Raw genomic sequence first — 461,373 nt, forward strand, 5'->3', positions numbered from 1 at the left:
GGGAACGAGGGTCGCCGATGCGGGCGGCCTGGCCGCGCATCCAGCCACGGGTGAACGTGAACGCCTCGGCCTGCGCCGGTTCGATGATCGGCAGGAGATACTCGAGGACCGCGTCGGGATCCAGCTCGATGGTCTCCCTGATGAACCCCTCCGCGCACAACATCGCGTAGACGGCCTCCGCCTCGCCGTCCAGCGTCATCCGCAGTGCCTCGCCGATGGGAGCGGGCAGCCCGCCCGGCAACCGGTCGACCGTGCCGAAGTCCAGCACACCCAGACGCCAGTCGTCCTCGCCGTCCGGGCCGCCGGGCAGCAGACGGAAGTTGCCCGGGTGCGGGTCGGCGTGCAGCAGTCCGGTGCGGGCCGGGCCGGAGAACAGGAAACGAGCGAGGAGCTGTCCGGCCCGGTCCCGCTGTCCCTCCGTACCGTCCGAGATGATCTCCGACAGCGGTACGCCGTCCATCCACTCGGTGACCAGCACCTGCTCACACTGGTGGACCACCGCCGGTACGACGACATCGGGGTCGTCCGTGAACTCCTCGGCGTGGGCCCGCTGGGACTGGGCCTCCAGGCCGTAGTCCAGTTCCTCCGCGACCCGGTCCTTGAGCTCCGTGATCAGCGGCTTGACATCCATTCCGGGAACCAGTGGGCCCAGCAGCCGGGCGAACCGGCTCAACTGGTTCAGGTCGGACAGCAAGGCCTCCCCGGCGCCCGGGTACTGCACCTTGACCGCCACCTCACGGCCGTCGTGCCACACCCCACGGTGCACCTGGCCGATGGAGGCCGCGGCGGACGGCTTGTCCTCGAACTCCAGGAACAGGTCGGGCCAGTCCTCGCCGAGCCGCTCCTCCAGCACCGCGTGCACGGTCCGGACCGGCATCGGAGGAGCCGCCTCCTGCAGTTTCGTCAGCGCCGCGCGGTAGGGTCCGGCGACCTCCTCCGGCAGGGCCGACTCGAAGACCGACAGGGCCTGGCCGAACTTCATCGCGCCGCCCTTGAGCTCGCCGAGCACCTTGAACAGCTGCTCCGCGGTGCGCTGCTGCAACTCGCGGCCGACGATCTCCGCGGACTCGCCCACGATTCGCTTGCCGAGCCCCCAGGTCGCCCGCCCGGCGAAGCCGAGCGGGAGCGCGGCCAGTTTGGCGGTCCTGGTGACAGCCTTCCGGGGAAGATCAGACATGAGCCCTCCAAGTCCCTGCCGGCCGCTCCGCGTCCGCCTGACGGCACAACTTCCTCGACGGCCCGTGCGAGCCCATTGTCTCGTGCGTCCGGCCGTGTTCGGCGGTGTGCTCCGGCTCCGTTTTCTCCGCGTTCCGGCCCGCCGCTCCGCACGGGCATCCGGGGTGCGCCCCGACCGGCCACGCATGCCAGTTCAGACCCGGGAGCGAAGCCTCCCAGCGGGCACCGGCACTGGACGGAACGTGGCCGTCCAGGAAGGCGAGCGTGTGGGCACCGGCCAGTCCGGCCACGGTCGCGGCCAGTGACAGATCGCAGGCTCCCACCCGGCGCTGCTGTCCGGAACGCCACTGGGCGACCATACGCGGCCAGGTCGGATCCCGGTCGGTCCTGTCTTCCTGGAGACAGCCCGCGCAGCCTGTCTCACCGGGCAGGACCAGCGGGCCGACGACGCCGGTTCCCTCCACCACACCGACGTAGAGGTGGGGTGTTCCCGAGGCCATCAGGGGCTCGGTCCCCGCCGGGTCCGGGGTGTGCACGGCGACGTCGTCCCGCGGGGCGAGGATCACCAGGGAGAAACCGGGAGCGCCCTCCTCCGGCGGGCACTGGGCGGTCCGGCGCGGCGACCGGTCCGGCGCGGCCCGGCGCACAGCACGGCGGGCCGCCTCGTGCCTGCGATCACCGACGGCTTCCGGGGGCAGTCCGCCCGGTGCGACGTCCCAGGGCTCGACCCGGCCGATGTCGCGGACGTCGACCTCACCCACGCCGGCCCCGGACAGCAGTGCCGCCAGCATCGAGCCCACCCGGCCCGCGCCTCTCACCTGCACCCGGGCTCCGCGGCGCGCCGCGAGCCGGCCGAGTGCGTCGCCCGGCGCGGAGGTGGTCAGGGCCAGCGAGGCCAGATCGGGGCGCAGCCGGTCGAGGACCTCCCGTTTCTCGCGCAGGGCGTCGGCGGCCGGGCCACCGCCCCGGGAGTCGTCGAGGAGCCCGGCCCGGGACAGCCGGGCCACGAGCCGGTCGACATGACCGTCGGGCAGATCCATCCGTCGGCCCTCCTCACGCAGGCGATCGAGCCCACGGGTGCCGTTGAGCAGATCGAGGAAGCTGCCCGTCGCCGTGTCCACCGGCCCCAGGGTCAACGCGTGCGCGGGTGTCATCCCGAACTGCACGGTGTTGAGGTCGCGCCAGCCGCGCCGGAGCGCCGGCTTCACCATCGGATGCATGTCAGGTCCCCCGCGTCTCCGTGAACGGCTGCCGCTCGAATGGCTGCCGTGGTACCGCCGCCCACCCGTGGGCCGGTCGACGGGTGCCAGCATGCCCGGATTCGGAGTGGCTTGCCTAAATTTATCCACAGGCAAGGTAATTAATCATACAAATCCGGCGCATGGCGGGGGGATCGATATCGAAGGGCCCCGGAGCCGGGACTTCCCCGTGTGCAGCGGGTAACGTCGGGGCGTGCCCGCCGACCCACTGCACAGCGCCCCACATCCTCAGCGCAGCACGACGAGTCAGCCGACGAGCGGCTCACGGGCGAGCGCGATCGAGGTCCGCAGGAGCGCCCGCCGGCGCAGAACGGTCTCCGCGTACCGCGAGGGCGATCGCACCGTGGTGCTCATTCCCGCCCGGATGTCCGAGGCGGAGGAGCAGCGCTGGGTGAACGTCATGCTCGACAAGCTGGCGGCCCAGGAGAGCAGGCGGGCACTCGGGGACACCGAACTGGCCGAGCGCGCCGAGCGACTGTCGGCCCAGTACTTCAACGGTCGGGCCCAGCCCCGCTCCGTACGCTGGGTGACCAACCAGAACACGCGCTGGGGTTCGTGCACGCCGTCCGAGGGCAGCATCCGCCTGTCGCACCGACTGCAGGGCATGCCCGAGTACGTGGTCGACTATGTCCTCTGCCACGAACTGGCTCACCTTCTCGTGCCCGGACACGGGCCCGGCTTCTGGCGTCTGCTGGAGGCGTATCCGAAGACGGAACGGGCCCGGGGCTACCTCGAAGGAGTGGTCGCGGCCGAGCGGTTGCCCCATCTGCCGGGGACCCGCAACGAGTGAACGCCGCCCGACGTGAGTACCCCGTAGAGGCACCCGCGCATTGTGTACCGGGTCTGTACCGACTTCATCCGATGTCCGGGTTTGCGGTTAGCCTGACGCGACGCACTCACATTCGGGATGGGGGACGGTCGTACGCATGGCCAGGGAATTCCAACGCGGCCACAAGGCCAGGATCAGTGACCTCACCGCGGGCACGGATCTGTACGTAGGCGTGCAGATCTCCGGCCCCGGGCTCACCTTCGACATCAGCTGCTTCGGTCTCGATGCCGATGAACGGCTTTCGGACGACCGGTACTTCATCTTCTTCAACCAGCCGAAGTCCCCCGAGGAGTCCCTTCAGCTGCTGGGCCCCCAGGCGGGCGACACGGAGTCCTTCCGCGTGACGCTGGACGGCATCCCGCAGCAGATCAGGAAGCTGTCCTTCACGGCGACGCTCGACGGCGCCGGGCAGATGTCCCAGATCGGCCCCGGATACATCCGCATCGTCGCGGGCGGCGAGGAAGTGGCCCGCTATCCCTTCAGCGGCTCGGAGTTCTCCACCGAGCGGGCGGTGATGCTGGGTGACTTCTACTTCAAGGACGTGTGGCGGTTCGCCGCTGTCGGACAGGGCTTCGACGGCGGGCTCGACGCGCTGCTGAAGAACTTCGGCGGTGAGGTGGCGGAGGAAGAGCCCACCGCCCCGCAGCAGCCGCAGCCGCAGGCGGGAGGTACTGCCCCGGGCTTCGCCCCGCCCGCTTTCGGTGTTCCCGGCACCCCCGCGCCGGCTCCCGCGCCCGCCCCGGCCCCTGCCCCCGCACCGGTTCCTCATCCCGCCGCGCAGGGGTTCGCCCCTCCGCCCGGCGCCACCCCGCCGGCCCCCGCGCCATCGGTACACGCCGCGCCGACGATCGTCGCGCCCTTGAACACTTCGCCCGGCGGTTCCCCGGTGCCGCCACCGTCCCCGGCGCCCGCCTTCGACCGGCCCGGTCAGCAGCCACCCGCCCCGAGCGCCCCGCCGCCCCCTGGCTACGGCGCGCAGCCGCACGCACCACATGCGCCGCCCGCCCCCGCCCCTCCGCCGGGGTACGGCCAGCCGATGCCTCCGCCGGGGTACGGCCAGCCGATGCCCCCGCCCGGGTACAGCCAGCAACCGCCACCCGGACAGACGCCTCCGGGGCAGATGCCGGGTCAGCCGGCTCCTTACGGGGCACCGCAGGGCGCACCCCAGGGAGTGCCGCAGAGCCCGGGTGTGCTCGGCGCGCTCCAGATGTTCAAGGAGACGCCCACCGGACAGCGCTGGACCCAGCAGAACCCGAAACTGGTCCGCGCCGACCTCGGCATGGGCGGACAGCCCGTGCTGGCCCGTCAGGGCAGCATGGTGCTCTACCAGGGCAAGGTCGACTTCAGCTACAAGGGCGCCGGGTTCAGCGGCCGGATCGTCGGCAACGCGACCGGCCAGGAGATGCAGCTGATGCGCTGCACGGGCCAGGGGCAGGTGTTCTTCGCCGAGGACGCCACGATGCTGCACCCGATCGAGCTTCAGGGAGACGCCGTGTGTGTCTCCGCCGAGAGCGTCCTCGCCTTCGACGAGAGCCTCCAGCACGAGGTCCGCCGCATCGAGGGACACGGCATCCCCGGCGGCGCGCTGTTCACGATGCAGTTCCAGGGGACCGGCACCATCGTCGTCAAGACGCACGGTGTGCCCGTGGTCCTGCCGGTGACACCCACCACGTTCGCCGACGCCAACGCCGTGGTCGCCTGGTCGGCCGCCTCCCAGGTGATCGTCTCCAGCCAGGTGCGGATGCGCCGCAACTCCTACCCCGGCGACACCGGGGAGAGCGTCAACCTCCAGTTCCGGGGCGCGCCCGGCAACTTCGTCGTCGTCCAGCCGTACGAGATCTGAGGGAGCCCGTCATGAACCAGCCACTCGCGGGCTACGCCCCCACGCCGGTCACCGCGCGCATGGAGAACCACGGCGATCACATGCTCAAGGTCGCCATGCAGACCGGGCACGACCTCCTCGCGCGCGTCGGGTCGATGATCGCCTACGAAGGGTTCATCCAGTACGAGCCCAACCCGCCGGCCGTGCGCCAGATCGCCCGGGACTGGGCCACCGGGGAGGGTGCCCCGCTGATGAAGTGCTCCGGCGACGGACTGCTCTACCTCGCCGACTACGGTGCGAACGTCGTCGTGCTCAACCTCGACGGCGAAGGCATCTCCGTCAACGCCACCAACCTGCTCGCCTTCGACGCCGGCCTGACCTGGGGCGTGGAGCGGGTGAAGGGCCTGGCGAAATTCGCCGGTCAGGGCCTGTGGAACACCAAAATCTCCGGGCAGGGCTGGGTCGCGCTGACCTCCCGGGGCAAGCCGATCGTCGTCGACTGCGGCGGTGGTGACGACGAGACGTACGTCGACCCGGACGCCCTGGTCGCCTGGTCCCCGAATCTCAAGGTGAAGGGCAAACGCAGCTTCCGGGCGCAGTCGTTGATCGGCCGCGGCAGCGGCGAGGCCTACCAGATGGCGTTCTCCGGTCAGGGCATCGTCGTCGTCCAGCCCAGTGAGGACAGCACCGACCGTCTCCGGGTCCGGGGCTGAGGGGAGCAACCACATCATGCAGAGCCCGCTTTTCGCCTTCAACGACCAGCAGACCCAGGAGCGCTGGAGCCTGCAGAACAAGCAGATGCTCCGGGTCGCTCTGGGAGGGCACGACGACATCCTCGCCCGCAAGGGCAGCATGATCGCCTACCAGGGACTCATCGAGTTCGACGCCGAGTACCAGAGCCGCGGCCAGGCGCGCAGCCGTTCGCGCACCGGCGAGGGACTGGACCTGATGCGCTGCCACGGGCAGGGCACGGTCTACCTCGCCAACCTCGCCCAGCACATCCACGTCATGGACGTGGATCACGAGGGGCTGACCGTCGACAGCAGCTACGTCCTGGCCATGGACTCCTCGCTGCATCACGAGGTCATCGCCGTCGACAGCCTGTACGGCGTCTCCGGCTCCGGGAAATACCAGCTCAACATCACCGGTCAGGGCAAGGTCGCCCTGATGACCTCCGGCATGCCGTTGCTGATGCAGGTGACACCGGACAAGTACGTCAACTGCGACGCCGACGCGATCGTCGCCTGGTCCACGGGGCTGCGCGTGCAGCTGCAGGCCCAGACGCACTCCTCCGGGGTGTGGCGGCGCCGCGGCAACACCGGCGAGGGCTGGGAACTCAGCTTCATGGGCAGCGGCTTCGCGCTCGTTCAGCCCAGCGAGCTGCTGCCGCCGCAGAACGCCCAGATCGGGTCCGGCATCGCCGCGCATTACGGCATGGGACAGCAGGGTGCCCGCGGACAGAACCAGGGCAACGTCTGGAGCTGAGCGGCGTCCGCAGACACAACGTGTGAGGGGCGCCCGCCGAGCCGGTCGCCCTTCACGCGGATCCGTAGAACAGCCGGGTGCCGGTCTTTTGCCCGTGTCCGTAGAAGAACAGGGTGCCGGCCGAGCCGCCCCCGCAGATCAGTCACCCAGCCGCGTCAGGGTCGCCTCCAGCAGGCGGACGACCGAGGTGTCCGCCACCTCCGCCGCCTCGTCGTACGGGAACCAGCGAAGGTCGAGCGACTCGTCGCTGATGGTGTGCGCGGCATCGGGAGCGGCCACTGCCGCGTACTGGACGTCGAAGTGCCAGTTGCAGGGTGAGGGGATCGCATGCCGGTCCAGGCGCACCGGCCCGCCCGCCAGGAGGGTCAGCCCCGCGACGCCCGACTCCTCGGTGGCCTCCCGCAGAGCCGCCGCCGTCAGCGACGGGTCGCCCGGCTCGCAGTGACCGCCCATCTGCAGCCACATCCGCAGCTTCCGGTGCAGGGTCAGCAGCACCCGGCCGCGCCCGGGGTCGACCACCAGGGCGCTGGCGGTGAGATGGCCCGCGTGGCAGGCCTTCCACATGCCGTCCGGATGCGCGGCGAGGTGGTCCAGGTAGGCCTGGCGCAGCTCCGGCTGGTCCTCGTACCCCTTGAGTACGAGAACCGCGTCGTCGTACAGACTCACTCGGCGCCGTCCCCCTTGCGGTCGTCGTCCTTGCCGTCGTCGTTCTTTCCCTCGCCGCCGTCCCCGGTGGTGTCCTCGTCCTTGCCCCGCTTGCCGAGGTCGTGCTTGCCGGCCGCCTCGCCGAGCATCTTGTCCAGCTCGGAGAAGTCGATCTGCTCGCGGTGCACGAAGCCGTCGGGGTCGTCCAGGTCGGTGGCCGTCGGCAGCATGTCCGGGTGGGCCCACAGGGCGTCCCGCCCGTCGACACCGCGCGCGTCCGTGAGCGAGGCCCACAACCGTGAGGCGTCGCGCAGCCGGCGAGGGCGCAGCTCCAGGCCGATCAGGGTGGCGAACGTCTGCTCCGCGGGGCCGCCCGAGGCGCGGCGACGGCGCAGCGTCTCGCGCAGCGCGTCCGCCGACGACAGGCGGGGCTTCGCCGCCGCGTGCACCACGGCGTCCACCCAGCCCTCGACGAGGGCCAGCGCCGTTTCGAGACGGGCCAGCGCCGCCTTCTGCTGCGGGGTGTCCTCCGGCTGGAACATGCCCTGCTGAAGAGCTTCCTGGAGCTGCTCCGGGTTCTGCGGGTCGAACTGGCCGACCACGTCCTCCAGCTTGGCGGTGTCGACCTTGATCCCGCGCGCATAACCGTCGACGGCACCGAACAGGTGCGAGCGCAGCCACGGCACATGTGCGAACAGGCGCTGATGGGCGGCCTCGCGCAGGGCGAGGTACAGCCGCACCTCCTCCTGTGCGACGCCCAGGTCCTTGCCGAACGCCGTGACGTTCACCGGCAGCAGCGCGGCCTTGCCCACCGGGCCGAGCGGCAGGCCGATGTCGGTGGAGCCGACGACCTCACCGGCCAGCACGCCGACCGCCTGGCCGATCTGTGTACCGAACATGGCGCCGCCCATCGAACGCATCATGCCGATCAGCGGGCCCGCCATGGCCTGCATCTCCTCCGGCAGCACGTCGCCCATCGCGGCGCCCACACGCTCGGCGACCGGGTCCACGAGTTCCTTCCACGCCGGCAGCGTGGCCTCGACCCACTCCGCGCGGCTCCAGGCCACTGAGGAGGCCGCACCGGACGGCAGCGAGGTGGCGTCGTCCAGCCACAGGTCGGCCAGCCGGACGGCCTCGTCGACGGCCCTGCGCTCGGCGGGGCCGACGCTCGCGTCCTTCGTGCCGTCGGCGGTGCCCTGGGACACCGTCTGGCGGGCGATCTGCTTGGCCATGTCCCAGTTCACCGGACCGCCCTCGTAGGAGAGCATCTGGCCGAGCTGCTGGAACGCGGCGCCCAGGTCGTTGGGGTTCAGGGAACCGAACATCGCGGCGAACGGGTTGTCCGCTCCGGGAGCGCCGAAGCCGCCGGCTCCGGGCATGCCGAAACCGAACGGGTTGGCCGGGTCCTGACCACCACCGCTCTGCTGGTCCTTCTTCTTGCCCTCGTCGCCGTCGTCCGGCTCCTCCGGCGGAAGGCCGAATCCGAATGGGGTGTCACTCACGGGATTCCTCGGCTGATAGGGCCACCGGTTCTTTCCGGCGGCACGGCTGCCCGACAACACCACCCAGCGTAGACACCTGAGGCGGTTCGAGCCTCGATGCTTCGCCGACAGAAAGCCTGCGGCAGGATGGATGCCACCTGGTACACATGCTTCGCATGCGCTCGTACTGAAGACAACCGCTGGAGACGCCCGGTGAGTTCCCCAGATCCACAGGTTCGCGCAGCGCGAAACCGGTCAACCCGCTCGTCGCCCGGGCGAGGGCCCGTCGTCGTGGTCACCGGCGCCGCCTGCGGGGTCGGCGCGCTGCTCACCGAGCGGCTCGCCGCCTCGGAGGAGATCAAGCAGGTCATCGCCATCGACGAGCGCCGCGGTGACTGCGCCGAGGCACAGTGGCACGTCCTGGACGTGCGGGATCCAGCCATCGCGGAACGACTGCGCGGGGCCGACGTCGTGGTGCATCTGGCGCTCGACCTCGACCTGGAGAGCGACGCCGCCGCCCGGACGGCCTACAACGTCCGCGGGACGCAGACCGTGCTGACCGCCGCCGCGGCGGCCGGAGTGCACCGGGTCGTGCTGTGCACCTCGACGATGGTCTACGGGGCGCTCCCGGACAACGAGCTGCCGCTGTCCGAGGACGCGGAGCTGCGGGCCACCGCCGAGGCCACGGGCGTGGGCGACCTCCTGGAGATCGAGCGACTCGCGCGCAGGGCACCCCGCGCGCACCCCGGGCTCAATGTCACGGTCGTACGGCCCGCTGTCCTCGTCGGCGGCACCGACACCGCGCTGACCAGGTATTTCGAGTCGCCCCGGCTGCTCGTGGTGGCCGGATCACGGCCCGCGTGGCAGTTCTGCCACGTCGACGATCTGTGCAGCGCCCTGGAGTACGCCGTCCGGGAGGAAGTCGACGGAGAGCTGGCCGTCGGGTGTGACGGATGGCTGGAGCAGGAGGAGGTCGAGGAGCTCAGCGGGATCCGGCGGATGGAGCTGCCGTCTGCGGTCGCGCTGGGCGCGGCGGCCCGGCTGCACCGGATCGGGCTCACCCCCTCCCCGGCCGGGGACCTGGCGTACACGATGCACCCCTGGGTGGTCAGCGGGAGCCGGCTGCACGACGCCGGGTGGCGTCCCGCCTACACCAACGAGCAGGTGCTGGCCGAGCTCCTGGAGGAGGTCTCCGGCCGGCACACGGTCGTCGGACGGCGGCTCGGACGCAAGGACGCGACGGCGGCGGGCGCCGCGGGAGCGACCGTGGCCCTGCTGGGCGCGGCCGCGGTGGTGCGGCGGGCGCGGAAGGCCCGGCGGCGGATCTGAGCACGGGGGCGGGACCCCTCGGCGACGGGACCGCTGTGGAGCCCCGGGGCCGCTTCCGCGCTGTCGTGGTCGTGGGGCACGATGGAGGACATGGCATCCACGAACGGTCATCCCGGTGAGCAGGCCGCGCAGGACCCGATCAAGCTGATCGCGATCCGGGACGCGCCGCTGTCCGTGGACGAGGTCTTCCGGGCCGTCGGCGACGACGCGGCCGGCGGGACGGCACTGTTCGTGGGGACCGTGCGTAATCACGACGGCGGGACCGACGTCGACGAGCTGGGGTATTCGTGTCACCCGAGTGCCGAGGACGAGATGCGGCGGATCGCCGAGAAGGTCGTCGCCGAGTACCCCGTGCGAGCGCTGGCGGCTGTGCACCGGGTGGGGGACCTCGAGGTCGGGGATCTCGCCGTCGTCGTCGGCGTGTCGTGCGCGCACCGGGGCGAGGCCTTCGAGGCCTGCCGGAAGCTGATCGACGACCTCAAGCACGAGGTGCCCATTTGGAAGCACCAGAAGTTCTCCGACGGTACAGAAGGATGGGTCGGCGCGTAGCGGCGTCGGTGGGGGGTGGTGGTCGGGCGACGGGAGGGCGGGTCGGCGCGTAGCGGCGTCGGTGGGGGGTGGTGGTCGGGCGGCGGGAGGGCGGGTCGGCGCGTAGCGGCGTCGTGGGGGACGGGTGGAGGGCCGCTGACCGGACGTCTTCGGAATCCGTCGTACCGCTCCGTGCCCGGACCTCTGTTCCCCGCTCCGCCCCGCTCCGCTTGCGTAACCGCACCCCGGGTATGAGCGTTGTCACTGCGGATGGTTAATCTGCTGATCAGTCAGTCGCGGACGCTCATGGGGATGGGAGGTCGGCATGGCGGCACTTGCCTGGTTGCTGATTCCGCTGATGGCCGCGGTCGGCGCGGGACTGTGGGGAAGCTGGGCCAATCGGACCCGCCGGGCGCGGAGCGACGGCCCCGAGCTCATCGGTTACGCCAGGTTCCGCGAGGCCATGGAGAGGCCTCGGCCCTCGGAGGAAGAGCGTCGGCCTTAGGGACGAAACAGCAGGTCACCCAGGTAGGACAGGGTCAGGGCTGCCCGGACGGGCGGCCCTGACAGTGCGCTGACAGGCCGGTCCCGTACTGTCGGTGCATGCCACGCCGCACCGCGACGATGCTCGCCTCCACCCTCATGCTGATCGTGCTTCTGTGCGCGGGTGTGTTCATCCCCGTGCCGTACGCGGAGATGTCCCCGGGGCCGACGGTGAACACTCTGGGCGACCACGACGGCGAGCCGGTGCTGCGGATCGACGGGCGCAAGACCTATCCGACCGACGGCCACCTCAACATGACCACGGTGCGGGTCACGAGCGCCGACTACCGGATGAACCTGGTCGAGGCCGTCTACGGATGGCTCGCACACGACAACAAGGTAGTGCCGCACGACACGCTCTACCCCGACGGCAAGACGGAGGAGCAGTCCACCCAGGAGAACGCCGAGGAGTTCAGCCAGTCCCAGGAGAGCGCCAAGGTCGCGGCCCTGAAGGAGCTCGACGTCCCGGTGAAGTCCTGGGTGATCGTCTCCACGGTCGTCAAGGACTCGCCCGCCGAGGGCAAGCTGCACGCCGGTGACGTGATCAGGAGCGTCGACGGCAGCGTGGTGCGCGAGCCGGCCGACGTCGCCGAGCTGGTGACCGAGCACAAACCCGGCGAGGACGTCGACTTCACGATCGTGCCCGCCAAGGAGCAGGCCGCCGCCGAGAAGGAGAACCGGGCACCGAAGCGGACCGAGAAGATCACGATCACCACCACGGCCTCCGACGACGCCGGGGACGAGCGCGCCGTCGTCGGGATCGCCGCCGGAACCGATCACACCTTCCCGTTCACCATCGACATCGAGCTCGCCGACGTCGGCGGACCGAGCGCCGGTCTGATGTTCGCGCTCGGCATCTACGACAAGCTCACCCCGGGCAGCCTGACCGGCGGCGAGTTCGTCGCCGGCACCGGCACCATCGACGACGCCGGCAAGGTCGGGCCGATCGGCGGGATCGAGATGAAGACGGTCGGCGCGCGTGCCAAGGGTGCCGAGTACTTCCTCACACCCGCCGACAACTGCGCGGCCGCCGCCGCGGACGCCCCCGAGGGCCTCACCCTCATCAAGGTGGACACCATCCGCGATGCCCTCGGCGCCCTGAAGGACCTCGACTCCGGCGACACCGCCGACCTGCCGACGTGCACGGCCTCCTGAGCGGCCGGACCGCTCGCCGCGGCTTCTGACGGCTACGCCTCGATACGCTCCGAGCTACACCTCGAACGTCGCTGTCAGGGCTTCTGCCAGGCCCGGTACCAGGGTGGATCCGGTGAGGACCTCCGTCGGTGAGTCCTTCGCCCGCAGCCGCAAGGCGGAATCGCGGGCACCGTCACGCAGCACCGCGACCGTCATGCGGACCTCCTGGCGCTCCGGGTGCTCAGCCACCCACGCCGCCAGCGCGGCCTCGTCCAGATCCTGCGGAACCTGGGCCTCCGCGGACGGCGGCAGCATCAGACGCTCCACGGTCAGGGCGCAGCCGGCCACCGAGTCGGGCCATGCGATGGTGCCCAGGAACTCGTCGAGCGGTTTGCCCGTTGGAATCGCGTCCTGCTCGATCGGAGTGAGGGCCGTTGTCTCCTGTTCGTCGCCCGGACCGAGCCGGTTCGCGAGGGAGGGCTGCTCGGCACGCAGCCGTGCGGTGTCTACGAGGGCGAAGAGACGGGCAGGCTGGTCCCAGCCGAGGCCGGAGACGTACTCGTCGATCTCGAGCACGGCCCGGGTGAGCGGGCTCGCCGCCATGGGTGTGTTGGACATGGTCACAATCCTCTCTCGTTGAGGGCCGAAATCGGGAACCGAGTAAAGGGTGAGTAAGTTGCATAGGTGTGGGCCCGTGAACAAGGGGGCCCACACACGGTCCACGAACCTCGCGGACCTGACGAATCGACACCGAACTTCGAGGTGCCTACCTTGGCTTTCCAGATGCCGGACCGTGGCGGAGGCCCGACAGGGCCACGGATGAGAGTGGGCCGCCCGTCCCGGCGGGTCCGGACCCTGCTCATGACATTGGGCGTCCTGGCCGTCCTCGGCATGGTGTTCACCATGTTCGCGGGGTTCTGGACCGACTGGCTGTGGTATCGCTCGGTCGACTATTCGTCGGTCTTCACCACCACGCTGTGGACCAAGATCGGACTTTTCTTCGTTTTCGGTCTGCTGATGGCCCTCGCGGTCGGTTTCAACATCTGGCTGGCTCACCGGATGAGGCCGCCGCTGAGCGCCATGTCGATGGAGCAGCAGAACCTCGACCGGTACCGGATGAGCATCGCCCCGTACAAGAAGTGGCTGCTTCTCGGTATCACCGCGCTGCTGGGGCTGATCGCCGGTGCCTCGGCCTCGGGCCAGTGGCGCACCTGGCTGATGTGGGTCAACGGTGTGCCGTTCGGCCAGAAGGACCCGCAGTTCAAGCTCGATGTCGCGTTCTACGCCTTCGACCTGCCCTGGTACCGGTTCCTGCTCGGGTTCGGCTTCGCGGCCACCGTCCTGTCGCTGATCGCCGCCGCACTCATCCACTACCTGTACGGCGGTCTGCGGGTCACCAGCCCCGGTGCGCGCGCCACGGCCGCTGCCACCGGGCATCTGTCGGTGCTCCTCGGCGTCTTCGTCACCCTGAAGGCGGTCGCGTACTGGCTCGACCGGTACGGCCTGGCGGTCAAGTCCAGCGACTTCAAGGCGACGGACAACTGGACCGGCCTGAGGTACGTCGACGCCAACGCCTATCTGCCGGCGAAGACGATCCTGTTCTGCATCGCCGTCATCTGCGCGCTGCTGTTCTTCGCCACCCTGTGGCGGCGCACCTGGCAGCTGCCCGTGATCGGCTTCGGCCTGATGGTGCTGTCGGCGATCCTCATCGGCGGTCTGTACCCGGCGATCGTGCAGAAGTTCCAGGTCCAGCCGAACGAACAGGCCAAGGAAGCGCCGTACGTCGAGAAGAACCTCAAGGCGACGCGTGAGGCCTACGGCATCGACGACGCCCAGGTCGACGAGTACCCGGGGACCAGCCAGACCGAGGACAAGACCAAGCTCCGGGACGATGTCTCCAAGACGGCGAGCATCCGGATCATGGACCCGAACATCGTCTCGCCGACGTTCCAGCAGCTCCAGCAGATCAGGAACTACTACGCGTTCCCGACCAACCTGGACGTGGACCGCTATCCCGACCCCAAGACCGGCGCGGAGCAGGACACCGTCATCGGTCTGCGCGAGATCAACCTCAACGGCATCCCGAAGCGGAACTGGATCAACGACCACTTCCGGTACACCCACGGATACGGTGCCGTTGCCGCCAAGGGCACCACCGCCGACGACGGCCGTCCGGTGTTCACGGAGTCCGACCTGCCGTCCAAGGGCGACCTCGGTACGTACGAGCAGCGCGTCTACTACGGCGAGCGGACGACGACGTACTCGATCGTCGGCGGTCCCCAGAAGGAGATCGACTACTCCGACGACAGCGGCGAGAAGACGACCAGCTACAAGGGCGACAGCGGGGTCAACCTCGCCAACCCGGTCAACCGGGCCGCCTATGCCGCGGCGTTCAGCGAGCCGCAGATCCTGTACTCCGGTGCCATCGGCGAGGGCTCGCGGATTCTGTACAACCGCACACCCAAGGAGCGTGTCGAGGCGGTCGCCCCGTGGCTGACCATCGACGGCGACGCCTACCCCGCGGTGGTGGACGGCCAGATCCAGTGGATCGTCGACGCCTACACGACCACCAACGGCTATCCGTACGCGTCGCGGACGACCCTCGGTGACACCACGGCCGACTCGCTGACCGCCACCAACGACAACCGCGCGGTGGTGGCCCAGGAGAACCGGGTCAACTACATCCGCAACTCGGTGAAGGCGACCGTCGACGCGTACAGCGGCAAGGTCAAGCTCTACCAGTGGGACACCAAGGATCCCGTCCTGAAGACGTGGATGAAGGCGTTCCCGGACACGGTGGAGCCGAGGAGCGAGATCTCCCAGGGCCTGATGGATCATCTGCGGTATCCGCAGGACCTGTTCAAGGTGCAGCGCGAACTGCTGACCCGCTACCACGTGAAGGACGCCACGACCTTCCTCAGTGGCAGCGAGGTGTGGCAGGTGCCGGCCGACCCGACGAACAAGACGGGCGACGCGGTGCCTCCGTACTACCAGAGCATGAAGATGCCCGACCAGAAGGAACAGGCCTTCTCGCTCACCACGACGTTCACTCCGAACGGCCGTGACAACCTCAGTGCGTTCATGGCGGTCGACGCCGAGGCGGGCAGTGAGGGATACGGCAAGATCAGAGTCCTGAAACTGCCGACGAGCACCACGGCCGCCGGACCCAAACAGGTCCAGAGCCAGTTCAACTCCGAACAGGACATCGCCGAGTCGATCAGGCTGCTGAGAGGTGGCGACTCCGAAGTCGAGTACGGCAACCTGCTGGCCGTCCCGCTCGACGGCGGACTGCTGTACGTGGAACCCGTCTACGTACGCGGTGGCGATCTCAAGTACCCGCTGCTGCGGAAGGTGCTGGTGACCTACGGAGGCCAGACCGCCTTCGAGGACACCCTGGAGCAGGCCCTCGACAAGGTCTTCGGAACCGAGGGTTCGGCCACCGAGCCACCGAAGAGCGAGGACGAAGGCACCACCAAGCCCCCGCCGTCCTCCGAGAACCCGACGGTCCAAGAGGCCCTGAACGACGCCCAGGAGGCCTTCGAGGCCGGCCAGAAAGCCCTGCAGAAGAACGACTGGGAAGCCTATGGCCAGGCACAGAAGGACCTCGAGAAGGCCTTGCGCAGGGCCGAGGAGGCCCAGTCCGGGGGCGGCGGAGGCGGCTCCGGTGCGGCGGACGGCAGCCCCAGCCCCAGCCCCGACCCCAGCCCGAGCAGTTAGCAGGTCGGCTGGTCAAAGGCCCACCTCGCGCCGTGGTAATGTTCTACACACAACGGCGCGGGGTGGAGCAGCTCGGTAGCTCGCTGGGCTCATAACCCAGAGGTCGCAGGTTCAAATCCTGTCCCCGCTACTGAAGTCGCGAAGTCGGCGACAGCAAAGGCCCGGATTCCTTGAGGAATCCGGGCCTTTGTGATGTGCGAACGCATGTGCCGGGACGTGTGACGGCCGCGCCGACGACGGGAGTTGGCGGATCTGTGTTTCACTTGTCTCTCTGTGGGCATGTCGACAAAACGCTGAAGTGACCTCACTGACTGCGGCATACCAGGTGTACCCAGGTTGCAGGTGGTGCGACGATGGATGTTATGGGGGACAGGACAACTCTGTTCGAGACAGGACGTATTGAGCGGCCCTCCCCTCGGGGGGAACCTCGCGACGAGACCGCGGAGGCCGCCGACGAGGCGGCCGAGGAGCTGCGCCGGCGGCTGGCTGCCGAGGCCGGCGACGTCGAGGCGATGAGCGTCCTCGGTGCCATGCTGCTGCGCCGCGGTGACCTTGCCGGAGCCGAACCCCATCTGCGCGCCGCCACCGCCGCGGGCGACCGTGCCGCCGCCAACAACCTGGGTGTCCTCCTGTTCCAGCGCGGCTACCCGGAGGAGGCCGCGGGATGGTGGCGGATCGCCGCCGTCGCCGGTTCGGCCCCGGCGGCGCACGCGCTCGGCCGGCACCACCGCGAGCGCGGCGACGAACCCGCCGCCGAGTACTGGCTGCGCCAGTCCGCGGAGCAGGACCACGCCTTGGGCGCCTACGCACTCGCCGACCTGCTGGAACACCGCGGGGACGCGGCCGGTGCCGAGCGCTGGATGCGGGCGGCCGCCGAGCGGGGACACCGGGAAGCGGCCTACCGGCTGGCGAGGACGCTGGACCGGAAGGCCGCACGGGAGACCGGCGAGGCCACCGTCCCGTTCCTGGAGGAGGCCGAGCAGTGGTACAGGCAGGCCGCCGCGCGGGGGCACCGCAGGGCCGCGCTGCACCTCGGCGCGATCCTGGAGAAGCACGGCGAACTCAAGGAGGCCGGCCGCTGGTACCTGATGTCCGCCAAGGACGGGGAGCCACGGGCGGCCTGTGCGCTCGGGTTCCTGCTGCGCGACGCCGGCGACACCGAGAACGCCGCCGTGTGGTGGCTGCGCGCCGCCCAGGACGGCGACGGCAACGCCGCCAACGCGCTGGGCGCCCTGCACGCCGAGCGCGGCGAGACCCAGACCGCCGAACGCTGGTACCGGGCCGCGATGGACGCGGGCGACGTCAATGGTGCGTACAACCTCGGGCTGCTCTGTGCCGAACAGGGCCGGACCCTGCCGGCCGAGCAGTGGTACCGCCGAGCCGCCTACGCAGGTCACCGCGAGGCGGCCAACGCGCTGGCGATCCTGCTGCTGACGGCCGGCGACGAGAAGGGTGCGGAGCCCTGGTTCTCCAAGGCGGCGGAGGCGGGCAGCGTGGACGCCGCCTTCAACCTCGGCATCCTGTACGCGGGCCGGGAGGAGGGGACGGCCGCGCTGCGCTGGTACGAGCGGGCGGCGGGTGCCGGGCACACGGAGGCCGCGCTCCAGGTCGGCATGGCCCGGCTGCGCGACGGGGACGAGGGCGAGGCGGAGCGGTTCCTGCGGTGCGCGGCGGGTGGGGGCAGCGCCGAGGCCGCCTACCGGCTGGCGGCCGTGCTGGACGCCCGTCGCCCGCCGGAGCCGGCGCATGAGCTGGGCGAGCCGGTGAACCGGCGCAGCGAGTGCGAGGAGTGGTACGAGCGCGCCGCCCTGCAGGGCCACCGGCGGGCACAGGTGCGGGTCGGCATGCTCGCCGCGGCCCGTGGCGACGTGGTCGAGGCGGCCCGCTGGTACCGGGAGGCGGCCGAGGCCGGCTCCCGCAACGGCGCGTTCAACCTGGGCCTGCTGCTGGCCCGGGAGGGCAGTGAGCCCGAGGCGGCCGTGTGGTGGGCCCGTGCGGCCGACGCCGGGCACGGGCGCGCCGCCCTGCGGCTCGCCCTGGTCTACGCGCGCCGGGGCGAACTGGCCGAGGGCCAGAGCTGGGCCGACCGCGCGGCGGTACTGGGCCCGGCGGCGGTGACGGAGCGCGCGATCCGCCTGCGCGACGCCCTTCGGGAGGAACTCTCCGCGTGACCCGTGACCCGTGACCAGTGACCAGGGCGGGGCCGGCCATGACGCCGGACCTCCGCCGGGTACGGGGCCGCCCCGGAAGGGATTTGCCTCCGTCCGCATCCTTGACGTAATGTTGCATTCATCGCCGCGGGGTGGAGCAGCTCGGTAGCTCGCTGGGCTCATAACCCAGAGGTCGCAGGTTCAAATCCTGTCCCCGCTACTGAAGGCCGAGGGCCGGAATCCGAAAGGGTTCCGGCCCTCGGCGCGTGCGCGCATCTATAGTTTCCGCGCATGCGCGCATCACGCGACGGAGCCCCCACACCATGGTGTGGGGGCTCCGTCGCGTGATGCGCGAAAGGGTGAGGGTGCTGCCGGATCCGCCGTCGTTACGCCGTCGCGCAGTTCGGGCAGACGCCGCGGTACGTCATCTCGACGCCCGAGATCGTGAAACCGAAGCGCTCCGTGTCGGGGAGGTCGGCCAGTGGGTTGCCGACCGGATGTACGTCACGGATGGCGCCGCACTGCCCGCACACCAGGTGGTGATGCGGCCGGTGGGCGTTCGGGTCGTAGCGCTTGGCCCGCTTGTCCGTGGAGACTTCCAGCACCTCGCCGATCGTGACCAGCTCACCCAGCGTGTTGTAGACGGTCGCACGGGAGATCTCGGGCAGCTTGGTGACGGCTCGGGCATGCACCTCGTCGGCCGTCAGGTGGACGTGATCGCCGTCGAGGACCTCGGCCACCACACGACGCTGCGCGGTCATCCGCCAGCCACGTCCGCGCAGTCGTTCCAGAAGGTCGCTCATGAACACCAGCCTAACAGCTAGGGGAAGACAGGTTCGAACGAGTGCGATTTTGGAGTCTTGCTTGAGTTAGACGTTGTCCATAACCTGGTGGGAGTCATCTCCGGGGTCACGCGCGGCGGTGTCGCCGAGCGCGCGATCGGCGACTTCCGTCAGGCGGACGAGGACTTCGGCAAGCGGCTGGAGGTCGCGGTCCAGGCCCTTCGCGGCTGATTCCAGCGCTGGACCGCTTGTCGTGGCGACGGGCCGGACTCCCCCACGGGAGTCCGGCCCGTTTCGTGTGCCGAGCAGGTCATGGTGCGGCGGTCACGCCGGTGTGTGCTGGGCGGCCTGTCGCCGTACGGGAACCCAGCAGCGGATGATGTCACGCACCGAGACGATGCCCACGGGCTCGCCCCGCTCCAGGACGATCAGATGACGGAAGCCGCCGTGGGTCATGGCCTGGGCGGCGTCCTCAAGCGTCCAGGAGGGTGTGGCGAAGACGACATCGGTGGTGGTGTGGGCGTGGGCGCGCTCGGAGTCCGGGTCCTGTCCCAGGCCCAGGGAGTTGAGGACGTCCCGTTCGGTCAGAATGCCGATGCCGGTGCCGTCGGGGTCGAGGACCACGGCCGCTCCGACGTGGCGGGCGGACATCAGGGCGGCGGCCTGGCGGAGGGTGTGGGCGGGGCCGATGGTGAGGACCACCGTGCTCATGGCGTCGCGGACGAGCATGGGATGGAGCCACCTCCTACCGGAAACCGTGCCGTCGGACGCCGGAGCGGTCCACTGGTTCACGGTTTCACAAGTTCACAAGTGGGTGTGTCTTCAGAGTCGCAGGCGAAGCCCGGGTCAACAAGAGGGCGTGTGCGGCGGATCGAGGGCGCGTGCGAGCCTCGCGCACGCCCTCGTACGTCCCGGGACCCCGGCAGTGCTGTCGTCGGTGCCCCCGACAACGCTAGTAACGCTGGTTGAGGTAGCCCAGCAGCTCGTCGTGCAGTAGGCCGTTCGAGGCGGCCGCGTTGCCGCTGTGCGGTCCGGGGTGACCGTCGAGTCCGGTGAAACTGCCGCCGGCCTCGGTGACGACGATCGAGGGGGCTGCCATGTCCCAGAGGGACAGCTCCGGCTCGGCGCACATGTCGACCGACCCCTCGGCGACCATCATGTACGGCCAGAAGTCGCCGTACGCGCGCGTACGCCACACCTCACGCGTGAGATCCAGGAAGCCGTCCAGGCGCCCCTGCCCCTCCCAGCCGCTGAGCGAGGAGTACGCGAACGAGGCGTCGGCGAGCTTGGAGACCCGGGAGACCTGGAGCCGGGAGGCCGAGGTCAGGCTGCGGCCGCTGTAGGCGCCGTGGCCCTTCGCCGCCCACCAGCGGCGGCCCAGCGCCGGAGCCGAGACGAGGCCGACGACGGGCTGGAAGCCCCCCTCGCCGGCCTCCATCAGGGAGATCAGCGTGGCCCAGACAGGGACGCCGCGCACGTAGTTCTTGGTGCCGTCGATCGGGTCGATCACCCAGCGCCGCGGTCCGGTGCCCTCCACCCCGTACTCCTCGCCGAGGACCGCGTCCCTCGGGCGGGCGCGCCTCAGGTGGCCTCGGACGACGTCCTCCGCGCCCTTGTCCGCCTCGGTCACCGGCGTCATGTCGGGTTTGGTCTCCACCTTGAGGTCGAGGGCCTTGAACCGGTCCATCGTCGCGGCGTCGGCGGCGTCCGCGAGAACGTGGGCGAGACGCAGGTCATCAAGGTAGTCGGGCATGCAACGAACCGTATCTGTCGAGGTGGGGCCAGGGCCACAGGGGGCTTTTGGCCCGTGCGCGGGCGGGAAGCCCGCACACCGCGCGGGCACCGGAACTCCGCACCCCACGCGAACCCTTGACAGCGCCCGACGGCGCGTCAAATCTGAAGCGCAGAGCCGCTCGCCCGCCCCGAGGGAGGCGTTGATGCCTGCAGCGCGGGAATCTCTGCTGGACGCCGCTTACACGGCCCTCGTGTACCGCCCGTGGTCCGCGGTACGGATGGTGGACGTGGCCGCGGCGGCCGGAGTGTCCCGGCAGACGCTCTACAACGAGTTCGGCAGCAAGGAGGGACTCGCCAGGGCCCTGGTCCGCAGGGAGATCGACGGCTACCTCACCGGTGTCGACCACGCCCTCACGGTCCACGGCGACCCCCGCGACCGGCTCGCGGCGACGGCCGAGTGGACAGCCGCCGCGGCCCGCCGCAACGCCCTCGTCCGGGCCATGCTCACAGGCTGCTGGAGCGAGCGCCTGCCCTCCCCGGCCCTGTCACCGGTCCGGTCCGGCTCCGCCGTCCCCGCCCAGCGCCGCGCCGACGGCCCGCTGCCCTCACCCGGCGACCTCGTCACCCTCGTCCGCGACCGCGCGGTGGCCGTCCTGACCGGCCCCGGTGTGCCAGGGGCGGCCGACACCGCGGAGCTGACCCGAGCCTGTGAACTGGTGGTGCGCCTCGCCCTGTCCTGCGTCGCCGCGCCACCGGCCGAGGGCGGTGTCGCCGACCTGGTCCGCGCTGCTTTGCACCATCAGCCGGTGCCGTAGCGTCCAGCGCTCACCAGCGCTCACCAGCGCTCACCAGCGCTTACCGGCGGGCAGCGCTCACCTGCGTCCCGCGCTCACTGCGCCGACCCCGACAGCTGCAGCCCGATCACGCCGACGATCACGAAGGTGATCGAGACGATCTTCAGCGTCGACACCAGGTCCCCCAGGAACACCATCCCGTAGATCGCCGTGCCCGCGGCCCCGATCCCCGTCCACACGGCGTACGCGGGCCCGACGTCCAGCTTCTTCAGGGCCAGAGTGAGCAGGCCGAAGCTGCCGAGCGCGAACACGCAGAAGGCGACCGTCGGCCAGAGCCGCGTGAAGCCGTGGGACAGCTTCAGGCACACGGCGAAACCGGTCTCGAGCAACCCGGCCACCACGACCAGCAGCCACGCCATGTGTCGTCCTCCCGTTGTCCCCACGCACAGTGACCGCTTTTACGCGCAGTGGCCGTTTCGCCGGGTTCGACGGCTTCGGATCCGGCTCGGTGCGATTATGCACTTACCGCCCGCGGGCCATGACAAACACGCGAGGGCCGACGATCCCGCGTCGCGGCCCGAGGGGCCCGGTCGCTCCCGGCCGCTCCGGGTCAGTCGCCTTCCGTGCGCTCCCGGGTCGACAGCAGCCGCCGCAGCGAGTACAGCCGCGCCGGGTCCGCGTGTCCCTCGGCGGCCCACGCGTCCAGCGCGCAGTCCGGTTCGTCGTGGCTGCACGCGCGGGGGCAGCCCTCCGTACCCGGCTCGAGGTCGGGGAAGGCGCGGATGACCCGCGACGGATCGACATGGGCGAGGCCGAACGACCGCAGACCGGGCGTGTCGACCACCCACCCCTCGGCGCCCGCCAGCGGCAGCGCCAGCGCGGACGTCGTCGTATGACGCCCCCGCCCCGTCACCGCGTTGACATGCCCGGTCGACCGCCGCCGCTCCTCGGGCACCAGCGCGTTCACCAGCGTCGTCTTGCCGACCCCGGAGTGCCCCACGAACGCCGTGACCCGGCCCGCCAGCTGCTTCCGCACCCGGTCGGCCGCCGTGCCGTTCTCCAGTTCCGCACGGCTGGTGACGACGTACGGGATACCCAGGTCGCCGTACAGCTCCAACAGCTTGTCCGGCGGCGCGAGGTCCGACTTCGTCAGGACGAGCAGCGGGGTCAGTCCGCCGTCGTACGCCGCGACCAGGCAGCGGTCGATCAGACGGGGGCGGGGCTCGGGGTCGGCGAGGGCGGTGACGACGGCCAACTGGCCGGCGTTGGCGACGACGACCCGCTCGTAGGGGTCGTCGTCGTCCGCGGTACGGCGCAGCACCGACGTCCGCTTCTCGATGCGGACGATCCGCGCGAGGGTGTCCTTCTGGCCGGACAGGTCTCCCACGATCGCCACCCGGTCGCCGACCACCGCCGCCTTGCGTCCCAGCTCACGGGCCTTCATGGCGAACACCGTGCGGTCCTCGACGAGGCAGGTCAGCCTGCCCCGGTCGACGGTGAGGACCATGCCCTCGGCGGCGTCCTCGTGCTTGGGCCGGATGTGGGTGCGCGGCCGGTTGCCCTTGCGGTTCGGGCGGGAGCGGATGTCGTCCTCGTCGGTGTGCTTGCCGTAGCGGCGCATCGTCTTGGTCCTAGGCCCCGAGCATCCCGGCCCACAGTTCGGGGAAGTCCGGGAGTGTCTTCGCCGTGGTCGCCACGTTCTCGATCCGCACGCCCTCCACCGCGAGGCCGATGACCGTGCCCGCGGTGGCCATGCGGTGGTCCTCGTAGGTGTGGAAGACGCCGCCGTGCAGCCGGCGCGGGCGGATGTGCAGGCCGTCGGCGGTCTCGGTGACGTCGCCGCCGAGTTCGTTGATCTCCTTGGTGAGCGCGGCCAGGCGGTCCGTCTCGTGCAGCCGGAGATGGGCCACATTGCGCAGCGTGGACGGAGAGTCCGCGAGCGCCGCGACGGCCGCGATGCCCGGCGTCAGCTCACCGACCTCACCGAGGTCCACGTCGATGCCGTGGACCGACCCCGAACCGGTGAACACCAGCCCCTGCTCGGTCAGCTCGCAGGAGCCACCCATCTCGGTGAAGATCTCCCGCAGCCGGTCGCCGGGCTGGGTGGTACGGGCCGGCCAGTCCGGGACGACGACCCGGCCGCCGGTCACCAGCGCCGCCGCCAGGAAGGGCTGGGCGTTGGACAGATCGGGCTCGATGGTGAGGTCCCGTCCGAGCAGGGCACCCGGGGTGACCCGCCAGACGTTGGGCTCGCCGCCCGACTCCGGGCTGTCCACCTGGGCGCCCACCGCGCGGAGCATGTCGACGGTCATCCGGATGTGCGGCAGGGAGGGGAGCGTCGCGCCGGTGTGCCGGACCTCGACGCCCTGGTTGAAACGCGGCGCGGACAGCAGCAGCGCGCTGACGAACTGCGACGACGAGGAGGCGTCCACCGACACGGTGCCGCCCTCCAGGGCACCGCCGCCGTGCACGGTCAGCGGCAGTGCGCCCCGGCCGTCGTCGTCGATCCGGGCACCGAGGTGACGCAGCGCGTCGATGACGCCGTTCAGCGGACGCTCGTACGACCGCGGGTCGCCGTCGAAACGGATGGGACCGTCGGCCAGGGCGGCGACCGGGGGGAGGAACCGCATCACCGTGCCGGCGTTGCCGACATCGACGGTGGCCGGTCCGCGCAGGCCGGTGGGCAGTACCCGCCACGCCTCACCGGTGCCGTCGGGGCCCACGCCCTCCTCGATCTCGATCCCCATGGCCCGCAGCGCGCCGGCCATCAGCAGTGTGTCGCGCGAGCGGAGCGGGCGGCGCAGCCAGCCGGGCTCGGAGGCGAGCGCGGCGAGCACGAGGGCGCGGTTGGTGACCGACTTCGACCCCGGCACATGGACCGTCGCGTCGACGGCTCCGCTCGCGTGCGGGGCGGGCCAGAGGGGGACGGGCGCGGAATTAGCGGTCATGTGCACCACTTTAGTGGCGGCCCGGTCCGCCGGGCGTGCCCGGGACCGCCCGGCGGACCGGACAGCCGGCCGTCGCCCTCCTGGCCGAGCCACTCCACCGGGTGTCCTCGGCGGAGTACGGGTGGAGTCCCGCGCGCGTGCATCCCTGTTGAGGTGTCAACAACCACCGTCCCCGGGTCACCCCCGCGGCGTCACAGCCCCAGCAGCCAGCGTCCTCCGCCGAGCAGCGAGCACAGCGACACCGCGTGGAACAGGAAGAACCACAGCCCCGCCGGTACGTGCGTCAGCCGGGACAACTGGTCCGCGTCCGAGTCGCCCGCGCCCCCGCGCGCCCGCTTGGCCTGGAGCTCGAACGCCGGGCGCACCCCGCCGAGCAGCAGGAACCACACCACGGCGTACGCGAACGCCGCTTGGACCTGCGGGCCGGCCAGCCAGGACACGAGGACGAACGTGCCGCCGGTGAGCAGCACCGTCAGCGCCCCGTACGCATTGCGGATCATCACCAGCATCGCCACGAGCAGCACCGTGGCCAGCCACAGCAGCAGCGTGATGCGCCCGGCGCCCAGCAGCGCCGCCCCGCCGAGGCCCAGCAGCGGGGGAGCGGTGTAGCCGGCCGCGGCGGTGAGGATCATGCCGATACCGGTCGGCTTGCCCCGGCTGACGGTCAGGCCGCTGGTGTCCGAGTGCAGGCGTATCCCCGTGAGGGTGCGGCCGGTGAGCAACGCCACGATCCCGTGGCCGCCCTCGTGGGCGATGGTGATGGCGTTGCGCGAGAGTCTCCACAGCCCGTGCGGCGTCACGACGACGAGCGCGGCGGCCAGGGTGGCGATCACCACCCACAGGTCGGGGTCGGGCTGGGTGCCCGTGACCTCGTCCCAGAGGGAGGCGAGCGAGGCGGATGCGGTGCTGTCCATGGTCGGCGGGGGCTCCTCGTGGTCGCGAACCGAGGGGGCGGCGCGAAGCGCCTCGTTGACAGGGGCGGTGGCCGGGAGACGGTTGGGCCTGGCAGTGTTGCACGTATGTGCGGACGTTATGCAGCGAGTCGCAGGCCCGAGGAGCTCGCGGAAGTCTTCGGGGCGGAGCGGTTGGAGCCGGAAGAGGTCCTGGAGCCCGATTACAACGTGGCGCCCACCAAAGAGGTCTTCGCCGTACTCGACCGTGCCCTGAGGGACACGGACGACCCGCGGCCGGTCCGGCAGCTGCGGAAGCTGAAGTGGGGCCTCGTGCCGTCCTGGGCCAAGACCCCCGAGGGCGGAGCCCGGATGATCAATGCCCGCGCGGAGACCGTCCACGAGAAGCCGTCCTTCCGTCGCGCCTTCGCCACCCGGCGCTGCGTCCTGCCCGCCGACGGCTACTACGAGTGGGTCACCGGCACGCAGGAGCGGGACCTCGAGGTCGAGGGCAAGCGGAAGCGTCCCCGCAAGCAGCCGTACTTCGTGACACCGGCCGACGGCTCGGTGTTCGCGATGGCGGGTCTGTACGAGTTCTGGCGGGACCGGACCCTGCCGGACGACCATCCGCGGGCCTGGTGGGCGACGTGCTCCGTCATCACCACCGAGGCGGAGACCACGCCGCTCGGGGCGGCGCCGGCGGACGGCCCGACGACTTTGGCCGACATCCACCCGCGGATGCCTCTGATGCTCACACCGGACCGCTGGGACGCCTGGCTCGACCCCGCCCGCACGGACACCGAGGAGCTGCGCGGACTGCTCGCACCGCCGCCCCCCGGGCTGATGCGTGCCTTCCCGGTCTCCACGGCGGTCAGCAACGTCCGCAACAACGGTCCGGACCTGCTGAAGGAACTGGAAGCACCGGAAGAGAGCACACTCTTCTGACGTGACGCATGTGAGGAACACGAAGAGCGCGAAGAGCGTGAAGGACACCCCCGCTGCCGCCGACACGGCGGAACCGTCGGCCGAGACCGTGGCGGCCGAGACCGTGGAGACGGACGCCGGCCCCGCCCGCATCACCTGGCACCCCGCCCGGACCGCCGCGCGCCTCGTCCTCGCGCTGGGTCACGGTGCCGGTGGCGGCATCGAGGCGCGGGACCTGAAGGCCCTGGCCACCGTGCTGCCCGCGCACGGTGTGACCGTGGCGCTGGTGGAGCAACCCTGGAGGGTGGCCGGCAAGAAGGTGGCCCCCGCGCCGAAGACCCTGGACACCGGCTGGCGCGGCCTCTGGCCCGCGCTGACCCAGCCGGGCCTGCCGGTGATCTCCGGCGGGCGCAGCGCGGGAGCCCGTGTCGCCTGCCGGACCGCCGGTGAACTGGGTGCTCATGCCGTGCTGGCCCTCGGCTTCCCCCTGCACCCGCCGGGCAGGCCCGAGAAGTCCCGCGCCGACGAGCTGCTCGGGGCCGGGGTGCCCACCCTCGTCGTACAGGGTGGCAACGACCCCTTCGGCAGGCCCGGCGAGTTCCCCGGGTACAGGAGGGGCCGCGCGATCGGGATGCCCCCAGGCGTTCGGCTCCGGGGGAGCATCGGTGCAAGGGCGGTGGCGGGAGACGGGTGGGCGTACGAACTGGTGGAGGTGGCGCACGGCGATCACGGCCTCGCCGTTCCCAAGCGGGCGGACATCACGCAGGAGGAGGCTCTGACGGTCGTCACGGACGCCGTCGTGCGGTGGGTCGGCTCCCTCCCGCAGTAGTGGGTCGCCTCTCTCCCCCGGCGGCGGCTGCCCGGCCCGCCCGGGTAAAGCTTCGGGAATGTTCGGATGCCCTCCGCTGTTGACGCCGACGTGTCCGCCGGTCTCCGGCACAGCCGTCGTAGTCGTAGGAGAGGAAGTCCGCCGCATGGGTTCGACCTTCTGCCCCAGCCGCAAGGGCCGCACCGACCTGGACTGGACGGTGCTGCACGCGGCCAGGACCGCCCCTCTTCGGGCGGCGGACGGACCGGATCGTCGTCTATCCTCCGATTCGAGTGAGGCCGTTCCCGGTCTCACGACAACGGAGGAGGTGGGTCCGGTTCCCGGTACCGACGCAGGGACCGATCACGGCCAGGCGGAGCAGCCCGAGGGCCAGGGCGACAAGCGGGCGGAATCGGCCGCCGAGCGCAGCGCGCGCTTCGAGCGGGACGCGCTCGAGTTCCTCGACCAGATGTACTCGGCCGCCCTGCGCATGACGCGCAACCCGGCGGACGCGGAGGACCTGGTCCAGGAGACGTACGCCAAGGCGTACGCGTCCTTCCACCAGTTCCGTGAGGGCACCAACCTCAAGGCGTGGCTGTACCGGATTCTCACCAACACGTTCATCAACTCGTACCGCAAGAAGCAGCGGGAACCGCAGCGCAGCGGGGCCGAGGAGATCGAGGACTGGCAGATCGCGCGTGCCGCGTCGCACATGTCGACCGGTCTGCGTTCCGCGGAGTCGCAGGCACTGGACCACCTTCCCGACTCGGACGTCAAGGAAGCGCTCCAGGCGATTCCCGAGGAGTTCCGCATCGCCGTGTACCTCGCGGATGTCGAGGGCTTTGCCTACAAGGAGATCGCCGACATCATGGGCACACCCATCGGTACCGTGATGTCCCGGCTGCACCGTGGCCGTCGTCAGCTGCGCGGCATGCTCGAGGACTACGCGCGCGAGCGCGGACTGGTTCCGGCGGGTGCCGGAGAGTCGAACGAAGCGAAAGGCTCGAGGTCATGAGCTGCGGAGAGCCGCACGAGACGGATTGCAGCGAAATCCTCGATCATCTCTACGAGTTCCTCGACCGTGAGATGCCGGATTCCGACTGCGCGAAGTTCGAGCACCACTTCGCGGAATGCTCGCCCTGCCTCGAGAAGTACGGGCTTGAGCAGGCGGTGAAGAAGCTGGTCAAGCGGTGCTGCGGGCAGGACGACGTGCCGAGCGACCTGCGCGCGAAGGTCATGGGCCGGATCGACGTGATCCGCTCGGGGCAGGCCGTTCCCGACCAGGACGTCGCTGTCTCCGAGACGGACGCACAGCCTCGGACCGCACAGCCTCGGACCGCACAGCCTCGGGCCGCACAGCCTCAGACCGCTCCGGCGCCGCAGGAGTCCTGAGCCTCTGAGCCTCTGAGTCCCGCTGTTCGAGCATCCTGCGAACAGTTGCCCCGGAAGGCACCCCCCCCGAAAGGGGAGCGCCGTCACTCGTACGTGCTAATCCACGGATCGTGGGCCCGTGGAGGCGCCGTTCGTTCCCCTAGGCTCCAGACCCTGACAGGCGGCAGGCCGAGCGCGGTCCGCACGGTCGGGGGAGGGGCTCATGGAGGCGTTACCGGTACGGGCCCGCATCTACGTGACCGGTGTCGCCGTGGCGGGCCTGCTCTGTCTGCTGCCGGCGGTGCCCCTGCCGTCGGCGCCGCTGCCACGGATATGGCCGCTGTCGGCCGCGGCCGGTCCGGATGCCCCCTGGGGGGCCGTCGCCTCGCTCGCCGTGCTGTACGTCGGCTGCGAACGCCTGGCCCGGTCCCGGCGCCTCGGTGCCCCGAACCCGGGCGGCACCTTCCACCCCGTACTGCTCGCCGCGGCCTTCCTGCTGCCGCCGTCCGCCGCCGCGCTGGTCGCGCTGCCCGGCGCGCTGCTCGCCCCCGTGGAGCAGCGGCCGTTCCTCGCGCGGCGGATCTGGCGGGCCGGACAACTGACCCTCGCCGTGTGGGCCGCGAGCCGGACGCACCTCGCGGCCGGCGGCCGGGGAGCGGTCGCGGACGGCGACGTCGCGGCGGCCCTGGGCGCGGCCGGGGCCTCGGTGCTGGTGTTCTGCCTGGTGCTCACGCTGCTGGACCGCGGCATCCTGGCGCTGGCGGGCGGCGTGCCGTTCCGGCGGGGGGACGGGAACCGGACGGCAGGTCCGGGGCCCCGGTGGACGGTCTGGCGGAGGACCCCGCGGGCAACCCGGCGGAAGATCCGGCAGACGACCTGGTGGCGGCTGTTCCTGCGGTCGCTCGCACCGGTCACCGTGCACGGACTCGCCGGACTGATGATGGCCCTGCTGTGGCGCAGCCCCTACGGGCCGGTGGCCGCGCTCCTCGTGCTGCTGCCGATGTGCGTCTCGTGGTGGGCGTTCGCCCAGTACCACCGGGAGCGGGCCGCCCATCAGGCGACGATCCGCGCGCTCGTGCAGGCCGTCGACATCAAGGACGGGTACACGCGCGGGCACAGCGAGCGGGTCGGTCAGGCCTCCACGATGATCGCGTGTGAGCTCGGCATGGACGACGAGCGGACCGAGGTGCTGCGCTTCGCGGGCATTCTGCACGACGTCGGCAAGCTCGGGGTGCCCACCCGGCTGCTCACCAAGGACGGGCCGCTGACCCCCGAGGAGCGGCGGGTGATCGAGTTGCACCCCGAGTACGGGCACGAGATGGTGCGCGGGATCTCCTTCCTGGGCGAGGCCCGCGCGGCGGTGCTGCACCATCACGAACGGCTGGACGGCAGCGGCTACCCCTACGGGCTGGCGGGCGGTCAGATTCCGGAGTCCGCGCGGGTGGTGGCGGTCGCCGACGCCTTCGACGCGATGACCTCCAACCGGTCCTACAGCAGGGCCCGGCCGGTGCCCGTGGCACTGGACGAGCTCCAGCGGTGTGCGGGCGACCACTTCGACCCGCGGATGGTGGAAGCGCTGGTACGGGCGATCGGCCGGGCCGGCTGGCATCCCGTGGTGACGGCCGAGGACGTCCGTCAGCCTCCCGGCCCTCCCATCCCTCCCGGCCCGCCTCCCGCCCCACCGGTCGCGGAGCCCGTCGACGAGCCGCTTGCCCACCGGGCCGCTCCGGTCGCCGATCCGCCCGGGGTACGCCGATGACCCTCCGGCCGCACGCCCTCGTGCACGCCTGCGCCGTCGCGCTCGCCGCCGGCTGTCTCGCCGCCACCCTGTGGCACGGCATCGCGGAACGCGGTGCCGCCCTCGCCTTCGGCGTCCTCGTCGCCCTCGGTGAACTCACCCGGCACCACGGACCGCGGCCCCGCGACGGACGGCAGCCCGGCGCAGGAGCGCCGCCGGCCGCCGGAACACAGCCCCGCGACGGACCGCGGATCCGGCAGGCCGCGCCGCTCGCCGCCGCCGGGTCACTGGCGTACGCGCTGCTCGGCGAGGCCGGCGGGCGGCCCAGCCACCACGGCGCGGCCCAGGTCGTCGCCGTGGTCCTCGCCGCCTCGCTGCTCGGCAGCGTGCCGCACATCGGGCGTGGGCGCGGCCCCACCCGCGACCGGCTGGCCCGCCGGACCCTCACCGTCGGGTTCGTCGCCGTGTGCTTCCAGCCGCTGTACGGCCGGGGGACGTTCGACGACTGGGGCGGCCACGCCCACGCGCTGCTGCTGCTCGCCCTGCTGTCGCTGTCCGCGCTGTGCGACGCCGTGCTCGCCGCCGTGCTGGCCCATTCCCGCACCGGCTGGCCCTTCCCCCCGGTACTGCGCGACGAACTGCGGGCGCTGCCCGGCATCGGGGCCGCGGTCGTCGCGACGGGCGCGGTGATGGCGCTCGGCGTCGCGGTCGTGGGGCTGTGGGCGCTGCCCCTGCTCTCCGTGCCCTTGCTGCTCGCGCAGTTGTCCTACCGGCGGTACGCGGCCGTCCGGGCCACCTACCGGCAGACCATCGCCTCCCTCGCGCGGGCCACCGAGATCGCCGGCTGCACCCCGGCCGGGCACGCCCGCAGGGTCGCCGACCTCAGCCGGTCGGTGGGCCGGGACCTGGGGCTGAGCGAGCCGGACCTGATGGTGCTGGAGTACGCGGCACTGATGCACGACATCGGCCAGCTCAGCCTTGTCGACCCGGTGCCGGCGGGCGCCACCGCCGCCCTGCCGGCCCCGGAACAGCGGCGGATCGCCCTGCTCGGTGGCGCCGTGGTCCGCCGGACCGGGGTGGACCCGAAGGTGGCCGGGATCGTGGAACGGCAGGCCGAACCCCACCAGGAGCAGCCGCTGGCCGCGCGGATCGTCCGGGTGGTGAACGCGTACGACGAGAAGTCCCGGGCAGGAGGCCCCGGCGGGCCCCTGACGGCACTGGAGGAACTGCGCCTCGGCACTGCCGGCGAGTACGCGCCCCAGGTCGTCGAATCCCTGGCCCGGGTGCTGTCCAGGGCAGCCGGGGCAAGGGCGCACGGAGACGGGTACGACGAGGCAGATGGCGGGTCGTGAGGCAGTGGGAGGCCGCCGGGGCAGAGCGGGGGCCGGAATGTGAGGATGAGGACGACCTGGGGAACAGGAGATGAGGACGCCTCGGGGGGACGCCGGGAGGAGGGGCGCGAGGACCGGCGCCCGAGCGCGGCGAGAGCCGCGAACGGGACGGTCTGACCCGGGCGGGTCCGGGGTAACCCATGGGTAATGAGCGACCTTCCAGCCGTACGTGGTTGGATGCGAAGGAGACGGTGTCCGGGGGCTAGGCCGCCCACCGCACAGAACTGGCAGGCGGGAATAGTGAGGATCTTCGGCAAGGGACGGAACAGGCCCTCCGCCTCCTGGCGGCAGGCCACCGACCGCGCGTTCACACTCATCGGCGACGGCCGTTACGAGGACGCGGGCGCGCTGCTCACCCGGGCCGCCGATCTGGAGCCCTGGCTGTCGGAGTCCTGGTTCAACCTCGCGCTGCTGCACAAGTTCCGGCACGACTGGGAGCAGGCGCGGGCGGCGGGCCTCAGGGCCGTGGCCCTGCTCGACCGGGACTCCGGGGCGCCGGACTGGTGGAACGTCGGCATCGCCGCCACCGCCCTGCAGGACTGGCCGCTGGCCCGCCGCGCCTGGCAGGCCTACGGGCTGAAGGTGCCCGGGAACCCCACCGACTCCGGCGAGCCGCTCGGCATGGATCTGGGCAGCGCGGCGGTACGGCTGTCCCCGGAGGGGGAGGCCGAGGTCGTCTGGGGACGGCGGCTCGACCCCGCCCGGATCGAGGTGCTGTCCATTCCGCTGCCGTCCTCCGGCCGCCGCTGGGGCGAGGTCGTCCTGCACGACGGGGTGCCGCACGGTGAGCGGAGCACGGCGGCCGGGCACACCTACCCGGTCTTCGACGAGATCGAGTTGTGGGCGCCCTCACCGGTGCCGACCTGGGTGGTCCTGCTGGAGGCCGCGAGCGAGGCCGACCGGGACGCTCTGGAGCAGCTGGCCGCGGACGCCGGGTTCGCCGCCGAGGACTGGTCGTCGTCGGTGCGGTTGCTGTGCCGGATGTGCTCGGAGTCCCGGATGCCGTCCGACGAGGGCGAGGGCGAGCATCTCGACCCGCACGACCACAGCGAGCCGGGACATCCCGGGCCGCTCGGCCACCGCACCGACGGGCAGTTGTGGGTGCCCGAGCGCGAGTGCGGACTCGCCGCGCCGCCCTCACTGGTCCGCGGCCTGCTGGACGGATGGGTCGCGGACAGTCCGGACTCGCGGGACTGGCGGGACCTCGAAGAGGTCTGCTAGGCCGTTTTCCGGGCCGGCCGTCGGCCAGGACCGGGGTCGGCCGTCGGGCAGGACGCGGGCAGGCCGTCGGGCAGGCCGTTCGCCGTACCCTGTAGCAGCACCACATCCCATGTTTTCCAGGAAGGCGTACGTCGGTCATGGCTCAGCAGGACACCGATCAGCAGCACGCGGGCGTGCTCCCCCTCGACGAGGAGGGGTACGTCATCGACACGGAGGGCTGCGCGGAGCGCGAGGCCGCCTGGGTCGAGCGCGGCACCTCGCGGCCGATCACCGTGGTCGGCAACCCGGTGCTGCACAAGGAGTGCCGGGACGTCACCGACTTCGGCCCGGACTTCCAGCAGCTGGTCGCGGACATGTTCGCCAGCCAGCGCACCGCCGAGGGCGTGGGCCTGGCCGCCAACCAGATCGGCGTCGACCTGAAGGTCTTCGTCTACGACTGCCCGGACGACGACGGCGCGCGCCACGTCGGCGTGGTCTGCAATCCCAAACCGGTCGAACTGCCCGCCGAGAAGCGCCGGCTGGACGACACCAACGAGGGATGCCTGTCCGTACCCACCGCGTACGCGCCGCTGGCCCGCCCCGACTACGCCGAGGTGACCGGTCAGGACGAGCTGGGCAACCCGGTCAAGGTGCGCGGCACCGGCTACTTCGCACGGTGTTTGCAGCACGAGACGGATCATCTCTACGGATACCTGTACATCGACCGGCTCTCCAAGCGGGAACGCAAGGACGCGCTGCGGCAGATGGCCGAGAACGAGCCGCGCTACCCCGTGGTCGCCAACGACTGACCTCGCGTCACCCTCATGACCACCGGGGTTCTTCGGTCCCCCTGGTCCGCAGAACTCCCTCGCGCACGGCGCCCGTTCCGGTAACCCCTCCGGAACGGGCGCCGTTCGTCTTTTCGTCAGGCGTTCGACTCCTCGACGGGCCGCCCGTGCGAAACCGGACACGCAAGGGGAGGTTCTCGGCGTCGCGGGGTAGTGAAAGAGGCAAACGCGTTCCCAGGAGGGTCAGTTGTAGTGCTGAATGGAGGGGTGGGAATACGCACGGGCGCGCGCCCGGTACGAGGGGAAGAGGCGCACGCCGACTGGCGGCTGAGAGGGGATTGTTCGTGCATGCTTTGTCACACGGCACCACATCGAAACCGACCACCATCGCAGTTCCACCGGCGCTGTCTCTTCCGGTGATCGAGGCGGCGTTTCCCCGGCAACTCCATCCGTATTGGCCGAAGCTCCAGGAGGAAACCCGTGCGTGGCTGCTCGAAAAGCGGCTCATGCCGGCGGACAAGGTGGAGGAATATGCCGATGGACTGTGCTACACGGACCTCATGGCGGGCTACTACACGGGTGCCGCCGACGAGGTCCTCCAGGCGATAGCGGACTACAGCGCGTGGTTCTTCGCCTGGGACGACCGGCACGACCGCGACATCGTGCACGGCCGCTCCGACGCCTGGCGGCGGCTGAAGGGCCACCTGCACACGGCCCTCGACGGTCCCACGGACCACCTGCGTCACAAGGATGCACTCGTGGCCGGGTTCGCGGACAGTGTGCGGCGGCTGTACTCGTTCCTTCCGGACACGTGGAACGCCCGGTTCGCCCGGCACTTCCACACGGTGATCGAGGCGTACGACCGGGAATTCCGCAATCGCACGGAGGGAATCGTCCCCACCGTCGAGGAGTATCTGGAACTGCGCCGGCTCACCTTCGCGCACTGGATCTGGACCGATCTCCTGGAGCCGAGCGCGGGTTGTGAACTTCCGGACTCCGTCAGGAAGAACCCGTCCTACCGGAAGGCGGCCCTGTTGAGTCAGGAATTCGCCGCCTGGTACAACGACCTCTGCTCGCTCCCGAAGGAATTGGCGGGCAACGAGGTGCACAATCTCGGAATCAGTCTCATCGTCCACGAAGGGCTGACCCTCGAAGAGGCGGTCGTCGATGTGAGGCACCGCGTCGAAAAATGCATCACCGAATTCATCGGCGCAGAACAGGAAGCCTTACGATTCGCCGACGGTCTCGACGACGGCACGGTAGGAGGAAAGGAACGGGGTGCGGCCGTGCGGGCCTGCCTCGGAAACATGCGGAACTGGTTCAGTTCCGTCTACTGGTTCCACCACGAATCCGGCCGGTACATGGTCGACAGCTGGGACGACCGGTCCACGCCCCCGTACGTCAACAACGAAGCGGCAGGTGAGAAATGACCGTCGAGTCGGTGGAACCCGGAGCGTCCGCGGCGACCGCGCTGCGCGAGCCGCCCTTGGCCGGCGGAGGTGTCCCCCTCCTCGGCCACGGCGTGAAGCTGGTGCGCGATCCGCTGGCCTTCATGGCCCAACTGCGCGATCACGGCGACGTCGTGCGTATCAAGCTCGGACCGAAGACGGTGTACGCCGTCACCACCCCCGCCCTCACCGGGGCGGTGGCGCTGAGCCCCGACTACATCATCGCCGGGCCGCTGTGGGAGTCCCTGGAGGACCTGCTCGGCGAGGAGGGCGTCGCCACCGCCAACGGCCCGCTGCACCGGCGTCAGCGCCGCACCATCCAGCCCGCGTTCCGGCTCGATGCGATCCCCGCGTACGGGCCGATCATGGCGGAGGAGTCGTACGCGCTGGTGGAGCGCTGGCGCTCCGGCGAGGTACTGGACGTCACGGCGGAGTCCTTCCGCGTGGCCGTCCGGATCGCTGCCCGCTGCCTGATGCGCGGCAGCTACATGGACGCCCGGACCGAGCGTATCTGCACCGACCTCGCCACGCTGTTCAGCGGTATGTACCAGCGCATGGTGATGCCGCTCGGACCGCTTTATAAGGTGCCGCTTCCGGCCAACCGCGAATTCAACCGGGCGCTGGCCGATCTGCACGTCCTGGTCGACGAGATCGTCGCCGACCGACGGGCAAGCGGTCAAAAACCGGACGATTTGCTGACGGCTTTGCTTGAGGCGAAGGACGAGAATGGAGAGTCCATAGGGGAACAGGAGATCCACGATCAGGTCATCGCCATCCTCACCCCTGGCAGCGAAACCATCGGCGCTACCGTCATGTCGCTCCTCCTGGTTCTCACCGAGCACCCGGAACTCGGCGACAAGATCCGCGACGAGGTGAAAACCGTCGTCGGTGACAGCCCCGTCGCATTCGAGGACGTCCGAAAGCTGACGTACACCGCGAATGTCGTCACCGAGACCCTGCGGCTGTATCCGGCCGTATGGATATTGACGCGCCGGGCGGTGGCCGACACGGAACTCGGCGGATACCGCATTCCCCGGGGGGCGGACCTCATCTACAGTCCGTACGCCATCCAGCGCGATGGGCGTTCGTACGAGCGGAACGAGGAGTTCGACCCGGACCGCTGGCTTCCGGAGCGGGCCAAGGATGTGCCCAGGTACGCGATGAGCCCGTTCAGCATGGGCAACCGGAAATGCCCCAGTGACCACTTCTCGATGGCCGAGCTCACGCTCATCACCGCGGCGGTCGCCTCCGCCTACCGGTTCGAGCACGCGCCCGGTTCCGACACCCGGCCCCGGATCGGCATCACCCTCAGGCCGCGCCGGCTGATGCTGCGGGCGCTGCCCCGCTGACCGGCCGCGCGGCGCACGTTCAGGCGGCTTCCGGGCCCCTGAACGTGCGCCGGTAGGCGTGCGGGGTCGTCCCCACGGCACGTACGAAGTGGTGGCGCAGCGCCGCCGCGTTGCCGAATCCCGTACGGCCCGCGACCGCGTCCACCGTCTCGTCGGTCCCCTCCAGCAGACGCTGGGCGAGCAGCACCCGCTGGCGCAGGATCCAGCGGTACGGCGTGGTGCCGGTCTCCTGCTGGAAGCGGCGGGCGAAGGTGCGCGGGGACATGTGGGCGCGGGCCGCGAGCTGCTCGACGGTCACCTCCTCGTCGAGGTGCCGCTCCATCCACACCAGCACCTCGGACACGGTGTCGCCGCCGGGCGGCGGCAGCGGGCGCTCGATGTACTGGGCCTGGCCCCCGTCGCGGTGCGGGGGTACCACCATGCGCCGGGCGATCCGGTTGGCGACCTCGGGGCCCTGCTCCTTGCGCACCAGATGCAGACAGGCGTCGATCCCGGCGGCGGTGCCCGCGGAGGTGATCACCGGGTCCTCGTCGACGTAGAGCACATCCGGTTCGACGGTCAGGTGGGGATACCTCCTGGTCAGCGCGTCCGCGTGCCGCCAGTGGGCGGCGGCGCGCCGGCCGTCGAGGAGGCCGGCGGCGGCGAGGACGAACACGCCGGAGCAGACGCTGAGCACCCTGGCCCCGCGGTCCACGCCCCGGCGCAGCGCGTCCAGCAGCTCGGGAGGGAAGTCCCGCGTCTCGTAGCACGACCCGGCGGGCACGGCGATGAGGTCCGCAGCCTCCAGCCGGTCCAGGCCGTGCTCGACCTGGATCGAGAAGCCCGTGTTGCTGCGCAGTGAGGGGCCTTCGGCGGAGGCGACCGCGAAGTCGTAGACGGGCAGGCCGTCGTCGCTGCGGTCGATGCCGAAGACCTCGCAGACGACGCCGAGTTCGAAGGGGTTCACACTGTCGAGCAGGACGGCGGCAACATTGCGGAGCATGGCTCCAGTGTGCCCCGGTGCTGGCAGTAAATCGAGGGTGCGCGGCAGTCCTGCCACTGTTCGGTAAGGAGTGTCCGGCGCGACAGTGGTGTCCATGGAGACGACACACGTGGAAGCGCTGATCGGAATGCTGACCGTTCTCGGACTGCTCGTCCTGATGGTCCTCCCCGCCGCCATCGGCATCGCGCACGAGCGGAGGATCGACCGACAGCTGAAGCGGGCCGGGACCGGCCACGCCGCAGCCGAGGGGCGCCACGCCCCCGCGGGGCCGTCCCGGCCGGAGCGGATCCCGGGGCCCTGCCCCGCGCGGAGTGCCACCCCGCACCGCACCGCACGCGCGGCGTGAGGTACGGGAACCGGCGGGGCCGCACCCGGCGGCCGGCCCGGGGAGAAGAGACCTCCCGGGCCGGACCGGGTTTAGAGCCAATGCCGCTGACTTAACGGCACGCGCAAGCCTTTGACCTGCGGTGATGTCCTCACTGACGGGCTCTGGAAGACTGCAAAGTCACCGGCATTGGGTCTAGAACTCCTCGTCCAGGTCGACCGTGCCCTCCACGGCGACCTGGTACGCGGACGGACGCCGCTCGAAGAAGTTCGTCAGCTCCTGGACCCCCTGGAGCTCCATGAACGAGAACGGGTTGTCCGAGCCGTACACCGGGGCGAAGCCCAGCCGGGTGAGCCGCTGGTCGGCCACGCACTCCAGGTACTGCCGCATCGACTCGGTGTTCATGCCCGGCAGCCCGTCACCGCACAGGTCGCGCCCGAACTGCAGCTCCGCCTCGACCGCCTCGCGCAGCATGTCCGTCACCTGCTGCTGAAGCTCGTCGTCGAACAGGTCCGGCTCCTCCTTACGGACGGTGTCGACCACGTCGAAGGCGAAGGACATGTGCATCGTCTCGTCCCGGAACACCCAGTTGGTGCCGGTCGCGAGACCGTGCAGCAGGCCCCGGCTGCGGAACCAGTACACGTAGGCGAACGCCCCGTAGAAGAACAGGCCCTCGATGCACGCGGCGAAGCAGATCAGGTTGAGGAGGAAGCGGCGGCGGTCGGCCCGCGTCTCCAGCCGGTCGAGCTTCTCCACCGAGTCCATCCACCTGAAGCAGAACTCGGCCTTCTCCCGGATGGACGGGATGTTCTCCACCGCCGCGAACGCGGCCGTCCGGTCCTCCGGATCGGGCAGGTAGGTGTCCAGCAGGGTCAGATAGAACTGGACGTGCACCGCCTCCTCGAAGAGCTGCCGCGACAGGTACAGCCGCGCCTCCGGGGAGTTGATGTGCTTGTAGAGGGTGAGCACCAGGTTGTTGGCCACGATCGAGTCGCCGGTGGCGAAGAAGGCCACCAGACGGCCGATCAGGTGCTGTTCGGCGGGGCTCATCTTCGCGAGGTCGGTGACGTCCGAGTGGAGGTCGACCTCCTCCACGGTCCAGGTGTTCTTGATCGCGTCCCGGTAGCGCTCGTAGAAGTCGGGGTACCGCATGGGGCGCAGGGTGAGTTCGAAGCCCGGGTCGAGCAGGTTCCGGGTACGGGGTGCGGTGGTCATTACTGGCAGGCCTCGCAGGACTCGGGGTTCTCAAGGGAGCAGGCGACGGCTTCGGGGTCGGCGGCCGACTGCGGGGTGGGGACAGGGGTGGGGACGGGGCCGGTGGCGGCAGCGGTCTGCGCCTGGGCCGCGCGGGCGATGCGGGTCGCCGGCCGGGAGCGCAGGTAGTACGTGGTCTTCAGGCCCCGCTTCCAGGCGTAGGCGTACATCGAGGAGAGCTTGCCGATGGTCGGCGTCTCCATGAACAGGTTCAGCGACTGCGACTGGTCCAGGAACGGGGTGCGGTCGGCGGCCATGTCGATCAGGGCGCGCTGCGGTACCTCCCACGCGGTGCGGTACAGGCCGCGCACCTCCTCGGGGATCCAGGTGAAGTCCTGCACCGAGCCGCCCGCCTCGCGCAGCGCCTCGCGGGTCCGCGCGTCCCACACGCCCAGCCGCTTCAGGTCGTTCACCAGATACGAGTTGACCTGGAGGAACTCGCCGGACAGCGTCTCGCGCTTGAACAGGTTGGACACCTGCGGCTCGATGCACTCGTACACGCCGGCGATGGACGCGATGGTGGCGGTCGGCGCGATCGCCAGCAGCAGCGAGTTGCGCATGCCGACGGAGGCGATACGTTCGCGCAGCGCCGCCCAGCGCTCGGGCCAGACGAGTTCGGTGTCGTAGTGGTCGGGGTGCAGCACGCCCCGGGCGGCGCGCGTCAGCTCCCAGGCCGGCAGGGGGCCGACGGGAGTCCCCGCTGCTCCGGAGCCCGCCCCGGAGTCCGCCTCGGAGTCCGTCGCGGGCGTTCGGGGGCGCGCGGCGAGGTCGGCGGAGGTCTCGTACGCGGCGAGCATGACGCGCTCGGCGATCCGGGTGGAGAGCCGCCGGGCCCCGGGGGAGTCGAAGGGCAGGCGCAGGGCGAAGAAGACGTCCTGGAGGCCCATCACCCCCAGCCCCACCGGGCGCCAGCGCGCGTTGGAACGGCCCGCCTGCTCGGTCGGGTAGAAGTTGATGTCCACGACCCGGTCGAGGAAGGTGACGGCCGTGCGCACGGTCTCGTCCAGCCGCTCCCAGTCCAGGTCACCGGCCGCCGGGTCGACGAGCGCGCCGAGGTTGACCGAGCCCAGGTTGCACACCGCTGTCTCCCCGTCGCTGGTGACCTCGAGGATCTCCGTGCACAGGTTGGAGGAGTGGACGACGTGGCCGGGCTCGGCGGTCTGGTTGGCGGTGCGGTTGGCGGCGTCCTTGAACGTCATCCAGCCGTTGCCGGTCTGGGCGAGGGTCCGCATCATGCGCCCGTACAGTTCCCGGGCGGGGATCGTCTTGCGCGCCAGGCCCGCGGCCTCGGCGGCCCGGTAGGCCGCGTCGAACTCCTCGCCCCACAGGTCGACCAGGTCCGGGACGTCGGACGGGGAGAACAGAGACCAGACGGCGTCGGTGTCGACCCGGCGCATGAACTCGTCCGGCACCCAGTGCGCGAGGTTCAGGTTGTGCGTACGGCGGGCGTCCTCACCGGTGTTGTCACGCAGCTCCAGGAACTCCTCGATGTCCGAGTGCCAGGTCTCCAGGTAGACCGCCGCCGCGCCCTTGCGCCGGCCGCCCTGGTTCACGGCGGCGACGGAGGCGTCCAGGGTCTTCAGGAACGGGACGATGCCGTTGGAGTGCCCGTTGGTGCCGCGGATCAGCGAGCCCCGGGAGCGGATGCGGGAGTAGGCCAGGCCGATGCCGCCGGCGTGCTTGGAGAGGCGGGCCACCTGGTGGTAGCGGTCGTAGAGGGAGTCCAGCTCGTCCTTGGGGGAGTCGAGGAGGTAGCAGGAGGACATCTGGGGGTGCCGGGTACCGGAGTTGAACAGGGTGGGGGAGGAGGGCAGGTACTCCAGGCGGCTCATCAGGCCGTACAGCGCGGCGACCTCGTCCACCGAGCGGGGGGTGCCGTCCTCGGCGAGACCGGCGGCGACCCGCAGCAGGAAGTGCTGCGGCGCCTCGAGGACCTTGCGGGTGACCGGATGCCGCAGCAGATAGCGGCTGTACAGGGTGCGCAGCCCGAAGTAGCCGAAGCGGTCGTCCGCGCGGGGGTCGATCAGCGCGTCCAGACGGTCCGGGTGCAGCCGGACGAACTCGGCGGTCCGGTCCGCGATGAGGCCCTCGCGGTGCCCGGCGGCGATCGACGAGGTGAACGACGTGACACCCTGCGAGGCGGCCTCGGCGTGGAGGCCGAGGGTCAGCAGCCGGGCGGCGAGCCGGGAGTAGACGGGGTCCTCGGAGATGAGCCCGGCCGCCGCCTCGGTGGCCAGCTCCCGCAGTTCGGCCTCGTCCGCACGGGCGGACCGGCCGCGCAGCGCGGCGGCGGCGACCCGGCCGGGGTCGGCGGCGGGGAGGTCGGCGGTCAGCCCGGTCAGGGTCCGCAGCAGCGCGGCACCGGGGCCGTCGTTCGCGTCGCTCATGTCGGTCACGGCGACCGCTGAAGCAGGATCGGCTGGCGCGATGGTCACGTGGGGCTCTCCCTCGCTCGGCACGGGGCCTCGGCGAGGGCAGGGGGCAGCACACGGGCACGCGAACGGGCCTCGCGTCCACCGGCCCATTCCGCGAGGCCCGGACGTCAGACACCCGGGCCGGACGGCCGGGCGCACTGTCGGCAGGTCCTCGGACTGAAGCCCGTGCGGGCACGCGGAAAACGCGAACACGCACAAGTACACCGTTGCGGGACAGTTCCGGATTCGCACCGGATTCCCCTGCGGCGACAGCGAGCATGAGCATACATCTTGTGCCGGGTGCTTTCGGCATGCCCATATCTTGTGTCTCGGTGGGTGCTGCGGCGTAGAGTCGGCGTGGTGTCAGAGCGTCAGCTCGTAGGTGAGCAGCGTGATGTCGTCCAGATGCGGAACAGGGTTCCGGTGCCGCCCGGGAGAGCGGACGAAACCGAGACGCTCGTAGACGCGGTGGGCCGCACGCATCGTCCGCCGGGTCGGCAGCACGATCCGTACGCACCCCTCCGTGGCCCGTGCCCGGTCGGCACAGGCGCGGACGAGCGCCTCCCCGACACCCCGGCGCCGGGCGGCGCGGGTGACCGCGAGCATCCGGATCTCCGCCTCGCCGGGTCCGGCGATGTCGGCCGTCGGCCCGCCGCGCGGTACGAGCGTCACCCCGACCGGCACTCTCCGCGCGTCGTTCGCCTCCGCTGTGCCGTCCGCCTCCGCCGCCGTGCCGTCCGCCGCCCGGTAAAGCGACCCGGTCCCCTCCACGGCGACCGGTACCTCGGCGGCCGCGGCCCGCCCGGCGACGTTCCTGAGCTCACTGAGGTACGCGTCGCTCTCCCCGAAGTCGAGCAGCCCGTCGCGCAGGTAGGCCTGCGCGGTGATCTCACCGAGCTCCTCGGACTCGTACGGCTCCACCGGCCGGATGACGATGTCCACGGGGCGAGTGTGCCCCACGGGTACGGCCACGGGCCGCCGGACGTCTCCGGCGGCCCGTTGCCGTACCCCACGTACCGCGTCAGTGCTTGCCGTCGGTGGTGGTGTCGGCCGCGTCGGTGGTGTCGGCCGTGTCCAGGGGCAGTTCGGTGCTGACGCCCGGATCGCCCGCGTCCGCCGTGTAGTCCTGCGGCCGGGTCTCGTCGATGCCCTCGGGCGCCTTGACGGCCTTCAGGACGAAGGTCAGGCCGATCGTGACCAGGGCGTTGAGCACGAAGGCGGTGAGGCCGATGTAGCCGATCTCGCCGATGCCCGGGATCTCGTCCGACGAACCGCCGAAGTGCTTCTGCGTCGGCGAGGCCACCCCGTACGCCGCGACCGTGCCGTAGACCATGCCGACCGCCCAGCCCGCGAGCAGCGCCCAGCGGTGGAACCAGCGGGTGAACAGGCCGCCCACCAGGGCGGGGAAGGTCTGCAGGATCCAGATGCCGCCAAGGAGCTGGAAGTTGATGGCGACCGTCTTGTCCATGGTGAGGACGAAGGCCAGCGCGCCGACCTTCACGAGCAGCGAGACCACCTTGGAGACCTTGGTCTCCTGCGCGGGTGTCGCGTCGGGCTTGATGAAGTCCTTGTAGATGTTGCGGGTGAACAGGTTCGCGGCCGCGATCGACATGATCGCCGCGGGCACCAGCGCCCCGATGCCGATGGCGGCGAAGGCCACGCCGGCGAACCAGGCCGGGAACATGTTCTCGAACAACTGCGGGATCGCCAGCTGCCCGTTGCTGACCTCGACCCCGGCCGCGATCGCCATGAAGCCGAGCAGTGCCAGCAGACCCAGCATCAGCGAGTACAGCGGCAGGAGCGTGGTGTTGCGGCGGATCACCTCACGGCTGCGCGAGGACAGCGTCGCGGTGATCGAGTGCGGGTACATGAACAGCGCGAGCGCCGAACCCAACGCCAGCGTGGCGTAGGTCCATTGCCCCGCCTCACCCGGGACCAGCGAACCGCGCGGCGCGCCCGTGGCCGGGTTGGTCTCGCTGTACGCCTCGCTCGCCCTGGCGAAGATGTCGTCGAAGCCGCCCAGCTTGATCGGGATGTAGATGATCGCCACCGCGATGACGAGGTAGATCAGCGTGTCCTTCACGAACGCGATCAGCGCGGGGGCCCGCAGGCCCGACGAGTACGTGTACGCCGCCAGCACACCGAAGGCGATCAGCAGCGGCAGGTCCTTGACGAACCAGTTGGTGTCCTCGCCGCCGCCGACGCCCATCACGTCCAGCACGGCCTGGATACCGACCAGCTGGAGCGCGATGTACGGCATCGTCGCCAGGATGCCGGTGACCGCCACCGCCAGCGACAGCCCCTTCGAGCCGAACCGGCCGCGCACGAAGTCGGACGTCGTCACATAGCCGTGCTTGTGCGACACCGACCACAGTCGGGGCAGGAAGGTGAAGATCAGCGGGTAGACGAGGATGGTGTACGGCACGGCGAAGAAGCCCGCCGCGCCCGCCGCGTAGATCGCCGCCGGTACGGCCACGAAGGTGTACGCGGTGTACAGGTCGCCGCCGAGCAGGAACCAGGTGACCCAGGTACCGAACGACCGTCCGCCCAGGCCCCATTCGTCGAGGCTGTGCTCGTTCGCCGCCTTGCGCCAGCGAGCGGCCAGAAAACCCATCGCCGTGACGAGGACGAAGAAGAAGATGAAGACGGCGAGGGCCACGCCGTTCACGCCGTCGTTCATCGCCGCGCACCGCCCTTCGCCGCCGCGCGGGCCCGCTGGTCACGCTGCCACAGCTTGTACGCGATCGCTGTCAGCGTGGCGGAGATCGGCACCCACAGCATCTGGTACCAGTAGAAGAACGGGATGCCGATGAAGGCGGGGTCGGTCTTCGCGTACGAGCCGACCCACAGCATGGCCACGAACGGTGCTAAAAGACAGACGCCGATGACGACGCGCGTGGGCGTCACCACCGGACCTCTGCTGGAATCTGGGGCTTGCGACATCGAACGACTCCGTCCCCTCGCTGATCGCCTGCGCTGCGCAAGGCGCAGGAAATCTAGGTCAGCGCCGGAGCAGGGCGGAACCCCTCGTGGGGATTGCGTACTTAAACTCCACGGAAGGCTGACCCGAGAGCGGTGGATTCTCCATCAACCGTCCGGCTTGTGCTGTTCCGCCCACGACCCGCCACCGCCTCCCCGGGCGCTCCGGGCTGCGGGGGCCGGCTGCGGGAACCGGCGGTGAGGTCCGGCGGTGGGTGGGGTCCGGCTTCGGGATCAGTCCTGCGGGCGCTTCAGCCGGGCCACGAACTTGTACCGGTCGCCCCGGTACACCGAGCGCACCCATTCCACCGGCTGCCCGGCCCGGTCCAGCGAGTGGCGGGAGAGCATCAGCATCGGCAGCCCCACATCGGTGCCGAGCAGGCCGGCCTCGCGCGGGGTGGCCAGGGAGGTCTCGATGGTCTCCTCGGCCTCCGCCAGATGGACGTCGTACACCTCGGCGAGCGCGGTGTAGAGGGAGGTGTACTTGACCAGGCTGCGGCGCAGCGCCGGGAAGCGCTTCGCGCTGAGATGGGTGGTCTCGATGGCCATCGGCTCGCCGTTCGCCATGCGCAGCCGTTCGATGCGCAGCACCCGCCCGCCGGCGGTGATGTCGAGCAGTGAGGCGAGCCCGTCGTCGGCGGTGATGTAGCCGACGTCCAGCAGTTGCGAGGTGGGTTCCAGACCTTGCGCCCGCATGTCCTCGGTGTACGAGGTGAGTTGCAGCGCCTGCGAGACCTTGGGCTTGGCGACGAAGGTGCCCTTGCCCTGGATGCGCTCCAGACGCCCCTCGACCACCAGCTCCTGGAGCGCCTGGCGCACGGTGGTGCGCGAGGTGTCGAACTCCGCCGCCAGGGTGCGCTCGGGCGGGACCGGGGTACCGGGGGGAGCCGTCTCCGTCATATCGAGCAGATGCTTCTTCAACCGGTAGTACTTGGGCACGCGCGCCGTACGGACCGTGGCCACGCCCTCGTTCTCCGTACTGCTGACGTCGGTGCTCATGCTCTGCCTTCCCGGCTCCGAGTGCCGAACGGCCGACACACCGTCGGCCCCGGCCCACATCGTGGCACGACCGCGGCCGGGGATGTTCCCCCGTACGCTCCGTGATCCCCTCTGTATACAGCCGAGCCGGGGGTTGGTCTAGTCCACAGTGGCCGCCCGGGGCGTGGCGGCCACGGGCGGCCCGGAACCGGGGAGCGGAGCGAGGAGTGCGCGGGGCCTCCGGTCAGATCCCCTGCCAGTCCGGCTTGCCGGCGTAGGTGTACCGGAAGTAGTCCGCGAACTTGAGCTTGGACGCGGCGGCCTCGTCGACGACGACCGTGGCGTGCGGGTGCAACTGCAGCGCGGACGCCGGGCACACCGCGGCCAGCGGACCCTCGACGGTCGCGGCGACCGCCTCCGCCTTGCCCTCACCGGTGGCGAGCAGGACCAGGTGGCGGGCCTCCAGGATGGTGCCGATGCCCTGGGTGATGACATGGTGCGGGACCTGGTCGACGTCGCCGCCGAAGAAGCGCGCGTTGTCCACCCGGGTCTGCTCGGTCAGCGTCTTGATCCGGGTGCGCGAGACGAGCGAGGAGCACGGCTCGTTGAACCCGATGTGCCCGTCCGTCCCGATGCCGAGCAGCTGCAGGTCGACGCCGCCGGCCTCGGCCAGCGCCCTGTCGTACGCCTCGCACGCGGCCCGTACGTCCTCGGACGTGCCGTCGGGGCCCATGAAGGCGTCCATGCCGATGCCGAGCGGCTCCAGGACCTCGCGCCGGAGCACCGAGCGGTAGGACTCCGGGTGGTCGGCGGGCAGTCCCACGTACTCGTCGAGCTGGGCGATCCTCGCCCGGGAGGTGTCCACAGCGCCGGAGCGCACCTGGGCCGTCAGTGCCTCGTAGACGGGCAGGGGCGTCGAGCCGGTGGCCACGCCGAGCAGGGCGTCGGGGGTGTGCCGCAGGAGATCCGCCATGGCCCCGGCGATGAGTGCGCCGCCGGCCTTGGCGTCCGGAACGATGACAACTTCCACGCTGAGCCTGCCGTTCTGGGAGGGGACTTGTCTGGGGCGGGCCCCGTAGGGGAGCGGGGCAGCCGTGTGGTTTAGACCAATTTCAATCTAACAGAGCGGAGAGTCCGCTCCCGGGCGAAGGCGGCGGCGTTTCCCGCGGGAGTCCGCTCCCGGCCCCCTCCCGGCCCCCTCCCGGCGTCCCGGTGCGGGGCGGTCGCGGCCCGCCGACCGGAATGACCATACGATCCCGTTCCCCGGCGCACGCTTGCGGGATAGGGTGCGTGGCGTGTGCCCGCTCACCCCTTGCCCCGCTCACTCGTTGTCCCGATGGTCGCGTGAGCATGCGATCACATGATCGCACGATCGCGTGATCGCGAAAAAAGACAACAATGAACAGTCTCCGACACGTGGACACGGGTAGTGGTCTAGTCCACAATGCGTAACAGTGCAGCGCACGCAAGCCTGCCTTCCCCGCACAGGAAGGCGGACCGAGGACCCGGAGCTCTCTGCCCTGACTGCCCCGGATCCTCATCCCTCGGCCGAACGGGACCGCACACCCCGCGGCCGATGTCGCTCCGGGCTGCGGTGCCGGGAGGGCTGAGGGTCCCTCTCAGGCGCCGCGGCCCGCGGGTGCTTCCGGGGTAGGGTGCGACGTCCCGGGTACGCTCGCTGACGTGCCCTCCATGAACGAACTCGTACACCAGCACACCGCTCTCGACGAATCCGATCTCGAGTGGCTCCATCTGCTGGTCTCGGAGTGGCAGCTGCTCTCCGACCTCTCCTTCGCCGACCTGGTCCTGTGGGTCCCCACCCGTGACGGCACCCGCTATGTCTCCGTCGCCCAGATGCGGCCCAACACCGGCCCGACCTCGTACCAGGACGACATGGTCGGCCATCTCGTCCCGCGCGGTCGCCGCCCCATGCTGGACGCGGCCCTGGACGAGGGGCGGATCGTGCGCGAGGGCGATCCGGAGTGGCGCGAGGAGGTGCCGGTACGCGTCGAGTCCATTCCCGTACGGCGGGAGGGCCGCGTACTCGGGGTCATCGCGCGCAACACCAACCTGCTCACCGTGCGTACTCCCAGCCGGCTGGAGCTCACCTACCTTCAGAGCGCCTCCGACCTCGCGCAGATGATCGCGGCCGGTACCTTCCCGATCGCGAACCAGCAGCTCGACATGGACGCGCTGCCCCGTGTGGGGGACGGACTGATCCGGCTCGACGCCGAGGGGGTCGTCCAGTACGCCTCCCCGAACGCCCTGTCCGCCTACCACCGGATGGGTCTGGCGGCCGACCTGGTCGGCCACCATCTCGGCCGGACCACCGCCGAACTGGCGCCTTCCCGCGGGCCGGTGGACGAGGCGCTGGAGAAGGTCGCCAGCGGCTGGGCGCCGCGCGAGTTCGAGATCGAGGCGCCCGGCGGGGTGATCCAGTTCCGGGCGATCCCGCTCAAGCCGAAGGGAACCCGCATCGGTTCGCTGGTCCTGCTCCGGGACGTCACCGAACTTCGCCGCCGCGAACGGGAATTGATCACCAAGGACGCGACCATCCGGGAGATCCACCACCGGGTGAAGAACAACCTTCAGACGGTGGCGGCACTGTTGCGCCTCCAGGCCCGGCGGATCGGCTCCGAGCGCGGCCGCGCGGCGCTGGAGGAGGCGGTGCGCCGGGTCGGTTCCATCGCGATCGTGCACGAGACGCTCTCCCAGAACCTGGACGAGCGGGTGGAGTTCGACGAGATCGCCGACCGTGTCCTGGCGATGGTCGCCGAGATCTCACCGGGCAAGGTCACCGGCCGACGCACCGGCCGCTTCGGCATACTCGACGCGGAGGTCGCCACCCCGCTGTCGATGGTGCTGACGGAGGTCCTGCAGAACGCCCTGGAGCACGGCTTCCGCGAGGGCGACACCGGCACGGTCGAGGTGACCGCGGTTCGCGGCGGCACCACCAGGGAGGCTCGTCTGCTGGTCACCGTCCAGGACGACGGCGTCGGCCTGCCCGAGGACTTCGACCCGCACACCGCCGGCAACCTGGGGCTGCACATTGTACGGACCTTGGTCGAGGGTGAGCTGGGCGGCACTTTCGACATGGTGCCGGCCCCGGACGGGGGCGCGCGGGTGATCCTGGACGTGCCGGTGGCCATGGACAAGTAACGAAGAGTGACGGGCGCCAGTGACGTGGAGCGGCGAGGCGGGCCGCGGGCACGGGTGGGTGACGTGGGTCCGTGATGTCGGCGAGCAGCGAAGAGCCCCGGACGGTTACCCGTCCGGGGCTCTTGCTTGACTGATGGGTTCCCCTCCGGCTCGAGATGAGCCGGGACTCGGGGAGCACCGGGGAACTGCGTGCTGCGGCTCGGGGGCGGGAGATGCGTACGCGCTGTACGCGCCGCCAAGCTCAGGCTGTCAGCAGGGGTGGGTTGTCAGGCGGAGGCCTGACGGGCCCGGTTGCGGGCGGCGCGGCGCTTCATTGCGCGGCGCTCGTCCTCGCTGAGACCACCCCAGACGCCGGAGTCCTGACCGGACTCGAGTGCCCACTGAAGGCAGCTCTCGATCACCGGACAGCGACGGCAGACGGCCTTGGCTTCCTCGATCTGCAGCAGCGCAGGACCGGTGTTGCCGATGGGGAAGAAGAGCTCGGGGTCTTCCTCGCGGCAAACGGCGTTGTGACGCCAGTCCATGGCTGCTACCTCTCCTTGGTATGAACTACATGTGGCTTGTGAATGTGAACGCTTTCACGAATCCCTCAACAAGTGAAGGGCCGAACGCCAGGTTCCCTGGCGTGGTCCTTGGGATTGGAGAGGGGTTCCGGTGATCTGTGGAGGCCGGTGTTGCGGGCCGTCCCGATCGCCATGTAGAGACTCGCAAACCTCGGCGGCGGATACAACCCCTTCCGGAAAGTTTTTTTTGATTCATCGGTGTCGACTAGGTCACAGCCGTACTTCCATGGGGTGGATCCTGGCCTAAACGTTCGAGTGAAAGGACTTTAGCGTTTTCCGCTCACACAATCACACGCAGTGCGCGGCGAACGCCTGTGAACGTCACGCTGGTTCGCAGTCCGAGGTGGTCACCGTCCATCTGGAGGGGCAGTGGCACCTTCGAATGCAAGGTGAACTGGGTCAGATCGTGCCTCGCGGTCACATGTCTGCCCCGGGGTCCGCGCTCGGGGGACGAAGTGAGCAACTGGGTGCCATACCGGGCAAGGGCGGAGGCGGACAGCCGCTTCAGACCGAAGATGTCGAGGCCGGTATCGAACGAGGCCTTAGGTGACGCGTAGATCGGGCGATTGCCGAGAAACGTCCACGGGGAAGCGTTCGAAACTATGGAGAGCGCCAGATCCCTGACCGGGTCCTCGCCCGGCTGCTCGAGCGTTATCACGCCGTGCAGGCGGTGCGGCTCACCGATCAGCTGACGCGCGACCTGGCGCATGTACAGAGCGTGAGTGGACTTCTTGCCGCGCTCCCGGTGCTGTTCCACCCGGCCGACCACCCCGGCGTCGAAGCCCAGCCCCGCGTTGAAGGTGAACCAACGGGGTGGCACGCCTTCGTCGTCCGTTCCCGGTGTGCCCGACGTCAGGCCCAGGCCGACGGTGCGTTCGCGGCCCTCGCGCAGGGCGTCCAGCAGGGCACCGGTGGCCTCCACGGGGTGGTTGGGCAGGTCCAGAGCGCGGGCGAAGACATTGGTGGAGCCGCCGGGGACCACGGCGAGACCGGGCAGGTGCTCCGGGTCGGGGCCGGCGTGCAGCAGGCCGTTGACGACCTCGTTGACCGTGCCGTCGCCACCGAGAGCCACCACCAGGTCGATGTCGTCGCTCTCCGCCGCCTGCCGGCCCAGGTCGCGCGCGTGGCCGCGGTACTCGGTGGTGACCGCCTCCAGCTTCATCTCGCTGGCGAGGGCGTGGATCAGCACATCGCGCGTGCGCGCACTTGTGGTGGTTGCCGCCGGATTGACCACGAGAAGTGCACGCATGCGTTGCAGAGTACCTACTGAGTGGTACCGGGGCCCAGGCCGAGGTGAGGTCGGGAGCGGGGACAGGGCGGACCCGGAGACGCGATCAGCGACGGGTCCGGGACGAACCAGGACAGGGCCGGGGGGACCGGAGGCGGAGTCAGGGGCGGCGCACGGACGGAGGAGGGGCGTGAACCTCGGCACAGGGGCGCGCGAGGCGAGGGCTACCCTTCAGGGGTGAGCAGCGAGCAGACCCCCACCACCGCCCCGGCCCCCGCCGGCCCCCGCCCGCGCCGCCTGACGTACGCCGCGGGGCTCGCCGCCCTGGAAGGGCTGGCTCTGCTGATCGGCGGGGTCTGGATGCTGGTCTTCGGGCTCACGGGAGAACCGGACGGCCGGCAGCAGGCCGTCACCGGCGGAGTGACGCTCGCGGCCCTCGCCCTGCTGCCGCTGCTCGCCGCGCGCGGGCTGCTCGGCCGCCGCGGCTGGAGCCGCGGCCCGGCCGTCATCACCCAACTCCTGGCCCTGCCGGTGGCCTACAACCTGCTGCAGTCCGACAGCGTGGCCATCCCGGCGGGGATCGTGCTCGCGGTGGTGGCCGTCACGGCCCTGGTCCTGCTGCTGAATCCCGAGACGACCCGGGCCCTCGGTATCCGGGGACCCGGGAACGCCGAGAAGTAACGCCCCACGACCCGGGGCACGGTCCACGGCCCGGGCCGCCTTTCGGGACTCACTCCTCCACGAGCAGCTTCTCCCGCAACTGGGCCAGTGTGCGGGCCAGCAGCCGGGAGACGTGCATCTGGGAGATGCCCACCTCCTGGGCGATCTGCGACTGGGTCATGTTGCCGAAGAAGCGCAGCAGCAGAATCCGCTTCTCGCGCGGAGGCAGGTCCTCGAGCAGCGGCTTCAGCGACTCGCGGTACTCCACCCCCTCCAGCGCCTCGTCCTCCGAGCCCAGGGTGTCCGCGACCGCCGGGGACTCGTCGTCGGTGTCGGGAACGTCCAGGGACAGCGTGGAGTACGCGTTGGCGGACTCCAGGCCTTCCAGGACCTCCTCCTCGGAGATCGCCAGCTTCTCGGCGAGTTCGTGGACCGTGGGGGAGCGGCCGTGCTGCTGCGAGAGCTCGGCCGTCGCCGTCGTCAGCGCCAGCCGCAGCTCCTGCAGCCTGCGGGGGACGCGCACCGCCCAGCCCTTGTCGCGGAAGTGCCGTTTGATCTCGCCGACGACCGTCGGGGTCGCGTACGTCGAGAACTCCACGCCACGGTCCGGGTCGAAGCGGTCGACCGACTTGATCAGGCCGATGGTGGCGACCTGGGTGAGGTCGTCCAGCGGCTCCCCGCGGTTGCGGAAGCGGCGCGCGAGATGCTCGACGAGCGGCAGATGCATGCGGACCAGCCGGTTGCGCAGCTCCGCGTACTCCGCAGTGCCGTCCTGCAGCGTGCGCAGCTCGAGGAACAAGGCACGCGCCCCGCTGCGGTCCTGCGGGTCGCGCTGCGCGCCGTGCGTGCCCGGGGAGTCCGGCGTGCGCCGGGCGCCCTGTGCGCCCGGCGCACGCGGCACCTCGCCCTCGGCGTGTCGCTCGTGCTCGTTCATCGTCCCGCCCGTCGTCCTTCCCCGAGCGCTCGCCTCGTCCCCCGCCGCAGGCTCCGCACGCGCCCGGTCTCTCCCGTGGCCGGGGGAGGCACCGGGCCTGCTCCGCGCGGCGGCGTCGTGCTGCCCGCCGTCCGGAGCACCGGCCACCGCGGAGTCGTCCTCCGGATGCGGCCGGGCCTGTTCCGGGATGGCGTCGATGCCGTCGATGCCATCCGGAATCCGCTCGGCCGGCAGCTCGCGCGTGCCGCGTTCTTCGTCCCGCACCGGCCCGTCCTCGTTCCTCACGCCGGCCCGGGTCCCGCGCCGCGCTGTTTGTAGAGGCTGATCGAAACGGTTTTGTCCTCGTCCACGGCGGAGGAGACCTTGCCCGCGAGAGCGGACAGCACGGTCCACGCGAAGGTGTCACGCGCAGGGGCGTGGCCGTCCGTGGTGGGCGCCGAGACGGTGACCTCGAGCGAGTCGTCGACGAGGCGGAAGAAACAACTGAGCACCGAACCCGGCACGGCCTGCTGAAGCAGGATCGCGCAGGCCTCGTCGACCGCGATGCGCAGGTCCTCGATCTCGTCGAGGGTGAAGTCCAAACGGGCCGCGAGGCCGGCCGTGGCCGTACGCAGCACCGACAGGTAGGCACCCGCGGCCGGCAGCCGGACTTCCACGAAGTCCTGGGTCGCGGGCTCGCCTGCGATCTGGGACACCCTCACCTCCAAGGTGGTACAAGCGTTCAGGATCGGGGTCGCCCCCGGATAACGCGATACGTGGTTCAGCGGTGACGCTACCGCGCTCCGGATGGTCCTGTCCCCGGGACCCCGACCCGACGTGATTACCCATAGTAAATCTATGGATACGTTCCGTGGCTAGGGGTCTGCGGGCCCGAGTGGGAAGAGCGCGCCGGATTGACGTACCCAGACGTCAGACGGTCGAACCGTCCGGTACCGGAGTCCTCTCGGGGACACATCGGAAGACGTCCGGAAGCCCTTGCCCGCAGGCTCGCCCGCTCACGGAAAAGGGCGCCCGGTGACGACGGCCGCGACCGTGCTCCCGCGCGGGAACGCGTTTTCCTCCGCCAGGACGACAAGGGCGTAAAGCAACTTGGCGACATAGACACGTTCGACGGGTACGCCGTGACGGTGCTCGAAGTCAACGGCGAACGCGTCGAGTTCCGGGGTGGTCCGGGCGTAGCCGCCGAAGTGGAAGCGGTCGTCCAGGCTCCAGTCGCCGCGCGGACCGCCGAACGCCTCGGCCTGCAGTCCCCGTATCCCGGCGGCCAGGAAGCCGCCCTTGAGCACCGGAATGCCCAGCGCGCGCCCGTCCGGGCCGAGTCCGGAGGCCAGCCCGGCGAGCGTCCCGCCGGTGCCGCACGCCGTCGCGACCACGTCCGCCCGGCCGGCCAGTTCCTCCCCGAGTGCCTGGCAGCCGCGCACGGCGAGGGCGTTGCTGCCGCCCTCGGGGACGACGTACGCGTCCTCGGCGCCCGCCTCGCGCAGTACGGCCGCGAGGGTCGCCGGCGCGGTCTTGCCGCGGTAGGTCGCCCGGTCGACGAAGTGCAGCCGCATGCCGTCGGCCACGCACCGGGCCAGCGAGGCGTTGAGGGGGCGGCCGACGAGTTCCTCGCCGCGCACCACGCCGACCGTGGGCAGCCCCAGCAGCCGTCCGGCGGCGGCGGTGGCCCGCAGATGGTTGGAATAGGCGCCGCCGAAGGTGAGCACCGTCCGTCCGGCTGCCGCCGACAGGTTCGGTGCGAGTTTGCGCCACTTGTTCCCGATCAGTTCCGGGTGGATCAGATCGTCCCGCTTCAGTAGCAGCCGGACCCCGCGTCGCTCGAACCGTTCGTCCACGAGGTCCTGCACCGGCGAGGGCAGCCGGGGGCGCAGACCCGCGAGACCTCCGTGACCGGCGGGGGCGGCGAAGATCGCGGAGGCCGGGACGGCGGAGGCCGCGGGATCGGGGGAGGGACGGGTGTCCGGCATCGGGCCGGTGTCGGGATCGGGGGTGTCCGGGCTGGTCACGGGGTCATTGTCGCCCGGCGGGGGCGGTGGGTCGCCGAGCGGGTCGGACCGGGGAGCGAGCATGGCCGGATTTCGCCGTTGTCGACCCGGGTCCGGGCGAACGCGTGGCCGATGTGCGCCGTCAGCCCGGACTGCCGCTCGGGGCCGGCGTGCCGGTGTCAGGGGGCCCGGCGGGTGCGGATTCACCGGTGCCGGGGCGATGCCCGCGCCCTCGACGGCGGACGAGGCCGATCAGGGACGGGCCTCCCCCGAGGCACCACAGGGCGATCACCGGGTCGCAGATCGCGCAGCCCAGCGACGAGGTGTGGGCGAACGGGATGATGGGGTTGCCCTTGAGGTGGTGGACGACGTCCCACGCGGTGTGCAGCAGCCAGCCGATGCCGATGAACGTCCACGAGTCCAGGCCGCGGAACGCCATGTAGGTGATCAGCGCGGTGAAGGCGAACTCCCAGCCGCCCAGGCCGCCCCCGCTGAGGTAGGCGGCGCCCGCACCGGCGAGCATGACGGCGTTCAGGCGCCGCCGGTGCGGCTCGCGGACGAAGGACATCAGCAGTGCGTAGAGAACACCGATGACCACGGGGGCGACGTACTGCATGGCGGGGCCTTTGCCTGGGAGGACGTGGGACGACTCACCACGCTAGAAGCGTGTGCGCCGCGTCCCCAGGGGGCCGGGCGACAGTTTCCGACGGGTTGTCGCCGGTCCGGTCCCGGCCCTCCTCCTCCCGCACGCGTGTGGCCCGCGACGCCTTCTTCTTCGCCGTCGCCGCACCGCCCCTCCTCCCGCACGCGTGTGGCCCGCGGATGCCCGTGCCGCCCGCGCTTTCACACCACGGCCTCCTCTTCACACCACGGTCTCCTCCCGCCCGCGTGTGGGCCCGCGTGCGTCACTTGAGCCGGTCGCGGATCCGCTCCCGCATCGACGCCATCGTGAATCCGCGCGGGTCCACCTTTCCGGGCTGCCACTCCAGGTGCCCGATCACCGACCGCTCGTTCCAGCCGTGGCGGCGGCAGACCGCGGCGGCGGCTCTCTCGATTGCCTCCAACTGCGCCGCGGGCCAGGGATCCTTCCCGTCGCCCAGGTTCTCGCACTCGAAGCCGTAGAAGTACCGGTTGCCGTCGGTGTTCTGCTCGTTGTCCGCGGGCAGCCCCTTCTCCGCGATCACCGCGCGCAGGACGTCGTCGTCGCCCAGGCCGGCGTGGTTGGCGCGACCGTAGCCGACGAGGTGAACCCTGCCGTCCTTGGTGATGACGCCGTGGCACAGAGGCCCCGGCAGGCCCGAGTAGCCCTTGCGGCACAGGTCCACGGTCCGGGCACTGCCCTGGGTGACCGTGTGGTGGATCATCACGCCGTGCACCGGCCCCCAGGGACCCTTGTGATTGCGGTTGTGATCGCGCCAGTCGCCGACCTGGACGACCGTGAGACCCTCCGCCTTCAGAGTGCTCAGGAACGCGCTCGCGGACATGGGTGGGGCCATGAGCCGCGCCTCCTTCTCGCAGCGCGACGGCTACCGGTCGCAGCCGCCTCGTACCGGTGCTTGTACCTAAACGGAGCGAACGCAACCAATCGTTCGGTCCCTGTGCGAGCCGATCCGGACAATGTTCGGCCACGGGAGCGCCACTGAACGGAATCCCCATGAATGCCCACACAGGCGAAGATCCATTCCCGCTCATTCGGGTAATACCGCGGGCACGTTCCGTGAGGAAAGCTTTGTCGCGGAGACCGACGCCCGGCACGGATGGGCGCCGGTCACAACTGGGAGGGCAATTCTTTATGTCGGTAGGCGAAGAGGTCCGCACCGAGCAGACCCGGCAGCAGCAGAGCCTCGGCACGGCCGCGGCGCGGAACCTGGCCACCACCACCAAGTCCGTACCGCAGATGCAGGAGATCAGCTCGCGCTGGCTGCTGCGCATGCTGCCCTGGGCGGACGTGCAGGGCGGGACGTACCGGGTGAACCGTCGGTTGACGTACGCCGTCGGCGACGGACGCGTGACGTTCGTGAAGACCGGAGACCGCGTCGAGGTCATCCCGGCCGAGCTGGGCGAGCTGCCGGCCCTGCGGTCGTACGAGGACGAGGAGGTGCTCTCGGAGCTGGCCGCCCGCTGCCGGCAGCGGGAGATCGAGGCCGGCCAGGTGATCGCCCCGTTCGGCAGCCCGGCCGACGAAGTGTTCCTGCTGGCACACGGCCGGGTCGAGAAGGTGGGGACCGGCCCCTACGGCGACGACGAATCCCTCGGAGTCCTCGCCGACGGCGCCTACTTCGGCGACCAGGCGCTGCTGGACGAGGGCGCCATCTGGGAATACACCACCCGCACCCTGACCGCCTGCACCGTGCTCGTGCTGCCGCGTGACGCCGTCGAGCAGGTCGCCGAGCGGTCCGAGACCCTGCGCGGGCACCTCCAGCAGCAGCGCTCCATCCCCAGCCAACGCACCAACAAGTACGGCGAGAAGGAGATCGACCTCGCGGCCGACCACAGCGGAGAGCCGGACATCCCGCACACCTTCGTCGACTACGAGGCCCGGCCCCGCGAGTACGAACTGAGCGTCGCCCAGACCGTGCTGCGCATCCACTCACGCGTGGCCGACCTCTACAACCAGCCCATGAACCAGACGGAGCAGCAGATCAGGCTGACCGTCGAGGCGTTGAAGGAGCGCCAGGAGCACGAACTCGTCAACAACCGGAGTTTCGGCCTGCTGCACAACTGCGAGTACGACCAGCGGATCCAGCCGCACGACGGCGTACCCGCCCCCGACGACCTGGACGAACTGCTCAGCAGGCGGCGCGGCACCAAGCTGCTCCTCGCCCATCCGCGCGCGATCTCCGCCATCGGCCGCGAACTCAACAAACGGGGACTGGTCCCGGAGACCATCGACATGGCCGGCAACCGCATCCCCACCTGGCGGGGAGTGCCCATCTTCCCGTGCAACAAGATCCCGGTCACCGAAGAGCGTACGACCTCCATCATCGCCCTGCGCACCGGCGAGGAGGAGCAGGGCGTCATCGGCCTGCGGGCCTCCGGCATCCCCGACGAGATCGAGCCGAGCCTCTCCGTGCGGTTCATGGGCATCAACGAACAGGCCATCATCAAATACCTGGTCACGGCCTACTACTCGGCCGCGGTCCTGGTGCCGGACGCGCTCGGCGTCCTGGAGAACGTCGAGATCGGCCGCTGGCGGTGACCTCCAGGGATCTCTCGGCTCGCACGCCGTGTCCCCGCCCGTCCGGGCGGGGACACCCCGGGGGTACACGCGCGACGCCGGCGGAAGCGCCACCTCCGGTCATCCTCCGAGACGCGTCCAGAGGTGAGTTCATGACGGAGTCCATGGCCGGGCTCACGACGGAGACGGAGGACGGGCGCCCTCCCGTCGAGGGCCATGAGGCGACGACCGAGGGCCACGAGGCGACGCTTCTGCTCGAGCGGGCGCGGGCCGAGGTCGACCCGGTGCTCCGGGCCGCCATCGGCTCGCTGCCCGGCCCGCTGCGCCGGATCGCCCGCTACCACTTCGGCTGGGAGCACGCGGACGGGACTCCGGCCACCGGTGGTTCCGGCAAGGCGATCCGCCCCGCACTGGTTCTCGCCGCGGCCTGCGCCCTCGGCGGTCCCGCGGCACGGGCGACGGCCGTCCGCGCAGCCGCCGCGGTGGAACTGGTGCACAACTTCACGTTGCTGCACGACGACGTGATGGACCGGGACACCACCCGGCGCCACCGGCCCACCGCATGGACCGTGTTCGGCGATGCCGACGCGATCCTCGCAGGGGATGCCCTCCACGCCCTCGCCCTGCGGCTGCTCGCGCAGGACGCGCACCCGTCGGCCCCGGCCGCGGTGGCCCGGCTCGCGGACTGCGTTGTGGAACTGTGCGCCGGGCAGCAGGTGGACACAGCCATGGAAGGGCGCGCTCCCGACGAGGTCACCCTTGACGAGACGCTGGCCATGGCCGAGGCGAAAACGGGCGCGCTGCTCGGCTGCGCCTGCGCGCTCGGCGCGCTGTACGCGGATGCCGGGGCGGCGGACGTGGCAGCACTGGACGCGTTCGGCCGTGAGGCGGGGCTGGCCTTCCAGCTGATCGACGACGTGATCGGCATATGGGGAGATCCGCGCCGTACCGGCAAGCCCGCCGGCGCGGATCTGGCAGCCCGTAAGAAGTCTCTGCCGGTGGTTGCCGCGCTCACCTCCGGCACCCCGGCGGCGTCCGAACTCGCCGCGCTGTACGCGGCCCCGCACGCGGAGGAGGACCTGGAGCACATCGCCCTGACCGTGGAACGGGCGGGCGGCCGCGACTGGGCGCAGGCCCAGGCCGCCGACCGGATGGCCCGGGTGATGCAGGAGCTCGCCCGCGCGGTGGCGGACCCGGAGGCGGCGGGCGGACTGCTGGCCCTCGCCGAGTTCGTGACCCGGCGCACCACCTAGGCGGGACGGCCCGGGCCGCGGCGCCCCGCACTTCCCCATGGTGTGCGGGGCCCTGCGACGCCTTCTGCCTCTGCCCTGTCGCGGCAGGGCAGAGGGCTTCCGGCGGCCGGCCGTAGTCGTCCTCCCCTCGGGAGTCGTCGTCCCGATAGGGTCAACCCCCGTACGGTAGGCGAGGGTTGAGGCGGAGGGACGGACATGGGTGTGGCGATCCGGACGGCCGGGGACGGGGACCGTGAGCTGTTGGTCCGGCTCCTGGACGAGGCGTTCCAGGACGACCCGGTCAGTGGCTGGGTCTTCCCGGGCACGGAGTACCGCCGTACGACGCACCACAGGCTGATGGGAGCCTTCACCGACATCGTGCTCGCCGGGGGACGCATCGACGTCACGGAGGACGGCTCGGCGTGCGCGCTGTGGATGTCGATGCCGGCGGACGACCACGGCGCCGGGGACCCGGCGGACGACGAGGGGCCGGCGCAGGTGCGCCGGGCCGTCGACCCGGAGAACGAGAGGGTGGAGATGATCGGCCGGCTGACGGCGGACGTCCACCCCACCGGGCGGGCCCACGAGTACCTGTGGATGATCGGCGTGGCGCCCGGCCGTCAGGGCGAGGGGCTCGGTACCGCGCTCATCGGTTCGGTCCTCGACCGCTGCGACCGCGAGGGGCTGCCCGCCTATCTGGAGGCGAGCAGTGTCCGCAGCCGCCTGTTGTACGAACGCCTCGGTTTCGTCCCCGCCGGCGAGCCCCTGCCGCTCCCGGGCGGCCCTCACATGTGGCCGATGTGGCGCGAACCGTTCCCGGTCAGTGGGCAGGAGTGAGCCCTGAGCCCATTCCTGCTCACTGCGGACACCCCGAACGGTGTGGGGTGTCCTGGCGTCCTGGCCGCCCGTTCCAGCTTTGCTGGAGCAGCAGGTGAGAACCCCCGCACCCATGACCGGCCGACACCCCACCTGCCCACGCCCGAGTGGGCCCGGCTGAGCCCGAGCGGGCCGGTTTCCCGCCCTATCAGGGACGTTCGGCCCTGGCTGCCGGCGTGCGTCCCCGCTTCACTGGCCCTCGCGAGGACCGGTCGGCGAGGACTGTCAGGGGCGAGATGAGCACAACGGCGCGCGACAACCGGGCGGCAGGCGATCAGGCGCCGAGCGGTGGGGCGACGGGAGGCGGGGCAGCGGGAGGCGGGGCGGCGAAACGGGAGATCGCGGCGGTCGGGCACGCCGATCTGACCCCGCACGCACTCGCGCTGGTGGAGTCCGCGTTCCAGGAGCGGCTGAAGCAACTGGAGCAGCACGTCGAGCCGGGGCCGGTCATGGTGCGCTGCGGTGCGGGAGCACCGCTGGCGTTCGGCCGGGCGGCGAGTGCGTCGGGCCATCGCCTGGTCGTGGTCATCCCCACGCACAACGGTGTCCCCGCCATGCCGCCCCGGCGCGACCGGATGGCCACCGGTGAACTGCTGAACCTCGCCGACCAGGCGCGGCTCCTGTCGTACGACCCGAACCACCGGGATTCCTGCGTCGGCGCGGACGAGCGGATGATCGCCACCAGCGGCCTGCTCCTGGCGGTCTGGGACGGCTCCCCTTCCAACGGCCGTGACGCCACCGCCCACTTGGTGACGTACGCCCGAGCCCGGGGCATCCCCGTGGAGGTCGTGTGGCCCACGGGAGCCGAACGCGGGACGGGAGAGGCCATACCCGCCCCTTCCGCCGCCCTCCCCGTCAGAGGGCCCGCGGAACCGCCCGGCACGCACTGTTCCTGAGTCCGTTCCCCCACCCGTTTCTCCGCAGTCTCCGGCACGATCGTCGCCACGATCCGGTCCACGAATCCGTCCGGCACGCTCACCCCGGGCAGTACGCCGTCCAGGACGCCCGGCAGCGTCAGGTGCTCCAGGATCAGCCCGAGCATGGCCAGGTACAGCACCGCCACCGTCTCGTCGCCGCCCGGAAGCCCGGCGGTCCGCTGGAACTCCATGCCCTCCACGAGGTCGCCACGGACCGAGGGGCGGTGCAGGAGGCGAGCAGCCCGGGGCGCCGGGTGGCCTCCAGCCGCATCTCCAGCAGGGCCGGCCGGCCCGTGCGGTCACCGGTCGCACGCGCCATCAGGTCGTGCATGAACGCGGCGACGAGCGAGCGGTCCCGCGGCCGGGCCAACAGTTCGGCGACGACCGCGGGGCCGGGCGCGAGCCGTATGCGCAGCCCGGCGTCGATCTGGCGCAGCAGGTCACTCCGCCGAGAAGGCGCGGAATGGGATGGACATGGCTCGGTACCGTGACCGATGATCTCCGGCATGATCCGGTCCGCCACTGTGAAGGATGTCGCGGAGATCCGTGCGATGATCCGCGAACTCGCCGCGTACGAACGGGCTGTCGAGCAGGCCCGGGCGACCGAGGAGCAACTCCGCGAGGCGCTGTTCGGAGAACATCCCGCTGCTTTCGCACTGATCGCCGGTGACGACGAGACGGGCGAGGTCGTGGGCTACGCCCTGTGGTTCCCCCGCTTCTCGACCTGGACCGGCACGCGCGGCATGCACCTGGAGGACCTTTACGTCCGCCCGTCCGCCCGCGGCGGGGGACACGGCAAGGCGCTGCTCGCCTCCCTGGCCGTGATCTGTGAACAGAGGGGCTACGAGCGCTTCGAGTGGTGGGTCCTGGCCTGGAACGAGCCGACGATCGACTTCTACACGTCGCTCGGCGTGGAGTTCCTGGACGAGTGGAGGGTATGCCGGCTGAGCGGTGAGCCCCTCAGGGAACTTGCCGCCCAGGTCCCGGCCGCCCTCGACCGGACCTCGTCCCTGTAGGACGGGGATCACGCAACCTTCTGTCGCGGCAGTGAGCAAAGCCCACGGGACGCTGGAAAGGCTCGTGGCCGGACTGAACGGCCGGCAGGCCGCCCGGGCGGCTGTCGGCGTCGGCCGCGTTCCGCGGGCCCTTCGCTCAGCCGCTTGAGCGTGGGCCGGGGCATGGATCTGCGGGCGCGGGCGTCGGGCTGGTGCAGATCCGTCCTCGGCCACGCGTTCGCCGTCGTCGTTCGCCGTCGTCACACCGCGGATCCACGCGTATCCGGGGCCGGGCGAAGAAGACCGCACCCGGACCGTCAGGGACGCCGTTCTCGGCGGCCTGCGGGCCGGGTGCGGGCAGGTAGACCAGGCGATCGAAGAAACCGCAGGTCAATCGGCATGATCGGAGATCAAGCCTTCTTCGTCTCCCAGAAGATCTTGTCGATCTGGGCGATGTAGTCCAGCGCCTTCTGGCCGGTGGCCGGGTCGGTCGAGGCCTTGGCGGCCGACAGGGCCTTCAGGGTGTCGTTGACCAGCTGGTGCAGCTCCGGGTACTTCTCGAAGTGCGGGGGCTTGAAGTAGTCGCTCCACAGGACGGAGACGTGGTGCTTCGCCAGTTCGGCGCGCTGCTCCTTGATGACGGTGGCGCGGGCCTGGAAGTGAGGGTCGTCGTTGCCGGCCATCTTTTCCTGGACGGCCTTCACCGACTCTGCCTCGATGCGGGCCTGGGCCGGGTCGTACACGCCGCAGGGGAGGTCGCAGTGGGCACTGACCTTGACCTTGGGGGCAAACAGGCGGGAAAGCATGGAGCATCCTTCCTCGTGATCGTCTTCTCACAGGGGACATTACTCCGTGGAGGAGTGGATTTCGCGAGTGCCCCCGGGGGCTTAGGACAAAAGTCCGGGGTCAGACTGGGACTGGTGGAGGAAGAACCGGGGAGGTGCCGGGTGATGCCGGAGCTGTCGCAGGACGCCGAGCGGGCGGGGGCGCCGCTGCCCTTCGGGGTGGCCGAGGTGACGGGACCGTCCATGGTGCCCACGCTGTACCACGGGGACCGACTCCTGGTGCACTACGGGGCCAGGGTCGGGCCGGGGTGCGTCATCGTGCTGCGGCACCCGTTCCAGCAGGATCTGCTCGTGGTCAAACGGGCCGTAGAGCGGTGCGAGGGCGGCTGGTGGGTGCTGGGGGACAACCGGCACGCCGGCGGCGACAGCACCGACTACGGGGTGGTGCCCGACGAACTGGTGCTCGGCCGGGTCCGCCTGCGCTACCGGCCGCGCCCACCGGGTCAGCGGTCGCCGCTGGCCGTGGTGGGCTGGGCGCTTTCGGCGGCCCGGCCGGTGTTCTCCGTCCGCCCGGCCTCCAGGCGTTTGCGGGCGCGGTAGGCGGCCACGTTGGCGCGCGTGGCGCAGCGGTCCGAGCAGTAGCGCCGGGAGCGGTTGGTCGACGTGTCGAGATAGGCGTTGCGGCAGGGCGGCGCCTCGCACAGGCCGAGGCGGTCCACGCCGTGCTCGGTGAGGTGGAAGGCCAGGCCCATCGCGGCGATGGCGGCGTAGCCGGCGGTCGCGTTGGACGGATGGTCGGCCAGGTGCATGTGCCACAGCGGGCGGCCGTCGTCGTCGCGGAAGTCGTGTCCGGAGATCTGCGGGCTCACCGGGAACTCCAGCAGCAGCGAGTTCAACAGGTCGACGCCGAGCGTCTCGTCGCCCGCGTCCGCCGCCTCGAAGACCGCGCGCAGCCGGGCCCGGACGGAACGGAACCGGGTCACGTCCGCCTCGGTCGCGCGCCGTGCCGCGGACTGGTTGGCGCCGAACAGACCGCGGACGGAGTCCACCGAGGTCAGGGTGTCCGTGCCCCGGGCCGGTTCCTCGGTGTTGACGAGGCGCACGGCATAGTCCGAGTAATAGGCCAGCTGCACTTGTAGTCCTTACTTTGAAGGTCTATGGTCGTACCCGTGATCAAGTAACAGGCGATCACAGTTAAAGGGTATTACGTTTCGTGATGCGGGAGGGGCTTCACCATGACCGCGAACACCAGTACGCCCACGGTCGACTGGCAGACCTGGCAGGAGAGCTGGGACCGGCAGCAGGAGTGGTACATGCCCGACCGCGAGGAGCGGCTGCGGGTCATGCTCGACATGGTGGAGGCCGTCGTCGGCACCTCCCCGCGCGTCCTGGACCTCGCCTGCGGCACGGGGACCATCACCGCCCGGCTGCTCGCCCGGTTCCCGGACGCCACCAGCACCGGAGTCGACCTGGACCCGGCGCTGCTCACCATCGCCGAGGGCACCTTCGAGGGCGACGAGCGGGTCTCCCTCGTCACGGCCGACCTCAAGGACCCCGACTGGCCCGCCGGGCTTCCCCACGACTCCTACGACGCCGTACTGACCGCGACCGCCCTCCACTGGCTGCACAGCGAACCCCTCGCGGACCTCTACGGCCAGGTCGCGCGGCTGGTCCGCCCCGGCGGTGCCTTCATGAACGCGGACCGCATGATCGACGAGGCGACCCCCCGGATCAACGCGGCCGAGCGCGCCCGGCGTCACGCGCACATGGACCAGGCCAAGCGGAGCGGCGTCCTCGACTGGGCGGAATGGTGGGAGACCGCGGCCGCGGACCCCGTCCTCGCCGAGCCCACCGCCCGCCGCTTCGAGATCTACGGCGAGCACGCCGACGGCGACATGCCGTCCGCCGCATGGCAGGCCCGGGTGCTGCGCGAGAAGGGGTTCGCCGAGGCCCGCCCCGTGTGGTGCTCACCCTCGGACACCCTGTTGCTCGCGCTCAAGTGAGGCCGGCCGTCCACAGGGACCATATGGGCGGGGGCGGTACGGATGACCTCCGTACCGCCCCCGAGCCCTGAGCCCAGCACACCGCGTGCGATGTGCCCCGCGCGGTGTCAGAGCACCTTGGACAGGAACGACTTCGTCCGCTCGTGCTGCGGGTCGGTCAGCACGTCCCGCGGGAGGCCGGACTCGACCACCACGCCGCCGTCCATGAAGACCAGGCTGTCGCCCACCTCGCGGGCGAAGCCCATCTCGTGGGTGACGACGACCATCGTCATGCCCGACTCGGCCAGGTCGCGCATGACGTCGAGGACGTCACCGACGAGCTCCGGGTCGAGGGCAGAGGTCGGCTCGTCGAACAGCATCAGCTTCGGGTCCATGGCGAGCGCCCGCGCGATCGCCACCCGCTGCTGCTGGCCGCCGGAGAGCTGCGAGGGGTAGTTCCTGGCCTTGTCGGCCAGGCCCACGCGCTCCAGCAGCTGCCCCGCGCGCTCCCGGGCCTGCGCCCTGCTCACGCCCCGCACCTGCACCGGCGCCTCGATGACGTTCTCCAGCGCGGTCATGTGCGGGAACAGGTTGAAGCGCTGGAAGACCATGCCGATGTCCCGGCGCTTCAGCGCGACCTCGCCGTCCTTGAGCTCGTACAGCTTGTCGCCCTTCTGGCGGTAGCCGACCAGCTCCCCGTCGACGTACAGACGTCCCGCGTTGACCTTCTCGAGGTGGTTGATACACCTCAGGAAGGTGGACTTGCCGGAGCCGGAGGGGCCGATGAGGCAGAACACCTCGCCGGACTTCACCTCCAGGTCGATGCCCTTGAGGACCTCCACGGGACCGAAGGACTTGTGGACGCCCTCGGCCTTGACCATGGCGGGGGAGGACTGGTTCATACCGTGACTCCCTTCGGGCGGCGCGTGGGAAGCACCGCGGCCTTGAGACGCTGCAGCGGTGTCGGAGGCAGGGAATGGCTCGAACCGCGGGCGTAGTACCGCTCGACGTAGTACTGCCCGACGCTCAGGATCGAGGTCATGATCAGGTACCAGGCGGCGGCCAGGAAGTACATCTCCACCGGCGAGCCCGCGTTCTGGCCGATGTCCTGCGCCTCCTTGAAGAGGTCGTAGAACTGCACCGCCGAGACGAGCGAGGTCGTCTTCAGCATGTTGATCACTTCGTTGCCGGTCGGCGGCACGATGACGCGCATGGCCTGCGGGATGACGATCCGGCGGAGGGTCTTCGTGTGGCTCATGCCCAGGGCGTGCGACGCCTCGGTCTGTCCCTCGTCGACCGAGAGCAGGCCGGCGCGGCAGATCTCGGCCATGTAGGCGGCCTCGTTGAGCCCCAGGCCGAGCAGCGCCGCCAGCAGCGGCGTCATGAAGGACGACCAGTAGTCCTTGTAGAACGGGCCCATGTTGATGTACTCGAACACCAGGCCGAGGTTGAACCAGACGAAGAGCTGGACCAGGACCGGTGTGCCGCGGAAGAACCAGATGTAGAACCACGCGATCGACGACGTCACCGGGTTCTTCGACAGGCGCATCACGGCGAGCAGGATGCCTCCGGCGATGCCGATCACCATCGACAGCACCGTGAGGAGCAGGGTGTTCAGGACGCCGTCGATGATGCGGTCGTCGAAGAAGTACTCGGGGATCGCATCCCAGTTGATCTTGCCTTGGGCGAAGGCGTAGATGACCGAGCCCAGAAGGAAGAGCGCGACGGCCGCGGACACGTACCGCCCCGGGTGCCGGACCGGAACGGCCTTGATGGCCTCCGGCCCGGCGGGGGGCGTCGCGTCGGGGCCGGCCGTCTTGTTGACGTCAGCAGTCACGAATGGAGCCTTTCAGAGCCGCGTCGAACGGGCCGGTTCAGGAGCCGCCGTTGATCTTGGCCTCGGTGATCGCGCCGTCTTCGACGCCCCACTTCTCGACGATCTTCTTGTACTCGCCGCTGTCGATGACCGCCTGGACCGCCGCCTGCAGGGCGTCGCGCAGCTCGGTGTTGTCCTTGGCGACGGCGATGCCGTACGGGCCCGCCTCGACCTGGTCGCCGACGACCTCGAAGTACTCGCCGCCGCCGGAGTTCTTCACGGAGTACGCGGCGATCGGGAAGTCGGCGGAGACGACGTTCGCGCCCTTGGAGCGCATCCGGGTCTCGGCCTCGGGGTTGGTCGCGAAGTCCTCGATCTTCAGCGTCTTCTTGCCGTCCTCCACGCACTTCTTCGCCTGGTCCTTGGCGAGGTCGTGGGAGAAGGTGTTGCGCTGGACCGCCATGGTCTTGCCGCACAGGTCGTCCCAGGTCTTGATGCCCTGGTCGTCGCCCTTGTTGGTGTAGAGCGAAACGCCCGCTATGAAGTAGTCGACGAAGTCGACGCCGGCACCGACCTTCTTGCCGGTGTCGGCGTCGATGCCCTCCTGGCGGTCCTTGGTGTCGGTCATGGCCGACATCGCGATGTCGTAGCGCTTGGACGCGAGACCGCCCACGAGGGTGTCGAACGTGCCGTTCTGGAACTCGAACTTCACGCCGAGCTCCTTGCCCATGGCGTTCGCGAGGTCCGGGTCGATGCCGACCGTGTTGCCGGAGTCGTCCTTGAACTCGACCGGGGCGTACGCGATGTCCGAGCCGACCTTGATGACGCCCTTGTCGCGTATCGACTTGGGCAGCTTGTCGGCCAGCGGGGCGGTGCTGCTGGACGCGGTGTCGCCGCTGTCCGAGCCGTTGTCCTTGGTCTGGTCACCGCAGCCGGTGACGAGCAGGGAGCCTGCGACCGCGATCGCGCCCACCGCTGCCAGTCGGGACTTGGCGGCGAGGGAGCGACGGGTGATACGTGCGGTCATGGTGGTTCCTCCGGCGGAAGGGTGGGATGCCGATGGGGTCGGCCACTGCCGATGGGGATCGGCAGTGCCGCAGGTCGACGGGAGCACACGTCTTCGAGTGTCGCGACCTCGTGTGATTACCGCATCTTGCCATTCGGACTGCGCCGCTCAGAGGGCTCGCCATGTCAAAATCGGATAACAGGTGACGCTCGAACCGCACGCATCCGCTCCACCATGGCCGGACAGTCTGCGGGATTACGCCATTACGGCCGGAAGATCTCTGGCCGTAGAGGGAGTATGGAGCGGTCGGCCGCCGGACTTGCCGGACCTTGAGCACTTGCCGAGTGTTCGTCCGGGTCTTGTCCTGAAAACGGTCGATGGGTCCTGGCACCCGCGTGTGACCTATGCGTTATGGACTCGTCGCCGAAGGCGTCGGTCCGGTAAGAAGGTGCTTTACACCCCTCATCCGGGGATCTAGGGCGCGTGTGCGGCGCGCCCGTCGCGTCCGAGCCCGTCGCATCAACCCACCGGGCTCTGCGCGGTCCCGCCCGCTCCTCACCCGGAGCGGCAACCCTCAAACCATGATCGATTAAGGGGTACAACCAAGTGGCAGCGGAGATTGTGAATCCTCGCAGCGACAGCGAAGGCCGGACCGGTCATACCGAGCAGGACGGCGGGGCGGAGCCCCTCGAGTCCTTCGACCCGGCATTCGCGCTGCACCGCGGCGGCAAGATGGCTGTGCAAGCCACCGTGCCGCTCCGTGACCGGGACGACCTGTCCCTGGCGTACACACCCGGCGTCGCGAAAGTGTGCAGCGCGATCGCCGACCAGCCGGACCTCGTCCACGACTACACCTGGAAGTCCTCGGTCGTCGCCGTCGTCACCGACGGTACGGCCGTGCTGGGACTCGGTGACATCGGACCCGAGGCCTCCCTCCCGGTGATGGAGGGCAAGGCCATCCTCTTCAAGCAGTTCGGCGGCGTGGACGCGATTCCGCTCGCCCTGAACTGCACCGACGTGGACGAGATCATCGAGACCGTGGTCCGGCTCGCCCCGTCCTTCGGCGGCGTGAACCTGGAGGACATCTCGGCACCCCGGTGCTTCGAGATCGAACAGCGTCTGCAGGAACGGCTGGACATCCCGGTCTTCCACGACGACCAGCACGGCACCGCGATCGTGTCGCTGGCGGCGCTGCGGAACGCGGCGCGGCTGAGCGGGCGGACCCTGGGCGAACTGCGGGCCGTGATCTCGGGCGCCGGAGCGGCCGGTGTCGCCATCGCGAAGATGCTGGTCGAGGCCGGCGTCGGCGATGTCGCGGTGGCCGACCGCAAGGGCGTCGTCTCGCGGGACCGGGAGGACCTCACGCCGGTCAAGCGCGAACTGGCGGCGTTCACCAACAAGGCGGGTCTGTCCGGATCGCTCGAGGACGCGCTGGCCGGGGCCGACGTCTTCATCGGCGTCTCCGGCGGTACGGTGCCGGAGACGGCGGTGGCGTCGATGGCGAAGGGCGCCTTCGTCTTCGCCATGGCCAACCCGGAGCCCGAGGTGCACCCGGAGATCGCGCGCAAGTACGCGGCGGTCGTGGCCACCGGGCGGTCGGACTTCCCGAACCAGATCAACAACGTGCTGGCGTTCCCCGGAATCTTCGCCGGGGCGCTGCAGGTGCGGGCCTCGCGGATCACCGAGGGGATGAAGCTGGCGGCGGCAGAGGCGCTGGCGGCGGTGGTGGGGGACGATCTCGCGCCCGACTACGTCATCCCGTCCCCGTTCGACGAGCGGGTCGCGCCGGCGGTGACCGCGGCAGTCGCCGCGGCGGCCCGTGCGGAGGGCGTCGCCCGCCGCTGAGGCGCGCGAAGGTGTGCCGGAGTCGGCCTCGTCCTCGGGTGGACGGGGCCGACTCCTTTGTGGGGGCGCTCGCCGGGCGGGGGCGGGGGCGGGGGCGGGGGCGAGGGCTTGGCGCTTGAGGGCCGGGGCCGGGCGAGCTGTGCCGGGGCGCCGGGGCGGGCCGTGCCGGGGCACTTGGGCAAGAAGGCGTGTCTCACAGCGCCGCGTTGTTCCGTCAGAGGGACGGGCAACCTATCGTCAAGGTCATGTTCGCTGTCTACGCCGCCCGAATCGACCGTGACCAGCCGCTTTCCGGTCTGGAGCTGGGGGAGCGTCCGGCTCCCGAGGCTCGTCCCGGCTGGAGCACCGTGACCGTGAAGGCCGCCTCTCTCAATCACCATGACCTGTGGTCCCTGCGGGGCGTCGGCCTCCCGGAGGACCGGCTGCCGATGATCCTCGGCTGCGACGCCGCCGGGATCGACGAGGACGGCAACGAGGTCGTCCTGCACTCCGTGATCGGACAGACCGGCCACGGGGTGGGCCCCGGGGAGCCCCGGTCGATCCTGACGGAGCGCTATCCCGGCACGTTCGCCGAGCAGGTTGCCGTGCCCACCTGGAACGTCCTGCCCAAACCGAAGGAGCTGTCCTTCGAGGAGGCGGCCTGCCTGCCCACGGCCTGGCTGACCGCGTACCGGATGCTGTTCACCAACGCCGGGGTGCGACCCGGCGACTCCGTCCTGGTGCAGGGCGCCGGCGGGGGCGTCGCCACCGCCGCGATCGTGCTGGGCAGGGCCGCGGGACTGCGGGTGTTCACCACGAGCCGGGACGAGGCGAAGCGGAAGCGGGCCCTGGAACTGGGCGCGGTGGAGGCGCTGGAGCCCGGGGCACGGCTGCCGCAGCGGGTCGACGCGGTCATCGAGACGGTGGGAGCCGCGACCTGGTCCCACTCGGTGAAGTCGCTGCGGCCCGGCGGCACGCTGGTGATCTCCGGTGCCACCAGCGGTGACCGGCCCTCGCACGCCGAACTGACCCGGATCTTCTTCCTGGAACTCAAGGTCGTCGGGTCGACGATGGGCGGCAAGGACGAACTGGAGGACCTGCTCGCCTTCTGCGCCGCCGCCGGTGTGCGGCCCGTCATCGACGAGGTGCTGCCCATGGACCGGGCCCGGGAAGGGTTCGAGCGCATGGAGGCGGGCGAGCAGTTCGGGAAGATCGTGCTCACTGCTCCGTAACCGCGCGGCGGTACACCACTCGGTCCTGCCGTCTCTCGCGGTGGGGGTTCACGGCCGGCCCGGTTTCCGGGCCGGCCGTCTGCCTGTCCACCTGCCCGCTTGCCCGCTTGCCCGCTTGTCAATCAGGGTTGACGCGCGGCATATTGTCAACGTACGTTGACGGTATGACCGAAGCAACCGATCTTGCCGAGCGGGCGGGTGACCGTGATCCGCGGGTCGGCCTGCGGGCCGTCGCCGCGCTGCGCAGACTGCTGGAGCAGTTGGAGGCCGTGCAGGTGCGCAACGCGCGCAACCACGGCTGGTCGTGGCAGGAGATCGCCAACGAGCTCGGAGTGAGCAGGCAGGCCGCGCACAAGAAGTACGGGAGGCATTGATGTTCGAACGGTTCACGAAGGATGCCCGCGCCGTGGTGAAGGGGGCCGTCGAGCAGGCCGAGGAGGCCGGAGCGCGGTATGTCGGTGCCGACCATCTGCTGCTGGCCCTGATCGACCGGGAGGGCGGCCGGGCTTCGTTCGCGCTGGCCACTCTCGGACTCGCCGAGCGACGGGACTCGGTGCGGGCCGCGGTGGGGGAGGCGCGGCGGAGAGCCGGACTGACCCAGGCCGAGACCGACGCGCTGGCCGGGCTCGGCATCGATGTCACGGAGATCGTCGCCAGGGTGGAGGACGTGCACGGCCCCGGAGCCATGTCCCGCGACGGGAGAAGCGCCGGCCGGTGGCGCTCGGGGCACCGTCCCTTCACCCGGGAGGCCAAGGACGCCCTGGCGGGCGCCCTGCGGGTCGCCACCGACCGTCACGACCGACACATCGGCGACGAACACCTTCTGCTGGCCCTGACCGTCCGCCCCGGCGTTCCGGCAGAAGCTCTCGCGGATCACGGCGTCACGTACGAGTCCCTGACGAGGGTCCTGTACGGCGACGGGGAGGCCAAGGCGGGCTGAGCGGCCATCGGGTCCGGGCCGCCGGACTGTCGGGCCGCTGGATCTCCGGATTGTCGGGCCACTGGACCGTCGGACCGCCGGGCCCATCGGGGCCGGGCCGGCGGAGGGGTCCCGGCCGCCCGTCAGGACGCCGGCATGAGCCCGTCCACGAGTTCCGCCGTGGGCGGGTGGTGGCGGGCCGGAGAGCGTGGTGGAGCCGGCCGAGGTGTGCACCCGCATGGCGGCCGAGGTGGGCCGGGTCGCGTGCGGTCGCGGGCCGGGCGGGACCGGGCCTGCCGGGCACGGCCGGGGCCCGTCGGCGTCCGGCCGGTCCCGGTGATGCCCCGGCAGGCTTGCGGGAGATCCTTGTCAGGGCTTCGGGGCGTGCAGGAGGGCTCCGATCCGGGCTGCGGCCGTGGACAGGTGGCGGCGGGCTTCGCGGAGCTGGTCCGGGGTGACGCCGTGGTCGCGGGTCGCGTCGCGGATGTCGTCCCGGAAGCGGTCCAGCAGACGGTCCAGATCGCGCGCGGGGTCGCCGGTGGAGTCCTCCGTGGCGCCCTCGTGCGCCCAGTCCGGGGTGTAGTCGGCGGGGAAGTCCTCCGAGGTCCGGGAGTAGGACGGTCCGGGCTCCGGGGTGGCGCTCTCCGTGCCGGTACGGCCGAAGGTGAAGTCCTTGCCGAACTCGCCCACCTCCTTGACCAGCTCACCCAGGCCCTCACGCAGGCCCGTCGGCCAGTCGCCGCGTGAAAAGTGGTCCTGCATCTGCTCCTGGACCCGCCGGGCGATGCGCTGCACCTCCTCCTGGGCCTGGGCGGAGGCCCGGTCCTGGGCCTCCTTGGCCTGATGGCGGGCACGCTGCGCCTCGTCGCGGGCGCGGCGGCTCTCGTCCTTCGCGCGCCGGGCCTGTTCCTTCCACTCCTGCTTGGCGCGGCGCATCTCCTCCTTCGCGGCACGCCAGGCATCCTTCTCGCCGGGGCCCGTGAAATCGCCTGTCTCCGCATCGGCTTCGCCCGACGCCCCCGCGCCATGGCCGCCCTTGCGGGCCTGGCCGGCGGCGGCGCGCATCTCGCGGCGCAGGTCACCCGCCGCCCCGCGGACGTCGGCCCGGATCTCGGCGGCCAGCTCGGCGACCGACTCCCGGATCTCCAGCTCCAGGTCGATCAGTTCGCCGCTGCGGTCGGCCAGTTCGGCACGGCCGGCGTCCGTGATCGAGTACACCTTGCGGCCGCCCTCGCTGGTGTGGGTGACCAGGCCCTCCGCCTCCAGCTTGGCCAGGCGCGGGTAGACCGTGCCCGCCGAGGGCGCGTACAGCCCATGGAAGCGCTCCTCGAGCAGACGGATCACCTCGTAGCCGTGGCGCGGGGCCTCGTCCAGCAGCTTCAGCAGGTACAGGCGGAGGCGTCCGTGGGCGAAGACGGGAGGCATGTCAGAACACCTTCTTGTCGGTGGGGCCGTCGGGTGTGGCGTCGGGGTCCGGAGTGGGGACGGAATCGTCCCCCGGGTTGTCCCGTGGCCGGCTCCCGGGGCCGCCCGGGTCCGCAGGTCCCTCCATGGGTGTATCCGCGGGTGTGTCCGGTCCGCCTCCGGCGGCGGGCGGCGCGTCCCACGGCTCGCTCTCCTCCTCGTGGGGCGGGCGGCGCAGCAGGGCTATGGAGCCGGAGACGGTGGTGGCCCGCAGCTTGCCGGTGCCCGCGCCCAGCCGGCCGGTGATCTTGTGTGCGCCCCACTGGCCGTGAACCCGCAGGCCGTCGAAGGCGTTGGAGACGGCGCCGCTCGCCGTGTTGGCCTCGACCTCGGCATCCGCCGGATCGGGCAGCCGGATCGCGATCTCACCGGAGACGCTGGTCAGCCGGATATCGGTGGGACCGTCGGGAGCGAGGTCCACGATCATGGAGCCACTGACCGAGTCCGCGCGCACGGTGGAGCCGGAGCCGTCGACCACGGTGAGGTCGCCGGAGACGGAGTTGAAGCGGAGGTCGCCGGTGACGGACTGGGCCTCGATGTTCCCGGACACCGTGTCCGCGCGGACCGGGCCGGAGAGGGCGACCAGAGTCGCGTCGCCCGTGACGCCCTTCACCACGGTCGGCCCCTTGACCCCGGAGACGACGGCACCGGCGCCGACCACGCCCACCTCGACCCGCGTATGCGCCGGAACGGCCAGGGAGACCACCGCGCTGCGGCGCCAGCCCTTGCGGTCCAGCCACTTGAGGAAGCCCTTCCAGGGCAGGTCCTCATAGGCCACCGTGAGGACGCCGTCCCGCTGGGTCACCATCAGCGGCGGTCCCTCGGTCTCGGAGATCTCCAGCCGGGCGGAACCTTCGTCCGTGCCCACCACGTTCACCGTTCCGTTGACGATGCGGACGTGGAGCTCGGCCACCGGGTCGTCGAAAGTGAGCTTCTCGGGCCCCGAGACGGACCTTTCGAACATGGTGGAACCTCCTGGGACGGGCTGCCGGGACTGTCTTGTCTGACTGCCGGAGGGCGAAACGGCGGCACGAGGTGTGCGGCACATGGCCGCACACGTATCCCGACGCGCCATATCGCGTCTCACGTAATTCACGATATATCGCGGTCGATGAAAGTCAAGACACTCGTTCCGGTGACCAGTCGCCCTGCGTGTCGGGCGAATTGTCCTACGGTGTGACCATGTCGACGGAACCATCCCAGGTCGCCGGCCGGGCCCGTCCCGTACCGGGAGCCCTGCTGCTGTGCCGCGCGGAGCCCGGCTCCGTCGTTCCCGCCGCCCGGCTGCTGCACGAACGCATGCTGCTCGCCCGGGCCGGCGATGACTGGAGTGTGCTCGTCCCCGAGGGCGGGCCCTGGCGGTCCGGCACGGACCCGGTGGACCGGGTGGTCAACGGCTGGGCCGTCGCGCTCACCGTCGGCGTCTCCTGGCCGGTGCTGGCCCTGTGGTGGGACGGCGAACGGGCCGGGTTCACGCTCGCCATCGGCTTCCGCCACCCGGTCGGCTATGTGTGGCTGGCCGACGGCACACCGGCCGGCATGGAGGAGGCCATGCGCACCTTCGGGGGCCGGCTCGGCCTCGACCCGGTCCTGGACATGCAGGCCCTGGAAGAGCTGACCGAGCCCGATTCCGCCGCCGACGCCTTCGCGCGGCTGAGCGGAGTACTCGCCGTTCTCACTCGCGCGGGCGTATCCCTGCCCCCGGGACTCGTCCCCGGTGAGAACGCCGACGGACTGCTCGAAGCGGCCCGGCTCCAGCCGGACACCCGCCGGATCGAGGCGGACGGGAGCGGGGAGGAGAGCACGGCGGGCGAGAGGAGCGCTACGGGCGGGGGCGAGCGCGGGGGCCAGACCCGGGAACAGACCCGGGAACAGAAGCAGCGGAGGGAATACGGAGCGAGGGAGGCGGATCGGCCGGGGGGCGCCACCGGTGCCGGGCATCCCGTGCTGTGGCCCTCCCGCGCGGGCAGCCCGTCGTCCATGCCCGCCGTGCCCGTCCTGGCCCTCGTCCAGATGGCCGCGGGCCTGCCGCTGGCCGTCTGGGGCCTACGGCACCGCAGCGGCGGCTGGATCGTCGCGGGGACGCTCCTGCTGGCCCACGGCGCCCTCGCACTGGCGAGCCACACCCTCACCCACCCGCGCGACTGAACCCGCACGACAGGCGGCCTCGCGCGACTGGACCCGCACGCGCGGCGGGGGCGCACCCGCCCACGCGGCACGCTCGCCGGCCTCCTCCTACTCCTCGTCCTCGTCGTCGTCCAGCCGGGCCAGCCACGTTGCCAGGCGTTCCACCGGCACCTCGAAGTCGGGGTTGAGGTCGACGAACGTCCGCAACTGCTCGGCGAGCCACTCGAAGGTGACCTCCTCCTCGCCGCGCCGCTTCTCCAGTTCCTCGATGCCACGGTCCGTGAAGTACATGAGGACAAGAATATGTGGGCGCCGAACCGGGCCGAACCGGGCCGGACCGCGACGGAGCGTGAAAACGTGACCGGGCCGCACCCCCGGAGTGGGAATGCGGCCCGGTCACGCGGGACCCATGACGGCGTCGCTCGGAAGCACGTCGGGTGAAGACCCGTCGGGCAGAAGCCCGTCAGGCTTCGAAAGCCCGTCAGGCTTCGAACACCTCACGCACCAGCTGCTCCTGCTCGGCCTGGTGCCGCTTCGCGGAACCGACGGCCGGGGACGAGCCGTGCGGGCGCGAGATGCGGCGCAGACGCTCGCCGTGCGGGACGTCGGCGCCGACCGCCAGGTCGAGGTGGTCGATCAGGTTGAGCGCGATGAACGGCCAGGCACCCTGGTTCGCCGGCTCCTCCTGGGCCCACAGGTACTTCTCGGCGTTCGGGTACTTCTTGATCTCCGCCTGGAGCTCGGTACCCGGCAGCGGGTACAGGCGCTCGATGCGGAGGATCGCCGTGTCCGTCACGCCGCGCTTCTTCCGCTCGGCATCGAGGTCGTAGTAGACCTTGCCGGTGCAGAAGACGACCTTCTTGACCGCGGCCGGGTCGACCGAGTCGTCGCCGATGACCGGGCGGAACTGGCCCGTGGTGAACTCCTCCGCCTTCGAGGCCGCGGCCTTCAGCCGCAGCATCGACTTCGGGGTGAAGACGACCAGCGGCTTGTGGTGCGGGTTGTGCACCTGCCACCGCAGGAGGTGGAAGTAGTTCGACGGCGAGGTCGGCATCGCGACCGTCATGTTGTTCTGCGCGCAGAGCTGCAGGAACCGCTCCGGGCGGGCCGAGGAGTGGTCCGGGCCCTGGCCCTCGTAACCGTGCGGCAGGAGCAGGGTCACACCGGAGGTCTGGGCCCACTTCTGCTCGGCCGAGGAGATGAACTCGTCCACGACCGTCTGCGCGCCGTTGACGAAGTCACCGAACTGCGCCTCCCACATCACCAGCGCGTCGGGGCGGGCCAGCGAGTAGCCGTACTCGAAGCCCATCGCCGCGTACTCGGAGAGCAGGGAGTTGTAGACGTTGTACCGCGCCTGGTCCTCGGACAGGTACAGCAGCGGCGTGAACTCGGCTCCCGTCTCACGGTCGATGACGACCGCGTGGCGCTGGCCGAAGGTGCCGCGCTGCGAGTCCTGGCCGGCCAGCCGGACCGGCACACCCTCCAGGAGCAGCGAGCCGACCGCGAGGGTCTCGCCCATGCCCCAGTCGATCGTGCCGTCCTCGACCATCGCCGCCCGGCGCTGCAGCTGAGGCAGCAGACGCGGGTGGATGGTGACGTGGTCGGGGATGTTGACCTGCGACTCGGCGATCCGCTTGACGACCTCCGAGGTGACCGCCGTGTTCACGGCCACCGGGAACTGGGCCTGCGGCTCCGAGGGCTCGACGGCCATCGGCTGCGACGCCGCCTCGCGGACCTCGGTGAAGACCTTCTCCAGCTGGCCCTGGTAGTCCTGCAGCGCCTGTTCGGCCTCTTCCAGGGTGATGTCGCCGCGACCGATGAGGGACTCGGTGTACAGCTTGCGCACCGAGCGCTTCTTGTCGATCAGGTCGTACATCAGCGGCTGGGTGAACGCCGGGTTGTCCGACTCGTTGTGACCGCGGCGGCGGTAGCAGATGAGGTCGATCACCACGTCCTTGTTGAACGCCTGGCGGAACTCGAAGGCCAGCCGCGCGACGCGGACCACGGCCTCCGGGTCGTCGCCGTTCACGTGGAAGATCGGGGCCTCGATCATGCGGGCCACGTCCGTCGCGTACATCGACGAGCGCGAGGACTCGGGCGCGGCGGTGAAGCCGACCTGGTTGTTGATGACGACGTGGACCGTGCCGCCGGTGCGGTAGCCGCGCAGCTGCGACATGTTCAGGGTCTCGGCCACCACGCCCTGGCCCGCGAAGGCCGCGTCGCCGTGGATCGCCACCGGCAGGACGGTGAAGTCCGTGCCGCCCTTGTTGATGATGTCCTGCTTGGCGCGCGAGACGCCCTCCAGGACCGGGTCCACCGCCTCCAGGTGGGAGGGGTTGGCGACCAGGGAGACCTTGATCTGCTCGCCGTCGAGACCGGTGAAGGTGCCCTCGGCGCCCAGGTGGTACTTCACGTCGCCGGAGCCGTGCATCGACTTCGGGTCGAGGTTGCCCTCGAACTCGCGGAAGATCTGCGCGTACGACTTGCCCACGACGTTGGCCAGCACGTTCAGCCGGCCGCGGTGGGCCATGCCGATGACGACCTCGTCGAGACGGGACTCGGCGGCCGAGTCCAGCACGGCGTCGAGCAGCGGGATGACGGACTCGCCGCCCTCCAGGGAGAAGCGCTTCTGGCCGACGTACTTGGTCTGCAGGAAGGTCTCGAAGGCCTCCGCCGCGTTCAGCCGGCGCAGGATGCGCAGCTGCTCCTCGCGCTCCAGGTTGGAGTGCGAGCGCTCCACGCGGTCCTGGATCCACTTGCGCTGCTTCGGGTCCTGGATGTGCATGAACTCGATGCCGGTGGTGCGGCAGTACGAGTCGCGGAGCACACCGAGGATGTCGCGCAGCTTCATCAGGGTCTTGCCCGAGAAACCGCCGACCGCGAACTCGCGCTCCAGGTCCCACAGGGTGAGCCCGTGCTCGGTGATGTCCAGGTCGGGGTGCTTGCGCTGGCGGTACTCCAGCGGGTCGGTGTCGGCCATGACGTGGCCGCGGACCCGGTAGGAGTGGATCAGCTCGAAGACGCGGGCGGCCTTGGTGACGTCGTCGTCGTGGGACGCGTCGATGTCCTTGAGCCAGCGGACCGGCTCGTAGGGGATGCGCAGCGCCTCGAAGATGTCGTCGTAGAAGCCGTTCTCGCCGAGCAGCAGGTTCGCCACGGCACGCAGGAACTCGCCGGAGGCGGCACCCTGGATCACCCGGTGGTCGTAGGTCGACGTGAGCGTCATGACCTTCGAGATGCCGAGCTTGTTCAGGGTGTCCTGGCTGGTGCCCTGGAACTCCGCCGGGTAGTCCATGGAGCCGACGCCCAGGATCACCGACTGGTTCGGCATCAGGCGCGGCACGGAGTGGACGGTGCCGAGGCCGCCGGGGTTGGTCAGCGAGACCGTGACGCCCGTGAAGTCGGCCATCGTCAGCTTGTTGTCGCGGGCGCGACGGACGATGTCCTCGTAGGCCTGCCAGAACTCGAAGAAGTTCAGCGTCTCGGCCTTCTCGATGCCCGCGACGACCAGCTGGCGGTCGCCGTTCGGCTTGACCAGGTCGATGGCGAGGCCGAACTTGATGTGCTCCGGCTTCACCAGGGTGGGCTTGCCGTCCACCTTCGCGTAGTGCCAGTTCATCGACGGCATCGCCTTGATGGCCTGGACCATCGCGTAACCGATGAGGTGCGTGAAGGAGATCTTCCCGCCGCGGGCACGCTTGAGGTGGTTGTTGATGACGATGCGGTTGTCGAACAGCAGCTTCACCGGGAGCGCGCGCACGGACGTGGCCGTGGGCACCTCCAGGGAGGCGTCCATGTTCTTCGCGACGGCCGCGGACGGACCGCGCAGCGTCACCTGCTCGGTGCCCTGCTTGGCCCCGCCGGCGGGCTGCGCCTTGGGAGCCTGGGACTTCGCGGCGGCCGGCTGGGCGGCGGCCGGAGCGGCCTTCGCCGGAGCGGGCGCCGGGGCCTTCGCGGCCGGCTGGGCAGCCGGTGGTGCGGCGGCAGCCGGCGGCGCGGCGGCGGGCTGCGGGGCAGCGGGCGCGGGCGTGGCGGCGGGCCGGGCCGGAGTGACCGGCGCGGTCGTCGTCGTGCCGGCGGTCCCCGGCGCCGCGTTGTTCACCGGAGCCGAGGCCTGAGGGGCGCCCGGCTTGTAGTCGGCGAAGAAGTCCCACCAGGCCCGGTCGACCGAGTTCGGGTCCTGGAGGTACTGCTGGTAGATCTCGTCGACGAGCCATTCGTTGGCACCGAAGGCCGCGGCAGGGTTCTTGCCCGCGTGATCGGTGTCGGTCGAAATGCTCGAGTTACTGGGGGACTGTGGCGACACGGCGTCAACCGCCCTCTTCCGCTTCACAAAATGATGGACAGCGGAAATTAAGGCTACGCCTCCCCGACCGAGAAGGTCAGGCCGGACCCGTTCAACGTCGCGCAAGTCACATCTCGGAGGGTGTTTCGGCGCAGGAAATGGCGGGAAACAAACGTGGTTCCGCACGATCGGGGCGCATCGGGAACGGGTCGGCCGCGACCCGGCGCACTCGCTCCACGGGCCTGTGCTCGCATCCGAGCCTGATCACACGTGTCCATCGGCGCGAACGCGGCGCGAATACAGATGGATCTTGAGGCTCCGCTTGGCACCTTACGTCAACCTGCCGAGGGAGAGGCTCCCGGGAGAGTGATAAGAATTCGGCATCCTCGTTCGGATTCGGCCACACCGATCCGTCCGCCGTGGAGATCGACGGCCCAGCGGGCGATCGCCAGGCCGAGGCCGGTGCCCCCGTCACTGCCCGGACCGTGCGGCAGGTTGACGCTGCCGCGGTTGAACCGCTCGAAGACGCGATGCCACTCGGTCCGCGGAATGCCGGGCCCCTCGTCCAGGATCTCCAGCTGAAGCGAGTCCGGCTGCGGGCCGGGCCGTGCCTTGACCGTCACCCGGCCGTGCGGCGGGCTGTGCTTGACCGCGTTGTCGATGAGGTTGGCGACGACCTGGTGGATGCGCTCCGGGTCGACGTACGCGGTGAGCTCCGGCGGCCTGACGTCGAGACTCAGGTGGACGTCCGTGCGTGTATGGCCGCCGGAGCCGGTGGTCATGCCCGCGCGCGCGGAGGCGACCATGTTGGCCTCCTTGAGCACGCCGGACAGATACGGCCACACCTCGAACCGCTGCCGCCGCAGCGGGACGACCCCGTTGTCCAGGCGGGACAGGTCGAGGAGCGTCTCCACGAGACGCCCCAGCCGCTCGGTCTGCTTCAGCGCCGTGCGCATGGTCTCGGGGTCGGCCTCGGTGATGCCGTCGACGATGTTCTCCAGCACCGCGCGCAGACCCGCGATGGGGGTGCGCAGCTCGTGCGAGACGTTGGCCACCAGCTCCTTGCGCTGCTGGTCCTGGGCCTCCAGCTCGTCGGCCATGACATTGATGGTCTGGGCCAGGTCGCCCAGTTCGTCCCGGCGGTGCTCGCGCACCCGGCGCGTGTAGTCGCCGTGCGAGATGGACCGGGCCACCGCGTTCATGTCGTCCAGCGGCGCGGTGAGGGAGTGTGCCACGAACTGTGTGATGAGCAGGGTGGCGATCATCGAGAAGACCGTGATGAAGCGCAGTTCCGTCTTGGTCTGCACCGCGATCATCGACAGCCCGGTGGTGATCAGTACCGAGATGACGACCAGCGCACCCAGCTTGGTCTTGATGGAGAACGGGCGGACGCCGCCCCAGGGGCCGGGGTCCCCGGGGCCTCTCCGTGCGGCCGGCCCGTCGCTCATGGCGTCGGCGTCTCCAGGGCGTAGCCCACGCCGTGCACGGTACGGATGCGCTCGGCACCGATCTTCCGGCGCAGCGCCTTGATGTGGCTGTCGACGGTCCGGGTGCCGGAGGCGTCCGCCCAGTCCCAGACCTCGGCGAGCAGCTGCTCCCGGGAGAGCACCGCGCGGGGAGTGTTCGCCAGGCACACCAGGAGGTCGAACTCGGTGGGCGTCAGATGGACGTCCTCGCTGCGTACCCGCACCCTGCGCTGAGCGTGGTCGATCTCCAGTTCGCCCAGGCGCAGGATGCCGCTGCGCGGGGCGGAGGCCGCCAGGGCCGCCCGCTCCATGCGGCGCAGCAGCACATGCACGCGTGCCGCGAGTTCCCGCATGGAGAACGGCTTGGTCATGTAGTCGTCGGCGCCGACGCCCAGCCCGACCAGCATGTCGGTCTCGTCGTCGCGCGCGGTCAGCATCATCACCGGCACCGGCCGCTGGGCCTGTACGCGCCGGCAGACCTCCAGGCCGTCGAAGCCCGGCAGCATGATGTCGAGGATCAGCAGGTCGGGCTGCCAGGCCTCCGCCGTGTCGACGGCGGACGGACCGTCGCCCGCCGTCTGCACCAGGAATCCCTCGGCACGAAGGCGGGTCGCGATGGCGTCCACGATCGTCGCGTCGTCCTCGACCACCAGGACCCGGCGCTGTGCGCCCGGTGTGGCCGCCGCCGTGCCGTTGTGGGAGGTGTGTGTCTGCTCCATCGCCCGCCCCTGAAGTGTGCTTTCCGGAATCCGTGGGGTGAATCCGTCTCTGCGCATGACTGCGATTGACGCTTGAATGATCCGCGTCCGTGCAGCAGCGTACGGGGAGTCACCGCGGCTTTGCTATCCAGGGCGGACGCCGAGGTGAACGACGTCAGGAACGCCCCGGGCAACGGGGATCTCTTCGGTACGCACCTGTTGGAACCCGGCATTCCGCAGGGTTTCCTCAAAATCGGTGGACGGTCGGGCGGACCACACCGCGAGTACTCCGCCGGGGGTCAACACCCTCGCGCAGTCCCGGAGTCCGGCGGGGGAGTAGAGCCCGTCATTGCCCTCGGTGACGGTCCAGTCGGGGCCGTTGTCGATGTCGAGACACAGGGCGTCGAACGTGTCGGACGTCTTATGGACGTACGTCACCAGATCGACCTCGACGATCTTCGCGCGGGGGTCGGCGAGAGCACGCGCGGAAAGTTCGGCCAGGGGGCCCGCGCGGTGCCAGTCGATGACGGCGGGTTCGCGCTCCACCACCGTGATGCGGCCCCAGCGGGGTGCGGCGGCGGCGTGCGCGAGGGAGAAGCCGACGCCGAGTCCGCCGATGAGGACGTGCGGGTCCTGTCGCGGACCGCGCCCCGCACGAGTGTCGGCGGCGTCGAGCGCGCCCAGGGCGGCGTCGACCAGTCGGCGCTCCGAGCGGCCGTCGGAGGTGTCCATCAGGAAGCAGCCGTTCGCGATGATCTGCAGCAGGCCGCCGTGCCGGCGGAGCACCACCTCCCCGTACGGGCCCTCGCGGCGGTCCAGGACTTCGGGAATGTCGTAGGGGGTGGACATGCGTTCATCCTGGCAGCACTCCTCGTGCGGCGGGGCGCCCCCGTCGGTCCGGGGCGTTCCGGGCGGCGCCCGGCGGTCCCGGGGTGGCGGTCCCGGGCGGTGCTCGGCGGCCCCCGGGAGTCCGATGAGGTGCTCCTCGCTTCCCGGCCGCCGGACCGGATGCCGCCGGATGCCGCCGGGTGATCGCTGAGGGCGAACGCGATCGCACACGGCCCGGGAACAATCAAGGGCTCAGGACCATTGAGTCGGTATAACTCAACTTGACTGCCGAAGGGGAGATCATGGCTACTGAGTCCGCACCGCTCGCCCTGCCCGTGCTGCCGCTCGACGACGAGGTCGTGCTGCCCGGGATGGTGGTCCCGCTGGACCTGAGCGATTCCGAGGTGCGCGCCGCGGTGGAGGCCGCCCAGGCCGCCGCCACGTCGGAGCCGGGAAAGCCCAGGGTCCTGCTGGTGCCACGCATCGACGGGACCTACGCCGCCACCGGCGTCCTGGGCACGGTCGAACAGGTCGGCAGGCTGGCCGACGGCGACCCGGGCGCCCTGATCCGGGGCCGGGACCGGGTGCGGATCGGCGCCGGGACGACCGGGCCGGGTGCCGCGCTGTGGGTGGAGGGCACCCGGATCGACGAGACCGTGCCGGAGCCCGCCCCGAGTTCTTCACCTCGCTCGGACAAGGGAGCCCCCTATCCCGGCCAGGTGGCAGAACTGGTCACCGAGTACAAGGCACTCGCCACCGCCTGGCTGCGCAAGCGCGGCGCATGGCAGGTCGTCGACCGCGTCCAGGCCATCGACGACGTCTCCGCCCTCGCCGACAACTCCGGTTACTCACCGTTCCTGTCCACCGAACAGAAGCTGGCCCTGCTGGAGACCGCCGACCCGGTGGCCCGGCTGAAGCTCGCCACCCAGCAGCTGCGCGACCACCTCGCCGAACAGGACGTCGCTGAGTCCATCGCCAAGGACGTCCAGGACGGTGTCGACAAACAGCAGCGCGAGTTCCTGCTGCGCCGCCAGCTGGAAGCCGTACGCAAGGAACTGCGCGAGCTGAACGGTGAACAGGAGGGCGAGGAATCCGACGACTACCGGAGCCGCGTCGAGGCCGCGGACCTGCCGGAGAAGGTGCGCGAGGCCGCGCTCAAGGAGGTCGACAAGCTGGAGCGCTCCTCCGACCAGTCGCCCGAGGGCTCGTGGATCCGCACCTGGCTCGACACGGTGCTCGAGATGCCGTGGAACGAGCGCACCGAGGACGCGTACGACATCCAGGGCGCCCGGGCCGTGCTCGACGCCGAGCACTCGGGCCTGACGGACGTGAAGGAGCGCATCACCGAGTACCTGGCGGTGCGCAAGCGGCGTGCCGAGCGCGGGCTCGGGGTCGTCGGCGGCCGCCGCGGCGGAGCCGTGCTCGCCCTCGTCGGCCCGCCCGGCGTCGGCAAGACGAGCCTCGGAGAATCCGTCGCCCACGCGATGGGCCGTAAGTTCGTCCGGGTCGCCCTCGGCGGCGTCCGCGACGAGGCCGAGATCCGCGGTCACCGGCGTACGTACGTCGGCGCGCTGCCCGGCCGGATCGTGCGGGCCGTCAAGGAGGCCGGGTCGATGAACCCGGTGGTGCTGCTCGACGAGATCGACAAGGTGGGGTCGGACTTCCGGGGCGACCCGTCCGCCGCCCTCCTCGAAGTGCTGGACCCGGCGCAGAACCACACCTTCCGCGACCACTACCTGGAGGTCGAGCTGGACCTCTCGGACGTCGTCTTCCTGGCCACCGCCAACGTCCTGGAAGCCATCCCGGAGGCGCTGGCGGACCGGATGGAGATCGTCCGCCTGGACGGCTACACCGAGGACGAGAAGGTCGTCATCGCACGCGACCACCTGCTCCCGCGCCAGCTGGAGCGCGCCGGGCTCGCCCCCGACGAGGTCACCCTCGAGGAGGGCGCGCTGCGCAGACTGGCCGGCGAGTACACACGCGAGGCGGGCGTCCGCACCCTGGAGCGGTCCATCGCGCGGCTGCTGCGCAAGGTCGCGGCCCAGCACGAACTGGGCGAGCGGGAACTGCCCCTCACCGTCGGGGACGGTGATCTGCGTGCTCTGATCGGACGGCCCCACCACGTGCCCGAGTCCGCTCAGGAACCGGCCGAGCGCCGCACCGCCGTCCCCGGTGTCGCCACCGGGCTCGCGGTGACCGGCGCCGGCGGTGACGTCCTCTATGTGGAGGCGTCCCTGGCCGACCCGGAGACGGGCGCCGCCGGACTGACCCTGACCGGTCAGCTGGGCGACGTGATGAAGGAGTCGGCGCAGATCGCGCTGAGCTTCCTGCGGTCCCACGGCGCCGAACTGGAGCTTCCGGTCGGCGACCTGAAGGAGCGGGGCGCGCACATCCACTTCCCGGCGGGCGCGGTGCCCAAGGACGGCCCGAGCGCCGGCGTCACGATGACCACCGCCCTGGCCTCGCTGCTCTCCGGCCGCCTGGTCCGTACGGACGTGGCGATGACCGGTGAGGTCTCGCTGACCGGCCGGGTGCTGCCGATCGGCGGGGTGAAGCAGAAGCTGCTCGCGGCGCACCGGGCGGGGATCACCACCGTGATCATCCCCAAGCGCAACGAGCCCGACCTGGACGACGTCCCCGCCCACGTGCTGGACGGGCTCGACGTCCACGCCGTGACCGACGTCCGCCAGGTCCTGGAGCTGGCGCTCTCGCCCGCGACGAACGGCGCGGCGCCGGAGGTTCCGGTGGCGGTGTGACGGCGTCACCGGACGGGCGGCGGCCCGGGAACCCCGTGAGGGAGGCCCGGGCCGCCGCCGTACGGGACCGGAGTCGGGCCGTACGAGACCGGGGCCGCCGCCGTACGGGACCGGGGCCGGCCGCACGGAACAGGAACCGGCTGGCGCGGGAACGCGCCGACTGGACGGCCGGGCGGGTGCGCGTGGTGCGCGGCGGCGGGCGCCTGGCCCGGACGCGGCACCAGCTGCCCGCCGCGCAGCTCACCGAGGCCCAGTGGCGTGCACGCTGGGAGGCGGCCCGCTGGTTTCTGCGGGCGGACGGGGAGAGCGGAAAACGCTACGGGAACGAGACGATCCGCATCGCGCCGGACGGCCAGGTGAGCATCCGGCTGCCCACCCCGCTCGCAGGCCTGGCCAATGCCCCGCACGGCCGGTACGTGCTCACCGGCCGGGCGGCCTTTGCGCACCGCGGGCCGCAGTGGGCGGACCGGGTGGCGGCGAACCGGGCCATTGCCTACCGCATCCACCACGACCCGGCCCGGGCCCGCTGGTATGTGACCGCCTCCTGGCAGACCCCCGCATCCCCGGCGGTGCCTCTGGCGGCGGCGCTCGCGCACGGGGTGATCGGGGTGGACACCAACGCCGACCACCTGGCCGCCTGGCGCCTGGACGTGCACGGCAACCCGACCGGCAGCCCGCGCCGCTTCTGCTTCGACCTGTCCGGCACCGCCGGCCACCGCGACGCCCAGCTCCGCCACGCCCTGACCCGGCTGCTCAACTGGGCCCGCAGCTGCGGGGTGCGGGCGATCGCGGTGGAGGATCTGGACTTCACCGCGGAGAAGACCCGCGAGAAACACGGTCGCAACAGGCGATTTCGGCATCTGGTCTCCGGTCTGCCCACCGGCCGGCTCCGCGCCCGCCTGGTTTCGATGGCCGACCGGACGGGGATCACCGTCGTCGCCGTGGATCCGGCCTACACCTCGAAGTGGGGCGCCCAGCACTGGCAGAAACCCCTGACCAGCAAGAACCGTAAAACCAGCCGATACGATGCCGCGAGCATCGCGATCGCACGACGCGCCCAGGGGTATCCCCTCCGGCGTCGGACGGCACCGCCCCGCACCCACCGGAGTGATGGATGCGGGCATCGGACCGTCCAGGCCGGACCGGATGCTCCCGGGCGTGAGGGACCCCGCCGCCGCCTTCCCGGACCACGGACACGATCCGTGCCGCCGGACGCGGAACGAACGCGGGCGACCAGGACACCCAACACCGTTCGGGGCGTCCGCAGCGAGCGGGAACGGGTCCAGGACCCACTCCCGCTCACTGACTAGGAACGGTTGCTGTAGTACGTCCCCTCCGTGGCCTTCACATAGGCCCACTTGACCCCGCTGCTCCACAGGGTCGGCCAGGCCACGTCGCCCTGGTGACTGGAGACGTCGACGCCCTCGGAGCGGGTGGCGCGGCCGGTGGGTGTGCCGCGGCCGACGCCGTCATGGGCGGCGACGCCCATGCCCATGTGGGCGGAGCCGCGCGGCGGGACGTCGAGTGCACCCCCGGCCGCCCCGGCCGCGGGGGTCGCACGGGGGAGGGAGAGGATCGCGAGCAGGACCGCCGCGACGGTGGTGAACGCGCCAAGACGGGTGGAGCCGGATCTGTGCACGGGCATGACGGATCTCCGGAGGTGCTCGGTGGGGAACCCACGGGAAACAGGAGGGCGACGCACACGGACCGCGACGCGGGACAGGCCACGGGCGAGGCGCCGGGGGCCGAAAGCCGTTGTCGGGCCATGCCTGCGAAATACTTGTGGAGCACCAGCGGCGTCGCCACTTGGCGGACACACGGACGACCGGTGAAACCGAGGCAGGGACTGACGTGCACGAAGGCGGAAACGGCGGCGGCGAGGACACCTCCTCCCAGGCGCTCGACAGCGGTGTGGACCAGCCTGGGTTTCTCGCCCTGGAACGGGAGTTGACGGTGCTGCTGCGCCGCGCCAGGGCCAGTCAGGGAGAGATGTCCCGCGCGGTCCATCCCGACCTGGAACCGTCCGCGTACGGGCTGCTCGTCCGTCTGGATGAGTGCGGCAAGCAGCGGGCCACCGAACTCGCCGCCTTCATCGGCGTCGGCAAGGCGACGATGTCGCGCCAGCTGCACGCCCTGGAGGAACTCGGGCTCGTCACCCGTGAACCGGATCCCGCCGACGGCCGCGCCTGGCTGGTCGCCCTCACCCCGGAGGGCCGGAGCCGGATGGGCAGGGTCCGCGAGGCCCGCCGCGAGCGCTACGCCCGCGGCCTCGCTGCCTGGGACCCCGACGAGGTCACGGAACTCGCGCGGCTGCTGCACCAGCTGAACCGGGGAATGGAGAAGTAGCGGGAGCCCTCGTGGGCCGCCTGGTTCCCGTGGGTCGTCCGGTTCCGGCAGGTCACCCCCGCTCGCGTGGGTCATCCGGTTCCCGCGGGTCGCTCGGCCGTCCGTCCGGCGGGAGCCGACGGTTCAGAACTCCACGTACACGACCGTCGCGTCGTCGTGTGTCTTGCTCCGGCCGAGCACCATCCGGTCCGTGTCCGCCCGCTCCAGGGCCCGGACGCGGTCCACCAGCGCCTGCGGCCCCTTCTTGCGGACGAGGGTGAGACAGTCCGCCCAGTCGCCCTCGCGGAACCTCTCCACCCAGCGGGTGGCCCCGTCCGTCAGCGCGGCCAGGGCGCGCACCTCGGCGCGCGGCAGCGTCCCCGTGACCGCGCGCACCGCGACCGACGGATCGGCCGCCGCGGTGAAGAAGCCGCCCTCCCTGTTGCGCAGGGTGGAGTCCACCAGCGTGTCCGTGGCCAGCGCCGAGCGGGGCAGCCGGGCCAGCCGGTCGTCCAGCAGTGCGGTGACCGTGCCGCCGGGGGACTCGACGAGCAGGGCCGAGTCGGAAAGGACCAGGTACTCGACCGACTCCGGTGACCAGCGCGCCAGCACCACCGTCGCCTGGGGCGTACGGGGGTGAGAAAGGTCACAGGTTTTCGCGTGTGCTTCGGCCGTACGGGAAACGGCCCGGGACAGCAGGTCCGCCAGGGGGACATCCTGGAGGGAAACGGTCAGTTCGGCCAGCGCCCCGCCGAGGCGCGCGGTGAACCAGGGGACCGAATGCCGGCACCCCGCGCCGTCCTGTGGTGGCGTGACTCCGTCCAGCAGGACCAGTGAACCGCCCTGCCCGGAGGCCGGAAGCCCGACGCTCGCGAAGTCCTCGTTGGGGCGGGCCGCGTCACTGGGCTCCGAGACAAGTTCCGTACGCATCCGGCCAGTCTGCACGACCCCTCCACAAGGGTCCCCAAAGGCCCCCACCGCTCGCCGAACAGCGGCAGTCGTGCAGGTCAGGCGCCGCGTTTGGGTGGGATTGCAATGCTCCGCAAGCGCGCGGCGGCGAATCCTGCCACCGGCCGTCGCGGACGTCCAACCGGCGTGTCACGATGGGGCCGCGGCGGGAGGTCGCGCGACTTGCTCCCCAACTCACCTCCGATGTTCACTCCTTCGAGTGGCGGGCCAAGTGATGCGCGTGCAGTGCCCATGGGCACTGGGAGGGTCGGGGAGCGACGGGGGCGTCTCGCTGCCCGAGCGCGACCGGCCGTCCGCCAGGGCGTACGCCCTCGACACGGGCAGGGCGTAGGTACCTGTTGACGGAACGTCACCCCGACCCAAGGGCACACGAGTCAGGAATGCGAGCACCGGTGCAGAAGACGCGGCCTCGTCGCACAGGCAAGCAGACGCCCTCCGCGGGGGACGCTGAGCAGAAGCCCGCCGTCGGCCGGGGCCGCCCCACGCATGTGCGCAACCGGCTCATCGTGGCCGTCGCGGTCGTGGCCGCGGCGATCGCCGGCGCCGGGGCGCCCTCCCTGCTCACCGCCTCCGGGCAGTTGAGCGACTCCCAGAACCTGGTGACCCGGGCCGAGCAGACCCAGGACGCCCTCGCCCTCGCGCACTCGCTCGCCGACGAGCGGGACGATGTGACGTCCTACATCGCGGCCGGCCGCCCCAAGGCCAAGGCGCCCGCCGAGCAGCACAGCACCCGCGTCGACCGGCAGGTCGAGGAGCTGCGCGCCGACTCCGGCACCTCGGCCGTGATGCGTGACGACCTCGAGGCCATCGCGGCCCTGCGCAGGGCCGCGCTCACCGGCAAGAGCAGCGCGATCGAGGCGCACCAGGCGTACTCCACCGCCATCACCCAGCTGCACCGGCTCGCCGAGCAGCTCGCGGAGGAGACCCCGCCCCGGGCCGGCTCCGGCTCCTACGCGCTCGCCGAACTGGACACCGCCGTTCAGCAGGCCGCCGCCACCCGCGGGCTGCTGCTCGCCGCCCTCAACGTGCCGAGCACCACCCAGACCGTGATCGACCCCATCACCGGTCTGCCCACCACGGCCACCTCCACGTCGGACGCCGACGCCGAGCGGCGCGACGCGCTGACCGCGGCCGCCCTCCAGGCCCGCGTGCGCTCCGACGCCGCGCTCGCCGACTTTCGCGAGACGGCGCCCAAGGCCGCCCGCGCCTCGTACGACTCCACGGTCACCGGCCCCGAGGTGGACGCCGCCGAGAAGTACCTCAAGAACCTCACCGACGAGCCGACCCTCTCCGACGAGGAACTCGCCACCGGCTCCAAGAAACTGGCGGCCGCGCTCACCGCCCGCGTGGAGGCGATGCGCGGAGTCGAGTCCGCCCTCTTCGACCAGCGCACCAAGGACCTCGCCCAGCTGCGCGACGACGACGTCACCGCGCTCGAGATCCGCGTCGCCCTTCTCGGCGCCCTCATGCTGCTCGCGGTCGGCGTCGCCACCGCCATGGCCCGTACCCTCACCCGTCCGCTGTCCGTGCTGCGCCGCGGTTCCGCCCGGCTCGCCGGTGCGGAGAACCCGGTCGGTGAGGAACCGGTCGCGTTCACCGGGCGCAACGACGAGTTCGCCCAGGTGGTCCGCTCCGTCAACGCCCTGCACGCGCACGCCGCACAGCTCACCGGGCGGATCAGCACGCTGGAGGCCGACCGCAAGCATCTCGTCGCTCAGCGACAGCGGATGGCCGACGCCCGCGAGGAGCTGCGTACCCAGGTCACCGAGTCAGCCGCCCACCTGGAGCAGCTGCGCAGCAGCATCGGCGGCACCTTCGTCAGCCTGGCGCTGCGCACCCTCGGCCTGGTCGAACGGCAACTCGGCGTCATCGAGGGCCTGGAGGAGCGTGAGGACGACCCGGACCGCCTGGCCACCCTGTTCAAGCTCGACCACTTCGCCACGGTGATGCGCCGGCACAGCGAGAACCTCCTCGTCCTCGCCGGTACCGAACATGTCCAGCACTCGGCGAGCCCGGTGCCGCTCGTCGACGTCGTACGGGCCGCGGTCAGCGAGATCGAGCGCTACGAGCGGGTCCGTATCGCCTCGCTGCCGCCGCACGCGCACATCGCCGGGTTCGCCGCCGACGACATCAGCCATCTGCTCGCCGAACTCATGGAGAACGCGACCTCGTTCTGCCCGCCCGACCTGCCCGTCGAGGTCTCCGGCTGGCTCCTGGAGAGCGGCGAGGTCATGCTCTCCGTGCAGGACGAGGGCATCGGCATGACCGGGGAGCGGCTGGAGCGGCTCAACGCCCGCCTGTCCGACTTCGACCCGGAGGCGCCCTACGAGAAGGAGGGCGAGGACGGCCTCGGGCTCGGCCTGTACGTCGTCGCCCGGCTCGCCCAGCGGCACGGGGTGCGGGTGAAGCTGCGGGAGCAGAAGCAGGGCGGTGTCGCCGCGGTCGTGGTCCTGCCCATGACCCTGCTGGCCGCCGCCACCCCGGGAGCCGTACCGGCCTCGGGTCCCGCCGCCGACGGCTCACCCCGTGTCTCCCTGCCCGGCGCGGACGCCGAGGCCAACTCCAACGTCCTGCACGGCCGCACGGAGGAGGGCGACCCGCTGGTCGCCCTGGCGGAGCAGACGGTACGACGGCAGGAGCAGCCCGCGGCGAAGGAAGCCGAGGCCAAGGAATCTGCCGCGGACGAGCACGCGGACGAGTCTGCCGGGGAGCGGTCCGCGGAGCCCGCGACGGACGACGCGACGGAGCCGACGCCCTCCCGGTCCCCCTCCGGGACTGCCCCTGGGACCGCCTCCGTGACGGCTGACGCGGACGGAACCGTCGACGGCACCGCCGAAGGTCTGGACGCGACGCACGAACGGCCCGCCGAGATCACCATGGAGCTGCTGATCCCGGCGCCCGCGCAGGCGGCCGACGAGCAGCCCGTACGGCCGTCCGCCGGGGCCTCCAGGCCTGCCGGGACCGCAGCGGACCCCGGCGCCGACACCCCGGCCGCCCACCCCGGCCACCCGGTCGACGACGCCCCCGTGGCCGTCGACCTCACGGCCGACCCGCAGGCCGCGGCCGTCCCGGCGCCCGCTCCCGCTCCCGACGCCCGGCCGGAGCCCACGCCGGAGCCCGGGCCCGCGCCCGTGCTGCCGACCGGGTCCGCACCCGCACCGGCACCCGCGCGCGGTTCCGCACCGGCCCCCGTAGCCGAGCACACGCGCGTGTCCGACGGCCCGGAGGCAGAGCGGGCGGCACAGCCGGAACCGGTCACCGACAAGGGCCTGCCCAAGCGCACACCGAAGATCACCGCACCCGTCGAGACACCCCGGCAGCGCAGCGGCTCGGTGGACGCCGAAGCCCTGCGCCGCCGTCTCGGCGGCTTCCGCCGGGGGGCGGACGCCGGACGCCGGGACGTCGAGGTGGAGATCACCCAGGAGGCGGGCCCGCACCGATCGCCGTCCACCGCGGACGCCGCCACATCCGAAGAAGCCACGGGGGGCACCGTCGAGGAGGCAACGAGTTGACCGCGCCGAGTACCTTCGGACTGAGTAGTGAAGCCCGCAACCTGCACTGGCTGCTGACCAACCTCGTCGAGGAGGTTCCCGGCATCCTCTCGGTCGCGGTGGTCTCCTCCGACGGCCTGCTGTTGCTTTCCTCGGACCCTGACCACGCGAAGAACCGAGCGGACTCGGGCGAGGGCGCCCGGACCGCCGGGGTGCCCGGAGCGCGGGCCGGGAAACGCGCCGGCCCGCGCGGCTCCGCCGCCGATCTGGCCACCGTCGTCTCGGGCATCTGCAGCCTCACCGTCGGCGCCGCCAAGCTGATGGACTACGGCCAGGTCAGGCACACCATGGTGGCGATGGACGAGGGCAGTCTGTTCGTGATGTCGATCAGTGACGGCTCGCTGCTCGGTGTGCACGGATCCGCGGACGTCGACATGAGCGTGGTGGCGTACCACATGGCGCTGTTCGTGGGCAGGGCCGGCCATGTCCTGACCCCCGAACTCCGCAGTGAACTGCGCGTCTCCATGGAGAACACAGACCTGGAGAACACAGCCATGGAGAACGAGTCCACCAGGAGTCCCCGTTGAGCGGTAAGCCCAGGAAGAACCTCCCGGTACGTGGCGGCGACCGCAAACCCGCGAGGGTCCGCCCCTACTCGTTCACCGGCGGCCGTACCCGCTTCGGGCATGTGCTCCTCGTCGAGACCTTCGTGGCGAGCACCGCCGAGCTGGAGGCCGCCGAGGAGCGCAAGGAGCTTCCGAAGGGCTCACTGAAGTCGACGTTGATGCCGGAGCTGCGGGCCATCGTCGAACTGTGCCGCCGTATGCGAACGGTGGCCGAGATCGCCGCGCTGCTGAAGATGCCGCTCGGCGTGGTCCGCGTGCTCCTGAGCGATCTCGCGGACCAGGGAAAGATCCGTGTCTACGGAACGGGAACCGGCCATGGCACGGGCCGCCCGGACCGCGCGTTGCTGGAAAGGGTGCTGAGTGGACTCCGCCGTCTCTGAGGCCGTTCAAGGCGTCACTCCGCTCGACGAGGGCGACGAACCGTTGCTGCCCTGGCAGACGGACCGCACCCGCGCCCCGATCGCCACGAAGATAGTGGTGGCCGGCGGTTTCGGTGTCGGCAAGACCACGTTGGTCAGGACCGTCTCGGAGATCAGGCCTCTGGAGACCGAGGCGCTGATGACCGAGGCGAGCGCGGGGACCGACGACCTCACCTCCACGCCGGACAAGCTCACCACCACCGTGGCGATGGACTTCGGCCGGATCACGCTCGACGACGACCTGGTGCTCTACGTCTTCGGCACCCCCGGTCAGCAGCGGTTCTGGTTCATGTGGGACGACCTGGCGCGCGGTGCGATCGGCGCGGTCGTCATGGCCGACACCCGTCGGCTCAAGGACTGCTTCCCGGCACTCGACTACTTCGAGAGCTGTGGGCTGCCGTACGTCGTCGCGGTCAACCACTTCGACGAGACCGAGCTGTTCGAGCCGGACGACGTGCGGGAGGCGCTCACCATCCCCTCCCGCATACCTGTCATGATCATGGATGCGCGGCGTCGGATCTCGGTCATCGAGACCCTCCTGTCCCTGGTGGGTCACGCGCTCGAGGAAACCTCGGAGTAACCCGGAAGTCCCGTCCGGCCGCCGGAAACCCCGCCGGGCGGCCGGAAACCCCGTCGGGCGGCCGGGGAACCTCGCCCGGCCGACCGGAAACCCCGTCCGGTCACCGGAAACCCCGTCGGGCGGCCGGGGAACCTCGCCCGGCCGACCGGAAACCCCGTCCGGTCACCGGGAGTCCCGCCCGGCGGCCGGGCACCCCCGCCCGGCCGACCGGAAGCCCTCGTCCAGCCAGGAGAACCCCGTATGCGGAAGATACTCGTCGTCGGAGCCGGCCAGTCCGGTCTCCAGCTCGCCCTCGGTCTTCAGTCGCACGGGTACGAGGTCACCCTGATGTCCAACCGGACCGCGGACGAGATCCGCACCGGCCGGGTGATGTCGACGCAGTGCATGTTCCACACGGCCCTGCAGCACGAGCGCGATCTCCAGCTGAACTTCTGGGAGTCCCAGGCCCCGAAGATCCAGGGGCTCGGTGTCTCGGTCGCGGCCCCCGGCTCGCACGACCCGGGCCCGACGCAGCGCGCGATCAACTGGCTGGGCAGGCTCGACGGGTTCGCGCAGTCGGTCGACCAGCGGGTGAAGATGGCGGGCTGGATGGACACGTTCGCGCAGCGCGGCGGTCAGCTGGTCATCCATGGTGCGGCCGTCGGCGACCTGGACTACTTCTCCCGTACGTACGACCTCGTGCTCGTCGCCGCGGGCAAGGGCGAGCTCGTGCAGATGTTCGGCCGCGACGCCTCGCGCTCCCCGTACGCCGAGCCGCAGCGCGCCCTCGCGGTGGCCTACGTCCACGGGATGGACCCGCGTCCGGAGCACCCGGACACCGAGGCGGTCCGCTGCAACATCGTCCCCGGCGTCGGCGAGATGTTCATCATGCCGACGCTCACCACGTCGGGCCGCGCCGACATCCTGTTCTGGGAGGGCATACCCGGCGGCCCGCTGGACGCTTTCAAGGACGTCAAGGACCCGGCGGAGCACCTCTCCCTGACCCTGGAACTCATGGAGACGTTTCTCCCCTGGGAGTACGCGCGGGCCACCAAGGTCGAACTGACCGACGCCGGCGGCACCCTCGCCGGCCGCTACGCCCCGACCGTCCGCAACCCCGTCGGCACGCTGCCCGGCGGCGGCCTGGTCCTCGGTGTCGCCGACGTGGTCGTGGCCAACGACCCGATCACCGGTCAGGGCTCCAACTCCGCGTCCAAGTGCGCCGCCTCCTACCTCGCCTCCATCGTCGAGCACGGTGAGGCGCCGTTCGACGAGGCGTGGATGCGGGGAACCTTCGACCGGTACTGGGACACCGCCCAGCACGTCACCAAGTGGACCAACGCCATGCTGGCCCCGCCGCCCCCGCACGTCCTCGACGTCCTCGGCGCCGCCGGTGGTCTCCAGCCCGTCGCCGACCGGTTCGTCAACTGCTTCGACGACCCGGCCGACCTCGAGAACTTCTTCTACGACCCGGACAAGGCCGGCGCCTACCTGGCGGAGGTCTCGGGGGCCGTGGGAGCGTAACCGGGCGCGTACCGTTCCTAGTCAGTGAGCGAAAGTGAGTCTTGGACCCATTCCCGCTCACTGCGGACATCCCGAACGGTGTTGGGTGTCCTGGTCGCCCGCTTTCGCTCCGTGTCCGGCTGCGCGGATCGTGTCCGTGGTCCGGGTACATGGGGGCGGGTTTCCTCACGCCCCGGGATGCCCGGTCGGGCCTGGACGGTCCGATGCCCCCGCACGATCGCTCCGGTCGTGCGGGGGCGGTGCCGTCCGTCGCCGGATCGGGTGCCCCAGGGCGCGTCGTCCGATCGCCACGGCTGCCGCCTGGTGGCGAGTGGTCTTGCGCTTGCCGGTCGTGAGGGGCTTTTGCCAGTGCTGGGCGCCCCACATGCTGGTGTAGGCGGGGTCGACGGCGATCACGCCGAGTCCGGCTTCGGCGCACATGGAGACGAGGCGTGCGCGGAGTTTTCCGGTCGGGATGCCGCAGACGAGCTGCCGGAACCGCTTCTTGCGGCCGTGCTTCTCCCTGGTCTTTTGGTCGGAGAAGTCCAGGTCCTCGATTGCGATGGCCTGCACGCCGGTCTGTCTGGCCCAGTGCAGGAGGCGGGTGAGGGCATGCCGCAACTGGGCGTCACGGTGGCCGGCGTGGCCGGACAGGTCGTAGGAGAACTGCCGTGGTGCGCCGGCCGGGTTGCCGTGCTCGTCGAGGCGGTGGGCGGCGAGGTGGTCGGTGTTCATGTCGACGCCGGCCAGGCCGCCGGTGCGCAGGGCGGTCAGGGGCGCGACGGGGAGATCCTTGCGGGTCCAGGACGCGTCCAGGTACCAGCGGTCACGGGAGACGTCGTGGTGGATGCGGTAGGCGACGGCGCGGTTGCCGGTGACCCGGTCCGCCCACTCCTGGCCCCGGTGGGGGAAGGCGACGGCGCCGATGAGGGCGTACCGGCCCCGGGGCGCGTTGGCGAGATGCTCCAGGGGCCTGGGCAGCTTGATGGCGACCTCGCCGTTGGGGGTGACGCGGATCGTCTCGTTGCCGTGCCGCTTGCCGGATTCACCGTCGGCGGTCAAAAACCGGCGTGCCGCCTGCCACTTTTGACGCCACCGCTCTTCGGTCCTGTGCGCGTCGGTGAGGTGGTGGCGCTGGTGCAGCAGGCGTCGCCCGCCCCGCACCACGGAGACTTTTCCGGCTTCCCGCTCGGCGCGGACCTCCTCGAAGCGGTGCTCCAGGATGGCCAGGCGGCGGGACTTGTGGAACCACTGGTGTCTGCTGCGGTATCCGCCGGGCCTGCCCCGGCTGCCCTTCTCCCCCAGGGGCAGGGACAGCCGGTGACGGAGCATGCGGATTCCGGCGTCCAGGGACTGCAGGTGAGCATGCTGGGCCCGGCGCGACAGAGCCCACTGGTCGTGGGTGTTGGCCGTGACGGATCCCGCCCAGCGGGAGGAGGACTCGGCGGTCAAATCCCGCTTGCGGTCGGCCCAGGTGGTGGTGGAGTGCTCCAGGCCGTCCTGGCAGCGCCGGGCCAGATCCCGCCCGGCCAGGCGGCCCATGTGCTCACCGACCAGCCGCAGCACCTCCTCGTCCTGGGGCGTGAGTCCCTTGAGGCGGGTACGGATGCTGACACCGGCGGGTTTGTCGGCGACGAACGGGCGGGCGATGGACCTGAGCGGCTTCTTCTCAGCCATGCCCGGCGGCTTCCAGCGCGGCCCGGGCATGGTTCTTCGCCGACCTGCGCCCGTACAGGCGGGCACAGAGCGACGTCAGGACCTGCGTCATGTCCCGCACCAGATCATCCTCGACCTCGCCGTCGTCGAGCACGACCAGACGGCGGCCCGTCGCGGACAGGGCGGCCTCGACGAGTTCGGTATTCATCCGGCCCAGCCGGTCCCTGTGCTCGACCACGACCACGGTCACCTCGGGGTCGGCGAGCAGGCGCCCGGCCTTCGGCCGGCGGCCGTTCATCCCCGAGCCGACCTCCGACTCGACACGCACCACACGATGACCGGCCCTCGCCGCCCACCCCGACAGCCGGCCACCTGACGCTCCAGATCCGCCTTCTGATCATGCGACGACACCCGGGCGTACAAACCCAGCCCGCCCACCGTCGCGGGCACGGCAAAAGCGTCGATGTTCACCAGGATCGTGCGCGGACCCACCCGCTGAGCAGGCACCGGCAACGTCCCCTCACGAAACCACCGGTACGCCGTCTGCGGGTGTACACCCTGCGCCTTGGCCCACTCCGTCAGATTCACAACCGGACAACGACACTCACCCGTGCACGGTCACGCTCACTCACTCGACTTTATGGAGCAGCAGCTGAGAACCCCTGGTCGGGTCCCTCCGTCGCCCCCTCGGGGAGCCCGGGCGGCACATAGCGCCGCAGGGGCTCCCCGTCCGGGTCGGGGCGTACGGCGCCCAGGACCGGGTTGGCCGCGATCGGGGAGACCTTCACCCGCGCGCCGGGACGCGGCGCCTGCACCACCATTCCGTCGCCGAGGTAGAGGGCGACGTGCGTGGCGTCGGGGAAGTACACGACGAGGTCACCCGGCCGCAGTTCGGCCAGTGGCACCCGGTCCAGCCGCGCCCACTGCTCCTGACTGGTCCGGGGCACCGGCGTCCCGGCCGCCCGCCACGCCTGGGAGGTCAGCCCCGAGCAGTCGTACGCCTCGGGGCCCTCGGCGCCCCACTCGTACGGCTTCCCGATCTGCTCCACCGCGTACCGCAGGGCCCGGTCGCCCACCGCGGAGGGCGTGCGCCCGGTATCGGGAGCGCTCGGGGCGGCCTGGGCGCCCGGAGCAGCCGGGGCACCGGGGGCGCCCGGCGCGCCGAGGGCTCCGGAAGCCATGAACTCCGCCTGGTCCTCGGCCGCTTCGGTCCGCTCCAGCTCGGCGAGCGCCGCCAGTTGGCCCGGGGTGAGCGAGGCGAGCAGTTCCTCGACCTCGTCGAGCCGCTCGCGCACCGCGTCGCGCTGCTTGCCTCGCCGTTCGGTGAGGGCGAGCTGGTCGTCGAGTGCCTTGCGGGCTTGTCGGGCGAGTGCCTCGGCCCGCTGCTCGTCGTCGGTCAGCCGGCCCACCGTGTCCGCGCGGTTGCGTGCCAGCCGTCCGATCACATGCCCCTGGTCGAGCGCGTGCTGCGGATCGCGGGCCAGCAGCAGCCGTACGTACGGGGAGATCCCGGTGCTGTTCTGGTACTGCTGCCGGGCCAGCCGCCCGGCGGCACCCCGGCTGTCGTGCAGGGAGAGCCGGGCGGAGGCGAGGGCACGGTCCAGCCGCCGTGTCTCGGCACGCTGCTTCGCCAGCCGCTCCTCGGTGGCGTTGTAGGCCTCGGTGGCCTTCCCGGTCTCGCGGTACAGCCGCTGAAGGTCCGTCAGCAGCTCGGCGACGGACCGGCCGTCGGGCGATGCCGGCCCGACGGCGGCCGCGCTGTCCCCGGAGAGCTCCGCCGCGGTACTCCCCGGTGGTTCCGGAAGGGCCGTCGCGGGCCCCGGTACGAGAACGGTGCCGACCGCGACCGCCGCCGTACACGCCAGACGCAGAAACATTCCTGGCACACCATCACCTCCGATGCGGGCGGCTCCTCCGCTCCGCACCGTGAGCATCCGGCGGCCCGGCCGGGTCCGCTCGCCGGATGTGCGCGGTTCGGCGCAACGGCGTCACCCGTCGGCGTCGTCCGGCTTGCCGCGCGGCGTGGCGTCCGGATCGGCGGCCGGACCGCGGGTGCGCGCGGACCACGGCCACCTCGGGCGGTCGGCCGTCGCCGCCCCGTCCGGGTCGTACCGGTACTTCCACCCCTGGGTCAGCCCGAGCCGGCCGCTCTGCCGCCGGGGTACACGCCGGTAGACCAGCACCGTGGGCGGGCCGCCGTCCGGGGCCGGGACGGGGATGCGGTACGTCTTGGGCGGGTGCCCGGTGATGCCCAGCAGCACGGGCAGGACGCGCCCGTCCATGGGCCCGCCCTCGAAGGGAGTGTCCTGACTTTTCACGGCACCAGTGTCGGCCATGCCCCCACGCAGGGCGTCCACCGGCTGCCCGTCCCGCAGGTCGCCGCCGCAGCGTTCTCCGTCGCACCGGTCGTCCGCCCGACGGATCAGCCGTCCTCCGACAGCGCCCGGACGAGGACCGCGGTCTCCGCGTCGCGTCGCGCGGTCACCTCCAGGGCGGCCAGGAACTGCTCCACGAGCCAGTCCCGCAGCTCACCGACGGGCAGCAGCCTGTCCTCGTCGAGCCAGATCAGCGAGGCCGCCTCCACGGCGGTGATCCACATCCGGATGGTCATCCGCAGCCGGGGACCCGGCCCGGCGGCCCCGAGATGGCGGAGGATGTGCTCGGCGGCGGCCCGGCGCACCCCGTCGACGATGGCGGTCGTACGGGAGGTCTCCACCACGCTCCCGCCCTGCAGCAGCGCGCTGAACCCGGTGCCGTGCCCGTCGACGAAGGCGAGATACCGGTCGAGCGCCCTGGCCAGCCGGGGCAGCAGCGGGCCCTCGCGGGGCTCATCGAAGCAGTCCCGCAATTCGTCGGCGGCGGACCGGAGCGCCGCTTCGTACAACTGCTGCTTGCCGCCCGGGAAGTACCGGTACACCAGGGGCCGCGACACCCCGGCGGCCTCCGCCACGTCGTCCAGCGACACCTCGTCGGGCGCGCGGTGGGCGAAGAGGGACAGCGCGGTGTCGAGCAGTTGTCCGCGCCGCTCCTCGACGCCGAGGCGCCGGTAGGCGGGGGTGGGGGCCGACGAGGTCATGCCCGCAGCGTAACCGCCCGCCCCCGACGGCTGCCCCGGCGCCCGCCCGGCGCCTGCGCCGGCAGCGTTCAGGCCAGGAGTCCGGATGATTTCCACAGTCGCCGTCCGGGCCCGCGCAGCACCCCGATGTCGTCCAGGCTGTGTCGATGTGCGGCTCCGCCGCGTGGCGGTGGGCCGCTTGGTGGGTGCCGGGGTGCCGGGGTGCCGGGGTGGCAGCGTTCAGGCCAGGAGTCCGGATGATTTCCACAGTCGCCGTCCGGGCCCGCGCAGCACCCCGATGTCGTCCAGGAAGTCCGTGAGCCGCTTCGAGCCCTGCTGCATCACGTCCCGCCGGTGCGCGCTGGCTCTGACCTGGGCGACGGCCTCACGCTTGTCCAGTCCGACGTTCGTGTAGACGTCCGGGTTGATGAACGCCACCGAGAAGACGCGGGCGAACTCGCCGGAGGTGACCCGGGTGAACTCCTGCGACCACTTCGGCGCGGTCACCATCTGGCGCCGCAGCTCCTCACGGGCGTAGCGCACATGCCGGGCCTCCTCGACGACGTGGATGCGCGTGACACCCCGGATCAGCGGCTGGACGCGCTCGTCGGGGAAGGTCAGCCGCTGCATCCAGTCCAGGAGCTCCTCGCCGAGCAGGGTCGCCGTGAAGGAGCCGGGCGTGGTGGAGATGGTCTTGAACAGCCGTCCGAGGTGCTGGTGCACCGGGCTCACCGGGTACCAGGGGGTGCCGCCGCGAGTGATCAGCCGGGCGAACATCCTGGAGTGCCGGCACTCGTCCTCGATCTCGGTGAGCGCGTACCGTACGTGCGCGCTCGTGGCCGCCTTGCCGTAGACGTGCCGCACGAGCAGCTGCATCAGAATCAGCTCGAACCAGATGCCGAGCGAGGCGAGCGCCGCCGCCTCGTGCCGCGACAGCAGGACGCGCTGCTCCTCGCCCATCCGCTTCCACAGCGGGGTGCCGTACAGCGAGACCAGCTCCGGCGGCCAGAACCACAGGCCCTCCGCGAAGGGCGCGTCCCAGTCCAGCTCCTTGTCCGGGTCGAAGGAGTGCCTGGCGGAGGCGTCGAGCAGCCGCTCGGCCACCTGCTCCCGGTCCTTGAGCAGGCCGAGCGCGTCACGCAGCCCGTCGAGGGCGTCGGCGTCCGTCAGCGGCTGGGTCGTCATGGCGATTCCACCTCGTGGGCGTAGCGGGTTACCGGCGAGTCACGTCACTTATGAGACTGCTTGTCAGCAAGCCCGTCAATGCCTTGGGCGCAACTTGTCGCGGGACGGTCCGCCCGGTGCGAGCGTCAACGGCGCACACTCCGGATCACCTCATGGAGCGTCGTATCGGCGTTCGCCCTGGGTACGCTGGCAATGCCGGTCAGACTCCAGCGCATGGGAGCAATGATGAGCGCCGTACGCGACTCCGAGTTGGACGAGGACTACCAGTGGCCGCGCCCGCCGAAGGACGGCTGGACGGCGGACGACCTCGACGAGCTTCCCCACCTGCCTCCGCACACGGAGCTGATCGACGGGAGCCTTGTCTTCGTGGGTCCGCAGACCAATTTCCACTCACGTGTCATCCGCCTGCTGGACAACGCCCTGCTGGCTCAGGTGCCGGACGAGCTTGACGTCATCCGGGAGATGACCATCAAACTCGACCAGCGCAATCGGCCGGAGCCAGATGTTCTGGTGTTCCGGGCAGATGCCGACACCGGCCCGAGTCAGACCTGGTACCGGCCGGAGGACGTAGTGATCGCCATCGAGGTCGTCTCCAAGGACTCGGTGGAGCGGGACCGCGAGGCCAAGCCCCGTAAGTACGCCGCCGCGGGTATCGCGCACTACTGGCGCGTCGAGGAGAACGACGGGCTTCCCGTGGTCTACGTCTACGAGCTGGATCCGGCGACCAAGGCGTACGTACCCATGGGCATTTTCCACAACCGCCTCAAGCTGACCGTTCCCTTCTCCGTCGACATCGATCTCACCGCCGTCGACCGTCGTCGTTAGGCCGCACTAAACCGAGCAGCCCAGCCCGTCCGGCACGTCGCCCGGGACTGGGTCCGCGCCTCCCTGCGGGAACGACGTCCGGAGCGTGAACGCGTAGGGCGTCGGGCCGTGGGCGCGCAGGTGCAGCAGCCGCGCCTCCGCCTCCGCGACCGTGGGACGGTGGCCCTTCGGGACCCACCACAGGGTCGTCATCGCCTCCTTCACCTGCTCGAACCACTCCCGGCGCCGGGCCAGCATCTCCCGGTGCCGTCCCTGGTACATGTACGCGGTCAGGGTGTCGGTGTTCCGCCACACCGTCATGTTCAGGATCAGCCACGCGTCGTCGAAGACCGGCACGTCGGTGGCGTTCCCCTCCTCGCTCTGCAGGCGCCAGACGAAGCCGTCGGCGGCCTCGGCGTCCGCGTTCACCGGGTCGAGGTTGTCGATGAAGTCCTTCAACTGCGGTGAATCCAGAGGGGCCTTGAGACGGGCAATATTGACCTGGGCGAGTTCGTGCACGGGGATGGCTTCCGTCATGGGCCGAACGGTAGGCGGAAATAGGGGAGTTGGGCAGCCCTCGTCTCACCAGGTGATCCGCACAGCGGCGCTACGGCCTCAACACGGCCTCCATCACCGCCTTGGCGATCGGTGCCGCCGTGCCGCCGCCGCTGATCTCCCGGCGGCCGGCCGCCGCGTCCTCCACCACGACCGCCACCGCGACCTTCGCCTCCGCGTCCCCGTCGCCCTGCGCCCAGGACACGAACCAGGCGTACGGAGTACCGGAGTTGCCGATGCCGTGCTGGGCGGTGCCGGTCTTGCCGCCGACCACGGCGCCGCGGATCGCGGCGTTCGTGCCGGTGCCCTCCTCCACCACCCCCCGCATCAGGTCCCGCATCCGCTGCGCCGTCGACGGGTACATGGCCCGCCGGGACTGCCCGGGGCCGGCCGCCGACACCGTGCCGCCGCTCGCCCGGGTCGTGCGCTCCACCAGATACGGCTCCCGCACGTGCCCGTTGTCGGCGACGGCCGCCGCGACCATCGCCATCTGGAGGGGAGTGGCCCGCGTGTTGTACTGACCGATCGACGACAGGGCGAGCTGCGCCCGGTCCATCGTGGTGTCGAAGGTGCTGCGCGCCACCGGGAACGGCACCCGCAGCCCCTCCTCGTTGAATCCGAAGCCCTCCGCCGTGGCCGTCAGGTCCGTCAGCCCCGTGGTCACCCCCAGTTTGGCGAACACGGTGTTGCAGGACCAGGTGAACGCCTCCCGCACCGAGGCGTCCGCGCAGCCCCGGGACGCGTTCGTCAGCCGTGTCGTCGTCCCCGGCAGGGTGTACGGGTCGGGGGAGTCCGTCGGCGCGTCCAGATCGGTGACCGTGCCCGCGTCCAGCGCCGCCGCCGCGGTGACGACCTTGAACGTCGAACCCGGCGGATACGTCTGCCGCACGGCCCGGTTCAGCATCGGTCTGTCCGGATCGGCGTTCAGCCGGGCCCAGGCCCGCCGTGCCGCCGCCCCGTTCCCGGACAACAACTCCGGGTCGTAGGACGGGACGGACACCAGCGCCAGGATCCGCCCGGTCGACGGCTCCACCGCCGCCACCGCGCCCTTGCGTGAGCGCAGCCCTTCGTACGCGGCCCGCTGAGCGGCCGGGTGGATCGTCGTGACGACGTCGCCGCCCGCGTTGCGGGAGCGGGTGAAGTCGTTCCACAGCGGCAGCGGCTGAAGCAGCGGGTCGGTGCCCGCCAGCAGGCCGTCCTCCGTGTGCTCCAGCAGGGTCGTCCCGTACTCCTGTGAGGCGAAGCCGGTCACCGGCGCGTACAACGGGCCGTCGGCGTAGGTCCGTTCGTAGCGCAGGTGCTCCCCGGTGTCCCGCGAGCCGGTGACCGGGCGGTCGTCGACCAGGATGTCGCCGCGCGGCTGGTGGTAACGGGCGATGGTGTCACGGCGGTTGGCCGGGTTGTCGTCGTAGGCGTCGGCATGCAGCACCTGGACACGGGTGGCGTTCACCAGCAGGGCGAACAGCAGCAGCGCGCAGAACACGGCGGCCCGCCGGATGTACCGCGTCATGAACCCGCGCCCCCGCCCGACCCGCCGGGCGCGGGCCGTCCGTCCCCCCGGCGTGCCGAATCGCTCAGCCGGACCAGCAGCGCCACGATCGCCCAGTTGGTGACCACCGACGAACCCCCCTGCGCCAGGAACGGCATGGCCATCCCGGTCAGCGGGATCAGCCCCGTCACCCCGCCCGCGATCACGAACACCTGGAGGGCCACGATCGCGGCCAGCCCCACGGCGAGCAGCCGGCCGAACGGGTCGCGCAGCGCGAGGCCGGTCCGGTAGCCGCGCTCCACCAGCAGCCCGTACAGCAGGAAGATCGCGGAGAGCCCGACGAGACCCAGCTCCTCACCGGCCGTGGCCAGGATGAAGTCGGACTTGACCGCGAAGCCGATGAGCACGGAATGCCCGAGCCCCAGCCCGGTGCCGAGCAGTCCGCCCTCCGCGAAGGCGAACAGCGACTGCGCCAACTGGTTCGGGCCCTCACCCGCCTCGATCGAGGCGAACGGATTCAGCCAGGTCTCGATCCTGCTGTGCACATGCGGTTCCAGCCGGCCCACGGCCACCGCGCCCAGTGACGCCAGCAGCAGGCCGACGGCAAGCCAGCCGGTACGGCCGGTGGCGACGTACAGCACGACGACGAACAGACCGAAGAACAGCAGCGACGTGCCGAGATCCCGTTCCAGCACCAGCACGCCCACGCTCACCAGCCACACGGCGACGATCGGTCCCAGCACCCGCCCGGTGGGCAGCCGCAGCCGCCAGAACCGGCGGCCGGCATAGGTGAGCGCGCCACGGTTCTCCGCCAGGTACGCCGCGAAGAACACCGCGAGCAGCACCTTCGCGAACTCCCCCGGCTGGATGGAGAGCCCGGCGACCCGGATCCAGATACGGGCCCCGTTCACCGGAGGGAAGAGGATCGGCGCCGTGAGCAGGACGAGCCCCGAGACGGCGCACACGCGGGTGAAGCGCCGCAGCACCCGGTGGTCGCGCAGCAGCAGGACGACCGCGATGAACAGCGCCACGCCCAGCGTCGACCACACCAACTGGGTCGGGGCGGCCTTGTCGCCCGGTGTCTCCAGATCGAGCCGGTAGATCAGCACCAGGCCGAGCCCGTTGAGCAGGACGGCGATGGGGAGCGGGAGCGGGTCGGCCCAGGGTGCCCGCAGGCGCACCGCCAGATGCGCGACCAGCGCGAGCACGCCGAGCCCGGCGCCGTAACCGGCGGCGCCGGGCGGGACGGAGCCGTTCCTGGCGAAGCCGACGGCGCAGTAGCCGTACACCGACAGCAGGACGGCCAGGACGATGAGGGCGAGTTCGATGCCACGGCGCCGGGGGAGGGGAACGGTGGGCGTGGGCGGATCAGCCGTCGCCAGGGAGATTCCGGCCTTGCTCATGTCCGGAACTTACCCACATGTACCCTCTTGCGTGCTGCGTCAGTCAGCACCAGCGTGGCGCGGGCCCGATGTTGTCGATGTGGCGGGCGGCGCCCCAGGCCCAGGTTTTACCGTCGGTGACCAGGTACCAGAGCGGGTTGCCCTGGACGTTGTCCCCGCCGACCTTGCAGTAGATCGAGACGACATTGCCCTTGCGGGCGTACCGGATGACCCGTGCACCGCGGTCCGGCGAGGTGCGCAGGGCGAGCGAGGGCGCCGTGATGACACCCCTGTACCGGGCGTGGTCGCCGTGGCTGCCGTTGCCGCCTCCGCCGCCTCCGTTGCCGCCTCCGCCTCCGTTGCCTCCGCCTCCGCCATCGTTGCCGTTGCCGTTGCCGTTGCCGTTGCCGTTGCCGTGGCCGCCTCCGCCGTTGCCTCCGCCTCCGCCTCCGCCGCCTCCGTTGTTGCCGTTGCCTCCGCCATCGCCGCCGTTGCCGCCCCCGCCATCGCCTCCGCCGTTGCCGCCTCCGCCTCCGCCGCCTCCGTTGTTGCCGTTGCCGTGGCCGCCCCCGCCCCCGCCATCGCCTCCGCGTCCGCCATCGTTGCCGTTGCCTCCGCCATCGCCGCCGTTGCCGTTGCCGTTGCCTCCGCCATCGCCTCCGCGTCCGCCATCGTTGCCGTTGCCTCCGCCATCGCCGCCGTTGCCGTTGCCGTTGCCTCCGCCATCGCCGCCGTTGCCGCCTCCGCCACCGTTGCCGTTGCCGCCATCGCCTCCGCCGCCGTTGCCTCCGCCATCGCCTCCGCCGCCGTTGCCTCCGCCATCGCCGCCGTTGCCGTGGCCGCCCCCGCCATCGCCTCCGCCGTTGCCGCCTCCGCCTCCGCCGCCTCCGTTGTTGCCGTTGCCGTTGCCGTTGCCTCCGCCACCGCCTCCGCCACCGCCACCGTTGCCGCCATCGCCTCCGCCGCCGTTGCCTCCGCCATCGCCGCCGTTGCCGTTGCCCCAGTCGCCGCCGTTGCCGTTGTTGCCGTTGCCCCAGTCGCCGCCGTTGTCGCCCTGTTGTTCGGTCGTGCCGCCATCGCCGGTCTGCTGGTTCGAGTCGCCGTTGTCGCCGTTGCCGCCCTGCTGGCTCCAGCCAGACTCGTCGTCACCGCCCAGTGCGTCGCTCGCGATGGCGGGGACGACGGCGGCCGCGAGGGCCAGGGTGCCAACGGCCAGCGTCATCGGCAGGCGGCGGAGGCGACGGGAGCGCGAGGTGAGCGGTGAGCGCGGGGAGCGCCGTGACATGGAATACCTCCATATGGGGGCGAAGGGTTACAAGATGACCAAACGCCACATTAGAAGCAGCCCTCCACCCCCGCCCACCTTGGTGCGCCATCGGAGACGGCCGTCCGGATCGCCTCACGTCGTCGCTGGTGACAGCCCCGTGCTGAGGAAGCGTCAGGGCGGCCGACGCGCGCACCCCGCGGCGTCCCGCCCCTACTCCGTCAGCTCCTCCAGCAGCCTGGCCGTCGTCAGCCCGGTCCGCAGGTAGTCGACGAACAGTTCGTTGTGCAGGGCCCAGCCCGAGCGGCGGGCCCGGATCAGCCGGATCGCCTCCTCGGCGGAGCTGCCCCGGCGCATCAGCGCGTGCGCGACGACCAGTCCGGAGCGGTTGTACCCGTGAAAGCAGCGCACGAGGACCTTGCGGCCGTCGTCCAGCGCCTCGCACGCCGCCTCGGCGAGCCGGATGACCCCCAGGAGCTGGGTCCCGTCGAGCGGCCCGTCCGGGATCGGCCACACATGGTGCTCGACCCCGGGGGCCGGTCCGTGCCCCGGCAGTCGCAGCAGCGTCTGCACAAGATCGAACTCCTGGCGCACCGCCGCGAGCTCCAGCTGTCCGGCCCGGCCCCTGAACTCGTGCCCTCCCATCCACAGACCGGGCACGATCTCGTCCCATGGAGTACCCGGTGCGGGTATGTCGGATTGCTTCCTGCGGGTATGCAACGGTGCCTCCCCGGCGTCACCACCCAAGTCCTCTCAAGGTAGCCGTGTTCTTGCCCCTGGAGCACCCCACCTGTTCCCATGGAGGGTGGGGTGATGGTGCATGAACGGTCTGCGCGTCGTACCGGCCTGGCGGCACGGTCAGGAGCGGCTGTACGTCTGCCTCCCGGACGGCAGGAACGTCGCCTGGTACGACCGTGACGCGGCCAGGGTCAACCTGCTCGGCGAGGACCGCGAGGCGGAGGTGCTCGAAGCGCTCGGCCCCTTCCTCACCGGCCAGGTCGCGGTCGGCCCGCCCCCGGTCCCCACCCCCGCCGAGCTGGCGCGACTCACCCTCCACCCCGACGACGACCTCGCCCCGAACCGCCCCGGCGAGGCCCTCCTGGTCGCCCTCGACCGCGCCCTCGACCGCGACCCCGGCCTCGCCCACCGTCTCCGCCCCGACCCGCGTCACCGGGCCCTCGAGGCGGAGCGGACGGTGGGCGAGGCCCTGGACCGCATGGACGGCCTGGGGATACGCGTCCTGCACTCGATTCCGCTCCCCGGCGGCGACCGGGTCCACCACCTGGCGATCGGTCCCGGCGGCCTGTACGCCGTACACGCCGTGTACGCCCGTAGGCAGCGGGTGACGGTCACCGACCCGCTGGTCACCCTCGGCCGCCGCGAGCCGCACCCCGTGCTGCGCCGTGTCCGGGCCGATGCCGACCGGGTCTCGTACGCCCTGACCGCGGAGGTCCGCCCGGTGCTCGTCCTGGTCGGAGCGTCGCGCGTGACGGTGAGGACCCCGCCGCGCGAGGTGCGCGTCCTGACGGACGACGAGGTGGAGCGTCTGGGCGATCAGGGGGGTGTACTGAAACCGGCCGACGTGGAGGCCCTGCACGCGATGGCACGGGACCGGAGGACGTGGGCCCGGCTCTGAGCGGGGTGGGACGGGCAGGCCGGGCGGGCTGAGCGGGCCGTCGGGCGGGCCGTCCGGGCGGGCTGAGCGGGCGGGCGGGCCCGGCGGCAGGCGACCGTGGACGGCTGCCCACGGTCGTGGACGGGCGCGGACAGGGAAACGATATGCACCCGTAAGGCGGTTGATGGATCCCGGGACCCGTGTTCCGCGTCTTCCTTCAGGGCTGTGCTTCCATGTGCGTGATCTGCCGACCTGTGTGCATGTCAGGGACGGCCGGTCGTAAGTACATTCACTGACACCGGCGGAGGGCATGACCGAGGACGAGTTCGACGCTTTCTACGCGGCCGCGTTCCCCCGTCTGACCGGGCAGCTCTTCGCCTTCACCGGAGACCTGGGCGAGGCTCAGGACGTGGTCCAGGAGGCGTTCGTACGGGCCTGGGACCGACGCCACAAGCTTCAGGCCGACGGGGCGCCCGAGGCGTGGGTACGCACGGTCGCCATGCGTCTCGCGGTCAGCCGCTGGCGCCGCGCGCGACGCTGGGTGGAACTGGTGCGCCATTCCGCGCCACCGGAAACGACCCCCGGTCCCGGCCCCGAACGCGCCGCGCTGGTCGCCGCGTTGCGCGAACTGCCCGAGCACCAGCGCATGGCGGTCGTCCTTCACCATCTGTGCGACCTCAGTGTCGAACAGGTAGCCTCCGAGACCGGCGCACCCGTGGGGACGGTCAAGGTCCGGCTGTTCCGGGGGCGGGCGGCCCTGGCCAAACAGCTGGCGGTGGACGAGGCCGATGAGCCGGCCTGGAGGGAGGGTGGTCGTGTCGGATGAACTCGCCGCAGCATTGCGCGAGTTGGCGGAGGCGCATGAGGCCCCGCCGCCCGTACCGGCCGCCGAGGTCCGCACCCGGGCGCGACGCCGATCCCGCCGTCGCCGGACCACCGTCCGCCTCGGCCTGGCTACCTCGGTGGCCGGCATGCTGGCGACGATCGGACTGACCGTGCACGCCGAGGAACCCGGCCACGACCCGCGCGCCTCGGCCGAGTCCGCGACGATCGGCACGCCGACGTCCAGCCCCCGGACACCCGAGGCGGCCGGCCGGCCGGCCGGCGCGGAGGAGGCCGTCCTGGATCTGGGCCGTCACACCCTCACGTTCGACGGCCGTGTCATGCGCGTCGACTCGCGCTTCTTCGCCACCCTCCTGGCACCCGGCCGCGAACTGACCGTGCGGGCCAAGCACGAGGTCATGCTGCTCCGGGGCGACGCGAGCGCCGAGAACCGCTACGAGGCCAAGGTCCCGTACGTGGTGGAGCTGCGCACCGGCGGCCGGCCGCCGGTCTACGCGGGCGCCCTCGCCTTCGACACCGGATCCCTCGGCGCCCTTGACGCCAGGACGGGCTGGCTGGGCCTGAGCGTCAGCGACGCGCGATGGTTCTACACCCGCATCCGGCAGGGCGAACACATCGAGATCGCCTCCACGGCCGCCCCGAAGACCCGCTCCGGCATCACCCCGGCCCCGGCCGAAACCACTGCGGACCCGGCCGGCCCCGAAACCGGAACCGCGACCTCCCGCCCGCGGGCCTGACCGACCGGGGCCCGGACCGGCCCCGCCGCGCTCAGCCGCTCTGCGACACCAGGGCTTCCGCGGGGGCGCCGGGGCCACCGGGATCACCGGGATCACCGGGGCCACCGGGATCACCGGGGCCACCGGGACCGCCGAGGCCGGCGTCTCGGGCCAGCACCGCCGCCGTGGTCCGATCGTGCACCTCGAGTTTCGCGAAGATCCGCGAAACATAGTTGCGCACGGTCTTCTCGGCCAGGTAAAGACGCCGGGAGATCTGTTGGTTGCCCATTCCGTCGGCGAGTAATTTCAGTATCTCCAGCTCCCGACTGGTCAGGTCGGAGAATACGGTCGGCTCCCTGAGCAACTGCATCGCGGTGAAATACTGACTCAACCGGGAGGCTATGGTCGGACTGAAAGCGGCACCGCCCTTGGCTACTATCTGGAGGGCGTAGAGCAGTTCCTCGGACGATTCTATGTGTGCGAGATAGCCGTTCACTCCTCCGCGCAGGGCGGTAACGATCGCGTCGTCGTCATCGTTCTGCGACACCACGATCACCTTTGGGCGCGACTTCTCGTTCCGGTACCGCGAAGTGATCCGGTGGACATCCTCGGAGACCGTTCTTTTCGACGACGGCTCGCCGATGATGATGACGTGCGGCTTCTGTTCGGTGTGCTCAAGGCATCGGATACCGTCCGAACCGTCCACGGCCCGGCCTATGACGGTGACCTCGTCATCCTGATCGAATATTGCTTCCAACCCGGCAAGCGCCACCGGATTGTTGCTGATGACGAACAGGTTGATCTCCATGTGCCGGCATCTCCTAGAATTCTCCCGGTGAGATCCCGGGTGAGGTCGATTCCTATCGGGCCACTCTTCATGAGAAGGGTTCTCCTTCATGCATGGCGATTGGAGTGTGAATTCCCAGAGATGATTGGTGTGGCCCCCGTATGTTGCCCCCGAATCGGGAGCGGTGCACCGTCGGTGCACTGTTCTTCGGTTCTTCTTCACCTGTTCATGGAATGCACCACGGGCGGTCGCGTGGGCATCCGACGCGTGGTCGTGATGGCTGCCTGCCGAGGTGTCGGGTGCGGGCGGTGTGCGCACCCGGCGTGGTGGCGCCGCATGAGAGGTCGGAGAGCCTGAAAGTGCCGTGGGGTGGCACAAGTCTCCTTCTGGTCATCCTTCATTGACATGAGAGGAAGAGTGCATGGCTCTGCTGACGCCGAGTATGCGTATGTGATCGAGGGGAACGCAAGGTCGTCCCTCAAGTGAAGAATGGTGTTCCGTTTGATGGGTGACTATCGGTCGAGATCATATTTCGCGTTGCGGGCCTCGCGCGCAGGCTGTCGCCGGACACGTCGGGATCCGGGCGGACGCCCCGTCACCTGCGGTTCCGGTGCCCGCCCAGGGGGCGTGCCCGCCCGGGGAAGCACCGGCGCGCCCTTGCCGCGGGTGCGACGCACGGGTGGCCGAAACGGGAAGGGCGGTGCGGGGCGCCGGTGGCATCGGCGACCGCCGGCCGTATTGACTTGCCCGGTGCCGAGCCCTCGACGAATTTCCAGCAAATGCGAAAAGAAACGCTCCGCGGGCGACGACAGCCGTCGCGCGAAGTCGTCGGACGTGCCGCCGACCGAGCGCCCGGGTGCGGCCCATGGGTGACGCCGCCGGCCGTCGTCCGGTCCTGCTCGACGCGCCGGCCGCACTCGCGTTCGCGTTGCTCCCGCACGTGGCGGTGCTGAGACCGGCCGCCGACGACGGGGTGAGTGTCGGCGCCGTGTGGCTGCTGTCGCTCGGCGCCGCGCTGCCGTTGGTCGTGCGGTGGCTGTGGCCCCTGCCGGTCTTCGGGTTCGTGCTGACCGCCGCCTGCGTGGCGCTGGCAGTCGGCCTCGGACCGGCCCCGCTGCTCGCCGCCGCGTACGCCCTGTATCCGGTGGCCGCCACGAGGCTGCGGCCAGGGCTGTCTGCGGCCTTCACCGCCGGGCTGTGCGCGACGGGCGCCGCTCTGCTCACCGTGACGGGAGGGCAGAGCTACCAGGGCGGGACCAAGCCGGTGCAGATCGTGTTCGGAGTGCTCGTCCTCGGCGCCACCTGGTCGGCGGGGACGGCCGTCCGGGAACGCGGGGAGAGCCTGCGCCGCGCCCTCGCGCACGCCGCCGAGCAGGCGAAGGCCGAGGAACGCCTCCGCATCGCCCGCGACATCCACGACGTCGTCACGCACAGCGTGGGCCTCATCGCGGTCAAGGCCGGTGTCGCCAATCATGTGATCGCCACGCGTCCCGAGGAGGCACGGGAAGCCCTGGAGGTGATCGAGGACGTCAGCCGCCGGGCACTGCGCGACATGCGGGCCACCCTCAAAGTGCTGCGCAGGGACCACGAGGGCGACGGACGGGACCTCAGACCGGTGCTCGGGCTGGACGACCTTCCCTCTCTCGCGGAGACGGCACAGACAGCCGGCGCCCGCGTCGATCTGCGGTCCCGGCGCGCGGAGGAACCTCCTGACGGCGTCGCACTGTCCGCGTTCCGGATTGTCCAGGAGGCGCTGACCAACGTGGTCAAACACGCTGCGCCGACCGACTGCCGGGTACATCTCACCGCGGAACGGGGCACGTTGACGATCGACGTCACCGACGACGGCCCCGACCCCGAAGCCGGCTCCGGACCGCGACCGGTGGTGCCCGGCGGTGGAATGGGCCTCGTCGGAATGAAGGAGCGGGTCGCCGCGCACGGCGGCACCCTCAGCGCGGGGCCCCGGCCGGGCCGCGGTTTCCAGGTCCTTGCGACACTGCCGTACTGAACGGAGCTCGGGCGGTCCGTCAGCGCGGAGCCGGTTTCGCACCCCGCCCGTCGCCCGCTCGTGTCCCCGCGCTCAGTCGCGTCCCGCCCACAGCTCACCTGCGCCTTCTCCGGCGCCCTCATCCGCGAGTATGACTTCGACCCGCGCGGCCCGTGCGGCAGTCCCGACCCGGGACCGATGTGGCCGCCCCTCTGCCCGGACAGACTCGCCATGTGATTGACGTCCAGAACTTGACCAAGCGGTACGGGCAGCGCACCGTCGTCGACGGACTCACCTTCACGGTGCCGTCAGGGACCGTGACCGGGTTCCTCGGCCCCAACGGTGCCGGGAAGTCGACCACCATGCGGATGATGCTCGGCCTGACCCATCCGGACGCCGGAGCCGTGCGCATCGACGGGCACGCCTATCCCGAGCTGCGGTACCCGGTCCGGCATGTCGGTGCCCTGCTGGAGACGTCCGTCCCGCACCGCAGCCTGACCGCCGCCCACCACCTGCTGTGGCTCGCACAGAGCAACCGGATCCCCCGCGGGCGCGTCGCGGAGGTCCTGGAGACGGTCGGCCTGACCGGGGCCGCCCGACGGCGTGTCGGCACATTCTCCCTCGGCATGGGCCAGCGGCTCGGGCTGGCCGCGGCGCTGCTCGGGGACCCGCCCGTGCTCGTGCTCGACGAACCGGTCAACGGCCTCGACGCGGAGGGCATCCGGTGGCTGCGCGAACTGCTGCGCTCGATGGCCGCCGAAGGCCGGACCGTCCTCGTCTCCAGCCATCTGATGACCGAGATGTCCCTCGTCGCGGACCATCTGATCGTCATCGACCGAGGACGGCTTCTCGCGGAGACCGGCATGGCGGACTTCATCCGGCGCCACGGACGCACGTACGTCCGGGTCCGGACACCGGAACCCATGCGGCTCAACAGCATCCTGGAGCGGAAAGGGGCCTCACTGAGGCCGGCGGCGGACGGCAGCCTGGAGATCGACGGAATGTCGGCGGCCGAGATCAACCGGCTGGCCGCGGCCGACGGACTCGCCCTCGAAGAGCTCAGCACCCACACGGCATCCCTCGAGGACACCTTCCTCGAGCTCACCGGCAACCAAGAAGGCACCACCCATGTCTGAGACGGTCGCGGCCATCCGGGCCGAGTTCACCAAGTTGCGAGGCGTCCGCGGCACGTTCCTCTCCCTGCTGCTGTTCATCCCCGTCAGCGTCTTCATCGCCGCCCTGGGAGGCTGGTCGGCGAAGGGCGCCATCGACTCCGAGAACCCGGGACTCCGCTCCGACTTCACCGCCGAACAGGCCGGCCTGGACGGCATCCTCTATGGCCAGCTCGCCCTGATCGTGTTCGGCGTGCTCATCGTCTCCAGCGAGTACACCTCGGGCATGATGCGCGTCTCGCTGCTGGCCGTGCCCCGGCGCGGTCGGCTCTACGCGGCGAAGACGGCTGTCACCGCTGCCGTCGCGCTCGCCGTCGCCGTCCCCGTCACGATCGCCGGCTACCTGGTCACCCAGCTCGCCCTGGGACCGCACGGCGCCCCGATCGACGCGAGCGGTGTCCCCCGTGCCCTCGCCGGGGCCGTGGTCTACCTGACACTGATGAGCCTCTTCGCGGCGGGTGTCGCGGCAACGGCCCGCAGCGCCGTCATCCCGCTGGCGATCCTGCTGCCGATGGTGCTCGCCGGATCCCAGATCCTGTCCGTCATCGGAGCGACGAAGGAGATGGCGCGGTACTTCCCCGACCGGGCCGGCACCGAGATGCTCACCGTCGACTCGAACGACGCCGCCACCGGATTCGCCGTGCTGCTCGCGTGGACCGTCGCCGCGCTGGCCGCCGGCTACGTCCGGCACCGCCGGTGGGACGCGTGACGGGACTTGCCTGAGGCATGTGTCCCATGCCCTTGGGACACGCCTCCCCATAGTTTCCCAGTCAGGTCACGGGCCGAACAGGCGGCCCGAACGATCCGACCACTGGGAGGAACCATGTCCGCGATCTACGAGCCCCCCGCCCTGCAGGAAGTCGGGGACTTCGACGAGCTCACCAAGTGCCTCGGCATCGGGAGCTGCCAGGACTTCGCCGGCTGCGGTTACGCGGTCGTCTGCTTCTGGTGATCACACCGGTGCCGGTGCGCCCCGGCGCACCGGCACCGCCCGGGGAACGAGGCGACATGGAATTCGTAGTTCTTCCGGACTGTCCCGCGGCCGCCCACCTCGCCGCGGACCTGCCGGCCGCACGCCGCATCGACCATGCGTCGGGGCGGCCATGGATCGTGGGCGACTGGCCCGAGGACGAGGCCACGGTGTTCGAAGCGGGCCCGCGGCGGATGGTGCTACTGGGCCGCACCCGGCTGGACCGGGCGGCCGTCACGGCCGCGCTCGGCCGGCTGCGCTCGCTCCGCGACGTGGACACGATCGCGTCCCGGCTGCCGGGCGTCCTCCATCTGGCGGTCTCGCTGGACGGCCGCAGCAGGGTCCAGGGCTCGGTGGCCGGCGTACGCCAGATCTTCACCACCGAGGCCGGTGGCGTGACGGTGGCCGCCAGTGCCGTAGGGCCGCTGCTGAGCCTGACCGGCGCGGACCTCGACGACACGGTGCTCGCCGCCCGCCTGCTGGCACCCGGCGGCGCGCCCTGGCCGCTGTCCCTGCGCCCCGTCCACCGAGGCATCGACGCCCTCGGCACCGGGCACTGGCTCGAGCAGGAACCCGACGGCCGGTCACGGCAGATCCGCTGGTGGACCCTGCCGGAGGCCACCCGCTCCCTCGTGCAGGGGGCTGAGGCCGTACGCTCGGCCCTCACCGAGGCGATCGCCGCCCGAACACGGCCGGACACCACCCTCAGCGCCGACCTGTCCGGCGGTCTGGACTCGACGTCCCTGTGCTTCCTCGCCGACGCGGCCGGCGCCGACCTGGTGACCTACCACGTGATGCCGCTCGACGGCGCCAACGAGGACACCGCCTGGGCCCGCAAGGCCGCCGTGATGCTCCCGGACGCCCGCCACCACACGCTCTCCTCCGACCGCGCCGAGAACCTGTTCGACGTCGGATACACCGCCGCTCATGCGCACCTCGCCCCGGAAGGGCCCGCGACCTGGGCCTCCGGACTCGCCCACATACAGGATCTGTCCCGGCGAGCCACGGCCGAAGGCGTGTCCCTGCACCTGACCGGCTTCGGCGGCGACGAGCTGTTCGGCCGGATGCCCGCCTGCGCCTGGTCACTGGCCCGGGCCCACCCGGTCGGCGGCCTCGCCCTGGTGAACCGCTACCGGCTGGCCAACCGCTGGGCTTGGGGCGCGACCGTACGAGCACTCACCGACCGGTCGACGTTCGCACAGAACCTCGCCACGGTCGCCGCCCGGATCAGCGACCCGCCCCAGCCCCTCAGCGAACCCGACTTCGGCTGGGTGTTCGCGCCCCGGATGCCCGCCTGGGCCACCCCGGACGCCGTCTCGGCCGTCCGGGACCTGCTCACCGCCACCGCCGCGGACACGCCCGGCCCCCTGGACACCGACCGGGCCCGGCATCAGGCGCTCGCCTCGATCGTCTTCGAAGGCAAGACGGTCCGTCAGGCCAACACGGCCGTCGCCGGCACGGGCATCGTCTGGGACGCGCCCCTCCTCGACGACCGCGTACTGGAGGCGGCCCTGTCCACCCGGGTCGACCAGCGTCTGGCCGCCGGGCGGTTCAAGCCCCTGCTCACCACCGCCGTCCGCGGCACGGTGCCCGACGACATCCTCGACCGCCGCGACAAGGGCGAGTTCAGCGCCGAGGCGTTCCGGGGCCTGGAGCGCAACCGGGCCCGGTTCCTGGAGCTGTGCGAGGACTCGCACCTCGCCCGGCTCGGTCTCATCGACCCCGCGGCCTTCAGGTCCGCGGTGCTCGACCCCGGGCCGATGTCCCACCACCTCCAGCCGATCGAGACCACCGTGGCGTGCGAGAGCTGGCTGCGGACGCACTCCCGCCCGCACCCCCGCCCGCACCACCAGGACACGGGAGAACACAGATGAAACTGAGCCTTGCCCGCGATGTCACCCTCACCCCCGTCGACTCCGGAGCCGTGCTGCTCGACGGACGCCGGGGCCGCTACTGGCAGCTGAACCGGTCGGGCTCCACGATCCTGCGCAAACTGCTCGACGGGGAGAGCCCCGACGCGGCCGCCGCCAGTCTGTCCGCCGCGGCCCCCGTGAGTGAGGCCCAGGTGCAACAGGACGTGAAGGCCCTCGTCGACGCGCTGAGCGCCGCCCACCTCGTGGAGGTCTCGCCATGACCACCCCAGCCGTCGCCGAAGAGGCTCCGCGGCTCCCCCTGCGCCGGCAGATCGCGCCCCGGTGCGCGGCCGGCGCGGCCCGCCTGCTCATCCGGCTGCCTCCGGCCCGGCTGCAGCGGGTCCTGCGGGTGCTCAGCAAGGGCAGCCGGCCCGCGCCCCACACCCAGGTCGCGCGGGCCCGCCGGTCGGTGGTCTCGGTCAGCACCCGCTGCGCCGGACTCGGCTGCCTCCAGCGATCCGTGGCCACCGTCCTGCTGTGCCGCGCCAAGGGCACCTGGGCCGACTGGTGCACCGGGTTCCGCACCCAGCCCTTCGGCGCGCACGCCTGGGTCGAGGTCGACGGGCGGCCGGTGGACGAGCCCGGAGAGCTGAGCATGTTCCGGACCGTACTGGCGGTGCGCCGCCCCGACCGGAAGGGCCGCTCGTGACCGCGATCAGGGCCGAGGGCCTCTATGCGTACTACGGCACCACACCGGCCGTCAACGGTCTCGACCTGACCGTGTCCGACGGCGAGACATTCGGCTTTCTGGGCCCGAACGGGGCCGGGAAGACGACCACGATCGGCATGCTCACCACACTGCTCAAGCCCACCGCGGGCCGGGCCGAGGTGGCCGGCTTCGACGTGACGGCCCGGCCCGCCGAAGTCCGCCGCCGGGTCGGCATCGTCTTCCAGGAGTCGACACTCGATCTGGATCTCACCTCGGCCGAGAACCTCCGGTTCCAGGCCGACCTGTGCGGGCTCGACCGCCGCGAGGCACGGGGTGAGATCTCCGCGATGCTCGACATGATGGAGCTGTCCGAGCGCAGCAGAGTCCCCGTACGGCAGTTCTCCACCGGCCTGCGCCGCCGTCTGGAGATCGCCCGCGGCCTGCTCGGTGCCCCCCGGATCCTCTTCCTGGACGAGCCCACCACCGGACTCGACGCGCAGACCCGCGCCGCCGTCTGGGAGCACCTGACCACGCTGCGGGAGGAACGGGGCATCACGGTCTTCTTCACCACGCACCAGCTGGAGGAGGCCGAGCACTGCGACCGGATCGCGATCTTCGATCACGGCAAGTTGATCACCCAGGGATCGCCCGCGGAACTGAAGTCCGTCATCGGGGCCGACGTCGTCGTGCTGCGCACCGAGGACGATCCGCGTGCCGTGGACGCTCTGTCCGACCGCTTCGGGCTGCCGGCCGAACTCACCCCCGACGGCCTGTGCCTGCGGGTCTCGGACGGCGCCACCCTGGTACCCCGGCTCTGCACCGAACTGGGTCTGGCCGTGCGCTCGGTGACCGTGACCACGCCGACGATCGACGACGTCTTCCTGCACCACACCGGGTCCGCCATCCGTGACAACCAGGTGACCGCGCGAACCCTCGGCAACATAGGGGAGGGCCTGCGATGAGCCGGACCGACACCGTCCTGGACGCCCCCGGCGGCACCATCGGGGCCACCGCCGGCCGGCCGGCCGCCGGCGGGCCGGGGAACGTCCTCAAACCGGTCTCCCTCCTCTGGCGGCGGGAGATGACGCGGCTGCGGCACAACCCGGTACGCCTCGCCATGGGGCTGGTGACGCCGCTGCTGTTCCTCGTCGTCCTCGGCACCGGCCTCGACGCCGCGTCCTCCAGTCTCGGCAAGGCGCAACTGAACGACTACCGGGCCTTTCTGTTCCCCGGCGTGCTGGTCATGTCGGTGCAGGCTCCGGCGATCGCGGTGGGCATCTCCCTCGTGTGGGACCGCAGGCTCGGGGTCCTTCGCCAGATGCTCGTCTCGCCGTTCCCGCGATCCAGCATCGTGCTGGGCCTTGCTCTCGGCGGCGCCACCACGGGCGGCATCTACGCACTCATGCTGCTCTCGGTCGGTGGCATCGCGGGCATCCGGTACACCCCGATGCTGCTGGTCGTGGTGCTCGAGATGCTGCTCGTGTCGCTGATGTTCACCGCGCTCGGACTGCTCGCCGCGGTCACGATCCGGCAGGTCGACACCTTCCAGATCGTGGTGAACCTGAGTCTGATGCCGCTCATGTTCTTCTCCGGCGCGATGTTCCCGCCGAACGGGCTTCCGGGCTGGCTCGACACCGTGGTCAAGCTGAATCCGCTCACGTACGGCGTCGACGCGGTCCGCCGGACCCTGCCGGGCCCGGACGTCCTGACCTCGGAGCAGACCCGTCTGATGCTCGGGGACTGGAATCCGCCCGTGATCGCGGAACTGGGGCTGCTGGCCGCCATCACCGCCGTCGCGCTCGGACTGGCCACGTACCGCTTCTCCCGCACGCAGTAAGCCATACGCGGCAGACCTGCACGCGGCGGACCTGCACGCGGCGGACCTGCACGCAGTGAGTTCGAGGGGAGTTCGCACGGTGGGTGTCACGAAACCAAGGACGGTACGGGACACGAGGCCGGGGGCGGCGCGGGGTACGGAGGCGAAGGCCGCCCGGATCACGATGGAGTGGATCGGGACCGCGGCGCGGCTGCTCCTGGCGGCGGTCCTGGGCTACGCCGGCCTGCTGAAGATCCAGGACCTCACGGAGGCGGGCCGGACGGTCGCCCTCTACCGGATCGTGCCCGAGGACCTTGCCCAACTCGTCGGTGGTGCTCTCCCGTTCGTCGAGCTGGCGCTCGCCCTGCTGCTGGTCGCGGGGTTGGCCACCAGGGCGGTGGCGGCCGCCACCGTCGCACTGATGGTGATGTACATCGCGGCCATCACCTCGGTGTGGGCCCGAGGACTGTCCATCGACTGCGGCTGCTTCAGCAGCGGCGGCACCGTGACCAGCGGGGCCGAACGCGGCTATGTCATCGACATAGCCCGTGACCTGGTCTTCCTCGCCGCGGCCGTCCTCCTGGTCCGGAGCCCGCGAACCCGGTACGCGCTGGACCGCTGGGTCCTGGAAGAGCTGGAAGAGAAGGAGCGATAGGCATGCAGCCGACGGACGTCATGGTGCGGGAGATGGTGCAGAAGCGGCGCCGCCGACGGCGCACCCTGGGGGTGTCGCTGGTGGCCGTGGCCGTGGTGGCCGGTGCCGCGCTCGTCGGTGCCGGCCTCGTCCGGGCGAACAACACGGCGCCGGACGAGGCACCGAACCGTGTCCCCGCAGGGGTGACCGACGACGATGCGGGGCTGGCCGTCTCCACCGGCAAGGTACGGATCGACCTCTACCTCGACTACCTCTGCCCCGAATGCCGCAACACGGAGCGGGCCCTCGCCCCCGAACTGGAGACCCTGAAGGCCGGCGGCGAGGTGAGCGTCGTCTACCACCCGGTCGTCTTCCTCGACAACCGCAGCAGCCCCGAGGGCTACTCGACCCGCGCCGCCTCCGCCGCGGCCTGCGCGGCCGACCAGGGCAGGTTCGAGCAGTACTCCGCGGTGCTGTTCGACGAGCAGCCCTCGGAGGGCGGGCCCGGACTCGGCGAGGCCCGGCTGATCGCCGCCGGCCGGGACGCGGGAATCACCGACGACTCCTTCGCGGCCTGCGTCCAGGACGGCACGTACACACCCTGGACGGCGTACGTCTCCGATGTCGCCGCCTCGCGCAAGGTCGCGCTGACCCCGACCGTCATGGTGGAAGGCGAACGTATCGAGGTCACCGGCTCGGACGCTGCCGCCGCACTCACCCGCGCGGTGCGGGAGGCTCAGGGATGACCCGGCTGACCGTGGCGCTCTCCGGCGACTGCATGGCGACCAGAGGAGCGCTGATCACCTCCGACCCGGCCGCCCGGGAACTCCGGGAGGTGCTGCGCTCGGCGGACTTCGCCTTCACCAACCTGGAGGTCGTGCCCGCCGGCGGACGGGGGCACCCGGTGCACAACGCGGCCGGTGGCGGCGGCCTGATCGCGGACCCCGGAGTGCTCGACGAGATCACGGCGGCGGGGTTCGACGTACTGGGCTGCGCGAACAACCATGCGCTGGACCTGGGGGCGGACGGCCTGCTCGGCACCGTCGACCTGCTGAACGCGAAGCGGATCCCCTTCGCCGGGATCGGCGCCGACCTCACCGCCGCGCGACGGCCGGTCTATGTCGACCGGCCCGGGGGCAGCCTGGCCCTGATCTCGTGCAGTTCGACGTTCCTGCCCGGGCAGGAGGCGGCCGAACCCTCGCCCGACCTGCCGGGCCGGCCCGGCCTGAACCCGCTGCGGCACACCGCGACACTGCGGGTGACGCCCGCCCAGCTGGACACACTCCGGGAGATCGACGGCGAGACGGGGCTGCGGGACCGGCGGGCCGAAGCGCGCACCCTGCTCGGGTTCGATCCCGCCATGCCCTCGCCCGACCGGCTCATGCTGTTCGGCACGCGCTTCCAGGCCGCGGACGTCCCGGGGTTCACCACCAGCTGCGATCCGAAAGACCTCGACGAGATCTCCCGGTGGGTGGCCGAGGCGCGACGGCGCGCGGATCTCGTCATGGTCGCCGTGCACTCCCATGAGCCCGGTCCGACGCCGGAGACACCCGGCGAGTTCCTTCGTGTGTTCGCCCATCGGATGATCGACGAAGGCGCCGACATCGTCGTCGGACACGGCCCGCACCTCCTGCGCGGAATGGAGCTCCACCGGGGAAAGCCGATCTTCTACAGCTTGGGCAACATCGTCAGCCAGATCGAACTCGCCGATCATGTCCCCGCCGAGGACTACGCGAGGATTCCCGCGGCGGACCAGCTCACCCCGGGCCACTACTTCGACGAGCTCAGCTCACACGGCCGACGGCTGTTCGCCCCGCATCGCCCGTACTGGCGGACACTCGTGCCGGTGCTCACCTTCGACGACGGGGAACTGGTCGGCTCGCGCCTCCACCCGGTCGAGCTGGGCTTCGGGGAGCGGGTGCACCGCCGGGGCCGTCCCCGCCTGGCCGGGACGGCCGAAGCGAAGGAGATCCTCACCGACTTCGCCCGGCTCGCGGAGCCGTACGGCGTCACCGTCCCGGTCGGGGACACCGGGACGGGCGAGCTGGTCGTCGACGGCGCATGAGCGAACGGCGGCCGACGGGACGAAACCGCTGTTCCGACCTGCTGGAACGGCAAAACCCGATGGCCCGATGAGCGGCGTGCGGGAAACAGCGTGCGAGGATGGCGAAATGGGTGAGGCGGTGCGGGTGCTGATCGCGGACGATCAGGCCCTGTTGCGCGGCAGTTTCCGGGTCCTCGTCGATTCCACTCCCGGCATGGAGACGGTCGGCGAGGCGGGTGACGGCGCCGAGGCGGTGGAGCTCGCCCGGCAACTCGCCCCGGACGTCGTCCTGATGGATCTGCGTATGCCCGTCATGGACGGCATCGCGGCCACCCGGGAGATCTGTTCCGACGAGACCATGGCCGGTGTGCGGGTGCTGGCCCTCACGATGTTCGACATGGACGAGTACGTCTACCCGGCCCTGCAGGCGGGCGCGAGCGGATTCATGCTGAAGGATGCCTCGCCGTCCGACCTCGTCGCCGGCATCCGGGTCATCGCCACCGGCGAGGGCGTCCTGGCCCCCTCCGTCACGCGCCGTCTCATCGCCGCCTTCTCGCGCGACGACGAGACGGCCCGGCCGGCCCCCCGGCTCGTCGGGCTCACCGGGCGGGAGCAGGAGGTCCTGGTTCTGATCGCCAACGGACTGTCGAACGCGGAGATCTCCCGGCAGTTGGTGATCAGCCTGCCCACCGTGAAGACGCACGTGAGCAGTCTCCTGGCCAAACTGCACGCCCGCGACCGCGCCCAACTGGTCATCATCGCCTATGAGAGCGGCCTCGCCGAGCGCGGAATGCCCACCTGACGAACCGGCGCCCCCGCGTCAGGCCGGAAGTGTCCCCGGCGGGAAGTGTCCCCGGCGGGGACGAGGTTCCTCCGTTCCGCCGCCCCTGCCCGCTCCACCCCCCTACCCCTTGACCGCCCCCGACGTCAGCCCGCGGATGAACGAGCGCTGGAGGGCCAGGAAGGCGAGTACGGACGGCAGCATGGCCAGGAACGCGCCCACGAGGAGTACGCCGATGCCCACCTGGTCGTCCGAGCGCATGGAACGCAGGGCCAGCGGCAGGGTGTACTGGGCCGGGTCCGTGGCGACCAGCAGGGGGAGCATGTACTGGTCCCAGATCATGGTGAAACCGAAGATGCCGATGACGCCCAGCGCGGGGCGGCACAGAGGCAGCACGACCTGCCAGAAGATGCGGAACTCGCCCGCGCCGTCCAGCTTCGCCGACTCCTCCAGCTCCCTGGGGATCTCCTTCATGAACTCGGTCATGACCAGGATGGAGAAGCCCCACGCCGCCACCGGCACGATCATGCCGGCCAGCGAGCCGACCAGGCTGATGTGCACCACCGGCAGATCCGCCAGCAGCACCGACAGCGGTACGGCCAGCACCTCCTCCGGCAGCGTCATCGTCGCCAGGACGATCACCAGCACCGCCGCCGAACCGCGGAAGCGCTTACGGGCCAGGGCGTAGCCGGCGAAGACGCTGACCAGGACCTGCAGGGCCAGGCCGAAGCCGACCACGATGAAGGAGTTGAGGAGGTAGTCCAGGACGCCCCGGTCGATCGCCCGTTCCAGGTTGTCGAGCGACAGCCGGTCGGGGAACAGGGTGAACTGCGTCGGGTCCACGGTCGGTGTGAAGGCGCCGACCATCAGCGCCAGCAGCGGCCCCGCGAAGATCACGAAAAGGACGGTGTACAGGACGAACCGGGCGGCCCGGGCCCATGGCCCGCGTGCCTCCCGTAGGCCGAGCGCGGTCTCGTTCCTCATCGGGCCTCCCTCCTGCGCAGTCGCGACGCGACGGTCAGCACCAGCAGGACCAGGAACAGCAGCACGGTTCCGGCCGCCGCCACACCCAGCTCGTTGCGTTCGAGTCCGAGCTTGTACGTCAGCGTCAGCAGCACCTCCGTCGAGCCGTCCGGCCCGCCGTTGGTGAGCAGGAACACCTCGGTGAAGATCCGCAGGCCCCGGATCGCCGCCAGGGTCAGCAGGATCGCGAACACCGGCCGCAGACCGGGCAGCGTGACGTGCCAGATCCGGCGGAAGCGCGAGGCGCCGTCGACCGCCGACGCCTCGTACAGCACCCGGTCCACACCGGCCAGCCCCGCCAGGAAGATCATCATGTCGTAGGGGGCGCCCCGCCAGACACCGACGAAGGCGATGGACGCCAGTGAGCTGTCCGGTGAGTTGAGGAACTCGCTCGGCCCCAGGCCGAAGACGGACAGCACCGAGTTCAGCGCCCCGCCCTCGGCCGGGTAGTACATGACCCGCCACACCTCGGCCACCACCGCCATGGCCGTGACCACCGGCAGGAAGATCGCCGACCGGACGAACCACAGGCTCCGGGTCTGCCCCTCCAGCAGCAGAGCCAGCGCGAGACCGAGCACGATCGACCCGGCGGTGGTCGCCACGGCCAGGACCACGGTGTGCCACACCGCCGCGCCGAAATCTGAACTACCAGCTATCTCCGTGTAGTTCGCGCCGCCGACGTAGGTGTTGCCGAGGAACGGACGGACCTCCTCGAAGCTCATCCGCACGGCCTGGGCCATGGGGATGAACTTGAAGTACAGGAAGAGCAGCAGGGCCGGGGCCAGGAAGAGCCACGGTGTCGCGGCCCGTCGCAGCCGCACCTTCGCCGGCGGGCCCGCGCGCAGCGGACGCCGGGTGTCCGGGCCCGGTGACGTCCGTGCCTCGGTCACCGTCATTCGTCCTTGGCCCCCTGCCTCTCGAGCTCGGCGTCCAGCTCGTCCGCCAGCTCGCCCATCGCCTTGCCCGCGTCGCGCGAGCATGTGGAGACGACGCCGTTCAGGCCCTCGGACGACATCTGCCGGACGGCGGACCAGTTGGGCAGGGCCGGCGCGTTGCGCCCGGACTCGTTGTAGACCTCCTGGAAGGTCTCCCAGCGGGGGTCCTTCCGTTCGGCGGCCCCGTCGACCGTCGTGTTGACCGGCAGCCGGACGATGATGCCGCCGTTGTCGACGCCGAGACCGATCTTCTGGCCGGCCGGGGAGGCGGCGAACTCGGCGTACTCCTGCTGGCCCTTCTCGTTGCCGGAGCCGGCCATCAGGTAGACGTTCTCGCCCTCCGCCAGGACGGCCTCGCCGCCGGCGCCCGGCGGCGGCGCGATCACCTCGTACTTGTCCTTGCCGAGCGACCCGTCGAAGCGCGGCAGCATGTACGGGCCGGTCAGGTAGATGCCGCCCCTGCCGCTCTCGAAGAAGGTGTGCGTGGCCGAGGAGTCGGCGGTACTGGCGCCCGGCTGCGCGACCTTGGATTCGCAGAACATCGCCTGGAGCTTCTCGACCGCCGCGACCGACGCGGGCTCGTCGATCGCGGCCACGTAGCCCTCGCCCCGCTCCTTGACGAAGTCGCCGCCCCCGGACCACAGCATGGTCGAGAACCACCAGGTCAGATAGCCGCGGGTGGTGCTCCCGGGTATCACCATGCCGGCGGTGTCGTTCTTGCCGTTGCCGTCCGGGTCGTCGTCGGTGAACTTCACGGCCAGTTCGGTGAGTTCGTCCCAGGTCCTGGGAACGTCGGCGCCCACGGCCTCCCGCCAGTCCTTGCGCACCAGCAGCGCGAAGGCCTGCGAGTTGAAGGGCACGCCGTAGTACTTGCCGTCGTAGCCCCGCGCGGCCTCCCAGGCGCGGTCGGCGAGATCGGCGCTCCCGGTCACAACCTCGCGGTCGACCTCGCGGACCAGCCCCTGGGTCACCAGGTTGCCCAGCTGGCCCGTGTCGTTGATGACGACGTCCGGCAGGTCCTTCTGCGCGGTGCGCTGCTGAAGCTTGGTCTCGAAGTCCGTGACACCGACGGCGACCAGCTTCGCCTCGATGCCGCTCTCCTTGGTGAAGGCCTTGGTGAGGGCCTCGGCCGACTCCGCGGCGGGACTCCCGGCGTCCTGCCGGATCCAGACCTCCAGGGGCCGGGAGTCGTCCTGCCGGGCTGTGCCGCCCGAGGAACAAGCGGTGGCGGTGGCAGCGGTCACGGCGAGAACGGCGGCGAGAACGCCGGCCTGCCGCCCTCCTCTTGGCTTGCGGAGTTGCTTGGACACGAGTGGCTCCGTCCAGTGCGTACGGGCGAGGTGACCGGACTCTACGCACCGGCAGCCCACCTCATCAAGACAGTGAACACCATTTATATACATGAACCGTCAGGGGGTGATCGGCGAGCAATCGGTCGTGCCGACGGCGGGGCGAGCGGCGGTGCGAGCCGTGGTGCGAGCTGTGGTGCGAGCGGGGTGCGAGAAGGGGGTGGGAGCGGTGGTGCCGTCGGGACGGCACGGTCCGGTCGGAAGTCCTGTGCGGCACCGTGGGACACATGGGTGACAACCGGATCGTGAACACCCACCAGGCCGAGTCGTGGAACCGCTCGTCCCGGACCGTGACACGCGGATCCGGCGCCGACGGCCGCTCGCGCAGCGCGTACCGGCGCTCCGGCCCGGTGGCGACGACCGCCGGATCGTGCCGCAGGAGGGACCCTCGATCGCGCCGGAGACACCGCCCGGCTCCAGGGTGATCCGGAGTTCGCAGAGGTCCTCGGCCGGGCGAGGCCGGGAGGGGCGACGAGGCGACCGCCGTCACCCCGCTCGATCGGCCCGGCCGCGCTCGAGGACGCCGGGAAAATCTCTTGTCTCCCCGGGATCCCCTTGTCTGCCCGGGATCCCCCGCGCGGTGAACGCCCCGTTCCGAGTCCCCACCCCGAGGCGCGGAGTACGGAGCCCGGGCTCAGTCGAGGCCGCGGGCGTGTGCGAAGCGGGTCAGCCCGTCGGCGAGACCGATCAGCGGGGCGGGATAGTCCAGGGCGGCACGCCGGTCCTCCGGCAGTCGCCAGGGCTCGTGCACGTTCCGCTCGTCCACGTCTTTCAGTTCGGGTACCCAGCGCCGTACGTAGGCGCCGTCCGGGTCGTAACGCCGGCCCTGGCGCACGGGGTTGAGGACGCGGTTCGGGCGGGTGTCGTTGCCGGTCCCGGCGACCCACTGCCAGTTGAGCTGGTTGTTGACGAGGTCGCCGTCCACGAGCAGGTCCAGGAAGTGCCGGGCGCCGACCCGCCAGTCCACGTACAGCGTCTTGGTCAGGAAGCTCGCCGCCAGCAGCCGTGCCCGGTTGTGCATCCAGCCCTCGTGGAGCAGTTGGCGCATCGCCGCGTCCACGACCGGATAGCCGGTACGGCCCGCCCGCCACGCGGCGATGTCCTCGGCCGCCTCGTCCTCGGTCCGCCACCGGTCGTGCCGGGGGCGGTAGTCCCGCCGGGACGCCTCGGGCCGCGCCGCCAGCACCTGGTGGTGGAAGTCGCGCCAGCACAACTGGCGTACGAACGCCTCCGCCCCGGCTCCACCCCGCGAGCGGGCCCGCTGGACGAGTTCCACCGGCGAGAGGGCCCCGAAGTGGAGGTAGGGCGAGAGCCGGGAGGTCGCGTCGCCCGCCAGATCGTCGTGCCCCTCCACGTACGCCGGCATCCGGGACCGGGCCCATCGGGCGAACCGTTCGCGCCCCCGCGTCTCGCCCCCGGTGGGGAGACCGGGCGAGAGGCCGGGCAGACCGTCACGGGAGGGCAGCGGCTCGCCGCGCACCGCGCCGGGCACCCGCACGGCACGCGGCGCCGGGCAGCTTTCCCGCAGCCGCTCCTGCGACCAGCGGCGGAAGTAGGGGGTGAACACGGCATAGTGGTCGGACCCGGCGGGCGTCACGGCCCCGGCGGCGACGGCGGTGATCACGGCGTCGTGCACCCGCAGCGCCACTCCGCGCCGGCCGAGGTCCTCCCGCAGCCGCTCCTCCCGCCGCTGGGCGTAGCCGCTGACGCCCGCCGCCATGTGCACCTCCGCGGCCCCGCACTCCGCGGCGACCGCGCCGGCCTCCCGGACCACCGGCCCCGTACGCACGACCAGCCGGCCGCCGCGCCGGCGCAGTGAGGCGTCGAGATCCCGCAGACAGTCGGCGAGGAAGGCGGCACGGTTCGGCACGTCGAAGCCGGCCGCGTGGACACCGGGGTCGCGTACGAAGAGCGGCACCACCTCGTCGGCCGCGGCGAGCGCGGCACGCAGCGGCGGGTGATCGTGCAGACGCAGATCCGAGGTGAACAGGACGACCGCGACGGTCATGGGGCTGCTCCTGGTCGTGCATGAGGCCTTGTTCGCTTTCCCACCGTCCCTTCGGGCTGTTCCCGGCCCACGGATGCGGAGCCGGGCACGCCCTCACCGGACTTGCCCCCCGCGGCGCGGGCGCCGGGCGCGCCATACGTGCCGTACGCCCCGTGCGCCCCGTACGGGCTCGTGGCTTTCGCGGCGGCCCCTGCGGGCATCGGCCCCGTGCGCGCTCATGCCCTTCGCGGCCGCCTGGGTGATGTTGCGGGCCATGCCGCCGAAGACGACGGCGTGGAACGGGGCGACGGACCACCAGTAGGCGTGGCCCGGCAGCCCACGCGGGTGGAACAGGGCGCGTTGCCGGTAATGAGTACGGCCCTCGTCGTCCGTGCCGGCGTACATCTCCAGCCACGCCAGGCCCGGCAGCCGCATCTCGGCCCGCAGCCGCAGCAGCCGGCCGGGCTCGATCTCCTCGACCCGCCAGAAGTCCAGCGAGTCCCCGACCCGCAGCCGCTCGGCGTCGCGCCGCCCGCGCCGCAGGCCGACACCGCCGACGAACCGGTCCAGCCAGCCCCGCACCGCCCAGGCCAGCGGGAAGGAGTACCAGCCGTTGTCCCCGCCGATGCCCTCGATCACCTTCCACAGCGACTCCACGGACGCCTCGACCGGCATCCGGCGCTCGTCCTGGTAGAGACTCCCGCCGGCCCAGTCGGGGTCGGTGGGCAGCGGATCGCTGGGCGCCCCCGGCAGGCTCGCGGACGACCAGCGCGTGGCGACCTGCGCCTCCCGCACCCGCCGCAGCGCCAGTGCCAGCGCCTCGTCGAACGGCAGCGGACTGCCCGGCGTGTCGGGCACGTACCGGGCGATGTCGTGCTCGTGGCAGACGACCTCGTGGCGCAGCGATTCCGTCAACGGCCGGGCCAGGGAGGCGGGTACGGGAGTGACGAGCCCGATCCAGTGGCTGGACAGCCTCGGCGTGAGCACCGGCACCGGCACGACGAGCCGCCGCCGCAGGCCGGCCAGGACGGCGTACCGCTGCATCATCTCGCGGTAGGTGATGATGTCCGGCCCACCGATGTCGAACGTCCGGTCGACTTCTGCGGGCATGCCGGCCGAGCCCACCAGGTACCGCAGCACATCGCGTACCGCGACCGGCTGGATCCGGGTGTGCACCCAGCTGGGGGTCACCATGACCGGCAGCCGCTCGGTCAGATAACGCAGCATCTCGAACGACGCCGACCCCGACCCGATGACGACCGCGGCCCGCAGCACGGTGGCGGGCACCGGCCCGTCGAGGAAGATCCGCCCCACCTCGGCGCGGGAGCGCAGATGCGGGGACAGGGACCGCTCCGGGACACCGCGCGGGGTCAGCCCGCCCAGGTAGACGATGCGCCGTACGCCGGCGGCCCGGGCCTCCTCCGTGAAGGTCCGGGCCGCCCGCCGGTCGGTCTCCTCGAACCCGGAGCCGGTACCGAGGGCGTGCACCAGGTAGTAGGCGACGTCGATCCCGCGCAGGGCCGCGGCGACCGAACCGGGATCCGTGACGTCGCCCCGGACTGTCTCGACGTCACCCGCCCAGGGATGGTCGCGGAGCTTGCCGGGGGTGCGGGCGAGGCACCGCACCCGGTGGCCGGCCCGCAGCAGCTCCGGTACGAGGCGGCCACCGACGTATCCGGAGGCGCCGGTGACCAGGCAGTGCAACCGCTCGGCGCCGCCCCCGCCCCGCTGTCCGTCCGAGCCCGCGTCCCTGTCCGCGTTCATCCCCGCGTCGGTGCCCACGTCCGTCTCCTCCGCGCTCGCCCGAGGCCGCTTTCCGCTTCCTCTCGTCCGATCATGGCGGCAGCGCGGTGCCCGCGCCCGTTCAGCCGGACCGGGAACCGGATCCGGCGTCGGAGGCGGGACCGGCACCGGGACCGGCACCGGCTCCGGTCCCGGTCCCGGTCCCGGAGCCCGCACCGGCCCCCGCGTCGCCCTTGCGGGCCAGGACGCTCGGCCACCACGCCCGCGGACCGATGTCGATCACCAGCGCGGGCACCAGGAGCGAGCGGACCACGAGGGTGTCGAGCAGGACGCCGAAGGCCACGATGAACGCGATCTGGACCAGGAAGGCCAGGGGGATCACCATCAGGGCCGCGAACGTCGCCGCGAGGACGACACCCGCCGAGGTGATGACCCCGCCGGTCGTGGTGAGCCCGCGCAGCACGCCCTGCCGGCTGCCGTGCGTGAGCGCCTCCTCCCGGACCCGGGACATCAGGAAGATGTTGTAGTCGACGCCCAGCGCCACCAGGAACACGAACCCGTACAGCGGTACCGAGGCGTCCGTGCCCGAGAACCCGAGGAGATGCTCGAAGACGAGTGCCGAGACCCCGAGCGTCGCCAGGAAGTTGAGCCCCACGGTCGCCACCAGCAGCACCGGTACGAGCAGCGAGCGCAGCAGCAGGACGAGGATCAGCAGAATGATGGCGAGCACGATCGGCACGATCACCGTACGGTCCCGGGCGGCGGTCTCCTGGGTGTCGTACTGCTGCGCCGTGTAGCCGCCGACCAGCGCGTCGGCCCCGGAGACCGCGTGCACGTTCTCGCGGAGCCGTTCGACGGTCTCCTTGGCGGCGTCGCTGTCGGCCCCGGCCTCGAGCGTGGCGGAGATCTGGACGCGGCCGTCGGCGACGAGCGGCTCGCCCCCGGGACGCCCCGAGGCGGAGATCGTGGCGGCCGACGCCACACCGTCGGTCTTCTCGGCCGCGGCCGTCACCTGGGCGGCACGGCCGGCGTCGGCGACGATGACGGCGGGGTTGCCGGAGCCGCCGGGGAAGTGCTCACCGAGTGTCTCCTGGGCGGAGACCGAGGAGGCCTCGCCGACGAAGATCTCGTCGAGCGGGACGCCCTTCGAGGAGAGGGCCGGGGAGAAGGCCGCGAAGACGGCGAGCACCAGCGCGGTCACCACCCACGTCGCGCGCGGCCGCCGGTCCACGGTCGCGGCGACCCGCTGCCACACACCGGGCTTCTCCACGGAGCCGTCCGCGGAGGGCGTGCTGTCGGCCGCCTTCGGCCGGGAGGGCCAGAAGGCGCTGCGCCCCAGCAGGGCCAGCACGGCCGGCAGGAAGGTGAGCGTGGAGAGCACGGAGCACACGATGCCGATGGCGCCGACCGGCCCGAGGGCGCGGTTGTTGGTGAGATCGCTGGCGAGCAGGGCCAGCAGGCCGAGCGCCACGGTCGCGGCACTGGCCGTGATCGCCCCGAACGAGCGGCGCACCGCGGTCGCCGCGGCCGCGAACCGGTCCCCGCGCGCGGCGAGTTCCTCGCGGAAGCGCGCGGTCAGCAGCAGCGCGTAGTCCGTGGCGGCGCCGATCACGAGGATGGAGAGGATGCCCTGCACCTGGCCGTCCACCCGGACGACGTCCCGGTCGGCCAGCGCGTACACGACCGCGCACGCGAGGGCGAGGGCGAAGACGGACCCGAGGATGATCAGGAACGGCAGCAGGACGCTCCGGTAGACCAGCAGAAGGATCACCAGCACCGCGGCGAGCGCCACGCCCAGCAGCAGCCCGTCGATCCCGGCGAACGCGTCCGACAGATCGGCCTGGCTCGCCGCCGGTCCCGCGATCTGCGCCGTGGTCCCCGGCACGCTGTTCGCCGCCTCCCGGATCTCGTCCAGGACCTTGGACAGGTCGTCCTCGAGGTCGGGCTTCAGCGGGACGACGGACTGCATGGCCTGCTGGTCGTCGGAGACGAGGGCGGGCGACGGAGCACCGACGACCCCGGGCCGCCCGGCGAGCCCGCCGACCGCCCGGGTGGCCGCCTCCCGCTGCGCCTCGGTGACCGTGCCGTCCCCGCCCTTGCCGACCGTCCACACCACGATGGCGGGAACCGTCCGCGACGCCCCGGCCCGCTCGAACGACTCACCCGCTTCGAGCACCTTGGTCGACTCGGCGCTCTGCGGCAGGAACGCGGCCTGGTCGTTGGTGGAGACCTCGCCCAGCTTGCCCGCGTAGGGGCCGAGCATGCCGCCCACACCCAGCCAGACGATCAGCAGGACGAGCGGCACGAGCCACCGGCCCCAGCGCGGTGTGGTTCTCATCGAATCCCCAAGCAACATCGGAACAGAACGGAACAGAACGGAATGGAATGGAACGGAACGGGACAGGAAAGTAAGCCTCAACCATCAAGTATCTCAATGGTTGAATGAATATATACTGACCGCATGTCCGGCACCGAAACCCCCTCCTCGTCCCTTCCGGGAGACGACCCCACAGGGATGCAGGCGTTCGCGGTGCTGCTGCGCCGGATGAACACCGAGTTCAACCGCATCGCCCACGAGTTCGCCCAGGAACAGGGCCTCCACCTCACCGATGTACAGGCACTGGTCGCGATCCTGGACGCCGACCCGGCCGAAGGCCCCATGACCCCCGGCCGGCTGCGCGACCGGCTCGACCTCACCTCGGGTGCGGTGACGGCGTGCATCGACCGCCTCGAAAGGGCGGGCCACATTCGCCGCGTACGTGCCCTGGGTGACCGCCGCGTGGTCCATCTGCACTACGAGGAGGCGGCCAGAGTCGTCGCCGGCGACTTCTTCCGTCCCTTGGCCCGGAGCACCGAAACCGCCCGCTCCCGCTTCACCCGCGAGGAGCTGACGACCGTGACCCGCTTCCTCGCCGAACTGAACCGGGAACTGGTCCTCCTGGGCCGCCACACCTCCTGACGGGCCGCCACACCTCTGACGGGACGGCACGCGCTGACGGGGCGGCACGCGGCCGCCGGGCCTCGTCGGGGCGGACGGGAGTCAGCATGGCCGCGCGTCGGCAGCGGTGCCCCTCTGTGCGGCCGCCGGGAGGCGCGGGGCCACGCCCTCGGCAAGCCGCGGCCGTCGGGGTGCGAGCGCGTTCCCCGTCTCGTGTCGCGCACGCGTCCGCCCCCTCCGACGGGTCCGGGCGCGAGTCACTCGTCCCGGGGAAGGATCCGCCGGTGCCCCGTCCTCCCGTCGCAGTGCGCTTTCCGTCGGCTCCCGACGCGGTTCTCCTCAACGCGTGGTGGAGACCGCCACCCTTGCGGAGTCGGCCGGATGTTGACGAGGTGAACAGGTCAACCGATCGATGACACGCGCCGGACTGGCTGAAAGACTAAAGCCGCAGAACCACCTGGGTCGTATACGGTCCGTCTCGTTGAACGGTCGCGTCAATGAGCGCTTCTTCGATCCTTTCATGTGAGGTGGAAGGCTTCGGCGTCCTCCACTCCCTCGCAAGGCGGGACACACCGCCGCGCGCATGGACAACGCGCTCAAGCTGCTGGAACGCGGTGAACTGGTGGGCGTGATGCCGGAGGGCTACAAGGGACTCGGCAAGCCCTACTCCGAGCGGTACCGGCTACGGCCCTTCGGCCGGGGCGGCTCCACGGGGCCGGCGCCCCCCTCGGCGAGCCCGGCGTGCAGGAGCAGCAGACGGGCCAGGGCGCGCGCCTCGTCGGCGGTGAGCGACGCCCACGTCCCCGGCGCGCCTCCCCGGTCCTGGCCGACGTCCAGGGTGACCCTGCTGATGGGCCGGTCCGCGGGGGCGAGCCGCAGACACCGCACTGCGATCCTGCGTCCGCAGACTGTCACGAGCGAGGGGTCCTCCACCACGGTGGGCAGGTCATTCCCTGTCGTCGTCGTCATCCGTCTCACACTCCTTCGCGCCGGCCGGCCCGGTAACTCCGGCCGGTGTCCTGTCCGCTGTGCCCGGTGGGCGCGTCCTGTCCGGGTGTCCGGCGGGACATCACGGTCAGCGCGGCGCGGAGCCGATATGTTCCCCGCTGTCGTGTTCCCCGCCGGATCGTGAGCTGCGGAAGGTGCGGCGGTAGGCGTTCGGGGGACCCCGCGGGCGAGGTCTCCGGCCGACGCGAGGACGGTCGACACGTCACCTGCCGGAACGGCGCTCTCGAATACCGCGACGACGCCCCGCCCACCCTGGAACGGACCTTCCCCGAACCTCTCGGAGCCCGTTCCGTGATCGGGGAGTTCACCATGGCCGACGTCGTCACCGTCCCCCGTCACCTGACCGTCCCCGACGTACGCACCTACATGACGGTCGAGACGGCGAGAGATGTCGCGTCCACCGACACACCGGCGCCCGACCGCCGTCGACGGGCGCGGCCGGTCCGCCCCAGACCTTCCTCGTCGACGCCGTCGTACGCTCCGGCGACGAACAACGCCGCGCCGTGACGAGCGGCCGCGACCTCTACGCCGTCACCGCGCCCTTCTCGGTGGAAGCGGTCCACCGCATCCTCACCGGTCGCACCGGAACAACCGGCGTCGCCTCGGCCGGCGCCCTCTTCGACGCCCCGGGCTTCCTGGACGCCCTGTCCACACACCTCGCCGTCACCCGCTGAGAGGCACCCGCGGTCAGACCTTCATGACGGTGACGCGCCCGCCGCACAGCGCGGTGAGGTCCTCGGGGTCGGAGGTGAGGACCGTGACGGGCCCGGGTGCGGCCAGGGCTGTGGCGCCGAGCATGGCGTCGATGGCGTACTTGTGACCGTGGAGACCGCAGTCCGCGAGGAGTGCGGAGGCGTGCCGGGCGATCGGTTCGGTGACGGGTTCCACGACGAGGCGGGAGAGCGTCCACTCCAGGGCCGGGCGGTTGATCCTGGGGTGCGCCACTTCCACCAGTGTGGCCGCCGAGGTGATCACACGCAGATCATCGGCACGGGCCAGGGCGAGCCACCCGGTCACGGTTCGGTCGCGCAGGACGGCCTTGGCCAGCCCTTCGCTGTCAAGGACAAGGGTGCCGCCGGGGGTGGCGGGGGAGCGGGTCACGCGGCACTCGCTCCGCCCCGCGTCTGCTCGCGGCGCGCCTGGTGGAGCTGGTCGCGGAGCGACTGGATCTCCTCGTCCGTGACGGGCCCGTGCTCGGCTTCGGAGACCTGAATGATCTCGTTGAGGTTGTCCCGTTCGATCTGACGGGCGACGGCCGCGGCCACGTAGGCGGACAGGCCGGAAGGGCCGCTGCGGGCCTTGGCCGCTTCGGCGATGTCGCGCGGCATGGTGATGGAATACTTGCCGGTGGGGTCGCTCATGCCACTGATCCTACTTCTCATCCTCCTCGTTGTTCGATGTCATGTGGCTGACGGCGCCGTCGTGGCTCCGGTCGACGGGCCGGAAGGTCCAAGCCTGGCGCAGTGGACGCGGCCTCGGGGTGGCAGAAAAAAATGGGGTCAGTGGATGATCGGAGACACAGGAGGAGTGGTGCTGCGAAGGGCGTGTACGGCTGTTCGTGCTGCTCGCTCCACCGTGGAGATGCCGTGAGACATGCTCGGGCTGCCGTGAGAGAGGACGACGACGTAGAACGTGCTCCCGTGCGCTTTGACTCGCCCCATGCTGTTGATCGCCCAGCGTTGCGAGTGGGAGCGCTGCAGCCAGCCGTTCTTGAGTTGCCAACGGCTGCCTTCCGCGGACACTCCCCAGTCCTGGTCGGCGTCGATCCGGCCCATGAAGGTCTGGATCAGGTGGCGTGAGGCTTCGCTGAGCGGTGAATGGTCGGCGAACACGGCGGTCAACAGGGTTAGTTGGTCTGCCGCGGTGGTGCGGGTGAGGCCCCAGTGGGCACCTGGTCCCGCTTGGGTGGAGGTCAGCCCCAGGGCCTTGTTGGCGTCAGCGAGTCCTGGGCCGCCGCCGATACGTTGCCACAGGGCACTTGCGGAGTCGTTGTCGCTGCTCTGGATCATTGAGGCGGCGGTGGATATCTCCCACGGGGTGAGCGACCGTCTTTCGCCCTGGGCACGCAGCAGCAGTGCCGCCAGGATGTTTACCTTCGCCACGCTCGCGGTGATGTGTGTCTGTGAGCCGTACACCGTCCGCCGGCCGGTCCTGGGCTCCAGAACGGCGACCGACACCTGGGTGCCGCTCTGCGTTCGAATCGGTTCGAGCAGACGGGCGAGCGTGTTGTCCACACCCGTCGGGGCCGAAGTCCGCGTGTCGGGGAGGCCCGGCGGCGCTTGGGCCGGCTTGCTGTTCGCCGGCGTCGAAGGTGCCTGGTTCCGTGTCAGGGGACGTCCGACCCGGTCACCGGTTGTGGTGTGACCGGCAGCGAAGCAGCCCGTGAGCAGCATGCCCGCCGCTGAGCACGCCAGCACCAGCTGTATCCGCTCCCGCCGCGCGCAGGCCTTGTCGCGTCCGCTCGGGCCGGGCGGGACAGGCTGGTGCCCCATCCCCCAGGGGGGACAGGCGGCATGATTCGGATTCATCGGGAACCTCAATCGCACAAGCGGGAGACAGGCGGAGGGAAAACCACGCCACAGTCTTTTCCGGAGTGAGGCGCGCCGCATCCCGGAGCGGTTTCCCCCTAAAGGCGTAACGCGCCCACGGAAGACGTCACCTGACGGCCCCTTGGAATGAAGCAAAGGCCCGTCTCTCGCGGCCCCGTGCACCTGCCCGCGCCGCCACATCGTGCGACGCGCCACCCCCTGGCCTCCGGGTACGGTGGCCCGTCCACGCCACTCTTCCCGGTGAGCGCCTTGCGGCGTTCGGGGGAGTTGCGCGGCGTGGCTGCGGGTGTCATCGAGGCTGGTCCGGGCGTGGAGTACGTCGGCTGTCTCAGGTGCCGGTGAGGGAAGCTGTGCACGCGGGGTGCCTCGCTGCACCCTCACCGGCCTCAGCCGCGCTGCCGTCGTGGGCCGTCGTGGGCCGTCGACCAGAATCAGCCGCGGCGGTCGGCCCGTGGCGGCGGCTTCGGAGCCCTCGGCTCGGGAAGCTGCGGTCATGTGGGCCGAATCAGCCCTTGAACTGGGCGAACGGTGGGGTCGCGGCCGTGGCGGTGACGCCTGGCCTCACCGTGATCTACCGCTGTTCCCCGCCCGTTCCGGTGCGGCTGTGGTGCGGGGCCGACTGGCCGAAGCTACTCGTCGACGCCCAGATCGGCGCGCATGGACTGCTTCAGTACCCCCAGGTAAGGCCAGACCTCGTCGTGGAATTCACTCTCCAGCGTCGCCAGTTCCTCCGCGTATGTGGAGGGTGCCGCTCCGTACTTCCTGAGCTTGCCGTACGCGGCGTTCAAACGCCTTTTTGCCGTGCCGGAGGCGCGCAACACCGCGTCCGGAACAACCATCTGGGATTCCGCGTAGCTGTCCCGATAAGCCAGCCTGCCCGCCTCCAGATTCTTCAGGGACGTGTCGACGTCCTCACTGTGTTGAAGCGCGTAGAGATAGTTGGTCATCGCCGTCAGGTACTGGCGTGAGGCAGTGTTCAGTGTGATGTAGCAGGTGCGCCGCCGTTCAAGGCTCTCGCACTGCCATTGTCTGGCCTGCTCCGCCCGGAGCAACTCCTCGGCATGACCGCGTTCCTCGCGCCGTTGTTCAGCGGCGGCCTGGAGCTCCATGCGCTTGGTGTGGTCCGCGCGGTTCTGTGTCAGCAGCGCGGCTCCCAGCGTTCCTGCCACGCCTACCATGGCGATCAACAACCCCACCCAACCGGCGTCCATGATGCCCCCTTCGTGAAGTCGGAAGGACTCGCCCCACGGCAGGTACTCCCCCCGGTACGCCTCTGCGGAACCCTCGCACTTTTCTGGGCTGTTGCCGGGAGCCCTGAAGCAGGGTCTCGCCCATCATGCCGGGGCACACGAACCCTGCGTGATCCGAATGAAAGACCCTGACTGCCATTCATGACAGGCCCGTGTTGAAGGGCCGGCGGCTGCTGCGGAAGCTGCGCTGTCCCCCCCCCCACCCGCATCACCGGCCTGGTGCAAGCCGTCCTGAGCCTGCATCTGACCTACTCGGACCGAGGATGAAAAACGCTCAATGCCGCGAATTACGCCGTCGACTTGGGGGAACTGTGTGAGAACCCCATCACGGCTGTCAGCCGGCAGAAGCCGAGGGTGTCCAACCAGGTCGATCCGCGGGTTGTCACCAACCCGGAGCAGGCCCGGAACCTCCTGGCGGCCGTCTCCTACGTCGGCGGGTATCGGCGTGCCCGTGGTCGTCGCCTCGCGGGTCTGTTCGCCGCCGTGCACTTCGGCGGCCTCCGGCCGGCGGAAGCGGTCGGCCTTGCCGAGATGGACCTGAACCTTCCCGAGCAGGGCTGGGGCTCAGCACTGCTCCACCGGGCCCGTCCGTCGGTCGGCAAGCAGTGGACCGACTCGGGGAGACTCATGACGACCGCGGGCTGAAGAACCGGCCGACCGAGGACGTCAGGCGGGTGCCCATCCTGCCGCGCCTCGTCGCCGTGCTCCGTGAGCACCTGGCCACCTTCGGCACGGCGGACGACGGGTGGCTGTTTCTCAGCGAGTAGGGCGCGGTCGTTCCGTCCTCGACCTACTACCGCGTGTGGCAGGAGGCCCGGCTCCTCGCGCTCCCGCCGGCCGTCGCGGCCTCGCCCCTTGCGAGTCGGCCGTATGACCTTCGGCACTCGGCGTTGTCGACACGGCTCAACGCCGGTGTCGACCCGACCGAGGTGGCTGAGCGCGCCGGCAACAGCGTCGAGGTCCTGCTGACCCGCTACGCGAAGTGCCCGGACGGGCGGCAGGACGTCGCCAACCGGCGCATCGAGGACCTGCTGCGCGAGTACGAGTGACGTCACCGGCCTCGGAACCGGAGCCCCTGGAGTCTTCTCCAGGGGCTCCGGTGTCACCTGGGGCCGTCCGTGGGGGACGGGTGCGGTCTCATCAGCCCCATCGGGTGGTGATGGCTTCCTCGACGCTGAAGACCGTGTCGCACTCGGCGCACTGTGCGTCGCCGAAGACATAGGTCACCTTGTGTGCGATGCCGGGGTGGCCATCCGCGAGCGCGCGCGAGTGAAGGGTTCGGGCCAGCCCGTCCAAGGCTTCGGAGGACCGGGGCTGCAACGGTACCTTTCTCCCTGCGGATTGCTTCATGTACATGCTGTCTGTGGTGGAGAAGAAGCCGTCCTCTCCGAGGACTATGAAGTTCTCCGAGGCGCATGTAGGACAGGAGACCTCGTACTCCCCATCGTTCAATCCGTCGAGCCGCTCGCCCCAGACCTTGACACCCTGAAAACTCAAAAGCGTGGCCAGCAAATCGATGTAAGTCCCTGGGAAGTCAGCGAGTGTGGAGTCCTGAAGGGCTTCCTCGGTCAGTCGGATCAGCTCGGATATCTCCGAGGCGTAGGTCACCCGGGGATCTTTCCCGTCGTGAGGTCGGTCCGTGCTGACCATGATCGAGCCGGCCAGATACAGCGGCGCCTGACGATCCGGGGTCGACCATTGCCGCGCCATCCGGGTCAGAGCGGGCAAGGCTGCGTAGCTCGCCGAGTAGACAGTGTCCTGATGGCACAGCCGGGACCACAGTTCGTCCCAGTCGGGGCTCTGTGCGTCCGTACTCGCTCCATCGAGCAGGCCGGGGACGTCTTCTGCCGTGCCATAAGCGTGGTGGAGTCGAGACCAGTCAGTCATGCCGCTGATCTAAGCAGTCGACTGCCGTGTGACGGCGTGGTGGCCGGGGATACGGGATCGGCAGGCGCACCGTTGCAACGAGCATCGGCTGACCGTCCGCCGAAAGCGCCAGTCATCTGCGGCGATGCTCCAAGATCCCGTCCACGTCTCGTCCACAGACCCCGGCATACGGCCGCTCAGGGCGACACACGGCTGCACATACGCGAAGACCCCGGCCTCAGCGTTTCCGCTGGTGACGGGGTCTTTGGGCACCTCATGCAGGGTGCCCCCGGCAGGATTCGAACCTGCGCACACGGCTCCGGAGGCCGTTGCTCTATCCCCTGAGCTACGGGGGCGTGTCGGTCGCGGTGATCGCTTCGACGGGTAGAACAGTACCAGTTCTGACGGGGTGGTCATGAACCGGTTTTCCGGGGTCGGGGGAGGCGGGTGTCACCCTCTGTGGTCGAGGGGTCGCCTCTGGGGATGGAAGTGGGGAAAACGCGGACGCGGTGGCCGGTCTCGACCTACTCTCGAGTTGTGCCAGGGGCGTCGCGCCGGGTGCTTGTTGTGGACGACAACAAGGTCATCCGGCAGTTGATCAGGGTCAATCTCGAGCTTGAGGGCATCGAGGTCGTGACCGCGGCCGATGGTGCCGAGTGTCTGGAAGTCGTCCATCAGGTGCGGCCCGACCTGGTCACCCTGGATGTCGCCATGCCGCGGCTCGACGGGCTCAGGACCGCGGCCCGGCTGCGTTCCGATCCCCGGACCCGTGACCTTCCGCTCGCCATCATCAGTGCCTGTACCCAGTACGAGGTCGAGAGCGGGCTCGATGTCGGTGTGGATGCTTTCCTCGCCAAGCCCTTCGAGCCCACTGAACTCGTGCGGATGGTATGGCAGTTGCTCGAGCGGCGAAGGCGGGGGAGTGATGGTGGGAGCAGCGGGATCGGCGGTGGGGTGAGCGGTGGCGGTGGCTTCGGGGGTGCGGAGCGGGCCGCCGGGCACGCTCCGGGGTAGTCGCGCCGCCCGGTCCGTCCGTTCGGGCGTCCACATGGCGGGATCACGGCCGAACCGGCTCGCTTCCCGACCCCCCTCCTCCCCTACCCTTGTCCCGTGACCCCCGTCGAACTCTCCCGTACCGTGCTGCGCGCGGTGCGCTGTGCTGTCGACGAGGGGGAGCTGCGGGTGGCCGTGCCCGAGCGGGTCGTCGTCGCTCCGCCGGGGCCCGGGGGGTGCGGAGAGTACGCCACCAACGTCGCCCTTCAGCTGGCCCGCCCGGCCGGGCGCACGCCGCGGCACGTTGCCGAGGTTCTCCGGGACCGCCTGCTGCGCGCCGACGGCATCGGTGATGTCGTCATCACCGGACCCGGGTTCATCAACATCAGCCTGCGCGGGGCTGCCGCCCCCCTCGCCCTCGTGGCGGAGATCACCGGTCCCGGTGACATCCCTTACGGGCATCTGCCGGAGGCGAGCGGGGAGCGGGTACTGCTGCACGCCGCCGCCGAGGTGCGTGCCTTTGTTCATCTCGACGTGCTTGTTCGGATTCTGCGGTCCCAGGGATGCCTGGTGCGGGCCGGCTGTGAGGCCGCCCCCCGGCCCGAGTGGATCGCCGTACTCGGGGGCGGAGTCGTCGATCACCGGCCCGTCGATCATCAGCCCGGTGCGGCCTCCGACGCCCTCCGGATCGATGCCCTCCGTATCGACGTCCGTCCCGTGCCCGCCCCCGCCGACCCGCTGCCGCTCGGCCGGGACGCCGCGCGGTGGGCGTTGCTGCGGCCCGCGGCGCACGACCGGCCGCGGATCGGTGCGGAGCACCTGGAGCAGAGGGAGAGCAACCCCCTCTTCCGGGTGCGGTACGCCCACGCCCGCACCCGCGCCCTCGCACGCAACGCCGCCGACCTCGGGTTCCATGCCGAGCCCGGCCCCGTCGGCATGGACGGACCCCGGCCGCTGCTCACCGCCCTCGCCGACCACCCCCGCGTTCTCGCGGCCGCCGCGCGGCACCGCGCCCCCGACCGGCTCGCCCGGCACCTCGTCACCGTCGCCGATGCCGCGCAGCCGCTGCTTCCCGCCGTGCTGCCGCTCGGCGCGGAGAAACCCTCGGCCGTCCACCGCGCCCGGCTCGCGCTCGCCGAAGCCGCCGGGACGGTGCTGGCCGACGGCCTGTCCCTGCTCGGTATCGACGCACCCGACCATCTTTGAGAGAGCACGCGAAGAATGAGCCGTTCCGCACACCCCGCCGGGCCCCGTTACGCCGATGTCCTGCCCGAGGGGCACTATTCCGCACCGCCCGCCGATCTCAACGCCCTCGACCCGAAGGTGTGGGCGCAGACCGTCGGCCGTGACGAGGACGGCGAGCTCACCGTCGGCGGGATCCCCGTCACGCGGCTCGCCGAGGAGTTCGGCACCCCCGCCTACATCCTCGACGAGACCGACTTCCGGGCCCGCGCGCAGGCCTGGCGCACCGCCTTCGGGGATGACGCCGACGTGTTCTACGCCGGCAAGGCGTTCCTCTCCCGGGCCGTCGTGCGGTGGCTCCACGAGGAAGGGCTGAACCTCGACGTCTGCTCCGGCGGGGAACTGGCCACCGCCCTGTCCGCCGGTATGCCCGCCGACCGGATCGCCTTCCACGGCAACAACAAGTCCGTGACCGAGATCCGCCGGGCCGTCGAGGCCGGGGTCGGCCGGATCGTGCTCGACTCCTTCCAGGAGATCGTCCGGGTCGCGCACATCGCGCAGTCGCTCGGCCGGCGGCAGCGGGTTCAGATCCGCATCACCGTCGGCGTCGAGGCGCACACGCACGAGTTCATCGCCACCGCCCACGAGGACCAGAAGTTCGGGATCCCGCTCGCCGGCGGGCAGGCCGCCGAAGCCGTGCGGCGGGCGCTCCAGCTGGACGGGCTGGAGCTCATCGGCATCCACAGCCACATCGGGTCGCAGATCTTCGACATGTCCGGGTTCGAGGTCGCCGCCCACCGGGTCGTCGGGCTGCTCAAGGAGATCCGGGACGAGCACGGGGTGGAGCTGCCCGAGATCGACCTCGGCGGCGGCCTCGGCATCGCCTACACCAGCGACGACGACCCCCGCGAGCCGCACGAGATCGCCAAGGCGCTGACCGAGATCGTCACCCGGGAGTGTGAGGGCGCCCGCCTCGCGACCCCCCGCATCTCCGTCGAACCCGGGCGGGCCATCGTCGGCCCGACCGCCTTCACGGTGTACGAGGTCGGCACCATCAAGCCGCTCGACGGGCTGCGCACGTACGTCTCCGTCGACGGCGGGATGTCGGACAACATCCGCACCGCGCTGTACGACGCCGAGTACAGCGTCTCCCTCGTCTCGCGCAGCTCCGACGCCGAGCCGATGCTCTGCCGGGTCGTCGGCAAGCACTGCGAGAGTGGTGACATCGTGGTGCGTGACGCCTTCCTGCCGAGGGACCTGGCGCCGGGCGACCTGATCGCCGTACCGGCCACCGGCGCGTACTGCCGGTCGATGGCGAGCAACTACAACCACGTGCTCCGCCCGCCCGTCGTCGCCGTCGCGGACGGCGAGGCGCGGGTCATCGTCCGGCGTGAGACCGAGGACGACCTCCTCCGCCTCGACGTCGGGTGAGAACGGGAAGAGAACAACAGCAGGAGCAGCAACAGGGGGAAAGCGGAAGATCTTCGGTTCTTCCGGCTTCCCGATGAAATTGATGTCTCACGATCCGGACAAAGGGAAGAAACTTCCGTCCGGTGAGTGAGACTGGGGCAACCTAGACGGTAATCAGGAAACGAGGTCGGATGATGCGTACGCGTCCGCTGAAGGTGGCGCTGCTGGGCTGCGGAGTGGTCGGCTCAGAGGTGGCGCGCATCATGACGACGCAGGCCGCCGACCTCGCCGCACGCATCGGCGCCCCGGTGGAGCTCGCCGGGGTCGCCGTGCGGCGCCCGGACCGGGTGCGCGAGGGCATCGCCCCGGAGCTGGTCACCACAGACGCCACCGCCCTGGTCAAACGCGGCGACCTCGATGTCGTCATCGAGGTCATCGGCGGGATCGAGCCCGCGCGGACGCTGATCACCACCGCCTTCGCGCACGGCGCGTCCGTCGTCTCCGCGAACAAGGCGCTGATCGCCCAGGACGGGGCCGCGCTGTACGCCGCCGCCGAGGAGCACGGCAAGGACCTCTACTACGAGGCCGCCGTCGCCGGTGCCATCCCGCTGATCCGGCCGCTGCGCGAGTCGCTCGCCGGTGACAAGGTCAACCGGGTGCTCGGCATCGTCAACGGGACGACGAACTTCATCCTCGACGCCATGGACACCACCGGCGCCGGCTACCAGGAGGCGCTCGACGAGGCCACCGCCCTCGGGTACGCGGAAGCCGACCCGACCGCCGACGTCGAGGGCTTCGACGCCGCCGCCAAGGCCGCCATCCTCGCCGGGATCGCCTTCCACACGCGCGTGCGGCTCGACGACGTGCACCGCGAGGGCATGACCGAGGTCACCGCCGCCGACTTCGCCTCGGCGAGGGAGATGGGCTGCACCATCAAGCTGCTGGCCATCTGCGAGCGGGCCGCGGACGGTGGATCCGTCACCGCGCGGGTGCATCCGGCGATGATCCCGCTCGCCCACCCGCTGGCCTCGGTCCGCGGCGCGTACAACGCCGTGTTCGTGGAGTCGGAGGCCGCGGGACAGCTGATGTTCTACGGGCCCGGCGCCGGCGGGGCGCCCACCGCCTCCGCCGTGCTCGGTGACCTCGTCGCGGTCTGCCGCAACCGGCTGGCCGGGACGACCGGACCGGGCGAGTCCGCCTACGCGGCGCTCCCCGTCTCCCCGATGGGCGAGGTCGTCACGCGCTACCACATCAGCCTCGACGTGGCCGACAAACCGGGTGTTCTCGCCCAGGTCGCGACCGTGTTCGCCGAGCACGGTGTCTCGATCGATACGGTTCGCCAGCAGGGCAAGGACGGGGAGGCCTCCCTCGTCGTCGTCACCCACCGTGCGTCCGACGCGGCCCTCGGCGGCACCGTCGACGCCTTGCGCAAGCTCGACACCGTGCGCGGTGTCGCCAGCATCATGCGGGTTGAAGGAGAGTAAGCAGCAATGACCCACCAGTGGCGCGGAATCATCGAGGAGTACCGGGACCGGCTGCCGGTCTCCGACACCACGCCGGTCGTGACGCTCCGCGAGGGCGGTACGCCGCTCGTGCCGGCGCAGGTGCTCTCCGAGCGCACGGGCTGCGAGGTCCACCTCAAGGTCGAGGGCGCGAACCCGACCGGGTCCTTCAAGGACCGGGGCATGACCATGGCCATCTCCAAGGCCAAGGAGGAGGGCGCGCAGGCCGTCATCTGCGCCTCCACAGGCAACACCTCCGCCTCCGCCGCCGCCTACGGAGTGCGCGCCGGAATGGTCTCCGCGGTGCTCGTGCCGCAGGGCAAGATCGCCCTGGGCAAGATGGGCCAGGCCCTGGTGCACGGCGCGAAGATCCTCCAGGTCGACGGCAACTTCGACGACTGCCTCACCCTCGCCCGCGCGCTCAGCGACAACTACCCCGTGGCGCTGGTCAATTCGGTGAACCCGGTGCGTATCGAGGGGCAGAAGACGGCCGCCTTCGAGATCGTGGACATGCTGGGCGACGCCCCCGACATCCACGTCCTGCCGGTGGGCAACGCGGGCAACATCACCGCCTACTGGAAGGGCTACCGGGAGTACGCCGCCGACGGCATCGCCACCCGGACCCCCCGGATGTGGGGCTTCCAGGCGTCCGGCAGTGCCCCGATCGTGCGCGGCGAGGTCGTCAAGGACCCGGCGACGATCGCCACCGCCATCCGGATCGGCAACCCCGCCTCGTGGCAGTACGCGCTTGCCGCGCGGGACGAGTCCGGCGGCCTCATCGACGAGGTGACGGACCGTGAGATCCTGCGCGCCTACCGGCTGTTGGCCTCGCAGGAGGGCGTCTTCGTCGAGCCGGCGTCCGCCGCGTCGGTCGCCGGTCTGCTGAAGGCCGCCGAGCAGGGCAAGGTGGACCCGGGGCAGAAGATCGTGTGCACCGTCACCGGCAACGGTCTGAAGGACCCGGACTGGGCCGTCGCCGGCGCGCCGCAGCCGGTCACCGTCCCCGTGGACGCCGCGACGGCCGCCGAGCGGCTCGGACTGGTCTGACCTCCGGTGGCCGGAGGGTCCTGGGCGCGCCGCCCCGGGCCCTCCGGCCACTGCGGTCCCGGGCCCTCCGGCCACCGCCACGCCGGGCGTTCCGCACCCGGCCCCGTGGTGGCACGCGTCGGCAGGACGGGCGTAAGAAGGCGCTTGCCCGGGGAAGTTCTTTGTGCAGGGGGCACAGGGGGCTTACGGCACGCATCGTGCGCCTCCCGTGCGCCCTATGTCGACACGGAACCTTCCTTCGATAGTCTGTACTCAACCCACCGCCGCATATGCCGCGGTCCCGCGTCGTCTCCGTGGTCCGGACCACGGGCCAGAGGGGCTCGGAGGGATTCGGGAAGCGGCCGGCCACCCTGGTCGGCGGCGATCCCAGGGGTTTTGCACGTCATCGAATGTCATTTGACAGTCTTCGGCAGTCTTTCGACAGTCACCGTCACAGTCCTCAGCTCAAGGAGAGTCATCGAGCGATGGCCGGTCCCGCTTTCCGCGCTGCCGCCGTCCGGGTGCGCGTCCCCGCCACCAGCGCCAATCTCGGTCCGGGCTTCGACGCCCTCGGCCTCGCGCTGGGCCTGTACGACGACGTCGTCGTCCGGGTGGCCGACACCGGGCTGCACATCGACATCGCCGGCGAGGGCGGTGAAACCCTCCCCCGTGACGAGAACCATCTGCTCGTACGCTCCCTGCGCACCACCTTCGACCTGCTCGGCGGACAGCCGCGCGGCCTGGAGATCGTCTGCGCCAACCGCATTCCGCACGGCCGGGGCCTGGGCTCCTCCTCCGCCGCCATCTGCGCCGGAATCGTCGCCGCCCGCGCCGTGACCATAGGCGCCGAGGCCAGGCTCGACGACACCGCGCTGCTCGAACTCGCCACCGAGATCGAGGGCCACCCCGACAACGTCGCAGCCTGTCTGCTGGGCGGCTTCACCCTCTCCTGGATGGAGAGCGGCGCGGCCCGCGCGATCAGGATGGAGCCCGCCGAGTCCGTCGTGCCGGTGGTGTTCGTCCCCGGGAAACCCGTCCTCACCGAGACCGCGCGCGGTCTGCTGCCGCGCACCGTGCCGCATGTCGACGCCGCCGCCAACGCGGGTCGTGCCGCCCTGCTCGTAGAGGCTCTGACCAGGCGTCCCGAGCTGCTGCTGCCCGCCACCGAGGACCGTCTGCACCAGGATTACCGCGCCCCCGCCATGCCCGAGAGCGCGGCGCTGGTCGAGCGACTGCGCGCGGACGGCGTCCCCGCGGTGATCTCCGGCGCCGGACCCACCGTCATGGCACTGGCCGACGCGGACACCGCCGACAAGGTCGAAGCGCTGGCCGGCAACGACTGGGCCGCCAACCGGCTCAGCCTCGATCTGCAGGGAGCGAGCGTGCTTCCGCTCGCCACCTGACACACGGTTGCCGGATAAGGAGAGGGGGAATGTTTGTTGGATCCGGTAGTGTTAACCTCAAGTCTGCACCCGACCCCACCATGGCGAGGTGCCTCGTGTCCCCGCTCGGGACAGACATTCTTCCGGGAGCTCCCCAAGCCCAACTGTGTTCTCTGCTTCGTATGCGAGTAGTACGTCGCACGCGGACACTGAACGGCCCGCCGGGCAGGCTCCGGAACCGGTGCGACCACGCCACGTGACACTGGATGCCACGGCTTGGGGAAGCGCCATCACCAGATATCCCTTCCGCCGTTCAGGCGGACCACCGTCCCGGCACGGTTCGCACAGCAAGAACCGAAGCCGGACAGCACAACCGGTCGCCGAGCCAGACAGGCCGACGTCCGCTCCAGGGAAGGACCCTTCGTGAGCGACACCACCGATCTGATGGGCGCACGTGTCGAGGAGACCGCTGCCGCGCCCGCCACGGACGCCTCCGCGCCTGCCAGCGGTGCCGGCTCCCGGCGGCGCCGGGGCACCGGCCTCGAGGGCATGGTGCTGGCCGAGCTGCAGCAGGTCGCATCCGGCCTCGGCATCAGGGGCACCGCGCGTATGCGTAAGAGCCAGCTGATCGAGGTCATCAAGGAGGCCCAGGCCTCGGGCGGCTCCGCCGCGCCGAAGAGCGAGGCCCCGGCCGAGGCGGCGGAGAGCAAGCCCAAGCGTCGCGCCACCTCCCGGACCCGTACGGGTGACACCGCCGAGAAGAAGTCCGCCGTCGAGGCTCCCGCCGAACAGGCCACCGCCCAGCAGCAGATCGACATTCCCGGCCAGCCCTCCCCGAAGGCCTCCGCCCCGGCCGAACAGGCCCCCGCCGAGCAGGCTCCGGCCGAGCAGGCCCCCGCCGCGCGTCGCCGCCGAGTCACCGCGGACGCGGGCGCTCCGGTCGCCGCGGCCGAGCAGGCCCCCGTCGAGGCGAAGAGCGACGCGAAGGCCGAGGGCCAGGCGCAGTCGCAGCAGTCCCCGGCGCAGGGCGACGCCAGGTCCGACAACGACGGCGGTGACGGCCGCCGCCGCGACCGCCGTGACCGCGGCCGTGACCGCAACGACCGTAGTGACCGCGGGGACCGCAACGACCGTGGTGACCGCGGCGATCGGAGCGACCGCGGGGACCGTCGCGGCAAGGGCGACGACCAGCAGCAGAACCAGCACCAGAGCGGCGGCCAGAGCGGCGGCCAGAGCCAGCAGCAGAGCGGCGGCCAGGGCCGTCCGCAGAGCCAGCAGCAGGGCGGCGGCCGTCAGCAGGACGACGGCTACGACGACGACGGAAGCGGCCGTCGCGGCCGGCGCGGCCGCTACCGCGACCGTCGCGGCCGCCGAGGCCGCGACGACATGGCCTCCGAGCCGCAGATCACCGAGGACGACGTCCTGATCCCGGTCGCGGGCATCCTCGACATCCTCGACAACTACGCGTTCATCCGGACCTCCGGCTACCTGCCCGGCCCGAACGACGTGTACGTCTCCCTCGCCCAGGTCCGCAAGAGCGGCCTGCGCAAGGGCGATCACCTCACCGGTGCGGTGCGCCAGCCGAAGGACGGCGAGCGGCGCGAGAAGTTCAACGCGCTGGTCCGCCTCGACTCCGTCAACGGCATGGCGCCCGAACACGGCCGCGGCCGCCCGGAGTTCAACAAGCTCACCCCGCTGTACCCGCAGGACCGCCTCCGTCTGGAGACCGACCCCGGTGTCCTCACCACGCGGATCATCGACCTCGTGTCGCCGATCGGCAAGGGACAGCGCGGTCTGATCGTGGCCCCGCCGAAGACCGGCAAGACCATGATCATGCAGGCGGTCGCCAACGCGATCACGCACAACAACCCCGAGTGCCACCTGATGGTCGTCCTCGTCGACGAGCGTCCGGAAGAGGTCACCGACATGCAGCGGTCGGTGAAGGGCGAGGTCATCTCCTCGACCTTCGACCGCCCGGCCGAGGACCACACCACGGTCGCCGAGCTCGCCATCGAGCGTGCCAAGCGCCTGGTGGAGCTGGGCCACGACGTCGTCGTGCTGCTCGACTCGATCACGCGTCTGGGCCGTGCGTACAACCTCGCCGCCCCGGCCTCCGGCCGCATCCTGTCCGGTGGTGTCGACTCGACGGCGCTGTACCCGCCGAAGCGCTTCTTCGGTGCGGCCCGCAACATCGAGGACGGCGGTTCGCTGACCATCCTCGCCACCGCCCTGGTGGACACCGGGTCCCGCATGGACGAGGTGATCTTCGAGGAGTTCAAGGGCACCGGCAACATGGAGCTCAAGCTCGACCGGAAGCTCGCCGACAAGCGCATCTTCCCCGCGGTGGACGTCGACGCGTCCGGCACCCGCAAGGAGGAGATCCTGCTCGGCAGCGACGAGCTGGCCATCACCTGGAAGCTCCGCCGGGTGCTGCACGCGCTCGACTCGCAGCAGGCGATCGAGCTGCTTCTCGACAAGATGAAGAAGACGCAGTCGAACGCCGAGTTCCTGCTGCAGATCCAGAAGACGTCGCCGACGCCGGGCAACGGCGACTGACGTTCGTCCCGCCTGTCTCACCACAAGGGCCGCTTCCCGGACATCCGGGGAGCGGCCCTTGTGGTGCGGGGCGTGGTTCCGGACGCGGCTTCGGGCATGGTTCCGGTCGTGGTTCCGATACGGCCGGAGGGGTACCCGGACGGACGGGAGCTGTGAGGCCTATGTCTGCCGAGAGCACACGCCGGACCGACCGTCCCCCGGCCGGGGACGGCCGTCGGAGGTGGCGGCGGGGCATGAAGGCCGTGGCCTGGACCGCGGCCGCCCTCGTCGTCCTCGGCGGTGCCGGCCTCGGATACGTGTACGTCACGTTCAACGGCAACCTCAGGAGCGTCGACATCGACCGGATACTCGGCTCCGACCGGCCCGGGAAGGCCGACGACGGCTCCGAGAACATCCTCGTGCTCGGCTCCGACACCCGCTCCGGCGGCAACAGGGAGCTCGGCGGCGGCACCGACGACGGCACGGCCCGCTCCGACACCGCGATGATCGTGCACGTCCACGAGGGACGGGACGAGGCCTCCGTGGTGTCCGTCCCGCGTGACACCCTCGTCGACCGCCCCCGATGCACCGGCACCGAGGGCGGCACCCGCCCCGCCGCGAACGGCGTGATGTTCAACTCCGCGTACACCACGGGCGGGGCCGCCTGCGCCGTGAAGACCGTCGAGTCGATGACCGGCCTGCGCATGGACCACTACCTGGAGGTCGACTTCAGCGGCTTCCGGGAGCTCGTCGACGAGCTGGGCGGCGTCGAGATCACCACCACCGAGGACATCGACGACCCCGACAGCCACCTGGAACTCGCCGCCGGAACCCATCGGCTCGACGGCGCGCAGGCCCTCGGCCTGGTCCGTACCCGGCACGGCATCGGCGACGGCTCCGACCTCGGCCGCATCCGGCTCCAGCAGGCCTTCGTCAGGGCCCTGGTCCAGCAGGTGGGCGACATCGGCCTCCTCACCGACCCCAAGAAGCTCTACGACATCACCGACACGGCCACCAGGGCCCTCACCACCGACTCCGGCCTGGGCTCGGTGAACTCCCTGATGGCCTTCGCGGGCGGCCTGAGGGACATCGGCCCCGCCGGCCTGCACATGGTGACCATGCCGGTGCGGTACGACCCCGCCGACCCCAACCGCGTCGTTCCCGAGACGGAGAAGGCGCGGCTGGTCTGGGACGCCCTGAGGAACGACGAGCCGATCCCGGGTGCGGCCGCGGACCGCACGGCCACCGGCGAGGCCAAGGACGTCGTCAGCACCCTGTGAGCATCCTGTGGGCGCCCTCCCGAAGACTGCTCCCCGGCCGCTTCCCCGTACACCCCCGCCGCCCCCTCGGAGAGCCGCCGTCACCGCCCGGGAACAAAAGACGGCGGCCCTCGGTTTTGGGGATGGCGCCAGTCCTGGCAGACTGGTACGTCGGCTCCGGTTCACGCTCCCGCATCCCGCGGCTGCGACCCGGCGCCCTCCCGAACCTAGGAGACACCTTGAAGCGCGACATCCACCCCGCGTACGTCGAGACGCAGGTCAGCTGCACCTGCGGCGCGTCGTTCACCACCCGCAGCACCATCGAGTCCGGCACCGTCCGGGCCGAGGTCTGCTCCGAGTGCCACCCGTTCTACACGGGCAAGCAGAAGATCCTCGACACCGGTGGCCGTGTGGCCCGCTTCGAGGCCCGCTTCGGCAAGGCTCCCGGCTCCAAGAAGTAGCGAGCTCCCTTTCGCCGGTCCACGGCCGCGACCTCTCCCCACGCAGGTGAGAGGGGTGCGCGCCGGGACCGGCGTTTTTGGTCGCACGACTTCCCCTTTCCCCGCAGGAGCAGGAGCCCAAGATGTTCGAGGCCGTCGAGGAACTCGTCACCGAGCACGCCGACCTGGAGACGAAGCTCGCCGACCCGTCGGTTCACGCCGACCAGGCCAACGCGCGCAGGCTGAACAAGCGGTACGCGGAACTCACCCCGATCGTCACCACGTACCGCTCCTACAAGCGGACGGGTGACGACATCGAGGCCGCGCGTGAACTGGCCGCCGACGACCCGGACTTCGCCGCCGAGCTCAAGGACCTGGAGAAGCAGCGCGAGGAGCTCACCGGCAAGCTCCGCCTGCTGCTGGTCCCGCGCGACCCCAACGACGACAAGGACGTCATCCTCGAGGTCAAGGCGGGTGCGGGCGGCGACGAGTCCGCCCTGTTCGCCGGCGACCTGCTGCGCATGTACCTGCGGTACGCCGAGCGCGTGGGCTGGAAGACCGAGATCATCGACGCCACCGAGTCCGAGCTGGGCGGCTACAAGGACGTCCAGGTCGCCGTGAAGACCAAGGGCGGCCAGGGCGCCACCGAGCCCGGCCAGGGCGTGTGGGCCCGGCTGAAGTACGAGGGCGGGGTGCACCGCGTGCAGCGGGTGCCGACCACCGAGTCGCAGGGCCGTATCCACACCTCCGCGGCGGGTGTCCTGGTGACGCCCGAGGCGGAGGAGGTCGACGTCGAGATCAACCCGAACGACCTGCGGATCGACGTCTACCGCTCCTCCGGCCCCGGCGGGCAGTCCGTCAACACCACCGACTCCGCCGTGCGCATCACGCACCTCCCGACCGGAGTCGTCGCCTCCTGCCAGAACGAGAAGAGCCAGCTGCAGAACAAGGAGCAGGCGCTGCGTATCCTGCGCTCCAGGCTGCTCGCTGCGGCGCAGGAAGAGGCGGAGAGGGAGGCCGCGGACGTCCGGCGCAGCCAGGTCCGCACCGTCGACCGCTCCGAGAAGATCCGCACCTACAACTTCCCGGAGAACCGCATCTCGGACCACCGCGTCGGGTTCAAGGCGTACAACCTGGACCAGGTCCTGGACGGCGACCTGGACGCGATGATCCAGGCCTGTGTCGACGCGGACTCGGCCGCCAAACTCGCCGCAGCATGACCCCGGCCCGGGCCCGCAGGGCCTGGGTACCGGACCCGAACACCGGGCCGCCGCACCGGCCGTACGAGAACTTCCGGAGGATGAGCGTGCAGCAACATAGTGGGGGGCGACCCCCGAGCCCCCGCAGCGTGCTGCTCGCGGAGGTGGCCCAGGCCACCCAGCGGCTCGCCGACGCCGGTGTGCCCTCGCCGCGCACCGACGCGGAGGAACTCGCCGCGTTCGTGCACGGCGTCAAGCGCGGCGCACTGCACACGGTGCGGGACACCGACTTCGACGCCCGCTACTGGGAGGTCGTCGCCCGCCGCGAGGCACGCGAACCGCTCCAGCACATCACCGGGCACGCCTACTTCCGCTACCTCGAACTCCAGGTGGGACCCGGGGTGTTCGTGCCGCGCCCGGAGACCGAGTCGGTCGTCGGCTGGGCCATAGACGCGGTACGGGCCATGGACGTCGTCGAGCCGTGCGTCGTCGACCTGTGCACCGGCTCGGGCGCCATCGCGCTCGCCCTCGCGCAGGAGGTGCCGCGCTCGCGCGTGCACGCCGTGGAGCTGTCCGAGGACGCCCTCGTGTGGACCCGCAAGAACATGGAGGGCTCACGCGTCGAGCTGCGCCAGGGTGACGCCCTGACGGCCTTCCCGGACCTCGACGGCCAGGTCGACCTGGTGATCTCCAACCCGCCGTACATCCCGCTCACCGAATGGGAGTACGTCGCCCCCGAGGCGCGCGACCACGACCCCGAGCTGGCCCTGTTCTCCGGCGAGGACGGCCTCCAGCTCATCCGGGGCCTGGAACGCACCGCACACCGCCTGCTGCGCCCCGGCGGTGTGGTCGTCGTCGAGCACGCCGACACCCAGGGCGGCCAGGTGCCGTGGATCTTCGCCGAGGACCGCGGCTGGACCGACGCCGCCGACCACCCCGACCTGAACAACCGGCCCCGGTTCGCCACCGCCCGCAAGGCGGTGCCGTGAGCGTCGGCCAGACTTCGACCACCCCAGCCGCATGTGCACGAGGAGGCCCGCCAGATGGCTCGGCGATACGACACCAACGACGCGACCGATCGCGCGACCGGTCTGCGTGAAGCCGCGTCCGCCGTCCGCCGTGGCGAACTCGTGGTGCTGCCGACGGACACCGTCTACGGCATCGGCGCCGACGCGTTCACCGGCGAGGCCGTCGCCGACCTCCTGGAGGCCAAGGGGCGCGGCCGCGGCATGCCCACTCCCGTGCTCATCGGCTCCCCGAACACCCTGCACGGCCTCGTCACGGACTTCTCCGAGCAGGCCTGGGAACTGGTCGACGCGTTCTGGCCGGGCGCGCTGACCCTGGTCGCCCGGCACCAGCCGTCCCTCCAGTGGGACCTCGGCGACACCCGCGGCACGGTCGCCGTACGGATGCCGCTGCACCCGGTCGCCATCGAGCTGCTCACCGAGGTCGGCCCGATGGCCGTCTCCTCGGCCAACCTGACGGGCCACCCCGCGCCGGAGAACTGCGACGCGGCGCAGGAGATGCTCGGCGACTCCGTCTCCGTCTACCTCGACGGCGGCCCCACCCCGGGCATCGTCCCCTCGTCGATCGTCGACGTCACGCGCCCCGTGCCCGTGCTGCTGCGCGAAGGCGCCCTCTCGCCGGAGGAGCTGCGCAAAGTGGTACCCGACCTCGAGGTGGCGAATTGACGGCCCCCGAGTCGGGGCGTGGCATAGGCAACGGGGAACGCAGCGCGGAGGAGACGACCACCTTCGGCTTTCCGCGCGACACCTTCCGCATCCTCCACGTCAGCACCGGAAACGTCTGCCGCTCGCCCATCACCGAGCGGCTGACCCGGCATTTCGTGAGCCAGCGGCTGGGCATCCTGGGCGGCGGGCTGATCGTGGAGAGCGCGGGCACCTGGGGTCACGAGGGCGCGCCGATGGAGTCCCACGCGGAGACGGTACTGGCCGACTTCGGCGCGGACACCTCCGGCTTCGTCGGCCGTGAACTGCTGGACGATCACGTGATCCGCGCCGACCTGGTGCTGACCGCGACCCGCGACCACCGCGCCCAGGTCATCTCCATGGGCCACTCGGCGGGCCTGCGCACCTTCACGCTGAAGGAGTTCACCCGCCTGGTGAACGCGATCGACCCGGCGACCCTGCCCCCGCTGGACGAGGGCCTGGTCATGCGCGCCCGTGCCCTGGTCCGTGCCGCCGCCGCACTGCGCGGGTGGCTGCTGGCCCCGACCGCCGAGGCGGACGAGGTCTACGACCCGTACGGGGCGCCCCTGCCGTTCTTCCGCTCCATCGGCGACGAGATACATCAGGCCCTGGACCCGGTCGTCACCGCCCTCACGGGCGTCCCCACCCGCGCCTGACCGCTCCGCGGGGCCTGTCCGGCGGGGTCGGAGCCGGGGTGGCCGGCGGCACCCGTCCAGCGGGGATGAGCAGCGGGGGACGAGCGGGGTCCGGTGCGTTCAGCCGCACGATGGAGAAGCGCGTTCCGTCCCCGCGCTCCGGTCTGATCCCGCCGGGCAGGCCCTCTCAGGCCCCGGGCAGGGTCGCCCGGCCGTCGGTGTGAGCCCTCTGGCCGTCGGTGTGGGCGGTCCCGGGCGTCCGGCCCGGCTCCGGTTGCCGGTGTGGCCCGTACGAGCCGTCAGGGGCGTCCCGGGCGTGAGTGCGGGTTGTGGGGACGCTGTCTCCCGGGAGGCCTCCGGGGGCTGCGCCGTCCCCGCGCTCCGGTCTGATCCCGCCGGGCAGGTCCTCAGGCCCCGGGCAGGTCCTCAGGTCCTCAGGGCCGCTGGGTCGTCGGTGTGGGCGGTCCCCGGCCGTCCGGCCCGGCTCCGGCCGCCGGCGTGCCCCGTACGAGCCCTCAGGGGCGTCCCGGGCGTGAGTGCGGGTTGTGGGGACGCTGTCCCCCCCGGGATGGCCTCCAGGGCTGCCCGGGAGGGTGTGGCAGCCGAGCGGGGTGGGGGCGGCGGGCCTACATTGGTCGTACGTCAGAGCCGACGTCCGGGAGCTCATCATGACGGTCACCCATGCCCTCGAGGGCGAGTCCGGAGTTCTGCGTCGGCAGGACCCCGAACTCGCCGGGATCCTGCACGCCGAGCGTGAGCGGCAGGCGACCACACTCCAGCTGATCGCCGCCGAGAACTTCACCTCGCCCGCGGTGCTGGCCGCCCTCGGCTCACCGCTCGCCAACAAGTACGCCGAGGGATACCCGGGTGCCCGGCACCACGGCGGCTGCGAGATCGTCGACGTGGCCGAATGCCTCGCCGTCGAGCGGGCCAAGGCACTCTTCGGCGCCGACCACGCCAACGTCCAGACACACTCCGGATCGTCGGCCGTGCTGGCCGCCTATGCCGCCCTGCTGCGCCCCGGGGACACCGTCCTGGCCCTCGGCCTGGCCCACGGCGGCCACCTCACCCACGGCTCGCCCGCGAACTTCTCCGGCCGCTGGTTCGACTTCGTCGGCTACGGCGTGGACGCCGAGACCGGTCTGATCGACCACGCACAGGTCCGTACCCTCGCCCGTACCCACCGCCCCAAGGCGATCGTCTGCGGCTCCATCGCCTACCCCCGCCACGTCGACCACGCCTTCTTCCGCGAGGTCGCCGACGAGGTGGGCGCCTACCTCATCGCGGACGCCGCGCACCCCATCGGCCTCGTCGCCGGGGGAGCCGCCCCCAGCCCGGTCCCGTACGCGGACATCGTCTGCGCGACCACGCACAAGGTGCTGCGCGGGCCGCGCGGCGGCATGATCCTGTGCGGTGCGGAACTGGCCGGACGGGTCGACCGCGCGGTCTTCCCCTTCACCCAGGGCGGGGCCCAGATGCACACCGTCGCCGCCAAGGCGGTCGCCTTCGGAGAGGCGGCGACCCCGGCCTTCGCCGCGTACGCCCACCAGGTGGTCGCCAACGCGCGGGTCCTCGCCAAGGGCCTGGCCGACGAGGGACTGGTCGTCACCACCGACGGCACGGACACCCACCTGATCACCGCCGACCCCGCCCCGCTCGGCGTCGCCGGACGCGACGCCCGCGGCCGGCTCGCGGCGGCCGGCCTGGTCCTGGACTGCTGCGTCCTGCCGCACGCCGACGCCCGCGGACTGCGCCTGGGCACCGCGGCGGTGACCACGCAGGGCATGAGGGAGCCGGAGATGACACTGATCGCCGGGCTGCTGGCGAGCGTTCTGCGGGGCGGCACCGATCCGGCACGGGCCCGCGCGGACGTCCGCGAACTGACCGCGGCCTTTCCGCCCTATCCGTATCCCGGCTGAGAATCCCTTGTCGAGACCGGTGGAGATCGGCAGAGACCGGGGCGGGAGGTCCCGGTCCGTTCGCGGTTTCGTACCGTATCGGTGCCGATGCGGGGCAGGCGCACCGTGTGCCCGGGCTCCGCACAGCCACACGTGCGACCATCATCGCTACCCGGAAGTCCTCACCCGTATGCGTCCCTCGCTAGGGTGTGGAGTTGTGATGGCCGGCGAGATCTGTGGGGAAGCCCGTGCGTGAATACCTGCTGACGCTCTGCATCACGGCCGCGGTGACGTACCTGCTGACCGGGCCGGTACGGAAATTCGCGATCGTGGCGGGGGCGATGCCGGAGATCCGGGCACGTGACGTGCACCGGGAACCCACTCCGCGGCTCGGCGGGATCGCCATGTTCTTCGGACTGTGCGCGGGACTGCTGGTCGCCGACCACCTCACCAACCTCAGCCATCTCTTCGACGAGTCCAACGAGCCGCGGGCGCTGCTCTCCGGGGCGGCGCTGATCTGGCTGATCGGTGTGCTGGACGACAAGTTCGAGATCGACGCCCTGATCAAGCTGGGCGGGCAGATGATCGCCGCCGGTGTGATGGTCATGCAGGGTCTGACGATCCTGTGGCTGCCCGTCCCGGGCGTCGGCTCGGTCGCGCTCACCCAGTGGCAGGGCACCCTGCTCACCGTCGCCCTGGTCGTCATCACCATCAACGCGGTCAACTTCGTCGACGGCCTGGACGGTCTCGCGGCCGGCATGGTGTGCATCGCGGGGGCGGCGTTCTTCCTGTACGCGTACCGCATCTGGTACTCGTACGGCATCGAGGCGGCCGCCCCGGCGACGCTGTTCTCGGCGATCCTGATGGGCATGTGCCTGGGCTTCCTGCCGCACAACATCCATCCCGCGCGGATCTTCATGGGCGACTCCGGCTCCATGCTGATCGGTCTGGTCCTCGCCGCCGGTGCGATCTCCATCACAGGCCAGGTCGACCCGGACGCGCTGAACCTGTACGCGGGCGGGGAGAAGGAGGCCGTGCACCAGACGGTGCCGGTCTACATCCCGCTGCTGCTGCCGCTGACGATCATCGCGGTGCCGGCCGCCGACCTGATCCTGGCCATCGTGCGGCGCACCTGGCGAGGCCAGTCGCCGTTCGCCGCGGACCGGGGCCATCTGCACCACCGCCTGCTGGAGATCGGCCACTCGCACAGCAGGGCCGTGATGATCATGTACTTCTGGTCGGCGCTGATCGGATTCGGAGCGCTCGCCTACTCGGTCAACTCGGCGTCCATGTGGATCGTGCTGAGCGTGGTCATCCTGAGCGCCCTCGGTCTCCTGCTGCTCCTGCTGCCCCGGTTCACCCCGCGCGCCCCGATGTGGGCGCAGCACATCGTGCCGCCGCGCTACCGGCGGCGTCGCCGGACCGCCGCACAGCCCTCCCAGGCCGTCACCGAGGCGGCCGCGGGGGCAGCCACGGGCACGGCCGCCGAGACGGCCGAGCCGGAGGCGGACGAGCACGCCGAGACCGGTCACCGCACCCCGGTGACCGCCGGGATCTCCGGGGTCTCCGGCGTCAACGGCGCGACCGCCCTGGGCCACCGCGCACGTGTGGGCGACCGGGGGCGGCCGCCGGCTTCCGCCGAGGGCACGGGCCCGGCCACGTCACGGTCAAGGTAAGAATCCGACTAGAGCATTGCCAAGTCGTGGGGCCCCGATGGGGCACCCTTGGGGGCATGAAGCACCCCAATACCAGGCAAGTCGACCTCTTGCACCTTCCGGGAGGCAGGCTCACCCTCATGTGTGACCTCATGCGGAGTCGCTAGGTAAAGACTGCATCAAATAGTTTGTGATACCGTTCACGAGTCTCGCCGGAGAGCACCGAAGGACCGCAGTGCGACGGTTCGTCGGTGGGGGGAAATCACACTCCATCCGGGGGACTACGCTCGTCCCTGACGACCATCCTTTGCCCCCTGTTCCAAACATGCGGAGTTCCGCCATGCCGTCCAACGACGTCCGGATCCTGATTCAGTCCGCCGTACCCACCGCTGTCGTCGGTGGGGTCGCGGTCGCGGTCGGTGCTGCCGTCGAAGGTGGCCAGGGAGCGATCGGAGCGGTCGTCGGGGCGCTGCTCGTGATCCTGCTCATGGGCGCGGGCCTGTACGTCCTTCAGTGGATCGCCAAGTCGATACCTCATCTGTTCCAGGCGATGGGGCTGATGATGTACATGACGCAGATCCTGCTGATCTTCGTCTTCATCGCGCTCTTCAAGGACACGACGCTCTTCCACCCGAAGGTCTTCGCCCTCTCGCTGCTCGCCTCCACCCTGACCTGGGTCGCCGCACAGGCACGCGCCACGATGAAGGCCAAGACCTTCTACGTGGACCCCGATCCGGCGACGCCGACCGGGAACGCGGCCGAGAAGAAGGAAACATCGGAGCGGCCGTCGTGAGACGTAGGGCCGGGATAAGGGCGCATGACGGACCCTGCTATCGTCCGGTGCCAACTGCGGCATCGCGGGCGCGGGCATCCATGCTGACGCCTGTCACATCGCGAGGCGAGATGCCCCATCGCCGCACCCCCATCCGTAACACCAGTCCCGTGCCGAACCGCGGCTCCGTGCCGCGCCGACACCACGAGGTTGCCGAATCCATGCGCCACGCTGAAGGAGCCCGCGGTGAGTGCTGACCCGACACAGGTGCTCGCCTTCGAGACCGACTGCCACATCTTCGACGGTTGTGGCTTCCCGTCTCCCGGGCTGCACTCGTTCCTGTTCGAGCCCCTGTGGGGCGACGGCGACAGCAGCGTGTACTTCAACAAAACGATGCTGCTGGCGCTTCTCGGCTCGATCATCATCATCGGCTTCTTCTGGGCGGCGTTCCGCCGTCCCCAGGTCGTCCCCGGCAAGCTCCAGATGGTCGCCGAGACGGGCTACGACTTCGTCCGCCGGGGCGTCGTCTACGAGACGATGGGCAAGCGCGAGGGCGAGAAGTACGTCCCGTTCGTCGTCGCACTGTTCTTCTTCGTCTGGATGATGAACCTCTGGTCGATCATCCCGCTCGCCCAGCTCCCGGTGACGTCGATCTTCGCCTACCCGCTGGGGCTCGCGCTCCTTGTCTACATCATGTGGGTCTCGCTGACCTTCAAGCGGCACGGCTTCGTCGGCGCCCTGAAGAACTTCACCGGCTACGACAAGTCGCTCGGTGCGGCGTTGCCCGTCGTCATGCTGATCGAGGCCTTCTCGAACCTGCTCGTGCGGCCCTTCACCCACGCCGTACGACTCTTCGCGAACATGTTCGCGGGTCACATCCTGCTGGTGCTGTTCACCATCGCCAGCTGGTACCTGCTGAACGGCATCGGGATCGCCTACGCCGGCGTCTCGTTCGTGATGGTCCTGGTGATGACCCTCTTCGAGCTCTTCATCCAGGCGCTGCAGGCGTACGTCTTCGTCCTGCTGACCGTCACCTACCTCCAGGGCGCGCTCGCCGAGCAGCACTGAGCGTCCCGCACCACTCCATTCGTCCGGTGGCCCACCCCCACCGGCCCGTGAAGAAAAGGAAGAACCGGAATGTCCTACACCCTGGCCGCTGAAGTCCACGGCTCGATCGCTTCCATCGGTTACGGCATCGCCGCCTTCGGCCCCGGCATCGGCGTCGGCATCATCTTCGGCAAGGGCACCGAGGCGCTCGCCCGGCAGCCCGAAGCCGCCGGTCTCATCCGCTCGAACCAGATCCTCGGCTTCGCCTTCTGTGAGGCGCTCGCCCTGATCGGCCTGGTCATGCCGTTCGTCTACGGCACCTGATCGTCTGATCTGCGACCGGCTCACTAGACGAAAGGCACTCTGATATGAGCCCACTGCTTCATATCGCGGCCGAGGAGCTGCAGAACCCCCTCGTCCCGCCGATCCCCGAGCTCGTCATCGGCCTGCTCGCTTTCGTCATCGTCTTCGGCGTCCTCGCCAAGAAGCTCCTCCCGAACATCAACAAGGTTCTGGAAGAGCGCCGCGAGTCCATCGAAGGCGGTATCGAGAAGGCCGAGGCCGCCCAGACCGAGGCATCGAGCGTCCTTGAGCAGTACAAGGCTCAGCTCGCCGAGGCCCGGCACGAGGCCGCGCGTCTGCGCCAGGAGGCGCAGGAGCAGGGCGCCACGCTCATCGCCGAGATGCGCGCGGAAGGCCAGCGGCAGCGCGAGGACATCATCGCCGCAGGTCACGCACAGATCGAGGCGGACCGCAAGGCCGCCTCGTCCGTGCTGCGCCAGGACGTGGGCAAGCTCGCCACCGACCTGGCCGGCAAGCTCGTCGGCGAGTCCCTCGAGGACCACGCCCGGCAGAGCCGCGTGATCGACCGCTTCCTCGACGACCTCGACCAGAAGGCCGAGGCCGCACGATGAACGGAGCGAGCCGCGAGGCCCTGGCAGCCGCACGCGAGCGTCTCGACGCGCTGACGGACTCCACGTCCGTGGACGCCGGCTCGCTCGCCGAAGAGCTGGCCGCCGTCACCGCGCTGCTCCACCGCGAGGTGTCGCTGCGCCGGGTCCTCACCGACCCGGCGCAGCCCGGTGAGAACAAGGCGGACCTGGCCCAGCGCCTGCTCGGCACCCAGCTCAGCGGCAACACCGCCGACCTGGTCGCCGGCATGGTGCGCTCCCGCTGGTCGCAGCCCCGCGACCTGGTGGACGCACTCGAGGAGCTGGCCGACCTCGCCGACCTCACCGCCGCGCAGAAGGCGGGCGCGCTCGACACCGTCGAGGACGAGCTGTTCCGGTTCGGCCGGATCGTCTCCGCGAACAACGAGCTGCGCGCCGCGCTGACCGACCGCAAGGCCACCGCCCCGGCCAAGAGCGAGCTGCTGCACAGCCTGCTCGGACGCAGGGCGAACGCGACCACCGAGCGTCTGGTGACGCGTCTGGTCAACGCGCCCCGCGGACGTAGCCTGGAAGCGGGACTCGAGTCCCTGTCCAAGCTCGCCGCCGAGCGCCGCAACCGCATGGTGGCCGTCGTCACCTCCGCGGTGCCGCTGAGCGACACGCAGAAGCAGCGCCTCGGCGCCGCCCTCGCGAAGCTCTACGGCCGCTCCATGCACCTCAACCTCGACGTCGACCCCACGGTCGTCGGCGGGATGCGGGTGCAGGTCGGCGACGAGCTGATCAACGGCTCCCTCGCGGACCGGCTGGAGGACGCGAGCCGCCGGCTGGCGGGCTAGCGCCGACGCGGCCCCGCGCATCACGCGGCGGACGCGGCAACTGAACACGCAGAACGTACCTACGGCCCTGGTTGGGCCGTGCAGAGGATTCACCTCTTTTCGGGGGGAGTCCACATCCCCCCAAAGTGAAACTTCGGGCCCAACAAGGAGAGCAGGGAACTCAGATGGCGGAGCTCACGATCCGGCCGGAGGAGATCCGGGACGCGCTGGAGAACTTCGTCCAGTCGTACAAGCCGGACGCGGCCTCGCGCGAGGAAGTCGGCACGGTCACCGTCGCCGGCGACGGTATCGCCAAGATCGAGGGACTTCCCTCGGCCATGGCCAACGAGCTGCTGAAGTTCGAGGACGGCACCCTCGGCCTCGCCCTCAACCTCGAGGAGCGCGAGATCGGTGCCGTCGTCCTCGGTGAGTTCAGCGGCATCGAGGAGGGCCAGCCGGTCTCCCGCACCGGCGAGGTCCTGTCCGTCGCCGTGGGCGAGGGCTACCTCGGCCGCGTGGTCGACCCGCTCGGCAACCCGATCGACGGCCTCGGCGAGATCGAGACCGAGGGCCGCCGCGCCCTCGAACTGCAGGCCCCCACGGTCATGGACCGCAAGTCGGTGCACGAGCCGATGGAGACGGGCTACAAGGCCGTCGACGCCATGACCCCGGTCGGCCGCGGTCAGCGTCAGCTGATCATCGGCGACCGCGGCACCGGCAAGACCGCGCTGGCCGTGGACACGATCATCAACCAGCGTGACAACTGGCGCACGGGCGACGTGAACAAGCAGGTCCGCTGCATCTACGTCGCCATCGGCCAGAAGGGCTCCACCATCGCGTCGGTCCGCCGCGCGCTGGAGGAGAACGGTGCCCTGGAGTACACGACCATCGTCGCCTCCCCGGCGTCCGACCCGGCCGGCTTCAAGTACCTGGCGCCGTACACCGGTTCGGCCATCGGCCAGCAGTGGATGTACGACGGCAAGCACGTCCTCATCATCTTCGACGACCTGTCGAAGCAGGCCGACGCCTACCGCGCCGTCTCCCTGCTGCTGCGCCGCCCGCCGGGCCGCGAGGCCTACCCGGGCGACGTCTTCTACCTGCACTCCCGTCTGCTGGAGCGTTGCGCCAAGCTCTCCGACGAGATGGGTGCCGGCTCGATGACGGGTCTGCCCATCGTCGAGACCAAGGCGAACGACGTGTCGGCGTTCATCCCGACCAACGTCATCTCCATCACCGACGGCCAGTGCTTCCTGGAGTCCGACCTGTTCAACGCCGGTCAGCGTCCGGCCCTGAACGTCGGTATCTCGGTCTCCCGCGTGGGCGGTTCCGCCCAGCACAAGGCGATGCGCCAGGTCTCCGGCCGACTGCGCCTGGAACTCGCCCAGTACCGTGAGCTGGAGGCGTTCGCCGCCTTCGGTTCCGACCTGGACGCCGCGTCGAAGGCACAGCTGGAGCGCGGTCAGCGCCTGGTCGAGCTGCTGAAGCAGAACCAGTACCAGCCGATGGCCACCGAGGACCAGGTCGTCTCCGTCTGGGCCGGCACCACCGGCAAGATGGACGACGTGCCGGTCACCGACATCCGCCGCTTCGAGAAGGAGCTGCACGAGTACCTGCACCGCAGCGAGCAGGGCCTCATGACCTCCATCCGCGAGGGCGCCAAGATGTCGGACGACACCATCCAGGCCGTGGGCGACGCGGTCGCGGCCTTCAAGAAGCAGTTCGAGACGGGCGACGGCAAGCTGCTCGGCGAGGACGCTCCGGCCGCTGCCGCCAAGTGACGTTCAAGGAAGGGACCTGACTCATGGGAGCCCAGCTCCGGGTCTACAAGCGTCGCATCCGATCCGTCACCGCGACCAAGAAGATCACCAAGGCGATGGAGATGATCGCCGCCTCGCGCGTCGTCAAGGCGCAGCGCAAGGTGCGGTCCTCCACGCCGTACGCCGAAGAACTGACCCGTGCGGTCACGGCGGTCGGCACCGGTTCGGACGCCAAGCACCCGCTGACGACGGAGGCGGAGAACCCGACGCGTGTCGCGGTCCTGCTCCTCACGAGCGACCGCGGCCTCGCCGGCGCCTTCAACGCCAACGCGATCAAGACGGCGGAGCAGCTGACCGAGCGTCTCGAGCGCGAGGGCAAGGAGGTCGACACGTACATCGTCGGCCGCCGCGGTCTGGCGCACTACAACTTCCGCGAGCGCACGGTCGCGGAGTCGTTCACCGGTTTCACCGACGAGCCCTCGTACGCGGACGCCAAGCAGGTCGCGGCGCCGCTGATCGAGGCCATCGAGAAGGAGACGGCGGACGGCGGTGTGGACGAACTCCACATCGTCTACACCGAGTTCGTCTCGATGATGACGCAGGCCGCGGTCGGCTCCCGGATGCTTCCGCTCCGTCTCGAAGAGGTCGTGGAGGAGACGTCCGCCAAGGACGAGATCCTTCCGCTGTACGACTTCGAGCCCTCGGCGGAGGACGTCCTCGACGCCCTCCTGCCGCGCTACGTGGAGAGCCGCATCTACAACGCGCTGCTCCAGTCGGCCGCTTCGAAGCACGCCGCCACGCGGCGCGCGATGAAGTCGGCCACCGACAACGCGGGTGAGCTGATCGACACGCTCTCCCGTCTTGCCAACGCGGCCCGCCAGGCCGAAATCACCCAGGAAATCAGCGAGATCGTCGGTGGCGCAGGCGCTCTCGCCGACGCAAACGCGGGGAGTGACAATTAATGACCACCACTGTTGAGACCGCGACGGCCACGGGCCGTGTCGCCCGGGTCATCGGCCCGGTCGTCGACGTGGAGTTCCCCGTCGACGCGATGCCGGAGATCTACAACGCCCTGCACGTCGAGGTCGCCGACCCGGCGAACGCGGGCGAGCTCAAGAGGCTGACGCTCGAGGTGGCCCAGCACCTGGGCGGCGGCCTGGTGCGCACCATCTCCATGCAGCCCACCGACGGCCTGGTCCGCCAGGCCGCGGTGACCGACACGGGCTCGGCCATCTCCGTCCCCGTCGGCGACTTCACCAAGGGCAAGGTGTTCAACACCCTCGGTGAGGTGCTGAACAGCGACGAGACCTACGACGGCGAGCGCTGGCCGATCCACCGCAAGGCGCCGAACTTCGACGAGCTCGAGTCGAAGACCGAGATGTTCGAGACCGGCGTCAAGGTCATCGACCTGCTCACCCCGTACGTCAAGGGTGGCAAGATCGGCCTGTTCGGCGGTGCCGGTGTCGGCAAGACGGTGCTCATCCAGGAGATGATCTACCGCGTCGCCAACAACCACGACGGTGTGTCGGTGTTCGCCGGTGTCGGTGAGCGCACCCGTGAGGGCAACGACCTCATCGACGAGATGAGCGAGTCGGGCGTCATCGACAAGACCGCCCTGGTCTTCGGTCAGATGGACGAGCCGCCGGGCACCCGTCTGCGCGTCGCGCTGGCCGGCCTCACCATGGCCGAGTACTTCCGTGACGTCCAGAAGCAGGACGTGCTGTTCTTCATCGACAACATCTTCCGCTTCACGCAGGCCGGTTCCGAGGTGTCGACCCTGCTCGGCCGGATGCCCTCCGCGGTGGGCTACCAGCCGAACCTGGCCGACGAGATGGGTCTCCTCCAGGAGCGCATCACCTCGACCCGCGGTCACTCGATCACCTCGATGCAGGCGATCTACGTCCCCGCGGACGACCTGACCGACCCGGCGCCGGCCACCACCTTCGCCCACCTCGACGCGACGACGGTGCTCTCCCGTCCGATCTCCGAGAAGGGCATCTACCCGGCCGTGGACCCGCTGGACTCCACGTCCCGCATCCTGGACCCGCGCTACATCGCGCAGGACCACTACGACACGGCCATGCGGGTGAAGAACATCCTGCAGAAGTACAAGGACCTGCAGGACATCATCGCGATCCTCGGTATCGACGAGCTCGGCGAGGAGGACAAGCTCGCCGTCCACCGCGCCCGTCGCGTGGAGCGCTTCCTGTCCCAGAACACCCACGTCGCCAAGCAGTTCACCGGCGTGGACGGTTCGGACGTGTCGCTGGACGAGTCGATCACCGCGTTCAACGCGATCTGTGACGGCGAGTACGACCACTTCCCGGAGCAGGCGTTCTTCCTCTGCGGTGGCATCGAGGACCTCAAGAACAACGCGAAGGAGCTGGGCGTCTCCTGAGCCCCGTGCTCAAGTGATCCGAATCGGGGGGCGGGGCACCGTCCCGCCCCCCGATCCACGCCCATTAGACTTGTAACCAACACCCGGCGGACCTGCCGGGTGGTGACCCGAGGAGCCATCTTGGCTGCTGAGCTGCACGTCGCGCTGGTCGCGGCCGACCGAGAGGTCTGGTCCGGCGAGGCCACCCTGGTCGTCGCGCGCACCACGTCCGGCGACATCGGCGTCATGCCCGGTCACCAGCCGCTGCTCGGTGTGCTGGAGTCGGGCCCGGTGACCATCCGTACGAACGACGGCGGGACGGTCGTCGCCGCGGTGCACGGCGGTTTCATCTCGTTCGCGGACGACAAGCTGTCGCTGCTGGCGGAGATCGCCGAGCTGTCGGAGGAGATCGACGTCCAGCGCGCGGAACGGGCGCTCGAGCGCGCGAAGTCGGAGGCCGACGCCTCTGCGGAGCGCCGCGCGGACGTACGCATGCGCGCGGCGGCGGCGCGCTGAACGACCGAGGCACCTTCCAGGTCCTCCCGGGACCTGGGGGAGCCGTACGATGACGTCACTCAGCCGCGGCTGGGACCGGAGCGATCCGGACCCGGTCGCGGCTGAGGCAGATCTGGATGATTTTTCCGTTCCGTTACCTAGGAGACGAGGAGGTCGGTGTCGATGGTCCTCGCTCTGACTGTGTGCGGAAGTGTCGTGGCTCTCGTGGTGGTGGGACTCTTCGTCTTCGGTCTGCGCCGCCGCCTCATCCAGCGTTCCGGCGGGACCTTCGACTGCAGCCTGCGCTGGGACGCCCCGGAGCCGGGCGGTTCCGGCGGCAAGGGCTGGGCGTACGGGGTGGCCCGTTACAACGGCGACCGGGTGGAATGGTTCCGCGTCTTCTCCTACGCGCCGCGTCCGCGCCGCGTCCTGGAGCGTTCGGCGATCGAGGTGGACGGCCGCCGGGTGCCCGAGGGCGAGGAGGAACTGGCGCTGCTGTCGGACGCGGTGATCCTCGCCTGTCTGCACCGGGGCAGGCGGCTGGAGCTCGCGATGAGCGACGACGCGCTGACCGGTTTCCTCGCCTGGCTGGAGGCGGCCCCGCCCGGCCAGAGGGTGAACGTCGCGTAGAGCGACGTTCGGGGCCCCTCCGGGTGGGGGTGCCCCCGGCAGTGGAGCGACACTGTTGGCGAATCCTGGAGGCTGAACGTGACGTCGGCCTGCGCGACCCGTTGTGATCGTGGAGGCCGGCGTTGTGTTTGGGGAGGGTGTCGGTGTCGTTGCAGGCCAGGAAGATGAGTGAGGTTCCTGAGGAGACGGCCCGGGTGGCGCGGGCTGCGTTCCCAAAGGGCAGCCTGGCGATGCGGATCCGTGACGAGTTGGGCGAGCTGTTCTCGGACGCCGACTTCGCCGGGCTGTATCCGAGCAGGGGGAAGCCGGCGTGGTCGCCAGGCAGGCTGGCATTGGTTTCGGTCATGCAGTTCGCCGAGAGCCTCTCGGATCGGCAGGCCGCGGACGCGGTGCGAGGGCGGCTGGATTGGAAGTACCTGCTGGGGCTGGAGCTGGCCGATCCGGGGTTTGACCACTCGGTGCTCACCGAGTTCCGGGACCGGCTGATCGCGGGAGACGCCGGGGGCGAGCTCCTGGACCGGATCCTTGAAGCCGCCACGGAGCGCGGCCTACTCAGCGCCGGTGGGCCGTGCGCGCACGGACTCCACGATCGTGCTGTCCGCCGCGCGGCAGATCAACGGGCTGGTGCGGCTCGGTGAAACACTGCGGGCAGCGTTGAACAGCGTGGCTGCCCACGAGCCGGAGTGGCTGGCCGGCTGGGTGCCGTCTGGCTGGTTCGACCGGTACGCGATCCGCTTCGAAGACACTCGCCTGCCCAAGGGCAAGACCAAGCAGACCGAGCTGATTGAGCAGATCGGTGCCGACGGGTTGAGCCTGCTTGCGGCCCTGCACGGTCCGAACGCCCCTCCGTCCCTGCGGCTACTTGACCGGGTCCAGACGCTGCGGCAGATGTGGATTCAGCAGTACTTCGTCGACGACGGGCAGGTCCGTCGCCGGGAGCTGAAGGACCGCCCGCCGGGCTCGGAGCGGCTGGTGACGCCCTACGACACCGACGCGCGAGGGAGCGTGAAGCGCGGCATGTTCTGGGACGGCTACAAGGTCCACCTCACCGAGACCTGCGAGCCGGACAGCCCGAACCTGATCACACACGTTGCCACGACCGACTCCACCGTCCAGGACGTGCGCCTGGTCGGCCCGATCCACTCCTACCTCGCCGAGCGCGGGCTCCTGCCCGATCGCCACCTGGTCGACGCGGGCTACGCAACAGCCCGGGAAGTGGTCACCGCCCGGCGCGATCACAAGGTCGACCTGGTGGGCCCAATCCTTGCGTCCACCAGCTGGCAGACCAAGGAGGGCGGCGGGTTCTCCCAGACTGACTTCACCATCGACTGGGAGAACCGGCGCGTGACCTGCCCGAACGGTAAGACCACCGGCGACTGGGTAGAAGACCGCTCCCAGCAAGGAGCAGCCGTGGTCCGGGCACGGTTTCCGATGACTGCCTGCCGCCCCTGCGAGGCCCGAGCACAGTGCACCCGCGCCGGCACGAAGTCGCAGACCGGCCGCCGGCTCACCCTTCGTCCTCGTGCGGAGCAGGAGGTCATCCAGCAGGCACGAGCGCAGGAAGACACCCAGGAGTGGAAGAAGCAGTACGCACACCGGGCCGGCGTCGAAGGCACCATCTCCCAAGGCGTCCGAACCCTCGGCCTGCGACGATGCCGGTATCACGGCCTGGCCAAAGCCCGGCTACAACACCAGCTCACCGCCACCGCGATGAACTTCCGCCGCCTCAACGCCTGGTGGACCGACACCCCGCGCGCCCGCACCCGCACGTCACACCTGGCAGCCCTCCGGCCCACCGAGTAGACCTCAGCCGGCTGGACTCGCTAACAGCGTCCTCCAGATGCCGGGGACGGGGCGTGATCCGTCGTAGGGCCCCTTCAACAGTGGCCACAGGGCGGCACCGCTGCCGATCACGGTCGCCAGGCCTACGACGACGGTGCCGATGCGGCGGCCGGTCATGCCGAACAGTCCCGGTTCCTCGTCGGCGGCCGGGGCGACGCTGGCGCGCGCTGCTCTCCTCGGAGGCTTGGCTCAGCTCCAGCTCGGCGAAGGCCCGTTCGGCTGGCCGTATGGCACCGGTCGCCCCGTGTATGCGTCCAGCAGGATGCGGTCGCCCACGGATCGGTTCAGCTTCACCGTCACTTGCTTCTCCCCTGCCTGCGCGGAGCAGTTTCCCGTCTCCGGATTCTTGACGGAGGCTGAAAGCACTACGCTGCCGCGTGTTTCCAGCACATCCACAGAAGGGCCGTCGTCGCAGGCGCCATGAATGGCGATCACGGATACGGATCGGCCATCTCCGGCAATGCGGACGAGTCGCCCGAGCGGAGCCAACTGGCCGGCGGGGAGGTCATGGGCCGGCTTGACCGGCGGAGGAGGGAGCTTCGACGGGCTGACAGCAGCCCGCTTGAGGGGGGTGGCGTAGTTCTGCAAGGTGAAGAGCCAGGCTGGGACCGTCGCCGGTCCGCGGCTGGTATACAGGGTCATCTCACTCAGCTTTGCCCCGGTTACGGTGAGGTGCGGTATGTCGTTGACCTGGGAACGGGCCAGGGTCTCGTAAGTCTCCTGCGCCCCTGCTAACGGCCGTGTCAGCGCTTCACCGTTCGCCCAGGCCACCTGGCCGTCCTTCGGCCAGGTGGTGGACAACGTGCCTTGCAGGACGAAGTTCTGCGCCTGGTAGGCGCGCTTGTCGGCCTGGCTCCGTAGGCCGCCTCGCGGCAGCTGAACCGCCTCTCCCATGGGGTAGTAGCCAGCACGCCACGCGTCAGCCGAGGGTGAACCGTCCCAGGCTGCGGCAACCTGCCGGGCGCGAGTCGCGGCCACCTCAGCGGGGTCACCAGCCTCCTTTTCACCGCCGCAACCGGAGACGGCGCCCAGGCCGGTGGCGGACAAGGCCACCAAGACGAGCAGGCGGGCGGTGTGCGATGCCCTGATTCGCATGTGGTCTCCCGGAAGGACGGCGACGTGGCAGGCTTGCCAGACCTTTGACGCGGCTGGCCCAGGAAAGGTTCACCGGTTGCGGCAGCGGCGGAGGATCGCCGTCAGTAGACGTGCAGACCTCGCTCATTCAGCACATCTTGTATCCGCGTGGAATAGGTGTGGCGGTCGCTCTGCGCGTCAGAATCCCCGCATGGCTTGTCTACGTAGTTGCCACCGGAGACGATACCCAGAGCGGTCGAGCCATGAAGGAGGGGCCCGCCGCTGTCACCCTGCCTGCTGCAGTGGGTGGACTCGTACATGCCGTACAGCGTCGTCCCGTCGTCGTAGGTGACGGTCGCACTCGGCTTGGTGATGTGGCCCACCTTGTCTTGACTGGTCCTCCCGACCCGGTCTGCGTCTTCGTTTTGGGCCGCGTAGCGGGAGTTGGTGATCTGCACATTGACGTTGTGCCAGTACCCGACAGTCCCGTAGGTGTCGAGGGCGGCGTTGTCCTTCTTGATGGTGGCCCAGTCGCAGGCGCGACCGGCACTGTCGCAGTTGCCTCCCCACCGGTACGCGGTCTGGATGCCGATGCGCTGGTAGGACTGGGTGGAGTCGTTGACGTACCAGACGTTGCCGGTACCCGGCGCGCAGTGGCCGGCGGTGATGGTGTAGACCGTGTTCGATGAGTTCGCAGCGTTGAACGCGGCAGAACAGTTCCAACCCTCGGATGTGATCCCGTAGCCACCCCCCCTCTCTGTCAGCCTTGGGTGAGACGTCCCGCTTCGGCGGGTTAGCCTGAGAGGGCACGACAGGAGAACCACCCCCTCATGACCAGCAGCAAGTCCGCCGGATCCGACCCGGCTCCCCGGCCGAAGCGCCGCACTTTCAGCCCGGAGTACAAGCTGCGGATCGTGGCCGAGTACGACGCCGCCCCGCAGAACGAGAAGGGCGCGGTCCTGCGCCGCGAGCGGCTGTACCACTCGCATGTGAAGGAGTGGCGGGCCGCGCGGGATGCCGGGGCTCTGGAGAAGCTGGTCGACCAGCGTACCGGCCCGGCGAGGCCGAAGAAGTCTGCTGCCGAGGCGGAGAACGAGAAACTGCGCCGCCAGGTGGAGCGTCTGGAGAAGGAACTGGCGCGGAACAAGGCCGCGCTGGAGGTTATGGGAAAAGCTTCCGCGCTCTTGGAAATGATCTCCGAGGGCGCGGACTGAACGCTGCCGTCACCCCGGTGGCCGATGACGCGTTCACCGGCGTCGAGGGCGTGCTGGGTGTGACTGCGGCGTGCCGGCTGACCGGCCGCTCGCGGGCCACCCACTACCGCCGGCTGCGTCCGGCGCCACCACGCCGGCCCCGCAAGCCGCAGGTCCAGCCCTCGGCCCTGACGGCCGAAGAACGGTCTGCGGTAATGGAGTTGATGAACAGCGACGAGTACGCCGAACTGGCGCCCGCGCAGATCTGGGCCCGCGAGCTGGATGCCGGGCGCTACCACTGCTCGGTCTCCACGATGTACCGGATCCTGCGCGAGAAGGGCCAGTCCGGCGAGCGCCGAAGACAGGCCACCCACCCCGCCCAGGCGGTGCCCGAGCTGGTGGCCACCGCCCCGTCGCAGGTGTTCACCTGGGACATCACCAAGGCGGCCGGACCGGCAAAGGGCATCTGGTATCACGCCTACGTCATCATCGACATCTTCAGCCGCTACATCGTCGGCCACACCGTCGAGGCCGCTGAATCGGCCGAACGGGCCGAGGAGTTGATCCGCGAGACCATCGTCCGCAACGGGATCGTGCCCGAGACCGTGCACGCCGACCGCGGCACCTCGATGACGAGCAAGAAGGTCTCCCAGCTGCTGATCGACCTCGGGGTGACAAGGTCGCACTCGCGGCCGAAGGTCTCCAACGACAACCCCTACAGCGAGGCCCAGTTCAAGACCACGAAGTACATGTCGGACTATCCCGAACGGTTCGACTCGCTGGCCCACGCCCGCGAATGGTTCGACGCCTTCATCGCGTACTACAACCACGAGCACCGGCACTCGGGCATCGGCTGGCACACACCCGCCTCCGTCCACTTCGGGACCGCCGAGGAGGTCCGCGACCAGCGCGCGGTCACCCTCGCCGAGGCATACGCCCGCCACCCCGAACGCTTCGGCCGCCGCCCCCGACCACCCGAGATACCCCAGACGGCCTGGATCAACGACCCGTCCAAGCGCCGCGAACCCGCACCACAAACCTCATAGCATCACGACCGTCTCACTGGACTTGAAATCTTCCGCCCGGAGGACGGCTGGCTCCAACTTTCCCCCGTGTCTGTTGATGCTCACTGCACCCGGATGAGCCTCCACGACCTCTGCAATCCGGGCCTGATCAGCGGCGGACACGCCGCCATAGACTTCGACGGATATCTGGTTGTTCTCCACGTCCTCACCCCACGCGGTGTTGGGGATGCCCGCCAGCTCGTCAAGTTCAACGTGAACGGCTGCGAGTTCGGCTGCGCTGCGGGTCACGAGCTTCGGGACTCCGCCGGCCTCCCGGACGGTTCGCGCGGCGGCCTCATCAGTCACTGTGACTACGAGGCGTCCGTCCTTGTAGTACGTGCCGCCGGTCCGGTCGGCGCCCAGTCGAGTCGCTAGCGCTGCCGCTTGATTGGGGTCAGCGAGCAGCTTCGGGCTGTCGTTGGCGGATCCCGGGGGTGTTGCGGCGACGGTGACCAGGGATGCAGCTAAGAGCGACTGCACAAGTCTTTTCCGGGCATGCCTCACTGTGCGACCTCCAGGGACTTCTCGGCATCAATGGAATGAGCGTTCGAACTCCCTGCGACTCTAGGAGGCAGGTGCAGACTGTGATGCCTTCGCTACGAAAAGTGGCTTGATGTTGCCCGAGCCCCAGATGCCCGCAACGTGGGGTTGGGGTCAGGCGCGAAGGACGGTAGCTGGCAGGCGGTCAGCCAGTCCCGCCCGGCGAACTGTCCCATCCCTGTGATGAGATGAACGTTCAGGTCGTCGCAGGGGAGCGTAAGGGCCCTCGTGATCAGCCGGTCCCGGAACTCGGTGAGCATCGAGTGGTCAAACCCCGGATCGGCCAGCTCCAGCCCCAGCAGGTACTTCCAATCCAGCCGCCCTCGCACCGCGTCCGCGGCCTGCCGATCCGAGAGGCCCTCGGCGAACTGCATGACCGAAACCAACATCGGCCTCCACGATCACAACGGGTCGCGCAGGCCGACGTCACGTTCAGCCTCCAGGATTCGCCAACAGTGTCGTGGAGCTGTCGGGGGAGGGTGAACGTCGCGTAGCCGGACGCCGGACACACGCGTGCTCCCCCGGACGGGTCCGGGGGAGCACTGTTGCGATGGGCGTGGATCACATCAGAGGGCTACCTCAGGTGATTACCGCAGGCCGCTGTCGATGGCGGTGGCCAGCTCACCGTTCGCGGTGTCACCGCTGAACTCCCAGAAGAAGGCGCCGCCCAGGCCCTGGTTCTTGGCCCAGCTCATCTTGCCGGCGATGGTGGCGGGGGTGTCGTAGGACCACCAGTTGCCGCCGCAGTGGGCGTAGGCCGTGCCGGCGACGGTGCCGGTGGCCGGGCAGGTGTTCTTGAGGATCTTGTAGTCCTCGATGCCGGCCTCGTAGGTGCCGGGCGCCGGGCCGGTGGCCGCGCCGCCGGGGGCGGCCTGGGTGACGCCGGTCCAGCCGCGGCCGTAGAAGCCGATGCCGAGCAGCAGCTTGCTCGCCGGGACGCCCTTCGCCTTCAGCTTGGAGATCGCGGCCGCGGAGTTGAAGCCGTCCTGCGGGATGCCGTTGTACGAGGTCAGCGGCGAGTGGGGGGCCGTGGGGCCGTCCTTGTCGAAGGCGCCGAAGTAGTCGTAGGTCATCACGTTGTACCAGTCGAGGTACTGGGCGGCGCCGCCGTAGTCGGCCGCGTCGATCTTGCCGCCCGAGGAGCCGTCCGCGGTGATCGCGGCGGTGACCAGGTAGTCCTTGCCGAACTCGGCGCGCAGGGCCTGGGAGAGGTTCTTGAAGGCCGCCGGACCACTGGTGTCACAGGTGAGGCCGCAGGCGTTCGGGTACTCCCAGTCGATGTCGATGCCGTCGAAGACGTCGGCCCAGCGCGGGTCCTCCACGACGCCCTTGCAGGACTTGGCGAAGGCGGCCGGGTTCTGCGCGGCCTGGCCGAAGCCGCCGGAGTAGGTCCAGCCGCCGAACGAGTACAGCACCTTGATGTGCGGGTACTTGGCCTTCAGCTGGCGCAGCTGGTTGAAGTTGCCGCGCAGCGGCTGGTCCCAGCCGTCGGCGGTGCCGCTGACGGACTGGTCCGCGGTGTAGGCCTTGTCGGTGGCGGCGTAGGCGTCGTCGAGCTTGCACTGGCCGTTGACGACGTTGCCGAACGCGTAGTTGATGTGCGTGATCTTGGCGGCCGAGCCGGACGTCACCAGGTTCTTGACGTGGTAGTTGCGGCCGTAGACGCCCCACTCGGTGAAGTAGCCGAGCTTGACCTTGTCGCCGGGGGGCGGCGGTTCCTCGGTGTTGCCGGTGGTGCGGACCCGCACCGAGCCGCTGACCGGGCCGGTCTGGTCGGCGGTGTCACGGGCCTGCACGCTGTACGAGTAGTCGGTGCCCTTGCGCAGGCCGCTGTCCGTGTACGAGGTGCCGGTCACGGTGGCGACCTTGGCGCCGTCGCGCAGAACGTCGTAGTTCTTGACGCCCTTGTCGTCGGTGGCCGCGGTCCAGGACAGCCGTGCCGAGGTGTCCGTCACGTTGGAGGCGGAGGGTGTGCCGGGCGCGGAGGGGGCCGCGTCGCCGGGGACGGAGGTGCCGTCGCAGCTGCCGCCGTTGAGCTTGCAGCCGGCGGGGGCGCCGGTGCCGGAGCCGTTGAAGCCGAAGCTGATGGAGGCACCGGGGGCGAGGGTGCCGTTCCAGGACTTGTTCTTGCCGGTCCAGTGGTTGCCCGAGGACGTCACGTCGGCGTCCCAGGCGGAGGTGACGGAGGTGCCGGAGGGGAAGTCCCACTCGACGGTCCACGAGTTCAGGGCGGTGGTGCCGGTGTTCTTCACCGTCCACTTGCCCTCGAAGCCGGTGCCCCAGTCCTGGGTCTTGGCGTAGGTGGCGGTCGCCGAGGTCGCGGCCTGGGCGGGGCTCGCGAGGGCGACGAGAGCGGAGAGGGGGAGGAGCAGGGTCGCGAACCCTGCCACAGCTCTGTGTCCGAAGCGCATACCGCGCCTCCTTTGTGGGGTGACGGATGTCGCCGTGGGCATGACTGAGCCTTCATACTCACGGTGCCGTGAGGATAGAAAGGTCTGGACCACGGGTCAATAGGTCTGGACCACCAGGCCGTTATCGTCCCCGGACGCCCAACTCCTGAGCCAGCACCGCCGCTTGCACCCGGCTGCGCAGGCCCAGCTTCCCCAGCAGACGGCTGACGTGCGTCTTCACCGTGGCCTCCGCCATGTCGAGGCGCTCGGCGACATCGGCGTTGGACAGGCCCTCGCCGAGACAGGCCAGTACCTCCCGCTCGCGCCGGGTGAGGGAGTCCAGCACCGCCGGATCGGCCGTGGACGCCCGGGCGGGCTTCGCGGCGAACTCCGCGATCAGCCGCCGGGTGACGGCCGGGGCGACGATCCCCTCACCGCGCGCCACCGTGCGCACGGCCGCGATGAGGTCCTTCGCCTCCGTGTTCTTCAGCAGGAACCCCGAGGCGCCGGCCCGCAGCGCCCCGAAGACGTACTCGTCGAGATCGAAGGTGGTCAGCACCAGCACGTCGGCGAGCTCCTCCGCGACCACCTGCCGGGTGGCCGACACCCCGTCCAGGCGGGGCATCTGCACATCCATCAGCACCACGTCCGGCCGCAGCTCACGGGCGAGCGCCACCGCCTGCTCACCGTCCGCCGCCTCGCCCGCCACCTCGATGTCGGGCGCGCTGCGCAGGATCAGCACCAGCCCGGCGCGGACGGCCGACTGGTCCTCGGCGACCAGGACGCGGATCATCAGGTGTCTCCTTGCACGACGTCGGTGACGGGGAGGGTGGCGCGCACCACCCACAGCTTGCCCTTCGGACCGCTCTCCGGACCGGCCTCGAACGTGCCGTCCAGCAGGGCGGCCCGCTCCCGCATGCCGACGAGACCGGCCCCCGAACCCGGCGCGCGCGGGGCGTCGCGGCCGCCGTGGGGACTGGTCACCCGGATGTCGAGGGCATCGGCCGGTCGGCGCAGGCACACGGTGACCTCGCCCGGCGCGGCATGCTTCAACGCGTTCGTCAGCGACTCCTGCACGATCCTGTAGGCGGCGAGTTCCACCGGTGCGGGGACGTCGCTGTACGTGGCGTCGAGGGTGACGTCCAGGCCGTTGGCGCGGGCGCCCTCCACCAGGGTGCCGAGGCCGTCGAGCGTGGGGGTCGCCGCCGGTTCCCGGTCGTCCTCCCCGTCGCGCAGGATGCCGATGAGCCGTCGCATTTCGGACAGTCCCTGCACGCTGTTCTCCCGGATCACGCCGAGTGCCTCCTTGGAGGTGCCGGGGTCGTCCAGGGAGAGGGCGGCCGTGGAGTGGATGGCGATCGCGGAGAGGTGGTTGGCGACCATGTCGTGCAACTCGCGGGCCATGCGGGCACGTTCCGCGGTCACCGCCTGGGTGCGGTCCATCTCCGCGAGCAGCGCGGTCTGTTCGGCACGCAGCCGGGCGGCCTCGGCGGCGTCGCGGTGGTTGCGCACGATGAGGCCGGTCGACGCCGGCGTGAACGTCACGGCGCCGACGACCAGTCCGAACAGCAGCGCCTCCGGCACCCGGAACACGGCGTAGGGAACCAGCGTCGCCGCGATCGTGAACATGCCGGTGATCCACGGCAGACGGCGGGCGGTGGTGGACGCGCCGTACACGACGGCGGCGTACATCAGGTCCGTGTACATCACGATCGTGGCGATGCTGCCCCGGGTCATGGCGTCCGCGGCCAGCGCAAGCGTGCCGACGGCCAGGGCGGTGCGCGGGGCGGTGCGGCGCAGCAGTTCGCAGCCGGCGGTCACGGCGAGCGGCACGAGGAGCGGCCCGCGGCCGTCGAAGAGCACGGTCGGGTCGTCGCCCGGCCGGACCCCCAGCCCGAAGCCCCACAGCAGCAGCCCACCGGCGAGTCCGGCGAGCGCGACCCCCACGTCGAAGCGGGGCGGGCGGGGCAGTCGTACGGCCATGGCACCATCCAACACGGTGCGCACACCCGGCGCCTGATCCCCGCGGACGGTCCTGGACTGCATCTTTCGATGTACCGCGAGTTCATCGGTGGCGACGACGCCCCGGGCCGCCCCGCACGGGAGCCTGGAAGGGGGACCGAGAGGAGAGAACCGTGATCGTCGCCTTGATCGCCGCATGCGAGATCGGCTTCTGGGTGCTGCTGGCCGCCGGACTGGCCTTCCGCTACCTGCTGAGGATGCCGCGCACCGGCCTGGCGCTGCTGCTGTGCGAACCGCTGCTGGAGGTCGTCCTGCTGGTCGCCACCGCACTGGACCTGAAGAACGGTGCCGAGCCGAGCTGGGCGCACGGTCTGGCCGCGCTCTACATCGGCTACACCGTCGGGCACGGCCACCGCACCGTGAAGTGGCTCGACGGCCACGCCGCCCACCGGCTCGGCGGCGCCCCGAAGCCGGCCGGCCCGCCCCGCTACGGCACGGCCCGCGCCCGGCACGAGACCAGGGTGTGGCTGGGGACACTGGTGGGCGCCGTCGTGGCCACCGTGCTGCTCCAGCTCGCCATCCGGTACGTCGGTGACGCGGGCCGGGTGGGCTCCCTGGAGAGCTGGCGCGCCGCCGCTTGGCAGGTCACCGGCATCCATGGTCTGATCGCCCTGACCTACTGGCTCTGGCCGAAGAAGGCCCCGAGGGGCGCGCAGGAGAAAGGATCTGCCACTGAGAAGGAGAGCGTCCGCCACTGAAAACGCCGCAGCGCCGCCCGGACGGGAGCGGGCGCGCTCCGCGTCCTCAGCCGATGGCGAGACGCGGATGGTCAACCGGCTTGCTCCGGCCCATGATCCGGTATCCGGTCTATACCGGCCTGCGGCACCGGCACACACCTGTCGTCAGGCCGGACGGTGACCGAGGCGGCCCGGGAACTTGGAGTCAGCCAGGAGTCGTCGCGGGGCTGGGTGAAGAAGGCCCGCGCCGCCCAGGACACCGGATCGGGACCCGATGCCTGGCGGCGGGGCGGGCCGCCGATCGAGTCCCTATCGAATCCGGAGCGGTTCACCCGCCTCCCGGCGGATCGTGTAGCCATACCCCTTGTCCGGATCCGTGTCGAAGTACAGCTTCGGGCGGTCGCCCGTCTCCTCGACCTGCAGAAGCGTGGACGCGGAGTCGTCCGAGAAGGAGCCCGCAGCGGCGAAGCTCAGCTCGATGGTGCCGCTGCGGTCGTCGTCACCGCGGAGGTTCCACTCCCCCCGCCCGGAGAGGTTTCCCTTTCCGGGCGGGGGGTCGATGAAGCTGAACTCGATGGCACTTTGTGGAATGCCCGACATCGTGAACGTGCCGTCGCCGTCGAACTCGACCCGGCCACCGCCGGAGCCCTTCCAGACCCCGGCGACCTCCTGCGCGGTCAGCTCGCCCGAAGGCCCGGTGCAGGCCTCCAGGGCAAACAGGCCACCGAGGAGCAGCACGGGGACGGCGGCGGCTATCGCGCACCCACGAAGTATCTTCATGCCCTGCCTACTTGTAGATCGTTTCTTGCCACTTGATCTCGACCCGGTATCCCGCGAAGAACCCGCCAGTGTATTGCGGTGTTTTGTTGGCGGCTTCCTGCCATGTGGAGTGCCCGGGGAGGAAGGACTCGTTGTCGATGTCCGTCCACGCACGGTACTGGACCGTCAGGGTGTCCCCCTTGGTCTTCGTGATGTCGTACTCCAGCGCGTAGGACCCGAGGACGCCCTGTGCCTTCCGGTCGTCCGCGCCCACTACCAGGCCGCCGAGATCGGAGGCGTACACACCGGCCATCTGCAGGTAGTTGAGACTTTTTCCGTCCCGGTTCTTGGTCGTGCTGTAGTCCTCGCGGCCGCCCTTCTTCCCCGAGACCGTGAAGTTGGCGGCGATCGACGCGCGCGCGTCCTTCATGCTGGAGCTCTCGATCAGGATACGGGTCAGCTCGTCGTCACCGTCGTAGTTCTGGTCGCCCGTGCGGCTCTTGAGGTCGGGGCTCCCCCAGATCCAGCGCCAGGCCAGACCCCACGGACCGCCGCTGCGGACCTTTCCGTCGCCGCCGAAGCTCTTGTTCGCGAGCTGGCCGGACGGCGGCCGGTTGGACATCTGGTACTCCATGATCATCTTCTGGAGTCGGCGCATCTCCGGGCTCTGGCTGAACGTGATCGGCAGCGGGTCCGGGCCCAGCAGCAGGACCACTGGCGGGAACTCCTGGAGCATGGCCGGCGGCAGACCGACGCTGGGCAGCACCGACGACGCGGCGGCGGTGCCGGAGCCGCCGCCGGAGCCGCCACCGGAGTCGAACGGCGGCGCCATTTCGTCCAAGGACCCGGTCACGGCGTCGGAGCAGTCCACGCCTATGGTGCAGCTGATCGAGCCCTGGCCGCTGGGGTCGGCGAGGGTCACCGGGTTGTTCTCGGCGTACCCGTAGCCGTTGAGGGACTGGTGCTTCGCCGTCTCCAGGAGCGGGTCGACGCTGATGAACGCGCCGAGGATCGGGTCGTACTCCCGGGCTCCGACATGGGTCAGGCCGGTGCTCTTGTCGGACGTCTTGCCGAGGAACCCGCGGTCGTCGACCCAGGTGCCGACCGCCGCCCGCGCCCGCTCCTCGCCGAAGACTGTCAGGAAACGCCGGGTGATGGCGTGCGTCCCGGCCTCCACGGCCAGGCTGGACGTGCCGTGGTGGTCGCCGACGAGGTAGTACAGCTTGTTGCTGCCGCTCTGGTTGGTGCGGACCGCGACCGTCAGTTCCTCCGTGCCGTAGTGGCGCTGGGCCCAGACGGTGCCGTCCTTGCGCAGGTGGACCTCGGTGGCGCCGGCGTAGAGCACCCGCTCACCGTTCGTGGCGGAGCGGATCAGCAGGTTGCCGTCGGCGTCGTATGTGTAGTCGGTCGAGTTCGTCCCCTCGGCCAGCCGGGAGAGCTTGCCCTCCGCGGACCAGGTCAGTTCCTGCCTGGCCGTGGCGCCGGGGCGGTGCCGGGTGTTGCCGGCGGGGTCGTGGTCGTAGGTCTGCGCGGGGCTCGCGCAGTCGCTCTTGGTGGTGGTGCCGGTGACCGCGTGCTTGGCGGTTCCCGCGAAGCAGTACGTGGTCGTGGTGTCGCCGGCGCCGGTGTGCTCGGTCTCGGTCTTGCGCTGACCCGCTTCGGTGTAGGAGTAGCTGGTCCAGTACGGGTCGGGGCCGCCCAGACTCGTGGCGCTACGCGTGTCGGAGCAGTCCCGCGAGGCCGGGGTCCAGGCGTCGGTCAGCCGGCGGAAGCCGTCGTAGGCGAAGCACTGGGTCTCGGGCCTGGCGCCGGCGGCCGTGCTCGGGTCGCTGATCGACGTGATGTTGCCGGCTTCGTTGTGGGTGTAGTTGAGGTCCTGGACCAGGCCGCGGGCGAGGTCGGTGACGTAGCTGCGCAGCAGCCGTCCGGTGCCCTCTTCGTAGGTGTGGTTGACGTATGTCTTCTTGTGCTCCTCGGTATTGGCCTGGCCCAGTACGAGCTGCTGCACCTGGCCGAGCATCGAGTAGTCGGTGTCCAGCAGGTAGCCGGTGGAGCCGTTGATGGACTTCACCTGGGCGAGTTCGGTGTAGTCGAACTTGACGGCCTCCTTGGGCAGTCCGCCCAGCGCCGGCTCGCTCTTGTTGTCCAAGGTCCCGTCGAGGTTGTAGTGGCTGCCGAACTCGATGACCGAGGGCACGCCCGCCTTCACCAGGGCGTCGTCGGCCGGGAGAGCGATCTGCGAGGCCACCACGCGGCCGAGGCTGTCGTACTCGGTGACCTTGCGGACGTAGGCCTTGCCCGGGCTGCCGCTGCCGTCGGCATAGCGGATCGACTGCGACGGCTTGCCCTTGACGAGGTCGTCGTAGGTCTGCTTGGTGAGCTGGTTGGCTGCGGTCTTGGTGTTGGCCCAGGTACCGGTGATGCGGCCGATGTCGTCGTACTCGGTCAGCACCGACTGCTGTCTGGCGTCGGTGACCTTGACGGTCTGGTCGAGGGCGTTGTAGCCGGTGTGCGCCGCGCCCTTGTCCGGGTCGGTGACGTCGGTGAGCCGGCCGAACAGGTCGTACCCGTAGGTCCACTTCGCCTGGTCGGGGCCGGTGACGACGAGTTCCTTGTCGTCCAGCGTGTACGAGGTGCGCACCGAGGTGTACGTGGCGCCCACGCCGGCGCCGAACTCCTGGTCCGCCGGGCTCTGTCCGGCGTACTGGCGCGTCTCGACGGTCCGCCCGCGCGCGTCGACGATGGTGCGCTGGGCCACGCCGCCTTCCAGGGCCGACGTCGCCGTCGAGTCACCGGTGTAGGCGGTCGTGCTGGTCCAGCGCTTCACACCGTAGAAGTGGACCGTGCGGCTCGTCTCGCGCTCCGTGCCGTCGTACGTCGTGATCGTCTGGGTGGGTGAATGGCCGTACTCGGTGCGGGTGTAGGTGCTGGTCGGGGTTCTGGTGGAGTCGTAGATGTCGGCGGACGTGTCGTACGGCAGGCCGCGCGAGTCGTAGCGGGTGTCGGTCAGGAGGCGGCCGGTGCCCGCCGGGGTGGGCGACTGGGTCTGCAGCTTGCGCAGCAGCGCGTCGTAGAGGTCGTACCTCGTGTTGTAGGTCTTGCCGTCCGCCTTGAGCGTCGAGGTGGACACCCAGGACGGCTTGGTGGCGCTGAGCTTGTAGGCGAACGTACTGCTGGCGGCGTCGCCGGCGCCCTTGCTGCGGTTGGGCAGCCAGACGGCGGTCAGCCGGCCCATGGCGTCGTAGGTGAGCTCCGTCTTCTTCAGGTCGGCGTCGTAGGTGCGCTCCGCCAGACCGCGCCGGGGGTCGATGAACGTGGTGGTCTTGTGCCCCATGGCGTTGGTGAGCACGGTCTTGGTCAGCGGGCCGGCCGCGGGGGGCGTGTACTCGGTCGTCGTGGGTTCCTGGTTGGCGTCGGTGATGCCGACGACGCGGCCGAGGGTGTCGTAGGTCGTGGTGCTGACCGTCTGCCAGCCCGTCGGTAGGCGCAGGCCCGCCGCGTTGGCCGTGGCCGGGTAGCCGGTGGCCCGACCAGTCCAGGTCACCTCGCCCTTGGCCGGCTCCTGCGCCGCCTTCCAGGTGGTGGCTCCCGCCGTGTCGTAGACGGTGGCCGTGTCGGACAGCAGGTCGCCGCGCTTGTCGGTGGTCGCAGGCAGCGACAGGGACGTGTCGGTGACCGAGCAGAGCCTGCCGACGACACGGACCCGGGAGGTCAGGCCGGTGATCCCGGCGGTGTCGTTGCGCGCGTACCAGGTGCGCGTACAGGTCTCGTCACCGCTCTTGGCGGTGTCGCCGGTGTCCTCGGCGGCGGTGATCATGCCGTAGTCGTCGTAGGTGTTGGCGATCGTGCGGGACCGCCAGGTCTTCGGCGCCGTCAGGTACGTGTAGGTGGTGGCCTCCGCCCCGCGCACATAGCGGGCCCGGTGGTCGATCGCGCCGGGCACCGTCTGATGAGCGGTCTCCTTCGACCACGGCTTGTTCGCGGTCACCTTGACCGGTGTCGCGCCGTTGTAAACGACCTGCTCGCGCAGCTGCCCGGCGTACTGCGGGCTGTCGGTCAGCGTGGCCAGACCCAGGGCGGGCGTAGCCAGCGGGGCGACGCTGACCGAACGGGTGGTGCCGTCGGCCTTCTTGTCGCCGTCCATGCCCTGGAAGAAGAGTGAGACGGTCTTGGAGCGGGTGGTGCCGACCGCGCCCTTGGTGACGGTGACCTCGCGGTAGCCGCGCCAGTCGGACCAGGTCCGCTCGTCCGAGGGCGTGAACGGGTCGTCGTTGAAGTGCCAGGCCGCCCCGGAGTAGGCGTAGGCGTTCTCCACCGCCTCGTTGTTGCCGGCCGGATCGAAGGTGGCCACGGCGAGTGCGCGGTACTTGTGGAACCAGTCCACCGACGCGTTCTCGGCGCCGTTGATGTTCCAGTACTGCGGGTAGCAGGAGCGGGTGTTGGTGTCCTGCGGAGCGTTGATGACGCTGCTGCGCACGCACTCCTCCGACGACAGCGTGACCCTCGTCAGGGCACCGGTCTCCGAGGTGACGGTCAAGATGCGCGGCCGTCGCAGAGGGAGGATGTCGTCGGTACCGTCGACCCGGTTTGGCCGCATCTGATAGGTGAAAGCGATCGGTTCGTTGACGATCTCGGTGCCCGCCTTGGCCGTACGGCGGATCGACATCAGGGCCAGGGTCTGGTCGCTGCTGTCTCCGATGTCGCCGCCGTCCAGGTACTTCTGGGTGAGGTCCCAGGTGTCGACGGCCTTGTAGGCGCTGTCCGCGGCCGACCAGGAGAACGTGTTGATCTGGGTCAGGCGCTTGCGGGTGAAGAAGGCCGGTCCCGCCGCGCTGCACTCCTTGTCACCGTCGGAGCAGATCGCATCGAACGGGACGTCCGGCCAGTTCTTCGCCGTGGCTTTGGTCAGTGAGGAGCAGTCCTCGGCGGTGCAGCGCTCCGCGTGCCCGAAGGTGACCTTCGCGTCGGCGTCGTCGGTGAACAGCGCGCCCTTGCGCAGGCCGTACCTGATCTCCTTCAGGTATCCGCCGCGCGTGTAGGCGGTGTCGGCGGTCTTGGCCTTGTTCTTCTTGTAGTGGTTGGTCTCCTTGGCGTACCAGTAGGTGCCGGCATTGCCGCGGGTGGTCTCGGCGTAGTCGAGGTTCCAGCGCCAGGCCTGGGTCAGCGCGCGGTCGCCGAAGGCGTCGCCCGCGCTGTAGCCGGGTTCACCGCTGTCGTCGCCGAAGACCGGGACGGTCCACACGGAGTTGGTGCGCTGGTCCGACGCGCCGTCGAGCTTGTTCAGGCCGAAGACGTACCTCGTGCCGTCCCCGGTGACGACGGTCCAGTACTCGCCGTCGTTGTCGCCGTTGTCGGCGCCGGTGCTCCGGGTCACCTTCGAGGCGTCGTCGTCCTCCAGGCGCCAGCGTCCGGTGTCGTCGTCCTTGATCAGGCGGCTGGACTTGCCGTTGAGCACAAGGCGCGCGTTGTCGTACTTCCAGCAGCGGTCGAACACGTCCGCGTGGCCGTCGTCGTCGCAGCTGCCGTAGGCCCGCTCGATGTAGGACTCGGTGAGGCCGAAGCCCTCACCGACCGCGGTGCCCTGGTTGTTGGTGGTCGCCGTACGGCCGTCCACACTGCCCGAGTCGTACGTCAGAGTCAGGGTCGGGGTGGGGTCGGCAGCGGCCGGTGGCAACGGGAACTTGTGCGACCAGGTGAAGGCTCCCGAGCTGCCGCCGGCCTCCCAGGACGAGGCCGCGGACAGCGCGGTCGCCGAGTAGTCGCCGGTACCGGACGGGGACTCGCCGGCGCTCGCCGCGAGGGCGGTGACGGCGAGGACGGTCGGAGCCGCCGTGGCCGCCCGCCGGGTGGTGCCGCCGTCATCGGCCGCGGTGAGACGCGCATCGGCGGACACGGTCCTGGCGGTCCGGTCGTTGTCGGACTCCAGCGGGGTCTGCCGGCGGCACTCGGCCTTGGCCGGCGTGGTCAGCGCACACGCCGGGAGCTGGACGAGACGCAGCCGTCCGGCCCAGTCACCGCCGATCGCGCTGGCGAAGGAGTCGTAGCCGACACTCACGCGCGCGACTCCGGAGGTGTCGGCCTCGGCGGTGAGCAGCACACCGGTGACGCCGGCCCCCTCCGCCGCCTTCTGGTCCAGTACCTTGACGCGCGCCTCGGTGCCGGCCGCGGGCAGCGTCTTCGCCCTGGGCTGCACCGTCACCGGGATGCCGGCCGGTGCGGCAGCGCCCTTGCGTTTGCCGCCGAGGGCGACGACAGCCAGGCCGGCCTCGGGCCAGGTGGCCTGCTGGTCGGTTACCGCCCGCCGCGCCTGCTCCTTATTGGCCTGCCGCATCTCGGTGGCCTGCTGCCGGGCCTTCGCCGCGCCGAGCGTGCGCACCTCCTCGACCTTGCTCACCCGCTGTTCGGGGACGCCCGGTCGCTTCACGGTCCCGGTCGCCGCCTCCGCCAGACCCACGGGTGCCAGCAGCGACAGTGCCACCGCGACAGTCAAGAACCGCACGTCACGACGTAGTAGTGACGCGTTCCTGCCAAGTTTCAATGTTCTGCCCCACCGTTCTTTCCGGCCCATCGGCCGGAACGCGAGTTCCTCAAACCGGGTCGCCGCGCGTTCGCCATGGCAGGTCGCATCGTGGCGCGGCGCACCCGGTCGCGGTGCGGGCGGCGGCCCGTCGGAGCCGCCGCCCGCACCTCACATGCCGTCAGTCACCGACGAGCGTGTCGATCTGGTCCGGGCCCCCCATGGCGCCGGCCCACACCCGGACCTCCTCGATCCGACTGGGCAGGTGGTGCTGCCAGACGCTGTTCGTGAAACCCTTGCCCACGGCGAAGTCGCCCGTTCCCGCCTTGGCGGTGAACATCAGGTCGTCGCCGTTCTGGTTGCGGCCCAGGTAGAGGCCGATCGTGCCGGTCTGGGCGTCGAAGATGCCCGTCAGCCGGACGACGCTGTCGGCCATCGCGCCCTCGTTCGACACGACGGAGCTGAACGTACCGTCGGCGTTCAGCCGGCCGAAGTGCCATTTGCCGGTCGGCACGGTGCGCTCCTCGAGCGTCTCCTCGTCCAGCACCGTCTCCTTGCCGGTGATCTGGTACCAGAGCCCCCAGGCAGAGCCGTCGGCTGTGCGCTGACCGAGGATCTGGCCGGTGTAGCCGACTTTCTTCGCCGCCAGCTTGGCGCCGTCCAGCTCGGCCCTCGTGGTCACCGTGAACGAGCCGGTGTCGTCCACCAGCGGGCCGCCGACGGTGGCCGCGTCGTCGACGCCGTCCAGCACGATCGCCCCGCCGTCCAGGACGGCCCCGCCGGCCAGGGACAGGCTCCTGCCGTAGCCGGAGGTGGTGTCGGCGACAGTGCTGCCGCTGCCGAGGGAGGAGTCCCAGTTGGCGACCAGCTCCGCCCCGGCGAACTGCTCCGAGGTGAGCAGACGCGCCTCGTCGGCGATCTCCTTCTCCGTCAGTGCTCCCTGCCAGATGGTGATCTCGTCCACGGAACCGTGCATGAAGTCCTTGTACGCGTCGGCGTGCATCGTCCGGCCGATCTCCAGCGGGCCCTCCGCCTTCCACGCCGTGCCGGTGGCGGCCGTCGACTGCAGGACACCGTTGACGAAGAGGCTGACCTTCTTCTGTTCCGCGTCGAACACCGCGGCCACATGGGTCCACACCCCGCGCGGGGTCGGCTGCTTCGCCTTCGCCTCGGCGAACGAACCCTCCTTCGAGAGGACGCGCACGCTCCAGACATTGGAGCCCCCGCCGCCGTACGACACGTACAGCGGGCTGTACTTCTGGCTGAAGGGGCCCGGGTTCGGCGTCTGGCTGAGCAGGGTCAGGGTGTGATTGGCGGCCGGGTCCACCCGCGCCCAGGACGCGACCGTGTAGGAGGAAGCGGTGTCCAGCACGGGGCCACCGGTGGCCGCGAAGTCGTCCGTGCCGTCCAGGACGAGGCCCTTGTCGGTGACCGTGCTCTCCAGGGGCACGCCTTGGGCGTCGTGCGTGAGGAGCCCGCGCCGCCCGCGGCTGTCCCGCACGGCACCGGCGCTCAGCGTGGCGTCGTCGCGGCCGTCGGCCGTGGCGGAGTCCAGCGCGGCGCCGTTGTCCTCGGTGAAGTGCCAGCGGCCGACGGGGACGTCACGCGCGGCGACCTGGAAGCTCACTACCGTCTGTGCACCGGAGCGGCCCAGTTCGTCCACCGCCTTGACGTACAGGTTGACGGTGCCCGAGCTCTGGGGCGTGAAGGTCCCTTGCCAGCCAAGAAAGTAGGGAAAGCTGTAGGCATTGTCCAGTTTGGCGATCCTTTCGCAGGTCAGCAACGGCGGCAGTCCTTCGATGCACTTCGGTACGGCATCGATCCAGTTACCGTTCTGGGACAGTCGGTACTGGTACTCGGTCTTGTTGGACTCCCCCTCAACGCGCTTGAAGGTGAAGGTGGCCTTCTGGCCCGGTCCGCCGGCCGCCGTGCAACTGTTCGCGGTGCACTTGCTGTACGGGCTGCCGATGGTGACCTGGGGGGCCTTGGGCGCCGTGGGATCGACCTTGAAGTAGCAGTAGCCGCTCGTCGAGGCGTTCGACGGCCCCGACAGGTAGCTGCCGCCGCTGTTGTAGTACGAGCGGACCCAGGCCCGGTACCGGTACAGCTTGCTCTCGGTCAGCGTCGACCAGGAGATCGTCTGCTTCTTCCCGTCGCCCGCATACCCGGTGGAGGGCCGCAGGTCGCCGTTGCCGGCCAGGGTGTCCGACCAGGTGCCGTCGCTGTTCTTGTGGTCGATGTCGAAGTAGACGCGCAGCTGAGCTTCCTTCTCCCCGCCGGGAGCGGTCTGGGTGGTCGCGGCCAGCGACGGGGTCGGGTCGGAGACGATGGCCGGGTTCGATGAGCTCGTCTCGCACACGGTGCCCGAACCGGTCACCAGGCCGATGCCGGTGGGTTTGGCGGGCAGGCCCACGAAGGAGACTTCGAGGACGGCGTCGTTGCGGAACCGTTTCCATGCGGAGGTGTCCGACTCATCGTGTGCCTTGACCAGCAGCGTCAGCCGGGAGAACTTGCCCGCGGCGAAGTCCCGCACGGTCGGGGTGAGGTTCTCGTTCGTCTCTTCCGGGTTGTCGTTGAACTCGATCGGTGCGTCCGGCGAATCGGGATCGCACAGCGACCCGCGGCCGGCCGAAACATGCCGGTCGCCCATCAGGTCCAGGTGTTTGGGACGTGACGACCACGTAGTGGAGGAGGAGATGTTGCTGGTGCGGACCAGGTCCACCCAGCGCGGGTCGCACTGGAACGCCCACGGCTCGGTCACCCGGAACGTGGCGTCCAGGACATGTTTGCCCTTCAGACTGGCCGGCGAGAACTCGAAGTACAGGCGCTGGACATAGCCGGGCCCGCAGTAGTAGCCGTTCCACGTGCCGCACTTGCCCACCCCCTTGCCCAGGTCGTCCTCGCCGTTGCCCCAGCCGTAAGATTCATAGCCGTCCGAGCGCAGCAGGGTGCGCTCCGACTCGTCCCACGTCACCGACGGGTCGATGAACAGCGGAAAGGCCGACTCCTCGGTGGAGGTGAGCATGTCCGTGTCCGGGATCACCGACAGGGAGTTCTTGCCGACCTCGACGTCCATCCGGGCCACCGTGTCGCCTTGACCCGGCTCCAGGCCCGAGCCGGACGGCGCCGCCTCCGCCGGGTCCGACGGGGCGCTGTCCCCCGTTTCCTCGGTCGCGGTCACCAGCTGCGACGCACCGGCGTTGCCCGTGCCAGCCGAGTCCCACATCTGTGCCGGTGGCGCCCGGAACACGGTGAGGCCGTTGCCGTCGACCGCGGCCAGATTGCCGGCCGCGCCCTCTTCGACCGTGAGGTTCTCGGTCTCCAGGCCGAAGGTGAGCTTCTGCAGCTCCTTGCTTGCCGCCGCTTCGAGGGTCTTGACCACCAGGACGTGCTGGAAGCTCTCCGGGGTGGCCGTCACCTTCAGATCGACGTCCGGCAGCACCTCCGGATACACGGCGCTGGGGCCGTCCAGACGTGGAGCGGGCAGCGTGCCCGGCCAGTCCAGCGTCAGCGACCGGCCCCCGTCCTCGATCCGCGCCAGCGGGCCGGCGTTGCCGCCGCCGGAAAATGCCATCGCCACTGCGGCGCCCCTCGGGCCCACCGTGCCGTCCGCCCGCCTCTCCAGCGTCGCGTCCGGCGCCTGCCAGCCACCGTCGGCACCCTCGACACGGACCGGAACGACCGACTCCTCCAGCGTGAACGTGTAACCGTCGGGGTTGGCGAACACCGTGGTGCGCTCCGTGCGCTCCCCCGTCACCTCCACTCGCCGACCGGACTCCTGCGCCTCCTGCAGCGCCTTCTGCCCCTCCGACAACGACTCAGTGTCCGGCGCCGCGTCCTGCGCGAAGGCCACTGGGCCGGGCACCAGGGCAACGACCACCGCAGCGCAGATCGCCGCAGCCCTCCCCGCCCTCATGCTCAGGTCGCGCCTGCTATCCGGTCCTGCGGGGCGACTGCCCCGCCCGGACCCGACAGATCTCCCGCCCTGCAACCGGGTCCACATCCCCGCCACACTCCACCCACAGTGATCACATAAATGACCCGAGTAACTAACTTCATAACGGTGTGTCAGGTCAACGGCCAGGAAACGGGCATCGCCACGCCAAGTTCCGGAATGCCATGTGATGATCGCGACGTTTAGCGATGGTTGCACGGAGGGCGGTCGCGTTTACGCATCACTACCGAAACGGCAAGATCAACTACCAGCGGTGATTGATGCCGCCTCCGCTGTTCCGCTGCCTCCAGCAGCCGTCCATCCGCGCAGCCTCTAAGTTCCAAGACCCGGGCTGACGGCTCACCCTCACCGGGTGTGACAGATCTCTGCACCCATGGCGGCAAGCCATGGCCGCCCTCAAAAATTGGCGCCCGCTGCGGAAGCGCGGTGGCCGTGAACGTCTCGCGGTCGCTCGGGTGCTTTTTCTGTTGGTCGGGGATACGGCCAGTGGGCGTCCTGGCCCGTACACGCCTGCTTGTACGGGTTGCGGCCGGGTCTCGCACGTAACCCCGCCCGGCCATTGGACCGTTGTACGGCTGCACGGTGTGCCGCAAGCGCGACAAGGGGGTCGTCGTCCATGGCGAACAGCAGCAGTACAGCAGTCGAGTCGTCCGACAGTCTCAAGGCGTTCGGTGCGGCACTGAAGACGTTCCGGGAACGGGCCCTGCTCACCCAGGAGCAGCTCGCCGAACGGCTCAACTACTCGCACGCCTCCGTCGCCTCGGTCGAGCAGGGGCGGCGGATGCCGACCGCGGTGTTCGTCGAGCGGGCGGAGGAGGAGCTGGAGGCGTTCGGGGTGCTGCGGGCCATGGTCCGGCACGTCGGGCGGCAGCGGGGCCTGGCGGTGTGGTTCCGGGAGTGGGCTCAGCTGGAGGAGACCTCGGTCGGTCTGTGCACGTACGAGTGCCGGGTGGTGCCCGGACTGCTCCAGACCGAGGCGTACACCCGGGCGGTCATGCTCAACGTGCCGCCCCCACCCTCCCAGGAACAACTCGAGCAGCGGATCGCCGCACGGCGGGCGCGGCAGGACCTGCTGCGCCGGGAGCCGCCGATCGCGTTCAGCTTCATCGTCGAGGAGTCGGTGCTGCTGCGGCACACGGGAGGCGAGGCGGTCACCCGCGAGCTGCTCGGCCACCTCCTCACCTGCACGGAACAGTGGAACGTGGAACTGCAGATCATGCCGCTGCGGCAGCCGTACCACGCGGGCACGGACGGGCCGATGCAACTCCTGGAGACCCCGGAACGCCAGTGGGTCGGGTACGCGGAGGGGCAGAAGACCGGACAGTTGGTGTCCGGCCGAGAAGCGGTGAGCGTGATGCAGATGCGCTATGCCAAGATGCGCTCGCAGGCCCTGTCCCCGGCGGACTCGGTCGAGTTGTTGCAGAGGATGCGAGGAGCGCTATGAACACCGTCAACGGGCTGGACTGGTTCAAGAGCAGCTACAGCGGATCCGAGGGCGACAGTTGCGTGGAGGTCGCGTACGCCCCCGGAGCCGTGCACGTACGCGACTCCAAGCAGCAGGACGGGCCCCGGTTCGCCGTCTCCCCTTCCGCCTGGGGTGCTTTCCTCGGAGGTGCGGAGGGCTGAACGATCGGTGCTGCCATCGGCCTGTGTGATCAGGAACCACTCGGTTCCGGGCACACGGGCTGACGGCGGTGACGGCTTCTGTTCCGCTCCCCCGGGAAAGGTCGGCGGGTGCTAGCGCTCCCCGCCCGGCACCCACAGCACGTCGCCGGTCTCCTTGTTGGCGATGCGGGCCAGGATGAAGAGGAGGTCGGAGAGGCGGTTGAGGTAGGTGGCGGCGAGGGGGTTCATGGTGTCGCCGTGCACCTCCAGGGCCGCCCAGGTGGAGCGCTCCGCGCGGCGGACCACCGTGCAGGCCTGGTGGAGGAGGGCGGCGCCCGCCGTGCCTGCCGGGAGGATGAAGGAGCGCAGCTTCTCCAGCCGCTCGTTGAAGTGGTCGCAGTCCGTCTCCAGCCGGTCCACGTAGAACTGCTCGACCCGCAGCGGCGGATACGCCGGGTTCTCCACGACCGGTGTCGACAGGTCGGCGCCCACGTCGAACAGGTCGTTCTGCACGCGGGTGAGGACCTTGACGACCTCCTCGTCGAGAGAGCCCAGCGCGATCGCGGTGCCGATCACCGCGTTCGCCTCGTTGGCGTCGGCGTAAGCGGCGATGCGCAGGTCGGTCTTGGCGACCCGGCTCATGTCACCGAGGTTCGTGGTGCCCTTGTCGCCGGTCTTCGTGTAGATACGTGTCAGGTTGACCATGAGGTCAGCCTAGTGACGCCCCGGCCGTCCGGACACCGGTGTGCCGACCGTCACGGCGGGCACCACGGCCGGGCGGCCCGGCAGGCGGGCGGATCCGGTGTGCGTGGGGGCCCGCCGTGACGGCCGGTCCCGCGTGGGGCGAGGTGCCGTGTCAGATCCCGCAGCTGGGTGCGGACCAGTACGGTGACGGGTCGAAGGCCACGTGGGTGTGGTCGTTGTGGCCGGGGTAGCCGGGGCCGAGGATCTCGGAGAAGCCATGGGTCCTGGACTGCCGGGCGAGGGTGCAGAAGCTCGGCGAGCCGACGAGGTCGGCCGCGTCGCCGTAGAGGTGACGGCTGGTCGACGAGCCGCCGACCGCGCTGTTGCAGGCGTAGGAGCGGAAGCCGCTGGAGATGGTGATCGGCACGTCACCGAGCGCGTGCCGCATCGCCTCCAGCTTCCACATGGTTTTCAGGGCGTTCGTCTTGGCGGTGGCCGCCGGGACCGCGCCGCCCGACCAGGTGGAGTTGCACTTGTTGAGTTCGGCGTAGCTGAAGTGGAGGGGCGTGCAGTCGGCGTCCTGGAGCGCGTAGATCTTGCTGAAGGTCTGCGGACCGGCGACGCCGTCGGCGGGCAGTCCGTACGCCGACTGGAACTTCTTGACGGCGGCGGCGGTGCGGGCACCGTACTGGCCGTCGTAGGAGAGCCGCTCGCCCGAGGTCACCCAGCCGGCGACCCGGATCTGCAGCTGCGTCACATCGCTGCCGGAGGAGCCCTGGGACAGGGTGCGGTTCCAGGTGTAGCAGTCGTCGGCGTACGCCGTGCCGGCGGTGGCACTTACTCCGAGGACCATACCCGCCATGACCATGACAAATGAGAGGAGGGTGCGTGTCGCGCGTCTCGGCATTGTGGCCTCCCGGCCGTCCGTCGCTGGATGGAGCGGTGCCGCCCGCCCGGACGGCATCCGTCGACCAGCGTGCGGCACAGTGCTACGCGCGTCAACAACTCACGTACGAATGCCGGAAGTTGATGACAGGGAGGAGGCGGAGCGGACCTTGTCGGCCGCCGACGGTCGGCTTCGCCGCGCGGGCCGGCGACCCCGGGGGGCCCGGAAGCGCCGGGAGTGATGGGCATCTCACTGCGTGAGACGTGACACGCATTACTAACCCCTCACACACCCGTCCGCGGACGCTAATGTCCGCGAGTGACAGACATGAACAGTGCGTGAGCGTTTCGAAGGGGAGTCGCACAGTGGCACGGAAGCTCGCCGTCATCGGGGCCGGCCTCATGGGGTCCGGAATCGCCCAGGTCTCCGCCCAGGCGGGCTGGGACGTCGTTCTGCGCGACGTCACCGACGAGGCGCTCACGCGCGGCACCGACGGGATCAAGTCGTCGTACGACAAGTTCGTGAGCAAGGGCAAACTCGAGGCCCACGACGTCGACGCGGCCCTCGCCCGGATCACCGCGACCACCGACCTGGACGCCTGCGCCGACGCGGACGTCGTGGTCGAGGCGGTCTTCGAGAAGCTCGAGGTCAAGCACGAGATCTTCCGTGCCCTGGACGGAATCGTGCGCGACGACGCCGTTCTCGCCTCCAACACCTCCGCCATCCCGATCACCAAGATCGCGGCCGCGACGCGGCGCCCGGAGCGGGTCGTGGGCGTCCACTTCTTCTCGCCGGTACCGATGATGCAGCTGTGCGAACTGGTTCGCGGCTACAAGACCAGTGACGAAACCCTCGCCACCGCAAGGGAGTTCGCCGAGTCGGTCGGCAAGACCTGCATCGTCGTCAACCGCGATGTGGCCGGCTTCGTGACCACCCGTCTCATCTCCGCCCTCGTCGTCGAGGCCGCGAAGCTCCACGAGTCGGGTGTGGCGAGCGCCGAGGACATCGACCTGGCCTGCAAGCTGGGCTTCGGTCACGCCATGGGACCGCTGGCCACCGCGGACCTGACCGGCGTGGACATCCTGCTGCACGCCACCAGCAACATCTACACCGAGTCCCAGGACGAGAAGTTCGCCGCACCCGAGCTGATGCGCCGGATGGTTGACGCCGGTGACATCGGACGCAAGAGCGGGCAGGGCTTCTACACGTACTGATCATCCCGAACCACCCCGGTCGGTCACACGACAGGGTGAATTCGGTATCGGTTCGCTTACACGGGGCAACCTCTGCGGGCTCCACACAGTCAGAGGTTGCATCACCACAGTTCAGAGGTTGCATCACCGGCATCACGAAACGTGGAGCACGAGACGCACGCACTGGGGAGCGCATATGCATATCAGGGGCGACCACGCCGAGCTGGTCGTCGGGGGCCGCCTCGACGTCCGCAGCGCGGCGGACGCCCGTACGGTCCTGCACGCGGCCGTCGATGACGGAGCCGGCGACCTGCTGCTGGACCTGTCCGAACTGGACTCCTGGGACGCCACCGGACTCGGCGTGATCATGGGAGCCCACCGACGGGCCGGCCGCTGCGGCCGGCGTCTGGTGCTGCGCGACGTACCGCCGCAGATGCAGCGCCTGTTGGTGGCCACCCGGCTGCACCGGATCCTGGCGATCGAAGGAGGTATCGGGGTGGATACGCTGCCCCGTGTATGAGGTGGGGGACGGGAGCCGTCTGCCGGGACAGTGCGGACGGGCGGACCCGGGCCGACCTCGGCGAACCTGCGACGCGCGCACAATCCTCATGAGACCGTGACGTCCCGGACCGCCCGGTACCCCGAGCTGTCGTAGATACTGAGCGAAGGTTCAGGGTTCGGCTGCCCGCCGCCCTGCAACCCTCGAGCAGGACCGGACCGGAAGCGACAGCGCGGTGTGCAGCGACGTCGGAAGTCCGACGACAGGACCCAGGCACACAACGCTTTTGGGGGGCTAGGAGCCATGGACCCGAACAACCCGGGACCCGAGGAGTACGGTCGCGACGGCGACGGGCACGCGCCGCGCCAGCGCCCGCCCAGGGATCCCCTCGCATCCGACTTCGGACCGCCCGCGCTCGCCCGCGCGGTGCAGCTCGTCTCCGGTGACTTCCTGCTCACCGTCAACCCCGTCGACGGCAGCGAGATAGAGCCCTGTCCGCCCGCCGAGCGGCCCGCCCGCCCGGTGAAGCTGACGGAGGCCGAGCGCGCCGGGACCGCCAGTGCCGCGCAGCCGCCCGTCCCGCCGGGACCCGCGCAGCCCGAGCTGCCGCTGCTGGCCCGTCAGGACGAGCGCGAGAAGCTGGCCCGGCTGCTCGCCCGCGGCCGCTCCGTGCTGCTCACCGGGCCCGCCGGCTCCGGCCGCACCCGGCTGCTCGACACCGTCGCCGAGGACTGCGCGGACCTCGCCCCCGACGGCGTCGTCCGCCTGAACGGCCACCTCCGCAGCAGCGACGACCTGCTGTACGACCTCTTCTACGCCGTCCACGGCGCGCCCCTGCACCGTCCCGGCCGGGACGAGCTGGCCGACTGCCTGCGGGAGGTCGGCGCGGTCGTCGTCCTGGACGACCTCGGGTTCGGCGGCGCCGCCCTCGACGAACTGCTGGACGCCACCCCCGAGTGCGCCTTCCTGCTCGGCGCCACCCCGGACGTGCCCGCCCCGTCCGCCGGCTCCGGCATCGAGGAGATCACCCTCGAGGGCCTCGACCGCGCGGCCGGCCTGGAACTGCTGGAGCACGCCGTCGGCCGGCCCCTCACCGAGGACGAGTCGAACTGGGCCGGCGACCTCTGGTTCGAGTCCGAGGGCCTGCCGCTGCGCTTCGTCCAGGCCGGCGCCCTGCTGCGGCAGCGCGACCGGCTGCGCGTCGGCGCCGGCGCCGTCGACGAGTTCGGTGTCTTCGAGGACACCCCGCCCGAGAACCTGCCCGACGGCGCCGTCGAGAGCGACGAGATCCCGCTGCCCTCGCTCGGCGAAGCGGCCGCCCCCGCCCCGCTGCTCGCCTCCCGGCTCAGCACCTCCGCCCGCGCCACCCTGCGGTTCGCCGTCGCGCTCGGCGGCGAACTCCCGCACCAGGCACACCTGCCCGCGCTGGTCGGCGACACCCACGCCGACGCCGCTCTCGGTGAGCTGGCCGCCTGCGGACTGGTCTGTGCCGTCGGCCCCCGCTACCGGCTCGCCGCCGGTGTGCCGGCCCAGCTGGAGGCCGCCGGGTACACCGACGACGCCGAGGCACAGGCCCGTACCGCCGCCCAGCACTACGCCTGGTGGACCGGGCATCCCTCGGTCACCCCGGAGCGGGTCTGCGCCGAGGCCGACGCCGTGCTCGCCGCGCTCCGCCTGCTGTCGCCGCTCACCTCGGCCATCGGCGAGGGCGAACCCAGCACCGCCGTGCGGCTGGCCCGCGCCGCGGCACCCGCGTTCGCCGCAGGCCTGCACTGGAGCGCCTGGGAACGGGCGCTGCGGGCCGGCGCCGAAGCCGCCCTGCACGCCGGGGACGTGGCGGAGGAGGCCTATTTCCACCACGAACTCGGCATCCACGCCCTGTGCACCGGCGACCTCGACCGTGCCCGCGCCGAGCTGGAGGCCTCCATCGGCCTGCGCGGAGCCCTCGCCGACAAGCGCGGCACCGTCGCCGGACGCCGTGCGCTGGCCCTGGTGGCCGACCTCTCGGGCGTCCCGATGGCGCTGCTGCCGACCGTGGGGGAGGAGGTGCCCGACGCCCACTACGAGGAGTCGGTGTCGCCGCCCCGCGGGGTGCCGACGGCCTTCCCGGAACTCCAGCCGCCCGCCGACACCGGGCTGATCGTCCACCGCACCGCGCCCGTGCCCCGGCCCGCGCCCGCGTACCGGGTGGCCGGCGGACTCAAGGGCCTGGCCCGGCGCAACCTGGTGGCGGCCGGCGCGGGCGCGCTGCTCGTCGCCGTGCTGGGCACGGTGGTCACCCTCGGCGCCACCTCGGAGAACGACGCGGGCACCCCGTCGGGGGACGTCGGCGTCAACCCGTCCGCGAGCCAGGGCATCGACGACGGCAGTCTGGGCGCCGACCCGCGGGCCGACGAGAACGGCGACACCGGTGACGCCACCAGCCGGCCGACCGACCCCGGCCCGGACGGCACCCTCGGCACCTCGGACGACCCGACGCCGACGGCCGGCGAGTCGGGCGAGCCCTCGGACGACCCGAGCGGGACGAAGGAGCCGGACGACCCGACGACCGGTACCGGCCCGACGAAGTCCACCGTGCCGCCGCCGTCGTCCACCAAGCCGCCGACCTCCAACGAGCCGACGGGTCCCACGACCGAGCCGACCGAGCCGACCGATCCGCCGACCGATCCGCCGACCGACCCGCCGACCGAGCCCACAGAGCCGACCGAGGAGCCCCCGCCGCCGGAGACGTCCAACTCGGCGAGCGGCCCCGCCCCCTCCACCCCGGCCGAGACGGAGTCGCAGGCGAGCAGTACGGCGAGCGCCCCGCAGAGCGGCGACGAGGGCACGCCCAGCGGCTCCGGGACGACGGTGATCTGAGGAACGACGGCAGTCCGCCGGGGTACGGTGCTCCGACGGACGTACGCGCGAAGGGCCGGACTCCCGGGAGGGATCCGGCCCTTCGCGCGTGCCGCGGTGTCCGGCGCACGCCGTGACTCCGGGCACCGCGGCAACGGTCAGAACAGGCGCAGCTTGTCGTCCTCGATGCCCCGCATCGCGTTGTAGTCGAGGACCTGGCAGCCGATGCCCCGGTCGGTGGCGAGCACCCGGGCCTGCGGTTTGATCTCCTGGGCGGCGAACACACCGCGCACCGGGGCGAGATGCGGATCGCGGTTCAGCAGCTCCAGATAGCGCGTGAGCTGCTCGACGCCGTCGATCTCACCACGCCGCTTGATCTCCACCGCGACGGTTCGTCCCTCGGCGTCGCGGCAGAGGATGTCGACGGGGCCGATGGCGGTCATGTATTCGCGGCGGATGAGGGTGTAGCCCTCGCCGAGCGTTTCGATACGGTCCGCCAGCAGTTCCTGGAGGTGCGCTTCCACGCCGTCCTTGATCAGGCCGGGATCGACCCCCAGTTCGTGCGAGGAGTCGTGGAGGATCTCCTCCATCGTGATGATGAGTTTCTCGCCCGCCTTGTTGACGACGGTCCAGACCCCCTCCTCGTCGCCGGTGCCCTCCTTGAGGGCACAGGGCGGCGACATCCAGTTCAAGGGCTTGTAGGCCCGGTCGTCGGCATGGATCGACACACTGCCGTCCGCCTTGACCAGGATCAGACGGGGTGCCGAGGGCAGGTGCGCGGTGAGCCGCCCGGCGTAGTCCACGGAGCAGCGGGCAATGACGAGACGCATGGTCGGCAACGCTACTCGACGGGCCGGGGTCGATGCGATTCGCCCTCGCGGGCACCCCGCCGGCGCACGCGCGCAGCGCCGCGACAGGTCCCGCGCAGCCGCCGCACAGCCCTCGCGGCCGACTCACAGGAGCCCCTCGGGACCCTCCAGACGCGTCCTGTATCTCCTGGAAAACGCGTGTTCGGCGATGGCCGATTACCGGCCTACGGGAAGTCCCGCATCCGGGGATTCGCCTGGTGCGGTCACGGTCCGTTGCTTACGGTATTGAACGGGAGGTCGCAATGTGTGCACGCAGCGTGTCGGAAATTGCGAGCTCCCGTATCTGTCAGGCAACCCCCGCACCGCGGGGGTGCGAGAGGAGAACCCATGTCGCTCGACGTCTCACCGGCCCTACTCGAACAGGCCGAGCGAGGCGAGGTCGACGAAGCTGACTTCGTCGACTGCGTCCGGACCTCCCTGCCCTACGCGTGGGAGATGATCAGTTCCCTGGTGGCCCAGCTGAAGGTCGACGGCGGAGAGTTCGCCGACAACCAGACGCCCCCGCCGGACGAGCAGGCACGCGGTCAGCTGCTGCGTGCGCTCGCGAGTGACGCGATCCGGGGAGCGCTGCAGCGGCACTTCGGTGTCCGGCTGGCCTTCCAGAACTGCCACCGGGTGGCCGTGTTCCCCCTGGACCCCTCGGTCGACGAGAGGCTGGGCAAGTTCACCTCGGTCCGGGGCCAGCTGCTGAACCAGTCGCCGGAACTGCGCGACTGCTGACGCGCCACGTCGGTCGCTTGCCGTCCCGTACGCGGGATGTACGGTTTTCGTACCGGGGCGGCAAGCCATCATCGAACCTCCGACTCGTTCAGGACCTGTCGACGAGTCGGGGGATCACCTCGGAGCCGAGCCGCCGTACGTTCTCCTCGGTCGCCGCGAGGTCGCCGGAACCCTCGACGAGCAGCGCGAACCGGGAGATGCCGGTCCGCTCGCTGGTCGCGGCGAGCCGGTCCGCGCACAGCCGCGGGGTACCCACCGGGTGCAGTCCGCAGAGCAGTTCGGTGTAGGCCAGCGGGTCACGCATCCGCCGCTCCCGCCCGTCCACCGTGACATGGGCCCCGAGTCCCTGCCGCAGCCAGCCGGGCATCGCCTTCAGCAGCGACTCCGCCGCGTCGGTGCGCCGGTCGGCGATCTGGCAGACACCGGCCGACACGTGGGACGCGCGGCGGATCTCCGGTACCGGCCGCCCGCACGCGCGGGCGTGCCGCTGCCACAGGGCGATCATCTCGGCCTTCTCCTCGTCCCCGACATGCATGCCGAGCAGCATCGGCAGCCCGCGCTCGGCGGCGAGCCGCACACTCGCCGGAGAGGTGCAGGCGACCACCACCTCGGGACCCGCGGCCTCGGTGAGAGCCTCCGACGGGCGCGGGACGACGGGGACCTCACGGAAGCGGTACCGCTCCCCGTCGGCCGCGACGGAGGGTTCGCGCAGCCAGCGCACCAGCAGATCGAGCGATTCCGGGAAGCCCCGCTCGTACGCCTCCAGGCCGGCCCCGAACACCTCCAGGTCGACCCACGGCCCGCCGCGCCCGACGCCCAGCGAGAACCGTCCGCCGCTGGTGATGTGCAGCAGCGCGGCCTGTTCGCCGAGCGCCACCGGGTGGACGGTGGGCAGCACGCTCACCGCCGTCCCGACCCGGATGCGGCGGGTGCGGCCGAGCAGTAACGCCGCCAGGGTGATCGCCGACGGGCAGGTGCCGTACGGCACGAAGTGGTGCTCGCCCAGCCAGACCGCGTCCAGCCCCGCCTCCTCGGCCAGTTCGGCGGAACGGACCGCTCGGTGCAGTGCCTCCCCTTCGCCCTGCCCGGGGAACCGGGCACCCAACACGAAACTTCCCACGCGCATCGCTTTCCTGCTTCCTTGGCTCCGACCCGGAGCTCCCCCGCAGGGCATAACCGTCTGACACGTGCCGAGGACACGGTGGGGAGGGGGGAATTTGCGGATTGTCTGCAGAACGGGCGGTTCCTGAGCGGATGTTGCGCCGTCGTGAAGGGAAGCTTGTGATGATTGCCTCCGTACGGGTACTCGGCCCCGCCCCGCGTAGGCTGGATGCGGTCCCTGCATCCTGTATAGCCCCGTGAGGTGTCCTGTGTCCCCGCGTCGCAACCGAGCCAAGGGAGCCGGTTCGCCCGGCCGGAGCGCCGAGGAGGACGGGTCCCGGCGCTACGGCGGCTGGCAGTCCACGGAGGACTGGCAGGACGAGGAGTGGAACGTACGGCACGTGGCGGGGGCCAGCGCCCAGGGCAAGGCGTACCGCTGCCCCGGCTGCGACCAGTTGATTCCGGACGGGGTGCCGCACGTGGTGGCCTGGCCGGGGCACGCGGGGGTCGACGACCGCCGGCACTGGCACAAGGCCTGCTGGAACGCCAGGGACCGCCGCACCACGCGGGTGCAGCGGTCCCGTAACGCGCCGAGGTTCTGAGGGCCGCCGGGCCCTCGCGGTCCGGGGCGGGGCCCCGGACCGGTTCTATACGTCCCGCTTGCCGAGCAGCGCGAAGGCGCCGCCGAGCACCACGGCCGTGAGCCCGGTCATGATCCACAGCGGGTCCCAGCCGGACGGGCCGGACGAGCTGAGGGAGTTGGCGTAGAAGATGCTCAGCTGGTTCGGGATGGAGTACTCGAACAGCGCGGTGCGCACGTCCTCCAGCGAGGAGGCGAACATGAACATCGCGATCACCAGGGGGGCGAGCAGGGCGCCGATCATGAGGGTGATGGCGCCCGCCGAGTGCCGGACGATCGAGCCGATGGCCAGCGAGAGCGTGCCGAGCAGCGCGATGTAGAGGGAGATGCCGACGGTGGCCTTCAGCCACTCGCTCCCGGTGGGTTCCCCCGCGTTGTTGCCCTCCAGTATCGCCACGTGCAGGAACGCGACGGACGTGGCGGACAGCAGCGTCACCACGAACGCGACCAGGAAGAACACCAGGGCCTTCGCCAGGAGCACCCGCCCGCGCGAGGGGCAGGCGACCATGGTCGTGCGGATCATGCCGGTGCCGTACTCCGAGGCCGTGGTCAGCACCCCCAGCGTGATGACGCACATGCTGCCCAGGAGCAGGCCGAAGAAGCCCAGGGACAGCGCGGACTCGCCGCCGAGGTCCGACTCGGTGCTCGCCACCACCAGACCGGTCAGCAGGCCGACGCCGACGACGAGCAGCACGAACACGCCCAGCGTCCACATCGTGGAGCGCACCGACTTGATCTTCGTCCACTCGGAGGCGAGCGCGTGCCCGAAGTGGGTGCGCACCACCGGGATCGGCGAGGCGTAACCGGGACGCATGGCGCCGGAGGCGGGGTGTGCGGCGCCGGGCGCCGCCGCCTCCCATACGGGCGCGGCCGGCTGTGTCGGGGGCTGGGGCGTGCTCATCGGGCGTCCTCGGGCTTGGTCACGTCGGAGCCGGCCGGGCCGGCGGGGGCGGCCGGCGACGCGGCCGGAGCGGCTGCCGGGGCGGCCGACGGGGGAGCGGCCACAGCGGCGCCCGGGCCGGGCTGCGACACGGGCTGTGACACGGGCTGCGGCACGGGCTGGGCGTACGGGTTGGCCACCGGGGCCACCGGTGCGCCCGGAGCCGCTCCAGGGGTGCCCGGAGCGCCGTACGGGCCCGTCGGGGCCTGCCGCGGTGCGCCCGGCGCCGCCGCGAAGTGCTGACCGCCCTGCTGGGGCGGCGGCGGGGCGTACCAGCCGGGCTGGCCCTGGCCCGGCACCTGCACCGGCGGCTGCGCGCCCGGCGGGAGAGGCTCCTGGAACCCCTCCTTCTGGTCGGTGGTCGAGCGGTAGTCGACCACGCCCTGCGTCATCCGCATGTACGCCTCCTCCAGCGAGGCCTGGTGCGGTGACAGCTCCCACAGCCGTACGCCGGCCTCGTGGGCGATGTCGCTCAGGCGGGCCAGCGGCAGTCCCGTCACCCGCAGCGCGCCGTCCTGCTCGGGCAGCACACTGCCGCCCGCCTCGGTGAGCGCGGCGGACAGCTTCTCGCGCTGCTGCGGCTCGGTGTCCGGGGTGCGCACCCGTGCGAAGTCGGCGGAGTTCGCGGAGATGAAGTCCTTCACGCTCATGTCGGACAGCAGTTGCCCCCGCCCGATCACGATGAGGTGGTCGGCGGTCAGCGCCATCTCGCTCATCAGGTGGGACGAGACGAAGACCGTACGGCCCTCCGCGGCGAGCGACTTCATCAGGTTGCGCACCCAGAGGATGCCCTCGGGGTCGAGGCCGTTGACCGGCTCGTCGAACAGCAGCACCTGGGGGTCGCCGAGCAGCGCGGCGGCGATGCCGAGCCGCTGGCCCATGCCCAGGGAGAAGCCCTTGGAGCGCCGCCCCGCCACCTCGTGCAGCCCGACCACACCCAGCACCTCGTCCACCCGGCGGGCCGGGATGCCGGACAACTGGGCCAGGCTCAGCAGATGGTTGCGCGCGGACCGGCCGCCGTGCACCGCCTTGGCGTCCAGCAGCGCGCCGACCTGCCGGGCGGCGTTGGGCAGCCTGCGGTAGGGATAGCCGCCGATCGTGACGTGGCCCGCGGTGGGGTTGTCGAGACCGAGGATCATCCGCATCGTCGTCGACTTGCCCGAGCCGTTGGGGCCCAGGAAACCGGTGACGGCGCCGGGCCGCACCTGGAAAGAAAGGTTGTACACAGCGGTTTTGTCGCCGTACCGCTTGGTCAGGCCGACTGCCTCGATCATGCTCCGCCCCATCGAGAGGTTCAGGACAACGGGGGCGCACGCCCCCGTAAGGGTTAGGAGGATATCGAGAGGCTGACGGTTCCGCCCAAGGCGAGGTAAAAACCGGCCCGCCCCTCCCCGCCCCTCAGCGCTCCTCCGCGTCTTCTACGCGTCGCGCTTCTTCAGCACCAGGTAGCCGCCGGCGAGCGCCACGATCACCCACAGCACCATAATGCCGAGCCCGCCCCAGGGCCCGTACGGGGTGTCGTCGTCGAGCGGCGGCACCACCCGCATGATCCTGCTGCCCGCCTGATCCGGCAGGAACCGGCCGATCTTCTTCGTCGCGTCGACATTGCCCAGGATGTTGGAGATCAGGAAGAAGAACGGCATCAGGATGCCCAGCGACAGCATCGGGGAGCGCAGCATCGTGGCGACGCCCATCGAGAACACCGCGATCAGGGTCATGTACAGGCCGCCGCCGAGCACGGCCCGCAGCACGCCGTCGTCCCCGAGGGACGCCTTGTGCTCGCCGAGCATCGCCTGCCCGAGGAAGAAGGCGGCGAAGCTGGTGGCCATGCTCACGACGAGCGCGAGCGCGGTCGCCACCCCGAGCTTGCCGGCCAGGAAGCCGCCCCGTTGCGGCACGGCGGCCAGCGAGGTGCGGATCATGCCGGTGCTGTACTCGTTGGACACCACCAGCACCCCGAACACGATCATGGCCAACTGGCCGAGACCCATCCCCGCGAAGCTGATGAACGTCGGGTCGAAGGCGGTCCGGTTCCGGGCACCCATGGTGTCGAACTCGTTCGCCGACAGCGCCGAGATCAGTATGCCGAGCGCGACGGTGACGACCACCGCCAGGGAGAGTGTCCACATGGTGGACGCCACCGACCGGATCTTGGTCCATTCGGACCGGATGACCTGCGCCGCCGCCATGCTCAGTCCTTCTTCCAGCCGTCGCCCCACTGCTGCCCGTCGCCCCACTGACGCGGGGACGCGGGCGCGTCGGAGTGCGCGTGGTACTCCACCGACTCCGCGGTCAACTGCATGAACGCCTCCTCCAGGGAGGCCTGCTGCGGGCTCAGCTCGTGCAGCACCAGCTGGTGCCGGGCCGCCAGCTCCCCGATCCGCTCCGCCCCGGTGCCGTCCACCTCCAGCGTCGCGCCCCCGCTCTCCACGACCGTGATGCCGGCCCCGCGCAGCACGTCCAGCAGCCGCTCCCGCTGCGGGGAGCGGATCCGGACGTACGCGCGGGAGTTGTGCGCGATGAAATCGGCCATGGAGGTGTCGGCGAGCAGCCGGCCCTGCCCGATGACGACCAGATGGTCCGCCGTCAGCGCCATCTCGCTCATCAGGTGGGAGGAGACGAAGACCGTGCGGCCCTGCGCCGCCAGCGTTTTCATCAGGGTGCGGATCCAGTGGATGCCCTCGGGGTCGAGCCCGTTGACCGGCTCGTCGAACATCAGGATGCGCGGGTCGCCGAGCAGCGCGCCGGCGATGCCGAGCCGCTGGCCCATGCCGAGCGAGAACCCCTTGGCCTTCTTCCCCGCCACCGACGACAGCCCCACCGTGTCCAGTACCTCGTGCACCCGCTGCCGGGGGATGCCGTTGCTCTGGGCGAGGCACAACAGGTGGTTGAAGGCGCTGCGGCCGCCGTGCACGGCCTTGGCGTCGAGCAGGGCGCCGATGTACTTCAGCGGGTCCTTGAGCCGGTCGTAGTGCTCGCCGTCGATCCGGACGTCACCCGCGGTGGGCCGGTCCAGGCCCAGCATCATCCGCATGGTGGTGGACTTGCCCGCGCCGTTGGGACCGAGGAAGCCCGTGACGATACCCGGTCTGACGGTGAACGTCAGATTGTTGACCGCCACCTTCTCGCCGTACCGCTTGGTCAGCCCCTCGAGCTCGATCATGCCGCCACGCTAGAACGGGACAAAGCCCTCTGCCACTTTAGTGGCAGAGGGCTTCGCCGATGTTCAGCCAACGTATTCCGGCCAGTCACCGGAACCGCCGGTCACCGGGTCTACCGGTCACCGGGTCTACCGGTCACCGGGTCTGCTGAGCCGGGACCCCGCGGGAGGTGCTCTCCTCCTCGGCCGGCGAACCGGCCGCGGCCACCGCGGCGCCCGTGAGCGTCGCCAGCATCTCGCGGACGTTGGTCAGCTGGGCGTTGATGGAGTCGCGGCGGTTGGTCAGCGCGGCCAGCTCCCGCTCGGATTCCGAACGGATCCGGTCGGCCTTGGCGTTGGCGTCGGCCACGATGTCCTCGGCCTGGCGCTGGGCGGTCTCCACCGTCTGGCGGGCCCGGCGCTCGGCGTCCGTGCGCAGCTTCTCGGCCTCCAGGCGCAGCTGCTCCGCCCGGTGCTCGATCTCGGCGAGACGCTTCTCGGCCTTGGCCTGACGCGACGCCAGATCACGCTCGGACTGCTCGCGGCGCTTGGCGAGGTTCGTCTCGAAGTCGGCGGCGGCCTGCGCGGCCTTCGCGCGGGTCTCCTCGAAGAGTGCGTCCGCCTCCTCACGCTTGGACTGGGCGTCCTTCTGCGCGTCCGACCGCAGCTGCGCGGCCTCGCTCTGCGCCTTCTCGACGAGCCGGACGCCGTCGTCCTCGGCCTTGGCCTTGCGCTCGGCGGAGTACGACTCCGCGTCGTTGCGCACCTGCTGGGCAGCGGACTCGGCGAGCTCGCGGTGCTGCTCGGCCGCGCGACGGGCCTCCTCACGGAGGTCCTTCGCCTCCTCCTCGGCCAGACGCAGGATCTTCTCCACGCGCGCGCCGAGACCCGCATACGACGGCTCGGCGTCGGTGACCTGGGCCTGGGCGTTCTGCGTCTCGAGGTGGAGCTCTTCGATGCGCTTTTCCAGAGCGGTGATGCGGGCGAGAGCACTGTCACGGTCGGAGACGAGCTTGGAGATGCGTTCGTCCACCTGAGCGCGGTCGTATCCACGCCGCACAAGCTCGAAGCCGTAGGGGGAAGTGTCGCTCATGGGGTTCCTGTCAAATGAGACCGGTGAGGTGATAGGGGGAATCCTAGGGGCCGAAGCGCTGTGTCATCGAGCGGATGCACGTTTGATACGGAGAATGACACCCCTTTTGGGTGGCTGAGCCCCGGAGTGCTTGCCAAGTGCATGCTCAAACCCCCTGACCGGCAAGGGATTTCACCTGCCGACGGGGGGTTTCTCACATCATCGAAGATTTTTGCCCGGTTCGCTGCCATGGATCCTAACTGTCCGAAGACTTGCCCCGCTGGCCGGGTGGACCGGCCGCCGCGGCCGCCTTCATCCCGTGGTCCTTGCCGCTGCCCGGTGTCTCGAACGACTCCAGCGCCTCCAGGACGTCCTGGACACGCGAGATCTCGGCGTTGATGTCCTCACGCCGCCGCATCAGGACCTCCAGCTCGCGCTTGCCCTCCTCGACCGTGGCCCGCGCCTCGCGGATCGCCTCGGCCTTCAGCTCCTCGGCCTCCTTGACCAGCGTGGCCTTCTTCTGCTCGGCCTCCTTCAGGAGACCCTCGGCCTTCTTCACCGCGGCGATACGCACCTTGCCCGCCTCGGAGTTGGCCTCGGACACGATCTCCTTGGCCTTCGCCTGCGCCTTGACCAGCTGCTCCTCGGACGCCTTGATCAGCGCGTCGCAGCGGTCGCCGGTGGACTTCATCGTCTCGGCCGCCTCACGACGGGCCCGCTCGTGCAGCTCCTCGATCTCACGGGTGATCCGGTCCCGCAGCTCCTCGGCGCGCTCCCTGATCCGGGTCGCGTCCCGGCGGGCCCCGACCAGCAGCTCGTCCGCGTCCGTACGGGACTTCTCCACCCGGGAGTTGCCCTCGACCGTCGCCTCGGCGACGAGCCGGTCGGCCTCCGTGCGGGCCGCGCCGACCATCGAGTCGGCCTGGGCCTCCGCGTCCGCGGTGGCCTTCTGCGCCTGCTGCTGCGCCTCCGTGAGCAGCTTGTCCGCCTCGGCGGCGGTCTCCGTGATGAGCGTGTCGACCTGCTCGGCCGCCTCCGAACGCCGCTTGTTGGCCTCCTTGCGGGACTCGTCGAGGGTCCGCTCGGCCTCCTCGCGCGCGGACGTCACCAGCCGCTCCGCCTCCCGCTCCGCGTCGGCCTTGACCCGCGCGGACTCGGCGCGGACCCGCTCCGCGTGCTGCTGCGCCGAACCGACCGTCTGGCTCGCCTCGGCCCGCAGCCGCTCCGCGTCGCCGGACGCGTCCGAGATCAGCTTCTCGGCCTTGGCCACCGACTCCGTACGCAGCCGGTCGGTCTCCGTGATCGTCTCCGCGGTGAGCCGCTCCGCCTCCGCGCGCGCCTCGGTGATGAGGGTGTCCACCTGGGCCGCCGCGTCCGAACGGATCCGGTTGGCGTCCTCCCGGGCCTCGGCCCGGGTGCGCGACGCGTTCTGCTCGGCCTCGGCGACCGCGTCCGACGCCTCCGTACGCATCCGCAGGCTCTGCTCGGAGACCTCCGAACGGACCCGCTCCGCCTCGGTGATCGCCTCGGACACCGTGCGCTCGGCGAGTGCCTTGGCGGCCTCCGTCTCCTCCTGCGCCTTGCGCCGCATCCGGCCGGCGTCCTCGCCGGCCCGCTCCCGCTCGGCATAGGCGTCGGCCCGGACCCGGTCCGACTCCTCCTCCGCCTCGCGCTGCATGCGCTCCGCCGCGTGTTCGGCGGCCTGGCGCAGCCCGGCGATCTCGTCCTGCGCCTGCTCCTGCAGCCCCGCGACCGAGTCCCGCACCTGCTGGGCGTTCTGCTCGGCCGCCGACACCATCTCGGTGGCACGCCGGTCGGCCTCCTCGACCAGCCGTACGGCCTCGGTCTGCGCCTCCTCCACCCGCTTGCGGGCCGAGGCCAGCAGCTCCTCGCTCTGCTCCCGGGCCCGCTCGCGCTCCTGGTCGGCCTCCGTGCGGGCCGCGCCCAGCAGCTCCTCGGCCTCGCGCCGGCGCCGGGCGGCCTCCTCCTGTGCGCCCGCCAGCGTCTCCTGCGCCTCCGCGCCGAGCCGCTCGGCGGCGGCCCGGGCCTCGGCCCGCATCCGGTCGGCGCTCTCCTGCGCCTCCGACTTCAGCCGCTCCGCCTCCGCCGAGGCATCCGACCGCAGCTGCACGGCCACGGACTCGCCCTCCGCGCGGGACGCCGCCGCGTCCGCCGCGGCCTCGTCGCGCAGCCGCTCCGCCTCCGCCGCCGCCTGCTGCCGCAGCGTTCGGCCCCGCTCCGCGGCCTCGGCGCGCAGCCGCTCGGCCTCCTCCGCGGCCTCCCGGCGGATACGGCCCGCCTCATCGCGGGCGTCGCTCAGCGCCTGTTCGGCCGAGGCGACCCGCTCCTCGGCCTCCGTGTGCAGCCGGGTCAGCTCCTCGGCGGCCTCCGCGCGGCGCGCGGCGACGGCCCGCTCGGTCTCCTCGTGGACCTCGCGCGCGGCCCGTTCGGCGTCCTCCTTGAGCGCGTCGGCCTGCTCGGTGGCCTCCGCGCGGTGCCGCTCCGTCTCCTTGCGGGTGCGCTCCAGCGTCTCCTCGGCCTGCCGGCGCAGCGTCGTGGCGCGCTCTATGGCCTCGGTACGGACCTTCTCGCTGTCCGTCTGCGCGGTGGAACGCAGCTCGTCCGCGTCCGCCTTGGCCTTGGCCAGCAGCTCCTCGGCGGACCGGGCGGCCTCCTCGATCTGCGACACGGCCTGCTTACGGGCCTCCGCGCGGATCTTCTCGCCCTCGGCGACCGCGTCGGCCCGCAGGTGCTCGGCCTCGCCGCGCAGCCGGCGGGCCTCCTCCTGGAGCTCGACCGTCTTGGCGCGGTACTCCTTGGTGTCGTCCTTCGCCGCGCCCTTGAGCTGCGTGGCGATGTCGTGCGCCTCGGCGCGCAGCCGGTCCGCCTCGGCCTCGGCCCCGGCGCGGATGCGCTCCGCCTCCTCGGCCGCCTCCCTGGTGGTCCGCTTGGCTTCCTCGGACGCCTTGTTGAGCACGTCCTCCGCGGTCCGGGCCGCCTTGGAGAGCTGGGTGGCACTCTCCTCGGCAGTGATCGCGCGGGCCTTCTCGGCGGCCTCCGCGACGATCTTCTCCGCCTCGGCACGGGCGTCCGCGACGACCTGCTCGGCGTCCGCCTTGGTGGTCTCGGCCTCCTTGGTGGCCTCGCTGACCAGCCGGGCGACCTGCTCCTTGGCCGTGCGCGTACGGGTCTCGTTGGCGGACTCGGCGGAGGTTAGCGTCTTCGACGCGGCCTCCTTCGCCTCGGCGAGCACCTTGTCCGCCTCGGCGCGCGCCTCGCGCAGCGCCTCCTCGGCGGCCGTCATGCGCTGCTCGGCGGCCTTGGTGAGTTCCTGGGCCTCGCGGCGGGTGGACTCCGACTCGCTGGCCGTCGACGACCGCACCTGTTCGGCGTGGTCGGTGGCCTCCTGCGCCTGTGTGGAGGCGGCGGCCAGCAGCCGCTCGGCGTCCGCGCGGGCCCGGCGCAGCGTCTGGTCGGCCTCCGCGCGGGCCGTCTCGGCGTCGCTGCGCAGCCGGTGACGGGCCTCGGCGGTCACCCGCTCGGCCTCCGCGCGGGCGGCGGCCAGCGCCTGCTCGGCCTCCGCGCGGGACTCGTCGAGCAGCCGGCGGGCCTGCTGCTCGGAACGGGCCCGCACCTGCTCGGCCCACGCCACGTTCTCGTTGACGTGCGACTCGACGGTCTGCCTGCGCTCCGCCAGCTCCTGGTCGAGCTGCTGGCGCCGGGTCACCGCCTCCTGGTGCAGCTCCGCCTGGAGCCGGGCCGCCTGCTCGGCGTGCTCCTGGAGGATCCGCTGGGTCTGCGCCCGCACCTGGCTCAGCTCGCGCTCCGCGTCCGCGCGGAGCTGGTCGGCCTGCACCTGCGCGTTGCGCAGCAACTGCTCGGCCTGGTAGCCGATGTCGCCGCCCTCGTAAGCGGGCCGGGACATGATGGTGCGCCGCGCCTCGTGCAACTTGGCGCGCAGCACCTCGACCTGGTAGCCGAGGTCGTCGGCATGCTGGATCGCCTTTTCCCGCTCGGTCTTCAGCCGCTTCATCTCGGCTTCGAACCGAGAGAGGTGGTCGACGTCAGCCGCCGGCTCTCGCTCCTGGCTCTCGTAGCCCCGCACTGCGCGGTCCCATCCGTCCCCTGGTCGCAACTCTGGCCGAGCCCTGTCCAACCGCCGGACGGGACCCCCGGGGAATGGTGTCAGATCAACGGAGGAACATGCGCTGCTACCCCCGCGCTCGCCCCCCGAAACCCGGACCCCGGTACGTCCTGCTGTCAGAATCGGCGACGCTCACCCGAACGGAGGCAGTCGTCACCTTTCTGACGGCAGGACCCGATCGCCCTGGATCGAGCGGCGACCGCACCCAACCCTACCGGCCCTTATGTACGTGGGTCAGTGCTCAGGTGACTCAACGGGCGCCGAAGTGACCAGTTCTGTCAGTACGCCATGACAGTCCTTGGGGTGCAGGAAGGTGATTCGTGACCCCATGGAGCCGCGCCGGGGCTCTTCGTACAGCACGCGTACGCCCTTGTCCCTGATCGCGGCGGCCTCGCCGTCGACGTCCGCCGTACCGAAGGCGATGTGGTGGACCCCCTCGCCGTTCTTCGCGAGCCATTTCGCGACGGTGGAGTCCTCCCGGGTCGGCTCGAGGAGCTGGAGGTAGGACGCGCCTCCGTCCGAGGTCTCGTTGATCTTCAGCATGGCCTCGCGCACACCCTGCTCCTCGTTGACCTCGGAGTGGAACACCTCGAAGCCGTAGGTGGCCCGGTAGAACTCCACGGTCGCGTCGAGGTCGTGGCAGGCGATTCCGATGTGGTCGATTCGCGTCAGCATGGATTCAGTGGAACGGTCCCCGGGCGGTTACGCAACGTGCGCGCGATCACACCGACGGCCCGATGACGGGGCGGACCGCAGCTCAGTACATTCGAAGTAAACCCTCGTTCACTCCTCGGCTGTGCAGCCGGAAGGGGATCGCAGCTCATGACTTCTGCATCTTCCGCACCATCCGCATCGACCGCGGCGAACGGCACGACGTCCGTCATCGTCGCGGGCGCCCGGACCCCGATGGGCCGGTTGCTCGGCTCGCTCAAGTCCTTCTCCGGAGCCGACCTCGGCGGCTTCGCGATCAAGGCCGCCCTCGACCGTGCGGGGATCGGCGGCGACCAGGTCCAGTACGTGATCATGGGGCAGGTGCTCCAGGCCGGGGCAGGGCAGATCCCGGCACGCCAGGCCGCCGCCAAGGCCGGCATCCCGATGAGCGTTCCCGCGCTCACCGTCAACAAGGTGTGCCTGTCCGGCCTCGACGCGATCGCGCTGGCCGACCAGCTGATCCGGGCCGGCGAGTTCGACGTGGTCGTGGCCGGCGGCCAGGAGTCCATGACCAACGCCCCGCACCTGCTGCCGAAGTCCCGCGAGGGCTACAAGTACGGTGCGGTCCAGATGATCGACGCCATGGCGCACGACGGTCTGACCGACTCCTTCGAGAACGTCGCCATGGGCGAGTCCACCGAGAAGCACAACACGCGCCTGGGCATCGGCCGCCCGGAGCAGGACGAGATCGCCGCCCTGTCCCACCAGCGGGCCGCCGCCGCGCAGAAGAACGGCATCTTCGAGGCGGAGATCACCCCCGTCGAGATCCCGCAGCGCAAGGGCGACCCGGTCCTCTTCAGCCAGGACGAGGGCATCCGAGCCGACACCACCGCCGAGTCGCTGGGCAGGCTGCGTCCGGCCTTCGCCAAGGACGGCACGATCACCGCCGGTTCCTCCTCGCAGATCTCGGACGGTGCGGCGGCCGTGGTCGTGATGAGCAAGGCCAAGGCCCAGGAGCTCGGCCTGGAGTGGCTCGCCGAGATCGGCGCCCACGGCAATGTGGCGGGCCCCGACAACTCCCTGCAGTCGCAGCCGTCCAACGCGATCGCCCACGCCCTGAAGAAGGAGGGCCTCGAGGTGTCCGACCTGGACCTCGTCGAGATCAACGAGGCTTTCGCGGCGGTGGCCGTGCAGTCGATGAAGGACCTCGGCGTGTCCACGGAGAAGGTGAACGTCAACGGCGGTGCCATCGCCCTGGGGCACCCGATCGGGATGTCCGGCGCCCGGCTGGTGCTGCACCTGGCACTGGAGCTGAAGCGGCGCGGCGGCGGCATCGGCGCGGCGGCGCTGTGCGGCGGCGGCGGGCAGGGTGACGCGCTGATCGTGCGGGTACCCAAGGCCTGAGCCCGAGCGGGCCGTCCGGCCGTCGTTCCTGGCAGACTCCTCCCGCAGGTCCTTCCTGCGGATTCCTATCTTGTGAACGGAGCAGTGATGCAGGACGTCTCCACTCTGGTGGCACGGGCCAGGGAGGGCGCGCCGCGTGCCGTGGCCCGGTTGATCTCCCTGGTGGAGGGGGCGTCCCCGCAGCTGAGGGAGGTCATGGCGGCCCTGGCACCGTTGACGGGCAACGCGTACGTGGTCGGCCTGACGGGCTCGCCGGGCGTCGGCAAGTCGACGTCCACCTCGGCGCTGGTGAGCGCGTACCGCAGGCAGGGCAAGCGGGTCGGCGTCCTGGCCGTCGACCCGTCCTCGCCTTTCTCCGGCGGCGCGCTGCTCGGCGACCGGGTGCGGATGTCGGAGCACGCCTCCGACCCCGGCGTCTATATCCGCTCCATGGCGACCCGCGGTCATCTGGGCGGCCTCGCCTGGTCCGCGCCGCAGGCCATCCGCGTCCTCGACGCGGCCGGCTGCGACGTGGTCCTGGTGGAGACGGTCGGCGTCGGCCAGTCGGAGGTGGAGATCGCCTCCCAGGCCGACACGTCGGTGGTGCTCCTCGCGCCCGGCATGGGCGACGGGATCCAGGCGGCCAAGGCCGGAATCCTGGAGATCGGCGACGTCTACGTCGTCAACAAGGCCGACCGCGACGGTGCGGACGCCACCGCCCGCGAGCTGAACCACATGCTGGGCCTCGGCGAGTCCCGCGCCCCCGGTGACTGGCGGCCGCCGATCGTCAAGACCGTCGCCTCGCGCGGGGAGGGCGTCGACGAGGTCGTCGAAGCCCTGGAGAAGCACCACGCGTGGATGGAGGAGCACGGAGTCCTGGCGGAGCGCCGGCTGGCCCGCGCCGCACGCGAGGTCGAGACGATCGCCGTCACGGCCCTGCGGGAGCGCATCGACGACCTGCACGGCGACCGCCGCCTGGGCGCGCTGGCGGAACGGATCATCGGCGGCGAGCTGGACCCGTACCGCGCGGCGGACGAACTGGTGGCGGGGCTGACGCGGGGCTGACGCGGGACCGGCACGGGCTGACGCGGGACCGGGACCGGTCCGTGATCCGTGAGGGCCGGCGGGAGCACACCGGGAGGGCGGTGCGGGCACATTCGCCCGTACCGCCCTCCCGGTTCACGTGGTCGCTTCGGAGATCCGCCCGGATCTCCGCTCAGCGGTCGTCGCGGTCGTCGTCACCGTCGTCGCGGTCGTTCCGGTCATCGGCGTCGTCGTCACGCCCGTCGTCACCCCGGTCGCCGCGGTCGTCGCGGTCGTCCGAGTCGTCGTCGTCCGCGGTGACCTTGCCGCTGTTCAGGTCGACCAGCCACTCCCGGTCGTCCCCGCCGGCGGTGACCGTCTCGACCTCCCAGACCGCCTTGTCGCGGGGCCCGTCGTCGTCCAGGTCCACCGACGTCACGGTGCCCTTGGCGGCCGCCGCCTTCGCGGCCTCCTCGACCGTCACCGACGTGCCCTTCAGGGCGGCGCGCACCTCGGCGGCGTCGTCATCGTCGTCCCGCTCCGAGCCCAGGACCTTGCCGCTGTTCGGGTCGATCCACACGCTGTACCAGGTGTCGCCGCCGCCGAGGATGTCGACCTCCCAGGCCGCCTTGCCGCGGTGCTCGTCGTCATCGTCGTCGTCCATCTCGACGGAGACCGCGGTGCCCGACCGGTGCTTCAGCGCGTTGGCGACGGCCTCGGCGGCGGTCACGTCCGCGGAGAGGGCCCGAGCGTCGTCGTCCAGGTCGTCGCGGTCGTCGTCACCGTCGTCGTCGCGGCCGTCGTCCGATGCCCACGTGTCCACCTGGTTCGTGTTCGTCGGCTCGTCGTCCCCCGAGACCGCGATGGCCGTCGCGGTGGCTCCGCCGACCAGTGCCGCGGCGGTGACGACGGCGATCACGATGTTGCGCTTCATGTGGGTTCCTCCCCAGTCGCTGCGTTTTCGACGTCCTCAATCTCGCTGATCAATGCTGAGAGGAACCTGAAACGACCTGAAGTGATCTTCAGGTTCGCTCTGCGACCCTTGTGCGCATGCGCCCACCCGTCGCCCACCACCACCCTGCCGGAGGCGCTTCGCGCCGTATCTCTCGATTGCTGATAGTCGAGGACGAGAAGCGGCTGGCCCTGTCCCTCGCGAAGGGGCTGACCGCCGAGGGATACGCCGTGGACGTCGTCCACGACGGCCGGGAGGGCCTGGACCGGGCCACGGAGGGCGCGTACGACCTCGTGATCCTCGACATCATGCTGCCCGGCCTCAACGGCTACCGCGTCTGCGCCGCCCTGCGCGCCGCCGGGCACGACGTGCCGATCCTGATGCTCACCGCCAAGGACGGCGAGTACGACGAGGCCGAGGGTCTGGACACCGGCGCCGACGACTACCTCACCAAGCCGTTCTCCTACGTCGTCCTCGTCGCCCGGGTCAAGGCGCTCCTGCGCCGCCGGGGACAGGGCGCCGGAGCCTCGCCGGTGCATGTGCTCGGGGACCTGAGAATGGACACCGCCGCCCGCCGGGTCTTCCTGGCCGAGGACGAGGTGACGCTCACCGCCAAGGAGTTCTCCGTGCTCGAGCAGCTGGTGCTGCGGGCCGGCGAGGTGGTGTCCAAGCCGGAGATCCTGGAGCACGTCTGGGACTTCGCCTACGAGGGCGACCCGAACATCGTCGAGGTCTACGTCAGCGCCCTGCGCCGCAAGCTGCGCGCCGGGCTGATCCGGACGGTGCGCGGCGCCGGGTACCGGCTGGAGACGGCGCCGTGAACCGCCTGTTCGGCTCGGTCCGCTCCCGGGCGACGCTCGGCGCCACGCTCGTGGTCGTGGTGGCCCTCGTCGTCACGGGTGCCGCGGTCCTGCAGGCGCTGCGCTCCAACCTGACCGCCGAGGCGGGCACCCAGGCGGAGCGCACGGCGCGGGCGGTCGCCTCCGAACTCGCCGCGCGGACCCCGTACGACCAGCTGTCCGGGCTGGACAGCGAGATCGGGCCCGTGCAGGTCGTCGACGAGGACGGGAACCTCGTCGCGGCCACCGAGGACCTGGGGTGGATCACCGGCACGAGCACCGACCAGGTACAGCCCCGTCCGTCGTCCTCCCCGTCCCCCTCGCCTTCCGCGTCGTCGTCCCCGTCGGCGCCGGGCCGTGAGGACGACGATGACGACGATGACGATGACGACGACGATGACGATGATGACGACACGCAGGCCCCGTCGAGTCCGGCCGCCTCGGACGACTCCGACGAACCGTCCCTCGCCCCCGGCGAGACCAGCGGCCAGACCACCTACGGCAGTGGCGCCGCGACCCTGGACGGCGAGACAGCGGACTACCGCTTCGCGGCCGTCGACGTGCGGACCCACGACCGGGGCCTGCTCACCGTCTCCGCGGGCGCCCCGCTGGCCGCCGAGCACAGCGCCGTACGCACCGCGCTGACCGTGATGCTGATCGGCTTCCCGCTGCTGGCGGCGCTGGTCGCCGGGATGACCTGGGTGGTCACCGGACGTGCCCTGCGCCCGGTCGCCGGCATCCGCGAGGAGATGGCCGCGATCACCGCGTCCGAGGACCTCACGCGCCGGGTCCCGGAACCGGGGACCCACGACGAGATCGCCCGGCTCGCCCGCACCACCAACGAGACGCTCGCCGCCCTGGAGACGTCCGTGGAGCGGCAGCGGCGGTTCGTCGCCGACGCCTCGCACGAACTGCGCAGCCCGATCGCCTCCCTGCGCACCCAGCTGGAGGTGGCCGCCGCCCACCCCGACCTCCTCGACCTGGACGGCGCCGTCGAGGACACCGTGCGGCTCCAGCACCTCGCCGCCGACCTGCTGCTGCTCGCCCGGCTGGACGCGGGGGAGCGGCCCGTGGACGCGCGGGTCGACCTGGCCGCGCTGGCCCGCGAGGAAGCGGCGGGACGGACGGGGGTGACCGTGGACACGGAGTCGGCGGAGTCGGCGGAGGTGGCCGGGTCGCGGGGGCAGCTGGGCCGGGTGCTCGGCAACCTGCTCGACAACGGACGCCGGCACGCCCGCGAGACGGTCTCGGTGAGCGTGCGGCGGGAGGGCGACTGGGCGGTGCTCGCGGTCGCCGACGACGGCGACGGGGTGGCCGAGGCCGACCGGGAGCGGATCTTCGAGCGGTTCGTCCGGCTGGACGCCGCCCGCAGCCGCGACGACGGCGGGGCCGGTCTGGGCCTCGCCATCGCACGGGACGTCGCGGTACGGCACGGCGGGACACTCACGGCCGGGGCGGCACCCTCGGGCGGAGCCCTGTTCGAACTCCGCCTGCCGCTTGCCCCAGGGGCCTGACCCGACCCGGCCCGGTGGAACACCACCACCGGGCCGGGTCATCGACTCGGACGGTCACCGGTGTGGGACGGCCCGTGCGGGACGGTCCCCGGTTCAGAAACGCCCGCGCTGCTCGCGCAGGTGCTCCGCGATGGGCTTCAGGGCCTTGTCCAGCTCGCCGAGGGTCTCGGGGGAGAGCTGGTCGATGAAGTGCCGGCGCACCGATGCCACGTGATGGGGCGAGACCTTCTGCATGGTCTCCAGGCCGTGGTCGGTGAGGACGGCGAAGAGGCCGCGCCGGTCTGATTCGCAGTGCTCCCGCCGGACCAGGTCCGCGTTCTCCATGCGGGTGACCTGGTGCGAGAGGCGGCTCTTGGACTGGAGGGTGGCGGCGGCGAGGTCACTCATCCGCATCCGGCGGTCCTCCGCCTCGGAGAGGTACACCAGAATCTCGTAGTCGTTCATTGTCAGGCCGAAGGGCTGCAGGTCCTTCTCGAGCTGGTACGTCAGCAGCCTGTTGACCTCCAGGTGGGTGCGCCAGGCGCACTGCTCCGCATTGGTCAGCCAGCGCGTGGCCGTCTCGGTCTCCATGAATGAAGTCTACCTAAGAGGTTGAAAGGCGAACTAGTGAGGGGTTTTCCGTGACGGTGACGGCGTGCACGCGTTCGATGTCACACTCCGCAGACTACCGCTCACAGCCCGAAGCGACGCTGGAGGTCCCCCAGCTGTCCGGGAAGGCGCGGTGCCCCCGCGCCCTGTCCGTGCGCTCCGGTCCCGCCGCCGCCGGGCACTCCCGCCTGCTGCGGAGTGGCCCCCGTGGCCTGCTCCGGCATCAGCGACTCGGACGACTGCAGCAGTACGGTGCCGGCCCCGACGAACTCGAACTGGTGCTCCTCGCCGGAGGCCCCGCCGAGGCCCGTCAGTGCACGTAGACCGCCCATCACGCCCGTCATATACCCGTGGTCGTAGTGGTGGCACGGGGAGGGGCAGTCCGCCCACCCGACCAGCGCCTGCGGGTCCACCCGGAGCGGGGGTTCCATGAACACCACGGGGCCGTTCGAGACGGCCACGAACTTTCCGGTTCCGATGAGTGTCAGGAAACCCGGCACGATCGACTGCTTCAGCGACAGACTTGGCTGAAAAGCGAGCAGATTGCCCGAGCGAACGGTCAGATTGCCGTCCTCGAGGTCGTACGCATTCACATCGAGCGCCCGGTCGGCGAGGAGCATCTTGCCCGAACCCTCCGCCACGACCCAGTCGCTCGCGTGCAGAGGCGAATGGAACGACGTACGGACAAGTCGGTCGAGCCGGCCGTGCCCGATGCCGTTGAACTCGATCGTGCCGTAGTAGGCGATCATCTTCCCCTTCTGCAGGAACCACTGGCTCCCGGCGAGCTCCACGCAGAAGGTGTAGGGATCGACGTTGTCGTCGGACGGCAGCGTCGTCGGGTCGAAGACCGTGACGCCGGGCTGCGGGCCGCCGCCCTGAGTTCCGTAGGTGCTCAAAGCTTCTCCTCCGACGCCTGGACGAACACCGCGCCGCTGCCGCTGAGCTCCAGTTGGAACGCCTCGCCGGAGCCGCGCCCCACCATGTCCCGCCAGCCGAGCGCGGTCGACAACTTGTTGCGGACGGCGCCGTGATGGGCGACGTAGGCCTGCGGGTCGACGTGGATCGGACGCTGCGGTGTGATCGGGATCTCGATCACGCCCCCGTGCGCCATGACCGCCACGGAGCCGTGCCCCTTGAGTGTGGTGGTGAACAAACCCTGCCCGGAGACCTGGCCCCGGACCATGCCCATCACCCCGCCCTGCGAGCCCAGGAACATCGTGCCCTGCTCCAGCGTGCCCTCGAACGCCAGCAGGCGGTCCGCCTCGACGTACAGGGTGTCCCCGGAGAGGTTGATCACCTGGATGTGGTGGCCGCCGTGCCCGAACAGGACCGTGCCGCTGCCCTCGACGGTCATCAGGGGCGTGTCCTCGCCCGCCACCCGCCGGCCGATCATCGACCGGAGCCCGCCCTGGCCGCCCATCGTGTTGGGGGTGAAGGCGACCTCGCCCCGGTAGGCGAGCATCGCGCCGCGCTGGCTGAACAGCCGCTGACCGGGCACCAAGGTCGCCTCGACGACCTTCGAGTTGATCTCCTGGAAGGGCATGTCAGACGTCTCCCGCGATCGTGTTCCGCTCACTGGGCTGGACGTACACCAGCCCGTCGCCCTCGAACCGCATCTGGAAGGCCTCGCCGCCGCCCTCCCCGAGCAGCGTGCGGAACGACACCCCGGACTGGAGGGACTGTCGAAGATTCCCCTGGTGGGCCACATAGGCGCCGGGGTCGACGGTCAGCGGGTACTGCGGAGCGACCCGGAGCAGTACCGCGGGCCCGTCCGACATGATCGCCGCCTGGCCGTGTCCCTCGACGGTGGTCGTGAACAGCCCGTTGCCCTGGGAGGCGCCGCGCAGACCGGTGAAACTGGTCCCCGTGCGCAGGCCGCCGTCGGTCGCCAGCAGGTTGCTCGACTCCACGTAGAGCGTGTCCCCCCGGAGTCCGACCAGATTGATCTCGGCGGCCCGGTCCGCGAACCAGCAGACCCCGCGCCCCTTCACCTCCATCACCGTCATCTGCTCACCGGTCAGCCGCCGGGTCACCATCCCTCGGATGCCGTCCCCGCCACCGCTGAGCTTCTTGAACGCCATGTCGCCGTCGTACGCGACCATCGAGCCGTTCTTCGCCTTTACGGCGTCCCCGGTCATCTCGACGGCGAGCACCTTGCTGCCCTGAAGTCGGAACATCGCCACGTGGGTGACGGTAACCGCAGCCCCGCCCTCATAACAGGTCCTGTAGGGGGATGTGCACCCCGAAGATCCCCCTAGGGAGTGCACCGCGCCGGACCAGGACCGTTCCTAGTCAGTGAGCGGGAGTGGGTCCTGGACCCGTTCCCGCTCACTGCGGACGCCCCGAACGGTGTTGGGTGTCCTGGTCGCCCGCGTTCGTTCCGCGTCCGGCGGCACGGATCGTGTCCGTGGTCCGGGAAGGCGGCGGCGGGGTCCCTCACGCCCGGGAGCATCCGGTCCGGCCTGGACGGTCCGATGCCCGCATCCATCACTCCGGTGGGTGCGGGGCGGTGCCGTCCGACGCCGGAGGGGATGCCCCTGGGCGCGTCGTGCGATCGCGATGCTCGCGGCATCGTGTCGGCTGGTTTTACGGTTCTTGCTGGTCAGGGGTTTCTGCCAGTGCTGGGCGCCCCACTTCGAGGTGTAGGCCGGATCCACGGCGACGACGGTGATCCCCGTCCGGTCGGCCATCGAAACCAGGCGGGCGCGGAGCCGGCCGGTGGGCAGACCGGAGACCAGATGCCGAAATCGCCTGTTGCGACCGTGTTTCTCGCGGGTCTTCTCCGCGGTGAAGTCCAGATCCTCCACCGCGATCGCCCGCACCCCGCAGCTGCGGGCCCAGTTGAGCAGCCGGGTCAGGGCGTGGCGGAGCTGGGCGTCGCGGTGGCCGGCGGTGCCGGTCAGGTCGTAGCAGAAGCGGCGCGGGCTGCCGGTCGGGTTGCCGTGCACGTCCAGGCGCCAGGCGGCCAGGTGGTCGGCGTTCATGTCCACCCCGATCACCCCGTGCGCGAGCGCCGCCGCCAGAGGCACCGCCGGGGATGCGGGGAGCTGCCAGGAGGCGGTCACATACCAGCGGGCCCGGGCCGGGTCGTGGTGGATGCGGTAGGCGATGGCCCGGTTCGCCGCCACCCGGTCCGCCCACTCCTGCCCCCGGTGCGCAAAGGCCGCCCGGCCGGTGAGGACATACCGGCCGTGCGGGGCATTCGCCCACTGCTTGAGCGGGGCGGGCAGCCGGATGCTCACCTGGCCGTCCGGGCTGATGCGGATCGTCTCGTTCCCGTACCGCTTCCCGCTCTCCCCGTCCGCCCGCAGAAACCAGCGGGCCGCCTCCCACCGTGCACGCCACTGGAGCTCGGTGAGCTGCGCGGCGGGCAGCTGGTGCCGCATCCGGGCCAGACGCCCGCCGCCGCGCACCACGCGCACCCGCCCGGCCGTCCAGTCGGCGCGTTCCCGCGCCAGCCGGTCCTCCAGGACGTGCAGGCGGCGGGCCTTGGCATGCCACTCCCGCCGACTGCGATAACCCCCCGGCACCCGCTTGCCGCCCTTCTGGCCGAGTGGCAGCGCCAGCCGGTGGCGCAGGGTGCGCACCCCCGATTCCAGGTTCTGGAGGTGGGCGAGCGCACTGCGGCGGGCCAGCGCCCACTGCTCGTGCGTCGCCTTGGTGATCGCGCCCGCCCAGCGGGCCGAGGAGAGCGGGGTCAGCTCCCGCTTGCGCACCGCCCACGCCTGCGCATCATGCCCGGGGCCGTCGTGGCAGCGTGCCTTCAGATCGCGGCAGGCCAGCGTGCCCAGATGCGCGCCCACCCGCCGCAGCACCTCCTCATCGCGAGCGGTGAGCTGCTTCAGCCGGGTACGGATGGCCACCCCCGACGGACCGGGGACGACAAACGGCGCCGCGAGCTTGCGCAGTCCTTTGTCCACCCCTACATCCCCGCCCCTCGGCCCGGCCCGGAAAACTTGCTCACCCCACCAACGAGCACCACCCGCCAAGGTCACGCATTCGGCAGACGAACCCCCATTCCCCCCTTCCGGCAGGACAGCACCCACCCCCGGCCGTGACCGCGCCCATCCGCGCTCACTCACGCACACCAGAACACACCCGTGCTCAGCCAAACCCCAACAGCTCCCCACCCCCTCCGGTTGATCGCGGGCGGGGTTTGCCACAATGGGCGAGCGCTTGTGCGTGCGTTCACAAAGCGTCAGGCACAGGACAACGGATCGGGCCGCCGGGCCCGGTACGACTCGTAGATACCGCTGTCTCTCCCACCGAAGGTGATCCGTGGACCTCAAGACCGCCAGTGCCCTCCGCCGCCTCCGCCTGGTATCGGGCCCCGAGGCGATCTCGTTCCTGCTGCTCCTCGTGGCCTCGGTCCTGAAGCGGACCACGGAGTTCAACGCCGTCCCGGCGCTGGGTGCGATCCACGGGTTCCTCTTCGTCGTGTACGCGCTCTTCTGGGCCGACGCCTGGAACCGCGCCAAGTGGCCGCTGAAGACCGCCGCCTTCTACTTCCTGATGTCGGTCCTGCCCACCGGCGGCTTCTTCGCCGAGCGCCGGCTCAAGCGGGAGACCGAGGACGCGGTGATCGCGTCCCGCGCGGGCAAGGAAGGGGTCGTGGGCGCGTGATCGTCGCCTTCTCCGTGACGCCGCTCGGTGTCGGCGAGGACGTGGGGGAGTACGTCGCCGACGCCGTGCGGGTGGTTCGTGAGTCCGGGCTGCCGAACCGCACCGACGCCATGTTCACCTCGGTCGAGGGCGACTGGGACGAGGTCATGGACGTCGTGAAGCGCGCCGTGGCGGCGGTCGAGGCGCGCGCCCCGCGCGTGTCCCTGGTCCTCAAGGCGGACATCCGGCCCGGGATCGAGGACGGCCTCACCTCCAAGGTCGACACCGTCGAGCGGTACCTGGACCGGGGCGCGGACGAGAGCCGGTAGGCGATAGCCAGGAGCCAGGAGCCAGGAGCCAGGAGCCAGGAGCCAGGAGCGGGGCGCGGGGCGCGCGGGCGCGGGGCGCCGGTGCCGCCCCGCGCCTCACCCGCGCCCGCCCCTCACCCGCGCCCGGCCGTGCGGCGCAGGTGATGGCGTACCGCGCGGTGGGCGACCGGGCCGAGGCCATCCAGGGCGGCGACGAGGATCCCGAGCTGCTCCAGGGCGTCCAGCGCCGCGCCCGCACCCGCCGGGTCCACCCCCTCGTACAGTTCGAGGCCCACGAAGGACGCCGCCACCGCGCGGGCGAGCCCGCCTGCGTCGGCGAACTCACCGAACGGGGTGCCGGGCAGGACCCGTTCGAGGACCTTCTCGATCTCCACGATCCACAGGTCGAGTCCCGCCGACGTCGCAGCCTTCAGGCTCTCGTGGGTCTGGGCGCCGGCCAGCAGCTGCCCGAGCAGGGCCACCTGGCCCGCGGCGCGCTCCTCCTCGTGCATCTCCCGCCCGAAGGCGAGGAGCTCCGCGAGGGAATCGACCTCCGCGAGACGGATGCGGTAGCGGGCGACCCGCTGCTCGGCCCCGTGGCGGCAGGCGGCGGAGAGGAGTTCGTCCACCGAGCCGAAATGGTAGAAGACCAGCGCCTGGTTGACCCCGGCCGTCGTGGCGATCGCCCGCGCCGAGGCCTTGGCGATGCCCTGTTCGGCGAGCGTGCGCAGGGCGCCCTCCAGCAGCTTCGTCCTGGTGCTGTCGGCGGTTCGGGTGCCGTCGGCGGGGCTCACGCGCGCGGCTCCTCACGGACCGGGCGCAGACCGGGGCGCACCCCGCACGCGCGGATGTCGCTGTAGACGGCGGTGAAGGACCCCTCGTAGCCGAAGAGCGGTCCGAAGCGGCGGTTGGTGACGTCGACCCGGATCCGGAAGCGGCCGGCGCGTTCGTCGTAGGACTCGCGGACCTCGGCCCTCGCGCCGACGGTCTCGGGCACGCGCACGTCCACCGGTCCCTCCCGGAAGCGGTGCTCGCCCGAGCGGATCAGCAGGGAGCCGTCGGGTTCCGCGCGGAAGTGGAGGTCGGTGGCGAGATGCTGGTGGGTGCCGAGGTAGTCGACGATGCGGTCGCCCCGGGGGCCCAGCACCATCTGGGCGTCGAAGCGGCGGGGGCGGCCGGGCAGCTGGAAGGTGCGCACGAAGGTCACCGTTTCACGGCCGAAGCCGTCGGTGTACGGCACGTTCTCGATGGTGAAGGGGATGTGCCGGCCCTGCCGGGGGACCAGGATGTGCCGGGTCGCGCCGAGCGCCAGGAACGGCTTCACGAAGGCGCCGCCGTGCCAGACGCGGTCCATCACGCCGTGGCCCGTACAGGCCTCGCCGCTCGTCAGGCCGACGGAGAAGCGGCGTCGCAGCGCGGGGTGGAGGCGGTCGAAGTCGGCGCCCATCACGGTGCGGAAGATCGAGGTCATCGCGGGGTCTCCAGGGTGCGCAGCAGCCGCGGCGGCCGGACCGGGTCCGGCGGGGTGCGCAGACAGCGGCGGGCGGCCGGGGTGCGGGCCGGCGGCGGGACGAGGAGCGCGGCGGCGATCGCCGCCATGAGGAGCAGCGGGGACAGGAAGGCTCCCGCGGAGCCGAGCAGGGCGACCGGCCTCAGGGCGAGGACGGTGCCGGCGGCGGTGATCACCGCCGCCCGGAGCGTCAGGCCCGTCAGCCAGTTGCGGCGGGCGCGCTCGGGAGTGACACCGTGCTCCAGCCAGATCCGGAGCCGGTCGAAGGACCAGGCCGTCGCCCAGCCCATCAAGGGGCGCAGCACCAGCCGGTCCGCGAGCGCCCCGGCGGCGCCCCAGCGGGTCCGGTAGTCGTACCCGGTCAGGAAACGCACCCCGCCCCCTTCCCCGGTCCCGTCGTCGGGCACGTAGCGCCAATAGCCGCTGCCGTCCGCGAGCAGGGAGAGCGGGTGCGGGCAGGAGAAGCGGAGCGCGGAGGTGCGGGTGCCGTCCGGGCGCTCCTTCTCACCGGCCGAGACACCGGTGCCGGAGAGGGTGAGGAACGGCAGCACGCGCGTGGCGTAGCGGAAGTGCCGCGGCTCGTCCTCACCCCCGGCACGCGGGAGGTGGCGGATCTCGGTGAAGCGCAGGTCCCAGCGCTGGTGCTCGGCCGGGCCCTGGGTGCGCGCCCACAGCTCGTCGAGCCCCGCGCGGACGCGTGTCTCTATGTACAGCCTCATACCGCCCCCTGTCAGCAGCGTGTTTGAGCGACCGCTCAAATACCGCGACAGGGAGCGTACGTTGTTTTGAGCGAACGCTCAATCATGAGGGGCCGCGCAGGATCCGATCGAGGGGCGAGACGGGGCTGACCAGCATGTGACCGGCCGGTAGGGTCTGCTGCGTGCCGAAGCCGCTCAGTCTCTCGTTCGATCCCATCGCCCGTGCCGACGAACTCTGGAAGCAGCGCTGGGGGAGCGTGCCGTCCATGGCCGCGATCACCTCGGTCATGCGCGCCCACCAGATCCTGCTGGCCGAGGTCGACGCGGTGGTCAAGCCGTACGGGCTCACCTTCGCGCGGTACGAGGCGCTGGTGCTGCTGACCTTCTCGAAGTCCGGCGAGCTGCCGATGTCCAAGATCGGCGAGCGGCTCATGGTGCATCCCACGTCCGTGACGAACACCGTGGACCGGCTGGTGCGGTCGGGCCTGGTCGACAAGCGCCCCAACCCCAACGACGGCCGCGGCACCCTCGCGAGCATCACCGACAAGGGCCGCGAGGTCGTCGAGGCGGCCACCCGCGACCTGATGGCGATGGACTTCGGCCTCGGCGCCTACGACGCCGCGGAGTGCACCGAACTGTTCGCGATGCTCCGGCCGCTGCGGCTGGCGGCGGGGGACTTCGACGAGGAGTGAGGCTTGCCGTGGCGGGAGTGACAGCCCTCAGGGATGCAGCCGCTTCACCATGACCGCGTACAGCGGCGAATCGGCGAACGGCCGCTGCTCGCCCGCCTTCTCGTAACCCCACGTCTCGTACAGCTCTTGCACCTTGGGGTGGGTCACGTCGACCAGGAGTACGGCGAGATCCTCGCCGCGCTCATTCAACAGGGCTGCGTGCAGACGATCCGAGATGCCCTGTTTCCGCCACCGCGGACGCACCATGACCTCGGAGACGGCGTAGGTCGAGGTGTAGCCGTTGTTCGGCTCGAACTCGGTGGAGCGCCACCATTCGCGGCCCGGCGGCAGCGGCGCGCCGTACGCGAAGCCGGTCGGCTCGTCTCCGTCGAAGGCAACGACGCAGGTGAAGCCGTCCATTCCTGACCAGTGGTCAATGAACCAGGGAAACCGCTGGTTGAACTCGTTGTCCATCGCGTCGGCGTAGGAGTCGGCGTGCACCTCGATCAGCATGCGCTTGAAGCCTTCCGGAAGGCTTCCCTGACTGTAATGCCCCAGGTCGATTACTCTGGTCACGCTCGACTCCATTCCTCTCGCATGCGGTCTGCCCAGTCGCGGGCGTACGTTGTGGACGGTGCCAGCCGGAGCAGTTCCCGGTGGAAGTCTCCGATCAACGTGCGCATCCGTCCAGGCAGTGGAGCGCCCTCCACGATCGTGAAGACGGTGGCCGCGGTGGCTGTGGCCTGTTCTGGCTCTCCCTGACGGAGTTGTGCGAGGGCGAGCTGACACGTGGCCAGGGCGCGGTTGCGTTGGAACTCTCCCGGAATTTTGGCCAGCGCGCGATGCGCCATCGCTTCGGCGTGGGCGGACTCCCTGTTGTGGTTGAGGATGATGGCCGCGAGGTGATTGAGCTCGGCCGCTCCGTAGAACGCGGTCCATCGGGGACGCTCGTCCTCGGCAGCCTTTCCGAGGGTTTCCTGCGCGGTGCCAAGAGCCCTCTTGGCGGCTTGCGGGTCCCCGAGTGACGAGTGGGCAAGGGCGAGCCGGACCCGGCCCATGGAGCCGAAGAACGGGTCCCTGCGGGCGGCTCGGGTCGCGTTGGCCGCTTGGGCTGCGGCGAGTTGCTCCGGTCCGTTCTTCCGCTGGTAGGCGAGCATGGCGATGTTGATCCACACGCGCATTCCCGTGGGCGGGTCCTGGGACAGGCCGGCGAACGTGGCCGACTCGTTCAAGTACCTCTGCGCCATGTCCAGGTCGCGCAGGTCGATGCACGACCAGGCCGCGATGGTGGTGTACTCGGCCGCGAGTGCGTACAGGGCGCGGCGCACCCGCTCGCCGGCATTCCGCTGCTGGAGTTCCAGAACCTTGATACGGCCTTCGAGGGCCGAGGAGACCAAGGACGTGTGCCCGCCTTTACGGTCGTCCGCCTCCACGAGCCGGTTCATGTCGGCCGACGCGCGCGCTACATCGCTCATACCCACTGACCGGCGCTGCTTGACGATGGGCACAGCACTCGCTGCAGATCCAGTGGTGGAGACGATGAAGTTGCGACGCCGCACGGGATCCTCCGGAGGGTGCTGCATGGAGCTGGGTGCGCTGAACCCTAAGTCCGCCACGGGGCAGCCGAACACATGCTCAAGTGCCACGCAAGTGCGTCCGATTGGGCGTCGGCTTGTCCCATTGAGCAGGTTGCGGACTGTCCGTGAGGAGATTTCTCCCGGTCGGCCGGTGATCTCATGTAGTGCCTTGTTGAGTTGGTTAGCCAACTCCTCTTGCGTAAGGCCGAGTTGATTCATCCGACTTTGCAGGATGGGGTTCGCTCCCATGTGCCGAACGTAGCGCCTTTGTCACTGCGGTGACCAGATCGCAGGTAATGCGAACGCAAAGCCTTCCGGTCGGTCGGCGTGCGCGAGACCGGGACTTTGCCTGTTGCTCGCCGCTCGTGGCTCGTTGACTGGTTACCAGCCGCCGGGTCCGCGCTCGGGCGGCGGCTTGAAGGAGAGCCCGGCCTCGGCCCCGTCAGGGCCGGGCCCCCCACGCCGGAGGGAATGACCTCTTGACCATGACCGCTGAAAGAACAGTTGTGACCGGTGCCTCCGGTTGTATCAAGGTGGAGCTGCCCTGTGTCCCCGAGTCCGCGGGGCGCGCCCGCGCCTTCATCTCCGGCGTTCTGGCTGGTTGGGGCCTGGAATCGGACCTGGCCGACCTCGGAGAGGCCATCGTCTCGGAGTTGGTGACCAATAGCGTCGACCACACCGAAACACGCCTGACGGAGATTGTCGTCGAGCGTCGGCTCGACAGCTCTATTCGCATCGGGGTGTCTGACGGATCGCAGGCCGCTCCCTGCGTGGAGAAGGCCACCGACGATGCCGAAAGTGGCAGGGGCCTGTACCTGGTCGACGCGTTGAGCTCGCGTTGGGGCTACGACCTGTACGGCTGGGGCAAGGTCACCTGGGCTGAAATCAAGGCTCCGGCAGGAGCAAGCCGGTGAGCGCCATGCGCGCGCGTACCCCGCCGTGCCGAACGCTGAGCCCCTGACGAAAAGGCCGCGCGGCTCACTGCGCACCACCTGGCCTACCCCCCAACACGTACGTGCGAAGGAATTTCATGACCAAAAAGACCGTCGAGCCCGACGAGGCGACCCGCCTGCGGAACCTCGTGGTGGACGAGCTGTGCGCGGATGGCACGATCTCTTCCCCGGAGATCGAAGCGGCGATGCGCAAGGTCCCCCGCCATGAGTTCGCCCCCGACACGCCGCTGAACAAGGCGTACGAAACACACGCCGCCGTGATCACCAAGACGGACGAGCACGGCGTGCAGCTCAGTTCCGTCTCCGCTCCGCAGATCCAGGCCATGATGCTGGACCAGGCCCAGGTGCGTTCCGGCATGAGGGTGCTGGAGATCGGCTCGGGCGGGCTGAACGCGGCCTACCTCGCAGAACTCGTCGGTGAGGGCGGCGAAGTCGTCACGGCGGACATCGACCCCGATGTCACCGAGCGCGCTCGGCGGCTCCTGGACGAGCACGGCTATGACAGGGTTCGCGTCGTCACCGCGGACGCGGCCGAACCGATCCCGGACCTCGGTGAGGTCGATGTCGTCATGGTGACCGCCGGAGCCTGGGACATCTCTCCGGCCTGGACCGCGCAGCTCAAGGACGGCGGCCGGCTTGTGGTGCCGCTGCGGATGCGGGGCCTGACCCGGTCAGTGGCCTTCACCCAGGTCACGGGCGAGCACGGCACCTGCCTGGAGAGCGAGTCGGCGCGGATCTGCGGCTTTGTTCCCATGCAGGGCTCGACCGCCCACCGGGAAGAACTTCTGTTGGTCAACGGCACCCCGGAGATCGGACTGCGGTTCGATGACGGCCTGCCGGCCGACCCGCAACGGCTGGACAACGCCATCACGACACCACGCCACGAGCAGTGGACCGGCGTCACCATCGGCCTCCAAGAACTCCTTGACACCCTTCAGATGGCCATGGCGATCAGCCTGCCGGGCTTTTGCACGATGGCCGTCGATGACGACCTGGACACCGGCCTGGTCGCCCCCTCGAACAAGCGGTTCGCCCTCGCTGCCGTCGAGGACGACACCTTCGCCTACCTCGTCACCCGCCGCACCGAGGACAACAAGCACGTCGAGTACGGCGTACACGCCCTTGGCCCGAACGCGAAGCAGCTCGCCGACAAGATCGCTGACGTGCTCCGTGGCTGGGAGGCCGACCGGCGCGGCGGCCCCGGACCGGTCATCCGCGTCCATCCGGCCGACACCCCCGACGACCAGATCACGGCCGACCAGGTCATCGACAAGGTGCACAGCCGGATCTCGCTCTCCTGGCCCTCGGCGTAACGCCGGGAGCCAGGCCGTCCCGCACCACCCGAAGAAGAGAAAGGACACCACCATGACGAGCGCCACCCTGACCCCGCCCGCCGTGTCGGCGGACATGGACGACGACTTCGCGCCCCTGGACGTGAAGGTTGTCGTCGCGGAGTACCCGCACGGCAAGCTCATGTGCACCACCGGCGACGGCTGCGGCACCACCTGCGCGACCGGTTCCTCCGCCTGCAACTCCTTCGTGGAGGACCCGGCCTGATCCAGGCCGTCTGTCTGGTGGGCCGGACGAAGCGCTGCGTCCGGCCCACCAGCACCTCTCCCCTCCCGCGCCCCGCCTGAAGGAAGGGCTTCATGGCCTCCCGAGCAGTCGCCGACTACCAGTGGCAAGGCGCCGCGATGCTGCGCGCCACCACCAGCCCTGGATCGGCAGACGTACCCCGCACTCTCGACCTGGACGACGTGGCCGGCACCCGTGCCTGGCTGAACCGCGTCTGGCAGTGCGAAGACTTCCGCAGCGTGCTGGAGCCGGCCACCCCCGCGCTCTCCCACGCCATCGAGACCGTCGTCCGCGGCCGGCAGACCGAGCCCCGGCGTGTTCGCCGCACCGCACTGTCGACGGTCTGCTATCTCCTGCGGTGGCAGCACAGGCCGACTCCGCTCGGCCTGTTCGCCGGCACCGCCCCCGTGTCCGTCGGGCCGCGGGCCGGCGTGCGATGGCGCGGCAAGCACCACGCGACGATCCGGCCGGACGCCGAATGGGTCACCGACATGGTCCTGCGCCTCCAGCGCAGCCCAGCGTTACTGATGCGGTTACCGCTCCTCGCCAACAACGCCGCATATCCGCGCGGTGACCGGCTTGTGGCGCCGGGCCCGCCCTCCGACGGCCATGCCCTCTTCCTGGCGCCGGTCGAGGTATCGGTCCGCAACACCCGGCCGGTGGCCGCCGCGATGGACGCGGCCCGAGAACCCATCTCTTACGGCGACCTCCACGCTCGCCTGCGCGACAACTTCCCGCAGGCCACCACGGAGAGAATCTGTTCATCACCGACAGCCGCGAGGCGCAGCAGTTGAGGTACCGCCGAGACCTGGCCGTGGGGCCTCGGGAGCTGTCCGTCCTCCTCTGCACGATCACGATGCGCGCCGCCGGACTTGAGTGGTACGAGCAGGCGGATGTCTGGCACCGCGTGATCACGGACGAACATCGATCGGCCCTCGGCGATGTCCCGGAAGACCGACTGAACGCCCGCGCCCAGGAAGTCCTGCCCCTGCTCCGCGCCGACACCGACATCCTGCTGCGTGTCGGCGGATCGCTGGAGTCCGTCGCCAAGTGGGCCGCCGCCTTCCGGAGCGCGGGTGAGGAACTCGGCTGCGCGGTCGGAGCGGGCACGCTCGACCGGGGACTGAGGCAGGTGTTCGGCTACCACGTGATCTTTCACTGGAACCGACTAGGGCTGTCCATGCGGGGACAGAGCGTTCTGGCATGGGCCGCGAGGGCGGCGATTCTGCACAGAAGCACGGATGATAAATCGCCTGTAACGCCCGGCGCGGTGATTCCATTCATAGAGCGAAAGAAGCCGTTGAAGGTTGGCCACGATCTGCGAGACGACGGCCCGACCAGTACTCGGGGCGGTGAAGTCACACATGCGGCTGATCCGGAGCATCACCGGCACGGTGACCGGTGACCGGTGACAGCGGCCGGAACCGACTCGCAGTAGTCGGCAGCGAGGCCGCGAGCCTTGCAGGGGGGGCCGACGTACAAGTCCGGGCGCATCGTGGAACGGGCCCGTGCCGTGCGCCGTACCCTCACGACCGGCGCGCCACCCAAGGTGGTGCGCGAATTCGACCAGCGTCTGCACGGCGTCTATCTCCAGGAGGACAGGCATGCGGGTGGGAATCACCGGGCACCGCGGACTCGGCGCGGACGTGGAGCGGCGTGTGCGGGAGATGCTCGACGAGGCGGTGAGCGCCTACGACGCCGCCGATCTGGTCGGCGTTTCGTGCCTCGCGGACGGTCCCGACACCTGGTTCGCCGAAGCAGTGGTGAAGCACGGGGGCCGTCTTGAGGCGGTCATTCCGGCGGTCGGCTACCGAGATGCTCTCCCGGAGCAGCACCACGCCACCTATGACGCCCTGCTGGGGCAGGCGTCCGACATCCACGAGACCGGCATGGACGAGTCGACGTCCGAGGCGCACATGGCGGGCTCGGAGGTCCTCGTGGGTCTGTCCGGCGAACTCCTCGCGGTGTGGGACGGCAAGCCCGCCCGGGGCTTCGGTGGTACCGCGGACGTGGTCTCGTACGCGGAGCGGAGCGGCACCCCGGTACGGGTCCTGTGGCCGGAGGGCGCCACTCGCTGATCACCACCGCAATGCGCTGGCTTGCACTTCCCGAGGGGCGAGCCGCCAAGCCGCCGACGATCTCGGAAGCAGCGCCAGGGAAGGGTGCCGACATTCGCCGCCCTCGGCCCGTTGCCTTGGGCAGCGGGACTTCGAGGCGAGTGACCCGGGGCAAGTTTTCCTGGAACGGCCCGTTACGCTCGTGCCATGAAGAAGAGCGTGCTGACCCGCTACCGGGTCATGGCCTACGTCACTGGTGTCCTGCTGGTTCTGCTGACCTTCGGAATGGTCGGCAAGTACCTGCTCGACATGGGTGGCGCGGCCGACTTCACGCAGGTCGTCAGCATCGCCCACGGCTGGCTGTACGTCCTGTACCTGATTTTCGCCTTCGACCTCGGCTCCAAGCTGAAGTGGCCGGTCAAGAAGCAGATCTGGGTGCTGCTGGCCGGGACCGTCCCGACGGCCGCGTTCTTCGTCGAGCGCAGGATCTCCCGCGAGCTGGAGTCGGCGGTCACCGCCGACGCGCCCGCGACCGCCGAGGCGTAACCACCGGGTGTCACCGCGGGCCCACGGTCCCGCGTCATCGCCGGGCCCTCCCGCCGTACGGAGCAGCGTGCGGCGGCCAGCCATCGACATTTACTAGGACGTCCTAGTAAATTCGAAGTATGGACGCTGACGCCATCGAGGAGGGCCGCCGTCGCTGGCAGGCCCGGTACGACGCCGCGCGCAAGCGCGACGCAGACTTCACCACGCTCTCCGGCGACCCCGTGGAGCCGGTCTACGGGCCCCGGCCCGGTGACGTCTACGAGGGGTTCGAGCGGATCGGCTGGCCGGGGGAGTACCCCTTCACCCGCGGTCTGTATCCGACCGGCTACCGGGGGCGTACCTGGACGATCCGGCAGTTCGCCGGGTTCGGGAACGCCGAGCAGACCAACGAGCGCTACAAGATGATCCTGGGCAACGGCGGCGGCGGACTGTCCGTCGCCTTCGACATGCCCACGCTCATGGGACACGACTCCGACGACCCCCGCTCCCTGGGCGAGGTCGGGCACTGCGGGGTGGCCATCGACTCGGCCGCCGACATGGAGGTCCTGTTCAAGGACATCCCGCTCGGGGACGTGACGACCTCGATGACGATCAGCGGGCCGGCCGTGCCCGTCTTCTGCATGTACCTCGTCGCCGCCGAGCGCCAGGGTGTCGACCCCGCCGTGCTCAACGGCACGCTGCAGACGGACATCTTCAAGGAGTACATCGCCCAGAAGGAGTGGCTCTTCACGCCCGAGCCGCATCTGCGCCTCATCGGCGACCTGATGGAGCACTGCGCGGCCGGCATCCCCGCCTACAAGCCGCTCTCAGTATCCGGCTACCACATCCGCGAGGCCGGATCGACGGCCGCCCAGGAGCTGGCGTACACGCTCGCGGACGGCTTCGGGTACGTGGAACTGGGGCTCAGCCGCGGACTCGACGTGGACGTGTTCGCCCCCGGCCTGTCCTTCTTCTTCGACGCGCACCTCGACTTCTTCGAGGAGATCGCCAAGTTCCGTGCCGCGCGCCGCATCTGGGCCCGCTGGATGCGGGACGTGTACGGCGCGCAGAGCGAGAAGGCGCAGTGGCTGCGGTTCCACACCCAGACCGCGGGCGTCTCGCTGACCGCCCAGCAGCCGTACAACAACGTCGTGCGCACCGCCGTCGAGGCGCTCGCCGCCGTCCTCGGCGGGACCAACTCCCTGCACACCAACGCCCTGGACGAGACGCTCGCGCTGCCCAGCGAGCAGGCCGCCGAGATCGCCCTGCGCACCCAGCAGGTGCTCATGGAGGAGACCGGCGTCGCCAACGTGGCCGACCCGCTCGGCGGTTCCTGGTTCGTCGAACAGCTGACGGACCGGATCGAGGCGGACGCGGAGAAGATCTTCGAGCAGATCAAGGAGCGGGGCCTGCGCGCCCACCCCGACGGGCGGCACCCGATCGGCCCCATCACCTCCGGGATCCTGCGCGGCATCGAGGACGGCTGGTTCACCGGCGAGATCGCCGAGGCGGCGTTCCGCTACCAGCGGTCCCTGGAGAAGGGCGACAAGAACGTCGTCGGCGTCAACGTCCACACCGGCTCGGTCACCGGCGACCTGGAGATCCTGCGGGTCAGCCACGAGGTGGAACGCGAGCAGGTACGCACCCTCGGCGAGCGCAAGGCCGCCCGCGACGACACGGCGGTCCGCACGGCCCTGAGCGCCATGCTCGACGCGGCCCGCTCCGGCGCCAACATGATCGGGCCGATGCTGGACGCCGTACGCGCCGAGGCCACCCTGGGCGAGATCTGCGACGCGCTGCGGGACGAGTGGGGGGTGTACACGGAGCCCCCGGGCTTTTGACCGGACGGACGACCGGACGGGCGGACGACTGGACGGGCGGACGACCGGACAGCGCACGGACCCGGCCCGGCAGCGGGGCATATCTTCCGCTACGGGTCGGTGCCGGCCGTGGCGAGACCCGAGAGCAGGACCCGGGTGAAGCCGTGCAGCCACTCCTCGTCCACCGGCTGCCCGCTGACCAGGGTGCGGTGGACCACCGCGCCGGCCACCATGTCGAAGATCAGGCCCACGGCGCGGGCCGCCTCGCCCGGGTCCGGCTCGGGGGGCAGCTCGCCCCGGTCCTGGGCACGGGCGCGGCCGGTGAGGACCAGGCGCTTCTGGCGTTCGACGATCGAGACGCGGATGCGTTCGCGCAGCGCCTCGTCGAGGGTGGACTCCGCGATCACCGCCATCAGCCCGCTTCTGGCCTCCGGGCGGGACAGCAACGCCGCGAACTGGAGCACCACGCCCTCGATGTCCGCCGCGAGGCTGCCGCGGTCGGGCAGCTCGAGTTCGTCGAAGAGCTCGGCGACCGCGTCCACGACCAGTTCGTTCTTGCCCGCCCAGCGCCGGTAGAGGGTCGTCTTGGCGACCCCCGCGCGGCTCGCGACATCCCCCAGGGTGAGCTTGGACCACCCGAGCTCGACCAGCGCCTCCCGGGTCGCGGCCAGGATCGCGGTGTCGGCGGCGGCACTGCGCGGACGTCCGAGGCGTCCGGGACGGCCGGTGGTCGTGCGGCTCTGCATCGCACGACCATAACCGCGGTTTCTGTGTGCCCGTGAGGGAGATCACCGGGGCGGGGGGCTGCTCGGTACGCCGCACTCCGTATTACGCTACGGCTCGTAGCGAAAGCGTGGGGTCACTCGGAGACCGACGCGCTCGAGCGACGACCACCGGCGTGGGGTGGGGACCCGGCGCCCGGCAGTACGGCGATCAACGACGCCCGGACATCCGGGTTTTCGGGTGCTTTTCACAGACGCGTGGGGTACGGGGGAGGATAGACGCATGCAGCCACGGAACATGTCCATGAGCGGAGTCGTCGACCTCGCCGCGGTGAAGGCGGCCCAAGAGGCCAAGACGAAGGCGGAGCAGACCCGCGCGGAAGCGGCCCGGCAGGGTGGCGGGGGTGCCGTCTCCCCGGCCGACCTCGTCATCGACGTCGACGAGGCCGGCTTCGAGAGCGATGTCCTGCAGCGGTCCGCCGAGGTCCCGGTCGTCATCGACTTCTGGGCCGAGTGGTGCGAGCCCTGCAAGCAGCTGAGCCCCGTCCTGGAGCGGCTCGCCGTCGAGTACAACGGGCGCTTCCTCCTCGCCAAGGTCGACGTCGACGCCAACCAGATGCTGATGCAGCAGTTCGGGATCCAGGGGATCCCGGCGGTGTTCGCGGTGGTGGCCGGACAGGCGCTGCCGCTCTTCCAGGGGGCCGCGGGCGAGGCGCAGATCCGCCAGACCCTGGACCAGCTGGTGCAGGTCGCCGAGGAGCGTTTCGGTCTGACCGGACTCGCCGTCGACCCCGACGCCGTGCCCGGGGGCGGGGACGGCGGTGCCGCCTCGGAGGCCGAGGAGCCCGTCGGCCCGTACGACGCCCTGCTGGAGGCCGCGGTGCGGGCGCTGGACGCCGGTGACCTGGGCGGCGCGATCCAGGCCTACAGGAACGTGCTCACCGACGACCCGGGCAACCCGGAGGCCCAGCTGGGTCTCGCCCAGGCCGAACTGCTCCAGCGGGTGCAGGGCCTGGACCCGCAGCAGGTGCGTGCGGACGCCGCCGGCAACCCCAAGGACATCGGGGCGCAGATCACCGCCGCCGATCTGGACCTGGTGGGCGGCCATGTCGAGGACGCCTTCGGCCGGCTCATCGAGACGGTGGGGCGTACGGCGGGCGACGACCGCGATGCCGTACGGGTACGGCTGCTGGAGCTGTTCGAGGTGGTCGGCGCCGAGGACCCGCGGGTCGTCACGGCGCGCAGGTCACTGGCACGCGCTCTGTTCTGAGCGGGGCGGGCACCTGGTCTCAGGCCCCCGGAAGGTGGTTTCCGGACGACTGGTGCCCCGGTGAAGGAATGGCCGACGGAGGCCGGTGCGGCCGCGTTTTGCCAAAACTTGGCGATCGCGGCCGCTGTTACTGCAAGTAAGTCACCCACGTTGATCTGTCGGATTCTGTCCATCGATCAACCGCTTTGCAGGCCCCCTCCGGGGCACCCAGGGTCGTCGTCCGATACCGGTGGGTCGCCCCTCGGCCATCCGTTCATTACTGGCAAGTAATGAACCCCCTTGTGCGGGCGACGAGAATGCACCACGATCGGCGACGCTCGGTCCATTGCCCGTACTCCGACATCCGGTCGGGACGCGGGCGCTCCTGGGTCCCCACCGAGCAGAACCGGCGGCAGTGGAGCCGGTTCTTGGGCAGGGGGGTCTTCGCCCGCCCGGCGAAGCCTGTCCGGCAGGTTGTGCGTGATGTGTGTCAGGCGCGACCAGTGGTTGTCGCTCGGGGGCGATCGCCGGTGATCCGGACGCTTCGCGCGCTGCCGGGTGCGGTGCTCTCCTTCCCGAGGACGTGGTGCTTCTCCCATCCCTGCCCGGCCGTCCGCCGACTGGCGACGCGTCAGAGCGGGAGATGTAGGTCCGAGAAGGAGGAAATATGGAGTCCCAGGTGCGTGGCGGGACCAGATGGAAGCGGTTCGCCGTGGTCATGGTGCCCAGCGTGGTCGCCACGGCCGCGGTGGGTATCGGCCTGGCGCAGGGCGCCCTCGCGGCGTCGTTCAGCGTGTCGGGCCAGGATTTCAAAGTGAAGGCCCAGCATCTCGAGGGATGGGGTTTCGCCCAGTACGGCGGTATCGACACCGGTTACTCGTCGACCGCGGGCGACGAGAAGGAGAAGACCCAGCACCCGGTGGCGATCTCCTCGTTCGACCGTGCCGAGATCACCAAGATGTGTCAGTCCGTCAAGACGAAGATTCCCGGCATAGGGACGATCTACCTTCGTCTGGACGCGGGTCCGAACGAGAAGAACAAGGTCGAGGCCAAGAACCTCTACATCGACGTCGCCCAGCTCGACGCCGATGCGACCTTCACCAACATCGACATCGGTGTCGCGGTCAAGGACAAGACCCGGGGACCCGCGCTGAAGCAGGGCGACAGCGTACTGCCGGGCGGCTTCGCCCAGCAGGCGGAGAAGGCAGACCTCTACAACGTCGAGCAGACGGCGTGGGCGACCACCGCCGGGACGTTCAAGCTCAGCGGCCTGAAGATGCGTCTGGGCACGGACCCCAAGATGGAGTGCTACTGACGGTCTCCGCTCCGGAGCCGTCCTCGGCCGGCTGAGCGGCCGAGTGGGGGGCGGGGAAGCGGTTGCTTCTCCGCCCCGCACACCCAGCCCGGTGCTTCGTACCCGGGCGTTCGCACAGACTCAGACTTTCCGGCTTCTCCATCCCCAGGCCGAGCCGGTAGGTAATTTCACCGGACCAGGGAGCTGTATTCCATGAGTGCCGAGACTCCGGTCCAGAGCGCCGGGACTTTCACCCGGCTGCGTCTGCGATTCCGTGACTGGCGGGGCCACCGGCCGTTCTGGGCGGGCTTTTTCACCCTGCTCGGCGGGGTGCCCATCGCCTACTTCCCCTACGCCACGCTGAAGCTGGGCCACATGTCGATCGCCATGGCGACGACCGCCGGCGCGGGCTCTCTGATCATCGGTGTCCTGTTGATCACGCTGGGTCTGACCATGTGGTTCCAGCATGCCACCCGGATCTTCGCCGGTGTGGCGGCGATCCTCCTGGCCCTGGTGTCCCTCGTGGTCTCCAACATAGGCGGCTTCGTCGTCGGCTACCTGCTCGCGATGGTCGGCGGTGCGTTGTCCCTCTCCTGGGTGCCGGACAAGCCGCAGAGCGAGGCGGGCGGGCGCTGGAAGCTCTTCGGCGGACCGTCCGGCAACGGTGCTCGCAAGGACGTCCCCCGGGGCGCGCCCGAGGGCACCGCGGGCGAGGCGGGGCAGCCGCACCCTCCGTACGGGGCCGGCGACCTCGGGGAGGCGGACGACGCCCGGATCGAGGACCATGACAGGGGGCACCGTGTCGGCTGACGAGATGCGGAACCGGAGCACTGCCGCGGCCCTGACCCCGGTGCGGAGAGGGCCACGCCACGCGGCCCCCCGGAAGCCGCTGCTCACCAGGTTCCACATGCCGGCCGGGAAGGCGGTCGCCCTCGCGGCGATGCCAAGCGCGGTCCTGATGGGCATGGGGTTCACGCCGACACTGGCCCAGGCCGACGAGCAGCCGAAGTCCAGGAGCCTGACCGCCGACGAGTACAAGGACTGCCTGGCGGCCCTGGAGGACGGTGCCTCCGAGGACGGCGCGTCCGCGTCGGCGAGTGACACGGCCTCCCCGGACGAGGAGGCGCCCGCCACGGAGCCCAGCCCTTCGGCCTCCGCCGGCGACGACACGGCCGAGGACTCCGGTACGGACGCGGACGCGGACACGGGCAAGGGCAAGGGCAAGGGCAAGGGCACGGACAAGGGCACGGACAAGAGCTCGTCCTCTTCGTCGGATTCAGGTTCCGACGACAAGGACGGCGGGAACGAGGCCGCGCCCGTCGGCCCCGAGGCCTCCGACGAGCAGACCGAGGAGCCCGGGCCGTCGCCCTCGGAGACCGAGCGCAACGCTCTGGAGGAGTTCGGCGACGCCGTCAAGGACTTCTTCACCCCGAAGGGCAAGAAGACCGACGAGGCGGCCGCGAGCCCCACCCCGTCGGCCTCCGCGTCCGCCGCGGGCAGCGCAGCCGAGGGCGAGGCGGACACGGCGGAGGAAACCGCCGAGAAGGGCGGAGGGAAGGGCGGAGGGAAGAGCACCGAAGCCGTCGAGGAGCCCGCCGACACCGCGGACGAGGCAGCCGGGGAAGCCGGGGAGGCGGAGGAACCCGCTGCGGAGGCCGACGAGGCCACCGCGAACCCGGAGGTCACCGCCTCGCCGAGCCCGAGCCCCTCCGAGAGCGCCACGACCGACGTCGACGACTGCCCGGTCGCCACCGACGCCGAGGGCGGGGTCGACAACAAGATCCTGCTGCCCGAGGACCCGTGGATCCTGAACGCCAGCTCGCTGCTGCTGACGGGCGCCGACTACCAGGGCGTCGTCGAGGTGCGGACCGCGAGCGGCAAGACCAAGAAGGTCCTGAAGTACGTCGTCTCCAAGGGCACCGACATCGGCGACCTGCACCAGACGGTCGAGGACAAGATGTCCGGCAAGACCCACCATGTGCGGGCGGCCAAGGGCTCGACGTCCACCATCCGCGACGGCGAGACCGTGATGTACACGGAGAGCATCTCCGGCAAGCTGCTCGGTCTGATCCAGGTCACCTTCGACCCGGAGAACCCGCCGCCGCTCAACATCCCCCTGATCTACTTCACGGATGTGACGGTCCAGCAGGCCGGCCAGTTCGGCGGAACGCTGCACATCCCGGGGTTGCGCCAGTACGCCGACTGAGCACCTGCCCGACCGAGCACCTGCCCGACCGAGTGCCTGGCCGCCCGGGCACTCGACCGAGCGCGCCCGCCCGAACGCCCGACGGGCCACGTCGGGAGCCACGCCGAAACACCGAGGGCACCCCCTTCCGCAGGGGGTGCCCTCAGTGCCGTACAGGTGCCGGCCGGTCAGCTGGTCGCGCCGCCCATGTGGTGGACGCGGACCATGTTGGTGGTGCCGGGGACGCCGGGCGGGGAGCCGGCGGTGATCACCACGATGTCGCCCTCGTCGAAGCGGTGCAGCCGGACCAGTTCCTGCTGGACCAGGTCGACCATCTCGTCGGTGCTGTTCACGAACGGCACGACGTGCGACTCCACGCCCCAGCTGAGCGTGAGCTGGTTGCGGGTGGACTCGTCCGTGGTGAACGCCAGGATCGGCTGGATGGCGCGGTAACGGGACAGCCGGCGGGCGGTGTCGCCGGACTGGGTGAAGGCCACCAGGCCCTTGCCGCCGAGGAAGTCGGCGATCTCGGCGGCGGCACGGGCCACCGAACCGCCCTGCGTGCGCGGCTTCTTGCCGGGCACCAGCGGCTGCAGGCCCTTGGACAGCAGCTCCTGCTCGGCCGCCTGGACGATCTTCGACATCGTCCGCACGGTCTCGGTCGGGTACGCGCCCACGCTCGACTCGGCCGACAGCATGACCGCGTCCGCGCCGTCCAGGATCGCGTTGGCCACGTCGGAGGCCTCGGCGCGGGTCGGACGGGAGTTGGTGATCATCGACTCCATCATCTGGGTCGCCACGATCACCGGCTTCGCGTTGCGCCGGCAGAGCTCGATCAGGCGCTTCTGCACCATCGGGACCTTCTCGAGCGGGTACTCGACGGCGAGGTCGCCGCGGGCGACCATCACACCGTCGAACGCCATCACGACGTCCTCCATGTTGTCCACCGCCTGCGGCTTCTCCACCTTGGCGATGACGGGCACCCGGCGGCCCTCCTCGTCCATCACGCGGTGGACGTCGGCGACGTCCTTGGCGTCCCGGACGAAGGACAGGGCGACCATGTCGCAGCCCATGCGCAGCGCGAACCGCAGGTCCTCGATGTCCTTCTCGGACAGCGCGGGCACGTTCACGGCCGTGCCGGGCAGGTTGATGCCCTTGTGGTCGGAGATGACGCCGCCCTCGATGACGATCGTCCTGACCCGGCAGCCCTCGACGTCCAGTACCTTCAGCTCGACGTTGCCGTCGTTGATCAGTACCTGGTCGCCGCGGGAGACGTCACCGGGCAGCCCCTTGTAGGTCGTCCCGCAGATCGTCCGGTCGCCGGGGACGTCCTCGGTGGTGATGGTGAACTCGTCACCGCGCACCAGCTCGACGGGACCCTCGGCGAAGGTCTCCAGACGGATCTTCGGGCCCTGGAGGTCGGCGAGGACCCCGATGGCCCTGCCCGTCTCCTTGGCGGCGGCACGGACCCTGTCGTACCTGCCCTGGTGCTCGGCCTGTGAGCCGTGGCTGAAGTTGAAGCGGGCCACGTTCATGCCGGCTTCGATCAGGGCGATGAGCTGCTCGTGGGAGTCGACCGCGGGGCCGAGAGTACAGACGATTTTGGAACGGCGCATGGGGCGATCCTATCGGTTTGTTTCGCTCCGGAATATTCCGTCCGGCGGAAGGCACACATGAGAAAGCGGCTGCTCAATTGGGCTTTCCGACCAGTGCGTAGGTCTGTGTGGCGATCTCCATTTCCTCATCCGTCGGGACCACGGCGACCGCGACCCGCGCACCCTCGGGCGAGACCAGCCGCGGGCCGGTGCCGCGCGCGCCGTTGCGCTCGGCGTCGACCCCCAGGCCCAGTCCTTCCAGGCCCGCCACGGCCGCCTCCCGCACCGCTGCGGCGTTCTCGCCGACCCCGGCGGTGAACGCCACCGCGTCCACCCGGCCGAGAACGGCGTAATAGGCGCCGATGTACTTCTTCAGACGGTGAATGTAGATGTCGAACGCGAGCTTCGCCTCTTCGTCGCCCGCGTCGACCCGGCGGCGGATCTCGCGCATGTCGTTGTCACCGCACAGGCCGACCAGACCGCTCTTCTTGTTGAGGAGAGTGTCGATCTCGTCGATGGACATTCCGCCGACGCGGGTCAAATGGAAGATGACGGCCGGGTCCACGTCTCCCGACCGGGTACCCATCACGAGCCCTTCCAAGGGCGTCAGCCCCATCGAGGTGTCCACGCACCTCCCGCCCCGCACCGCCGAGGCCGACGCCCCGTTGCCCAGGTGCAGCACGATGACGTTCACGTCCTCCGGCGCCTTTCCGAGCAGTCGGGCCGTCTCCCGTGACACGTACGCGTGCGAGGTGCCGTGGAAGCCGTAGCGGCGGATCCGGTGCTCGTCGGCGGTCCGCACGTCGATCGCGTAGCGGGCCGCGGACTCCGGCATCGTGGTGTGGAAGGAGGTGTCGAAGACGGCGACCTGCGGCAGGTCCGGGCGCAGCGCCGTCGCGGTGCGGATACCCGTCAGGTTGGCCGGGTTGTGCAGCGGGGCGACCGGGATGAGCCGCTCGATCTCGGTGAGGACCGCTTCGTCGATGACGGTCGGCTCGGTGAAGTGCTTTCCGCCGTGCACCACCCGGTGCCCGATCGCGGCCAGCTCGGGGGAGTCGAGCCCCAGCCCGTCGGCGGCCAGCTCCTCGGCCATCGCCTTCAGGGCGGCCTCGTGGTCCGCGACCGGTCCGGTGCGCTCCCTGGGGACCCCGCCCGACGCCGACGGCGTGTGCCGGACCAGCGAGGTCCGTTCGCCGATCCGCTCGACCAGGCCGGACGCGAGCCGGCTGCCGTCGGTCATGTCCAGCAGCTGGTACTTCACCGACGAGGAACCGGAGTTGAGGACGAGGACTCGGGAGGGAGGGGCCGGGCGCGGCTCGTCGGGCAGGGTGGTGGCGGGCGACGGGTGGGGGCTCACTGGGCGGCTGCCTTCTCGCTCGGGGCCGGGGCGGCCGGGGACTGGGCCTGGATGGCCGTGATGGCGACGGTGTTCACGATGTCCTGGACCAGGGCGCCCCGGGACAGGTCGTTGACCGGCTTGCGCAGGCCCTGGAGCACCGGGCCGACCGCGACCGCGCCGGCCGAGCGCTGCACGGCCTTGTAGGTGTTGTTGCCGGTGTTCAGGTCGGGGAAGATCAGCACGGTCGCCTGTCCGGCGACCTCGGAGTCCGGCAGCTTGGTCGCCGCGACCGACGGCTCCACGGCCGCGTCGTACTGGATCGGCCCTTCGACCCTGAGGTCGGGGCGGCGCGCGCGGACCAGCTCGGTCGCCTCGCGCACCTTGTCGACGTCGGCGCCGGAGCCGGACGTGCCCGTCGAGTACGACAGCATCGCGATCCGCGGCTCCACCCCGAACCGCGCGGCCGTGACCGCCGACTGCACGGCGATGTCGGCGAGCTGCTCGGCGTCCGGGTCGGGGTTGACCGCGCAGTCCCCGTAGACCAGGACCCGGTCCGCCAGGCACATGAAGAACACCGAGGAGACGATCGAGGCGTCCTCACGGGTCTTGATGATCTCGAAGGCCGGCCGGATGGTCGCGGCCGTGGAGTGCACCGAGCCGGACACCATCCCGTCGGCCAGTCCCTCCTGCACCATCAGCGTGCCGAAGTAGTTCACGTCCGAGACGACGTCGTAGGCCAGTTCGACGCTGACGCCCCGGTGCGCGCGCAGCGCGGCGTACTTCTCGGCGAAGGTGTCCCGCAGCTCGGACTCGGCCGGGTCGATCAGCTGGGTGTCGCCGAGGTCGATACCGAGGTCGGCGGCCTTCTTGCGGATGCGGTCGACCGGCCCGAGCAGGGTGAGGTCGCACACGCCCCGGCGCATCAGCACCTCGGCCGCGCGCAGCACCCGCTCCTCGTCACCCTCGGGCAGGACGACCCGCCTGAGGTCGGAACGGGCCTGTTCGAGCAGCTTGTGCTCGAACATCATCGGCGTCACCCGGTCGCTGCTGGGCGCGGAGACCCGCCGGGTGAGTTCGGCGGTGTCGGCGTACCGCTCGAAGAGGCCCAGCGCGGTCTCCGCCTTGCGCGGGGTGGCCGCGTTCAGCTTTCCCTCCAGGGAGAACAACTGCTCGGCGGTGGGAAAACTGTTGCCGGGCACCGACAGCACGGGGGTGCCGGGAGCGAGCCGGGCGGCAAGGGTGAGGATGCGCTCGCCCGGTACCTCGTCCAGGGTGAGCAGCACGCCGGCTATCGGCGGGGTACCGGCGCTGTGCGCGGCCAGGACGCCGATGACCAGGTCGGCGCGGTCGCCCGGGGTGACGACCAGGCAGCCGGGGGTCAGGGCGGCGAGGAGGTTGGGCAGCATGGCGCCGCCGAAGACGAAGTCCAGGGCGTCGCGGGCCAGTCCTGAGTCGTCGCCGAGCACCACCTTCGCGCCGAGGGTGTGGGCGATCTGAGCCACCGTGGGGGCGGCGAGCGCGGGTTCGTCGGGGACGACGTAGCACGGCACGGGCAGCCGGGAGGAGAGCCGCTCGGCGATCTCGTCGCGGTCCTCGCGGGCGACCCGGTTGACCACCATGGCCAGCACGTCGCACCCCCGGTTGTGGTAGGCGCTGTAGGCGTTGCGGGTCTCGTCGCGCACCGACTCGGAGGTCTGCCGGCGGCCGCCCACGACCGGGATGACCGAGGCGCCGAACTCGTTGGCCAGGCGGGCGTTGAGGGACAGCTCGTCCGGGAACTGGGTGTCGGCGTAGTCGGTGCCGAGGACGAGGACGACGTCGTACTCGCGGGCGACCAGGTGGAACCGGTCGACCAGCGTCGACACCAGTTCGTCGGGGCCGCGTTCGGCCTGGAGGGCGGACGCCTCCTGGTAGTCCATGCCGTAGACGGTCGCCGGGTCCTGGGTGAGCCGGTAGCGGGCGCGCAGCAGTTCGAAGAGGCGGTCCGGGCCGTCGTGCACCAGGGGACGGAAGACGCCCACCCGGTCGACCTGCCGGGTCAGGAGTTCCATCACTCCCAGTTCGACGACCTGGCGGCCGTCGCCACGGTCGATACCGGTGACGTACACACTGCGGGTCACGCGTGCTCCGTTTCGTCGGGGTCTCGCGGTGCTTTCGGCCCTGCGGACCGGTGCCCTCCCGGCGCCGGCCGGCATCCGCCCGCCGGGACGGGCGGATCCTCCTCGACAGTACCGCCGCCGCTGGTGGGGGCGCCCGGCCGAGGGGCCGGGGCACGGCCGGGACACCCGGCAGGAACGGGGCGGCCGGGACGGCCGGGACGTGCCCCGAGGGACCGGGAAGGGATCCGAACCCGGACCGGACCGAACCGGACCGGACCGGACCGAACCCGGACCCGGACCGGACCGAACCGGACCGGACCGGACCGAACCCGGACCGGACCGAACCCGGACCGGACCGAACCGGACCGGACCGAACCGGGCCGGACCGGACCGAACCCGGGCCGGACCGGACCGAACCGGGCCGGGCCGGACCGAACCCGGGCCGGACCGGACCGAACCGGGCCGAACCCGGGCCGGGGAGGGATGCGGACCTGAGCCGGGAAGGGATCCGAACCCAGGCCGAACCCGGGCCGGGGAGGGATGTGGACCTGAGCCGGGGAGGGGTCTGGGCCCGAGCAGGGGAGAGGGATGAGGACCTGAGCCGGGAAGGATGTGGAACCGGGCCGGGGGAGGGGTCTGGGCCTGAGCCGGGGGAGGGCTGTGGACCCGGGCCGGGAAGGACGTGGACCCGGGCCGGGGACGGAGGCCGGGGCGGTGGAAAGGTGGGGAGAGGCGGGGAGCCGGGACCCGGCGGAGGGAGGGGGCCGCAGTGCGTCGGGCGGCATGGAACAATCGGAGACGGTTCACCGGTATTCCCAGCGACCAGGAGACGACTGCACGATGCGTATCGGAGTTCTCACCGCAGGCGGCGACTGCCCCGGCCTGAACGCAGTGATCCGGTCGGTCGTGCACCGAGCGGTCGACAATTACGGCGACGAGGTCATCGGCTTCGAGGACGGCTACGCGGGCCTGCTCGACGGCCGCTACCGCCCCCTCGACCTCGACGCGGTCAGCGGCATCCTGGCCCGCGGCGGCACCATACTCGGCTCCTCCCGGCTGGAGCGCGACCGGCTCCGCGAGGCCTGCGAGAACGCCTCGGACATGATCCGCGACTTCGGTATCGACGCGCTCATCCCGATCGGCGGCGAGGGCACGCTCACCGCGGCGCACATGCTGTCGGAGGCCGGCCTGCCGGTGGTCGGCGTGCCGAAGACGATCGACAACGACATCTCCTCCACCGACCGCACCTTCGGCTTCGACACCGCCGTCGGCGTCGCCACCGAGGCGATGGACCGGCTGAAGACCACCGCCGAGTCCCATCAGCGGGTCATGGTCGTCGAGGTCATGGGCCGGCACGCGGGCTGGATCGCCCTGGAGTCCGGCATGGCCGCCGGCGCCCACGGCATCTGCCTTCCCGAACGGGCCTTCGACCCGGCCCGGTTGGTGAAGATGATCGAGGAACGTTTCGCCCGCGGCAAGAAGTTCGCGGTGATCTGCGTCGCCGAGGGCGCCCACCCCGCCGACGGCACCATGGACTACGGCAAGGGCGCGATCGACAAGTTCGGCCACGAACGCTTCCAGGGCATCGGCACGGCACTGGCCCACGAGCTGGAGCAGCGCCTCGGCAAGGAGGCCAGGCCGGTCATCCTCGGCCACATCCAGCGCGGCGGCACGCCGACCGCGTACGACAGGGTGCTCGCCACGCGCTTCGGGTGGCACGCGGTGGAGGCCGCGCACCAGGAGCGGTTCGGCCGGATGACCGCGCTGCGCGGGACCGACGTCGTGATGGTGCCGCTCGCGGAGGCCGTCACCGAACTGAAGACGGTCCCGAAGGGCCGCATGGACGAGGCCGAGTCGGTCTACTGACGGACGGCCCCGCCAGGTCTGCTCGACCCGGTCTTGCTCGACCCGGGGCCGGTCCGGCCCGGGCCTGTTCGACCCCGGGCCTGTTCGACCCCGGGCCTGTTCGACCCCGGGCCTGTTCGACCCGGGGTCGGTCGGTCCTACGGCCCCGTCACCCACCGGTACTGCAGCTCGGGCCGCCCCACGGCCCCGTACTGAGGGCGTCGGATCGCCCGGCCCGCGTCGACCAGGTGCTCCAGGTAGCGGCGGGCGGTGATGCGGGAGATGCCCACCGCCTCCGCCACCCCGCTGGCCGTCAGGCCCTCGTCGGCGTCGCGCAGGGCCAGGGTCACCCGTTCCAGGGTCGGTGCGCTCAGGCCCTTGGGCAGGGCGGCCGGTCCGGGGGCGCGCAGGGCGGCCAGCGCCCGGTCCACCTCGGCCTGGCCGCTGGCCTCGCCCACGGCCGCCCGGAACTCGGCGTACCGCACCAGACGGTCCCGCAGCGTCGCGAAGGTGAACGGTTTCAGCACGTACTGGACGACCCCCAGCGACACGCCTTCGCGCACCACCGTGAGGTCCCGTGCCGAGGTCACCGCGACGACGTCCGCGTGATGCCCCGAGGCCCGCAGTGAGCGGGCCAGCTGCAACCCGTGCACATCGGGCAGGTGCAGGTCGAGAAGGAGCAGGTCGACGGGGGTGCGCTCCAGCACCCGGCGGGCCTCGGCGCCCGTGGCGGCCTTGCCGATGGCGACGAACCCCGGCACCCGGCCGACGTACATCACATGGGCGGCGGCGGCGACGGGATCGTCCTCCACCACCAGGACACGGATGGGCGGGCGGTCGGTCATGCCGTGCCTCCCGTGCCCGAGCCCGCCATCGCATCGTTCGCGGTCGCACGGTTCCCGGTGGCGTCCCGCAGCGGAAGACGTACCTCGAAGCGGGCGCCGCCGCCCTCCTCCGACGTCACCGTCAGCGTGCCGCCGTGCCGGTCCACCGCCTGCCGTACCAGCGCCAGGCCCAGCCCGCGCCCGCCCGGCCCCGACGGCTTGGTCGTGAAGCCCCGCTGGAAGACCGCCTCGGCGTGGTCCGGGTCCACGCCCGGACCGGTGTCGGACACCCGCAGGATCAGCTCCGCGCCGGCGTCGGTGAGGGCGGTGACCGTCACCCGGGGGCCGATGCCGCCCAGCGCCGCGTCCACCGCGTTGTCGATCAGGTTGCCCAGGATGGTGACCAGGTCCCGGGTGGGCAGGGTGTCCGGCAGCAGGCCGTCGTCCAGCCGGCTGTCCGACGTGACCACCAGCTCCACGCCCCGCTCGTTGGCCTGGGCGGCCTTGCCCAGCAGCAGCGCCGCCAGCACCGGTTCGCCCACCGCCGCCACCACCTGGTCGGTGAGAGCCTGGGCCAGTTCCAGCTCGGCGGTCGCGAAGTCCACCGCCTCCTCGGTCCGGCCCAGCTCGATCAGCGAGACGACGGTGTGCAGCCGGTTCGCCGCCTCGTGCGCCTGAGAGCGCAGCGCCTGGGTGAAACCCCGCTCCGAGTCCAGCTCGCCCGTCAGCGACTGGAGCTCGGTCACATCGCGCAGGGTCACCACCGAACCGCGCCGCTCACCGCCCGACACCGGCGAGGTGTTCACCACCACCACCCGGTCCGCCGTCAGATGCACCTCGTCGACCCTCGGCCGAGAGGCGAGCAGGGCGCCCGTCAGCGGCGCCGGAAGGCCGAGTTCCGTGACCGACCTGCCCACCACGTCCTCCTTCGGAGCCACACCCAGCAGCTCCCTGCCACCGTCGTTGATCAACGCCACTCTGTACTGCCCGTCCAGCATCAGCAGTCCCTCGCGCACGGCGTGCAGCGCGGCCTGATGGTAGTCGTGCATATGGCTGAGTTCTCTCGCGTTCATCCCGTGGGTGTGCCGGCGCAGGCGGGCGTTGATGACGTACGTGCCGATCGCGCCGAGCCCGAGCGCACCGCCCGCGACCGCGAGCAGGGCCGTCAGCTGGGCCTCCGCGCGCTGGCTGATCTCGTCGACCCGGATCCCCGCGCTGACCAGGCCGACGATCCGGTCGCCGTCCCGGACCGGGGTGACCGCGCGGACGGACGGGCCGAGGGTGCCGGTGTAGGTCTCGGTGAACGTCCGGCCCTCGAGGGCGGGCGCGGTGTGACCGCGGAAGGGCAGGCCGAGCTGGTCCGGGTCGGGGTGGGTCCAGCGGATGCCCCGCGGATTCATGATGGTGACGAAGTCGACGTCGGTGTCGCGCACCACCGCCAGCGCGTACGGCTGGAGCGTCGCCGAGGGATCGGCGGTACGGATCGACTCACGCACCGAGGGGGAATCCGCCACCGAGAGGGCCACGGCCTGTGCCTGGCGGCTCGCCGCCTCCTCGGCCTGGCCGCGGTCGCCGACATAGGTGAACAGCGCGTATCCCACCACGAGCACCGCTATCAGCACCGCCTGCATGGCGAAGAGCTGGGCCGCGAGGCTGCGGGGTCTGGGGAGGGCGAAGCGCATCCCGACAGTGTGCATCTCCGACAGCGTGAACTAAATGAACGGAAGGGTGACCGCGCTCACAAGGCAGGACATAGTCACGGCTGTCCCCAACCCCCATCCCCCGGACGTGAGCCGCACGCCGGTGATGCCGACGTCGTCAAGGAGGCCGCCGTGACCAGCACAGCCGATACGGCACCTGCCGCTCCCAAAGTGAAGCGGGACCGCACGCACTATCTCTACATCGCGGTGATCATCGCGGTCGCCCTCGGTATCACCGTGGGCCTGGTGGCACCCGACTTCGCAGTCGAGCTGAAGCCGATCGGCACCGGGTTCGTGAGCCTGATCAAGATGATGATCTCGCCGATCATCTTCTGCACCATCGTGCTGGGCATCGGCTCCGTCCGGAAGGCCGCCAAGGTCGGCGCCGTCGGCGGTATCGCCATGGGCTACTTCCTGGTCATGTCGCTGATCGCGCTCGGCATCGGCCTGGTCGTCGGCAACATCCTGGACCCGGGCGCGGGCCTCGCGGTCACCGACGCGGTCAAGGAGACCGGCCAGGCCCAGGTCAACGCGGAGGCCAAGGACACCACCGAGTTCCTGCTCGGCATCATCCCGACCACGATCGTGTCCGCCTTCACCCAGGGTGAAGTCCTGCAGACCCTGCTGATCGCCCTGCTGTGCGGCTTCGCGCTGCAGGCCATGGGCAACGCCGGCCAGCCGGTCCTGCGCGGCATCGAGCACATCCAGCGGCTGGTCTTCCGGGTCCTCGCCATGATCATGTGGGCCGCCCCGGTCGGCGCGTTCGGCGCCATGGCCGCCGTCACCGGCTCCGCCGGCGTGGACGCGCTGAAGAGCCTCGCCGTGCTGATGCTCGGCTTCTACATCACCTGTGCGCTGTTCATCTTCCTGGTGCTCGGCGCGCTGCTGCGGATCGTCGCGGGCCTGAACGTCTGGAGCCTGTTCAAGTACCTGGGCCGTGAGTTCCTGCTGATCCTCTCCACGTCGTCGTCCGAGTCGGCGCTGCCGCGGCTCATCGCGAAGATGGAGCACATGGGCGTCAGCAAGCCGGTGGTCGGCATCACCGTCCCGACCGGTTACTCCTTCAACCTCGACGGCACCATGATCTACATGACCATGGCCTCGCTGTTCATCGCCGACGCCCTGGGGACGCCGATGGCGATCGGCGAGCAGATCACGCTGCTGCTCTTCCTGCTGGTCGCGTCCAAGGGCGCCGCCGGTGTCTCCGGTGCCGGCCTGGCGACGCTGGCCGGTGGTCTGCAGTCGCACAAGCCGGCCCTGGTGGACGGCATCGGCCTCATCGTCGGCATCGACCGCCTGATGAGCGAGGCCCGCGCCCTCACCAACTTCGCGGGCAACGCGGTCGCCACGGTGCTGATCGGCACCTGGACCAAGGAGATCGACCGGGAGCGGGTCGACCAGGTCCTCTCCGGCGCCCTGCCCTTCGACGAGACCACCCTGCTGGACGACCACGACGGCGGCCCCGCCGACCGTGCCGAGGTCCCCGCAGCGGGCGAGAAGGAACTCGCCAAGGCCTGACCGGCCGGCGTCCTCCTACCGCAACGGCGCTGACCCCCCTCCAGCGCCTTCCCCGCCGCCGAGCGGCCGGACTCCTTCCCCCGGGAGTCCGGCCGCTCGGCCCTTTTTGTTCGGGTTCGGATTCGTCTCGTCCCGCCTTGCCCTGACGCCGACGTCAAGGCGTACGTTCACCGGTATGCGAATCGGCGAGCTGGCCGCACGCGCCGGGACCACCACGCGGACACTGCGGTACTACGAGTCACGGGGACTGCTGCCCGCGCGGCGTACGGGCAACAACCACCGGACGTACGACGAGAACGACCTGAAGCTGCTGCGGCAGATCCGGACGCTCCAGGACTTCGGGTTCGAGCTGGAGGAGACCCGGCCGTTCGTGGAGTGCCTGCGGGCCGGGCACCCCGAGGGCGACTCGTGCCCTGCCTCGCTCGCGGTCTACCGGCGCAAGCTGGACGAACTCGACGCGCTCATCGGCGAGCTGCGGACCGTACGGGCGGTCGTCGGGGAGCAGCTGGAGAGGGCGCGCGACGAACTGGCGGCCGACGCTGCGGCTCCGGGAGGTCCGGAACCGGTGTGCGAACTCGGAGGGCGGCAAAGGTGAGCAGGGCGAAGGGCGTGACCGAGGATGGGGGCACCTCCCTGCTCGAACGAAGTTGAGAGCTTGGGGGACGACGCGGACTTCGCGACGGAGGTGATCGGGGCCGAACTGCCGGTGCTGGTGGAGTTCACCGCCGACTGGTGTCCGCCGTGCCGACAGATGGCGCCGGTGCTGAGCGCGCTCGCCGCCGAGCAGGGCGGGCGGCTGAAGGTCGTGCGGCTGAACGTGGACGCCAACCCGGCCACCACCAACGCGTACAAGGTGCTGTCGATGCCGACGTTCATGGTGTTCCGGGACGGGGAACCGCTGCGGTCGATGGTGGGCGCCAGGCCCAAGCGGCGGCTGCTGGAGGAACTGGGCGAAGTGATCTGAGCCGATACCGGCGCGGGCGGTCGGCGCCGTACGAAAGAAACCCCCGGGTAATTGTGCCCGGGGGTTTCTTTTGCGTATATTTATTGACTCGCGACTTCAATAGAGTCGAGTCGCGAGAGAAGTTCAGTGAGCACAGTATATCCGGGCGGGAGCCGAATTGTCAAACAGCGAATATCCGGACCGTGAATTCCGACAGGAACAGGAATTCATCGACGGACTGTACGCACGCGTGGACGCCCTGCGCGGAGACACCGAGGTGTCCCTCACGGACGCGCTCGGCCAGGGCAACACGCCCATGCAGGCCAGGCTGGAGCGGGACATCCTCGTCGCCGAGCGGTCCGGGCTGCTCGAGGCGCTGAACGCGGTGGACGGTTCGCTGTGCTTCGGCCGGATCGACCTCTCCTCGAACGCCACCCACCACATCGGCCGGATCGGCCTGCGCGCCGACGACACCGAGCGCACCCCCGTCCTCATCGACTGGCGCGCCGACGTCGCCCGCCCGTTCTACCTGGCCACCGGCCACACCCCGATGGGGCTGAGGCGCCGCCGGCACATCACCTCCGAGGGGCGCACGGTCACCGCGCTGCACGACGAGATCCTCGACCTCGGTGACGAGACCCGTACCGGCCACGAGGACCCGACCGGCGACGCCGTGCTGCTCGCCGCGCTCACCTCCGCGCGCACCGGCCGCATGGGTGACATCGTCCGCACCATCCAGGCCGACCAGGACCGCATCATCCGCGCCCCGCACCGCGGCGTACTGGTGGTCGAGGGCGGCCCCGGCACCGGCAAGACCGCCGTGGCCCTGCACCGCGCCGCCTACCTCCTCTACGAGTACCGCGAGCTGCTGGCCCGCCGCGCCGTCCTGATCGTCGGCCCCAACCCGGCGTTCCTCGGCTACATCGGCGAGGTGCTGCCCAGCCTCGGTGAGACCGGGGTGCTGCTCGCGACCGTCGGCGAGCTGTTCCCCGGCGTGAGGACCACCCGGGCGGACACCCCCGAGGCCGCCGCGGTGAAGGGCCGGGCCGCCATGGCGGACGTCCTCGCCGAGGCCGTCCGCGACCGGCAGGCGCTGCCCGACCCGGTGATCACCATCGAGCACGACCGCGAGATCCTCATGCTGGACGACGGCCTGGTCCGGGTCGCCCGCGAACGCACCCGCGCCGCCGAGCTGCCGCACAACACGTCCCGCGAGTACTTCGAGGGCCACATCCTCAACGCGCTCACCGACATGGTCGCCGAACGCATCGGCACCGACCCGTACGACGGCAGCAACCTGCTCGACCCCAGCGACATCACCCAGATCCGCGACGAGCTCGCCGAGAACCCCGAAGTATGGTCGGCCGTAGACCAGCTGTGGCCCCGGATCACCCCGCAGCGGCTGGTCGCCGACTTCCTCGCCGCCCCCGAGGAGTTCCTGCCGGCCGAGGACGCCGCCGCCGTGCGCCGTCCGGTGACCCGGCACTGGACCGTCGCCGACGTGCCACTGCTCGACGAGGCCGCCGAACTCCTCGGCGAGGACGACCGGTTGCTGCGCGAGCGGGCCGACCGGGAGCGGCGGACGCAGATCGCCTACGCCCAGGGCGTCCTGGACGTGTCGTACGCGTCGCGGACCTTCGAGTTCGAGGACAAGGAGGAGGGCGACCCCGAATCCTCCGAGGTCCTGTCCGCGCACGACATCATCGACGCGGAACGCTTCGCGGAGCGGCACGAGGAGGACGACCACCGCAGCGCCGCCGAACGGGCCGCCGCCGACCGCACCTGGGCGTTCGGCCACATCATCGTCGACGAGGCACAGGAACTGTCGCCGATGGCCTGGAGGCTGCTGATGCGGCGCAGCCCGACCCGCTCGATGACCCTGGTCGGCGACCCGGCGCAGACCTCGGAGGCGGGCGGGGTCGGCTCCTGGGAGGACATCCTCGCCCCGTACGTCGAGGACCGCTGGGAGCACACCCGGCTCGGCGTCAACTACCGGACCCCGGCCGAGATCATGGACGTCGCGGCGGCCGTGGTCCGTGCCGAACACCCCGGCTTCGAGCCGCCCGGCTCGGTCCGCTCCACCGGCCTGCGCCCCTGGGCCCGCGCCACCGACGACCTGCCCGGCGCCGTCGCCGAGGCCGTCGCCGAATTCACCGCCGGGTCCCCGGGGCCCCAGGACCCGCCCGGACCGGACGGCACCGCGCCGGGCCGGCTCGCCGTCATCGCCCCGCGCGACCTGCACCGCGCCCTGGCCGCCCGGCTGGACGGGGTCACGGCGGGCACCGAACCGGACCTGACGCAGGGGGTCGTACTGCTCGACCCGCGGCAGGCCAAAGGCCTGGAGTTCGACTCCGTCCTGGTGGTCGAACCGGGGCGCTACGGCACCAGCGACCTGTACGTGGCGCTGACCCGCGCCACCCAGCGGCTCGGCGTCCTGCACACCGAACCGCTGCCGAAGCCGCTGGCCGACACCCTGACGTAGCGCCCGCCCGCCCTCCGCCCGGCCTGCTCTCGCCCGCCGGTCAGGCCGGGCGGAGCCAGACCGTCGCCAGGGGCGGCAGGGTCAGCCGGATGCTCGCCGGGAACCCGTGCCGCCCCTGCGACTCCGGCTTGACCGGGTCCGGATGGGTCACATCGCCGCCGCCGTAGCGGGCCGCGTCGGTGTTCAGCACCTCCTGCCAGGCGGGCACGTCGTCCGGGACACCGATCAGGTGGTCGTGCCGGACCACGGGGGCGAAGTGGGACACCGCGAGCAGTGGGGTGCCGTCCCGGTCGTACCGCAGGAACGCCAGTACGTTGTCCTCGGCCGCGTCCCCGGCCACCCACCGGAACCCGGCCGGATCGGTGTCCAGCCGCCACAGTGCCGGGGTCCGCCGGTACACGGTGTTGAGGTCGCGCACCAGGTCGCGCACCCCGCGGTGGTCGGCCTCCGCGCCATAGGCCGGGTCCAGCAGCCACCAGTCCGGTCCGTGCTGCTCGGACCACTCGGCGCCCTGCGCGAACTCCTGCCCCATGAACAGCAGTTGCTTGCCGGGGTGGGCCCACATGAAACCGAGGTAGGCCCGGGTGTTCGCCCGCCGCTGCCACCAGTCGCCGGGCATCTTCGACACCAGTGACCGCTTGCCGTGCACGACCTCGTCGTGGGAGATCGGCAGCACGTAGTTCTCGCTGTAGGCGTACACCATCGAGAACGTCATCTCGTGGTGGTGGTACGTGCGGTGGACCGGCTCGTGGCTCATGTACTGCAGCGAGTCGTGCATCCAGCCCATGTTCCACTTCAGCCCGAAGCCGAGCCCACCGAAACCGCTCGGGCCCTCGTGGTGGGTGGCCCGGGTGACGCCGTCCCAGGCCGTGGACTCCTCCGCGGCCGTCACCACACCGGGAACCCTGCGGTACACCGTCGCGTTCATCTCCTGCAGGAACGCCACCGCGTCCAGGTTCTCCCGGCCGCCGTGCTCGTTCGGCGTCCACTGACCCGGCTCGCGCGAGTAGTCGAGGTACAGCATCGAGGCGACGGCGTCCACGCGCAGCCCGTCGATGTGGAACTCCTCGCACCAGTAAACGGCGTTGGCCACCAGGAAGTTGCGCACCTCGCGCCGCCCGAAGTCGAACTCCAGGGTCCCCCAGTCGGGATGGGCGGCCCGCAGCGGATCGGCGTGCTCGTACAGCGGCCGGCCGTCGAACTCGGCCAGCGCCCACTCGTCCCGCGGGAAGTGGGCCGGCACCCAGTCCATCAGCACCCCGATCCCGGCCCGGTGCAGCGCGTCCACCAGGTACCGGAAGTCGTCCGGGGTGCCGAGGCGGGCCGTGGGCGCGTAGAAACCGGTGACCTGGTAGCCCCAGGACGGGCCGTAGGGGTGCTCCGCGACCGGCATCAGCTCGACGTGCGTGAAGCCGAGGTCCTTGACGTACGCGGGCAGCTGTTCCGCCAGTTGACGATACGTCAGCCCTGGTCGCCATGACGGCAGGTGTACCTCGTACACCGAGAACGGCGCCTCGTGCGCGGGCACTTCGGCGCGGCGCGCCAGCCACTCGGCGTCCCCCCACGCGTACCGCGAGGACGTGACGACGGACGAGGTGGCCGGCGGGACCTCCGTGCGCCGCGCCATCGGGTCGGCGCGCAGGGTCTTCGAACCGTCGGGCCGGGTGATGTCGAACTTGTACAGCTCGCCCTCCCCGACCCCCGGCACGAACAGCTCCCACACCCCGGACGAGCCCAGCGACCGCATGGGGTACCCGGCGCCGTCCCAGAAGTTGAAGCCGCCCGCCACCCGCACCCCACGCGCGTTCGGCGCCCACACCGCGAACCTGGTGCCGGTCACCCCCTGGTGGGTCATGGGGTGCGCGCCGAGCGCCGTCCACAGTTCCTCGTGCCGGCCCTCGCCGATCAGATGCAGATCGAACTCGCCGAGCGTGGGCAGCAGCCGGTACGCGTCCTCGACTTCCCGCACCGTCTCCTCGTACGCCACGAGCAGCCGGTACGCCGGGACCTCCCGCAGCGGCAGCAGCGCCGAGAAGAACCCGCCCCCGTCGTCGTGCAGCTCGACGGTGAGACCCCCGGAGACCACGGTGACGGCCAGGGCGTACGGCTTGAACGCCCGGAAGGCGACCCCGCCGGGCACCGGGTGCCCGCCCAGCACCGCGTGCGGGTCGTGGTGCGTACCGTCCAGCAGCCGCTGCCGGTCGGCGGGGCCGAGAGCGGGGGAGAGCGCGAGCTCGGCCTCCGGCGGGGCGAGCCGCCCGGCCGCCGGGCGCGCCCCGGAGGCCCGCACCCGGACGGCCTCGGTCTTCTTCGCCCTGCCCTGCTTCAGAGCCTTCTTCTTTGCCGTGCCCTTCTTCCCAGTGCCCTTCTGCACGGCGTCCTTCCGCACGGCACCTTTCTTCGTGGCGCCCTTCCCGGGTATCGCCTCGGCCGCCGTGGCCGCCGCGGGTTTCTTCTTTCGCGCGGCCGTCGGCGGCTCGGCGGGCCGCTGCTCGGCCGGCTGCTCCGGATGTGAACCGCTGGACTCGGGGCGGGGGGTCACGGACGGAGCCTCCTGAGGGAAGGTCGGGTGGTCGGGTCAGGTCAGGTCGGGTCAGGTCAGGTCGGGTCCGGTCGGGTCAGGTCCGGCGAGTCTGCGCACCGCCGCCAACGGGACCGGAAGCCACTGGGGCCGGTGCCGGGCCTCGTACAGCACCTCGTAGACGGCCTTGTCCGTCTCGTACGCGCGCAGCATCACGGGATCGGTGCGCGGATCCGTGCCCGCCGCCTCCGCGTAGCCGGAGCAGTACGCCGCCCGGCAGTGCTCGGCCCAGTCCGGCTGCGGCGGGTCCGCGGAGCGGGCCGCGTAGTCGAAGGACCGCAGCATGGCGGCCACGTCCCGGACCACGGGCTGCGGCATCCGCCGCTCGGCGAGCGGCCGGGCCGGTTCGCCCTCGAAGTCGATCAGCGACCACTCTCCCCCACTGCCGAAAGCGTGGGAGGAGCCCCTGGCCGGGGACCGCAGGCACTGGCCGAGATGCAGATCGCCGTGCACCCGCTGGGCGGTCCAGGTCTGCCCCTCGGCGGCCAGGCCGTCCAGGGCGGTGTACGCCGAGCCGAGACCGGTCGCGTACGGCCGCAGCGCGGGCACCGCCCGGACGGCCGCCGCCAGCCGCTCGGTCATGCCGGCGACCATGGCCCGCAGCCCGCTGTGCCCCAGGGTGACCGTGGGCAGCGCGCGGGCCAGCGCGGTGTGCACCTCGGCGGTGGCCCGCCCCAGCGCCCGCGCCTCGGCGACGAAGTCCTCGCCCTTGGCCAGCTCCCGCAGCGCCAGCTCCCACCCGTCCGTCGCACCCTGCACGAACGGCTGGAGCACGCCCAGTACATGGGGCTCACCGGGATCGGCCGGGTCCGGGTCCGCGACCAGCCACGCCGTGGGCGGCGGTACTCGCGGGCAGCCCTCGCGGGCCAGCGCCAGCGGCAGCTCCAGATCGGGATTGATCCCGGGCACGATCCGGCGCAGCAACTTCAGGATGAACGTATCTCCGTAGACGACGGACGAATTCGACTGTTCGACCGTCATCAGGCGTGGCACCAGACCGGGCCGGATCTCCTGCCCCGGGTCCCGTTCGAAGCGCAGCCCGCCGATCCGGGCCCGGCTGCGCAGGGCCTCCAGGAGCAGTTCGGCGGGCCGGGTGTCGTGCAGGGCCTCGTAGACCGTCCGGCCGGCGAGCGGGCCCTCACTCACATGCCCGATCAGCGCGGGCGCCAGCCGGGGCGGCAGCGCCTCGCGCACGCCTATGAGGAGCTGGTAGCACTCTCCGGGCTGCTCCTGGCCGCCGTGGCCCGGTAACAGCGGCTGGTGGGCGCGTACGAGCAGGTGGTAAAGACCCAGCTTGGTGGTGGGCGGCAGCAGTTCGGTGGCCGCGACCAGGGCGAACCCGGTGACCGGGCGGTCCTTGCCGGCGAACCAGCGCTGCCGCGGCAGCCATTCCCTCAGGAGTGGATCAAGTGACGCAAGGAGGCCGGGCGGGCTCGTGACGGTGCGTGTGACGGCTTCCGACATGGCGTCGCGTCCTTTCCGCGTCGGGTGCGGAGGAGCGTCGGGTTGCGTGAAGGGTGCCCAGGGCGGGACGGAGGAAACCGTCCCGCCCTGATGGTGGCCAAAGGCCTCACCGGCGGATGCGGAGCCGGAACCATGGGCGTTCACGCCACTCGAAGCGGGAGCGTGTCCTTGCCGATCATTCGGAAAGGTTTCACGCGACAAGCGCGCAGTTGATGACCGAGCCGCCCCGCCCGGTGCCTGAACGGCCCGGGCGGTACCCCCATGGCGGGCTCGGGCCCTCTTGATCAGGGCGGCGTCACCGCGTCACCGCTCCCCGTGCTCTCCTGCCGCAGCCGGAACCAGTAGAAGCCGTGGCCCCCCAGGGTCAGCAGATACGGCAGTTCACCGATGGCCGGGAAGCGCACCCCGCCGAACAGCTCGACCGGATGGCGGCCCTCGAAGGCGCTCAGGTCGAGCTCGGTGGGCTGCGCGAAACGGGAGAAGTTGTTCACGCAGAGCACCAGATCGTCCTCGTACTCCCGCAGGAAGGCGAGGACGGCGGGATTGGAGGAGGGGAGTTCGGTGTAGGTGCCCAGGCCGAAGGCGTGGTTCTGCTTGCGGATCTCGATCATGCGGCGGGTCCAGTGCAGCAGCGACGACGGCGACGCCATGGACGCCTCGACGTTGGTGACCTGGTAGCCGTAAACCGGGTCCATGATCGTGGGCAGGAACAGCCGTCCGGGGTCGGAGGAGGAGAAGCCGGCGTTGCGGTCGGGGGTCCACTGCATGGGGGTGCGCACCGCGTCGCGGTCGCCGAGCCAGATGTTGTCGCCCATGCCGATCTCGTCGCCGTAGTAGAGGATCGGCGAGCCGGGCAGGGACAGCAGCAGGGCGTTGAAGAGTTCGATCTGGTTGCGGTCGTTGTCCAGCAGCGGGGCCAGGCGGCGGCGGATGCCGATGTTGGCGCGCATCCGCGGGTCCTTGGCGTACTCGGCCCACATGTAGTCGCGTTCCTCGTCGGTGACCATCTCCAGGGTCAGCTCGTCGTGGTTGCGCAGGAAGATGCCCCACTGGCAGCCCGACGGGATGGCCGGGGTCTTGGCCAGGATCTCGGAGACGGGGTAGCGCGACTCGCGTCGCACGGCCATGAAGATGCGGGGCATCACCGGGAAGTGGAACGCCATGTGGCACTCGTCGCCGCCGGCGGTGTAGTCGCCGAAGTAGTCGACGACGTCCTCCGGCCACTGGTTCGCCTCGGCGAGGACCACCGTGTCCGGGTACTGCGCGTCGATCTCCTTGCGCACCCGTTTCAGGAAGGTGTGCGTGGCCGGCAGGTTCTCGCAGTTGGTGCCCTCCTCCTGGTAGAGGTACGGCACGGCGTCCAGCCGGAAACCGTCGATGCCCAGGTCCAGCCAGAACTTCAGCGCGGAGATCACCTCCTCCTGCACGGCCGGGTTCTCGTAGTTGAGGTCCGGCTGGTGCGAGAAGAAGCGGTGCCAGTAGTACTGCCCGCGGACCTGGTCGTATGTCCAGTTGGAGGCCTCGGTGTCGACGAAGATGATCCGCGCGTCCTGGTACTGCTTGTCGTCGTCCGCCCAGACGTAGTAGTCCCCGTAGGGGCCGTCGGGGTTCTGGCGGGACTCCTGGAACCACGGGTGCTGGTCGCTGGTGTGGTTCATGACGAAGTCGATGATCACGCGCATGCCCCGCTGGTGGGCGGCGTCCACGAACTCCACGAAGTCGGCGAGGTCGCCGAACTCGGGCAGTACCGCGGTGTAGTCGGCGACGTCGTAACCGCCGTCGCGCAGCGGTGACTTGAAGAACGGAGGCAGCCAGAGGCAGTCGACGCCGAGCCACTGCAGATAGTCGAGCTTGGCGGTCAGCCCCTTCAGGTCACCGATGCCGTCGCCGTTGCTGTCCTGGAAGGAACGGACGAGGACCTCGTAGAAGACGGCACGCCTGAACCAGTCCGGGTCGCGGTCCTGCGCCGGTGTGTCCTCGAAGGTGTCCGGTACGGGCTCGTTGACGATCATGATGCGGGTGACCCTCCGATCTGCGGGGTGGACGGTCGGGACGGTCGCGCAGTCGTGCTGTGCGGGCCGGGGGGCGCGGTTCCGAAGGCCGAGACCGAGACCGAGGCCGAGGCCGAAGTCGTGCGGTCGTGGTCACGGCCGTCGTCGGCCCCCCGGCCGAGGACGAGCACATGCGCGCCGCCCGGCCCCAGACGCACGTAGTTGGCCCTGCCCCAGTGGTACGTCTCGCCGGTGAGTTCGTCGCGTACCGGTACCGACTCGTGCCGTTCCAGGCCGAGTTGCGGCATGTCCAACGAGACCGTGGCCTCCTGGGTGCGGTGGGGATCGAGGTTGGCGACCACCAGCACCGTGTTCGAACCCTGCCTCTTCGAGTAGGCGATGACCGAGTCTTTGTCCGCCTGGTGGAAACGGAGATTCCGCAGCCGGCGCAGGGCCGGATTCTCCCGGCGGATGGTGTTGAGGCGGGTGATGAGGGGGGCGATGGTGCGGCCGTGGTGTTCGGCGCCGGCCCAGTCGCGGGGGGTGAGCTGGTATTTCTCGGAGTCGAGGTATTCCTCGGAGCCCTCGCGCAGGGGGGTGTTCTCGCAGAGTTCGTAGCCGCTGTAGATGCCCCAGGTGGGGGAGAGGGTGGCGGCCAGGACGGCGCGGACCTCGAAGGCGGGGCGTCCGCCGTGCTGGAGGTAGGCGTGCAGGATGTCGGGGGTGTTGGTGAACAGGTTGGGCCGCATGTAGCAGGCGGCGTCGCCGGCCAGTTCGGTGAGGTACTCGGTCAGTTCCTGTTTGGTGGTGCGCCAGGTGAAGTAGGTGTAGGACTGCTGGAAGCCGATGGCGGCGAGGGTGTGCATCATCGCGGGGCGGGTGAAGGCCTCGGCCAGGAAGATGACGTCGGGGTCGGTGCGGTTGATGTCGGCGATGACGCGTTCCCAGAACGCGACGGGTTTGGTGTGGGGGTTGTCGACGCGGAAGATGCGTACGCCGGTGTTCATCCAGTGGCGCAGGATGCGGCAGGTCTCGGCGATCAGGCCGTCCATGTCGGCGTCGAAGGCGATGGGGTGGATGTCCTGGTATTTCTTGGGCGGGTTCTCGGCGTGGGCGATGGTGTTGTCGGGGCGGTGGTTGAACCACTGGGGGTGTTTGTGGACCCAGGGGTGGTCGGGGGAGCACTGCAGGGCGAAGTCCAGGGCGGTCTCGAGTCCGTGGCGGGTGGCCTGGCGGACGAACCAGGTGAAGTCCTCCAGGGTGCCCAGTTGTGGGTGGACGCTGTCGTGGCCGCCTTCGGGGGAGCCGATGGCCCAGGGGACGCCGACGTCGTCGGGTGTGGGGGTGAGGGTGTTGTTGCGTCCCTTGCGGTGGGTGGTGCCGATGGGGTGGATGGGGGGGAGGTAGAGGACGTCGAAGCCCATCGCGGCGATGGCGGGCAGTCGGCGGGCGGCGGTGCGGAAGGTGCCGTGGGGGTGGGTGGGGGTGCCCTCGGAGCGGGGGAAGAACTCGTACCAGGAGCCGTAGAGGGCGCGTTCGCGTTCCACGAGCAGGGGCATCGGGTCACTGGTGGTGACCAGTTCCCGCAGCGGATGGCGGGCCAGCACCGCGTCCACCTCCGGCACCGACGCCCCCGCCAGCCGGGACGACGCCGGACGCCGTGCGTCGCGCAGCGCGTCCACGGCGGTGAGGAGGGCGGCCCGTCGGTCCGGGTCCGGGACGTGGGCCGCCGCCCGTTCGTGGAGCCGGGCACCCTCCTCCAGGACCAGCTCCGTGTCGATCCCCGCCGGAATCTTGATCCGCGCGTGGCGCCGCCAGGTGGTGACCGGATCGCCCCACGCCTCCACGGTGTACGTCCAGTACCCCGTCCTCCCTGGGGTGACGGTGGCCCCCCACCGGTCGGTGCCGGGCGCCAGTTCCCGCATCGGCGTGAACGGCCCCCGCCGGCCCTCGGGGTCGGTCAGGACGACATTGGCGGCCACCGCGTCGTGCCCCTCACGGAACACGGTCGCCGTCACCTCGAACGTCTCCCCGACGACCGCCTTCGCCGGCCGACGCCCCTCGCGGACCACCGGCCGGACGTCGAGGACGGGGATACGGCCCACGGAGGTGGGGGAGGCGGTGCTTGGAGGGGCGGTGCTCAGGGGTGTGGCGCTCACGGAGCCCGCTCCCGCGGTGGGCGATGGTGCGGGTGCGGGTGCGGGCGGCGGCGCGGGCGCCGGATGTCCGCCCTTGCCGCTCGGCCGGACGGGAGATGCCGTGGAACCGCGTTTCGCGGACGGGCGCGGGCCGGGCTTCGGAGGCGGCCCGGAACCGGCCCGCACCGGCGCGGTGGAACCGGGTGCCGGCGGTGTCTTTGCGGTGCCGGGTGTCGGAGGGGATGACGAAGGGTGCTTGGCGGGCATGACCGCTCCTGTCCGCGTCAACGTAGGCGGGCGGATGACTGTGGGGAGGTGGGTCCTGCGGTGTCTGCGGTGTCCTGCGTAATACTCCGTGATGCTCCGTCGTGTTCCGTGGTGCACGGCGGTGTTCCTGAGGGGTGTACCGAAGGAGCCTTCCCACCCTGTTCGGGTGAGCAATCCGACACTTTGTTAACTACTCGCGCGTATGTCGACACACAAGACCGGCCTCGCCCGTACAGGGCGGAGCCGGTCCTTGACGGGCCGCTCCCACGCAGCCGTCAGCAAGCCTCCGGCGCCTCTCGTTCGGATCGGGCCGGATCCGAACGAGAGGCCCCTAGGGCGCCGGCGCCCGCAGCAGCCGGTTCGGCGAGCCGAGCCCGCGGCTGCTCACCTTCCCGGTCGTCGCCCCCTTGGCCAGGGCGTTCGCCACCTGTGCCGGAGTCGCCCGCCGGTGTCCGGCGAGGTACAGCGCCGCCGCGCCCGCCGCGTGCGGGGACGCCATCGACGTACCCGAGGCGGCGACTTGGCCGGTGTCGCTCGTGGCGGACGCCGAGGTGATGGCGACCCCGGGAGCGAACAGGTCGACGGCCGAGCCGTGATTGGAAAAGGCCGGTTTCTTGTCCTGCCGGTCGGTCGCGCCCACCGTGATCGCCTGTTTGATCCCCGCGGGTGAGTACAGCGCGGCCGCGTTCGCCTCATTGCCCGCCGCGACCGTGTAGCTGACGCCGGACGCGATGGAGGCGCGGACGGCGGCGTTCAGTTGCGCGTTGTGGAAGCCGCCGAGACTGAGGTTGGCGACCGCGGGCCTCTTCGCGTTCCGGGTCACCCAGTCGATGCCCGCGATCACCTGGGCCGTGGTGCCCGAACCCGCGTCGTCCAGCACGCGCACGGAGACGATCCGGGCCCGCTTCGCGACGCCGTACGTCTTCCCCGCGACGATGCCGGCCACATGGGTGCCGTGGCCGTTGCCGTCCTGGGCGGTCCGGTCGTTCTGGACGAAGTCCCAGCCGTGCCGGGCCCGGCCGCCGAAGTCCCGGTGCGAGATCCGTACGCCGGTGTCGATGACGTAGACCGTCACCCCGGCACCCGCCGTGTCCGGCGAGGCGTACCGCTTGTTCAGCGGCAGGTCCCGCTGGTCGACCCGGTCGAGTCCCCAGGACGGCGGGTTCTTCTGTGTGCCGGCCCCGGTCACCCGGGTGTCCTGGGTGACCGAGGAGACCCGGGGGTCGGCCGCGAGCCGCGCCGCCTGTCTCGCGTTCGCCCGGACGGCGTAGCCGTTCAGCACCGTGCCGTAGGTGTGGCTGATTCCCGCCCCGTGGCGCGCGGCGAGCTCTCTGCCCGCCGCCGAGCGGGCCGCGGTCCCCTCCTTCAATGTCACCAGGTAGCTGCCTGCCACGGAGCCGGGTGCTCCGGCGCCGGATATCCGCCCCATGGGCGCGGCGTGCGCGGGCAGGGTCGCGGCCGAAACCGTCGCGGCGCACAGGATCGCCGTCATGGTCGCCGTCATGCCCCCCGCCCGGCGCAGACGCCGCGTTCGCGTCCGTGCCATGGTCCGAGTTCCCCTCCTCGACTCGGCGTACGGCGTCGCGGGCCGGGGTGCACCCGGCGCGGGCCGGCACGCCATCGTGGCAGCGTCTCGTGCGGAACGAAGCCCCACAAGGGCGCCTACGGGTAGGGAATCGGCCATATCCGCCTTGTGGCGAATCGTTTGGCCCGGGGCGCGCCGGTGCCGGGTTGTCCGGCTTCCGCCGTGGATGCCGTTTCCGCCGGTAGTGTCGTGCGGGACGACCGGACGCACACTGCCGTCCCTCCGCACCGCGACTCGCGCCGAGGTGGAATTTGAAGGCGATCCGTCGATTCACCGTCCGACCCGTTCTCCCCGACCCCCTCCGGCCCCTCAGCGACCTGGCCCGCAATCTGCGCTGGTCCTGGCACGCGCCGACCGGCGACCTCTTCCAGTCCGTCGACCCCGAATGCTGGGCCGCCTGCGGCCGCGACCCCGTACGGCTGCTGGGCAGCGTGGGGCCCGAGCGGCTCGCCGAGCTGGCCGGCGACCGCGCGTTCCTGGACCGCCTCGACGCGGCCGCGGACGACCTGCACACGTACATGACCGGCGACCGCTGGTACCAGACCCAGTCCGGCACCCGGCCGCGTAGCGACCAACTGCCCGCAGCCATCGCCTACTTCTCCCCGGAGTTCGGCATCACGGCCGCTCTGCCGCAGTACTCCGGCGGGCTCGGCATCCTCGCCGGCGACCATCTCAAGGCCGCCAGCGACCTCGGCGTCCCGCTGATCGGTGTCGGCCTGCTCTACCGGCACGGGTACTTCCGCCAGAGCCTGTCCCGGGACGGCTGGCAGCAGGAGCACTACCCCGTCCTCGACCCCAACGAGCTGCCCCTCGTCCAGCTCAAGGAGCCGGACGGCACGCCTGCCCTGGTGAGCCTCGCGCTGCCCGGCGGCCGGTCGCTGCGCGCCCGGATCTGGCTGGCCCAGGTGGGCAGGGTCCCCCTGCTCCTGCTGGACTCCGACGTCGAGGAGAACGACCTCGGCGAACGCGGCGTCACCGACCGGCTCTACGGCGGCGGCAGCGAGCACCGGCTCCTCCAGGAGATGCTGCTCGGCATAGGGGGTGTGCGGGCGGTGCGCGCGTACTGCCGGCTCACCGGACACGCGGCGCCCGAGGTGTTCCACACCAACGAGGGCCACGCCGGTTTCCTCGGCCTGGAGCGCATCGCCGAACTGGGCTCCGACGGGCTGGAGTTCGACGCCGCTCTGGAGGCCGTCCGGGCCGGGACCGTGTTCACCACGCACACCCCCGTACCGGCCGGCATCGACCGCTTCGACCGCGACCTGGTCGCCCGCCACTTCGGCCCCGACGCCGAACTGCCGGGCATCGACGTCGACCGCGTCATCGGACTGGGCCGGGAGACGTATCCCGGCGGCGAACCCGGCCTCTTCAACATGGCCGTGATGGGCCTGCGCCTCGCCCAGCGCGCCAACGGCGTGTCCCTGCTGCACGGCAGCGTCAGCCGCGAGATGTTCGCCGGACTCTGGCCCGGATTCGACCCCGAGGAGGTGCCCATCACCTCCGTGACCAACGGGGTGCACGCGCCCACCTGGGTCGCCCCCGAGGTGCTCCGGCTCGGCGCCCGGCAGATCGGTGCCGAGCGCGCCGAGGAGGCACTGACCGTCGGCGGCTCGGACCGCTGGGACTCGGTCGCGGACATCCCGGACGAGGACATCTGGGAGCTGCGCCGGTCCCTGCGCACCCTGCTGGTGATGGAGGTGCGGGAGCGGCTGCGCGCCTCCTGGCGGCAGCGCGGCGCCGGGACGGCGGAACTGGGCTGGGTCGACCGGGTGCTCGACCCGGACGTGCTGACCATCGGGTTCGCCCGGCGGGTCCCCTCGTACAAGCGGCTGACGCTGATGCTGCAGGACCGGGACCGGCTGACGAACCTGCTGCTGCACCCCGAGCGGCCGGTGCAGATCGTGGTCGCGGGCAAGGCGCACCCGGCGGACGAGAGCGGCAAGCGGCTCATCCAGGAGCTGGTCCGGTTCGCCGACGAACCCCGTGTGCGGCACCGCATCGTGTTCCTGCCCGACTACGGCATGGCGATGGCGCAGAAGCTCTACCCCGGCTGCGACATCTGGCTGAACAACCCGCTGCGGCCGCTGGAGGCGTGCGGCACCAGCGGCATGAAGGCCGCTCTCAACGGCTGCCTCAACCTCTCGGTGCTGGACGGCTGGTGGGACGAGTGGTTCCAGCCCGACTTCGGCTGGGCCGTCCCCACCGCGGACGGGGCGGATGGGGGCACCCCCACGCTTTCGGCAGTGGGGGACGACCCCGACCGGCGCGACGCCATAGAGGCCGCCGCGCTGTACGACCTGCTGGAGCAGCGGATCACCCCGCGCTTCTACGAGCGGGGCGAGAGCGGGCTGCCGGACCGGTGGCTGGAGATGGTCCGGCACACCCTGAGCCTGCTCGGGCCGAAGGTGCTGGCCGGCCGTATGGTCCGCGAGTACGTCGAGCGCCTGTACGCGCCCGCCGCCGGCGGCCACCGCGCGATGGACCCGGACGCCGCGCGGGACCTCGCCCGGTGGAAGACGCGGGTGCGCGCCGCCTGGCACGGCGTGACCGTCGACCACGTCGAGACGTCGGAGACGACGGGCACGGCGGGCACGGCGGAACTCGGCACCACCCTCGGGCTGCGGGTGCGCGTCGGCCTCGGCGGCCTCGGCCCGGACGACGTCGAGGTCCAGGCGGTCTCCGGGCGGGTGGACGAGGAGGACCGCATCGCCGACGGGACCCCCGTGCCGCTGAAGCCGGTGGGCGCCGCCGACCTGGAGGGCCGCTGGGTGTACGAGGGCCCGCTCTCCCTGGACCGCACCGGGCCGTTCGGCTACACGGTCCGTATCCTGCCCAGCCACCGGCTGCTGGCGCAGGGCATGGAACTGGGCCTGGTCGCGGTCCCCTCGGAGGACGTCCTGGGGGCCGCCGGGTTACTGATGCGGTGAGGCGCCGGTAGCGGTAGCGGGCGGTGCCAGGGCCGGTCCGGCGGATCACGTCGGAGGCGCCGACGGCACCTTGTCGACGCAGGCGAGCGGGGGCGTGGTGGCCCCTCCCTGTTCGTGGGGGTCCTCCCTGTTCATGGGCCCCCTGTTCGAGAGGTGCCGAGAACTCGGAGAGGCGCCGAGAGCTCGGGGGAAGGTCCAGCCGCAAGGCGGAGGAGGACGTGCCGGGCCCCGCGCCTTGGGCATGATCCGCCGGACAGGCGCTGGCGGGCGGATGCTGCGGAGGGCCTCAGAACTCCTTGAGGCCCTCCGTCGCGAGCCGGCGCAGGACCGTGCCGCAGCGGCGGGCGTACGCATGCTGCAGCCCGCGCGCAGCCGGGCCGGCCGCACGGGAGTACCACCTGGCCGGCCTGCTGAACGCCGAGACGGTCAGCCACACCGTCCCGTCACCGGTACGGTCCACGACGAAGGACTCCTCACCGCGCTCCGGATGACCGGGCAGCGTGCCGTAGGCCCAGCCGGCTCTGCGGTACTCCTCCACCGTCCAGACCACCCGGCAGGGCGCTCGGACCACTCCGGCGAGCGTGACGGTGACGTCGACACCGGGCGCCGCGCGGTCGGCGGAGGGGGCGAACCCGACCCCCAGGGCCCGGTGCAGCTCCCAGGTGAGGACCGCCTCCGAGCCCTGGCGGAAGACCGCCTCACCCTCGCCGAGGCGGGTGCGGACGTGCAGGGGGTGGAATCCGGGAGGGCAGAAACCCGGCTCGCGGGTCGCGCCGACATGGTCGTAGGTGAAGTCCGCCGAAGACATGGGACCCAAGGGTAGGGCGGCCACCCGAGCCGCCCGCACGGCGGGGCGCCGTCCCGGAGGTCCGGCCTCCGGGACGGCGCCCCGTCTTCACCCGGTGCTCACGGGCCGGGCGCCGCGGCCCGCGCATGACGGCCGCGCTTCACGGCCCGCGCGGGACGCCTGCCCGTCACGGCTACGGGAAGGTGAGCCCCCAGCCGTTGATGTAGCCGGTGTCCCGTGAGGCCTGGTCCTGCACCCGCAGCTGCCAGGTGCCGTTGGCGGTCTCGGAGGAGGCGTTGACCGTGTAGGTCTCGTTGACGTTGTCCGCCGAGCCGCCGGTGCGGTTCCTCAGGCGGTACGCCGTGCCGTCCGGGGCCAGCAGGTCGATGACCAGGTCACCGCTCCAGGTGTGCACGATGTCCACCGAGACCTGGAGGTTGGAGGGCGCGTTGCCCGTCCGGCCGGAGACGGTGATCGACGACGTCACCGCGGCGCCCGCGTCCGGGATCGCCACGTCGGTGGTGTTCTCGAAGGACGTACCGCCGCCACCGCCGCCGCCGGAGCGTGCGCCGACGTTGATGCCGGCCCAGGCGTCCTGTACCGCCTTGTATTCGGCGCTGTCCGCGCCGTACAGCTCACCGGTGGCCGCGAGGGTGCCGGTGCGGGCGCCCGCGTAGTTGGTGGTCGAGGTGAACTTGGTGGTCAGCGCGCGGAACCAGATCTTCTCCGCCTTGGCGCGGCCGATGCCGGTGACCGGCAGGCCGTCCGAGGTGGGCGAGTCGTAGCTGACGCCGTTGATGGTCTTGGTGCCGCTGCCCTCGCTCAGCAGGTAGAAGAAGTGGTTGGCGGGGCCGGAGGAGTAGTGCACGTCGATCGAGCCGATCCCGGAGTACCAGGCGTCCTTGGACGCGCCGTCCTTGCTCGGCTTGTCCATGTAGCGCAACGGGGTCCCGTTGCCGTTGATGTTTATCTCCTCGCCGATGAGGTAGTCACCGACGTCGGAGGGGTTGGCCGCGTAGAACTCGACGGTCGAGCCGAAGATGTCGCTGGTCGCCTCGTTGAGGCCGCCGGACTCGCCGCTGTAGACGAGGCCCGCGGTGTTCGAGGTGAGGCCGTGGGTCATCTCGTGCGCGGCGACGTCGATCGAGGTCAGCGGGTTGGCGTTGCCGGATCCGTCGCCGTAGGTCATGCAGAAGCAGCTGTCCGACCAGAAGGCGTTGACGTAGTTGTTGCCGTAGTGGACCCGGGAGTAGGCGCCCACGCCGTTGCCGCGGATACCGCTGCGGCCGTGCACGTTCTTGTAGTAGTCCCAGGTCAGCGCGGCCCCGTAGTGGGCGTCGGCGGCGGCCGACTCCAGGTTGGACGGGCTGCCGTTGCCCCAGACGTCGTCGGAGCCGGAGAACAGGGTGCCGGTGCCGGAGGTGCCGCGGTTCAGGTTGTACGTCTTGTGCCCGCCGCGCGCGCCGTCGGTGAGGTTGTACGTCGACCCGGACTGGGTGGAGGTCAGGTCGACGGTGCCGCTGTAGACGGTGTGGCCGGTCGCGTTCTGGACGGCCTGCCACTCGTACAGCTTCTCGCCCGTGGTGGCGTCGGTGACGACGTGCAGCTCCTGTGGGGTGCCGTCGTGCTGGAGTCCGCCGACGACCGTCTCGTACGCCACCGTGGGGGTGCCGCTCGCGGCCCAGATCACCTTGCGCGGGGCGACGTCCACGTCGGGGCTCTGGGCGTCCTCGGCCTGCGCGGCGGACAGGGCCTGCCGCTCGGCCTTGGCGGTGGACACCTTGGCGGTGGTCGTGGCGGGCTTCACCGCGGCCCGGGTGGCCTTGACGACAGACTCGGTCTCGCCGGGCTTCCGGCCCTGCACGACGAGGTCGCCGCCGAGGACGGGCAGGCCGTCGTAGGTGCGCTCGTAGCGGACGTGGACGGTGCCGTCGCGGTCCTTGAGGACGTCACGGACGACGAGCCTCTCCTTCGCGCCCAGGCCGAGGTCCTCGGCGGTGTCCGCCTTGGTGGCGTTCGCCTCGCGGATCAGTTCGGCGCGCTGGGCCGGGGTGAGCCGGACCGACTCCGCGGCGGGCTTCGCCTGTCCGGCGGCCGGCGCGGAGTCCGGGGCCGCGGTGGCGCTGCCGGCCTGCACGGCCGTGGCGACCAGGGCGGCGACCCCGGCGAGGGCGACCGCGGCGGTGCGGCGGCGCGTCGTGAGGGGGGTGGCGTGGGGGGTGCGTCTGTGGGAGGAGCTGCTTCTCAACACTGACTCCTTCTGCACGGCCGCGGGTTGTGCGGCCAGGGGAGACCGGCCGGCTGGTGAGCCGGCCGGGCAGAACAGGGCGGTACGCGGTACCACGTGCTGCTGTGCTGGAGCGATGGCCGGGGCGCGACGGTTCGGTGGCGCTGGGGGGTTGCTGTGGGGTTGTCGCGCGAGGGCCGTGGGAAGAGTGGCAGGTGACTGCGGTTTCTGTCAGGAGCGCGTCAGAAACTTGGCCGGAAACCGTTCGTTGTACGGGAGTTCAGGTTCGGTATACGAACGGGTTGATGTGCGGGGCGTGGAGCGCGCGAGGTGGGCCGGGGGCACGGCGCGGGCATCAACCGCCGGCGGGCATGAGGCGCGTGACATCGATGGATCCCTCTTCGGCCCGCGGCTCGGGGACGAGCGCCGGAGGACCGCCGGCACGACGAACGTGGCGAGGACCGGATTCCGCAGGTCAGGACCGGGCTCCCCAGTGGGTGACGGCCCTGTCGGCGCGGGCGAGGAGGCGTACCGCCCACCGCCGGGCGCCCCTCCGCCGGGCGCCCCTCCGCCGGGCGCTCCACCGCCCTCCGCCCCTCCGCCGGGCGCCGGGCTACGGCCCGTCCGGCCGGTTCGGCCGGTCTCCGTGCCACGAGTGCCAGAGCGCCGCGTACGCCCCGCCCGCCGCCACCAGGTTCTCGTGCGTGCCGAGTTCGGTCAGCCGGCCGTCCTCCATCACCGCCACGCGGTCCGCGTCGTGCGCGGTGTGCAGCCGGTGCGCGATCGCGATGACGGTGCGTCCCGCGAGGACGGCGGCCAGCGCGAGCTCGGTGTGGCGCGCGGTCGTCGGGTCGAGCAGGGCGGTCGCCTCGTCGAGGATCAGTGTGTGCGGATCCGCCAGCACCACCCGGGCCAGAGCCAGTTGCTGGGCCTGGGAGCCGTCCGGGACACAACCGCCCTGCCCCAGCCCGGTGTCCAGGCCCTCCGGCAGCTCCCGCACCCATGTGTCGGCGCCCACCACGGCCAGCGCGGCCCACAACTCGCCGTCCTCCGCGCCCGGTTCGGCGATGCGCAGATTGTCGCGCACCGAACCGAGGAAGACGTGGTGCTCCTGAGTGACCAGCACGACCTGCCGGCGCAGCAGATCCGGGTCCAGCCGGGCCACGGGCGCTCCGCCCACCGTCACCGTCCCGGCGGTCGGCGCGTCCACGCCCGCGAGCAGTCGGCTCAGCGTGGTCTTGCCCGCGCCGGACGGCCCCACCACGGCCAGCCGCTCACCCGGCCGCACCGTCAGATCGACCCCGCGCAGCACCTCGGCGCCCCCGTCGTAGGCGTAGCGCACACCGGTCACGTCGATGCGGTCACCGGCCGGATCCGGAACGTCCCCGTGCCCCGCCGCGCACGGCACCCTCGCCAACCCCTCCACCCGGGCGAACGAGGCACTGCTGCTCTGCAGTTGCTCGATCCGCATCAACACCTCGTCCAGTGGCCCGCTCAACTGCAGCAGATACAGGGCGGCGCTCACCACCGCGCCCAGGCTCACCGCGCCCCGTCCGTGCAGCGCCCCGCCGATCAGGAGTACGCCGGCCACCGGGACGGCGTACGAGACCTCCACCACCGGGAAGAACACCGTCCGCAGGAACAGGGTGTGGAACCGGGCTCGCCGGGCGGTCTCCAGCGCCTCCCGGCTCGCCCGGACCCGCTGCCGCCGGAGCCCGAACGCCTCCACCGCGCGCGCCCCCGCCGCCGTCGCCGCGACGATCTCCGCCACATCCGAGACGGCCGCGCCCTCGGCGAGGTATCCGGCGCGGGCCCGGCGCAGATACCAGCGCAGCACGAACCCGATCGGGGCGAGCCCCAGCAGGCCGAGGGCGCCCAGCAAGGGGTTGGTAGCTGCTGGAGTTTGGCTGAGCACGAGTGTGTTCTGGTGTGCATGAGTGAGCGCAGATGGGCGCGGTCACGGCCGGGAGTGGGTGCTGTCCCGCCGGAAGGGGGAATGGGGGTTCGTCTGCCGAATGCGTGACCTTTGCGCGTGGTGTTCGTTGGGCGGGGTGAGTAGGGCATGACGACTTGGCGGAGGAGTGTGGGGTGGGCGGTCTGCGGGAGCTGGCGGCGCCGTCTGTGGCACCCGGTCCGTCGGGGGTGGCGATCCGTACCCGGCTGAAGCAGCTCACGGCGGCCGATGAGGAGGTGTTGCGGCGGGTGGGCGCGCATCTGGGCACGCTGGCCTGTCGTGACCTGAAGACCCGCCGCCACGACGGCCTCGATCACGACGCGCAGGCGTGGGCGGTGCGCAAGCGGGAGCTGACTCCGCTCTCGTCGGCCCGCTGGGCGGGTGCGATCACCAAAGCCACGCACGATCAGTGGGCGCTGGCCCGCCGTTGCGCGCTCGCCCACCTCCAGAACCTGGAAGCCGGTATCCGTACCCTGCGCCACCGGCTGTCCCTGCCACTCGGCCAGAAGGGTTCGAAGAAGGCGCCGGGTGGTTACCGCAGTCGGCGCGAGTGGCATGCCAAGGCCCGCCGCCTGCAGGTGCTGGAGGACCGGCTGGCGCGGGAGCGCGCCGCCTGGACGGCCGGGCGGGTGCACATGGTGCGCGGCGGTAAACGCCTGGCCCGGATGCGGCACCAGCTGCCCGCCGCACGGCTCACCGAGCTCCAGTGGCGTGCACGCTGGGAGGCGGCCCGCTGGTTCCTGCGGGCGGACGGGGAGAGCGGAAAACGCTACGGGAACGAGACGATCCGCATCAGCCCGGACGGTGAGGTCAGCATCAGACTGCCCGCCCCCCTCGCAGGCCTGGCCAATGCTCCGCACGGCCGGTATGTCCTCACCGGCCGGATCCACTTCGCGCACCGGGGGCAGGAGTGGGCCGACCGGGTGGCAGCGAACCGGGCCGTCGCCTACCGCATCCACTACGACCCGGCCCGCGCGCTGGTATGTGACCGCGTCCTGGCAGATCCCCGTGTCACAGACGATCTCCCTGGCGGCGGTGCTGGCCGACGGGGTGATCGGGGTGGACACCAATGCCGATCACCTGGCCGCCTGGCGCCTCGATGTGCACGGCAACCCGACCGGCAGCCCGCGCCGGTTCTGCTTCGACCTGTCCGGCACCGCCGACCATCGCGACGCCCAGGTCCGCCACGCCCTGACCCGGCTGCTGCACTGGGCCCGTACCTGTGGGGTGCGGGCGATCGCGGTGGAGGACCTGGACTTCACCGCGGAGAAGACCCGTGAGAAACACGGCCGCAACAAGCGGTTTCGGCGGCTGGTCTCCGGCCTGCCCACCGGCCGGCTCCGCGCCCGCCTCGTCTCGATGACCGACGCCATGGGCATCACCGTCATCGCCGTGGACCCCGCCTACACCTCGAAGTGGGGCGCCCAGCACTGGCAGAAGCCGCTCACCTCGAAGAACCGTAGGACCACCCGGCACGATGCGGCGAGCATCGCGATCGGGCGACGCGCCCAAGGGCACCCGATCCGGCGACGGACGACACCGCCCCGTGCACACCAGAGCGATGTGCACGGGCATCGGACCGTCCAGGCCGGACCGGATGCTCCCGGGCGTGAGGGACCCCGCCGCCGGACGCGGAACGAACGCGGGGGACCAGGACACCCAACACCGTTCGGGGTGTCCGCAGTGAGCGGGAACGGGTCCAGGACCCACTCCCGCTCACTGACTAGGAACGGTCCCCGTACGCGTCGATCATCCACTTCCCCCCTGCGCTGCCGCGCCTACGCCAGACTGTCCCGCCACGCCCGGTGCAGGTCCGAGAAGCGGCCCGTGCCCGCGACGAGTTCGGCCGGAGGGCCGTCCTCCACGATCCGGCCGTGTTCCATCACCAGGACGCGGTCCGCGATCTCCACGGTGGACAGGCGGTGGGCGATCACCACCGCCGTACGGCCCCGCAGCACCGTCGCCATCGCGCGCTGCACCGCCCGCTCCCCGGGAACGTCCAGCGAACTGGTCGCCTCGTCCAGGATCAGCACGGCGGGATCGGCGAGCAACGCCCTCGCGAACGCCACGAGCTGGCGCTGACCGGCCGAGATGCGGCCGCCCCGCTTGCGTACGTCGGTGTCGTAGCCGTCCGGGAGGGCGCTGATGAAATCGTGCGCGCCGATCTCCTTCGCCGCCTGCTCGATCTCCGCGCGGCCGGCCTCCGGACGGCCGAGGGCGATGTTCTCGGCGACCGTGCCGGAGAACAGGAACGCCTCCTGCGTCACCATGACCACCCCGCGCCGCAGTTCGGGCCCCGGCAGGTCGCGCAGGTCGACGCCGTCGAGCAGGACCCGGCCGTCGGTGGGGTCGTAGAAGCGGGCGAGCAGCTTCGCCAGCGTCGACTTGCCCGCCCCGGTCGAGCCGACCACCGCGACGGTCTGCCCGGCGGGGAGCGTCAGATCGAAACGGGGCAGCACCTCACCACCGGTGCGGTACGCGAACCGGACCCCCTCGAAGACGACCTCGCGCCCCGGATGCTCCGACCGCCGCTCCGGCAGCTCACGGGGGGACACCGGCTCCGGCACGGACGGGACCTGGGCCAGCAGACCGGCGATCTTCTCCAGCGAGGCCGCCGCCGACTGGTATGCGTTGAGGAACATGCCCAGCCGGTCGATCGGGTCGTACAGGCGCCGCAGATACAGCACCGCCGCCGCCAGCACACCGAGCGCGAGCGTCCCCTCCGCCACCCGGTAGGCGCCCCACAGCACGGCCAGCGCGACCGTCGTGTTGGCGGTCACCCGCGAGCCGACGACATAGCGGGCCATCTCCAGCAGCGCGTCGCCGTTGGTCCGCTCGTGCCGCCGGTTCAGCTCCCGGAACGCGGCGTCGTTGACGGACTCGCGGCGGAAGGCGCGCACCGCGCGGATACCGTTCATCGTCTCGACGAACTTCACGATCACCGAGGCGATCGCCGTGGACCGCAGCCGGTACACCTCGGAGGCCCGCCGCCGGTACGACCGTACGAGTGCGTACAGCGGGACGAAGGACGCCACCGCCACCGCGCCGAGCCCGAGGTCCAGCCAGAGCAGCAGCACCGCGATGTAGACGCAGGACACGATGACCGTCACCAGTTCCTGCAGGCCCTCCTCCAGCAGCTCCCGCAGCGACTCGACGTCCGTGGTGGAGCGGGAGATGAGCCGGCCCGAGGTGTAGCGCTCGTGGAAGTCGACGCTGAGCGCCTGCGCGTGCCGGAAGATCCGGCCGCGCAGATCCAGCAGCACATCCTGGCTGACCCGGGCGGCGGTGGCGATGAACGCGTACTGCAGCACGCCGCCCGAGGCCGCGCACAGCAGATAGCCCACGGCCACCGCGATCAGCGGCCCGTGGTCGGCGGACCGGAACGCGGGTACGCCCCGGTCGATCGCGTACGCCACCAGCAGCGGGCCCGCCTGCACCGCCGCCTGCTGGAGCAGCAGCAGAAGCGCCGTCAGGGCGACCCGGCCGGGCATCGGCGCCAACAGGGAGCGCAGCAGGACGCCGTCGGCGCCCGGGGGAGTGGGCAGGACGTCCCGGTCGAAGGGGTCGCCGGCCTCCGGGGTCCGCGGCTCGTCGTCCCTGCCGTCCCTGCCGCCCTTGTCGTCCTCGTCGCGGGCGGGTGCGGTGGGAGCCGCCGTCATCGCTGGTTCTCCTGTTCCGACCGGTTCGCCCGGTCCGGCTGTTCGACCTGGTCCGACTGCTCCGCCACCGGGTCGCCGGCCATGAGGTGGGCGTACTCGGCGTTGGTGCGCAGCAGTTCATGGTGGGTGCCGACCGCCGTGATCCGGCCGCCGGAGAGGAGGGCGACGCGGTCGGCCAGCAGGACCGTGGACGGGCGGTGCGCCACGATCAGGGCCGTGGTGTCGGCGAGCACCCGGCGCAGGGCGGCCTCGACCGCGGCCTCCGTGTGCACGTCGAGCGCGGACAGCGGATCGTCCAGCACCAGGAAGCCGGGCCGCCCGACCACCGCGCGGGCCAGCGCGAGACGCTGCCGCTGCCCGCCGGAGAGACTGAGCCCCTGCTCGCCGACCTGGGTGTCGGCGCCCTGCGGCAGTGCGTTCACGAAGCCGGCCTGCGCCACGTCCAGCGCCCGCTCCAACTCGGCCCTCCCGGCCCCGGCCCCCGCGCCCATCAGTACGTTCTCCCCGACCGTGGCCGAGAACAGGGTGGGTTCCTCGAAGGCGACGGAGACCCTGCGCCGCAGCTCCTCGCGGGAGAGCGCGGTGATGTCCGTGCCGTCCAGAGTGATCCGCCCCGAGGTCGCCTCGTGCAGCCGGGGCACCAGGGCGGTGAGCGTGGTCTTGCCGCTGCCGGTCGCGCCGACCAGGGCCATCGACTCACCGGACCGGATGTGCAGGTCGACCCGGTCCAGGACGGGCAGGGACCCGGAAGGGGCGTCGGGATAGCGGAAGGTGACGTCGTGGAAGCGCAGCCCGTCGCCGCCCGCGGGGGCGGCCGGAGTCCGTGGGCCGTCGGGGCCCGGCTGCTCCTCCTCGGCGTCCATCACCTCGAAGTACCGCTCGGTCGCGGTCGCCGCCTCCTGGCTCATCGCCAGCAGGAAGCCGATCGAGTCCACGGGCCAGCGCAGCGCCAGGGCCGTCGTCAGGAACGCCACCAGGGTGCCCGCGGACAGGTCCCCGTCGGCCACCCGCATGGTCCCCAGCACCAGTGTCGCGCCGATGGCCAGCTCCGGGAGCGTCACGATGACGCTCATGATGGCGCCCAGCAGCCGGGCCTTGCGCAGCTCCGTCCCGCGCAGATCCTCGGACAGCTTCCGGAACGCCCGCGCCTGGCTGCGGTGCCGTCCGAACCCCTTGATGACGCGGATGCCGAGCACGCTCTCCTCGACGACCGTCGTCAGATCGCCGACCTGGTCCTGCCCGAGCCGCGACGCCCTGGAGTACCGCTTCTCGAAGAGCACGCAGGTGACCATCACCGGCACGACGGGAACCAGGACCACCAGTCCCAGAGACCGGTCCTGGACCAGCATGATGATCACGCCGACAAGGATCGTCACCCCGTTGACCAGCAGAAACGTCAACGGGAAGGCCAGGAACATCCGCAGCAGCATCAGATCCGTGGTCCCCCGGGACAGCAACTGCCCCGATGGCCACCGGTCGTGGAACGCCACCGGCAGCCGCTGCAGATGCCGGTAGAGGCCCGCCCGCATTCCCGCCTCGACACCCGCCAGCGGGCGCGCCACCAGCCACCGCCGGAGCCCGAACAGCAGCGCCTCCGCGAGCCCGAGCAGCAGCAGGTACAGCGCGCCGAGCCACACACCCGCCGGGTCCCGGCCGGCGACGGGGCCGTCCACCATCCACTTCAGGACCAGTGGGATGACCAGACCGATGCACGAGGCGAGGATCGCGATGAAAGCGGCGGTGAACAGCCGCGCCCGCACGGGCCGCACGTACGGCCACAGACGCAGCAACGAGCGGACTGTGGAGCGCGTTTCGAGGGGTGGGGGCGCGGGTGGGAGTGTGGTGGCCATCAGCAGCGAGCCTACGGATCGCCACTGACACTGCCCACCGAGTTTTGGCCGGACTCCGCTGGTCCGCGGGACCTACGACCGACGTCCGGCCCCGTCAACGGGCCCGCACGCGACCTGCGCCGTGCCCCTCTCCCTCGAAGTCGTACCACTCCATCGGCCGATCGGTTGATGCGGTGTCGAGCGCGTCGGCCGATGCGCGGGAAGCCCGCGCCCGGCGACGCTGATGCCATGCCTGTCATCGAAGTCACCGATCTGCGCAAGTCCTACGGGGGGCGGCCCGTCGTGGACGGTGTCTCCTTCGCCGTCGAGGAGGGCGAGATCTTCGGCGTCCTCGGCCCCAACGGCGCCGGCAAGACGACCACCGTCGAATGCGTCGAGGGCCTGCGCGTCCCCGACTCCGGCCGCGTCCGCGTCACCGGCCTCGACCCGGTCGCCGACCACGAACAGATCGCCCAGGTTCTCGGCGCCCAGCTCCAGCGCAGCGAACTCCAGGCCAAGCTCACCGTCCGCGAGGCCCTCGAGCTGTACACCGCGTTCTACCCGCGCCCCGTCGACTGGCGGCCCCTGGCCGAACGCCTCGGGCTCGCCCCGCACCTGGACAACCGCTTCGGCAAACTCTCCGGCGGGCAGAAACAACGCCTGTCGATCGCGCTCGCCCTCATCGGCGACCCCCGGATCGTCGTCCTCGACGAACTCACCACCGGACTGGACCCGCGCGCCCGCCGCGACACCTGGGAACTCATCGAGGACATCCGCGCGAACGGCGTCACCGTTCTGCTCGTCACGCACTTCATGGAGGAGGCCCAACGGCTCTGCGACCGGATCGCGGTGATCGACAAGGGCCGGGTGGCCGCCCTGGACACCCCGGCCGGTCTGATCCGCCGCTCGGCGGGCGCCACCGTCATCAGCTTCACGCCCTCCGCCCCCCTGGACGACCGCGACCTGAACGGCCTGCCCGCCCTCGTCTCGATCGAGCACCGGGACGGCCGCGTCACCCTGTCCGGCACGGACGAGACCGTCAACGCCGTCATCACCCTCCTCGCCCGCACCCGCGTCACCGCCCACCAGCTCCGGGTCACCGACGCCACCCTGGACGACGCGTTCCTGGACCTGACGGAGGAGAACGGCGGGACCGGTCCGACGGGCGCGACCCAGCGGGCGAACACCACCGACCGCCCCGACACCACCGAGGAGGTACCGGCGTGACCAGCCCCGTCCCCCGCGCAGCAGCCCCCCGCGCCGCCGTCCTGAACGCCGCCGTCCTGAACGCCGCCGTCCTGCGGACCGAGATCCGCCTCTTCCGTCGTGAACCCGGCGGAATCTTCTGGATCCTGCTGTTCCCCACCCTTCTGCTGGTGATCCTCGGCTCCATCCCCTCCTTCCGGGAGGCCGACCCGTCCTTCGGCGGGCTGCGCCCGGTGGACGCGTACGTCCCGGTCGCCGTGCTGCTCGGCCTGATCGTCGGCGGGGTGCAGGGCATGCCTCAGACCCTCACCGCCTACCGAGAGCACGGCATCCTGCGCCGGATGGCCACCACCCCCGTACGGGCCACCGCGCTGCTCGGCGCGCAGATGCTGGTGTACGGCGGGGCCGCCCTGCTCTCGGCGCTGCTCTCGCTCGCCGTCGGCCGGATCGCCTTCGACGTACCGCTGCCGCGTCAGCCCTTCGGCTACCTCCTCGCGCTGCTCCTGGCCGTGGCCGCCGCCCTCGCCCTGGGCGCCGTGCTCTCCGCGTTGTCCCGCACGGCGAAGATCGCGGGAGCGGTGGGCTCCGCCGCGCTGTTCCCGGCGATGTTCTGCGCGGGTGTGTGGCTGCCGGTGCAGGCCATGCCGGACCTGCTCGCCGACATCGTCGGCTGGACCCCGTTCGGCGCCGCCGCCGAAGCCCTGAACCAGGCCGCCGCCGGTGACTGGCCCGGCCGGCTCCACCTGGCCGTCCTGGCGGCCTGGACGGTGCTGCTGACGGTCGCAGCGGCACGCTGGTTCCGCTGGGAGTGAGGGCGAGGGCCGGGGCTGAACGCGGGGGGTGAATATGCGGGCGAGCGCGGCGGGCGGCCCGGGACGGGTATCAGGACCGGTACCGGGACGGGCAGTGGGGCGTACGCCGGGGCCGGTGTCGGGGCGAGTGCGTACGAGACTGCCGTCATGACGGCCCCCGCAGGCTGGTCCGGTGGGAGTGTGCGGGCGAGTGCGGACACGAGCGTGCAGGCAGGCGTCGGGACGAGTAGGGGGACCGGCGTCGGGACGGGCAGGGGGCAAGCGTCGGGGCGGACGTCGGGGCGGACGCGGACGCGGATGAGAAGGGCGGTATGAGGTGGGCGGGGTGACCGCGGACGACACGACGGCCGACGACACGACGGCCGACGACATGACGGCCGACGACATGACGGCGAGCCGCACGACGACCGACGGCGTGGTCGAGCGGCGGTGGGCGATGTTCCACCGCTGGGGGCCGTACCTCCTGCTCGCCGCCGGCACCGTCCTCTCGCTGTCGGCCGCCGACGCGATCGGCATGACGGACGGTGAGCGCCGGCTGAGCGGTGTGCTGGTCGTCGTGGCCGTCGTCCTCCAACTGGCCTGGGGCAGGGCGGAACGCCGACGCCCCGGACCGACCACCGAGAGCGCCTGTTACTACGCCGCACGCTGGGCCGTCGGGTTCGCGCTCGCTTGGACGAACCCGCTGTTCGCCTTCTCCGCGGTCATCGGTTATTTCGGCGTCGCCCACCAACTCCCCAAACATCTGGTCAAGCCCGGCCTGCTCGCCACCGCGGTGACACTGGCGGGCTCGCAGGCGGGTGGGCTGCCCCCGGGCGACAGCCTGGGCTGGTCGCTCTTCGGTGCGATTCTCCTGGTCAACGCCCTGCTGGTGGCCCTCTTCGCCCACTTCGGCGAACTGGAGGAGGAGCGCGCCCGGACGCAGGCCGAGACCATCGCCGAACTGGAGCGCACCAACGCCGCGTTGCAGCAGGCCCTCGACGAGAACGCCGCCCTGCACACCCAACTCCTCGTCCAGGCAAGGGAGGCGGGTGTCGCCGACGAACGCCGACGGCTGGCCGCCGAGATCCACGACACCCTCGCCCAGGGTCTCATCGGCATCATCGCCCAGCTTCAGGTGGTGGCGGGCACGAGCGACCCCGACCTGGCCCGCGTCCACGCGGGCCGGGCCACCGACCTGGCCCGCGAGAGCCTCGGCGAGGCCCGCCGCTCCGTGCACAACCTCGCCCCGGTCGCCCTCGACGGGGACGGGCTGCCGCAGGCCCTGGAGAAGACGGTCGCCGAATGGGGCGAACGCACCCGCACTCGCGCCGACTTCACGGCCACCGGCACCGCCGAACCCCTGCACGAGGAAGTCGCGGCCACTCTGCTGCGGATCGTCCAGGAGGCCCTCTCCAACGCCTCCCGGCACGCCGCGGCCACCCGGGTCGGCGTCACGCTCTCCTACATCGGCGACGAGGTCACCCTCGACATCCGCGACGACGGCCGCGGCTTCGACCCACGCGTGCGCCCCGCCCGCACCGGCAGCGGCGGCTTCGGCCTCGACGGCATGCGCGCCCGCGCGGAACGTATCGCGGGCTCCCTCACCGTGGAGTCCGAACCCGGACACGGGACGGCGGTCTCGGCTCGCGTACCGTTGGTGCGCCATGACTGACGACCCGGCCATCTCCCTCCTCATCGTCGACGACCATCCCGTCGTACGGGACGGCCTGCGCGGCATGTTCGAGTCCGCGCCCGGTTTCCGCGTCCTCGGCGAGGCGGCGGACGGTGTCGGGGCGCTGGAGCGGGCCTCCGCCCTCGACCCGGACGTCGTCCTCATGGACCTGCGCATGCCGGGCGGTTCGGGCGTGGACGCCATCCGGGAACTGTCCCGCCGGGGCGCCCGCGCCAAGGTGCTCGTCCTCACCACCTACGACACCGACTCCGACACCCTGCCCGCGATCGAGGCGGGCGCGACCGGCTACCTGCTGAAGGACGCGCCGCGCGAGGAACTGTTCACGGCCGTACGGGCGGCGGCCGAGGGCCGTACGGTCCTCTCCCCGGCGGTGGTCTCCCGTCTGGTCTCCGCGGTCCGCGCCCCCGCCGCACCGCGGTCCGCGTCCCTGTCCGCGCGGGAACGCGAGGTCCTCGCCCTGGTCGCCAGGGGTACCTCCAACCGCGAGATCGCCCGCGAACTCTTCATCAGCGAGGCGACCGTGAAGACCCACCTCACCCACCTGTACGCCAAACTCGGCGTCAAGGACCGCGCCGCGGCCGTGGCGGTCGCCTACGAGCGCGGCATCCTCGGCTGAGCGCCAGGAGCCGGCCGGGTCAGGCCGCCGGGTACGGGCCCTTCGGCAGTCAGCCGACCGCCCGCAGCAGCAGCACCGTTCGTCCCGGCACCGTGATCGTCGTGTCCGCCGGGTGGGCCGTGTCCGGCGGCGACTCCTGGTCCTCCCGGCCGGTGTCGACGACCACCTCGTAGTTCCGGGCCCACGGAAGGCCCGGAAGGAGGACGTCCGCCGGTTCGTCACCGGCGTGGAGGATCGCGAGGAAGCTGTCGTCGAGGACGGGTTCCCCGTGTTCGTCCCGCTCCGGGACGTCCCGGCCGGAGAGGTACATGCCGAGGGTGGCGGTGGGCGCGTACCAGTCCTCCTCGGTCATCTCGGTGCCCCGCGCGGTGAACCAGGCCAGGTCGCGGAGTCCGTCCGGGGAGTGCGCGTGTCCGGAGTAGAAGGTCCGGCGGCGCAGCACCGGATGGCGGCGGCGCAGGGCGATCAGCCGGGACGTGAGGTCGAACAGGGCCCGCCAGTCCGGCCGGTCCAGCAGTTCCCAGTCCACCCAGCCGGTCTCGTTGTCCTGGCAGTAGGCGTTGTTGTTGCCGCGCTGGGTGCGCCCCATCTCGTCCCCGGCGACCAGCATCGGCACGCCCGTGGACAGCAGCAGCGTGGCCAGCAGGTTGCGCAGCTGCCGCCGCCGCAGGGCCAGGACGTCCTGGTCGCCGGTCTCGCCCTCGGCGCCGCAGTTCCAGGAGCGGTTGTCGTCCGTGCCGTCCCGGTTGCCCTCGCCGTTGGCCTCGTTGTGCTTGCGCTCGTACGACACGAGGTCGCGCAGGGTGAATCCGTCGTGCGCGGTGACGAAGTTGACCGAGGCGTACGGGCGCCGTCCGCCCCAGTCGTAGAGGTCACTGGAACCGGAGAGCCGGTAGCCGATCTCCCGCAGATCCGCGGCCCCGGGCCGCCAGAAATCCCGTACGGCGTCGCGGTACCGGTCGTTCCACTCCGACCACAGCGGCGGGAACGCCCCCACCCGGTAGCCGCCGGGGCCCACGTCCCACGGCTCGGCGATCAGTTTCACCCCGCGCAGCACCGGGTCCTGGGCGATCACCGAGAGGAAGGGGGCGCGCATGTCGACGTCGTCCCCGTCCGCGGTGCGGGCCAGCGCCGCCGCCAGGTCGAAGCGGAAGCCGTCGACGCCCATCTCGGTCACCCAGTAGCGCAGCGAGTCCGTGATCAGGCGCAGCACCTGCGGCTGGACGACGTCCAGGGTGTTGCCGCAGCCGGTGTAGTCGGCGTACCGGCGGGCGTCGGCCCGGAGCCGGTAGTGGCCGCGGTTGTCGACGCCCTTCAGGGACAGGGTGGGCCCCAGTTCGTTCGCCTCGGCGGTGTGGTTGTAGACCACGTCGAGGACGACCTCGATGCCCGCCGCGTGCAGCGCGCGCACCATCCGCTTGAACTCGCCGACCTGCTGCCCGCCCGTCCCGGAGGACGCGTAGCCCGCGTGCGGGGCGAACCAGCCGACGGAGTTGTAGCCCCAGTGGTTGCGCAGCCCCCGCCGCAGCAGATGGTCCTCGTGCGCGAACTGGTGCACCGGCAGCAGTTCCACGGCCGTCACCCCGAGCCGCACCAGATGCTCGATCGCGGCGGGATGAGCCAGCCCGGCGTACGTACCGCGCAGTTCCCCGGGGATGCCGGGGTGCCGCTGCGTGAAGCCCTTGACGTGGAGTTCGTACAGGACCGTGTCCGCCCACGGCGTCCCGGGCCGGCGGTCGTCGGCCCGGTCGTCGTCATCGTGGACGACGACGCCCTTCGGCACGTACGGGGCGGAGTCCCGGTCGTCGCGCACGGTGTCCGCGACATGCTGCTCCGGCCAGTCCCGGACATGCCCGTACACCTGGGGCGGCAGGCCGGACGTGCCGTAGTCGCCGTCCACCGCGCGGGCGTACGGGTCTAGCAGCAGCTTCGCCGGGTTCCAGCGGGCGCCGGTCCACGGATCCCAGCGGCCGTGCACCCGGTAGCCGTAGCGCGTGCCGGGCAGGACGCCCGGCACGAAGCCGTGCCAGACCCCCTCCGTCAGCTCGGTGAGCCGGGCGCGGCTCTCCCCGCCGCGCTCGTCGAACAGGCACAGTTCGACGCCCTCGGCACCCCCCGCCCACAGGGCGAAGCCGGTCCCCGCCACCCCGTCCGGGCCGGTGCGGAAGTGGGCGCCGAGTGGGGCGGCCGGGCCGGGCCGCACCGGCACCGTCGCCGGTGGTGGCGCGGCCGCCCGCACGCCGTTCACGGCGACGGCCGGGCGCCCGTCGCCGGCGACCCGGTTCCCGGCCACCGCCTCCCGCCCGGCCACCGCCTCCTGCTCGGCTGCGCTGGACACCTGTCAGCCTCCCGCGGCTCATCATGGGACGACGGCGGGCAGGGGAGTGCGGCCGCCCAGTCCCCTGGGCGTTCCTCGGCTCCGGCCGCGGCTCCCCGGCGCGTCGTCCTCCCCTCAGTTCTGCCCAGAGCATGCCGCGCACTCACGTTTCCCCGGGGAACGTCAGGGTGCGCCCCGACGTTTTCCGGGGCGCACCCTTGCGTGACCCCGGGGCGAGGGCGCGCACGTGTGTCCCTCCGGGGGCACACGCACGCGTCCCGCGGGGGCACACGCACGGCGTCCCGCAGGGGCCACGCACGCGTCCCGCAGGGGCCACGCGGGCGTCTCCCGCCGGGACATGCGCGCGTCCCTCCAGGGCGCAGGGGATACGGCCGGGTGGGGATGACCGTTCCCCGAGGGGACGCATGGTCGTTTCCCAGGGCGCGCACCGTCGTTGGGCAGCGCGTGAGTCACGTACAAGGGCGCGCACGGCGCGCGAGGGCCGCACTGGCTGCCGTAGTGACATGGGCAGGGCTGTTGGCCGGGGCCGTCGGCTGTACCTCGGACGGCCCCGTCGCGGGGGCGTTCGGCCCCCCGGGACCCGAGGAGGTGATCAAGGTCGTGCCCGCCGACGCGAGCAAGGAGGTGCGCCCCGGCCGGGTGCTGCGGGTGCGGGCGTCCGAGGGCCGGCTGGAGTCGGTGAAGGTCGTCCGGTCCCAGGACGCGAGGGAGGCCCCGGTCCCCGGCCGGATCTCCGCCGACGGGCAGAGCTGGAAACCCGACGACGAACGGCTCGCGCTGGCCGCGAAGTACACGGTCGACGCCGTCGCCCTGGACGACGACGGGCGCCGTTCTGCGCGCCGCACCACCTTCACGACGTACGTCCCCGAGCAGCGCTTCATCGGCTACGTCGCCCCGGAGGACCGTTCCGTCGTCGGCACGGGGATGATCGTCTCCCTGGCGTTCAACCGCGAGATCGTCCACCGCGCGGCGGTCGAACGCGCCGTACGCGTCACCTCCCGCCCGGCCGCAGACATCCGCCCGCACTGGTTCGGCAAGGAACGCCTCGACTTCCGGCCCGAGGAGTACTGGAAACCCGGCACCGAGGTCACCGTAGAGCTGGACCTGCGGGACGTCGAGGGCGCGCCCGGCGCCTACGGGCTCCAGCACCGCACGTTCTCGTTCACCGTCGGCCGCGGCCAGGTCTCGGTGGTCGACGCGTCCCGGCACACCATGGAGGTGCGACGGGACGGCGAGGTGCTCGCCACGGTGCCGGTCACGGCCGGGGCGCCGAAGACCCCCACGTACAACGGGAAGATGGTGATCACCGAGATGCTCGAGGTCACCCGGATGAACGGCGCGACCGTCGGCTTCACCGACGACGACGGCAAGGGCGAGTACGACATCCCCGACGTCCCGCACGCCATCCGCCTGACCCAGTCCGGCACCTTCCTGCACGGCAACTACTGGGCCGACGAGGACGTCTTCGGCGACACCAACGTCAGCCACGGGTGCGTGGGCCTGCGCGACGTGAAGGGCGGCGGCGCGGGCACCCCGGCCGGCTGGTTCTTCGACCGCAGTCTCGTCGGCGACGTCGTCGAGGTGGTCAACAGCAAGGACCGGACGGTCGCCCCGGACAACGGCCTCGGCGGCTGGAACATGTCCTGGGAGAAGTGGACGAAGGGCAGCGCCGTGAGGTGACCCCCGGCGCCCCCGGACGCCCTCACGCGCGGATGGCCGAAAGGGCTCTCCGGTTGTGCTCCGCGGGCCATTGAAGTTTGGAACGGAACGGTGACACACCGGCCGCCTCCAACCCTCCTGGCCTGTGGTTACTATGCGCCCAAGCGCGCGTGGGGCGTGCGGGGGCGTGGGTCGGACCAGGCCCGCCGAGGGGAGAAAACAAGTGAACGTGGGGCCGATATCGGGGGCGGCGGTCGACGCGCGGAGACGTGGCGGCAGGAAGCTCGCCGCGCTGGCACTCGGGGTGGTGCTGGCGGTCACGGCGTGCGGTGGCGGGGGGACCGGCTCGGGCTCCGGGTCCGGTGCGGACGACGGCAAGCCCAAGGACTCCACCGCGGCGCAGAGCAAGCAGTCCGAGGCGGTCATCGGCATAGCGCCCGAGGACGGTGCCGAGTCCGTGAAGACCAGCGGCGCGCTCAAGGTCGACGCGGCCAAGGGCAAGCTGACCGAGGTCGTCGTCAAGAACCCGGACGGCGAGAGGATCGACGGGGAGATATCCGGCGACGGCGCCCACTGGACGCCGTCGACCCACCTGGCCGCCTCCACCAAGTACACCGTGCACGCGGTCGCCAAGGACTCCGCCGGCCGCACCGCCGCCGAGGACTCCAGCTTCACCACGCTGACCCCGAAGAACACCTTCGTCGGCACCTTCACCCCCGAGGACGGCTCCAAGGTCGGCGTCGGAATGCCGTTCTCGCTCCGCTTCACCCGGGGCATCACCAACGCCGAGGACGTCGAGAAGGCCATCCGCATCACGACCGAGCCGGCCGTCGAGGTCGAGGGGCACTGGTTCGGCAACGACCGCCTCGACTTCCGGCCCGAGAAGTACTGGAAGCCCGGCACCAAGGTCACCGTCGACCTCAACCTCGACGGTGTCGAGGGCCGCGACGGCGTCTACGGCGAACAGGTCAAGACCGTCTCCTTCACCATCGGCCGCAGCCAGGTCTCCGTCGTCGACGCCAAGAAACACACCATGAAGGTCGAGCGGGACGGCGAGGTCATCAAGACCATCCCGATCACCGCCGGCGCCCCCGGCACCGAGACGTGGAACGGCAAGATGGTCGTCAGCGAGCGGCTCAAGGTCACCCGCATGAACGGCGAGACGGTCGGGTTCGGCGGCGAGTACGACATCAAGGACGTCCCGCACGCCATGCGCCTGAGCACGTCGGGGACCTTCATCCACGGCAACTACTGGGGCGGCGGCGCCTTCGGCAACTACAACGCCAGCCACGGCTGCATCGGCCTGCGCGACACCCGCGGCGGCTGGGACAAGAAGGCACCGGGCGCCTGGTTCTTCGAGAACACCATGATCGGCGACGTGGTCGTCGTGAAGAACTCCAACGACGCCACCATCGCCCCGGACAACGGCCTCAACGGCTGGAACATGTCCTGGGAGAAGTGGAAGGCGTAACCGCACGACCCGCACGACCCGCGGGAGACGGTACGAGGTACGCGGCCCCGGTGTGAGGTACGGCACCGGGGCCGTAGTCGTTGGTCACCGTGCTGTGTCTGCCCGGGGGCGACCCCCGGTCCCCCGGCCGAGTGTGAGCGACCGCACCGGCCCCATTGCCGTTGGTCACCGTGCTGTGTCTGCCCGGGGGCGACCCCCGGTCCCCCGGCCGAGTGTGAGCGACCGCACCGGCCCCATTGCCGTTAGTCACCGTTAACCTGCTGTCATGACCGTACATCTCGAAGTCGCCGAGGGCGTCGGCACGCTGCGCCTGGACCGCCCGCCCATGAACGCGCTGGACGTCGCCACGCAGGACCGGCTGAAGGAACTCGCCGAGGAGATCACACGCCGCGAGGACGTGCGCGCCGTGGTGATCTTCGGCGGCGAGAAGGTGTTCGCGGCGGGCGCGGACATCAAGGAGATGCAGGCCATGGACCACACCGCGATGGTCCTGCGCGCCCGCGCCCTGCAGGACTCCTTCACTGCGGTGGCGCGCATCCCCAAGCCGGTGGTGGCAGCGGTGACCGGTTACGCGCTGGGCGGCGGCTGCGAGCTCGCGCTCTGTGCGGACTTCCGTATCGCCGGGGAGAACGCCAAGCTGGGCCAGCCCGAGATCCTGCTCGGACTGATCCCGGGGGCCGGCGGCACTCAGCGCCTGGCCCGGCTGATCGGCCCGTCCAGGGCGAAGGACCTGATCTTCACGGGCCGTCAGGTGAAGGCCGACGAGGCGCTGGCGCTGGGCCTGGTGGACCGTGTGGTGCCCGCCGCCGAGGTCTACGAACAGGCTTACGCGTGGGCCGCGAAGCTCGCCAAGGGTCCCGCGATCGCCCTGCGCGCGGCCAAGGAGGCGGTCGACACCGGTCTGGAGACCGACATCGACACCGGCCTCGCCGTCGAGCGCAACTGGTTCGCGGGCCTGTTCGCCACCGAGGACCGCGAACGGGGGATGCGCAGCTTCGTGGAGGACGGCCCCGGCAAGGCGAAGTTCCTCTGAACCTCCCTTTCGGGGCTTGCAATTGACGCGATGTCTGATTGGGGTCCCTCGATGGGGCGGTTTATGGGAGCCTTAACGCACCCTTAAGCCTGCCGTGTCGAGGGAGTCCGTCGATTGCCGCACAGCGAGCCGTTTCCGCAGGCCGCGCGGGCCGTCGGTACTCCCCGAGCATCGGGGGCATATGTCGGCGGACTGCCTCGCGGAGGGGGCGTACGGGGGGCGCATTCCGACGGAGCGGCCCCGGACGTCCCGCCGGGTGCCCATGATGGGGGCATGGCGGGGCTGGATGGCAGGGAACAGCCGCGGGGAGACGGACGTGCGACCGCGTCGCGCTGGTCGCCGACGGTCGAGGACGAACACGCCCAGAAGGTACTGGAGTTGTTCGGTGATCCGTCACAGGCGGAGGTGCCGCTGCCGTCCCGCCCGGAGTCCGCGGCCACCGCCCGCCGGCTCACCCAGGTCGTGGTCCTGCGCCATTGGGGCCTCGGGGCGGCGATCACCGAGGACGCCGTGCTCCTCGTCTCCGAGCTCGTCGGCAACGCGGTGCGCCACACCGGCGCCCGCGTCTTCGGCCTCCGGCTGCGCCGCCGCCCCCGCTGGATCCGCGTAGAGGTCCGTGACCCGTCCCGCAGCCTGCCCTGCCTCATGCCGGTCCAGGAACTGGACGTCAGCGGCCGCGGCCTCTTCCTCGTCGACACCCTCGCCGACCGCTGGGGCGTCGATCTCCTGCCCCGGGGCAAGACGACCTGGTTCGACATGCGCATCACCGATCGCTGAGCCGCCCTGCTCCTGGCCCCGCGGGCGGTTGCTCTCAGGCGCCGCCCGCCCACTTCTCGAGGGCGGCGCGGTCGGGGAAGTCGGCGACGTTCGTGTCCAGAGGGTCATCGGTGTACTGGTGGAAGCGCCACTCGGCCTCGATACGGGGTGTGCCCTCGCTGACGTAGTCGGCGATCCACAGACCGTCGCCCGCGTAGGACGTCGTGTCGACGTTCAGCCAGAAGTCCCGGTTGCAGTACAGGATCACCCGGTGGTCCGGGCGCAGCTCCTTGACCTTCCGGATGAACTCGTCCTTCTCCGTGTTGCTCGCGCGAGTGCCCTCGCCGGTCGTCTCCCAGTCGACGGCCAGGATGTCGCCCTGCCGCTCGGGTGTCTCGGAGACGAAGTACTCCGCCTGTGCCGTCAGGTCGCCCGGCCACAGGAAGTGGTAGAAGCCGACGACCAGTCCGGCCTCGCGGGCGCGTTCCGTCTGGGCCGACAGCTTGGGGCTGACGTACGAACTGCCCTCCGTCGCCTTGACGAAGACGAAGGACAACCCGTCCGTGGCGTAGGACGAGGACTGGTACGAACTCACATCGATGCCGCGCAGCATGGGGCCTCCCTGAAGTGCTGGTGGGGGGAAGGAGAGCCGGAGAGGATGGAGGGGGCGGTGAGGTCGGTGAGGTCGGTGAGGTCGAACGGATGCTTCCTCTTGTGCATCACTGCCCCACCGTGACACGGGACGCCCGCGAATATGGTGCACACATCAACTTCTCACCATTGTGGGGGACCGGCGGCCCGACCTCACACACCACACCGGTACCCAGAGCACCTCCGATGTCTTCTGCCCGTCATGTACTGGTTACCTGGCACGAGTGAACTACCCCAAGGGCGAAGTGGGTTGACGCACATCGGTGCCCGGGACACAGCGCCTCCGGGCGTTGAGCAGAACCTGCTGGGGGGACCGGCGAACTGCGCGCCGGCCCGGGGCGCGGCGGACCACACCGAACTGCGGCCCCTGGACGTCGCCGACGCGGGGGCGGCCTCAAGGTCGGCGACAGCGGGCTGCGACCGCTCGAACAGGTACGGCTTTTGATGGTGCGACCGGGACCATGGCCACCGGAGCTCGACGCCGTGGCGGCCGCGGTGGCGGTGGCGCGGCGGTTGTGGCGCGCGGCGTCCGAGGACTTCGCGAACGCCGTCCCGGCACCGAACGCGGCCTGGGCACGGGACACGGTCATCGGCCTGGTGCTGCCTTCGGAGGAGTATCCGGTACCGACGGACTCCCGGTACGCGGCGGAGGAGGACCGCGCCGCGGTGCGCCGGATCACCCACGAGCTGCTGAGGGCGGGAGCGGGCCCCCGTGCGGTCGTCCGTCTGGCGGCTCGGCACCGGCGCGACCTGGACTCGCGTCCAGGTACTGACCCGACCGCGCCGGGGCCCGGTTCACCGAGCCCGGCTCACCCGTCGCACCAGCCGTGGGTCTTGCCGAACTGCAGCAGCCCGCGGCGCGCCTGGAGGATCTGTTCGCCGGTCAGTGTCGGCGCGGCGGACAGCAGGACCTCCGTGACCTCTGTGAGGTACTCCTCGGCGGTGAGCACGTCGCACAGCGGGTCCTCGCCGTCCACCGGCTGCCTGCCTCCGCCGGCGGACGACACCGGGCCCGCGCCCTGGGCCAGGCGCACGCCCGTGGCCTTCAGTCCCCGGTCGCCCTCCTCGATCTCGAACTCCACGGTGACCCCGGGACGCAACTGGTGCTCCGGAATCCGTACGTCGTTGACGTGGAGGAAGACGTCCTCCCCGCCGTGCTCCGGAGCGATGAACCCGTAACCCCGTACGGCGTCGAACCGCACCACACGACCAGCAACCATGGTTTCCAACCCCCAACAGAACACCGGACCCCGGGCCCGGACCCCATGTCCGGAACGGAACCCGACCAGCCAGGCCAACATACGCCGTCCGTCGTGCCCCGTCCCCTCAGCACCCGATCCCTCAGCACTCGATGATGTTCACCGCGAGCCCGCCCCGCGCGGTCTCCTTGTACTTGACGGACATGTCGGCGCCGGTCTCCTTCATGGTCTTGATGACCTTGTCCAGGGACACCTTGTGCGAGCCGTCGCCGCGCATCGCCATCCGCGCGGCGGTGACCGCCTTCACCGCGGCCATGCCGTTGCGCTCGATGCACGGGATCTGGACCAGGCCGCCGACCGGGTCGCAGGTCAGGCCGAGGTTGTGCTCCATGCCGATCTCGGCGGCGTTCTCGACCTGCTCCGGTGAGCCGCCCATCACCTCGGCGAGGGCGCCCGCCGCCATCGAGCAGGCGGAGCCGACCTCGCCCTGGCAGCCGACCTCGGCGCCGGAGATGGACGCGTTCTCCTTGAACAGCATGCCGATCGCACCGGCCGCCAGCAGAAAGCGGACCACGCCGTCCTCGTCGGCACCGGGGACGAAGTTCATGTAGTAGTGCAGGACGGCGGGGATGATGCCGGCCGCGCCGTTGGTCGGGGCGGTGACGACCCGGCCGCCTCCGGCGTTCTCCTCGTTCACGGCCATCGCGTAGAGCGTGATCCACTCCATGGAGAGGGCCTTCGCATCGCCCTCCGCGCGCAGCTTGCGTGCCGTGTTCGCGGCGCGCCGGCGCACCTTCAGGCCGCCCGGCAGGATGCCCTCGCGGGACATGCCGCGCGCCACGCACGCCTGCATCACCCGCCAGATCTCCAGCAGGCCTTCGCGGATCTCCTCCTCGGTCCGCCAGGCGCGCTCGTTCTCCAGCATCAGCGCGGAGATGGACAGGCCCGTCTCCCGGGTCAGGCGCAGCAGCTCGTCGCCCGTGCGGAACGGGTACTTCAGGACGGTGTCGTTGAGTTTGATGCGGTCCGCGCCCACGGCCTCCTCGTCGACGACGAAGCCGCCGCCCACCGAGTAGTACGTTTTCGCCAGCACCTCGCTACCGGAGGCGTCGTACGCCCACAGGGTCATGCCGTTCGCGTGGTACGTGAGCGCCTTGCGGCGGTGCAGCACCAGGTCGTCGTCGAAGGAGAACGCGATCTCGTGCGTGTCGAGCAGCCTCAGCCGGCCCGAGTCCTTGATCTTCTCCACCCGTTCGTCGGCGGTCTCCACGTCCACCGTGCGGGGCGAGTCGCCCTCCAGGCCGAGCAGCACCGCCTTGGGCGTGCCGTGCCCGTGGCCGGTGGCGCCGAGCGAGCCGTACAGCTCCGCGCGGACCGAGGCGACCGAGTCCAGCAGCTCCTCGTTGAGCAGCCGCCGGGCGAACATGCGGGCGGCCCGCATCGGGCCGACCGTGTGCGAGCTGGACGGCCCGATGCCGATCGAGAACAGGTCGAAGACCGAGAGGGCCACGGAAGGACTCCTAGGGGTTCGGCGGACGCCGCTGTCCGCCGGGGGGTGGTTCGCGGTGGTACGGATGCGGGGAACGGGACGGTGTTCACAGGGGGTGTTCACAGGGGGCGCACGACACGGGGCATCGCGCCCACTGACCCAGTGTGCGCGATGCCCCGGACGGTCGTACGAATCAAAGCGTACGAAATTACTTCAGACCGGGGTACAGCGGATGCTTCTCCGCGAGGGCCGTCACCCGGGCCCGGAGCGCCTCGGCGTCGGCGGCCCCGAAGGGGGAGGGCGCCTTCAGCGCCTCGGCGATCACGTCCGCCACCTCGGCGAAGTCCTCGGCGTCGAAGCCGCGGGTGGCCAGGGCGGGCGTGCCGATCCGCAGACCCGAGGTGACCATCGGCGGCCGCGGGTCGTTCGGTACCGCGTTGCGGTTGACGGTGATACCGACTTCGTGGAGCCGGTCCTCCGCCTGCTGCCCGTCCAGCTCGGACGCGCGCAGGTCGACCAGGACCAGGTGCACGTCCGTACCGCCGGAGAGCACGTCCACGCCCACCGCCTTGGCGTCGTCCTTCATCAGGCGTTCGGCCAGGATGCGGGCGCCCTCCAGGGTGCGGCGCTGGCGGTCCTTGAACTCCTCGGACGCGGCGACCTTGAAAGCCACCGCCTTGGCCGCGACCACATGCTCCAGCGGGCCGCCCTGCTGGCCGGGGAAGACCGCGGAGTTGATCTTCTTGGCCAGCTCGGCCGTGGAGAGGATCACACCGCCGCGCGGGCCGCCGAGCGTCTTGTGCGTGGTCGTGGTGACGACGTGGGCGTGCGGGACCGGGTTCGGGTGCAGACCCGCCGCGACCAGACCGGCGAAGTGCGCCATGTCGACCATCAGGTACGCGCCGACCTCGTCCGCGATCCGGCGGAACTCGGCGAAGTCCAGCTGCCGCGGGTACGCCGACCAGCCGGCGACGATCAGCTTCGGCCTGCTCTCCTTGGCCAGCCGCTCGACCTCGGCCATGTCGACCCGGCCGTCGTCGCCGACGTGGTAGGCGACCACGTCGTAGAGCTTGCCCGAGAAGTTGATCTTCATGCCGTGGGTCAGGTGCCCGCCGTGCGCGAGGTTCAGGCCCATGATCGTGTCACCGGGCTTGAGCAGCGCGAACATCGCGGCGGCGTTGGCCTGCGCGCCCGAGTGCGGCTGCACGTTGGCGTGCTCGGCGCCGAACAGCTCCTTGACCCGGTCGATGGCGATCTGCTCGATCACGTCGACGTGCTCGCAGCCGCCGTAGTAGCGGCGGCCGGGGTAGCCCTCGGCGTACTTGTTGGTGAGGACCGTGCCCTGGGCCTCCATGACCGCGACCGGGGCGAAGTTCTCCGAGGCGATCATCTCGAGGGTGGACTGCTGGCGGTGGAGTTCGGCGTCGATCGCCGCGGCGACGTCCGGGTCGAGCTCGTGCAGCGGGGTGTTCAGATGCGACATGGGACTACGGCCTCCTCAGCCCTGGATGAAGGCGTCGTACTCGGCGGCGGAAAGCAGGTCGGCCGGCTCGTCGGTGACCCGCACCTTGAACAGCCAGCCGCCCTCGAAGGGGGCCGAGTTCACCAGCGAGGGGTCGCTGACCACGTCCTCGTTGATCTCGGTGACCTCGCCGGTGACCGGGCAGTACAGGTCGCTGACCGACTTGGTCGACTCCAGTTCGCCACAGGTCTCGCCCGCGGTCACGGTGTCACCGACCTCGGGGAGCTGGACGAACACGACGTCGCCGAGCGCGTTGGCCGCGTGCTCGGTGATGCCGATGGTCGACGCACCGTCCTCGGCGGCCGACAGCCACTCGTGTTCCTTGCTGTAACGCAGCTGCTGGGGGTTGCTCATGACCTGGATTCTCCTGTACGCGGGGGACTTGCTGATGACTCGGAAACTACGGGAAGTACGGGACATGCGCGTGAGCGGGCACGACCTGCCCCGCTCACCCGTGCGGGGCCCTGGGGAGACCTTGGAAGCCCTTGGAAGCCCTTGGGCGGCCCTGGGAGGCCCTTGCGCCGACGTGCGAGGGCCTGGGAAGCCGTCCCGAGAGGCGTTCCGCGGCCGTCTGCGGCCGTCTGCGACGGTGCTACTTCTGCCGCTTGTAGAACGGCAGCGCCACGACCTCGTAAGGCTCGTGGCTGCCGCGGATGTCCACACCCACGCCCGCCGTGCCCGGCGCCGCGTACGCCACATCGACGTACGCCATCGCGATCGGCCGGCCCAGCGTCGGGGAGGGCGCGCCGGAGGTGACCTCGCCGATCACCTCGCCGCCGACGACCACCGCGTACCCGGCGCGCGGGACCCGGCGGCCCTCGGCGATCAGGCCGACCAGGGCGCGGGGCGGGGTCCGCTCGGCGCGGGCGGCGGCCTCGGTCAGAGCGGCGCGGCCCACGAAGTCGCCCTCCTTCTCGAACTTCACCACCCGGCCGAACCCGGCGTCGAACGGTGTCAGGGAGGCGCTCAGCTCATTGCCGTACAGCGGCATGCCGGCCTCCAGCCGCAGCGTGTCCCGGCAGGACAGTCCGCACGGGATCAGGCCGACGCCCTCGCCCGCCTTCGTCAGCGCCTGCCACAGCTCCACCGCGTGCTCCGGCTTCACGAACAGCTCGAAACCGTCCTCGCCGGTGTAGCCGGTCCGGGCGATGAGGGCGGGGACGCCCGCGACCGTGCCGGGCTGCCCGGCGTAGTACTTCATGCCCTCGACGTCGGTGTCGGCGTCGGTGAGGGACCGCAGGATGCCGGAGGACCCGGGGCCCTGCACCGCGAGCAGCGCGTACGCGTCGCGGTCGTCACGGACCTCGGTGTCGAAGCCGGCCGACCGCTCCACGAGCGCGTCCAGCACCACCTGGGCGTTGGAGGCGTTCGCGACGACCAGGTAGCGGGGGGATCCGGCGTGCGGGGACCCGGCCTCGGCCCCTGCCCCGGTGTCGTCGAGCCGGTAGACGATCAGGTCGTCCAGGATGCCGCCGTCCTCGCCGCAGATCATGGTGTAGCGGGCGCGGCCGGGCTTGACGGTCCCGATGTTGCCGACCAGCGCGTGGTCGAGGAACCGGGACGCCTGCGGGCCGGTGACGGTGATCTCGCCCATGTGGGAGAGGTCGAAGAGGCCGGCCCCCGTCCGCACGGCGTTGTGCTCGTCGCGTTCGGAGCCGTAGCGCAGGGGCATGTCCCAGCCGGCGAAATCGGTCATCGTGGCACCGAGCGAACGATGCAGGGCGTCGAGCGCGGTCCGGCGGAGTTCGGTACTGCTCATCGGTCGGTCTCCCAGGGCAGGACAGGCGAGGTCTTTCCTCCCCATCTGTCATCGGAACCTGAGAGGTTCGCCATGACCGCCCGCACAGGGGACGACCACGGCTTGCACCTTGGGTGGGGCACCGGCGACTCGCGCGGGGCCCGCTTTTCAGATGTGCCTCGCCCACGCGGTAACGGTGCCTGAGAGATTCAAGGGAGGGACTTGCTCCTTCGGCGCCCCGGCGGCAACTGGTGCCGGGGACTCTCCCGCGCGGATTCGAACGGCCGGTATGCAGTTGGCGCGTTCATCATTGCACGCATCACGGGGCCGCGGCAGGGGGACCCTTCTGGAAGGAGCGCAGGGTATTCGGGTGCTCACGCACGGCTGTGACGGGTCTGTATCGGGAAAGGGACGGAAAGCAGAGGCGTCCGGCGTTACCGTCTCTTTACACTCGGCGGGGAGCGGCTCCGGTACCTGGGCACAGAGCCGGACACCCCCAGGGGAGGACTCACGGTGAACAAGGCCACGGCGTACGCCGCCACCACGGGCGTCGCGCTGCCCGAGCTGCAGGCCTCCCCGGCCGGGGAGGCGTGCGGCATGCTGCCCGCGCCTGTCGTCCGCGACCTGCGCGAGCGCGCCGGCCGCAGCCCGCACGCCCTGCTCTTCGGCCCCCGTGACCTCGTCGTGGTCACCGGACTGCCCGGCAGCGGCAAGTCCACCCTCATGCGGCGCGCGGCGCGCGGCACCCGTATCGACTCGCAGGACACCCGCGACCGCTGGGACCGCGGCATGCCACGCCTCCTGCCGTACGCGGTGTACCGGCCCCTGGTCCGCCTCGCCCACTACGCCGGACTGCGGCGCGCCCTGCGCGCCGGCGAGGGAGTCGTCGTCCACGACTGCGGCACGCAGGCCTGGGTGCGCCGCTGGCTGGCCCGCGAGGCCCGCCGCCGGGGCGCGGACCTGCATCTGCTGCTGCTCGACGTCCCCCCGGAGCAGGCCCTGGACGGCCAGCGCGAGCGCGGCCGCGGAGTCTCCCGGTACGCCTTCCGGCGTCACCGCACCGCCATCGACCGGCTGCTGACGTCCGTGATGCGAGGTGACCTGCCCGCGGGCTGCGGCTCGGCCGTCCTGGCCGACCGCGACGCGGCGAACGCGCTGCACCGCATCGACTTCACGGACTGACGACCGCCCGGGCGGCGACGGTACGAGCCGACCGCGTGCGGACCGGCGTGCGGACCGGCGTCCGTGTCGGCCGACCGCCGGGAGGGTCGGGCGGCGTGCCGGCCGGCCGCTGTGCCGGCCGCTGTGCCGGCCGAGCGCCGCGGGAGGCTGCCGCCCACGAACCGGTGGCTGTGCCGACCGGGCGCCCACGGGCTGACTGCCGCGGGGACCGACCGCCGGTACGGCCCGCCTTCGTCCGGCCCGATCGCCGCACAGGCCGACCGCAGGGCGCGGCAGCGGTTAGCCTTTCAGCCACAGCAGCGGTTCCAGGCAGGCGGTAGGCAGATGGACTTCCCGGCGGGCTTCTCCGCGGACTTCCCGGCACAGACTCACCCCCATCCGCACGGCGGATGGCCCGGCAACGAGTTGGAGGAGGTGCTCTCGGCCTCCCTCGGCGTCCCCTCGGCCGACGGCCGGATCGTCGAGGTACTGGGCCGGAGCTATCTGTGGGTGCCCCTGCCCAACGGCGGTGGGCCGGACAGCGGCCCGCTGGACCTGCCCACGATGGAGATCGAGGGCCAGGCGTACGTCCCGGTCTTCAGCTCCGAGGAACAGTTCCGTCAGGTCGTCGGCTCCCACCTGTCGTTCACCGTCGCGCCCGCGGTGGAGTTCGCGCGCGGTCTGCCACCGCAGGCCGGGATCGCCGTGAACCCCGGGGGAGTGGTCGGCGTCCCGCTGCCGCCACCCGCCGTCGCCGCCCTGTGCCGTGCCGGACGCGGACCGCTGGACGGCCCCATGAGCGGCGGCCGGGTCAAGCTGTTCGAACCCGACTGGCAGGACGACCCGGTGGGCTTCCTCGCCGCCGCCGCCACGGAGTTCGAGGCCCTCGGCGTCGTCTCCACCGCCCGCCGCTGCCTCGCCGAGATCGAGACGGCCGAACCGGTGCTGTTCGTCGGCGTCGAACTGTCCCCCGTCGAACTGGCCCGTGCGGAGGGCGACCTGCGGGCCGCGCCGATGGACGCGCTGGGCCGCGCGCTGGGCCGCGAGCCGGTGAAGTGGCCCGTCAACCTGGTTCTTCTGGACGTGGCCCAGGACCCGGTCGGCCAGTGGATGCGCGACCGCGTCCGCCCCTTCTACCAGTGGGCGCGGTGAGGGGGAGGCGGCCGGCCGAGGTGAGGGGGACGCGGCGCCGCCGGAGGCCGGCCGCGGACCGGCGGAGCTCCCCGGAGCCGAGAGGCGCTTAAGCTAGGTTCATCGGTTCGGGCGAGGGTGTTGTACGGGTGGTACGGAGGGGCGATACAAAGTGAGCGCAGGCACCGCGGCGGCCGGGCAGGTCGAGCACATGCTGCGCCAGGTGACACCGGGGCGTTACGACGCCTACGAGGCGTTGCTGCGCGCGCTCGCGACCCCCTCCTCCGGTCATGTCTGGATGCTGCTGTGGCAGGGCCAAGCGGGTTCCCCGGACGCCCAGTACGGGAACATGGAGGTCGACGGCTTCGACTACGCGCCCTGCGTGACCTCGGCCCAGGAACTGTCCGCCAGTGGCTGGAACCGGTCCTACGAGGTCGTCGACGGCATCGAGGCCGCCCGCGCCCTCTATCCCGACCGCTACGGACTCTGGCTCAATCCGCACGCCCCCGGCGGCGGCCTCGGCATCCCCTGGCTCGATCTGCGCAGACTCGCCACCGGCCTCGACCGCCAGCCCGCAGGGCCCCTGCGGCTGTCCGAACCCGCCATCGAGATCCCGCAGTTCTACGCCCTGCTCGCGCAGAACGCGCACCGCACCCCCACCGTCCGCTCGCTGCGCCGCGCCTGGGTGCAGCCGGCGCTGGGCGCCCCGTACCTCGCCATCGGCCTGGACGTGTACGACACGTCGCCACCGGCCGTGGACGCGGTGCGCGCCATGATGCAGCAGTCGCTCGGCGCGGTCCCGGACGGGCTCCCGGTGTCGACCGTCGCGATGTCCGACGAGCACGATCCGGTCGCGATGTGGCTGCGCGCCAATGCCCGCCCCTTCTACGACCGCGAGGCCCACGGCGCCGTCGTGCCCCCCGCCGCGGGCTCCGGCCATCCGCCCGCGCACCAGCGCTGACCGGGGCGTATACGGGGGAGACGGGTGCGGTCGGTGCCCGGCCGCACCTTCATGTGCTGACTCAGCGTGACGGTGTCCACGGAGTGGACAGGAGTGCCGGCGGAGAGAGCCCACGCCCTCGCCGAGCGCCGGGTTTATGACAGGTTTTCAGCCATGTGCGCTCAGCTATCACCGGTCGACCGCCCGTCACCTGCGGTTTTACCCGTTCTTCACGCCGTCCGAAGCTTCCCGGAGGGGAGTGGAGGGGGACTCGAATGTCTCGAGGCGGTTAATTCCTGACGGAGGGACGCCTGAAGCGTCCCATATGTCAACTGTTCAGATCTCAGGTAGGTATCACCGGTATCCGGACTGTTCTCGACTCGCTGTGAACATCTGTAGTGTTCGGCCGGTCAAGATGCATCCACATAGCGGACCCGGAGTGGCCCCAATATGCGCATATCCAAGTCCCGAGGCGCTCGGGCGATCACGGCCGCGGTGGCGGTCGCTCTGATCGCCACGGGCTGCTCCAGCGAACGGGACAGTGACAACAAGAGCGACGGCAAGAAGGACACCTTCGTCTTCGCCGGCGCCGGTGACCCTGGCTCTCTGGACCCTGCCCTCGCGAGCGACGGTGAAACCTTCCGCGTGACGCGTCAGGCGTTCGAGGCTCTCATCGAGCACGAGTCCGGCGGCAGCGAAATGGTCGGCGGCCTCGCCGACAAGTGGTCGAGCAACGACGAGGGCACCGTCTGGACCTTCGACCTCCGCAAGAACGTGAAGTTCCACGACGGCGAGGCGTTCAACGCCGCGGCCGTCTGCGCCAACTACGACCACTGGTTCAACTGGACGGGCACCTACCAGTCCAGCGCGGTCTCCTACTACTGGCAGACCATCATGGGCGGCTTCGCGAAGAACGAGGACAAGGAAACGCCCGAGGCGAACTACAAGTCCTGCACCGCGAAGGACGAGAACACCGCCGTCATCGAGGTCAAGGAGCCCTCCGCCAACCTCCCCGGCGGCTTCTCCCTGAACGCCCTGGCGATCCACTCGCCGAAGGCGATCGAGGAGTACAAGAAGCAGGACGCCTCCGCCAAGGGCGACGCCATCACGTACCCCAAGTACAGCCAGGAGGCCGGCACGGTCGCCGGTACCGGCCCGTACAAGATCACGAAGTGGAACAAGGGCAACAAGGAAGTCTCCCTTGAGCGCTTCGACGGCTACTGGGGCGAGAAGGCGAAGATCAAGAACCTGGTCTTCCGTACGATCTCCGATGAGCAGACGCGCCGTCAGGCGCTCCAGGCCGGTGACATCGACGGCTACGACCTGGTCGCGCCGGCCGACGTCAAGACCCTCGAGGACCAGGGTTACGGCGTCCCGACGCGTGGCGTCTTCAACCTCTTCTACGTGGGCATGAGCCAGGAGGCCAACCCCGCGCTGAAGAAGAAGGAAGTCCGCCAGGCCATCGCGCACTCGATCGACCGGGAGAACCTGGTCAAGACCCAGCTGCCCGAGGGCGGCAAGGTCGCCGACCAGTTCATGCCCGACACGATCGAGGGCTACTCCAAGGACGTCAAGCAGTACGCGTACGACACGGGCGAGGCCAAGAAGCTCCTCAAGAAGGCCGGCCAGGAGAAGCTGAAGGTCGACTTCTGCTACCCGACCGAGGTCACCCGCCCGTACATGCCTGCCCCGCAGGACCTGTTCGAGCTGATGAAGGACGACCTGGAGAAGTCCGGCATCACGGTCACGCCGAAGGCGATGAAGTGGGCCCCGGACTACCTGGACGCCACCGAGGCGGGCTCCTGCGACCTGCACATGCTCGGCTGGACCGGTGACTTCAACGACGGCTTCAACTTCATCGGCACCTGGTTCTCCGGGTACGACAAGCAGTGGGGCTTCAAGGACAAGAAGGTCTTCGACGCCGTGAACGCCGGCTCCAAGCTCGGCAAGCACGACGAGCGCATCGCCGCGTACAAGAACGCCAACGAGGTCGTCATGGAGTACCTGCCGGGTGTCCCGGTCTCGTCCTCCCCGCCGGCCATCGCCTTCGGCAAGAACGTGAACCCGCCGAACGTCTCCCCGCTGACGCAGGAAGTCTTCTCCGAGGCTTCTTTCAAGTAAGCGAGCAGTAGCCACCCAAGCACAAAGGGTCCGCCCGGCCGTCGAAACTCACGGCCGGGCGGGGCCATTCATGGAACACATCACGTAAGAAAGGGGCATGCGGGGTGCTGCGTCTCGTCGTACGAAGACTGCTCCAGCTCATACCCACGCTGCTCGGCCTGTCGGTACTGCTCTTTCTGTGGCTCGACCGGCTGCCCGGCGGACCCGCCTCAGCGATCCTGGGGGAGAAGGCCACCGAGGCCGAAGTAATCCGCATCAACCGCGCACTCGGGCTGGACCAGCCCGTCTACGTCCAGTACTGGCGCTTCCTTAAGCGCATCGCCGAACTCGACCTGGGCACCTCCACCCAGACCGGACAGCCGGTGTGGGACGAGTTCGTCCTGCGCTTCCCCGCGACCGTGGAGCTGTCCCTCCTCGCGATCCTCCTCGCCGTGGCCATCGGTATCCCGCTCGGTTACTTCGCCGCCCGCAACCGCGGTGGCTGGCTCGACGTCACCGCGGTCTCCGGCTCGCTCGTCGGCATCTGCATCCCGGTCTTCTTCCTCGCCCTGATCCTCAAGAGCGTCTTCGCCGTCCAGCTCGGGCTCTTCCCCGTCTCCGGACGCCAGGAAACCGGCATCGACGCCACGAGCGTGACCGGCTTCGCCGTCCTGGACGGCATCCTCACCGGGGAGTTGGACGCCGCCGGGAACGCGCTCCATCACCTGATCCTGCCCTCCATCGCCCTGGCGTCCATCCCGCTCGCGGTCATCGTGCGCATGACCCGCGCCAGCGTCCTCGAGGTGCAGGACGAGGACTACGTCCGCACCGCCGAGGCCAAGGGCCTCAAACGGAGCGTCGTCCGCGGCCGGCACGTGCTGCGCAACGCGATGCTCCCCGTGGTGACCGCGGTCGGCCTCCTCACGGGCTCCCTGCTGTCCGGCGCGGTCCTGACCGAGTCGGTGTTCGACTTCGGCGGCATCGGCTCCTTCATCCGGACCGCGATCGACGGCCGCGACTACCCCGTGCTCGTCGGGTTCATCATGTTCATCGCGATGGTGTACGTCCTGATCAACCTGCTGGTGGACGTGGCGTACAGCCTCATCGACCCGAGAGTGCGGGTGCACTAGCGTGAGCGTCGCAACCAAGACCGAAAAGATCCAGCGCCTCGCGGAACTGACCGCGACCAAGGAGACCAGCACCGGCGCCAGCCTGTGGCGGGAAGCCTTCCGCCGTCTCCGGCGCAGCAAGATGGCGATCATCGGCGCGGCCGTCATCGCCCTGTTCGTCCTCGTCGCGATCGTCGGGCCCTACCTCACCCCGTACGCCCCGACGGCCCAGACCTGGCGGGGCGAGGTCTTCCCCAACCGGGGCGAGTTCGTCGGCCCGCGCGGCGAGAACTGGTTCGGAATCGACCACCTCGGCCGGGACCTGTTCTCCCGCATACTGGTCGGCGCCCGCCAGACGCTGCTCGTCGGCGTCGTCGCCACGCTCATCGGCCTGATCATCGGCTTCCTGATCGGCGGCCTCTCCGGAGCCGCCGCCACCCTCGGCGGCGACGCCGGAAAGCGCGTCGACTCCGTCATCATGCGCTTCATCGACATGATGCTGGCGATGCCCTCGCTGCTGCTGGCCGTCTCCATCGCCGCCGTCATGGGCCAGTCACTGACCACCGTGATGATCGCCGTGGGTGTCGTCCAGATACCGGTGTTCGCCCGGCTGCTGCGCGGCTCCATGCTGGCGCAGGGCGGCGCGGACTACGTGCTCGCGGCCAAGTCCCTGGGCGTGCGCAAGCGGCGCATCGTGGTCTCGCAGATCATCCCCAACTCGCTCAGCCCGGTGATCGTGCAGGCCACGCTCTCCCTGGCCACCGCGATCATCGAGGCCTCCGCCCTGTCCTACCTGGGCCTGGGCAACCCCGACCCGGCCATCCCCGAGTGGGGCGTCATGCTCGCCCAGGCACAGCGCTTCTTCGACAACGCGCCGATGATGTCGGTCTACCCTGCCGTCGGCATCGTCATCACCGCCCTCGGCTTCACCCTCCTCGGCGAGGCCATGCGGGAAGCCCTCGACCCGAAGCTGAGAGGCTGAACCACCATGTCTCTGCTCACTGTCGACGAACTGACCGTCACCTTCGGCGGCCGCGGCCGCAAGGAGTCCCGGGCGGTCGACGGCGTCTCCTTCGAGGTCGACCAGGGCCAGGTCGTGGGCCTGGTCGGCGAGTCCGGCTGCGGAAAGTCCGTCACCTCCCTGGCCCTGATGGGCCTGTTGCCCCCCAAGGGCGTCACGGTCGGCGGCCGCGCCGAATTCGACGGCACGGATCTGTTCACCATGAGCACGTCCGCCCGTCGCGACCTGCGTGGCAGCAAGATGGCGATGATCTTCCAGGACCCGCTGTCCTCGCTCAACCCGGTCGTGCCGATCGGCGTGCAGGTCACCGAGATCCTGGAGCGCCACCGCGGGATGAAGGGGGAGGCCGCCCGCAGGGAGGCCGCCCACCTGCTGGACCGGGTCGGTATCCCCGACCCGACCCGGCGGCTCAAGGAGTACCCGCACCAGCTCTCCGGCGGTATGCGCCAGCGCGCGCTGATCGCCATGGCGGTGGCCTGTGCCCCGAGTCTGCTCATCGCCGACGAGCCCACCACGGCCCTCGACGTGACCATCCAGGCCCAGATCCTGGAGCTGCTCAAGGAACTCGTGGACAAGCAGGGCACCGCCCTGCTGATGATCACCCACGACCTCGGTGTGGTCGCCGGCATCTGCGACCAGGTCAACGTGCTCTACGCGGGCAAGGCCGTGGAGTCCGCCGGGCGCCGCGAGCTGTTCGCCCACCCCACCCACCCCTACACGCACGGACTGCTGGGCTCCATCCCGCGCCTGGACGCTCCCCGGGGCGAGTCCCTCAAGCCCATCCGCGGCTCCATCAACGACCGTGTCGCCTGGGTCGACGGCTGTGCCTTCGCGCCCCGCTGCGACCGGTACGAGATGGGCTGCCTGACCGGCACCCCGCAGCTCGCCGAGCCGCGTGCCGCCGATCACCGGGTGCGGTGCGTCAACCCCGTACTCGACGACGCGAAGGCCGAGGAGGTCCCCGCATGAGCCTGCTCGAACTGGACGGCGTCAAGGTCCACTTCCCCATCAAGAAGGGCGTGCTGTTCGACCGTACGGTCGGGCACGTCTACGCCGTGGACGGGGTGTCCCTGAAGGTCGAGGCCGGCGAGACCTACGGCCTGGTCGGCGAGTCCGGCTGCGGCAAGACCACCCTCGGGCGGTCGGTGCTGCGGCTCGTGGACATCACCGAGGGGTCGGTCGTCCTCGACGGCACCGACCTGGCGAAGCTGCCGAACGAGGAGATGCGCCGCTTCCGGCGCCGGCTCCAGATGGTCTTCCAGGACCCGCTGGGCTCGCTCAACCCCCGGCAGAACATCGAGTCGATCCTGTCCGAGGGCATGGTCGCCCACGGCATCGGCAAGAACCAGGAGGAGCGCCGCGAGAAGATCAAGGCGATCCTGGAGCGGGTCGGCCTGCCCTCCAACGCCCTCGCCCGCTACCCGCACGAGTTCTCCGGCGGTCAGCGCCAGCGCATCGGCATCGCCCGCGCGCTGGTCCTCGAGCCGGACGTGATCATCTGCGACGAGCCGGTCTCCGCGCTCGACGTGTCGATCCAGGCCCAGGTCGTCAACCTCCTGGAGGAACTCCAGGAGGAACTCGGTCTGACCTACCTGGTCATCGCCCACGACCTCGCGGTCGTCCGGCACATCTCCGACGTGATCGGCGTGATGTACCTGGGCTCGCTGGTCGAGGAGGCGCCGAGCGACACGCTGTACGCCGAGCCCAAGCACCCGTACACCAAGGCCCTGATGTCGGCCGTGCCGGTGCCGGACCCGGAGGTGGAGGACCGCCGCGAGCGCATCCTGCTCACCGGCGACCTGCCCTCCCCGGCGAACCCGCCGGCCGGCTGCCGCTTCCACACCCGCTGCCCCTGGGCCCAGGCCGAGAAGTGCGCGACCGAACGGCCGGAGCTGAAGGACGTCGGCGGCGGTCACCGGGTGGCCTGCCACTACACCGCCGAGATCGCGTCGGGAGAGCTGACACCGACCCGGCCGACGGGCATCGAGGCCGTCACGGAGACCACCGAGGACGTGGTGGTGGAGCAGGCCGAGGGCGAAGCGGAGATTCCCGCCGCGCTCCTGCCGGCCGACTCGACGACCAAGCCGGACGCCGCGGTGGTCAAGGAGAAGGTGCCGGCAGCGGTCGAGGTCCCGAGCGACTCGACGGCCGATGCCATCGCGAAGGACCACGACGTCACGGGGCCGGACGCGTCCGGCAAGGGCCCGGCCGGGACCGCCTGACGGACCGCCGTATTTCCCGAAGTACCGAAGTACCGGATTACCGGATTCCTGGAGCACCGGACGAAGCAACCGTCCGGTGCTCCGGAACCCTTCGGGCTACCGCCCGGTGCCCGCCCGGATCGGTTCGCACCTTCGCGGACAGCCCGGCGGTCGCCGGACGACCGGACCGCGGGTCTGATCCAGCGGCGACCGGTCCCCGGACAGCACGTTCGTATCGACCCTTGCCCCTCGCCTTGCTTTGTAAGGCGAGGGGTCCTTGCTGAGTAAGAATGTCAAGGTGCTTCAGCAACTCTTCAGCCCGTCCCTCCTGCACGCGCTCGACCTGATCGGTATCTTCGTCTTCGCGATCTCGGGCGCCCTGCTGGCCGTTCACAAGAACCTCGACGTCTTCGGCATCGCGGTCCTCGCCGAGGCCACCGCCCTGGGCGGCGGGCTCTTCCGCGATGTGGTCATCGGCGCTGTGCCGCCCGCCGCCTTCACGGACCTCGGATACTTCGTGACCCCGCTGCTGGCCGTGGCGCTGGTCTTCTTCCTCCACCCGCACGTCGAGCGAATCCAGAACGCCGTCAACTTCTTCGACGCCGCGGGGCTCGGCCTGTTCTGCGTCGTCGGCACCGCCAAGGCGTACGACTACGGGCTCAGCCCGGCCGCTTCCGCCTGCCTGGGCCTGGTCACCGCGGTGGGTGGCGGTGTGCTGCGGGACGTGCTCGCCAACGAGGTGCCCTCGCTGCTGCGCTGGGACCGCGACCTGTACGCGGTACCGGCGATGGTCGGCGCCACGATGGTGGCCCTGTGTATCCACTTCGACGTGCTGAACGCGTTCACCAGCAGTTTCGCCGTGATCACGGCGTTCATGCTGCGGCTGCTGGCACTCCGGTACCACTGGCGGGCCCCCCGCGCGTGGCAGCGTCGCTCGGCGGTCCGCGAGGAGGAGTAGGGGAGGGGTGAGGGGTGGACCAGGACCCAAAGCTACCGCTTAGTAGGTGACTCTTGTACTGTTCATCCATGCCAGAAGCAGCCTCCGCCCCGGCCCTCCGGGCCACCGTCGGTGACAGTGAGTTCGATCGCGACACCGCGGTCACGCCCCGTGAACCGGGCGTCTACGACGTCGACCTCTCCGCCGGCTGGACGATCATCAGGGCCGTCAACGGCGGTTATCTGCTGGCCGTACTGGGCCGCGCCCTCGCCGACGCCCTGCCGCACGCGGACCCGTTCACCCTCTCCGCGCACTACCTGACCGCCTCCCAGCCGGGCCCGGCGGTCGTCCGTACCCAGACCGTACGCACCGGACGCACCCTCTCGACCGGCCAGGCGTCCCTCTTCCAGACCGACGACCAGGGGCGTGAGGTCGAGCGCATCCGTCTCCTGGCCTCCTACGGCGACCTGGACGCCCTCCCCGACGACGTCCGTACGTCGGCCGAGCCACCCGCGATACCGCCCATGGACCAGTGCTTCGGCCCCGAGGACGGTCCGGCCCCCGTCGACGGCAGCTCCGCCATCACGGACCGGCTGATGCTCAAGCTCGATCCGTCGACCCTCGGCTGGGCCCTCGGGAAGCCCTCCGGCAAGGGAGAGATGCGCGCCTGGTTCGGGCTCGCCGACGGCCGGGACCACGATCCGCTCTCCCTGCTCCTCGCGGTGGACGCACTGCCTCCGACCGCCTTCGAGCTCGGGCTCAAGGGCTGGGTCCCCACGGTCGAACTGACGGCGCACGTCCGCTCCCGCCCGGCGCCCGGCCCGCTGCGGGTGTCGATCACCACCCGCAACCTCGCCGGCGGTTTCCTCGAGGAGGACGCCGAGGTCTGGGACAGCGCGGACCGACTGGTCGCCCAGTCCCGCCAGCTCGCCCGGGTGCGCCTGGGCTGAGCGGTTCTTCGCGGTGCGGCCGGCGCGGGGCATGTGAACAGGCGTGCCGGTTCCCGGCCGACCGTGCCCCGGGGTCGCCGGGCGCGGCCCGTAGAATCGGTCCCACCATGGCTTACCTCGACCACGCCGCGACCACCCCGATGCTTCCCGAGGCGGTCGAGGCACTCACCGAGCACCTCGGCGTCACCGGCAACGCCTCCTCCCTCCACGCCGCCGGCCGACGTGCCCGCCGGAGTGTCGAGGAAGCCCGCGAAGCCCTCGCCGAAGCCCTCGGCGCCCGTCCCAGCGAGGTGGTCTTCACCTCCGGCGGGACCGAGGCCGACAACCTCGCCGTGAAGGGCCTGTACTGGGCCCGGCGCGACGCCGACCCGGCCCGCATCCGGGTTCTCGCCAGCCCCGTCGAACACCATGCCGTCCTGGACGCCGTCCACTGGCTCGGTGAGCACGAGGGCGCCGTCGTCGAGTACCTGCCCGTCGACTCCCACGGCCGGGTCCACCCGGATGCCCTGCGCGAGGCGATCGCGCGCAACCCCGACGACGTGGCCCTGGCCACCGCGATGTGGGCCAACAACGAGATCGGGACGATCCTGCCGGTCCGCGAACTCGCCGAGGCCGCCGCCGAGTTCGGTGTCCCGCTGCACTCCGACGCCGTCCAGGCCTTCGGCCAGGTGCCCGTGGACTTCGCCTCCTCCGGGCTCGCCGCGATGACCGTCTCGGGCCACAAGATCGGCGGCCCGTACGGCATCGGAGCGCTGGTCCTGGGCCGTGAGCACACCCCCGTGCCGGTGCTGCACGGCGGCGGTCAGGAGCGGCACGTCCGCTCCGGCACGCTCGACGTACCCGCCGTCGCCTCCTTCGCCGTCGCCGGCCGGCTCGCCGCCGAGCAGCGGGAATGGTTCGCCCGCGAGATCGGCGCGCTCCGCGACGACCTGGTCGCCGCGGTCCGCGAGGCCGTCCCGAACGCCGTCCTGGGCGGCGACCCCGCGCCCGGGGGACGGCTTCCGGCCAACGCCCACTTCACGTTCCCCGGCTGTGAGGGCGACTCCCTGCTGCTCCTGCTCGACGCGCAGGGCATCGAGTGCTCCACCGGCTCCGCCTGCACCGCCGGCGTCGCCCAGCCCAGCCACGTCCTCCTGGCCACCGGCACCGACCCGGACCTGGCCCGCGGCACCCTGCGCTTCTCCCTCGGCCACACCTCCACCGGGGCCGACGTCCAAGCCGTGGCCAAGGCCATCGGACCGGCGGTGGAACGCGCGCGGGCGGCGGGGCTGACCTAGGGCCTGTCCGGCGGATCATGCCGGAGACGTGGGGTCTGGCACGCTCTCCCCCGAGCTCTTCGAGCAGGGGGGACCCCCAGCGGCGTTGTCGTCGGTTGCCGACTCCCCCACGCTCGGCTGCTCCCCCACTCTCGGCTGCGCTCGAGCGGGAGGGACCCCCATGCGCGGGAGGGGCCCCCATCGCGTCGGCGCCCTCCTCCGCCTTGCAGCTGAACGCACCAGACCCCACTTGTCCCAGATGGACGGACACCGCCGATTACCTCCGACTTGATCCGCCGGACAGGCTCTAGGCGGTTTCGTTCAAGAGCACCGGATCGTCGGTTCGGGTGGGCCGTTGACCGACGCCCGGCGGCCGACGCCCGGCGGCCGACGCCCGGCGGCCGCAGACGGACCCGTCCGCACCAACCGGACCGTTTCGATGCCGATACAGACAGATCTGCACCGGGTCTTGAACCCTTCATGCCCACACTGCTGGGCGTGAGTCAGCCTCGCCTTGTCCACGGGGCTCTCAGGCCCGGGCATACTCAAAGGCTCGGCACGCGCCCCGATGGTCAGCTCCCACCGGCCTTCACCTCCCCTTGGCGTACTCCTCCCGCGCGCTCCGCGACCACCTGCGAAAACGCGACATCCGTGCGGTGATCCCCGTCCCCGCGAACCGGCGAGGCCACAGGCCGCGTCGCGGCGGCCGGGGCGGCAGACCGCCGGCCTTCGACCGTGAGACACACCAGCAGCGCAACACCGTCGAGCGGTGAGTCAACCGGCTCGGGCAAGGGCGCGGTATCGCGACCCGTTACGGGAAGACGGCCATGACGTGCCCTGCCGGACTCCACACCCCGGGCATCCCCCTCCGGTCCACCCGACAACCCGGGCAAAACCGCCTACCGTGCACGAGCTCGTCGGTGCGGCCGACGGCCTGTGCGTGCTTCAGTGGCCGATGCCGTTCAGTTCGGCCACGTCCTCGTCGGAGAGGGAGAGCCCGGCGCCTGCGATGTTCTCGCGCAGATGGGCGGTGGACGAGGTGCCGGGGATGAGCAGGATGTTCGGCGAGCGTCGCATCAGCCAGGCCAGCGCGACCGACATCGGCGTCGCCTCCAGCCGGCTCGCGACCTGCGAGAGGGTCTCGGACTGGAGTGGCGTGAAGCCGCCCAGGGGGAAGAACGGCACGTAGGCGATGCGGGCGGCGGCGAGGCGATCGACGAGGTCGTCGTCGTGGCGGTGGGCGAGGTTGTACATGTTCTGCACGCACACGATCGGGGTGATGCCGCGCGCCTCGGCGACCTGCTCCGCAGTGACATTGCTGACGCCGAGGTGGCGGATCAGACCGTCTCGCTGGAGGTCGACGAGTGTCTCGAGCGCTTCGGCGATCGAGCCGGGCCGGGGGCCCTGGGCGTCGCCCATGCGCATGTTGACCAGGTCGAGGGTCTCGACACCGAGGGAGTCGAGGTTCTCGTGGACCTGCTTGCGCAGGTCTTCGGGGCGCCGGGCGGTGGGCCAGCCGCCCTGCGCGTCGCGGGTCGCGCCCACCTTGGTGGCGATGAACAGCGACTCCGGGTAGGGGTGCAGCGCTTCGCGGATCAGCTCGTTCGTGATGCGCGGGCCGTAGGCGTCGCTGGTGTCGATGTGGGTGATCCCGAGGCCGACCGCCTTGCGCAGGACGGCCAGGGCGCCGTCGTGGTCGGCGGGCGGCCCCATGACCCACGGGCCGGCGAGTTGCATCGCGCCGTAGCCGAACCGGGTGACGGTCGAGTCGCCCAGCGTCCAGGTTCCGCCGGGAAGAGGAGGTGTGAAGGCGGTCTCCATCGCAGTGCCTTTCGCTTCTTGTCAGGGGTGGTGTCTCCGTCCCCCTTGCACCAGCATGGGAGAGCTGCTTCCCTTCGGGAAGTAGGCACTCTGAAGTGCGTAACTTCCCCAGAAGCGGACGGTGAGATCGGTGACGACGACGAAGGCCGAGAAAAGGGCGCAGGGCAAGGCGGAGTACAACGCGTTCCTGGCGGTGTGCCCCAGCCGTCAGCTCCTCGACCGGATCTCGGACAAGTGGGTCGTCCTGATCCTGTGTGCGCTGGGTGGTGACGCGTCCGAAGAGCACCCCGGCGCATCGCGCGCCCCGAAAGCGATGCGCTACTCCGAACTCGCCCGGCTGCTGGTCGGTGTCAGCCAGAAGATGCTGACCCAGACCCTGCGAGCCCTCGAACGCGACGGCTTGCTCACCCGCACCGTGACGCCCACGGTTCCCGTTACCGTCACCTACGAGCTGACCGACCTCGGCCTCTCGCTCCACCACCTGACACGCGGGCTCAGGCAGTGGGCGCAGACCCACATGGACCAGGTCCTCACCAGCCGTGAGAAGCACGACGCGCGGGGGACGGATCGAGCCGCTGCTTCCGGACCGGACGCGCGACCGGGCCCGCGCCCGCAGCCGGAACGACGAACGGCCGATCCGAACGAGACCGCCCGGCCCTCCGGGCGCGACAACGACCTACGAGACGGGTTCCCTTCGCCGGTATGACCCGGATCAGGTGACTAGGGGTCGCCTTCCGGTCCTGTCCTGCGACCTTCCGGCCTCTCAGCACGACCGTCGACGTCGGCACCAGCGGAAGTCGAAACTTCGCGCTGAAGTCGGCTACTCCGGTCGAACTCCCTCACTCATCCCGTAGGCCTGTTCTTATGATAGAACGCCCATTTCTGGATGGAAGGGGGTGGGTTGAGATTTTTTGTCCAGTTTTCGGGTGGCGGAGTCAGGCCGTCGCCGTGAGCGCCTGACGCACGAGCTTCATGTAGCGGTCCCAGTCCCAGTGCGGCCCCGGGTCGGTGTGGTCGGTGCCCGGCACCTCGATGTGCCCGATGATGTGCTTCCGGTCGACGGGTATGTCGTAGCGCGCGCATATCCGGGCCGTGAGCCGGGCCGAGGCCTCGTACATCTCGTCCGTCAGGTCCTGCGGCCGGTCCACGAAGCCCTCGTGCTCGATGCCGATACTGCGCTCGTTGTATGCGCGGTTGCCCGCCTGGTAGGCCACGTCCAGCTCGCGGATCATCTGCGTGATGCGCCCGTCCTGCCCGACGATGTAGTGCGTGGACGCCTGGTGCCCCGGGTCCTGGAAGGCCCGTACCGCGCTGTCGAAACTGCCCTGCGTGACATGGACGATCACCATGTCGATATCGAAGTCGTCGGGTCGGTCCGCGCGCCGCCAGTTGGCGTCCGAGGCCGCCACCCAGCGGGCGCCCGCGAAGTCGACCACGCCCTGCTTGCGCGGCTTCTCGACCCCGGGCATCCGCCACCACAGGCGGCCCAGCTCGTCCCGCGCCAGCACGGCCGTACCCGCGGCGGCGGCCACCCCGCCGACGATCAGGGCCCGCCGGCCGATGCGACGGTCCCCGTCCTTGCCGGCCCGGTCCGTGGAAGCTCTTCTTTCCCCCATGCGATCAACAACGGATACCCGGTGGCTCTGGTTCCCGTTCCCCGTACCCTGGAACGGTTATGACTGAGATCCCGCAGCCCTCCCGCCCCCGCCCCCTCCGGGTACTGGCCGCCATGTCCGGCGGCGTCGACTCCGCCGTGGCCGCCGCCCGTGCCGCCGAAGCGGGCCACGACGTGACCGGCGTCCACCTCGCGCTCTCCGCGAACCCCCAGTCCTTCCGCACGGGCGCGCGGGGCTGCTGCACCATCGAGGACTCGCGCGACGCCCGCCGTGCCGCGGACGTCATCGGCATCCCGTTCTACGTGTGGGACCTCGCCGACCGCTTCCGCGAGGACGTCGTGGAGAACTTCGTCGCCGAGTACGAGGCCGGCCGCACCCCCAACCCGTGCCTGCGCTGCAACGAGAAGATCAAGTTCGCCGCGCTGCTCGACAAGGCCCTGGCCCTCGGCTTCGACGCCGTGGCCACCGGCCACTACGCGCGCGTGGTCACCCTGTCCGACGGCACGCGCGAACTGCACCGCGCCTCCGACATGGCCAAGGACCAGTCGTACGTCCTGGGGGTGCTGGACGACCGGCAGCTCGCCCACGCGATGTTCCCGCTCGGCGACACGGTCACCACCAAGGACGAGATCCGCGCGGAGGCCGAGCGCAGGGGACTGGCGGTGGCCAAGAAGCCCGACTCGCACGACATCTGCTTCATCGCCGACGGCGACACCCAGGGCTTCCTCGCGAACCGGCTGGGCCGGGCCGAGGGCGACATCGTCGACGAGTCCGGCGTCAGGGTCGGCACGCACGAGGGCGCCCACGGCTTCACCATCGGCCAGCGCAAGGGCCTGCGGATCGGCACCCCCGCCCCCGACGGCAAGCCCCGCTACGTCCTCGACATCTCCCCGGTGACCAACACGGTCACCGTCGGCCCCGCGGACTCCCTCGATGTCGGCGCGCTCACCGCGATCGAGCCCCGCTGGTGCGGCACCGCCCCGACCGGCCCCGGCACCTACACCGCCCAGCTCCGCGCCCACGGCGACGAGACCGAGGTCACCGCCGAGCTCATCGACGGCACCCTGGAGGTGTCGTTCAAGGAGCCGGTCCGCGGCGTGGCCCCCGGCCAGGCGATCGTCCTCTACGCCGGCACCCGAGTGGTCGGCTCCGCCACCATCGCCACGACGTCCCGTACGACGAAGACGCCCACGGCGGTCTGACACCGGGGCGTCCGACGGGGTCGGCACGGTGAGCTGGTCGAAAACCGTGAGCAGTTGGCGGGCGACTGTCACTTTGACGCTCGAATGAGCGCCAAAGTGACAGTGGGGCCCGGAGTGCTCACGCTTTTGGGAAGGTGGAGTATCCCCTCTGGACGCGGGTGATCGTCACGGTCACCGGAAACGGCGGGCGGGTGCCGGCGCCTGCACACCCGTCACGGCTTCCTCGCCCCGTCAATGGTCCTGCGGCTGTGCGGGGAACTCGTGGACGAGTTGGATCTCACCGACGATGTGGGCGTTGAACTCGTCGAGTTCCCCGGCCGGAACCCACAGCTCGAGGATGGTCCGCCCGCCCGCCTGCTGCACGGGATACCGGGCGAGGAACTCCGACTCGACCTCGAAGCGGGTGACGAACCCGGCACCGTCGTGCTTCACGTTCCAGTCCCGGGCGATCCTGATCGCGTAGTCCTCGTCGAGGACCGGATAGAAGACCGGCTGCTCGGGCAACCGGGGCGGCCAGGCCCGCCACCCCGACTCCCGGACCAGCTCCAGCTCCTTGGGCCCGGTCGGACGCCACAGCGTCGTCGTCGCCTGTCGGACGGTCATCGATACTGCTCCCCGTACGTCGAGAACCGCGGAAACGGCTGATCGGAATACCGGACGATACCGACACACCAAGTCTTGCGACCACACGGTTTTCCACCCGTGCACGTCCCGCACGCTATGCGGCCACCGGCGCCTGTGTCTTTGAGTGAATGCCTGTGGTGCGTGGTCGTTAGAGACCTACGTGGCTTACGGCCCCGGCTCGGGCGGCATTGACGAACAAGGAGAACGCCGTCCGGCCGATGGCGAAGGCCAGGGTGGGGCGGACGCTGTCCCGGATCGCCATCCGTTCGCTGTCGTGGACCGCAACCTCTATGCAGGCGTTGCCGGAAGCCTCGGAGAACGAGGACTTGAACCATTTCAAATCGGACAAGACTGGTACCTCTTACAGGTCTCCGATGACGTCGAGGATGAAGTCCCTCGATGCCCTCGGATTCAACGCCACCCGTTCGACCAAGTCCAGCCGCGCGCGGAAGTTGGCCAGATGGGTGGGGGAGTCGAAGAAGACGGCGCCTGTGGGGGAGTCCACCTGCACGGTGTCCAGGTGAGGGTTGGGCGCTGATGCGTACATCACTGTGTCCCCTGCCATGGGGAAGCCCTCTGCGGTGAAGGGGATCACGAGGAGCTGAACGTTGTCGCGTTCGCTTTCTTCGAGGAGGCGGCACAGTTGGGCTTTGGCGATCTGTCGTCCTCCGATCCGCATGCGCAGGGCCGCCTCATGGACGTAACCCGCGTATGGCACCCCTGGGTTGTCCGCTACTGCTCGATGGCGGCCGAGTCGCTGGGCCACTCGCAATTCGACTTCCAAGCGGGGCAGCGCTGGAACGAACAGGTCGAAGAGAGATCGAGCATGATCCTCTGTCTGGAAGATCCCCGGGATGTGCGCGGTCTGAAGGGTTCTGAGGGCGGTGGCGTGGTGCTCCAGCTCCGCAACGTCGAGGAAGTCCGGTGGGATCTTCCCTCGGTACTCGTCCCACCAGCCTTTCGGCCGTCCGCCGGTCATTGAGGCCAACGCATCAATCAAATCAGGGTCGTTGCACTCGTAGATACTCGCAAGGCGCCGTAGTCGCTCATCGCTGATGCCGAACCGCCCTGACTCGATGTTCGAGATCATGGTGCGATCCACTCCGAGCCGCGTCGCGGCTACAGGTGCGGTCATGCCGGCGGCTTCGCGTAGTCGCCGTAGTTCGGCCCCGAACCGGCGTTGCCGGATGCTCGGGTGGTGCCGTGGTGCCATGAACAACTCCTTGCTCGCGCGCACAGTTTGCCGAGAGTGACGTGCAGTGTCCATCGAAACCTAGTGCTAAAACCCGTTTTGGCGAATTTGGTAGCACGCGTTTTATTTTTCCCGCTAGCGTATGACCCACGCCACCCTTCCCGGTCCCTCCTCGGAGGAAGCGCACCCCCGCCTCAACTCCTGTCCGGGCCCGACGGGGCGAGGGGCGGGCGGCAGGCCACCGCCGCGAACCCGTGGGGGCGCGGCGTGGGCGGCACACGGCATCACCGCTCCAACCACTTCAACGAACCGAACCGTGACTCGTCGCATCGCGCACACGCACAAGGAGGTGCCGCGTGAAGAATGCGGAACCGGAACACGAGCAGACGCCCGAACCCGCAGGCCGGCAGGAATCCACGATCCCCGGCCCGCCTCTCATCCCGTTCGCCGAACCCTGGGAGTACGAGCTGCACTTTCCCCGCGACGCACGCGGACCCGCCGTCGCCCGTACGACGCTCAAGGCGGTGCTCGGTGTGCACGGGCTGGGTGAGTTCATCGACCGGGCGGAACTGCTCACCTCGGAGCTGGCCACCAACGCCGTGCGCTACTCTCTCGGTCCCGCCACCGTGCGGCTGTGCTGGGCCAACCCCGTGCTACGCGTCAGTGTCACGGACACCTGCCCCGATTTCCCCGTGTCGTTGGTGCCGGGCGGGCCGGACGAGGAGCGGGGCCGGGGACTGCTGATTCTCGACCTGCTGGCCGACGACTGGGGCGGATGCGGGCTCGGGGAGGCGGTGTTCGGGGTGGGCGGCAAGAGCGTCTGGTTCGAGCTGGTACATGGCGGGGGCGATCCGCCGCCAGGAGGCTGTGCGGCAGGCGGCGCCGGGCCCCGGCCACCAGATCTGCCCGTGCTCGCCGCCTGAGAAAAGGGAAACCGTCCGTACGGTCCTCCGCCACAGGGAGTGGCGGAGGACCGAGGGCGAGAGGCCCGGCCTCCTCCGGTCCCTCACCGGCCGAAGAACTCCGCCAGCACCGGGGCCAGGACGTCCGGTTCGACCATGTGGGTCTGGCCGGGCAGGGTGCGGCAGGTGCCCCGGGGGACGGCGTCCGCGATGGCCCGGGCGGCCTCGCGCATCCAGGCCGGGCTCGCGTCGCCCGCGATGGACAGCACCGGTACGGGGACCGACGCCAGCAGCTTCACCGGGACACCGCCGTCGCCCATGACCGCGTCGTCGTACGCGAGGCTCGGCGCGATCGACTCCATCCCGGCCCACAGGGGGGACTGGCGGGCACCCTGGATCACCGCCTCGCTCAGCCCGGTGAGGTGGAGGAAGAGCTCCACCGCGTCTCCGCGGCGCCCCTCGCCCAGTGCCTCCGCCAGGCGCTCGGTGTACCGGGCGCGCTCCCTCAGGTCCTCCTCCGACGTCGCGTACGGCGTCTCGTACACGGCGACATGGCGCACCGGCAGACCGCTCGCCGCCGCGTGCAGCGCCAGCGCGCCACCCGAGGAGACGCCGTACAGCGACGCCTGTCCGCCCACCGCCTCGATCAGCGCCGCCAGGTCCTCGATCTCGCGTTCCACCGCGTACGGCAGCCGGTCCCCGCTCGCCCCGCGGCCCCGGCGGTCGTACACGACGACCCGGAACCGCTCCGAGAGCGGGGCGGCCAGCGGTGCCACCGTGGCGCCCGTCGACATCGCGCCGCTGACGAGGACGACCACGGAACCCCGCCCGGCGCTCTCGTGGGCGATGTGGGTGCCGTCACGCGAAACGATGTTCTTGTCCATGTCACCGCAGACTGCCGCACTGAGGCCCGATCGTCGGTGAGGCGGGCCGCGCGTCCGACAATCGCAACCCTTCTATCCGATCATCGGACTTCCGTGTCTCATAGGACCTCCACGTCGTAGAAGCACAGGTGGTCCTTGACGTCGACGACGTCCGGTTTCGGGTCCGGGTACGCCCAGGCGAGATCGGGCGCGTCCGGGCGCGACCAGTAGGACGCGGTGCCCTTGAAGGGGCAGTGGGTATGGGTCTCGGACGAGGTCAGCAGGTCGAGCCGTACGTCCTGGGGCGGGATGTAGTACCGCGCGGGCAAGCCCGTCTCGTGCAGCACCAGTGCCCGGTCGCTCTCGGCCAGGACCTCCCCGCCGTGCACCACGCGCACGTGCCGCTCGCTCCGTTCGACGGTGATGCGGTGTCCTCTGGTCACGGTCCACGCTCCTCGGTCAGCCGGGTCATGGGGGCGTCCGGGCCGGCGGGGCCGGCCGAACGCCGGCCGGTCCGAACGCCGAACAGTGCAGCGTCCGCGGAAGCCGTATTCTTCCCCTCCCCGCCGGACCGAGCCCGTACCCTGGGGCCGTGAACATCTGTGTTTTTCTCTCCGCCGCCGATCTGGACGAGCGGTACACGCGCCCCGCGCGGGAGTTCGCCGAGCTGCTCGGCAAGGGCGGCCACACCCTGGTGTGGGGCGGCTCCGACGTCGGCCTGATGAAGGTCGTCGCCGACGGGGTACAGGAGGCGGGCGGGCGGCTCCTCGGCGTCTCCGTGGAGTTCCTGGCGGCGAAGGCCCGCGTGGGCGCCGACGAGATGATCGTCGCCCGGGACCTGGCGGAGCGCAAGCGCCTGCTCCTCGAGAAGGCCGACGCCGTGGTCGTCATGGTGGGCGGTACCGGCACGCTCGACGAGGCCACCGAGATCCTCGAGCTGAAGAAGCACGGGCACACGGACAAGCCGGTGGTCCTGCTGAACAGCGCGGGCTTCTACGACGGCCTCAAGACCCAGTTCCGGCGGATGGAGGACGAGGGTTTCCTGCCCCGCGCCCTCACCGACCTGGTGTTCTTCGCCGAGGAGCCCGTCGGGGCACTGGCCTACCTGGAGGAGAGCCAGGGCATCGAGTGACCCGGCTCAGGTCCTTCCACTCAGGTCCTTCCAAGGGAGAACCCTGGCCAGGCCCTGACCATGCGGTGATGCGAGCATGGCGGGCATGCCTACTCATGTGATCACCGGAGCCGGTTCCGGCATCGGCGCGGCCGTCGCCCGCCGGCTGCACGCGCGCGGGGACGAACTCGTCCTGCACGCACGTTCGGCGGGGCGCGCGAAGGAACTGGCGGCCGAGTTCCCCGGCGCGCGGACCCTCGTCGGTGACCTGGCCGACCCCGACCGGCTCAGCTGGGCCCTCTCCCACCAGTCCCTCCCGGACCGGGTGGACTCCCTGCTGCACATCGCCGGCGTCGTCGACCTCGGCGAGATCGGCGAGCTGACCCCGAAGACCTGGCGGCACCAGCTCGACGTCAACCTCGTCGCCCCCGCCGAACTCACCCGGCACTTCCTGCCCCAGCTGCGCGCGAGCCGCGGACACGTGGTCTTCGTCAACTCCGGTGCGGGCCTGAGCGCCCACGCCCAGTGGGGCGCCTACGCGGCCTCCAAGCACGGTCTGAAGGCCCTCGCCGACGCGCTGCGCGAGGAGGAGCACGGCAACGGCGTCCGGGTCACCTCGGTCTACCCCGGCCGCACCGCCAGCCCCATGCAGGCCAAGGTGCACCAGCAGGAGGGCAAGGACTACGACCCCGGCCGGTGGATCGACCCCGAGTCGGTCGCCACCACCCTCCTCACGGCCCTCGACCTGCCCCGGGACGCGGAGGTCAACGACCTGACGGTGCGGCCGGGGCGCTGACCTCGCGGGCGTACGGCCTGACCGTGCGGGCGGGGCGCCGAACCCGCAGGGGTACGGCCTGGCGGTTCGGGCGAGGCGTCAGGCCGCCGCGACGCCGGAACGCCGCGACGCCGGACGCCGACCTGACAGGCGTACGGGTTGACCGTGCGGGCGAGGCGCGGGGTCGCCGCGACGTCGACCTGCCGGGCGTGGGACCGACTGTGCTGCTGGGCGCACGCCCCGCCGGCACGGCCGGGACACCGGCCTCCCCGCACGTTCCGTACGCTGCCCCAGTGAGCGAAAACAGCCAGTTCAGGTTCGGGGCCGCGACCGGGGTCGGGTCGATGCCGGGCGGGGACGCCCGAGAGGCCGTCAAGACCGTCACCGGAAGCTTCGAGGACTTTCCCTTCCTGCCCGAACTGCCCGCCCGGGGACCCGGCGCGGACATGATCGGCCGGACCGCCGGGATGCTCGTCGAGCTGTACGCGCGGGTGGAGCCCAGCGGCTGGCGGATCGGTGACCGGCCCGGACGCGACACCAAGCGGGCCCGCTCCTGGCTCGGCGAGGACCTCGACGCGCTGGAGGAGCACACCCAGGGGTACGAGGGCCCGCTGAAGGTGCAGGCCGTCGGCCCCTGGACGCTCGCCGCCCAGCTGGAGCTGCGCAACGGCGAGGTGGCCCTCTCCGACCCCGGCGCCTGCCGGGACCTCACCGCCTCGCTCGCCGAGGGACTGCGTCTGCACCTCGCCGAGGTGAGCCGGCGGGTACCCGGCGCGCGACTCGTCCTCCAACTCGACGAGCCCTCCCTCACCGACGTCCTGCGCGGCCGGGTGCGCAGCGCCAGCGGCTACCGCACCCACCGCGCGGTGGACCGGCAGCTCGTCGAGTCCGGCCTGAGGGACGTGTTCGGGGTGCACGGCGACGGCCCGGTCGTGGTCCACTCGTGCGCGCCGGACGTCCCGTTCGCCTTGCTGCGGCGGGCGGGAGCGCAGGCGGTCTCCTTCGACTTCTCGCTCCTCACCGAACGTGACGACGAGACGATCGGGGAGGCGGTCGAGAGCGGCACCCGGCTGTTCACCGGTGTCGTGCCGGGGACGGACGGCCCACTGTCGGACCCTGCCGGTAGCGTCATGGGGGTCAGAACGCTGTGGCGCAGGCTGGGGCTGCGGCCGGGCCTTCTCGCGGAGGCGGTCACGGTCACCCCGGTGTGCGGACTCGCGGGAGCCTCCCCGGAGTACGCGCGCACCGCCTACGCACACTGCGTCCGGGCGGCGAGATCCCTCGCGGACAACCCGGAGTGACGGAAAAAGACACGGTGACGGAAAAAGACACGGTGACGGGAGAAGACACGGTGGCGGGTGACCAGCAGGCGGAGACGACGAACGTGCCGGCCGAGGCGCGGGAGCAGCACGCCCGGCTCGCCGAGCAGATCGAGGAACACCGCTTCCGGTACTACGTGAACGACGCGCCCGTCGTCAGCGACGCCGAGTTCGACCGGTTGCTGCGCGAACTGGAGAAGCTGGAGAAGCGGTTCCCGGAACTGCGCACCCCCGACTCCCCGACCCAGAAGGTCTCCGGGGCGTACGAGACGGAGTTCACCTCCGTCCATCACCGCTCCCGGATGCTCTCCCTCGACAACACCTTCAACGACGACGACCTCGCCGCCTGGGTCGAGCGCATCCACCGGGAGCTGGGCGAGCAGGAGTTCCACTTCCTGTGCGAGCTCAAGGTCGACGGCCTCGCCGTCAACCTCACCTACGAGCACGGGCGCCTGGTCCGCGCGGCGACCCGCGGCGACGGCCGCACCGGCGAGGACATCACCCCCAACGCGCGGACCATCGCCGAGATCCCGGACCGTCTGCAGGGCGACGCGGTGCCCGCCCTCGTGGAGATCCGCGGCGAGGTCTTCTTCCCGATGGAGGAGTTCCAGGGCCTCAACGCCCGCCTGGTGGAGGCCGGCGACAAGCCCTTCGCCAACCCGCGCAACGCGGCGGCAGGTTCGCTGCGCCAGAAGGACCCGCGGGTCACCGCCACCCGCCCGCTGCACATGGTCGTCCACGGCATCGGCGCCCTGGAGGGCTTCGAGGGCCTCGCCCGCCTCTCCGCGGCGTACGACCTGCTGAAGACCTGGGGCCTGCCCACCTCCCCGCACAACAGGGTCGTCGAAGACCTCGCCGGCGTACGGGAGTTCATCGCGTACTACGGCGAGAACCGGCACTCCGTGGCGCACGAGATCGACGGCGCGGTGGTCAAGCTCGACGAGATCCCGCTCCAGGGCCGCCTCGGCTCCACCTCGCGCGCACCGCGCTGGGCCATCGCGTACAAGTACGCGCCCGAGGAGGTCAACACCAGGCTCGTCAACATCCGTGTGGGCGTGGGCCGTACGGGCAGGGTCACGCCGTACGCACAGGTCGAGCCGGTCACCGTGGCCGGTTCCGAGGTGGAGTTCGCCACGCTGCACAACCAGGACGTGGTCAAGGCCAAGGGCGTCCTCATCGGGGACACGGTGGTGCTGCGCAAGGCCGGGGACGTCATCCCGGAGATCCTCGGCCCGGTCGCCGACCTGCGCGACGGCAGCGAGCGCGCCTTCGTCATGCCGGCCGAGTGCCCCGAGTGCGGTACGCCGCTGCGGCCGATGAAGGAGGGCGACGTCGACCTGCGCTGCCCCAACGCCCGTACCTGCCCCGCCCAGTTGAGGGAGCGCCTGTTCTACCTCGCGGGCCGCAAGGCGCTGGACATCGAGCACTTCGGCTATGTCGCCGCCGCGGCGCTCACCGGGCCGCTGGAGCCCGCGGACCCGCCGCTGAAGGACGAGGGCGACCTGTTCGACCTCACCATCGAGCAGCTGCTGCCCATCCGGGCGTACGTCCTCGACCAGGACAGCGGGCTGCCCAAGCGGGACCCGAAGACGGGCGAGGAGAAGACCGCCACCGTCTTCGCCAACCAGGAGGGCGAGCCGCGCAAGAACGCGGTCGCGATGCTGGCGAACATCGCGGCGGCCAAGGAGCGCCCGCTCGCCCGGATCCTCACCGGTCTGTCGATCCGGCACGTCGGCCCGGTCGCGGCGGAGGCGCTGGCCCGGGAGTTCCGGTCCGTCGACCGGATCGAGCAGGCCACCGAGGAGGAACTGGCCGCCACCGAGGGCGTCGGCGGCATCATCGCCGCCTCGGTCAAGCAGTGGTTCGCCGAGGAGTGGCACCGCGAGATCATCCGCAAATGGCGGGCGGCCGGTGTCCGCATGGAGGACGAGGGGGCCGGCGAGGAGGAGGGCCCGCGTCCGCTGGCGGGGCTGACGGTCGTGGTGACCGGCACCCTGGAGCATTTCACCCGGGACGGCGCGAAGGAGGCGCTGCAGACCCGGGGAGCGAAGGTGACCGGTTCGGTCTCCAAGAAGACGTCCTTCGTCGTCGTGGGTGACAACCCGGGGTCGAAGCACGACAAGGCGATGCAGCTCAAGGTGCCGGTTCTGAACGAGGGGGGCTTCACCGTCCTGCTCGACGAGGGGCCCGAGGCGGCGGCCGCCGTGGCGCTGCCCGTCGAGGAGTAGCCGGGGAACCGCAGGGCAACAGCCGAGCGACAGCGGGGGAAAGGTCACTCGATCGGCACGTACCAGATGGATACGGGTGGCCGGGGCGCATTCGGGCAACCGTCGGCGACCGGTGCCCCTGAAAGCCCTGCGCGGCCTACTGTTGGGAGGTGCGCCCGCCGTGCCCAGCTGCGGTCGGGGCATCTCTGTGTTCGTGGCGGCACCGTGGAAGGGCTTTCTATCACGGAGTCGCCGGGGGTTGTCGGGCATCGAGCCGTGTGGGGTGGGCACCGCCGGCTGTGAGAGGGACGGGAATGGAACCCACCGAGAGCGCCGCCCCGGGCTCACGGCTGCGCCGGGGCCTGCGCCGCATGGCGGCCGTACGGCGACGCGGACGTGGGACAGGACGGCCCGCGCAGCCCGCGGGCGCACCGGGACGCCCCGGGGCGCGCACCGCGGAGGCGCGTCCCCAGGGCGCACGTGGCACCGGACGGCAGAGCGCGGGGCAGCCGACGTCAGGGCGACCGGGAGCCGGGCGGAGTTCCGGAGCGCCCCCGCTCTCCACCGGACTGTCCTCGGACGGCCCGGGCCTGTCCGAAGCGCACACGGAACGGCACCTCCCCTGGCCCGCGCTGCCCACGGCGGTCGTCTCGGCGGCCGCGTTCGTGCTCGGCGCCGGTGTCCTGGGAGCGTTCACCGGCTCTCACGCGCTCTTCCCGTCCGGCCGCGTCGGCTGGTCCCTGGCCGTACTGACCGGAATCGTCGTCGGCCACCTGGTGATGCTGGGCCGCTCCCGCTGGTGGGGCGGCACCGGCTCGGGCGCCGCGGTCACCCTCGCCGTGCTGCTGCTCTACGGCTGGGTCCCGGCCGGCATGGTCAGCCTCACCGTGGTCGTGCTGGTCGGCGTGGCCCGGCGGGGCCGCTGGCGGCAGGGCGTCCTGCACGGCGCGGTGGACCTGCTCGGCATCGGCGCCGGCGCGCTGGTGCTGGCCCTGTGCGGGACCGTACCGTCCGTCGAGTCCCCCTCGACCCCGGACAGTTGGGGGCTGCACACCGCCTTCGAGGTGGTGCTGGTCGCCGCCGCGTATCTCGCGGTCACCCGCACCCTCCAGTGGTACCTGCACGTCCCGCGGGGCGGACTGCCCACGGTCGCCCGCACCGCCCTGGTCAGACAGGGCCTGGTCGCGGTGGCGCTGCTCGGCATAGCGCCACTGATCTGCGTGGTCGCCGACGCCCGGCCGATCGTGCTGCCGCTGTTCGCCATCCCGCTGATCGCGCTCGACTCCATGCTGTGGATGGCCAGGGCCCGCGCGGAGGAGCAGTTGCGCGATCCGCTGACCGGGCTGCCCAACCGCCAGTGGCTCCTCGAGCGCATCTGGACCGCGCTGGACGACGCCGAGCGCGCGGGCGCCCGCGCCACCCTCATGCTGATCGACCTCGACCGGTTCAGATCGGTCAACGACACGCTCGGCCACCTCGCCGGTGACCGGCTGCTGCTCCAGATCGCCGACCGGCTGAGGCTGGCCCTGCCGCGCGGGGCGGAGGCCGCGCGGCTCGGTGGCGACGAGTTCGCCGTCTTACTGCCGGTCGTCGACTCCACCACGTCCGCGACCCGGGTCGCCCGCGGCCTGGTCTCCGCCCTCAGCTCGCCCCTCGACCTCGACGGCCTCACCCTCGTGCTGGAGGCCAGCGCGGGCGTCGCCGTCTTCCCCGACCACGCCCTCGACGCGGAGGGCCTGCTGCGGCGCGCGGACGTGGCGATGTACCAGGCCAAGCGGGACCGTACGGGCGTCGAGGTCTACGAGTCCAAGCGGGACTCCAACACCCCCGACCGGCTGGGACTCCTGGGAGATCTGCGCCGGGCCCTGGACGCCCACGAGGTCCAGCTCCACTACCAGCCCAAGGTCCGCTTCGACGGACAGGTCGCGGGCCTGGAGGCCCTGGTCCGCTGGGTGCACCCGGAGCGCGGCAGGGTGCCGCCGGACGAGTTCATAGCGATCGCCGAGTCCTCCGGGCTGATGCCGCAGCTCACCGAGTACGTGCTGGAGACAGCGCTCGGCCAGGTCGCCGAGTGGCGTGCGCAGGGCCTGTTCGTGCCGGTCGCGGTCAACGTCTCCCCGCGCGACGTCCACATTCCCGGCTTCGCCGGCTCCGTCGCGGCCCGGCTGGCCCGGCACGGCGTCCCGGCGGGAGCCCTCCAGCTGGAGATCACCGAGCACGTCCTCCTGGAGGACCCGCAGCGCGCCGCCGACACCCTGAACGCCCTGACCGGGCACGGGGTGAAGATGTCCCTCGACGACTTCGGCACCGGCTACTCCTCCCTCGTGCACCTGCGGCGGCTGCCCGTCAGCGAGCTGAAGATCGACCGCTCGTTCGTGGCCCGACTGGCCGTCGACACCGAGGACGCCGAGATCGTGCGCTGCACCGTCGACCTCGCCCACTCGCTCGGACTGCTCGTCGTCGCCGAGGGCGTCGAGGACGACGAGACCTGGGAACGCCTGCGCGACCTCGGCTGCGACGCCGTCCAGGGCTGGCTGGTCGCGGCCGCGATGCCGCCCGACGAAGCCACGGCCTGGCTCCTCGCCCGCGGCTCCCGCGGCTGGCAGCGCCCGGCGGCCGTCCTCCCGGCAGCGGCCGCCGACGACTCCGGCCACCCGGCCTGACACCGCCGCACCCCGTCACGGGGCCTCGCTCGTCGCGGGGCCGGCCCCTCCGTCACGGGGCCTCGCTCGTCATGGCGGAGGCTCGCCGACGACCCGAAGGCCGGCCGTCGCGGGGCCCGCGCAGGGACGGCCCCTCCTTTTCCACGCGGTATGTCCACGGCGGAAGGCCGCGGTACGACGCGGCTCGCCCGGCCTGCGACCGGCGGGTCCGAGGGCGGGCCGCGTCGCGTGGGACGGGCGGTGCCGGTCCAAGGGCCGGTCCGAGGGCCGGTTCGGGACCGGTCGCGGGAGGGCGATGCCGGTGGTGGGACAGGGCCCGTCCCGCGCCGGTTTCCCGGTGGCACCGGCGTTCCGGAGCAGGGTGGCGGCGCCGCTTTCGGGGGGCGCGGGGAAACCGTTTCACGGGTACGGGGCCGCGCCCCATAGGATTGGGGCCTGTCGTCACCTTCCCGCCTGCCGCGCCACGCCCGGCCCGGGACGCGACGACAGGTCCTAGCCCGAACCGCACACTCACCCCAGAGGAACGCTGCATGCCTGGCATTACGCGCGAGGAGGTCGCCCACCTCGCCCGGCTGGCGCGTCTGGAGCTGAAGCCCGAAGAGCTCGACCACTTCGCAGGCCAGCTCGACGACATCATCGGCGCGGTGGCCCGCGTCAGCGAGGTCGCCGACCAAGACGTACCGCCGACCTCGCACCCGCTGCCGCTGACGAACGTCATGCGCCCGGACGAGGTCCGTCCCTCGCTCACCCCCGAGCAGGCGCTCTCCGGCGCCCCGGCCCAGGAGCAGCAGCGTTTCAAGGTGCCGCAGATCCTGGGGGAGGACTGATCAGCATGACCGACATCATCAGGCTCACCGCCGCCGAGACCGCCGCGAAGATCGCCTCCGGCGAACTCACGGCCGTCCAGGTCACCGAGGCACACCTGACCCGGATCGAGGCCGTCGACGAGAAGGTGCACGCCTTCCTGCACGTCGACCGCGAGGGCGCCCTCGCCCAGGCCCGTGCCGTCGACGAGAAGCGCGCCAAGGGCGAGAAGCTCGGCCCGCTGGCCGGCGTCCCGCTCGCGCTCAAGGACATCTTCACCACCGAGGGCATTCCGACCACCGTCGGCTCCAAGCTCCTCGAGGGCTGGATCCCGCCGTACGACGCGACGCTCACCAAGCGGCTCAAGGCCGCCGACGTCGTCATCCTCGGCAAGACCAACATGGACGAGTTCGCCATGGGGTCGTCCACCGAGAACAGCGCCTACGGACCGACCGGCAACCCCTGGGACCTCACCAAGATCCCCGGCGGCTCCGGCGGCGGATCGAGCGCCGCGCTCGCCTCCTACCAGGCCCCCCTCGCCATCGGCACCGACACCGGCGGCTCCATCCGCCAGCCGGCCTCCGTCACCGGCACGGTCGGCGTGAAGCCGACCTACGGCGCGGTCTCCCGCTACGGCATGGTGGCGTTCTCCTCCTCCCTCGACCAGGGCGGCCCCTGCGCCCGCACGGTCCTGGACGCGGCCCTGCTGCACGAGGTCATCGCCGGGCACGACCCGCTCGACTCCACCTCCATCGACGCCCCGGTCCCCCCGGTCGTCGAGGCCGCCCGCAACGGCTCGGTCGAGGGCATGCGGGTCGGCGTGGTCAAGCAGTTCCGCGGCGAGGGCTACCAGGCCGGCGTCATCCAGCGGTTCGACGAGAGTGTCGAACTGCTCAAGGAACTCGGCGCCGAGATCGTCGAACTGGACTGCCCGTCCTTCGACCTCGCCCTGTCGGCGTACTACCTGATCGCCCCGTCCGAGTGCTCCTCCAACCTCGCCCGCTTCGACGGCCTGCGCTACGGCCTGCGGACCGGTGACGACGGCACGCACTCCGCCGAGGAGGTCACCTCGCTGACCCGCGAGGCCGGCTTCGGCCCCGAGGTCAAGCGCCGCATCATGCTCGGCACGTACGCGCTCAGCTCCGGCTACTACGACGCGTACTACGGCAGCGCCCAGAAGGTCCGTACGCTGATCAAGCAGGACTTCGACACGGCGTTCGAGCAGGTCGACGTGATCGTCTCCCCGACGACCCCGACCACCGCCTTCGCGATCGGCGAGCGCGCCGACGACCCGATGGCGATGTACCTCGCCGACCTGTGCACCATCCCGACCAACCTGGCCGGCAACGCGGCCATGTCGCTGCCCTGCGGCCTCGCGCCCGAGGACAACCTGCCGGTCGGACTGCAGATCATCGCCCCGGTCATGAAGGACGACCGCCTCTACAAGGTGGGCGCAGCCGTCGAAGCGGCCTTCGTGGAAAAGTGGGGCCACCCGCTGATCGAGGAGGCTCCGTCGCTGTGAGCGCACTGACCAAGGCCAAGGGCTTCAAGAAGTCCAGGTCCGGTACGTATCTGTCCATGGCCGCCACCGCCTTCGGCGCGCTCGGCGTCGCCAAGCGCGTCAAGAAGGCGCGGCACGAGAAGGACACCCTGGTCCTGATCGACGCCACTGTGTCCGCCGTAGCGATCGTCACGAGCCTCGCCATCCTGTACCGCGAGCTGAAGCGGCTGGGCGACGACGACGTCCTGCTGGGCTGAGAGGGAAGTTACACCGTGACCACCACGACCGACCTGGTGTCGTACGAGGACGCACTCGCGTCGTACGACCCCGTCATGGGCCTCGAGGTCCATGTCGAACTCGGCACCAGGACCAAGATGTTCTGCGGCTGCTCGACCACGCTCGGCGCCGACCCGAACACTCAGACCTGCCCCACCTGCCTCGGCATGCCGGGCGCGCTCCCGGTCGTCAATGCGATCGGCATCGAGTCCGCCGTCAAGATCGGTCTCGCGCTGAACTGCGAGATCGCCGAGTGGTGCCGCTTCGCCCGGAAGAACTACTTCTATCCGGACATGCCGAAGAACTTCCAGACCTCCCAGTACGACGAGCCGATCGCCTTCAACGGCTACCTCGACGTGCAGCTGGAGGACGGCGAGACCTTCCGCGTGGACATCGAGCGCGCCCACATGGAGGAGGACACCGGCAAGTCGACGCACGTCGGCGGCGCCACCGGCCGTATCCACGGCGCGTCCCACTCCCTGCTCGACTACAACCGCGCCGGCATCCCGCTCATCGAGATCGTCACCAAGCCGATCGAGGGAGCGGGCGAGCGGGCCCCCGAGATCGCGCGCGCCTACGTGCGTGAACTGCGCGAGCTCATCCGGGCGCTCGGCGTGTCCGAGGCCCGGATGGAGATGGGCCAGATGCGCTGCGACGTCAACCTGTCGCTGCGCCCGCACGGCCGGGAGAAGTTCGGCACCCGCTCGGAGACGAAGAACGTCAACTCGCTGAGGTCCGTGGAACGCGCGGCCCGCTTCGAGATCCAGCGGCACGCCGCCGTGCTGAACGACGGCGGGACGATCATCCAGGAGACCCGGCACTTCCACGAGGACACGGGGTCGACGACCTCCGGCCGCGTGAAGGAGGAGGCCGAGGACTACCGGTACTTCCCGGAGCCCGACCTGGTCCCCGTCGCCCCGTCCCGCGAGTGGGTCGAGGAACTGCGTGCCGGGCTGCCCGAGCTGCCGCTGGTGCGCCGCAACCGGCTCCGCGAGGAGTGGGGGATCTCCGGCACCGAGATGCAGTCGATCCTCAACGCCGGTGCGCTGGACCTGATCGTCGCCACGATCGACGCCGGCGCGGACGCGGCCTCCGCCCGCAAGCGGTGGATGGGCGAACTCGCCCGCAGCGCCAACGAGTCCGCCAAGGCGCTCGACGAGCTGGCGATCACACCGGAGCAGGTCGCCCGCGTCACCGCGCTGGTGGCCTCCGGCGACCTGAACGACAAGCTGGCCCGTCAGGTCATCGAGGGCGTCCTCGCGGGCGAGGGCACGCCGGACGAGGTGGTCGACAAGCGCGGCCTGAAGGTCGTCTCCGACGACGGCGCGCTCACCGCCGCCGTGGAGGAGGCCATCGCCGGCAACCCGGGCATCGCGGACAAGATCCGCGGTGGCAAGGTCGCGGCGGCCGGAGCGCTGGTCGGCGCGGTCATGAAGGCCACCCGCGGCCAGGCGGACGCGGCCCGCGTCAAGGAGCTGATCCTTCAGCAACTGGGTGTCGAGGGCTGATTCCGATTCCCGGGCGCCGCACAGCGGCACGGGAGAGCGAAGAGGGGGACGCACCGGGTCCGGTGCGTCTCCCTCTCTTCCATGTTCTGGTGCGACCGGCTCCGTGACGCGCTCGGTGGCGCGCTCGGCGCCGGAGCGGCGAGCTGTCGCGGACCGACGGACGGCAACAGGCGGCCTCGCACCCCGCAACCCCGCATCCCGGTCTCCGGGCCTGGGGCGATACGCTCCCGCGATGAGCGGACGTGCTGATTCCGACCCGTCCCCGGACACTCGCGCCGAAGACGCCGACGAGACCGGACACCCCGAAGACGCCGACGAGACCGGGCGCGGCGACGAGGCCGAAGACGCCGGGCACGGGGAGCACGACGAGCAAGGCGACGAAGACGCCCCGCGCCGGGCCCGCCGGGCTCGGTGGGCCGCGGTCGGCACCGGGGCCGCACTCGCCCTGGCCGGGGTGGCCGCGGCGCTGCTCCGTCTCACCGGATCCGCGCCGGCCCTCGTCCCGGCGGCCTACGCCTGCGGTGCCGGTGTCTGCGCACTCGCCGCCGTGCTGGGCTCACGCGGACGGACCCGCAGGGCGCTGTGGCTGTTGGTCGCGGGGTTGATGGTGATGGCGCTGGGGGATCAGTTCGACTGACCCCGGTACGGGTGAGCGGCCTCACGTCCGGAGACGGATCCAAGGGGAGGGTCGTGAAATGTGTACATTCTGCGCATTGTGAATAAGCACACGAAAGTAACAATCGATCATTCTGGGCTGTAATAGTGCGAATTCCTTGCTCATGCGTTCTTTGCGGGCTGTTCGGTTCACAAGCGACTGTTCCCGGTCAAAGATCCACCGACAGTCACTCTGGAGCATGATTCGTGACAGCACTCGCACGCTGGTGTGTCCGACGCCGTCTGATCACCGTTCTGCTGTGGCTCCTCGCCCTCGGCGGGGTCGCTGCCGGAGCCTTCGCGACCGGGAACGCGTACTCGAACGACTACGAGGTGCCCGGCACCGAGTCCGGGTACGCCACCGAACTGCTGCGCGAGGGGTTCCCGGCCCTCTCGGGCGACAGCGACACCGTCGTCTGGCACACCCCCTCCGGCAGCGTCCTGGACTCCGACGTCGAACAGAGCATGACCCGCGCCCTGGACCGGATGGCGGACCTGCCCGGCATCGCCGCCGTGACCGGCCCCTACGGGGACGACGGCACCGGCGGGATCAGCGCGGACGGCCGTACCGCCTACGCCACCGTCGTCTTCGACGACCTGGCCAAGGACATCGACGAGGGCGAGGCGGCGGCCGTGCTCGAAGCGGCCGAGGCCGCGGAGACCGACGGCCTCCAGGTGGAACTGGGCGGCAGCGCCGCCGCACTGACCGGGGCACCCGAGGGGCACCTCGCCGAGATCGTCGGAGTGGCCGTCGCCGCCGTGGTCCTCTTCCTCGCCTTCGGCTCGCTCGCCGCCTCGCTGCTGCCCATCGCCACCGCGCTGGTCGGCGTCGGCACCGCGTACGCCTCGATCGTGCTGCTCGGGCACGTCATGACCGTCGCCGACTTCGCGCCGATGCTGGGCATGCTGATCGGACTCGGCGTCGGCATCGACTACGCGCTGTTCATCGTGACCAGGCACCGGCGCGGACTGAAGCGCGGGCTGTCCGTCGCCGAGGCCGCCACGGACGCCGTCGCCACCACCGGACGCGCGGTCGTGTTCGCGGGGGCCACCGTGTGCATCGCCCTGCTGGGCATGCTGATCCTCCGGCTGAACTTCCTCAACGGCGTCGCCGTCGCGGCCTCGCTCACCGTGGTGCTGACCGTCGCCGCCTCCGTCACCCTGCTGCCCGCCCTGCTGTCGCTCATCGGCATGCGCGCGCTCAACCGCCGCGAACGGCGCCGGCTGGCCCAGACCGGCCCGCAGCCGGAACTGCCGACCGGCTTCGCCGCCCGCTGGGCGGCGTTCGTGGAGCGCAGGCCCAAGCTGCTCGGTGTGCTCGCCCTGGCCGTCATGGCGGTACTGGCGCTGCCCACCTCCTCCCTGCACCTCGGCACGTCCGACCAGGGAAACGATCCGAAGACCTCCACCACCCGACAGGCCTACGACCTCCTCGCCGACGGATTCGGCCCCGGCGTCAACGGCCCGCTCACCCTCGTGACCGAGGTCGACGGCGCCGCCGACCGGCTCGCCCTGGACCGGATCGGTCCCGTCCTGGGCGGGACCGAGGGCGTCGCGGCCGTCGGACCAGTGGTCCACAGCGCGGACGGCGGCACCGCGTACCTCTCCGTCGTACCGGAGTCCTCCCCGCAGTCGAAGCAGACCAGTGACCTGGTCGACCGGCTGCGCGAGGACGTACTGCCGCGCGCCGAGGCCGGCACCGCCCTCGACGTGCGGGTCGGTGGCGTGACCGCCGGCTACGACGACTTCGCCGACGTCATCATCGGCAAGCTGCCCCTCTTCGTCGGCGTCGTCATCGGTCTGGGCTGTCTGCTGCTCCTGCTCGCCTTCCGGTCCATAGCCATCCCGCTCAAGGCCGCCGCGATGAACGTGGCCGCCGTCGCCGCCACCTTCGGCGTGGTCGTGGCGATCTTCCAGTGGGGCTGGGGCAGCGAACTGCTGGGCCTGGGCAGCGGAGGCCCCATAGAACCCTTCCTGCCCGTGATCATGGTGTCGGTCCTCTTCGGGCTCTCCATGGACTACCAGGTCTTCCTGCTCAGCCGGATGTACGAGGAATGGCTGGAGACCGGCGACAACCGGCGCGCGGTACGGGTCGGCCTCGCCGAGACCGGCCGGGTGATCAACTCCGCGGCCGTGATCATGATCTCGGTCTTCCTCGCCTTCGTCCTGACCGGTGACCGCGTGATAGCGATGTTCGGCATCGCGCTCGCCGCCGCCGTCGCCCTCGACGCCTTCGTGCTGCGGACCCTGCTCGTCCCCGCCCTCATGCACCTGCTCGGCGACGCCAACTGGTGGCTGCCGCGCCGGCTGGACCGGATCCTGCCGCGCATCAGCATCGAACCGCCCGAGAGCCGTGCCGCCCATGAGAGGCTGGCCGCCGCCACCGACACCGAGGTGGAGGACGTGCTCGCCAAGGAGGAACGGCAGACGGATGTACGCCATACGACTGGGTGACGACGGAGCCGAACTGCGCCCCCTGGAGCCCTGGCACGCGCAGGAGTTCCTCGCCCATCTGGAGCGGGGCCGGGAATTCATCAACCAGTACGTCCCCTTCGGCTCCAAGGCCGTCGACGTGCCCACCGCGCGGGAGACCCTCCAGCGGTACGCCGACCTCCGCGCCGCCGACACGGCCGCGCTGCACGGCCTGTGGCTGGACGGCACCCTGGTGGGCGGGGTGCTCACGCTGAACTTCGACGCCGCGGGCGGCACCTGCGAGGTCGGCTGCTGGCTGGAGCCGGCCGCCACCGGGCACGGGCTGGTCACCCGCGCCATGCGGGTGCTGATCGACTGGGTGATCGACCAGCGGGGCATCCACCGCGTGGAGTGGGTCGCCGCCGCCGGCAACGAGCCCAGCCTCAACATCGCCCGCCGGCTCGGCATGACCCGCGACGGGGTACGGCGCCAGTCCCATCTCCACCACGGCGTACGGCACGACCTGGAGGTGTGGTCGGTGCTGGCTCCCGAATGGCGGCAGGCACGCGCGGCGCACAGCGGGCGTTAAGGGACTTCTCAGAGAGCGTCCGTACGGTGCGACCCATGGAAACCAGGACCGAGACCGAGAAGGCGGCCAAGGCCGAGGACAACGGCGCCGATGACGGCGCGGACAGGAGCGGGACCGAAGCCGGGACCGAAGCCGGGGCCGGGGCGGCCGTTGACGCCGACGCGGCCGGTGGCAGCACCACGGAGACGGCAACGGAGCCGGAGCCGGAGACCGCGGCGGAGCCGGAGACCGCGGCGGAGCCGGAGACCCGGGACGCCCCCGGCGTCGGGCAGGGCGCCGCGGCGATCGTCTCCGCCGGGCTCGGCATCGTCTCGCTCACCGGCAGCTGGCTCGGCACGGTGGCCGCCGCACGCGAAACCCTCGTCGGCCAGCTGGAGACCGCCGCGGACTCGACCGTCGCCACCCAGGTCAAGGAGATCTACGGCGACGCCTGGCAGACCAGCGCGCTGTGGGGTGGCCTGTTCGCGCTCACCGCGCTGATCGTCGGTGTGGCGGTGCTCGTCCGGCCCGCGTTCGGGACGCCCGGTGCCGGGCAGGCGCCCTGGATCAAGTCGGTCGCCTGGGCCGGTGTCGCACTCGGCGCCATCGGGCTGCTGCTCGCCGTCCTCAAGTACACCGACGTACTGCTGGGGCTGCCCGCCGCCGGTTGAGCCACCACGGGACACCCCGGCAGGCGCCGGGGAGATTCCTGGCAGTTCCCGAGCAGCCCCGGAGAGGCCTCGGCCTCGCCGTTTCGGGTGGATGCCCGCTCCCGTGCAGTGCGTCAGGGAACGTCGCATCGCCTTCCGGGTGGTGCGACGTTGTGTCCTCGACGGTGCCGGGGGCGGTCTTGGGCAGGTGTGGCGGACCGGGTGTGGAAGGTGCCGTTGACGGATGACGGCGTGGTCGGTCACTCGTCCGGGTGGGTGTGACGGGAAGCGAGAAGGCCTCGACGACGCTCGCCCGCACCCACAGCCTGATCCGGTTCGAGGAACTGGACATCACGAACACGACCGCCTCCGCGAAGGGAACCGTCGCACAGCCCGGCAAACGGGGCGCGGCAGATAGCCGGACCGAACCGGGTGATCCTCACCCAGGGCCGGAGCCCGCTGCGCCGCCGCACCGCTGCGCCGCCGCACCGCTGCGCCGCCGTACCGGTGAGAAGGCTCCGGGCCGGGTCGAGGACGTACCCGCCCCTGCACCCCGCTGCGGTGCAGTGCCTGTGACTGTGGATGGACCGAGAGGAACTCGCGCAAGAGCCAAGCCGAGTTCGTCTGCGTGTCCTGCGGGTTTACCTGCGACGCGGATGAGAGCGCGGCAGTCGACGTCGCGGCAGGACAAGGCGGGATTCCCCGCCCCCGGCGCGCAGCCGGTGCCGGAGGGGCGACAGCGGCCACCAGCTGTTCGCGAGCGCCCGTGAACCTCGACCCACCCGGGTTGGAATCCTCCTCTTTTAAGAGGGGGAGGATGTCGAGTGTCCGACATCCTCGATAAGCTCGACGTCTCCGGACGCGGTGAGGCAGCGGCGCTCGCCCACCGCCTGGAGCTGTTCGCGGCCCGGCCGGGAACGGGCCCGCGACGGGACAATGGGCGGCACACCCACGCGGCCCTGGAAGGGGGAGCGGTGTTCAACGCTTTCGAGGAACTGTTCGCTCCCGGCCGCAAACATACCCAGGACGAGCAGAACCGCCTCGCACTGACCCGGGAGGACGTCGGCGACGCCGGTCCCGGGAACGGACCGATAGATCTCGAGTCCGGAAAGGTCGTCGTACGCCCGTCACCGGAACCCGGCGAGCTCGAACCGGAGCCGGAGCCGGAACCGGAGCCAGAGCCGGAACCGGAGCCGGAACCGGAGCCGGAACCGGCGGACGAAAGCCCTTAGCTCACCCGGACCTCCAGGATGCGGTCGTCCTCGCCGCCCGGGTCGCCGCGGCCGTCCGTGTTGCTGGTGACCAGCCACAGCTTGTCGCCGCCCGCCGCCGCCACCGTGCGCAGCCGCCCGTACTCGCCCTCCAGGAAGGCCTGCGGGTCCGCCGAGGCCTCCGTACCCTTGAGCGGGATCCGCCACAGGCGCTCGCCGCGCAGGCCCGCCATCCAGACCGACCCCTCCGCGTACGCGATGCCGCTGGGGGAGGCCTCGTCCGTGCTCCACTGGGCGATCGGGCTGCGGAAGTCGTCGTCGTCGGACGTGCCCTCCGTCTCGGGCCAGCCGTAGTTGGCGCCGGGCTCGATCGCGTTGAGCTCGTCCCAGGTGTTCTGGCCGAACTCCGAGGCGAACAACCGCTGCTTGGAGTCCCAGGCCAGGCCCTGCACATTGCGGTGCCCCAGCGAGTACACCGCGGAGTCGGGGAGCGGGTTGCCCGGCGCCGGCTCACCCTCCGGGGTCAGCCGCAGGATCTTGCCGCCCAGCGACTTCTCGTCCTGGGAGAGGCCGGTGTCGCCGCTCTCGCCCGTGCCCACGTACAGCATCCGGTCCGGGCCGAACGCGATCCGGCCGCCGTTGTGAACCACACCCTTGGGGATGCCCCGGAACACCGTGTCCGGCGCGCCCAACCGCTCACCCTCGGGCTTCTTCTCGTCATAGATCATACGGACGACGCGATTGTCCGAGGCCGAGGTGAAGTAGGCGTAGACCATGCGGTCCGAGGCGTACTCGGGGGAGAGCGCGATGCCGAGCAGGCCGCCCTCGCCGGCCGGCGACACCCCCGGCACCTCACCCAGCTCGGACGTCTCGCCCGTGTCGGCGTCGACCCGGCTGATCGTGGCCTCGTCCCGTGACGACACCAGCAGATCGCCATCGGCCAGGGGAGCGAGCCCCCACGGGGAGCGCAGATCCGTACCGACCGTACGGAGCACCTCCACCGAGCCCTTCGCGGGCGGCGTCTCCTCGGTGCCGCTCCCCGGGGACGAGGACCGTCCGGCCGAACCGCCCGAGGAGGAGGCGGCGTCCTTGCCCGGTGATCCTCCGTCGTCGGAGGAACAGCCGGCCGTCAGCAGGAGCACGGCGGTGGCCAGCACGGCCGTAACGGCTCGATGGTGCACGATGTCGTCCCTTCGACGCGGCGGGTCCTCCCTGTCATACACCGCCCGCGCCCCAGAAGTTCCCGATCACGCGAGCCCGAACCGTCGATCACCGGCCGGCCCCGGCCCGGATTCCACGATCGTGGCTCGACGGCCTATGGTCCCGGGTCCTGCTCCCACGGTTTCGTCCTGATGGCCCGGGTCTTCGGGGCCCGTTCGTCACGGCCGACCCGACCGGTTGCGCTCCCGGTTCCGGTCCATGATCCCGGCCCGACGGCCCGTGACGTCAGGTACCGCTCCCGCGAGTCTCCGTCTCAGTCCCACGACTCCTGGGCCGCGGGCAGTTCCGCGATCTCCGCCAGGTCGGCCTCCGTCAGACGAAGGTCCGCCGCCCCCGCGTTCTCGGTGACCCATCGCTCCTGCTTGGCGCCCGGCACCGGGATCACCTGCCCGCCCTGCGCCAGCACCCAGGCCAGGGCCACCTGCGCCGGGGTGACGTCCTCGCCGTGCCGGCGGGCGACACGGCGCAGCCCGGCCACGATCGGCTGGTTCGCAGCCATCATCTCGGCGGTGAAACGGGGGTGCCGGGCCCGCAGATCGTCCGCCTCGAAACCCTCACCCGGCGTCAGCGTGCCGGTCAGGAAGCCGTTGCCCAGTGGCATCGCGGCCAGGAAACCCACACCGCGCGCGGCGCACCACGGCAGCAGCACCTCTCGGGCCTGGGACGACCACACCGACAGCTCCGCCTCCACCGCGCTCACCGGGAAGACCTGCTGCACCCGCTCCAGTTGCCGGACCGTCGCGTCGTGCAGCCGCGCCCCGGGCCGCCGCGCGGATCGCGCACCGACCGCGCAGAGCCCCAACGCCCTCACCTTTCCGGCCCGTACGAGCTCCGCCATCGCGCCCCAGGTCTCCTCGACGGGGATCTCCGGGTCCGCGCGGTGCAGCTGGTACAGGTCGATGACGTCGGTCTGCAGTCGGCGCAGTGAGGCGTCGCAGGCCCTTTTCACGTACCCGGGGCGGCCGTTGGCCACAATGTGCTGATCGCCCGCCAGCAGACCGACCTTCGTCGACACGAAGGCGTCGCCGCGACGCTCCTTCAACACCCGCCCCAGCAACAGCTCGTTGGTGAACGGGCCGTACATGTCAGCCGTGTCCAGCAGCGTCGACCCCAGGTCGAGCGCCCGGTGCACCGCCCTGAGTGAGTGCTCGCCGCGCTGTCGCGAGGTGCTGTAGGCCCAGCTCATCGGCATGCACCCGAGTCCGACGGCCCCCACCGCGAGTGCCGCCGCGCCGATCGTCCTGCGCTCCACCTGGTCGTGACCCTCCCTTTCCCGGACCCCAACCTAACCTCTGGCGTCGCGGGCCCCTGACATAGCCTCCGGACCATGAGTGCTGACGTATGGCTTCCCATTCCGCCGGACGAGATCGAGGGTCTTCCGAAGGGGCCGCGGTACCACTTCTGGGAGGGCGCGCGGGAGTACCCGGCAGACCCGGCCGACTGCGCGTTCTACGTCGTGCCGTACATGAAGGCCGGCGGCGTCGGGGTGCGCCCGCTGCCGCTGATGAGCTCGGTGGAGGTCGTGCAGACCCTGTCCGCCGGCGTCGACCATGTACAGCCCGGTCTGCGTCACCTGGGCCCCGGCGTGCGGCTCTGCAACGCGCGCGGCGTGCACGAGGCGAGCACGGCCGAGCTGACGCTCGCTCTCGTCCTGGCCTCACTGCGAGGCCTGCCCGACTTCGTGCGGGCGCAGGACAAGGGGGAGTGGCTCGGCGGATTCAGGCCCGCGCTCGCCGACCGGAGCGTGCTCATCGTGGGGTACGGGGCGATCGGCGCGGCCATCGAGGACCGGCTCGTTCCGTTCGAGCTCGCGCGGGTGGCGCGCGTCGCGCGCTCCGCACGCACCGTGGCGCGCGGTCCGGTGCATCCGTTCACCGAACTGCCCGCCCTGCTGCCGGAGGCGGATGTCGTCATTCTCTCCACCCCGCTCACCGACGCCACCCACCACCTCGTGGACGCCGGCTTCCTGACCCGGATGAAGGACGGCGCGCTGCTCGTCAACGTGGCCCGGGGGGCCGTTGTCGACACCTCAGCCCTGCTCACCGAGGTGGAGAGCGGCCGTATCACCGCGGCCCTCGACGTGACCGACCCCGAGCCGCTCCCCTCGGACCACCCCCTGTGGCGGGCCCCGGGCGTTCTCATCAGCCCGCACGTGGGCGGACCCACCTCCGCTTTCCGGCCACGTGCCGAGCGGCTGCTGGTGGACCAGTTGAACCGATTCGTGAACCGGGAGGAGCTCCGGAACGTGATCCTGGTGACGGAGGCGGTAAGCATGTAGTCCGCTTCGGGTACCGTCCGCGTTTTCCCGGACGCGATGGGTACTCATACATCAAGTGATCGTTACGGAGCGTAGAGAAGCTATGTCCCTGAGTGACGAGACTGGTGTATCGTCCCGACAGGGGCTGCGCCGCTGACCGGTCGGCGCGGGGGATCGACATTGCAGACTGTGAGGGGGGCGACGGGCGATGCACGGCCTATGGACGAGCGATCCGACGCGATTGAGCCGCCGTCGGCGACCCTGGCGCACGACCGTGCACAGCCGGGGACACCGCAGCGGTCACCACACCCGCGGTCACCACGCCTTCGGTCACCACGTCCGGAGCGGCGGCCGCCCCGGTGACCCCTGTCCCCACCACCGCGGGTACGGCAGCCGCGGGAGGCCGGCCCACCTGGCCGGACCAGCGTGTACCGGGAGGGACCGGTGAGCGCGCCGGCCCCCACGACCACGCTCGACGGAGCGGTGCGGGCCCATCACGCCCCGGAAGCGCCGGCGCCCCACCCGCAGGCCGTGGAGCGCCGGCGGGTCCTGGTACCGCAGCTCGTCCTCGCCGTCGTCTGCGCGGCCTACGCGATCGGCGCCGCTTTCGGCTGGGGATCGGACCAACTCGCGCTGATCATGGGTGACTTCGGACTGAGCGCCGCGGCGGCCGCGGCCGCCGTGTCCTGCTTCCTGTACGCGCGCGGCCGTCGCATCCGTTTCCGGCCCGCCTGGTTGCTGTTCGGCATCTCCTCCACCATGGCGTCCCTGGGCAACCTGGTCTGGGGGTGGTACGAGGTCGTCCTCGGACTCCCTGTGCCCAGCCCCAGCTACGCCGACCTGTTCTTCCTGTGCTTCGCGCCGCCCGCCATCGTGGGGCTGCTGGTGCTCGCCAGACGGCCCGTGACCAGGGCCGGCTGGGTCTGCCTGGGCCTGGACGCCTGGCTGATCGGTGGCTCCCTGCTCACGCTCGCGTGGAGCCTTGCGCTCGCCCAGACCGCGCAGGCAGGGGGCGAGGACGTGGCGCACACCGCGCTGTCCCTGGCGTATCCGCTGCTCGACATCGCCCTGGTCAGCATGGTGCTCGCCCTGCACTTCCGGCGGTCGGCGGTCACCCGCTCCGCGGTCAACACCGCGATCGGCGCGCTCGCGCTCACCGTGATGTGCGACGCCGTGTTCACCTCCCCGCTGCTGCACGACAGCTACCGGTCGGGGCAACTGCTCGACGCGGGCTGGTTCGCCGGCTCGCTGCTCCTGGCGTACGCGCCCTGGACCCGGCCCCGGGGCGTTCGGCCCGGGGACGAGGCGCACGCGCGCGTGGTGCGCGAGCACCTGCCCGGACAGCACGGCGGACCGAACTCCCGAGCGAACGGCCACCCGGCCCCCCGAGCGAACGGCCACCCGGCTCTCCACGCGAACGACCCGGCCCTCCACGCGACCCACGACCCGGCCCACCCCCCGTACCTTCACCCCCCGTACCTCCAGCATCCGGGCGTGCCCGGTCCTGAGCGCGGCCGGTATCCGGTCTCCCGGCCCATCGCCGGCTCCCTCGGCGCGCTCGCGCCGTACCTCGCAGCGGCGGTGTGCACCCTGGGGATCCTCTACACCGTCCTCAACGGCCGCAGCGTCGACCGCGTGGTCCTGCTCACCGGGGGCACCGTGGTGCTCGCGCTCGTCGTACGCCAGGGCATCATGCTGCTCGACAACATCACCCTCACCCAGGAACTGGCCCACAAGGAGAACCACTTCCGCTCCCTGGTGCAGGGCTCGAGCGACGTCATCATGATCGCCGCGCCGAGCGGCATCCTCCGCTACGTCTCCCCGGCCGCCGCCGGAGTGTACGGCCGGCCCGCGGAGGACCTGGTGGGGACGGAACTGGCGCAGCTCATCCACCCCGAGGACCTGGACTGCGTCGTGCACGAGGTGCGCCGGTTCCTCGCCGCCGGCCCGGCCGAGGAGCCCACCACCCGCATCGAGTGCCGCTTCCGCTCCGGCGGTGGGGGCACCTCCCGCGCGAGCGGAGCCGAGAGTGGGGGAGGCTGGCTGAACGTGGAATCGACCGTCAACCGGCACCACGGCGGCCTCATCTTCAACAGCCGGGACGTCACCGAGCGCGTGCGGCTCCAGGCGCAGCTCCAGCACAACGCCGAGCACGACCCGCTCACCGACCTGCCCAACCGCGCCCTGTTCACCCGGCGCGTCCAGCAGGCCCTGTCCGGCCGCCGGGCCTCCGACCGGGGCGCCGCCCTCAGGGGCACGGCCGTGCTCTTCATCGACCTCGACGGCTTCAAGGCCGTCAACGACACCATCGGCCACCAGGCCGGTGACGAACTGCTGATCCACGCCGCCCGCAGACTGCGGGACGCGGTCCGCAAGGGCGACACCGCCTCCCGGCTCGGCGGAGACGAGTTCGCCGCCCTGATCGTGGGCGACGGCGCCCGCGACCGGGAGGCCCGTGAGCGGCACATCCTGGAGCTCGCCGACCGCCTCCGGGCAACCCTCTCCCAGCCCTACCTCATCGACGGCAACGATGTCCGGGTCAACGCCTCCATCGGCGTCGCCTTCGCCGAACCGGCCCTCGGCGCGGGAGAACTGCTGCGCAACGCGGACCTCGCCATGTACCGGGCCAAGGCCGCGGGCAAGGGCCGGGTGGAGCTGTACCGGCCGCAGATGCAGCAGGACGTCGCCCGCAGGGCGGAGCTGGCCACCCGGCTGCGCGCCGCGCTGCACAACGGCGAATTCGCACTGCTGCACCAGCCGGTGGTGTCCCTCCAGGACGGCAGGATCACCTCGGTCTACGCCCAGGCGCGCTGGCGTTCCTCGCAGGGCGTGCTCTTCACCCCCGCCGAGTTCCTGCGGGTCGCCGAGGACAGTGAGAAGACGGCCGAGCTGGGCCGCTGGCTCCTCGAAGAGGCCGTGGAACAGGCCGCCGAACGGCAGGCGACGGGGGTGTCGGTGCCCGTGGCGGTCCGGATCGGCGCGCGCCGGCTGCTGGACCGGTCGCTGCCGCTCGGCTCGATCGAGGCACTGCTCACCCGGCACGGACTGCCCTTCGGCTCACTGGTCGTCGAGGTGGCCGAGACGGACCCGCGGGTCTGTCTGGACGAGCTGGAGCGCCGGCTGACCGCGCTCAGGCGGGTCGGCGTCCGGATCGCGCTGGACGGCTTCGGCAGCGGCTATGCGGCGATCACCGCCCTTCGGCGACTCCCCGTCGACGTACTGAAACTCGACCGCAGCCTGGTCGAGGGTGTGGTCGAGTCCGCCCGGCTGCACAAGATCACCAGCGGGCTGCTGCGGATCGCCGGCGACCTGGGCATGCAGTCCGTGGCCGACGGGGTGGACCTGCCCGAGCAGGTCGTCGCCCTGCGCGCGATGGGGTGCACGCACGGGCAGGGCATGGCCTTCTCCGGGCCGCTGGACGAGTACCGGCTGCGCAGGGCACTCTGCACCGGCCGCTATCCGGTGCCGAGCGGACCGGTCGAACCCGTGTACGCGGGTGGCGGTCCGGGTGGTTGCGGCGGCGTGGGCGGGTACGCGTCAGGAGTGGCCTCGATGCTCCGGAGCGGCGCGGTCCTGCGCTCACATGATGAGACTCCCGTCCCACCCACTTGACAGTCGGTGCGCGCCGGGGGGAGGGTCAATGCCATGCGCACCCGAATTCTCGTACTTGGAAAGCGCGTCGGCTGACGTTGAGCACTGCCTGCTCAACGCCCCCGCCCGACGCGCTCCCCTCGCTTGCCTCATGGCACGAGGGGTTTTTTGTTGCACTCACACCTGTCGCACCGCCCACGCACACCGCGTGAACCTCGCAAAAACCCTCAGCATCGAGAAGAGAAGCCGATGACCGAGCAGGCCACCGGGGCCCACCCGCATCCGCGGCCCCGATCCGGAGGACAGCAGTCCGCCCCCGAGAGCGTCACGGGCGCGCAGTCCCTCATCCGCTCGCTCGAGGAGGTCGGCGCCGACACGGTATTCGGCATTCCCGGCGGTGCGATCCTTCCCGCCTACGACCCGCTGATGGACTCCACCCGGGTGCGTCACGTCCTGGTCCGGCACGAGCAGGGCGCGGGCCACGCGGCCACCGGGTACGCGCAGGCCACCGGCAAGGTCGGCGTCTGCATGGCGACCTCGGGGCCCGGCGCCACCAACCTGGTCACCCCGATCGCCGACGCGCACATGGACTCCGTGCCGATGGTCGCGATCACCGGGCAGGTCGCCTCCAAGGCGATCGGCACGGACGCCTTCCAGGAGGCGGACATCGTCGGCATCACCATGCCGATCACCAAGCACAACTTCCTGGTCACCAAGGCCGAGGACATCCCGCGGGTGATCGCGCAGGCCTTCCACATCGCCGCCACCGGCCGCCCCGGCCCGGTGCTCGTGGACATCGCCAAGGACGCCCTCCAGGCCCGCACCACCTTCTCCTGGCCGCCCACCATGGACCTGCCCGGCTACCGGCCCGTCACCAAGCCGCACGCCAAACAGATCCGCGAGGCCGCCAAACTCATCACCTCCGCGAAGCGGCCGGTCCTCTACGTCGGTGGCGGCGTCATCAAGGCCCGTGCCACCGCGGAGCTGAGGGTCCTGGCAGAACTCACCGAGGCTCCCGTCACCACCACCCTGATGGGACTCGGCGCATTCCCCGACAGCCACCCGCTGCACGTGGGAATGCCGGGCATGCACGGTGCGGTCACCGCCGTCACCGCGCTGCAGAAGGCCGACCTGATCGTCGCCCTCGGAGCCCGTTTCGACGACCGCGTCACCGGCAAGCTGGACAGCTTCGCCCCCTACGCGAAGATCGTCCACGCCGACATCGACCCGGCCGAGATCGGCAAGAACCGGGCCGCCGACGTGCCGATCGTCGGCGACGCCCGCGAGGTCCTCGCCGACCTCGTCCAGGCCGTCCAGAAGGAGCACGCCGAGGGCCACCGGGGCGACTACACCGCCTGGTGGAAGGACCTGAGCCGCTGGCGCGACACCTACCCCCTGGGCTACGACCAGCCCGAGGACGGTTCGCTCTCCCCGCAGCAGGTCATCGAACGCATCGGACAGCTGGCGCCCGAGGACACGATCTTCGCCGCCGGCGTCGGCCAGCACCAGATGTGGGCCGCACACTTCGTCCAGTACGAGAAGCCCGCCACCTGGCTGAACTCCGGCGGCGCCGGAACCATGGGCTATGCCGTCCCGGCGGCCATGGGCGCCAAGGCCGGACAGCCCGGCCGGGCCGTCTGGGCGATCGACGGCGACGGCTGCTTCCAGATGACCAACCAGGAACTCACCACCTGCGCCCTGAACAACATCCCGATCAAGGTCGCCATCATCAACAACGGCGCCCTCGGGATGGTCCGCCAGTGGCAGACGCTGTTCTACAACCAGCGCTACTCCAACACCGTGCTGGGAGCCGGCCCCATCGAGGCGGGCGGTGCCCCCACCGACCTGGGCAGCGGCTCGGCGGTGGGCCCCGGCACGCAGCGCAGTGCCGGCACCCGCGTCCCCGACTTCGTCAAGCTGTCGGAGGCCATGGGCTGCCACGCGATCCGCTGTGAGGACCCGGCGGACCTCGACAAGGTCATCGAGGAGGCGAACTCGATCAACGACCGCCCGGTCGTCGTGGACTTCATCGTTCACCAGGACGCCATGGTGTGGCCGATGGTCGCCGCCGGCACCTCCAACGACGAGATCATGGCCGCCCGCGACGTCCGCCCCGACTTCGGCGACAACGAAGACGACTGAGCCGGGAAGAGCGAAGAGGAAACACGACATGTCCAAGCACACGCTCTCCGTCCTGGTGGAGAACACCCCCGGCATCCTGGCCCGGATCGCCGCGTTGTTCTCCCGTCGCGGCTTCAACATCGACTCGCTCGCCGTGGGCGTCACCGAGCACCCCGACATCTCCCGCATCACCATCGTGGTGAGCGTCGAGGAGTTCCCGCTGGAGCAGGTGACCAAGCAGCTCAACAAGCTCGTCAACGTGCTGAAGATCGTCGAGCTCGAACCCGGGCACGCCGTCCAGCGCGAACTCGTTCTGGTGAAGGTGCGGGCCGACAACGAGACGCGTTCCCAGATCGTCGAGATCGTCCAGCTGTTCCGCGCCAAGACCGTGGACGTCTCCCCGGAGGCCGTGACCATCGAGGCCACCGGCAGCAACGACAAGCTGTCCGCCATGCTGAAGATGCTGGAACCGTTCGGCATCAAGGAACTGGTCCAGTCCGGCACGATCGCGATCGGACGTGGTGGTCGCTCGATCACCGACCGATCACTGCGCGCCCTCGACCGGTCGGCGTAAGACAGGAAACGGGCGGCCGCGACACACCGGCCGCCCGTATTCCGAGACTCCGAAACCTCCCCTCCCCTCCCCGTCATACGGTGGGAAGCAACACCTGCACACAAGGAGAGAACCCAAAGTGGCCGAGCTGTTCTACGACGCCGACGCCGACCTGTCCATCATCCAGGGCCGCAAGGTCGCGGTCATCGGTTACGGCAGCCAGGGCCACGCCCACGCCCTGTCGCTGCGCGACTCCGGCGTCGACGTGCGCGTCGGTCTGCACGAGGGCTCGAAGTCCAAGGCCAAGGCCGAGGAGCAGGGCCTGCGCGTGGTGAACCCGTCCGAGGCCGCCGCCGAGGCCGACGTCATCATGATCCTGGTTCCGGACCCGATCCAGGCCCAGGTCTACGAGGAGCACATCAAGGGCAACCTGAAGGACGGCGACGCCCTGTTCTTCGGCCACGGCCTGAACATCCGCTACGGCTTCATCAAGCCCCCGGCCGGCGTCGACGTCTGCATGGTCGCCCCGAAGGGCCCGGGCCACCTGGTGCGCCGCCAGTACGAGGAGGGCCGCGGCGTTCCCTGTATCGCCGCCGTCGAGCAGGACGCCTCCGGCAACGCCTTCGCGCTCGCCCTGTCGTACTCCAAGGGCATCGGAGGCACCCGCGCGGGCGTCATCAAGACGACCTTCACCGAGGAGACCGAGACCGACCTGTTCGGTGAGCAGGCCGTCCTCTGCGGTGGTACCGCGGCGCTGGTCAAGGCGGGCTTCGAGACGCTGACCGAGGCGGGCTACCAGCCGGAGATCGCCTACTTCGAGTGCCTGCACGAGCTGAAGCTGATCGTCGACCTCATGTACGAGGGCGGCCTGGAGAAGATGCGCTGGTCGATCTCCGAGACCGCCGAATGGGGCGACTACGTCACCGGCCCGCGGATCATCACCGACGCCACCAAGGCCGAGATGAGGAAGATCCTCGCCGAGATCCAGGACGGCACCTTCGCCCAGCAGTGGATGGACGAGTACCACGGCGGTCTGAAGAAGTACAACGAGTACAAGAAGCAGGACAGCGAGCACCTGCTGGAGACCACCGGCAAGGAGCTGCGCAAGCTCATGAGCTGGGTCGACGAAGAGGCGTGAGCCGAGCGCTCCGAGGCGGTGCCGCGCGCTGAGGCCGGCACCCGCCTCGGAGCCCTCTCGCACGGGCCCCGCCGGGGCCCGTGCCCGACCCCGCTCCACCGCCGCTCCACCATCGCCACAGGGGCTGGATCTTTCGTCGGCAGGCCGGTGAGGCCACTTCCGGATGATCCTTCCGCAGTGACGCAGGACGACACCCCGGCGCCACTAGACTGCTGCACCATACGCGTCAGGCCCACAGCGTCGTGCGTCTTCCACGCGGCTAAGCGACACCGAGGAATTGCAGGCACACCCCGGCGCCGCTCCCCTCCACCGCATGCGGCCGTCGGGACGGCCGCCGCATTGGACATGTGAGGACTCACGTGAGCTCGAAACCTGTCGTACTCATCGCCGAAGAGCTGTCGCCCGCGACCGTGGACGCGCTCGGCCCGGACTTCGAGATCCGCCACTGCAACGGCGCGGACCGGGCGGAACTGCTGCCCGCCCTCGCCGACGTGGACGCGATCCTGGTCCGCTCGGCCACCAAGGTCGATGCCGAGGCCATCGCCACCGCGAAGAAGCTCAAGGTCGTCGCGCGGGCCGGCGTCGGCCTGGACAACGTCGACGTCTCCGCCGCCACCAAGGCCGGCGTGATGGTGGTCAACGCGCCCACCTCGAACATCGTGACCGCCGCGGAACTCGCGTGCGGGCTGATCATCGCCACCGCGCGCAACATTCCGCAGGCCAACGCCGCGCTGAAGAACCACGAGTGGAAGCGCAGCAAGTACACGGGCGTGGAACTCGCCGAGAAGACCCTCGGAGTCGTGGGTCTGGGGCGGATCGGCGCCCTCGTCGCGCAGCGCATGTCCGCCTTCGGGATGAAGGTCGTCGCCTACGACCCCTACGTGCAGCCCGCGCGGGCCGCGCAGATGGGCGTCAAGGTGCTGTCGCTGGACGAGCTGCTCGAGGTCTCCGACTTCATCACCGTCCACCTGCCCAAGACCCCCGAGACGCTCGGCCTGATCGGTGACGAGGCGCTGCGCAAGGTCAAGCCGAGCGTGCGCGTCATCAACGCCGCGCGCGGCGGCATCGTCGACGAGCAGGCGCTGTACGCGGCGCTCAAGGAGGGCCGCGTCGCCGGCGCCGGCCTCGACGTGTACGCCAAGGAGCCCTGCACGGACTCCCCGCTCTTCGAGTTCGACCAGGTCGTCTGCACCCCGCACCTCGGCGCGTCCACCGACGAGGCACAGGAGAAGGCCGGTATCGCCGTCGCCCGCTCGGTGCGCCTCGCGCTCGCCGGCGAGCTGGTCCCGGACGCGGTGAACGTGCAGGGCGGGGTCATCGCCGAGGACGTCAAGCCGGGCCTGCCGCTCGCCGAGCGCCTCGGCCGGATCTTCACCGCGCTGGCCGGCGAGGTCGCGGTCCGCCTCGACGTCGAGGTGTACGGCGAGATCACCCAGCACGACGTGAAGGTGCTGGAGCTCTCCGCGCTCAAGGGCGTCTTCGAGGACGTCGTCGACGAGACGGTGTCCTACGTGAACGCGCCGCTGTTCGCGCAGGAGCGGGGTGTCGAGGTCCGGCTGACCACCAGCTCCGAGTCCGCCGACCACCGCAACGTCGTCACGGTGCGCGGCACCCTGGCCGACGGCGAGGAGATCGCGGTCTCCGGCACGCTGGCCGGTCACAAGAACGTCCAGAAGATCGTCGCGGTCGGCGACTACGACGTGGACCTCGCGCTCGCGGACCACATGGCCGTACTGCGCTACGAGGACCGCCCGGGTGTCGTCGGCACCGTGGGCCGGATCTTCGGCGAGGCCGGCATCAACATCGCCGGCATGCAGGTCGCGCGTGCCGCGGCCGGCGGCGAGGCCCTCGCCGTCCTGACGGTCGACGACACGGTGCCCCCCGCGGTGCTGGCCGAGCTCGCGGCGGAGATCGGCGCCACGTCGGCCCGCTCGGTGGAACTGGTCTGAGACCACCGTCCCCGGGAGCCCCGCTCCCGGACCCCCGTTCGGCCCGAAAGGCGCCGGGTGACCGGGAAGTCCTCCCGGTCAACCGGCGCCTTTTGCCCGAACCGGCATCGGCGAGGAGCATGAGCCGGCCCTCGTCGGACCCCTCGGTCGCCGCGCGGACGGTCTGGACGATCGAGCCGCGGGCGACGACCGGCTCGAGGCCGTCGGCCCGCGCGGACGCCACGCACCCACCGAGCACCGGATCAGCTTCGCCCCCGCCCTGGCACCGAGGATGACGATGCCGTACGTGTCCATATGCGCTCCCTGAACCCGGCAGGACCGCTTCCCCCCATCGTGGTCGCCCGCCGTGGGCGCGGCGAGGGCGCGGCCCCGTTCGTGTCAGTGAAGGGTCCCAGCGAGGAGCGGGACACGCCTGTACGAAGTCGGGTGCCGCACGGCGCGTGCCCCCGACAGGGGGCGTCCCTCACAGCCGGTGCGCCTTCAGGGCCATGTGCAGCAGCAGCCGGGCCTCGCCGTCGTCCAGGTCCAGGCCCGTGATCTGCTCGATCCGGGACAGCCGGTAGTACAGGGTCTGGCGGTGGATGCCCAGCTCGGCGGCCGTGCGGCCGGCCTGGCCCGCGTGGTCGAGGTAGGTCTCGGCGGTACGGGCGAGTTCCCGGTGCGCCGGGAGGAGCAGCGGTCCGACGGCGGGGTCGGGTGCGGTCCGACGGGGCAGCGCGGTCAGGAGCCGGTAGGGGCCGATCGACGACCAGCGGGCGACCGGGCCCAGGCGGGACTCGGCCAGGGCCGCGCGGGCCGCCGCCGAGGCCTCGTCCCAGGCGGCGCCCAGTCCGGCGAGCCCGAAGCGGGGCGTGGCGATCCCGGCGGCGGCCGGGGAAGTCGCGGTGGCCGTGCCGACGGCGGGCCGGTGCCCGGCGCCGCTCGCGCGGGCCCGCTCCAGGAGCCGGCCGGCGGCCGTCGTCGCCGGGGTCAGGACGTCCGAGGCGCGCAGCCGCAGCAGCAGGGCCAGCGACACCTCCGAGGCCCCCCACGGCAGGGTGCACAGGGCCGTGGCGCCCGGCACCGTACGCACCGACGGGGCGTCCTCGGGACCGGCGGAGGGCCACGGGGCCACGCACACCAACGTGTACGGGCCGTCGGCGCGGCTGCCGAGGGCGGTACGGAACTCGGCGACCGCCGACTCCCGCTGCCCCTCGCGCTCCGCGCCCAGCACCGCCCGCAGCTCACGGGTCAGATCGGCGCCGTGCTGCGCCTCGTCGGCGAGCAGCGCCCCGATCCGGGCGGTCACCCCCATCGCCGCGCCCAGCTGCTCCTCGGAGGGCCCCGGGTCGTAGTCGAGCAGCCAGACGTAGCCGAGGACGACGCCCCGATGACGTACCGGCAGACAGACACGGCCCCGGTGCACGCCCGCCTCCGGGGTGCGCGGGATGCGGACCGGGCCCGTCGCGCGGGTGATGCCGAACCCCTCGAACCAGGCCCGGACGGCGGCCGTCGAACGGCGGGTGAGGATCGAGCGGGTGCGCACCGGGTCGAGGACGGACGGATCGAGTTCGCCCTCGCTGTCGTACGCGCCGAAGGCGAGCAGCTCGAAGTCACGGTTCTCCAGGGTCGCCGGAGCGCCGAGCAGCTCCGAGATCTCGTCCACCAGCTCCTGGTAGTCACCCCTGTGTTCCGACGTCACCTCGGCATTCTCCCGCAGAACCGCGAGACCTTCATACATCTGTCTGAGATCGGTGGCACGGATGCGTGACAGCTGTCGATGGCCCACGATCGGATGAATCCCTAGGTTTCACGGTGGTTCCCCATGCCGTACCCGAAGCGTCGGGTCGCGGTCGTTCAGCAGCTTGTGGAGGTGCCCCGTGCTGGGTCCCGTGATTCTCGCCGCCTCACGCAGCGACCGGATGCGTCGCCTCGTCTCGGCGGCCCCGGTGACCAAGCAGGTCGTCGACCGTTTCATCCCCGGTGAGACCGTGGACGAGATCCTGCCCGTCATCGACGAGCTCACCGGCAACGGCCTGGAGCTGACGATGGACGTCGTCGGCGAGGACATCACCACCCCCGAGCAGGCCACCGCCGCGCGCGACGCCTACCTGGAACTGATCGGCCGGCTCGGCCCGCTGGAACTCGGCACCCGCGCCGAGATGTCGGTGAAGCTGTCGATGTTCGGCCAGGCGCTCCCCGGCGGACACGACCTGGCGCTCGCCAACGTCCGCCCGGTCGTCGAGGCCGCCGCCGCGATCGGCACCACGGTCACCCTCGACGCCGAGGACCACACCACCCTCGACTCGATGTTCGCCATCCACGACGACCTGCGGAAGGACTTCCCGCAGACCGGCTGCGTCATCCAGGCCTACCTCTTCCGCACGGAGGAGGACGCGCGCCGCCTCGCCGCGAACGGCAGTCGCGTACGGTTGGTGAAGGGCGCCTACAAGGAACCTGCCGAGGTCGCCCACCAGGACAAGCACGAGATCGACAAGGCGTACGTGCGCATCCTGCGGACGCTGATGGAGGGCGACGGGTACCCGATGATCGGGTCCCACGACCCGCGCCTGATCTCCATCACCCAGGAACTGGCCCGCACCGCCGGCCGCAAGCTCGGCGAGTACGAGTTCCAGATGCTCTACGGCATCCGCGGCGACGAGCACCTGCGGCTGGCCGCCGAAGGACACCGCATGCGCGTCTACACGGCCTACGGCACCGACTGGTACGGCTACTTCATGCGTCGTCTGGCGGAGAAGCCGGCGAACCTGCGCTTCTTCCTGCGGAGCATGATCGGTCATGGCTGAGGAAACTCGGCTGTGCTGCGGCCTCGGCCGGGGGTCCGGGGGTTGTCCCCCGGGAAGGCACAGTATGCGTCGTCTGGCGGAGAAGCCGGCGAACCTGCGCTTCTTCCTGCGCTCGATGGTCAGCAAGGGATGAGCGGTAGCTGTGGACACCCAGGTGCACCCTGGATAGCGACAGCTACCGCCCATCAGCCGCACTCGGAAGAGGAGCTCGTGACTCCGCTCCCCCTCCCGAAGGAAGGGGGCTTCCAACCCGAGGGTTGCGGTCCAGCCCGAACCGATCCCTTGCGGGACAGCCAGAAACATACATCAGGGATTCGATTCCCCCACCGGCTGAAACCGGTGGTTCCCTCGAAAGAGGTCCGAATGGACGCTGTGACCCAGGTCCCCACGCCCGTCAACGAGTCGGTGTACGGCTACGCCCCCGGCTCGCCCGAACGCGCCCGGCTGGAGGCCAAGCTCAAGGAACTGGCCGACAACCCGGTCGACCTGCCCTGCACCATCGGCGGCGAGAAGCGGATGGGCGGCGGCGAGCGGTTCGACGTCGTGCAGCCGCACAACCACACGGCGCGCCTGGGCACCTACGCCAACGCCACCCAGCAGGACGCCCAGGACGCGATCGACGCCGCCCTGGCCGCCGCCCCGGCCTGGCGCGCGATGTCCTTCGACGACCGCGCGGCGATCATCCTGCGCGCCGCCGAACTGCTGTCGGGTCCCTGGCGCGAGACCATCGCCGCCTCCACCATGCTCGGCCAGTCCAAGACCGTGCAGCAGGCCGAGATCGACAGTCCCTGCGAGCTGATCGACTTCTGGCGGTTCAACGTCCACTACGCGCGCGGCATTCTGGCCGAGCAGCCCCCGGCCAACTCGCCGGGCGTGTGGAACCGCATGGACCACCGTCCGCTGGAGGGCTTCGTCTACGCGATCACGCCCTTCAACTTCAGCGCGATCGCGGCCAACCTGCCCACGGCACCGGCCCTGATGGGCAACGTGGTCGTCTGGAAGCCGTCACCGACCCAGACCCACGCCGCCGTGCTGCTGATGCGGTTGCTGGAGGAGGCCGGTCTGCCCAAGGGCGTCATCAACCTCGTCACCGGCGACGGCATCGAGGTCTCCAAGGTAGCCCTGGAGCACCGCGATCTCGCGGGCATCCACTTCACCGGCTCCACCAAGACCTTCCAGCACCTGTGGAAGACGGTCGGCAACAACATCGAGAAGTACCGCACCTACCCGCGTCTGGTCGGCGAGACCGGCGGCAAGGACTTCCTGGTCGCCCACCCGAGCGCCGACCGTGCCGTGCTGAAGACCGCCCTGACCCGCGGTGCCTTCGAGTACCAGGGCCAGAAGTGCTCCGCCACCTCGCGCGCCTACATCCCGGCGTCGATCTGGAACGACGGTTTCAAGGAGGAGTTCGCCGCCGAGGTCGACCACCTCACCATGGGCGACGTCACCGACCTGTCGAACTTCATGGGCGCCGTCATCGACGAGCGGTCCTTCGCCAAGAACAAGGCCGCCATCGACCGGGCCAGGGAGGACTCGTCCTGCGCGATCGTCGCGGGCGGCTCCTACGACGACTCGGTCGGCTACTTCGTCCGCCCGACCGTCGTCGAGTGCTCCGACCCGGAGAACGAGGTCTTCCGCACCGAGTACTTCGGCCCGTTCCTCGCCGTGCACGTGTACGACGACAGCGCGGCCGACGCGTACGACGCGATGCTGACCCAGATGGAGTCGGTGTCCGACTACGCGCTGACCGGCTCGGTCGTCTCGGGCGACCGCGCGGCGGCCGCGTACACGATGGAGAAGCTGCGCTACGCGGCGGGCAACTTCTACATCAACGACAAGTCGACCGGCGCCGTCGTCGGCCAGCAGCCCTTCGGCGGCGGCCGTGCCTCCGGCACCAACGACAAGGCCGGAGCCCCGCAGAACCTGATGCGCTGGACCCTGACCCGTGCCATCAAGGAGACGCTGGTCGCGCCGACCGACTACGCGTACCCGCACATGGGCTGATCCCCTCCGGCACCGGGTACCCCTCCGTACCGCTGCCGCGGCCCCGCCGGACGGGCCAGGTCGTCACGACCTGGCCCGTCCGGCGTTTCCGCAGGTCGTGGCGGTGGGGCCGAGTCCACCGTCTCAGATAGTAGGAAGTCCGAGTAATTGTGCAGACAGATGCGCCGGGCCCCCTTATTTTTGTAGGAGCCGAACGTCTCGCTCGATCAAGCGAACGGCGGTAGCGAGCCGGGCCCCGTGCAGGCAACCCCTGCGGCCCCGCTCCCCGCCCCTTCCGGTGACGCGTTTCCCCTCCGCATTCCCGGCTTGTCGAAGGAGTCGATTCCCCATGGCCGAGACCACCGCCCGCCGCCGCGTCCGTCACGCCTCCCGCACGAGCGAGTCCGACCGCAAGAACGCCGCCGCCGCCCTCCAGCGCGCCCTCGACCGCCGCGACAACGGCGGCTCGACCGGCCACTGAGCCACGCCGAGCGCACCGGACCGCGACCTCCCCTCCCGTGCGGATGTCCGTATCTCGGACGCTCGTGTCAGGAAATGGGACGAGGAGTAGGGTGCCCACATGTCTCGCAGCATCAATCTCGCAGTGATCCCCGGTGACGGCATCGGCCAGGAAGTCGTGGCCGAAGGCCTGAAAGTGCTCTCCGCCGTCCTCCCGCAGGATGTGAAGCTGGAGACCAGGGAGTACGACTTCGGTGCCCAGCGCTACCACGCCACCGGTGAGACCCTCACCGACGCCGACCTCGACGCGCTGAAGCGGCACGACGCCATCCTGCTCGGCGCCATCGGCGACCCGAGCGTCCCCTCCGGCGTCCTGGAGCGGGGCTTCCTGCTGAAGCTCCGCTTCGCCTTCGACCACCATGTGAACCTGCGGCCGTCGAAGCTCCTGCCGGGCGTGGCCACGCCGCTCGCGGGGCAGCCGGAGATCGACTTCGTCGTCGTCCGCGAGGGCACCGAGGGTCCCTACACCGGCAACGGCGGCACCATCCGCAAGGGGACCGAGCACGAGGTCGCCACCGAGGTCTCGGTGAACACGGCGTTCGGCGTCGAGCGCGTCGTCCGCGACGCCTTCGCCCGCGCCCAGGCCCGCCCCCGCAAGAAGCTCACGCTGGTCCACAAGAACAACGTGCTGACCTTCGCCGGCCACCTGTGGACGAACGTCTTCAACAAGGTGGCCGAGGAGTACCCCGAGGTCACCACCGACTACATCCACGTCGACGCCGCGACGATCTACCTCGTCACCCAGCCCGAGCGCTTCGACGTGATCGTCACCGACAACCTCTTCGGCGACATCATCACCGACCTCGCCGCGGCCGTCTCCGGCGGCATCGGCGTCGCCGCCAGCGGGAACATCAACCCGTCCGGCGCGTTCCCGTCCATGTTCGAGCCCGTGCACGGCTCGGCACCGGACATCGCGGGCCAGGGCAAGGCCGACCCCAGCGCCACGGTCCTGTCCGTCGCCCTCCTCCTGCGCCACCTCGGCCACGAGGCCGAGGCCACCCGCATCGAGGACGCCGTCTCCGCCGACCTCGCGGAGCGCGTCGGCCTGCCCGCACGCAGCACCTCCGAGATCGGCGACGCGCTCGCCGTACGCGTAGCCGGCTGACCGGGCGCGCACACTCGACACCACTCGAAGCCGCCGGTCGCGACCGCCCGGCGGCTTCCCCATGTCCCCGCCGGGTGCCACCATCGACCACCGGGCCGCACTCACCCCGTATTCCCACCTCCGCCGCCCCCGGGCGATAATCGAACGCGGAGCCGCCGAATGAGGGAATACTCGGACGTCCTACCACTGGCCACCGGCCGTACGGGCGTGAACGCGGCCCGTCACTACAACCGGTGAAGGACAACCACTCATGACCACGCCCACGATCGAGCTCAAGCCCTCCGCCCACCCGCTCTCCGACGCCGAGCGCGAGGCGATCCTGGCCGACCCGGGGTTCGGCCGCCACTTCACCGACCACATGGTGACGGTCAAGTGGACCGAGGGCCGGGGCTGGCACGACGGACAGCTCGTCCCGTACGCGCCGATCCCCCTCGACCCGGCGACCCACGTCCTGCACTACGCACAGGAGATCTTCGAGGGCCTGAAGGCCTACCGCAGGCCCGACGGGTCCGTCGCCACCTTCCGCCCGGAGAAGAACGCCGAGCGGTTCCAGCGCTCCGCCCGCCGCCTCGCGATGCCCGAGCTACCGGTGGAGACGTTCCTCGCGGCGTGCGACGCCCTGGTCGGGCAGGACAAGGCCTGGGTTCCGGCGCACGGTGGCGAGGAATCCCTCTACCTGCGCCCGTTCATGATCGCGACCGAGGTCGGCCTGGGTGTGAAGCCCGCCAACGAGTACCTGTTCCTGGTGATCGCCTCCCCGGCCGGCGCCTACTTCCCCGGCGGTGTGAAGCCGGTCTCCATCTGGGTCTCCGAGGACCGCGTCCGAGCCGTCCCCGGCGGCATGGGCGACGCCAAGACGGGCGGCAACTACGCGGCCTCCCTGCTGGCCCAGGCCGAGGCCGCCGCCAAGGGCTGCGACCAGGTCTGCTACCTCGACGCCGTGGAGCACACCTGGGTCGAGGAACTCGGCGGCATGAACCTGTACTTCGTCTACGGGGACAAGATCGTCACCCCGGCCCTCACCGGATCCATCCTGGAGGGCGTCACCCGTGACTCCCTGCTGAGCGTCGCCCGCGACCTCGGCTACGAGGCCGTCGAGGAGCGGGTCTCGGTCGAGCAGTGGCAGCGCGACACCGAGAACGGCACCCTTACCGAGGTCTTCGCCTGCGGCACCGCGGCCGTCATCACGCCCGTCGGCACCGTCAAGCGGGCCGGCGGCGAGTGGCAGCAGAGCGGTGGCGAGCCCGGCGAGGTCACCCGGCGCCTGCGCCGGGCCCTGCTCGACATCCAGCGCGGCACGGCCGAGGACAAGCACGGCTGGATGCACCCGCTGGGCTGAGCGCCCGGTCCCGACGGCGACGTGCACGGCCCCTCGCGGACGCCCGCGGGGGGCTTGCGCGTCCGTGCGCCCCTTCCTGGTCGCTTCCGGTCGGGTTTCCTGGTTTGCCGTGGGCCGGGCTGCCTGGTCGCCCGCGGTCGCGCCCGCCGCCCGGTCGCCTGCGGCCCCGACCCCCAGGTTGCCGCGGGACGGACACCCGACGCCCGCATCCTGAGACAGGCGGTGATCGCGGGACCGCTTTGTGCCAGACTGCGCCCGTGCTCTCGTTCGCCACGATTATTGGCAGCAGGCGCGCCGGTCCGCAGTGACCGCACGTACGACAACGTACGGGCGGACACCGTCGTCCTCGACCCGCGCGCAGACCTCTCGCACCCGCGAGAGGTTTTTCTGTTTCCTGGCCCACCTCAAGCCGGGGACCGGGCGCGAGGGACCATGGGGGGACGGTGGAACCGGTCATTCCGGTAGACCGAGATCCAACATCAGGAGCCTTCAGACCATGACCGCAACCAGCGAGCCCGACGACTCGTTCCACGTCTTCGACACCACCCTGCGCGACGGCGCCCAGCGTGAGGGCATCAACCTCACCGTCGCCGACAAGCTGGCCATCGCACGGCACCTGGACGACTTCGGCGTGGGCTTCATCGAAGGCGGCTGGCCCGGTGCGAACCCGCGGGACACCGAGTTCTTCGCCCGCGCCCAGCAGGAGATCGACTTCCACCACGCCCAGCTGGTCGCCTTCGGCGCCACCCGCCGCGCGGGCACGACCGCGGAGAAGGACCCGCAGGTCAGGGGGCTCCTCGCCTCCGGCGCTCAGGTCATCACCCTGGTCGCCAAGTCCCACGACCGCCATGTCGAGCTCGCCCTGCGCACCACCCTGGACGAGAACCTGGCGATGGTCCGCGACACCGTGTCCTTCCTCAAGGCCGAGGGCCGCCGGGTCTTCGTCGACTGCGAGCACTTCTTCGACGGCTACCGCGCCAACCCCGAGTACGCCAAGTCCGTCGTCCGCGCCGCCCGGGAGGCCGGCGCCGACGTCGTCGTCCTGTGCGACACCAACGGCGGCATGCTCCCCGCCCAGATCCAGGCCGTGGTCTCCACGGTGCTCGCCGACACCGGCGCCCGGCTCGGCATCCACGCCCAGGACGACACAGGGTGCGCGGTCGCCAACACCCTCGCCGCCGTCGACGCGGGCGCCACCCACGTGCAGTGCACGGCCAACGGCTACGGCGAGCGCGTCGGCAACGCCAACCTGTTCCCGGTGGTGGCGGCGCTGGAGCTCAAGTACGCCAAGAAGGTGCTGCCCGAGGGCCGGCTGCGGGACATGACGCGCGTCTCGCACGCCATCGCCGAAGTGGTCAACCTGACCCCCTCCACCCACCAGCCCTACGTCGGCGTCTCCGCCTTCGCCCACAAGGCCGGCCTGCACGCCTCCGCCATCAAGGTCGACCCCGACCTGTACCAGCACATCGACCCCGAGCAGGTCGGCAACACCATGCGGATGCTGGTGTCCGACATGGCAGGCCGCGCCTCCATCGAACTCAAGGGCAAGGAACTCGGCATCGACCTCGGCGACGACCGCGAACTGGTCGGCCGGGTCGTGGAGCGGGTCAAGGAACGCGAGCTCAAGGGCTACACGTACGAGGCCGCCGACGCGAGCTTCGAACTCCTGCTGCGCGCGGAGACCGAGGGCAAGCCGCTGAAGTACTTCGACGTCGAGTCCTGGCGCGCGATCGTCGAGGACCGCCCCGACGGCACCCACGCCAACGAGGCCACGGTCAAGCTCTGGGCCAAGGGCGAGCGGATCGTCGCCACGGCCGAGGGCAACGGCCCGGTCAACGCCCTGGACCGGTCCCTGCGCGTCGCCCTGGAGCGGATCTACCCGCAGCTCGCCAAGCTGGAGCTCGTCGACTACAAGGTCCGCATCCTCGAGGGCAAGCACGGCACGCAGTCCACCACCCGGGTCCTGATCTCCACGTCCGACGGCACGGGGGAGTGGTCGACGGTGGGCGTCGCGGACAACGTCATCGCCGCGTCCTGGCAGGCCCTGGAGGACGCGTACACGTACGGGCTGCTGCGGGCCGGGGTCGACCCGGCGGCCTGACCCCGACTGCCCGGTCCGGTCCGGACCTGTCCTGCCCGGTCCGTCCCTGCCCGGTCCGTCCCTGCCCGGTCCGGGCAGGGACGATCCGTGGTGACGTGCCGGCCGTGCGTGCCGTGCGTGCCGTGCGTGCCGTACGGGAAACCGTTGCCGGGCCGGATGCCCGTTTCCGCCCCGGTTCGGGTAGCTTCGAACATATGAAGGACGCGCTGACGCGTACCCTCGTACGCCTGCTGATCCTGCCGGTGGCCGCCGCTCTGGCGGTCCTGATGGCCGGGGCGCCGGGCGCGCACGCGGCCACCGACCTCTCGGCCGTGGCCCAGGCGCTGCGCGAGAGTCCCGTCTACGTCGACCCCGAGGCGACCGGCATCCTGTCCGAATCGGACGCCGAGGCTCTCGCGAACAAGATCGAGGACGCGGACAAACCCGTCTTCGTCGCGGTTCTCCCGGCCGGATATCCCACGGAGGACCTCCTGCGGAACCTGCGCGCCGAGACCGGGATCACCGGTCTGTACGGCATCCGTCTCGGCGACGAGTTCAACGCGGGTGCCGACAGCAGCGTGCTGAGTCGCCAGGGTGTGGGGAACCTGGTCACGGCCGCGCAGGGCGCGGGCGACGCCAAGGCCCAGCTGAACGACTTCGTCGACGGCGCCCTGCGCAACATCGGCGGCTCGGCGCCGGCCTCCTGGAACGAGGGCGGCGGCGAGGTGCCGCTCGGCGGTCTGATCACCGTCGGCGCGGTGGTGGCGGTGGGCGGTGCGGGCGCCTACGCCGTGGTCCGCCGCAACCGCAAGCGCCACGAGGAGGAGCAGCGGGCCGCGCTGGAGAAGCTGCGGGTCGTGGTGGACGAGGACATTACCGCCTTCGGCGAGGAGCTCGACCGGCTCGACTTCCACCCCGGCGAGCCCGGCGCCGACGACGCCATGCGCACGGACTACGAGCGCGCGCTGGACTCCTACGAACTGTCCAAGCGGCTGATGGCCGGGGCGGAGCGGCCGGAGGACGTCCGGGCGGTCACCCAGGCCGTGGAGGACGGCCGTTTCGCGCTGGCCGTGCTCGCCGCCCGTCGCGAGGGCCGGGCGCTGCCGGAGCGCCGCCCGCCCTGCTTCTTCGACCCGCGCCACGGCCCCTCGGTCGCGGACGCCCGCTGGACGCCCCCGGGCGGTGCCGTGCGCGAGGTACCGGTCTGCGCGGCGGACCGGGCCCGCCTGGCCGACGGCCGGGACCCGGCCGTCCGCGAGGTCGACACCGACTCCGGCCGACGCCCCTACTGGGAGGCGGGCCCGGCCTACGGCCCCTGGGCAGGCGGCTACTTCGGCGGTGGCGTGCTGCCCGGCCTGCTGGCCGGCACCCTGCTGGGCAGCATGATGGCGAGCCCCGCCTACGGGGCCGACTACGGCGCCGGCTACGGCGACTTCGGCGGGTACGGCGGCGGCGACGTCTCCGGCGCCGACTTCGACCCCGGGGACTTCGGCGGTGGTTTCGGGGGCGGTGACTTCGGGGGAGGCGGCTTCGGGGGCGGAGGGGACTTCGGCGGCGGGTTCTGAGGTGCTGCCGCCCGGCCCGTCGCGCGACGGCGAGGAGCCGGACTGCCTACGTTTTTCCCGATGCCGCCGGATCCCGCTGCCCCGCCGGCCTTCCCGTCCACCGCCGAGCCGGACGCCCGGCTGTCGGCCCATCCGGCTCCGTGTGCCTGTCGGCCCATACCGGCTCCGCGTGCTGGGCCCGCACCGGCGGAGACGGCCGTCGCGAAGCTGCTGTCCGGGGAGCGCACCCGCGGCGCCGGAACGCCGAGCGCCCGCCCTCCCCCCGTACGGAGGAGGCGGGCGCGCGTTCAGCGGTGCCGGACGGGCGGGGCCGTCGGCTCAGGCGTTCTTGATCGCCGAGATGTCGAAGTTCAGCTTGATCTTGTCGGAGACCAGGACGCCACCCGTCTCCAGCGCGGCGTTCCAGGTCAGGCCCCACTCGGAGCGCAGGATCTCGGCCTTGCCCTCGAAGCCGACGCGCTGGTTGCCGAACGGGTCGGTAGCGGCGCCGTTGAACTCCAGGTCGATGGCGAGGGGCTTGGTGGTGCCGAGGATCGTCAGGTCGCCGGTGATGCGGTAGTCGTCGCCGCCCAGGGCTTCCACCTTGGTGGAGCGGAAGGTCATCTTCGGGAACTCCTCGACCTTGAAGAAGTCCGCGCTCTTCAGGTGACCGTCACGGTCGGCGCTGCCGGTCTCGATGCTCGCCATCTCCACGTCGAAGGTGGCGGTGGAGCTGGCCGGGGCGGAGCCGTCCAGGCGCAGTGTGCCGGTGAACTCCTGGAAGCTGCCCTTGACGTTGGTGACCATCGCGTGCCGGGCGACGAAACCGAGGGTGGTGTGCGAGGGGTCGATCGTGTAGTCGCCGGTCAGGGCGGCCAGGTCCGGGTTCACGGCGGCCGGGGCGGTAGCGGTGGCGGTCTCGGCGTTCTTGCGGCTGAAGATGCCCATGATGTGTTCCTCCTGGGGACGGGGGAGATCGGATGATCCCGTTGAATGTTCAATCACTTCCAACGAGACTCACTGTAGGCGCATTCCCTTTAAAGTTCAACATCTTTGGTGGAGTGGTGCGAGTCGACCGGTCGAACGGGCGGGGCGAGGTGGCCCCGTCGGCGGGAGGACCCGCTCGTTCGACCGTATCGAAGGCGGGTCCCCCGGGCTGCTCACTTTCACACCCTGTGCCGACTCGTTTCCGTCGCGGCCCGATCGGCCTCGCGCGCCTCGCGTGCCTCGTGGACCTCGCGGGTCGTGCCGTTACCCTCTGCGGTGCGGGCCGACCCGAACGGGTGAACCCCCGGAGAACATCTGAGGTCGACCGGATGCGGGGGTGGGGGAAGGGCCGCCGGGCCGGTGAAATCGGCGGATGCCGGGCGCGGGATCCGACGGGTGCGGCACCCGCGGGGAGTCCGCCCGGCAGATGACTGTGAGGGGCGTCTCAGCCGCGGAGTTTGTCGGACCCCTACAATGCGCACGCCCTCTGAGCAGTCGGAACGCCTGCGTGCCGCCACGGTTCTGTTCGGTCGCACCAGGAAAACGGCCTCGAGACTGTGAGGAGTCGACGGCTCGCATTACCGGGTGAGCTTCGTAAGGTCACAGCATGACCGTTTTGGATGACGCACCGGGTGAGCCGACCGACGCGCGCGGACGTGTGGCCGAACTGCACGAGATCCGCGCACAGGCACTGGCCGGCCCGAGCGAGAAGGCGACCCGGGCGCAGCACGCCAAGGGCAAGCTGACCGCCCGGGAGCGCATCGAACTGTTGCTGGACCCGGGTTCCTTCCGTGAGGTCGAGCAGCTGCGCCGGCACCGCGCGACCGGTTTCGGTCTGGAGACCAAGAAGCCGTACACCGACGGTGTGATCACCGGTTGGGGCACCGTGGACGGCCGCACGGTCTTCGTCTACGCCCACGACTTCCGGATCTTCGGCGGCGCGCTGGGCGAGGCCCACGCCACCAAGATCCACAAGATCATGGACATGGCCATCGCGGCGGGCGCGCCGCTGGTCTCCCTCAACGACGGTGCGGGCGCCCGGATCCAGGAGGGCGTCTCGGCGCTCGCCGGCTACGGCGGCATCTTCCAGCGCAACACCCGCGCGTCCGGTGTCATCCCGCAGATCAGTGTGATGCTCGGCCCGTGTGCGGGCGGCGCGGCCTACAGCCCCGCCCTCACCGACTTCGTGTTCATGGTCCGCGAGACCTCGCAGATGTTCATCACCGGTCCCGACGTCGTCAAGGCGGTCACCGGCGAGGAGATCACCCAGAACGGCCTGGGCGGCGCGGACGTGCACGCCGAGACCAGCGGCGTCTGCCACTTCGCCTACGACGACGAGGAGACGTGCATCGCCGAGGTGCGCTACCTCCTCTCGCTGCTTCCGCAGAACAACCGCGAGAACCCCCCGAGGGCCGAGAACACCGACGAGGCCGAGCGCCGCGGCGACGTCCTGCTCGACCTGGTCCCGGCCGACGGCAACCGCCCGTACGACATGACCAAGGTCATCGAGGAGATCGTCGACGACGGCGAGTACCTCGAGGTCCACGAGCGCTGGGCGCGCAACATCATCTGCGCGCTGGCCCGGATGGACGGCCAGGTCGTCGGCATCGTCGCCAACCAGCCCCAGGCGCTGGCCGGCGTGCTGGACATCGAGGCGTCCGAGAAGGCCGCCCGCTTCGTCCAGATGTGCGACGCCTTCAACATCCCGATCCTCACCTTCCTGGACGTCCCCGGATTCCTCCCGGGCGTCGACCAGGAGCACGGCGGCATCATCCGCCACGGCGCCAAGCTCCTCTACGCCTACTGCAACGCGACGGTACCCAGGATCTCGCTGATCCTGCGCAAGGCGTACGGCGGCGCGTACATCGTCATGGACAGCCAGTCCATCGGCGCCGACCTCACCTACGCCTGGCCGACCAACGAGATCGCCGTGATGGGCGCGGAGGGCGCGGCCAACGTCATCTTCCGCCGTCAGATCGCCGACGCGGACGATCCGGAGGCCATGCGGGCGCGCATGGTCAAGGAGTACAAGTCCGAGCTGATGCACCCCTACTACGCGGCCGAACGCGGTCTGGTCGACGACGTCATCGACCCCGCCGAGACCCGCGAGGTGCTGATCCGCTCCCTGGCGATGCTGCAGACCAAGCACGCCGACCTGCCCTCCCGCAAGCACGGCAACCCGCCGCAGTAGCCGACCGACCGAAGCGATCCGCCCGGTAACCCGGCGGACTCCTCGCGGCAACCCCGCGGGCCCCTCTCCCAGGGAGACTGACACCCATGAGCACACCTGACATCCGCGTCGAGAAGGGCCACGCCGGGCCCGAGGAAGTCGCCGCCATCACCGCGATCCTCCTCGCCCGCGCCGCCGCCCGCCCCGCCCACGACGCCACGGCCCGCCCCGGCCGCGCCAGGGCCGGCTGGCGCCGCCTCGAGCGTGAGCCCGGCTTCCGCGCCCCGCACAGCTGGCGCTGAGCCCACAGCACGCCCTGAAGGGGGCCCACCCGCCGGGTGGGCCCCCTTCGGCGTCCGCCCACGGCCCGGGGCCGGCGGCACGACAAGGGAACGCCCCCTCCGGTCAGGAGGGGGCGTTCCCTTGTCGTCGACCGTACGGTCCGGCCGCCTCGGTTACCGCAGGCGCGCCATGAGGGCGTGTTCGACCAGAGTGATCAGCGCGCTCTTGGCGTCCGAGCGGTGCCGGGCGTCGGTGCTGATGATCGGGGCGTCGGGCCCGATCTGCAGCGCCTCACGCACCTCTTCCGGCTGGTACGGCTGCTGTCCGTCGAAGCCGTTGAGGGCGACGACGAACGGCAGTCCGCTGTTCTCGAAGTAGTCGACGGCCGGGAAGCAGTCCGCCAGCCTCCGCGTGTCGACGAGCACGATCGCGCCGATGGCGCCGCGTACCAGGTCGTCCCACATGAACCAGAAGCGGTCCTGGCCGGGTGTACCGAAGAGGTACAGGATCAGGTCCTGGTCCAGGGTGATACGGCCGAAGTCCATGGCCACCGTGGTGGTGGTCTTGTCCCCGGTGTGGGTGAGGTCGTCGATACCCGCCGAAGCGGACGTCATGACGGCCTCGGTACGCAGCGGGTTGATCTCCGAGACAGCACCGACGAACGTGGTCTTGCCCACGCCGAAGCCGCCCGCCACCACGATTTTCGCGGAGGTGGTGGAGCGGGGAGGACCGCCGCTAGAGCTTGCGAAGTCCACTGAGCACCCTTTCGAGCAGTGTCACGTCTGGCTGGCCGCCGGCGCTCTCGTCGCCGCCGGGCTGATGGATGGCGACCAGTCCTGCCTCCGCCAAGTCGGCGACGAGAATCCTGGCCACACCGAGAGGGATGGTCAGCAGGGCCGAGACCTCGGCCACCGACTTGATCTCCCGGCAGAGGTTGCAGATCCGCTGATGCTCGGGCAACTGCCCCTGCATCTGGTGCGGCTGCGCGGTGGTGTGCACCAGTGCCTCGATGGCGAGCTGGTACCGCGGCCTGGTGCGGCCGCCCGTCATTGCGTACGGGCGCACCAGGGGGTTCGACGCCCCGGCGGGCGCCGGCTCTGGGGTGCGGCGCTGCGACTGCGCGGGCTGGATGCGCGGCGCATGCGGCTGCTCGTACGGCGAAGGACCGGGGTCCTGCGGCATGTACGGCCGGCCATGGTTCGGCGGAGAGGAGTAGCCGTACCGGTTCTGGGAACCGTCGTTGCGACCCTGCGCAGGGTCGTACGACCAGTTGCCCGTAGACGATCCGTCTGGTGGTGTAGCCACTTTCTCCTCCTCCGAATGTGCCTGGCATCCATCACGTGGAAGCCGCGTCCCAAGACCTTACGGCCCCGGGACGTGAAACCGCACCGTCCGTTTGTCAGTTGAGCAGGCTCCCCTGGAGCTCCGCGCGAAGGTCCGGGGTCAGGACCGTACCGGCACGGTCGACCAGGAGGGCCATCTCGTACCCGATGAGACCGATGTCCGCATCGGGATGTGCGAGAACGGCGAGTGAGGAACCGTCGGAAATGGACATGAGGAACAGGAATCCCCGCTCCATCTCCACAACCGTCTGGTTCACGCTGCCACCCTCGAAGATCCGGGAGGCGCCTGCCGTCAGCGACGTCAGCCCGGAGGCAACGGCCGCGAGCTGGTCCGCGCGGTCGCGGGGAAATCCTTCGGACATCGCCAGAAGGAGTCCGTCGGCGGAGACCACCACCGTGTGGGACACCCCCGGGGTGTTGTCCACGAAGTTGGTGATCAACCAGTTCAGGTTCTGTGCCGCCTGGCTCATCGGGCTCACACTAACGCTCCTGGTTGTAGGTGCTGTCAGGACCACTGTGGTGATTCCCAGTGGCCTGGCCGTTCGTTTCACTGCCTGCGTTGCGGCCCTGTTGGACGCCGCGTCGCAGGTTGCTCAGCCTGCCCCGGATGTCCTCCGGGGCGCGGGAGACCTGGGGGCCTCCCTGAGGGGTGGTTTCGGCGGCGCCCTCGACCAGGTTGGCCTTGGGAACACGCCGCGGCAGTCCGGATGAGGTCACCCCGCCCGCCTTGGGCCTCCGCAGCGAGGACGCCTGCTGCCAGCGCTCGTCGTTCGCCGAACGCCAGGAGCTGTCGCCGTCGCCCTGCTGGGCCGGAACCGGAGCGGCAGCGGGAACCGGAGCTGTGGGCCCCTGGTTCGCAGGCCGCTTCTCACCGGCGCCGCCCGTGGGAGCTCCACGACGCGGAAGCCCGGCGTCGGTCAGCTCGTGGGAGGTGGAGTGGCCCGGACCCGGACGCTCGAAGCCTACGCTGTCCTGCGCCGTTGTGTCGGCGGCCGGTGCGGACTCCGCCTCCGGGGACGCCGCGGGGTACTGCGCCGGGTAACCGTTCTGGTAGCCGTCCTGCTGCGGCCAGTCGTCCTGCGGACGCTGCTCGCCGAAGCCCGGGAACGTCCCGGGGCCGGCCGGGCCGTCCGTCGTCCGATCGGCCTGGGCCGGCTCCGCGTAGGAGCCGTCCGGATAGCCGCCGTTCGACGAGAAGGAGTCGTTCTGCGGCAGCTGGCCGCCCGGCGGGTAGTACGACTCGTCGTACGCCGATTGCTGCTGTCCTTCGTACTGCGCCTGCTGCCCGTTGCCGTACGCCTGCTGGTCGAAACCGGCGGGCTCCTGCTCCGGGTAACCGGCCGGTGCGCCCTCGAAGTTCCGGGTGTCACCGGCGCCGCGGCCGTTGTCGTAGCCCTGCGGGGCGGCGGCGAATTCGTCGGGGTAGGCAGCCTGGCCGGAGCCGCTCCGGTCACCGGGTGCCTGGGGGTCGGGCAGCGCGGGCGGCTGGCCCTGCGGGTCCAGGGCCGCCCGTCGCTCCTTGCGCATCAGGGAACGGCCGACCGGGTCCAGGTCGCGGAGGTCGTCCGGGACCTCGTAGCGGCTGTCGTCGAAACCGAGCTCCGCCGCCGTGCGCAGCGGCTGTTGTTGTTGTTGCTGCTGCTGCGGCTGGCTGAAGTCCTCGCTCGGGTAGGCGTTCTGCTCAGGGATGATCTGGGAGACCGTGAACTCGTCGCGCTCGGGCTGCGTCTGGCCACCGCCGCCACGGGTGATCGCGTCCGGCAGCATGACCAGCGAGGTCGTACCGGCCTGCTCGCCCGAGGGGCGCAGCTGGACCCGGATGCCGTGCCGGTCGGACAGCCGGCCGACCACGAACAGGCCCATGCGCTGCGAGATCGCGGCGTCCACGGTCGGCGGGTTGGCCAGCTTGTGGTTGATGTCCGCGAAGTCCTCGGCGGTCAGGCCGATGCCCTTGTCATGGATCTCGACCATCACGCGGCCGTCGGGAAGACGGGTCGCGGTGACCTTGACCTTGGTCTGCGGGGAGGAGAACGTGGTGGCGTTCTCGAGGAGCTCGGCCAGCAGGTGCACGAGGTCGGTCACGGCCCGGCCGTGGATCTCGGCCTCGGGGACACCGGACAGCTCGACGCGCTCGTACTGCTCCACCTCGGAGGAGGCGGCGCGGATCACGTCGACCAGTGGCACCGGCTGGTCCCAGCGGCGGCCGGGCTCCTCGCCGGCGAGGACCAGCAGGTTCTCGCCGTTGCGGCGCATACGGGTGGCCAGGTGGTCCAGCTTGAAGAGGTGCTCCAGCTGGTCCGGGTCGGCCTCGTTGTTCTCCAGGCCGGTGAGCAGGGTCAGCTGGCCCTCGATCAGCGACTGGTTGCGGCGCGAGAGATTGGTGAAGATCGCGTTGATGTTGCCCCGCAGCAGCGCCTGCTCGGAGGCGAGCCGGACGGCCTCGCGGTGGACCTGGTCGAAGGCGCGGGCGACCTCGCCGATCTCGTCCGTGGAGGTGATCGGGATCGGGGCGACCCGGGTGTCGACCCGGCCGGGGTCGGTACGGGAGAGCTGGTCGACCAGCATCGGCAGCCGCTGCTCGGCGATGCCGAAGGCGGCGTTGCGCAGCTGGCGCATGGAGTGGCTCATCTGGCGGGCCACCATGCCGGCCAGGATGAACGCGGCGAGCAGGGCGATCACGACGGCGCCGCCGGTGATGAAGGCGTCGCGCTGGGCGTCACCGGCGATGGTGGACGCCTCGTCCACCGCGGCGTCGGCGAGGTCCGACTCGATCTCGAGGTAGCCGTCGAACTTGAGGGTGTTGACCGCCCAGTAGTTCTCGACGGTGATGCCGCGGCTCGCCATCTCGGTGCGGGCGGCCGGATCGGTGGTGCTGAGCCGCGCGACCTCCGAGATCAACGTGACCGGGTTCTCGGGCGGCGGTACGTAGTCCGGGTCCGAGGCGGCCTTCTCCCTGGCCAGGTCCGCGCCGTCGGCCTTTATGTCCTGCTCGAGCTGCTTCAGCCTGGCTGTGTCGGCCTCGGTGCCACCGCTGGTGTACTCCTGGATGGCGATGCCCTCGAGGTAGGCATAGGACGAGAGCGCGACCCGCTGGCTGGCGAGCTGGCTGTCGGTGGGGCCGGGCTTCACCAGCAGGTGCGTACCGATGGACCGCTGGAGCGACAGGGCCGCCTTGCTCAACGAGATCGCGTAGACCGTGCGGCCGTAGCTGGTGACGTTGCCGGTGCCCAGGCCGAGTTCGTTGGCGAACTGCATCAGCGGGTTGGCTATCTGGACGTAGCCCTCTTCGGTCTCCACGCCCTTGAGCTTGGCGGTGTACGCGGCCTGGCGCAGCGGCGTGAGTTTGGGCTCCGCCTCGCGCAGCAGCTTCAGCCGGCGTTCCAGGCCGCCCTTGGCGGGCATGGACTGGGCCGCCACGTCGAAGTCGTCGGCGGCCTTGTCCGTCACGGCACGCGCCTTGACGACGTCCGGGTCGTCCTGGCCCTCGCCCTGCAGCAGCGGAGCGGCGGTGAGGTCCCGCTCGAGGTAGAGGGCGTTGGCGTAGTTGAGGGAGGCCCGCACCAGACGCGCGGTGTTCTCCGCGTCCTCGGCCTCCTGCCAGGTGTCGATCGAGCCCTTCACCTGGAAGCCGCCCATGACCAGGCCGACCAGTACGGGGATGAGCAGGATCGCGTTCAGCCTGGTGGTCACCCGCCAGTTGCGGGGGGAGAAACGGCCGCCGCTCGGGGCGGGCGAGGCCGTCGGTTCCGTGTCGTGCACGGGGGCGGGAGCCGCCGCGCGCGGCGGCGGGGTGAAGTTGCCCCGGGCCGACGGCTCGGGACTGTTCGTGCTTCGCCTCACTCGACCAACAACCTCTCAGCGGTCGGCACCAACGGTGTGCCGCAGTGTCTCAGAGCCCGGCGGGCCAACGACTGCTGAGTGCGTCTTTGACCAATGGGCAGTCCAGGCATTCCAGCATGTCCACCAGTCCTCTTCCAAACAGCGGAAGAGGAGGTTCCGGCGTGATGTAAGCCGCAGATAAAACGGTCAAAAAGAATGAGCCCCGCCAAAAGGCGGGGCGGTCGTACGCGCAGGGGCACCAATCGAACGCGTCGCGTGTCGACTCCGGCCGATTCCTCTGCCGAAACGTTATGAATACCGGGGCCGGCTGTGTCCTTGGACACGGCCGGCCCCGGTATATCTACGACAACTGCTGTATGCCGTGCTTGCCTCCGGTTACCGGAGGCGCGCCATGAGGGCGTGTTCGACCAGAGTGATCAGCGCGCTCTTGGCGTCCGAGCGGTGCCGGGCGTCGGTGCTGATGATCGGGGCGTCGGGCCCGATCTGCAGCGCCTCACGTACCTCTTCCGGCTGGTACGGCTGCTGTCCGTCGAAGCCGTTGAGGGCGACGACGAACGGCAGTCCGCTGTTCTCGAAGTAGTCGACGGCCGGGAAGCAGTCCGCCAGCCTCCGCGTGTCCACCAGTACGACCGCGCCGATGGCGCCGCGTACCAGGTCGTCCCACATGAACCAGAAGCGGTCCTGGCCGGGTGTACCGAAGAGGTACAGGATCAGGTCCTGGTCCAGGGTGATACGGCCGAAGTCCATGGCCACCGTGGTGGTGGTCTTGCCCCCGGTGTGGGTGAGGTCGTCGATACCCGCCGAAGCGGACGTCATGACAGCCTCGGTACGCAGCGGGTTGATCTCCGAGACAGCACCGACGAACGTGGTCTTGCCCACGCCGAAGCCGCCCGCCACCACGATCTTCGCGGAGGTGGTGGAACGGTTCTCGGAAACCGTCCCGCCGCTAGAGCTTGCGAAGTCCACTGAGCACCCTTTCGAGCAGTGTCACGTCCGGTGCGCCGGTGGTCTCGTCGCCACCCGGCTGATGGATGGCCACGAGACCCGCTTCCGCGAGGTCCGCCACCAGGATCCGGGCCACGCCCAGCGGCATGTTCAGGAGCGCCGAGACCTCGGCGACCGACTTCACCTCACGGGTCAGGTGGCAGATGCGCTGATGCTCCGGAAGGAGCCCCATGAGCGCTGCCGGGTCGGCCGTCGTACTGATCAGTGCCTCAATGGCCAGCTGATAGCGCGGCCTGGTCCGGCCACCGGTCATCGCATAGGGACGTACCAGTGGTTGGTCGCCCTCGTCCTCGTACGGTTCCGCGTACGGATCATGAGAAGCGTTGGGCGGGGTCATGGATCCTCCGGGCGGGGACAGCAAGTCGGTCGGTCAAGCCGTCTGAGGGGCCGGTGGGGGGATTGTGACGGCCGGACGGTGATTTGGTGAGGCGGGTGGTGCCGGGACCGGTCAGTGGAGCAGACTTCCCTGTAGCTCGGCGCGCAGGTCCGGGGTGAGGACCGCACCCGCGCGGTCGACCAGGAGCGCCATCTCGTAGCCGACGAGACCGATGTCGCACTCGGGGTGGGCCAGTACGGCCAGGGACGAGCCGTCCGAGACGGACATGAGGAAGAGGAAACCCCGCTCCATCTCGACGACCGTCTGTGCGACGTCGCCGCCTTCGAAGATGCGGGAGGCGCCGGCGGTCAGGGAGGTCAGTCCCGACGCCACGGCCGCGAGCTGGTCCGCGCGGTCGCGCGGGAAGCCCTCCGACATCGCCAGGAGAAGACCGTCGGCGGACACGACGACGGTGTGGGACACCCCGGGGGTGTTGTCCACGAAGTTGGTGATCAACCAGTTGAGGTTCTGTGCCGCCTGGCTCATCGGGCTCAACTAACGCTCCTGCTGGTGAGTGGGTCGGGGGAAGCTGCCGGTCTGGGAGGACGAACCGGCCTGACGACCCTGTGCGATACCTCGACGGAGATTGGTCAGCCGGCCGCGCACGTCATCGGGTGCACGGGAGACCTGCGGACCGCTCTGGTGGGACTGCTGCTGAGCCGTGCCCGGGACGAGGTTCGCCTTGGGCACCCGGCGCGGCAGGCCGGATGTGGTGACGCCGCCCGCGGCCGGCTTCCGGACGCGTTCGGCCTGCCGGACCAGCTCGTCGTTGGGCGAGCTGCGCCAGGTGGTGGCAGCGGACCGCTGCGGACCGGTCGGCCCCTGCGGCTGCTGCGGTGACTGCTGTTGCGGCTGCTGCTGCGGCTGCTGTGCCGGAGCCGGGGGATTGCCCTGCTCCTCCTGCGCACCGTGGAACCAGTTGGTCTCCAGGGTGTCGTACAGCGGGGTGCGCCCGTCGCCGGGACCGGACGCCGGCGGCAGTGCCCAGGCGTCGCCCTGCACGCGGCCGTTGTCCGGCTGCTGCGGGGCGGCCTGCCGGCCCTGCTGGAGACCGTCCGGCCGCTGCTGCGGAGCCGGGGGGCGCCGGTTGCCGCGGCCGGGTTCCTGCGCCCCGTTCGTCTGCGGACGCTCGAACTGGCCGGTGGAGGCCGGGTCCGCGTGGTTCGGCCGCTCCGGGGCGGGGTAGCGCGCGGGAGCGCCGTCGCCCTGGCCCGGGTACTGACCGGCGGAACCGTTGTTGTAGGACCCGTTCTCGTAGCCCTGCGGGGCCGGGAACTGGCCGGTGTGGGACGGGTTCTGCCCGTTGCCCTGACCGCCGTTGCCCTGCCCGCCGTAGCGGTCCGCCGGGGCGCCGTAGAGGTCGCCGCGGACGAACTGGCCCGTGTCCTGGGCGCCGTTCGCGCCGGGCCCGCCGTACTGGCCGGTGTGCTGCGGGGCGCCGGCACCGGGGGCGCCGTGGCCCTGCCGGTCGTCGAACCGGGGCATCTCGGACGTGGCGCCGGCGCCGTGCTGGTCGTCGAACCGCGGCATGGCGTTCGTCCGGGCGGCGTCCGGCTCGTCGTGGCCGCGCGGGGCGTCCAGCGGAGCCCTGGGGGGTACCGGTGGCTGGGCGTTCTCGTCGCTCCAGCTGGGCACCCGCGGCTGCTGCTGGTCGCCGCCGGGCAGCTCCGGGCGCGGAGCGTTGCCGCGCGGCGGCAGCTGAGGACGACGACCGCGCTCGACGTTGCCCCGCTGCTGGGGTACGTCACTCCGGCCGGCGCCGAACAGGTCCTGGCCCTGCGCACCGCCCTGACCCGCGGACTGCATCCCCTGCGGGGCACCCGGGGTCTGGCCGCCGTAGCCGGCACCCGCGCCGGCCGGGGCCGGACGGCCCTGCGACGGAGCGGAGGGGGCGCCGCCCTGCTCGAACAGGGACGGAGCGGACGACCTGCCCGGCTGGCCCTGCGGACCACGTGCCCCGCCCGGGGCACCCGGGCGGCCCTGGCCGTCCCGTCCGGGCAGTGCGGCCCGCGGACCCTGGCCGGCGGGGAGCCGGCCACCGCCGGGCGCACCGGCACCGAGGGCACCGCCACCGGGCTGACCACCACCGGCGGACCGGCGGGCCGCCGCGGCACCGGCCGCGGCCTGCGCGGCGGCGGGGCCGCCGACACCGGGCTGACCGGGCTTGGCCGGGGGCTTCTTGCCCTGGGCGACGTCGACGGGCAGCATGACCAGCGCGGTCGTACCGCCGGAGTCGGACGGGCGGAGCTGGATGCGGATGCCGTGCCGCTGCGACAGTCGGCCGACCACGAACAGACCCATGCGGCGGGAGACGGAGACGTCCACGGTGGGCGGCGCGGCGAGCCGCTCGTTGATCGCCGCCAGGTCCTCCGGGGACAGGCCGATGCCGGTGTCGTGGATCTCGATCAGCACCCGGCCGTCGGGCAGCGCGTGACCGGTGACCTTGACCTTGGTCTGCGGGGAGGAGAACGAGGTCGCGTTCTCCAGCAGCTCGGCGAGCAGGTGCACGAGGTCGTTGACGACCCGGCCGGCCACTTCGGTGGTCGGCACGGCGGTCAGTTCGATGCGCTCGTACTGCTCCACCTCGGACGCGGCGGCACGCAGCACGTCGACCAGCGGGACCGGGCGGGTCCACCGTCGGCCGGGCTCCTCACCCGCGAGGACGAGCAGGTTCTCACCGTTACGGCGCATACGCGTGGCCAGGTGGTCCAGCCTGAACAGCGAGGCCAGCTGGTCCGGGTCGGCCTCGCGGGACTCCAGTTCGGAGATCAGCGACAGCTGGCGCTGGATCAGACCCTGGGAGCGGCGCGAGAGGTTGGTGAACATCGCGTTGACGTTGCCCCGCAGCAGGGCCTGCTCGGCGGCGAGGCGGACCGCCTCGCGGTGCACATCGTCGAAGGCCGCGGCCACACGGCCGATCTCGTCCAGGGAGTGCACACCCACCGACTCCACGGACGTGTCGACGTCCTGCGGGTCGGACTCGGACAGCTGCTTGACCAGCTCGGGCAGACGTTCCTGGGCGACCTTGGTCGCGGTGTCCTCGAGGCGGCGCAGGGAGCGGATCATGGAGCGGGCCACGACGAAGGCGCCGACCAGCGAGACACCGAGCACGATCAGGATCAGCGCACCGGAGATGATCGCGTCGCGCTCGGTGGCGCTGCGCAGCTCACGGGCCTTCTGTTCCATCTCCTCGAGCAGCGTGTGCTCGACGTTCTTCATCTGCTGGATCTTGGTGGAGCTGTCGTCCAGCCAGTCGCGGTAGGACCGCTTGGACATCGACTCCAGGCCGTCGGCCGACACCAGGGCACGGCCCGCGTACTTGTCGGTGGCCTGGATCGTGTCGTTGCCGTCCTCGATGGGCGCCATCAGCTCGGTGGCCGAGTCCTCGCCGTAGATGCTCTTGAAGCTGCGCACCTCGGACTTCTGGCTTTCCAGCGCCGACTCGGCGTAGAGCCGGTCGTTCTCGGCGAGATTGCCGAAGCTGGTGTTGTTGGCGGGCAGTGCCGCCGCGAGGACCGCGCGCTGGATCGACGCGTACTCCTTGGCGGAGGAGAAGGCCCCCAGGGCGCGGGTGCGCTGGATCATCTCGGAGTTGCTGGTCGCCTCGGCCATGTCCTGGGAGAGGTCGATCAGGTTCTCGATCAGACGGTGGTACGCCTCGACGGTCTGGGTGGAGTTGTCCTCCGACACATAGGCCGTGTTGCGGATCTTCTCCAGGTCGCCCAGGTTGCCGGCGAGCTGGACCAGGTTGTCGCGGACACCGGTGAGGTTGCCGTCCCGGCTGGCGTTGTTGATCTCCTCGGAACTGTCGAGGAAGTTCTTCCGGGCGCGGTCGGTCTTCTCGCGGTGGCCCTTGACCCCGAAGTCGGTGGCCTTGCCCCCGTGCGCCAGCGGGCCGGCCGACTGGTCGCGCTCCTCCTGGAGCGCGGCGGCGAGCTCGGTGGCCTCCTGGGTCATGTCCGTCAGCAGCTTCATGTTGTCGAGCTGCTGGATGTCGTCCATCGACTGGTTGATACGCAGGGCGCCCAGCGAGGTGGCCGCGACCACCGGGAGCGCGAGCAGCGACACCAGTCGGGTGGAGATCCGCCAGTTGCGCAGGGCCGCGCGCGACCCCGGGCCGGTGGGGCTCTTCGGGGGCTTCGGAGTGGCCGAGGGAGCACCATCCGGTCCCGCGGGCGCGGCGCCGGGGCGGCCGCCGGGCCGGTCTGCGCCCTCACCGTTGGCCGACGGCCCCTGGTTCTGGGCGTGCTGGGGCGAGGAGCCGACGGCCTTGGGGCCATTCCCGCCGTGCTCCGGCTCCGCCGAAGCGCTGCCATCCCTCTTGAAACGTCCCTGCACTAGCGTCGCAACCTCTGGACCAGGCGCCCCCCGCGTGAACGGCGGGACACGGTGTCGGCGTCATAGGGGCGCCCTGAATACGCCCCCGTGGTGGTCGTGAGTGACCGGCGCGGGTTCCCCCTTGTCCACCGCGACGATGGCGCTTTCGTGCGCCCCCTGTGCGCCGGATCGAAATCTGCGGCGGTCGCTGGAATTCCAGCACAGTGCGGGATCTCCCAACAAGGCCCATGGGGTATGCCGTGACTTACATGACGCCGCGTGAGGGAGAGGTCACCCGGCGTAGAAAGCGATCTCGAGTAAAGGGGGTGAAGGGGGCGATTCCGTCGGGTCGAACAGGTGCCCCAGTCGCGATGATCAGGAGCGGAATGATGGCTTCAGGGGGGCAATGTCCGTTTCGGGTGAGTGGGTCACCGGTCCGGATTGAGGTGGTTTGATCGTTGATCCGTGAGCAAACTCACACGTGTGGCGCGGCCTCCGATGCCAGTCGGCGGGGAATCGCATGTTTAGCCTGGCGCTTTACAGAGATGGCACAACAGACAACCCGCGCCCGAGGGGCGGTCCACCGGACCCCGTCGGACGCCCGTCGACAGGACAGGGCCGAGCAGACAGTGAAGACGACGACGATGTTCCACAAGATCGCCAACCCGCGACGCACGACGCTGGCGCACCTCGACGGCGCCGCCGAACTGCAGACGCCGGTCCACCAGGAGCACGCCGTCGAACTCCCGGCCCAGACTGCCAATCCCAGGCGCACCATCCTCATGGAGATCCCGGTCGCGGCCGGCGCCGCGAACCAGTAGGGCCTGTCCCGGTAGGGCTTGTCGCCGGACCCCTTCGGTACCGGCACCCCTCCGGTACCGGCACCGACTGGTACGGGCACCGGCCCCGGAACACTCAAAGGCCCCGGAGATGTCCACAGTGGCCCGGAGCAGCCGGAGCAGCCGGAGCAGCCGGAGCAGCCGGAGCAGCCGGAGCAGCCGGATCGGCCGGAGCAGCCCCGCGGCGTCCCCTCCCCAGGGGGCGCCGCTCTTTGCTGTACCCGTCTCTTTGCTGTACCCGTCTCTTCGCTGTGCCCGGTGCTGCGCCCGGCCGAGGCGCGTCGAGTGTGAAGAGGCGGCGGACGGGGCGATGCGCGAGGCACGCGCCCCCTGCCGCGTTAGCCTGGAGCGTCAGACTCCAGCCAGCTCAGTCAAGGGGCCAAGCATCCCGTGCGCATCGCCAGATTCTCCATCGACGGGAACGTCGCCTTCGGCGCGGTCGAGGGTGACCAGCAGGACGAACTCGTCCTGGACATCATCAAGGGCATCCCGTTCACGGACTTCGAACTCTCCGGCACCAAGGTCCCGGTGAGCAAGGTCAGGATGCTGCCCCCGGTGCTCCCCAACAAGGTGGTCGCCTTCGGCCGCAACTACGCGGAGCACGCCAAGGAGATGGGCAACGAGGTGCCCGACGCCCCGTTCGCCTTCTTCAAGCCCGCCACCTCGGTGATCGGCCCCGGCGACGAGATCCAGTACCCCTCCTTCTCCCAGGAGGTGCACCACGAGGCCGAACTGGCCGTGGTGATCGGCCGGCTCTGCCGCGAGGTGCCGCGCGAGCGCGTCAAGGACGTGATCTTCGGCTACACCTGCGCCAACGACGTCACCGCCCGCGACGTCCAGCGGCGCGAGACGCAGTGGGCGCGAGCCAAGGGCTTCGACACCTCCTGCCCGCTCGGCCCCTGGGTGGAGACGGGCCTGGACATCGCCGCCGCCTCGGACCTCACGCTCCAGCTCACGGTCAACGGCGAACAGCGACAGCTCGCCCGCACCAGCGAGATGATCCACTCCATCGAGGACCTGATCGTCAACATCTCCGAGGCGATGACGCTGCTCCCCGGCGACGTGATCCTCACGGGCACCCCGGCCGGCGTCGGCCCCCTCAACGTCGGCGACGAGGTCGCCGTCACCATCGAAGGCATCGGCACTCTCACCAACAAGGTTGTCAAGCGTGGCTAGCGCAGCAGGTTCCCCCGTACGCGTCCGTTTCTGTCCGTCGCCCACCGGCAACCCCCACGTGGGCCTGGTCCGCACCGCCCTGTTCAACTGGGCGTTCGCCAAGCACCACCAGGGCACGCTGGTCTTCCGCATCGAGGACACCGACGCGGCCCGCGACTCCGAGGAGTCCTACACCCAGCTGCTCGACTCGATGCGCTGGCTCGGCTTCGACTGGGACGAGGGCCCCGAGGTCGGCGGCCCGCACGCGCCGTACCGCCAGTCCCAGCGCATGGACATCTACGCCGACGTCGCCGCCAAGCTCCTGGACGCCGGCCACGCCTACCGCTGCTACTGCTCCCAGGAGGAGCTGGACACCCGCCGCGAGGCCGCCCGGGCCGCCGGCAAGCCCTCCGGGTACGACGGCCACTGCCGCGAGCTGACCGACGCCCAGGTCGAGGAGTACAAGGCCCAGGGCCGTGAGCCGATCGTCCGCTTCCGGATGCCCGACGAGACGATCACCTTCACCGACCTGGTCCGCGGCGAGCTGACCTTCACCCCGGAGAACGTCCCGGACTACGGCATCGTCCGCGCCAACGGCGCCCCGCTGTACACCCTGGTCAACCCGGTCGACGACGCCCTGATGGACATCACCCACGTCCTGCGCGGCGAGGACCTGCTCTCCTCCACCCCGCGCCAGGTCGCCCTGTACAAGGCGCTGACCGAGCTCGGCATCGCGAAGCGGACCCCGGCCTTCGGCCACCTCCCCTATGTCATGGGCGAGGGCAACAAGAAGCTCTCCAAGCGCGACCCCCAGGCCTCGCTCAACCTCTACCGCGAGCGCGGCTTCCTCCCCGAGGGCCTGCTCAACTACCTCTCTCTGCTCGGCTGGTCGCTCTCCGCCGACCAGGACATCTTCACGATCGAGGAGATGGTCGCGGCCTTCGACGTCACTGACGTCAACCCCAACCCGGCCCGCTTCGACCTCAAGAAGTGCGAGGCGATCAACGCCGACCACATCCGCCTGCTCGACGTCAAGGACTTCGCCGAGCGCTGCGCACCCTGGCTGAAGGCCCCCCACGCCCCCTGGGCCCCGGAGGCCTTCGACGAGGCCAAGTGGCAGGCCATCGCGCCGCACGCGCAGACCCGCCTCAAGGTGCTCTCCGAGATCACGGACAACGTCGACTTCCTGTTCCTGCCGGAGCCGGTCTTCGACGAGGCCTCCTGGACCAAGGCGATGAAGGAGGGCTCCGACGCCCTGCTGCGCACCGCCCGCGAGAAGCTGGACGCCGCAGACTGGGCGTCGGCCGAGTCCCTGAAGGAGGCCGTCCTGGCCGCAGGCGAGACCCACGGCCTCAAGCTCGGCAAGGCGCAGGCCCCGGTCCGCGTCGCCGTCACCGGCCGCACGGTCGGCCTGCCCCTCTTCGAGTCCCTCGAGGTCCTGGGCAAGGAGACGACCCTGGCCCGCATCGACGCGGCCCTGACGAAGCTCGCCGCGTAGTCCGTAGTTCCCCAGCGGGCCCCTGGAGCAGTCCTCCGGAGCAGGCCGCACCGTGCTCGCGCGGCAGCACGGCGAGGGACGGTCGAGGGGCGGCACCCGGAAGTCCGGGGTGCCGCCCCTCACCTGTCCCCGGTACCGTCGGTCCCATGGCGATCCGAGCAGTTGTCTGGGACGTGGACGACACACTCTTCGACTACACCTCCGCCGACCGTGAAGGCATGCGGGCGTATCTCCTCGCCGAGGAACTGCTCGCCCGGTACGCCTCCGTGGAGGAGGCGCTGGCGCACTGGCGGGAGGTGACCGACGTGCAGTGGGCCCGGTTCGCCGCGGGCGAGGTCGACTTCGAGACCCAGCGGCGCGACCGCATCCGGGTCTTCCTGGAGCGTGAGCTGACCGACGCCGAGGCCGACGACTGGTTCGGGCGTTACCTGGCGCACTACGAGGCCGCCTGGTCCCTGTTCCCGGACGTCCTGCCGGTCCTCGACGCGCTCGCCGCCAGCCACCGGCACGCGGTGCTCTCCAACTCCAGCCTCCACGTCCAGGACCCCAAGCTGCGCGCTCTCGGTGTCCACGACCGCTTCGAGGTCATCCTGTGCGCCGCCGAGCTGGGCGTATCCAAGCCCGAGGCCGGCGCGTTCCTGGCGGCCTGCGAGGCCCTGGCCCTGCCGCCCGACCAGGTCGCGTACGTAGGGGACCATCCGGAGATCGACGGACGGGGCGCCGCGGAGGCCGGGCTGCTGTCCGTGTGGATCGACCGGGGTGGCGTGTACGCGACCGCCGAGCCGCCCGTCGGGCCGCGCAGGATCGTCTCCCTCGGCGAACTCCCCGCGCTCCTCGGCGCGGATACCCGTTTTGGAGCCCGGTCCGGCATCGGGTAATGTTCTTCCTGCGCCGCGGTGGTCCGGGCCGGAAGGTCAAAGCCCTCAAGCGCACAACTAGAACAAGAACCCTCAGGGGATTGCGTTCCAGTGGCCTATGGTGTAATTGGCAGCACGACTGATTCTGGTTCAGTTAGTCTTGGTTCGAGTCCAGGTAGGCCAGCTCGCAGAGCTCATCTGCAAAGCGCGGATCTCATCCGCGAGCCCCCGTTGTGTAGCGGCCTAGCACGCTGCCCTCTCAAGGCAGTAGCGCCGGTTCGAATCCGGTCGGGGGTACAGATCCATCCCGCGAGGGCGACCGGGTAGCTCCCACGTCCGCACGGTGACACCACCCGGCTCCGGCCGGGTGAGGATCGCTAGGGCCCCCGTTGTGTAGCGGCCTAGCACGCCGCCCTCTCAAGGCGGTAGCGCCGGTTCGAATCCGGTCGGGGGTACGACTGGTCTAAACCATCATTGGTCTATGGTGTAATTGGCAGCACGACTGATTCTGGTTCAGTTAGTCTTGGTTCGAGTCCAGGTAGACCAGCTCGGGCCTGCGGTAACGCAGTGTCCAGGCCCCCGTTGTGTAGCGGCCTAGCACGCCGCCCTCTCAAGGCGGTAGCGCCGGTTCGAATCCGGTCGGGGGTACAGCGGAAGAAAGCCCTCCACTTCGGTGGAGGGCTTTCGTCGTGCAGGCACGTCCAGCGCGATTCCGTGGGTCCGGGGGAGGGCCTGCCGCGGCGTTGGGGCGGGCCCTCCCCCACGGGACGACGGAGAAGTGGTCAGGAGCGGCGCAGTGCCTCGGAGAGGCGGGTCGCGGAGTCTATGACGGCCTGGGCGTGCATCCGGCCCGGGTGGCGGCTCAGGCGCTCGATGGGCCCCGAGACCGAGACGGCGGCCACCACCCGGTTCGACGGGCCGCGCACCGGCGCGGAGACCGAGGCGACACCGGGCTCGCGCTCGCCGATCGACTGCGCCCAGCCGCGGCGCCGGACGCCCGACAGGGCCGTCGCCGTGAAACGGGCACCCTGCAGGCCTCGGTGCAGGCGCTCCGGCTCCTCCCAGGCCATCAGGATCTGCGCGGAGGAACCGGCCTTCATCGTGAGCGTGGAGCCGACCGGAACGGTGTCCCGCAGGCCGGACAGACGCTCCGCCGCGGCCACGCATATACGCATGTCGCCCTGCCGGCGGTAGAGCTGGGCGCTCTCGCCGGTGATGTCGCGCAGGTGCGTGAGCACCGGACCCGCCGTGGCGAGCAGCCGGTCCTCACCGGCCGCCGCGGCCAGCTCGGCCATGCGCGGGCCGAGGATGAACCTGCCCTGCATGTCGCGCGCCACCAGCCGGTGGTGTTCCAGGGCCACGGCCAGACGGTGGGCCGTGGGTCGTGCCAGTCCGGTGGCACCGACCAACCCCGCGAGGGTGGCCGGACCGGACTCCAGAGCGCTCAGGACGAGGGCCGCCTTGTCCAGAACGCCGACGCCGCTACTGTTGTCCATGCAACGATACTCGCGTCTCACTCTGTGAAACGCAAGTTCAATTTTCCATGGAACGCGCCACTCTTGACGTACACAGTCATCAACACAAGGGCCCGTGAATCACCGGGCCCGGCGGCGACGACCCGGAATCGGGGGTGGGGCGCCGTCTCCTGAAGAATCTCTAGTTGGGCCGGCGCGTCTATGCCGGCCGGAGGGAAAGCGATGGGTAGGACACTCGCGGAGAAGGTCTGGGACGACCACGTCGTCCGGCGCGCCGAGGGCGAGCCCGACCTCCTCTTCATCGATCTGCACCTGCTGCACGAGGTGACCAGCCCCCAGGCCTTCGACGGCCTCCGTAAGAGCGACCGCAGGGTGCGCCGTACCGACCTCACCATCGCGACTGAGGACCACAACACCCCGACCCTCGACATCGACAAGCCCATCGCCGACCCGGTCTCCCGCGTCCAGCTGGAGACGCTGCGGGCGAACTGCGCCGAGTTCGGCGTCCGGCTGCACTCGCTGGGCGACGTCGAGCAGGGCGTCGTGCACGTCGTCGGACCCCAGCTGGGCCTGACCCAGCCCGGCATGACCGTGGTCTGCGGAGACTCGCACACCTCCACGCACGGCGCGTTCGGCGGACTGGCCTTCGGTATCGGCACCTCGCAGGTCGAGCACGTCCTGGCTACGCAGACGCTGCCGATGGCCCGCCCGAAGACCATGGCGATCACCGTCGACGGCGAACTGCCCGACAGCGTCACGGCCAAGGACCTGATCCTGGCGGTCATCGCGCGCATCGGCACCGGCGGCGGCCAGGGCTACATCCTGGAGTACCGCGGCGAGGCCATCGAGAAGCTCTCGATGGAGGCCCGCATGACCATCTGCAACATGTCGATCGAGGCCGGCGCCCGCGCGGGCATGATCGCCCCCGACGAGACGACGTTCGCCTACCTCGAGGGCCGCCCGCACGCCCCGAAGGGCGAGGACTGGGACGCGGCCGTCGCCTACTGGAAGACGCTGCGCACCGACGACGACGCCGAGTTCGACGCCGAGGTCGTCATCGACGCCACCGAGCTGTCCCCGTTCGTCACCTGGGGCACCAACCCGGGCCAGGGCGCGCCGCTCTCCGCGGCGGTCCCCGACCCCGCTTCGTACGAAGACGCCTCGGAGCGCTTCGCCGCCGAAAAGGCCCTGGAGTACATGGGGTTGGAGGCCGGTCAGCCGCTGCGCTCCATCAGTGTGGACACCGTCTTCGTAGGCTCCTGCACCAACGGGCGCATCGAGGACCTGCGCGCCGTCGCGGACATCGTCAAGGGCCGCAAAGTCGCCGACGGGGTACGGATGCTGGTCGTCCCGGGCTCCGCGCGGGTGGGCCTGCAGGCGGTCTCCGAGGGGCTGGACGTGGTCTTCAAGGAGGCCGGCGCCGAGTGGCGGCACGCGGGCTGTTCCATGTGCCTGGGCATGAACCCCGACCAGCTCGCCCCCGGCGAGCGCTCCGCGTCGACCTCCAACCGCAACTTCGAGGGCCGGCAGGGCAAGGGGGGCCGCACCCACCTGGTGTCCCCGCAGGTCGCCGCCGCCACCGCGGTCCTCGGCCACCTGGCCTCCCCGGCCGACCTCGCCGCCGACACCCGTACGCCCGCTGGAGTCCGATAACCATGGAAGCATTCACCACCCACACCGGCCGGGCCGTCCCGCTGCGCCGCAGCAACGTCGACACCGACCAGATCATCCCCGCCCACTGGCTCAAGAAGGTGACCCGGGACGGTTTCGAGGACGGGCTGTTCGAGGCCTGGCGCAAGGACCCGGAGTTCGTGCTCAACCGCCCCGAGCGCGAGGGCGCCACGGTCCTGGTCGCCGGCCCCGACTTCGGCACCGGCTCCTCCCGTGAGCACGCCGTCTGGGCGCTGCAGAACTACGGCTTCAAGACCGTGATCTCCTCCCGCTTCGCCGACATCTTCCGTGGCAACTCGCTGAAGAACGGCCTGCTCACCGTCGTCATCGAACAGAAGACCGTGGACGCCCTGTGGGAGCTCACCGAGCGGGACCCGCAGGCCGAGATCACCGTCGACCTCGAGACCCGTGAGGTGCGCGCCGAGGGCATCACCGCCGCCTTCGAGCTCGACGAGAACTCCCGCTGGCGGCTGCTGAACGGGCTCGACGACATCTCCATCACCCTGCAGAACGAGGCGGACATCGCCACGTACGAGGCGAAGCGCCCGTCGTTCAAGCCGCAGACGCTCTCGGCGCAGAACGCCTGAGGCGAAGTCCAGGCGGCAGGTCGACTTTCGGCCACCCCCACCCCCTCCCGTACCCCCGATCGGTCCGATCGGGGGTACGGCCGTGTCTGCACCCATTCGGACCCGCGCGTCCTCTTGAGGCCTTGCAACTTCCCACGTTATGAAGGTGGTTGTCGGGGTACACGTGTCACGTGCGCGTGACCCCGGAGTGTGCTCGGAGCACCGTCCGAGGCCGCAGTTGCCCCCTGAGCAGGCGACAACTCGCCCCAGATGGCACAATCTGTGCATGGAACGCGACGGCCAACTCGAGCTCTACACGGAAGTCGCGATCCGGCTCAAAGAAGCGCATGCAAGAGTGCGCGCACTGCAAGTCCCGGAGGGCGTACGGATGGCGCTGGCCCGGAAGCTGCTGGTCATTACGGCCGCGGCCAAGCACGATCTCGCCGGTGCGGCAAAGCGGCTGGAGCGGTTCATCGCGGACCTCGACGAGGGTCGATTTCCCGAAGAGGAACGCTGAACCGCTCGAGGCGGCCGAGCTTGTTGCGGCACAAGGGTGATAAGCCCGTTTCGTGTTTGATTTGCGGTATATATCTGCCTAACGTGCGAAAACGCTTGAACGGGTTCGTTCGGGCGATGTCTCCGAAGGGGAAGACGTGAACAAGGCGCAGCTCGTAGAAGCGATTGCCGACAAGATGGGCGGTCGTCAGCAGGCGGCCGACGCCGTCGACGCGGTCCTGGATGCCATCGTCCGCGCTGTGGTCGCGGGTGACCGGGTCTCGGTCACCGGTTTCGGTTCGTTCGAGAAGGTCGACCGCCCCGCCCGCTACGCACGCAATCCCCAGACCGGCGAGCGGGTCCGGGTCAAGAAGACGTCGGTGCCGCGCTTCCGCGCGGGCCAGGGCTTCAAGGACCTGGTGAGCGGCTCGAAGAAGCTGCCGCGCGGTGGTGAGGTCGCCGTCAAGAAGGCGCCCAAGGGCAGCCTGTCCGGCGGGGCTTCCGCGACGGTGAAGAAGGCCGCCGCCAAGAAGACCGCGAAGTCGGCCGCCGCCAAGAAGGCCACCGCCAAGAAGACGACGGCGAAGCGGGCCGCGGGAAAGACGACCGCCGCCAAGACGACCGCCAAGAAGGCCGCCGGCAAGACGGCCGCGCCGACCGCCAAGACCACCGCCGCGAAGAAGACGACCGCCAAGAAGGCCCCGGCGAAGAAGGCGACGGCCACGAAGGCACCCGCCAAGAAGTCGACCGCACGCAAGACCACCGTCAAGAAGACCAGCGCCCGCAAGAAGTAGCGGCAGTGAAGCGGTACTCACGCGCCGGGCCGGACTCCGTCATGGAGTCCGGCCCGCGGTGTGCCGGTCCACGTGTTCCGTGCCGGGGCCGGTGACCGGCCGCCCGTGGCCACGCCGATCGGCGCGTGCGGGTGGGCACGCGCGGGTGGGAATGCGCCGGTCAGAACGTCTGGAGCGTCACCAGGGTGACCCGCCGGGCCTCGCCCTCGCCCCGGGTCTCGATGCGCACGCGCTGCCCGGGACGCAGCAGCCTCAGACCTCCCGCGTCGAACGCCGGCGCGTCGAAGGGCACCGGAGTGCCGTCGTCCAGCAGCACCTGGCCGCTGCGGCTCTCGGGGTCGTAGGTGTACGCGGTCGCCTGCATGGCCGCAGCCTACTGCTCCGCGATCAGCAGCCGCGCGGCGGCGGCGGCCGTGTGGGGCCCCACCCCCAGCGCCAGCGCCGTCCGGAGATCGTCCCCCGTGTCCACGTCCTGCCGTACGGAATCCACCGCGTCGAGACGCAGTTCGACGGCTCCCCGCGCGCGGTGCCGGGCCCGGGAGCCGGGGCCGAAGGACGGCCGCAGGTCCTCCGTCGCCGCCGCCGTGAGCAGTGTGGTGCCGACGCCCGCCGCATCGGGGAGGAACGCGCGCGGGAACGCGGCCGCTCTCTCCAGTACACGCGTCAGTTCGGCCGTGCGCAGCGCCGGCAGATCGGCGTTGAGAGCGGCCACGGGACCCGCGTGCCACGAGGACCGCACGGTGGCGGCCGCGTGGGCCAGTGCCGGGTTCAGGCCGCTGCCCGGCTCGTCGGCGATGATTCCCGCACCCAGCGCGGCCAGCGCGCGGCCGGCCAGGGCATCGCCCGTGACGACCACCACCTCCCGCACCGCGCGGCACGACAGGGCGGCCGCGACCGTGTCCTGTGCGAAGGCGAGCGCGAGCCCCGGACGCAAAGTGTCGTCCGCGGTGTCGGAAAGTCTGCTCTTGGCCTCGGCCAGCGGTTTCAGGGGTACCACCAAGGTCCACTGCACGCGTGTTACGTCCCTCTCTCGTCGTCGTCATTGTCCCCCGCGGCATCCGGTGGCCGGGGGCGCGGGGCGTACGGTGTTCTCGACAGACCGGCAGCCGGGGGCGACACTTGTGCGGCCCGCCTGGCCCCCGGGTCCAGGACTTAGAGGAAGGTGTCTCTGTGCCGCGCCGCAGAATCGGCTTCGCGTACCGCTTCGCCGCGGTGATCTGCAAACCTCCGCTGGTGGTTCTCCTCAAACGGGACTGGCACGGAATGGAGAACATTCCGGCTGAAGGTGGATTTATCACCGCGGTGAACCACAATTCGCACATCGACCCCTTCGCCTATGGGCACTTTCAGTACAACACCGGTCGTGTTCCGCGATTCCTGGCGAAGAGCGGTCTTTTCAACAAGGGATTCGTCGGCGCCATGATGCGCGGCACCGGGCAGATCCCCGTCTATCGCGAAAGCACGGACGCGCTCAGCGCCTTCCGGGCCGCGATCGAAGCCGTGGAGCGCGGCGAATGCGTCGCCTTCTATCCCGAGGGCACTCTCACCCGTGACCCGGACGGCTGGCCCATGACCGGCAAGACCGGCGCCGCGCGGGTCGCCCTGCAGACCAGGTGCCCCGTGATCCCGGTCGCGCAGTGGGGCGCCAACGAGGTGCTGCCGCCGTACGCCGGCAGGCCCCGCCTCTTCCCGCGCAAGACGCACCGTGTGCTGGCCGGACCGCCGGTCGACCTGGACCGTTTCTACGGCCGGGAGATGACCCCGGAGCTGCTCAAGGAGGCGACCGAGGCCATCATGGCCGCGGTGACCCGCCACCTGGAGGAGATCCGGGGTGAGAAAGCTCCCAAGGAGCCCTACGATCCGCAGCACGAACGCGTGGAGCAGCGCCGTAAGACCCGGGCCCAGACCCGGCGCAGGAGACATGACCGTCCGACCGAACGCCGTCCGTCCGAACGCCGGTCGTCCGCGCACAGTTCACCGGCGGGCGGTTCGCCGGTGGGCGGGGCGCAGGGGGACCCTCAGCACCAGGAAGACCGGCACCAGGAACGGCAGAACGAACAGCGGAGGGCCGGGAAACGGGCCACCGCGCGGGAAGAGGGGCTGAACACGTGAGCAAGCCGGTCAAGGCGGCCGTCTTCGGCACCGGATCATGGGGTACGGCCTTCGGCATGGTGCTGGCCGACGCCGGATGCGACGTGACGCTGTGGGCGCGACGCCCGGGACTCGTCGAAGCGGTCAATTCCACCCGCACCAACCCCGACTACCTGCCCGGAGTCGAACTCCCGGTGAACCTGCGGGCCACCGCGGACGCCGCGGAGGCCGCGCGCGACGCCGACTTCACCGTCCTCGCGATCCCCTCCCAGACGCTGCGCGGCAACCTCGCCGGGTGGAAGCCGCTGCTCGCCCAGGACACCGTCCTGGTATCGCTGATGAAGGGCGTCGAACTCGGCTCCGCCATGCGCATGAGCGAGGTGATCGAGGACGTCGCCGGGGTCGGCGCCGACCGGATCGCCGTGGTCACCGGACCCAACCTCGCCCGGGAGATCGCCGCCAGGATGCCGGCCGCCGCCGTGGTCGCCTGCACCGACGAGGCCGTCGCCCAGCGGCTCCAGGCAGCCTGCCACACACCGTACTTCCGCCCGTACACCAACACCGACGTCGTCGGCTGTGAACTGGGCGGCGCCGTGAAGAACGTGATCGGGCTGGCCGTCGGCATCGCGGACGGCATGGGGCTCGGCGACAACGCCAAGGGCTCACTCATCACCCGCGGGCTCGCCGAGACCACCCGGCTCGGCGCCGCGCTCGGCGCGGACCCGCTGACCTTCGCCGGGCTCGCGGGCCTGGGTGACCTGGTGGCCACCTGCTCCTCGCCGCTGTCGCGCAACCACACCTTCGGCACCAACCTCGGCAAGGGCATGACGCTGGAGGAGACCGTCGCGATCACCAAACAGACCGCCGAGGGCGTCAAGTCCTGCGAGTCGGTGCTGGATCTGGCCCGCCGGCACGGCGTCGACATGCCGATCACCGAGACGGTCGTCGGCATCGTGCACGAGGGCAAGCCCCCGGTGGTCGCCCTCAAGGAGCTGATGTCGCGCAGCGCGAAGCCGGAACGACGCTGAGCGACGACGGGCGCACACCCCCGTGGCAGCCCTCCGTTTGCCGCACCGTGGGCGCTGTATCAGGGAGGCGGTCACCGGGTACTCTCATCGCGATATGAGCACCCAGAACCTCCCCCAGAGCCCCGAGCAGCCGCCTCGCAAGCCGCGTGTGGCCATTGTGTTCGGCGGGCGCAGCTCCGAGCACGGGATCTCCGTCGTCACCGCCGGCGCCGTCCTCAAGGCCATCGACCGGGCGAAGTACGACGTCCTGCCGATCGGTATCACCCGGGACGGCCGCTGGGCACTCACCGTCGACGAACCGGACCGCATGGCGATCGTCGACCGGCTCCAGCCCAGCGTGGACCAGCTCACCGACGCGGCCGAGGGCACCGTGGTGCTCCCCCTCGATCCCGCGAACCGCGAAGTCGTCTACAGCGAGCCCGGTTCGGTACCGAAGGTGCTCGGCGACGTCGACGTCGTCTTCCCCGTACTGCACGGCCCCTACGGGGAGGACGGCACCCTGCAAGGACTCCTGGAGCTCTCCGGTGTTCCCTACGTGGGCTCCGGGGTGCTGGCCTCCGCCGTCGGGCAGGACAAGGAGTACATGAAGAGGGTGTTCACCTCCTTCGGGCTCAAGGTCGGCCCGTACGTGGTGATCCGGCCCCGCGAGTGGGAGAACGACGAGCCCACCGCCCGCAAGAAGATCATCGACTTCGCCGGTGAGCACGGCTGGCCCCTGTTCGTGAAGCCCGCGCGGGCGGGTTCCTCGATCGGGATCACCAAGGTCGACGACCTCTCCGGTCTGGACGAGGCGATCGCCGAGGCCCAGCGGCACGACCCGAAGATCCTCGTGGAGGCCACCCTGCGCGGCCGCGAGATCGAATGCGGAGTGCTGGAGTTCGAGGAAGGCCCGCGTGCCTCGGTACCCGCCGAGATCCCCCCGCCCGACGCGCACGCGTACTACGACTTCGAGGCCAAGTACATCGACTCCACGCCCGGTGTGGTGCCCGCACCGCTGACCGGCGAGGAGACGGCCGAGGTGCGCCGGCTGGCGGTGGAGGCGTTCGAGGCGGCGGGCTGCGAAGGCCTGGTGCGCGCGGACTTCTTCCTCACCGAGGACGGCGAGTTCGTCATCAACGAGATCAACACGATGCCCGGCTTCACGCCCATCTCGATGTACCCGAAGATGTGGCAGGCCACCGGTGTCGAGTACCCCGAGCTGGTGGACCGGCTGGTGCAGGCGGCGCTGCGACGACGGACCGGCCTGCGCTGAGGCGCCGGACGGGTCGAAGACCGAGCCAGGGCGGGTTTCGAAAGTCCCGCGGGCCCCGGGTGTCCGGCACGCACTCCCCCAAGCTCTCGGCTCCGCTCGAGCAGGGGGGACCCCCATGACGCCGCGGGGCCCGCCCTCCGGGCGGCCGGCGCTACGTTCGACACACGCCCTAGGAGGCGATCCCCTCGGGGATCGCCTCCTTGACGGCGGGGGCGAGATCGATCAGTACGCCCGTGCTGTCCCGTCCGTCGGTCACCCGCACCTCGACATAGGCCTCACGGCTCGCGGTCGTGAAGCGGTGCGTCCCGTCGTCCTGCTGCTCCATCAGCCAGTCGACGCCGTCGACACCGCCCGCCATCGCCTTCGGGTCGTTGCCGTTGGCCACCTTGGGATCCGCCATCTTCGGCGGTTGCCCGACACCGCACCGCAGTATGATCGCCTCGCCGCCCCAGCCCGCGGTCAGTGCGGACGCGGGTTCGGGATCGTCGCGATTCTTGCCGTCCACCTTCGACGGCAGGACCTCGTCCAGGTTCCGGCACAGCTCGGTGACCTTCGCGTCCGGGCTGGGAACCGCCGCCGACGCACTGCCGTCTGCTGAGGAGCAACCCGCGGTGGTGATCAGCAGGGCGAGGGCGGACAGGACGGCGTGACGGTGGCGGTGACGGAAGCAGCTCACCGCCACAGGGTAGACGGGGGCTACAGATGGACGACCGGGCAGGTCAGGGTACGGGTGATGCCGTCCACTTGCTGGACCTTCGCGACCACCATGCGCCCCAGGTCGTCGACGGTGTCGGCCTGGGCGCGCACGATGACGTCATAGGGTCCGGTCACGTCCTCGGCCTGGACGACTCCAGGGATCTTGCCGATCAGATCGGCGACGGTCGACGCTTTGCCGACCTCCGTCTGGATCAGGATGTACGCCTGTACCACGGAACCTCCAGAGCGGCCACGAGGATCATGTGGGGAAAAGGAACGCCACGGTATCGCGTCATCGCTCGTCGCGGGGAGACCTGCGGAAACCGGACCCCGCGCGCCGGGGTACGCACTGGACACAAGTTGACGGTCACTTCGACCGTAGCGAGGGCAGGAACGACTCGCGACCGGGAACGGAACCGGGCACGGACCGGGACAGAAGGGGAGCTGGGGACATGAAGGGCACGGTTGGTGAGCTCGGGGAGTTCGGGCTCATCAGGGAGCTCACCTCCCGCCTCACCACCACCCCGGCGGTCCGGATCGGCCCCGGCGACGACGCCGCCGTGGTCGCCGCGCCCGACCGCAGGGTCGTGGCCAGCACCGACGTCCTGCTCGAGGGCAGGCACTTCCGCCGCGACTGGTCCACCGCCTACGACGTCGGCCGCAAGGCCGCCGCGCAGAACCTCGCGGACATCGCCGCCATGGGCGCCGTGCCGACCGCGCTGCTGCTCGCGCTGGTCGTCCCGGGCGAACTGCCGGTGACCTGGCCCTCCGAGCTGATGGACGGACTGCGCGACGAGTGCCAGGTGGCGGGTGCCGCGGTGGTCGGCGGAGACGTCGTACGCGGTGACACGATCATGGTTTCGATCACCGCGCTCGGTGACCTGCGCAACCAGGAACCGGTGACCCGGGGCGGCGCACAGCCCGGCGACCTCGTCGCGGTGACCGGCTGGCTCGGCTGGTCCGCGGCCGGGTTCGCGGTGCTCTCGCGCGGTTTCCGCTCGCCGCGCGCCTTCGTCGAGGCGCACCGCCGGCCCGAACCGCCGTACCACGCGGGCCCCGCCGCGGCCGGGCTGGGGGCGACCTCGATGTGCGACGTGAGCGACGGACTGATCGCCGACCTCGGGCACATCGCCGAGGCCAGCAAGGTGCGCATCGACATCCGCTCCGGGGCGATCGACATCCCCTCCCAGATGAACGACATCGGGCAGGCCGTCGGCGTCGACCCCATGCAGTGGGTGCTGACCGGGGGAGAGGACCACGCGATCGTCGCCACCTTCCCGCCTGACGTGAAACTGCCCGCCCGCTGGAAGGTGATAGGCGAGGTGCTCAACCCCTCGGCGCTGCCCCGGGTGACGGTCGACGGTGCGCCCTGGACCGCCCAGGGCGGCTGGGACCACTTCGCGGACATCGAGTCATGAGCGGCGGGGACACCGGGAGCGGCGTGGGCACGGAGGGCGTCGGAGGTACCGCGGGCGCCGGGACCGTACCGCCGGGAGTGCCGTCGAGGGTGCCGCCGAGGGTGCTGACGGTCGCCGGCTCGGACTCCGGCGGAGGCGCGGGGATCCAGGCCGACCTGAAGACGATGCTCGCGCTGGGCACCCACGGCATGAGCGTGATCACCGCGGTCACCGCGCAGAACTCCCTGGGCGTGCAGGGCGCCTGGCCGCTGCCGGTGGAAGCGGTACGGGCCCAGTACCGCAGCGTCGTCGACGACATCGGGGTCCAGGCGGTCAAGACCGGCATGCTCGCCTCCGCCGAACTCGTCGAGGCGGTGGCCGGTCTGCTCGCCGGCAGCCGGGCGCCGGTGGTCGTCGACCCGGTGGGGGTCTCCAAGCACGGGGACGCGCTGCTGGCGGCCTCCGCGCTCGACTCCGTACGGACGAAGCTGCTGCCGGTCGCGACCGTGGCCACACCGAACCTGGACGAGGTGACCCAGCTCACCGGTGTGCGGGTACGGTCGGAACGGGACTTCCGCCTGGCCGCGGAAGCGGTGCTGGCGTTCGGACCGCGGTGGGTCGTGATCAAGGGCGGCCATCTCGCCGGGGACTCGGGTGAGGCCGTCGACCTGCTCACGGACGGTTCACAGGAACACTGGCTGCGCGCCCCGAGGTACGACAACCGGCACACCCACGGCACGGGCTGCACCCTCGCCTCGGCGATCGCCGCGCAGTTGGCGAAGGGACAGTCGGTGCCTCGGGCGGTGACGGCCGCCAAGGAGTACGTCACGGGGGCGATCGCGGCCGGGTTCTCGCTGGGCACCGGTATCGGGCCGGTGGATCACGGCTGGGCGCTCCGGCGGGGGGACGGCACAGGGTCCGGGTCCGGCCCCGGGTCCGGGTTCGCGTCCGGAGATAGCTGAGGCGGGACCCCGGGCCGGGGACGGCGGCGTGGGCAACCGGGGACAGGGCCCGCGCCGCCCCCGTGCCGCGTGCGGGCATGGCAAAAAGCCGGCCCACCCGAGGTGGACCGGCTCAGTGCGGTGAACCAGCTGTGGCCGCGCGCTCCGAGAGCGTCAGCGCGAGACCTTGCCGGCCTTGATGCACGAGGTGCAAGCGTTCACGCGCTTCGGCGTCCCGCCCACCACGGTACGCACACGCTGGATGTTCGGGTTCCAGCGACGGGGCGTACGGCGGTGCGAGTGCGAGATGTTGTTGCCGAAGCCCGGCCCCTTGCCACAGACGTCGCAGTTGGCAGCCACGGGTCACTCCAAAGACTTCAGATGCACTTACGGTTGATCCCGGCATGCCGGGATCAGAACGCCGGAACTCGGGGAGTTCTTGGGAATCTGAGTGGCTCTGCCAGGGAGAGGCCCGATTCGGATCGGGCAACCGGAGCAGCATACAACGGCTGAACCGGTAGAACGAAACCAGCATGGCAGCTCAGCGGCCCGCCCCGGCCCGCTTCCGCCGTCCGGCCCCCCGAGGTCTACGCTGCGTGACACGTTCGGCAGCTCAGGGAGGCGCAGGTGGCGCAGGTGCCGCAGACATTCTTCGATGCTCTCGCGGTGCGTGCCTGGTGCGGACTCGCGCTCGAGGCCCTGGGGCGCGCGCGTGAGGAGATCGACGCGATCAACGTCTACCCCGTGGCGGACGGGGACACCGGTACGAATCTCTATCTGACGGTCGAGTCCGCGGCCACGGCGGTCGAGGCGGTGTTCGAGGGCTACTCGGCGGAGGGACCCGAAGGACCCACGCTGGCCGACGCGACGCGGGCGATGGCCCACGGGGCGCTGATCGGCGCCCGCGGCAACTCCGGGACGATCCTGGCGCAGCTCCTGCGGGGGATGGCGCAGGTGCTGGCCGGGGACGGGGCGGCCCACGCCGACGGACAGGGGCTGCGACGCGCCCTGCGGACCGCGGCCGACTCCGCGCGCCGGGCCGTGGCCCACCCCGTGGAGGGCACCGTGCTCACCGTCGCCTCGGCCGCCGCCGACGCGGCCGGCGGTGCGGAGGGCGACTGCGGGGAGGTGGCGCGGGCGGCCTACGACGGAGCCCGCACGGCCCTCGCCGCGACGCCGGGCCAGCTGGCCGTGCTCCGGCGGGCGGGCGTGGTGGACGCGGGCGGCCGGGGGCTGGTGGCGGTGCTCGCGGCCCTGGTGGAGACGTTCACGGGGGAGACGCCGGAAGGGCCCGCGCCCGGAGCGTACGGGAACACCGCCGGGACGTACCCGCGCGTACGATCCGGAACCCACGCGGGCGCGGAGCACGACGAACCCGCCGAATGCGCCGACGGCGGGGAAGTGACGGAGGCCACGGTCACCGGGCCCGCCTACGAGGTGATCTACCTCCTGGAGGCCGAGGACGCGGCCGTGGAGCGGTTGCGGCAGCGGCTCGACGGCCTCGGGGACTCGCTCGTCGTGGTCGGCGGGGACGGACTGTGGAACGTCCACGTCCATGTCGACGACGCCGGAGCCGCCGTGGAGGCGGGAGTCGAGGCAGGGCGCCCGCACCGTATCCGGATCACGCACTTCGGCGCAGGTGACGCCCATGCCCCGGGCGCCGGCCGGCTGCCCGCGGAACGCACCGCGCGGGCGGTGGTGGCCGTGGTGCCCGGCGAAGGGCTGGCGGGCCTGTACACCGGGGCCGGCGCGACCACGGTGCTGGCCCGCCCCGGCGAGCCGCCCGCCAGCGGTGAGCTCGTCGAGGCCGTACGCCGGGCCCACGCGCACGAGGTGGTGCTGCTGCCCAACGACGCCGAGTTGCGACACACCGCAGCCGCGGCGGCCGAACAGGCCCGCGCCGAAGGGCTCAGGGTGGCCCTCATCCCGACCCGTTCCGCGGTCCAGGGCATCGCGGCGCTCGCGGTGCACGAGCCGGAACGCCGTTTCGACGAGGACGTGGTGGCGATGACCTCGGCGGCGGGCGCGACCCGGTACGCCGAGATCGCCGTCGCCGAACGGCAGTCCTGGACCATGGCCGGCATCTGCCAGGCCGGCGACGTCCTCGGCCTCATCGACGGCGACGTGGCCGTGATCGGCGACGACGTCACGGCCACCGCCACGGCCGTCCTGGACCGCATGCTCTCCGCCGGCGGCGAGATGGTCACCCTGGTCCTCGGCGACGAAACCCCCCACACCGTCGCCACCCGCCTGGAGACCCACGTCCGTGAGGGCTACCTGGCCGTCGACACGGTCCTCTACCAGGGCGGCAGACAGGGCGCCCTGCTCCTCATCGGAGTGGAGTGAGGACGCTTCCCCGCGCGGCGGCCCGAGCCGTGGTGTCGCCGCTCGTCGGTCTCCGCTCCGCGCCCTTGGCCCGAACCGCCCGGTCACACGGGCGTGGGAGGCCCCTGTGGGGCACTTGCAGACGTCTGAAAGTGCCCAGCCGCGCGCGCGGGAGGGCCTCGTACGGCCGTCCTGCTCGGCCCCGCGGCCGGACGTCACCGGTCCTGGGCCCCTGCCGGACGGCGGCGGCCGGACGCGCGGGCGGCCCGAGCCGTGGTGTCGCCGCTCGCCGGTCTCCGCGCCGTCGGCCCCGGCCGCTCGGTCGCGCAGGCGTGGGAAGGGCCCTGCCCACGGACGTCCGCAGGTGCTTGGCCGTACGCGCGCGGGAGGGCCCCCGTACGGCCGTCCTGCTCAGCCCCGCTGCCGCTCGTCACCGGTCCTGCGCCCACGCCTGACCGGTGACGGGCGGCCGCGCGCGAGGGGGTTACGGGGCAGCCCGGCCCGCGCGGCCGTCGTCCGGCGGGCTCAGTTCTCCACGGGCTCCCGCTTCTCCCGCGTGACGGTGTTCAGGAGGTGCTCCGCCTCGCCGCGCAGGGACCGGGCCACCTCGTCCTCCTCCGGGGCGCTCCCGTGAGCGGTCAGGACGGCACGCGCGCGTGCGGCCGCGTCCGCGGGACGGCCCAGGCCGGCCTCCAGCCGGGCCGCGGCCAGTTCGGCCCCGGAGCGGTCCTGGAGGGCGTCCGGGCCCAGGAGAGCGAACGCGGCGATCGCCCGGTCCAGAGCGGTCACGGCCTCCTCGAACAGGATCTCCCCGTCGTCGTCCGTGGCCCCCGCGTCCTCCACCCGTACCAGCAGGTCCGCGAACTGCAGGTGGGTGTGGCCGAGATCGGCGGTGAGACGCGCGCGGGTCCCGTCGTCCGGGGCCGCGTCCACCGCCGCCTCGCACTCCTCGACCGCGTTCGCCATCAGCGCGCGCGCCCCGTCCGGGTCCGCTTCCCCGCGCAGCGTGAGCCACGCGCGGGCGCGCAGCGAGCGCACCAGACCGGGCACGTCGCCGACCGTGCGCCACAGCTCGCCCGCACGCGCGTAGGCCCGCTCCGCCTCGTCGGCCAGGCCCGCCTGCTCCAGACTGGACGCGGCCAGATGGGCCAGCGTCGCGTGGTCCTGCTGCTCCGGCCAGTCCCGGGCGATCCCGGCGGCCTGCAACCGCCGCTCGGCGGCGGCCCGGTGCTCGCCCAGTTCACCGAGGCAGTCCCCGAGCCACCAGAGCGTCTGTACGACCGCCCCCTCGCCGTGCGTCCCGGCGGTCACGTCGGGCAGTACGGACTCCAGCACCTCGGCGGCCTCGGCCCACCGCCCGCGCCGCAGCAGGAACCCGCCGAGCTGATGCCGCGCCCAGGCCCCCAGCGACGCCCCCTCGCCCGCCTCGTCGGCCCAGTGCGCCGCCTCCAGGGCGTGGTCCGCGGCCTCCGCCACCCGTCCGAGCCCGCCGGTGACCTCGGCGAGCTGCAGATGAAGCTGCGCCCGGCCGGTCGGCTCCAGGTACGGCCCGCCGTGCTCCAGGGCCGCCCGCAGCGCCCGTTCGGTGCCGTCGACGTCGCCGAGATGGTGGGTGAGCTGCGCCAGCCGGGCCTCGTACTCCACCGCGAACCACGGCAGCCCCGCCGCGACGAACGCCCCGGCGGCCCGCGCGGACAGTTCCGCGGCGGTTTCCACGTCCCCGGCGTGCCCCGCCAGCTCACCGAGCATCGCCTGCGCCTCGGCGGCCCGCGCGGCGAGCCGTACGTCCTCGCCGGTGTGCTCCTCCACGAGTGCGAGCACCGCGCGCACGGCGGTCGCGGCCTCTTCCAGGACGGGCTCCAGATCGGTGTCCTCCAGGTCCTCCCCGGCGGCGTGCACGCGCCGGATCAGGATCCGTGCCCGTGCCATCAGCACCGACGCCGTCTGCCGCAGGCCCGTACCGCCGGCGGCGTACAGCGAGAGGATCTCCTCGTGCGGTGCGGCCACCGCCGCGAGCGCCTCGTCCACCCGGCCCGCCAGCGCGTGGACGTACGCGGCACGCGCGCGTGCCGCCAGGGCCTCCCCGGGGTCGCCCGCCTCCGTGTACAGCTCGGCGGCCCGCTCGAAGAGGCCGGTGGCCCCGGGGCCGAGGGCCATCGCCTCGTGGTCGGCGATCTCCGCGCGGTCGCGGGGCTCCAGGACGACGTCGCTCCCCGCTGCCTCTGCCTCCTGGGCGGCGTGCGCCACCGCCGCCCACGCCTCCACGGCGTGCGGCCGCAGGGTGTCCGACATCCGCCGCGCCTCGACGAGCAGCGCGGGCAGGGCGGGGGCGGGCGGCGCGGAATCGCCGGAGGACCGCGTGCCGGGCGCCGCCGACGCCCCGGCACCCGGGGCCACCGGCCGTACCGGGCGCTCGGGCGCGCGTACCGGGGACGTGCCCGACGGCCGTACGCCGAGCAGCAGCCGGTCCACCAGCGGGCGGCGCGCCATCCGCGCGCGGGCCCGCCCGCTGACGTACTCCGTGCCGTTGCGTTCGTCGAAACGGGCCGCCAGAGCGAGCGCCTGAGCCCGCGTGTGCGGGGCGAGTTCCGCGGCGGTCCAGGTCCGCCCGGCCGGACCGGGGACCTGAGTGCCGCCCAGGCCGAGCCCGGTCAGCCGGTCCATGAGCAGCGTCACCACGCTCAGAAAGTCCAGCCTGCTGCGCGGATGACCCTCGTCGGTGAAGTAGGCGGGCCGCTCCGCGAGCAGTTCGAGGGCGCGCGCCTCGTTGCCGCTCAGCGCGCAGAACTCCACGTGGTCCGCGTAGGCGCCGCGCATGCTCTCCATGGGCCGGACCAGCCGGAAACCACGCAGATGGTGGGCGCGCGCCTCGTCCACGCGGCCCAGCCGCAGCAGCGGCAGCAGGGAGGACGCGAGCGCCGTGTGCGGTTCGTGGGCGCAGGTGAACTCGCCCTCCAGGACCGGCCGCCACAGCTCCAGGGCCTCCGCGTCCCGCCCGTTGTGCGCCTGCCACCAGCCCTGCCCGTGCAGTTCGCACGCGTGGCAGTCGGCCATGGTGTCCCGGTCCGCGGCCAGCCACGCGGCGTACGCCCGCTCGGCCCGCGGCATGTCCCCGACATGCGCGGCCACACTGAACTCGGCGCTGCGCACCGCCCGTTCGGAATGACCGGCCAGCCGGTAGCGGTGCTCCATCTCGCCGAGCCACTTCTCGATCGACGCGAGCGGGATGTGCGGCTGGTCGAGCATGCCGGCCGACATCCACTTGAAGACCCAGTGCAGCGCATGCGTCTCGTACGTGTCGAAGTCCTCGGGGCGCTCGTCCCACATGCGCAGCAGCCGCGCGAAGGGGACGAACATCTTTCCCTTCTCCGAGCTGTAGTTGTAGACCTTCAACTGGTGCCCGAGCGCCTCGATGACGGCGAGCGGGATGTTCAGTTTCTCGGCCTCGAGCAGCAGGTGCTCCGCGCGCGCGTTGCGGGCCGGCCCCTCCGGCTGCTCGGAGTTCTCGCCCATCGCGCGGCGCAGGGAATCGAAATCGGTGATCGAGCTCATCGGTGGGAGCCCCCCGTGGACTCGTCGTCGTGGGTGGCCCACTCCAGCAGGCCGAGGAACGCCCGGTTGAGCAGCGCCGAGTCGGCCGGCCGCAGCTGCCGCTGCGCCATGAGCAGCGCCTGCCCGTACAGCGACTCGGTCGCGGTGCCGATGAGTTCGGGGTCGCCCAGCGAACCGATCCGCCGCACCAGCGGGTTGAGATGATTGAGCACCAGGCGTGCCCGCGGGGCACTGCCGCGCAGCGAGCCGAGAATGCCGGCCCACAGGTCGTCGGCCCCCGACTCCGCCTCGGCACGCGCCTGTTCGTGCCGGGACTCCCGGTCGTCCAGGTGCAGCGCGGGCACGGACAGCGGGTGGAACGCGCGCAGGACGACGTCACAGCCCAGCGGATCCAGTCTGGCCCGCGCGGCGGCGAGGAAGCCCGACAGGGCCAGCTCCTCGGCCGGGTCCACCGCGTCCAGATGGGCGGTGACCGTCTCCGCGTCCAGCTCGGCGACCACGGTGCCCGGCCGCACCGCCGGCAGCGCCTCGACCAGCTCGCTGTCGTACGTGTAACCGCCGTTGACCACGCCGATGCCCTGCGCGGACGCGATCGGCGCGACCTGCCGGTACTCCTCGACCGTCCGGGTGAAGTGCACCATCGGGTGCCGCTGCGCGAACTCCTCCAGGGACAGCCGCCCGTCCGTCGTCTCGAACGGCAGCCAGGGCAGCATGGTGCGCAGCATCTCCCGGTCGTGCCGCGCCAGCGCCTTCACCCCCAGGTGGTGCACCGACAGGAACGCCGTGAGCCGCTCCGGGTCACCGGCGGCCAGTCCGGTCAGCCAGCCGCGGACCCGCTCGCCCAGCGCCTCGCGGACCCCGGCCAGCGTCTCGTCCTCGTACAGCGACTCGCGTGAGGCCGTGGGCCGCAGACTGTCCGTGTCCAGGACGCAGCGCACGAAGAAGGCCCAGTCGGGCAGCAGCTCTTCGGCCCGCTCGGTCAGCAGCATGCCCTTCAGGTGCACGCGGTGCCCCGCGCGCCGGACCGGACTGACCGCCGAGGGCAGCACGTACGCCACTCCGCGCACCCCGGCCAGCGGCACGTCCAGGTCGATGGAGTCCAGCGGGGTGAAGCCGAACAGGTCGTGACAGTGCCGGGCGAGCGCCACCCTGCGGGCCGCGGGGCTCGGATACGCGCGGTCCCAGGGCGCGGGCAGCTCGGTGACCGCCTCCTCGCCCACCCGTACGTCGTACGGCAGCAGCGAGCCGAAGTCCCGGGCCAGCGACAGGACCCGCTCCTCGGCCAGCCACTCGGCGGACCCGGCCCGCGCCACCAGGTGCACGGTGGTGCCCGGTTCGGGCCGCGCCCCGTGCGGCAGCGTCCGCACCGTGTACGAACCGTCGTCGCGTGCCGTCCACTCCACGGGCGGCGCGTCGGGCGTCCGCGAGCTGCGGCTGACCACGCGGATCCGCTCGGCCACCACGAAGCAGGCGAGCAGCCCGATGCCGAACTGCCCGAGGAAGTCCGAGCGGGCCTCCTGCAGACCCTCGGCGCGCTTGGAACTGCGCCCGATGGTGGCGAGCAGACGGTGCATGTCCGCCTCGGTGAGGCCGACGCCGGTGTCCTCCACCCGCAGTGCGCCCGCCTCCACGGACAGCCGCACCCGGGCGGGGGCGTCCGGATCCTCGGCGCGGCGGGCGGTGATGGCGTCCACCGCGTTCTGCAGCAGCTCGCGCAGATAGACCTTGGGACTGGAATAGAGGTGATGGGAGAGCAGGTCCACCAGGCCGCGGAGGTCGACCTGGAACGTATGGGGTGATGAGGGCGGACCGGATGCCTGGGGTGCCTGAGAGATCTGGGAGTCCATCGTCACGGCGCCGGTGGGGGGATCTCTGACGGCGCGGGGTCGGGCGGTCCCGGTGAGGCGGTGACCGCGGGGATGGCCGGAGCGTTGGCGCGTCATCCTAGAGCCCGGGAGACTCCCCTGACCAGGGAATTCCCGATCCTCCCCCAAGCTCTTCGAGCGGGAGATCCCCACTCGCCGCACCGGGCCCGGACCAGGGCTCCTTCAGTACGGGGCTCAGGCAGTACGGGGCTCAGGGCCCGACGCGCCGGGAGCACGTACCTCACGCCGCGCGGCCCGCCCTCCGCGCGGCCCGCCCTCCGCGCGGACGGTCCGAGCCGGACGACAGGGGCTGGGGTACGGGCGTTCCCGCTTTGTCAGTGGGGTGGTGTGCAATGGATCCCGTGCCCGCACTGCAAGAACCGTTCCAGGACCCACTGCAACAGCCGCTGAAGTCGGTGCTCGGCCCTCCCACCGCGAAGGTGATGGCCGAGCACCTCGGCCTGCACACGGTCGGCGACCTCCTCCACCACTACCCCCGCAGATACGAGGAGCGCGGCCAGCTCACCCACCTCGCCGACCTCCCCATGGACGAGCACGTCACCGTGGTCGCCCAGGTCGCCGACGCCCGCCTGCACACCTTCGCCTCCGCCAAGGCCCCGCGCGGCAAGGGCCAGCGCCTGGAGGTCACCATCACGGACGGCAGCGGCCGGCTCCAGCTCGTCTTCTTCGGCAGCGGAGTCCACAAGCCGCACAAGGAACTCCTGCCGGGCACCCGCGCGATGTTCGCCGGCAAGGTATCCGTCTTCAACCGCCGCCTCCAGCTCGCCCACCCCGCGTACGAGTTGCTGCGGGGCGATCCGGAGGAGAGCGTCGAGACCTGGGCCGGCGCCCTCATCCCGCTCTACCCGGCCACCGCCAAACTGGAGTCCTGGAAGATCGGCAAGGCGCTCCAGACCGTTCTGCCCCACGCCCGGGACGCCGTGGACCCCCTCCCCGGCACGCTGCGCGAGGGGCGCGGTCTGCTCCCGCTCCCCGAGGCCCTGCTGAAGATCCACCGCCCGCACACCAGGGCGGACGCCGAGGACGCCCGCGCCCGCCTGAAATGGGACGAGGCCTTCGTCCTCCAGGTAGCCCTCGCCCGCCGCCGCCACACCGACACCCTGCTCCCCGCCGTCGCCCGCAGACCGCGGCCCGACGGCCTGCTGGCCGCCTTCGACGACCGGCTCCCCTTCACGCTCACCGACGGCCAGCGGAAGGTCTCCGGCGAGATCTTCGCCGACCTCGCCACCGAACACCCCATGCACCGCCTGCTCCAGGGCGAGGTCGGCAGCGGAAAGACCCTGGTCGCCCTGCGCGCCATGCTCGCCGTCGTCGACGCCGGCGGGCAGGCGGCGATGCTCGCGCCCACCGAGGTGCTCGCCCAGCAGCACCACCGGTCGATCACCGAGATGATGGGGGAGCTGGCCGAGGGCGGCATGCTGGGCGGGGCGGAGAACGCCACGAAGGTGGTGCTGCTCACCGGCTCGATGGGCGTGGCGGCCCGCCGCCACGCCCTGCTCGACCTGGTCACCGGTGAGGCCGGCCTCGTGATCGGCACCCACGCGCTGATCGAGGACAAGGTGCAGTTCCACGACCTGGGCCTGGTCGTCGTCGACGAGCAGCACCGGTTCGGCGTCGAACAGCGCGACGCCCTGCGCGGCAAGGGCAAACAGCCCCCGCACCTGCTCGTCATGACCGCCACCCCCATTCCGCGCACGGTCGCGATGACCGTCTTCGGCGACCTGGAGACCTCCGTCCTCGACCAGCTCCCGGCCGGCCGCTCGCCCATCGCCAGCCATGTCGTCCCCGCCGCCGACAAACCCCACTTCCTGGCCCGCGCCTGGGAGCGGGTCCGCGAGGAGGCCGAGAACGGCCACCAGGCGTACGTGGTCTGCCCGCGCATCGGGGACGAGGAGGACGATCCGAAGAAGGCCGGTAAGGCGAAACCCGCGTCCTCCGCGGACGACGCCGAGAAACGCCCGCCGCTCGCCGTCCTCGACGTCGCCGCACACCTGGCCGGGGGGCCCCTGAGCGGCCTCCGCGTGGAGGTCCTGCACGGCAGGATGCAGCCGGACGACAAGGACGCCGTCATGCGCCGCTTCGCCGCCGGTGAGACCGATGTCCTGGTCGCCACCACCGTCATCGAGGTCGGTGTCAACGTCCCCAACGCCACCGCCATGGTGATCATGGACGCGGACCGCTTCGGCGTCTCCCAGCTCCATCAGCTGCGCGGCCGGGTCGGCCGCGGCTCGGCCCCCGGCCTGTGCCTGCTCGTCACCGAGATGCCCGGGGCGAGCCCGGCCCGGCAGCGGCTCGGCGCGGTCGCCGGCACCCTCGACGGCTTCGAACTCTCCCGCCTCGACCTCGAACAGCGCCGCGAGGGCGACGTCCTGGGCCAGGCCCAGTCCGGCACCCGCTCCAGCCTGCGCATGCTCGCCGTCATCGACGACGAGGAGATCATCGCCCAGGCCCGCGAGGAGGCCACCGCGGTCGTCGCCGCCGACCCCGAGCTGGAGCGCCTGCCGGGACTGCGCACCGCGCTGGCGGCTCTGCTGGACGACGAGAGGGAGCAGTACCTGGAGAAGGGCTGACAGACTGGGACGGCCGGCCTCCGGGAACCGGGCGGCACACCGACAAGGACTAAGGACGAGGACATGACCCGCGTGATCGCCGGCCGGGCCGGCGGACGCCGCCTGGACGTACCGCCGGGCGACGGCACCCGCCCCACCTCCGACCGCGCGCGCGAAGGCCTGTTCTCCACCTGGCAGGCCCTCCTCGGCGGCCCGCTGGACGGCGAGCGCGTCCTCGACCTGTACGCCGGTTCCGGCGCCGTCGGCCTGGAGGCCCTGTCCCGGGGAGCCGGGCACAGCCTTCTGGTCGAGGCCGACGCCAGAGCCGTCCGCACGGTCCGGGGCAACGTCAGGGCACTGGGGCTGCCCGGCGCCGAGATCAGACCGGGCAAAGCGGAACAGATCATCCGTACGCCCCCGCCGGCCGAACCGTACGGCATCGTCTTCCTCGACCCCCCGTACGCCGTCTCCGACGACGATCTTCGCGAGATCCTGCTCACACTCCGTACCGGGGGCTGGCTCACCGACGAAGCTCTCGTCACCGTGGAGCGCAGCACCAGAGGCGGGGAATTCGCGTGGCCGCCCGGTTTCGAAGCGCTCCGGGCCCGTCGCTACGGAGAGGGAACGTTTTGGTACGGTCGCGCCGCCTCTACGTGCGAAGACGCACGATGACCGGACCGGAGAGCGAGGGATCACCAGTGCGCCGCGCCGTCTGCCCCGGGTCGTTCGACCCGATCACCAATGGACATCTCGACATCATCGCCCGAGCCTCGAGTCTCTACGACGAGGTCTACGTCGCGGTGATGATCAACCAGTCCAAGAAGGGCCTCTTCGAGGTCGAGGAACGGATCGACCTGATCGGCCGGGTCACCGCCGAGTACGGGAACGTCCGGGTCGAGGCCTTCCACGGCCTGCTCGTCGACTTCTGCAAGGAGCGTGACATCCCCGCGATCGTCAAGGGCCTGCGCGCGGTCAGCGACTTCGACTACGAGCTGCAGATGGCCCAGATGAACAACGGCCTCTCGGGCGTGGAAACCCTCTTCATCCCCACCAACCCGACCTACAGCTTCCTGTCGTCCTCCCTGGTCAAGGAGGTCGCCACCTGGGGCGGCGACGTCTCGCACCTGGTGCCCCCGGAGGTCCTCTCCGTCCTCTCCGAGCGACTGCGCAAGGACTGAGAGCCGCCCGCGCACGCTCCGCCGCGCCGCCCGCGCACGCCCTGAGCGCCCGGCGGAGCCGGACAGCCCACGGACCGGGGACCGCCGGCCCCCGGGCAATCCGCCGGCAGGTGTCCCCCACCCGCCCCAGAGCCTTACAGTCGTTGCGTCCGTCTCCAACACAGCTGTAGAGAGTGGCGAGCACACGGTGGACGTGCAGAAGAAGCTGGACGAGATCGTCGACCTGGTCTCCGGGGCCCGTTCGATGCCCATGTCGGCCTCGTGCGTGGTCAACCGCGCCGACCTGCTCTCGATGCTCGAAGAGGTGCGCGCGGCGCTGCCCGACTCCCTCGCCCAGGCGCAGGAACTCATCGGCGGCCGCGAACAGATGGTCGAGCAGGCGCGTCAGGAGGCCGAGCGGATCATCGAGGGCGCACACGCCGAGCGTGGCTCCCTGATCTCCGGCACCGAGGTCGCCCGCCGCTCCCAGTCCGAGGCCGACCGGATTCTCGGCGAGGCCCGCAAGGAGGCCGAGGAGGTCCGCGCGGAGGCCGACGACTACGTCGACTCCAAGCTCGCCAACTTCGAGGTCGTCCTCACCAAGACCATCGGTTCCGTCGGCCGCGGCCGGGAGAAACTGCTCGGCACCGGACCCGGTCCCGACCACCAGGGCTACGTGGACCCCGAAGAAGACGACGCCCCCGAGCGCAGCCACGATCCGGAGACCCTGCGCCGCAGCGCCGACGAGTACGTCGACGTCAAGCTCGGCGCCTTCGAGGCGGTCCTCGCCAAGACCCTGGACGCGGTCGGCCGGGGCCGCCAGACCCTGCACGGCCGGATCGCCAGCGACGACCTCGGCGCCCTCGCCGAGGACATGACGACGGTTCAGCACTCCAGCGACGCCGACTACCTCGCCGACCTCGCGGCCATGTCGGACGCCCCGGCCCGGCCCGCCCGGCCCCAGCAGGCCGCGCCCGAGCAGCCCCGGCAGGCGCCGCAGGTCGACCAGCAGGATTACGCCCAGCAGGAACAGATGTACGGCTACGCGCAGCAGAACCAGCAGCCCGATCCGTACGGCGGCTACCAGCAGCAGCAGCAGCAGTACGGCGGCGGACAGGACGCCTACGGCTACCCGCAGCAGGCCCCCGCTCAGCAGACCGACCCGTACGCCGCCTACCAGGGCTACGAGACGCCGCAGCAGCCGGCCTACGACCCCGGACAGGGCGGGCAGGACTACGCCCCGCAGCAGCAGAACCCGGCGGCCCTCGACGAAACCAGCCTCTTCGACACCAGCATGATCAGCGCCGAACAGCTGCGTGCCTACGAACAGGGCCGCGGCAACGGCTGACCGTTCGGCTACGGCCCGGGCGGCGCCCGGCCCCCCCGGCCTGTCACCGGCCCGGATTGGGACGAGAGCCGAAGGTCCAGTATCCTGGCTCATCGGTCGTGTGTGCGCTGCTCCGATTCCGTAGACGTCCGCGATCCACGCTGCCCGGGAACATCACGGGACAGTGTTTCTCCGAGTTCGAAGATCGAAAGCAGGAATGGCTCTGAACGCCCGCCTCGACCACCGCAATCCCCTCGTGTTCGACACACACGAGCTGGGACGGAGGCCGGGCGCGCTGCAGCGCCTGACCCGCTCGATCGAAGCGCCCAGGGACCTCGGGATCCAGGGAGTCATCGGAGTGCCGGAAGGCGCTCCGGTGGAGCTCGGACTCCGGCTCGAGTCGGTCATGGAGGGTGTGCTTGTCACAGGCACCGCCCGTGCGACGGCCGAGGGGGAGTGCGTAAGGTGTCTGGAGCCGCTCGAGCTGGAGCTCGTCGCGGAATACCAGGAGATGTTCTCGTACCCTGACGCCGACGACCGGGGCCGCGCGAAGGCGGAACCGGGCGACGACGCCGAGGACGACGAGGACAGGCTCCCTCTCGAGGACGGCATGTTCGACCTCGAGCCCGTGCTGCGTGATGCGGTGGTGCTCGCACTGCCGATGCAGCCGGTGTGCCAGGACGACTGCCCCGGCCTGTGCTCCGAGTGCGGAGCCCGGCTCGCGGACGACCCGGACCACCACCACGACGCCGTCGACATCCGTTGGGCGGCACTGCAGGGACTCGCCGGTTCACCCGAAGATGGCGAGAAGGACGACATGAGCGGCGCCGAACCGGGCGTCGACGAGAAGCAGGAGAAGTAGCCGTGGCTGTTCCGAAGCGGAAGATGTCGCGCAGCAACACGCGCCACCGCCGGTCGCAGTGGAAGGCTGCGGTCCCCACCCTGGTTGCGTGCGAGCGCTGCCACGAGCCCAAGCAGCAGCACATCGCGTGCCCGTCTTGCGGCACTTACAACAAGCGCCAGGTCCTCGAGGTCTGAGCGGCTGGTGAGAGGCACTGTGTCCACGCCCAAGAAGCAGTCGCCCCGCGCGAGCGGGAGCGGAACGGCGGACCACCAGGCCTCGTCCCACACGCTTCTGGAAGGGCGGCTCGGCTATCAGCTCGAGTCCGCCCTTCTGGTGCGCGCGCTGACCCACCGTTCCTACGCGTACGAGAACGGCGGTCTGCCGACGAACGAACGGCTGGAGTTCCTCGGGGACTCCGTGCTCGGCCTCGTCGTCACGGACACGCTGTACACCACCCACCCCGATCTGCCCGAAGGCCAGTTGGCCAAGTTGCGGGCCGCGGTGGTCAACTCGCGTGCGCTGGCGGAGGTGGGCCGCGGGCTCGACCTCGGTTCCTTCATCCGGCTCGGCCGCGGTGAAGAGGGCACAGGTGGCCGGGACAAGGCATCCATCCTCGCCGACACCCTCGAAGCGGTGATCGGCGCGGTCTATCTCGACCAGGGACTCGACTCGGCGGCGGAGCTGGTGCACCGTCTGTTCGACCCGCTGATCGAGAAGTCCTCCAACCTCGGTGCCGGCCTGGACTGGAAGACCAGTCTCCAGGAACTCACCGCGACCGAAGGACTCGGCGTACCCGAGTACCTGGTCACGGAGACCGGCCCCGACCACGAGAAGACCTTCACTGCTGCCGCCCGCGTCGGAGGCGTCTCGTACGGCACCGGCACCGGCCGCAGCAAGAAGGAGGCGGAACAGCAGGCCGCCGAGTCGGCCTGGCGGTCCATTCGGGCCGCTGCGGACGAGCGAGCCGAAGCGGCTGCCTCGGCCGAAGTGACTTCCCCGACGGCCGAAGCGGCTGCCTCGGCCGAAGCGGCCGACCCGGTCGCCGACGCGAGCGCCGAGCCTGCGGCCGACACGTCGTCGGCCTCCGCCTGACGATCCGTACATCAACACGCGGATCACGCGGCACCCGCGGTCTTCGGGGTGTTCGCGACACACGCAGAGCGCGGCCCGAGCGCCCGCCCCGCCCCGGCAGGGACGGGCGCTCGGGCCGTGGTCGTCAAGGAAGGTCCTCGGAGGGGGAACCATGCCCGAGCTGCCCGAGGTCGAGGTCGTACGGCGCGGACTGGAGCGGTGGGTCGCCCACCGGACCGTCGCCGCGGTCGAGGTACTGCACCCGCGTGCGGTCCGCCGCCACCTCGCCGGCGCCGACGACTTCGCGCACCGTCTGAGGGGGCACCGTGTCGGCGTCCCAGGCCGCCGCGGCAAGTACCTGTGGCTGCCACTGGAGGACTCGGACCAGTCGGTCCTGGCCCACCTCGGGATGAGCGGCCAGCTGCTGGTCCAGCCGCACACCGCGGCGGACGAGAAGCACCTGCGCGTGCGGGTCCGCTTCACCGACACGCGGACATCAGCCGCTGCCGCGGCGGGCGGCACCGAGCTCCGCTTCGTCGACCAGCGCACCTTCGGCGGGCTCTCGCTGCACGACAACACCCCCGACGGGCTGCCCGACGTCATCGCGCACATCGCCCGCGACCCCCTCGACCCGCTCTTCGACGACGAGGCCTTCCACCGGGCGCTGCGCCGCAAGCGCACCACGATCAAACGGGCCCTGCTCGACCAGTCGCTGATCAGCGGAGTGGGCAACATCTACGCGGACGAGGCGCTGTGGCGGGCCCGTATCCACTACGAGCGCCCCACGGAGACCTTCACCCGCCCGCGCTCCCAGCTTCTCCTGGGCCACGTCCGGGACGTGATGAACGCCGCTCTCGCGGTGGGCGGCACCAGCTTCGACAGCCTGTACGTCAACGTCAACGGTGAATCGGGCTACTTCGACCGGTCCCTGGACGCCTACGGGCGGGAGGGCCTGCCCTGCCGTCGCTGCGGTACGCCGGTGCGCCGACGGCCCTGGATGAACCGGTCCAGCTACTTCTGCCCGAGGTGTCAGAGGGTTCCACGCGCCTCGTCGTAGCTCTCGCGGGCCTGGAGCACGTCGTCCATGCTGTTCTCCAGGAAACGGATGAGGGACAGCACGCGCCGTGCGACCTCGTGGCCCAGCGGGGTGAGTTCGTAGTCCACCCGGGGCGGATTGGTCGGCTGCGCCTCGCGGTGCACCAGACCGTCGCGCTCCAGCGCGTGCAGAGTCTGGGAGAGCATCTTCTCGCTCACCCCGTCGACCCGGCGGCGCAGTTCGTTGAAGCGCAGCGAACCCCCGGACAGCGCCCCGAGCGTCAGCGCGCCCCAGCGTCCCGTCACATGCTCCAGTGTGCCGCGCGACGGGCACACCCGGGCGAACGCGTTGTAGGGAAGCCGCTGCTCCACCGAGTCCTCCGGGCGCGGCCGCGTGCTTGTCATGCCTTCAGCGTACTTCGGCCCGGCGCTCACCAACGGACTGCGCTCACCGCACGACAGCGCCGGGAGGCGGGCGGCGCGCGAGAAGGCGGGCAGAAGGCACGGACGGCGGCTTGGGATGACCCGGGCCGCCGTCCATCTCATGCGCGTACTGCTGCGAACCTGCGGTACGGGGAACCCTAGTAGCCGAAGTTCTGGGTCCACCACGGGCCGCCGGGGCCGAAGTGCACACCCACGCCCAGGGTCTTGAAGTCGCAGTTCAGGATGTTCGCCTTGTGACCGGGACTGTCCATCCAGGCTTCCATCACAGCCGCGGCGGTGGCCTGGCCGCGGGCGATGTTCTCCCCGCCCAGGTCGGATATCCCGGCCGTCGACGCCCGGTCCCACGGGGTGTCGCCGTCGGGGTCGGTGTGGTCGAAGAAGCCGCGGCCGGCCATGTCCTTGCTGAACGCCGTGGCCAGAGAGGTCAGCGAGCTGTTCGCGGCCACCGGGCTGCAGCCCACCTTGGCCCGTTCCTGGTTGACCAGCTGGAGCACCTGGGCTCCGGCGGCGGCCTCCTCGGACACGGTCACCGGGCTGCTGGGTGTCTGCTTCTCCGGTTGCGGGGCGGTCTTGCGCTCCGGAGCCGTCGTCTTCTCCGACACCTCCTCGCCCGGTGTCGTCGACGGCTTCTTCTCCGCCGCCTCGGCCTCCGCGGGCGCCTTCTTCTCCGGCGTCTTCGTGGCCTTCTCGCCGGTCGACTCCGCCTCCGACTCCGACGGCGAGGGCTTGGGGGAGGCCGCGCGATCGGAGTCGCGGCTCGCGGGGTTGCCGGCGTCGCGGCTCGGGCTCTCGAGGCTGCCCGAGGTGCCGCCCAGCTCGCCGGGCACGTTGGTCGGGGTGCCCGCGGCCTCGACGCTGTCGCCGGGGGCGCGGTCGCCGCCCAACTTGTAGTTCTCGAGACCGGGAACCACACCCGTGGCCACCGCGACCGTGCCGAGGGCCATCGCGGCGGACACCCCGAGCAGGCCGGTGCGGACCGGGGTCGCGGCCTTCTTCTTCCGGCGGCGCCCGCCCGCGTGCCGGTCGCTCTCGCCGGGTGTGAAGCCGTCTTCCGGAGAGCCGCCCTGCTGCGGGATGCCCCCGTGCCGGAGGCCGTCACTCGCGAACACGGCCGTGTCGGCGGCGGCCATGCCGGCGGCGGCCGTGTCAGCGGTCCTGGAGCGGTCCGGGCCCGCGGCGGAGCCGCCGTCCTGGTGGCCGTTCTCAATCACGGCGCTTCCGGAGGAGCCGCCCTGGGTGAAGCGCCCCGCGTAGCCGTCCCCGGGAGCGTTCTCCGTCGCGAAGAGGTAGGCCGCGCTCCGCGCGGAGGTCTCGGCGTACGCCTCCGGGTTCAGATAGGGGGCGATACCCATCGTCGGAGCGTTCTCGGCGTGAGCCCCCAGCGGGCGGTGGCTTCCGTCGTGCCGGTCGTCGTGCTGAGTGACTTCCGTGGCGGCGCGGCCCGTGGCGGCGCGGCCGGCGGCGGAGCGTCGGTGGCGTCCCATGTCCTGGCCTTCCTCGTCCTTGCGTCGGTCGACTCGTCCTCGCGTTCAACACGAAACTCACACCAAAGAGTGAGTTTCATATGAGATTCATTCGATCGGGACGGTACCGCATGCCGCCAGGGGAGGGAGTGCCCCGAGTGACATTGTCCGGTTAGGTTGCAGGCATGAGCGAGGATGTGCGACTGGTCGCCTGGGTGAGGGGACGCGTCCAAGGTGTGGGTTTCCGCTGGTTCACGCGGGCCAAGGCGCTGGAGATCGGCGACCTGAGTGGCTTTGCTCTCAATTTGGCGGACGGACGCGTCCAGGTGGTTGCGGAGGGCTCCCGCGAGCGGTGCGACGGACTGCTCGACTGGCTCCAGGACGGCGACACGCCCGGACGCGTGGACGGCGTCACCGAGATCTGGGACACACCCCGGGGCGGATATGACGGCTTCGCCATCCGCTGAGCCCACCGCCCCGGAGGGCCTCCGGGGGTGACGGACGGCCGCCGAGGACGGGTCTTCGGCACGGAAAAGTCCTGGTGACCGCCAAGGCCCGCGAGGTCGTGGGAGACTCCCCCGCGCCGACGGCCGCCGCGCCGAGGACGGCCGCGGGAATCGCGGCGCAGCCGCCCGGCGGCCGTGTGCGCCGCGTCGTCGGCCGATACGGCGTGTGATCGTGTTGACCGTCAAACTTTTTGGTGAGACGCTGAAAGTCCCCGCGCACCTTAGCTGTTTGGCATGGCTGAACGGCAGTACAACTCCAGGTCTGCCAAGCATCGCGGGTGCTCATCCCTCACGACCCACACCGCACAGGTCGGTCACGCATTGTGGAGGACCATCCATCATGGCAAAGGCGCTTCTCGGTTACGTCGGCGGCTCCGACCCGCGACTCCTCGCCGAGATGCGACGGCTCCAGCAGCGCGTCCAGGACCTGGAATCCGAACTCGTACGGATCCAGGCGGAGAACGACGAGCTTGCGGCTGCCGCTTCTCACGACAGGATCATGGAGAGCGTTGACGCGCACCAGGCGGAGCCTGCGCTGACCTGATCACTGCACTGCTCCACCAGGGCGCAGCAGTGGCCGGTCCGCCCATCACCACCGCCACGTTGTCAGAAGTGCAAGGGACGCTCCGGCGTCCCTTCTTTCCTGTCTCCGCGCCCCCGCGCCGCCCGGATCCCCAAGTTCCTTGCCCCGCGCATCCTTTCACCGTCTTTAACGTGTGGTGTGCCCTGCGCGTTCACCCGTGAAACCGCCGGTGCATGGAGTGGGACATCCCGGGCGGGTAAAGTCCGGCGGCGTGCACCTCAAGGCCCTGACCCTCCGTGGCTTCAAGTCGTTCGCCTCGGCGACCACGCTCCGGTTCGAACCGGGAATCACGTGCGTCGTCGGCCCGAACGGCTCGGGCAAGTCCAATGTCGTGGACGCGCTCAGCTGGGTGATGGGCGAGCAGGGCGCCAAGTCGCTGCGCGGCGGCAAGATGGAGGACGTCATCTTCGCCGGCACCACGGGCCGCCCGCCGCTCGGCCGGGCCGAGGTGTCCCTGACCGTCGACAACGCCGACGGGGCCCTGCCCATCGAGTACGCCGAGGTCACCATCACGCGGATCATGTTCCGCAACGGCGGCAGCGAGTACCAGATCAACGGCGACACCTGCCGCCTCCTCGACATCCAGGAACTGCTCTCCGACTCCGGCATCGGCCGTGAAATGCACGTCATCGTCGGCCAGGGACAGCTGGACTCCGTCCTGCACGCCGACCCGATGGGCCGCCGCGCCTTCATCGAAGAGGCCGCGGGCGTCCTCAAGCACCGCAAGCGCAAGGAGAAGGCGCTGCGCAAACTGGACGCGATGCAGGCCAACCTCGCGCGCGTGCAGGACCTCACGGACGAGCTGCGGCGGCAGCTGAAGCCCCTCGGCCGCCAGGCGGCGGTCGCCCGGAGGGCCGCCGTCATCCAGGCCGACCTGCGCGACGTCCGTCTGCGGCTGCTCGCCGACGACCTCGTGCGCCTGCGCGAGGCCCTCACGGCGGAGATCGCCGACGAGACCGCCCTCAAGGAGCGCAAGGACACCGCCGAACGGGAACTGCGCAAGGCCCTCCAGCGCGAGGCCGCCCTCGAGAGCGAGGTCCGCCGCCTCGCCCCGCGCCTGCAGAACGCCCAGCAGACCTGGTACGAGCTGTCCCAGCTCGCCGAACGGGTCCGAGGCACCGTCTCGCTCGCCGACGCGCGCGTGAAGAGCGCCACCTCCGCACCCCCCGAGGAACGCCGCGGACGCGACCCCGAGGACCTGGAACGCGAGGCCGCCCGCGTCCGCGAACAGGAGGCAGAGCTGGAGGCCGCCCTCGAAGCCGCCGAACACGCCCTGGAGGACACGGTCGCCCACCGCGCCGAGCTGGAACGCGAACTCGCCCAGGAAGAACGGCGTCTGAAGGACGCCGCGCGTGCCGTCGCCGACCGGCGGGAGGAACTCGCCCGCCTCACCGGCAAGGTCGGCGCCGCACGCTCGCGCGCCGCGGCGGCCCAGGCCGAGATCGAGCGCCTGGCGGCCTCCCGCGACGAGGCCCGGGAACGGGCCGCCGCCGCCCAGGAGGAGTACGAGGCCCTGCGGGCCGAGGTCGACGGCCTCGACGCCGGCGACGCGGAACTCGCCGGACAGCACGACAGGGCCAGGCAACGGCTCGCCCTGGCCGAGTCCGCCCTCACCGCCGCACGCGAGGCGGCCACCGCCGCCGAACGCGAGCGCGCGGCGACCCGGGCCCGCCACGAGGCCCTCGCCCTGGGCCTGCGCCGCAAGGACGGCACCGGCGTGCTGCTCGCGGCCCGGGACCGGCTCACCGGACTGCTCGGCCCCGCCGCCGAACTGCTCGCCGTCACTCCCGGCCATGAGACCGCCCTCGCCGCCGCCTTCGGGGCCGCCGCCGACGCCCTCGCCGTGAGCGGACCCGCGGCCGCCGCCGAGGCGATCCGTCTGCTGCGCACACAGGACGCGGGCCGTGCCGCCCTGCTGCTCGCCACCGCCCCGGACCCGTCGCACGCCAGGGCGCACGACGGCCCGCGCGAGCGGCGAGCCGACGGTTCGTACGGGGCGCATGAGCCGCAGGGGGCGCCCGAGCCGTTCACCGACGTACCCGACGGCCCGCGGTACGCCGCCGATCTGGTGCGCGGGCCCGCCGAGCTGCTGCCCGCGGTACGCCGGCTGCTGCGCGGGATCGTGGTCGTCGGCACCCTGGAGGATGCCGAGGAGCTGCTGTACGCGCGGCCCGAGCTGACCGCCGTGACCGCCGAAGGCGACCTGCTGGGCACGCACTTCGCGCACGGCGGCTCGGCGGGCGCCCCGAGCCTGCTGGAGGTGCAGGCCTCCGTGGACGAGGCCGCCGCCGAGCTGGAGGTGCTTGCCGTGCGGTGCGAGGAACTGACCCGGGCCCAGCACACGGCGACCGAGGAGCGCGGCCGGTACGCCGTCCTCGTCGAGGAACTGGGGGAGCGGCGCCGGGCGGCCGACCGGGAGAAGTCCTCCGTCGCCCAGCAACTCGGCCGGCTCGCCGGGCAGGCCCGTGGGGCCGCCGGGGAGGCCGAGCGGTCCGCCGCCGCCGCGGCCCGGTCGCAGGAGGCCCTCGACCAGGCGCTCGGCGATGTGGAGGAACTCGCCGAACGGCTCGCCGTCGCCGAGGAGATGCCGTTCGACGAGGAGCCCGACACCTCCGTGCGCGACCGGCTCGCCGCCGACGGGGCCAACGCCCGGCAGACCGAGATGGAGGCCCGCCTCCAGGTGCGGACGCACGAGGAGCGCGTCAAAGGGCTCGCCGGGCGGGCCGACTCCCTGGACCGGGCCGCCCGCACGGAACGTGAGGCACGCGTACGTGCCGAGCAGCGGCGGGCCCGGCTGCGGCACGAGGCGGCCGTCGCCGAGGCCGTCGCCGCCGGCGCCCGGCACCTGCTCGCGCACGTCGAGGTGTCCCTCGCGCGTGCCGACGAGGAGCGCGCCGCCGCCGAGGCCGCCAAGGTCCACCGCGAGCAGGAACTCGCCCGCGCGCGGACCGAGGGACGCGATCTCAAGGCGGAACTCGACAAGTTGACGGATTCAGTTCACCGGGGCGAGGTACTCGGCGCCGAGAAGCGGCTGCGGATGGAGCAGCTGGAGACCAGGGCGCTGGAGGAACTGGGTGTCGAACCGGAGGGACTGGTGGCGGAGTACGGCCCGCACCGGCTGGTGCCGCCCTCGCCCCCCGCCGAGGGCGAGCAGCTGCCGGAGGCCGAGGCCGACAGCGGCTCCGCCGCGAAGTCGCACCCGCGCGACAGGCCCCGTCCCTTCGTGCGGGCCGAGCAGGAGAAGCGCCTGAAGACCGTCGAGCGCGCGTACCAGCAGCTCGGCAAGGTGAACCCGCTCGCCCTGGAGGAGTTCGCCGCGCTGGAGGAACGCCACCAGTTCCTCGGCGAGCAGCTGGAGGACCTGAAGAAGACCCGCGTGGATCTGCTCCAGGTCGTCAAGGAGGTCGACGAGCGGGTCGAGCAGGTCTTCAGCGAGGCCTACTGGGACACGGCCAGGGAATTCGAGGGAGTCTTCTCCCGGCTGTTCCCCGGCGGCGAGGGGCGGCTGGTGCTGACCGATCCCGACAACATGCTCACCACGGGCGTGGACGTCGAGGCGCGTCCGCCGGGCAAGAGGGTCAAGCGGCTGTCGCTGCTCTCGGGCGGCGAGCGGTCACTGACCGCCGTGGCGCTGCTGGTGTCGATCTTCAAGGCGCGGCCGAGCCCGTTCTACGTCATGGACGAGGTCGAGGCCGCTCTCGACGACACCAACCTCCAGCGGCTCATCCGGATCATGCAGGAGCTGCAGGAGGCCTCGCAGCTGATCGTGATCACGCACCAGAAGCGCACCATGGAGGTCGCCGACGCGCTCTACGGCGTCTCCATGCAGGGCGACGGTGTGTCCAAAGTCATCAGCCAGCGCCTCAGCCGGACGACCTGACGGGCCACCCGGTCCCCTCCGGGCCCTCTGGCTTCACGTCATGAACTCAAACTCGTCATGACTGTGCATGCATCCTGTTGAAATTTCTGACCATTGCGCGACTCACCCCCTCTTTTGACTTCAGAACTTGAAGACATATTCTCAGCTTCATCATATTTACCTTCAGGTACCTTCAGATGGGCCTGGAAGGGCTGACCCCCACCCGGCGACGATGCCGGTGGCCCGAGGAGTTACACGTGACCAGCTCAGAGCAGGCACAGAAGTCAGGAGCCGGTACGGCTCGCCCCGAGCATCTCGGGCGCGTCGTCTTCATCGCGGCGTCGGCCGCCATGGGCGGTTTCCTCTTCGGCTACGACAGTTCCGTGATCAACGGCGCCGTCGAGGCCATCCGTGACCGTTACGACATCGGTTCGGCCGCTCTCGCACAGGTCATCGCGATCGCGCTGATCGGCTGTGCCATCGGCGCGGCCACCGCCGGCCGCGTGGCCGACCGCATCGGCCGCATCCGGTGCATGCAGATCGCCGCGGTCCTGTTCACCGTCAGCGCCATCGGCTCCGCCGTCCCCTTCTCCCTCTACGACCTCGCCTTCTGGCGGGTCGTCGGCGGCATAGCCATCGGTATGGCCTCCGTCATCGGCCCGGCCTACATCGCCGAAGTCGCCCCGCCCGCCTACCGCGGCCGGCTCGGCTCCTTCCAGCAGGCCGCGATCGTCATCGGCATCGCCGTGTCGCAACTGGTCAACTGGGGCATCCTGAACGCCGCCGGCGGCGACCAGCGCGGTGAGGTGCTGGGCCTGGAGGCATGGCAGGTCATGCTCGGCATCATGGTCGTCCCGGCCGTGGTCTACGGGCTTCTCTCCTTCACCATCCCCGAGTCCCCGCGCTACCTGATCTCCGCCGGCAAGCACGAGCGCGCCCGCGAGGTCCTCGAAGAGGTCGAGGGCAAGGAGATCGACCTGGACGCCCGCGTCACCGAGATCGAGACGGCGATGCACAGCGAGGAGAGGTCCCGCTTCAAGGACCTGCTCGGCGGCAGCTTCTTCTTCAAGCCGATCGTCTGGGTCGGTATCGGCCTGTCGGTCTTCCAGCAGTTCGTCGGCATCAACGTCGCGTTCTACTACTCCGCGACGCTGTGGCAGTCGGTCGGCGTCGACCCGACGGACTCGTTCTTCTACTCCTTCACCACGTCGATCATCAACATCGTCGGCACCGTCATCGCGATGATCTTCGTCGACCGCATCGGCCGCAGGCCGCTCGCGCTCATCGGCTCCGTCGGCATGGTGATCGGCCTCGCGCTGGAGGCCTGGGCGTTCTCCTTCGACCTCGTCGACGGCAAGCTCCCCGCCACCCAGGGCTGGGTCGCGCTGGTGGCCGCCCACATATTCGTCCTCTTCTTCGCCCTGTCGTGGGGCGTGGTCGTCTGGGTCATGCTCGGCGAGATGTTCCCCAACCGGATCCGCGCCGCCGCCCTGGGTGTGGCCGCCGCCGCGCAGTGGATCGCCAACTGGGCCATCACCGCGAGCTTCCCGTCGCTGGCCGACTGGAACCTGTCGGTGACCTACGTGATCTACACCGTGTTCGCCGCGCTCTCCATCCCGTTCGTCCTGAAGTTCGTCAAGGAGACGAAGGGCAAGGCCCTGGAGGAAATGGGCTGACCGCGGCCGCGAGGCCGGAACCGACGGGCCCCTTCGGGCCGGCCCGTCCCATGAACCGAGGAGAAGGGTTCAAGTCCCCGCTGCCCCTCTCCTCGTACCCCCGCCGCCCCGATCCGGACCTGTCCGGGCCGGGGCGGCGGTGTGACGTGCACCCACCGGCCGCACGGCCGCCCACCGGCCGCACGGCCGCCCACCGGCCGCACGGCCGCCCACCGGGGCCGGGGCAGGGGCCGGGAGGCTCGATCCGCCTGCCGGGGCAGCACCTGTTCCGCGAACGGACGAAGGCTGCGCCACCCTTCGTCCACCGGCATCCCGTCCCGGCCGGTGGACGCAGCACATACGTGTCGTGCCCCGGCTCCGTACACTCCTCGGGCGTGAGAATCCGGTACACGTCCTCCGCGCGCGCCTCCTTTGCCGTCGTGGCCGCCGACCGCCTCGCCGAGCGGCACCGACCGCGGCGTGCGGGCCGCCATCAGCACGACCGGGGTGCCCATGGCTGATACTGGGGCTGTTATGGACATCGTCATCCTTGCTGTAGTCATCGCCGTGGTCGTGGTCGGCGCGCTCGGCGGGCTCATCGTCGGCAGCCGCCGCAAGAAGCAGCTGCCCCCGCCGCCGCCCACCGCCCCCGACATCACCGCCCCCCCGGCCGAGCCGCACGTCGGCGACGAGGCCGAGACGCCGCGGGAGGAACCGCGGCGCACCGTAGAGGAGGTTGATTTTCCGGACGGCTCCACCCCGGTCGTCGTCGAGGAAGCGCCCACCGAGGCGCCCGCGATCGAGATCCCGGAGCCCACCGCCGGCCGGCTCGTCCGGCTGCGAGCCCGTCTCTCCCGCTCGCAGAACGTGCTCGGCAAGGGCCTGCTCACGCTGCTGTCCCGCGAGCACCTCGACGAGGACACCTGGGAGGAGATCGAGGACACGCTGCTCATCTCCGACATCGGCGTGCAGCCCACCCAGGAGCTGGTCGAGCGGCTGCGTGAGCGCGTGAGGGTGCTCGGCACACGTACCCCCACGGAGCTGCGCGGACTGCTCCGCGAGGAACTGATCGCCCTGGTCGACCCCAGCATGGACCGCACCGTGCGCACCGAGAACGAGACCGGCGGTCCGGGCATCGTGATGGTCGTCGGGGTCAACGGCACCGGCAAGACCACCACCACCGGCAAGCTCGCCCGAGTACTGGTCGCGGACGGCAACACCGTCGTCCTCGGCGCTGCGGACACCTTCCGCGCCGCCGCCGCCGACCAGCTCGAGACCTGGGGCGAGCGGGTCGGCGCCCACACCGTGCGCGGTCCGGAGGGCGGCGACCCGGCCTCCGTCGCGTTCGACGCGGTCAAGGAGGGCAAGGAGATGGCCGCGAACGTCGTGCTCATCGACACCGCCGGCCGGCTGCACACCAAGACCGGCCTCATGGACGAGCTGGGCAAGGTCAAGCGGGTCGTCGAGAAGCACGCGCCGCTGGACGAGGTGCTGCTCGTGCTCGACGCCACCACCGGCCAGAACGGCCTGGTCCAGGCCCGGGTCTTCGCCGAGGTCGTCAACATCACCGGCATCGTGCTCACCAAGCTCGACGGTACGGCCAAGGGCGGCATCGTGGTCGCCGTCCAGCGCGAACTGGGCGTCCCGGTCAAACTGATCGGTCTCGGTGAGGGCGCGGACGACCTGGCGCCGTTCGAGCCGGACGCGTTCGTGGACGCGCTCATCGGGGAGTGAGACCCCGGGGCGGCCGGCCGGACCGGACCGCCACGGACACGCGAAGAAGCGCCCGCTTCCGGAACCCGGAAACGGGCGCTTCGCCGTTCACCACCACAGAGCCCGGCACCCGCCACCGGAGCGGGCCGGTATGCCTGTGCCCATGCCTATGTCTATGTCTACGTCTGCGACCGGTGGACCACATACGCCAGCGTGCCCAGCACCAGGCGGGCCTCCGGCGGCCGGGGCGCCGAGTCGAGGGCGGGGGAGCGCAGCCAGCGCACCGGACCGCGGCCGCCCCGGTCGGACGACGGAGCCGTGATGTACGTACCGGGGCCGAGGCCGTGCAGGTCGAGGGCGGCCGGATCGTCCCAGCCCATGCGGTAGAGCAGCTCGGGCAGCGCGGCGGCGGCCCCGGGGGCGACGAAGAACTGGGCGCGGCCGTCAGGGGTGGCGGCGACGGGGCCGACGGGCAGGCCCATGCGCTCGAGTCGGGCCAGCGCGCGGCACCCGGCGGGCTCGGCCACCTCGATCACGTCGAACGCCCGCCCGACCGGCAACATCATCGCGGCGCCCGGATACTCGGCCCAGATCTCCGACACGTCGTCCAGCGGGGACCCCGCGGGGATCTCCGGCGCGAAATCCAGCGGATGCGCACCCGGTGCCCGGCATCCCGCCCGGCCGCAGGAGCAGGTGCCGGCGGCGGAGCGGGCGCCCGGCACCACGTCCCAGCCCCACAGCCCCGTGTACTCCGCCACGGCGGTGCCCCCCGGCCCGCGGCCCCGGCGGCGCGAGCCGGACCGGATGTCACGGATGCCCCGGCTGATACCGATCGTGAAGCCCATGCCCCCTCCAACGGGTCCTGCGCACCGGTGGTTACGCAGCGGGCGCCGCGCGTGACTCTCTGTTCTCGTACTTCCCCGTGCGGTCCTGCTCGGACAGCGCTTCGAAGCGCCATGGGTGGTGCGCATGGTGGCGCGCGCCCCCGTGTGCGTCACCACATCCACTCTTGTCCGTCCCGTGTCAAGTGAAGCGCGAGACGGCCACGGTGAGTTCATCCGATGGGGTGGCGAATGGTGGCGATTAAGGGTTCGCCATGGCTGGACGGGTGATCGTGGGACTACGTTGTGTGCACGGTTCCTCGGGGCACATGCGTCTACGGGTATGCCGGAGGCAACTCGGCTTTCCGTTCGAAGGGTGGGAACCGCCGGACGGCGGCCCCGGCAACCGGCATTCTGATAGGGCTTGGCGCACTCAGTGGCAGGTGGTTTTCAGGGAATGGGGGCGTTCCAGTGAGCGGCAACGGCGGTGGCGGGACGAACGCTGCGAGTGCGCGGAAGCGTCCGAACGAGCTGCTCGCCTCGTGGTTCATCCGCAGCGGCTGGTCCAAGGGCGAGCTCGCCCGTCAGGTCAACCGCCGGGCCCGTCGGCTGGGCGCCGGCCACATCTCCACCGACACTTCGCGTGTGCGCCGTTGGCTGGACGGCGAGAATCCGCGCGAGCCCATCCCCCGGATCCTCTCCGAGCTGTTCTCCGAACGCTTCGGCGTCGTCGTGTCCGTCGAGGACCTGGGCCTGCGCACCACCCGGCCCTCGCCCTCCGCGACCGGCGTCGACCTGCCCTGGACGGGCCCGCAGACCGTGGCCCTGCTCAGCGAGTTCTCGCGCAGCGACCTGATGCTCGCCCGGCGCGGCTTCCTCGGGAGCTCGCTGGCCCTCTCCGCGGGCCCGTCCCTCATCGAGCCCATGCAGCGCTGGCTCGTCCCCTCCCCGTCCGCGGCGCAGCCCCGCCCGGAGCCCGAACCGGCCTCGGCCGGCCGCGCGCGCGGCCGGCTGTCCCAGCCGGAGCTGGACCTGCTGGAGACCACCACCGTGATGTTCCGGCAGTGGGACGCCCAGTGCGGCGGCGGCCTGCGCCGCAAGGCGGTCGTCGGGCAGCTGCACGAAGTGACGGACCTGCTCCAGGACCCCCAGCCCGACCCGGTCCGGCGGCGCCTGTTCAAGGTCGCCGCCGAGCTCGCCGAACTGGCCGGCTGGATGTCGTACGACGTCGGGCTGCAGCCCACCGCGCAGAAGTACCACGTCCTCGCCCTGCACGCGGCGAAGGAGGCCGGGGACCGGCCGCTCGGCTCGTACATCCTGTCGAATCTGAGCCGGCAGATGATCCACCTCGGCCGGCCCGAGGACGCCCTGGAGCTCATCCATCTCGCGCAGTACGGCAGCCGTGACTGCGCGAGCCCCCGCACCCAGTCGATGCTGTATGCGATGGAGGCCCGCGCCTACGCCAACATGGGCCAGCCCGGCCGGTGCAAGCGCGCGGTCAGGATGGCCGAGGACACCTTCGCCGAGGCCGACGAGTGGGACGAGCCGGACCCCGACTGGATCCGCTTCTTCTCCGAGGCCGAGCTGTACGGCGAGAACTCCCACTCCTTCCGCGACCTCGCTTACGTGGCGGGCCGCAGTCCCACCTACGCCTCGCTCGCCGAGCCGCTGATGCGGCGGGCCGTCGAGCTGTTCGCCGCGGAGGCGGGACGGCACCAGCGGTCGTACGCCCTCAACCTGATCGGCATGGCCACCGTGCATCTGCTCCAGCGCGAACCCGAGCAGGGAGCGGTTCTCGCCACCGACGCCATCAAGGCGGCCAAGAAGGTCCGCTCCGAGCGCGTCAACACTCGTATCCGAAAGACGGTCGACACGGCCGTCCGCGACTTCGGCGACCGGGCCGAGGTCGTCGACCTCACCGAGCGGCTCGCCATCGAACTGCCGGAGACCGCCGAAGCGGTCTGACGCCCCAGAAGTCCCCCAGAAGCCCCCGGAAGGATCTCCTGAAGATCCCCGGGAAACCAGAGCCCCGGCCGCGGCCGGCCCTCCCGAACTGCCCGACTCGGCTCCCCCATGCCAGGTCATCGGAAGGCCCGCCGCGGTCGGCTTTCTGTTTTTGCGCCTGAGCCGGCGCCGCTCTCGCGGACCTGGTTGCTCGCCGTCGTGGTTGCTCGATCGATGGCTGCGGTGCCATGGGGCGAAGACTGCGTCACGGTAGCGATCGGCACTCACCGCATCCGGCAGTTCATCGACGCGTAACACACCGGGTGCCTTCGTCACGGCGGTGAAACAGCGAGGGGCCTCCACCGAAACGGCGCTGCGCGAATCTCTTGGCGCAGAACCGGCCCACCCCTCACGACCCGCTCAGGCTTCGCCCGCACGGGGCCGTACCAACGACGAGGAGACGCCGATGGCACCTGTCATCACCCTTGCCGCAGAAGCGCCCACGCTCTCTGCCGCCAATACAGGGTTCATGCTCATCTGTTCCGCTCTGGTGATGCTCATGACGCCGGGCCTGGCCTTCTTCTACGGAGGCATGGTCCGGGTCAAGAGCACCCTGAACATGCTGATGATGAGTTTCATCAGCCTGGGAATCGTCACCATCCTGTGGGTGCTGTACGGCTTCTCCATGGCGTTCGGCACCGACTCCGGCGGCGTCGTCGGCTGGAACTTTGACTGGGTCGGCCTCAGCGACATCGGCCTGACCGAACTGTGGGACGGCACCACCATCCCGCTCTTCGTCTTCCTGGTCTTCCAGATGATGTTCGCCGTCCTGACGCCCGCCCTGATCAGCGGCGCGCTCGCGGACCGCGTGAAGTTCACCGCGTGGGGGCTGTTCGTCGCGCTGTGGGCCACCGTCGTCTACTTCCCGGTCGCGCACTGGGTCTGGGGCTCCGGCGGCTGGGCCTTCGAGCTGGGCGTCATCGACTTCGCCGGCGGTACGGCCGTCCACATCAACGCGGGTGCCGCCGCCCTCGGCGTCATCCTGGTGATCGGCAAGCGGATCGGCTTCAAGAAGGACCCGATGCGCCCGCACAGCCTGCCGCTGGTCATGCTCGGCGCGGCCCTGCTGTGGTTCGGCTGGTTCGGCTTCAACGCCGGTTCCTGGCTCGGCAACGACGACGGCGTCGGCGCGCTGATGTTCGTCAACACCCAGATCGCCGCCGCCGCCGCCGTCCTCGGCTGGCTCGCCTACGAGAAGATCCGCCACGGCGCGTTCACCACGCTCGGCGCCGCCTCCGGCGCGGTCGCGGGCCTGGTCGCCATCACCCCGGCCGGCGGCGCGGTCACCCCGCTCGGCGCGATCGCCGTCGGCGCCGTCTCCGGTGTGCTGTGCGCCATGGCCGTCGGCCTGAAGTACAGGTTCGGCTACGACGACTCCCTGGACGTCGTCGGCGTCCACCTCGTCGGCGGCGTCATCGGCTCCCTCCTCGTCGGCCTCTTCGCCAGCGGCAAGGGCCAGTCCGACGTCGAGGGCCTCTTCTACGGCGGCGGCCTCGACCAGTTCTGGAAGCAGTGCGCCGGCGTCTTCGGTGTCCTCGCCTACTCCCTGGTCGTCTCCGCGATCCTCGCCTTCCTCCTCGACAGGACGATCGGTATGCGAGTCTCCGAGGACGACGAGGTGGCCGGCATCGACCGGGCCGAGCACGCCGAGACCGCATACGACTTCAGCGGTGCCGGTGGCGGCGCCGCCCACGGCACCGCCACGGCGCCCGCAGACCGGGCCGAGAGCAAGAAGGTGGACGCATGAAGCTCATCACCGCCGTCGTCAAGCCGCACCGGCTCGACGAGATCAAGGAGGCCCTGCAGGCTTTCGGGGTACACGGCCTGACGGTCACCGAGGCCAGCGGCTACGGCCGCCAGCGCGGCCACACCGAGGTCTACCGCGGTGCCGAGTACACCGTCGACCTGGTCCCCAAGATCCGCATCGAGGTGCTGGCCGAGGACGAGGACGCCGAGCAGCTGATCGACGTCGTCGTCAAGGCGGCCCGTACCGGCAAGATCGGTGACGGCAAGGTCTGGTCGATCCCGGTCGACACGGCCGTACGGGTCCGGACCGGCGAGCGCGGCCCGGAAGCGCTCTGAGACAGACCGACGGAACAGGAGTCGCCGGGTGACGAGCACCGACACGCACGACGAGACACAGGACTCGGGACCCAGCGGCTACGCGGCGGCCCGGCTGCGCCTCCTCACCGAGGAGGCGCGGTCCGGGCCGCCGCGCCGTGCCGCCCTCGCCCGGCTCACGGACGACTGGCTCACCGGACTGTTCGCCGCGGGCACCGAACAGCCGCGCGGGGTCTCCCTGATCGCGGTCGGCGGCTACGGGCGCGGCGAACTGTCCCCGCGCAGCGACCTCGACCTGCTCCTGCTGCACGACGGCAGCGATCCCAAGGCCGTCGCCGCCCTCGCCGACCGGCTCTGGTACCCCGTGTGGGACCTGGGCATCGCCCTCGACCACTCCGTACGCACCCTGGCCGAGGCCCGCCGCACCGCCGGCGAGGACCTCAAGGTCCAGCTGGGCCTCCTGGACGCCCGGCACATCGCCGGGGACCTCGGACTCACCACCGCCCTGCGCGCCACCGTCCTGGCCGACTGGCGCAACCAGGCACCCAAACGCCTCCCCGAACTCCAGGAGCTCGGCGCCGAACGCGCCGAACGGCAGGGCGAGCTGCAGTACCTCCTGGAACCCGACCTCAAGGAGGCCCGCGGCGGGCTGCGCGACGCCACCGTGCTGCGCGCCGTCGCCGCCTCCTGGCTCGCCGACGCCCCGCGCGAGGGACTGGCCGACGCCCGCCGCCGGCTCCTCGACGTACGGGACGCGCTGCACCTGACGACCGGCCGTGCCACCGACCGGCTCGCGCTCCAGGAACAGGACCAGGTCGCCGCCGAACTCGGCCTGCTCGACGCCGACACCCTGCTGCGCCAGGTGTACGAGGCCGCCCGGGCCATCGCGTACGCCGGCGACGTCACCTGGCGGGAAGTAGGCCGAGTGCTGCGCTCCCGGGCCGTGCGGCCGCGGCTGCGCGCCCTCATCGGCGGCGGAAAGCACAACGCCGAGCGCTCGCCGCTGGCCGAGGGCGTCGTCGAGCAGGACGGCGAAGCGGTCCTGGCCCGTACCGCCCGCCCCGAACGCGACCCCGTGCTCCCGTTGCGTGCCGCGGCCGCCGCCGCACAGGCGGGACTCCCGCTGTCGCTCCACGCCGTCCGGCGCCTCGCCGCCACCGTGCGCCCACTGTCCACACCCTGGCCCGCCGAGGCCCGCGAACAGCTGGTGACCCTGCTGGGCGCCGGCCGCCCCACCGTCGACGTCTGGGAAGCGCTGGAGGCGGAAGGCCTGATCACACGGCTGCTGCCGGACTGGGAGCGGGTCCGCTGCCGCCCGCAGCGCAACGCCGTGCACCTGTGGACCGTCGACCGGCACCTCATCGAGACGGCGGTCCGCGCCTCCGCCTTCACCCGGCGTGTACACCGCCCCGACCTGCTCCTGGTCGCCGCGCTGCTGCACGACATCGGCAAGGGCCGGCCAGGCGACCACTCCGTGGCCGGCGAGACCATCGTGCGGGACCTGGCCGCGCGGATCGGCTTCGACCGCGCCGACGCGGGCGTCCTCGCCGCCCTCGTACGCCACCACCTGCTGCTCGTCGAGACAGCCACCCGCCGCGACCTCGACGACCCGGCCACGGTGCGCGCGGTCGCCGACGCCGTCGGCACCCAGGGCACCCTGGAGCTGCTGCACGCCCTGACCGAGGCGGACGCACTGGCCACCGGACCGGCCGCCTGGTCGGCCTGGCGCGCCTCACTCGTCACCGACCTGGTCGAACGGGCCTCGGCGGTGCTGGCCGGGGACCCGCTGGAGGAACCCGAGGCCGCCGCGCCCACCACCGAGCAGGAACGGCTCGCCCTCGAGGCGATCGTCACCAAAGGCCCGGTGCTGTCCCTGCGCGCCCGGACCGAACCACCGGCCGAGCCCCGGGGTGAACCACCGGCCGGGCCGGAACCGGCCTCGGCCGACGAGCCGGAACCCCTCGGTGTGGAGCTGCTGATCGCCGTACCCGAGCAGGCGGGCGTGCTCCCCGCGGTCGCCGGTGTGCTTGCCCTGCACCGGCTGACCGTCCGCACCGCCGAGCTGCATACCCTCGAACTGCCGGAGGGCATCGAGGGATCCGTTCTGCTGCTCGACTGGAGGGTCGCCGCCGAGTACGGCTCGCTGCCCCAGGCCGCACGCCTGCGCGCCGACCTCGTCCGTGCCCTGGACGGCACCCTGAACATCGCCGGCCGCCTCGCCGAACGCGACGCCGCCTACCCGCGCCGCCGGGGTGTGGCCCCGCCCCCGGCCCGGGTGACGGTCGCCCCGGCCGCCTCCCGCCTGGCCACGGTGATCGAGGTCCGCGCGCAGGACGCCCCCGGGCTGCTGTTCCGCATCGGGAGGGCACTGGAGGACGCGGGGGTGCGGGTGCGGAGTGCGCATGTGAGCACGCTGGGGGCGAACGCCGTGGACGCTTTCTACGTGACGGGGGAGGAGGGTGTGCGTCTGCCGGGTGACGAGGCGGTGGCCGTGGCCCGGAAGCTGGAGGAGACATTGCGGGCGTGACCTTCCGGGGAGGTCCCGCGTTTACCGGATATCGGCCCCGCTGCTGCGGGGATGATCCAGCGCCCTCGGCGCCGAGGTGCGCAATGCGTGCTCCCCGCCACCGCGGGGCTCCTTTTGTCCCTGTCCGCTCTCCGCGACGGACAGGGACGGTTTGCTTGCGCGGCCGGATACCCTGGAGTGCGACCCGAACTGCTCCCGACTCCAAGGACCGACACCGCCGTGTTCGATACTCTCTCCGACCGCTTGTCAGCCACTTTCAAGTCTCTCCGGGGCAAGGGCAGGCTGTCCGAGGCGGACATCGACGCCACGGCGCGCGAGATCCGTATCGCGCTCCTCGAGGCCGATGTGGCCCTCCCCGTCGTCCGGGCATTCATCAAGAATGTCAAGGACAGGGCTTTGGGGGCCGAGGTCTCCAAGGCGCTCAACCCGGCGCAGCAGTTCATCAAGATCGTCAACGACGAACTGGTGGGCATCCTCGGCGGCGAGACGCGTCGTCTGCGGTTCGCCAAGCAGCCGCCCACCGTGATCATGCTGGCCGGTCTGCAGGGTGCCGGTAAGACCACTCTCGCGGGCAAGCTCGGCCACTGGCTCAAGGGGCAGGGCCACTCGCCGCTCCTGGTCGCCTGTGACCTCCAGCGCCCCAACGCCGTCAACCAGCTCAGCGTCGTCGCCGAGCGCGCCGGCGTGGCGGTCTACGCGCCCGAACCGGGCAACGGCGTGGGCGACCCGGTCAAGGTGGCCAAGGACTCCATCGAGTTCGCCAAGTCCAAGGTCCACGACATCGTCATCGTGGACACCGCCGGCCGCCTGGGCATCGACCAGGAGCTGATGCGGCAGGCCGCGGACATCAGGGACGCCGTCTCGCCCGACGAGATCCTGTTCGTCGTCGACGCGATGATCGGCCAGGACGCCGTCAACACCGCCGAGGCCTTCCGCGACGGCGTCGGCTTCGACGGCGTGGTGCTCTCCAAGCTCGACGGTGACGCCCGCGGTGGTGCGGCCCTGTCGATCGCCTCGGTGACCGGCAAGCCGATCATGTTCGCGTCGAACGGGGAGAAGCTCGACGAGTTCGACGCCTTCCACCCCGACCGGATGGCCTCCCGCATCCTCGACATGGGTGACCTGCTCACCCTGATCGAGCAGGCGGAGAAGACGTTCAGCCAGGACGAGGCCGAGAAGATGGCCTCCAAGCTGGCGTCGAAGAAGGGCCAGGACTTCACCCTGGACGACTTCCTGGCTCAGATGGAGCAGGTCAGGAAGATGGGCAGCATCTCGAAGCTGCTCGGCATGCTGCCCGGCATGGGGCAGATCAAGGACCAGATCAACAACCTCGACGAGCGGGACGTCGACCGCACGGCCGCGATCATCAAGTCGATGACCCCGGCCGAGCGCCAGGACGCGACGATCATCAACGGCTCGCGCCGCGCCCGTATCGCCAAGGGCTCCGGCGTCGAGGTCAGCGCGGTGAAGAACCTCGTCGAGCGCTTCTTCGAGGCCCGCAAGATGATGTCCCGCATGGCCCAGGGCGGCGGCATGCCGGGGATGCCCGGGATGCCGGGCATGGGTGGCGGCCCCGGCCGGACGAAGAAGAAGCAGAAGCAGGCCAAGGGCAAGCAGCGCTCCGGCAACCCGATGAAGCGCAAGCAGCAGGAGGAGGAGGCCATCCAGCGCCGTGCCGCCGCAGCCGAGGGCGGCAACGCCTTCGGGCTGCCGCAGCAGGGCGGCCAGGACTTCGAACTGCCGGACGAGTTCAAGAAGTTCATGGGCTGACCAGGGCCTGTCCGGCGGACCATCCCGCGGACGCGGGGGTCGGCACGCCCTCCCCAAGCTCTTCGAGCGGGGGACCCCAGCGGCGTTGTCGTCGGTCGCCGACTCCCTCCGAGCTCTCGACGAGCTCGAGCAGGGGGTGCCCCATCGCGTCGACGCCCTCCTCCGCCTCGCCGTCGGACGCTCCCCCTGGGTCGAACATGCTCGCGGGGGAGGGGCCTCCACCGCCGTCGCTCGCCCGCGCTGACAAGGCACCGCCCATGCTCCGCGACCTGATCCGCCGGACAGACCCTGATCCGGGGCCAATGGCCTTCCCGCGTCACGGGGGGCACCTCTTCGACAAGGGGTCCCCCCCGTGACGTATGTGCGCGGTGCCCGCGACGGTGTCAGAGTGTCCGCGCGATCAGGTACCGGAACACGTTCGGCATCCACACCGTCCCGTCCTGTCGTTCGTACGGATGCAGTGCCTCGGCGATTTCCTTGTCCACCTGTATCCGGTCCGTCGCCGAGATCGCCGGATCGAACAGTCCCGTCGACAGCAGACCCCGTACGGCGCTGTCCACGCCGGCGTATCCGAAGGGGCAGGCCACCCGTCCCGAGCCGTCCGGCCTGAGGCCCGTCCGCCGGGCGACGTCCTCCAGGTCGTCGCGGTGCGCGGGGCGCCAGGTTCCCGTGCCGCGCAGCGGCTCCGCCAGCCTGGTGGCCACCCGGAGCACGGACGCCGTGGCGCAGCGCTCCGGCGGACCCCAGCCGACGAGCACCACGGCCGCTCCGCGACCGGTGAGCGGAACCGCCTCGGCGAGTTGTTCGCTCAGCCCGTCCGCGTCCCCGGAGAGGCATCCGATGGGTTCGAAGGCGGTCACCACGGTGTACGCGGGGCTGCCCCCGCCGGCCGTTCCCGTACCGGAAGTCGCCGTGTCCGCCGTGCTCCCGCGGGCCATGTCCCCGGGGGAGCCGTCCAGGATCCGGGCGTCCGCGTGCGCGCGTGCGTGCCGCCCGGCGAGCAGCAGCCGCTCGCGCGCGAGGGCCAGCCGGTCCGACGAGGTGTCGACACCGGTCACCGCGGCGCCCCGGGAGGCAGCCATCAGCAGGGCGAGTCCCGAACCGCAGCCGAGGCCGAGCAGCCGCGTCCCGGACCCCACGTCCAATCGCCGGTAGACGGCCTCGTAGAGCGGTACGAGCATCCTCTCCTGGATCTCGGACCAGTCACGCGCACGTGCCCGCCGGTCCACGCGAGGGCCGTGGCCGGTGCGAGGAAGGTGCTGCCGCACGAGCGTAGGTGTCATAGGTAAGCGCCCCAATCAGCCGAGAGTCGCCGCGCCGCCCGATCGCCTCGCCCCCGCGCGGCGCGCTCGCACTACCCCCGTCATGCCAGGAAACTCCGCCCTCGACCCGGCGTCCAGTGGAGCGGGGCGATGGCTTGGGAGTTGCTCGTGCCAGTGGCAAGAATTCACATTCCGGTAATCCGGGGGAGATCGGATGGTTCAGGCCAAGGTCCACAAACCGGTGATCGCGGACAGGCCCGGGCGGGCGACGGGAGCGGAGGGCGGGAGCTGGGGCGGGCCGGTGCCGGGTGTCGGCGGCGGACGGGGTAACGTCGTGACCGCGGTACGCGCCCGCGGAGCCGGGGCCGGTCCGGGTCGCTCCGTCGAGAGAGCGGCCGAAACGCCCCTTGCGCATCCCCGGGTCACGGGAACACCGGCGCGCGGACACCGCGTACGCGCCGGGCCGGGGGTCCGTGTACGTCAGCCTACGCACCACCTTGAGGTGAGCTGTGAGGCTTCTCCGCAGATCAGCGCACCCGCCCTCGTCGAGACGCATGAGCAGATACTGACGGGTAAGGGCAAAATATTTGGGATGCCCCGGAATCGGAACACAGAGGCACCCCGGCTCGTTGTCATTACGTGAGCACGACACAGACACCACCTGTACTCGCCGCAGAACTGGCGCAGGCGTGGGCCGATATTCAGCGGCACCACCCCGAGTTGCCCGATCTTGCCGCGCCCGAGTCCCTGATCGGGGAGTCGTCGTCCGCGTGCGGTCACGAGCTCTCCTTCGAGCGACTGCTGCACGAGGCAGTCCATGGCATCGCCGCCGCACGCGGCGTACGCGACACTTCCCGCGCCGGCCGCTACCACAACCGCAGATTCCTCGCGATCGCCGAGGAGATGGGCCTGGACCACCCCGACGAGCCGCATCCCAGCAGCGGCTTCTCGCTGGTCTCCCTCACTCCGGAGGCGAAGCGACGCTACCGTCCGACGATCGAGCACCTCCAGCGCGCCCTGAAGGCGCACTCCGCCGCGACCGCGGGTGACACCGCCCGCAGTTTCCGCGGTCCGGCGGCGCGTCATGGCTCGTCCGGAGGCGGTGTGCGGGTCAAGGCCGTCTGCGACTGCGGCCGCAACGTGCGGGTCGTCCCGTCGGTCCTGGCGCAGGCTCCCATCGTCTGCGGCGGCTGCGGCAAGCCGTTCCGGATTCCCGAGGGGGTGACCGCGGCCGCGAGCTGACAGCAATCCGGCATCTCGTGGGTGCCGGACGCACGTCAGGCGCGCGGATGCCGTCCGCGCATCCGTGCCGGTCGTGCCGCCCCGCCGGTACCCGGCACGGTCGGCACGGTCCCCGTCGTGCCGGGTGCGCCGGGTGCCGGCGAGGCGTGCCCCGGTGTGGCCTGCCGCACCCCCGCGGTCCCCGGCGCCCCGCGGGGTGTGGCAGAATGGCCAGCTGTACTCGACGGCCGTAAAGGAACCCTCTCTCCTCCGGCTGACGCGTCCATCGGGCACTCGGGTACCGCAACCCCACGCGGCCGTCCGCCGTGCCCAATCACGTCAAAAACCAGGAGAACCCACTCCCGTGGCAGTCAAGATCAAGCTGAAGCGTCTGGGCAAGATCCGTTCGCCTCACTACCGCATCGTCGTCGCCGACTCCCGTACCCGCCGTGACGGCCGGGCCATCGAGGAGATCGGCAAGTACCACCCGACGTACAACCCGTCGGTGATGGAGGTCGACGGCGAGCGCGTGGCGTACTGGCTCGGCGTCGGCGCCCAGCCGACCGAGGCCGTGCTCGCCATCCTGAAGAAGACCGGCGACTGGCAGAAGTTCAAGGGCGAGCCCGCCCCGGCTCCGCTGCTCCAGCAGGCCGAGAAGGCCGGCCGCCCGCTGTTCGAGGCGCTCGGTGGCGAGGACGAGGGCAAGGGTGAGGCCATCACCCAGAAGAAGAAGACTGAGAAGAAGGACGAGGCCCCGGCCGAGTCCGCGTCGACCGAGGCCTGAGCATGCTCGAGGAGGCTCTCGAGCACCTCGTGAAGGGCATCGTCGACCATCCCGACGATGTGCAGGTCGCCTCGCGCGACCTGCGTCGCGGGCGTGTGCTCGAGGTCCGGGTCCACCCGGACGACCTCGGCAAGGTGATCGGCCGCAACGGCCGCACCGCACGCGCCCTGCGCACCGTCGTGGGCGCCATCGGCGGCCGCGGTGTCCGTGTCGACCTCGTCGACGTGGACCACGTCCGCTGACGCTCAGCGCAACCGGCTCGGGCCGGGGAGGGCCTCAGGGCCGTCCCCGGCCCGTCGTCGTACGACAGGAGATCGAAACACAGTGCAGCTGGTAGTCGCTCGCATCGGCCGTGCCCACGGCATCAAGGGCGAGGTCACCGTGGAGGTCCGCACCGACGAGCCGGAGCTGAGACTCGGGCCCGGTGCCGTTCTGGCCACCGACCCCGCCTCCGCCGGACCGCTCACCATCGAGACCGGCCGGGTGCACAGCGGCCGCCTCCTGCTGCGCTTCGAGGGCGTCCGTGACCGCACCGGCGCCGAGGCGCTGCGCAACACCCTCCTCATCGCCGAGATCGACCCGGACGAGCAGCCCGAGGACGAGGACGAGTACTACGACCACCAGCTGATCGACCTCGACGTCGTGACCCGGGACGGGCAGCCGGTGGGCCGGATCACCGAGATCGCCCACCTGCCGACGCAGGACCTCTTCGTGGTGGAGCGCCCCGACGGCGGCGAGGTGCTCGTGCCGTTCGTGGAGCAGATCGTCACCGAGATCGACCTCGAGGAACAGCGTGCGGTCATCGACCCGCCGCCGGGCCTCATCGACGACCGGTCCGCCCGCGACGAAGCCGCTGACGAAGACGGCGCCGCCACACGGGACGAGGACGCCGCCACGCGGGACGAGGACGCCGCCACGCGGGACGAGGACGCCGCCACGCGGGACGAGGACGCCGCCACGCGGGACGAGGACGCCGCCACGCGGGACGAGGCCTGATGCGGCTCGACGTCGTCACCATCTTTCCCGAGTACCTCGAGCCGCTGAACGTCTCCCTCGTCGGCAAGGCGCGCGCGCGTGGACAACTGGACGTCCAGGTGCACGACCTCCGCTCCTGGACCCATGACCGGCACAACACCGTCGACGACACCCCGTACGGCGGCGGTCCCGGCATGGTCATGAAGACCGAGCCGTGGGGCGAGGCGCTCGACGAGATCCTGGCGGACGGCTACGAGGCCGGCGCACACGCGCCCGCCCTGATCGTCCCCACCCCCAGCGGCCGGCCCTTCACCCAGGAACTCGCCGTCCACCTCTCCGAACGCCCCTGGCTGATCTTCACCCCGGCCCGCTACGAGGGCATCGACCGGCGCGTCGTCGACGAGTACGCGACCCGCGTGCCGGTGTACGAAGTGTCCATCGGCGACTACGTCCTGGCCGGCGGAGAGGCGGCCGTCCTCGTCGTCACCGAGGCCGTGGCCCGGCTGCTGCCCGGCGTCCTGGGCAACGCCGAGTCCCACCGGGACGACTCCTTCGCCCCGGGCGCCATGGCCAACCTCCTGGAAGGACCGGTACACACCAAGCCGCCCGTCTGGCGCGACCGGGGGATTCCCGAGGTGCTGCTCAGCGGCCACCACGGGAAGATCGCCCGCTGGCGGCGCGACGAGGCGCTGAGACGCACCACGGCCAACCGGCCCGACCTCATCGAGCGCTGTGAGCCCAAGGCCTTCGACAAGAAGGACCGCGAAATGCTCTCCATCCTGGGCTGGGAGCCGGACCCGGCCGGGGAACCGTACGGCCGATTTTGGCGCAGCACCGGCGGCGTGGAAGAATAGGCCGCTGTTGTGCGTCGTCCGGCGTGCGCCCCTGCCGCAGGGGGACACGACGCCCGTCCCGGACCGCACACCCCGATCCGAACCCCTATTGCCGTTGATGACCTGCGGCATCAGCGAAGAAAGCAGACGAAATGTCTCACCTGCTCGACTCCGTCGACTCCGCGTCGCTGCGCAGCGACCTCCCGAACTTCCGTCCCGGTGACACCGTCAACGTCCACGTGCGCGTCATCGAGGGCACCCGCTCCCGTGTGCAGCAGTTCAAGGGCGTGGTGGTCCGCCGCCAGGGTGCCGGCGTGCGCGAGACCTTCACGGTCCGCAAGGTCTCCTTCTCCGTCGGCGTCGAGCGCACCTTCCCGGTGCACACCCCGATCGTCGAGAAGATCGAGCTCGTCACCAAGGGCGACGTCCGCCGCGCCAAGCTGTACTACCTGCGTGAGCTGCGCGGCAAGGCGGCGAAGATCAAGGAGAAGCGCGAGAACTGAGCGCTTCCCGGGGCCGGATAGCATCTGGCCTCGATGGACACCGAAGCACAGTCGACGGAGCGCGACCGCTCCCCCCACCCGGCCGGACCCGAGGACACCTCGGGGGCCCCGGGCCCGGAGGGACGGTCGCGTTCCGCGTTGGCAGGGCACCTCGTGGGACGGCTCCCCGGGGGGCGGATCACCGTGGCCCTGCTCCTCGTGCTGCTGCTCCTGTCGGCGCTCAGCACCTTCGTGGCCCGGCCGTTCCAGATCCCCAGCGGATCGATGGAGCCCGCGTTGAGGGCCGGGGACCGTGTTCTCGTACTCAAGTTGGCATACCGTTTCGGTGCCGGACCGCAGCGCGGCGACGTGGTCGTGTTCGACGGCACCGAGTATTTCGGGGACGCCGACTACATCAAGCGCGTTGTCGGTGTGGGCGGGGACCACGTGGTCTGTTGCGACAAGGAGGGAAGGATCCGGGTGAACGACCGGACGGTCGACGAGTCGGGTTTCCTGTTCCCAGGCGAGAGCGCCTCCACGGTGCCCTTCGACGTCGTGGTCCCCGAGAGGCGCCTGTTCGTGCTCGGCGACCACCGCGGCTCCTCCAGCGACTCCCGTGACCGTCTCGGTTCGCCCGGCGGCGGCATGATCCCGGTGAGCAGGGTGATCGGCCGCGCCGACTGGATCGTCTCGCCCTTCGGCCGTGCCACCCGGCTGCACCGCCCCGACGCCTACGCGCGCGTGCCGGCTCCGGTGCCGGCCGCCCGGGTGGACGCGGCGCGCCCGGGGGAGGGAACCCATGGGTAACCGCGGCAAACCCCGCGGCGTTCCGGCGAGCGCCGCGGACAACCTGCTGCCCACCGGTGCGCGCCGCGCGGTGAGCGCGTCGAGCGGACGCGGCCGGGTCGACCGGCGCAAACTCCAGCAGAAGGTCAAACGGCGCCGCCGGCGCGGTGCGGTCAAGGAGATACCGCTGCTCATCGGGGTCGCCGTCCTGATAGCGCTGGTGCTGAAGACGTTCCTCGTCCAGGCCTTCGTCATCCCGTCCGGGTCCATGGAGCAGACGATCCAGGTCGGCGACCGTGTCCTGGTGGACAAGCTGACCCCGTGGTTCGGCTCCAAGCCGCAGCGTGGGGACGTCGTCGTGTTCAAGGACCCCGGCGGCTGGCTGCAGGACGAGCAGCCCACCCCCCAGAAGGAGGACCCGGTCGGCATCAAGCAGGTCAAGGCCGGGCTCACCTTCATCGGCCTGCTGCCCTCGGAGAACGAGAAGGACCTCATCAAGCGGGTCGTGGGGGTCGGCGGCGACCAGGTCCAGTGCTGCGACACGCAGGGACGGGTCACCGTCAACGGAGTGCCCCTGGAGGAAAGTGACTACCTCTTCCCGGGAAACGCCCCGTCCACGGCGCCGTTCGACGTCACCGTGCCCCAGGGACGCCTGTGGGTGATGGGCGATCACCGGTCCAACTCCGCCGACTCCCGTGCCCACCAGGACACCGACTACGGCGGCACCGTCTCCGAGGAGGAGGTGGTGGGCCGGGCCATGGTCATTGCCTGGCCGTTCGGTCACTGGAACATGCTGGACGAACCGACAACCTACGCGTCCGTGTCGGACTCGGCGCCGGGGTCGACCGCTGCCGCCCAGCTGTCGCATAGGGTTGCCCCGGATGATTCGAACGGAATGATTCAGCTCCCGAGCCCTGCGGAACTCCCGCTCGTTATGGGAGTGGTGGGCCTGCGCCGCGCATGGGGCAGGCGGCGGCACAGAGTGAGGAGCTGGCGTGGGGGATGTGGCGGTTGGCGCACGGTCCGGAGCCGACGGCGAGGAGCAGCGCGGGCGTCCCGCGGGGCCCTACGTCCCGGTCGAGGACGGCGCCGCGACCTCCGGGAGTGACTCCCCGGCGGCAGGAGAGGGAAGAGTGACGGACGACCGGCCGGAAAGGGACGACCGGGGGCCGGACGAGCCGCCCCGCGAGCAGAAGAAACCACGCTCCTTCTGGAAGGAGCTGCCCATCCTGGTCGGTATCGCGCTGGTCCTGGCGCTCCTGATCAAGACGTTTCTGCTGCAGGCGTTCTCCATCCCGTCGGACTCGATGCAGAACACCCTGCAGCAGGGCGACCGTGTCCTGGTCGACAAGCTCACCCCCTGGTTCGGTTCCGAGCCCGAGCGCGGCGAGGTCGTGGTCTTCCACGACCCCGACAACTGGCTGGCGGGCGAGCCCACGCCCGATCCCAACGCGTTCCAGACGTTCCTCAGCTGGATCGGTCTGATGCCGTCGGCGGAGGAGAAGGACCTGATCAAGCGGGTCATCGGAGTCGGCGGCGACGTCGTCGAGTGCAAGGGCACCGGCCCGCTGACGGTCAACGGCGTCGCCCTGAACGAGGCGGACTACGTCTACCCGGGCAACACTCCGTGCAGCCAGGACGACCAGGGCGGCCAGTTCAAGGTCGAGGTCCCCGACGGCAAGATCTGGGTCATGGGCGACCACCGGCAGAACTCCCGGGACTCCCGCTACAACCGGGCCGACAAGAACAACGGCATGGTCCCGGTGAGTGAGGTCGTCGGCCGTGCCGTCGTCATCGCCTGGCCGGTCGGCCGCTGGGACATGCTCGAGGTCCCGGACGTCTTCGACCAGCCGGCGCTGAGCGCTCCGGCACCGGCCTCCGCGGCGCCGACGGTGGCACCCCAGGGGGTCGCGCTCGTGGGCGCGGTACCGCTGGTGCTGTGGCGGCGCAGGTGGGACCGCCGGCGCGAGGGCGGGCCCAGGACCTGAGCCTGCGGGCGGGCCCAGGGCCCCGGTCCGCGGGCGGACGCCGAGCCGGCTGCCCGAAGGAGGGGCTGACCCGGTCCGGTACTGCCGGGTAGGGTGCCGCCCATGACTGGTCGGAGCACGACACGTACGGCTTCGCGGGGCGCCGGCACGGGCCGGGGACCGGCGGGCAGCCGGACCGGGCAGCGACTGTCCTCACTGGCCGTGGCGCTGGGCCTGGCGCTGTTCCTCGGCGGGTTCGTCTGGGGAGCGCTGGTGTACCTGCCGTACACCGTGCCCACCCCCTCGATGGCGCCGACGATCGGGGCCGGCGACCGGGTGCTGGCCCAGCGCGTCGACGGCGGCGACGTCCGCCGCGGTGACGTCGTGGTCTTCGAGGACGCCGACTGGGCGGACGTACCGATCGTCAAGCGGGTGGTCGCCGTCGGCGGGGACACCGTCTCCACCGGGCAGGACGGCACGCTGAAGGTCAACGCCACGGAGATCGACGAGCCGTATCTCTCCGAGGACGAGGCGACCGGGCTGAGCGCCTTCCCGGAGGTGACCGTGCCGAAGGGACGCCTGTTCCTTCTCGGTGACGAGCGAAGCGGCTCCCTGGACTCGGCCTCCCATCTCACCGACGCCGCGAACGGCACCGTCTCCCGCGAGGCGGTCGAGGCCCGGGTCGACGCGGTGGTCTGGCCGATGGACGGCATGCTGAAGACCCCGACAGGCTTCGAGGAGCTCGGAGACCTCTCCGCGCCGGGGCCACTGCCGACGGTCGTCGCCATGGCCATCGGCGGGGCCGTGCTGATCCTCGGCGGGGCCGCGTACGGCCCGCTCGCCCAGCGGGCGGACGCCTCCCGGGCCCGTCGTGCGGACGCGGAAGCGAGGGCGGGCGGTGTCTGCTGAGATGCCCCACGCCACCGGCGATTCCTACGAGGCTGAAGGCGAGGGCGAGGGCGAGGGCAGGAGCGGAGGCGGAGGCGGGCTGCGCAGGGTCGCCCGCGTCGTCCTGCTGGATCCGAGGGACCGCATCCTGCTGCTGCACGGCCATGAGCCGGACGACCCCGCCGACGACTGGTGGTTCACACCCGGCGGTGGCGTGGAGGGCGACGAGACCCGTGAACAGGCGGCGCTGCGGGAGCTCGCGGAGGAGACCGGCATCACGGAGGTGGAGCTGGGGCCCGTGCTGTGGCGGCGGACGTGCTCCTTTCCGTTCGCGGGCCGCCGCTGGGACCAGGACGAGTGGTACTACCTCGCCCGCACCACGAGGACGGCCACCGGAGCCACGGCACTGACCGAGCTGGAGCGGCGCAGCGTCATCGGATCACGCTGGTGGACATGCCCGGAACTGGCTCGGACCCATGAGACGGTGTATCCGATGAGACTCGCCGGGCTGCTGCGCACCCTGCTCGACGAGGGCGCCCCGGCCGGACCCGTGATCCTGGACACCGAGATCGTCTAGCCGCAGGCCCCGGGGGCCGTCCGGCGGATCGGCCCGGTTCGGGGACGGCGGCCCCCGGGGCTGGCGCACAATGGTGGGATCGCACGGGTGAAGGGGAACATGCCATGAGCGCCGAGGACCTCGAGAAGTACGAGACCGAGATGGAGCTGAAGCTCTACCGGGAGTACCGCGACGTCGTCGGTCTGTTCAAATACGTGATCGAGACCGAGCGCCGCTTCTATCTGACCAACGACTACGAGATGCAGGTGCACTCGGTCCAGGGTGAGGTGTTCTTCGAGGTGTCCATGGCGGATGCCTGGGTCTGGGACATGTATCGGCCGGCCAGGTTCGTGAAGCAGGTGCGTGTCCTGACATTCAAGGACGTGAACATCGAGGAACTCAACAAGAGCGATCTGGAGCTTCCGAGCGGGTGATCCGAGGGCCTGGCGGGGGCATGGGCCGCCCCGGCGGGTGACGGAGTTTTCCACAACCGCCGGGTTGTCCACCAAGATCCACTCCGGACGGCCGGCCGCGTGACGGTTGGTGCCGGAGGTGGTGCCGACATGAATCCCCGACAGCAGGCACGCAACGCACTCGGCAGGTACGGCGAGGCGCTGGCCGCGCGGCGGCTGGAGCAGGCCGGAATGACGGTCCTGGAGCGCAACTGGCGCTGCGGCAGGACCGGCGAGATCGACATCGTGGCCAGGGACGGCGACGTCCTCGTCGTCTGCGAGGTGAAGACCCGCAGGGCCGCGTCCTTCCAGCACCCCATGGAGGCGATCACCCCCGCCAAGGCGGACCGCCTGCGGGACCTGGCGCAACGCCGGCTCCAGGAGCGCGGAGGAGCACCGCCCGGGGGCGTCCGCATCGACCTGGTCGGCGTCCTGCTGCCGAAGCGTGGCGGGCCCCGGGTGGAGCATGTCCGGGGGGTGGCCTGAGATGGGGTTCGCCCGTACGTGCTCGGTGGCGCTGGTCGGCGTCGAGGGCGTGGTCGTGGAGGTCCAGGCAGACCTGGAACCGGGAGTGGCGGCGTTCACACTGGTGGGGCTGCCGGACAAGAGCCTGACGGAGAGCCGCGACCGGGTCAGGGCGGCGGTCGTCAACTCCGGGGCGGAATGGCCGCAGAAGAAGCTCACCGTGGGGCTCAGCCCGGCGTCGGTGCCGAAGGCGGGCAGCGGCTTCGATCTGGCGGTCGCCAGCGCGGTCCTGGGCGCCGCCGAGCGGATCGACCCACGGGTGCTCGCCGACCTCGTGATGATCGGCGAGCTGGGCCTGGACGGCAGGGTGCGGCCGGTCCGGGGCACGCTGCCCGCGGTCGTCGCGGCGGCCGACGCCGGGTACGAACAGGTAGTGGTGCCCGAGTGCGCCGCCGCCGAGGCCTCGCTGGTGCCGGGCGTGTCCGTGCTGGGCGTCCGCAGCCTGCGCCAGCTGATCGCCTTCCTCACCGACGAGCCGGTGCCCGAGGAGGAACCCGCCCACCAGGGACGGCCCGACCCGCTCCTCGCCGGACTGCGGATGCCCGGCACCGGCGCGGCCACCGGCATGCACAGCACCTGCGCGGCACAGTACGACACCGGCCACGACCTCGCGGACGTCGTCGGCCAGCTCCCGGCGCGGACCGGGGTGGAGGTGGCGGCCGCCGGCGGACACCACCTTTTCCTCGAAGGGCCGCCGGGGGCAGGAAAAACCATGCTTGCGGAACGGCTGCCCTCGCTCCTGCCCCCGCTCGACCGGCAGGAGTCCCTGGAGGTCACCGCCGTGCACTCGGTGGCCGGCCTGCTGCCCCCGGACAAACCCCTGATCGACACCGCCCCCTACTGTGCCCCGCACCACTCGGCCACCATGCAGGCGCTCGTCGGCGGCGGCCCCGGTATGGCCCGCCCCGGAGCCGTGTCGCTCGCGCACCGGGGCGTGCTCTTTCTGGACGAGACCCCCGAGTTCGGCAGCCACGCCCTGGACGCCCTGCGCCAGCCGCTGGAGGCCGGGCACGTCGTCATCGCGCGAAGCTCGGGTGTGGTGCGCTTCCCGGCGAGGTTCCTCATGGTGCTCGCCGCCAACCCCTGTCCCTGCGGCCGCTTCTCGCCGAAGGACACCCTGTGCGAGTGCCCGCCCTCGTCGATCCGCCGTTACCAGGCCCGGCTGTCCGGCCCGCTGCTCGACCGGGTCGACCTGCGGGTCGAGGCCGAACGCGTCACCCGCGCCGAACTGACCGCCGACGGGGCCTGCGGAGAGTCCACCGCCACGGTCGCCGACCGGGTGCGCGCGGCCCGGGAACGCGCCGCGAGGCGGCTCGCGGGCACCCCGTGGCGCACCAACAGCGACATCCCCGGACGGGAGCTGCGCAACCGCTGGCACGCGGTACCCGGCGCGATGGACGACGCCGAGCGGAGTCTGGAACGAGGCGTGCTCAGCGCGCGTGGACTCGACCGGGTGCTGCGGGTCGCGTGGACCGTCGCCGACCTGGTCGGCCGCGACCGGCCCGACGCCAGGGACGTCGCTCTCGCCCTGCACCTGCGCACCGGCGTCCCGCGCGGGGTGCCCATGGCGATCGGGGCGCTGACATGAGCGGCGCGGCCGGGTTCGCGGCCGAGCCCGTGGAAGGACCCGTGGACGGCGAACTCCTCGCCCGGATCTTCCTCACGCGCGTGGTCGAACCCGGCGACGAGACCGGTGGGCGGTGGGTGCGGGAACTGGGCGCGCGGGAGGTGGCGGCGCGGCTGCGGGCAGGGGGCGAACCGCTGCCGGGGGCGAGCGGCCGGCGCTGGGCCGGGCTGCTGGCGCGGGCCGAGCGGGCCGACCCCGGCCGGGACCTCGCCGTCGCGCGGAGCGCCGGGGTGCGGTTCGTGTACCCCGGGACGGCCGAGTGGCCCCGGCAGCTCGACGACCTGGGGGACGGCCGGCCCCTCGGGCTGTGGGTGCGCGGCCCCGCCGACCTGCGGATGTGGGCGCTGCGCTCGGTCGCCGTCGTCGGCGCCCGCGCCTGCACCGAGTACGGCGCCCACATGGCCGCCACCCTCGCCGCCGAGCTCGCCGAGCGCGGCTGGGTCGTGGTCTCCGGCGGCGCCTACGGGGTCGACGGCGCCGCTCACCGCGGAGCGCTCGGCTCGGGTGGTGCCACCGTCGCCGTACTCGCCTGCGGCGTCGACCGGCCCTACCCGCGCGGACACACCGGGCTGATCACCAGGATCGCGGAACAAGGGCTGGTCATCGGCGAGTTGCCGCCCGGCGATCACCCGACTCCGAGCAGGTTCATTCTCCGCAACCGGGTCATCGCCGCACTCACCCGGGGCACCGTGGTCGTCGAAGCCGCGCACCGCAGCGGCTCCCTGGTGACCGCCAGGGCGGCCGGGCACCTCGGACGTCACACGATGGGAGTACCGGGACCGGCCACCAGCGGACGCTCGGCCGGGGTGCACGAACTGCTGAGACAGGGCGCGGTACTGGTCACCGATGCCGCGGAGATCGTCGAACTGGTCGGGGACATGGGCGAACTGGCCCCGGAACGACGTGGGCCGGTGCTGCCCCGGGATCTGCTGCCACCCACCGCCCACCAGGTCCTCGACGCGCTGCCCGCGCGCGGCGCGGCCCTCGCCGACGGGATCGCGTGCGACGCACGGACCACCCGGGACGACGCGATCGCGAGACTGTACGAACTGCGAGCACTTGGTTACGTCGAACGACACGGCGACGGCTGGAAGTTGACACGCCAGGCGGTGATCCCGGCCGACGACGGTTCAGAGGTTCCCTGACACAGGGTGTTCGGCCGTCCGGGGGAACGGCCACAGCCCTTGGAAAATACGTCAGTTGGAGCACCCGGGTGGTCACACAGAGCGACGTGGTTCACCCGGTGGGGTGGTGTGCGGGACCCCCTCACGCTCGCCCCGACCTCACTTCCTCGCACACCGCGACCCCATAGTCACGCTACGCTCGCAAGCGTCCCGGCGCGGAACGACAGCGGGGAAGGATGCCCGGCAGGCGAGACCGCAGGCGGTACGGGCAAGCGGCACAGACAGGCAGCTCGGCATCAGACAGACAGCTCACCCAGGCAGTACCAGTCCACTGCAGAACGGCACAAGGCGACGAATGCCCCAGCACACCTCCGGGTCCGACCGGGCGGCGATCCACCCAGCCGCCCGCGACGGTGGCAGCGTGCGGCCGCCCGCTCCCTCGACGCTCGACGAGCTGTGGCGGTCGTACAAGGCGACGGGCGACGAGCGGCTGCGGGAGCAGCTGATCCTGCACTACTCGCCGTTGGTGAAGTACGTCGCGGGCCGGGTCAGCGTGGGGCTGCCGCCCAATGTCGACCAGGCGGACTTCGTCTCCTCCGGGGTGTTCGGGCTGATCGACGCGATCGAGAAGTTCGACGTCGACCGGGAGATCAAGTTCGAGACCTACGCGATCACCCGCATCAGGGGCGCGATGATCGACGAACTGCGGGCCCTGGACTGGATTCCGCGCTCGGTGCGGCAGAAGGCGCGCAAGGTGGAGCGGGCGTACGCGACGCTGGAGGCACGGCTCAGGCGTACGCCGACGGAGAGCGAGGTCGCCGCGGAGATGGGCATTGCCGTGGACGAGCTGCACGCGGTTTTCAGCCAGTTGTCGCTCGCCAACGTCGTCGCGCTGGAGGAGCTGCTGCATGCCGGGGGCGACGGTGGCGGCCGGCTCAGTCTGATGGACACCCTGGAGGACACCGCCGCCGACAACCCGGTGGAAGTGGCCGAGGACCGGGAGCTGCGACGGTTCCTGGCGCGGGCGATCAACACACTCCCGGAACGGGAGAAGACCGTGGTCACGCTGTACTACTACGAGGGGCTCACCCTGGCCGAGATCGGCCATGTGCTGGGGGTCACCGAGAGCAGGGTCAGCCAGATCCACACCAAGTCCGTGCTCCAGCTCAGGGCGAAGCTGGCGAGCTTCCGGGGCTGAGCCGACCGGCTCGGCCTGTCGGCTCGGCCTGTCGGCTCGGCCTGTCGGCCGAGCCGGCCGCCGGGCCCGGCGGCGGAATGCGGCCGTGCGACCTGCGGTTTCGGCCGGGGACTCCCGCCCCGCGCGGCGCGTCCGTAAAGTGGTGGCGTGCCAAGGATTCGAGCGGCCTCTGTGGCCGAGCACCGGTCGATGCAACGCGCCGCCCTGCTGGACGCGGCACGCTCCCTGCTGTCCGAGGGCGGTACGGAGGCGCTGACCTTCCCCGCCCTCGCCGAGCGCACGGGCCTGGCGCGCTCGTCCGTCTACGAGTACTTCCGGTCCCGGGCGGCTGTCGTCGAGGAACTGTGCGAGGTCGACTTCCCGGTCTGGGCGGCCGAGGTGGAGACGGCGATGGCCGCGGCCGACGGAGCTGAGGCCAAGATCGAGGCGTACGTCCGCAAGCAGTTGGAGCTGGTCGGGGACCGGCGTCACCGGGCCGTGGTGGCGATCTCCGCGAGCGAACTCGACGCGGGTGCCAGGGAGAAGATCCGCGCGGCACACGGCGGCCTTATCGCGATGATCGTCGAGGCCCTGGGCGAACTGGGTCACGACCAGCCCCGGCTCGCGGCGATGCTGCTCCAGGGTGTGGTCGACGCAGCGGTGCGCCGCATCGAACTCGGCGCCGCCGAACATCCGGAGACCATCACGGAGGCGGCGGTCGCCATGACCCTGCGCGGCGTCCGGCCCTGACTGCCGCCCCGCCGCCGCCCCACCGCCCCATTGCCGCGGCCGCCCGTCGCAGCCCGCCCGGCAGGTCACTCGGGTACCGGCAGGCCGAGGACCGGGAGGAGCCTCGGCGGACCGTCGCGCAGGAGCCAGGGCGGGAGCAGGGCGAGCGGGTCGAGGTAGACGTCCGCTCTGAGCAGGCCCCAGTGAAGGCAGGGTGCCGCGCAATGAGGGCTCCTCTCCGGGGACGGCGCCGCCACCGCGCCGATCACCTCGCCCGGCACCACCTCGGCCCCTTTCCCCACCGACGGGAGGACCGGCTCGTAGGTGGTACGCAGCGGCGGCGTCCCCGTGCCCGACAGCTCCACCGAGACGACGCCCCGCCCGGCCACCTGCCCGGCGAAGGAGACCCGGCCCGCAGCCACCGCCCGCACCGGCGTCCCCGGCGCCGCCGCCAGGTCCACTCCCCGGTGCCCGCGCCCGTACGGGGTCTCCGGCGGTTCCCAGCCCCGCAGTACCCGGGGCCGTACCCCCACGGGCCAGACCCGTCCGACGGCCGGCACTCCGGGCTCGACGGCCGGCACTCCGGGCTCGGCGGCCGGGGCCCCGGCACGGGGGACCGGAGCCGGCTCCCCGGCCCCGGCCCCGGCCGGCTCCCCGGCCCCGGCCCCGGCCGTGAGCAGCAGCGGCAGTGCCGCCGGCAGTGCCGACGGCGGCGGCGACAGCAGGGCCGTCGGGGTCAGGACCAGCAGGACGATCAGGCGCGCCCACATCCTCGGAAATCGGCTCATTCGCATGCCGGAGAGCCTCCCCGGAATCCGTGATCACGGCCCGGACCTGTGGACCACCACCCGGTTGTGGACAACGGCGTCACCCAGTACCCCCCCGGGTCCCGTACACTTCTGGTGGCGACCCGGGTCACCGGGTCGACTTCGCACGCCCCGACATCAGGACTGGTCACGACCGCTCCCGATGTCAGCGCCCCTCGGTCCTTCGTGGCAACGGCGCGTCGTGGGCGTCAGGCGCGGGAGCCGCCGGCTCCCGCGGTACAACCGAGAAAATCAAGGAGATACGGCTATGGCCGTCGTCACGATGCGGGAGCTGCTGGAGAGCGGCGTCCACTTCGGTCACCAGACCCGTCGTTGGAACCCGAAGATGAAGCGCTTCATCTTCACGGAGCGCAACGGCATCTACATCATCGACCTGCTCCAGTCGCTGTCGTACATCGACCGCGCCTACGAGTTCGTCAAGGAGACCGTCGCCCACGGCGGCACGGTCATGTTCGTCGGTACGAAGAAGCAGGCGCAGGAGGCCATCGCGGAGCAGGCCACCCGCGTCGGTATGCCGTACGTCAACCAGCGCTGGCTGGGCGGCATGCTCACCAACTTCTCGACCGTCTACAAGCGTCTGCAGCGCCTCAAGGAGCTCGAGCAGATCGACTTCGAGGACGTGGCCGCCTCCGGCCTCACCAAGAAGGAGCTGCTGGTCCTCTCCCGCGAGAAGGCCAAGCTGGAGAAGACCCTCGGCGGTATCCGCGAGATGCAGAAGGTGCCCAGCGCCGTCTGGATCGTGGACACCAAGAAGGAGCACATCGCGGTCGGCGAGGCCCGGAAGCTCAACATCCCGGTCGTCGCCATCCTCGACACCAACTGCGACCCCGACGAGGTCGACTACAAGATCCCGGGCAACGACGACGCGATCCGCTCCGTCACCCTGCTCACCCGCGTGATCGCCGACGCGGTCGCCGAGGGCCTCATCTCCCGCTCCGGTGTCGCCACCGAGGGCAAGGGCGAGAAGGCCGCCGGTGAGCCCCTCGCCGCGTGGGAGCGCGACCTGCTCGAGGGTGAGAAGAAGGCCGACGAGACCCCGGCCGCCGCCGAGGCCGAGAAGCCCGCCGAGGCCCCCGCCGCGGACGCCGTCGAGGCCCCCGCCGCGGACACCGTCGAGGCCCCCGCTGCCGACGCCCCGGCCGCCGCCGAGGCCGAGAAGCCGGCTGAGGAGGCCCCCGTGGCCGCCGACGCCCCGGCCGCCGAGGCCGACCAGGCCTGAGCCGCCCGTCAGTGCTGATGACGGCGGGAGCGGGTGACATGATCCCCCATTGCCTGAAGGGCATGGGAGATACCTCCACCGCTCCCGCCGTTCACCCGTAGGTGCGCGGCGCGTCACGGTTTCCCAGCTCGGACAGTCCACTGTGGACCGCAGACCCCGCAGATCTCCGATTCTCCAGACTTCGAGAAAGAATCACAGACTCATGGCGAACTACACCGCCGCCGACGTCAAGAAGCTCCGGGAGCTCACCGGCGCCGGCATGATGGACTGCAAGAAGGCGCTGGACGAGGCCGAGGGCAACGTCGAGAAGGCCGTCGAGGCGCTCCGTATCAAGGGCCAGAAGGGCGTCGCCAAGCGCGAGGGCCGCTCCGCCGAGAACGGCGCCGTGGTCTCGATCATCGCCGACGACAACTCCTCCGGCGTCCTCGTCGAGCTGAAGTGCGAGACGGACTTCGTCGCCAAGGGCGAGAAGTTCCAGGCCGTGGCCGACGCCATCGCCAAGCACGTCGTCGCGACCTCCCCGGCCGACCTCAAGGCCCTGCTCGCCTCCGAGATCGAGGCCGGCAAGACGGTCCAGGCGTACGTCGACGAGGCCAACGCCAACCTGGGCGAGAAGATCGTCCTGGACCGTTTCGCCCAGTTCACCGACGGCTACGTCTCGGCGTACATGCACCGCACGATGCCCGACCTGCCCCCGCAGATCGGTGTTCTCGTCGAGTTCGACAAGCAGACCGACGAGATCGCCGCGGTCGCCAAGGGCATCGCCCAGCACATCGCCGCCTTCGCGCCGCAGTACCTCTCCAAGGAGGACGTGCCGGCCGAGGTCATCGAGACCGAGCGCCGCGTCGCCGAGGAGACCACCCGCGCGGAGGGCAAGCCCGAGGCCGCCCTGCCGAAGATCGTCGAGGGTCGCCTCAACGGCTTCTTCAAGGACGCCACCCTGCTGGGCCAGCCCTACGCGCTGGACAACAAGAAGTCCGTCCAGAAGGTTCTGGACGAGGCCGGTGTCACCCTGAAGCGCTTCACGCGCATCAAGGTCGGCATCTGAGTCCGTACCGCGACGGGCGTACGACCCCTATAGGGTCGTCGGCAGTCGTTCGGACACGCCGTCACGCACGCGCGCGTGCCGGACGACAGCAGATCTGACGAGGAGGCCATTGCCGCATGGGATGCGTACCACACCCCACCGGCAGTGGCCTCCTTCGTATGTGCAACAGGTGAAAGAGGCGGGATCCCCGATGACCAAGGCTGAGAAGAGCCACGACGGCACAGTGCACGGACGCTTTCTGCTGAAGCTGTCCGGAGAGGCCTTTTCCGGTGGCGGAGGCCTGGGCGTCGATCCCGACGTGGTGCACGCCGTCGCACGCGAGATCGCGGCAGTCGTCCGTGACGGCGCCGAGATCGCCATCGTCATCGGCGGCGGCAACTTCTTCCGCGGTGCCGAACTCCAGCAGCGCGGCATGGACCGGGCCCGCTCGGACTACATGGGCATGCTCGGCACCGTGATGAACTGCCTCGCACTCCAGGACTTCCTGGAGAAGGAGGGAGTGGACTCCAGGGTCCAGACCGCCATCACCATGGGCCAGGTCGCCGAGCCCTACATCCCGCTGCGGGCCGTACGGCACCTGGAGAAGGGCCGCGTGGTCATCTTTGGCGCAGGCATGGGCATGCCGTACTTCTCCACCGACACCACCGCCGCCCAGCGTGCCCTGGAGATCGACGCCGAGGCCCTGCTGATGGGGAAGAACGGGGTGGACGGGGTCTACGACTCCGACCCGAAGACCAACCCCGACGCGGTGAAGTTCGACCACCTCGGGTACGGCGAGGTCATCACGCGTGATCTGAAGGTCGCCGACGCCACGGCCGTCACCCTGTGCCGCGACAACAAGCTCCCCATCGTCGTCTTCGAACTGCTGGCGGAGGGCAATATCGCGCGCGCCGTCAAGGGTGAGAAGATCGGCACGCTGGTGGGTGACCCGACGGACCGGAAGTGACCGGACCACAAGCACCCGTCCGAGGGACGACACCCCCGGGGGACGGACGGGGCGGGCCGGGCCGGGGGATGGACAATGTCCCACCGGTCGGGAACCGTGCAGGAAGAAGACGCGACGCAGCCGGCCGCCGCCCCGACAGGGAACCGCGGCCGGGCCTACTCAAGACACGCAGGAGCAAGTGGTGATCGAAGAGACCCTCCTCGAGGCCGAGGAGAAAATGGAGAAGGCCGTCGTGGTCGCCAAGGAGGACCTCGCCGCGATCCGCACCGGTCGTGCGCACCCGGCGATGTTCAACAAGATCGTGGCCGACTACTACGGCGCGCTGACGCCGATCAACCAGCTGGCCTCGTTCTCCGTGCCCGAGCCGCGCATGGCCGTGGTGACGCCGTTCGACAAGAGCGCACTGCGCAACATCGAGCAGGCCATCCGCGATTCCGACCTGGGCGTCAACCCGAGCAACGACGGCAACATCATCCGCGTGGTGTTCCCGGAGCTGACCGAGGAGCGCCGTCGCGACTTCATCAAGGTCGCCAGGACCAAGGGCGAGGACGCCAAGGTCTCCATCCGCGCCGTGCGCCGCAAGGCCAAGGACGGCATCGACAAGATGATCAAGGATGGCGAGGTCGGCGAGGACGAGGGACGCCGTGCGGAGAAGGAGCTCGACGACACCACCGCGAAGTATGTCGCCCAGGTGGACGAGCTCCTGAAGCACAAGGAAGCGGAACTCCTCGAGGTCTGATGAACGAATCTTCCTGGGGGGCGCCGCCGCAGGCCGGGGACTGGGGGCCGCCCGACCAGGGGGCCGTCCAGGGAGCTGTCCCGGCGGGTCCCCCGTACGACGCGCACCACGCGCAGCAGACTCGCCCCATGCCGATCGTGCCCGGCACGCCCGAACACGGCGGTGATCAGGAGACGGACCGGAGGGCTGCCCGGCCGAGCGGCCCTCTGTTCCGAGACGAGCCGACACGGGCGCGCCCCCACCCCGGGGAGATGCCGCAGAATCCGGAGCCCATGCCCGACGCCCCGCAGCCGGCGCCCCCGCCGCAGAAGAAGAGCGCGGGGCGTGATCTGCGTGCCGCGATAGGGGTGGGCGCCGGGCTCTGCGCGCTGGTCGCCGTGTCACTGTTCGTCGTCAAGGCCGTCTTCGTCGGCGTCGTCGCCGTCGCCATCGTCGTGGGCCTGCGGGAGCTGACGAAGCGGCTGGAGGAGCGCAAGGGCATCAAGGCGCCGTTCGTGCCGCTCGCCGTCGGTGGTGCGGCCATGATCGTCGCCGGATACGTCTGGGGCAGCGACGGCGCGTGGATCGCGATGGCGCTCACCGCGCTGGCGGTACTGGTCGCGCGGATGGCCCAACCGCCCGAGAACTACCTCAGGGACGTCACGGCGGGGGTCTTCGCCGCGTTCTACGTACCGTTCCTGGCGACCTTCGTGTCGATGATGCTGGCCGCGGACGACGGGCCCTGGCGGGTGCTGACGTTCATAGTGATCACGGTCGTCGCCGACACCGGCGCGTACGCCATCGGCTGGCGCTTCGGCACGCACAAGCTCGCCCCCCGCATCAGCCCCGGCAAGACCCGCGAGGGCCTGCTGGGCGCGGTCGCCTTCGCCATGGTGGCGGGCACGCTGTGCATGCAGTTCCTGATCGACGACGGCACCTGGTGGCAGGGACTGCTGCTCGGGCTCGCCGTCTCGGTCAGCGCCACCCTCGGCGACCTGGGCGAGTCCATGATCAAGCGGGACCTCGGTATCAAGGACATGGGCACACTGCTGCCGGGGCACGGCGGCATCATGGACCGTCTGGACTCCCTGCTGCCGACGGCTCCGGTGGTGTGGTTGCTGCTGGTGGTCTTCGTCGGGTCCGGGTGAGGGAGGGGCGCGGCGTCGTGCGGCGCCGTGCCGCAGATGGATACGGCATGGACCGTCTGGACTCCCCGCTGCCGACGGCTCCGGTGGTGTGGTTGCCGCCGGCGGTCTTCGTCGGGAGCCGGCCGTCCGCCTCCGGCGTCATTCGAGCCCCCGCGCACATCGGCATCGTGCGCGGGGGCTCGTCCCGTCGCAGGAAGGGCTCGGCCGGGCCCGGGCACGTCCCGCCCCACAACCCCCTCCTGCCCGGCGTGTGCGCGCATCGGTAAGGTATCCGCCATGGCGCAGGCAAGGCTCGGGGCGGACGGCAGATACCGGGGTGACCTGCCATGCCGGTGGTGCGACACCCTGATCGACCAGGACGGGCGGCGCACACCGCGCCTGTACTGCCGTATGTCCCACCGCTGGAAGAGCTACGGCTCGTGGGTCGCGGCCCTGGTCGGCGGCTTGTTCTGACCGGTTCCGGGCACCTCGGCCGGTCCGCGCGGTCACCCGGTTGGATCTGCGACACTGGTACAGCTATGCCTAAGCCCGGAGAACTCGTATTCGCAGCGCCGCGCGGAGCCAAGAAGCCGCCGCGGCACCTTGCCGACCTCACGCCCGCCGAGCGCAAGGAGGCGGTCGCAGCGGCCGGTGAGAAGCCGTTCCGTGCCAAGCAGCTGTCGCAGCACTACTTCGCGCGGTACGCGCACGACCCGGAGCAGTGGACGGACATCCCGGCCGGCTCCCGTACCCGGCTCCAGGAGGCGCTGCTTCCCGAGCTGATGACCGTCGTACGGCATCTGTCGACCGACGAGGGCACCACCCGCAAGACGCTGTGGAAGCTGTTCGACGGGACGCTCGTGGAGTCCGTGCTGATGCGGTACCCGGACCGGGTGACCATGTGCATCAGCTCGCAGGCGGGTTGCGGGATGAACTGCCCGTTCTGCGCCACCGGGCAGGCCGGTCTGGACCGGAACCTGTCCACCGCGGAGATCGTGCACCAGATCGTGGACGGCATGCGGGCGCTGCGGGACGGCGAGGTGCCGGGAGGGCCGGCTCGGCTGTCCAACATCGTGTTCATGGGGATGGGCGAGCCGCTCGCCAACTACAACCGGGTCGTGGGCGCCATCCGCCGTCTCACCGATCCGGAGCCGGACGGACTCGGGCTGTCGCAGCGTGGGATCACCCTGTCCACCGTGGGACTGGTCCCGTCGATCCACCGGTTCACCGACGAGGGCTTCAAGTGCCGCCTCGCCATCTCCCTGCACGCGCCCGACGACGAGCTGCGCGACACCCTGGTTCCCGTGAACACGCGGTGGAAGGTGCGCGAGGTGCTCGACGCCGGCTTCGCGTACGCGGCCAGGTCGGGACGGCGCCTGTCCATCGAGTACGCGCTCATCCGGGACATCAACGACCAGGCGTGGCGCGGTGACCGCCTGGGACGGCTGCTGAAGGGCCGCCCCGTGCACGTCAACCTGATCCCGCTGAACCCGACGCCCGGCTCGAAGTGGACCGCCTCGCGGCCCGAGGACGAGAAGGCGTTCGTCGAGGCGATCGCCGCGCACGGTGTGCCGGTGACCGTCCGGGACACCCGTGGACAGGAGATCGACGGGGCCTGTGGCCAGCTCGCCGCGAGCGAGGGGTAGCCTGGCCGCAGTACGGACAACTTCATACCGGTCGAAAACGTCATCTTCATATTCCGACAGGGGAGCGCCACAGCGCTGAGAGTGCGGCGACGGCCGCAGACCCTCCGAACCTGGCCCAGGTCATTCTGGGTAGGGAGATCGGTCACCACTCGAGCTGTAGCGCCCTGCCCGGTGCCCATCAGGGTTCCGGGCGGGGCCGCGTCTCTTCCTGGTCACCCCCAGGAGGGAATCAGTGAGCACCACCGAGCAGGGCACCCGCAAGGCCGCGGGGAAGGTCACGCGTCAGGTCACGGTCTTGGCCGTCGGGCTGGGCCTGATCACGCTGTCCGCCTGCGGTTCGTCCGGCGGCGACGACGCGGGACCGGGCTCCACGTCCGGCGGGCCGAAGACCGTGACGCTGGTCAGCCATAACTCGTGGGCCGCTTCCGAGGACGTCATCGCCGCCTTCGAGAAGCAGTCCGGCTACCAGGTCAAGGTCCTGGAGGACGGCGACACCGGGTCCGCGGTGAACAAGGCGATCCTGACCAAGGACAACCCGCAGGGCGACGTCTTCTTCGGCGTCGACAACACCCTGCTCTCCCGCGCCCTCGACAACGGTTTGTTCCAGCCGTACGAGGTGAAGGACGCCGACAGGATCCTGCCGGAGGTCCGCGCCGACGGGGGCAAGCACCGGGTCACGCCCGTCGACACCGGCGACATCTGCGTCAACTACGACAAGGCGTGGTTCAGCGAGCGGAAGCTGACCCCGCCCGAGACCCTCGACGACCTGGTAGAGCCCGAGTACAAGAACCTCCTCGTCACCGAGAACGCCTCCACCTCCTCGCCCGGCCTCGGCTTCCTGCTCGGCACCGCCGCCCGGTACGGGGACGAGGGCTGGCAGGACTACTGGAAGAAGCTCAAGGCCAACGGCGTCAAGGTGGTCGACGGCTGGGAGCAGGCCTACAACGAGGAGTTCTCCGGATCGGCCGGTGGCAGGAAGGCCAAGGCGGACCGGCCGCTGGTGGTGTCCTACGCCTCCTCGCCGCCCGCCGAGGTCATCTACGCCGACCCCAGGCCGAAGACCGCGCCCACCGGCGTGGCCGAGGGGACCTGCTTCCGCCAGGTCGAGTACGCGGGGCTGCTGAGCAACGCGAAGAACCCCGAGGGCGGCAAGGCGCTGCTGGACTTCCTGGTCTCCAAGGAGTTCCAGGAGGACATGCCGCTCAACATGTTCGTCCACCCGGTGCGCGAGGACGCCCAGGTGCCCGAGGAGTTCGCCCGGTTCGGGCCGCGGGCGAAGGATCCCCAGACGATGGATCCGGCGAAGATCGCCGAGCACCGTGACCAGTGGGTCAAGTCGTGGACCTCACTCGTACTGAAGTAGGCCACCGGGCCGCGGCGCGCCGCGCCGCGGCCCGGTGGCGAGGGAACGCGGTGCGGCTCGGCCTGATGGTCGTGCCCGTCGCGTTCTTCGCCGTCTTCTTCGCCCACCCGATCGCCGCGATCGTCGCCCGCGGGCTGAGGACCGACGGCGTCTGGCAGTTCGGCCGGATCGGGGAGGCGCTGGCGCAGTCCGACGTCCGCCAGGTGCTCTGGTTCACCACCTGGCAGGCACTCGTCTCCACCGCCCTGACCCTGCTGATCGCCCTGCCCGGCGCGTATGTCCTCGCCCGCTTCGACTTCCCCGGCAGACAGGTGCTGCGGGCGGTGGTCACCGTTCCGTTCGTGCTCCCGACCGTCGTCGTCGGATCGGCGTTCATGGCGCTCGTCGGGCGCGGCGGGCTCCTCGACGAGCTGTGGGGGCTGCGCCTGGACACCACCGTGTGGGCGATCCTGCTCGCCCACGTCTTCTTCAACTACGCCGTCGTCGTACGGACCGTGGGCGGACTGTGGGGCCAGCTCGACCCGCGGCAGGAGGAGGCCGCGCGGATGCTGGGCGCCTCCCGGTTCGCGGCCTGGCGGAGCGTCACCCTGCCGGCCCTCGCGCCCGCCGTGGCCGCCGCCGCGCTGATGGTGTTCCTCTTCACCTTCACCTCCTTCGGGGTGGTGCAGATCCTCGGCGGACCCACCTTCTCCACCCTGGAGGTGGAGATCTACCGGCAGACCGCCGAGATCTTCGACCTGTCCACGGCTGCCGTCCTGACGATGATCCAGTTCGCCGCCGTGGGCACGATCCTCGCCCTGCACGCCTGGACCGTGCGCCGCCGGGAGACCGCGCTGCGCCTGGTGGACACCTCGGTGACCGCGCGCAGGCCGCGCGGGGCCGGGCAGTGGGCGCTGCTGGGCGGGGTGGTCGCCACCGTCGCCGTGCTGCTCCTGCTGCCCCTCGCGGTGCTGGTGCAGCGGTCGTTCGCCGGTGCCGGCCTCGGCTACTACCGGCGGCTCACCGAGGACGACGGCGGGGTGTTCCTGGTCGCACCGATCGAGGCGGTGGGCAACTCCCTGCAGTACGCCGTCGTCGCCACCGCCATCGCCGTGGTGATCGGCTCACTCGCCTCCGTCGCCCTCACCCGGCGGGACGCGGGACGGCTGGTGCGCGGTTTCGACGCGCTGCTGATGCTGCCGCTCGGGGTGTCAGCGGTGACCGTCGGCTTCGGGTTCCTGATCGCCCTCGACGAGCCTCCGCTGGACCTGAGGGCGTCCTGGATCCTGGTGCCGCTCGCGCAGGCCCTGGTCGGTGTCCCCTTCGTCGTACGGACCATGCTGCCGGTGCTGCGCGCCGTGGACGCCCGGCTGCGGGAGGCCGCGGCGGTGCTCGGGGCGTCGCCGTGGCGGGCCTGGCGGGAGGTCGACCTGCCGATGGTGCGGCGGGCGCTGCTGGTCGCGGCCGGGTTCGCGTTCGCGGTGTCGCTGGGGGAGTTCGGGGCGACCGTGTTCATCGCGCGGCCGGAGAACCCGACGCTGCCGGTGGCCGTGGCCCGGCTGCTGGGGCGGCCCGGCGAGCTCAACTACGGCCAGGCGATGGCTCTTTCAACGATTCTGATGATCGTGTGCGCGGTGGCCCTGCTGGTGCTGGAGCGGCTGCGGACCGACCGGACCGGGGAGTTCTGATGCTGCTCAGCCTGCGCGGCGCGACCGTCCGCTTCGGCGGCCGGGCGGTGCTGGACACCGTCGGTCTGGACGTCGCCGAGCACGAGATCGTGTGCGTGCTCGGGCCCAGTGGCAGCGGCAAGTCGACGCTGCTGCGCGCGGTGGCCGGGCTGCAGCCCCTCGACGCCGGGCACGTCGTGCTCGACGGTCGTGACCAGGCGGGCGTGCCCGCACACCGGCGCGGGGTCGGGCTGATGTTCCAGGACCACCAGCTGTTCCCGCAGCGGGACGTGGGCGGCAACGTGGCCTTCGGACTGCGGATGCGCGGGGCGTCCCGCACCGGCCAGGCCGACCGTGTGAGGGAGTTGCTGGAACTCGTCGGGATGCCCGGGGCAAAAGGGCGGGCCGTGGCCGCGCTGTCCGGCGGGGAGCAGCAACGCGTCGCGCTGGCCCGTGCGCTGGCGCCCAGCCCTCGGCTGCTGATGCTCGACGAGCCGCTCGGCCAGCTCGACCGCTCGCTGCGGGAGCGGCTCGTCGTCGAGCTGCGGGAGTTGTTCGGCCGGCTGGGCACCACCGTGCTCGCCGTGACGCACGACCAGGGTGAGGCGTTCGCGCTGGCCGACCGGGTCGTGGTGATGCGGGACGGGCGGATCGCCCAGTCCGGTACGCCACTCGAGGTGTGGCAGCGCCCGGCCGACGCGTTCGTGGCCCGCTTCCTCGGCTTCGAGAACGTGACCGAGGCGACGATCACCGCGGACGTCGCGGTGACGCCCTGGGGCAAGATCCCGGTACCGGCGGACGCCCCGCAGGGCACGCGCACCCTGCTGGTCCGGCCGGCCGGCGTCCGCCTGCTCCCGGACGGGGCGGACCTGCGCTGCACCGTCACCGCGCGCACCTTCCGCGGCACCCATGTCGCCGTCCGTCTCCAGCCGGCGGACGGTGACGGGCCCCTCCTGGAGGCCGCCTGCGCCCTCCGGGCGGCACCGGAGGTCGGAGACGAGGTCGGAGTGGAGTTCGACCCGGCCGAAATCGTCGTGCTCGGGTAATGAGGTCCTGCCTAGGGTGGCGGCATGACATCCCTCACGCATGACCGCTACTGCGACGAAATCGCCGACCAGGTCGGCCGGTTGCGGTCCGTGGTGACTTCGGGCACCGATCTGGACGGTACGGTTCCCACCACTCCGGAGTGGTCGCTGGAGCAGCTCGTCCGGCATGTCGGCGGTGCTCTGCGCTGGGCCGCGCTGATGGTGCGGACCCGGGCCGGGGAGGAGATCCCCGAGGAGCGGGTGCCGGGATTCGACGGACCCGATGTGCGGGGCGGGCCCGCCGCGCTGGACGCGTGGCTGGCCGAGTCGGGTGACCTGCTCGTCGAGGCGCTGCGGGAGGCCGGGCCGGACGCCGAGGTGTGGAGCTGGGCGGGAACCCGCAACGCCGGATTCTGGGCCCGCCGTATGACGCACGAGATGACAGTCCACCGCGCGGACGCGACTCTCGCCGCCGGACTGCCCTACGAGGTCGCGCCCGATGTCGCCGCCGACGCGATCGACGAGTGGCTGGAGATCGTGCAGTGGGCGCAGCGGACGCTGCCGGAGGACACGGCGAGAGAGCTGCGCGGCCCGCACCGGAGCATCCATCTGCACGCCACCGACACCGGCCCGCAGGCGAACGCGGAATGGAACATCGAACTGACCGAGGAGGGTGTCTCCTGGCACCGCGGCCACGAGAAGGCCACGGTCGCCCTCCGCGGCCCGCTCACCTCCGTGCTCCTCGCCTTCTACCGGCGACTGCCGCTCGACGCACCCGAGGTGGAGGTGCTGGGAGACCGGGAGCTGCTGGAGTTCTGGCTGGAACGGGCGACGTTCGGGTGAGGTGAACCGACGGGAGGTGAACCGCCGGGAGGGGCGACGGCTCCCGGCACGGTGATGGCCCGCCCCTTCCGGGACGAGCCATCACCTCATGTCTTCGAAGCGTCAGCTGTCGCTGTTCGCCCCACGACGGCGCATGCCGAAGAAGACCGCACCGCCACCGACGGCGAGCAGGGCCGCCGCGATACCGGCGATCAGGCCGGTGTTGGAGTCGGCGCCGGTCTCGGCGAGGTTCGACTCACCGATGGCGGGCGACGGGGCGTTGTCCGAGGTGTCCGCCGGAGCGGTGGTCTCGGGCTCGGACTCCGACGGGGCCGGCGTGCCGGGCTCCTCCTCGTCCTCGGGCGGGGTCGAGGCGGAGTCCGACGGCGTCGGAGCGGGCTCCGACGGAGCCGGGGGCTCCTCCTCTTCCTTGCAGGCCGTGGCCGGGGTGGTCAGGTTCGGCTTGATGTCCTCGTCCACGTAGGGCTTGGCCTTGACGTGGATGCGGTACTCGGCGTTGGGCTGCCAGTCCTCCTCGAAGGTGATGGTCACACCCTCACGGGAACCCTTGACGACCTGCTCGCCGATTTTCTTCTCGTCGGCACCGTTGTTCTCCAGGAACACGGTGACGGTGGCGGGAACGCCCGCCGGGTCGACGTCGGTGACGGTGATGACACCCTTGTCACCGACGCACTTTGCCTCGGCCGAGAACTCGTTGATGTTGCACGCGGCCGCGCTGCCGGCGAGGCCGATGGTGAGTGCGGCCGACGCGGAGACGACACCGAGGGCGCGTACGGTGCGTGCGACGGTACGGCGCGAGGCCGTACTGTGTGATACGGACAGAACTGTCACGTTTGTCCTTTACGGGATACGCAAATGCGGGGGGTTGAGGGAGTGTTGATGAATCATCAGCACTCCCATGAGGCTCCCAGGTCTATAAGCGCCGCATAAGTAGTGTCAACGCATATGCCGACAGCAGGCCATGACTTTACTGATTCGTTAACTGGCCAGGCGTTTCAACGCCTCCGGAGCCTCCTCGATCCGGTCGACCAGGGCGATGCGGGCCTCCATCGAGCGCTCCCGGGCGAGCGACCGGAGCAACGGCCAGGCGGGCAGCTTCTCCGTCCAGTGCACCCGGTTCACCAGCACCATCGGTGTCGGTTCACCGTGTGACTCGTAGTAGTTCGGCGTGGTGTTGTCGAAGATCTCCTGCACGGTTCCGGCCGCGCCCGGCAGGAAGACCACCCCCGCGTTGCAGCGGGCCAGCAGCCCGTCCTCCCGCGTGGCGTTGGCGAAGTACTTGGCTATGTGGGAGGCGAACGCGTTCGGCGGCTCGTGGCCGTAGAACCAGGTCGGGATGCCGGCCGAGGTGTGGCCCTTCGGCCACCGCTCGCGCACCTCGAAGGCGGCGCGCGCCCAGTCGGTGACCGACGGGTCGAACGAGGGCGCCGCCGCGAGGAGTGCGCAGGCCTCGTCCAGCATCGCGGCGTCGTACCGGGCCGCGTAGGCGCCGAGGTTCGCCGCCTCCATCGCGCCCGGACCACCGCCCGTCGCCACCGTGAAACCCGCTTGGGCGAGCGCCCGGCCGAGCACGGCGGCGCCGCGGTACTCCTCGGTGCCGCGGGCCATCGCGTGACCCCCCATGACGCCTACCACCCGTGCGTCGCCCAGCAGTTCGTCGAGGGCGTCGGATATCGAGTCGTCGTGGACGGCGCGCAGCGTCGACGCGAAGATGTCGCCGCTCGCCTTCGTCCGCTGGAACCAGCCGTAGGTGAGGGCGTCCGGTGTCTCCGCGTATCCCTTGTCGAGGGCCGCGAACAGGTCGTCGGGCGTGTAGAGATGGCCGCGGTACGGGTCGAAGGGGAGCCCCGGGACGGGTGGGAGGACCAGGGTGCCTTCGGTACGGAGCCCGGCGGTTGCCTCCGGCCGCATCCGGCAGCCGAGGAAGACGGCGCCGGCGGTGTCGGTGGTGAGCAACTCCCTTGTCCGGTCGGTCAGATCGAGGGACTGGATCCGGAACCCGGCGAGTGTGCCACGGGCCGAGACGATCGCGTCGAACTCCTCGAGCGTCTCGATCTCGTGGTCGCTGTGGTTGCCGTGATGGGCGGCGTGCGCGGGAGTCGTCTTCACCCGCCCATGCTAGGACGTGTTTTGAAAGTCCCGTCTGCCCCGCGGCGTCCGGCACGCACTCCCCCAAGCTCTTCGAGCAGGGGGACCCCCAGCCGCGTTGTCGGGATCGCACGCGTACGCGCCCGGTACGCGGGCGACCCTCCGCCGTGCGATCGCACGCTCCCCCAAGCTCTCGGCTCCGCTCGAGCAGGGGGACCCCCATGACGCCGCGGGGCCCGCCCTCCGGGCGGTCGGCGCTACGTTCGAAACACGCCCCAGGAGGTGGACCGCGGCGGGAGGCCCGGGTACTGGTGCGGTCCGGCCGCCGCGGCCCTCCCGGCCCGGCCCAGGTCCGCCCTCAGCCCTCCAGCGCGGACGGGTCCATCCACACGACCTCCCAGGTGTGGCCGTCCAGGTCGTCGAAGGCGCGGCCGTACATGAAGCCCTGGTCCTGGGTCTCCCCGCTGACCGAGCCGCCCGCCGCGAGGGCCTTCTCGACCAGTTCGTCGACCTTCTCGCGGCTCTCGGAGCTCAGGGCCAGCAGCACCTCGCTGGTCCTGGTGGAGTCGGCGATCTCCTTCTTCGTGAACTCCGCGTAGCGCTGCCTGGTGTGCAGCATCACGACGACGGTGTCGCTGATCACGACGGAGGCGGTGTTCTCGTCGCTGAACTGTTCGTTGATTCCGTAGCCGAGCGCCGTGAAGAACTTCTTCGAGGCCTCGAGGTCGTCGGCGGCCAGGTTCACGAAGATCATCTGCTGCGTCATGGGTGTCTCTTCCGTGGGTCTGCCGGTTCCCGGGCGGTTCCGTGCCGTGTCGTTCGAGGGATGGACCGGGAGCACGTACGGAACTCATCGCCCCGCGGAGATTTTCTTCGGGGCTCCCGTGATGCGTGGCGCGCGGCCTCAGAGAGCCAGGGGCAGGGCCGACAGTTCGGCCACGAGCACGGTCAGCGGGCCGAACAGGGCGAGGAGCGTGCCGGCCCTGAGCGCAGCGGCCCGGCGCGGTGTCGAGGCGGGAGCCCCGAGACGCAGCAGCGCGGCCGTGGTACCGGCGTGCGCCTGCTTCGCCTCGACAGCGGCCGTCAGCAGCGTCGCCACGGTGCAGCCGGTCACCAGGAGCACGCCGAGCAGGACGAGCGGGCCGGCCGACGGGCCATCGGCGTAGTACAGCGACCTCATGGCGTACATGCCCGACAGTACGGCGCAGACCACGCCCAGCGGACGGCCGATCCTGGTGGCCTCCGTCATGAGGAGCCGCCCGGCCAGCAGGCGCAGGGCACCCGGGCGGACCGACTGGAGCAGCCGGCCGCACAGATGGGTGAGACCGGGACCGGCCAGGATCAGGCCGACGGAGGCCAGCACCGGACCGGCCGACGCGCCGGGCCGGCCGTCGGGCGCGGTTCCGGCGCCGGTACGGCTCGCGTAGGCCCCCACGGCCAGGCCCACGGCCAGTACCGCGATGCCCCAGGGGAGACCGGACGGCGCCGTGCCGGCTCCGGGAGCCGGGACCGCCGCCGTGGAAGCGGGGCCGTCCTCCGGGCCGTGCGGCCCGTGCGCCGGCTCGGGGTCCTGCCCCGGAAGGTCCGCCCGCAGCCGATCCTGCTGGGCCTGGGCCTGGACCTGTGCTTGCAGTTCTGCCTGTGCCCCCGCCGGCACGCGCTGCCGGCCGGCGGGCGGCCGACGGCCGTGGGCCGCCGTCTCCAGATGCCTGCCGAAGCGTCCGTACGCCCCGAACGTCTCCCGCGCCGCCGTGGCACGGTACGCGCCGAAGCGGCCGTACACCGTCCGCTCCGAACGGGACGGTCCCGCCGCCCGCTCGCGCGGGCGCAATGCCACCGCCACCGCCACCGAGGCACTCACCGGCACCAGCGTCAGCAGGGTCAGGATCGCCGGGAACGGCAGCGGCCGGCCGGCGGCCAGGAAGTCGGTGCCGGAGCCGTCGAAGGACACGCCGGTGAGGTCGCCGCGCAGGTGGAGGAAGACGAGCAGCGCGATCACCGACCCCAGTGCGCAGGCCAGGGCCGTGGCCGCCACGGAGATCGCCGTCAGCCGGGCCGGACCGAGGCCGAGCGCCGAGAGTCCGGGCCGGGGCCTGGTCCCCGGGTCGGTCCGGGCCACCGCGACCGCGAAGTACACCGTGGCCGCAAGCGGGGCCGCGCACCAGGCCAGCCGGAGCAGCGAGGCGGACGGCGTGCTCGGGTGGCCGAGCGCGTGGCCGAGGGCGCACAGCAGCAGAAAGCCCGTGCCCGCCGAGGCCGCTGCGACCAGGAGGCGGCGCAGCTGGACGGTCGGACGGGCACCTCGGGTCAGACGGAGAGCGAGCACGCGGCCCGGCCCTCCGCCTCGGCGGTCCCGGGGACCGGGGGAAGATGTACGGTGCGCACCCGGCGCCCGTCGAGCAGCGACACCGTGCGGTCGGCGAGGGCCGCGGTGTCCGCGTCGGCGGTGGCGAGGAGCACCGTGATGCCGTGCGAACGGGCCGCCGTGGTCAGCGTGCGCAGCACGTGCCGCCGGTCTGCGCGGTGCAGCGGGGCGGTCGGCTCGTCGGCGAACAGTACCGAGGGAGCCGGGGCGAGGGCGCGGGCGATGCAGACCCGCTGGCGCTCCGCGTGCACCAGGTCCCCGGGGTGTTTGCGGGCCTTGTCGCCGATGTCGAGCCGCTCCAGCCACTCCAGGGCCGTCGCCCTGGCCGGGCGGCGGGCGATGCCGCGCAGCATCAGGGGGAGGGCGGTGTTCTCCCAGACGTTCAGCTCGGGGACGAGCACCGGCACCGGGTCGATCCAGCCGAAGCGCTCCCGGCGCAGCCGCTCGCGGGCGGCCGGCCTCATGGTGTGCACGGGCACGCTGTTGAACCAGACCTCGCCGCCCGCCACGGGCACCAGGCCGGACAGGCACCGCAGGAGGGTCGTCTTGCCGCTGCCCCGCGGGCCGCCGACGGCGAGGATCTCGCCCTCCCCGACGCCGAGCGAGACCCCGCTCAGCCCGGGTGAGCCGTCGTTGTGCCGGAAGTGCAGGGCGCGTGCCCAGAGCACGTCGTTGTCCGGTGGGGCCACCATGGCGTACACCTCGGTTCGGATCAGAAATGCCGTGCGAGATTCGTGACTCCCCCATGCGGGGGAACGAAAGCAGAGCCGATCGGTCACTGGGACGCTAGGGCCTGTCCGGCGGGTCATGCCGGAGCCGCGGGGGCCGGCACGCCCTCCCCCAAGCTCTTCGAACAGGGGTGGACCCCAGCGGCGTTGTCGTCACTCGCCGACTCCCTCACGCTCGGCTGCTCCCCCACTCTCGGCTGCGCTCGAGTGGGAGGGACCCACATACGCGGGAGGGACCCCCATCGCGTCGACTCCCTCCTCCGCCTTGCAGATGAACGCACCAGCCCTCGCTCGACCCAGTTGGACAGATGCCGCCAGTTGTCTCCGACTTGATCCGCCGGACAGACCCTAGGCAGCATGCGACGGGACACCGGACAGCACGCGGCCCCGGACCGCCGTTTCTCACTCGAACGGACGGCGCCGGGGCCGTAATTGATCATTCCAGCCGAAGATCACAACCGTGGCCCACGGCGCAGATCACAACCGTGGGCCGCGCCGGGGGATTACAGCGGAACACGCAACCGCGCGGCTGCCGCACGGCGGTGATCACTGTCGTCGGCGGCTCAGAGCCTCGTCCACGCCTCCTCCAGGGTGGCGCGCAGGATCTGCTCGATCTCGTCGAACGTCCCCTGGTCGGAGATCAGCGGCGGGGCGAGCTGGACGACCGGGTCGCCGCGGTCGTCGGCACGGCAGTACAGGCCGTTCTCGTACAGCTTCTTGGACAGGAAGCCGTACAGGACGCGCTCGGTCTCGGCGTCGTCGAAGGTCTCCTTGGTGTGCTTGTCCTTGACCAACTCGATGCCGTAGAAGAAGCCGTTGCCGCGGACGTCGCCGACGATCGGCAGGTCGTACAGCTTCTCCAGCGTGGAGCGGAAGGCGTCCTCGTGGTCCAGCACATGCCGGTTGAGGCCCTCGCGCTCGAACAGGTCGAGGTTGGCGACGCCCACCGCGGCCGAGACGGGGTGGCCGCCGAAGGTGTAGCCGTGCAGGAAGACGTTGTCACCCTGGTAGAACGGCTCGGCGAGGCGGTCGGAGACGATGCAGGCGCCGATGGGGGAGTAGCCGGATGTCATGCCCTTGGCGCAGGTGATCATGTCCGGGACGTAGTCGAACTTGTCGCAGGCGAACGTCGTGCCCAGGCGGCCGAAGGCGCAGATGACCTCGTCGGAGACGAGCAGGACGTCGTACTGATCGCAGATCTCGCGGACCCGCTGGAAGTAGCCGGGCGGCGGCGGGAAGCAGCCGCCGGCGTTCTGCACCGGCTCGAGGAAGACCGCGGCGACCGTGTCCGGGCCCTCGAAGAGGATCTGCTGCTCGATCTGGTCGGCGGCCCAGCGGCCGAACGCCTCGGGGTCGTCGCCGTGGATCGGGGCCCGGTAGATGTTGGTGTTCGGCACCTTGCGGGCGCCCGGCACCAGCGGCTCGAACGGGGCCTTCAGCGCCGGCAGGCCGGTGATCGACAGGGCCCCCTGAGGGGTGCCGTGATAGGCCACCGCGCGGGAGATGACCTTGTACTTGGTCGGCTTGCCGGTCAGCTTGAAGTACTGCTTGGCGAGCTTCCAGGCGGTCTCCACCGCCTCGCCGCCGCCGGTCGTGAAGAAGACCTTGTTCAGGTCGCCCGGCGCCTCGTGGGCCAGCCGCTCCGCCAGTTCCACGGCCTTGGGGTGGGCGTAGGACCACACGGGGAAGAAGGACAGTTCCTGCGCCTGCTTGAAGGCGGTCTCGGCGAGCTCGACCCTGCCGTGCCCCGCCTGGACGACGAACAGCCCGGCGAGACCGTCGAGGTACCGCTTGCCCCGGTCGTCGTAGATGTGGGTGCCCTCGCCGCGGACGATGGTGGGCACGGGGGAGTTCTCGTACGAGGACATGCGGGTGAAGTGCATCCACAGGTGGTCGTACGCGGCCCGGCTGAGGTCCTCGGGGCTGTCGGTGCTCACGATTATCGGGTCCCCCACATGTAGGTCTGCTTCTTGAGCCTGAGGTAGACGAAACTCTCGGTGGAGCGCACGCCGGGCACGGCCCGGATGCGTCGGTTGATGAGCTCCAGGAGGTGGTCGTCGTCCTCGCAGACGATCTCGACCATGAGGTCGAAGGAGCCCGCGGTCATCACCACGTACTCGCACTCGTCCATGGCGCTCAGCGCGTCGGCCACGGACTCCACGTCACCCTCGACATGGACGCCGACCATCGCCTGCCTGCGGAAGCCCACCGTGAGCGGGTCCGTGACGGCGACGATCTGCATCACGCCCTGGTCGAGCAGCTTCTGCACGCGCTGGCGCACGGCCGCCTCCGACAGGCCGACGGCCTTGCCGATGGCGGCGTAGGGCCTGCGGCCGTCCTCCTGGAGCTGCTCGATGATGGCGAGGGAGACGGCGTCCAGGTGGGGACCGCCGCCGTTCCTGGACTCGCGGGAGTCCTTGGGTTCTGCGCTTCGACTGGCCACACGGTCACTGTGCACGAGGTCTCGATCGTTCCGCAAGGCGCATTCGATGAAATCCGTTGTTGCGAGGGTTGATGTTTGCGGATTTCGCAGAGTTGGGGTGGTCGGGGGTGTTGAATGCGTCAGGGGTCCGTCTAGGGTGGGTGTCTCAGAGGTTGGACACCTCGGACACCCACGAGGAACACCGGGAGGCCTGCAGTGAGCACCGAGCTGCGACGTCTGCGCAACTACATCGGCGGCGCGTTCCGTGACGCCGCCGACGGACGGACCACCGAGGTGGTCAACCCCGTGACCGGCGAGGCGTACGCGACCGCGCCGCTGTCCGGACAGGCCGACGTGGACGCCGCGATGGCGGCCGCCGCCGAGGCCTTCCCCGGCTGGCGCGACGCCACGCCGGCCGAGCGGCAGAAGGCCCTGCTGAAGGTCGCGGACGCCATCGAGGAGCGTGCCGAGGAACTCATCGCGGCCGAGGTGGAGAACACGGGCAAGCCCATCGGGCTGACCCGCACCGAGGAGATCCCGCCGATGGTCGACCAGATCCGCTTCTTCGCGGGCGCGGCGCGGATGCTGGAGGGCCGCTCGGCCGGCGAGTACATGGAGGGTCTGACCTCCATCGTGCGCCGTGAGCCGGTCGGCGTCTGCGCCCAGGTCGCCCCCTGGAACTACCCGATGATGATGGCCGTGTGGAAGTTCGCCCCGGCGATCGCGGCGGGCAACACGGTCGTCCTCAAGCCCTCGGACACCACTCCGGCCTCCACGGTCCTGCTCGCCGAGATCCTCGGCTCGGTCCTGCCGACGGGCGTCTTCAACGTCGTCTGCGGCGACCGCGACACCGGCCGCATGATGGTCGAGCACGACACCCCGGCGATGGCGTCCATCACCGGTTCGGTACGGGCCGGCATGCAGGTCGCCGAGTCCGCGTCCAAGGACCTCAAGCGCGTCCACCTGGAGCTGGGCGGCAAGGCGCCGGTCGTAGTCTTCGAGGACACCGACATCGCCAAGGCCGTGGAGGGCATCTCCGTCGCGGGCTTCTTCAACGCCGGCCAGGACTGTACGGCCGCCACGCGTGTCCTCGTCCACGAGTCGATCCACGACGAGTTCGTCACTGCCCTCGCCAAGGCCGCCGCCGACACGAAGACGGGCGCCCCCGACGACGAGGACGTCCTCTTCGGCCCGCTCAACAACGCCCGTCAACTGGCCCAGGTGGAGGGCTTCGTCGACCGGCTCCCCGCGCACGCGCGCGTGGAGGCCGGCGGCAGGCGCGTCGGCGACAAGGGCTTCTTCTACGCGCCCACCGTGGTCTCGGGCCTGAAGCAGGACGACGAGATCGTCCAGAAGGAGGTCTTCGGCCCGGTCATCACCGTCCAGACCTTCACCGACGAGGACCAGGCCGTCGCGTACGCCAACGGCGTCGAGTACGCGCTGGCCTCCTCGGTGTGGACCAAGGACCACTCCCGCGCGATGCGCATGTCCAAGAAGCTCGACTTCGGCTGCGTGTGGATCAACACCCACATCCCGCTGGTCGCGGAGATGCCGCACGGCGGCTTCAAGAAGTCCGGCTACGGCAAGGACCTCAGCGCCTACGGCTTCGACGACTACACGCGCATCAAGCACGTGATGACGTCGCTCGACGCGTAAGGGCTCGCCGCCCGGCCCCGCCCGGGCGGCGGAGCCGCATGCCGGTTCAGCCCCGCGCCCCTTCCGGGCGCGGGGCTTCTCGAGGGTGCCGGCCGATGGCCGGTGAGGGGTGAGCACGCGAAGTGCGCGGAGGGCGGGGGGAGTTCACTCGACCCCAGTTTTTGAACACGTTCAACAAGGGCGTATGTTGTCGCCATGAGCGACAGAGCCGCCCTGCTCAAGGGCATTCGCGTCTGGTTGGTCCTCTTCGTCGTCTGCCTGGTGCTCAGTGGTGCCACGGCCTTCCCCCTGGTGCACGAACTGCGCTGGACCGAGGAGGTGCTCCGCTCCCTGGGGGCACCGGAGCACCTTCCCGCCCTCATGGAGTGGATCGAGCGGGTCCGGGACGGACTCGACGCCGCCGACGCCGAGTATCCGTTCCTTCTCTACGGCACCGACTGGCTGGCCTTCGCCCACCTCGTGATCGCCGTCGCCTTCTACGGCCCCTACCGCGACCCGGTCCGCAACATCTGGGTCGTCGAGTTCGGCATGATCGCCTGCGCCGGCGTCATTCCGCTCGCCCTCGTCTGCGGCCCGGTCCGCGGCATCCCCTTCTGGTGGAGCGTCATCGACATGGCGTTCGGGGTGTTCGGCGTGATCCCGCTGTACGCCGTACGCAAGAGGATCAAGCGGCTGGAAGCGCTCACCCCGTACGCCGCGCCGGCCCCCGTGTCCTCGGCGTGATCCGCCGGGCGGGCCCTTCCCGGTTCTACCGGGAGGCGCGCAGGGCGCACAGGACGTCGATGCGGTTGGTGGTGATCGAGTCGGCGCCCAGCGCCAGCAGGCGGCGCAGGGAGCGGCGGGTGTCCGGGGTCCACACGGAGAGCAGATAGCCGTCCGCGTGGACCCGGTCGGCGAGGGCCCGGTCGACCAGACTGAAGCGGTAGTTCAGCCAGCGCGGCCGGACCGCCTCCAGGAGACCGGCGCGCGGCGGGGCCGGCGACGTGTGGGTGAGGGCGATCTCGGCGGACGGGTCCGCCGCGCGCACGGCGAGCATGGCGGCGGCGCCCGCGCAGTAGCGGACACGGTCCCGGGCGCCGTGCTCCCGTACGGCGTCCACGATCCGGCGCACCGCGCGAGGGGCGGGATCGCCCGGCAGGTCCAGCATGACCCCGCTGCCCCCGGTCGCCGACAGCGCGTCCGCGAGCGTGGGCACACCGCCGTCGGTCAGGCCGCGTACCTCCTCCCAGGACAGCGACCGCAGCGGGCGGTCGTGCCCCCAGAGCCGCTTCAGCGTCTCGTCGTGCAGCAGGACCGGTACGCCGTCCCGGGTGAGGCGCACATCGAACTCGACCGCGTCCGCGCCCTTGTCGAGCGCGGAGCGCAGCGAGGCGAGCGTGTTCTCACGGACGTGGTACGGGTCGCCGCGGTGGGCCACGGCGGTCACGTTGCGCATGGCAGTCCTTCGCGGAGTCGGTTCACCTGTCGGTTCACGGGACGACCTGTCCACCGCGGCGGAGGACGGATTCACTACGGCGGAGGACGGATTCACCGCAGCGGCCGGGAGGTGAGCCAGGACGTGGTGTAGGCGTCGATCTCGGCCGCCAGCCGTGCCTTGGCCGGCTCGTCCAGGAACGACGCCTCCACCGCGTTCTTCGCCAGCGCACCCAGACCCCGCTCGTCGAGGTCCAACAGCCGCGCGGCGATCGCGTACTCGGTGTTGAGGTCGGTGCCGAACATCGGCGGGTCGTCGGAGTTGACGGTGACCAGCACACCGGCGCGGACGAACTCCTTGATCGGGTGCTCGTCCAGGTCGGCGACCGCGCGGGTGGCGATGTTGGAGGTGGGGCACACCTCCAGCGCGATGCGCCGTTCGGCGAGGTGCGCGAGCAGTTCGGGGTCCTGGGCGGCGCTGGTGCCGTGCCCGATCCGCTCCGCGCGCAGGTCGACCAGGGCGTCCCACACCGTCCCGGGGCCGGTGGTCTCACCGGCGTGCGGCACCGAGCGCAGGCCCGCGGCGATGGCCCGGTCGAAGTACGGCTTGAACTGTGGCCGGGGCACCCCGATCTCGGGTCCGCCCAGGCCGAAGGAGACCAGGCCCTCCGGGCGCAGCCGGTCGTCGGTGGCGAGCCGGGTGGTCTCCTCGGCGGCCTCCGGGCCGGCCTCGCCGGGAATGTCGAAGCACCAGCGGAGCACGGTCCCGAACTCCGACTCGGCCGCCTTGCGGGCGTCCTCGATCGCCTCCATGAACGCACGCTCGTCGATCCCGCGGCGGGTCGACGAGAACGGGGTGATCGTCAGCTCGGCGTACCGCACCTGCTGCCGGGCCAGCTCACGCGCCACCTCGTAGGTGAGCAGCCGGACGTCCTCGGGCGTGCGGACCAGGTCGACGACGGACAGGTACACGTCGATGAAGTGGGCGAAGTCCGTGAAGGTGAAGTAGTCGGCGAGCGCCTCGGGGTCGGCGGGGACCTTGGAGCCGGGATGGCGGGCGGCCAGCTCCGAGACGATGCGGGGGGAGGCGGAACCGATGTGGTGCACGTGCAGTTCGGCCTTGGGCAGTCCGGCGATGAAGTCGTGCGGGCCGCTGCCCGCCTCTGCGGACGCGGCGAGACGTTCGGTCATGGTCCCTCTCCGGGAGCGGCGCCCCCGGCCGGGATGCGGCGGGACGCGGGTGATCGGCTGATCGGT

Annotated in this window: 393 protein-coding genes, 8 tRNA genes, 13 pseudogenes and 4 riboswitches (1 of these 418 only partly in view); of the genes and pseudogenes, 249 read left to right on the forward strand and 165 right to left on the reverse strand. The window is 71.0% G+C overall.

Translation table 11 applies throughout. From position 1 onward, the window contains the following. Both V4Y04_RS24820 and V4Y04_RS24825 read right to left on the reverse strand, forming a co-directional pair. Positions 1-1,177 carry the 5' portion of an ABC1 kinase family protein gene (locus V4Y04_RS24820; protein WP_332430525.1) on the reverse strand. The gene continues 410 nt to the left of window position 1, outside the view, so only the first 1,177 of its 1,587 coding nucleotides appear in the window; its start codon is at positions 1,175-1,177; its stop codon lies beyond the left edge, outside the window. Beyond that, entirely contained in the window at positions 1,170-2,396 is a 1,227-nt protein-coding gene (locus V4Y04_RS24825) for a TOMM precursor leader peptide-binding protein (RefSeq protein WP_332430526.1), read from the reverse strand. Before V4Y04_RS24825 ends, V4Y04_RS24820 begins: the two co-directional genes overlap by 8 nt. A gap of 232 nt (positions 2,397-2,628) precedes the next feature. Here V4Y04_RS24825 and V4Y04_RS24830 point away from each other — a divergent pair, with 232 nt between their 5' ends. The 4 genes from V4Y04_RS24830 to V4Y04_RS24845 all read left to right on the forward strand — a co-directional run bounded on the left by V4Y04_RS24830 (position 2,629) and on the right by V4Y04_RS24845 (position 6,571). Then, complete coding sequence (locus V4Y04_RS24830; RefSeq protein ID WP_332430527.1) at positions 2,629-3,225, forward strand: M48 metallopeptidase family protein; 597 nt, start codon at positions 2,629-2,631, stop codon at positions 3,223-3,225. 136 nt (positions 3,226-3,361) lie between these two features. Next, positions 3,362-5,107 (forward strand): TerD family protein, encoded by a 1,746-nt coding sequence (locus tag V4Y04_RS24835; protein WP_332430528.1) that lies wholly within the window; start codon positions 3,362-3,364, stop codon positions 5,105-5,107. An 11-nt stretch (positions 5,108-5,118) separates the two neighbouring features. Then, positions 5,119-5,799, forward strand: a complete 681-nt coding sequence (locus V4Y04_RS24840) for an AIM24 family protein (protein WP_332430529.1) — start codon at positions 5,119-5,121, stop codon at positions 5,797-5,799. A 16-nt stretch (positions 5,800-5,815) separates the two neighbouring features. Then, a complete protein-coding gene (locus tag V4Y04_RS24845) occupies positions 5,816-6,571 on the forward strand; it encodes an AIM24 family protein (RefSeq protein ID WP_332430530.1) in 756 nt (251 codons plus the stop codon). Between the two features lie 138 nt (positions 6,572-6,709). Here the strand turns inward: V4Y04_RS24845 and V4Y04_RS24850 are convergent, their stop codons facing one another. Together V4Y04_RS24850 and V4Y04_RS24855 are read right to left on the reverse strand one after the other, a co-directional pair. Further along, positions 6,710-7,237: an NUDIX hydrolase gene (locus V4Y04_RS24850; protein WP_332430531.1), complete on the reverse strand. Its 528-nt coding sequence runs from the start codon at positions 7,235-7,237 to the stop codon at positions 6,710-6,712. Continuing rightward, positions 7,234-8,718: a zinc-dependent metalloprotease gene (locus tag V4Y04_RS24855; RefSeq protein ID WP_332430532.1), complete on the reverse strand. Its 1,485-nt coding sequence runs from the start codon at positions 8,716-8,718 to the stop codon at positions 7,234-7,236. Before V4Y04_RS24855 ends, V4Y04_RS24850 begins: the two co-directional genes overlap by 4 nt. 192 nt (positions 8,719-8,910) lie before the next feature. On the opposite strand from V4Y04_RS24855, the gene V4Y04_RS24860 reads away from it, so the two are divergent. From V4Y04_RS24860 to V4Y04_RS24875, 4 genes are all read left to right on the forward strand, one after another. After that, positions 8,911-10,026 carry an SDR family oxidoreductase gene (locus V4Y04_RS24860; protein WP_332430533.1) on the forward strand — a complete coding sequence of 372 codons (1,116 nt, stop codon included), beginning with the start codon at positions 8,911-8,913 and terminating at the stop codon, positions 10,024-10,026. A 90-nt stretch (positions 10,027-10,116) separates the two neighbouring features. Beyond that, positions 10,117-10,575 carry a molybdenum cofactor biosynthesis protein MoaE gene (locus V4Y04_RS24865; RefSeq protein WP_332430534.1) on the forward strand — a complete coding sequence of 153 codons (459 nt, stop codon included), beginning with the start codon at positions 10,117-10,119 and terminating at the stop codon, positions 10,573-10,575. A gap of 304 nt (positions 10,576-10,879) precedes the next feature. Then, the gene (locus V4Y04_RS24870) at positions 10,880-11,059 is read left to right on the forward strand and encodes a hypothetical protein (protein ID WP_332430535.1); all 180 of its coding nucleotides are present in this window, start codon (positions 10,880-10,882) and stop codon (positions 11,057-11,059) included. 98 nt (positions 11,060-11,157) lie between these two features. Then, on the forward strand, positions 11,158-12,252 hold the full coding sequence (locus V4Y04_RS24875; RefSeq protein ID WP_332430536.1) for a YlbL family protein: 1,095 nt from the start codon (positions 11,158-11,160) through the stop codon (positions 12,250-12,252). A gap of 54 nt (positions 12,253-12,306) precedes the next feature. On the opposite strand, the gene V4Y04_RS24880 is transcribed toward V4Y04_RS24875, so the two are convergent. Then, entirely contained in the window at positions 12,307-12,849 is a 543-nt protein-coding gene (locus tag V4Y04_RS24880; RefSeq protein ID WP_332430537.1) for a PPA1309 family protein, read from the reverse strand. A gap of 165 nt (positions 12,850-13,014) precedes the next feature. On the opposite strand from V4Y04_RS24880, the gene V4Y04_RS24885 reads away from it, so the two are divergent. The 4 genes from V4Y04_RS24885 (at position 13,015) to V4Y04_RS24900 (ending at position 18,318) form a co-directional block, all read left to right on the forward strand. After that, positions 13,015-15,948: a UPF0182 family membrane protein gene (locus V4Y04_RS24885; protein WP_332432989.1), complete on the forward strand. Its 2,934-nt coding sequence runs from the start codon at positions 13,015-13,017 to the stop codon at positions 15,946-15,948. A 56-nt stretch (positions 15,949-16,004) separates the two neighbouring features. Beyond that, positions 16,005-16,078, forward strand: a tRNA-Met gene (locus V4Y04_RS24890). A gap of 223 nt (positions 16,079-16,301) precedes the next feature. Further along, positions 16,302-18,119: a tetratricopeptide repeat protein gene (locus tag V4Y04_RS24895; protein ID WP_332430538.1), complete on the forward strand. Its 1,818-nt coding sequence runs from the start codon at positions 16,302-16,304 to the stop codon at positions 18,117-18,119. Positions 18,120-18,244: 125 nt separating this feature from the next. Next, positions 18,245-18,318, forward strand: a tRNA-Met gene (locus V4Y04_RS24900). A gap of 166 nt (positions 18,319-18,484) precedes the next feature. Here the strand turns inward: V4Y04_RS24900 and V4Y04_RS24905 are convergent. Further along, positions 18,485-18,901, reverse strand: a complete 417-nt coding sequence (locus V4Y04_RS24905; protein WP_332430539.1) for a Fur family transcriptional regulator — start codon at positions 18,899-18,901, stop codon at positions 18,485-18,487. A gap of 87 nt (positions 18,902-18,988) precedes the next feature. On the opposite strand from V4Y04_RS24905, the gene V4Y04_RS24910 reads away from it, so the two are divergent. Continuing rightward, positions 18,989-19,111: a hypothetical protein gene (locus V4Y04_RS24910; protein WP_332433159.1), complete on the forward strand. Its 123-nt coding sequence runs from the start codon at positions 18,989-18,991 to the stop codon at positions 19,109-19,111. Positions 19,112-19,204: 93 nt separating this feature from the next. On the opposite strand, the gene V4Y04_RS24915 is transcribed toward V4Y04_RS24910, so the two are convergent. Beyond that, positions 19,205-19,609, reverse strand: coding sequence for a CBS domain-containing protein (locus V4Y04_RS24915; protein WP_332430540.1), 405 nt, complete (start codon positions 19,607-19,609; stop codon positions 19,205-19,207). Between the two features lie 223 nt (positions 19,610-19,832). Further along, positions 19,833-20,633: a histidinol-phosphatase gene (gene hisN / locus V4Y04_RS24920; RefSeq protein ID WP_332430541.1), complete on the reverse strand. Its 801-nt coding sequence runs from the start codon at positions 20,631-20,633 to the stop codon at positions 19,833-19,835. A 184-nt stretch (positions 20,634-20,817) separates the two neighbouring features. Here hisN and V4Y04_RS24925 point away from each other — a divergent pair, with 184 nt between their 5' ends. After that, complete coding sequence (locus tag V4Y04_RS24925; protein WP_332430542.1) at positions 20,818-21,429, forward strand: TetR/AcrR family transcriptional regulator; 612 nt, start codon at positions 20,818-20,820, stop codon at positions 21,427-21,429. Between the two features lie 74 nt (positions 21,430-21,503). Here V4Y04_RS24925 and V4Y04_RS24930 read toward each other — a convergent pair whose 3' ends face one another. The 4 genes from V4Y04_RS24930 to V4Y04_RS24945 form a co-directional block, all read right to left on the reverse strand. Further along, positions 21,504-21,827 carry a DMT family transporter gene (locus V4Y04_RS24930; protein WP_332430544.1) on the reverse strand — a complete coding sequence of 108 codons (324 nt, stop codon included), beginning with the start codon at positions 21,825-21,827 and terminating at the stop codon, positions 21,504-21,506. A gap of 191 nt (positions 21,828-22,018) precedes the next feature. After that, a complete protein-coding gene (rsgA, locus tag V4Y04_RS24935; protein WP_332430545.1) occupies positions 22,019-23,029 on the reverse strand; it encodes a ribosome small subunit-dependent GTPase A in 1,011 nt (336 codons plus the stop codon). A 10-nt stretch (positions 23,030-23,039) separates the two neighbouring features. Next, positions 23,040-24,356 (reverse strand): 3-phosphoshikimate 1-carboxyvinyltransferase, encoded by a 1,317-nt coding sequence (aroA, locus tag V4Y04_RS24940; protein ID WP_332430546.1) that lies wholly within the window; start codon positions 24,354-24,356, stop codon positions 23,040-23,042. A gap of 191 nt (positions 24,357-24,547) precedes the next feature. Next, positions 24,548-25,270, reverse strand: coding sequence for a M50 family metallopeptidase (locus tag V4Y04_RS24945; RefSeq protein WP_332430547.1), 723 nt, complete (start codon positions 25,268-25,270; stop codon positions 24,548-24,550). 105 nt (positions 25,271-25,375) lie between these two features. Between V4Y04_RS24945 and V4Y04_RS24950 the strand changes: the two genes are divergently transcribed. From V4Y04_RS24950 to V4Y04_RS24995, 10 genes are all read left to right on the forward strand, one after another. Then, positions 25,376-26,191, forward strand: coding sequence for an SOS response-associated peptidase (locus V4Y04_RS24950; protein ID WP_332430549.1), 816 nt, complete (start codon positions 25,376-25,378; stop codon positions 26,189-26,191). A gap of 37 nt (positions 26,192-26,228) precedes the next feature. Then, complete coding sequence (locus V4Y04_RS24955; protein WP_443080202.1) at positions 26,229-26,999, forward strand: alpha/beta hydrolase family protein; 771 nt, start codon at positions 26,229-26,231, stop codon at positions 26,997-26,999. A gap of 307 nt (positions 27,000-27,306) precedes the next feature. Then, complete coding sequence (sigR, locus tag V4Y04_RS24960; RefSeq protein WP_332432991.1) at positions 27,307-27,993, forward strand: RNA polymerase sigma factor SigR; 687 nt, start codon at positions 27,307-27,309, stop codon at positions 27,991-27,993. After that, on the forward strand, positions 27,990-28,370 hold the full coding sequence (gene rsrA / locus V4Y04_RS24965; protein ID WP_332430550.1) for a mycothiol system anti-sigma-R factor: 381 nt from the start codon (positions 27,990-27,992) through the stop codon (positions 28,368-28,370). Before sigR ends, rsrA begins: the two co-directional genes overlap by 4 nt. 202 nt (positions 28,371-28,572) lie before the next feature. Next, positions 28,573-30,108: an HD-GYP domain-containing protein gene (locus tag V4Y04_RS24970; RefSeq protein ID WP_332430551.1), complete on the forward strand. Its 1,536-nt coding sequence runs from the start codon at positions 28,573-28,575 to the stop codon at positions 30,106-30,108. Then, positions 30,105-31,439, forward strand: a complete 1,335-nt coding sequence (locus V4Y04_RS24975) for an HD-GYP domain-containing protein (RefSeq protein ID WP_332430552.1) — start codon at positions 30,105-30,107, stop codon at positions 31,437-31,439. The genes V4Y04_RS24970 and V4Y04_RS24975 overlap by 4 nt, the downstream gene beginning before the upstream one ends. A 279-nt stretch (positions 31,440-31,718) precedes the next feature. Continuing rightward, positions 31,719-32,699 carry a tetratricopeptide repeat protein gene (locus V4Y04_RS24980; RefSeq protein ID WP_332430553.1) on the forward strand — a complete coding sequence of 327 codons (981 nt, stop codon included), beginning with the start codon at positions 31,719-31,721 and terminating at the stop codon, positions 32,697-32,699. Between the two features lie 137 nt (positions 32,700-32,836). Then, positions 32,837-33,487 carry a peptide deformylase gene (gene def / locus V4Y04_RS24985; RefSeq protein ID WP_332430554.1) on the forward strand — a complete coding sequence of 217 codons (651 nt, stop codon included), beginning with the start codon at positions 32,837-32,839 and terminating at the stop codon, positions 33,485-33,487. Positions 33,488-33,810: 323 nt separating this feature from the next. Next, positions 33,811-34,896, forward strand: a complete 1,086-nt coding sequence (gene cyc1, locus V4Y04_RS24990; RefSeq protein ID WP_332430555.1) for an epi-isozizaene synthase — start codon at positions 33,811-33,813, stop codon at positions 34,894-34,896. Further along, positions 34,893-36,263, forward strand: a complete 1,371-nt coding sequence (locus V4Y04_RS24995) for a bifunctional albaflavenone monooxygenase/terpene synthase (protein ID WP_332430556.1) — start codon at positions 34,893-34,895, stop codon at positions 36,261-36,263. Before cyc1 ends, V4Y04_RS24995 begins: the two co-directional genes overlap by 4 nt. 19 nt (positions 36,264-36,282) lie before the next feature. On the opposite strand, the gene V4Y04_RS25000 is transcribed toward V4Y04_RS24995, so the two are convergent. Further along, positions 36,283-37,245: a helix-turn-helix domain-containing protein gene (locus V4Y04_RS25000; protein ID WP_332430557.1), complete on the reverse strand. Its 963-nt coding sequence runs from the start codon at positions 37,243-37,245 to the stop codon at positions 36,283-36,285. Between the two features lie 94 nt (positions 37,246-37,339). Here V4Y04_RS25000 and V4Y04_RS25005 point away from each other — a divergent pair, with 94 nt between their 5' ends. Continuing rightward, on the forward strand, positions 37,340-37,591 hold the full coding sequence (locus V4Y04_RS25005) for a hypothetical protein (RefSeq protein WP_332430558.1): 252 nt from the start codon (positions 37,340-37,342) through the stop codon (positions 37,589-37,591). A 174-nt stretch (positions 37,592-37,765) separates the two neighbouring features. Here V4Y04_RS25005 and V4Y04_RS25010 read toward each other — a convergent pair whose 3' ends face one another. The 7 genes from V4Y04_RS25010 to nagB all read right to left on the reverse strand — a co-directional run bounded on the left by V4Y04_RS25010 (position 37,766) and on the right by nagB (position 46,225). Continuing rightward, entirely contained in the window at positions 37,766-38,785 is a 1,020-nt protein-coding gene (locus tag V4Y04_RS25010) for a ribonucleotide-diphosphate reductase subunit beta (RefSeq protein WP_332430559.1), read from the reverse strand. Continuing rightward, the gene (locus V4Y04_RS25015; RefSeq protein ID WP_332430560.1) at positions 38,785-41,259 is read right to left on the reverse strand and encodes a ribonucleoside-diphosphate reductase subunit alpha; all 2,475 of its coding nucleotides are present in this window, start codon (positions 41,257-41,259) and stop codon (positions 38,785-38,787) included. Before V4Y04_RS25015 ends, V4Y04_RS25010 begins: the two co-directional genes overlap by 1 nt. A gap of 125 nt (positions 41,260-41,384) precedes the next feature. Then, positions 41,385-41,524: riboswitch (cobalamin riboswitch) on the reverse strand. Between the two features lie 77 nt (positions 41,525-41,601). Further along, positions 41,602-42,180: a GNAT family N-acetyltransferase gene (locus tag V4Y04_RS25020; RefSeq protein ID WP_332430561.1), complete on the reverse strand. Its 579-nt coding sequence runs from the start codon at positions 42,178-42,180 to the stop codon at positions 41,602-41,604. A 79-nt stretch (positions 42,181-42,259) separates the two neighbouring features. After that, a complete protein-coding gene (gene mctP, locus V4Y04_RS25025; RefSeq protein WP_332430562.1) occupies positions 42,260-43,918 on the reverse strand; it encodes a monocarboxylate uptake permease MctP in 1,659 nt (552 codons plus the stop codon). Further along, a complete protein-coding gene (locus V4Y04_RS25030) occupies positions 43,915-44,181 on the reverse strand; it encodes a DUF3311 domain-containing protein (RefSeq protein ID WP_332430563.1) in 267 nt (88 codons plus the stop codon). The genes mctP and V4Y04_RS25030 overlap by 4 nt, the downstream gene beginning before the upstream one ends. Before the next feature lie 270 nt (positions 44,182-44,451). Beyond that, positions 44,452-45,216, reverse strand: a complete 765-nt coding sequence (locus V4Y04_RS25035; protein ID WP_332430564.1) for a GntR family transcriptional regulator — start codon at positions 45,214-45,216, stop codon at positions 44,452-44,454. Positions 45,217-45,439: 223 nt separating this feature from the next. Then, positions 45,440-46,225, reverse strand: coding sequence for a glucosamine-6-phosphate deaminase (gene nagB, locus V4Y04_RS25040; protein ID WP_332430565.1), 786 nt, complete (start codon positions 46,223-46,225; stop codon positions 45,440-45,442). Between the two features lie 662 nt (positions 46,226-46,887). On the opposite strand from nagB, the gene V4Y04_RS25045 reads away from it, so the two are divergent. Further along, a complete protein-coding gene (locus V4Y04_RS25045) occupies positions 46,888-48,354 on the forward strand; it encodes a sensor histidine kinase (protein WP_332432992.1) in 1,467 nt (488 codons plus the stop codon). A gap of 266 nt (positions 48,355-48,620) precedes the next feature. Here V4Y04_RS25045 and V4Y04_RS25050 read toward each other — a convergent pair whose 3' ends face one another. Together V4Y04_RS25050 and V4Y04_RS25055 are read right to left on the reverse strand one after the other, a co-directional pair. Then, positions 48,621-48,878 carry a WhiB family transcriptional regulator gene (locus V4Y04_RS25050; RefSeq protein ID WP_030219886.1) on the reverse strand — a complete coding sequence of 86 codons (258 nt, stop codon included), beginning with the start codon at positions 48,876-48,878 and terminating at the stop codon, positions 48,621-48,623. Positions 48,879-49,197: 319 nt separating this feature from the next. Beyond that, positions 49,198-50,166, reverse strand: a complete 969-nt coding sequence (locus tag V4Y04_RS25055; protein WP_332430567.1) for a diacylglycerol/lipid kinase family protein — start codon at positions 50,164-50,166, stop codon at positions 49,198-49,200. A 216-nt stretch (positions 50,167-50,382) separates the two neighbouring features. Here V4Y04_RS25055 and V4Y04_RS25060 point away from each other — a divergent pair, with 216 nt between their 5' ends. Continuing rightward, positions 50,383-50,826, forward strand: coding sequence for a hypothetical protein (locus tag V4Y04_RS25060; protein ID WP_332430569.1), 444 nt, complete (start codon positions 50,383-50,385; stop codon positions 50,824-50,826). A gap of 49 nt (positions 50,827-50,875) precedes the next feature. Here the strand turns inward: V4Y04_RS25060 and V4Y04_RS25065 are convergent, their stop codons facing one another. From V4Y04_RS25065 to V4Y04_RS25085, 5 genes are all read right to left on the reverse strand, one after another. Continuing rightward, entirely contained in the window at positions 50,876-52,003 is a 1,128-nt protein-coding gene (locus V4Y04_RS25065; protein WP_332430570.1) for an RNA polymerase sigma factor SigF, read from the reverse strand. 17 nt (positions 52,004-52,020) lie between these two features. Further along, on the reverse strand, positions 52,021-52,434 hold the full coding sequence (locus tag V4Y04_RS25070; RefSeq protein WP_332430571.1) for an anti-sigma regulatory factor: 414 nt from the start codon (positions 52,432-52,434) through the stop codon (positions 52,021-52,023). A 300-nt stretch (positions 52,435-52,734) separates the two neighbouring features. Continuing rightward, the gene (locus V4Y04_RS25075) at positions 52,735-53,706 is read right to left on the reverse strand and encodes a 1-aminocyclopropane-1-carboxylate deaminase/D-cysteine desulfhydrase (protein WP_443080203.1); all 972 of its coding nucleotides are present in this window, start codon (positions 53,704-53,706) and stop codon (positions 52,735-52,737) included. A 160-nt stretch (positions 53,707-53,866) separates the two neighbouring features. Further along, the gene (locus V4Y04_RS25080; protein ID WP_332430573.1) at positions 53,867-54,340 is read right to left on the reverse strand and encodes a DUF6010 family protein; all 474 of its coding nucleotides are present in this window, start codon (positions 54,338-54,340) and stop codon (positions 53,867-53,869) included. A 289-nt stretch (positions 54,341-54,629) separates the two neighbouring features. Then, a complete protein-coding gene (locus tag V4Y04_RS25085) occupies positions 54,630-55,208 on the reverse strand; it encodes an N-acetylmuramoyl-L-alanine amidase (protein WP_332432993.1) in 579 nt (192 codons plus the stop codon). Between the two features lie 308 nt (positions 55,209-55,516). Between V4Y04_RS25085 and V4Y04_RS25090 the strand changes: the two genes are divergently transcribed. The 4 genes from V4Y04_RS25090 to V4Y04_RS25105 all read left to right on the forward strand — a co-directional run bounded on the left by V4Y04_RS25090 (position 55,517) and on the right by V4Y04_RS25105 (position 59,906). Then, a complete protein-coding gene (locus tag V4Y04_RS25090; RefSeq protein ID WP_332430574.1) occupies positions 55,517-56,923 on the forward strand; it encodes a family 2B encapsulin nanocompartment shell protein in 1,407 nt (468 codons plus the stop codon). Between the two features lie 143 nt (positions 56,924-57,066). Beyond that, positions 57,067-58,155: a family 2 encapsulin nanocompartment cargo protein polyprenyl transferase gene (locus V4Y04_RS25095; RefSeq protein WP_332432994.1), complete on the forward strand. Its 1,089-nt coding sequence runs from the start codon at positions 57,067-57,069 to the stop codon at positions 58,153-58,155. Positions 58,156-58,350: 195 nt separating this feature from the next. Continuing rightward, entirely contained in the window at positions 58,351-58,971 is a 621-nt protein-coding gene (locus V4Y04_RS25100) for a GNAT family N-acetyltransferase (protein WP_332430575.1), read from the forward strand. A 275-nt stretch (positions 58,972-59,246) separates the two neighbouring features. After that, a complete protein-coding gene (locus V4Y04_RS25105; protein WP_443080204.1) occupies positions 59,247-59,906 on the forward strand; it encodes a hypothetical protein in 660 nt (219 codons plus the stop codon). 29 nt (positions 59,907-59,935) lie between these two features. On the opposite strand, the pseudogene V4Y04_RS25110 reads toward V4Y04_RS25105, so the two are convergent. Next, positions 59,936-60,375 (reverse strand): annotated as a pseudogene (locus tag V4Y04_RS25110) (TetR/AcrR family transcriptional regulator); the annotation flags it as partial. A 58-nt stretch (positions 60,376-60,433) separates the two neighbouring features. Here V4Y04_RS25110 and V4Y04_RS25115 point away from each other — a divergent pair. After that, on the forward strand, positions 60,434-60,943 hold the full coding sequence (locus V4Y04_RS25115) for a GNAT family N-acetyltransferase (protein ID WP_332430576.1): 510 nt from the start codon (positions 60,434-60,436) through the stop codon (positions 60,941-60,943). A gap of 389 nt (positions 60,944-61,332) precedes the next feature. On the opposite strand, the gene sodN is transcribed toward V4Y04_RS25115, so the two are convergent. Next, positions 61,333-61,728: a superoxide dismutase, Ni gene (gene sodN, locus V4Y04_RS25120; protein WP_004983535.1), complete on the reverse strand. Its 396-nt coding sequence runs from the start codon at positions 61,726-61,728 to the stop codon at positions 61,333-61,335. Between the two features lie 144 nt (positions 61,729-61,872). Between sodN and sodX the strand changes: the two genes are divergently transcribed. Next, complete coding sequence (gene sodX, locus V4Y04_RS25125) at positions 61,873-62,307, forward strand: nickel-type superoxide dismutase maturation protease (protein ID WP_332430578.1); 435 nt, start codon at positions 61,873-61,875, stop codon at positions 62,305-62,307. Here sodX and V4Y04_RS25130 read toward each other — a convergent pair. Next, a complete protein-coding gene (locus V4Y04_RS25130) occupies positions 62,211-62,840 on the reverse strand; it encodes a CGNR zinc finger domain-containing protein (RefSeq protein ID WP_332430579.1) in 630 nt (209 codons plus the stop codon). The genes sodX and V4Y04_RS25130 overlap by 97 nt on opposite strands. A gap of 102 nt (positions 62,841-62,942) precedes the next feature. On the opposite strand from V4Y04_RS25130, the gene V4Y04_RS25135 reads away from it, so the two are divergent. Then, positions 62,943-63,710: a class I SAM-dependent methyltransferase gene (locus V4Y04_RS25135; RefSeq protein WP_332430580.1), complete on the forward strand. Its 768-nt coding sequence runs from the start codon at positions 62,943-62,945 to the stop codon at positions 63,708-63,710. A gap of 107 nt (positions 63,711-63,817) precedes the next feature. Here V4Y04_RS25135 and V4Y04_RS25140 read toward each other — a convergent pair whose 3' ends face one another. From V4Y04_RS25140 to V4Y04_RS25150, 3 genes are read right to left on the reverse strand one after another with little or no spacing between them, the layout of a single operon-like run. Then, positions 63,818-64,591 (reverse strand): amino acid ABC transporter ATP-binding protein, encoded by a 774-nt coding sequence (locus V4Y04_RS25140; protein WP_332430581.1) that lies wholly within the window; start codon positions 64,589-64,591, stop codon positions 63,818-63,820. After that, positions 64,588-65,526, reverse strand: coding sequence for an amino acid ABC transporter permease (locus V4Y04_RS25145; protein WP_332430582.1), 939 nt, complete (start codon positions 65,524-65,526; stop codon positions 64,588-64,590). The genes V4Y04_RS25140 and V4Y04_RS25145 overlap by 4 nt, the downstream gene beginning before the upstream one ends. A 37-nt stretch (positions 65,527-65,563) precedes the next feature. After that, positions 65,564-66,532 (reverse strand): ABC transporter substrate-binding protein, encoded by a 969-nt coding sequence (locus V4Y04_RS25150; protein WP_332430583.1) that lies wholly within the window; start codon positions 66,530-66,532, stop codon positions 65,564-65,566. Positions 66,533-67,117: 585 nt separating this feature from the next. On the opposite strand from V4Y04_RS25150, the gene V4Y04_RS25155 reads away from it, so the two are divergent. The 4 genes from V4Y04_RS25155 (at position 67,118) to V4Y04_RS25170 (ending at position 70,507) form a co-directional block, all read left to right on the forward strand. Then, a complete protein-coding gene (locus V4Y04_RS25155; RefSeq protein WP_332430584.1) occupies positions 67,118-68,356 on the forward strand; it encodes an NAD(P)-dependent malic enzyme in 1,239 nt (412 codons plus the stop codon). 245 nt (positions 68,357-68,601) lie between these two features. Next, positions 68,602-69,567 (forward strand): zinc-binding dehydrogenase, encoded by a 966-nt coding sequence (locus V4Y04_RS25160; RefSeq protein ID WP_332430585.1) that lies wholly within the window; start codon positions 68,602-68,604, stop codon positions 69,565-69,567. Positions 69,568-69,731: 164 nt separating this feature from the next. Next, a complete protein-coding gene (locus V4Y04_RS25165) occupies positions 69,732-69,941 on the forward strand; it encodes an HTH domain-containing protein (protein WP_332430586.1) in 210 nt (69 codons plus the stop codon). Next, on the forward strand, positions 69,941-70,507 hold the full coding sequence (locus V4Y04_RS25170) for a Clp protease N-terminal domain-containing protein (protein ID WP_332430587.1): 567 nt from the start codon (positions 69,941-69,943) through the stop codon (positions 70,505-70,507). Before V4Y04_RS25165 ends, V4Y04_RS25170 begins: the two co-directional genes overlap by 1 nt. 348 nt (positions 70,508-70,855) lie before the next feature. Here the strand turns inward: V4Y04_RS25170 and V4Y04_RS25175 are convergent, their stop codons facing one another. Together V4Y04_RS25175 and V4Y04_RS25180 are read right to left on the reverse strand one after the other, a co-directional pair. Then, positions 70,856-71,911, reverse strand: a complete 1,056-nt coding sequence (locus tag V4Y04_RS25175) for a PadR family transcriptional regulator (protein WP_332430588.1) — start codon at positions 71,909-71,911, stop codon at positions 70,856-70,858. A 1-nt stretch (position 71,912) separates the two neighbouring features. Next, a complete protein-coding gene (locus V4Y04_RS25180) occupies positions 71,913-72,914 on the reverse strand; it encodes a DUF4097 family beta strand repeat-containing protein (protein WP_332430589.1) in 1,002 nt (333 codons plus the stop codon). Positions 72,915-73,132: 218 nt separating this feature from the next. Between V4Y04_RS25180 and V4Y04_RS25185 the strand changes: the two genes are divergently transcribed. Beyond that, a complete protein-coding gene (locus tag V4Y04_RS25185) occupies positions 73,133-74,098 on the forward strand; it encodes a hypothetical protein (protein WP_332430590.1) in 966 nt (321 codons plus the stop codon). An 87-nt stretch (positions 74,099-74,185) separates the two neighbouring features. Here the strand turns inward: V4Y04_RS25185 and V4Y04_RS25190 are convergent, their stop codons facing one another. From V4Y04_RS25190 to V4Y04_RS25210, 5 genes are all read right to left on the reverse strand, one after another. Then, positions 74,186-74,368 carry a DUF6104 family protein gene (locus tag V4Y04_RS25190; protein ID WP_018571400.1) on the reverse strand — a complete coding sequence of 61 codons (183 nt, stop codon included), beginning with the start codon at positions 74,366-74,368 and terminating at the stop codon, positions 74,186-74,188. A gap of 190 nt (positions 74,369-74,558) precedes the next feature. Further along, positions 74,559-78,383, reverse strand: a complete 3,825-nt coding sequence (locus V4Y04_RS25195) for a multifunctional oxoglutarate decarboxylase/oxoglutarate dehydrogenase thiamine pyrophosphate-binding subunit/dihydrolipoyllysine-residue succinyltransferase subunit (RefSeq protein WP_332430591.1) — start codon at positions 78,381-78,383, stop codon at positions 74,559-74,561. Positions 78,384-78,697: 314 nt separating this feature from the next. Continuing rightward, positions 78,698-79,810 carry a sensor histidine kinase gene (locus V4Y04_RS25200; RefSeq protein ID WP_332430592.1) on the reverse strand — a complete coding sequence of 371 codons (1,113 nt, stop codon included), beginning with the start codon at positions 79,808-79,810 and terminating at the stop codon, positions 78,698-78,700. Next, on the reverse strand, positions 79,807-80,547 hold the full coding sequence (locus V4Y04_RS25205; protein WP_332430593.1) for a response regulator transcription factor: 741 nt from the start codon (positions 80,545-80,547) through the stop codon (positions 79,807-79,809). Before V4Y04_RS25205 ends, V4Y04_RS25200 begins: the two co-directional genes overlap by 4 nt. A 123-nt stretch (positions 80,548-80,670) precedes the next feature. Continuing rightward, on the reverse strand, positions 80,671-81,375 hold the full coding sequence (locus V4Y04_RS25210; protein ID WP_332430594.1) for a spermidine synthase: 705 nt from the start codon (positions 81,373-81,375) through the stop codon (positions 80,671-80,673). A 281-nt stretch (positions 81,376-81,656) separates the two neighbouring features. Here V4Y04_RS25210 and lon point away from each other — a divergent pair, with 281 nt between their 5' ends. Continuing rightward, positions 81,657-84,110 carry an endopeptidase La gene (gene lon / locus V4Y04_RS25215; protein WP_332430595.1) on the forward strand — a complete coding sequence of 818 codons (2,454 nt, stop codon included), beginning with the start codon at positions 81,657-81,659 and terminating at the stop codon, positions 84,108-84,110. 35 nt (positions 84,111-84,145) lie between these two features. Further along, on the forward strand, positions 84,146-85,420 hold the full coding sequence (locus V4Y04_RS25220) for a transposase (protein WP_332430596.1): 1,275 nt from the start codon (positions 84,146-84,148) through the stop codon (positions 85,418-85,420). A 5-nt stretch (positions 85,421-85,425) separates the two neighbouring features. Here V4Y04_RS25220 and V4Y04_RS25225 read toward each other — a convergent pair. Further along, positions 85,426-85,755 (reverse strand): annotated as a pseudogene (locus V4Y04_RS25225) (GH25 family lysozyme); the annotation flags it as partial. Between the two features lie 206 nt (positions 85,756-85,961). On the opposite strand from V4Y04_RS25225, the gene V4Y04_RS25230 reads away from it, so the two are divergent. After that, on the forward strand, positions 85,962-86,456 hold the full coding sequence (locus V4Y04_RS25230) for a MarR family winged helix-turn-helix transcriptional regulator (protein WP_332430597.1): 495 nt from the start codon (positions 85,962-85,964) through the stop codon (positions 86,454-86,456). 123 nt (positions 86,457-86,579) lie between these two features. On the opposite strand, the gene V4Y04_RS25235 is transcribed toward V4Y04_RS25230, so the two are convergent. Further along, positions 86,580-87,365: a protein phosphatase 2C domain-containing protein gene (locus tag V4Y04_RS25235; protein WP_332430598.1), complete on the reverse strand. Its 786-nt coding sequence runs from the start codon at positions 87,363-87,365 to the stop codon at positions 86,580-86,582. Positions 87,366-87,796: 431 nt separating this feature from the next. Here V4Y04_RS25235 and V4Y04_RS25240 point away from each other — a divergent pair, with 431 nt between their 5' ends. From V4Y04_RS25240 to V4Y04_RS25260, 5 genes are all read left to right on the forward strand, one after another. Next, positions 87,797-90,916 carry a sensor histidine kinase gene (locus tag V4Y04_RS25240; protein ID WP_332430599.1) on the forward strand — a complete coding sequence of 1,040 codons (3,120 nt, stop codon included), beginning with the start codon at positions 87,797-87,799 and terminating at the stop codon, positions 90,914-90,916. After that, complete coding sequence (locus V4Y04_RS25245) at positions 90,913-91,482, forward strand: roadblock/LC7 domain-containing protein (RefSeq protein ID WP_332430600.1); 570 nt, start codon at positions 90,913-90,915, stop codon at positions 91,480-91,482. The genes V4Y04_RS25240 and V4Y04_RS25245 overlap by 4 nt, the downstream gene beginning before the upstream one ends. Then, positions 91,479-91,901, forward strand: coding sequence for a DUF742 domain-containing protein (locus tag V4Y04_RS25250; RefSeq protein ID WP_332430601.1), 423 nt, complete (start codon positions 91,479-91,481; stop codon positions 91,899-91,901). The genes V4Y04_RS25245 and V4Y04_RS25250 overlap by 4 nt, the downstream gene beginning before the upstream one ends. After that, on the forward strand, positions 91,882-92,520 hold the full coding sequence (locus V4Y04_RS25255; protein ID WP_332430602.1) for a GTP-binding protein: 639 nt from the start codon (positions 91,882-91,884) through the stop codon (positions 92,518-92,520). Before V4Y04_RS25250 ends, V4Y04_RS25255 begins: the two co-directional genes overlap by 20 nt. A 240-nt stretch (positions 92,521-92,760) precedes the next feature. Beyond that, positions 92,761-94,023 (forward strand): styrene monooxygenase/indole monooxygenase family protein, encoded by a 1,263-nt coding sequence (locus V4Y04_RS25260; protein ID WP_332430603.1) that lies wholly within the window; start codon positions 92,761-92,763, stop codon positions 94,021-94,023. 17 nt (positions 94,024-94,040) lie between these two features. Here V4Y04_RS25260 and V4Y04_RS25265 read toward each other — a convergent pair. From V4Y04_RS25265 to V4Y04_RS25290, 6 genes and pseudogenes are all read right to left on the reverse strand, one after another. Then, positions 94,041-95,679: pseudogene (locus tag V4Y04_RS25265) on the reverse strand (IS200/IS605 family accessory protein TnpB-related protein). Next, positions 95,672-96,246, reverse strand: a pseudogene (locus tag V4Y04_RS25270) (IS607 family transposase). Before V4Y04_RS25270 ends, V4Y04_RS25265 begins: the two co-directional pseudogenes overlap by 8 nt. Before the next feature lie 50 nt (positions 96,247-96,296). Then, positions 96,297-97,544, reverse strand: coding sequence for a C40 family peptidase (locus V4Y04_RS25275; protein WP_332430604.1), 1,248 nt, complete (start codon positions 97,542-97,544; stop codon positions 96,297-96,299). A 102-nt stretch (positions 97,545-97,646) separates the two neighbouring features. Then, positions 97,647-97,976 carry a hypothetical protein gene (locus V4Y04_RS25280; protein ID WP_332430605.1) on the reverse strand — a complete coding sequence of 110 codons (330 nt, stop codon included), beginning with the start codon at positions 97,974-97,976 and terminating at the stop codon, positions 97,647-97,649. Positions 97,977-98,080: 104 nt separating this feature from the next. After that, positions 98,081-98,734: a TetR/AcrR family transcriptional regulator gene (locus tag V4Y04_RS25285; RefSeq protein ID WP_332430606.1), complete on the reverse strand. Its 654-nt coding sequence runs from the start codon at positions 98,732-98,734 to the stop codon at positions 98,081-98,083. A gap of 219 nt (positions 98,735-98,953) precedes the next feature. Further along, on the reverse strand, positions 98,954-99,898 hold the full coding sequence (locus tag V4Y04_RS25290) for an AurF N-oxygenase family protein (protein ID WP_332430607.1): 945 nt from the start codon (positions 99,896-99,898) through the stop codon (positions 98,954-98,956). A 213-nt stretch (positions 99,899-100,111) separates the two neighbouring features. On the opposite strand from V4Y04_RS25290, the gene V4Y04_RS25295 reads away from it, so the two are divergent. Continuing rightward, positions 100,112-100,723, forward strand: a complete 612-nt coding sequence (locus tag V4Y04_RS25295; protein ID WP_443080078.1) for a Uma2 family endonuclease — start codon at positions 100,112-100,114, stop codon at positions 100,721-100,723. A gap of 6 nt (positions 100,724-100,729) precedes the next feature. Here V4Y04_RS25295 and V4Y04_RS25300 read toward each other — a convergent pair whose 3' ends face one another. From V4Y04_RS25300 to V4Y04_RS25320, 5 genes are all read right to left on the reverse strand, one after another. Next, on the reverse strand, positions 100,730-101,239 hold the full coding sequence (locus tag V4Y04_RS25300) for a DUF3291 domain-containing protein (protein ID WP_332430608.1): 510 nt from the start codon (positions 101,237-101,239) through the stop codon (positions 100,730-100,732). A gap of 70 nt (positions 101,240-101,309) precedes the next feature. Next, positions 101,310-102,767, reverse strand: coding sequence for a penicillin-binding transpeptidase domain-containing protein (locus V4Y04_RS25305; RefSeq protein WP_332430609.1), 1,458 nt, complete (start codon positions 102,765-102,767; stop codon positions 101,310-101,312). Beyond that, complete coding sequence (locus V4Y04_RS25310; protein WP_332430610.1) at positions 102,764-104,149, reverse strand: FtsW/RodA/SpoVE family cell cycle protein; 1,386 nt, start codon at positions 104,147-104,149, stop codon at positions 102,764-102,766. The genes V4Y04_RS25305 and V4Y04_RS25310 overlap by 4 nt, the downstream gene beginning before the upstream one ends. A gap of 43 nt (positions 104,150-104,192) precedes the next feature. Further along, positions 104,193-105,413: a hypothetical protein gene (locus V4Y04_RS25315; protein ID WP_332430611.1), complete on the reverse strand. Its 1,221-nt coding sequence runs from the start codon at positions 105,411-105,413 to the stop codon at positions 104,193-104,195. Positions 105,414-105,605: 192 nt separating this feature from the next. After that, positions 105,606-106,112 (reverse strand): protein-tyrosine phosphatase family protein, encoded by a 507-nt coding sequence (locus tag V4Y04_RS25320; RefSeq protein WP_332430612.1) that lies wholly within the window; start codon positions 106,110-106,112, stop codon positions 105,606-105,608. Between the two features lie 100 nt (positions 106,113-106,212). Here V4Y04_RS25320 and V4Y04_RS25325 point away from each other — a divergent pair, with 100 nt between their 5' ends. From V4Y04_RS25325 to V4Y04_RS25335, 3 genes are all read left to right on the forward strand, one after another. Next, positions 106,213-107,028, forward strand: a complete 816-nt coding sequence (locus V4Y04_RS25325; protein WP_332430613.1) for a nuclease-related domain-containing protein — start codon at positions 106,213-106,215, stop codon at positions 107,026-107,028. Positions 107,029-107,317: 289 nt separating this feature from the next. Continuing rightward, positions 107,318-107,833, forward strand: a complete 516-nt coding sequence (locus V4Y04_RS25330; RefSeq protein ID WP_332430615.1) for a SigE family RNA polymerase sigma factor — start codon at positions 107,318-107,320, stop codon at positions 107,831-107,833. Then, the gene (locus tag V4Y04_RS25335; protein WP_332430616.1) at positions 107,823-108,587 is read left to right on the forward strand and encodes a hypothetical protein; all 765 of its coding nucleotides are present in this window, start codon (positions 107,823-107,825) and stop codon (positions 108,585-108,587) included. Before V4Y04_RS25330 ends, V4Y04_RS25335 begins: the two co-directional genes overlap by 11 nt. Before the next feature lie 31 nt (positions 108,588-108,618). Here V4Y04_RS25335 and V4Y04_RS25340 read toward each other — a convergent pair whose 3' ends face one another. After that, positions 108,619-109,374: a response regulator transcription factor gene (locus tag V4Y04_RS25340; protein ID WP_332430617.1), complete on the reverse strand. Its 756-nt coding sequence runs from the start codon at positions 109,372-109,374 to the stop codon at positions 108,619-108,621. An 844-nt stretch (positions 109,375-110,218) separates the two neighbouring features. Between V4Y04_RS25340 and V4Y04_RS25345 the strand changes: the two genes are divergently transcribed. The 13 genes from V4Y04_RS25345 (at position 110,219) to V4Y04_RS25405 (ending at position 121,340) form a co-directional block, all read left to right on the forward strand. Further along, positions 110,219-111,361: a sensor histidine kinase gene (locus tag V4Y04_RS25345; protein WP_332430618.1), complete on the forward strand. Its 1,143-nt coding sequence runs from the start codon at positions 110,219-110,221 to the stop codon at positions 111,359-111,361. A gap of 212 nt (positions 111,362-111,573) precedes the next feature. Next, positions 111,574-112,476 carry an ABC transporter ATP-binding protein gene (locus tag V4Y04_RS25350; RefSeq protein ID WP_332430619.1) on the forward strand — a complete coding sequence of 301 codons (903 nt, stop codon included), beginning with the start codon at positions 111,574-111,576 and terminating at the stop codon, positions 112,474-112,476. After that, positions 112,469-113,221 (forward strand): ABC transporter permease, encoded by a 753-nt coding sequence (locus tag V4Y04_RS25355; RefSeq protein ID WP_332430620.1) that lies wholly within the window; start codon positions 112,469-112,471, stop codon positions 113,219-113,221. The genes V4Y04_RS25350 and V4Y04_RS25355 overlap by 8 nt, the downstream gene beginning before the upstream one ends. Before the next feature lie 114 nt (positions 113,222-113,335). Then, on the forward strand, positions 113,336-113,464 hold the full coding sequence (locus V4Y04_RS25360; protein WP_332430621.1) for an aborycin family tricyclic lasso peptide: 129 nt from the start codon (positions 113,336-113,338) through the stop codon (positions 113,462-113,464). A 56-nt stretch (positions 113,465-113,520) separates the two neighbouring features. Beyond that, positions 113,521-115,356: a lasso peptide isopeptide bond-forming cyclase gene (locus V4Y04_RS25365; protein WP_332430622.1), complete on the forward strand. Its 1,836-nt coding sequence runs from the start codon at positions 113,521-113,523 to the stop codon at positions 115,354-115,356. Next, positions 115,353-115,616, forward strand: coding sequence for a lasso peptide biosynthesis PqqD family chaperone (locus V4Y04_RS25370; RefSeq protein ID WP_332430623.1), 264 nt, complete (start codon positions 115,353-115,355; stop codon positions 115,614-115,616). The genes V4Y04_RS25365 and V4Y04_RS25370 overlap by 4 nt, the downstream gene beginning before the upstream one ends. Further along, positions 115,613-116,044 carry a lasso peptide biosynthesis B2 protein gene (locus V4Y04_RS25375; RefSeq protein WP_332430625.1) on the forward strand — a complete coding sequence of 144 codons (432 nt, stop codon included), beginning with the start codon at positions 115,613-115,615 and terminating at the stop codon, positions 116,042-116,044. Before V4Y04_RS25370 ends, V4Y04_RS25375 begins: the two co-directional genes overlap by 4 nt. Continuing rightward, on the forward strand, positions 116,041-117,006 hold the full coding sequence (locus V4Y04_RS25380; protein ID WP_332430626.1) for an ATP-binding cassette domain-containing protein: 966 nt from the start codon (positions 116,041-116,043) through the stop codon (positions 117,004-117,006). The genes V4Y04_RS25375 and V4Y04_RS25380 overlap by 4 nt, the downstream gene beginning before the upstream one ends. Then, on the forward strand, positions 117,003-117,881 hold the full coding sequence (locus V4Y04_RS25385) for an ABC transporter permease (RefSeq protein ID WP_332430627.1): 879 nt from the start codon (positions 117,003-117,005) through the stop codon (positions 117,879-117,881). The genes V4Y04_RS25380 and V4Y04_RS25385 overlap by 4 nt, the downstream gene beginning before the upstream one ends. 79 nt (positions 117,882-117,960) lie before the next feature. Continuing rightward, entirely contained in the window at positions 117,961-118,515 is a 555-nt protein-coding gene (locus V4Y04_RS25390; RefSeq protein ID WP_332430628.1) for a MauE/DoxX family redox-associated membrane protein, read from the forward strand. A 2-nt stretch (positions 118,516-118,517) separates the two neighbouring features. Beyond that, positions 118,518-119,240 carry a DsbA family protein gene (locus V4Y04_RS25395; protein WP_332430629.1) on the forward strand — a complete coding sequence of 241 codons (723 nt, stop codon included), beginning with the start codon at positions 118,518-118,520 and terminating at the stop codon, positions 119,238-119,240. Beyond that, positions 119,237-120,559 (forward strand): lasso peptide C-terminal Trp epimerase, encoded by a 1,323-nt coding sequence (gene mslH / locus V4Y04_RS25400; RefSeq protein WP_332430630.1) that lies wholly within the window; start codon positions 119,237-119,239, stop codon positions 120,557-120,559. Before V4Y04_RS25395 ends, mslH begins: the two co-directional genes overlap by 4 nt. Positions 120,560-120,665: 106 nt before the next feature. Continuing rightward, on the forward strand, positions 120,666-121,340 hold the full coding sequence (locus V4Y04_RS25405) for a response regulator transcription factor (protein ID WP_332430631.1): 675 nt from the start codon (positions 120,666-120,668) through the stop codon (positions 121,338-121,340). 102 nt (positions 121,341-121,442) lie between these two features. On the opposite strand, the gene V4Y04_RS25410 is transcribed toward V4Y04_RS25405, so the two are convergent. The 6 genes from V4Y04_RS25410 to V4Y04_RS25435 all read right to left on the reverse strand — a co-directional run bounded on the left by V4Y04_RS25410 (position 121,443) and on the right by V4Y04_RS25435 (position 130,694). After that, the gene (locus tag V4Y04_RS25410) at positions 121,443-122,303 is read right to left on the reverse strand and encodes a carbohydrate ABC transporter permease (protein ID WP_332430632.1); all 861 of its coding nucleotides are present in this window, start codon (positions 122,301-122,303) and stop codon (positions 121,443-121,445) included. Next, complete coding sequence (locus tag V4Y04_RS25415) at positions 122,300-123,238, reverse strand: carbohydrate ABC transporter permease (protein WP_332430633.1); 939 nt, start codon at positions 123,236-123,238, stop codon at positions 122,300-122,302. Before V4Y04_RS25415 ends, V4Y04_RS25410 begins: the two co-directional genes overlap by 4 nt. After that, positions 123,235-124,587 (reverse strand): ABC transporter substrate-binding protein, encoded by a 1,353-nt coding sequence (locus tag V4Y04_RS25420; RefSeq protein ID WP_332430634.1) that lies wholly within the window; start codon positions 124,585-124,587, stop codon positions 123,235-123,237. Before V4Y04_RS25420 ends, V4Y04_RS25415 begins: the two co-directional genes overlap by 4 nt. A gap of 673 nt (positions 124,588-125,260) precedes the next feature. Continuing rightward, the gene (locus tag V4Y04_RS25425; protein WP_332430635.1) at positions 125,261-126,634 is read right to left on the reverse strand and encodes a cryptochrome/photolyase family protein; all 1,374 of its coding nucleotides are present in this window, start codon (positions 126,632-126,634) and stop codon (positions 125,261-125,263) included. Positions 126,635-126,727: 93 nt separating this feature from the next. Continuing rightward, on the reverse strand, positions 126,728-128,377 hold the full coding sequence (locus V4Y04_RS25430) for an SDR family oxidoreductase (protein ID WP_332432997.1): 1,650 nt from the start codon (positions 128,375-128,377) through the stop codon (positions 126,728-126,730). 100 nt (positions 128,378-128,477) lie between these two features. Continuing rightward, positions 128,478-130,694, reverse strand: coding sequence for an MMPL family transporter (locus tag V4Y04_RS25435; RefSeq protein ID WP_332430636.1), 2,217 nt, complete (start codon positions 130,692-130,694; stop codon positions 128,478-128,480). Positions 130,695-130,817: 123 nt separating this feature from the next. Here V4Y04_RS25435 and V4Y04_RS25440 point away from each other — a divergent pair, with 123 nt between their 5' ends. Both V4Y04_RS25440 and V4Y04_RS25445 read left to right on the forward strand, forming a co-directional pair. Further along, positions 130,818-131,315, forward strand: a complete 498-nt coding sequence (locus V4Y04_RS25440; RefSeq protein ID WP_332430637.1) for a MarR family winged helix-turn-helix transcriptional regulator — start codon at positions 130,818-130,820, stop codon at positions 131,313-131,315. A 529-nt stretch (positions 131,316-131,844) separates the two neighbouring features. Then, positions 131,845-132,033: pseudogene (locus V4Y04_RS25445) on the forward strand (acyltransferase); the annotation flags it as partial. Here the strand turns inward: V4Y04_RS25445 and V4Y04_RS25450 are convergent. After that, positions 131,958-132,263, reverse strand: a complete 306-nt coding sequence (locus V4Y04_RS25450) for a hypothetical protein (protein ID WP_332430638.1) — start codon at positions 132,261-132,263, stop codon at positions 131,958-131,960. The pseudogene V4Y04_RS25445 and the gene V4Y04_RS25450 overlap by 76 nt on opposite strands. Before the next feature lie 201 nt (positions 132,264-132,464). Here V4Y04_RS25450 and V4Y04_RS25455 point away from each other — a divergent pair. After that, positions 132,465-132,976: pseudogene (locus V4Y04_RS25455) on the forward strand (saccharopine dehydrogenase); the annotation flags it as partial. Positions 132,977-132,989: 13 nt separating this feature from the next. Here V4Y04_RS25455 and V4Y04_RS25460 read toward each other — a convergent pair. The 4 genes from V4Y04_RS25460 to V4Y04_RS25475 form a co-directional block, all read right to left on the reverse strand. After that, positions 132,990-133,403 carry a type II toxin-antitoxin system VapC family toxin gene (locus V4Y04_RS25460; RefSeq protein WP_332430639.1) on the reverse strand — a complete coding sequence of 138 codons (414 nt, stop codon included), beginning with the start codon at positions 133,401-133,403 and terminating at the stop codon, positions 132,990-132,992. Beyond that, on the reverse strand, positions 133,400-133,663 hold the full coding sequence (locus V4Y04_RS25465) for a CopG family transcriptional regulator (protein WP_332430640.1): 264 nt from the start codon (positions 133,661-133,663) through the stop codon (positions 133,400-133,402). Before V4Y04_RS25465 ends, V4Y04_RS25460 begins: the two co-directional genes overlap by 4 nt. 138 nt (positions 133,664-133,801) lie before the next feature. Beyond that, positions 133,802-134,536, reverse strand: a complete 735-nt coding sequence (locus V4Y04_RS25470; protein WP_332430641.1) for a serine hydrolase — start codon at positions 134,534-134,536, stop codon at positions 133,802-133,804. A gap of 944 nt (positions 134,537-135,480) precedes the next feature. Further along, the gene (locus V4Y04_RS25475) at positions 135,481-136,062 is read right to left on the reverse strand and encodes a hypothetical protein (RefSeq protein ID WP_332430642.1); all 582 of its coding nucleotides are present in this window, start codon (positions 136,060-136,062) and stop codon (positions 135,481-135,483) included. Between the two features lie 312 nt (positions 136,063-136,374). On the opposite strand from V4Y04_RS25475, the pseudogene V4Y04_RS25480 reads away from it, so the two are divergent. After that, positions 136,375-137,150 (forward strand): annotated as a pseudogene (locus V4Y04_RS25480) (tyrosine-type recombinase/integrase); the annotation flags it as partial. 91 nt (positions 137,151-137,241) lie between these two features. Here the strand turns inward: V4Y04_RS25480 and V4Y04_RS25485 are convergent. Both V4Y04_RS25485 and V4Y04_RS25490 read right to left on the reverse strand, forming a co-directional pair. Continuing rightward, on the reverse strand, positions 137,242-137,988 hold the full coding sequence (locus tag V4Y04_RS25485) for a hypothetical protein (RefSeq protein ID WP_332430643.1): 747 nt from the start codon (positions 137,986-137,988) through the stop codon (positions 137,242-137,244). A 263-nt stretch (positions 137,989-138,251) separates the two neighbouring features. After that, positions 138,252-138,323, reverse strand: a tRNA-Arg gene (locus V4Y04_RS25490). A 127-nt stretch (positions 138,324-138,450) separates the two neighbouring features. Between V4Y04_RS25490 and V4Y04_RS25495 the strand changes: the two genes are divergently transcribed. From V4Y04_RS25495 to V4Y04_RS25620, 26 genes and pseudogenes are all read left to right on the forward strand, one after another. Continuing rightward, on the forward strand, positions 138,451-138,981 hold the full coding sequence (locus V4Y04_RS25495; RefSeq protein ID WP_332430644.1) for a response regulator: 531 nt from the start codon (positions 138,451-138,453) through the stop codon (positions 138,979-138,981). Between the two features lie 96 nt (positions 138,982-139,077). After that, positions 139,078-140,166, forward strand: coding sequence for an ArgS-related anticodon-binding protein NrtL (nrtL, locus tag V4Y04_RS25500; protein WP_332430645.1), 1,089 nt, complete (start codon positions 139,078-139,080; stop codon positions 140,164-140,166). Positions 140,167-140,181: 15 nt separating this feature from the next. Further along, the gene (gene lysA, locus V4Y04_RS25505; protein ID WP_332430646.1) at positions 140,182-141,573 is read left to right on the forward strand and encodes a diaminopimelate decarboxylase; all 1,392 of its coding nucleotides are present in this window, start codon (positions 140,182-140,184) and stop codon (positions 141,571-141,573) included. A 170-nt stretch (positions 141,574-141,743) separates the two neighbouring features. Further along, positions 141,744-143,036 carry a homoserine dehydrogenase gene (locus tag V4Y04_RS25510; RefSeq protein ID WP_332430647.1) on the forward strand — a complete coding sequence of 431 codons (1,293 nt, stop codon included), beginning with the start codon at positions 141,744-141,746 and terminating at the stop codon, positions 143,034-143,036. Between the two features lie 6 nt (positions 143,037-143,042). Then, on the forward strand, positions 143,043-144,101 hold the full coding sequence (gene thrC, locus V4Y04_RS25515; protein ID WP_332430649.1) for a threonine synthase: 1,059 nt from the start codon (positions 143,043-143,045) through the stop codon (positions 144,099-144,101). Positions 144,102-144,565: 464 nt separating this feature from the next. Then, the gene (gene thrB / locus V4Y04_RS25520; protein WP_332430650.1) at positions 144,566-145,483 is read left to right on the forward strand and encodes a homoserine kinase; all 918 of its coding nucleotides are present in this window, start codon (positions 144,566-144,568) and stop codon (positions 145,481-145,483) included. Between the two features lie 402 nt (positions 145,484-145,885). Then, positions 145,886-148,018 carry a transcription termination factor Rho gene (gene rho / locus V4Y04_RS25525; RefSeq protein WP_332430651.1) on the forward strand — a complete coding sequence of 711 codons (2,133 nt, stop codon included), beginning with the start codon at positions 145,886-145,888 and terminating at the stop codon, positions 148,016-148,018. 161 nt (positions 148,019-148,179) lie between these two features. Beyond that, positions 148,180-149,277 (forward strand): LCP family protein, encoded by a 1,098-nt coding sequence (locus V4Y04_RS25530; RefSeq protein WP_443080079.1) that lies wholly within the window; start codon positions 148,180-148,182, stop codon positions 149,275-149,277. A 218-nt stretch (positions 149,278-149,495) separates the two neighbouring features. Beyond that, positions 149,496-149,717: a 50S ribosomal protein L31 gene (rpmE, locus tag V4Y04_RS25535; RefSeq protein WP_332430653.1), complete on the forward strand. Its 222-nt coding sequence runs from the start codon at positions 149,496-149,498 to the stop codon at positions 149,715-149,717. A 122-nt stretch (positions 149,718-149,839) separates the two neighbouring features. Next, positions 149,840-150,916 (forward strand): peptide chain release factor 1, encoded by a 1,077-nt coding sequence (gene prfA, locus V4Y04_RS25540; protein ID WP_332430654.1) that lies wholly within the window; start codon positions 149,840-149,842, stop codon positions 150,914-150,916. An 80-nt stretch (positions 150,917-150,996) separates the two neighbouring features. Continuing rightward, the gene (gene prmC / locus V4Y04_RS25545) at positions 150,997-151,884 is read left to right on the forward strand and encodes a peptide chain release factor N(5)-glutamine methyltransferase (protein WP_332430655.1); all 888 of its coding nucleotides are present in this window, start codon (positions 150,997-150,999) and stop codon (positions 151,882-151,884) included. Between the two features lie 54 nt (positions 151,885-151,938). Next, entirely contained in the window at positions 151,939-152,586 is a 648-nt protein-coding gene (locus V4Y04_RS25550; RefSeq protein ID WP_332430656.1) for an L-threonylcarbamoyladenylate synthase, read from the forward strand. Further along, the gene (locus tag V4Y04_RS25555; RefSeq protein WP_332430657.1) at positions 152,583-153,260 is read left to right on the forward strand and encodes an arsenate reductase/protein-tyrosine-phosphatase family protein; all 678 of its coding nucleotides are present in this window, start codon (positions 152,583-152,585) and stop codon (positions 153,258-153,260) included. The genes V4Y04_RS25550 and V4Y04_RS25555 overlap by 4 nt, the downstream gene beginning before the upstream one ends. Positions 153,261-153,907: 647 nt before the next feature. Continuing rightward, on the forward strand, positions 153,908-155,158 hold the full coding sequence (gene glyA / locus V4Y04_RS25560) for a serine hydroxymethyltransferase (RefSeq protein WP_332430658.1): 1,251 nt from the start codon (positions 153,908-153,910) through the stop codon (positions 155,156-155,158). Between the two features lie 227 nt (positions 155,159-155,385). After that, positions 155,386-156,813: an MraY family glycosyltransferase gene (locus V4Y04_RS25565; protein WP_332430659.1), complete on the forward strand. Its 1,428-nt coding sequence runs from the start codon at positions 155,386-155,388 to the stop codon at positions 156,811-156,813. 319 nt (positions 156,814-157,132) lie between these two features. Then, on the forward strand, positions 157,133-157,585 hold the full coding sequence (locus V4Y04_RS25570) for a hypothetical protein (protein ID WP_332430660.1): 453 nt from the start codon (positions 157,133-157,135) through the stop codon (positions 157,583-157,585). A 225-nt stretch (positions 157,586-157,810) separates the two neighbouring features. Beyond that, complete coding sequence (atpB, locus tag V4Y04_RS25575; protein WP_332430661.1) at positions 157,811-158,632, forward strand: F0F1 ATP synthase subunit A; 822 nt, start codon at positions 157,811-157,813, stop codon at positions 158,630-158,632. A gap of 69 nt (positions 158,633-158,701) precedes the next feature. After that, positions 158,702-158,935 carry an ATP synthase F0 subunit C gene (gene atpE, locus V4Y04_RS25580; RefSeq protein ID WP_332430662.1) on the forward strand — a complete coding sequence of 78 codons (234 nt, stop codon included), beginning with the start codon at positions 158,702-158,704 and terminating at the stop codon, positions 158,933-158,935. A 44-nt stretch (positions 158,936-158,979) separates the two neighbouring features. Beyond that, complete coding sequence (locus tag V4Y04_RS25585) at positions 158,980-159,525, forward strand: F0F1 ATP synthase subunit B (RefSeq protein WP_332430663.1); 546 nt, start codon at positions 158,980-158,982, stop codon at positions 159,523-159,525. Next, positions 159,522-160,337 carry a F0F1 ATP synthase subunit delta gene (locus V4Y04_RS25590; protein ID WP_332430664.1) on the forward strand — a complete coding sequence of 272 codons (816 nt, stop codon included), beginning with the start codon at positions 159,522-159,524 and terminating at the stop codon, positions 160,335-160,337. Before V4Y04_RS25585 ends, V4Y04_RS25590 begins: the two co-directional genes overlap by 4 nt. Before the next feature lie 164 nt (positions 160,338-160,501). Then, complete coding sequence (atpA, locus tag V4Y04_RS25595; protein WP_332430665.1) at positions 160,502-162,094, forward strand: F0F1 ATP synthase subunit alpha; 1,593 nt, start codon at positions 160,502-160,504, stop codon at positions 162,092-162,094. Between the two features lie 23 nt (positions 162,095-162,117). Next, complete coding sequence (locus tag V4Y04_RS25600) at positions 162,118-163,035, forward strand: F0F1 ATP synthase subunit gamma (protein WP_332430666.1); 918 nt, start codon at positions 162,118-162,120, stop codon at positions 163,033-163,035. Next, complete coding sequence (gene atpD / locus V4Y04_RS25605; RefSeq protein WP_332430667.1) at positions 163,035-164,471, forward strand: F0F1 ATP synthase subunit beta; 1,437 nt, start codon at positions 163,035-163,037, stop codon at positions 164,469-164,471. The genes V4Y04_RS25600 and atpD overlap by 1 nt, the downstream gene beginning before the upstream one ends. A gap of 120 nt (positions 164,472-164,591) precedes the next feature. After that, positions 164,592-164,966, forward strand: a complete 375-nt coding sequence (locus V4Y04_RS25610; RefSeq protein WP_332430668.1) for a F0F1 ATP synthase subunit epsilon — start codon at positions 164,592-164,594, stop codon at positions 164,964-164,966. Positions 164,967-165,128: 162 nt separating this feature from the next. After that, a complete protein-coding gene (locus V4Y04_RS25615; protein ID WP_332430669.1) occupies positions 165,129-165,575 on the forward strand; it encodes a DUF2550 domain-containing protein in 447 nt (148 codons plus the stop codon). Positions 165,576-165,718: 143 nt separating this feature from the next. Then, positions 165,719-167,378 (forward strand): annotated as a pseudogene (locus V4Y04_RS25620) (IS1182 family transposase). Between the two features lie 228 nt (positions 167,379-167,606). Here V4Y04_RS25620 and V4Y04_RS25625 read toward each other — a convergent pair. Both V4Y04_RS25625 and V4Y04_RS25630 read right to left on the reverse strand, forming a co-directional pair. Beyond that, on the reverse strand, positions 167,607-168,512 hold the full coding sequence (locus V4Y04_RS25625; RefSeq protein WP_332430670.1) for a hypothetical protein: 906 nt from the start codon (positions 168,510-168,512) through the stop codon (positions 167,607-167,609). Between the two features lie 101 nt (positions 168,513-168,613). Next, entirely contained in the window at positions 168,614-169,315 is a 702-nt protein-coding gene (locus V4Y04_RS25630; protein WP_332430671.1) for a S1 family peptidase, read from the reverse strand. Positions 169,316-169,321: 6 nt separating this feature from the next. Here V4Y04_RS25630 and V4Y04_RS25635 point away from each other — a divergent pair, with 6 nt between their 5' ends. Together V4Y04_RS25635 and V4Y04_RS25640 are read left to right on the forward strand one after the other, a co-directional pair. Then, complete coding sequence (locus V4Y04_RS25635; RefSeq protein WP_109383656.1) at positions 169,322-169,705, forward strand: transposase; 384 nt, start codon at positions 169,322-169,324, stop codon at positions 169,703-169,705. Positions 169,706-169,764: 59 nt separating this feature from the next. After that, the gene (locus tag V4Y04_RS25640; protein ID WP_443080205.1) at positions 169,765-170,730 is read left to right on the forward strand and encodes an IS3 family transposase; all 966 of its coding nucleotides are present in this window, start codon (positions 169,765-169,767) and stop codon (positions 170,728-170,730) included. Here the strand turns inward: V4Y04_RS25640 and V4Y04_RS25645 are convergent. The 5 genes and pseudogenes from V4Y04_RS25645 to V4Y04_RS25665 all read right to left on the reverse strand — a co-directional run bounded on the left by V4Y04_RS25645 (position 170,725) and on the right by V4Y04_RS25665 (position 175,661). After that, on the reverse strand, positions 170,725-171,228 hold the full coding sequence (locus V4Y04_RS25645; protein WP_332430672.1) for an alpha-lytic protease prodomain-containing protein: 504 nt from the start codon (positions 171,226-171,228) through the stop codon (positions 170,725-170,727). The genes V4Y04_RS25640 and V4Y04_RS25645 overlap by 6 nt on opposite strands. Positions 171,229-171,518: 290 nt before the next feature. Continuing rightward, a pseudogene (locus tag V4Y04_RS25650) lies at positions 171,519-171,677 on the reverse strand (transposase); the annotation flags it as partial. A gap of 198 nt (positions 171,678-171,875) precedes the next feature. Beyond that, complete coding sequence (locus V4Y04_RS25655; RefSeq protein WP_332430673.1) at positions 171,876-173,699, reverse strand: glycoside hydrolase family 18 chitinase; 1,824 nt, start codon at positions 173,697-173,699, stop codon at positions 171,876-171,878. Positions 173,700-173,820: 121 nt separating this feature from the next. Beyond that, on the reverse strand, positions 173,821-174,471 hold the full coding sequence (locus V4Y04_RS25660; protein WP_332430674.1) for a response regulator transcription factor: 651 nt from the start codon (positions 174,469-174,471) through the stop codon (positions 173,821-173,823). After that, complete coding sequence (locus V4Y04_RS25665) at positions 174,471-175,661, reverse strand: sensor histidine kinase (RefSeq protein WP_332430676.1); 1,191 nt, start codon at positions 175,659-175,661, stop codon at positions 174,471-174,473. Before V4Y04_RS25665 ends, V4Y04_RS25660 begins: the two co-directional genes overlap by 1 nt. Positions 175,662-175,813: 152 nt before the next feature. Between V4Y04_RS25665 and V4Y04_RS25670 the strand changes: the two genes are divergently transcribed. Further along, positions 175,814-176,398: a hypothetical protein gene (locus V4Y04_RS25670; RefSeq protein WP_332430677.1), complete on the forward strand. Its 585-nt coding sequence runs from the start codon at positions 175,814-175,816 to the stop codon at positions 176,396-176,398. Positions 176,399-176,686: 288 nt separating this feature from the next. On the opposite strand, the gene V4Y04_RS25675 is transcribed toward V4Y04_RS25670, so the two are convergent. The 3 genes from V4Y04_RS25675 to V4Y04_RS25685 form a co-directional block, all read right to left on the reverse strand. Then, a complete protein-coding gene (locus tag V4Y04_RS25675) occupies positions 176,687-177,157 on the reverse strand; it encodes a hypothetical protein (RefSeq protein WP_332430678.1) in 471 nt (156 codons plus the stop codon). 7 nt (positions 177,158-177,164) lie between these two features. Next, the gene (locus V4Y04_RS25680) at positions 177,165-183,704 is read right to left on the reverse strand and encodes an RHS repeat-associated core domain-containing protein (protein ID WP_443080081.1); all 6,540 of its coding nucleotides are present in this window, start codon (positions 183,702-183,704) and stop codon (positions 177,165-177,167) included. 130 nt (positions 183,705-183,834) lie between these two features. Further along, entirely contained in the window at positions 183,835-187,569 is a 3,735-nt protein-coding gene (locus tag V4Y04_RS25685) for a LamG domain-containing protein (protein ID WP_332430680.1), read from the reverse strand. 655 nt (positions 187,570-188,224) lie between these two features. On the opposite strand from V4Y04_RS25685, the gene V4Y04_RS25690 reads away from it, so the two are divergent. Both V4Y04_RS25690 and V4Y04_RS25695 read left to right on the forward strand, forming a co-directional pair. Then, on the forward strand, positions 188,225-189,052 hold the full coding sequence (locus V4Y04_RS25690) for a helix-turn-helix domain-containing protein (RefSeq protein ID WP_332430681.1): 828 nt from the start codon (positions 188,225-188,227) through the stop codon (positions 189,050-189,052). After that, complete coding sequence (locus V4Y04_RS25695) at positions 189,049-189,234, forward strand: DUF397 domain-containing protein (RefSeq protein ID WP_332430682.1); 186 nt, start codon at positions 189,049-189,051, stop codon at positions 189,232-189,234. The genes V4Y04_RS25690 and V4Y04_RS25695 overlap by 4 nt, the downstream gene beginning before the upstream one ends. Positions 189,235-189,345: 111 nt before the next feature. Here the strand turns inward: V4Y04_RS25695 and V4Y04_RS25700 are convergent, their stop codons facing one another. Together V4Y04_RS25700 and V4Y04_RS25705 are read right to left on the reverse strand one after the other, a co-directional pair. After that, a complete protein-coding gene (locus V4Y04_RS25700) occupies positions 189,346-189,918 on the reverse strand; it encodes a cob(I)yrinic acid a,c-diamide adenosyltransferase (RefSeq protein WP_332430683.1) in 573 nt (190 codons plus the stop codon). Between the two features lie 151 nt (positions 189,919-190,069). Beyond that, positions 190,070-190,804 carry a D-Ala-D-Ala carboxypeptidase family metallohydrolase gene (locus V4Y04_RS25705; RefSeq protein WP_332430684.1) on the reverse strand — a complete coding sequence of 245 codons (735 nt, stop codon included), beginning with the start codon at positions 190,802-190,804 and terminating at the stop codon, positions 190,070-190,072. Positions 190,805-191,148: 344 nt separating this feature from the next. Between V4Y04_RS25705 and V4Y04_RS25710 the strand changes: the two genes are divergently transcribed. The 3 genes from V4Y04_RS25710 to V4Y04_RS25720 all read left to right on the forward strand — a co-directional run bounded on the left by V4Y04_RS25710 (position 191,149) and on the right by V4Y04_RS25720 (position 195,334). Beyond that, a complete protein-coding gene (locus V4Y04_RS25710; RefSeq protein ID WP_332430685.1) occupies positions 191,149-191,997 on the forward strand; it encodes a 3-hydroxyacyl-CoA dehydrogenase family protein in 849 nt (282 codons plus the stop codon). A 175-nt stretch (positions 191,998-192,172) separates the two neighbouring features. After that, positions 192,173-192,496 carry an STAS domain-containing protein gene (locus tag V4Y04_RS25715; RefSeq protein WP_332430686.1) on the forward strand — a complete coding sequence of 108 codons (324 nt, stop codon included), beginning with the start codon at positions 192,173-192,175 and terminating at the stop codon, positions 192,494-192,496. A 282-nt stretch (positions 192,497-192,778) separates the two neighbouring features. Beyond that, positions 192,779-195,334, forward strand: coding sequence for an ATP-binding protein (locus tag V4Y04_RS25720; protein WP_332430687.1), 2,556 nt, complete (start codon positions 192,779-192,781; stop codon positions 195,332-195,334). Between the two features lie 137 nt (positions 195,335-195,471). Here the strand turns inward: V4Y04_RS25720 and nucS are convergent, their stop codons facing one another. After that, positions 195,472-196,143 (reverse strand): endonuclease NucS, encoded by a 672-nt coding sequence (nucS, locus tag V4Y04_RS25725; protein ID WP_332430688.1) that lies wholly within the window; start codon positions 196,141-196,143, stop codon positions 195,472-195,474. A 366-nt stretch (positions 196,144-196,509) separates the two neighbouring features. On the opposite strand from nucS, the gene V4Y04_RS25730 reads away from it, so the two are divergent. Further along, a complete protein-coding gene (locus V4Y04_RS25730; RefSeq protein WP_332430690.1) occupies positions 196,510-196,902 on the forward strand; it encodes an SCO5389 family protein in 393 nt (130 codons plus the stop codon). Positions 196,903-196,990: 88 nt separating this feature from the next. Here the strand turns inward: V4Y04_RS25730 and V4Y04_RS25735 are convergent, their stop codons facing one another. Continuing rightward, positions 196,991-198,028, reverse strand: a complete 1,038-nt coding sequence (locus tag V4Y04_RS25735) for an LLM class flavin-dependent oxidoreductase (protein WP_332430691.1) — start codon at positions 198,026-198,028, stop codon at positions 196,991-196,993. Between the two features lie 244 nt (positions 198,029-198,272). Between V4Y04_RS25735 and V4Y04_RS25740 the strand changes: the two genes are divergently transcribed. After that, a complete protein-coding gene (locus V4Y04_RS25740; protein ID WP_332430692.1) occupies positions 198,273-198,605 on the forward strand; it encodes an ATP/GTP-binding protein in 333 nt (110 codons plus the stop codon). Positions 198,606-198,650: 45 nt separating this feature from the next. Here V4Y04_RS25740 and V4Y04_RS25745 read toward each other — a convergent pair whose 3' ends face one another. From V4Y04_RS25745 to mce, 7 genes are all read right to left on the reverse strand, one after another. Continuing rightward, positions 198,651-199,544, reverse strand: a complete 894-nt coding sequence (locus tag V4Y04_RS25745) for an ABC transporter permease (protein WP_332430693.1) — start codon at positions 199,542-199,544, stop codon at positions 198,651-198,653. Next, complete coding sequence (locus tag V4Y04_RS25750) at positions 199,541-200,857, reverse strand: ABC transporter ATP-binding protein (protein WP_332430694.1); 1,317 nt, start codon at positions 200,855-200,857, stop codon at positions 199,541-199,543. The genes V4Y04_RS25745 and V4Y04_RS25750 overlap by 4 nt, the downstream gene beginning before the upstream one ends. 144 nt (positions 200,858-201,001) lie before the next feature. Next, the gene (locus tag V4Y04_RS25755) at positions 201,002-201,772 is read right to left on the reverse strand and encodes an ABC transporter permease (protein ID WP_332430695.1); all 771 of its coding nucleotides are present in this window, start codon (positions 201,770-201,772) and stop codon (positions 201,002-201,004) included. A gap of 2 nt (positions 201,773-201,774) precedes the next feature. After that, a complete protein-coding gene (locus tag V4Y04_RS25760; protein WP_332430696.1) occupies positions 201,775-202,746 on the reverse strand; it encodes an ABC transporter ATP-binding protein in 972 nt (323 codons plus the stop codon). A 133-nt stretch (positions 202,747-202,879) separates the two neighbouring features. Beyond that, positions 202,880-203,815, reverse strand: coding sequence for a cellulose-binding protein (locus V4Y04_RS25765; protein WP_332430697.1), 936 nt, complete (start codon positions 203,813-203,815; stop codon positions 202,880-202,882). Positions 203,816-204,050: 235 nt separating this feature from the next. Continuing rightward, entirely contained in the window at positions 204,051-207,899 is a 3,849-nt protein-coding gene (gene scy, locus V4Y04_RS25770; protein ID WP_332430698.1) for a polarized growth protein Scy, read from the reverse strand. Positions 207,900-208,172: 273 nt separating this feature from the next. Beyond that, on the reverse strand, positions 208,173-208,613 hold the full coding sequence (gene mce / locus V4Y04_RS25775; protein WP_332430700.1) for a methylmalonyl-CoA epimerase: 441 nt from the start codon (positions 208,611-208,613) through the stop codon (positions 208,173-208,175). A gap of 147 nt (positions 208,614-208,760) precedes the next feature. Between mce and V4Y04_RS25780 the strand changes: the two genes are divergently transcribed. Together V4Y04_RS25780 and meaB are read left to right on the forward strand one after the other, a co-directional pair. Continuing rightward, entirely contained in the window at positions 208,761-209,993 is a 1,233-nt protein-coding gene (locus V4Y04_RS25780) for an acetyl-CoA C-acetyltransferase (RefSeq protein WP_332430701.1), read from the forward strand. An 87-nt stretch (positions 209,994-210,080) separates the two neighbouring features. Beyond that, positions 210,081-211,037 (forward strand): methylmalonyl Co-A mutase-associated GTPase MeaB, encoded by a 957-nt coding sequence (gene meaB / locus V4Y04_RS25785; protein WP_332430702.1) that lies wholly within the window; start codon positions 210,081-210,083, stop codon positions 211,035-211,037. Between the two features lie 151 nt (positions 211,038-211,188). Here the strand turns inward: meaB and V4Y04_RS25790 are convergent, their stop codons facing one another. Then, on the reverse strand, positions 211,189-211,929 hold the full coding sequence (locus V4Y04_RS25790; protein WP_332430704.1) for a PepSY domain-containing protein: 741 nt from the start codon (positions 211,927-211,929) through the stop codon (positions 211,189-211,191). A 116-nt stretch (positions 211,930-212,045) separates the two neighbouring features. Here V4Y04_RS25790 and V4Y04_RS25795 point away from each other — a divergent pair, with 116 nt between their 5' ends. Continuing rightward, entirely contained in the window at positions 212,046-212,768 is a 723-nt protein-coding gene (locus V4Y04_RS25795; RefSeq protein WP_332430705.1) for a response regulator transcription factor, read from the forward strand. Then, entirely contained in the window at positions 212,765-214,300 is a 1,536-nt protein-coding gene (locus V4Y04_RS25800) for a sensor histidine kinase (protein WP_332430706.1), read from the forward strand. The genes V4Y04_RS25795 and V4Y04_RS25800 overlap by 4 nt, the downstream gene beginning before the upstream one ends. A gap of 93 nt (positions 214,301-214,393) precedes the next feature. Here V4Y04_RS25800 and V4Y04_RS25805 read toward each other — a convergent pair whose 3' ends face one another. From V4Y04_RS25805 to V4Y04_RS25825, 5 genes are all read right to left on the reverse strand, one after another. Next, positions 214,394-214,870 carry a MarR family winged helix-turn-helix transcriptional regulator gene (locus V4Y04_RS25805; protein WP_332430707.1) on the reverse strand — a complete coding sequence of 159 codons (477 nt, stop codon included), beginning with the start codon at positions 214,868-214,870 and terminating at the stop codon, positions 214,394-214,396. Between the two features lie 101 nt (positions 214,871-214,971). Further along, positions 214,972-215,784 carry an AIM24 family protein gene (locus tag V4Y04_RS25810; protein WP_332430708.1) on the reverse strand — a complete coding sequence of 271 codons (813 nt, stop codon included), beginning with the start codon at positions 215,782-215,784 and terminating at the stop codon, positions 214,972-214,974. Continuing rightward, the gene (locus tag V4Y04_RS25815; RefSeq protein ID WP_332430709.1) at positions 215,781-216,431 is read right to left on the reverse strand and encodes an AIM24 family protein; all 651 of its coding nucleotides are present in this window, start codon (positions 216,429-216,431) and stop codon (positions 215,781-215,783) included. Before V4Y04_RS25815 ends, V4Y04_RS25810 begins: the two co-directional genes overlap by 4 nt. A 1-nt stretch (position 216,432) precedes the next feature. Next, positions 216,433-217,065 (reverse strand): AIM24 family protein, encoded by a 633-nt coding sequence (locus V4Y04_RS25820; RefSeq protein WP_332432999.1) that lies wholly within the window; start codon positions 217,063-217,065, stop codon positions 216,433-216,435. Between the two features lie 111 nt (positions 217,066-217,176). Further along, the gene (locus V4Y04_RS25825) at positions 217,177-218,808 is read right to left on the reverse strand and encodes a transposase (RefSeq protein WP_332430710.1); all 1,632 of its coding nucleotides are present in this window, start codon (positions 218,806-218,808) and stop codon (positions 217,177-217,179) included. A gap of 358 nt (positions 218,809-219,166) precedes the next feature. Between V4Y04_RS25825 and V4Y04_RS25830 the strand changes: the two genes are divergently transcribed. Beyond that, positions 219,167-219,511, forward strand: a complete 345-nt coding sequence (locus V4Y04_RS25830) for a DUF3817 domain-containing protein (protein WP_332430711.1) — start codon at positions 219,167-219,169, stop codon at positions 219,509-219,511. Further along, complete coding sequence (locus tag V4Y04_RS25835; RefSeq protein ID WP_332430713.1) at positions 219,508-219,819, forward strand: MTH1187 family thiamine-binding protein; 312 nt, start codon at positions 219,508-219,510, stop codon at positions 219,817-219,819. The genes V4Y04_RS25830 and V4Y04_RS25835 overlap by 4 nt, the downstream gene beginning before the upstream one ends. A 113-nt stretch (positions 219,820-219,932) precedes the next feature. On the opposite strand, the gene V4Y04_RS25840 is transcribed toward V4Y04_RS25835, so the two are convergent. From V4Y04_RS25840 to V4Y04_RS25850, 3 genes are read right to left on the reverse strand one after another with little or no spacing between them, the layout of a single operon-like run. Next, on the reverse strand, positions 219,933-220,592 hold the full coding sequence (locus V4Y04_RS25840; protein WP_332430714.1) for a TetR/AcrR family transcriptional regulator: 660 nt from the start codon (positions 220,590-220,592) through the stop codon (positions 219,933-219,935). Continuing rightward, the gene (locus V4Y04_RS25845) at positions 220,589-221,269 is read right to left on the reverse strand and encodes a DUF4166 domain-containing protein (protein WP_332430715.1); all 681 of its coding nucleotides are present in this window, start codon (positions 221,267-221,269) and stop codon (positions 220,589-220,591) included. The genes V4Y04_RS25840 and V4Y04_RS25845 overlap by 4 nt, the downstream gene beginning before the upstream one ends. Next, positions 221,266-222,027 (reverse strand): hypothetical protein, encoded by a 762-nt coding sequence (locus V4Y04_RS25850; RefSeq protein ID WP_332430716.1) that lies wholly within the window; start codon positions 222,025-222,027, stop codon positions 221,266-221,268. The genes V4Y04_RS25845 and V4Y04_RS25850 overlap by 4 nt, the downstream gene beginning before the upstream one ends. A gap of 161 nt (positions 222,028-222,188) precedes the next feature. Here V4Y04_RS25850 and V4Y04_RS25855 point away from each other — a divergent pair, with 161 nt between their 5' ends. Next, positions 222,189-222,698, forward strand: coding sequence for a MarR family winged helix-turn-helix transcriptional regulator (locus V4Y04_RS25855; protein WP_332430717.1), 510 nt, complete (start codon positions 222,189-222,191; stop codon positions 222,696-222,698). 27 nt (positions 222,699-222,725) lie between these two features. Here the strand turns inward: V4Y04_RS25855 and V4Y04_RS25860 are convergent, their stop codons facing one another. Beyond that, a complete protein-coding gene (locus tag V4Y04_RS25860; protein WP_443080085.1) occupies positions 222,726-223,253 on the reverse strand; it encodes a GNAT family N-acetyltransferase in 528 nt (175 codons plus the stop codon). Continuing rightward, complete coding sequence (locus V4Y04_RS25865) at positions 223,250-224,152, reverse strand: XRE family transcriptional regulator (protein WP_332430719.1); 903 nt, start codon at positions 224,150-224,152, stop codon at positions 223,250-223,252. Before V4Y04_RS25865 ends, V4Y04_RS25860 begins: the two co-directional genes overlap by 4 nt. Before the next feature lie 587 nt (positions 224,153-224,739). Between V4Y04_RS25865 and V4Y04_RS25870 the strand changes: the two genes are divergently transcribed. From V4Y04_RS25870 to V4Y04_RS25905, 8 genes are all read left to right on the forward strand, one after another. Then, positions 224,740-225,168, forward strand: a complete 429-nt coding sequence (locus V4Y04_RS25870) for an ATP-binding protein (protein WP_332433000.1) — start codon at positions 224,740-224,742, stop codon at positions 225,166-225,168. Between the two features lie 116 nt (positions 225,169-225,284). Then, entirely contained in the window at positions 225,285-226,520 is a 1,236-nt protein-coding gene (gene fxlM, locus V4Y04_RS25875) for a methyltransferase, FxLD system (RefSeq protein ID WP_332430720.1), read from the forward strand. A gap of 52 nt (positions 226,521-226,572) precedes the next feature. Next, positions 226,573-226,764, forward strand: coding sequence for an FxLD family lanthipeptide (fxlA, locus tag V4Y04_RS25880; protein WP_332430721.1), 192 nt, complete (start codon positions 226,573-226,575; stop codon positions 226,762-226,764). A gap of 92 nt (positions 226,765-226,856) precedes the next feature. Next, positions 226,857-227,576 (forward strand): lantibiotic dehydratase, encoded by a 720-nt coding sequence (locus tag V4Y04_RS25885; RefSeq protein ID WP_332430722.1) that lies wholly within the window; start codon positions 226,857-226,859, stop codon positions 227,574-227,576. Then, positions 227,573-228,187 carry a thiopeptide-type bacteriocin biosynthesis protein gene (locus tag V4Y04_RS25890; protein ID WP_332430723.1) on the forward strand — a complete coding sequence of 205 codons (615 nt, stop codon included), beginning with the start codon at positions 227,573-227,575 and terminating at the stop codon, positions 228,185-228,187. Before V4Y04_RS25885 ends, V4Y04_RS25890 begins: the two co-directional genes overlap by 4 nt. A gap of 199 nt (positions 228,188-228,386) precedes the next feature. Beyond that, the gene (locus V4Y04_RS25895) at positions 228,387-228,860 is read left to right on the forward strand and encodes a hypothetical protein (protein WP_332430724.1); all 474 of its coding nucleotides are present in this window, start codon (positions 228,387-228,389) and stop codon (positions 228,858-228,860) included. Between the two features lie 186 nt (positions 228,861-229,046). Further along, positions 229,047-229,385: a DUF3817 domain-containing protein gene (locus V4Y04_RS25900; RefSeq protein ID WP_332430725.1), complete on the forward strand. Its 339-nt coding sequence runs from the start codon at positions 229,047-229,049 to the stop codon at positions 229,383-229,385. Between the two features lie 119 nt (positions 229,386-229,504). Then, positions 229,505-231,205: an acyl-CoA mutase large subunit family protein gene (locus V4Y04_RS25905; protein ID WP_332430726.1), complete on the forward strand. Its 1,701-nt coding sequence runs from the start codon at positions 229,505-229,507 to the stop codon at positions 231,203-231,205. 89 nt (positions 231,206-231,294) lie between these two features. On the opposite strand, the gene V4Y04_RS25910 is transcribed toward V4Y04_RS25905, so the two are convergent. Then, the gene (locus V4Y04_RS25910; RefSeq protein WP_332430727.1) at positions 231,295-231,930 is read right to left on the reverse strand and encodes a TetR/AcrR family transcriptional regulator; all 636 of its coding nucleotides are present in this window, start codon (positions 231,928-231,930) and stop codon (positions 231,295-231,297) included. Positions 231,931-232,189: 259 nt separating this feature from the next. On the opposite strand from V4Y04_RS25910, the gene V4Y04_RS25915 reads away from it, so the two are divergent. From V4Y04_RS25915 to V4Y04_RS25930, 4 genes are all read left to right on the forward strand, one after another. Beyond that, positions 232,190-233,176, forward strand: a complete 987-nt coding sequence (locus V4Y04_RS25915) for a tetratricopeptide repeat protein (protein WP_332430728.1) — start codon at positions 232,190-232,192, stop codon at positions 233,174-233,176. A 646-nt stretch (positions 233,177-233,822) separates the two neighbouring features. Beyond that, positions 233,823-234,470 carry a DUF6230 family protein gene (locus V4Y04_RS25920; RefSeq protein ID WP_332430729.1) on the forward strand — a complete coding sequence of 216 codons (648 nt, stop codon included), beginning with the start codon at positions 233,823-233,825 and terminating at the stop codon, positions 234,468-234,470. 192 nt (positions 234,471-234,662) lie between these two features. Further along, positions 234,663-235,259 (forward strand): DUF6114 domain-containing protein, encoded by a 597-nt coding sequence (locus V4Y04_RS25925; protein ID WP_332430730.1) that lies wholly within the window; start codon positions 234,663-234,665, stop codon positions 235,257-235,259. Then, complete coding sequence (locus tag V4Y04_RS25930; RefSeq protein ID WP_443080086.1) at positions 235,249-236,655, forward strand: hypothetical protein; 1,407 nt, start codon at positions 235,249-235,251, stop codon at positions 236,653-236,655. The genes V4Y04_RS25925 and V4Y04_RS25930 overlap by 11 nt, the downstream gene beginning before the upstream one ends. A gap of 167 nt (positions 236,656-236,822) precedes the next feature. On the opposite strand, the gene pyk is transcribed toward V4Y04_RS25930, so the two are convergent. From pyk to pta, 3 genes are all read right to left on the reverse strand, one after another. Further along, the gene (gene pyk, locus V4Y04_RS25935) at positions 236,823-238,250 is read right to left on the reverse strand and encodes a pyruvate kinase (protein WP_332430732.1); all 1,428 of its coding nucleotides are present in this window, start codon (positions 238,248-238,250) and stop codon (positions 236,823-236,825) included. 73 nt (positions 238,251-238,323) lie between these two features. After that, complete coding sequence (locus V4Y04_RS25940; RefSeq protein WP_332430733.1) at positions 238,324-239,586, reverse strand: acetate kinase; 1,263 nt, start codon at positions 239,584-239,586, stop codon at positions 238,324-238,326. Then, the gene (gene pta, locus V4Y04_RS25945; protein ID WP_332430735.1) at positions 239,583-241,688 is read right to left on the reverse strand and encodes a phosphate acetyltransferase; all 2,106 of its coding nucleotides are present in this window, start codon (positions 241,686-241,688) and stop codon (positions 239,583-239,585) included. Before pta ends, V4Y04_RS25940 begins: the two co-directional genes overlap by 4 nt. A gap of 819 nt (positions 241,689-242,507) precedes the next feature. Between pta and V4Y04_RS25950 the strand changes: the two genes are divergently transcribed. After that, positions 242,508-243,533 (forward strand): ATP-dependent 6-phosphofructokinase, encoded by a 1,026-nt coding sequence (locus tag V4Y04_RS25950; RefSeq protein ID WP_332430736.1) that lies wholly within the window; start codon positions 242,508-242,510, stop codon positions 243,531-243,533. A gap of 137 nt (positions 243,534-243,670) precedes the next feature. Here the strand turns inward: V4Y04_RS25950 and V4Y04_RS25955 are convergent, their stop codons facing one another. After that, positions 243,671-244,357 carry a response regulator gene (locus V4Y04_RS25955; protein WP_332430737.1) on the reverse strand — a complete coding sequence of 229 codons (687 nt, stop codon included), beginning with the start codon at positions 244,355-244,357 and terminating at the stop codon, positions 243,671-243,673. Next, the gene (locus tag V4Y04_RS25960; protein ID WP_332433001.1) at positions 244,354-246,018 is read right to left on the reverse strand and encodes a sensor histidine kinase; all 1,665 of its coding nucleotides are present in this window, start codon (positions 246,016-246,018) and stop codon (positions 244,354-244,356) included. The genes V4Y04_RS25955 and V4Y04_RS25960 overlap by 4 nt, the downstream gene beginning before the upstream one ends. Before the next feature lie 150 nt (positions 246,019-246,168). On the opposite strand from V4Y04_RS25960, the gene V4Y04_RS25965 reads away from it, so the two are divergent. The 4 genes from V4Y04_RS25965 to V4Y04_RS25980 all read left to right on the forward strand — a co-directional run bounded on the left by V4Y04_RS25965 (position 246,169) and on the right by V4Y04_RS25980 (position 250,979). Beyond that, the gene (locus tag V4Y04_RS25965) at positions 246,169-247,554 is read left to right on the forward strand and encodes a cation:dicarboxylate symporter family transporter (protein ID WP_332430738.1); all 1,386 of its coding nucleotides are present in this window, start codon (positions 246,169-246,171) and stop codon (positions 247,552-247,554) included. A 175-nt stretch (positions 247,555-247,729) separates the two neighbouring features. Further along, on the forward strand, positions 247,730-248,149 hold the full coding sequence (locus V4Y04_RS25970; protein ID WP_332430739.1) for a MerR family transcriptional regulator: 420 nt from the start codon (positions 247,730-247,732) through the stop codon (positions 248,147-248,149). A 60-nt stretch (positions 248,150-248,209) separates the two neighbouring features. Then, a complete protein-coding gene (locus tag V4Y04_RS25975) occupies positions 248,210-248,518 on the forward strand; it encodes a thioredoxin family protein (RefSeq protein WP_443080087.1) in 309 nt (102 codons plus the stop codon). A 139-nt stretch (positions 248,519-248,657) separates the two neighbouring features. Beyond that, entirely contained in the window at positions 248,658-250,979 is a 2,322-nt protein-coding gene (locus tag V4Y04_RS25980; RefSeq protein WP_332433002.1) for a HelD family protein, read from the forward strand. A 40-nt stretch (positions 250,980-251,019) separates the two neighbouring features. Here V4Y04_RS25980 and glgB read toward each other — a convergent pair whose 3' ends face one another. From glgB to V4Y04_RS26005, 5 genes are all read right to left on the reverse strand, one after another. Next, entirely contained in the window at positions 251,020-253,521 is a 2,502-nt protein-coding gene (glgB, locus tag V4Y04_RS25985; protein ID WP_332430741.1) for a 1,4-alpha-glucan branching enzyme, read from the reverse strand. A gap of 51 nt (positions 253,522-253,572) precedes the next feature. Further along, complete coding sequence (locus tag V4Y04_RS25990; RefSeq protein ID WP_332430742.1) at positions 253,573-255,024, reverse strand: maltokinase N-terminal cap-like domain-containing protein; 1,452 nt, start codon at positions 255,022-255,024, stop codon at positions 253,573-253,575. A 284-nt stretch (positions 255,025-255,308) separates the two neighbouring features. Continuing rightward, positions 255,309-257,036, reverse strand: a complete 1,728-nt coding sequence (treS, locus tag V4Y04_RS25995) for a maltose alpha-D-glucosyltransferase (RefSeq protein ID WP_332430743.1) — start codon at positions 257,034-257,036, stop codon at positions 255,309-255,311. Then, positions 257,033-259,174: an alpha-1,4-glucan--maltose-1-phosphate maltosyltransferase gene (locus V4Y04_RS26000; RefSeq protein WP_332430744.1), complete on the reverse strand. Its 2,142-nt coding sequence runs from the start codon at positions 259,172-259,174 to the stop codon at positions 257,033-257,035. Before V4Y04_RS26000 ends, treS begins: the two co-directional genes overlap by 4 nt. Positions 259,175-259,751: 577 nt before the next feature. Beyond that, on the reverse strand, positions 259,752-260,966 hold the full coding sequence (locus V4Y04_RS26005; protein ID WP_332430745.1) for a S8 family peptidase: 1,215 nt from the start codon (positions 260,964-260,966) through the stop codon (positions 259,752-259,754). Positions 260,967-261,256: 290 nt separating this feature from the next. Here V4Y04_RS26005 and V4Y04_RS26010 point away from each other — a divergent pair, with 290 nt between their 5' ends. Next, entirely contained in the window at positions 261,257-263,932 is a 2,676-nt protein-coding gene (locus tag V4Y04_RS26010) for a glycosyltransferase family 1 protein (RefSeq protein WP_332430746.1), read from the forward strand. Positions 263,933-264,218: 286 nt separating this feature from the next. Here V4Y04_RS26010 and V4Y04_RS26015 read toward each other — a convergent pair whose 3' ends face one another. The 3 genes and pseudogenes from V4Y04_RS26015 to V4Y04_RS26025 all read right to left on the reverse strand — a co-directional run. Further along, positions 264,219-264,740: a DUF1990 family protein gene (locus V4Y04_RS26015; RefSeq protein ID WP_332430747.1), complete on the reverse strand. Its 522-nt coding sequence runs from the start codon at positions 264,738-264,740 to the stop codon at positions 264,219-264,221. 172 nt (positions 264,741-264,912) lie between these two features. Beyond that, positions 264,913-266,967: a M4 family metallopeptidase gene (locus tag V4Y04_RS26020; protein ID WP_332430748.1), complete on the reverse strand. Its 2,055-nt coding sequence runs from the start codon at positions 266,965-266,967 to the stop codon at positions 264,913-264,915. Positions 266,968-267,559: 592 nt separating this feature from the next. Further along, positions 267,560-268,831 (reverse strand): annotated as a pseudogene (locus V4Y04_RS26025) (ABC transporter ATP-binding protein); the annotation flags it as partial. 203 nt (positions 268,832-269,034) lie between these two features. Between V4Y04_RS26025 and V4Y04_RS26030 the strand changes: the two are divergent. Beyond that, positions 269,035-270,627: pseudogene (locus tag V4Y04_RS26030) on the forward strand (IS200/IS605 family accessory protein TnpB-related protein). Between the two features lie 51 nt (positions 270,628-270,678). On the opposite strand, the gene V4Y04_RS26035 reads toward V4Y04_RS26030, so the two are convergent. Then, positions 270,679-272,559: an ABC transporter ATP-binding protein gene (locus tag V4Y04_RS26035; protein ID WP_332430749.1), complete on the reverse strand. Its 1,881-nt coding sequence runs from the start codon at positions 272,557-272,559 to the stop codon at positions 270,679-270,681. Continuing rightward, entirely contained in the window at positions 272,556-274,409 is a 1,854-nt protein-coding gene (locus V4Y04_RS26040) for an ABC transporter ATP-binding protein (protein ID WP_332430750.1), read from the reverse strand. The genes V4Y04_RS26035 and V4Y04_RS26040 overlap by 4 nt, the downstream gene beginning before the upstream one ends. A 228-nt stretch (positions 274,410-274,637) precedes the next feature. On the opposite strand from V4Y04_RS26040, the gene V4Y04_RS26045 reads away from it, so the two are divergent. From V4Y04_RS26045 to V4Y04_RS26060, 4 genes are all read left to right on the forward strand, one after another. Beyond that, positions 274,638-275,615 (forward strand): ABC transporter ATP-binding protein, encoded by a 978-nt coding sequence (locus V4Y04_RS26045; protein ID WP_332430751.1) that lies wholly within the window; start codon positions 274,638-274,640, stop codon positions 275,613-275,615. 56 nt (positions 275,616-275,671) lie between these two features. Continuing rightward, positions 275,672-276,406: an ABC transporter permease gene (locus tag V4Y04_RS26050; RefSeq protein ID WP_443080206.1), complete on the forward strand. Its 735-nt coding sequence runs from the start codon at positions 275,672-275,674 to the stop codon at positions 276,404-276,406. A gap of 385 nt (positions 276,407-276,791) precedes the next feature. Continuing rightward, positions 276,792-278,057 carry a sensor histidine kinase gene (locus V4Y04_RS26055; RefSeq protein WP_443080207.1) on the forward strand — a complete coding sequence of 422 codons (1,266 nt, stop codon included), beginning with the start codon at positions 276,792-276,794 and terminating at the stop codon, positions 278,055-278,057. Next, positions 278,050-278,694, forward strand: coding sequence for a response regulator transcription factor (locus V4Y04_RS26060; protein WP_332430752.1), 645 nt, complete (start codon positions 278,050-278,052; stop codon positions 278,692-278,694). The genes V4Y04_RS26055 and V4Y04_RS26060 overlap by 8 nt, the downstream gene beginning before the upstream one ends. 49 nt (positions 278,695-278,743) lie before the next feature. Here the strand turns inward: V4Y04_RS26060 and glgX are convergent, their stop codons facing one another. Then, positions 278,744-281,032, reverse strand: a complete 2,289-nt coding sequence (glgX, locus tag V4Y04_RS26065) for a glycogen debranching protein GlgX (protein WP_332430753.1) — start codon at positions 281,030-281,032, stop codon at positions 278,744-278,746. Between the two features lie 444 nt (positions 281,033-281,476). Between glgX and V4Y04_RS26070 the strand changes: the two genes are divergently transcribed. The 4 genes from V4Y04_RS26070 (at position 281,477) to V4Y04_RS26085 (ending at position 285,972) form a co-directional block, all read left to right on the forward strand. Continuing rightward, the gene (locus V4Y04_RS26070; protein ID WP_332430754.1) at positions 281,477-282,712 is read left to right on the forward strand and encodes a L,D-transpeptidase; all 1,236 of its coding nucleotides are present in this window, start codon (positions 281,477-281,479) and stop codon (positions 282,710-282,712) included. Between the two features lie 202 nt (positions 282,713-282,914). Then, positions 282,915-284,162 (forward strand): L,D-transpeptidase, encoded by a 1,248-nt coding sequence (locus V4Y04_RS26075; RefSeq protein ID WP_332430756.1) that lies wholly within the window; start codon positions 282,915-282,917, stop codon positions 284,160-284,162. Between the two features lie 265 nt (positions 284,163-284,427). Beyond that, complete coding sequence (locus tag V4Y04_RS26080) at positions 284,428-285,195, forward strand: enoyl-CoA hydratase/isomerase family protein (RefSeq protein WP_332430758.1); 768 nt, start codon at positions 284,428-284,430, stop codon at positions 285,193-285,195. Positions 285,196-285,468: 273 nt separating this feature from the next. Further along, positions 285,469-285,972 carry an ATP-binding protein gene (locus V4Y04_RS26085; RefSeq protein ID WP_332430759.1) on the forward strand — a complete coding sequence of 168 codons (504 nt, stop codon included), beginning with the start codon at positions 285,469-285,471 and terminating at the stop codon, positions 285,970-285,972. Between the two features lie 34 nt (positions 285,973-286,006). Here V4Y04_RS26085 and V4Y04_RS26090 read toward each other — a convergent pair whose 3' ends face one another. The 6 genes from V4Y04_RS26090 to gcvT all read right to left on the reverse strand — a co-directional run bounded on the left by V4Y04_RS26090 (position 286,007) and on the right by gcvT (position 292,571). After that, the gene (locus tag V4Y04_RS26090; RefSeq protein ID WP_332430761.1) at positions 286,007-286,564 is read right to left on the reverse strand and encodes a glycoside hydrolase family 25 protein; all 558 of its coding nucleotides are present in this window, start codon (positions 286,562-286,564) and stop codon (positions 286,007-286,009) included. An 847-nt stretch (positions 286,565-287,411) separates the two neighbouring features. Next, entirely contained in the window at positions 287,412-287,822 is a 411-nt protein-coding gene (locus tag V4Y04_RS26095; RefSeq protein ID WP_332430762.1) for a cold-shock protein, read from the reverse strand. A gap of 121 nt (positions 287,823-287,943) precedes the next feature. Next, positions 287,944-289,311, reverse strand: coding sequence for an L-serine ammonia-lyase (locus tag V4Y04_RS26100; RefSeq protein WP_332430763.1), 1,368 nt, complete (start codon positions 289,309-289,311; stop codon positions 287,944-287,946). Between the two features lie 187 nt (positions 289,312-289,498). Beyond that, positions 289,499-290,773 carry a serine hydroxymethyltransferase gene (glyA, locus tag V4Y04_RS26105; protein ID WP_332430764.1) on the reverse strand — a complete coding sequence of 425 codons (1,275 nt, stop codon included), beginning with the start codon at positions 290,771-290,773 and terminating at the stop codon, positions 289,499-289,501. Positions 290,774-290,788: 15 nt separating this feature from the next. Continuing rightward, entirely contained in the window at positions 290,789-291,166 is a 378-nt protein-coding gene (gcvH, locus tag V4Y04_RS26110) for a glycine cleavage system protein GcvH (RefSeq protein WP_332430765.1), read from the reverse strand. A gap of 238 nt (positions 291,167-291,404) precedes the next feature. Continuing rightward, a complete protein-coding gene (gene gcvT / locus V4Y04_RS26115; protein WP_332430766.1) occupies positions 291,405-292,571 on the reverse strand; it encodes a glycine cleavage system aminomethyltransferase GcvT in 1,167 nt (388 codons plus the stop codon). A 35-nt stretch (positions 292,572-292,606) separates the two neighbouring features. After that, a riboswitch (glycine riboswitch) is annotated at positions 292,607-292,728 on the reverse strand. Beyond that, a riboswitch (glycine riboswitch) is annotated at positions 292,729-292,829 on the reverse strand. It lies immediately after the preceding riboswitch. 234 nt (positions 292,830-293,063) lie between these two features. Here gcvT and V4Y04_RS26120 point away from each other — a divergent pair. The 11 genes from V4Y04_RS26120 (at position 293,064) to V4Y04_RS26170 (ending at position 305,377) form a co-directional block, all read left to right on the forward strand. Further along, positions 293,064-293,732 (forward strand): AAA family ATPase, encoded by a 669-nt coding sequence (locus V4Y04_RS26120; protein ID WP_332430767.1) that lies wholly within the window; start codon positions 293,064-293,066, stop codon positions 293,730-293,732. Between the two features lie 324 nt (positions 293,733-294,056). Continuing rightward, positions 294,057-294,863: an enhanced serine sensitivity protein SseB gene (locus tag V4Y04_RS26125; protein WP_332430768.1), complete on the forward strand. Its 807-nt coding sequence runs from the start codon at positions 294,057-294,059 to the stop codon at positions 294,861-294,863. A 190-nt stretch (positions 294,864-295,053) separates the two neighbouring features. After that, on the forward strand, positions 295,054-295,803 hold the full coding sequence (locus V4Y04_RS26130; protein WP_332433005.1) for an enhanced serine sensitivity protein SseB C-terminal domain-containing protein: 750 nt from the start codon (positions 295,054-295,056) through the stop codon (positions 295,801-295,803). Between the two features lie 429 nt (positions 295,804-296,232). After that, on the forward strand, positions 296,233-297,903 hold the full coding sequence (locus V4Y04_RS26135; protein ID WP_332430769.1) for an ABC transporter substrate-binding protein: 1,671 nt from the start codon (positions 296,233-296,235) through the stop codon (positions 297,901-297,903). 104 nt (positions 297,904-298,007) lie between these two features. After that, on the forward strand, positions 298,008-299,012 hold the full coding sequence (locus tag V4Y04_RS26140) for an ABC transporter permease (RefSeq protein WP_332430770.1): 1,005 nt from the start codon (positions 298,008-298,010) through the stop codon (positions 299,010-299,012). A gap of 1 nt (position 299,013) precedes the next feature. Further along, a complete protein-coding gene (locus V4Y04_RS26145) occupies positions 299,014-299,973 on the forward strand; it encodes an ABC transporter permease (protein WP_332430771.1) in 960 nt (319 codons plus the stop codon). A 6-nt stretch (positions 299,974-299,979) separates the two neighbouring features. Then, complete coding sequence (locus V4Y04_RS26150) at positions 299,980-300,981, forward strand: ABC transporter ATP-binding protein (RefSeq protein WP_332430773.1); 1,002 nt, start codon at positions 299,980-299,982, stop codon at positions 300,979-300,981. Continuing rightward, complete coding sequence (locus V4Y04_RS26155; RefSeq protein WP_332430774.1) at positions 300,978-302,234, forward strand: ABC transporter ATP-binding protein; 1,257 nt, start codon at positions 300,978-300,980, stop codon at positions 302,232-302,234. Before V4Y04_RS26150 ends, V4Y04_RS26155 begins: the two co-directional genes overlap by 4 nt. 277 nt (positions 302,235-302,511) lie before the next feature. Beyond that, positions 302,512-303,171 (forward strand): trimeric intracellular cation channel family protein, encoded by a 660-nt coding sequence (locus tag V4Y04_RS26160; protein WP_332433006.1) that lies wholly within the window; start codon positions 302,512-302,514, stop codon positions 303,169-303,171. Positions 303,172-303,239: 68 nt separating this feature from the next. Continuing rightward, positions 303,240-304,100, forward strand: a complete 861-nt coding sequence (locus V4Y04_RS26165) for a thioesterase family protein (protein WP_332430775.1) — start codon at positions 303,240-303,242, stop codon at positions 304,098-304,100. 107 nt (positions 304,101-304,207) lie between these two features. After that, positions 304,208-305,377, forward strand: coding sequence for a cysteine desulfurase family protein (locus tag V4Y04_RS26170; protein ID WP_332430776.1), 1,170 nt, complete (start codon positions 304,208-304,210; stop codon positions 305,375-305,377). A 924-nt stretch (positions 305,378-306,301) separates the two neighbouring features. Here the strand turns inward: V4Y04_RS26170 and V4Y04_RS26180 are convergent. Next, a complete protein-coding gene (locus V4Y04_RS26180; RefSeq protein WP_332430777.1) occupies positions 306,302-307,177 on the reverse strand; it encodes an aldo/keto reductase family oxidoreductase in 876 nt (291 codons plus the stop codon). Between the two features lie 130 nt (positions 307,178-307,307). Between V4Y04_RS26180 and V4Y04_RS26185 the strand changes: the two are divergent. Further along, a pseudogene (locus tag V4Y04_RS26185) lies at positions 307,308-307,736 on the forward strand (winged helix-turn-helix transcriptional regulator); the annotation flags it as partial. A 376-nt stretch (positions 307,737-308,112) separates the two neighbouring features. Here V4Y04_RS26185 and V4Y04_RS26190 read toward each other — a convergent pair. Then, positions 308,113-308,793 (reverse strand): N-acetylmuramoyl-L-alanine amidase, encoded by a 681-nt coding sequence (locus V4Y04_RS26190; RefSeq protein WP_332430778.1) that lies wholly within the window; start codon positions 308,791-308,793, stop codon positions 308,113-308,115. 59 nt (positions 308,794-308,852) lie between these two features. On the opposite strand from V4Y04_RS26190, the gene mnmA reads away from it, so the two are divergent. Next, entirely contained in the window at positions 308,853-309,995 is a 1,143-nt protein-coding gene (gene mnmA, locus V4Y04_RS26195; protein WP_332430779.1) for a tRNA 2-thiouridine(34) synthase MnmA, read from the forward strand. A 231-nt stretch (positions 309,996-310,226) separates the two neighbouring features. Here the strand turns inward: mnmA and V4Y04_RS26200 are convergent, their stop codons facing one another. From V4Y04_RS26200 to V4Y04_RS26210, 3 genes are all read right to left on the reverse strand, one after another. Then, on the reverse strand, positions 310,227-310,598 hold the full coding sequence (locus V4Y04_RS26200; RefSeq protein ID WP_332430780.1) for a hypothetical protein: 372 nt from the start codon (positions 310,596-310,598) through the stop codon (positions 310,227-310,229). A 169-nt stretch (positions 310,599-310,767) separates the two neighbouring features. After that, positions 310,768-310,968 (reverse strand): DUF397 domain-containing protein, encoded by a 201-nt coding sequence (locus V4Y04_RS26205; protein WP_332430781.1) that lies wholly within the window; start codon positions 310,966-310,968, stop codon positions 310,768-310,770. A 12-nt stretch (positions 310,969-310,980) separates the two neighbouring features. Continuing rightward, entirely contained in the window at positions 310,981-311,832 is an 852-nt protein-coding gene (locus tag V4Y04_RS26210) for a helix-turn-helix domain-containing protein (RefSeq protein ID WP_332430782.1), read from the reverse strand. A gap of 335 nt (positions 311,833-312,167) precedes the next feature. On the opposite strand from V4Y04_RS26210, the gene V4Y04_RS26215 reads away from it, so the two are divergent. Continuing rightward, the gene (locus V4Y04_RS26215; RefSeq protein ID WP_332430783.1) at positions 312,168-312,734 is read left to right on the forward strand and encodes an ATP-binding protein; all 567 of its coding nucleotides are present in this window, start codon (positions 312,168-312,170) and stop codon (positions 312,732-312,734) included. Positions 312,735-312,817: 83 nt separating this feature from the next. Here the strand turns inward: V4Y04_RS26215 and V4Y04_RS26220 are convergent, their stop codons facing one another. Both V4Y04_RS26220 and V4Y04_RS26225 read right to left on the reverse strand, forming a co-directional pair. Continuing rightward, positions 312,818-313,597, reverse strand: coding sequence for an alpha/beta fold hydrolase (locus tag V4Y04_RS26220; RefSeq protein ID WP_332430784.1), 780 nt, complete (start codon positions 313,595-313,597; stop codon positions 312,818-312,820). A 98-nt stretch (positions 313,598-313,695) separates the two neighbouring features. Next, on the reverse strand, positions 313,696-314,019 hold the full coding sequence (locus V4Y04_RS26225; RefSeq protein ID WP_332430785.1) for a DUF427 domain-containing protein: 324 nt from the start codon (positions 314,017-314,019) through the stop codon (positions 313,696-313,698). 149 nt (positions 314,020-314,168) lie between these two features. On the opposite strand from V4Y04_RS26225, the gene V4Y04_RS26230 reads away from it, so the two are divergent. The 14 genes from V4Y04_RS26230 to V4Y04_RS37820 all read left to right on the forward strand — a co-directional run bounded on the left by V4Y04_RS26230 (position 314,169) and on the right by V4Y04_RS37820 (position 331,256). Further along, positions 314,169-314,708 carry a TIGR00730 family Rossman fold protein gene (locus V4Y04_RS26230; protein WP_332430786.1) on the forward strand — a complete coding sequence of 180 codons (540 nt, stop codon included), beginning with the start codon at positions 314,169-314,171 and terminating at the stop codon, positions 314,706-314,708. 76 nt (positions 314,709-314,784) lie between these two features. Further along, on the forward strand, positions 314,785-315,483 hold the full coding sequence (locus V4Y04_RS26235; protein WP_332430787.1) for an SDR family oxidoreductase: 699 nt from the start codon (positions 314,785-314,787) through the stop codon (positions 315,481-315,483). A gap of 272 nt (positions 315,484-315,755) precedes the next feature. Further along, a complete protein-coding gene (locus V4Y04_RS26240; RefSeq protein ID WP_332430788.1) occupies positions 315,756-316,763 on the forward strand; it encodes a methionine synthase in 1,008 nt (335 codons plus the stop codon). Positions 316,764-316,813: 50 nt separating this feature from the next. Beyond that, positions 316,814-319,009, forward strand: coding sequence for an NAD-dependent DNA ligase LigA (gene ligA / locus V4Y04_RS26245; protein ID WP_332433007.1), 2,196 nt, complete (start codon positions 316,814-316,816; stop codon positions 319,007-319,009). A gap of 293 nt (positions 319,010-319,302) precedes the next feature. Next, positions 319,303-321,651 carry a putative bifunctional diguanylate cyclase/phosphodiesterase gene (locus V4Y04_RS26250; protein ID WP_332430789.1) on the forward strand — a complete coding sequence of 783 codons (2,349 nt, stop codon included), beginning with the start codon at positions 319,303-319,305 and terminating at the stop codon, positions 321,649-321,651. A 530-nt stretch (positions 321,652-322,181) separates the two neighbouring features. After that, positions 322,182-322,478 (forward strand): Asp-tRNA(Asn)/Glu-tRNA(Gln) amidotransferase subunit GatC, encoded by a 297-nt coding sequence (gatC, locus tag V4Y04_RS26255; protein WP_031117542.1) that lies wholly within the window; start codon positions 322,182-322,184, stop codon positions 322,476-322,478. A gap of 5 nt (positions 322,479-322,483) precedes the next feature. Beyond that, the gene (gatA, locus tag V4Y04_RS26260) at positions 322,484-323,977 is read left to right on the forward strand and encodes an Asp-tRNA(Asn)/Glu-tRNA(Gln) amidotransferase subunit GatA (protein WP_332430792.1); all 1,494 of its coding nucleotides are present in this window, start codon (positions 322,484-322,486) and stop codon (positions 323,975-323,977) included. Beyond that, positions 323,974-324,213 carry a hypothetical protein gene (locus V4Y04_RS26265; protein ID WP_055573565.1) on the forward strand — a complete coding sequence of 80 codons (240 nt, stop codon included), beginning with the start codon at positions 323,974-323,976 and terminating at the stop codon, positions 324,211-324,213. Before gatA ends, V4Y04_RS26265 begins: the two co-directional genes overlap by 4 nt. A gap of 15 nt (positions 324,214-324,228) precedes the next feature. After that, the gene (gene gatB / locus V4Y04_RS26270) at positions 324,229-325,740 is read left to right on the forward strand and encodes an Asp-tRNA(Asn)/Glu-tRNA(Gln) amidotransferase subunit GatB (protein ID WP_332430793.1); all 1,512 of its coding nucleotides are present in this window, start codon (positions 324,229-324,231) and stop codon (positions 325,738-325,740) included. Positions 325,741-325,972: 232 nt separating this feature from the next. Further along, positions 325,973-326,377: a hypothetical protein gene (locus tag V4Y04_RS26275; protein WP_332430794.1), complete on the forward strand. Its 405-nt coding sequence runs from the start codon at positions 325,973-325,975 to the stop codon at positions 326,375-326,377. Positions 326,378-326,601: 224 nt separating this feature from the next. Next, positions 326,602-328,848, forward strand: coding sequence for an MMPL family transporter (locus V4Y04_RS26280; RefSeq protein ID WP_332430795.1), 2,247 nt, complete (start codon positions 326,602-326,604; stop codon positions 328,846-328,848). Beyond that, complete coding sequence (locus tag V4Y04_RS26285; protein WP_332430797.1) at positions 328,826-329,395, forward strand: GNAT family N-acetyltransferase; 570 nt, start codon at positions 328,826-328,828, stop codon at positions 329,393-329,395. Before V4Y04_RS26280 ends, V4Y04_RS26285 begins: the two co-directional genes overlap by 23 nt. A gap of 35 nt (positions 329,396-329,430) precedes the next feature. Then, a complete protein-coding gene (locus V4Y04_RS26290; RefSeq protein WP_332430798.1) occupies positions 329,431-330,045 on the forward strand; it encodes a hypothetical protein in 615 nt (204 codons plus the stop codon). 803 nt (positions 330,046-330,848) lie between these two features. Next, a complete protein-coding gene (locus tag V4Y04_RS37820; RefSeq protein ID WP_443080089.1) occupies positions 330,849-331,256 on the forward strand; it encodes a DUF6191 domain-containing protein in 408 nt (135 codons plus the stop codon). Here the strand turns inward: V4Y04_RS37820 and V4Y04_RS26300 are convergent. Both V4Y04_RS26300 and V4Y04_RS26305 read right to left on the reverse strand, forming a co-directional pair. Then, positions 331,253-332,416 carry a PQQ-dependent sugar dehydrogenase gene (locus tag V4Y04_RS26300; protein WP_332430799.1) on the reverse strand — a complete coding sequence of 388 codons (1,164 nt, stop codon included), beginning with the start codon at positions 332,414-332,416 and terminating at the stop codon, positions 331,253-331,255. The genes V4Y04_RS37820 and V4Y04_RS26300 overlap by 4 nt on opposite strands. 293 nt (positions 332,417-332,709) lie before the next feature. After that, positions 332,710-333,708 (reverse strand): aldo/keto reductase, encoded by a 999-nt coding sequence (locus tag V4Y04_RS26305; RefSeq protein ID WP_332430800.1) that lies wholly within the window; start codon positions 333,706-333,708, stop codon positions 332,710-332,712. 75 nt (positions 333,709-333,783) lie between these two features. On the opposite strand from V4Y04_RS26305, the gene V4Y04_RS26310 reads away from it, so the two are divergent. The 6 genes from V4Y04_RS26310 (at position 333,784) to serA (ending at position 344,065) form a co-directional block, all read left to right on the forward strand. Next, the gene (locus tag V4Y04_RS26310) at positions 333,784-334,734 is read left to right on the forward strand and encodes a 2-hydroxyacid dehydrogenase (protein WP_332430801.1); all 951 of its coding nucleotides are present in this window, start codon (positions 333,784-333,786) and stop codon (positions 334,732-334,734) included. Between the two features lie 423 nt (positions 334,735-335,157). Continuing rightward, positions 335,158-338,325, forward strand: coding sequence for a putative bifunctional diguanylate cyclase/phosphodiesterase (locus V4Y04_RS26315; RefSeq protein WP_332430803.1), 3,168 nt, complete (start codon positions 335,158-335,160; stop codon positions 338,323-338,325). 228 nt (positions 338,326-338,553) lie between these two features. After that, positions 338,554-340,446: an acetolactate synthase large subunit gene (locus V4Y04_RS26320; protein ID WP_332430804.1), complete on the forward strand. Its 1,893-nt coding sequence runs from the start codon at positions 338,554-338,556 to the stop codon at positions 340,444-340,446. 28 nt (positions 340,447-340,474) lie between these two features. Further along, positions 340,475-340,999 (forward strand): acetolactate synthase small subunit, encoded by a 525-nt coding sequence (gene ilvN, locus V4Y04_RS26325; protein WP_332430805.1) that lies wholly within the window; start codon positions 340,475-340,477, stop codon positions 340,997-340,999. A gap of 118 nt (positions 341,000-341,117) precedes the next feature. Continuing rightward, positions 341,118-342,116 (forward strand): ketol-acid reductoisomerase, encoded by a 999-nt coding sequence (gene ilvC, locus V4Y04_RS26330; RefSeq protein ID WP_332430806.1) that lies wholly within the window; start codon positions 341,118-341,120, stop codon positions 342,114-342,116. A gap of 359 nt (positions 342,117-342,475) precedes the next feature. Further along, complete coding sequence (gene serA / locus V4Y04_RS26335; protein ID WP_332430807.1) at positions 342,476-344,065, forward strand: phosphoglycerate dehydrogenase; 1,590 nt, start codon at positions 342,476-342,478, stop codon at positions 344,063-344,065. A 463-nt stretch (positions 344,066-344,528) separates the two neighbouring features. On the opposite strand, the gene V4Y04_RS26340 is transcribed toward serA, so the two are convergent. After that, entirely contained in the window at positions 344,529-345,785 is a 1,257-nt protein-coding gene (locus V4Y04_RS26340) for a PucR family transcriptional regulator (RefSeq protein WP_332430808.1), read from the reverse strand. A gap of 139 nt (positions 345,786-345,924) precedes the next feature. On the opposite strand from V4Y04_RS26340, the gene V4Y04_RS26345 reads away from it, so the two are divergent. The 7 genes from V4Y04_RS26345 to V4Y04_RS26375 all read left to right on the forward strand — a co-directional run bounded on the left by V4Y04_RS26345 (position 345,925) and on the right by V4Y04_RS26375 (position 355,442). After that, on the forward strand, positions 345,925-346,851 hold the full coding sequence (locus V4Y04_RS26345) for a proline dehydrogenase family protein (protein ID WP_332430809.1): 927 nt from the start codon (positions 345,925-345,927) through the stop codon (positions 346,849-346,851). Positions 346,852-347,214: 363 nt separating this feature from the next. Then, positions 347,215-348,855 carry an L-glutamate gamma-semialdehyde dehydrogenase gene (gene pruA / locus V4Y04_RS26350; RefSeq protein ID WP_332430810.1) on the forward strand — a complete coding sequence of 547 codons (1,641 nt, stop codon included), beginning with the start codon at positions 347,215-347,217 and terminating at the stop codon, positions 348,853-348,855. Between the two features lie 328 nt (positions 348,856-349,183). Then, positions 349,184-349,315: a hypothetical protein gene (locus tag V4Y04_RS26355; protein WP_332430812.1), complete on the forward strand. Its 132-nt coding sequence runs from the start codon at positions 349,184-349,186 to the stop codon at positions 349,313-349,315. A gap of 99 nt (positions 349,316-349,414) precedes the next feature. Next, the gene (locus V4Y04_RS26360) at positions 349,415-350,458 is read left to right on the forward strand and encodes a 3-isopropylmalate dehydrogenase (RefSeq protein ID WP_332430813.1); all 1,044 of its coding nucleotides are present in this window, start codon (positions 349,415-349,417) and stop codon (positions 350,456-350,458) included. 250 nt (positions 350,459-350,708) lie between these two features. Continuing rightward, complete coding sequence (locus V4Y04_RS26365; RefSeq protein WP_332430814.1) at positions 350,709-351,797, forward strand: branched-chain amino acid aminotransferase; 1,089 nt, start codon at positions 350,709-350,711, stop codon at positions 351,795-351,797. A 496-nt stretch (positions 351,798-352,293) separates the two neighbouring features. Then, positions 352,294-353,898, forward strand: a complete 1,605-nt coding sequence (gene cimA, locus V4Y04_RS26370; protein WP_332430815.1) for a citramalate synthase — start codon at positions 352,294-352,296, stop codon at positions 353,896-353,898. 194 nt (positions 353,899-354,092) lie between these two features. Then, positions 354,093-355,442, forward strand: a complete 1,350-nt coding sequence (locus V4Y04_RS26375; RefSeq protein WP_332430816.1) for a hypothetical protein — start codon at positions 354,093-354,095, stop codon at positions 355,440-355,442. A 318-nt stretch (positions 355,443-355,760) separates the two neighbouring features. On the opposite strand, the gene V4Y04_RS26380 is transcribed toward V4Y04_RS26375, so the two are convergent. Further along, positions 355,761-356,369, reverse strand: coding sequence for a YceI family protein (locus V4Y04_RS26380; protein ID WP_332430817.1), 609 nt, complete (start codon positions 356,367-356,369; stop codon positions 355,761-355,763). 646 nt (positions 356,370-357,015) lie between these two features. Between V4Y04_RS26380 and V4Y04_RS26385 the strand changes: the two genes are divergently transcribed. After that, positions 357,016-358,599 (forward strand): acyl-CoA carboxylase subunit beta, encoded by a 1,584-nt coding sequence (locus V4Y04_RS26385; RefSeq protein WP_332430819.1) that lies wholly within the window; start codon positions 357,016-357,018, stop codon positions 358,597-358,599. An 86-nt stretch (positions 358,600-358,685) separates the two neighbouring features. Further along, positions 358,686-358,880 (forward strand): acyl-CoA carboxylase subunit epsilon, encoded by a 195-nt coding sequence (locus V4Y04_RS26390; RefSeq protein ID WP_332430820.1) that lies wholly within the window; start codon positions 358,686-358,688, stop codon positions 358,878-358,880. A 153-nt stretch (positions 358,881-359,033) separates the two neighbouring features. Here the strand turns inward: V4Y04_RS26390 and V4Y04_RS26395 are convergent, their stop codons facing one another. The 8 genes from V4Y04_RS26395 to V4Y04_RS26430 form a co-directional block, all read right to left on the reverse strand. Then, positions 359,034-359,615, reverse strand: coding sequence for a GTP-binding protein (locus V4Y04_RS26395; RefSeq protein WP_332430822.1), 582 nt, complete (start codon positions 359,613-359,615; stop codon positions 359,034-359,036). Continuing rightward, the gene (locus tag V4Y04_RS26400) at positions 359,596-360,165 is read right to left on the reverse strand and encodes a DUF742 domain-containing protein (RefSeq protein ID WP_332430823.1); all 570 of its coding nucleotides are present in this window, start codon (positions 360,163-360,165) and stop codon (positions 359,596-359,598) included. The genes V4Y04_RS26395 and V4Y04_RS26400 overlap by 20 nt, the downstream gene beginning before the upstream one ends. A gap of 94 nt (positions 360,166-360,259) precedes the next feature. Continuing rightward, positions 360,260-360,673: a roadblock/LC7 domain-containing protein gene (locus V4Y04_RS26405; RefSeq protein ID WP_042168317.1), complete on the reverse strand. Its 414-nt coding sequence runs from the start codon at positions 360,671-360,673 to the stop codon at positions 360,260-360,262. Positions 360,674-360,683: 10 nt separating this feature from the next. Continuing rightward, positions 360,684-364,043: a sensor histidine kinase gene (locus tag V4Y04_RS26410; protein ID WP_332430824.1), complete on the reverse strand. Its 3,360-nt coding sequence runs from the start codon at positions 364,041-364,043 to the stop codon at positions 360,684-360,686. 375 nt (positions 364,044-364,418) lie between these two features. Then, positions 364,419-365,009 carry a GTP-binding protein gene (locus V4Y04_RS26415; protein WP_332430825.1) on the reverse strand — a complete coding sequence of 197 codons (591 nt, stop codon included), beginning with the start codon at positions 365,007-365,009 and terminating at the stop codon, positions 364,419-364,421. Beyond that, positions 364,990-365,385 (reverse strand): DUF742 domain-containing protein, encoded by a 396-nt coding sequence (locus V4Y04_RS26420; protein WP_055594897.1) that lies wholly within the window; start codon positions 365,383-365,385, stop codon positions 364,990-364,992. Before V4Y04_RS26420 ends, V4Y04_RS26415 begins: the two co-directional genes overlap by 20 nt. Before the next feature lie 111 nt (positions 365,386-365,496). Next, positions 365,497-365,910, reverse strand: a complete 414-nt coding sequence (locus V4Y04_RS26425; protein WP_005479910.1) for a roadblock/LC7 domain-containing protein — start codon at positions 365,908-365,910, stop codon at positions 365,497-365,499. A 9-nt stretch (positions 365,911-365,919) separates the two neighbouring features. Further along, the gene (locus V4Y04_RS26430) at positions 365,920-369,762 is read right to left on the reverse strand and encodes a sensor histidine kinase (RefSeq protein ID WP_332430826.1); all 3,843 of its coding nucleotides are present in this window, start codon (positions 369,760-369,762) and stop codon (positions 365,920-365,922) included. A gap of 524 nt (positions 369,763-370,286) precedes the next feature. Here V4Y04_RS26430 and V4Y04_RS26435 point away from each other — a divergent pair. The 9 genes from V4Y04_RS26435 (at position 370,287) to V4Y04_RS26475 (ending at position 374,738) form a co-directional block, all read left to right on the forward strand. Beyond that, entirely contained in the window at positions 370,287-370,562 is a 276-nt protein-coding gene (locus V4Y04_RS26435) for a hypothetical protein (RefSeq protein WP_332433160.1), read from the forward strand. Positions 370,563-370,970: 408 nt separating this feature from the next. After that, positions 370,971-371,756 carry a fumarylacetoacetate hydrolase family protein gene (locus V4Y04_RS26440; protein ID WP_332430827.1) on the forward strand — a complete coding sequence of 262 codons (786 nt, stop codon included), beginning with the start codon at positions 370,971-370,973 and terminating at the stop codon, positions 371,754-371,756. Then, positions 371,749-373,233 (forward strand): glutamate--tRNA ligase, encoded by a 1,485-nt coding sequence (gltX, locus tag V4Y04_RS26445; protein ID WP_332430828.1) that lies wholly within the window; start codon positions 371,749-371,751, stop codon positions 373,231-373,233. Before V4Y04_RS26440 ends, gltX begins: the two co-directional genes overlap by 8 nt. A gap of 146 nt (positions 373,234-373,379) precedes the next feature. Continuing rightward, complete coding sequence (locus V4Y04_RS26450; RefSeq protein WP_332430830.1) at positions 373,380-374,111, forward strand: HAD family hydrolase; 732 nt, start codon at positions 373,380-373,382, stop codon at positions 374,109-374,111. Between the two features lie 91 nt (positions 374,112-374,202). Then, a tRNA-Gln gene (locus V4Y04_RS26455) sits at positions 374,203-374,274 on the forward strand. Positions 374,275-374,314: 40 nt separating this feature from the next. Further along, positions 374,315-374,387: transfer RNA gene (locus tag V4Y04_RS26460), tRNA-Glu, on the forward strand. Between the two features lie 85 nt (positions 374,388-374,472). Next, positions 374,473-374,545: transfer RNA gene (locus tag V4Y04_RS26465), tRNA-Glu, on the forward strand. Between the two features lie 20 nt (positions 374,546-374,565). Then, positions 374,566-374,637: transfer RNA gene (locus V4Y04_RS26470), tRNA-Gln, on the forward strand. A gap of 28 nt (positions 374,638-374,665) precedes the next feature. Continuing rightward, positions 374,666-374,738, forward strand: a tRNA-Glu gene (locus V4Y04_RS26475). Between the two features lie 134 nt (positions 374,739-374,872). Here V4Y04_RS26475 and ndgR read toward each other — a convergent pair. Beyond that, positions 374,873-375,586 (reverse strand): IclR family transcriptional regulator NdgR, encoded by a 714-nt coding sequence (gene ndgR / locus V4Y04_RS26480; protein WP_332430831.1) that lies wholly within the window; start codon positions 375,584-375,586, stop codon positions 374,873-374,875. 201 nt (positions 375,587-375,787) lie between these two features. Between ndgR and leuC the strand changes: the two genes are divergently transcribed. From leuC to V4Y04_RS26500, 4 genes are all read left to right on the forward strand, one after another. After that, complete coding sequence (leuC, locus tag V4Y04_RS26485; RefSeq protein WP_332430832.1) at positions 375,788-377,218, forward strand: 3-isopropylmalate dehydratase large subunit; 1,431 nt, start codon at positions 375,788-375,790, stop codon at positions 377,216-377,218. A 2-nt stretch (positions 377,219-377,220) separates the two neighbouring features. Beyond that, entirely contained in the window at positions 377,221-377,823 is a 603-nt protein-coding gene (leuD, locus tag V4Y04_RS26490) for a 3-isopropylmalate dehydratase small subunit (protein ID WP_332430834.1), read from the forward strand. A 265-nt stretch (positions 377,824-378,088) separates the two neighbouring features. Next, positions 378,089-378,319: a hypothetical protein gene (locus tag V4Y04_RS26495; RefSeq protein WP_332430835.1), complete on the forward strand. Its 231-nt coding sequence runs from the start codon at positions 378,089-378,091 to the stop codon at positions 378,317-378,319. 136 nt (positions 378,320-378,455) lie between these two features. Next, positions 378,456-379,091, forward strand: coding sequence for an HU family DNA-binding protein (locus V4Y04_RS26500; RefSeq protein ID WP_332430836.1), 636 nt, complete (start codon positions 378,456-378,458; stop codon positions 379,089-379,091). Between the two features lie 160 nt (positions 379,092-379,251). Here the strand turns inward: V4Y04_RS26500 and V4Y04_RS26505 are convergent, their stop codons facing one another. Together V4Y04_RS26505 and cofC are read right to left on the reverse strand one after the other, a co-directional pair. Beyond that, positions 379,252-379,455, reverse strand: a complete 204-nt coding sequence (locus V4Y04_RS26505) for a hypothetical protein (RefSeq protein WP_332430837.1) — start codon at positions 379,453-379,455, stop codon at positions 379,252-379,254. A 9-nt stretch (positions 379,456-379,464) separates the two neighbouring features. After that, positions 379,465-380,103 carry a 2-phospho-L-lactate guanylyltransferase gene (cofC, locus tag V4Y04_RS26510; protein WP_332430838.1) on the reverse strand — a complete coding sequence of 213 codons (639 nt, stop codon included), beginning with the start codon at positions 380,101-380,103 and terminating at the stop codon, positions 379,465-379,467. A 158-nt stretch (positions 380,104-380,261) separates the two neighbouring features. On the opposite strand from cofC, the gene V4Y04_RS26515 reads away from it, so the two are divergent. The 3 genes from V4Y04_RS26515 (at position 380,262) to V4Y04_RS26525 (ending at position 383,462) form a co-directional block, all read left to right on the forward strand. After that, a complete protein-coding gene (locus V4Y04_RS26515; protein WP_332430839.1) occupies positions 380,262-381,203 on the forward strand; it encodes a lysophospholipid acyltransferase family protein in 942 nt (313 codons plus the stop codon). Beyond that, positions 381,200-382,210, forward strand: coding sequence for an NAD(P)H-dependent glycerol-3-phosphate dehydrogenase (locus V4Y04_RS26520; RefSeq protein ID WP_332430840.1), 1,011 nt, complete (start codon positions 381,200-381,202; stop codon positions 382,208-382,210). The genes V4Y04_RS26515 and V4Y04_RS26520 overlap by 4 nt, the downstream gene beginning before the upstream one ends. A 94-nt stretch (positions 382,211-382,304) precedes the next feature. Continuing rightward, positions 382,305-383,462 (forward strand): D-alanine--D-alanine ligase family protein, encoded by a 1,158-nt coding sequence (locus tag V4Y04_RS26525; protein WP_332430841.1) that lies wholly within the window; start codon positions 382,305-382,307, stop codon positions 383,460-383,462. A 169-nt stretch (positions 383,463-383,631) separates the two neighbouring features. Here V4Y04_RS26525 and V4Y04_RS26530 read toward each other — a convergent pair whose 3' ends face one another. Further along, the gene (locus tag V4Y04_RS26530) at positions 383,632-384,138 is read right to left on the reverse strand and encodes a DUF3515 domain-containing protein (RefSeq protein ID WP_332430842.1); all 507 of its coding nucleotides are present in this window, start codon (positions 384,136-384,138) and stop codon (positions 383,632-383,634) included. Between the two features lie 20 nt (positions 384,139-384,158). Further along, on the reverse strand, positions 384,159-384,392 hold the full coding sequence (locus V4Y04_RS26535; RefSeq protein ID WP_004983019.1) for an Lrp/AsnC family transcriptional regulator: 234 nt from the start codon (positions 384,390-384,392) through the stop codon (positions 384,159-384,161). A gap of 218 nt (positions 384,393-384,610) precedes the next feature. Between V4Y04_RS26535 and V4Y04_RS26540 the strand changes: the two genes are divergently transcribed. Together V4Y04_RS26540 and thiD are read left to right on the forward strand one after the other, a co-directional pair. Beyond that, on the forward strand, positions 384,611-385,576 hold the full coding sequence (locus tag V4Y04_RS26540) for a thiamine-phosphate kinase (RefSeq protein WP_055572421.1): 966 nt from the start codon (positions 384,611-384,613) through the stop codon (positions 385,574-385,576). An 89-nt stretch (positions 385,577-385,665) separates the two neighbouring features. Continuing rightward, positions 385,666-386,517, forward strand: coding sequence for a bifunctional hydroxymethylpyrimidine kinase/phosphomethylpyrimidine kinase (gene thiD, locus V4Y04_RS26545; protein ID WP_332433009.1), 852 nt, complete (start codon positions 385,666-385,668; stop codon positions 386,515-386,517). Positions 386,518-386,670: 153 nt separating this feature from the next. Here thiD and rpmB read toward each other — a convergent pair whose 3' ends face one another. Then, a complete protein-coding gene (gene rpmB / locus V4Y04_RS26550) occupies positions 386,671-386,856 on the reverse strand; it encodes a 50S ribosomal protein L28 (RefSeq protein ID WP_004924906.1) in 186 nt (61 codons plus the stop codon). A 267-nt stretch (positions 386,857-387,123) separates the two neighbouring features. Between rpmB and V4Y04_RS26555 the strand changes: the two genes are divergently transcribed. Continuing rightward, complete coding sequence (locus V4Y04_RS26555) at positions 387,124-388,842, forward strand: DAK2 domain-containing protein (protein ID WP_332430843.1); 1,719 nt, start codon at positions 387,124-387,126, stop codon at positions 388,840-388,842. A 504-nt stretch (positions 388,843-389,346) separates the two neighbouring features. Here V4Y04_RS26555 and V4Y04_RS26560 read toward each other — a convergent pair. After that, positions 389,347-392,373: a tetratricopeptide repeat protein gene (locus tag V4Y04_RS26560; RefSeq protein ID WP_332430844.1), complete on the reverse strand. Its 3,027-nt coding sequence runs from the start codon at positions 392,371-392,373 to the stop codon at positions 389,347-389,349. Next, complete coding sequence (locus V4Y04_RS26565; protein WP_332433010.1) at positions 392,370-394,220, reverse strand: HSP90 family protein; 1,851 nt, start codon at positions 394,218-394,220, stop codon at positions 392,370-392,372. Before V4Y04_RS26565 ends, V4Y04_RS26560 begins: the two co-directional genes overlap by 4 nt. A 371-nt stretch (positions 394,221-394,591) precedes the next feature. Between V4Y04_RS26565 and recG the strand changes: the two genes are divergently transcribed. From recG to mutM, 8 genes are all read left to right on the forward strand, one after another. Beyond that, positions 394,592-396,829, forward strand: a complete 2,238-nt coding sequence (gene recG / locus V4Y04_RS26570) for an ATP-dependent DNA helicase RecG (RefSeq protein WP_332430845.1) — start codon at positions 394,592-394,594, stop codon at positions 396,827-396,829. A gap of 63 nt (positions 396,830-396,892) precedes the next feature. After that, entirely contained in the window at positions 396,893-397,480 is a 588-nt protein-coding gene (gene rsmD / locus V4Y04_RS26575) for a 16S rRNA (guanine(966)-N(2))-methyltransferase RsmD (RefSeq protein ID WP_332430846.1), read from the forward strand. Positions 397,481-397,506: 26 nt separating this feature from the next. Beyond that, a complete protein-coding gene (gene coaD, locus V4Y04_RS26580; RefSeq protein ID WP_332433011.1) occupies positions 397,507-397,986 on the forward strand; it encodes a pantetheine-phosphate adenylyltransferase in 480 nt (159 codons plus the stop codon). A gap of 187 nt (positions 397,987-398,173) precedes the next feature. Continuing rightward, positions 398,174-399,313 carry a cell division initiation protein gene (locus V4Y04_RS26585; RefSeq protein ID WP_332430847.1) on the forward strand — a complete coding sequence of 380 codons (1,140 nt, stop codon included), beginning with the start codon at positions 398,174-398,176 and terminating at the stop codon, positions 399,311-399,313. A gap of 196 nt (positions 399,314-399,509) precedes the next feature. Further along, complete coding sequence (locus V4Y04_RS26590; RefSeq protein WP_332430848.1) at positions 399,510-400,154, forward strand: YceD family protein; 645 nt, start codon at positions 399,510-399,512, stop codon at positions 400,152-400,154. Between the two features lie 2 nt (positions 400,155-400,156). Further along, complete coding sequence (gene rpmF, locus V4Y04_RS26595) at positions 400,157-400,330, forward strand: 50S ribosomal protein L32 (RefSeq protein WP_003951102.1); 174 nt, start codon at positions 400,157-400,159, stop codon at positions 400,328-400,330. A 7-nt stretch (positions 400,331-400,337) separates the two neighbouring features. After that, on the forward strand, positions 400,338-401,228 hold the full coding sequence (gene rnc / locus V4Y04_RS26600; RefSeq protein ID WP_332430850.1) for a ribonuclease III: 891 nt from the start codon (positions 400,338-400,340) through the stop codon (positions 401,226-401,228). Positions 401,229-401,379: 151 nt separating this feature from the next. Beyond that, positions 401,380-402,264: a bifunctional DNA-formamidopyrimidine glycosylase/DNA-(apurinic or apyrimidinic site) lyase gene (mutM, locus tag V4Y04_RS26605; RefSeq protein ID WP_332430851.1), complete on the forward strand. Its 885-nt coding sequence runs from the start codon at positions 401,380-401,382 to the stop codon at positions 402,262-402,264. Here mutM and V4Y04_RS26610 read toward each other — a convergent pair. Beyond that, a complete protein-coding gene (locus V4Y04_RS26610; protein ID WP_332430852.1) occupies positions 402,237-402,647 on the reverse strand; it encodes a winged helix-turn-helix transcriptional regulator in 411 nt (136 codons plus the stop codon). The two genes, mutM and V4Y04_RS26610, sit on opposite strands and share 28 nt — an antisense overlap. Positions 402,648-402,823: 176 nt before the next feature. Continuing rightward, complete coding sequence (locus V4Y04_RS26615) at positions 402,824-404,170, reverse strand: CAP domain-containing protein (RefSeq protein ID WP_332430853.1); 1,347 nt, start codon at positions 404,168-404,170, stop codon at positions 402,824-402,826. Between the two features lie 164 nt (positions 404,171-404,334). Between V4Y04_RS26615 and V4Y04_RS26620 the strand changes: the two genes are divergently transcribed. The 5 genes from V4Y04_RS26620 to V4Y04_RS26640 all read left to right on the forward strand — a co-directional run bounded on the left by V4Y04_RS26620 (position 404,335) and on the right by V4Y04_RS26640 (position 410,773). After that, complete coding sequence (locus tag V4Y04_RS26620) at positions 404,335-404,616, forward strand: acylphosphatase (protein WP_332430854.1); 282 nt, start codon at positions 404,335-404,337, stop codon at positions 404,614-404,616. A 74-nt stretch (positions 404,617-404,690) separates the two neighbouring features. After that, positions 404,691-404,825, forward strand: a complete 135-nt coding sequence (locus V4Y04_RS26625) for a hypothetical protein (protein ID WP_332430855.1) — start codon at positions 404,691-404,693, stop codon at positions 404,823-404,825. A 170-nt stretch (positions 404,826-404,995) separates the two neighbouring features. After that, entirely contained in the window at positions 404,996-405,199 is a 204-nt protein-coding gene (locus V4Y04_RS26630) for a hypothetical protein (RefSeq protein ID WP_004924871.1), read from the forward strand. A 250-nt stretch (positions 405,200-405,449) separates the two neighbouring features. After that, complete coding sequence (gene smc / locus V4Y04_RS26635) at positions 405,450-409,118, forward strand: chromosome segregation protein SMC (RefSeq protein ID WP_332430856.1); 3,669 nt, start codon at positions 405,450-405,452, stop codon at positions 409,116-409,118. A gap of 236 nt (positions 409,119-409,354) precedes the next feature. Then, on the forward strand, positions 409,355-410,773 hold the full coding sequence (locus V4Y04_RS26640; protein WP_332430858.1) for a sugar porter family MFS transporter: 1,419 nt from the start codon (positions 409,355-409,357) through the stop codon (positions 410,771-410,773). A 254-nt stretch (positions 410,774-411,027) separates the two neighbouring features. Here V4Y04_RS26640 and V4Y04_RS26645 read toward each other — a convergent pair. After that, positions 411,028-411,227 (reverse strand): annotated as a pseudogene (locus V4Y04_RS26645) (LLM class flavin-dependent oxidoreductase); the annotation flags it as partial. Between the two features lie 59 nt (positions 411,228-411,286). Between V4Y04_RS26645 and ftsY the strand changes: the two are divergent. Next, positions 411,287-412,486, forward strand: coding sequence for a signal recognition particle-docking protein FtsY (gene ftsY / locus V4Y04_RS26650; protein WP_332433012.1), 1,200 nt, complete (start codon positions 411,287-411,289; stop codon positions 412,484-412,486). 158 nt (positions 412,487-412,644) lie between these two features. Here the strand turns inward: ftsY and V4Y04_RS26655 are convergent, their stop codons facing one another. Further along, a complete protein-coding gene (locus V4Y04_RS26655; RefSeq protein WP_332430860.1) occupies positions 412,645-413,310 on the reverse strand; it encodes a bifunctional DNA primase/polymerase in 666 nt (221 codons plus the stop codon). A 447-nt stretch (positions 413,311-413,757) separates the two neighbouring features. Between V4Y04_RS26655 and nsdA the strand changes: the two genes are divergently transcribed. The 5 genes from nsdA to ffh all read left to right on the forward strand — a co-directional run bounded on the left by nsdA (position 413,758) and on the right by ffh (position 421,648). Then, on the forward strand, positions 413,758-415,251 hold the full coding sequence (nsdA, locus tag V4Y04_RS26660) for a transcriptional repressor NsdA (RefSeq protein ID WP_332430861.1): 1,494 nt from the start codon (positions 413,758-413,760) through the stop codon (positions 415,249-415,251). Positions 415,252-415,696: 445 nt separating this feature from the next. Further along, a complete protein-coding gene (locus V4Y04_RS26665) occupies positions 415,697-417,037 on the forward strand; it encodes an ammonium transporter (protein WP_332430862.1) in 1,341 nt (446 codons plus the stop codon). Continuing rightward, entirely contained in the window at positions 417,034-417,372 is a 339-nt protein-coding gene (locus tag V4Y04_RS26670) for a P-II family nitrogen regulator (RefSeq protein ID WP_332430863.1), read from the forward strand. Before V4Y04_RS26665 ends, V4Y04_RS26670 begins: the two co-directional genes overlap by 4 nt. Before the next feature lie 28 nt (positions 417,373-417,400). Beyond that, on the forward strand, positions 417,401-419,878 hold the full coding sequence (locus tag V4Y04_RS26675) for a [protein-PII] uridylyltransferase (protein ID WP_332430864.1): 2,478 nt from the start codon (positions 417,401-417,403) through the stop codon (positions 419,876-419,878). A gap of 219 nt (positions 419,879-420,097) precedes the next feature. Beyond that, complete coding sequence (gene ffh, locus V4Y04_RS26680) at positions 420,098-421,648, forward strand: signal recognition particle protein (protein ID WP_332430866.1); 1,551 nt, start codon at positions 420,098-420,100, stop codon at positions 421,646-421,648. Here the strand turns inward: ffh and V4Y04_RS26685 are convergent. Both V4Y04_RS26685 and V4Y04_RS26690 read right to left on the reverse strand, forming a co-directional pair. Beyond that, on the reverse strand, positions 421,638-421,847 hold the full coding sequence (locus V4Y04_RS26685) for a hypothetical protein (protein WP_332430867.1): 210 nt from the start codon (positions 421,845-421,847) through the stop codon (positions 421,638-421,640). The genes ffh and V4Y04_RS26685 overlap by 11 nt on opposite strands. 184 nt (positions 421,848-422,031) lie before the next feature. After that, the gene (locus tag V4Y04_RS26690) at positions 422,032-422,931 is read right to left on the reverse strand and encodes a methyltransferase domain-containing protein (RefSeq protein ID WP_332430869.1); all 900 of its coding nucleotides are present in this window, start codon (positions 422,929-422,931) and stop codon (positions 422,032-422,034) included. Positions 422,932-423,549: 618 nt separating this feature from the next. Here V4Y04_RS26690 and V4Y04_RS26695 point away from each other — a divergent pair. From V4Y04_RS26695 to V4Y04_RS26775, 17 genes are all read left to right on the forward strand, one after another. Further along, positions 423,550-424,152 carry a hypothetical protein gene (locus V4Y04_RS26695; protein ID WP_332430870.1) on the forward strand — a complete coding sequence of 201 codons (603 nt, stop codon included), beginning with the start codon at positions 423,550-423,552 and terminating at the stop codon, positions 424,150-424,152. Positions 424,153-424,495: 343 nt separating this feature from the next. Further along, positions 424,496-424,915 carry a 30S ribosomal protein S16 gene (gene rpsP / locus V4Y04_RS26700; RefSeq protein ID WP_332430871.1) on the forward strand — a complete coding sequence of 140 codons (420 nt, stop codon included), beginning with the start codon at positions 424,496-424,498 and terminating at the stop codon, positions 424,913-424,915. 2 nt (positions 424,916-424,917) lie between these two features. Next, positions 424,918-425,157, forward strand: coding sequence for an RNA-binding protein (locus tag V4Y04_RS26705; protein WP_055597159.1), 240 nt, complete (start codon positions 424,918-424,920; stop codon positions 425,155-425,157). An 82-nt stretch (positions 425,158-425,239) separates the two neighbouring features. Continuing rightward, entirely contained in the window at positions 425,240-425,911 is a 672-nt protein-coding gene (gene rimM, locus V4Y04_RS26710) for a ribosome maturation factor RimM (RefSeq protein WP_332430872.1), read from the forward strand. After that, positions 425,911-426,744 (forward strand): tRNA (guanosine(37)-N1)-methyltransferase TrmD, encoded by an 834-nt coding sequence (gene trmD / locus V4Y04_RS26715; RefSeq protein ID WP_332430873.1) that lies wholly within the window; start codon positions 425,911-425,913, stop codon positions 426,742-426,744. Before rimM ends, trmD begins: the two co-directional genes overlap by 1 nt. A gap of 131 nt (positions 426,745-426,875) precedes the next feature. Beyond that, positions 426,876-427,226 (forward strand): 50S ribosomal protein L19, encoded by a 351-nt coding sequence (rplS, locus tag V4Y04_RS26720; protein WP_332430874.1) that lies wholly within the window; start codon positions 426,876-426,878, stop codon positions 427,224-427,226. Positions 427,227-427,259: 33 nt separating this feature from the next. Next, on the forward strand, positions 427,260-428,012 hold the full coding sequence (gene lepB, locus V4Y04_RS26725; protein WP_332430875.1) for a signal peptidase I: 753 nt from the start codon (positions 427,260-427,262) through the stop codon (positions 428,010-428,012). Continuing rightward, positions 428,005-429,099 (forward strand): signal peptidase I, encoded by a 1,095-nt coding sequence (gene lepB, locus V4Y04_RS26730; protein ID WP_332430876.1) that lies wholly within the window; start codon positions 428,005-428,007, stop codon positions 429,097-429,099. Before lepB (V4Y04_RS26725) ends, lepB (V4Y04_RS26730) begins: the two co-directional genes overlap by 8 nt. Beyond that, positions 428,987-429,979: a signal peptidase I gene (lepB, locus tag V4Y04_RS26735; RefSeq protein WP_332430878.1), complete on the forward strand. Its 993-nt coding sequence runs from the start codon at positions 428,987-428,989 to the stop codon at positions 429,977-429,979. Before lepB (V4Y04_RS26730) ends, lepB (V4Y04_RS26735) begins: the two co-directional genes overlap by 113 nt. Positions 429,980-430,081: 102 nt before the next feature. Beyond that, a complete protein-coding gene (gene lepB, locus V4Y04_RS26740; protein WP_332430879.1) occupies positions 430,082-430,867 on the forward strand; it encodes a signal peptidase I in 786 nt (261 codons plus the stop codon). Then, on the forward strand, positions 430,857-431,423 hold the full coding sequence (locus V4Y04_RS26745) for an NUDIX hydrolase (RefSeq protein ID WP_332430880.1): 567 nt from the start codon (positions 430,857-430,859) through the stop codon (positions 431,421-431,423). Before lepB (V4Y04_RS26740) ends, V4Y04_RS26745 begins: the two co-directional genes overlap by 11 nt. A gap of 104 nt (positions 431,424-431,527) precedes the next feature. Next, the gene (locus V4Y04_RS26750) at positions 431,528-431,836 is read left to right on the forward strand and encodes a DUF2469 domain-containing protein (RefSeq protein WP_003993268.1); all 309 of its coding nucleotides are present in this window, start codon (positions 431,528-431,530) and stop codon (positions 431,834-431,836) included. A 99-nt stretch (positions 431,837-431,935) separates the two neighbouring features. Further along, complete coding sequence (locus tag V4Y04_RS26755; protein WP_332430881.1) at positions 431,936-432,340, forward strand: YraN family protein; 405 nt, start codon at positions 431,936-431,938, stop codon at positions 432,338-432,340. Between the two features lies 1 nt (position 432,341). Beyond that, positions 432,342-433,967 carry a YifB family Mg chelatase-like AAA ATPase gene (locus V4Y04_RS26760; RefSeq protein WP_332430882.1) on the forward strand — a complete coding sequence of 542 codons (1,626 nt, stop codon included), beginning with the start codon at positions 432,342-432,344 and terminating at the stop codon, positions 433,965-433,967. Further along, positions 433,964-435,151 carry a DNA-processing protein DprA gene (dprA, locus tag V4Y04_RS26765; protein ID WP_332430883.1) on the forward strand — a complete coding sequence of 396 codons (1,188 nt, stop codon included), beginning with the start codon at positions 433,964-433,966 and terminating at the stop codon, positions 435,149-435,151. Before V4Y04_RS26760 ends, dprA begins: the two co-directional genes overlap by 4 nt. 334 nt (positions 435,152-435,485) lie before the next feature. Next, positions 435,486-436,328 carry an RNA polymerase sigma factor WhiG gene (gene whiG, locus V4Y04_RS26770; RefSeq protein WP_332430884.1) on the forward strand — a complete coding sequence of 281 codons (843 nt, stop codon included), beginning with the start codon at positions 435,486-435,488 and terminating at the stop codon, positions 436,326-436,328. A gap of 171 nt (positions 436,329-436,499) precedes the next feature. Then, the gene (locus tag V4Y04_RS26775; protein ID WP_332433013.1) at positions 436,500-437,057 is read left to right on the forward strand and encodes a TetR/AcrR family transcriptional regulator; all 558 of its coding nucleotides are present in this window, start codon (positions 436,500-436,502) and stop codon (positions 437,055-437,057) included. 65 nt (positions 437,058-437,122) lie between these two features. On the opposite strand, the gene V4Y04_RS26780 is transcribed toward V4Y04_RS26775, so the two are convergent. Continuing rightward, entirely contained in the window at positions 437,123-437,830 is a 708-nt protein-coding gene (locus tag V4Y04_RS26780; RefSeq protein ID WP_443080092.1) for a M23 family metallopeptidase, read from the reverse strand. A gap of 280 nt (positions 437,831-438,110) precedes the next feature. On the opposite strand from V4Y04_RS26780, the gene rpsB reads away from it, so the two are divergent. The 11 genes from rpsB to V4Y04_RS26835 all read left to right on the forward strand — a co-directional run bounded on the left by rpsB (position 438,111) and on the right by V4Y04_RS26835 (position 449,444). After that, on the forward strand, positions 438,111-439,082 hold the full coding sequence (gene rpsB / locus V4Y04_RS26785) for a 30S ribosomal protein S2 (protein WP_332430886.1): 972 nt from the start codon (positions 438,111-438,113) through the stop codon (positions 439,080-439,082). 202 nt (positions 439,083-439,284) lie between these two features. After that, positions 439,285-440,130 (forward strand): translation elongation factor Ts, encoded by an 846-nt coding sequence (tsf, locus tag V4Y04_RS26790; RefSeq protein WP_332430887.1) that lies wholly within the window; start codon positions 439,285-439,287, stop codon positions 440,128-440,130. A 190-nt stretch (positions 440,131-440,320) separates the two neighbouring features. After that, a complete protein-coding gene (gene pyrH, locus V4Y04_RS26795; RefSeq protein WP_332430888.1) occupies positions 440,321-441,076 on the forward strand; it encodes a UMP kinase in 756 nt (251 codons plus the stop codon). Positions 441,077-441,257: 181 nt separating this feature from the next. Then, positions 441,258-441,815: a ribosome recycling factor gene (gene frr / locus V4Y04_RS26800; protein WP_332430889.1), complete on the forward strand. Its 558-nt coding sequence runs from the start codon at positions 441,258-441,260 to the stop codon at positions 441,813-441,815. Beyond that, positions 441,815-442,942: a phosphatidate cytidylyltransferase gene (locus tag V4Y04_RS26805; RefSeq protein WP_332430890.1), complete on the forward strand. Its 1,128-nt coding sequence runs from the start codon at positions 441,815-441,817 to the stop codon at positions 442,940-442,942. The genes frr and V4Y04_RS26805 overlap by 1 nt, the downstream gene beginning before the upstream one ends. A gap of 276 nt (positions 442,943-443,218) precedes the next feature. Next, positions 443,219-443,395, forward strand: a complete 177-nt coding sequence (locus V4Y04_RS26810; protein WP_332430892.1) for a hypothetical protein — start codon at positions 443,219-443,221, stop codon at positions 443,393-443,395. 65 nt (positions 443,396-443,460) lie between these two features. Beyond that, entirely contained in the window at positions 443,461-444,567 is a 1,107-nt protein-coding gene (rlmN, locus tag V4Y04_RS26815) for a 23S rRNA (adenine(2503)-C(2))-methyltransferase RlmN (RefSeq protein WP_332430893.1), read from the forward strand. 48 nt (positions 444,568-444,615) lie between these two features. Next, a riboswitch (TPP riboswitch) is annotated at positions 444,616-444,721 on the forward strand. Positions 444,722-444,799: 78 nt separating this feature from the next. Then, on the forward strand, positions 444,800-445,930 hold the full coding sequence (locus tag V4Y04_RS26820) for a thiamine ABC transporter substrate-binding protein (protein WP_332430894.1): 1,131 nt from the start codon (positions 444,800-444,802) through the stop codon (positions 445,928-445,930). Further along, on the forward strand, positions 445,906-447,597 hold the full coding sequence (locus V4Y04_RS26825) for an ABC transporter permease (RefSeq protein ID WP_443080094.1): 1,692 nt from the start codon (positions 445,906-445,908) through the stop codon (positions 447,595-447,597). Before V4Y04_RS26820 ends, V4Y04_RS26825 begins: the two co-directional genes overlap by 25 nt. Beyond that, complete coding sequence (locus V4Y04_RS26830) at positions 447,597-448,622, forward strand: ABC transporter ATP-binding protein (protein ID WP_332430895.1); 1,026 nt, start codon at positions 447,597-447,599, stop codon at positions 448,620-448,622. Before V4Y04_RS26825 ends, V4Y04_RS26830 begins: the two co-directional genes overlap by 1 nt. Before the next feature lie 24 nt (positions 448,623-448,646). Next, positions 448,647-449,444: a maleylpyruvate isomerase family mycothiol-dependent enzyme gene (locus V4Y04_RS26835; RefSeq protein ID WP_332430896.1), complete on the forward strand. Its 798-nt coding sequence runs from the start codon at positions 448,647-448,649 to the stop codon at positions 449,442-449,444. 102 nt (positions 449,445-449,546) lie between these two features. Here the strand turns inward: V4Y04_RS26835 and V4Y04_RS26840 are convergent, their stop codons facing one another. From V4Y04_RS26840 to V4Y04_RS26870, 7 genes are all read right to left on the reverse strand, one after another. Continuing rightward, positions 449,547-450,275 carry an LAETG motif-containing sortase-dependent surface protein gene (locus V4Y04_RS26840; RefSeq protein WP_332430897.1) on the reverse strand — a complete coding sequence of 243 codons (729 nt, stop codon included), beginning with the start codon at positions 450,273-450,275 and terminating at the stop codon, positions 449,547-449,549. Between the two features lie 147 nt (positions 450,276-450,422). Continuing rightward, positions 450,423-451,553 (reverse strand): LOG family protein, encoded by a 1,131-nt coding sequence (locus V4Y04_RS26845; protein WP_332430898.1) that lies wholly within the window; start codon positions 451,551-451,553, stop codon positions 450,423-450,425. Between the two features lie 337 nt (positions 451,554-451,890). Further along, positions 451,891-452,298, reverse strand: a complete 408-nt coding sequence (locus tag V4Y04_RS26850; RefSeq protein WP_332430899.1) for a VOC family protein — start codon at positions 452,296-452,298, stop codon at positions 451,891-451,893. Positions 452,299-452,436: 138 nt separating this feature from the next. Further along, positions 452,437-453,858: a hypothetical protein gene (locus V4Y04_RS26855; RefSeq protein ID WP_332430900.1), complete on the reverse strand. Its 1,422-nt coding sequence runs from the start codon at positions 453,856-453,858 to the stop codon at positions 452,437-452,439. Beyond that, a complete protein-coding gene (locus V4Y04_RS26860) occupies positions 453,840-454,589 on the reverse strand; it encodes an ABC transporter ATP-binding protein (RefSeq protein WP_332430901.1) in 750 nt (249 codons plus the stop codon). The genes V4Y04_RS26855 and V4Y04_RS26860 overlap by 19 nt, the downstream gene beginning before the upstream one ends. Positions 454,590-455,188: 599 nt before the next feature. Further along, a complete protein-coding gene (locus V4Y04_RS26865; protein WP_332430902.1) occupies positions 455,189-456,562 on the reverse strand; it encodes an aspartate aminotransferase family protein in 1,374 nt (457 codons plus the stop codon). A gap of 2 nt (positions 456,563-456,564) precedes the next feature. After that, positions 456,565-457,083, reverse strand: coding sequence for an Lrp/AsnC family transcriptional regulator (locus V4Y04_RS26870; RefSeq protein WP_332430903.1), 519 nt, complete (start codon positions 457,081-457,083; stop codon positions 456,565-456,567). Between the two features lie 180 nt (positions 457,084-457,263). Between V4Y04_RS26870 and V4Y04_RS26875 the strand changes: the two genes are divergently transcribed. After that, positions 457,264-458,703, forward strand: coding sequence for a gamma-aminobutyraldehyde dehydrogenase (locus V4Y04_RS26875; protein WP_332430904.1), 1,440 nt, complete (start codon positions 457,264-457,266; stop codon positions 458,701-458,703). A gap of 195 nt (positions 458,704-458,898) precedes the next feature. Next, positions 458,899-459,426, forward strand: a complete 528-nt coding sequence (locus V4Y04_RS26880) for a hypothetical protein (RefSeq protein WP_332430905.1) — start codon at positions 458,899-458,901, stop codon at positions 459,424-459,426. Positions 459,427-459,451: 25 nt separating this feature from the next. On the opposite strand, the gene V4Y04_RS26885 is transcribed toward V4Y04_RS26880, so the two are convergent. Further along, a complete protein-coding gene (locus tag V4Y04_RS26885; protein ID WP_332430906.1) occupies positions 459,452-460,138 on the reverse strand; it encodes a glycerophosphodiester phosphodiesterase in 687 nt (228 codons plus the stop codon). 92 nt (positions 460,139-460,230) lie between these two features. Beyond that, positions 460,231-461,307 (reverse strand): adenosine deaminase, encoded by a 1,077-nt coding sequence (locus V4Y04_RS26890; protein ID WP_332430907.1) that lies wholly within the window; start codon positions 461,305-461,307, stop codon positions 460,231-460,233. Positions 461,308-461,373 lie beyond the last annotated feature (66 nt).

Origin of the sequence: Streptomyces sp. P9-A2, from assembly GCF_036634175.1 — a bacterium.
Classification (GTDB): domain Bacteria; phylum Actinomycetota; class Actinomycetes; order Streptomycetales; family Streptomycetaceae; genus Streptomyces; species Streptomyces pratens.

Coding starts and splice junctions, on each gene's coding strand:
- V4Y04_RS24825 (WP_332430526.1), bottom strand. CDS start 2,396: ATGCATCCGATGGTGAAGCCGGCGCTCCGGCGCGGCTGGCGCGACCTC.
- V4Y04_RS24835 (WP_332430528.1), top strand. CDS start 3,362: ATGGCCAGGGAATTCCAACGCGGCCACAAGGCCAGGATCAGTGACCTC.
- V4Y04_RS24840 (WP_332430529.1), top strand. CDS start 5,119: ATGAACCAGCCACTCGCGGGCTACGCCCCCACGCCGGTCACCGCGCGC.
- V4Y04_RS24845 (WP_332430530.1), top strand. CDS start 5,816: ATGCAGAGCCCGCTTTTCGCCTTCAACGACCAGCAGACCCAGGAGCGC.
- V4Y04_RS24865 (WP_332430534.1), top strand. CDS start 10,117: ATGGCATCCACGAACGGTCATCCCGGTGAGCAGGCCGCGCAGGACCCG.
- V4Y04_RS24870 (WP_332430535.1), top strand. CDS start 10,880: ATGGCGGCACTTGCCTGGTTGCTGATTCCGCTGATGGCCGCGGTCGGC.
- V4Y04_RS24875 (WP_332430536.1), top strand. CDS start 11,158: ATGCCACGCCGCACCGCGACGATGCTCGCCTCCACCCTCATGCTGATC.
- V4Y04_RS24880 (WP_332430537.1), bottom strand. CDS start 12,849: ATGTCCAACACACCCATGGCGGCGAGCCCGCTCACCCGGGCCGTGCTC.
- V4Y04_RS24885 (WP_332432989.1), top strand. CDS start 13,015: ATGCCGGACCGTGGCGGAGGCCCGACAGGGCCACGGATGAGAGTGGGC.
- V4Y04_RS24895 (WP_332430538.1), top strand. CDS start 16,302: ATGGATGTTATGGGGGACAGGACAACTCTGTTCGAGACAGGACGTATT.
- V4Y04_RS24905 (WP_332430539.1), bottom strand. CDS start 18,901: ATGAGCGACCTTCTGGAACGACTGCGCGGACGTGGCTGGCGGATGACC.
- V4Y04_RS24915 (WP_332430540.1), bottom strand. CDS start 19,609: ATGCTCGTCCGCGACGCCATGAGCACGGTGGTCCTCACCATCGGCCCC.
- hisN (WP_332430541.1), bottom strand. CDS start 20,633: ATGCCCGACTACCTTGATGACCTGCGTCTCGCCCACGTTCTCGCGGAC.
- V4Y04_RS24925 (WP_332430542.1), top strand. CDS start 20,818: ATGCCTGCAGCGCGGGAATCTCTGCTGGACGCCGCTTACACGGCCCTC.
- V4Y04_RS24930 (WP_332430544.1), bottom strand. CDS start 21,827: ATGGCGTGGCTGCTGGTCGTGGTGGCCGGGTTGCTCGAGACCGGTTTC.
- rsgA (WP_332430545.1), bottom strand. CDS start 23,029: ATGCGCCGCTACGGCAAGCACACCGACGAGGACGACATCCGCTCCCGC.
- aroA (WP_332430546.1), bottom strand. CDS start 24,356: ATGACCGCTAATTCCGCGCCCGTCCCCCTCTGGCCCGCCCCGCACGCG.
- V4Y04_RS24945 (WP_332430547.1), bottom strand. CDS start 25,270: ATGGACAGCACCGCATCCGCCTCGCTCGCCTCCCTCTGGGACGAGGTC.
- V4Y04_RS24950 (WP_332430549.1), top strand. CDS start 25,376: ATGTGCGGACGTTATGCAGCGAGTCGCAGGCCCGAGGAGCTCGCGGAA.
- rsrA (WP_332430550.1), top strand. CDS start 27,990: ATGAGCTGCGGAGAGCCGCACGAGACGGATTGCAGCGAAATCCTCGAT.
- V4Y04_RS24970 (WP_332430551.1), top strand. CDS start 28,573: ATGGAGGCGTTACCGGTACGGGCCCGCATCTACGTGACCGGTGTCGCC.
- V4Y04_RS24975 (WP_332430552.1), top strand. CDS start 30,105: ATGACCCTCCGGCCGCACGCCCTCGTGCACGCCTGCGCCGTCGCGCTC.
- def (WP_332430554.1), top strand. CDS start 32,837: ATGGCTCAGCAGGACACCGATCAGCAGCACGCGGGCGTGCTCCCCCTC.
- V4Y04_RS24995 (WP_332430556.1), top strand. CDS start 34,893: ATGACCGTCGAGTCGGTGGAACCCGGAGCGTCCGCGGCGACCGCGCTG.
- V4Y04_RS25000 (WP_332430557.1), bottom strand. CDS start 37,245: ATGCTCCGCAATGTTGCCGCCGTCCTGCTCGACAGTGTGAACCCCTTC.
- V4Y04_RS25005 (WP_332430558.1), top strand. CDS start 37,340: ATGGAGACGACACACGTGGAAGCGCTGATCGGAATGCTGACCGTTCTC.
- V4Y04_RS25010 (WP_332430559.1), bottom strand. CDS start 38,785: ATGACCACCGCACCCCGTACCCGGAACCTGCTCGACCCGGGCTTCGAA.
- mctP (WP_332430562.1), bottom strand. CDS start 43,918: ATGAACGACGGCGTGAACGGCGTGGCCCTCGCCGTCTTCATCTTCTTC.
- V4Y04_RS25030 (WP_332430563.1), bottom strand. CDS start 44,181: ATGTCGCAAGCCCCAGATTCCAGCAGAGGTCCGGTGGTGACGCCCACG.
- V4Y04_RS25035 (WP_332430564.1), bottom strand. CDS start 45,216: ATGAGCACCGACGTCAGCAGTACGGAGAACGAGGGCGTGGCCACGGTC.
- V4Y04_RS25045 (WP_332432992.1), top strand. CDS start 46,888: ATGAACGAACTCGTACACCAGCACACCGCTCTCGACGAATCCGATCTC.
- V4Y04_RS25050 (WP_030219886.1), bottom strand. CDS start 48,878: ATGGACTGGCGTCACAACGCCGTTTGCCGCGAGGAAGACCCCGAGCTC.
- V4Y04_RS25055 (WP_332430567.1), bottom strand. CDS start 50,166: ATGCGTGCACTTCTCGTGGTCAATCCGGCGGCAACCACCACAAGTGCG.
- V4Y04_RS25075 (WP_443080203.1), bottom strand. CDS start 53,706: ATGCCGGACACCCGTCCCTCCCCCGATCCCGCGGCCTCCGCCGTCCCG.
- V4Y04_RS25080 (WP_332430573.1), bottom strand. CDS start 54,340: ATGCAGTACGTCGCCCCCGTGGTCATCGGTGTTCTCTACGCACTGCTG.
- V4Y04_RS25085 (WP_332432993.1), bottom strand. CDS start 55,208: ATGTCCGCGAGCGCGTTCCTGAGCACTCTGAAGGCGGAGGGTCTCACG.
- V4Y04_RS25090 (WP_332430574.1), top strand. CDS start 55,517: ATGTCGGTAGGCGAAGAGGTCCGCACCGAGCAGACCCGGCAGCAGCAG.
- V4Y04_RS25095 (WP_332432994.1), top strand. CDS start 57,067: ATGGCCGGGCTCACGACGGAGACGGAGGACGGGCGCCCTCCCGTCGAG.
- V4Y04_RS25100 (WP_332430575.1), top strand. CDS start 58,351: ATGGGTGTGGCGATCCGGACGGCCGGGGACGGGGACCGTGAGCTGTTG.
- V4Y04_RS25105 (WP_443080204.1), top strand. CDS start 59,247: ATGAGCACAACGGCGCGCGACAACCGGGCGGCAGGCGATCAGGCGCCG.
- V4Y04_RS25115 (WP_332430576.1), top strand. CDS start 60,434: ATGATCCGGTCCGCCACTGTGAAGGATGTCGCGGAGATCCGTGCGATG.
- sodN (WP_004983535.1), bottom strand. CDS start 61,728: ATGCTTTCCCGCCTGTTTGCCCCCAAGGTCAAGGTCAGTGCCCACTGC.
- sodX (WP_332430578.1), top strand. CDS start 61,873: ATGCCGGAGCTGTCGCAGGACGCCGAGCGGGCGGGGGCGCCGCTGCCC.
- V4Y04_RS25135 (WP_332430580.1), top strand. CDS start 62,943: ATGACCGCGAACACCAGTACGCCCACGGTCGACTGGCAGACCTGGCAG.
- V4Y04_RS25140 (WP_332430581.1), bottom strand. CDS start 64,591: ATGAACCAGTCCTCCCCCGCCATGGTCAAGGCCGAGGGCGTCCACAAG.
- V4Y04_RS25150 (WP_332430583.1), bottom strand. CDS start 66,532: ATGACCGCACGTATCACCCGTCGCTCCCTCGCCGCCAAGTCCCGACTG.
- V4Y04_RS25160 (WP_332430585.1), top strand. CDS start 68,602: ATGTTCGCTGTCTACGCCGCCCGAATCGACCGTGACCAGCCGCTTTCC.
- V4Y04_RS25165 (WP_332430586.1), top strand. CDS start 69,732: ATGACCGAAGCAACCGATCTTGCCGAGCGGGCGGGTGACCGTGATCCG.
- V4Y04_RS25170 (WP_332430587.1), top strand. CDS start 69,941: ATGTTCGAACGGTTCACGAAGGATGCCCGCGCCGTGGTGAAGGGGGCC.
- V4Y04_RS25175 (WP_332430588.1), bottom strand. CDS start 71,911: ATGCCTCCCGTCTTCGCCCACGGACGCCTCCGCCTGTACCTGCTGAAG.
- V4Y04_RS25180 (WP_332430589.1), bottom strand. CDS start 72,914: ATGTTCGAAAGGTCCGTCTCGGGGCCCGAGAAGCTCACTTTCGACGAC.
- V4Y04_RS25185 (WP_332430590.1), top strand. CDS start 73,133: ATGTCGACGGAACCATCCCAGGTCGCCGGCCGGGCCCGTCCCGTACCG.
- V4Y04_RS25190 (WP_018571400.1), bottom strand. CDS start 74,368: ATGTACTTCACGGACCGTGGCATCGAGGAACTGGAGAAGCGGCGCGGC.
- V4Y04_RS25200 (WP_332430592.1), bottom strand. CDS start 79,810: ATGAGCGACGGGCCGGCCGCACGGAGAGGCCCCGGGGACCCCGGCCCC.
- V4Y04_RS25205 (WP_332430593.1), bottom strand. CDS start 80,547: ATGGAGCAGACACACACCTCCCACAACGGCACGGCGGCGGCCACACCG.
- V4Y04_RS25210 (WP_332430594.1), bottom strand. CDS start 81,375: ATGTCCACCCCCTACGACATTCCCGAAGTCCTGGACCGCCGCGAGGGC.
- lon (WP_332430595.1), top strand. CDS start 81,657: ATGGCTACTGAGTCCGCACCGCTCGCCCTGCCCGTGCTGCCGCTCGAC.
- V4Y04_RS25235 (WP_332430598.1), bottom strand. CDS start 87,365: ATGCGTACGGAACTTGTCTCGGAGCCCAGTGACGCGGCCCGCCCCAAC.
- V4Y04_RS25260 (WP_332430603.1), top strand. CDS start 92,761: ATGCGGAAGATACTCGTCGTCGGAGCCGGCCAGTCCGGTCTCCAGCTC.
- V4Y04_RS25285 (WP_332430606.1), bottom strand. CDS start 98,734: ATGACCTCGTCGGCCCCCACCCCCGCCTACCGGCGCCTCGGCGTCGAG.
- V4Y04_RS25290 (WP_332430607.1), bottom strand. CDS start 99,898: ATGACGACCCAGCCGCTGACGGACGCCGACGCCCTCGACGGGCTGCGT.
- V4Y04_RS25295 (WP_443080078.1), top strand. CDS start 100,112: ATGGGAGCAATGATGAGCGCCGTACGCGACTCCGAGTTGGACGAGGAC.
- V4Y04_RS25300 (WP_332430608.1), bottom strand. CDS start 101,239: ATGACGGAAGCCATCCCCGTGCACGAACTCGCCCAGGTCAATATTGCC.
- V4Y04_RS25305 (WP_332430609.1), bottom strand. CDS start 102,767: ATGACGCGGTACATCCGGCGGGCCGCCGTGTTCTGCGCGCTGCTGCTG.
- V4Y04_RS25310 (WP_332430610.1), bottom strand. CDS start 104,149: ATGAGCAAGGCCGGAATCTCCCTGGCGACGGCTGATCCGCCCACGCCC.
- V4Y04_RS25315 (WP_332430611.1), bottom strand. CDS start 105,413: ATGTCACGGCGCTCCCCGCGCTCACCGCTCACCTCGCGCTCCCGTCGC.
- V4Y04_RS25325 (WP_332430613.1), top strand. CDS start 106,213: ATGAACGGTCTGCGCGTCGTACCGGCCTGGCGGCACGGTCAGGAGCGG.
- V4Y04_RS25330 (WP_332430615.1), top strand. CDS start 107,318: ATGACCGAGGACGAGTTCGACGCTTTCTACGCGGCCGCGTTCCCCCGT.
- V4Y04_RS25340 (WP_332430617.1), bottom strand. CDS start 109,374: ATGGAGATCAACCTGTTCGTCATCAGCAACAATCCGGTGGCGCTTGCC.
- V4Y04_RS25345 (WP_332430618.1), top strand. CDS start 110,219: ATGGGTGACGCCGCCGGCCGTCGTCCGGTCCTGCTCGACGCGCCGGCC.
- V4Y04_RS25355 (WP_332430620.1), top strand. CDS start 112,469: ATGTCTGAGACGGTCGCGGCCATCCGGGCCGAGTTCACCAAGTTGCGA.
- V4Y04_RS25360 (WP_332430621.1), top strand. CDS start 113,336: ATGTCCGCGATCTACGAGCCCCCCGCCCTGCAGGAAGTCGGGGACTTC.
- V4Y04_RS25365 (WP_332430622.1), top strand. CDS start 113,521: ATGGAATTCGTAGTTCTTCCGGACTGTCCCGCGGCCGCCCACCTCGCC.
- V4Y04_RS25370 (WP_332430623.1), top strand. CDS start 115,353: ATGAAACTGAGCCTTGCCCGCGATGTCACCCTCACCCCCGTCGACTCC.
- V4Y04_RS25375 (WP_332430625.1), top strand. CDS start 115,613: ATGACCACCCCAGCCGTCGCCGAAGAGGCTCCGCGGCTCCCCCTGCGC.
- V4Y04_RS25385 (WP_332430627.1), top strand. CDS start 117,003: ATGAGCCGGACCGACACCGTCCTGGACGCCCCCGGCGGCACCATCGGG.
- V4Y04_RS25395 (WP_332430629.1), top strand. CDS start 118,518: ATGCAGCCGACGGACGTCATGGTGCGGGAGATGGTGCAGAAGCGGCGC.
- mslH (WP_332430630.1), top strand. CDS start 119,237: ATGACCCGGCTGACCGTGGCGCTCTCCGGCGACTGCATGGCGACCAGA.
- V4Y04_RS25405 (WP_332430631.1), top strand. CDS start 120,666: ATGGGTGAGGCGGTGCGGGTGCTGATCGCGGACGATCAGGCCCTGTTG.
- V4Y04_RS25410 (WP_332430632.1), bottom strand. CDS start 122,303: ATGAGGAACGAGACCGCGCTCGGCCTACGGGAGGCACGCGGGCCATGG.
- V4Y04_RS25415 (WP_332430633.1), bottom strand. CDS start 123,238: ATGACGGTGACCGAGGCACGGACGTCACCGGGCCCGGACACCCGGCGT.
- V4Y04_RS25425 (WP_332430635.1), bottom strand. CDS start 126,634: ATGACCGTCGCGGTCGTCCTGTTCACCTCGGATCTGCGTCTGCACGAT.
- V4Y04_RS25430 (WP_332432997.1), bottom strand. CDS start 128,377: ATGAACGCGGACAGGGACGCGGGCTCGGACGGACAGCGGGGCGGGGGC.
- V4Y04_RS25435 (WP_332430636.1), bottom strand. CDS start 130,694: ATGAGAACCACACCGCGCTGGGGCCGGTGGCTCGTGCCGCTCGTCCTG.
- V4Y04_RS25440 (WP_332430637.1), top strand. CDS start 130,818: ATGTCCGGCACCGAAACCCCCTCCTCGTCCCTTCCGGGAGACGACCCC.
- V4Y04_RS25450 (WP_332430638.1), bottom strand. CDS start 132,263: ATGACGACGACGACAGGGAATGACCTGCCCACCGTGGTGGAGGACCCC.
- V4Y04_RS25465 (WP_332430640.1), bottom strand. CDS start 133,663: ATGAGCGACCCCACCGGCAAGTATTCCATCACCATGCCGCGCGACATC.
- V4Y04_RS25475 (WP_332430642.1), bottom strand. CDS start 136,062: ATGGACGCCGGTTGGGTGGGGTTGTTGATCGCCATGGTAGGCGTGGCA.
- V4Y04_RS25485 (WP_332430643.1), bottom strand. CDS start 137,988: ATGACTGACTGGTCTCGACTCCACCACGCTTATGGCACGGCAGAAGAC.
- V4Y04_RS25495 (WP_332430644.1), top strand. CDS start 138,451: ATGGAAGTGGGGAAAACGCGGACGCGGTGGCCGGTCTCGACCTACTCT.
- lysA (WP_332430646.1), top strand. CDS start 140,182: ATGAGCCGTTCCGCACACCCCGCCGGGCCCCGTTACGCCGATGTCCTG.
- V4Y04_RS25510 (WP_332430647.1), top strand. CDS start 141,744: ATGATGCGTACGCGTCCGCTGAAGGTGGCGCTGCTGGGCTGCGGAGTG.
- thrC (WP_332430649.1), top strand. CDS start 143,043: ATGACCCACCAGTGGCGCGGAATCATCGAGGAGTACCGGGACCGGCTG.
- thrB (WP_332430650.1), top strand. CDS start 144,566: ATGGCCGGTCCCGCTTTCCGCGCTGCCGCCGTCCGGGTGCGCGTCCCC.
- V4Y04_RS25530 (WP_443080079.1), top strand. CDS start 148,180: ATGTCTGCCGAGAGCACACGCCGGACCGACCGTCCCCCGGCCGGGGAC.
- prfA (WP_332430654.1), top strand. CDS start 149,840: ATGTTCGAGGCCGTCGAGGAACTCGTCACCGAGCACGCCGACCTGGAG.
- prmC (WP_332430655.1), top strand. CDS start 150,997: ATGAGCGTGCAGCAACATAGTGGGGGGCGACCCCCGAGCCCCCGCAGC.
- V4Y04_RS25550 (WP_332430656.1), top strand. CDS start 151,939: ATGGCTCGGCGATACGACACCAACGACGCGACCGATCGCGCGACCGGT.
- glyA (WP_332430658.1), top strand. CDS start 153,908: ATGACGGTCACCCATGCCCTCGAGGGCGAGTCCGGAGTTCTGCGTCGG.
- V4Y04_RS25570 (WP_332430660.1), top strand. CDS start 157,133: ATGCCGTCCAACGACGTCCGGATCCTGATTCAGTCCGCCGTACCCACC.
- atpE (WP_332430662.1), top strand. CDS start 158,702: ATGTCCTACACCCTGGCCGCTGAAGTCCACGGCTCGATCGCTTCCATC.
- V4Y04_RS25585 (WP_332430663.1), top strand. CDS start 158,980: ATGAGCCCACTGCTTCATATCGCGGCCGAGGAGCTGCAGAACCCCCTC.
- V4Y04_RS25590 (WP_332430664.1), top strand. CDS start 159,522: ATGAACGGAGCGAGCCGCGAGGCCCTGGCAGCCGCACGCGAGCGTCTC.
- atpA (WP_332430665.1), top strand. CDS start 160,502: ATGGCGGAGCTCACGATCCGGCCGGAGGAGATCCGGGACGCGCTGGAG.
- V4Y04_RS25600 (WP_332430666.1), top strand. CDS start 162,118: ATGGGAGCCCAGCTCCGGGTCTACAAGCGTCGCATCCGATCCGTCACC.
- atpD (WP_332430667.1), top strand. CDS start 163,035: ATGACCACCACTGTTGAGACCGCGACGGCCACGGGCCGTGTCGCCCGG.
- V4Y04_RS25615 (WP_332430669.1), top strand. CDS start 165,129: ATGGTCCTCGCTCTGACTGTGTGCGGAAGTGTCGTGGCTCTCGTGGTG.
- V4Y04_RS25625 (WP_332430670.1), bottom strand. CDS start 168,512: ATGCGAATCAGGGCATCGCACACCGCCCGCCTGCTCGTCTTGGTGGCC.
- V4Y04_RS25635 (WP_109383656.1), top strand. CDS start 169,322: ATGACCAGCAGCAAGTCCGCCGGATCCGACCCGGCTCCCCGGCCGAAG.
- V4Y04_RS25655 (WP_332430673.1), bottom strand. CDS start 173,699: ATGCGCTTCGGACACAGAGCTGTGGCAGGGTTCGCGACCCTGCTCCTC.
- V4Y04_RS25660 (WP_332430674.1), bottom strand. CDS start 174,471: ATGATCCGCGTCCTGGTCGCCGAGGACCAGTCGGCCGTCCGCGCCGGG.
- V4Y04_RS25665 (WP_332430676.1), bottom strand. CDS start 175,661: ATGGCCGTACGACTGCCCCGCCCGCCCCGCTTCGACGTGGGGGTCGCG.
- V4Y04_RS25675 (WP_332430678.1), bottom strand. CDS start 177,157: ATGAAGATACTTCGTGGGTGCGCGATAGCCGCCGCCGTCCCCGTGCTG.
- V4Y04_RS25680 (WP_443080081.1), bottom strand. CDS start 183,704: ATGGGCCGGAAAGAACGGTGGGGCAGAACATTGAAACTTGGCAGGAAC.
- V4Y04_RS25685 (WP_332430680.1), bottom strand. CDS start 187,569: ATGAGGGCGGGGAGGGCTGCGGCGATCTGCGCTGCGGTGGTCGTTGCC.
- V4Y04_RS25690 (WP_332430681.1), top strand. CDS start 188,225: ATGGCGAACAGCAGCAGTACAGCAGTCGAGTCGTCCGACAGTCTCAAG.
- V4Y04_RS25695 (WP_332430682.1), top strand. CDS start 189,049: ATGAACACCGTCAACGGGCTGGACTGGTTCAAGAGCAGCTACAGCGGA.
- V4Y04_RS25700 (WP_332430683.1), bottom strand. CDS start 189,918: ATGGTCAACCTGACACGTATCTACACGAAGACCGGCGACAAGGGCACC.
- V4Y04_RS25705 (WP_332430684.1), bottom strand. CDS start 190,804: ATGCCGAGACGCGCGACACGCACCCTCCTCTCATTTGTCATGGTCATG.
- V4Y04_RS25715 (WP_332430686.1), top strand. CDS start 192,173: ATGCATATCAGGGGCGACCACGCCGAGCTGGTCGTCGGGGGCCGCCTC.
- V4Y04_RS25720 (WP_332430687.1), top strand. CDS start 192,779: ATGGACCCGAACAACCCGGGACCCGAGGAGTACGGTCGCGACGGCGAC.
- nucS (WP_332430688.1), bottom strand. CDS start 196,143: ATGCGTCTCGTCATTGCCCGCTGCTCCGTGGACTACGCCGGGCGGCTC.
- V4Y04_RS25730 (WP_332430690.1), top strand. CDS start 196,510: ATGTCGCTCGACGTCTCACCGGCCCTACTCGAACAGGCCGAGCGAGGC.
- V4Y04_RS25735 (WP_332430691.1), bottom strand. CDS start 198,028: ATGCGCGTGGGAAGTTTCGTGTTGGGTGCCCGGTTCCCCGGGCAGGGC.
- V4Y04_RS25745 (WP_332430693.1), bottom strand. CDS start 199,544: ATGAGCACGCCCCAGCCCCCGACACAGCCGGCCGCGCCCGTATGGGAG.
- V4Y04_RS25750 (WP_332430694.1), bottom strand. CDS start 200,857: ATGATCGAGGCAGTCGGCCTGACCAAGCGGTACGGCGACAAAACCGCT.
- V4Y04_RS25755 (WP_332430695.1), bottom strand. CDS start 201,772: ATGGCGGCGGCGCAGGTCATCCGGTCCGAATGGACCAAGATCCGGTCG.
- V4Y04_RS25760 (WP_332430696.1), bottom strand. CDS start 202,746: ATGATCGAGCTCGAGGGGCTGACCAAGCGGTACGGCGAGAAGGTGGCG.
- V4Y04_RS25765 (WP_332430697.1), bottom strand. CDS start 203,815: ATGAGCGACACTTCCCCCTACGGCTTCGAGCTTGTGCGGCGTGGATAC.
- mce (WP_332430700.1), bottom strand. CDS start 208,613: ATGCTGACGCGAATCGACCACATCGGAATCGCCTGCCACGACCTCGAC.
- V4Y04_RS25780 (WP_332430701.1), top strand. CDS start 208,761: ATGACTTCTGCATCTTCCGCACCATCCGCATCGACCGCGGCGAACGGC.
- meaB (WP_332430702.1), top strand. CDS start 210,081: ATGCAGGACGTCTCCACTCTGGTGGCACGGGCCAGGGAGGGCGCGCCG.
- V4Y04_RS25790 (WP_332430704.1), bottom strand. CDS start 211,929: ATGAAGCGCAACATCGTGATCGCCGTCGTCACCGCCGCGGCACTGGTC.
- V4Y04_RS25795 (WP_332430705.1), top strand. CDS start 212,046: ATGCGCCCACCCGTCGCCCACCACCACCCTGCCGGAGGCGCTTCGCGC.
- V4Y04_RS25805 (WP_332430707.1), bottom strand. CDS start 214,870: ATGGAGACCGAGACGGCCACGCGCTGGCTGACCAATGCGGAGCAGTGC.
- V4Y04_RS25815 (WP_332430709.1), bottom strand. CDS start 216,431: ATGCCCTTCCAGGAGATCAACTCGAAGGTCGTCGAGGCGACCTTGGTG.
- V4Y04_RS25820 (WP_332432999.1), bottom strand. CDS start 217,065: ATGTTCCGACTTCAGGGCAGCAAGGTGCTCGCCGTCGAGATGACCGGG.
- V4Y04_RS25845 (WP_332430715.1), bottom strand. CDS start 221,269: ATGACCTCGATCTTCCGCACCGTGATGGGCGCCGACTTCGACCGCCTC.
- V4Y04_RS25850 (WP_332430716.1), bottom strand. CDS start 222,027: ATGAGGCTGTACATAGAGACACGCGTCCGCGCGGGGCTCGACGAGCTG.
- V4Y04_RS25865 (WP_332430719.1), bottom strand. CDS start 224,152: ATGAGCGATGTAGCGCGCGCGTCGGCCGACATGAACCGGCTCGTGGAG.
- V4Y04_RS25870 (WP_332433000.1), top strand. CDS start 224,740: ATGACCGCTGAAAGAACAGTTGTGACCGGTGCCTCCGGTTGTATCAAG.
- fxlM (WP_332430720.1), top strand. CDS start 225,285: ATGACCAAAAAGACCGTCGAGCCCGACGAGGCGACCCGCCTGCGGAAC.
- fxlA (WP_332430721.1), top strand. CDS start 226,573: ATGACGAGCGCCACCCTGACCCCGCCCGCCGTGTCGGCGGACATGGAC.
- V4Y04_RS25885 (WP_332430722.1), top strand. CDS start 226,857: ATGGCCTCCCGAGCAGTCGCCGACTACCAGTGGCAAGGCGCCGCGATG.
- V4Y04_RS25895 (WP_332430724.1), top strand. CDS start 228,387: ATGCGGGTGGGAATCACCGGGCACCGCGGACTCGGCGCGGACGTGGAG.
- V4Y04_RS25900 (WP_332430725.1), top strand. CDS start 229,047: ATGAAGAAGAGCGTGCTGACCCGCTACCGGGTCATGGCCTACGTCACT.
- V4Y04_RS25905 (WP_332430726.1), top strand. CDS start 229,505: ATGGACGCTGACGCCATCGAGGAGGGCCGCCGTCGCTGGCAGGCCCGG.
- V4Y04_RS25910 (WP_332430727.1), bottom strand. CDS start 231,930: ATGCAGAGCCGCACGACCACCGGCCGTCCCGGACGCCTCGGACGTCCG.
- V4Y04_RS25915 (WP_332430728.1), top strand. CDS start 232,190: ATGCAGCCACGGAACATGTCCATGAGCGGAGTCGTCGACCTCGCCGCG.
- V4Y04_RS25920 (WP_332430729.1), top strand. CDS start 233,823: ATGGAGTCCCAGGTGCGTGGCGGGACCAGATGGAAGCGGTTCGCCGTG.
- V4Y04_RS25925 (WP_332430730.1), top strand. CDS start 234,663: ATGAGTGCCGAGACTCCGGTCCAGAGCGCCGGGACTTTCACCCGGCTG.
- pyk (WP_332430732.1), bottom strand. CDS start 238,250: ATGCGCCGTTCCAAAATCGTCTGTACTCTCGGCCCCGCGGTCGACTCC.
- V4Y04_RS25950 (WP_332430736.1), top strand. CDS start 242,508: ATGCGTATCGGAGTTCTCACCGCAGGCGGCGACTGCCCCGGCCTGAAC.
- V4Y04_RS25955 (WP_332430737.1), bottom strand. CDS start 244,357: ATGACCGACCGCCCGCCCATCCGTGTCCTGGTGGTGGAGGACGATCCC.
- V4Y04_RS25960 (WP_332433001.1), bottom strand. CDS start 246,018: ATGCGCTTCGCCCTCCCCAGACCCCGCAGCCTCGCGGCCCAGCTCTTC.
- V4Y04_RS25970 (WP_332430739.1), top strand. CDS start 247,730: ATGCGAATCGGCGAGCTGGCCGCACGCGCCGGGACCACCACGCGGACA.
- V4Y04_RS25990 (WP_332430742.1), bottom strand. CDS start 255,024: ATGTCGGAAGCCGTCACACGCACCGTCACGAGCCCGCCCGGCCTCCTT.
- treS (WP_332430743.1), bottom strand. CDS start 257,036: ATGATCGTCAACGAGCCCGTACCGGACACCTTCGAGGACACACCGGCG.
- V4Y04_RS26005 (WP_332430745.1), bottom strand. CDS start 260,966: ATGGCACGGACGCGAACGCGGCGTCTGCGCCGGGCGGGGGGCATGACG.
- V4Y04_RS26015 (WP_332430747.1), bottom strand. CDS start 264,740: ATGTCTTCGGCGGACTTCACCTACGACCATGTCGGCGCGACCCGCGAG.
- V4Y04_RS26035 (WP_332430749.1), bottom strand. CDS start 272,559: ATGACGGCGGCTCCCACCGCACCCGCCCGCGACGAGGACGACAAGGGC.
- V4Y04_RS26040 (WP_332430750.1), bottom strand. CDS start 274,409: ATGGCCACCACACTCCCACCCGCGCCCCCACCCCTCGAAACGCGCTCC.
- V4Y04_RS26045 (WP_332430751.1), top strand. CDS start 274,638: ATGCCTGTCATCGAAGTCACCGATCTGCGCAAGTCCTACGGGGGGCGG.
- V4Y04_RS26055 (WP_443080207.1), top strand. CDS start 276,792: ATGACGGCGAGCCGCACGACGACCGACGGCGTGGTCGAGCGGCGGTGG.
- V4Y04_RS26060 (WP_332430752.1), top strand. CDS start 278,050: ATGACTGACGACCCGGCCATCTCCCTCCTCATCGTCGACGACCATCCC.
- V4Y04_RS26080 (WP_332430758.1), top strand. CDS start 284,428: ATGACCGTACATCTCGAAGTCGCCGAGGGCGTCGGCACGCTGCGCCTG.
- V4Y04_RS26085 (WP_332430759.1), top strand. CDS start 285,469: ATGGCGGGGCTGGATGGCAGGGAACAGCCGCGGGGAGACGGACGTGCG.
- V4Y04_RS26090 (WP_332430761.1), bottom strand. CDS start 286,564: ATGCTGCGCGGCATCGATGTGAGTTCGTACCAGTCCTCGTCCTACGCC.
- V4Y04_RS26095 (WP_332430762.1), bottom strand. CDS start 287,822: ATGGTTGCTGGTCGTGTGGTGCGGTTCGACGCCGTACGGGGTTACGGG.
- glyA (WP_332430764.1), bottom strand. CDS start 290,773: ATGTCGCATCTGAACACCCCGCTGCACGAGCTCGACCCGGACGTCGCC.
- gcvH (WP_332430765.1), bottom strand. CDS start 291,166: ATGAGCAACCCCCAGCAGCTGCGTTACAGCAAGGAACACGAGTGGCTG.
- gcvT (WP_332430766.1), bottom strand. CDS start 292,571: ATGAGCAGTACCGAACTCCGCCGGACCGCGCTCGACGCCCTGCATCGT.
- V4Y04_RS26125 (WP_332430768.1), top strand. CDS start 294,057: ATGGACTTCCCGGCGGGCTTCTCCGCGGACTTCCCGGCACAGACTCAC.
- V4Y04_RS26130 (WP_332433005.1), top strand. CDS start 295,054: ATGCTGCGCCAGGTGACACCGGGGCGTTACGACGCCTACGAGGCGTTG.
- V4Y04_RS26135 (WP_332430769.1), top strand. CDS start 296,233: ATGCGCATATCCAAGTCCCGAGGCGCTCGGGCGATCACGGCCGCGGTG.
- V4Y04_RS26150 (WP_332430773.1), top strand. CDS start 299,980: ATGTCTCTGCTCACTGTCGACGAACTGACCGTCACCTTCGGCGGCCGC.
- V4Y04_RS26155 (WP_332430774.1), top strand. CDS start 300,978: ATGAGCCTGCTCGAACTGGACGGCGTCAAGGTCCACTTCCCCATCAAG.
- V4Y04_RS26165 (WP_332430775.1), top strand. CDS start 303,240: ATGCCAGAAGCAGCCTCCGCCCCGGCCCTCCGGGCCACCGTCGGTGAC.
- V4Y04_RS26170 (WP_332430776.1), top strand. CDS start 304,208: ATGGCTTACCTCGACCACGCCGCGACCACCCCGATGCTTCCCGAGGCG.
- V4Y04_RS26180 (WP_332430777.1), bottom strand. CDS start 307,177: ATGGAGACCGCCTTCACACCTCCTCTTCCCGGCGGAACCTGGACGCTG.
- V4Y04_RS26190 (WP_332430778.1), bottom strand. CDS start 308,793: ATGGGGGAAAGAAGAGCTTCCACGGACCGGGCCGGCAAGGACGGGGAC.
- mnmA (WP_332430779.1), top strand. CDS start 308,853: ATGACTGAGATCCCGCAGCCCTCCCGCCCCCGCCCCCTCCGGGTACTG.
- V4Y04_RS26200 (WP_332430780.1), bottom strand. CDS start 310,598: ATGACCGTCCGACAGGCGACGACGACGCTGTGGCGTCCGACCGGGCCC.
- V4Y04_RS26210 (WP_332430782.1), bottom strand. CDS start 311,832: ATGGCACCACGGCACCACCCGAGCATCCGGCAACGCCGGTTCGGGGCC.
- V4Y04_RS26220 (WP_332430784.1), bottom strand. CDS start 313,597: ATGGACAAGAACATCGTTTCGCGTGACGGCACCCACATCGCCCACGAG.
- V4Y04_RS26235 (WP_332430787.1), top strand. CDS start 314,785: ATGGCGGGCATGCCTACTCATGTGATCACCGGAGCCGGTTCCGGCATC.
- V4Y04_RS26250 (WP_332430789.1), top strand. CDS start 319,303: ATGGAACCCACCGAGAGCGCCGCCCCGGGCTCACGGCTGCGCCGGGGC.
- gatC (WP_031117542.1), top strand. CDS start 322,182: ATGCCTGGCATTACGCGCGAGGAGGTCGCCCACCTCGCCCGGCTGGCG.
- gatA (WP_332430792.1), top strand. CDS start 322,484: ATGACCGACATCATCAGGCTCACCGCCGCCGAGACCGCCGCGAAGATC.
- V4Y04_RS26275 (WP_332430794.1), top strand. CDS start 325,973: ATGAGCGGACGTGCTGATTCCGACCCGTCCCCGGACACTCGCGCCGAA.
- V4Y04_RS26285 (WP_332430797.1), top strand. CDS start 328,826: ATGTACGCCATACGACTGGGTGACGACGGAGCCGAACTGCGCCCCCTG.
- V4Y04_RS26290 (WP_332430798.1), top strand. CDS start 329,431: ATGGAAACCAGGACCGAGACCGAGAAGGCGGCCAAGGCCGAGGACAAC.
- V4Y04_RS26310 (WP_332430801.1), top strand. CDS start 333,784: ATGAGTGCTGACGTATGGCTTCCCATTCCGCCGGACGAGATCGAGGGT.
- V4Y04_RS26320 (WP_332430804.1), top strand. CDS start 338,554: ATGACCGAGCAGGCCACCGGGGCCCACCCGCATCCGCGGCCCCGATCC.
- ilvN (WP_332430805.1), top strand. CDS start 340,475: ATGTCCAAGCACACGCTCTCCGTCCTGGTGGAGAACACCCCCGGCATC.
- V4Y04_RS26340 (WP_332430808.1), bottom strand. CDS start 345,785: ATGTATGAAGGTCTCGCGGTTCTGCGGGAGAATGCCGAGGTGACGTCG.
- pruA (WP_332430810.1), top strand. CDS start 347,215: ATGGACGCTGTGACCCAGGTCCCCACGCCCGTCAACGAGTCGGTGTAC.
- V4Y04_RS26355 (WP_332430812.1), top strand. CDS start 349,184: ATGGCCGAGACCACCGCCCGCCGCCGCGTCCGTCACGCCTCCCGCACG.
- V4Y04_RS26360 (WP_332430813.1), top strand. CDS start 349,415: ATGTCTCGCAGCATCAATCTCGCAGTGATCCCCGGTGACGGCATCGGC.
- V4Y04_RS26365 (WP_332430814.1), top strand. CDS start 350,709: ATGACCACGCCCACGATCGAGCTCAAGCCCTCCGCCCACCCGCTCTCC.
- cimA (WP_332430815.1), top strand. CDS start 352,294: ATGACCGCAACCAGCGAGCCCGACGACTCGTTCCACGTCTTCGACACC.
- V4Y04_RS26375 (WP_332430816.1), top strand. CDS start 354,093: ATGAAGGACGCGCTGACGCGTACCCTCGTACGCCTGCTGATCCTGCCG.
- V4Y04_RS26380 (WP_332430817.1), bottom strand. CDS start 356,369: ATGGGCATCTTCAGCCGCAAGAACGCCGAGACCGCCACCGCTACCGCC.
- V4Y04_RS26385 (WP_332430819.1), top strand. CDS start 357,016: ATGACCGTTTTGGATGACGCACCGGGTGAGCCGACCGACGCGCGCGGA.
- V4Y04_RS26390 (WP_332430820.1), top strand. CDS start 358,686: ATGAGCACACCTGACATCCGCGTCGAGAAGGGCCACGCCGGGCCCGAG.
- V4Y04_RS26405 (WP_042168317.1), bottom strand. CDS start 360,673: ATGAGCCAGGCGGCACAGAACCTGAACTGGTTGATCACCAACTTCGTG.
- V4Y04_RS26420 (WP_055594897.1), bottom strand. CDS start 365,385: ATGACCCCGCCCAACGCTTCTCATGATCCGTACGCGGAACCGTACGAG.
- V4Y04_RS26425 (WP_005479910.1), bottom strand. CDS start 365,910: ATGAGCCAGGCGGCACAGAACCTCAACTGGTTGATCACCAACTTCGTG.
- V4Y04_RS26435 (WP_332433160.1), top strand. CDS start 370,287: ATGGCACAACAGACAACCCGCGCCCGAGGGGCGGTCCACCGGACCCCG.
- V4Y04_RS26450 (WP_332430830.1), top strand. CDS start 373,380: ATGGCGATCCGAGCAGTTGTCTGGGACGTGGACGACACACTCTTCGAC.
- ndgR (WP_332430831.1), bottom strand. CDS start 375,586: ATGGACAACAGTAGCGGCGTCGGCGTTCTGGACAAGGCGGCCCTCGTC.
- leuC (WP_332430832.1), top strand. CDS start 375,788: ATGGGTAGGACACTCGCGGAGAAGGTCTGGGACGACCACGTCGTCCGG.
- leuD (WP_332430834.1), top strand. CDS start 377,221: ATGGAAGCATTCACCACCCACACCGGCCGGGCCGTCCCGCTGCGCCGC.
- V4Y04_RS26495 (WP_332430835.1), top strand. CDS start 378,089: ATGGAACGCGACGGCCAACTCGAGCTCTACACGGAAGTCGCGATCCGG.
- V4Y04_RS26505 (WP_332430837.1), bottom strand. CDS start 379,455: ATGCAGGCGACCGCGTACACCTACGACCCCGAGAGCCGCAGCGGCCAG.
- V4Y04_RS26525 (WP_332430841.1), top strand. CDS start 382,305: ATGAGCACCCAGAACCTCCCCCAGAGCCCCGAGCAGCCGCCTCGCAAG.
- V4Y04_RS26540 (WP_055572421.1), top strand. CDS start 384,611: ATGAAGGGCACGGTTGGTGAGCTCGGGGAGTTCGGGCTCATCAGGGAG.
- V4Y04_RS26560 (WP_332430844.1), bottom strand. CDS start 392,373: ATGAGCTCGATCACCGATTTCGATTCCCTGCGCCGCGCGATGGGCGAG.
- V4Y04_RS26565 (WP_332433010.1), bottom strand. CDS start 394,220: ATGGACTCCCAGATCTCTCAGGCACCCCAGGCATCCGGTCCGCCCTCA.
- recG (WP_332430845.1), top strand. CDS start 394,592: ATGGATCCCGTGCCCGCACTGCAAGAACCGTTCCAGGACCCACTGCAA.
- rsmD (WP_332430846.1), top strand. CDS start 396,893: ATGACCCGCGTGATCGCCGGCCGGGCCGGCGGACGCCGCCTGGACGTA.
- V4Y04_RS26590 (WP_332430848.1), top strand. CDS start 399,510: ATGGCTCTGAACGCCCGCCTCGACCACCGCAATCCCCTCGTGTTCGAC.
- mutM (WP_332430851.1), top strand. CDS start 401,380: ATGCCCGAGCTGCCCGAGGTCGAGGTCGTACGGCGCGGACTGGAGCGG.
- V4Y04_RS26610 (WP_332430852.1), bottom strand. CDS start 402,647: ATGACAAGCACGCGGCCGCGCCCGGAGGACTCGGTGGAGCAGCGGCTT.
- V4Y04_RS26615 (WP_332430853.1), bottom strand. CDS start 404,170: ATGGGACGCCACCGACGCTCCGCCGCCGGCCGCGCCGCCACGGGCCGC.
- V4Y04_RS26620 (WP_332430854.1), top strand. CDS start 404,335: ATGAGCGAGGATGTGCGACTGGTCGCCTGGGTGAGGGGACGCGTCCAA.
- V4Y04_RS26630 (WP_004924871.1), top strand. CDS start 404,996: ATGGCAAAGGCGCTTCTCGGTTACGTCGGCGGCTCCGACCCGCGACTC.
- ftsY (WP_332433012.1), top strand. CDS start 411,287: ATGGACATCGTCATCCTTGCTGTAGTCATCGCCGTGGTCGTGGTCGGC.
- V4Y04_RS26655 (WP_332430860.1), bottom strand. CDS start 413,310: ATGGGCTTCACGATCGGTATCAGCCGGGGCATCCGTGACATCCGGTCC.
- V4Y04_RS26665 (WP_332430862.1), top strand. CDS start 415,697: ATGGCACCTGTCATCACCCTTGCCGCAGAAGCGCCCACGCTCTCTGCC.
- V4Y04_RS26670 (WP_332430863.1), top strand. CDS start 417,034: ATGAAGCTCATCACCGCCGTCGTCAAGCCGCACCGGCTCGACGAGATC.
- V4Y04_RS26685 (WP_332430867.1), bottom strand. CDS start 421,847: ATGTTCGACCCAGGGGGAGCGTCCGACGGCGAGGCGGAGGAGGGCGTC.
- V4Y04_RS26690 (WP_332430869.1), bottom strand. CDS start 422,931: ATGACACCTACGCTCGTGCGGCAGCACCTTCCTCGCACCGGCCACGGC.
- V4Y04_RS26705 (WP_055597159.1), top strand. CDS start 424,918: ATGCTCGAGGAGGCTCTCGAGCACCTCGTGAAGGGCATCGTCGACCAT.
- trmD (WP_332430873.1), top strand. CDS start 425,911: ATGCGGCTCGACGTCGTCACCATCTTTCCCGAGTACCTCGAGCCGCTG.
- rplS (WP_332430874.1), top strand. CDS start 426,876: ATGTCTCACCTGCTCGACTCCGTCGACTCCGCGTCGCTGCGCAGCGAC.
- lepB (WP_332430875.1), top strand. CDS start 427,260: ATGGACACCGAAGCACAGTCGACGGAGCGCGACCGCTCCCCCCACCCG.
- lepB (WP_332430876.1), top strand. CDS start 428,005: ATGGGTAACCGCGGCAAACCCCGCGGCGTTCCGGCGAGCGCCGCGGAC.
- lepB (WP_332430879.1), top strand. CDS start 430,082: ATGACTGGTCGGAGCACGACACGTACGGCTTCGCGGGGCGCCGGCACG.
- V4Y04_RS26750 (WP_003993268.1), top strand. CDS start 431,528: ATGAGCGCCGAGGACCTCGAGAAGTACGAGACCGAGATGGAGCTGAAG.
- V4Y04_RS26760 (WP_332430882.1), top strand. CDS start 432,342: ATGGGGTTCGCCCGTACGTGCTCGGTGGCGCTGGTCGGCGTCGAGGGC.
- dprA (WP_332430883.1), top strand. CDS start 433,964: ATGAGCGGCGCGGCCGGGTTCGCGGCCGAGCCCGTGGAAGGACCCGTG.
- whiG (WP_332430884.1), top strand. CDS start 435,486: ATGCCCCAGCACACCTCCGGGTCCGACCGGGCGGCGATCCACCCAGCC.
- V4Y04_RS26780 (WP_443080092.1), bottom strand. CDS start 437,830: ATGCGAATGAGCCGATTTCCGAGGATGTGGGCGCGCCTGATCGTCCTG.
- rpsB (WP_332430886.1), top strand. CDS start 438,111: ATGGCCGTCGTCACGATGCGGGAGCTGCTGGAGAGCGGCGTCCACTTC.
- tsf (WP_332430887.1), top strand. CDS start 439,285: ATGGCGAACTACACCGCCGCCGACGTCAAGAAGCTCCGGGAGCTCACC.
- pyrH (WP_332430888.1), top strand. CDS start 440,321: ATGACCAAGGCTGAGAAGAGCCACGACGGCACAGTGCACGGACGCTTT.
- V4Y04_RS26805 (WP_332430890.1), top strand. CDS start 441,815: ATGAACGAATCTTCCTGGGGGGCGCCGCCGCAGGCCGGGGACTGGGGG.
- V4Y04_RS26810 (WP_332430892.1), top strand. CDS start 443,219: ATGGCGCAGGCAAGGCTCGGGGCGGACGGCAGATACCGGGGTGACCTG.
- rlmN (WP_332430893.1), top strand. CDS start 443,461: ATGCCTAAGCCCGGAGAACTCGTATTCGCAGCGCCGCGCGGAGCCAAG.
- V4Y04_RS26830 (WP_332430895.1), top strand. CDS start 447,597: ATGCTGCTCAGCCTGCGCGGCGCGACCGTCCGCTTCGGCGGCCGGGCG.
- V4Y04_RS26835 (WP_332430896.1), top strand. CDS start 448,647: ATGACATCCCTCACGCATGACCGCTACTGCGACGAAATCGCCGACCAG.
- V4Y04_RS26850 (WP_332430899.1), bottom strand. CDS start 452,298: ATGACGCAGCAGATGATCTTCGTGAACCTGGCCGCCGACGACCTCGAG.
- V4Y04_RS26860 (WP_332430901.1), bottom strand. CDS start 454,589: ATGGTGGCCCCACCGGACAACGACGTGCTCTGGGCACGCGCCCTGCAC.
- V4Y04_RS26880 (WP_332430905.1), top strand. CDS start 458,899: ATGAGCGACAGAGCCGCCCTGCTCAAGGGCATTCGCGTCTGGTTGGTC.
- V4Y04_RS26885 (WP_332430906.1), bottom strand. CDS start 460,138: ATGCGCAACGTGACCGCCGTGGCCCACCGCGGCGACCCGTACCACGTC.
- V4Y04_RS26890 (WP_332430907.1), bottom strand. CDS start 461,307: ATGACCGAACGTCTCGCCGCGTCCGCAGAGGCGGGCAGCGGCCCGCAC.